This window comes from Allobosea sp. GW821-FHT10B12 (assembly GCF_059415545.1).
This window is the reverse complement of sequence record NZ_JBWKNL010000006.1, coordinates 1-452,022: the sequence shown is the minus strand read 5'-3', so window position 1 is coordinate 452,022 and position 452,022 is coordinate 1. Positions and strand designations below refer to the sequence as shown.

General features: G+C 66.3%; 428 protein-coding genes, 6 tRNA genes, 3 pseudogenes and 5 riboswitches (1 of these 442 only partly in view). Of the genes and pseudogenes, 226 read left to right on the top strand and 211 right to left on the bottom strand.

Annotation, left to right across the window (positions count from 1 at the left end):
• The 18 genes from AC07O0_RS22270 to AC07O0_RS22185 form a co-directional block, all read right to left on the bottom strand.
• On the bottom strand, positions 1-303 hold the 5' end (the start) of the coding sequence (locus AC07O0_RS22270; protein WP_494625853.1) for a nucleoside hydrolase. The gene continues 642 nt to the left of window position 1, outside the view; only the first 303 of its 945 coding nucleotides appear in the window; its start codon is at positions 301-303; the stop codon falls past the left edge of the window.
• Positions 300-1,250, bottom strand: coding sequence for a nucleoside hydrolase (locus AC07O0_RS22265; RefSeq protein ID WP_494625852.1), 951 nt, complete (start codon positions 1,248-1,250; stop codon positions 300-302). The genes AC07O0_RS22270 and AC07O0_RS22265 overlap by 4 nt, the downstream gene beginning before the upstream one ends.
• Positions 1,247-2,272: a LacI family DNA-binding transcriptional regulator gene (locus tag AC07O0_RS22260; RefSeq protein ID WP_494625851.1), complete on the bottom strand. Its 1,026-nt coding sequence runs from the start codon at positions 2,270-2,272 to the stop codon at positions 1,247-1,249. Before AC07O0_RS22260 ends, AC07O0_RS22265 begins: the two co-directional genes overlap by 4 nt.
• A 297-nt stretch (positions 2,273-2,569) precedes the next feature.
• Positions 2,570-3,322 carry an ABC transporter ATP-binding protein gene (locus AC07O0_RS22255; RefSeq protein ID WP_494625850.1) on the bottom strand — a complete coding sequence of 251 codons (753 nt, stop codon included), beginning with the start codon at positions 3,320-3,322 and terminating at the stop codon, positions 2,570-2,572.
• Positions 3,319-4,299 carry a FecCD family ABC transporter permease gene (locus AC07O0_RS22250; protein WP_494625849.1) on the bottom strand — a complete coding sequence of 327 codons (981 nt, stop codon included), beginning with the start codon at positions 4,297-4,299 and terminating at the stop codon, positions 3,319-3,321. Before AC07O0_RS22250 ends, AC07O0_RS22255 begins: the two co-directional genes overlap by 4 nt.
• Positions 4,296-5,183, bottom strand: coding sequence for an ABC transporter substrate-binding protein (locus tag AC07O0_RS22245; RefSeq protein WP_494625848.1), 888 nt, complete (start codon positions 5,181-5,183; stop codon positions 4,296-4,298). Before AC07O0_RS22245 ends, AC07O0_RS22250 begins: the two co-directional genes overlap by 4 nt.
• Positions 5,184-5,190: 7 nt before the next feature.
• Positions 5,191-7,353, bottom strand: a complete 2,163-nt coding sequence (locus tag AC07O0_RS22240) for a TonB-dependent receptor (RefSeq protein WP_494625847.1) — start codon at positions 7,351-7,353, stop codon at positions 5,191-5,193.
• Complete coding sequence (locus AC07O0_RS22235) at positions 7,350-8,108, bottom strand: class I SAM-dependent methyltransferase (RefSeq protein WP_494625846.1); 759 nt, start codon at positions 8,106-8,108, stop codon at positions 7,350-7,352. Before AC07O0_RS22235 ends, AC07O0_RS22240 begins: the two co-directional genes overlap by 4 nt.
• Positions 8,109-8,329: 221 nt before the next feature.
• Positions 8,330-8,528: riboswitch (cobalamin riboswitch) on the bottom strand.
• Between the two features lie 125 nt (positions 8,529-8,653).
• Positions 8,654-8,911 carry a formate dehydrogenase subunit delta gene (locus AC07O0_RS22230; RefSeq protein WP_494625845.1) on the bottom strand — a complete coding sequence of 86 codons (258 nt, stop codon included), beginning with the start codon at positions 8,909-8,911 and terminating at the stop codon, positions 8,654-8,656.
• 8 nt (positions 8,912-8,919) lie between these two features.
• Positions 8,920-9,765, bottom strand: coding sequence for a formate dehydrogenase accessory sulfurtransferase FdhD (gene fdhD, locus AC07O0_RS22225; RefSeq protein ID WP_494625844.1), 846 nt, complete (start codon positions 9,763-9,765; stop codon positions 8,920-8,922).
• A complete protein-coding gene (gene fdhF / locus AC07O0_RS22220) occupies positions 9,752-12,634 on the bottom strand; it encodes a formate dehydrogenase subunit alpha (RefSeq protein WP_494625843.1) in 2,883 nt (960 codons plus the stop codon). The genes fdhD and fdhF overlap by 14 nt, the downstream gene beginning before the upstream one ends.
• A gap of 10 nt (positions 12,635-12,644) precedes the next feature.
• Complete coding sequence (locus tag AC07O0_RS22215; protein WP_494625842.1) at positions 12,645-14,216, bottom strand: formate dehydrogenase beta subunit; 1,572 nt, start codon at positions 14,214-14,216, stop codon at positions 12,645-12,647.
• The gene (locus tag AC07O0_RS22210) at positions 14,213-14,683 is read right to left on the bottom strand and encodes an NAD(P)H-dependent oxidoreductase subunit E (protein WP_494625841.1); all 471 of its coding nucleotides are present in this window, start codon (positions 14,681-14,683) and stop codon (positions 14,213-14,215) included. Before AC07O0_RS22210 ends, AC07O0_RS22215 begins: the two co-directional genes overlap by 4 nt.
• Before the next feature lie 215 nt (positions 14,684-14,898).
• On the bottom strand, positions 14,899-15,813 hold the full coding sequence (locus AC07O0_RS22205; protein WP_494625840.1) for a LysR family transcriptional regulator: 915 nt from the start codon (positions 15,811-15,813) through the stop codon (positions 14,899-14,901).
• 156 nt (positions 15,814-15,969) lie between these two features.
• Complete coding sequence (locus AC07O0_RS22200; RefSeq protein WP_494625839.1) at positions 15,970-16,194, bottom strand: hypothetical protein; 225 nt, start codon at positions 16,192-16,194, stop codon at positions 15,970-15,972.
• A gap of 144 nt (positions 16,195-16,338) precedes the next feature.
• Positions 16,339-17,841 carry a tripartite tricarboxylate transporter permease gene (locus AC07O0_RS22195; RefSeq protein WP_494625838.1) on the bottom strand — a complete coding sequence of 501 codons (1,503 nt, stop codon included), beginning with the start codon at positions 17,839-17,841 and terminating at the stop codon, positions 16,339-16,341.
• Positions 17,842-18,267 (bottom strand): tripartite tricarboxylate transporter TctB family protein, encoded by a 426-nt coding sequence (locus AC07O0_RS22190; RefSeq protein ID WP_494625837.1) that lies wholly within the window; start codon positions 18,265-18,267, stop codon positions 17,842-17,844.
• A gap of 33 nt (positions 18,268-18,300) precedes the next feature.
• The gene (locus AC07O0_RS22185; protein ID WP_494625836.1) at positions 18,301-19,272 is read right to left on the bottom strand and encodes a tripartite tricarboxylate transporter substrate binding protein; all 972 of its coding nucleotides are present in this window, start codon (positions 19,270-19,272) and stop codon (positions 18,301-18,303) included.
• A 213-nt stretch (positions 19,273-19,485) separates the two neighbouring features.
• Here AC07O0_RS22185 and AC07O0_RS22180 point away from each other — a divergent pair, with 213 nt between their 5' ends.
• The 5 genes from AC07O0_RS22180 (at position 19,486) to AC07O0_RS22160 (ending at position 24,994) form a co-directional block, all read left to right on the top strand.
• Positions 19,486-20,937, top strand: coding sequence for a bifunctional 2-methylcitrate dehydratase/aconitate hydratase (locus tag AC07O0_RS22180; protein WP_494625835.1), 1,452 nt, complete (start codon positions 19,486-19,488; stop codon positions 20,935-20,937).
• 6 nt (positions 20,938-20,943) lie between these two features.
• Positions 20,944-21,876 carry a methylisocitrate lyase gene (gene prpB, locus AC07O0_RS22175; protein WP_494625834.1) on the top strand — a complete coding sequence of 311 codons (933 nt, stop codon included), beginning with the start codon at positions 20,944-20,946 and terminating at the stop codon, positions 21,874-21,876.
• Positions 21,877-21,954: 78 nt separating this feature from the next.
• The gene (locus tag AC07O0_RS22170) at positions 21,955-22,905 is read left to right on the top strand and encodes a Bug family tripartite tricarboxylate transporter substrate binding protein (protein ID WP_494625833.1); all 951 of its coding nucleotides are present in this window, start codon (positions 21,955-21,957) and stop codon (positions 22,903-22,905) included.
• 72 nt (positions 22,906-22,977) lie between these two features.
• On the top strand, positions 22,978-23,469 hold the full coding sequence (locus AC07O0_RS22165) for a tripartite tricarboxylate transporter TctB family protein (protein WP_494625832.1): 492 nt from the start codon (positions 22,978-22,980) through the stop codon (positions 23,467-23,469).
• Between the two features lie 4 nt (positions 23,470-23,473).
• On the top strand, positions 23,474-24,994 hold the full coding sequence (locus AC07O0_RS22160) for a tripartite tricarboxylate transporter permease (RefSeq protein WP_494625831.1): 1,521 nt from the start codon (positions 23,474-23,476) through the stop codon (positions 24,992-24,994).
• A gap of 30 nt (positions 24,995-25,024) precedes the next feature.
• On the opposite strand, the gene AC07O0_RS22155 is transcribed toward AC07O0_RS22160, so the two are convergent.
• Positions 25,025-25,747 carry a GntR family transcriptional regulator gene (locus tag AC07O0_RS22155; protein WP_494625830.1) on the bottom strand — a complete coding sequence of 241 codons (723 nt, stop codon included), beginning with the start codon at positions 25,745-25,747 and terminating at the stop codon, positions 25,025-25,027.
• An 84-nt stretch (positions 25,748-25,831) separates the two neighbouring features.
• Positions 25,832-25,906, bottom strand: a tRNA-Gln gene (locus AC07O0_RS22150).
• 178 nt (positions 25,907-26,084) lie between these two features.
• Here AC07O0_RS22150 and AC07O0_RS22145 point away from each other — a divergent pair.
• Positions 26,085-26,161 (top strand) — tRNA-Pro (locus tag AC07O0_RS22145).
• 144 nt (positions 26,162-26,305) lie between these two features.
• On the opposite strand, the gene AC07O0_RS22140 is transcribed toward AC07O0_RS22145, so the two are convergent.
• Together AC07O0_RS22140 and AC07O0_RS22135 are read right to left on the bottom strand one after the other, a co-directional pair.
• Complete coding sequence (locus tag AC07O0_RS22140) at positions 26,306-27,769, bottom strand: methyl-accepting chemotaxis protein (RefSeq protein WP_494625829.1); 1,464 nt, start codon at positions 27,767-27,769, stop codon at positions 26,306-26,308.
• Entirely contained in the window at positions 27,762-28,079 is a 318-nt protein-coding gene (locus AC07O0_RS22135) for a hypothetical protein (RefSeq protein ID WP_494625828.1), read from the bottom strand. The genes AC07O0_RS22140 and AC07O0_RS22135 overlap by 8 nt, the downstream gene beginning before the upstream one ends.
• Positions 28,080-28,402: 323 nt before the next feature.
• Here AC07O0_RS22135 and AC07O0_RS22130 point away from each other — a divergent pair, with 323 nt between their 5' ends.
• Positions 28,403-28,546 (top strand): hypothetical protein, encoded by a 144-nt coding sequence (locus AC07O0_RS22130; protein ID WP_158673395.1) that lies wholly within the window; start codon positions 28,403-28,405, stop codon positions 28,544-28,546.
• 78 nt (positions 28,547-28,624) lie between these two features.
• Here AC07O0_RS22130 and AC07O0_RS22125 read toward each other — a convergent pair whose 3' ends face one another.
• On the bottom strand, positions 28,625-29,251 hold the full coding sequence (locus tag AC07O0_RS22125) for a biotin transporter BioY (protein WP_494625827.1): 627 nt from the start codon (positions 29,249-29,251) through the stop codon (positions 28,625-28,627).
• 109 nt (positions 29,252-29,360) lie between these two features.
• Between AC07O0_RS22125 and AC07O0_RS22120 the strand changes: the two genes are divergently transcribed.
• On the top strand, positions 29,361-30,296 hold the full coding sequence (locus AC07O0_RS22120) for an MBL fold metallo-hydrolase (RefSeq protein ID WP_494625826.1): 936 nt from the start codon (positions 29,361-29,363) through the stop codon (positions 30,294-30,296).
• A 3-nt stretch (positions 30,297-30,299) separates the two neighbouring features.
• On the opposite strand, the gene AC07O0_RS22115 is transcribed toward AC07O0_RS22120, so the two are convergent.
• From AC07O0_RS22115 to ilvD, 5 genes are all read right to left on the bottom strand, one after another.
• Positions 30,300-31,076: a DUF1499 domain-containing protein gene (locus AC07O0_RS22115; protein WP_494625825.1), complete on the bottom strand. Its 777-nt coding sequence runs from the start codon at positions 31,074-31,076 to the stop codon at positions 30,300-30,302.
• 205 nt (positions 31,077-31,281) lie between these two features.
• Positions 31,282-32,619: a hypothetical protein gene (locus AC07O0_RS22110; protein WP_494625824.1), complete on the bottom strand. Its 1,338-nt coding sequence runs from the start codon at positions 32,617-32,619 to the stop codon at positions 31,282-31,284.
• Positions 32,620-32,628: 9 nt separating this feature from the next.
• Positions 32,629-34,683 (bottom strand): caspase family protein, encoded by a 2,055-nt coding sequence (locus AC07O0_RS22105; RefSeq protein ID WP_494625823.1) that lies wholly within the window; start codon positions 34,681-34,683, stop codon positions 32,629-32,631.
• Between the two features lie 111 nt (positions 34,684-34,794).
• Positions 34,795-35,667 (bottom strand): DMT family transporter, encoded by an 873-nt coding sequence (locus AC07O0_RS22100; RefSeq protein WP_494625822.1) that lies wholly within the window; start codon positions 35,665-35,667, stop codon positions 34,795-34,797.
• A gap of 28 nt (positions 35,668-35,695) precedes the next feature.
• Positions 35,696-37,537, bottom strand: a complete 1,842-nt coding sequence (ilvD, locus tag AC07O0_RS22095) for a dihydroxy-acid dehydratase (protein WP_494625821.1) — start codon at positions 37,535-37,537, stop codon at positions 35,696-35,698.
• A gap of 135 nt (positions 37,538-37,672) precedes the next feature.
• Here ilvD and AC07O0_RS22090 point away from each other — a divergent pair, with 135 nt between their 5' ends.
• The 4 genes from AC07O0_RS22090 to AC07O0_RS22075 all read left to right on the top strand — a co-directional run bounded on the left by AC07O0_RS22090 (position 37,673) and on the right by AC07O0_RS22075 (position 43,858).
• Positions 37,673-38,533 (top strand): LysR substrate-binding domain-containing protein, encoded by an 861-nt coding sequence (locus AC07O0_RS22090; protein ID WP_494625820.1) that lies wholly within the window; start codon positions 37,673-37,675, stop codon positions 38,531-38,533.
• A gap of 475 nt (positions 38,534-39,008) precedes the next feature.
• Positions 39,009-41,210, top strand: a complete 2,202-nt coding sequence (locus AC07O0_RS22085) for a methyl-accepting chemotaxis protein (RefSeq protein ID WP_494625819.1) — start codon at positions 39,009-39,011, stop codon at positions 41,208-41,210.
• 100 nt (positions 41,211-41,310) lie between these two features.
• Positions 41,311-42,096 carry an alpha/beta fold hydrolase gene (locus AC07O0_RS22080; protein WP_494625818.1) on the top strand — a complete coding sequence of 262 codons (786 nt, stop codon included), beginning with the start codon at positions 41,311-41,313 and terminating at the stop codon, positions 42,094-42,096.
• A 187-nt stretch (positions 42,097-42,283) separates the two neighbouring features.
• Positions 42,284-43,858, top strand: a complete 1,575-nt coding sequence (locus tag AC07O0_RS22075; RefSeq protein ID WP_494625817.1) for an EAL domain-containing protein — start codon at positions 42,284-42,286, stop codon at positions 43,856-43,858.
• Between the two features lie 72 nt (positions 43,859-43,930).
• Here the strand turns inward: AC07O0_RS22075 and AC07O0_RS22070 are convergent, their stop codons facing one another.
• Complete coding sequence (locus AC07O0_RS22070) at positions 43,931-44,716, bottom strand: bestrophin-like domain (protein WP_494625816.1); 786 nt, start codon at positions 44,714-44,716, stop codon at positions 43,931-43,933.
• Positions 44,717-45,211: 495 nt separating this feature from the next.
• On the opposite strand from AC07O0_RS22070, the gene AC07O0_RS22065 reads away from it, so the two are divergent.
• Positions 45,212-46,084, top strand: coding sequence for a hypothetical protein (locus tag AC07O0_RS22065; RefSeq protein WP_494625815.1), 873 nt, complete (start codon positions 45,212-45,214; stop codon positions 46,082-46,084).
• Positions 46,085-46,148: 64 nt separating this feature from the next.
• Here AC07O0_RS22065 and AC07O0_RS22060 read toward each other — a convergent pair whose 3' ends face one another.
• Positions 46,149-47,771 carry a long-chain-fatty-acid--CoA ligase gene (locus AC07O0_RS22060; protein ID WP_494625814.1) on the bottom strand — a complete coding sequence of 541 codons (1,623 nt, stop codon included), beginning with the start codon at positions 47,769-47,771 and terminating at the stop codon, positions 46,149-46,151.
• 194 nt (positions 47,772-47,965) lie between these two features.
• On the opposite strand from AC07O0_RS22060, the gene AC07O0_RS22055 reads away from it, so the two are divergent.
• The 3 genes from AC07O0_RS22055 (at position 47,966) to AC07O0_RS22045 (ending at position 50,861) form a co-directional block, all read left to right on the top strand.
• A complete protein-coding gene (locus tag AC07O0_RS22055; RefSeq protein WP_454028764.1) occupies positions 47,966-48,367 on the top strand; it encodes a MarR family winged helix-turn-helix transcriptional regulator in 402 nt (133 codons plus the stop codon).
• Positions 48,367-49,215, top strand: a complete 849-nt coding sequence (locus AC07O0_RS22050; protein WP_494625813.1) for a patatin-like phospholipase family protein — start codon at positions 48,367-48,369, stop codon at positions 49,213-49,215. The genes AC07O0_RS22055 and AC07O0_RS22050 overlap by 1 nt, the downstream gene beginning before the upstream one ends.
• A 182-nt stretch (positions 49,216-49,397) precedes the next feature.
• Positions 49,398-50,861, top strand: coding sequence for an amidase family protein (locus AC07O0_RS22045; RefSeq protein WP_494625812.1), 1,464 nt, complete (start codon positions 49,398-49,400; stop codon positions 50,859-50,861).
• On the opposite strand, the gene AC07O0_RS22040 is transcribed toward AC07O0_RS22045, so the two are convergent.
• The 3 genes from AC07O0_RS22040 to AC07O0_RS22030 are packed head-to-tail and all read right to left on the bottom strand — an operon-like array spanning position 50,858 to position 52,857.
• On the bottom strand, positions 50,858-51,892 hold the full coding sequence (locus AC07O0_RS22040; RefSeq protein ID WP_494625874.1) for a DmpA family aminopeptidase: 1,035 nt from the start codon (positions 51,890-51,892) through the stop codon (positions 50,858-50,860). The two genes, AC07O0_RS22045 and AC07O0_RS22040, sit on opposite strands and share 4 nt — an antisense overlap.
• Before the next feature lie 18 nt (positions 51,893-51,910).
• On the bottom strand, positions 51,911-52,309 hold the full coding sequence (locus AC07O0_RS22035; protein ID WP_494625873.1) for a VOC family protein: 399 nt from the start codon (positions 52,307-52,309) through the stop codon (positions 51,911-51,913).
• 17 nt (positions 52,310-52,326) lie between these two features.
• Positions 52,327-52,857, bottom strand: a complete 531-nt coding sequence (locus AC07O0_RS22030) for an RING finger protein (RefSeq protein ID WP_494625811.1) — start codon at positions 52,855-52,857, stop codon at positions 52,327-52,329.
• A gap of 366 nt (positions 52,858-53,223) precedes the next feature.
• On the opposite strand from AC07O0_RS22030, the gene AC07O0_RS22025 reads away from it, so the two are divergent.
• Positions 53,224-54,606: an aminotransferase gene (locus AC07O0_RS22025; RefSeq protein WP_494625810.1), complete on the top strand. Its 1,383-nt coding sequence runs from the start codon at positions 53,224-53,226 to the stop codon at positions 54,604-54,606.
• Positions 54,607-55,138: 532 nt separating this feature from the next.
• Positions 55,139-56,047 carry a metallophosphoesterase gene (locus AC07O0_RS22020; RefSeq protein WP_494625809.1) on the top strand — a complete coding sequence of 303 codons (909 nt, stop codon included), beginning with the start codon at positions 55,139-55,141 and terminating at the stop codon, positions 56,045-56,047.
• Positions 56,048-56,170: 123 nt separating this feature from the next.
• On the opposite strand, the gene AC07O0_RS22015 is transcribed toward AC07O0_RS22020, so the two are convergent.
• Entirely contained in the window at positions 56,171-56,767 is a 597-nt protein-coding gene (locus AC07O0_RS22015; RefSeq protein ID WP_494625808.1) for a L,D-transpeptidase, read from the bottom strand.
• Between the two features lie 232 nt (positions 56,768-56,999).
• On the opposite strand from AC07O0_RS22015, the gene AC07O0_RS22010 reads away from it, so the two are divergent.
• Positions 57,000-57,929, top strand: coding sequence for a histone deacetylase family protein (locus AC07O0_RS22010; protein WP_494625807.1), 930 nt, complete (start codon positions 57,000-57,002; stop codon positions 57,927-57,929).
• 180 nt (positions 57,930-58,109) lie between these two features.
• On the opposite strand, the gene ribB is transcribed toward AC07O0_RS22010, so the two are convergent.
• The 5 genes from ribB to AC07O0_RS21985 all read right to left on the bottom strand — a co-directional run bounded on the left by ribB (position 58,110) and on the right by AC07O0_RS21985 (position 66,093).
• The gene (gene ribB / locus AC07O0_RS22005; RefSeq protein ID WP_494625806.1) at positions 58,110-59,396 is read right to left on the bottom strand and encodes a 3,4-dihydroxy-2-butanone-4-phosphate synthase; all 1,287 of its coding nucleotides are present in this window, start codon (positions 59,394-59,396) and stop codon (positions 58,110-58,112) included.
• A gap of 206 nt (positions 59,397-59,602) precedes the next feature.
• Positions 59,603-60,721 carry a chorismate synthase gene (aroC, locus tag AC07O0_RS22000; protein WP_494625805.1) on the bottom strand — a complete coding sequence of 373 codons (1,119 nt, stop codon included), beginning with the start codon at positions 60,719-60,721 and terminating at the stop codon, positions 59,603-59,605.
• Between the two features lie 72 nt (positions 60,722-60,793).
• Entirely contained in the window at positions 60,794-61,189 is a 396-nt protein-coding gene (locus AC07O0_RS21995; RefSeq protein ID WP_494625804.1) for a hypothetical protein, read from the bottom strand.
• Positions 61,190-61,261: 72 nt separating this feature from the next.
• Entirely contained in the window at positions 61,262-65,275 is a 4,014-nt protein-coding gene (locus tag AC07O0_RS21990) for a Pls/PosA family non-ribosomal peptide synthetase (RefSeq protein WP_494625803.1), read from the bottom strand.
• A gap of 221 nt (positions 65,276-65,496) precedes the next feature.
• Positions 65,497-66,093 carry a histidine phosphatase family protein gene (locus AC07O0_RS21985; protein ID WP_494625802.1) on the bottom strand — a complete coding sequence of 199 codons (597 nt, stop codon included), beginning with the start codon at positions 66,091-66,093 and terminating at the stop codon, positions 65,497-65,499.
• Positions 66,094-66,217: 124 nt separating this feature from the next.
• On the opposite strand from AC07O0_RS21985, the gene folP reads away from it, so the two are divergent.
• The 3 genes from folP to folK are packed head-to-tail and all read left to right on the top strand — an operon-like array spanning position 66,218 to position 67,927.
• Positions 66,218-67,051: a dihydropteroate synthase gene (gene folP / locus AC07O0_RS21980; protein WP_494625801.1), complete on the top strand. Its 834-nt coding sequence runs from the start codon at positions 66,218-66,220 to the stop codon at positions 67,049-67,051.
• Complete coding sequence (gene folB / locus AC07O0_RS21975; RefSeq protein ID WP_494625800.1) at positions 67,048-67,422, top strand: dihydroneopterin aldolase; 375 nt, start codon at positions 67,048-67,050, stop codon at positions 67,420-67,422. Before folP ends, folB begins: the two co-directional genes overlap by 4 nt.
• Entirely contained in the window at positions 67,412-67,927 is a 516-nt protein-coding gene (gene folK / locus AC07O0_RS21970; protein WP_494625799.1) for a 2-amino-4-hydroxy-6-hydroxymethyldihydropteridine diphosphokinase, read from the top strand. The genes folB and folK overlap by 11 nt, the downstream gene beginning before the upstream one ends.
• A gap of 13 nt (positions 67,928-67,940) precedes the next feature.
• On the opposite strand, the gene fabI is transcribed toward folK, so the two are convergent.
• The 3 genes from fabI to AC07O0_RS21955 form a co-directional block, all read right to left on the bottom strand.
• Positions 67,941-68,780: an enoyl-ACP reductase FabI gene (fabI, locus tag AC07O0_RS21965; protein WP_494625798.1), complete on the bottom strand. Its 840-nt coding sequence runs from the start codon at positions 68,778-68,780 to the stop codon at positions 67,941-67,943.
• Between the two features lie 97 nt (positions 68,781-68,877).
• Positions 68,878-69,798, bottom strand: coding sequence for a DnaJ C-terminal domain-containing protein (locus AC07O0_RS21960; RefSeq protein WP_494625797.1), 921 nt, complete (start codon positions 69,796-69,798; stop codon positions 68,878-68,880).
• Between the two features lie 84 nt (positions 69,799-69,882).
• Entirely contained in the window at positions 69,883-70,323 is a 441-nt protein-coding gene (locus AC07O0_RS21955; protein WP_494625796.1) for an RT0821/Lpp0805 family surface protein, read from the bottom strand.
• 161 nt (positions 70,324-70,484) lie between these two features.
• Here AC07O0_RS21955 and pdxH point away from each other — a divergent pair, with 161 nt between their 5' ends.
• The 5 genes from pdxH (at position 70,485) to AC07O0_RS21930 (ending at position 73,365) form a co-directional block, all read left to right on the top strand.
• On the top strand, positions 70,485-71,087 hold the full coding sequence (gene pdxH, locus AC07O0_RS21950; protein ID WP_494625795.1) for a pyridoxamine 5'-phosphate oxidase: 603 nt from the start codon (positions 70,485-70,487) through the stop codon (positions 71,085-71,087).
• 70 nt (positions 71,088-71,157) lie between these two features.
• A complete protein-coding gene (locus AC07O0_RS21945) occupies positions 71,158-71,880 on the top strand; it encodes an SDR family NAD(P)-dependent oxidoreductase (RefSeq protein ID WP_454028763.1) in 723 nt (240 codons plus the stop codon).
• Positions 71,877-72,362 (top strand): NUDIX hydrolase, encoded by a 486-nt coding sequence (locus AC07O0_RS21940; RefSeq protein WP_494625794.1) that lies wholly within the window; start codon positions 71,877-71,879, stop codon positions 72,360-72,362. The genes AC07O0_RS21945 and AC07O0_RS21940 overlap by 4 nt, the downstream gene beginning before the upstream one ends.
• Positions 72,359-72,808, top strand: a complete 450-nt coding sequence (locus AC07O0_RS21935; protein ID WP_494625793.1) for a TIGR02301 family protein — start codon at positions 72,359-72,361, stop codon at positions 72,806-72,808. Before AC07O0_RS21940 ends, AC07O0_RS21935 begins: the two co-directional genes overlap by 4 nt.
• Before the next feature lie 287 nt (positions 72,809-73,095).
• Complete coding sequence (locus AC07O0_RS21930) at positions 73,096-73,365, top strand: hypothetical protein (protein ID WP_494625792.1); 270 nt, start codon at positions 73,096-73,098, stop codon at positions 73,363-73,365.
• Here AC07O0_RS21930 and AC07O0_RS21925 read toward each other — a convergent pair whose 3' ends face one another.
• On the bottom strand, positions 73,366-73,713 hold the full coding sequence (locus tag AC07O0_RS21925) for a winged helix-turn-helix transcriptional regulator (protein WP_494625791.1): 348 nt from the start codon (positions 73,711-73,713) through the stop codon (positions 73,366-73,368).
• Positions 73,714-73,798: 85 nt separating this feature from the next.
• Between AC07O0_RS21925 and AC07O0_RS21920 the strand changes: the two genes are divergently transcribed.
• Positions 73,799-74,773 (top strand): NAD(P)-dependent oxidoreductase, encoded by a 975-nt coding sequence (locus AC07O0_RS21920; RefSeq protein ID WP_494625790.1) that lies wholly within the window; start codon positions 73,799-73,801, stop codon positions 74,771-74,773.
• 31 nt (positions 74,774-74,804) lie between these two features.
• Here the strand turns inward: AC07O0_RS21920 and AC07O0_RS21915 are convergent, their stop codons facing one another.
• The 5 genes from AC07O0_RS21915 to AC07O0_RS21895 form a co-directional block, all read right to left on the bottom strand.
• Entirely contained in the window at positions 74,805-76,073 is a 1,269-nt protein-coding gene (locus AC07O0_RS21915) for an RNA polymerase sigma factor (RefSeq protein WP_494625789.1), read from the bottom strand.
• Positions 76,074-76,116: 43 nt separating this feature from the next.
• The gene (locus AC07O0_RS21910) at positions 76,117-76,533 is read right to left on the bottom strand and encodes a YciI family protein (RefSeq protein WP_494625788.1); all 417 of its coding nucleotides are present in this window, start codon (positions 76,531-76,533) and stop codon (positions 76,117-76,119) included.
• Positions 76,534-76,614: 81 nt separating this feature from the next.
• Entirely contained in the window at positions 76,615-77,037 is a 423-nt protein-coding gene (locus AC07O0_RS21905) for a YciI family protein (protein WP_494625787.1), read from the bottom strand.
• Positions 77,038-77,118: 81 nt separating this feature from the next.
• Positions 77,119-77,541, bottom strand: coding sequence for a YciI family protein (locus AC07O0_RS21900; protein ID WP_494625786.1), 423 nt, complete (start codon positions 77,539-77,541; stop codon positions 77,119-77,121).
• Positions 77,542-77,653: 112 nt separating this feature from the next.
• Positions 77,654-78,316: a dihydrofolate reductase family protein gene (locus AC07O0_RS21895; RefSeq protein WP_494625785.1), complete on the bottom strand. Its 663-nt coding sequence runs from the start codon at positions 78,314-78,316 to the stop codon at positions 77,654-77,656.
• 290 nt (positions 78,317-78,606) lie between these two features.
• On the opposite strand from AC07O0_RS21895, the gene ygfZ reads away from it, so the two are divergent.
• The 3 genes from ygfZ to AC07O0_RS21880 are packed head-to-tail and all read left to right on the top strand — an operon-like array spanning position 78,607 to position 80,728.
• On the top strand, positions 78,607-79,494 hold the full coding sequence (gene ygfZ / locus AC07O0_RS21890) for a CAF17-like 4Fe-4S cluster assembly/insertion protein YgfZ (RefSeq protein WP_494625784.1): 888 nt from the start codon (positions 78,607-78,609) through the stop codon (positions 79,492-79,494).
• Positions 79,491-80,126 (top strand): DNA-3-methyladenine glycosylase I, encoded by a 636-nt coding sequence (locus AC07O0_RS21885; RefSeq protein ID WP_494625783.1) that lies wholly within the window; start codon positions 79,491-79,493, stop codon positions 80,124-80,126. The genes ygfZ and AC07O0_RS21885 overlap by 4 nt, the downstream gene beginning before the upstream one ends.
• Positions 80,126-80,728: a YfbR-like 5'-deoxynucleotidase gene (locus AC07O0_RS21880; RefSeq protein ID WP_494625782.1), complete on the top strand. Its 603-nt coding sequence runs from the start codon at positions 80,126-80,128 to the stop codon at positions 80,726-80,728. The genes AC07O0_RS21885 and AC07O0_RS21880 overlap by 1 nt, the downstream gene beginning before the upstream one ends.
• 109 nt (positions 80,729-80,837) lie before the next feature.
• On the opposite strand, the gene AC07O0_RS21875 is transcribed toward AC07O0_RS21880, so the two are convergent.
• Positions 80,838-81,125 carry an SH3 domain-containing protein gene (locus AC07O0_RS21875; protein WP_494625781.1) on the bottom strand — a complete coding sequence of 96 codons (288 nt, stop codon included), beginning with the start codon at positions 81,123-81,125 and terminating at the stop codon, positions 80,838-80,840.
• Positions 81,126-81,324: 199 nt separating this feature from the next.
• Between AC07O0_RS21875 and aceB the strand changes: the two genes are divergently transcribed.
• From aceB to AC07O0_RS21860, 3 genes are all read left to right on the top strand, one after another.
• Positions 81,325-82,932, top strand: coding sequence for a malate synthase A (gene aceB / locus AC07O0_RS21870; protein ID WP_494625780.1), 1,608 nt, complete (start codon positions 81,325-81,327; stop codon positions 82,930-82,932).
• A gap of 119 nt (positions 82,933-83,051) precedes the next feature.
• Entirely contained in the window at positions 83,052-83,432 is a 381-nt protein-coding gene (locus tag AC07O0_RS21865) for a hypothetical protein (protein ID WP_494625779.1), read from the top strand.
• Between the two features lie 115 nt (positions 83,433-83,547).
• On the top strand, positions 83,548-84,138 hold the full coding sequence (locus tag AC07O0_RS21860) for a hypothetical protein (RefSeq protein WP_494625778.1): 591 nt from the start codon (positions 83,548-83,550) through the stop codon (positions 84,136-84,138).
• Positions 84,139-84,377: 239 nt separating this feature from the next.
• On the opposite strand, the gene AC07O0_RS21855 is transcribed toward AC07O0_RS21860, so the two are convergent.
• Entirely contained in the window at positions 84,378-85,367 is a 990-nt protein-coding gene (locus tag AC07O0_RS21855) for a Bug family tripartite tricarboxylate transporter substrate binding protein (protein ID WP_494625777.1), read from the bottom strand.
• Between the two features lie 480 nt (positions 85,368-85,847).
• On the opposite strand from AC07O0_RS21855, the gene AC07O0_RS21850 reads away from it, so the two are divergent.
• From AC07O0_RS21850 to AC07O0_RS21760, 19 genes are all read left to right on the top strand, one after another.
• Positions 85,848-86,300, top strand: coding sequence for a hypothetical protein (locus AC07O0_RS21850; protein ID WP_494625776.1), 453 nt, complete (start codon positions 85,848-85,850; stop codon positions 86,298-86,300).
• A 1,430-nt stretch (positions 86,301-87,730) separates the two neighbouring features.
• Complete coding sequence (locus AC07O0_RS21845; RefSeq protein ID WP_494625775.1) at positions 87,731-88,759, top strand: DUF3616 domain-containing protein; 1,029 nt, start codon at positions 87,731-87,733, stop codon at positions 88,757-88,759.
• Between the two features lie 54 nt (positions 88,760-88,813).
• On the top strand, positions 88,814-89,377 hold the full coding sequence (locus AC07O0_RS21840; protein WP_494625774.1) for an NUDIX hydrolase: 564 nt from the start codon (positions 88,814-88,816) through the stop codon (positions 89,375-89,377).
• A 118-nt stretch (positions 89,378-89,495) separates the two neighbouring features.
• On the top strand, positions 89,496-90,392 hold the full coding sequence (locus tag AC07O0_RS21835; RefSeq protein ID WP_494625773.1) for a DUF6662 family protein: 897 nt from the start codon (positions 89,496-89,498) through the stop codon (positions 90,390-90,392).
• Positions 90,393-90,487: 95 nt separating this feature from the next.
• Positions 90,488-91,243, top strand: a complete 756-nt coding sequence (locus AC07O0_RS21830) for a GntR family transcriptional regulator (protein ID WP_494625772.1) — start codon at positions 90,488-90,490, stop codon at positions 91,241-91,243.
• 50 nt (positions 91,244-91,293) lie between these two features.
• A riboswitch (cobalamin riboswitch) is annotated at positions 91,294-91,492 on the top strand.
• A 156-nt stretch (positions 91,493-91,648) separates the two neighbouring features.
• Entirely contained in the window at positions 91,649-93,556 is a 1,908-nt protein-coding gene (locus tag AC07O0_RS21825; protein WP_494625771.1) for a TonB-dependent receptor plug domain-containing protein, read from the top strand.
• A 103-nt stretch (positions 93,557-93,659) separates the two neighbouring features.
• Complete coding sequence (locus tag AC07O0_RS21820) at positions 93,660-94,544, top strand: ABC transporter substrate-binding protein (RefSeq protein WP_494625770.1); 885 nt, start codon at positions 93,660-93,662, stop codon at positions 94,542-94,544.
• Positions 94,541-95,566 (top strand): FecCD family ABC transporter permease, encoded by a 1,026-nt coding sequence (locus AC07O0_RS21815; protein WP_494625769.1) that lies wholly within the window; start codon positions 94,541-94,543, stop codon positions 95,564-95,566. The genes AC07O0_RS21820 and AC07O0_RS21815 overlap by 4 nt, the downstream gene beginning before the upstream one ends.
• Positions 95,566-96,357 (top strand): ABC transporter ATP-binding protein, encoded by a 792-nt coding sequence (locus tag AC07O0_RS21810; protein WP_494625768.1) that lies wholly within the window; start codon positions 95,566-95,568, stop codon positions 96,355-96,357. Before AC07O0_RS21815 ends, AC07O0_RS21810 begins: the two co-directional genes overlap by 1 nt.
• A complete protein-coding gene (locus AC07O0_RS21805; protein WP_494625767.1) occupies positions 96,354-97,361 on the top strand; it encodes a DUF6925 family protein in 1,008 nt (335 codons plus the stop codon). The genes AC07O0_RS21810 and AC07O0_RS21805 overlap by 4 nt, the downstream gene beginning before the upstream one ends.
• 88 nt (positions 97,362-97,449) lie before the next feature.
• Positions 97,450-99,057, top strand: coding sequence for an FMN-binding glutamate synthase family protein (locus AC07O0_RS21800; protein WP_494625766.1), 1,608 nt, complete (start codon positions 97,450-97,452; stop codon positions 99,055-99,057).
• Positions 99,058-99,293: 236 nt separating this feature from the next.
• Entirely contained in the window at positions 99,294-100,307 is a 1,014-nt protein-coding gene (locus AC07O0_RS21795) for a substrate-binding domain-containing protein (protein ID WP_494625765.1), read from the top strand.
• Positions 100,308-100,361: 54 nt separating this feature from the next.
• Entirely contained in the window at positions 100,362-101,639 is a 1,278-nt protein-coding gene (locus AC07O0_RS21790) for an ABC transporter substrate-binding protein (protein ID WP_494625764.1), read from the top strand.
• A gap of 10 nt (positions 101,640-101,649) precedes the next feature.
• Positions 101,650-102,501 (top strand): carbohydrate ABC transporter permease, encoded by an 852-nt coding sequence (locus AC07O0_RS21785; RefSeq protein ID WP_494625763.1) that lies wholly within the window; start codon positions 101,650-101,652, stop codon positions 102,499-102,501.
• Entirely contained in the window at positions 102,498-103,304 is an 807-nt protein-coding gene (locus tag AC07O0_RS21780; protein WP_494625762.1) for a carbohydrate ABC transporter permease, read from the top strand. The genes AC07O0_RS21785 and AC07O0_RS21780 overlap by 4 nt, the downstream gene beginning before the upstream one ends.
• Before the next feature lie 9 nt (positions 103,305-103,313).
• On the top strand, positions 103,314-104,360 hold the full coding sequence (locus tag AC07O0_RS21775; protein WP_494625761.1) for an ABC transporter ATP-binding protein: 1,047 nt from the start codon (positions 103,314-103,316) through the stop codon (positions 104,358-104,360).
• A 17-nt stretch (positions 104,361-104,377) separates the two neighbouring features.
• Positions 104,378-105,667: an MGH1-like glycoside hydrolase domain-containing protein gene (locus AC07O0_RS21770; RefSeq protein ID WP_494625760.1), complete on the top strand. Its 1,290-nt coding sequence runs from the start codon at positions 104,378-104,380 to the stop codon at positions 105,665-105,667.
• A gap of 117 nt (positions 105,668-105,784) precedes the next feature.
• Positions 105,785-105,861: transfer RNA gene (locus AC07O0_RS21765), tRNA-Arg, on the top strand.
• Positions 105,862-106,268: 407 nt separating this feature from the next.
• Complete coding sequence (locus tag AC07O0_RS21760; protein WP_494625759.1) at positions 106,269-106,775, top strand: cupin; 507 nt, start codon at positions 106,269-106,271, stop codon at positions 106,773-106,775.
• A gap of 8 nt (positions 106,776-106,783) precedes the next feature.
• On the opposite strand, the gene AC07O0_RS21755 is transcribed toward AC07O0_RS21760, so the two are convergent.
• The gene (locus AC07O0_RS21755) at positions 106,784-107,104 is read right to left on the bottom strand and encodes a hypothetical protein (RefSeq protein ID WP_494625758.1); all 321 of its coding nucleotides are present in this window, start codon (positions 107,102-107,104) and stop codon (positions 106,784-106,786) included.
• 35 nt (positions 107,105-107,139) lie between these two features.
• Between AC07O0_RS21755 and AC07O0_RS21750 the strand changes: the two genes are divergently transcribed.
• Positions 107,140-107,748, top strand: coding sequence for a pyridoxamine 5'-phosphate oxidase family protein (locus AC07O0_RS21750; protein WP_494625757.1), 609 nt, complete (start codon positions 107,140-107,142; stop codon positions 107,746-107,748).
• A 41-nt stretch (positions 107,749-107,789) separates the two neighbouring features.
• On the top strand, positions 107,790-108,074 hold the full coding sequence (locus tag AC07O0_RS21745) for a hypothetical protein (protein WP_494625756.1): 285 nt from the start codon (positions 107,790-107,792) through the stop codon (positions 108,072-108,074).
• A 24-nt stretch (positions 108,075-108,098) separates the two neighbouring features.
• Here the strand turns inward: AC07O0_RS21745 and AC07O0_RS21740 are convergent, their stop codons facing one another.
• Complete coding sequence (locus tag AC07O0_RS21740; RefSeq protein ID WP_494625755.1) at positions 108,099-108,335, bottom strand: hypothetical protein; 237 nt, start codon at positions 108,333-108,335, stop codon at positions 108,099-108,101.
• Positions 108,336-108,441: 106 nt separating this feature from the next.
• Positions 108,442-108,651 (bottom strand): cold-shock protein, encoded by a 210-nt coding sequence (locus tag AC07O0_RS21735; protein WP_091843677.1) that lies wholly within the window; start codon positions 108,649-108,651, stop codon positions 108,442-108,444.
• Positions 108,652-108,800: 149 nt separating this feature from the next.
• On the opposite strand from AC07O0_RS21735, the gene AC07O0_RS21730 reads away from it, so the two are divergent.
• The 14 genes and pseudogenes from AC07O0_RS21730 to AC07O0_RS21665 all read left to right on the top strand — a co-directional run bounded on the left by AC07O0_RS21730 (position 108,801) and on the right by AC07O0_RS21665 (position 119,314).
• On the top strand, positions 108,801-110,294 hold the full coding sequence (locus AC07O0_RS21730) for a sensor histidine kinase (protein WP_494625754.1): 1,494 nt from the start codon (positions 108,801-108,803) through the stop codon (positions 110,292-110,294).
• A 26-nt stretch (positions 110,295-110,320) separates the two neighbouring features.
• A complete protein-coding gene (locus AC07O0_RS21725) occupies positions 110,321-110,734 on the top strand; it encodes a response regulator (RefSeq protein WP_476814027.1) in 414 nt (137 codons plus the stop codon).
• A 22-nt stretch (positions 110,735-110,756) separates the two neighbouring features.
• Complete coding sequence (locus tag AC07O0_RS21720; protein WP_494625753.1) at positions 110,757-111,803, top strand: sensor histidine kinase; 1,047 nt, start codon at positions 110,757-110,759, stop codon at positions 111,801-111,803.
• A gap of 305 nt (positions 111,804-112,108) precedes the next feature.
• A complete protein-coding gene (locus tag AC07O0_RS21715) occupies positions 112,109-112,405 on the top strand; it encodes a SemiSWEET family sugar transporter (RefSeq protein WP_494625752.1) in 297 nt (98 codons plus the stop codon).
• Between the two features lie 12 nt (positions 112,406-112,417).
• A complete protein-coding gene (locus AC07O0_RS21710; RefSeq protein WP_494625751.1) occupies positions 112,418-113,158 on the top strand; it encodes a Crp/Fnr family transcriptional regulator in 741 nt (246 codons plus the stop codon).
• Positions 113,159-113,200: 42 nt separating this feature from the next.
• Positions 113,201-113,428, top strand: a complete 228-nt coding sequence (locus tag AC07O0_RS21705) for a DUF6894 family protein (RefSeq protein WP_494625872.1) — start codon at positions 113,201-113,203, stop codon at positions 113,426-113,428.
• A gap of 150 nt (positions 113,429-113,578) precedes the next feature.
• A complete protein-coding gene (locus tag AC07O0_RS21700; RefSeq protein WP_494625750.1) occupies positions 113,579-113,878 on the top strand; it encodes a PepSY domain-containing protein in 300 nt (99 codons plus the stop codon).
• Positions 113,879-113,912: 34 nt separating this feature from the next.
• The gene (locus tag AC07O0_RS21695; RefSeq protein WP_494625749.1) at positions 113,913-114,443 is read left to right on the top strand and encodes a general stress protein; all 531 of its coding nucleotides are present in this window, start codon (positions 113,913-113,915) and stop codon (positions 114,441-114,443) included.
• 99 nt (positions 114,444-114,542) lie between these two features.
• Complete coding sequence (locus tag AC07O0_RS21690) at positions 114,543-114,845, top strand: hypothetical protein (protein ID WP_494625748.1); 303 nt, start codon at positions 114,543-114,545, stop codon at positions 114,843-114,845.
• 37 nt (positions 114,846-114,882) lie between these two features.
• Positions 114,883-114,981, top strand: a pseudogene (locus tag AC07O0_RS21685) (exodeoxyribonuclease III); the annotation flags it as partial.
• Between the two features lie 535 nt (positions 114,982-115,516).
• Positions 115,517-115,768, top strand: a complete 252-nt coding sequence (locus AC07O0_RS21680) for a hypothetical protein (protein WP_494625747.1) — start codon at positions 115,517-115,519, stop codon at positions 115,766-115,768.
• A 90-nt stretch (positions 115,769-115,858) separates the two neighbouring features.
• Complete coding sequence (locus AC07O0_RS21675; protein WP_494625746.1) at positions 115,859-116,362, top strand: YciE/YciF ferroxidase family protein; 504 nt, start codon at positions 115,859-115,861, stop codon at positions 116,360-116,362.
• Between the two features lie 256 nt (positions 116,363-116,618).
• Entirely contained in the window at positions 116,619-117,866 is a 1,248-nt protein-coding gene (locus tag AC07O0_RS21670; RefSeq protein WP_494625871.1) for a putative DNA modification/repair radical SAM protein, read from the top strand.
• Positions 117,866-119,314, top strand: a complete 1,449-nt coding sequence (locus AC07O0_RS21665) for a UdgX family uracil-DNA binding protein (RefSeq protein ID WP_494625745.1) — start codon at positions 117,866-117,868, stop codon at positions 119,312-119,314. The genes AC07O0_RS21670 and AC07O0_RS21665 overlap by 1 nt, the downstream gene beginning before the upstream one ends.
• 178 nt (positions 119,315-119,492) lie before the next feature.
• Here AC07O0_RS21665 and AC07O0_RS21660 read toward each other — a convergent pair whose 3' ends face one another.
• Entirely contained in the window at positions 119,493-119,753 is a 261-nt protein-coding gene (locus tag AC07O0_RS21660; protein WP_494625744.1) for a hypothetical protein, read from the bottom strand.
• A 458-nt stretch (positions 119,754-120,211) separates the two neighbouring features.
• Here AC07O0_RS21660 and AC07O0_RS21655 point away from each other — a divergent pair, with 458 nt between their 5' ends.
• Positions 120,212-121,105 carry a LysR family transcriptional regulator gene (locus AC07O0_RS21655; protein ID WP_494625743.1) on the top strand — a complete coding sequence of 298 codons (894 nt, stop codon included), beginning with the start codon at positions 120,212-120,214 and terminating at the stop codon, positions 121,103-121,105.
• Here the strand turns inward: AC07O0_RS21655 and AC07O0_RS21650 are convergent.
• The 10 genes and pseudogenes from AC07O0_RS21650 to AC07O0_RS21605 form a co-directional block, all read right to left on the bottom strand.
• On the bottom strand, positions 121,093-122,088 hold the full coding sequence (locus AC07O0_RS21650; protein WP_494625742.1) for an alpha/beta hydrolase: 996 nt from the start codon (positions 122,086-122,088) through the stop codon (positions 121,093-121,095). The two genes, AC07O0_RS21655 and AC07O0_RS21650, sit on opposite strands and share 13 nt — an antisense overlap.
• Positions 122,085-122,810: a DUF4405 domain-containing protein gene (locus AC07O0_RS21645; protein WP_494625741.1), complete on the bottom strand. Its 726-nt coding sequence runs from the start codon at positions 122,808-122,810 to the stop codon at positions 122,085-122,087. Before AC07O0_RS21645 ends, AC07O0_RS21650 begins: the two co-directional genes overlap by 4 nt.
• An 8-nt stretch (positions 122,811-122,818) precedes the next feature.
• A complete protein-coding gene (locus AC07O0_RS21640) occupies positions 122,819-123,259 on the bottom strand; it encodes a cytochrome P460 family protein (RefSeq protein WP_494625740.1) in 441 nt (146 codons plus the stop codon).
• A gap of 48 nt (positions 123,260-123,307) precedes the next feature.
• Positions 123,308-123,778, bottom strand: coding sequence for a (R)-mandelonitrile lyase (locus AC07O0_RS21635; RefSeq protein ID WP_494625739.1), 471 nt, complete (start codon positions 123,776-123,778; stop codon positions 123,308-123,310).
• An 8-nt stretch (positions 123,779-123,786) separates the two neighbouring features.
• Complete coding sequence (locus tag AC07O0_RS21630) at positions 123,787-124,203, bottom strand: carboxymuconolactone decarboxylase family protein (protein ID WP_494625738.1); 417 nt, start codon at positions 124,201-124,203, stop codon at positions 123,787-123,789.
• Positions 124,204-124,232: 29 nt separating this feature from the next.
• Positions 124,233-125,303: an alpha/beta hydrolase gene (locus tag AC07O0_RS21625; protein WP_494625737.1), complete on the bottom strand. Its 1,071-nt coding sequence runs from the start codon at positions 125,301-125,303 to the stop codon at positions 124,233-124,235.
• A 55-nt stretch (positions 125,304-125,358) separates the two neighbouring features.
• Entirely contained in the window at positions 125,359-126,390 is a 1,032-nt protein-coding gene (locus tag AC07O0_RS21620; RefSeq protein ID WP_494625870.1) for an alpha/beta hydrolase, read from the bottom strand.
• A gap of 238 nt (positions 126,391-126,628) precedes the next feature.
• Positions 126,629-127,962, bottom strand: a pseudogene (locus AC07O0_RS21615) (tyrosine-type recombinase/integrase).
• A gap of 683 nt (positions 127,963-128,645) precedes the next feature.
• On the bottom strand, positions 128,646-128,861 hold the full coding sequence (locus AC07O0_RS21610) for a hypothetical protein (protein ID WP_494625736.1): 216 nt from the start codon (positions 128,859-128,861) through the stop codon (positions 128,646-128,648).
• A 149-nt stretch (positions 128,862-129,010) separates the two neighbouring features.
• Entirely contained in the window at positions 129,011-130,132 is a 1,122-nt protein-coding gene (locus tag AC07O0_RS21605) for an extracellular catalytic domain type 1 short-chain-length polyhydroxyalkanoate depolymerase (protein ID WP_494625735.1), read from the bottom strand.
• A 366-nt stretch (positions 130,133-130,498) separates the two neighbouring features.
• Here AC07O0_RS21605 and AC07O0_RS21600 point away from each other — a divergent pair, with 366 nt between their 5' ends.
• From AC07O0_RS21600 to AC07O0_RS21585, 4 genes are all read left to right on the top strand, one after another.
• Positions 130,499-131,404: a hypothetical protein gene (locus tag AC07O0_RS21600; protein WP_494625734.1), complete on the top strand. Its 906-nt coding sequence runs from the start codon at positions 130,499-130,501 to the stop codon at positions 131,402-131,404.
• A gap of 47 nt (positions 131,405-131,451) precedes the next feature.
• The gene (locus tag AC07O0_RS21595) at positions 131,452-131,949 is read left to right on the top strand and encodes a YciE/YciF ferroxidase family protein (RefSeq protein ID WP_494625869.1); all 498 of its coding nucleotides are present in this window, start codon (positions 131,452-131,454) and stop codon (positions 131,947-131,949) included.
• A gap of 68 nt (positions 131,950-132,017) precedes the next feature.
• Positions 132,018-133,259: an NAD(P)/FAD-dependent oxidoreductase gene (locus tag AC07O0_RS21590; RefSeq protein ID WP_494625733.1), complete on the top strand. Its 1,242-nt coding sequence runs from the start codon at positions 132,018-132,020 to the stop codon at positions 133,257-133,259.
• A gap of 185 nt (positions 133,260-133,444) precedes the next feature.
• Positions 133,445-133,693 (top strand): DUF6894 family protein, encoded by a 249-nt coding sequence (locus AC07O0_RS21585; protein ID WP_494625732.1) that lies wholly within the window; start codon positions 133,445-133,447, stop codon positions 133,691-133,693.
• An 82-nt stretch (positions 133,694-133,775) separates the two neighbouring features.
• Here AC07O0_RS21585 and AC07O0_RS21580 read toward each other — a convergent pair whose 3' ends face one another.
• From AC07O0_RS21580 to AC07O0_RS21570, 3 genes are all read right to left on the bottom strand, one after another.
• Positions 133,776-134,936 carry a PAS domain-containing sensor histidine kinase gene (locus tag AC07O0_RS21580; RefSeq protein WP_494625731.1) on the bottom strand — a complete coding sequence of 387 codons (1,161 nt, stop codon included), beginning with the start codon at positions 134,934-134,936 and terminating at the stop codon, positions 133,776-133,778.
• Positions 134,929-135,663, bottom strand: a complete 735-nt coding sequence (locus tag AC07O0_RS21575) for an alpha/beta fold hydrolase (RefSeq protein WP_494625868.1) — start codon at positions 135,661-135,663, stop codon at positions 134,929-134,931. Before AC07O0_RS21575 ends, AC07O0_RS21580 begins: the two co-directional genes overlap by 8 nt.
• 401 nt (positions 135,664-136,064) lie before the next feature.
• Positions 136,065-136,883, bottom strand: a complete 819-nt coding sequence (locus AC07O0_RS21570; protein ID WP_494625730.1) for a transglutaminase-like domain-containing protein — start codon at positions 136,881-136,883, stop codon at positions 136,065-136,067.
• 745 nt (positions 136,884-137,628) lie between these two features.
• Between AC07O0_RS21570 and AC07O0_RS21565 the strand changes: the two genes are divergently transcribed.
• Entirely contained in the window at positions 137,629-137,898 is a 270-nt protein-coding gene (locus AC07O0_RS21565; protein WP_494625729.1) for a DUF1488 family protein, read from the top strand.
• A 1,139-nt stretch (positions 137,899-139,037) separates the two neighbouring features.
• Here the strand turns inward: AC07O0_RS21565 and AC07O0_RS21560 are convergent.
• From AC07O0_RS21560 to trhA, 5 genes are all read right to left on the bottom strand, one after another.
• The gene (locus tag AC07O0_RS21560) at positions 139,038-139,262 is read right to left on the bottom strand and encodes a hypothetical protein (protein ID WP_494625728.1); all 225 of its coding nucleotides are present in this window, start codon (positions 139,260-139,262) and stop codon (positions 139,038-139,040) included.
• A 132-nt stretch (positions 139,263-139,394) separates the two neighbouring features.
• Positions 139,395-139,604 carry a cold-shock protein gene (locus tag AC07O0_RS21555; RefSeq protein WP_494625727.1) on the bottom strand — a complete coding sequence of 70 codons (210 nt, stop codon included), beginning with the start codon at positions 139,602-139,604 and terminating at the stop codon, positions 139,395-139,397.
• 1,267 nt (positions 139,605-140,871) lie between these two features.
• On the bottom strand, positions 140,872-141,549 hold the full coding sequence (locus AC07O0_RS21550) for a response regulator transcription factor (RefSeq protein ID WP_494625726.1): 678 nt from the start codon (positions 141,547-141,549) through the stop codon (positions 140,872-140,874).
• 96 nt (positions 141,550-141,645) lie between these two features.
• Positions 141,646-141,927: a hypothetical protein gene (locus AC07O0_RS21545; protein WP_494625725.1), complete on the bottom strand. Its 282-nt coding sequence runs from the start codon at positions 141,925-141,927 to the stop codon at positions 141,646-141,648.
• Between the two features lie 225 nt (positions 141,928-142,152).
• Positions 142,153-142,815: a PAQR family membrane homeostasis protein TrhA gene (trhA, locus tag AC07O0_RS21540; protein WP_494625724.1), complete on the bottom strand. Its 663-nt coding sequence runs from the start codon at positions 142,813-142,815 to the stop codon at positions 142,153-142,155.
• Positions 142,816-143,118: 303 nt separating this feature from the next.
• Between trhA and AC07O0_RS21535 the strand changes: the two genes are divergently transcribed.
• Together AC07O0_RS21535 and AC07O0_RS21530 are read left to right on the top strand one after the other, a co-directional pair.
• Positions 143,119-143,472 (top strand): hypothetical protein, encoded by a 354-nt coding sequence (locus AC07O0_RS21535; RefSeq protein WP_494625723.1) that lies wholly within the window; start codon positions 143,119-143,121, stop codon positions 143,470-143,472.
• Positions 143,473-143,606: 134 nt separating this feature from the next.
• Complete coding sequence (locus AC07O0_RS21530; protein ID WP_494625722.1) at positions 143,607-143,870, top strand: DUF1488 family protein; 264 nt, start codon at positions 143,607-143,609, stop codon at positions 143,868-143,870.
• A 700-nt stretch (positions 143,871-144,570) separates the two neighbouring features.
• Here AC07O0_RS21530 and AC07O0_RS21525 read toward each other — a convergent pair.
• A complete protein-coding gene (locus AC07O0_RS21525; protein ID WP_494625721.1) occupies positions 144,571-145,578 on the bottom strand; it encodes a glycosyltransferase family 4 protein in 1,008 nt (335 codons plus the stop codon).
• A 20-nt stretch (positions 145,579-145,598) separates the two neighbouring features.
• Complete coding sequence (locus AC07O0_RS21520; protein ID WP_494625720.1) at positions 145,599-147,206, bottom strand: alpha-amylase family glycosyl hydrolase; 1,608 nt, start codon at positions 147,204-147,206, stop codon at positions 145,599-145,601.
• A 95-nt stretch (positions 147,207-147,301) separates the two neighbouring features.
• Between AC07O0_RS21520 and AC07O0_RS21515 the strand changes: the two genes are divergently transcribed.
• Positions 147,302-147,595, top strand: coding sequence for a hypothetical protein (locus tag AC07O0_RS21515; protein ID WP_494625719.1), 294 nt, complete (start codon positions 147,302-147,304; stop codon positions 147,593-147,595).
• A gap of 31 nt (positions 147,596-147,626) precedes the next feature.
• Here the strand turns inward: AC07O0_RS21515 and AC07O0_RS21510 are convergent, their stop codons facing one another.
• Genes AC07O0_RS21510 through AC07O0_RS21485 form a run of 6 tightly spaced genes read right to left on the bottom strand, consistent with a single transcriptional unit; the run spans position 147,627 to position 153,143 of the window.
• Positions 147,627-147,986, bottom strand: a complete 360-nt coding sequence (locus tag AC07O0_RS21510; protein WP_494625718.1) for a hypothetical protein — start codon at positions 147,984-147,986, stop codon at positions 147,627-147,629.
• Positions 147,987-147,996: 10 nt separating this feature from the next.
• A complete protein-coding gene (locus AC07O0_RS21505; RefSeq protein WP_494625717.1) occupies positions 147,997-148,218 on the bottom strand; it encodes a hypothetical protein in 222 nt (73 codons plus the stop codon).
• Between the two features lie 55 nt (positions 148,219-148,273).
• Positions 148,274-148,513 (bottom strand): hypothetical protein, encoded by a 240-nt coding sequence (locus AC07O0_RS21500; RefSeq protein WP_494625716.1) that lies wholly within the window; start codon positions 148,511-148,513, stop codon positions 148,274-148,276.
• Positions 148,500-149,870 carry a glycoside hydrolase family 130 protein gene (locus AC07O0_RS21495; protein WP_494625715.1) on the bottom strand — a complete coding sequence of 457 codons (1,371 nt, stop codon included), beginning with the start codon at positions 149,868-149,870 and terminating at the stop codon, positions 148,500-148,502. The genes AC07O0_RS21500 and AC07O0_RS21495 overlap by 14 nt, the downstream gene beginning before the upstream one ends.
• A gap of 37 nt (positions 149,871-149,907) precedes the next feature.
• Positions 149,908-152,190: a glycosyltransferase family 4 protein gene (locus AC07O0_RS21490; protein WP_494625714.1), complete on the bottom strand. Its 2,283-nt coding sequence runs from the start codon at positions 152,188-152,190 to the stop codon at positions 149,908-149,910.
• Entirely contained in the window at positions 152,187-153,143 is a 957-nt protein-coding gene (locus AC07O0_RS21485; protein ID WP_494625713.1) for a class I mannose-6-phosphate isomerase, read from the bottom strand. The genes AC07O0_RS21490 and AC07O0_RS21485 overlap by 4 nt, the downstream gene beginning before the upstream one ends.
• A gap of 836 nt (positions 153,144-153,979) precedes the next feature.
• On the opposite strand from AC07O0_RS21485, the gene AC07O0_RS21480 reads away from it, so the two are divergent.
• The 3 genes from AC07O0_RS21480 to AC07O0_RS21470 all read left to right on the top strand — a co-directional run bounded on the left by AC07O0_RS21480 (position 153,980) and on the right by AC07O0_RS21470 (position 156,286).
• The gene (locus AC07O0_RS21480) at positions 153,980-154,204 is read left to right on the top strand and encodes a hypothetical protein (protein ID WP_137879079.1); all 225 of its coding nucleotides are present in this window, start codon (positions 153,980-153,982) and stop codon (positions 154,202-154,204) included.
• Between the two features lie 822 nt (positions 154,205-155,026).
• Positions 155,027-155,668 (top strand): IMP cyclohydrolase, encoded by a 642-nt coding sequence (locus AC07O0_RS21475; RefSeq protein ID WP_494625712.1) that lies wholly within the window; start codon positions 155,027-155,029, stop codon positions 155,666-155,668.
• Positions 155,669-155,851: 183 nt separating this feature from the next.
• Positions 155,852-156,286, top strand: a complete 435-nt coding sequence (locus AC07O0_RS21470) for an NUDIX hydrolase (protein ID WP_494625711.1) — start codon at positions 155,852-155,854, stop codon at positions 156,284-156,286.
• Positions 156,287-156,946: 660 nt separating this feature from the next.
• Here AC07O0_RS21470 and AC07O0_RS21465 read toward each other — a convergent pair.
• Together AC07O0_RS21465 and metE are read right to left on the bottom strand one after the other, a co-directional pair.
• Complete coding sequence (locus tag AC07O0_RS21465) at positions 156,947-158,293, bottom strand: tyrosine-type recombinase/integrase (RefSeq protein ID WP_494625710.1); 1,347 nt, start codon at positions 158,291-158,293, stop codon at positions 156,947-156,949.
• Positions 158,294-158,960: 667 nt separating this feature from the next.
• Positions 158,961-161,309, bottom strand: coding sequence for a 5-methyltetrahydropteroyltriglutamate--homocysteine S-methyltransferase (gene metE, locus AC07O0_RS21460; protein ID WP_494625709.1), 2,349 nt, complete (start codon positions 161,307-161,309; stop codon positions 158,961-158,963).
• A 115-nt stretch (positions 161,310-161,424) separates the two neighbouring features.
• A riboswitch (cobalamin riboswitch) is annotated at positions 161,425-161,629 on the bottom strand.
• Between the two features lie 136 nt (positions 161,630-161,765).
• Positions 161,766-161,963: riboswitch (cobalamin riboswitch) on the top strand.
• A gap of 114 nt (positions 161,964-162,077) precedes the next feature.
• On the opposite strand from metE, the gene AC07O0_RS21455 reads away from it, so the two are divergent.
• The 13 genes from AC07O0_RS21455 to AC07O0_RS21395 all read left to right on the top strand — a co-directional run bounded on the left by AC07O0_RS21455 (position 162,078) and on the right by AC07O0_RS21395 (position 177,115).
• A complete protein-coding gene (locus AC07O0_RS21455; protein WP_494625708.1) occupies positions 162,078-164,993 on the top strand; it encodes a ribonucleoside-diphosphate reductase subunit alpha in 2,916 nt (971 codons plus the stop codon).
• Positions 164,994-165,149: 156 nt separating this feature from the next.
• On the top strand, positions 165,150-166,274 hold the full coding sequence (locus tag AC07O0_RS21450; protein ID WP_494625707.1) for a ribonucleotide-diphosphate reductase subunit beta: 1,125 nt from the start codon (positions 165,150-165,152) through the stop codon (positions 166,272-166,274).
• A 93-nt stretch (positions 166,275-166,367) separates the two neighbouring features.
• A riboswitch (cobalamin riboswitch) is annotated at positions 166,368-166,577 on the top strand.
• Between the two features lie 219 nt (positions 166,578-166,796).
• A complete protein-coding gene (locus tag AC07O0_RS21445) occupies positions 166,797-167,825 on the top strand; it encodes an ABC transporter substrate-binding protein (protein WP_494625867.1) in 1,029 nt (342 codons plus the stop codon).
• Complete coding sequence (locus AC07O0_RS21440; protein ID WP_494625706.1) at positions 167,822-168,865, top strand: FecCD family ABC transporter permease; 1,044 nt, start codon at positions 167,822-167,824, stop codon at positions 168,863-168,865. The genes AC07O0_RS21445 and AC07O0_RS21440 overlap by 4 nt, the downstream gene beginning before the upstream one ends.
• Complete coding sequence (locus tag AC07O0_RS21435) at positions 168,862-169,641, top strand: ABC transporter ATP-binding protein (RefSeq protein WP_494625705.1); 780 nt, start codon at positions 168,862-168,864, stop codon at positions 169,639-169,641. Before AC07O0_RS21440 ends, AC07O0_RS21435 begins: the two co-directional genes overlap by 4 nt.
• Positions 169,638-170,294: a class I SAM-dependent methyltransferase gene (locus tag AC07O0_RS21430; RefSeq protein ID WP_494625704.1), complete on the top strand. Its 657-nt coding sequence runs from the start codon at positions 169,638-169,640 to the stop codon at positions 170,292-170,294. The genes AC07O0_RS21435 and AC07O0_RS21430 overlap by 4 nt, the downstream gene beginning before the upstream one ends.
• A 204-nt stretch (positions 170,295-170,498) precedes the next feature.
• Positions 170,499-171,206 carry a cupin domain-containing protein gene (locus AC07O0_RS21425; protein WP_494625703.1) on the top strand — a complete coding sequence of 236 codons (708 nt, stop codon included), beginning with the start codon at positions 170,499-170,501 and terminating at the stop codon, positions 171,204-171,206.
• The gene (locus tag AC07O0_RS21420) at positions 171,203-172,096 is read left to right on the top strand and encodes a GNAT family N-acetyltransferase (RefSeq protein WP_494625702.1); all 894 of its coding nucleotides are present in this window, start codon (positions 171,203-171,205) and stop codon (positions 172,094-172,096) included. Before AC07O0_RS21425 ends, AC07O0_RS21420 begins: the two co-directional genes overlap by 4 nt.
• Before the next feature lie 19 nt (positions 172,097-172,115).
• On the top strand, positions 172,116-173,042 hold the full coding sequence (locus AC07O0_RS21415; RefSeq protein ID WP_494625701.1) for a 2-hydroxyacid dehydrogenase: 927 nt from the start codon (positions 172,116-172,118) through the stop codon (positions 173,040-173,042).
• Positions 173,043-173,054: 12 nt separating this feature from the next.
• Entirely contained in the window at positions 173,055-174,524 is a 1,470-nt protein-coding gene (locus tag AC07O0_RS21410; protein WP_494625700.1) for an NAD-dependent succinate-semialdehyde dehydrogenase, read from the top strand.
• 148 nt (positions 174,525-174,672) lie between these two features.
• A complete protein-coding gene (locus AC07O0_RS21405) occupies positions 174,673-175,116 on the top strand; it encodes a helix-turn-helix domain-containing protein (RefSeq protein WP_494625699.1) in 444 nt (147 codons plus the stop codon).
• A 9-nt stretch (positions 175,117-175,125) separates the two neighbouring features.
• Complete coding sequence (locus tag AC07O0_RS21400) at positions 175,126-176,520, top strand: aminotransferase class III-fold pyridoxal phosphate-dependent enzyme (RefSeq protein WP_494625698.1); 1,395 nt, start codon at positions 175,126-175,128, stop codon at positions 176,518-176,520.
• Positions 176,521-176,638: 118 nt separating this feature from the next.
• Positions 176,639-177,115, top strand: a complete 477-nt coding sequence (locus AC07O0_RS21395; protein WP_326872381.1) for an Lrp/AsnC family transcriptional regulator — start codon at positions 176,639-176,641, stop codon at positions 177,113-177,115.
• A 146-nt stretch (positions 177,116-177,261) separates the two neighbouring features.
• On the opposite strand, the gene AC07O0_RS21390 is transcribed toward AC07O0_RS21395, so the two are convergent.
• Complete coding sequence (locus tag AC07O0_RS21390; RefSeq protein WP_494625697.1) at positions 177,262-178,083, bottom strand: GNAT family N-acetyltransferase; 822 nt, start codon at positions 178,081-178,083, stop codon at positions 177,262-177,264.
• A 231-nt stretch (positions 178,084-178,314) separates the two neighbouring features.
• Here AC07O0_RS21390 and AC07O0_RS21385 point away from each other — a divergent pair, with 231 nt between their 5' ends.
• Positions 178,315-179,592 carry an NAD(P)/FAD-dependent oxidoreductase gene (locus AC07O0_RS21385; RefSeq protein ID WP_494625696.1) on the top strand — a complete coding sequence of 426 codons (1,278 nt, stop codon included), beginning with the start codon at positions 178,315-178,317 and terminating at the stop codon, positions 179,590-179,592.
• Between the two features lie 76 nt (positions 179,593-179,668).
• On the top strand, positions 179,669-179,956 hold the full coding sequence (locus AC07O0_RS21380; RefSeq protein WP_494625695.1) for a hypothetical protein: 288 nt from the start codon (positions 179,669-179,671) through the stop codon (positions 179,954-179,956).
• A 118-nt stretch (positions 179,957-180,074) separates the two neighbouring features.
• Here AC07O0_RS21380 and AC07O0_RS21375 read toward each other — a convergent pair whose 3' ends face one another.
• The 6 genes from AC07O0_RS21375 to AC07O0_RS21350 form a co-directional block, all read right to left on the bottom strand.
• The gene (locus AC07O0_RS21375; protein WP_427362457.1) at positions 180,075-180,860 is read right to left on the bottom strand and encodes an ABC transporter permease; all 786 of its coding nucleotides are present in this window, start codon (positions 180,858-180,860) and stop codon (positions 180,075-180,077) included.
• Positions 180,857-181,669: an ABC transporter permease gene (locus tag AC07O0_RS21370; protein ID WP_494625866.1), complete on the bottom strand. Its 813-nt coding sequence runs from the start codon at positions 181,667-181,669 to the stop codon at positions 180,857-180,859. The genes AC07O0_RS21375 and AC07O0_RS21370 overlap by 4 nt, the downstream gene beginning before the upstream one ends.
• 162 nt (positions 181,670-181,831) lie before the next feature.
• The gene (locus AC07O0_RS21365) at positions 181,832-182,887 is read right to left on the bottom strand and encodes an ABC transporter substrate-binding protein (protein ID WP_494625694.1); all 1,056 of its coding nucleotides are present in this window, start codon (positions 182,885-182,887) and stop codon (positions 181,832-181,834) included.
• A gap of 39 nt (positions 182,888-182,926) precedes the next feature.
• Complete coding sequence (locus AC07O0_RS21360) at positions 182,927-184,243, bottom strand: NAD(P)/FAD-dependent oxidoreductase (RefSeq protein WP_494625693.1); 1,317 nt, start codon at positions 184,241-184,243, stop codon at positions 182,927-182,929.
• Positions 184,244-184,248: 5 nt separating this feature from the next.
• Entirely contained in the window at positions 184,249-184,953 is a 705-nt protein-coding gene (locus AC07O0_RS21355) for an HAD-IA family hydrolase (protein ID WP_326872341.1), read from the bottom strand.
• A 30-nt stretch (positions 184,954-184,983) separates the two neighbouring features.
• Positions 184,984-186,069, bottom strand: a complete 1,086-nt coding sequence (locus AC07O0_RS21350) for an ABC transporter ATP-binding protein (protein ID WP_494625692.1) — start codon at positions 186,067-186,069, stop codon at positions 184,984-184,986.
• Between the two features lie 230 nt (positions 186,070-186,299).
• On the opposite strand from AC07O0_RS21350, the gene AC07O0_RS21345 reads away from it, so the two are divergent.
• Positions 186,300-187,253, top strand: coding sequence for a LysR family transcriptional regulator (locus AC07O0_RS21345; protein WP_494625691.1), 954 nt, complete (start codon positions 186,300-186,302; stop codon positions 187,251-187,253).
• Between the two features lie 3 nt (positions 187,254-187,256).
• Here AC07O0_RS21345 and AC07O0_RS21340 read toward each other — a convergent pair whose 3' ends face one another.
• From AC07O0_RS21340 to AC07O0_RS21325, 4 genes are all read right to left on the bottom strand, one after another.
• Positions 187,257-188,726 carry an aldehyde dehydrogenase family protein gene (locus tag AC07O0_RS21340; protein ID WP_494625690.1) on the bottom strand — a complete coding sequence of 490 codons (1,470 nt, stop codon included), beginning with the start codon at positions 188,724-188,726 and terminating at the stop codon, positions 187,257-187,259.
• Between the two features lie 2 nt (positions 188,727-188,728).
• Positions 188,729-189,397: a haloacid dehalogenase type II gene (locus tag AC07O0_RS21335; protein WP_494625689.1), complete on the bottom strand. Its 669-nt coding sequence runs from the start codon at positions 189,395-189,397 to the stop codon at positions 188,729-188,731.
• Between the two features lie 164 nt (positions 189,398-189,561).
• Positions 189,562-190,884 carry an NAD(P)/FAD-dependent oxidoreductase gene (locus tag AC07O0_RS21330; RefSeq protein ID WP_494625688.1) on the bottom strand — a complete coding sequence of 441 codons (1,323 nt, stop codon included), beginning with the start codon at positions 190,882-190,884 and terminating at the stop codon, positions 189,562-189,564.
• A gap of 89 nt (positions 190,885-190,973) precedes the next feature.
• The gene (locus AC07O0_RS21325) at positions 190,974-192,302 is read right to left on the bottom strand and encodes an NAD(P)/FAD-dependent oxidoreductase (RefSeq protein ID WP_494625687.1); all 1,329 of its coding nucleotides are present in this window, start codon (positions 192,300-192,302) and stop codon (positions 190,974-190,976) included.
• Positions 192,303-192,578: 276 nt separating this feature from the next.
• Between AC07O0_RS21325 and AC07O0_RS21320 the strand changes: the two genes are divergently transcribed.
• Genes AC07O0_RS21320 through AC07O0_RS21305 form a run of 4 tightly spaced genes read left to right on the top strand, consistent with a single transcriptional unit; the run spans position 192,579 to position 196,884 of the window.
• Entirely contained in the window at positions 192,579-194,261 is a 1,683-nt protein-coding gene (locus AC07O0_RS21320) for a peptide ABC transporter substrate-binding protein (RefSeq protein WP_494625686.1), read from the top strand.
• Between the two features lie 60 nt (positions 194,262-194,321).
• Positions 194,322-195,278 carry an ABC transporter permease gene (locus AC07O0_RS21315; protein ID WP_494625685.1) on the top strand — a complete coding sequence of 319 codons (957 nt, stop codon included), beginning with the start codon at positions 194,322-194,324 and terminating at the stop codon, positions 195,276-195,278.
• On the top strand, positions 195,275-196,174 hold the full coding sequence (locus AC07O0_RS21310; RefSeq protein ID WP_494625684.1) for an ABC transporter permease: 900 nt from the start codon (positions 195,275-195,277) through the stop codon (positions 196,172-196,174). Before AC07O0_RS21315 ends, AC07O0_RS21310 begins: the two co-directional genes overlap by 4 nt.
• Positions 196,171-196,884, top strand: coding sequence for an MOSC domain-containing protein (locus AC07O0_RS21305; protein ID WP_494625683.1), 714 nt, complete (start codon positions 196,171-196,173; stop codon positions 196,882-196,884). The genes AC07O0_RS21310 and AC07O0_RS21305 overlap by 4 nt, the downstream gene beginning before the upstream one ends.
• Before the next feature lie 9 nt (positions 196,885-196,893).
• On the opposite strand, the gene AC07O0_RS21300 is transcribed toward AC07O0_RS21305, so the two are convergent.
• From AC07O0_RS21300 to AC07O0_RS21280, 5 genes are all read right to left on the bottom strand, one after another.
• The gene (locus AC07O0_RS21300) at positions 196,894-198,897 is read right to left on the bottom strand and encodes a hydantoinase B/oxoprolinase family protein (protein WP_494625682.1); all 2,004 of its coding nucleotides are present in this window, start codon (positions 198,895-198,897) and stop codon (positions 196,894-196,896) included.
• A 2-nt stretch (positions 198,898-198,899) separates the two neighbouring features.
• Positions 198,900-200,951, bottom strand: coding sequence for a hydantoinase/oxoprolinase family protein (locus tag AC07O0_RS21295; protein WP_494625681.1), 2,052 nt, complete (start codon positions 200,949-200,951; stop codon positions 198,900-198,902).
• A 90-nt stretch (positions 200,952-201,041) separates the two neighbouring features.
• Positions 201,042-201,959, bottom strand: coding sequence for a LysR family transcriptional regulator (locus AC07O0_RS21290; protein ID WP_494625680.1), 918 nt, complete (start codon positions 201,957-201,959; stop codon positions 201,042-201,044).
• Between the two features lie 240 nt (positions 201,960-202,199).
• The gene (locus AC07O0_RS21285; protein WP_494625679.1) at positions 202,200-203,117 is read right to left on the bottom strand and encodes a cell wall hydrolase; all 918 of its coding nucleotides are present in this window, start codon (positions 203,115-203,117) and stop codon (positions 202,200-202,202) included.
• Between the two features lie 341 nt (positions 203,118-203,458).
• The gene (locus AC07O0_RS21280) at positions 203,459-204,223 is read right to left on the bottom strand and encodes an IclR family transcriptional regulator (RefSeq protein ID WP_494625678.1); all 765 of its coding nucleotides are present in this window, start codon (positions 204,221-204,223) and stop codon (positions 203,459-203,461) included.
• 213 nt (positions 204,224-204,436) lie between these two features.
• Here AC07O0_RS21280 and AC07O0_RS21275 point away from each other — a divergent pair, with 213 nt between their 5' ends.
• The 7 genes from AC07O0_RS21275 to AC07O0_RS21245 are packed head-to-tail and all read left to right on the top strand — an operon-like array spanning position 204,437 to position 211,502.
• Positions 204,437-205,417 carry a Bug family tripartite tricarboxylate transporter substrate binding protein gene (locus AC07O0_RS21275; protein ID WP_494625677.1) on the top strand — a complete coding sequence of 327 codons (981 nt, stop codon included), beginning with the start codon at positions 204,437-204,439 and terminating at the stop codon, positions 205,415-205,417.
• A gap of 46 nt (positions 205,418-205,463) precedes the next feature.
• Positions 205,464-205,970 (top strand): tripartite tricarboxylate transporter TctB family protein, encoded by a 507-nt coding sequence (locus tag AC07O0_RS21270; protein ID WP_494625676.1) that lies wholly within the window; start codon positions 205,464-205,466, stop codon positions 205,968-205,970.
• A gap of 1 nt (position 205,971) precedes the next feature.
• A complete protein-coding gene (locus AC07O0_RS21265; RefSeq protein WP_494625675.1) occupies positions 205,972-207,495 on the top strand; it encodes a tripartite tricarboxylate transporter permease in 1,524 nt (507 codons plus the stop codon).
• A 15-nt stretch (positions 207,496-207,510) separates the two neighbouring features.
• Complete coding sequence (locus tag AC07O0_RS21260) at positions 207,511-208,692, top strand: CaiB/BaiF CoA transferase family protein (RefSeq protein WP_494625674.1); 1,182 nt, start codon at positions 207,511-207,513, stop codon at positions 208,690-208,692.
• Positions 208,689-209,552 (top strand): citryl-CoA lyase, encoded by an 864-nt coding sequence (locus AC07O0_RS21255; RefSeq protein WP_494625673.1) that lies wholly within the window; start codon positions 208,689-208,691, stop codon positions 209,550-209,552. Before AC07O0_RS21260 ends, AC07O0_RS21255 begins: the two co-directional genes overlap by 4 nt.
• 27 nt (positions 209,553-209,579) lie before the next feature.
• On the top strand, positions 209,580-210,572 hold the full coding sequence (locus AC07O0_RS21250; protein ID WP_494625672.1) for a Bug family tripartite tricarboxylate transporter substrate binding protein: 993 nt from the start codon (positions 209,580-209,582) through the stop codon (positions 210,570-210,572).
• Between the two features lie 36 nt (positions 210,573-210,608).
• Entirely contained in the window at positions 210,609-211,502 is an 894-nt protein-coding gene (locus tag AC07O0_RS21245) for an SMP-30/gluconolactonase/LRE family protein (RefSeq protein WP_494625671.1), read from the top strand.
• A gap of 33 nt (positions 211,503-211,535) precedes the next feature.
• Here AC07O0_RS21245 and AC07O0_RS21240 read toward each other — a convergent pair whose 3' ends face one another.
• From AC07O0_RS21240 to AC07O0_RS21210, 7 genes are all read right to left on the bottom strand, one after another.
• Positions 211,536-212,690 (bottom strand): ABC transporter substrate-binding protein, encoded by a 1,155-nt coding sequence (locus AC07O0_RS21240; RefSeq protein ID WP_494625670.1) that lies wholly within the window; start codon positions 212,688-212,690, stop codon positions 211,536-211,538.
• Positions 212,691-212,692: 2 nt separating this feature from the next.
• Positions 212,693-214,810, bottom strand: coding sequence for a TonB-dependent receptor (locus tag AC07O0_RS21235; protein ID WP_494625865.1), 2,118 nt, complete (start codon positions 214,808-214,810; stop codon positions 212,693-212,695).
• 386 nt (positions 214,811-215,196) lie between these two features.
• Complete coding sequence (locus AC07O0_RS21230) at positions 215,197-216,096, bottom strand: LysR substrate-binding domain-containing protein (protein ID WP_494625669.1); 900 nt, start codon at positions 216,094-216,096, stop codon at positions 215,197-215,199.
• 40 nt (positions 216,097-216,136) lie between these two features.
• The gene (locus tag AC07O0_RS21225) at positions 216,137-217,021 is read right to left on the bottom strand and encodes an ABC transporter permease (protein ID WP_494625668.1); all 885 of its coding nucleotides are present in this window, start codon (positions 217,019-217,021) and stop codon (positions 216,137-216,139) included.
• Positions 217,022-217,023: 2 nt separating this feature from the next.
• Positions 217,024-217,974 (bottom strand): ABC transporter permease, encoded by a 951-nt coding sequence (locus tag AC07O0_RS21220; RefSeq protein WP_494625667.1) that lies wholly within the window; start codon positions 217,972-217,974, stop codon positions 217,024-217,026.
• A 9-nt stretch (positions 217,975-217,983) separates the two neighbouring features.
• Positions 217,984-219,636: a peptide ABC transporter substrate-binding protein gene (locus AC07O0_RS21215; protein WP_494625666.1), complete on the bottom strand. Its 1,653-nt coding sequence runs from the start codon at positions 219,634-219,636 to the stop codon at positions 217,984-217,986.
• A gap of 65 nt (positions 219,637-219,701) precedes the next feature.
• Complete coding sequence (locus tag AC07O0_RS21210) at positions 219,702-220,838, bottom strand: NAD(P)/FAD-dependent oxidoreductase (RefSeq protein ID WP_494625665.1); 1,137 nt, start codon at positions 220,836-220,838, stop codon at positions 219,702-219,704.
• Between the two features lie 230 nt (positions 220,839-221,068).
• On the opposite strand from AC07O0_RS21210, the gene AC07O0_RS21205 reads away from it, so the two are divergent.
• From AC07O0_RS21205 to AC07O0_RS21195, 3 genes are read left to right on the top strand one after another with little or no spacing between them, the layout of a single operon-like run.
• Complete coding sequence (locus AC07O0_RS21205; protein WP_494625664.1) at positions 221,069-221,482, top strand: Rid family hydrolase; 414 nt, start codon at positions 221,069-221,071, stop codon at positions 221,480-221,482.
• Complete coding sequence (locus AC07O0_RS21200) at positions 221,469-222,809, top strand: NAD(P)/FAD-dependent oxidoreductase (RefSeq protein ID WP_494625663.1); 1,341 nt, start codon at positions 221,469-221,471, stop codon at positions 222,807-222,809. The genes AC07O0_RS21205 and AC07O0_RS21200 overlap by 14 nt, the downstream gene beginning before the upstream one ends.
• A gap of 43 nt (positions 222,810-222,852) precedes the next feature.
• Positions 222,853-223,998 carry a serine hydrolase domain-containing protein gene (locus AC07O0_RS21195; protein WP_494625662.1) on the top strand — a complete coding sequence of 382 codons (1,146 nt, stop codon included), beginning with the start codon at positions 222,853-222,855 and terminating at the stop codon, positions 223,996-223,998.
• Positions 223,999-224,036: 38 nt separating this feature from the next.
• Here the strand turns inward: AC07O0_RS21195 and AC07O0_RS21190 are convergent, their stop codons facing one another.
• The 8 genes from AC07O0_RS21190 to AC07O0_RS21155 form a co-directional block, all read right to left on the bottom strand.
• Positions 224,037-224,765 (bottom strand): SDR family oxidoreductase, encoded by a 729-nt coding sequence (locus AC07O0_RS21190; RefSeq protein WP_494625661.1) that lies wholly within the window; start codon positions 224,763-224,765, stop codon positions 224,037-224,039.
• On the bottom strand, positions 224,762-226,417 hold the full coding sequence (locus AC07O0_RS21185; RefSeq protein ID WP_494625660.1) for an FGGY-family carbohydrate kinase: 1,656 nt from the start codon (positions 226,415-226,417) through the stop codon (positions 224,762-224,764). The genes AC07O0_RS21190 and AC07O0_RS21185 overlap by 4 nt, the downstream gene beginning before the upstream one ends.
• 25 nt (positions 226,418-226,442) lie before the next feature.
• Positions 226,443-227,882, bottom strand: coding sequence for an FAD-dependent oxidoreductase (locus AC07O0_RS21180; protein WP_494625659.1), 1,440 nt, complete (start codon positions 227,880-227,882; stop codon positions 226,443-226,445).
• Positions 227,883-227,955: 73 nt separating this feature from the next.
• The gene (locus AC07O0_RS21175) at positions 227,956-229,251 is read right to left on the bottom strand and encodes an ABC transporter substrate-binding protein (protein WP_494625658.1); all 1,296 of its coding nucleotides are present in this window, start codon (positions 229,249-229,251) and stop codon (positions 227,956-227,958) included.
• A 24-nt stretch (positions 229,252-229,275) separates the two neighbouring features.
• Positions 229,276-230,109 (bottom strand): carbohydrate ABC transporter permease, encoded by an 834-nt coding sequence (locus AC07O0_RS21170; protein WP_494625657.1) that lies wholly within the window; start codon positions 230,107-230,109, stop codon positions 229,276-229,278.
• The gene (locus tag AC07O0_RS21165; RefSeq protein WP_494625656.1) at positions 230,099-230,974 is read right to left on the bottom strand and encodes a carbohydrate ABC transporter permease; all 876 of its coding nucleotides are present in this window, start codon (positions 230,972-230,974) and stop codon (positions 230,099-230,101) included. Before AC07O0_RS21165 ends, AC07O0_RS21170 begins: the two co-directional genes overlap by 11 nt.
• A gap of 61 nt (positions 230,975-231,035) precedes the next feature.
• Positions 231,036-232,127, bottom strand: a complete 1,092-nt coding sequence (locus tag AC07O0_RS21160) for a LacI family DNA-binding transcriptional regulator (RefSeq protein WP_494625655.1) — start codon at positions 232,125-232,127, stop codon at positions 231,036-231,038.
• Positions 232,128-232,288: 161 nt separating this feature from the next.
• A complete protein-coding gene (locus tag AC07O0_RS21155; protein WP_494625654.1) occupies positions 232,289-233,290 on the bottom strand; it encodes a 4-hydroxyproline epimerase in 1,002 nt (333 codons plus the stop codon).
• Positions 233,291-233,389: 99 nt separating this feature from the next.
• Here AC07O0_RS21155 and AC07O0_RS21150 point away from each other — a divergent pair, with 99 nt between their 5' ends.
• Positions 233,390-234,424, top strand: coding sequence for an Ldh family oxidoreductase (locus tag AC07O0_RS21150; protein WP_494625653.1), 1,035 nt, complete (start codon positions 233,390-233,392; stop codon positions 234,422-234,424).
• Positions 234,425-234,672: 248 nt separating this feature from the next.
• Here AC07O0_RS21150 and AC07O0_RS21145 read toward each other — a convergent pair whose 3' ends face one another.
• From AC07O0_RS21145 to AC07O0_RS21115, 7 genes are all read right to left on the bottom strand, one after another.
• On the bottom strand, positions 234,673-235,632 hold the full coding sequence (locus AC07O0_RS21145; RefSeq protein WP_494625652.1) for a dihydrodipicolinate synthase family protein: 960 nt from the start codon (positions 235,630-235,632) through the stop codon (positions 234,673-234,675).
• A 171-nt stretch (positions 235,633-235,803) separates the two neighbouring features.
• Positions 235,804-236,508 (bottom strand): GntR family transcriptional regulator, encoded by a 705-nt coding sequence (locus AC07O0_RS21140; protein WP_494625651.1) that lies wholly within the window; start codon positions 236,506-236,508, stop codon positions 235,804-235,806.
• A gap of 91 nt (positions 236,509-236,599) precedes the next feature.
• Positions 236,600-238,876, bottom strand: a complete 2,277-nt coding sequence (locus AC07O0_RS21135; protein WP_494625650.1) for a glycoside hydrolase family 31 protein — start codon at positions 238,874-238,876, stop codon at positions 236,600-236,602.
• A gap of 20 nt (positions 238,877-238,896) precedes the next feature.
• Positions 238,897-239,964, bottom strand: a complete 1,068-nt coding sequence (locus AC07O0_RS21130) for an ABC transporter ATP-binding protein (protein WP_494625649.1) — start codon at positions 239,962-239,964, stop codon at positions 238,897-238,899.
• On the bottom strand, positions 239,964-241,016 hold the full coding sequence (locus tag AC07O0_RS21125) for a carbohydrate ABC transporter permease (protein WP_494625648.1): 1,053 nt from the start codon (positions 241,014-241,016) through the stop codon (positions 239,964-239,966). The genes AC07O0_RS21130 and AC07O0_RS21125 overlap by 1 nt, the downstream gene beginning before the upstream one ends.
• Complete coding sequence (locus AC07O0_RS21120; RefSeq protein ID WP_494625647.1) at positions 241,013-242,041, bottom strand: carbohydrate ABC transporter permease; 1,029 nt, start codon at positions 242,039-242,041, stop codon at positions 241,013-241,015. Before AC07O0_RS21120 ends, AC07O0_RS21125 begins: the two co-directional genes overlap by 4 nt.
• 5 nt (positions 242,042-242,046) lie before the next feature.
• On the bottom strand, positions 242,047-243,324 hold the full coding sequence (locus AC07O0_RS21115; protein WP_494625646.1) for an ABC transporter substrate-binding protein: 1,278 nt from the start codon (positions 243,322-243,324) through the stop codon (positions 242,047-242,049).
• A 146-nt stretch (positions 243,325-243,470) separates the two neighbouring features.
• On the opposite strand from AC07O0_RS21115, the gene AC07O0_RS21110 reads away from it, so the two are divergent.
• The 4 genes from AC07O0_RS21110 (at position 243,471) to AC07O0_RS21095 (ending at position 246,621) form a co-directional block, all read left to right on the top strand.
• Positions 243,471-244,508, top strand: a complete 1,038-nt coding sequence (locus tag AC07O0_RS21110; protein WP_494625645.1) for a LacI family DNA-binding transcriptional regulator — start codon at positions 243,471-243,473, stop codon at positions 244,506-244,508.
• Positions 244,505-244,885, top strand: coding sequence for a cupin domain-containing protein (locus AC07O0_RS21105; protein WP_494625644.1), 381 nt, complete (start codon positions 244,505-244,507; stop codon positions 244,883-244,885). Before AC07O0_RS21110 ends, AC07O0_RS21105 begins: the two co-directional genes overlap by 4 nt.
• 16 nt (positions 244,886-244,901) lie before the next feature.
• Complete coding sequence (locus tag AC07O0_RS21100) at positions 244,902-245,282, top strand: methylglyoxal synthase (RefSeq protein ID WP_494625643.1); 381 nt, start codon at positions 244,902-244,904, stop codon at positions 245,280-245,282.
• Positions 245,283-245,346: 64 nt separating this feature from the next.
• A complete protein-coding gene (locus AC07O0_RS21095) occupies positions 245,347-246,621 on the top strand; it encodes an NAD(P)/FAD-dependent oxidoreductase (protein ID WP_494625642.1) in 1,275 nt (424 codons plus the stop codon).
• Between the two features lie 119 nt (positions 246,622-246,740).
• Here AC07O0_RS21095 and pgi read toward each other — a convergent pair whose 3' ends face one another.
• The 4 genes from pgi to AC07O0_RS21075 form a co-directional block, all read right to left on the bottom strand.
• Entirely contained in the window at positions 246,741-248,363 is a 1,623-nt protein-coding gene (gene pgi / locus AC07O0_RS21090) for a glucose-6-phosphate isomerase (protein WP_494625641.1), read from the bottom strand.
• Between the two features lie 182 nt (positions 248,364-248,545).
• Complete coding sequence (locus AC07O0_RS21085) at positions 248,546-249,799, bottom strand: Vps62-related protein (RefSeq protein WP_494625640.1); 1,254 nt, start codon at positions 249,797-249,799, stop codon at positions 248,546-248,548.
• A gap of 92 nt (positions 249,800-249,891) precedes the next feature.
• Complete coding sequence (locus AC07O0_RS21080; RefSeq protein WP_494625639.1) at positions 249,892-250,851, bottom strand: carbohydrate kinase family protein; 960 nt, start codon at positions 250,849-250,851, stop codon at positions 249,892-249,894.
• Positions 250,848-251,657 carry an IclR family transcriptional regulator gene (locus tag AC07O0_RS21075; RefSeq protein ID WP_494625638.1) on the bottom strand — a complete coding sequence of 270 codons (810 nt, stop codon included), beginning with the start codon at positions 251,655-251,657 and terminating at the stop codon, positions 250,848-250,850. The genes AC07O0_RS21080 and AC07O0_RS21075 overlap by 4 nt, the downstream gene beginning before the upstream one ends.
• A 180-nt stretch (positions 251,658-251,837) precedes the next feature.
• On the opposite strand from AC07O0_RS21075, the gene AC07O0_RS21070 reads away from it, so the two are divergent.
• From AC07O0_RS21070 to AC07O0_RS21030, 9 genes are all read left to right on the top strand, one after another.
• A complete protein-coding gene (locus tag AC07O0_RS21070) occupies positions 251,838-252,893 on the top strand; it encodes an ABC transporter ATP-binding protein (RefSeq protein WP_494625637.1) in 1,056 nt (351 codons plus the stop codon).
• Positions 252,890-253,747: an ABC transporter permease gene (locus AC07O0_RS21065; protein ID WP_494625636.1), complete on the top strand. Its 858-nt coding sequence runs from the start codon at positions 252,890-252,892 to the stop codon at positions 253,745-253,747. The genes AC07O0_RS21070 and AC07O0_RS21065 overlap by 4 nt, the downstream gene beginning before the upstream one ends.
• Before the next feature lie 5 nt (positions 253,748-253,752).
• Positions 253,753-254,547, top strand: a complete 795-nt coding sequence (locus AC07O0_RS21060) for an ABC transporter permease (protein ID WP_494625635.1) — start codon at positions 253,753-253,755, stop codon at positions 254,545-254,547.
• 2 nt (positions 254,548-254,549) lie between these two features.
• On the top strand, positions 254,550-254,840 hold the full coding sequence (locus tag AC07O0_RS21055) for a (2Fe-2S)-binding protein (RefSeq protein WP_494625634.1): 291 nt from the start codon (positions 254,550-254,552) through the stop codon (positions 254,838-254,840).
• Positions 254,837-256,222 (top strand): FAD/NAD(P)-dependent oxidoreductase, encoded by a 1,386-nt coding sequence (locus tag AC07O0_RS21050; protein WP_494625633.1) that lies wholly within the window; start codon positions 254,837-254,839, stop codon positions 256,220-256,222. The genes AC07O0_RS21055 and AC07O0_RS21050 overlap by 4 nt, the downstream gene beginning before the upstream one ends.
• Positions 256,219-257,409 carry an NAD(P)/FAD-dependent oxidoreductase gene (locus AC07O0_RS21045; RefSeq protein ID WP_494625632.1) on the top strand — a complete coding sequence of 397 codons (1,191 nt, stop codon included), beginning with the start codon at positions 256,219-256,221 and terminating at the stop codon, positions 257,407-257,409. Before AC07O0_RS21050 ends, AC07O0_RS21045 begins: the two co-directional genes overlap by 4 nt.
• The gene (locus AC07O0_RS21040; RefSeq protein ID WP_494625631.1) at positions 257,406-258,458 is read left to right on the top strand and encodes an ABC transporter substrate-binding protein; all 1,053 of its coding nucleotides are present in this window, start codon (positions 257,406-257,408) and stop codon (positions 258,456-258,458) included. The genes AC07O0_RS21045 and AC07O0_RS21040 overlap by 4 nt, the downstream gene beginning before the upstream one ends.
• A 215-nt stretch (positions 258,459-258,673) precedes the next feature.
• Positions 258,674-259,732: a sugar phosphate isomerase/epimerase family protein gene (locus tag AC07O0_RS21035; RefSeq protein WP_494625630.1), complete on the top strand. Its 1,059-nt coding sequence runs from the start codon at positions 258,674-258,676 to the stop codon at positions 259,730-259,732.
• A gap of 11 nt (positions 259,733-259,743) precedes the next feature.
• Positions 259,744-260,919 carry a Gfo/Idh/MocA family protein gene (locus AC07O0_RS21030; protein ID WP_494625629.1) on the top strand — a complete coding sequence of 392 codons (1,176 nt, stop codon included), beginning with the start codon at positions 259,744-259,746 and terminating at the stop codon, positions 260,917-260,919.
• A 60-nt stretch (positions 260,920-260,979) separates the two neighbouring features.
• On the opposite strand, the gene AC07O0_RS21025 is transcribed toward AC07O0_RS21030, so the two are convergent.
• The gene (locus AC07O0_RS21025) at positions 260,980-261,354 is read right to left on the bottom strand and encodes a DUF1236 domain-containing protein (RefSeq protein WP_494625628.1); all 375 of its coding nucleotides are present in this window, start codon (positions 261,352-261,354) and stop codon (positions 260,980-260,982) included.
• A 180-nt stretch (positions 261,355-261,534) separates the two neighbouring features.
• Here AC07O0_RS21025 and AC07O0_RS21020 point away from each other — a divergent pair, with 180 nt between their 5' ends.
• On the top strand, positions 261,535-262,281 hold the full coding sequence (locus AC07O0_RS21020; RefSeq protein WP_494625627.1) for a transporter substrate-binding domain-containing protein: 747 nt from the start codon (positions 261,535-261,537) through the stop codon (positions 262,279-262,281).
• 3 nt (positions 262,282-262,284) lie between these two features.
• On the opposite strand, the gene AC07O0_RS21015 is transcribed toward AC07O0_RS21020, so the two are convergent.
• The 6 genes from AC07O0_RS21015 to AC07O0_RS20990 all read right to left on the bottom strand — a co-directional run bounded on the left by AC07O0_RS21015 (position 262,285) and on the right by AC07O0_RS20990 (position 267,302).
• Positions 262,285-263,229: a threonine ammonia-lyase gene (locus AC07O0_RS21015; RefSeq protein WP_494625626.1), complete on the bottom strand. Its 945-nt coding sequence runs from the start codon at positions 263,227-263,229 to the stop codon at positions 262,285-262,287.
• The gene (locus AC07O0_RS21010; protein ID WP_494625625.1) at positions 263,226-264,266 is read right to left on the bottom strand and encodes a succinylglutamate desuccinylase/aspartoacylase family protein; all 1,041 of its coding nucleotides are present in this window, start codon (positions 264,264-264,266) and stop codon (positions 263,226-263,228) included. The genes AC07O0_RS21015 and AC07O0_RS21010 overlap by 4 nt, the downstream gene beginning before the upstream one ends.
• A 186-nt stretch (positions 264,267-264,452) precedes the next feature.
• Positions 264,453-265,235, bottom strand: a complete 783-nt coding sequence (locus AC07O0_RS21005) for a transporter substrate-binding domain-containing protein (RefSeq protein ID WP_494625624.1) — start codon at positions 265,233-265,235, stop codon at positions 264,453-264,455.
• 42 nt (positions 265,236-265,277) lie between these two features.
• Complete coding sequence (locus AC07O0_RS21000) at positions 265,278-266,009, bottom strand: amino acid ABC transporter ATP-binding protein (RefSeq protein ID WP_494625623.1); 732 nt, start codon at positions 266,007-266,009, stop codon at positions 265,278-265,280.
• The gene (locus AC07O0_RS20995; protein ID WP_494625622.1) at positions 265,996-266,646 is read right to left on the bottom strand and encodes an amino acid ABC transporter permease; all 651 of its coding nucleotides are present in this window, start codon (positions 266,644-266,646) and stop codon (positions 265,996-265,998) included. The genes AC07O0_RS21000 and AC07O0_RS20995 overlap by 14 nt, the downstream gene beginning before the upstream one ends.
• Positions 266,643-267,302, bottom strand: a complete 660-nt coding sequence (locus AC07O0_RS20990; protein ID WP_494625621.1) for an amino acid ABC transporter permease — start codon at positions 267,300-267,302, stop codon at positions 266,643-266,645. The genes AC07O0_RS20995 and AC07O0_RS20990 overlap by 4 nt, the downstream gene beginning before the upstream one ends.
• A 155-nt stretch (positions 267,303-267,457) precedes the next feature.
• On the opposite strand from AC07O0_RS20990, the gene AC07O0_RS20985 reads away from it, so the two are divergent.
• The 4 genes from AC07O0_RS20985 (at position 267,458) to AC07O0_RS20970 (ending at position 270,966) form a co-directional block, all read left to right on the top strand.
• A complete protein-coding gene (locus AC07O0_RS20985; RefSeq protein ID WP_494625620.1) occupies positions 267,458-268,243 on the top strand; it encodes an IclR family transcriptional regulator in 786 nt (261 codons plus the stop codon).
• 138 nt (positions 268,244-268,381) lie between these two features.
• On the top strand, positions 268,382-268,591 hold the full coding sequence (locus tag AC07O0_RS20980) for a hypothetical protein (protein WP_454028505.1): 210 nt from the start codon (positions 268,382-268,384) through the stop codon (positions 268,589-268,591).
• 150 nt (positions 268,592-268,741) lie between these two features.
• A complete protein-coding gene (locus AC07O0_RS20975; RefSeq protein ID WP_494625619.1) occupies positions 268,742-269,068 on the top strand; it encodes a polyhydroxyalkanoic acid system family protein in 327 nt (108 codons plus the stop codon).
• A gap of 122 nt (positions 269,069-269,190) precedes the next feature.
• Positions 269,191-270,966 (top strand): cation:proton antiporter domain-containing protein, encoded by a 1,776-nt coding sequence (locus AC07O0_RS20970; protein WP_494625618.1) that lies wholly within the window; start codon positions 269,191-269,193, stop codon positions 270,964-270,966.
• Position 270,967: 1 nt separating this feature from the next.
• Here the strand turns inward: AC07O0_RS20970 and AC07O0_RS20965 are convergent, their stop codons facing one another.
• From AC07O0_RS20965 to AC07O0_RS20955, 3 genes are read right to left on the bottom strand one after another with little or no spacing between them, the layout of a single operon-like run.
• Positions 270,968-271,903 (bottom strand): site-specific tyrosine recombinase XerD, encoded by a 936-nt coding sequence (locus AC07O0_RS20965; protein ID WP_494625617.1) that lies wholly within the window; start codon positions 271,901-271,903, stop codon positions 270,968-270,970.
• Positions 271,900-272,043 (bottom strand): hypothetical protein, encoded by a 144-nt coding sequence (locus AC07O0_RS20960; RefSeq protein ID WP_057189930.1) that lies wholly within the window; start codon positions 272,041-272,043, stop codon positions 271,900-271,902. The genes AC07O0_RS20965 and AC07O0_RS20960 overlap by 4 nt, the downstream gene beginning before the upstream one ends.
• A 30-nt stretch (positions 272,044-272,073) precedes the next feature.
• The gene (locus tag AC07O0_RS20955; protein WP_494625616.1) at positions 272,074-273,906 is read right to left on the bottom strand and encodes an aminodeoxychorismate synthase component I; all 1,833 of its coding nucleotides are present in this window, start codon (positions 273,904-273,906) and stop codon (positions 272,074-272,076) included.
• 126 nt (positions 273,907-274,032) lie between these two features.
• Between AC07O0_RS20955 and AC07O0_RS20950 the strand changes: the two genes are divergently transcribed.
• The 3 genes from AC07O0_RS20950 to AC07O0_RS20940 are packed head-to-tail and all read left to right on the top strand — an operon-like array spanning position 274,033 to position 277,090.
• The gene (locus AC07O0_RS20950) at positions 274,033-274,620 is read left to right on the top strand and encodes a shikimate kinase (protein WP_494625615.1); all 588 of its coding nucleotides are present in this window, start codon (positions 274,033-274,035) and stop codon (positions 274,618-274,620) included.
• Positions 274,620-275,765, top strand: coding sequence for a 3-dehydroquinate synthase (gene aroB / locus AC07O0_RS20945; RefSeq protein WP_494625614.1), 1,146 nt, complete (start codon positions 274,620-274,622; stop codon positions 275,763-275,765). The genes AC07O0_RS20950 and aroB overlap by 1 nt, the downstream gene beginning before the upstream one ends.
• A gap of 11 nt (positions 275,766-275,776) precedes the next feature.
• Positions 275,777-277,090, top strand: a complete 1,314-nt coding sequence (locus AC07O0_RS20940) for an HlyC/CorC family transporter (protein ID WP_494625613.1) — start codon at positions 275,777-275,779, stop codon at positions 277,088-277,090.
• 15 nt (positions 277,091-277,105) lie between these two features.
• Here the strand turns inward: AC07O0_RS20940 and AC07O0_RS20935 are convergent, their stop codons facing one another.
• The 3 genes from AC07O0_RS20935 to AC07O0_RS20925 all read right to left on the bottom strand — a co-directional run bounded on the left by AC07O0_RS20935 (position 277,106) and on the right by AC07O0_RS20925 (position 279,405).
• Entirely contained in the window at positions 277,106-277,663 is a 558-nt protein-coding gene (locus AC07O0_RS20935; RefSeq protein WP_494625612.1) for a TetR/AcrR family transcriptional regulator, read from the bottom strand.
• A 6-nt stretch (positions 277,664-277,669) separates the two neighbouring features.
• Complete coding sequence (locus AC07O0_RS20930) at positions 277,670-278,143, bottom strand: nuclear transport factor 2 family protein (RefSeq protein WP_494625611.1); 474 nt, start codon at positions 278,141-278,143, stop codon at positions 277,670-277,672.
• An 89-nt stretch (positions 278,144-278,232) separates the two neighbouring features.
• Entirely contained in the window at positions 278,233-279,405 is a 1,173-nt protein-coding gene (locus AC07O0_RS20925) for a calcium:cation antiporter (RefSeq protein WP_494625610.1), read from the bottom strand.
• Between the two features lie 151 nt (positions 279,406-279,556).
• Between AC07O0_RS20925 and AC07O0_RS20920 the strand changes: the two genes are divergently transcribed.
• Positions 279,557-279,952, top strand: a complete 396-nt coding sequence (locus AC07O0_RS20920) for a hypothetical protein (RefSeq protein WP_494625609.1) — start codon at positions 279,557-279,559, stop codon at positions 279,950-279,952.
• Between the two features lie 3 nt (positions 279,953-279,955).
• Here the strand turns inward: AC07O0_RS20920 and AC07O0_RS20915 are convergent, their stop codons facing one another.
• Complete coding sequence (locus AC07O0_RS20915; RefSeq protein WP_494625608.1) at positions 279,956-280,285, bottom strand: DUF1330 domain-containing protein; 330 nt, start codon at positions 280,283-280,285, stop codon at positions 279,956-279,958.
• Positions 280,286-280,389: 104 nt separating this feature from the next.
• Positions 280,390-282,198 (bottom strand): glucan ABC transporter ATP-binding protein/ permease, encoded by a 1,809-nt coding sequence (locus AC07O0_RS20910; protein ID WP_494625607.1) that lies wholly within the window; start codon positions 282,196-282,198, stop codon positions 280,390-280,392.
• A gap of 143 nt (positions 282,199-282,341) precedes the next feature.
• Between AC07O0_RS20910 and AC07O0_RS20905 the strand changes: the two genes are divergently transcribed.
• The 3 genes from AC07O0_RS20905 to AC07O0_RS20895 are packed head-to-tail and all read left to right on the top strand — an operon-like array spanning position 282,342 to position 284,712.
• Entirely contained in the window at positions 282,342-283,112 is a 771-nt protein-coding gene (locus AC07O0_RS20905; protein ID WP_454028491.1) for a motility protein A, read from the top strand.
• Positions 283,113-283,126: 14 nt separating this feature from the next.
• Complete coding sequence (locus AC07O0_RS20900) at positions 283,127-283,951, top strand: OmpA/MotB family protein (protein WP_494625606.1); 825 nt, start codon at positions 283,127-283,129, stop codon at positions 283,949-283,951.
• Between the two features lie 8 nt (positions 283,952-283,959).
• The gene (locus AC07O0_RS20895) at positions 283,960-284,712 is read left to right on the top strand and encodes a M15 family metallopeptidase (RefSeq protein WP_494625605.1); all 753 of its coding nucleotides are present in this window, start codon (positions 283,960-283,962) and stop codon (positions 284,710-284,712) included.
• A 19-nt stretch (positions 284,713-284,731) separates the two neighbouring features.
• On the opposite strand, the gene AC07O0_RS20890 is transcribed toward AC07O0_RS20895, so the two are convergent.
• On the bottom strand, positions 284,732-285,259 hold the full coding sequence (locus tag AC07O0_RS20890) for a CAP domain-containing protein (RefSeq protein ID WP_494625604.1): 528 nt from the start codon (positions 285,257-285,259) through the stop codon (positions 284,732-284,734).
• A gap of 4 nt (positions 285,260-285,263) precedes the next feature.
• On the bottom strand, positions 285,264-287,855 hold the full coding sequence (locus AC07O0_RS20885; protein ID WP_494625603.1) for a DUF3772 domain-containing protein: 2,592 nt from the start codon (positions 287,853-287,855) through the stop codon (positions 285,264-285,266).
• Between the two features lie 434 nt (positions 287,856-288,289).
• Between AC07O0_RS20885 and AC07O0_RS20880 the strand changes: the two genes are divergently transcribed.
• The 7 genes from AC07O0_RS20880 (at position 288,290) to AC07O0_RS20850 (ending at position 294,020) form a co-directional block, all read left to right on the top strand.
• Positions 288,290-288,757 carry a (2Fe-2S)-binding protein gene (locus tag AC07O0_RS20880; RefSeq protein ID WP_494625602.1) on the top strand — a complete coding sequence of 156 codons (468 nt, stop codon included), beginning with the start codon at positions 288,290-288,292 and terminating at the stop codon, positions 288,755-288,757.
• A gap of 79 nt (positions 288,758-288,836) precedes the next feature.
• On the top strand, positions 288,837-291,032 hold the full coding sequence (locus AC07O0_RS20875) for a xanthine dehydrogenase family protein molybdopterin-binding subunit (protein ID WP_494625601.1): 2,196 nt from the start codon (positions 288,837-288,839) through the stop codon (positions 291,030-291,032).
• Entirely contained in the window at positions 291,029-291,475 is a 447-nt protein-coding gene (gene soxX / locus AC07O0_RS20870; protein WP_494625600.1) for a sulfur oxidation c-type cytochrome SoxX, read from the top strand. The genes AC07O0_RS20875 and soxX overlap by 4 nt, the downstream gene beginning before the upstream one ends.
• A complete protein-coding gene (locus tag AC07O0_RS20865; RefSeq protein ID WP_494625599.1) occupies positions 291,438-291,932 on the top strand; it encodes a thiosulfate oxidation carrier protein SoxY in 495 nt (164 codons plus the stop codon). The genes soxX and AC07O0_RS20865 overlap by 38 nt, the downstream gene beginning before the upstream one ends.
• 5 nt (positions 291,933-291,937) lie before the next feature.
• Positions 291,938-292,264 (top strand): thiosulfate oxidation carrier complex protein SoxZ, encoded by a 327-nt coding sequence (gene soxZ, locus AC07O0_RS20860; RefSeq protein ID WP_494625598.1) that lies wholly within the window; start codon positions 291,938-291,940, stop codon positions 292,262-292,264.
• Positions 292,261-293,022 (top strand): sulfur oxidation c-type cytochrome SoxA, encoded by a 762-nt coding sequence (gene soxA / locus AC07O0_RS20855; RefSeq protein WP_494625597.1) that lies wholly within the window; start codon positions 292,261-292,263, stop codon positions 293,020-293,022. Before soxZ ends, soxA begins: the two co-directional genes overlap by 4 nt.
• A 62-nt stretch (positions 293,023-293,084) precedes the next feature.
• Complete coding sequence (locus AC07O0_RS20850) at positions 293,085-294,020, top strand: alpha/beta hydrolase (protein ID WP_494625596.1); 936 nt, start codon at positions 293,085-293,087, stop codon at positions 294,018-294,020.
• Positions 294,021-294,023: 3 nt separating this feature from the next.
• Here AC07O0_RS20850 and AC07O0_RS20845 read toward each other — a convergent pair whose 3' ends face one another.
• Positions 294,024-295,145: an ROK family protein gene (locus AC07O0_RS20845; RefSeq protein WP_494625595.1), complete on the bottom strand. Its 1,122-nt coding sequence runs from the start codon at positions 295,143-295,145 to the stop codon at positions 294,024-294,026.
• Positions 295,146-295,327: 182 nt separating this feature from the next.
• On the opposite strand from AC07O0_RS20845, the gene AC07O0_RS20840 reads away from it, so the two are divergent.
• The 4 genes from AC07O0_RS20840 to AC07O0_RS20825 all read left to right on the top strand — a co-directional run bounded on the left by AC07O0_RS20840 (position 295,328) and on the right by AC07O0_RS20825 (position 298,977).
• Positions 295,328-295,807 (top strand): DUF2938 domain-containing protein, encoded by a 480-nt coding sequence (locus tag AC07O0_RS20840; RefSeq protein WP_494625594.1) that lies wholly within the window; start codon positions 295,328-295,330, stop codon positions 295,805-295,807.
• A gap of 39 nt (positions 295,808-295,846) precedes the next feature.
• A complete protein-coding gene (locus tag AC07O0_RS20835) occupies positions 295,847-297,082 on the top strand; it encodes a metal-dependent hydrolase family protein (protein WP_494625593.1) in 1,236 nt (411 codons plus the stop codon).
• Between the two features lie 206 nt (positions 297,083-297,288).
• Complete coding sequence (locus AC07O0_RS20830; protein ID WP_494625592.1) at positions 297,289-298,164, top strand: hypothetical protein; 876 nt, start codon at positions 297,289-297,291, stop codon at positions 298,162-298,164.
• A gap of 87 nt (positions 298,165-298,251) precedes the next feature.
• On the top strand, positions 298,252-298,977 hold the full coding sequence (locus AC07O0_RS20825; RefSeq protein WP_494625591.1) for a polyamine aminopropyltransferase: 726 nt from the start codon (positions 298,252-298,254) through the stop codon (positions 298,975-298,977).
• Here the strand turns inward: AC07O0_RS20825 and AC07O0_RS20820 are convergent.
• Entirely contained in the window at positions 298,974-299,717 is a 744-nt protein-coding gene (locus AC07O0_RS20820; protein WP_494625590.1) for an aspartate/glutamate racemase family protein, read from the bottom strand. The genes AC07O0_RS20825 and AC07O0_RS20820 overlap by 4 nt on opposite strands.
• Positions 299,718-299,947: 230 nt before the next feature.
• On the opposite strand from AC07O0_RS20820, the gene AC07O0_RS20815 reads away from it, so the two are divergent.
• On the top strand, positions 299,948-300,136 hold the full coding sequence (locus tag AC07O0_RS20815) for a DUF3008 family protein (RefSeq protein WP_454028472.1): 189 nt from the start codon (positions 299,948-299,950) through the stop codon (positions 300,134-300,136).
• Positions 300,137-300,150: 14 nt separating this feature from the next.
• Here AC07O0_RS20815 and AC07O0_RS20810 read toward each other — a convergent pair whose 3' ends face one another.
• Positions 300,151-300,663 carry a GNAT family N-acetyltransferase gene (locus AC07O0_RS20810; RefSeq protein ID WP_494625864.1) on the bottom strand — a complete coding sequence of 171 codons (513 nt, stop codon included), beginning with the start codon at positions 300,661-300,663 and terminating at the stop codon, positions 300,151-300,153.
• Between the two features lie 72 nt (positions 300,664-300,735).
• Positions 300,736-300,812 (bottom strand) — tRNA-Arg (locus AC07O0_RS20805).
• A 28-nt stretch (positions 300,813-300,840) separates the two neighbouring features.
• Here AC07O0_RS20805 and AC07O0_RS20800 point away from each other — a divergent pair.
• The 3 genes from AC07O0_RS20800 to AC07O0_RS20790 all read left to right on the top strand — a co-directional run bounded on the left by AC07O0_RS20800 (position 300,841) and on the right by AC07O0_RS20790 (position 304,094).
• Positions 300,841-301,671, top strand: a complete 831-nt coding sequence (locus AC07O0_RS20800) for a hypothetical protein (protein WP_494625589.1) — start codon at positions 300,841-300,843, stop codon at positions 301,669-301,671.
• Positions 301,672-301,677: 6 nt separating this feature from the next.
• Positions 301,678-303,153 carry a M48 family metalloprotease gene (locus tag AC07O0_RS20795; protein ID WP_494625588.1) on the top strand — a complete coding sequence of 492 codons (1,476 nt, stop codon included), beginning with the start codon at positions 301,678-301,680 and terminating at the stop codon, positions 303,151-303,153.
• Positions 303,154-303,224: 71 nt separating this feature from the next.
• Positions 303,225-304,094 (top strand): dienelactone hydrolase family protein, encoded by an 870-nt coding sequence (locus AC07O0_RS20790; RefSeq protein ID WP_494625587.1) that lies wholly within the window; start codon positions 303,225-303,227, stop codon positions 304,092-304,094.
• A 60-nt stretch (positions 304,095-304,154) separates the two neighbouring features.
• On the opposite strand, the gene AC07O0_RS20785 is transcribed toward AC07O0_RS20790, so the two are convergent.
• From AC07O0_RS20785 to AC07O0_RS20770, 4 genes are all read right to left on the bottom strand, one after another.
• Positions 304,155-304,751, bottom strand: a complete 597-nt coding sequence (locus tag AC07O0_RS20785) for a CarD family transcriptional regulator (RefSeq protein WP_494625586.1) — start codon at positions 304,749-304,751, stop codon at positions 304,155-304,157.
• A gap of 391 nt (positions 304,752-305,142) precedes the next feature.
• Complete coding sequence (gene fdxA, locus AC07O0_RS20780) at positions 305,143-305,478, bottom strand: ferredoxin FdxA (protein WP_494625585.1); 336 nt, start codon at positions 305,476-305,478, stop codon at positions 305,143-305,145.
• 159 nt (positions 305,479-305,637) lie between these two features.
• A complete protein-coding gene (locus tag AC07O0_RS20775; protein ID WP_494625584.1) occupies positions 305,638-305,949 on the bottom strand; it encodes an RNA-binding S4 domain-containing protein in 312 nt (103 codons plus the stop codon).
• Positions 305,950-305,972: 23 nt separating this feature from the next.
• Positions 305,973-309,284, bottom strand: coding sequence for a helicase-related protein (locus AC07O0_RS20770; RefSeq protein ID WP_494625863.1), 3,312 nt, complete (start codon positions 309,282-309,284; stop codon positions 305,973-305,975).
• Positions 309,285-309,639: 355 nt separating this feature from the next.
• On the opposite strand from AC07O0_RS20770, the gene AC07O0_RS20765 reads away from it, so the two are divergent.
• Together AC07O0_RS20765 and AC07O0_RS20760 are read left to right on the top strand one after the other, a co-directional pair.
• Positions 309,640-310,230 carry a TetR/AcrR family transcriptional regulator gene (locus AC07O0_RS20765; protein ID WP_494625583.1) on the top strand — a complete coding sequence of 197 codons (591 nt, stop codon included), beginning with the start codon at positions 309,640-309,642 and terminating at the stop codon, positions 310,228-310,230.
• Positions 310,230-311,159 (top strand): haloalkane dehalogenase, encoded by a 930-nt coding sequence (locus AC07O0_RS20760; protein ID WP_494625582.1) that lies wholly within the window; start codon positions 310,230-310,232, stop codon positions 311,157-311,159. Before AC07O0_RS20765 ends, AC07O0_RS20760 begins: the two co-directional genes overlap by 1 nt.
• On the opposite strand, the gene AC07O0_RS20755 is transcribed toward AC07O0_RS20760, so the two are convergent.
• Complete coding sequence (locus AC07O0_RS20755) at positions 311,160-312,050, bottom strand: alpha/beta fold hydrolase (protein WP_494625581.1); 891 nt, start codon at positions 312,048-312,050, stop codon at positions 311,160-311,162. It abuts the gene before it with no gap.
• A gap of 190 nt (positions 312,051-312,240) precedes the next feature.
• On the opposite strand from AC07O0_RS20755, the gene AC07O0_RS20750 reads away from it, so the two are divergent.
• Together AC07O0_RS20750 and AC07O0_RS20745 are read left to right on the top strand one after the other, a co-directional pair.
• A complete protein-coding gene (locus AC07O0_RS20750) occupies positions 312,241-313,428 on the top strand; it encodes a hypothetical protein (protein WP_494625580.1) in 1,188 nt (395 codons plus the stop codon).
• Positions 313,425-314,096 (top strand): hypothetical protein, encoded by a 672-nt coding sequence (locus tag AC07O0_RS20745; RefSeq protein WP_494625579.1) that lies wholly within the window; start codon positions 313,425-313,427, stop codon positions 314,094-314,096. Before AC07O0_RS20750 ends, AC07O0_RS20745 begins: the two co-directional genes overlap by 4 nt.
• A 2-nt stretch (positions 314,097-314,098) precedes the next feature.
• Here the strand turns inward: AC07O0_RS20745 and AC07O0_RS20740 are convergent, their stop codons facing one another.
• Positions 314,099-314,929, bottom strand: coding sequence for a DUF3108 domain-containing protein (locus AC07O0_RS20740; RefSeq protein WP_494625578.1), 831 nt, complete (start codon positions 314,927-314,929; stop codon positions 314,099-314,101).
• 253 nt (positions 314,930-315,182) lie between these two features.
• On the opposite strand from AC07O0_RS20740, the gene rpmB reads away from it, so the two are divergent.
• Complete coding sequence (gene rpmB / locus AC07O0_RS20735) at positions 315,183-315,470, top strand: 50S ribosomal protein L28 (RefSeq protein ID WP_377800303.1); 288 nt, start codon at positions 315,183-315,185, stop codon at positions 315,468-315,470.
• A gap of 52 nt (positions 315,471-315,522) precedes the next feature.
• On the opposite strand, the gene AC07O0_RS20730 is transcribed toward rpmB, so the two are convergent.
• The 8 genes from AC07O0_RS20730 to AC07O0_RS20695 form a co-directional block, all read right to left on the bottom strand.
• Positions 315,523-316,488, bottom strand: a complete 966-nt coding sequence (locus AC07O0_RS20730; protein WP_494625577.1) for an esterase-like activity of phytase family protein — start codon at positions 316,486-316,488, stop codon at positions 315,523-315,525.
• A gap of 44 nt (positions 316,489-316,532) precedes the next feature.
• Positions 316,533-318,428 carry a cobaltochelatase subunit CobT gene (gene cobT / locus AC07O0_RS20725; RefSeq protein WP_494625576.1) on the bottom strand — a complete coding sequence of 632 codons (1,896 nt, stop codon included), beginning with the start codon at positions 318,426-318,428 and terminating at the stop codon, positions 316,533-316,535.
• Positions 318,425-318,862: a GNAT family N-acetyltransferase gene (locus tag AC07O0_RS20720; RefSeq protein WP_494625575.1), complete on the bottom strand. Its 438-nt coding sequence runs from the start codon at positions 318,860-318,862 to the stop codon at positions 318,425-318,427. The genes cobT and AC07O0_RS20720 overlap by 4 nt, the downstream gene beginning before the upstream one ends.
• Positions 318,863-318,872: 10 nt before the next feature.
• Positions 318,873-319,223, bottom strand: coding sequence for a GFA family protein (locus AC07O0_RS20715; protein WP_427359452.1), 351 nt, complete (start codon positions 319,221-319,223; stop codon positions 318,873-318,875).
• 67 nt (positions 319,224-319,290) lie between these two features.
• Positions 319,291-320,283, bottom strand: a complete 993-nt coding sequence (cobS, locus tag AC07O0_RS20710; protein WP_494625574.1) for a cobaltochelatase subunit CobS — start codon at positions 320,281-320,283, stop codon at positions 319,291-319,293.
• A 157-nt stretch (positions 320,284-320,440) separates the two neighbouring features.
• Positions 320,441-321,580, bottom strand: a complete 1,140-nt coding sequence (locus AC07O0_RS20705; RefSeq protein ID WP_494625573.1) for a glycosyltransferase family protein — start codon at positions 321,578-321,580, stop codon at positions 320,441-320,443.
• Entirely contained in the window at positions 321,577-322,848 is a 1,272-nt protein-coding gene (locus tag AC07O0_RS20700; RefSeq protein ID WP_494625572.1) for a glycosyltransferase, read from the bottom strand. The genes AC07O0_RS20705 and AC07O0_RS20700 overlap by 4 nt, the downstream gene beginning before the upstream one ends.
• On the bottom strand, positions 322,845-323,510 hold the full coding sequence (locus AC07O0_RS20695; protein WP_494625571.1) for a class I SAM-dependent methyltransferase: 666 nt from the start codon (positions 323,508-323,510) through the stop codon (positions 322,845-322,847). The genes AC07O0_RS20700 and AC07O0_RS20695 overlap by 4 nt, the downstream gene beginning before the upstream one ends.
• A gap of 18 nt (positions 323,511-323,528) precedes the next feature.
• Here AC07O0_RS20695 and AC07O0_RS20690 point away from each other — a divergent pair, with 18 nt between their 5' ends.
• Positions 323,529-324,140 (top strand): hypothetical protein, encoded by a 612-nt coding sequence (locus tag AC07O0_RS20690; RefSeq protein WP_494625570.1) that lies wholly within the window; start codon positions 323,529-323,531, stop codon positions 324,138-324,140.
• A gap of 3 nt (positions 324,141-324,143) precedes the next feature.
• Here the strand turns inward: AC07O0_RS20690 and AC07O0_RS20685 are convergent, their stop codons facing one another.
• The 3 genes from AC07O0_RS20685 to AC07O0_RS20675 are packed head-to-tail and all read right to left on the bottom strand — an operon-like array spanning position 324,144 to position 329,102.
• Positions 324,144-325,862 carry an adenylate/guanylate cyclase domain-containing protein gene (locus tag AC07O0_RS20685; RefSeq protein ID WP_494625569.1) on the bottom strand — a complete coding sequence of 573 codons (1,719 nt, stop codon included), beginning with the start codon at positions 325,860-325,862 and terminating at the stop codon, positions 324,144-324,146.
• A 55-nt stretch (positions 325,863-325,917) separates the two neighbouring features.
• Positions 325,918-326,367: a cyclic nucleotide-binding domain-containing protein gene (locus AC07O0_RS20680; RefSeq protein WP_494625568.1), complete on the bottom strand. Its 450-nt coding sequence runs from the start codon at positions 326,365-326,367 to the stop codon at positions 325,918-325,920.
• Positions 326,364-329,102 carry an ABC transporter transmembrane domain-containing protein gene (locus tag AC07O0_RS20675; RefSeq protein WP_494625567.1) on the bottom strand — a complete coding sequence of 913 codons (2,739 nt, stop codon included), beginning with the start codon at positions 329,100-329,102 and terminating at the stop codon, positions 326,364-326,366. Before AC07O0_RS20675 ends, AC07O0_RS20680 begins: the two co-directional genes overlap by 4 nt.
• A gap of 309 nt (positions 329,103-329,411) precedes the next feature.
• Here AC07O0_RS20675 and AC07O0_RS20670 point away from each other — a divergent pair, with 309 nt between their 5' ends.
• The 15 genes from AC07O0_RS20670 to maiA all read left to right on the top strand — a co-directional run bounded on the left by AC07O0_RS20670 (position 329,412) and on the right by maiA (position 345,553).
• Positions 329,412-331,295 carry an ABC transporter ATP-binding protein gene (locus AC07O0_RS20670; RefSeq protein WP_494625566.1) on the top strand — a complete coding sequence of 628 codons (1,884 nt, stop codon included), beginning with the start codon at positions 329,412-329,414 and terminating at the stop codon, positions 331,293-331,295.
• Positions 331,295-333,208 carry an ABC transporter substrate-binding protein gene (locus AC07O0_RS20665; RefSeq protein ID WP_494625565.1) on the top strand — a complete coding sequence of 638 codons (1,914 nt, stop codon included), beginning with the start codon at positions 331,295-331,297 and terminating at the stop codon, positions 333,206-333,208. Before AC07O0_RS20670 ends, AC07O0_RS20665 begins: the two co-directional genes overlap by 1 nt.
• A 5-nt stretch (positions 333,209-333,213) precedes the next feature.
• The gene (locus AC07O0_RS20660) at positions 333,214-334,212 is read left to right on the top strand and encodes an ABC transporter permease (protein ID WP_494625862.1); all 999 of its coding nucleotides are present in this window, start codon (positions 333,214-333,216) and stop codon (positions 334,210-334,212) included.
• Positions 334,209-335,387 (top strand): ABC transporter permease, encoded by a 1,179-nt coding sequence (locus tag AC07O0_RS20655; protein WP_494625564.1) that lies wholly within the window; start codon positions 334,209-334,211, stop codon positions 335,385-335,387. The genes AC07O0_RS20660 and AC07O0_RS20655 overlap by 4 nt, the downstream gene beginning before the upstream one ends.
• A gap of 24 nt (positions 335,388-335,411) precedes the next feature.
• On the top strand, positions 335,412-336,551 hold the full coding sequence (locus tag AC07O0_RS20650) for a glycosyltransferase family 4 protein (RefSeq protein ID WP_494625563.1): 1,140 nt from the start codon (positions 335,412-335,414) through the stop codon (positions 336,549-336,551).
• Positions 336,548-337,339 (top strand): polysaccharide deacetylase family protein, encoded by a 792-nt coding sequence (locus AC07O0_RS20645; RefSeq protein WP_494625562.1) that lies wholly within the window; start codon positions 336,548-336,550, stop codon positions 337,337-337,339. Before AC07O0_RS20650 ends, AC07O0_RS20645 begins: the two co-directional genes overlap by 4 nt.
• A gap of 93 nt (positions 337,340-337,432) precedes the next feature.
• Positions 337,433-338,713: a glycosyltransferase family protein gene (locus tag AC07O0_RS20640; protein ID WP_494625561.1), complete on the top strand. Its 1,281-nt coding sequence runs from the start codon at positions 337,433-337,435 to the stop codon at positions 338,711-338,713.
• Between the two features lie 99 nt (positions 338,714-338,812).
• Positions 338,813-340,048, top strand: a complete 1,236-nt coding sequence (locus tag AC07O0_RS20635; RefSeq protein ID WP_494625560.1) for a metal-dependent hydrolase family protein — start codon at positions 338,813-338,815, stop codon at positions 340,046-340,048.
• A 46-nt stretch (positions 340,049-340,094) separates the two neighbouring features.
• Positions 340,095-340,895 (top strand): ABC transporter permease, encoded by an 801-nt coding sequence (locus AC07O0_RS20630; protein WP_494625559.1) that lies wholly within the window; start codon positions 340,095-340,097, stop codon positions 340,893-340,895.
• Entirely contained in the window at positions 340,895-341,947 is a 1,053-nt protein-coding gene (locus tag AC07O0_RS20625) for an ABC transporter ATP-binding protein (RefSeq protein ID WP_494625558.1), read from the top strand. Before AC07O0_RS20630 ends, AC07O0_RS20625 begins: the two co-directional genes overlap by 1 nt.
• A 34-nt stretch (positions 341,948-341,981) precedes the next feature.
• Positions 341,982-343,040: an ABC transporter substrate-binding protein gene (locus tag AC07O0_RS20620; protein WP_494625557.1), complete on the top strand. Its 1,059-nt coding sequence runs from the start codon at positions 341,982-341,984 to the stop codon at positions 343,038-343,040.
• The gene (locus AC07O0_RS20615; protein ID WP_494625556.1) at positions 343,037-343,906 is read left to right on the top strand and encodes an ABC transporter permease; all 870 of its coding nucleotides are present in this window, start codon (positions 343,037-343,039) and stop codon (positions 343,904-343,906) included. The genes AC07O0_RS20620 and AC07O0_RS20615 overlap by 4 nt, the downstream gene beginning before the upstream one ends.
• Before the next feature lie 80 nt (positions 343,907-343,986).
• Positions 343,987-344,175: a twin transmembrane helix small protein gene (locus AC07O0_RS20610; protein WP_129157491.1), complete on the top strand. Its 189-nt coding sequence runs from the start codon at positions 343,987-343,989 to the stop codon at positions 344,173-344,175.
• A 99-nt stretch (positions 344,176-344,274) separates the two neighbouring features.
• Complete coding sequence (locus AC07O0_RS20605; protein WP_494625555.1) at positions 344,275-344,880, top strand: acyloxyacyl hydrolase; 606 nt, start codon at positions 344,275-344,277, stop codon at positions 344,878-344,880.
• Between the two features lie 40 nt (positions 344,881-344,920).
• Complete coding sequence (gene maiA, locus AC07O0_RS20600; protein ID WP_494625554.1) at positions 344,921-345,553, top strand: maleylacetoacetate isomerase; 633 nt, start codon at positions 344,921-344,923, stop codon at positions 345,551-345,553.
• Positions 345,554-345,559: 6 nt separating this feature from the next.
• On the opposite strand, the gene AC07O0_RS20595 is transcribed toward maiA, so the two are convergent.
• Both AC07O0_RS20595 and bla read right to left on the bottom strand, forming a co-directional pair.
• A complete protein-coding gene (locus tag AC07O0_RS20595; RefSeq protein ID WP_494625861.1) occupies positions 345,560-345,811 on the bottom strand; it encodes a hypothetical protein in 252 nt (83 codons plus the stop codon).
• 113 nt (positions 345,812-345,924) lie between these two features.
• The gene (gene bla / locus AC07O0_RS20590) at positions 345,925-346,794 is read right to left on the bottom strand and encodes a class A beta-lactamase (protein WP_494625553.1); all 870 of its coding nucleotides are present in this window, start codon (positions 346,792-346,794) and stop codon (positions 345,925-345,927) included.
• Positions 346,795-346,978: 184 nt separating this feature from the next.
• Between bla and AC07O0_RS20585 the strand changes: the two genes are divergently transcribed.
• Positions 346,979-347,869, top strand: coding sequence for a LysR substrate-binding domain-containing protein (locus AC07O0_RS20585; RefSeq protein WP_494625552.1), 891 nt, complete (start codon positions 346,979-346,981; stop codon positions 347,867-347,869).
• Between the two features lie 18 nt (positions 347,870-347,887).
• On the opposite strand, the gene AC07O0_RS20580 is transcribed toward AC07O0_RS20585, so the two are convergent.
• The 6 genes from AC07O0_RS20580 to AC07O0_RS20555 form a co-directional block, all read right to left on the bottom strand.
• Complete coding sequence (locus AC07O0_RS20580; RefSeq protein ID WP_494625551.1) at positions 347,888-348,745, bottom strand: hydroxymethylglutaryl-CoA lyase; 858 nt, start codon at positions 348,743-348,745, stop codon at positions 347,888-347,890.
• Between the two features lies 1 nt (position 348,746).
• Positions 348,747-349,457, bottom strand: a complete 711-nt coding sequence (locus tag AC07O0_RS20575; protein WP_494625550.1) for an ABC transporter ATP-binding protein — start codon at positions 349,455-349,457, stop codon at positions 348,747-348,749.
• Positions 349,454-351,247, bottom strand: a complete 1,794-nt coding sequence (locus AC07O0_RS20570) for a branched-chain amino acid ABC transporter ATP-binding protein/permease (protein WP_494625549.1) — start codon at positions 351,245-351,247, stop codon at positions 349,454-349,456. The genes AC07O0_RS20575 and AC07O0_RS20570 overlap by 4 nt, the downstream gene beginning before the upstream one ends.
• A complete protein-coding gene (locus AC07O0_RS20565) occupies positions 351,247-352,164 on the bottom strand; it encodes a branched-chain amino acid ABC transporter permease (RefSeq protein ID WP_494625548.1) in 918 nt (305 codons plus the stop codon). Before AC07O0_RS20565 ends, AC07O0_RS20570 begins: the two co-directional genes overlap by 1 nt.
• Before the next feature lie 156 nt (positions 352,165-352,320).
• A complete protein-coding gene (locus AC07O0_RS20560; RefSeq protein ID WP_494625547.1) occupies positions 352,321-353,523 on the bottom strand; it encodes an ABC transporter substrate-binding protein in 1,203 nt (400 codons plus the stop codon).
• 72 nt (positions 353,524-353,595) lie between these two features.
• Positions 353,596-354,915 (bottom strand): hydroxymethylglutaryl-CoA reductase, degradative, encoded by a 1,320-nt coding sequence (locus tag AC07O0_RS20555; RefSeq protein WP_494625860.1) that lies wholly within the window; start codon positions 354,913-354,915, stop codon positions 353,596-353,598.
• 161 nt (positions 354,916-355,076) lie between these two features.
• Here AC07O0_RS20555 and AC07O0_RS20550 point away from each other — a divergent pair, with 161 nt between their 5' ends.
• Positions 355,077-356,486: an aminotransferase-like domain-containing protein gene (locus tag AC07O0_RS20550; RefSeq protein ID WP_494625546.1), complete on the top strand. Its 1,410-nt coding sequence runs from the start codon at positions 355,077-355,079 to the stop codon at positions 356,484-356,486.
• A gap of 84 nt (positions 356,487-356,570) precedes the next feature.
• Here the strand turns inward: AC07O0_RS20550 and AC07O0_RS20545 are convergent.
• Positions 356,571-356,645 (bottom strand) — tRNA-Val (locus AC07O0_RS20545).
• A gap of 123 nt (positions 356,646-356,768) precedes the next feature.
• Positions 356,769-357,128 (bottom strand): cell cycle two-component system response regulator CpdR, encoded by a 360-nt coding sequence (cpdR, locus tag AC07O0_RS20540; protein WP_038363805.1) that lies wholly within the window; start codon positions 357,126-357,128, stop codon positions 356,769-356,771.
• A 290-nt stretch (positions 357,129-357,418) separates the two neighbouring features.
• Here cpdR and AC07O0_RS20535 point away from each other — a divergent pair, with 290 nt between their 5' ends.
• Both AC07O0_RS20535 and hisN read left to right on the top strand, forming a co-directional pair.
• Entirely contained in the window at positions 357,419-358,339 is a 921-nt protein-coding gene (locus AC07O0_RS20535; protein ID WP_494625545.1) for an N-formylglutamate amidohydrolase, read from the top strand.
• Between the two features lie 343 nt (positions 358,340-358,682).
• Positions 358,683-359,465, top strand: coding sequence for a histidinol-phosphatase (gene hisN, locus AC07O0_RS20530; RefSeq protein ID WP_494625544.1), 783 nt, complete (start codon positions 358,683-358,685; stop codon positions 359,463-359,465).
• On the opposite strand, the gene AC07O0_RS20525 is transcribed toward hisN, so the two are convergent.
• Positions 359,370-360,425, bottom strand: a complete 1,056-nt coding sequence (locus AC07O0_RS20525) for an alpha/beta fold hydrolase (protein ID WP_494625543.1) — start codon at positions 360,423-360,425, stop codon at positions 359,370-359,372. The genes hisN and AC07O0_RS20525 overlap by 96 nt on opposite strands.
• Positions 360,426-360,602: 177 nt before the next feature.
• Here AC07O0_RS20525 and AC07O0_RS20520 point away from each other — a divergent pair, with 177 nt between their 5' ends.
• Positions 360,603-361,064, top strand: a complete 462-nt coding sequence (locus AC07O0_RS20520) for an Hsp20 family protein (RefSeq protein WP_494625542.1) — start codon at positions 360,603-360,605, stop codon at positions 361,062-361,064.
• 92 nt (positions 361,065-361,156) lie between these two features.
• Here the strand turns inward: AC07O0_RS20520 and AC07O0_RS20515 are convergent, their stop codons facing one another.
• Positions 361,157-361,963, bottom strand: coding sequence for a hypothetical protein (locus AC07O0_RS20515; RefSeq protein WP_494625541.1), 807 nt, complete (start codon positions 361,961-361,963; stop codon positions 361,157-361,159).
• 102 nt (positions 361,964-362,065) lie between these two features.
• The gene (locus AC07O0_RS20510; protein WP_494625540.1) at positions 362,066-363,124 is read right to left on the bottom strand and encodes a threonine aldolase family protein; all 1,059 of its coding nucleotides are present in this window, start codon (positions 363,122-363,124) and stop codon (positions 362,066-362,068) included.
• Between the two features lie 582 nt (positions 363,125-363,706).
• On the opposite strand from AC07O0_RS20510, the gene gltB reads away from it, so the two are divergent.
• Positions 363,707-368,443 (top strand): glutamate synthase large subunit, encoded by a 4,737-nt coding sequence (gene gltB, locus AC07O0_RS20505; protein WP_494625539.1) that lies wholly within the window; start codon positions 363,707-363,709, stop codon positions 368,441-368,443.
• A 20-nt stretch (positions 368,444-368,463) separates the two neighbouring features.
• Positions 368,464-369,888 carry a glutamate synthase subunit beta gene (locus AC07O0_RS20500; RefSeq protein WP_494625538.1) on the top strand — a complete coding sequence of 475 codons (1,425 nt, stop codon included), beginning with the start codon at positions 368,464-368,466 and terminating at the stop codon, positions 369,886-369,888.
• Positions 369,889-370,038: 150 nt separating this feature from the next.
• Here the strand turns inward: AC07O0_RS20500 and mutT are convergent, their stop codons facing one another.
• From mutT to AC07O0_RS20475, 5 genes are all read right to left on the bottom strand, one after another.
• On the bottom strand, positions 370,039-370,443 hold the full coding sequence (gene mutT, locus AC07O0_RS20495) for an 8-oxo-dGTP diphosphatase MutT (protein WP_494625537.1): 405 nt from the start codon (positions 370,441-370,443) through the stop codon (positions 370,039-370,041).
• Between the two features lie 6 nt (positions 370,444-370,449).
• Positions 370,450-370,938 carry a carboxypeptidase regulatory-like domain-containing protein gene (locus AC07O0_RS20490; protein ID WP_494625536.1) on the bottom strand — a complete coding sequence of 163 codons (489 nt, stop codon included), beginning with the start codon at positions 370,936-370,938 and terminating at the stop codon, positions 370,450-370,452.
• Positions 370,939-370,952: 14 nt separating this feature from the next.
• Positions 370,953-371,894 carry a DMT family transporter gene (locus AC07O0_RS20485; RefSeq protein WP_494625535.1) on the bottom strand — a complete coding sequence of 314 codons (942 nt, stop codon included), beginning with the start codon at positions 371,892-371,894 and terminating at the stop codon, positions 370,953-370,955.
• A complete protein-coding gene (gene argJ, locus AC07O0_RS20480) occupies positions 371,863-373,116 on the bottom strand; it encodes a bifunctional glutamate N-acetyltransferase/amino-acid acetyltransferase ArgJ (protein ID WP_494625534.1) in 1,254 nt (417 codons plus the stop codon). The genes AC07O0_RS20485 and argJ overlap by 32 nt, the downstream gene beginning before the upstream one ends.
• A 131-nt stretch (positions 373,117-373,247) precedes the next feature.
• The gene (locus tag AC07O0_RS20475) at positions 373,248-374,084 is read right to left on the bottom strand and encodes a peptidylprolyl isomerase (protein ID WP_494625533.1); all 837 of its coding nucleotides are present in this window, start codon (positions 374,082-374,084) and stop codon (positions 373,248-373,250) included.
• Positions 374,085-374,391: 307 nt separating this feature from the next.
• Between AC07O0_RS20475 and secA the strand changes: the two genes are divergently transcribed.
• Both secA and AC07O0_RS20465 read left to right on the top strand, forming a co-directional pair.
• Positions 374,392-377,238, top strand: a complete 2,847-nt coding sequence (gene secA / locus AC07O0_RS20470) for a preprotein translocase subunit SecA (RefSeq protein WP_494625532.1) — start codon at positions 374,392-374,394, stop codon at positions 377,236-377,238.
• Between the two features lie 125 nt (positions 377,239-377,363).
• The gene (locus AC07O0_RS20465; protein WP_494625531.1) at positions 377,364-377,936 is read left to right on the top strand and encodes a hypothetical protein; all 573 of its coding nucleotides are present in this window, start codon (positions 377,364-377,366) and stop codon (positions 377,934-377,936) included.
• 10 nt (positions 377,937-377,946) lie between these two features.
• On the opposite strand, the gene AC07O0_RS20460 is transcribed toward AC07O0_RS20465, so the two are convergent.
• Entirely contained in the window at positions 377,947-379,152 is a 1,206-nt protein-coding gene (locus tag AC07O0_RS20460) for an MFS transporter (protein WP_494625530.1), read from the bottom strand.
• 102 nt (positions 379,153-379,254) lie between these two features.
• Here AC07O0_RS20460 and AC07O0_RS20455 point away from each other — a divergent pair, with 102 nt between their 5' ends.
• A complete protein-coding gene (locus AC07O0_RS20455; RefSeq protein ID WP_494625529.1) occupies positions 379,255-380,076 on the top strand; it encodes an AraC family transcriptional regulator in 822 nt (273 codons plus the stop codon).
• A gap of 77 nt (positions 380,077-380,153) precedes the next feature.
• Here the strand turns inward: AC07O0_RS20455 and AC07O0_RS20450 are convergent, their stop codons facing one another.
• The 4 genes from AC07O0_RS20450 to AC07O0_RS20435 form a co-directional block, all read right to left on the bottom strand.
• Positions 380,154-381,071 carry a TorF family putative porin gene (locus AC07O0_RS20450; protein ID WP_494625528.1) on the bottom strand — a complete coding sequence of 306 codons (918 nt, stop codon included), beginning with the start codon at positions 381,069-381,071 and terminating at the stop codon, positions 380,154-380,156.
• A gap of 214 nt (positions 381,072-381,285) precedes the next feature.
• The gene (locus AC07O0_RS20445) at positions 381,286-382,701 is read right to left on the bottom strand and encodes a L,D-transpeptidase family protein (RefSeq protein WP_494625527.1); all 1,416 of its coding nucleotides are present in this window, start codon (positions 382,699-382,701) and stop codon (positions 381,286-381,288) included.
• Between the two features lie 195 nt (positions 382,702-382,896).
• Complete coding sequence (locus tag AC07O0_RS20440) at positions 382,897-383,850, bottom strand: acetyl-CoA carboxylase carboxyltransferase subunit alpha (RefSeq protein WP_494625859.1); 954 nt, start codon at positions 383,848-383,850, stop codon at positions 382,897-382,899.
• Positions 383,851-384,234: 384 nt separating this feature from the next.
• On the bottom strand, positions 384,235-384,999 hold the full coding sequence (locus AC07O0_RS20435; protein ID WP_494625526.1) for a class I SAM-dependent methyltransferase: 765 nt from the start codon (positions 384,997-384,999) through the stop codon (positions 384,235-384,237).
• 126 nt (positions 385,000-385,125) lie between these two features.
• Between AC07O0_RS20435 and gloB the strand changes: the two genes are divergently transcribed.
• Genes gloB through AC07O0_RS20420 form a run of 3 tightly spaced genes read left to right on the top strand, consistent with a single transcriptional unit; the run spans position 385,126 to position 387,116 of the window.
• A complete protein-coding gene (gloB, locus tag AC07O0_RS20430) occupies positions 385,126-385,890 on the top strand; it encodes a hydroxyacylglutathione hydrolase (protein ID WP_494625525.1) in 765 nt (254 codons plus the stop codon).
• A 6-nt stretch (positions 385,891-385,896) separates the two neighbouring features.
• Complete coding sequence (locus AC07O0_RS20425) at positions 385,897-386,352, top strand: cupin domain-containing protein (RefSeq protein ID WP_494625524.1); 456 nt, start codon at positions 385,897-385,899, stop codon at positions 386,350-386,352.
• Between the two features lie 2 nt (positions 386,353-386,354).
• The gene (locus tag AC07O0_RS20420; RefSeq protein ID WP_494625523.1) at positions 386,355-387,116 is read left to right on the top strand and encodes a GNAT family N-acetyltransferase; all 762 of its coding nucleotides are present in this window, start codon (positions 386,355-386,357) and stop codon (positions 387,114-387,116) included.
• Positions 387,117-387,118: 2 nt separating this feature from the next.
• Here AC07O0_RS20420 and yddG read toward each other — a convergent pair whose 3' ends face one another.
• Positions 387,119-388,003 carry an aromatic amino acid exporter YddG gene (gene yddG, locus AC07O0_RS20415; protein WP_494625522.1) on the bottom strand — a complete coding sequence of 295 codons (885 nt, stop codon included), beginning with the start codon at positions 388,001-388,003 and terminating at the stop codon, positions 387,119-387,121.
• Between the two features lie 191 nt (positions 388,004-388,194).
• Positions 388,195-389,025: an alpha/beta fold hydrolase gene (locus AC07O0_RS20410; RefSeq protein WP_494625521.1), complete on the bottom strand. Its 831-nt coding sequence runs from the start codon at positions 389,023-389,025 to the stop codon at positions 388,195-388,197.
• A gap of 121 nt (positions 389,026-389,146) precedes the next feature.
• On the opposite strand from AC07O0_RS20410, the gene AC07O0_RS20405 reads away from it, so the two are divergent.
• On the top strand, positions 389,147-390,133 hold the full coding sequence (locus AC07O0_RS20405; protein WP_494625520.1) for a GlxA family transcriptional regulator: 987 nt from the start codon (positions 389,147-389,149) through the stop codon (positions 390,131-390,133).
• A 33-nt stretch (positions 390,134-390,166) separates the two neighbouring features.
• On the opposite strand, the gene AC07O0_RS20400 is transcribed toward AC07O0_RS20405, so the two are convergent.
• Complete coding sequence (locus tag AC07O0_RS20400; RefSeq protein WP_494625519.1) at positions 390,167-391,333, bottom strand: pyridoxal phosphate-dependent aminotransferase; 1,167 nt, start codon at positions 391,331-391,333, stop codon at positions 390,167-390,169.
• Between the two features lie 44 nt (positions 391,334-391,377).
• Between AC07O0_RS20400 and AC07O0_RS20395 the strand changes: the two genes are divergently transcribed.
• Together AC07O0_RS20395 and AC07O0_RS20390 are read left to right on the top strand one after the other, a co-directional pair.
• Positions 391,378-392,037 carry a GntR family transcriptional regulator gene (locus AC07O0_RS20395; RefSeq protein ID WP_494625518.1) on the top strand — a complete coding sequence of 220 codons (660 nt, stop codon included), beginning with the start codon at positions 391,378-391,380 and terminating at the stop codon, positions 392,035-392,037.
• Between the two features lie 94 nt (positions 392,038-392,131).
• Positions 392,132-393,328: an MFS transporter gene (locus AC07O0_RS20390; RefSeq protein ID WP_494625517.1), complete on the top strand. Its 1,197-nt coding sequence runs from the start codon at positions 392,132-392,134 to the stop codon at positions 393,326-393,328.
• Positions 393,329-393,352: 24 nt separating this feature from the next.
• Here the strand turns inward: AC07O0_RS20390 and AC07O0_RS20385 are convergent, their stop codons facing one another.
• The 4 genes from AC07O0_RS20385 to AC07O0_RS20370 form a co-directional block, all read right to left on the bottom strand.
• Entirely contained in the window at positions 393,353-396,490 is a 3,138-nt protein-coding gene (locus AC07O0_RS20385) for an autotransporter family protein (RefSeq protein ID WP_494625516.1), read from the bottom strand.
• A gap of 379 nt (positions 396,491-396,869) precedes the next feature.
• Positions 396,870-397,595, bottom strand: coding sequence for an acetoacetyl-CoA reductase (gene phbB, locus AC07O0_RS20380; RefSeq protein ID WP_454028396.1), 726 nt, complete (start codon positions 397,593-397,595; stop codon positions 396,870-396,872).
• 40 nt (positions 397,596-397,635) lie between these two features.
• Positions 397,636-397,851 (bottom strand): DUF1737 domain-containing protein, encoded by a 216-nt coding sequence (locus AC07O0_RS20375; protein ID WP_454028395.1) that lies wholly within the window; start codon positions 397,849-397,851, stop codon positions 397,636-397,638.
• 13 nt (positions 397,852-397,864) lie between these two features.
• Entirely contained in the window at positions 397,865-399,043 is a 1,179-nt protein-coding gene (locus AC07O0_RS20370; RefSeq protein ID WP_454028394.1) for an acetyl-CoA C-acetyltransferase, read from the bottom strand.
• Between the two features lie 252 nt (positions 399,044-399,295).
• Here AC07O0_RS20370 and phaR point away from each other — a divergent pair, with 252 nt between their 5' ends.
• The gene (gene phaR, locus AC07O0_RS20365; RefSeq protein WP_494625515.1) at positions 399,296-399,877 is read left to right on the top strand and encodes a polyhydroxyalkanoate synthesis repressor PhaR; all 582 of its coding nucleotides are present in this window, start codon (positions 399,296-399,298) and stop codon (positions 399,875-399,877) included.
• 54 nt (positions 399,878-399,931) lie between these two features.
• On the opposite strand, the gene AC07O0_RS20360 is transcribed toward phaR, so the two are convergent.
• Positions 399,932-401,617: an EAL domain-containing protein gene (locus tag AC07O0_RS20360; RefSeq protein WP_494625514.1), complete on the bottom strand. Its 1,686-nt coding sequence runs from the start codon at positions 401,615-401,617 to the stop codon at positions 399,932-399,934.
• Between the two features lie 167 nt (positions 401,618-401,784).
• On the opposite strand from AC07O0_RS20360, the gene AC07O0_RS20355 reads away from it, so the two are divergent.
• Positions 401,785-402,000, top strand: coding sequence for a hypothetical protein (locus tag AC07O0_RS20355; RefSeq protein ID WP_494625513.1), 216 nt, complete (start codon positions 401,785-401,787; stop codon positions 401,998-402,000).
• Positions 402,001-402,080: 80 nt separating this feature from the next.
• Here the strand turns inward: AC07O0_RS20355 and rpmF are convergent, their stop codons facing one another.
• Both rpmF and mtgA read right to left on the bottom strand, forming a co-directional pair.
• Positions 402,081-402,266 (bottom strand): 50S ribosomal protein L32, encoded by a 186-nt coding sequence (gene rpmF / locus AC07O0_RS20350; RefSeq protein WP_057189713.1) that lies wholly within the window; start codon positions 402,264-402,266, stop codon positions 402,081-402,083.
• 90 nt (positions 402,267-402,356) lie between these two features.
• The gene (mtgA, locus tag AC07O0_RS20345) at positions 402,357-403,121 is read right to left on the bottom strand and encodes a monofunctional biosynthetic peptidoglycan transglycosylase (RefSeq protein ID WP_494625512.1); all 765 of its coding nucleotides are present in this window, start codon (positions 403,119-403,121) and stop codon (positions 402,357-402,359) included.
• A gap of 88 nt (positions 403,122-403,209) precedes the next feature.
• Here mtgA and AC07O0_RS20340 point away from each other — a divergent pair, with 88 nt between their 5' ends.
• Positions 403,210-404,163, top strand: coding sequence for a polyprenyl synthetase family protein (locus AC07O0_RS20340; RefSeq protein WP_494625511.1), 954 nt, complete (start codon positions 403,210-403,212; stop codon positions 404,161-404,163).
• Between the two features lie 4 nt (positions 404,164-404,167).
• Here AC07O0_RS20340 and AC07O0_RS20335 read toward each other — a convergent pair whose 3' ends face one another.
• From AC07O0_RS20335 to AC07O0_RS20325, 3 genes are all read right to left on the bottom strand, one after another.
• Positions 404,168-406,153, bottom strand: coding sequence for a potassium transporter Kup (locus tag AC07O0_RS20335; RefSeq protein ID WP_494625510.1), 1,986 nt, complete (start codon positions 406,151-406,153; stop codon positions 404,168-404,170).
• A 161-nt stretch (positions 406,154-406,314) separates the two neighbouring features.
• Positions 406,315-407,592, bottom strand: coding sequence for a flavodoxin-dependent (E)-4-hydroxy-3-methylbut-2-enyl-diphosphate synthase (ispG, locus tag AC07O0_RS20330; RefSeq protein ID WP_494625509.1), 1,278 nt, complete (start codon positions 407,590-407,592; stop codon positions 406,315-406,317).
• Positions 407,593-407,659: 67 nt separating this feature from the next.
• A complete protein-coding gene (locus tag AC07O0_RS20325; RefSeq protein WP_494625508.1) occupies positions 407,660-408,205 on the bottom strand; it encodes a transcriptional repressor in 546 nt (181 codons plus the stop codon).
• A gap of 117 nt (positions 408,206-408,322) precedes the next feature.
• On the opposite strand from AC07O0_RS20325, the gene AC07O0_RS20320 reads away from it, so the two are divergent.
• The 3 genes from AC07O0_RS20320 to AC07O0_RS20310 all read left to right on the top strand — a co-directional run bounded on the left by AC07O0_RS20320 (position 408,323) and on the right by AC07O0_RS20310 (position 411,394).
• Positions 408,323-409,108 (top strand): 3-hydroxybutyrate dehydrogenase, encoded by a 786-nt coding sequence (locus tag AC07O0_RS20320; RefSeq protein WP_494625507.1) that lies wholly within the window; start codon positions 408,323-408,325, stop codon positions 409,106-409,108.
• Positions 409,105-410,172, top strand: a complete 1,068-nt coding sequence (locus tag AC07O0_RS20315) for a patatin-like phospholipase family protein (protein ID WP_494625506.1) — start codon at positions 409,105-409,107, stop codon at positions 410,170-410,172. The genes AC07O0_RS20320 and AC07O0_RS20315 overlap by 4 nt, the downstream gene beginning before the upstream one ends.
• A 139-nt stretch (positions 410,173-410,311) precedes the next feature.
• A complete protein-coding gene (locus AC07O0_RS20310) occupies positions 410,312-411,394 on the top strand; it encodes a serine hydrolase domain-containing protein (protein ID WP_494625505.1) in 1,083 nt (360 codons plus the stop codon).
• Positions 411,395-411,486: 92 nt separating this feature from the next.
• Here the strand turns inward: AC07O0_RS20310 and AC07O0_RS20305 are convergent.
• A pseudogene (locus tag AC07O0_RS20305) lies at positions 411,487-411,573 on the bottom strand (methyltransferase); the annotation flags it as partial.
• 179 nt (positions 411,574-411,752) lie between these two features.
• Between AC07O0_RS20305 and AC07O0_RS20300 the strand changes: the two are divergent.
• The gene (locus tag AC07O0_RS20300) at positions 411,753-411,968 is read left to right on the top strand and encodes a DUF1059 domain-containing protein (RefSeq protein ID WP_494625504.1); all 216 of its coding nucleotides are present in this window, start codon (positions 411,753-411,755) and stop codon (positions 411,966-411,968) included.
• Positions 411,969-411,985: 17 nt separating this feature from the next.
• Here AC07O0_RS20300 and AC07O0_RS20295 read toward each other — a convergent pair whose 3' ends face one another.
• Positions 411,986-412,657: a class I SAM-dependent methyltransferase gene (locus tag AC07O0_RS20295; RefSeq protein ID WP_494625503.1), complete on the bottom strand. Its 672-nt coding sequence runs from the start codon at positions 412,655-412,657 to the stop codon at positions 411,986-411,988.
• Complete coding sequence (locus AC07O0_RS20290; RefSeq protein ID WP_494625502.1) at positions 412,654-413,808, bottom strand: glycosyltransferase family 4 protein; 1,155 nt, start codon at positions 413,806-413,808, stop codon at positions 412,654-412,656. Before AC07O0_RS20290 ends, AC07O0_RS20295 begins: the two co-directional genes overlap by 4 nt.
• 142 nt (positions 413,809-413,950) lie before the next feature.
• Here AC07O0_RS20290 and AC07O0_RS20285 point away from each other — a divergent pair, with 142 nt between their 5' ends.
• On the top strand, positions 413,951-415,375 hold the full coding sequence (locus AC07O0_RS20285) for a M20 family metallopeptidase (protein ID WP_494625501.1): 1,425 nt from the start codon (positions 413,951-413,953) through the stop codon (positions 415,373-415,375).
• A 53-nt stretch (positions 415,376-415,428) separates the two neighbouring features.
• On the opposite strand, the gene AC07O0_RS20280 is transcribed toward AC07O0_RS20285, so the two are convergent.
• Together AC07O0_RS20280 and AC07O0_RS20275 are read right to left on the bottom strand one after the other, a co-directional pair.
• Positions 415,429-416,085: a DUF8737 domain-containing protein gene (locus AC07O0_RS20280; RefSeq protein ID WP_494625500.1), complete on the bottom strand. Its 657-nt coding sequence runs from the start codon at positions 416,083-416,085 to the stop codon at positions 415,429-415,431.
• A 188-nt stretch (positions 416,086-416,273) separates the two neighbouring features.
• Complete coding sequence (locus AC07O0_RS20275; RefSeq protein WP_494625499.1) at positions 416,274-416,588, bottom strand: hypothetical protein; 315 nt, start codon at positions 416,586-416,588, stop codon at positions 416,274-416,276.
• Positions 416,589-416,788: 200 nt separating this feature from the next.
• Between AC07O0_RS20275 and AC07O0_RS20270 the strand changes: the two genes are divergently transcribed.
• Positions 416,789-417,316, top strand: a complete 528-nt coding sequence (locus AC07O0_RS20270; protein ID WP_494625498.1) for a hypothetical protein — start codon at positions 416,789-416,791, stop codon at positions 417,314-417,316.
• 5 nt (positions 417,317-417,321) lie between these two features.
• Here AC07O0_RS20270 and AC07O0_RS20265 read toward each other — a convergent pair whose 3' ends face one another.
• The 5 genes from AC07O0_RS20265 to rpsU all read right to left on the bottom strand — a co-directional run bounded on the left by AC07O0_RS20265 (position 417,322) and on the right by rpsU (position 421,441).
• Positions 417,322-418,641 (bottom strand): TRAP transporter large permease, encoded by a 1,320-nt coding sequence (locus tag AC07O0_RS20265; protein ID WP_494625858.1) that lies wholly within the window; start codon positions 418,639-418,641, stop codon positions 417,322-417,324.
• Between the two features lie 8 nt (positions 418,642-418,649).
• On the bottom strand, positions 418,650-419,240 hold the full coding sequence (locus tag AC07O0_RS20260; RefSeq protein WP_494625497.1) for a TRAP transporter small permease subunit: 591 nt from the start codon (positions 419,238-419,240) through the stop codon (positions 418,650-418,652).
• 86 nt (positions 419,241-419,326) lie between these two features.
• Entirely contained in the window at positions 419,327-420,442 is a 1,116-nt protein-coding gene (locus AC07O0_RS20255; protein ID WP_494625496.1) for a TRAP transporter substrate-binding protein, read from the bottom strand.
• 278 nt (positions 420,443-420,720) lie between these two features.
• Positions 420,721-421,095, bottom strand: coding sequence for a DUF6481 family protein (locus AC07O0_RS20250; protein WP_494625495.1), 375 nt, complete (start codon positions 421,093-421,095; stop codon positions 420,721-420,723).
• An 82-nt stretch (positions 421,096-421,177) separates the two neighbouring features.
• Positions 421,178-421,441: a 30S ribosomal protein S21 gene (rpsU, locus tag AC07O0_RS20245; RefSeq protein ID WP_110489825.1), complete on the bottom strand. Its 264-nt coding sequence runs from the start codon at positions 421,439-421,441 to the stop codon at positions 421,178-421,180.
• A gap of 211 nt (positions 421,442-421,652) precedes the next feature.
• On the opposite strand from rpsU, the gene AC07O0_RS20240 reads away from it, so the two are divergent.
• The 12 genes from AC07O0_RS20240 (at position 421,653) to AC07O0_RS20185 (ending at position 431,690) form a co-directional block, all read left to right on the top strand.
• The gene (locus tag AC07O0_RS20240) at positions 421,653-422,240 is read left to right on the top strand and encodes a hypothetical protein (protein ID WP_494625494.1); all 588 of its coding nucleotides are present in this window, start codon (positions 421,653-421,655) and stop codon (positions 422,238-422,240) included.
• Between the two features lie 120 nt (positions 422,241-422,360).
• Positions 422,361-423,500 carry a glutamate 5-kinase gene (gene proB / locus AC07O0_RS20235; RefSeq protein ID WP_494625493.1) on the top strand — a complete coding sequence of 380 codons (1,140 nt, stop codon included), beginning with the start codon at positions 422,361-422,363 and terminating at the stop codon, positions 423,498-423,500.
• Positions 423,501-423,518: 18 nt separating this feature from the next.
• Positions 423,519-424,826 (top strand): glutamate-5-semialdehyde dehydrogenase, encoded by a 1,308-nt coding sequence (locus tag AC07O0_RS20230; protein WP_494625492.1) that lies wholly within the window; start codon positions 423,519-423,521, stop codon positions 424,824-424,826.
• Positions 424,823-425,434, top strand: a complete 612-nt coding sequence (locus tag AC07O0_RS20225; protein ID WP_494625491.1) for a nicotinate-nucleotide adenylyltransferase — start codon at positions 424,823-424,825, stop codon at positions 425,432-425,434. The genes AC07O0_RS20230 and AC07O0_RS20225 overlap by 4 nt, the downstream gene beginning before the upstream one ends.
• A gap of 123 nt (positions 425,435-425,557) precedes the next feature.
• Entirely contained in the window at positions 425,558-425,914 is a 357-nt protein-coding gene (gene rsfS, locus AC07O0_RS20220) for a ribosome silencing factor (RefSeq protein WP_494625857.1), read from the top strand.
• A gap of 12 nt (positions 425,915-425,926) precedes the next feature.
• Positions 425,927-426,409: a 23S rRNA (pseudouridine(1915)-N(3))-methyltransferase RlmH gene (gene rlmH / locus AC07O0_RS20215; protein ID WP_494625490.1), complete on the top strand. Its 483-nt coding sequence runs from the start codon at positions 425,927-425,929 to the stop codon at positions 426,407-426,409.
• An 86-nt stretch (positions 426,410-426,495) separates the two neighbouring features.
• Positions 426,496-427,773: a murein hydrolase activator EnvC family protein gene (locus tag AC07O0_RS20210; protein ID WP_494625489.1), complete on the top strand. Its 1,278-nt coding sequence runs from the start codon at positions 426,496-426,498 to the stop codon at positions 427,771-427,773.
• The gene (locus tag AC07O0_RS20205; RefSeq protein WP_494625488.1) at positions 427,773-429,122 is read left to right on the top strand and encodes a S41 family peptidase; all 1,350 of its coding nucleotides are present in this window, start codon (positions 427,773-427,775) and stop codon (positions 429,120-429,122) included. Before AC07O0_RS20210 ends, AC07O0_RS20205 begins: the two co-directional genes overlap by 1 nt.
• A gap of 159 nt (positions 429,123-429,281) precedes the next feature.
• A complete protein-coding gene (locus tag AC07O0_RS20200; RefSeq protein ID WP_494625487.1) occupies positions 429,282-430,490 on the top strand; it encodes a divergent polysaccharide deacetylase family protein in 1,209 nt (402 codons plus the stop codon).
• A complete protein-coding gene (locus tag AC07O0_RS20195; RefSeq protein WP_454028364.1) occupies positions 430,487-430,993 on the top strand; it encodes an RNA pyrophosphohydrolase in 507 nt (168 codons plus the stop codon). The genes AC07O0_RS20200 and AC07O0_RS20195 overlap by 4 nt, the downstream gene beginning before the upstream one ends.
• A gap of 62 nt (positions 430,994-431,055) precedes the next feature.
• Positions 431,056-431,472, top strand: a complete 417-nt coding sequence (hisE, locus tag AC07O0_RS20190; RefSeq protein ID WP_494625486.1) for a phosphoribosyl-ATP diphosphatase — start codon at positions 431,056-431,058, stop codon at positions 431,470-431,472.
• Positions 431,473-431,613: 141 nt separating this feature from the next.
• Positions 431,614-431,690: transfer RNA gene (locus AC07O0_RS20185), tRNA-Arg, on the top strand.
• A gap of 287 nt (positions 431,691-431,977) precedes the next feature.
• Here the strand turns inward: AC07O0_RS20185 and AC07O0_RS20180 are convergent.
• Positions 431,978-433,912 carry an FAD-binding monooxygenase gene (locus AC07O0_RS20180; RefSeq protein ID WP_494625485.1) on the bottom strand — a complete coding sequence of 645 codons (1,935 nt, stop codon included), beginning with the start codon at positions 433,910-433,912 and terminating at the stop codon, positions 431,978-431,980.
• 54 nt (positions 433,913-433,966) lie between these two features.
• Entirely contained in the window at positions 433,967-434,749 is a 783-nt protein-coding gene (locus tag AC07O0_RS20175) for a class II aldolase/adducin family protein (protein WP_494625484.1), read from the bottom strand.
• Positions 434,750-435,316: 567 nt separating this feature from the next.
• Between AC07O0_RS20175 and AC07O0_RS20170 the strand changes: the two genes are divergently transcribed.
• The 15 genes from AC07O0_RS20170 to AC07O0_RS20100 all read left to right on the top strand — a co-directional run bounded on the left by AC07O0_RS20170 (position 435,317) and on the right by AC07O0_RS20100 (position 449,161).
• Entirely contained in the window at positions 435,317-435,799 is a 483-nt protein-coding gene (locus tag AC07O0_RS20170; protein WP_494625483.1) for a MarR family winged helix-turn-helix transcriptional regulator, read from the top strand.
• Between the two features lie 256 nt (positions 435,800-436,055).
• Positions 436,056-437,015, top strand: coding sequence for a Bug family tripartite tricarboxylate transporter substrate binding protein (locus AC07O0_RS20165; RefSeq protein WP_494625482.1), 960 nt, complete (start codon positions 436,056-436,058; stop codon positions 437,013-437,015).
• 154 nt (positions 437,016-437,169) lie between these two features.
• Positions 437,170-438,090: a LysR family transcriptional regulator gene (locus AC07O0_RS20160; protein WP_494625481.1), complete on the top strand. Its 921-nt coding sequence runs from the start codon at positions 437,170-437,172 to the stop codon at positions 438,088-438,090.
• 86 nt (positions 438,091-438,176) lie between these two features.
• Positions 438,177-439,010: an NAD(P)-dependent oxidoreductase gene (locus AC07O0_RS20155; RefSeq protein WP_494625480.1), complete on the top strand. Its 834-nt coding sequence runs from the start codon at positions 438,177-438,179 to the stop codon at positions 439,008-439,010.
• A complete protein-coding gene (locus AC07O0_RS20150; protein WP_494625479.1) occupies positions 439,007-439,993 on the top strand; it encodes a Bug family tripartite tricarboxylate transporter substrate binding protein in 987 nt (328 codons plus the stop codon). Before AC07O0_RS20155 ends, AC07O0_RS20150 begins: the two co-directional genes overlap by 4 nt.
• 4 nt (positions 439,994-439,997) lie before the next feature.
• Positions 439,998-441,080, top strand: coding sequence for a 4-oxalomesaconate tautomerase (locus tag AC07O0_RS20145; protein ID WP_494625478.1), 1,083 nt, complete (start codon positions 439,998-440,000; stop codon positions 441,078-441,080).
• Between the two features lie 16 nt (positions 441,081-441,096).
• Positions 441,097-441,819 carry a PIG-L deacetylase family protein gene (locus tag AC07O0_RS20140; RefSeq protein ID WP_494625477.1) on the top strand — a complete coding sequence of 241 codons (723 nt, stop codon included), beginning with the start codon at positions 441,097-441,099 and terminating at the stop codon, positions 441,817-441,819.
• Positions 441,816-442,505, top strand: a complete 690-nt coding sequence (locus tag AC07O0_RS20135; protein ID WP_494625476.1) for a 4-carboxy-4-hydroxy-2-oxoadipate aldolase/oxaloacetate decarboxylase — start codon at positions 441,816-441,818, stop codon at positions 442,503-442,505. Before AC07O0_RS20140 ends, AC07O0_RS20135 begins: the two co-directional genes overlap by 4 nt.
• Positions 442,506-442,556: 51 nt before the next feature.
• Complete coding sequence (locus AC07O0_RS20130; RefSeq protein WP_494625475.1) at positions 442,557-443,729, top strand: ABC transporter substrate-binding protein; 1,173 nt, start codon at positions 442,557-442,559, stop codon at positions 443,727-443,729.
• 21 nt (positions 443,730-443,750) lie between these two features.
• Positions 443,751-444,608, top strand: a complete 858-nt coding sequence (locus AC07O0_RS20125; protein ID WP_494625474.1) for a branched-chain amino acid ABC transporter permease — start codon at positions 443,751-443,753, stop codon at positions 444,606-444,608.
• Positions 444,605-445,612, top strand: coding sequence for a branched-chain amino acid ABC transporter permease (locus tag AC07O0_RS20120; protein WP_494625473.1), 1,008 nt, complete (start codon positions 444,605-444,607; stop codon positions 445,610-445,612). Before AC07O0_RS20125 ends, AC07O0_RS20120 begins: the two co-directional genes overlap by 4 nt.
• Positions 445,609-446,361: an ABC transporter ATP-binding protein gene (locus tag AC07O0_RS20115; RefSeq protein WP_494625472.1), complete on the top strand. Its 753-nt coding sequence runs from the start codon at positions 445,609-445,611 to the stop codon at positions 446,359-446,361. The genes AC07O0_RS20120 and AC07O0_RS20115 overlap by 4 nt, the downstream gene beginning before the upstream one ends.
• Positions 446,354-447,061 carry an ABC transporter ATP-binding protein gene (locus AC07O0_RS20110; RefSeq protein WP_494625471.1) on the top strand — a complete coding sequence of 236 codons (708 nt, stop codon included), beginning with the start codon at positions 446,354-446,356 and terminating at the stop codon, positions 447,059-447,061. Before AC07O0_RS20115 ends, AC07O0_RS20110 begins: the two co-directional genes overlap by 8 nt.
• 31 nt (positions 447,062-447,092) lie before the next feature.
• Positions 447,093-448,202, top strand: coding sequence for a 5-methyltetrahydropteroyltriglutamate--homocysteine S-methyltransferase (locus AC07O0_RS20105; RefSeq protein WP_494625470.1), 1,110 nt, complete (start codon positions 447,093-447,095; stop codon positions 448,200-448,202).
• On the top strand, positions 448,199-449,161 hold the full coding sequence (locus AC07O0_RS20100; protein ID WP_494625469.1) for a catechol 2,3-dioxygenase: 963 nt from the start codon (positions 448,199-448,201) through the stop codon (positions 449,159-449,161). The genes AC07O0_RS20105 and AC07O0_RS20100 overlap by 4 nt, the downstream gene beginning before the upstream one ends.
• Before the next feature lie 138 nt (positions 449,162-449,299).
• On the opposite strand, the gene AC07O0_RS20095 is transcribed toward AC07O0_RS20100, so the two are convergent.
• On the bottom strand, positions 449,300-450,889 hold the full coding sequence (locus AC07O0_RS20095) for a winged helix-turn-helix domain-containing tetratricopeptide repeat protein (protein WP_494625468.1): 1,590 nt from the start codon (positions 450,887-450,889) through the stop codon (positions 449,300-449,302).
• A gap of 237 nt (positions 450,890-451,126) precedes the next feature.
• Here AC07O0_RS20095 and AC07O0_RS20090 point away from each other — a divergent pair, with 237 nt between their 5' ends.
• On the top strand, positions 451,127-451,891 hold the full coding sequence (locus AC07O0_RS20090; protein ID WP_494625467.1) for an SDR family oxidoreductase: 765 nt from the start codon (positions 451,127-451,129) through the stop codon (positions 451,889-451,891).
• Positions 451,892-452,022 lie beyond the last annotated feature (131 nt).

Sequence of the window (452,022 nt, the reverse complement as noted above, 5' to 3'; positions counted from 1 at the left end):
CGTCACCGCATGCATGTCGACCGGCCGGCGCTTCGGCTCGGGCAGGTCGGCGCCGTCGAGGCCGCTGGCGCCATGGATCATTGAGGGCGCGAAGCTGCCGACCAAAGGCGCGCCCATGCCGCCGGCGACGGGGATGTCGAGCCTGGCGAGCTCGCAGATCTTCAGGGCGTTGCGCGTGGTGTTCTCGACGATCGAGTTGCCGAACACCGTGGTCAGGCCGCGCAGCTCGAAATGCTTTGCCGCGTAAAGGATGGCCATGGAATCGTCATGGCCGGGATCGCAATCGATGAGCAGCGGGATCATGAGCGGTCGTATCCGAGGATGGTGTCGATGACGGCATCGACGCAGGCTTCGCCGTCCACGGCGACGGCAACGTCGCAATTCGCCGGGCGGCTGGCGCCGGGCTGGTCATGGTCGCGGCGCATCGGCCGGCTGTCGCAAGCGGTCATGCCGCGCAGCGGGCCGTCGCCGAGCTCGATATGCACGGGCAGCGGCCGGAAGGTGATAAGCCCCGGCCTGACCAGCGGGATGACGGCGCAGGGATCGTGCATCGCCGCGGTCGGCGTGCCGTAGCGCTCCTGCATCTTGGCGAGATAGAAGGCGAGCAAGTCGGCCATCACCGTAGAGACCCGGCGGCCGCCCTGGCGCAGCCTTGCGATATGGCGCTCGGCGATCCCCGCCTGGCGGGTGACATTGAGCCCAACCATGCTGAGCGGCACGCCGGCATCGAACACGATCGCCGCCGCCTCGGGATCGCAGACGATGTTGAACTCGGCATAGGGCGTGCGGTTGCCGCTGGTAGTCGAGCCGCCCATGATCGCGATCGACTTCAGCCAGCCGGCGAGCTTCGGCTCCATCCGCAGCGCCAGCGCGACATTGCTGAGTGGGCCGATCGCGATCAGGCTGAGTTCGCCCGGCGTGGCCTTGGCCGTCTCGATGATGAAATCGACGGCGTGGCGGTTGAGCGGGTCATAGCCGGGCGCCGGCAGTTCGGCGCCGTCGATCCCGGTCGCACCATGGACATAGGCGCCGTCGAGCGGCGGCTCGATCAAAGCGCGGTCGAGGCCGGGCACGACCGGCAGGTTCAGCCCCGCCAGCGTGCAGATCGCCAGCGCGTTGCGGGTCGAGTTCTCCAGCGAAGAATTGCCGGCGACGGTGGTCAGCCCGACCACGTCGAGATGCGCGGCGGCATACAAGATCGCCATCGCATCATCATGCCCGGGATCGCAATCGATGATGTAGCGGGTCATGCGGACCTTCCAGGCTTCGTTGCAGGCGTCACGGACAGGCGCTCGACCAGCACCGGCTCCAGCGCCAGCGCGCGCGGCAGCGGATGGCCGTGATCGAGCAGGCCGACCAGAAGCTCGGCCGCCTTGACGCCGATGTCATAGGCCGGCTGGCGGATGGTGGTCAGCGGCGGCGAGGTGAAGGCGGCGATGTCGATATCGTCATAGCCGATGACCGCGAGGTCCTCCGGCACGCGCAGGCCGCGCTGCTGCGCTGCGCACATCGCGCCGATGGCGACGAGATCGTTGAAGCAGAAGATTGCGTCCGGCCGCCCGATTTCGCGGCGGTCGAGCAACGTGGCCATCGCGGAGTGGCCGCCGCCGACCGTGAGGTCCGACTCGATCATCAGGGCCGGGTCGAGCGGCTTTCCGGCAGCGGTCAGGGCCGAGGCGAAACCGGCCAGGCGCTCAGCGCTGCGCGGATGCTCGGCCGGGCCGGTGATGCAGCCGATGCGGGAAAAGCCCTTGCCCGCCAGATGCGCCCCTGCGAGCCGGCCGCCGAGCAGGGAATCGTCGTTGATCAGGCAGTCGACGCGCGGGATCGTCGTATCGAGCGCGATGACCGGCACGGTCTTGATCTGCTCGATCCGGCGGAAGAAATCCGAGCTGGCATTGCTGGTCATTACCAGCAGCGCGTCGATCCGTTTCATCATCAGCGTGCGCAGATAGGCGGTGAGCTTCTGCGCGACATCGCCGGAATTGCACAGCATCAGGCTGTAGCCGCGATCGAAGCAGCCGGTCTCGACGCCGCGGATCACCTCGGCAAAGAAAGGATTCGTCGAGCTGGTGACGATCATGCCGACGGTCTGGGTGCGGTTGCTCTTCAGCGCCCGCGCCACGCCGCTCGGCTGGTAGCCGAGCTGCTCGATCGTCGCCTGGACCTTCTCGATGGTGCCCGGATTCACATGGCGCGTGCGGTTGACCGCATGGGACACGGTGGTCACCGAAACTCCGGCCGCACGGGCGACATCCTTGATCGTCACCATCGCCGGCACCCGGAAAGGCGACGCCCCGCAACCGCGCGCGATGGTCGACGGTGCAGCGCATGGCGCACTGCGAGAAGCTGCCGATCCCGCGCCAATCCATTCCTCCCGATATGCCGCCTTGAGGCAGCTTTCAGGGAAAGCTAGCAGCCGGAAACGTTTGCGCAAACGTTTTGTATGCAAGTATTTGGGCCATCGCCATGTCTTGCGGTCATGGCGACGGACGCAGCTCCGGCACGCGCTGCGACGGCAAAGCGCCTGCCGGATGACCTGCTCGGCGCTTGAGCAGGTGTGGCAACGTCAGGAATTGCGTTCGGATGTGCCGATCAGCCAATCGGCGTCGCAGGCGATGGAGGTCCGCTGGAACCGCACCGCGAACGCCTCTTCGAAGGCCCGGCCAGCAGCGATCGCCGACGCCGTTCCATCGGCCACGACGCGACCGGCATCCATCACAACGATACGATCGCAGAAGCGGGCCGCCAGATCGAGATCATGCATGATCACCACGACCACCGCCTGCTGCGCCAACGCTTGCAGCCGCCGTACCAGGTCGAGCCGATGACGGATGTCGAGGCTTGCGCCGGGCTCGTCGGCGAGAATGATGGTGGGCCGCGAGGCGATGGTGGCGGCGAGCATGGTGCGCGCCCTCTCGCCGCCCGACAAGGCGCTCCAGCGCCGCCCCGCCAGCTCGGCCAGCCCGTGTTCAGTCAGAAGGTCTGCCACCGATCGGGGAACGGGGGAGCGCCCTGCCCCGAGCGCGACGATCTCGGCTACCGAATAGTTCCAGGCCGGCTCGAGCTGTTGTGGGAGATAGCCGCCAGCGGTGCCGCGCTCCGCCGCGGACCAGCCAGCGAGATCCCTGCCATGCCAGAGGACCTGCCCTGCACCGGGATGACGATAACCGGCCAAGATGCGCAGCAAGGTCGACTTGCCGGCGCCGTTGGGGCCGACGAGTCCAGTAAGCGTGCCGCTGGCGAAACTCAGCGAGATGTCGTCGAGGAGCCACCGCCCACCGGCTTCGGCGCGAATGGAGTGGCATTCGATTCCGCTCATGCCCTGAGCCTCCGCGCCAGCAGCAGCAGGAAGAACGGCCCGCCGAACAGCGCCGTGATCAGCCCGAGCGGCACCTCGGCCGGCGGCAGCACAGCGCGTGCGATCCCGTCGCAGGCGCAGACAATCGCAGCGCCGATCAGAGCACTCGCCGGGAGCATCGCAGCATGGCGCGGCCCGGCCCACCAGCGCGCCAGATGCGGCGCGATCAGCCCGACGAAGGCGACCAGCCCGCCATAGGCCACCGCGGCGGCGACGATGCCGGCGCCGACCAGCACCGCGATCCTGACGAAGCGCGCCGGATCAAGCCCGAAGGCAAACGCCTGCTCTTCGCCCAGACCGAGCAGGTCGAGCCCACGCGCCAGCCGCAAGGACAGGGCCAGTGCAGCAACGACCAGCCCCGCGAGCAACAGCAGACCGGTCATGTCCGGCGTCTGGATGCCGCCGAGCGTCCAGCTCAGCACGACCTGGAGGTTCACCGTGTCGTCGGAGAGCGCCAGCATCAGGAATGAACGGAGCGCCCCCAGCATCGCGGCGACGGCAACACCGGCGAGCAGGAGCCCGGCTGTGTCCGGCCGCCCGTGCAGACCGGCGATGGCGAGCACCAGCCAGGTCGCGCCCCAGGCCCCGAGGAAGGAAAGCCCCGCCAACGCCGGCCCGGCCGGCAGGCCAAGCGGCACCAGCAACGCGACGGTCGCGCCGATCGCGGCGCCGCCGGCCGAGCCGAGCAGATAGGGCTCGGCCAGCGGGTTGCGGAACACGCCCTGGAAGATCGCACCGCCGAGGCCGAGCAGCGCCCCGACAAGCGCCGCCGCCAGAACGCGCGGCAGGCGCCAGACAATCAGGAGCTGGCTCTGCAGCGAGCTATCGCCGGACAGGGCAGCGAACAGTCTTGCCGGCGACGCCCAGTCATGGCCCGCCATTGCGCCGAAGGCGAGCGCGAGCACAAGGGCGAGCGGCAGGAGCAGTGCCCGCTTCATCGGATGCCGGCCTGCCGCAGCAGCGCCGCTAGCTTCTCGATGCCGTCGACGGTGCGCGGCCCCGGGATCAGGAATTCGGCGCGGGCGACGAGATGGGCATTGCCACTGCGGATCGCCCGCAGCAGCCGCCAGCCGGGCTGGGCGACCAGAGCTTCGAGTTCGTCCTTGCGGCCGGCGAAGAGCAGGATATCGGGGTCGGCGGCAATCACCGCCTCGGGCGAGACCTGCGCGACGATGCTGCGCTCGAGCGCATGACGCCCGCCGGCCTTGACCATCGCGTCGCCGGTATAGCTGTCGGCGCGCGCGACCAGCACCAGCCCGTTGCCGAGGCGCCCGGTGATCATGATCACGCTCGGTCGTCGGGCGCGCGCAGCGGCTTCGACCGCGGCGAGCCGCGCTTCCAGCGCGTTAGCGACGACCTCGCCGCGTTCGGGCTGCCCCGTCGCCCGGCCGACCAGGCGCAGATTGGCCATCACCTCGGCGACGCTGCGGCTCAGCAGAACGATGACGGGAATGCCGAGCCGGGTCATCGGCTCGATCAACTGATGCATCGCCTGGCGCGAGGGCGTCACGATCAGTAGCTCCGGCCGCTGCGCGACGATGGCGTCGACCGAAAAGCCGAGCCGTCCGCCGACCTGCGGCCGGTCGAGGACCTCCGGCGGATAGCGCGTATAGGCCTCGATGCCGACGACGCGATCCGACAGGCCGAGAGCCGCCACGAGCTCGGTGTTGGAGGCGAAGATCGGCACGATGCGCTCGGGCGGCCTCGTTATCTCGATCTGTCGGCCGACGGCATCCGTCAGCCGGATCGGCTCGGCCGTTGCCGCAGACCAGGACACGGCAAGCACCATCGAAGCCAGGCTGAACAGTCGCAGGCGCTTCATCTGGCCGTCAGAACCTTGCCTGCAGGCCGGCCTGCACTTCGAGCCCCGGCATCGAGGTGCCGTAGCCGCCATTGGCGAAGCGGGAGTCGAGCTTGTAGGGCTTCTTGTCCAGGCCGATGAAGATCGGGTGCTCGTTCTTGTTGAACAGGTTGTTGACCAGCGCGAACAGCTTCACGCCCTTCACGATCTCGACCTCGCCGCGCACGTTCCAGACCCAGAACGGCGCCTTGCGGTGGACGAACTCGCGGAAGGGCTCCGCCGTCGCGACCAGGTTCTCCTCGGTGTTGTACCAGATCGGCCCGCGCAGGACGCCCTGCACCTGGATCGACCAGTCATATTGGCCGCCGCTCTGGCCGAAGCGCGTGCCGATCGCCGCTTGGTACTTGTACATGCGCTCGACATTGTTGGTGTTGGCGGTGACGGCAGCGCCCTTGTCCTTCATGTCGAAATTATAGGCGCCGTTGGCGAAGACCGACCAGCGCCAGCGCGTGTCCTCGTAGCGCGCCAGCCGCAGCAGATCGCCGTCGAGCTGCAGTTCGAGGCCGCGCACGACGACATCGCCGCTGTTGTTGGCGTAGTCCGAGGTGTTGGCGACGCCGGGCCGGAGCTGCGTGATGATGCGGTCCGAGATGACATTCTGGAACAGCGCCGCATCGACGCGCCAGCCGACGCCGAGATAGGTGGCGCCGACCTCCACCTGCCGGCTCGTCTCCGGCTTCAGCGACGGATTGCCGAAGATGCGCCCGCCGCCGAGCGTGTTGAAATCCGCGGCGAGTTCGGTCGCGGTCGGAGCCCGGAAGCCGGTGGCGTAGCCGACGCGGAAGCTGAGCTGCTCGGTCGCCTTGAAGGTCGCGCCGGTCGAATAGGTCGTCGCCTGATAGTCGACCTCGCGCGGCTGCTGGCCGGCGAGGTTCGGCGTATATTCGAAGCTGGTCGTGCCGAAACTGCGGCGGATGCCGCCGCGCAGGGTGAGCCGGTCGTCGAACAGCTTTTGCGAATCCTCGACATAGATGGCGTTGACGGTCTCCGACTGGTTGTTGTCCTGCGGCGAGACCGGCGCCAGCGGATTGCCGGGCACGCCGATCCGGTCGCGGGTGGACCGCAGCGTGCTGCGCTCCCAGTCCCAGCCGGCGAGGATCTCATTGCCCTGCCAGAGCGTCGCCCGCGGCTGGAAGCGGGTGCCGACGATGTCGAGCTGGCGGCGGTTGTAGTCGGCCGCGGTGCCCGGCGCCGGCAGGCCGGTGCCGCCGCGGATCACCGGCGAGGCCCAGCGGAAATTGTCGACGTCCTGCACGGCATAGCCCTGCAACAGCCAGCGCACCTGCCCGCCCGGAAGCTGGCCGTTGTAGCTGATGTCGAACGAGTTGTTGTAGCGATCCTCCTGGCTGATCGTGTTGGCGCCGGAGCCGCGGAAGCCGACATCGTAGATGCCGTCGGTGCGCAGCATCAGGTCGACGCGATGCTCCGGATTGATCTGCAGGCCGAGCGCGCCGGTGAGCCCGAAGCGCTTCCAGCCGGTATTGGCCATGGTCGTGCCGCCGCGCCCGGAATGGTAGTCGTCGCGGCTGCCGCCGGAGATGCCGGCATACCAGTCGATGCTGTCATAGAGGCCGCCGGTCTGGGCCTTGCCCTGCAACAGCCCCCAGGAGCCGCCGGCCGCCTCGATCATCGTGCCCGGCGCAGTGCGGCCGGTCTTCAGGATGATGTTGATCACGCCGCCGATGTTCTGGCTGCCATAGATCACCGAGGACGGGCCGCGCACCACCTCGACGCGCTCGACATCGGCCGGCGAGAGCTTGGAGAGATTGGCCGTGCCGGCGCGTCTGCCGTTGATCAGGACGAGCACCTGGCTGCGGAAATCCTTGCCTTGGCCGTCGCTGGCGCCGCCGCGGATGTTGATCGAGGTCTGCGCCGGGGTCCATTCGCTGAAGAAGCCAACGGCGTTCTCGGCGAGCAGGTCGGTCAGCGACTTCGCCGAGGAGCGCTCGATCTTCTCGTGGTCGATCACCTGCACCGTGCCGGGAATCTGGCTGCGCGGCTCGGCGCGGCCGGTCGCGGTGACGACGAGTTCGTCGAGCTTGATCTCGGCCTGGGCGAAGGCTGGTCCGATGAGGAGGGCCGTCGTGAATGCCGTGGTGGCGAACAGGCGGCAGCGATGGAAGGCAGTCATGACAGGGTCCAGACGAGGATGGCCGAGCGGCGATGGCAGGAGAGGCGCAGGCCGCCTTCGGTCGGCACAGCCTGCTTGCTGAGATGGGCGAGGAGCTCGGGCCGGCGCGGATCGCCCGGCGCCCAGCCGAGCCGGTCGGCCTGGAAGGCTGCGAAGCCTGGCAGGTCGCGCAGCACGAGCGAGAAGGTCCAGTCGATCGCATCCATCCGGTCGGGCTGGCTGCCCCCCAGCTTCGGCAGGACGAGGTCGATGCCGGGCGTCTTGTCCTCGCCATGCCATTCCCGCGGCAGGCAGGCGGCGAGGATCAACCCTTTCGGGCCCTTCTGCGCCGGCACGGCCCAGACGATCTGGCGGCGCGCCCATTGCCGACAGCGTGCGAGGAAGGCGAGCGGATCATGGAAATAGCCGGGCATCGTCGCCGCCAGCACGGTGTCGGCGGGCGCGCAGGCGACGCGCTCGTCCTCCCAGCCGAACGGGATGACGAGGGGCCGCTCCGGTCTGAGCGCGAGGCGCGCCTGCATCACCGGCGACGGCTCGATCGCCGTCCAGGCACGGCCGGGTTCGAGCAGCGCCGAGCCGAGCTGGCCGCCCCCGGCCCCGATATCGACGAGATCGCCAATGTCCGAAGCCAGACGGCAAATGAGCGGCGCCACATGTGCCGCATAATCCGAGGTGTCGATCGCGCTGGCATAGAGCGCGAGCGGGTCGAGCGGACTGTTGTTCTGCCCGGCGGAGATAGGGAAAGCAGAGGTCATGACGCGTCTAAGCACGATATGTTATATCATTACAATACACTCGGCTTGTGAAAGGCGTGCCCGGCCCTGTTCGAGACCAGGCCTCGCAGCCTGCGCTTTCATGCATCGTCACCGTCGTCAGCCCCTCGCTGTGCGCAACAGGGCTGCTTGGGAGCGCGGCAATGACGGCGGCGGAAGCGGCCGAACATGCCAGCGATCCGCCGGACACCCCGCCCGCGCGACATCAATACGCCGTCGGGGCAGGTCTCCTGGCTCGCGGATCAGCGCTCCCGACCGTCTTCCCAGCGCGAGCGCCAGTGACGTTGTGATCGGAAACTCACCGCTTACAGTTGCGGGGGCAGCTCCGGATTGGGCGCGAACGCCGCACCGGATTCCCTCTTAGCTTCGGATCGCTCCGAAGACCTCGACGCGCATCAACCTATATGGCGCGATTGTGGCGTCAACCCAGGACGCGAGTTGTTCGAGGCCGGCAGTCGGGTGATGTTGAAACTGTCGCCGCAGGCGCTGCATTGGCGATCGGCATGATTGAGCGGCCGGCGCGGCCGCTACCTGCTCGGCGCGGGCCTTACCTTGGCGCGCGCCTGCCGCACGAGCGGCGACAGCACTGACGCATCCGCCTCGAAGCCGGTGCGGAACTCCTCGCGCATGCGCTTCGTCCAGAACTGGTTGATGTGGTCGGCGATCGCGGCGACCGCCTGCTCGTCCGGATAGGACTTGAAGAAATCGCCGATCTGGTTGGCCATGAAGGCGAGCTTGGCGAGATGCTCGCCGGCATGGTCATGGCTCATCGTTTCGGCGCTCATAACCTCTGTCATCTCGCTATGCTCTCCACGCTGTCAGCGAGGCGTCCGGCGAAGACGGTCGCGGAATCGGAACGCGCGATGCAGACCAATGTCAGGCCGAGCGCGTTCGCCCGCTCGATCGCCAGCGAGGTCGGCGCCGAGATCGCGACCAGGGTGCCGGCGCCGAAGATCGCCGTCTTCTCGACCATCTCGAAAGAGGCGCGGCTGGTGACCAGCACGAAACCGTCGCTCGCGTCATGGCCGGCGCGCAGGCGAGCGCCGATCAGCTTATCGAGGGCGTTGTGACGCCCGACATCCTCACGCACCGCCAGGATCGCGCCGCCGCGATCACACCAGGCAGCGGCATGGACCGAGCGGGTCAGGCGGTTGAGTTGCTGATGGTGGTCAAGCTCGGAGAGCGCCCTGGCGATCGCTTCCGCTGCGATCGGAGTACCCGCACGGCATGCGGCCTGCGCAGTCGGCAGATCGGTCAGGGTCTCGACGCCGCAGAGGCCGCAGGCGGTGCGGCCGGAGAGATTGCGGCGGCGCGCCAGATGCTCGCGGAAACGGCCGGGGGCCAGTTCGACGCTCGCAACAATGCCTTCGTCCTGCGGCGCCACCGAGATCGACCTGATCTCGTCGATGCCGCGGATGATGCCCTCGGTCAGGGAGAAGCCGGCGACGAAATCCTCGAGATCGGACGGTGTTGTCATCATCACCGCATAGGGCATGTTGCCATAGACGATGTTGACCGGGGCCTCGACCGCAACCTCGGCACCAGCGTCGATAGTCGTCGCCGCTGCGCCGAAGCGCACAGTCCGGACCGCGACCGCATGGCTTGCCGGCGGCTGGGCGGGTGGGCTATTCCGCGGCATCGGGCAAGCGTCCCGCGATCAGGCGCAGCGAGATGTCCTCCTCGCGATTGCGCTCCTGCCACTCGGAATAATAGTTGGTCCTGCGCACCTCCACCGCGGTGACCTTGTATTCCGGGCAGTTCGTCGCCCAGTCGGAATAGTCGGTGGTGATGACGTTGGCGCCGGTCGAGGCATGGTGGAAGGTGGTATAGACCACGCCCGGCTGCATCCGCTCGGAGATCTCGGCGCGCAGCGAGATGTCGCCCGAGCGGCTGGCGAGTGCGACGAGATCACCGTCCTTGATGCCGCGGCTCTCCGCATCGAAGGGGTGGATTTCCAGCACGTCCTCGTCATGCCAGGCCTGGTTCTCGGTGCGCCTGGTCTGCGCGCCGACATTGTATTGCGAGAGGATACGGCCGGTGGTCAGGATCAGCGGGAAGCGCGGGCCGGTGCGCTCCTGTGTCGGAACGTATTCCGTGATCATGAACTTGCCCTTGCCGCGCACGAAGCGGTCGACATGCATCAGCGGCGTGCCGGTCGGAGCCTTGTCGTTGCAGGGCCACTGCACCGAGCCAAGCTCATCGAGCTTTGCGTAGCTGACGCCGGCGAAGGTCGGGGTCACCAGGGCGATCTCGTCCATGATCTCGCTCGGGTGGCTGTAATTCATCTCGAGGCCCAGCGCCCGCGCCAGGTCGATCGTGACCTGGAACTCGGCCTTGCCCGAGAGCGGCGTCATCACCTGGCGGACGCGGTTGATGCGGCGCTCCGCATTGGTGAAGGTGCCGTCCTTCTCCAGGAAGGAGGAGCCCGGCAGGAACACATGGGCGTATTTCGCCGTCTCGTTCAGGAACAGGTCCTGGATGACGACGCATTCCATCGCGGCGAGGCCGGCGGTGACGTGCTGGGTGTTCGGATCGGACTGGGCGATGTCCTCACCCTGGACATAGAGCCCCTTGAAGCTGCCGCCGACCGCATCGTCGAGCATGTTCGGGATGCGCAAGCCCTGCTCGGAATCGAGCTGGACGCCCCAGAGCTTCTCGAAGATGTCGCGCGTGGCGTCGTCGGAGACGTGACGGTAGCCGGTGAACTCATGCGGGAACGAGCCCATGTCGCAGGAGCCCTGGACATTGTTCTGGCCGCGCAGCGGATTCACGCCGACGCCCTCGCGCCCGATATTGCCGGTCGCCATGGCGATGTTGGCCATGCCCATCACCATGGTCGAGCCCTGGCTGTGCTCGGTGACGCCGAGGCCGTAGAAGATCGCGCCATTGCCGCCAGTGGCATAGAGCCGAGCCGCAGCGCGCAGATCGGCCGCCGGCACGCCGGTGTATTGCTCGCTCGCCTCCGGCGAGTTGCGCTCCTCGGCGACGAAACGGGCCCAGATCTCGAAATCGGCGAGGTCGCAGCGCTCGCGGACATAATCCTCGTCGATCAGCCCCTCGGTGACGATGACATGGGCGAGGGCGTTGATCAGCGCGACATTGGTGCCGGGCCTGAGCTGGAGATGGTACTCGGCCTTGACGTGCGGCGACTTCACCATGTCGATGCGGCGCGGGTCGGCGACGATGACCTTGGCGCCCTGGCGGATGCGCTTCTTCATCCTGGAAGCGAAGACCGGGTGGCCGTCGGTCGGGTTGGCGCCGATGACCAGGATGACGTCGGCCTGCTCGACCGACTTGAAGTCCTGCGTGCCGGCCGAGGTGCCGAGCGTGGTCTTCAGGCCATAGCCGGTCGGCGAGTGGCAGACGCGGGCGCAGGTGTCGACATTGTTGTTGCGGAAGCCGGCGCGCACCAGCTTCTGGACGAGATAGACCTCCTCATTGGTGCAGCGCGAAGAGGTGATCGCGCCGACCGATTCCCGGCCATATTTGGCCTGGATGCGCTTGAACTCGCTGGCGGCGTAGTTGATCGCCTCGTCCCATGAGACCTCGCGCCAGGGATCGGTGATCTTCTCGCGGATCATCGGTTTGGTCATCCGGTCCTGGTGGGTCGCATAGCCCCAGGCGAAACGGCCCTTGACGCAGGAATGGCCCTCGTTCGCCTTGCCGTCCTTGTAAGGCACCATGCGCACGACGCGGTCGCCCTGCATCTCGGCCTTGAACGAGCAGCCGACGCCGCAATAGGCGCAGGTGGTGACCTTGGAATGCTCGGGCTGGCCGAGCTCGATCACCTTGTTCTCCATCAGCGTCGCGGTCGGGCAGGCCTGCACGCAGGCGCCGCAGGAGACGCATTCGGAGCCGAGGAAGTCGGTCGGCCCGGCGGCGACGCGCGAGTCGAAGCCGCGGCCGGTGATCGTCAGCGCGAAGGTGCCCTGCACCTCAGCGCAGGCGCGTACGCAGCGATTGCAGACGATGCACTTGCTGGGATCGTAGGTGAAATAGGGGTTCGAGGTGTCCTTGGGCAGCCAGTTCTCGTTGGCATAGCCTTCCATCGCCGTCGGCTTGACGTGGTTCTCGCCATCATAGCCGTAACGCACCTCACGCAGGCCGACGCTGCCGGCCATGTCCTGCAATTCGCAATCGCCATTGGCCGAGCAGGTCAGGCAGTCGAGCGGGTGGTCGGAGATGTAGAGCTCCATCACGCCCTTGCGCAGGCCGGACAGATTCTCCGACTGGGTGCGGACGACCATGCCCTCTTCCGCCGGCGTCGTGCAGGAAGCGGGCGTGCCGCGCCGCCCCTCGATCTCGACCAGGCAGAGCCGGCAGGAGCCGAAGGGTTCGAGCGAGTCGGTGGCGCAGAGCTTGGGGATCTTGGTGCCCAGGCTCATCGCCGCCGCCATCACCGAGGTGCCGGCCGGAACGGTGACGCTCTCGCCGTCGATCGTCAGCGTCACCGTCTTCTCGGCGACCCGGATCGGCGTTCCGAAATCGATTTCCTTGATCAGGCTCATCGATGTCTCCTCACTCGGCCGCCAGCGGCAGGCGCTCGGCCGGCGGACGGTCGAAATCCTCGAAGAAATGGTTGAGCGCGCTCATCACCGGCATGGGGGTCAGGCCCCCCATGGCGCAGAGCGAGGCGTCGGTCATCAGCTTGTTGAGATCGCGCAGCACGGCGAGGTTCTTCGGCCGTTCCTGGCCGGCGATGATCTTGTCGACCACCTCGACACCGCGTGTCGCCCCGATGCGGCAGGGCGTGCACTTGCCGCAGCTCTCCTTGGCGCAGAACTCGAAGGCGAAGCGCGCCTGCTTGGCCATGTCGACGCTGTCGTCGAAGACGACGATGCCGCCATGGCCGAGCATCGCCTTGATGCCAGCGAGCGCCTCGTAATCCATCGGGGTGTCGAGCTGCTTTACCGTGAGGTAGGCGCCGAGCGGCCCGCCGACCTGCACCGCCCGGATCGGCCGGCCGCTCAGCGTACCACCGCCCAAATCCTCGATGATCTCGCGCAGCGAGATGCCGAAGGCGAGCTCGATCAACCCGCCGCGCTTGATGTTGCCGCCGAGCTGGACCGGCAGCGTGCCACGCGAGCGGCCCATGCCGTAGTCGGCATAGGCCTTGGCGCCATGGGTCAAGACCCAGGGCACCGCGGCGAAGGAGAGCACGTTGTTGACGATGGTCGGCTTGCCGAACAGGCCCTGCAAAGCCGGGATCGGCGGCTTGGCCCGGACGATGGCGCGCTTGCCTTCCAGGCTCTCCAGCAGCGAGGTCTCCTCGCCGCAGATATAGGCACCGGCTCCGAGACGGACTTCGAGCTCGAAGGCCTTGCCCGAGCCGAGCACGGAGGCGCCGAGCACCCCGGCATTGCGCGCCTTCAGGATCGCCCGCCGCAGCGCCGTGTGGGCGTGCGGGTATTCCGAACGCAGATAGATGTAGCCCTTGGTCGCACCGACCGCGATCGCGGCGATCGTCATGCCTTCGATCAGCAGGAAGGGGTCGCCCTCCATCAGCATGCGGTCGGCGAAGGTGCCGCTGTCGCCCTCGTCGGCATTGCAGACGATGTATTTCTGCTCGGCCCTGGCGTCGTGGACGGTCTTCCATTTGATGCCGGTCGGGAAGCCTGCGCCGCCGCGGCCGCGCAAGCCGGACTCCCGGACTTCCTCGACGATCTCGGCGCCGGTGAGCGATAGCGCCTTCTCGACGCCCTTCAGCCCGTCGTAAGCGCGGTAGTCGGCGAGCGAGAGCGGATCGGTGACGCCGACGCGCTCAAAGGTCAGGCGCTGCTGGCGCTTCAGCCAGTCGAGCCCATCGACCGGGCCGAGCCGCAGCTCATGTGCGCCGCCGCTCTGGAAGCCGGCTTCGAACAGCGCAGCGACGTCGCGAACGGCGACCGGGCCGTAGGCGATGCGCCCCTCCGGCGTTTCGACCTCGACCATCGGCTCGAGCCAGAGCATGCCGCGCGAGCCGTTCCGGATGATCTCGACGGCGGCGCCGCGCGCCTGCGCCTCCCTGGCGATGGCCTGCGCCACGCCTTCCGCGCCCACCGAGAGGGCGGCGGCGTCGATCGGGACGAAGATGCGGATCGCTTCGCTCATTGCCGCACTCCGCACAGTGCCGCGATGCGGTCGGCATCGACCCGTCCGAGCAGTTCGCCCTCGACAAGGGCGGAGGGACCGAGCGCGCAATTGCCCAGGCAATAGACGGTCTCGACGACGGCCTTGTCGGGCCCGCCATGGTCGTCGACGACGATGCCATGCTCACGCGCCAGCTCCTCGACAACCCTGTCGCAGCCCAACGCCTGGCAGGCCTCGGCCCGGCAGAGCTTGACGATCTTGCGTGGCGGCGGGGCGGTGCGGAAGTCGTGATAGAAGGAGATGGTGCCGTGCACATCGGCCCGCGACAGATTGAGCGCCTCGGCGATCAGCGGCACGACCTGCGGATCGACATAGCCGAACTCTTCCTGCAGCGCGTGCAGGATCGGCAGAGTGGCTCCTTCGAGATGAGACAGGCCCGACACAATCGAGCGCGCCTCGTCCTGATCCCAGGCTGGGTAGTGGACCATCGTCCCTCCTCCATGCCGACCGTTCAACCGGTCTGCGCGTTTTGAAGAAGGATGGCGAAGTTTAGGATGATTTCAAATCGATTGTTCCGACCATGCGATAGTCATTGCCTATCAAAATTCGACACGATGCTCGATTGGCGCCGCATGATACGGCGATGGCCGTTGCTCAGGGGCGTGGAGGCCGACCATCTCGCGGCGATTTCGATAGTTGCGAGCTATTTAACGATCGGGCGCCGCGGCAGGCTGGCATCCACCATGACGCCAGACATCATCAGCAGGTTGCGGGCAAGCGGCGCGGCGGGGTGGCGGTCGGCCATGATCAAGCCGATCGTGCGCTTGGCGTCGGGCTCGATCAGCGGCAGCGCCTTGGTGCCGAGCGGCACGCCGAAGAATTCGAGCAATTGCGAGGAGACGATGCTGGAGACGCCCTGAATGCCGGCATGGGAGCAGAGGTTGAAGATCGAGTTGGTCTCGATCGCCGGCTTGGGCGAATGCCCGACCGAGCGGAAAATGCCGTCGATGATGCGCCGGTTCTGCATGTCGGCGGTGAGCAGGCAGAGCTTCAAGGCAGCCGCCTCGGCCCAGGTGATCGTCTCGCGGCCACCGAGCGGTCCGTCCTCGCGCGTCAGCAGCACATAGGCTTCCTGATAGATCGGCTTGGAGACGACGCGTTCGAGCGGTTCGTTGTCGAGATAGGTCAGGCCGACATCGAGCTCGAAATTATCGATTCCGTCCTGGATTTCGGTCGAGGTCAGCGACAGCACGGTCAGCGAGGCGCCGGGATAGCGTGTCGAAAACGGCGCGGTGATGTGGGCGATCATCGGCAACGCCGTCGGCACAGCGCCGAGCCTGATCTTGCCGCTGACCCCTTCGCGCAGCTCGGCGATGGCGCCCTTCATCTGGTCGGCTTCGGCCAGCATGCGCCGGGCATGGGCGAGCACGATCTCTCCCTCCCGGGTCAACCCCTGGAAACGCCGGCCGCGCTCGACGATCATCACGCCGAGCTCCTCTTCGAGCTGGACGATCGCGGCTGAGAGCGTCGGCTGCGAGACATGGCAGGCCTCGGCCGCCTTGCGGAAATGCTTCTCGCGGGCGAGCGCATCGAGATAGATGAGCTGGCGGATGATCATGAGCGCATCGCGTTCCCGTCGAAGGCGCCAGCTCCGGCCCGGCTTCCAGCTCGTGCGGCGCGTCTCCTCCAGTCTTTCCAGATTCTGCAGTTTTCCGATAGGCGCAGCAAAAAGGGGCCGCCATGGCGGCCCCTTCCTGAGGACTGCTCCAGCTGCTCAGTTGTGGTGCGGCAGCACGCCGGCGTTGCGGCCTGGCCCGGTCTCCACGCCCTTGAAGCTGTCATGATAGGCGAGATACCGGGCCTGCTCGGCGAGCGCTCGCTGGTTCTGGGCCTGCTCGTGCACGATGCTCTCGGCACCGAGCTCGCTGGCATAAGCCATGGAACTCGCTCCCGAAAGCAGAAGCGCCGCCGCGACGGCGGTGATCTTGCGCGAAAGCATGGCAATCTCCTGTGTGACCTAGTCGCCCATGATTGAGCTAGTCACCGGCCAGGGCTTTCCAATGTCGCTGCGACTCTCCGGCACTCACATTCCCGTTACGCGCGTCTCGGGGGCAGCTGGAGTTCGAGAGGAGGAATTGCGGCCTCATCTCGCTGCAAGCTCAACCGAACCACGCCTCCTGAATTGCGTCAGGAACGGCAAGCCGATGGCGGCCACCGCCAGAAGCCACAGGATGATGCTGGTCGGGGTGGAGAACAGGATCTCGTAGCCGCCATCCGAGAGCGACAAGGCGCGGCGGAAATTATCCTCGAGCAGCCGGGCGAGCACGAAGGCCAGAAGCAGCGGGATCAGCGGGATGCCGACCTTGCGCAGGCCATAGGCGAGGATGCCGATGCCGGTGGTGATGACGAGCTCGAAGGCCGAGTTCGAGACCGCGTAGACGCCGGCATAGGACAGAGCGAGGATGCCGGGATAGAGGATCCAGGCCGGGATCAGAAGCAAACGCGCGAACAGCCCGACCAGCGGCAGGTTGAGCACCAGCAGCATCAGGTTGCCGATATACATCGAGGCGATCAGCCCCCAGGCCACCTCCGGGCGCTGCGTGAACAGCAGCGGGCCGGGCGTGATCGAGTACATCAGGAAGGCGCCGAGCATCACCGCCGTGGTGCCGGAACCGGGGATGCCGAGCGCCAGCATCGGCACCATCGAGCCGGTCTGCGCGGCGTTGTCGGCCGTTTCGGGAGCAGCGAGGCCGCGCATGTCGCCCTTGCCGAACGTGCCCTTGTCGGAGATGCGCTTCTCGGCGGTGTAGGCCATGGCGGAGGCCACCGAGGCGCCGGTTCCGGGCAGCACGCCGAGGAAGAAGCCGATGCCGGTCGCACGCAGCATCGCCGGCAGGCAGAACAGGATTTCCTTCAAGGTCAGGCGCGCGCCATTCCCGGTTCGCGTCACCACGCCGCTGATCATGCCCTCGGCCAGCATCAGGATCTCGGCGACGGCGAAGAGGCCAATGGTCAGGCTGGTGAAATCGATGCCGCCAAGCAGCTCGAGCGAGCCGAAGGTGAAGCGCTCGACGCCGCTGCCGCCGTCGATGCCGACCATGGCGAGCAGCAGGCCGAGCGCGACCGCGATCCAGGTCTTCACCGCCTTGCCCTCGCTCATCGTGCCGAGCAGCGCGAAGGACAGGACCATCAGCGCGACATAGTCGGCTGGGCCGAAGGACAAGGCGAGCCGCGCCAGCGGCACGGCCAGGAAGGTCATCAGGATCACGGCGCTGGTGCCGCCGACGAAGCTGCCGATGCCGCTGATCGCCAGCGCCGCCGCACCGCGGCCGGCCTTGGCGAGCGGGTAGCCGTCGAGCGTCGTCATCACCAGCCCGGGATCGCCGGGGATATTGAGCAGGATCGAGGAGATGCGCCCGCCATAACCACTGCCGTAATAGAGCCCGGCGAGCAGGATCAGCGCCGTCTCGGGCGGCAGCTTCAGGGCAAAGCAGAGCGGCAGCAGCAGCGCCACGGCGTTGATCGGGCCGATACCGGGCAGCGCGCCGATCGCGGTGCCGAGCGCGACACCGGCGAAGGCTACCGCGAGATTGAGCGGCGTGAGCGCGACCTGGAAGCCGGTCAGAAGGGCGGAGAACGCGTCCATCTAGATCCCCAGCGGCCCGCGCGGCAGCGGCAGGTCGAGGACCTTGTCGAGCAACACGAAGAAGACCACCGCCGTCGCGATGGCGGAGACCGCGGCCGGAAGCAGCCTGGCATGGAAGGCGAGGGCGGCGGCAAAGCACAGCAGCGCCGTCGCCAGGATGAAGCCGAGCGGCAGGAGCAGCAGCGGATAGACCAGGCTCGCGATCAGCACCGCCAGAGCGCGCGGCCAGGCGCCGAATTCCAGCTCCACCCGGCCGGGACGAATGGCGAGAGCGCCACCGCCCAGGATGAGTACGGCGCCGACGATCGTCGGGAACAGCCGCGGCCCGACCGGATCGGCGGCGAACGGCACATGCAGGGTCTGCGCGTGCCAGATCGCCCCGCCTCCGAGCAGGATGCAGATCAATCCGACCAGACGGTCGATCATGGCGTCATGGCCTCCGCTTCCCTGGCAAGCGAGCTACTTGGCGAGGCCGACCTCGGCCGCCAGCGCCCGGAAATCGGCCGTCCGCTTCTTGGCGAAGGCGTCGAAGGCTGGCCCGACCATGTCGAACTCGAACAGCCCCTGCTCGGTGCGCGCCTTCTGCCAGCGCGGGTCGGCGTTGAGCTTGGCGAGGACGCCCGTCCAATAGGCATAGGAGGCTTCCGGCGCCTTCGGCGGCGCATAGAAGCCACGCACGATCGGCCATTGCACGTCGTAGCCCTGTTCCTTGGCGGTCGGCACCTGCGCGAAGGCTCCCGGCAGGCGCTTATCCGAGAAGGTCGCGAGCAGGCGGATCTCGCCGGCCTCGAGCTGGCCGCGCACCTCCGAGGCATCGCCCGGAAAGAGGTCGATATGGCCGCCGATCAGGGCACCAATGGCCTCGCCGCCGCCCTCATAGGACAAATAGCGCATCTTGCGCGGGTCGACGCCGGCCGCTTTCAGGACAAGCGCCGGCTTCATCCAGTCCTGGCTGCCGACCGTGCCGCCGGCGCCGACCTTGACCGAGGCGGGGTCCTTCTTCAGCGCCTCGACGACATCGGCGAGCGACTTGAACCGGCTGTCCTTGCGCACCGCGAGCACGCCGTAATCGGCGCCGATCGCGCCGAGCCAGCGCACATCGGCTTCGCTGAAGCGGCCGAACTTGCCCTGGGCGAGGTTGACCCAGGAGCCAGTCGAGACGGCGACGATGACGTTCGCATCGGCGGAACGTTGCGCCTGGATGGCGTTGTAGGCGACCGCGCCGATGCCGCCCGGCATGTTGGTCGTGCGGATCGACGGACCGACCAGCCCAGTCTCGTTCAGCACGCGGCTGGTCAGCCGGCAGGTCAGGTCGAAGCCGCCGCCCGGCGCGGCCGGCGCGATGCATTCCGGATTCTGCGGCTGGAACTGCTGCGCCTGGGCAGCGGCCGACAGCATGACGGCACAACAGATGGCGATCGATATCCTCATGACGTTCCTCCGGCCTTTGTTCTTGCCGCTGGCGCCCGTTGTGCCCGGGCGTGCGCCGAAACCGGAGAAGCAGCCCGGCTCAAGATATTGTCGACAATTTTGAGATTAATCATCCTCTCAAGCTTGTCAAACATTCAAGTCAGTGCAATTTATGTCGACAATAAATGCCGCACGCATGGAAGCGAGTGGCGCAATGCGAGGAATGGCCGGACGATGGCGAGCTACAGCAACAACGAACGGCCGGCTCCGGACGGCGTCTTGGTCGACATCGCCGACTATGTCCTGGGCTATCGTGTCGACAGTGCGCTCGCCTACGAGACCGCTCGCAACTGCCTGATCGACACGCTCGGCTGCGGGTTGGAGGCGCTGGAATACCCGGCCTGCACCAAGCTGCTCGGCCCGATCGTGCCCGGCACCATCGTGCCGAACGGCGCCCGCGTCCCCGGCACCCCCTACCAGCTCGATCCGGTCCAGGCCGCCTTCAATCTCGGCACGATGATCCGCTGGCTCGACTTCAACGATTGCTGGCTGGCGGCGGAATGGGGGCACCCTTCCGACAATCTCGGCGGCATCCTCGCCGTGGCCGACTGGTTGTCGCGCAGCGCGGTCGCGGCCGGGCGCCCTGCCCTGACCATGCACGACGTGCTGACCGCGATGATCAAGGCTCACGAGATCCAGGGCTGCCTGGCGCTGGAGAACGCCTTCAACAAGGTCGGCATCGACCATGTCATCCTGGTCAAGGTCGCCTCGACCGCCGTCGTGGCGGGGATGCTCGGCTTGAGCCGTGACGAGATCGTCAATGCGCTCTCGCTCGCCTTCGTCGACGGCCAGGCGCTTCGAACCTATCGGCACGCGCCCAATGCCGGCTCGCGCAAGAGCTGGGCGGCGGGCGATGCGACGAGCCGCGCCGTGAAGCTCGCCTTGATCGCGCAGACCGGCGAGATGGGCTACCCCTCGGCGCTGACGGCCAGGACCTGGGGCTTCTACGATGCCTCGTTCCGCGGCCAGAGCTTCAAGTTCCAGCGCCCCTACGGCTCCTATGTGATGGAGCACGTGCTGTTCAAGATCTCCTACCCGGCCGAGTTCCACTCCCAGACCGCGGTCGAGGCGGCGATGAGCCTGCATCAGCGCCTGCGCGAGATGGGGCGCAGCAGCGACGACATCGCCTCGATCAGGATCAGGACCCACGAAGCCTGCATCCGCATCATCGACAAGCGCGGCCCGCTGCATAATCCCGCCGATCGCGACCACACCATCCAGTACATGGTCGCCGTCCCATTCATCTTTGGCCGTCTCACTGCTGCGGATTACGAAGACGACATCGCGACCGATCCGCGCATCGATGCGCTGCGCGACAAGATCGAGTGCGTCGAGGATCCCGCCTTCACCCGCGACTACCACGACCCCGACAAGCGCTCGATCGCCAACGGCATGACGGTCACGTTGAAGGACGGCACGGTCCTGCCCGAGCTCGTGGTCGAATACCCGATCGGCCATAAGCGCCGCCGCGCCGACGGCATCCCGCTGCTCGAGGCGAAGTTCCGCACCAATCTCGCCCGCCGTTTCGTCGAGAAGCGCCAGCGCCGGATTCTCGACGTCTCGTTGGATCAGGCGAAGCTCGAGGCGATGCCGGTGCACGACTACGTCGATCTCTACTGCAGCTGAGTCCCCATGCCCTATCTCGTCGCCTCTGAACTGCCTTCCGAGCCGGCCGGTCAGCGCTTCCGGGCGCTGGTCGAGCGCGGCGGCATCCTGCGCCTGCCCGGCGCCCATAACGGCATGGCCGCTTTACAGGCCAAGGCGGCCGGATTCGAAGGCTTATATCTCTCGGGCGCGGCGATGACCGCGTCGATGGGCCTGCCCGATCTCGGCATCATCACCGTCGACGAAGTCGCCTTCTTCATCCGCCAGATCGCCCGCTCCAGCGGCCTGCCGCTGCTGGTCGACGGCGACACCGGCTATGGCGAGGCGCTCAACGTCATGCACATGGTCCGCGTCTTCGAGGAGGCCGGAGCCGGCGCCCTCCATATCGAGGACCAGTTGCTGCCGAAGAAATGCGGCCATCTCAACGACAAGAAGCTCGCCGATGCCCATGACATGGCTGCCAAGGTCGCAGCAGCCGCCAAGGCGCGCCGGCATCTCTATCTGATCGCCCGCACCGATGCCGCGGCGAGCGAAGGCATCGACGGCGCGGTCGCCCGGGCGAAGCTCTACATCGAGGCCGGAGCCGACGCGATCTTCCCGGAGGCGCTGAACACGGCCGAGATGTTTCGCGAGTTCGCCAAGCGCGTGCCCGGCGTGCCGCTGCTCGCCAACATGACCGAATTCGGCCGCACGCCGTTCTTCACCGCCTCCGAGTTCGAGGCGATGGGCTATCGCATGGTGATCTGGCCGGTCTCCTCGCTGCGCGTCGCCAACAGGGCGCAGGAAAAGCTCTACGCCGCGCTCGCTCGCGATGGCGGCACCCACGCCATGGTCGATGAGATGCAGACCCGAGCCGAGCTCTACGGAACCATCGGCCTGCACGACTACGAGGCGCTCGACGCCTCGATCATCGAAACGATCATCCCCGAGGGAATGCCGCAGCGCGAACGCGGTGCCTGACGACGACATCCGCGCCCGGCGCGGCAAGAGACGACCAGCCGAACAAGGCGGCGTAATCGACAACGGGAGGGAGAAACGATGCTGAAGCGTTTGACGATGGCCGGCGCGCTGGTGCTCGGGCTCGGCGTGGCGGCGGCCTCCGCCGATCCGGCGAAGGTGATGATCCCCGCCAATCCCGGCGGCGGCTGGGACGGCGCCGGTCGCCACACCATGGCGGCCTTCGCGCAGTCCAAGGTGTTCACCGACGGGGCGTCCTTCACCAACAAGGGCGGAGCCGCCGGCACGATCGGCCTCGCCGAGTTCGTCCGCACGGCGAAGGGCGACGACAACGCCCTGCTGGTAACCGGCGTCATCATGGTCGGCGGCGTCATCACCAACAAGACACCGGTCTCGCTGGCCGATACGACGCCGCTGCTGCGGCTGACCAACGAGTACAATGCCATCGCGGTGCCGGCGAACTCGCCGATCAAGACGCCGCAGGATTTCATCGCAGCGCTCAAGGCCGATCCGAGCGCGCTCTCGGTCGGCGGCGGCTCGGCCGGCGGCGCCGATCACGTCATGCTGGCGCTGCTCGCCAAGCAGGCCGGCGCGCCCGTCGCCAAGATCAATTTCGTCTCCTTCTCCGGCGGCGAGATCCTCGCAGCGCTCGGCGGCGGCAAGATCAAGGCGGCGATCTCCGGCGCATCCGAGTTCAAGCAGTTCGCCGAATCCGGACGCATCCGGATCATCGCCGTCTCCGGGCCGAGCCGTGTCGACGGCATCAACGCGCCGACGCTGAAGGAATCCGGCATCCCGGTCGAAATCGGCAACTGGCGCGGCTTCGTCGGCGCGCCCGGCATGAGCGAGGGGGCCAAGAAGCTCTGGCTCGAGCGCTTCGCCAAGCTGCATGAGACCCCGGCCTGGAAGGAGACCCTGAAGAGCCAGGGCTGGGAGGACGCCTATCTCCCGGGCGACAAGTTCAATGCCTTCCTCAAGGAGGAGGAGGCGAACTGGACGAGCGCGCTCAAGGAAGTTGGCATCCTGAAATAGCTCTCACGCCAAAGAGGCACGCAGCCCCGCGCTGCGTGCCGCTCAAAACCTGGTTGCGGGGAGCGGACGCACATGCCGGTCACAGAAGAGGCACAGTCGCGGGAGCGTCGATTCAGGCCATGGTGGCTCGGACTCGCTCTGGCGATCATGGGCGCGCTCTGGCTCAACGGCGCGCGCGGCATCGCCTCGACGACGAACTATATCGGTCTCGGTCCGGCGGCGATCGTGCTTGCCGTCGGGCTTGGTCTCGTGGTGCTGGGAGTCCTTCTGATCCTCCAGGCGCTGCGCGGCGAGTTCGCAGCCGTCGACGACGAGGCGGAAGCGCCGCCGTCCCGCGCGGCCTTTATGCTGGCGCTGGCCGGAGTGGCCGTTCCGCTTCTGACGATGCGCTGGCTCGGCTTTCCCCTTACAGCGATGCTGGCCTTTACTCTCGTCACCCATGGCTTCGGCTCGCGCCGAACTGTCCTCGATCTCGCGATCGGCTTCGCGCTCGGCAGTGCCGCCTGGTTCGGCTTCTCCCGCCTCGGCATCAGCCTCGGCGGCTTCCTGCCGTTGATCGGGTGAGCCAATGGACATCCTGAACCAGCTCATCGCCGGCTTTGGCCTCGCGCTGCAGCCGATCAACCTGTTCTGGGCCTTCATCGGCTGTGCGCTCGGCACCGCCGTCGGCGTCCTGCCTGGCATCGGCCCCGCACTGACCATTGCCCTGCTGATGCCGGTGACGGCGCAGGTCAATCCGGCATCGGCCTTCATCATGTTCGCCGGCATCCTCTACGGCGCCCTCTATGGTGGCTCGACCACCTCGATCCTGCTTAACACGCCGGGCGAGAGCGGCTCGGTGATGACCGCGCTCGAGGGCAACCGCATGGCCCGCAGCGGCCGCGGTGCCGCGGCGCTGGCCACGGCGGCGATCGGTTCGTTCGTCGCCGGCACGATCGGCACGCTCGCCCTCACCTTCCTCGCGCCGGCGATCGCCGAGCTCGCCTTCGTCTTCGGCCCCGAGGACTATTTCGCGCTGATGGTGCTCTCCTTCACCTCGGTCGCGGTGGTGATGGGGCGCTCGCTGGTGCGCGGCTTTTCCGCTCTGTTCTTCGGCCTTGCGCTGGGGACGATCGGCATCGACACCCAGACCGGCCAGACGCGGATGGTCTTCGGCATGCTCGAACTGCTCGACGGCGTCTCCTTCACTGTGGTGCTGGTCTCGCTCTTCGCCATCGGCGAGACGCTCTACGTCGCCAGCCGCCATGCTTCGGCGCCACCTGCGATCAATCCGCTCTCCGGTGGAAGCTGGATGACGCGGCAGGATTGGAAGCGATCGTGGAAGCCCTGGCTGCGCGGCAGTGTCATCGGTTTCCCGATCGGGGCGCTCCCGGCCGGCGGCACAGAGATCCCGACCTTCCTCTCCTATGCGCTGGAACGGCGCCTGTCGAAGCACCCGGAAGAGTTCGGCCAGGGCGCGATCGAGGGCGTCGCCGGGCCTGAGGCCGCCAACAACGCCGCCGCCGCCGGCATCCTCGTGCCGCTGCTGACGCTCGGCCTGCCCTCGACCGCGACGGCTGCCGTCCTGCTCGCCGCCTTCCAGAACTACGGTTTGCAGCCCGGGCCGATGCTGTTCGCCACCAATCCCACCCTGCTCTGGGGCCTGATCGCCTCGCTCTATATCGGCAACCTGATCCTGCTCATCCTCAACCTGCCGCTGGTCGGCATCTGGGTGCGGCTGCTGCTGATCCCGCGCCACTACATCTATGGCGGCATCGTCGTCTTCGCGCTGGTCGGCGTCTGGGGGCTGTCGACCTCGTGGATGGCCCTTGCCCTGATGTGCGGGCTGGGGCTGATCGGCTATGCCGCGCGCGTCTATGATTTCCCGATCGCGCCCGTGCTGATCGGCCTGATCCTCGGGCCCCAGGCCGAGATTCAGCTGCGGCGCGCGCTGGCTGTCAGCCAGGACGACTGGAGTGTCCTGGTCGGCACGCCGATCTCCGCATCGCTGCTCGCTATCGCCGCCCTGGTGCTGATCGTGCCGCCGCTGCTCGCCTACCGGCGCAGGCAAGCTGCTCCGGGCGGGGAACAGACAGCGTCAGCCGGCTGACGCGCCGGCGCGAGCGGCATAAGTCCTGACTCAGGCTCCGGAGTTGCGCTGGCGCTTCACCGGTCGCGCGGCTTCGGCGCTCGCGAGCGCTGTCTGGAGCGCCATTCGGGCGGCGCGGATATGGCGCCGCATGAGGATCTCGGCGAGCTCGCCGTCGCGATGGCCGATCGCTTCGGTGATCCGCAGATGCTCCTGCCAGGCTTCGCGGCCGCGCCCAGGCACCGTCGAGTGCAGCCGCCGGCACAGGCGCAGGCGCGGATAGAACTGCTCGCAAAGCAGTTCGGCCAGGATCGGATTGCCGCTGCCCTTGGCGATCCGGCGGTGGAAATCCGCCTCGGGCTCGTCCTGCAGATAGGCGCCGAGCGGGTTGCGCTCGATCTCGCCGCGATGGCCCTGGACCAGGGCCTGCAGCGCGGCGATCTCGGCATCGCTCATGCTCTCGGCGGCGAGGCGGGCGGCCATGCCTTCCGCAGCCTCGCGCACGTCGAGCAGAGCGAGGAATTCCGCCGCGGTCGGCTGCGCCACCCGGGCGCCCTGATTGGTGACATAGGTCACCAGCCCGCGCTCCTGCAGGCGACGGATCGCCTCGCGCACCGGCGCGCGGCTGATGCCGTAGCGGCGCGCGATGACGGGCTCGCTCAGCTTTTCGCCGGGCGCGATCTCGCCGGTGACGATCGCGCTGGTCAGGGCGTCGTAGAGCTTGTCGCCGATGCCGGTCTTGCCGCCCGGCATTGCAGGAATCGATTCAACCATGTCTTGCTCGAGCGATTCGACAGCGGGGACTGCAGCGAAGAGTACAGAACTCCGCTCTGTGAATCGCCGGATATCTGGAAAGCATGGCTGGGGCGCCAGGATTCGAACCTGGGAATGGCGGTACCAAAAACCGCTGCCTTACCGCTTGGCGACGCCCCAATGCGCGTTGCCTTCTAGTGCGCGTCGTCGCGCCGCGCAATATCGGATCACCCTCTGGACCTCGGCGATCGTCCCGTCGACCGGGCGAGCCCGGCGTTTGCGGAAAAGATTGCACAACCCATATCCTTGCCTGTTGCGCCGCGGCAGCGGGCTGGCTATAAGCCGGCCACCAGTTGATCGGAGTGTGGCTCAGCCTGGTAGAGCACCTCGTTCGGGACGAGGGGGTCGCAGGTTCAAATCCTGCCACTCCGACCAAAATTTCCCGAGATATTGCAAGATATTAGAATGATGGCCCCTCGGGGCCTTTTTCTTTGACCGACAGAAGCACCGACAGTTTGGGAAGCAGTGCTAACCGCCTGACGCGCCCAGCTCACATTCCCGCGCCGGTTGGCAGCGCCCCTAGGCCACCCGGATCCGGCCGAGGAACTGCGCCACCTCGGTGTCCAGGTCAGCGGATTGGCGCGAGAGCACGTCGGCGGAATCCGCGACGTGATTGGCAGCTTCGCCGGTTTCCTCGGCGACGCGGCTGACGATGTCGATGTGTCCGCCGGCCGTGACGGTCTCGCTCGCGGCCTGCTTCACATGCTCTGCGATGCCGGCAGTCGCGATGTTCTGCTTTTCCACCACCATCGCGACCGCGCCCGAGATCTGATTGAGAGTGTCGATCGTTGCCGTCATCGTGTCGATCGCGCTGACCGCGTCGGCCCCGGACAGGCTGATCGCGTCGATCTGGCTCTGGATCTGCTCGGTCGCCCGCCAGGTCTCGGAGGCAAGTCCCTTGATCTCGTGCGCGACCACGGCAAAGCCGCCACCCATGCTGCCGATCCGGGCCGCCTCGATCGAGGCGTTGAGGGCGAGCAGGTTGGTGTGCCGGGCGATGGTCGAGATCATATGGGTGACGTTGCCGATCTCCTGCACCTTGCGCGAGAGATCGCCGACCCGGTCGAGTACGGTCAGCGCCTGCTGGGTGGCATCGCCAACGAGGCGGGCGGCCTCGTTCACCTGACGATCGACCTCCGTGAACGAACTGGCCAGTTCCGACGTGGCATCGGTGATGGCGATGACGTTCGAGGACGACTGGCGCGACGCTGCCGATGCCGCGCTCGAGCGCTGCGACACCTCGGCGGCGCCGGTGCGCATCTGCTCGGACGCGGCCCGCAGGGACGAGATCGATGCGATGACCGCCCGGGCGATGCCGGCGATCTTGCGCTCGAACTCGTTGGCAAGGTCATGCAGGATGCGCCGCCGCTCATGTGCCGCATGCGCCGTCGTTTCCGCGACATCCTTGCGCGCCTCGTCGGCGATCGTCCTGGCCGCAGTCGCCTCGGCACGCTCCCGCTCGGAGGCCTCGACCGCCTGCCGCAGCGACCAGACGATCCAGGTCAGCGCCGCAGCTTGAACCGCGACGATGGCGCCATGCAGAAAAGCGCGCCGAATGTCATTGCCACCCGGGAAGACACCGATCGAATAGAACAGGCTCAGGGCGAGGTGGTGGACGGTGATGGCGAGTGTTGCCGGCAGGAAGATGCGCCAGTCGAGCCAGCCGACCAGCACCGCCAGCATGGCGAAGAAATACATGTGCAGGTCGGCCTGGTAGGGATGCCCGCCGAAAGCGTAGACCAGCAGCATGACCTGACCGACCAGCGCGATGCTGGATGTCTGACGTGTGACCCACCCAATGCGGTCGACCCGCCAGGCGAGCGTCCCAAGGATCGCGAGCCCCGCCCCCGCAGCCGAAAACGTCGGCATATACGACGCTCCCTCGACGGGGAGGCCGACGATCAGGAGCAAGGCCGCGTTCCCCCACAGGATCGCGATCAGGAGCCTGGCGAAGCGCGTGCGGAGCCGCTCGACCTCACCCACGGACGACGCTCCTCGCCCGGCGAATGCACGCTTCGGCCAATGAGCCGTCGACCACGAGCCACGCCCCGGCGCGATAGAGCGAGGCGGCATAACCGTCGCCGTCCCCGATGCTGATCGCAACCGTGGCGGCCGCATCGAGCTGAAGGAGGCTGCCGCCGGCCTGCGAGACGGCACGTGCCATCTCAGGCTGGGAGGTGCCTGCCGGGAAGAAAGCGGCAATCGGCTGCCCTGGCACCGGCCAGGCTGCAACCAAGAACGCCGCAAGCGCCATGACCAGGCCCAAAATCAGGCCAAAGCCGATCTCACGCATCGCGTGCCCCCCGGCAATCGATCAGCAGTGAAGATACCACGGCAAGAGTGTGGTTATTCGGCTTTACAACTCGTAAACGGGATCGATTACTATTGCATCATGCGCGATAGCGTGATCGCGAGAACATTCAGCCAGACAAAGACTGACGCCGTCCGATCCATGACGCATGCCGCGGCTGAACGGGCCGAAAGCGGCGCTATAAATCCCTGGGCGGCGGCTGCAGCGGGCCGGTCCACGTCGTCTTCACCGCGATGCGGCAGGCTCCAGTGGCGCGGCAGTTGCTCCACCGCTATGCTCGCGCCGCAATCTGGAGCCGCGCTCGCATGAAATCCGCCTTCCGCCTCATCGCCGTCCTCGGCCTCACGACACTGCTCGCCGGCTGCGACCGCTGCGGCAACATGATGGAACTCGACATGTTCCTGCAGCCGGTGAAGAAGGTCTGCACCGGCCAGAAGCCAGCGGGCTGACCTTCTCCGAGCGATCGCGTAGGCAACAAAAAAGCCGGGGCCAGGCCCCGGCTTTCTGATTCTGTAGTGCCGTTCGGCTCAACTGCGGCGCTTCAGCACCGACCAGCCGGCCCCGACCAGGCTCGCCGCCAGCGCCGCCTTGATCAGGTCGCCGAGCAGGAAGGGTTGCACGCCGGCGACCCAGGCCTTGGCGAAGCCGATCCCGGTCGCCCCGCTCGCCATCTGCGCGCCGAGCGCCAGCCAGGCGAAGCCGAGCGCCATCAGCACGATCTCGGCCAGCACCACACCACCGGCGAGACGCCAGAGCGAGGCGCCGCGCGAGCCGGCCCAGCCGGCGATCACGGCCGCGGCGACGAAGCCGATCAGGAAGCCGCCGGTCGGTCCGAGCAGATAGAGCGGGCCGGCCGCGACCGGCGGGGTGTTGGTGAAGACCGGCAGGCCGAACAGGCCATAGGCGATGTAGAGCGCGACGGTCGCGGCGCCGAGGCGCGCGCCATAGGCAGCGCCGAGGCCGAGCACGGCCAGCGTCTGCAGCGTCATCGGCACCGGCCAGAACGGTACCTTGACCTTGGCGGCGGCGATGATCAGCAGGCTGCCGACGACGGCGAGCGCGACATTGCGCAGGACGCGCGTACGCGGATCCGACAGGGCCGGCAGGGCCGCGTTGACCATGGAGGTGGCGGGCAAGGACAGCGTCTCGGCCATCGGATCTGATCCTTCTTCTTCGGGCGCCGTCGACGCCCGGCTCGTTCGTCTATAGGAAATGGCCCGCCGGCCGACAAGCCGGTCACCATGCCCGATCCCGGATGCGCAGATGCCCAGCTCCACTTCCGATGCCGACGAGCCGCTCGACTTCGACCGCGATCCGGGCGCAGCCTCGGGCGAGCTCGTGCAGCTCTCGCCGCTGGTGCGCCGCTTGATCGCCGGCAATGGCGGGCCGATGACCTTCACCGGCACCTGCAGCTACATCGTCGGCCGCGGCAGGATCGCAATCATCGATCCCGGCCCGGACGATCCCGGACATGTCGCGGCCCTGCTCGCGGCGATCGCCGGCGAGACCGTCACCGATATCGTCATCACCCACACCCACCGCGACCATTCGCCGGCCTCGCGCGCAATCCAGGCCGCGACCGGAGCCCGCATCGTCGGCTGCGGCCTGCACCGGCCGGCGCGCGAGCTTGTCCTCGGCGAGATCAACCCGCTCGACGCTTCTGCCGACAAGGACTACGCGCCCGATCTCGTCATGGCCGAGGGCGACGCCGTCTCCGGCCCGGGCTGGACGCTCCAGGCGCTGGAAACGCCCGGCCACACCGCCAACCACCTCGCTTTCGCGCTGCCGGAGGAGACCACCCTGTTCTCCGGCGACCATGTCATGGCCTGGTCGACGACGATCGTCGCCCCGCCCGACGGCTCGATGGTCGCCTATATGGCCTCGATCGAGAAATTGCGCGGCCGCGAGGACCGGCTCTACTGGCCCGGCCATGGCGGCCCGGTCCGCGAGCCGCAGCGCTTCCTGCGCGGGCTGGTGCAGCACCGGCGCCTGCGCGAGGCGGCGATTCTCGGCCGCCTGCAGGCCGGCGACGAGACGATCGCCGAGATGGTGCCACCGATCTATCAGGAACTGCCACCTCGCCTGCTCGGCGCCGCCTCGCTCTCGGTGCTGGCCCAGCTCGAGGACCTGGTCGAGCGCGGCGTGGTGCTCTGTGACGACGGGGCGCCATTGCTGGCGAGCCGCTACCGGCTGGCATGAGGCTCAACGCAGCTCCACGAGAAGCTTCACCTCCTCCTCGAACGCCGCGATGCGCCTGGCATTGGCGCCGAAATCGAAGCCGCCCAGCCGCGATGCCGAGCGGATGTCGATGCGGCTGCCATCGGCACGCGGCCGGATGCGGATGGTGATGTCGTCGACGAGGCGCAGCACGCGCGAGCGCGCGACGGCGTCGAGCCGCCCTGCCCCGCTGCGCCCGCCCGGCGCCGCCCCCTCCAGCACCTGCCAGCCGAGATTGACTGAAGCCTTGCGGGCGAGGTCGTAGGCGACCTCCGCCGGCAGTTCGAGCACGATCGGCAGCGCCTTCGGATAGCCTTGGCGCTGTGCCTTGCGCCGCTCGGCCGGAAGATCGGGCGGCACGATCCCGCCTCTGGCGGTCAACGCGACGCGCGAGCGGCTGAAGGCCGGCGGCTCGTCGATATCGGTCGAGACGTCGGCCAGGAACGGCAGCGTCGCCAGCTGGAAGCCGCCATAGGCGACCGGCGCGAGCAGGAGCAGGCAGAGCACGAAGGCCTGCACGGCGATGCCGGTGCCGCGATGCCCGTCCTGCCAGATCCTGACGAAGGCCGCGAGCGCCAGCAGGAAAGCCAGCAGCACGAAGACATAGGCGCCGGCGATCGGCGCGAGGCGCTCGACCGAGGGCTGGCCGAAGCGGAAGATCAGCACGGCGAGCGCGACGACCGTCAGCCCGAACAAAGCCAATCGCCGGCTCCAGATCGCCGCGCGCGAAATCGGCTCCTCGAAGACGAGACGACGATGCATCTCTCTTAGGTGCTTGAGCCTCGGGAAGAAAACAAGGGATGCCGGAGACCCCAGCCCTCCTATTCAAAACAAACCGCCGTCATCCCGGACAAGCCGCGCAGCGGCGCAGCTCCGGGATCCATCGTAGAGCGCAGTTCCCTACGATGGATTCCGGCGCTCCGCTTCGCTACGGCCGGAATGACGCGCGGTGGCAGATCATTCAATCTCAGCGCACGACGATCGGCGCCGTAGCCTCGACCATGCCCGGCACGGCCCGCAGCTTCTCGATCAGGTCGAGCACCTCGTCCGGCTGCAAGATCGCCGCATCGTCGCTCGCGCTCGGCGCCGCCTTGAGCCAGCGCTGGCGCAGCGCCGCCGGCAAGTCCGCCTCTGTGCCGAAGCAGGCGAACAGGTTCTCGAAAGCGGCGTCGAGCACGATGTCGCCCAGCCCGAAATCGTAAGGGTAGGACTGGCCACCGGTGCGCAGAACGCTCTTGCCCGCCTCGCCACGGACCGGCAGCACGACCGAGGCGGTGCCATCCGAATCCAGCACCCAACAATAGAGTTTCGTGCCCGCCTTGCCTTCGATCCGGACATCGAGGCGGCGCCCCTTAGCAAAGGGAGAAGCCGCCGGCAGCAGAGCGAGCCGCGCTCGGTCCGAGCCGGCTGTGGCGGCGACATGGTCAAGGAAGGGGCGCACCGCAGGATCACAGCCCAACCCCTCGACCGGGATGCGATTGCGTCCGCTCAGTGCCAGCACGGTATCGCCGCGGCGGAATTCCAGCTCCATCCAGCTCTGGCCTTCGCGATCCCTGCCGAAACGGCCGCGCGTCGTCACCTCGGCGCCGATAGCGGCACACTGGCCGGGTGCCGCCTTGCGGATCTCCAACGGCCTGGCGCCCAGGACGCGGTCGTCGGATCGCGATTCGGCGTCGAGCGCCAGCAGCAGCCGCTCCCCCAGCGCGGCGCTGCAGGCGCTGTAGCCGCTCGCCGCCGAGAACGGACAGATGTCGACCCGTTTCAGCTCCGGCGCGGCGCGCACCAGATTCTCGACTGCCTTGCTCATCACCTGGTCGATGTCGACCACGCTTGGCTTGGTCCGGATCGCGATCTCGACCGGCTCGCTCGTGACCTTGCAGTCGCCCGTTTTGGAGATCGCTTGCAGGCGAAAGCTTGCTTTGTCCTCATGCCTTGCCGGCTCGGTGAAGAACACGCTGGCGTCGCCGTCGAACGCCTTGCGGATCTGCGCCTCGGCATCGCTCGGCTTCTGCAGGTTGAGGCTGTCACGCAGCATCTTGATGCGCACGACATCGGCGCTCGCCGCCAGCCTGACCCGCCCTTCACTCTGCAGACGGCTCTCGATCGCCAGCCTGACCTCGTCGGCCTGCGTGCGCGACAGCACCTGCTGGCCGGCGTCGAAGCCGACCACGGCGAGCGAGAGATCGCGCTGCCCCGAGCAGGCCGCGACATTACCAAGCCAGGTCGACAGGGTATCGGCTCGCGCAGCGCCAGCAACGGCGAGGGACAACCCAACGACGATAACGCTACGCAGCAAACCGTTCACAGCCGGGCTCTAATGCTCCTGCTCCAGCGACCGCGCATAGCCATCGAGCGCCCGCACGAAGACAGGGTTGAAGCGGCCATCGATCGCGCCGCTGTAATGATCGGCCTTCTGCGCGGCGCGTTGCAAGGCCCGCACCGTGTCCGGCTTCAGCTTCTGCTCGGAGACGTCGCTGGCGGAGATCGCCGCGGCGCCGGCCTCGCCCTTTTCCAGTGCCTTGATCAGCATCTGCAGCGAACTCGTGCCCGGAAAATATGAGCCGAAGCCGTTGTCGATCAGCGTCGCCATCGAGACCATCGCAATCGGATCGCCCTTGTCGGCGGCCTGGCGGAACAGGTCGAAGCCTTTCTGCGGGTTCTTCGGGAACCCCGGCCGGCCCTCGAGATAGGCCGGCACCAGCTTGGCGATCGAGAAGGCGTCGCCCGCTTCCGCCGCCTTCTGGTACCAGCGCAGCGATGCCGCCTCATCGCGCGGCCGGCCGCGGCCATATTGCAGCATGCGCCCGACATTGCTCATCGCGATGGCGTTGCCGGTGCCGGCAGAGCGTTCATAGAGCGAAAAAGCCTTCTGCAGCTCGACCTTGCTGCCCTGGCCGTTCTCGTAGAGCGCGCCGAGATTGTTCATCGCCGCGGCGCTGCCGGCATCGGCCGCCTTGTCGTAAGCCGCGAGCGCATCCCTGTAGCGCTCGGCTTTGTCATAGGCGCGGCCGAGCTGGTAGGCGAGCCGCCTGATTTGCGGCTGCGACTCGGCTGCTTGCTTGCAGGCGGCGATCGCGGCGCGGGCATCGATCCGCGCGAACTTCACGCCCTTGACGCCCTCGCGCCGGTCGGGATCGGCAGGGTCGCCGGCGAGCTCGTCGCACTCCTGCACGCGCGGATCGCGCGAGGCGTCGCTGCGGCCGAGATAGCCCTCGGCAAGGGAGCGATAGGCGCAGACCGCGCCGCAGCCCTTGAGATAGTCCTCGTACTTGCCGGAGCCGCCGAGCCTGATCCAGTTCTGTTCATCGCTCGCGGCTTCGCCGCTGCGGCGCTTGTCGAGCAGCAACGCCATCGCCGCCTCGCGATAGCCGCAGGTCTCGCCGCAGCGCGCGACATAACCCTCGAGCGCACTGCGCTCACCTGCTGCCTTGGCCCGCTGCCAGTTGGCCTCGTCCCGCGCCAATGCGACCGCCCGCGCCACCGCCGGCACCGGCTGCGCCACCGGTAAAGCGATCGAGGCAAGGTCGATCTCGGGCGCCTGTTCGCGGCCGCTGTCGCGCCGCGCCGCGGCCTCGACGCTGTCCTTGAGATAGCGCTGCAGGTCGGACCAGGCGAGCGGACCGCTCTCGGGCGCACCGGCCGGCCGCGCCAGGCCGGCAGCGCCCATCAGGAAGCGGCTGGTGAACAGGCCGAGCTTCTGGTTCTCGTCCCAGTTGGCCGGGGTCGCGCCGGAGGTCGCGACCAGCTTGACGATGCCGCCGCCGGTGCGCGGCTTGGCCGGGGTAAAGCCCGGCGCCGAGACGGCGAGCAGGCTCTCGCCCTTGCGGCCAGTCTCGCCGGTGAAGCAGGCGTCGATCATCACGATCAGCTGGCGCTGCGCTCCGATCTTCTGCCGGACCAGTTCGAGGTTGCGGTAGAGCGTCTGCAGCGCGTAGCCGCTCTCGCTGGCGTTCGGGTTGCCGTCCTGCGGCAAAAGGAAGGGCTGGCGCGTCGCGAGATCCGGCACGCCATGGCCGGAATAGTAGACGAAGACGTTGGAGCGGCCCTCGACCGCGCTGCGCCAGAGCCGCCCGCCCTGCGGATTGGCTTCGCTGCCGAACATCTGGGTGAGCTCGCCGAGCGTTGCATCCTTGAGCAGGAAGACGTTCTGCTCGCGGAAGCCGAGCGTGCCGGTGAGGTAAGTCCTGATCGCCTCGGCATCGTTATGGGCGTAGTCGACCGTGCTGGTCTGCTTGTAACTCTTGTTGCCGACCACGACCGCGATCGACTCGGCATTATCGGAGAGGGTGACCGGCGGCGCCTGCGCGATCGAAGGCGAGATGAGCCCGAGCCAGAGCAGGGCTACGATCAGGAACGCCGGCAAGGCCACCTCCAGAACCCGCGCGCCGGCACTGTCACAGGCTGGCGCGTCGATTTGTCGATGCGGCTTTTGTCCGGACGATCCGTGGCGAAGATGTGACGCCGACAGAAGCACAAGCGCTCAGGCCGCGTCGGTGGTCGCCAGCCAGATGCCCGCGCCGACCACCGCGATACCGACGACGAGGTTCCAGCCGATCGGTTCGTTCAGCATCTGCGCCCCCACGAGCGATGCGGTGACCGGATTGACCGTGACCGTGACGGCAACGCGCGTCGGCGAGGCGCGCTCGAGGGCGAAAGCCCAGAGATAGAACGTCAACGCCGCCCCGAATGCGCCGAGATAGAGCGCCGCCGACCATTGCTGCCAGCCGAACTGCGCCACGGCATCGAAGCTGCCTCGTATCGCCGAGACGGCGATCAGCACCAGCGCCCCGATCGCCATCGCGATCGTGGTGAACGGGATCGGCCCGCAGCGCCGGATGACCGGCTTCGACCAGATCCCGTAGAGGGCCATGCAGAACGCCGCCGCGATCATCAGGAGATCGCCGAGCCAGGCCTGCGGGGGTGCATGGGCGAGACCTGCGAGAAGCGCGAAGCCGACGCCCGTCATCGCAGTCAAGACGCCGGCCGTCTTGCGCGCCGTCAATCGCTCCTTGGCAAGCACCGCGCCGACGACGAGCGACAGAAGCGGCAGGGTCGAGAGCGCCAGCGCCCCGCGCGCGCTGCTGGTATAGATCAGCGAAGCGTTGAACAGGATCGGGAAGATCGCGAAGAACAGCAGCCCCAGTCCGGCAGTCTGGAGCCAGTCCTTGCGATCAGGCCAGCGCCGGTCACCGAGCAGGGCGACCGGCACGAGCAGCAGACAGCCAATACCGAAGCGGAACGAACCGATCGCCAGTGGATCGAGGTGGCCGACGAGATAGCGGGTCGCGGCGATGGAGGTTCCTCCAAGCGCACTCGACGCCGCCGCGGCCACCACACCCCAGAGCTCGCTCATGCCGGGGCCTCCGCTGACTCGGGTCAGCTCAATCGATCGCGCGCACCGCCCCCTTGGCCGCGCTGGTCGCCAGCGCCGCATAGGCCTTGAGTGCCGTCGAGACCTTGCGCTTGCGCGGCGCCGCCGGCTTCCAGCCATCCTTGCCCTTGGCGTCCATCGCGGCGCGCCGGCGCGCCAGCTCCTCATCGGAGACCTTGAGGACGATGCTGCGCCTGGGGATGTCGATCTCGATCACGTCACCGCTCTCGACCAGGCCGATCGCGCCGCCCTCGGCCGCCTCGGGCGAGACATGGCCGATCGAGAGGCCCGAGGAGCCACCGGAGAAGCGCCCGTCGGTGACCAGCGCGCAGGCCTTTCCGAGCCCCTTCGACTTCAGATAGCTGGTCGGATAGAGCATCTCCTGCATGCCCGGCCCGCCGCGCGGCCCCTCATAGCGGATCAGCACGATCTCGCCGGCCTTGACCTTGTTGTTGAGGATGCCCTCGACTGCCGCGTCCTGGCTCTCGAAGATCACCGCCGTGCCGGAAAAGGTCAGGATCGAGGCATCGACACCGGCCGTCTTCACGATGCAGCCGTCGAGCGCGATGTTGCCGTAGAGCACGGCGAGGCCGCCATCCTGCGAATGCGCATGCGCCTTCTCGCGGATGACACCGCCCTCGCGGTCGAGGTCGAGCTCCTCATAGCGCCGGTCCTGGCTGAAGGCGGTCTGCGTCGGCACGCCGCCGGGCGCGGCGCTGTAGAAGGAGCGCACCGCCTCGCTCTGCGTCTGCCTGATGTCCCAGCGCCCCAGCGCTTCGGCCAGCGTCGCGCTGTGCACGGTCGGCAGCGAGGTGTCGATCAGCCCGGCCCGGTCGAGCTCACCGAGGATCGCCATGATGCCGCCGGCGCGATGGACATCTTCCATGTGGACGTTGGCGACGGCCGGCGCGACCTTGCACAGCACCGGCACGTTGCGCGACAGCCGGTCGATATCGGCCATGGTGAAGTCGATCTCGGCTTCATGCGCCGCCGCCAGCAGGTGCAGCACCGTGTTGGTCGAGCCACCCATCGAGATGTCGAGCGTCATCGCGTTCTCGAACGCCTTGAAGCTCGCGACATTGCGCGGCAGCACGCTTTGATCATCTTGTTCATAGTAGCGCTTGGCGATGTCGACGATCAGATGTCCGGCCTCGACGAAGAGGCGCTTGCGGTCGGCATGGGTCGCCAGCGTCGAGCCGTTGCCGGGCAAAGCGAGGCCAAGCGCCTCGGTCAGGCAGTTCATCGAATTGGCGGTGAACATGCCCGAGCACGAGCCGCAGGTCGGGCAGGCCGAGCGCTCGATCACCTCGACTTCGCTGTCGGTGTATTTGCTGTCGGCGGCGGCGACCATGGCGTCGACCAGGTCGACCTTCTTCAGCACGCCCTCGGCGATGTACTTGCCGGCCTCCATCGGGCCGCCCGAGACGAACACGGTCGGGATGTTCAGGCGCATCGACGCCATCAGCATGCCGGGGGTGATCTTGTCGCAATTGGAGATGCAGACCATCGCGTCGGCGCAATGGGCGTTGACCATGTACTCGACGCTGTCGGCGATCAGCTCGCGCGAGGGCAGCGAATAGAGCATGCCGTCATGGCCCATGGCGATGCCGTCATCGACCGCGATGGTGTTGAATTCCTTGGCGACGCCGCCGGCCTTCTCGATCTCGCGCGCGACGAGCTGGCCGAGGTCCTTCAGGTGGACATGGCCCGGCACGAACTGGGTGAACGAGTTCACCACGGCGATGATCGGCTTGCCGAAATCGCTGTCCTTCATGCCGGTGGCGCGCCAGAGGCCGCGGGCGCCGGCCATGTTGCGGCCATGGGTGGTGGTGGCGGATCTCAGCCTCGGCATGCTTGACCTCGTTGACGCTACGTCCGAACAGAAGGGCTCGCCCTATAGCTAGCGGCGGCGCGCGGCCAGCCAAAATTGAATTATTCGATTTTGATGATCGGCGTCGTCCATGCTGCGGGCGCGAGAGGCCTTGCGATGCTGCGCAATATCGACATCGACCTGCTGCGTTCCTTCGTCACCATCGCGGAGCTGCGCTCCTTCACGCGCGCAGCGACGGCGCTCAACCGCACGCAATCGACGATCTCGACGCAGGTGCGAAAGCTCGAGGAGATCGCCGGCCAGACCCTGCTGCAGCGCTCGCCGCAGGAGGTGCTGCTGACCCGGGCCGGCGAGGATTTCCTGTCCTATGCCCGTCGCATCGTCGCATTGCATGACGAGGCGCTCGACGTGGTCCGGGCCCGAAACGTCTCCGGCCGCGTCCGGCTCGCGGTGATGGATGATTACGCCACCATCGTCCTGCCCGAGACCCTCGCCCGCTTCGCCCGCTCGCATCCGGAGGTCGAGCTCGAGGTCACCACCGGCTTCACCCGCGATCTGATCGCCAGCCTCGGCGAGGCCTTCGACCTCGTGCTGGCGACGCAGAAGGCCGGGGACGGCAGCGGCGAGGTGCTGCGCAGCGAGCGTACCGCCTGGGCCTGGTCCGACCGGCACGACTTCCCGCCTGCCGGGCCGCTGCCGCTCGCCTTGCTCAAGGCGCCGAACATGTATCGCGAATGGGCACTCGCGGCGCTCAACGAGGCCGGAAGACCCTGGCGCATCCTGTTCTCCTCCTCCAGCATCGGCGCGGTCGAGGCGGTCGCGGCCGCCGGCGCGGCGCTGACCGTGGTCAAGGCCGGCACCGCACGCGAGGGATTGCGCCTGCTCGGCGAGGCCGAAGGGCTACCTCCTTTGCCGGCTTCCGAGATCGCACTGCATCTTGCGCCGGGGCGCCCAACGCCGGCCGTGCGGGCGCTGGCCGGCTTCCTCGCCGAAGCACTCGAAGTCGAGACCGGCTGAAACAGCCGGCCGCCCCTGGCGGCAATGACGGGCAGCGCCTCCAACATTTGGCTCACCAAGAATAGCCAAAGTTGAATTCTGAATTCGAAACACGCTCGGCGCGCATTTATGCTCCAGCCAGCAAATCGATATCGCCATAAACTAATCAATCAGAAACATACACAACCTTAGATAGATGCTTCAGCGAGAAAACTAGAGCAGCACCAACGGCCAAAGCAAAGTATTTAGTAAAAATTTACTGTCTCAGAGCACGATTTGCCTAGAAAATTGGCACCCTGGATTTCCCAGCATGCTCTATCGCGACCGTGTTGTCCGACAAGGTAAACATTTCCCCTCCGACGACCACTCGTCCTTTCCGATCGGCATGACCACGCCTGCGATATGGCGTCCCGTCGATTGATGCGCCCCGTTCAAGCCGCGTTGCGACGCGCGTGCCCGATCCCGCCTCGTCTCCACACTGTCTAGGACCATCAGCATGCGCCTGGCTGCCAATCTCTCCATCAAGCAGATCTTCCTGTGCATCGCAGGGCTCTACGCCGCCCTGATCGCAGCCATCATCGGGGCGTGGTATTTCCAGCAGCAGGCTGTCGATGCCCGGGCCGGCGCCTATCGCCAGGCCTACAACTCCTATCTGCTCGCCGACGAGTTCCGGCAGAGCTCGGACGACCTGACACGATTGGCGCGCACTTTCGCCGTCACCGGCAACGCGCGCTACGAGCAGCAATATCTCGAAGTCATCGCCATGCGCAGCGGCGAGAAGCCCCGTCCCGTCGAGCCGCATCGGATCTACTGGGACCTCGTCCTCGACAATGCCGTGCGCCCCCGCGGCCCAGGCCGGACCAAGGCCCTGCTCACCGAGATGAAGGAAGCCGGTTTCACCGAGGCTGAATTCGCCAAGCTCGGCCAGGCTGCCGCCAAGTCCGATGGTCTCGTCGCCCTCGAGACTCGCGCCATCAACGCCGCCAAGGGTCTGTTCGAGGATGGCAGCGGCAAATACACCGTCAAGAAGGAGCGCGATCTCAACCTCGCCCGCGAGCTGCTGTTTTCGGCCGATTACGACCGGATGAAGGCTGAGATCATGAAGCCGGTCGACGAGTTCTTCGGGCTGGTCCAGGCCCGCACCAACGCGCTCCTCGAGGCGACCAGCGCCACCGTCAGCCAGATCCAGTGGGTGTTCAACCTGCTGCTCGCCGCGCTGGTCGCGCTGGTGCTCGCCACCGGCGCACTGATCGCCTCGCGCGTCATCCGGCCGCTCGCCGCGGTCAGGACCAGCATCGACGGGCTCTCCAATGGCGAGCTCGAGACGCCGATCCCGCAGACCGGGCGCAATGACGAGGTCGGCGCCGTCGCCACCGCGCTGCTGCTGTTCCGGGACAAGCTGGTGCAGATCCGCGCTCTGGAGGCACAGGAGCGCGCCGAGGCCGCAGCCCGCGCAGCCCGGGCCGATGCGATGTCGCGCGTCGTCTCCGATGTCGGCGAGGTCGTCGCTGCCGCGGCCGATGGCGACTTCTCGGCCCGGCTGGAGATCGACGATGCCGATGAGCAGATGCAGAAGCTCGTCGCCGGCATCAACGAGATCAACGCCGTGGTCGACAGCGCCACGACCGAATTCGTCGCCGTGCTGCAGCGCGTCGCCGAGGGCGACCTGACGCAGGACATCGCCACCCAGTATCGCGGCCGCTTCGGCGAGCTGAAGGCGGCGGTGAACGAGACCGTCGAGCGCCTGTCCTCGACCGTCAGGACCATCCAGCTCACCTCTGCCGATGTCGGGCTCTCGGCCCGGGAGATCGCGACTGGCGCGGATGATCTGTCGAAGCGCACCGAGGAGCAGGCCTCCTCGCTGGAAGAGAGCGCCGCGACGACCGAAGAGCTCGCGGCTTCCGTCAAGGCTTCGGCCCAGGCCTCGCGCCAGGCGGCGACCACTGCCGAGGAGGCGATGCGCGCCGCCGAGGGCGGCGGCGAGATCGCCGGCAAGGCGGTTGCAGCCATGGCCCGGATCGAGGATGCCTCGAAGAAGATTTCCGACATCACCCGCGTGATCGACGACATCGCCTTCCAGACCAACCTGCTGGCGCTCAACGCTGCCGTGGAAGCAGCCCGCGCCGGCGATGCCGGCAAGGGCTTCGCCGTCGTCGCCTCCGAGGTCCGCACCCTGGCACAGCGCTCGGGCGAGGCCGCCAAGGACATCTCGACGCTGATCTCATCCTCGAACGCCGAGGTCGGCGAGGGCGTCAAGCTGGTCCAGCAGGCGGGCGATGCGCTGACACAGATCCTCGCGGCGTCGCAGAAGGTCGCCTCGACGATCGGCGACATCTCTTCCGCCGCGGCCGAGCAGGCCAATGGCATCGAGGAGATGAGCCAGACCGTCGCCCATATGGACGAGATGACCCAGCAGAACGCCGCCCTCTCCGAGCAGAGCGCCGCCAGCGCCAATGCGCTCAACCAGCGCATCACGCAGCTCAACGATCTCGTCGCGGCCTTCAAGACGGGTGGTGACGGCACGGCCTCGCTGCATGCCGCGCCAACCCGTTCGGCCGCCAGGCCGGCCGCCATCAGCAAGCCTGCCGCGGCGGGGCCGCAACACCTCCAGCAGCTCGCGGCCACCGCCTTCAGCCCCGCCCCGCGCAAGGTCGCCAATGCCGGCAAGCGCGGCGACAGCGGCTGGGCTGAGTTCTGAGCATCCGGCCGGCCACCTCCGGGTGGCCGGCCTCCTTGCCGACACGGCAAGGGCAAAGGCAGAATGAACATCTTGAGAACTGCCGGCAGAGCGCACCCGAGTGACGACCATCGACCAACGGGACGACCTGCTCCGGCTCGGCGACCGCCACCTGTTCACCCGAAGCTGGACGCCATCTGCCCCTGAAGCGAGCCGGCGCGCGCCGGTCGTGCTCTTCCACGACTCGCTCGGCTGCATCGAACTCTGGCGCAGCTTCCCCAAAAAGCTCGCGGCCGCGACCGGCCGGCGCGTCGTCGCCTATGACCGCCTCGGCTTCGGCCGCTCTGACCCGCATCCGGAAAAGCTCGGCATCGGCTTCGTCGCGGACGAGGCGGACAATGTCATCCCGCAGCTTTGCGATCGGCTCGGCATCGGGGACTTCATCGTCTGCGGCCACAGCGTCGGCGGCGGCATGGCGATCGAGACCGCAGCGCGCTGGCCGGGGCGTTGCCGGGCACTGGTCACCATCGCCGCCCAGACCTTCATCGAGGACAGGACGCTCGCCGGGATCAGGGTGGCGCAGCGCGATTTCCAGGATCCAGACAACCGCGCCCGGCTGGCGCGCTATCACGGCGACAAGACGCCCTGGGTGCTCGACGCCTGGATCGGGACCTGGCTCTCGCCCGACTTCGCGGATTGGGCGCTCGATCAGCCTCTGGCCAGGGTGCGCTGTCCCGTCCTCGCCGTCCATGGCGAACTGGATGAGTACGGCTCGACCCGCCACCCGAAGCGCATTGCCGAAGGGCGCGGCGAAGCGCTGATCCTGGCCGGGATCGGTCATGTCCCGCATCGCGAGGCGGAGACGACGCTGGTCGCAGCGATCGAGCGCTTCCTCGCCGCGATTTGATCCGCGGCGTTGCCCTCATCCCCGCTCCCCGCGATCTTCTGCCCGACGACTCCTCGACGAAAGACAGCTTCCTTACGGTTATCGAGCCGTTTCGTGAAAGTATATAATTTCACCAAGCCGATCAAAACTGAATATCGCACGAATATATGTTAGGATAATTCCGGATACTCTCCGGAAAGGTATTCTGATGCGCCGCCGCTTGATCCTGCCCGTCGCGATTGGGCTGGGCATCAGCTTGGGCCTGCTACCTCTGGCAGTTGCCTATTACCTGTCACAGCAGCGGGCCATTGCGATCGAACGCGTACATTTGAAGGACTATGCGAGGTGGACCTTGCAGCGGGCCGACTTGGCGGTCACGCGAGCCAAGAATGCTTTGCGCCGGCTGGTGGTGGAAAACCATGCACTGTGTTCACCACTCCACCTGGAGCGATTGCAGCAATTGGCCAGGGATATCCTCTCCGTAGAGGAAATCGATGTTTTCAAAGACGGAACGTTGATCTGCGACAGCTGGGGTCCCTCGACGAGCCCTGAGCCGATGCAAAAGCCGGATATCGCCCTGTCCGAAGGTTTTGGCCTCGTTATAGGCTCGGGGCCGACATTGCGGCGCCCGCCCGCCGCTATGGTGGCGGTCGCATACGGGCCTTACCAGGCGCTCATCAAGAAGGAGCGCTTGATCGACGTCCTGCACGACACCCCGATGGTTATCGGGATCGCCACTCATGACGGCAGGCTCCTCGCATTGTCAGGGCAGGCCGATCCTCTTCTGGTGCGGCAGCTCTCGCTGCAGGAGACCAGTGGAACGACTGGTCAGAAGGTGTTCTCCTCGCTGCGCAGCGCTGATTTCATTGCTTTCGCGATCTCGGACCACAGCGTCGTCGCCTGGCGCACCGATAGCGAGCTTTGGAAGCTCATCCCGATCGGCTTGGCGATTTCGGCGAGCATCATTGCATTGATCATCTGGGCATCGCGCCAGCGCATGTCGCTGGCAGGCGAACTGAGGACAGGAATCGTCTACCGCGAGTTCGTGGCGCACTATCAGCCCATCATCGAGCTTGCGACCGGCAGATGCGTTGGAGCTGAAGCGCTCATCCGATGGCCCAAACCGGACGGCACCTGGGTCAGGCCGGATCTCTTCATCACCTACGCTGAAGACCATCACATGATCGCACCCGTGACCGACATCATGATCGCGCGGGTGCTGGAAGACATGAAGATGGCGCTGCGGGCCGATCCCTCCTTGCACATCGCGATCAACATCTCGGCCGAAGACATCCAGAGCGGCCGCTTCCTGGACGTGCTGTCCCCCGCCCTGGAGAAAGCCCAGGTCGACCCGGCGCAAATCTGGCTCGAGGCAACCGAGCGCAGCTTCATCGAAGCCGATGCGGCTCGCGCCACGCTCGAGCGGGCACGGCAACTCGGACACACCATCGCGATCGACGATTTTGGAACGGGGTATTCCAGCCTGTCCCTTCTGGAGAGCCTGCCCCTCAATGCGCTCAAGATCGACAAGTCATTCATCGACGCCATCGGCCGCGAGGCTGCGACGAGCATCGTGACGCCATCCATCATCGACATGGCGCATACCCTGACATTCGTCGTCGTGGCGGAAGGTGTGGAGAAGGCGGAGCAGGCAGCCTATCTGAAAGCCGCTGGTGTCGAATTCGCGCAGGGCTGGCTCTACTCCAAGGCCTTGCCACCCGGAGAATTTCTTCAGTTCTACAGACAACGCAACGAAGGGGCTCCGATACCGGAAGCAGCGTGACCGCCAAACCCGCTCAGTCGCAGGCTTGGGTTCTCCGACGCCCGTCATCCTCGGAAGAGTTCGGCGCCCTTCCTACCGCGACATGTCGGCGAACGCCTCGCGCATCGCCGCGCTGGGGACGTGGAACACCCCCTGATAGGGCAGGCTGAGATCGACGATCACGAACATGATGCTTGAGACGGAGAGCACGCCGATCACCAGAACGGCCGCGCTCAGCAGCCGGCGCGGGATCTGCAGGCCGAAGCTCAGGAAGACCAGGCTGAGCCAGAAGCTCAATATGCCGACGAAGAAGTCGCCGGACGGGGCGATCGCATCCTCGATGACGTTCCATCTGGCGGATGAGACCTCCGCATAGGCCGCGCGGCAGCGGGTCGCGGAATGTTCGAGCCCCGTGGTCGGAAGGGTGTCCACCTCCGCGCCGATATCGTTCATCAGGCGCGACAGCGTCCGATCCTCACCGCGAACGGCCATGCCGCGCGTATCGGGCATGCCTGCGACCTCGGGCGCCGCTTCATGAGGCCAGGTGCTCGCGATCACCGCGGCCGTGTACTGCCGCAGCTTCAGCCTGATCGGATCGCCCGCCTCCCTGAACAGGCGCAGGCACTGGTCGAGATTGGCCAGACGCGCGGCATAGGCGGAGCGATGGCCGCTGGTGACATCGAAGCGATTCCGCGCTGTCGACAATTGTAAGGAGAGGATGAGCGCGGCGAAGGTCACCATCAGCCCGGTCACCAGCCTGATCGAATCCATGTTCTCGCTGGTGAGATGCCGCTCATGCAGGCGCTTGCGCAAAGACATGCCTGCGAGAGCGCTCAGGCTGAACAGCGCGAGGAAAGCGAAGACCAAGAGGAGTTCCATGCGATCTCCTTGTCTCGGTGAAGTATGGAGGCCCGGTCGGCGTAAGCCTCAGCTTTCCCTGACTCTCGCGCCCCGGCAATCGATATTCCCTAGCGGAAGGACTCGTCGTCCGGGTCTTGCTCTGTTGAGCCGGGACTGAAAGCACTGCGGGGCACCATCAGAGGACCGCGCGCGGGATTCAGGAGCAGCGAGCATCAGCCGCTTCTTATCTCGACATCTACATTCGACAAGCGGCCGAAAGCTGCCGCACCCGCCCCCCGCGCTCCCCTTGGACTTGCGCTTGCCTTCAAACCCTCACCGCGCGGGCCGGCGGGCTGGACGTGCTTATTCGACGGCGGCTTTCGACCCGTTGCGGACACTGTTTGGCGCCCGAGATCGCGCAAGGCGACGCCCTCGGGACACTCGGCCCGCAACTCTCCATCAGCAAACTCAGATCCAAATGGTTCCTTAAGTGCGTTGACTGTACAGCCTCCGATGTACCTTGGAGCGGACGCGGTGAAGAAGCCCAAAATTCTAGCGTTGGTACTTTTGGGCCTGATCGTACTGGTCGGTATCGTGAAGAACGTCCAGAGCAGCCGCGACGAAAAGCGATATGCCGAGCAGCAAGCGCGCATTGCAGCCGACCTAGATTTGGATCGGCAATATTCAAAATTGCCGGCACCCCGGCTCGATGTTCACGCGATCAAGCAACTATCTGGCGGTGGCAGCTATATGGGGTCATCTCTTCGGCCCTCTTTCCTGAAGCGCGTGGCTGAGCTCGGAAGGCTCCCCGTCATAGTTGCCTTGCCAGGCTGTGGGTTTGGAGTGTCCGGCGAGGACTTGCCCGAATATGTCGCCATCCTAAGTATTCATGAGAACCTGCCGCTACTGAACCGGAAATCGCTTTTTCAAGCCTGTAAAGATCGGGACCGCGATATGGTCTCAAGCATTTTGCGAGAACATTTGGTCTTCATATCCGAGTACATAGCGAGCAGCGACTGGATCGATAAGGATCGCGTTCTTCTCAGCGGCTATGGAGAAGGTGGGCCAATCGTGATTGCCGCTTCAATGTCTGGGAAGAAAATTGCGATCGGCGACTCATGCTTGATCGAATGGCCTAGGACAATTTCAGATCAGCGCAGCACGGTCCTTCGGACCTTGGACACGAATGGCCTCATGCGTGATGATTCCCCCGAGCGACCGGTCGATACTAAAGGCATACAGGCTCGGGGTATCTCGTCGCTCGTCATTGTGAAGCCTTGCCTTGGGTTGCAGCGACCGCAGGTTTATCCGCCAGCCAAGGAGATCGTGACTGCCGGCAAGATCGACATGCTGTCTTTGCCGTTAGCCCTCCGCAACGCGAGGAAGGCGATTTACGACCAGCTTTGAGATCGAGGCAACGGCGCTGCATCATCGACTTCCGCTTCCAACCCTTAGCTGACCTCCCCCTCCCTCACCTCGGCAGCCGATACGCCCGGAACATCTCCCTGAGCGCCGTCTTCTGAATCTTGCCGGTCGCGGTGTGCGGGATCGCCTCGACCAGCACGACATCGTCGGGCAGCCACCATTTCGCGATCTTGCCGGTCATGAAGGCAAGCATCTCCTCGCGGCCGGGCGTCCTGCCGGGCTTGGGCACGATCACCAAGAGCGGCCGCTCGTCCCATTTCGGATGGGCGACGCCGATCACCGCGGCTTCAGCCACATCGGGATGGCCGATGGCGAGGTTTTCGAGCTCGATCGAGGAGATCCATTCACCGCCCGACTTGATCACGTCCTTGGAGCGGTCGGTGACCTGCATGTAGCCGTGGGGATCGATGGTCGCGACATCGCCGGTGTCGAAGAAGCCGTGCTCGTCCAAAATCGGCTGGTCGTGCCTGTAATAGGCGCCGGCGACGGCCGGCCCGCGCACCTTCAGCCGCCCGAAGGTCTTGCCGTCCCAGGGCAAATCCTTGCCGTCATCGTCGGTCAAGCGGAACTCGACGGAAAACTGCGGATGCCCCTGCTTGACCTTGAGGTCGTAGAGCGCCTCGCCTTCGAGCTCGGCATAGACCGGCTTGATCGAGCAGAACGAGCCGATCGGGCTCATCTCGGTCATGCCCCAGGCATGGTCGACGGTTACGCCATACTTTTTTTCGAACGCCTCGGTCATCGCCCGCGGACAGGCCGAGCCGCCGATCACCACCCGCTTCAGCGTGTCGAGCCTGCCACCGGTTGCTTCCAGATGCTGCAGCAGGCCGAGCCAGACCGTCGGCACCGCCGCCGTCAGCGTCACGCCCTCGCCATTGAGCAGCTCCAGCAGCGAGGCGCCGTCGAGCTTCATGCCGGGCATGACCAGCTTCGCCCCGGTCATCGGCGCCGAGAAGGCGAGCGACCAGCTATTGGCGTGGAAGAGCGGCACCACCGGCATCACCACGGTGCGCGCCGACAGGCCCATATAGTCCGGCTGGGCGCAGGCCATGGCGTGCAGCACATTCGAGCGATGCGAATAGAGCACGCCCTTGGGCCCGCCGGTCGTGCCGGAGGTGTAGCAGAGCCCGGCCGCGGTGTTCTCGTCGAACGCTGCCCAGGCGAAATCAGCGTCGGCCTCGGCGAGCCAATCCTCGTAAGCAACGGCGTTCCGGAGCGAGGTCTCCGGCATATGCGCCGCATCTGTCAGGACGATGTAGCGCTCGACGCTCGGCAGCTTGTCCTGCAGGCCCTCGACCAGCCCAACGAAGGTCAGGTCGAGGAAGAGCAGACGGTCCTCGGCATGGTTGATCAGCTGGGCGATCTGCTCCGGGAAGAGCCGCGGATTGACGGTATGGGTGATCGCGCCGATGCCGCTGATGCCGTACCAGAGGACGAGGTGCCGGTCGGTGTTCCAGGCCAGCGTCGCGACGCGGTCGCCGAGCTTGATACCTTCTCGCGTCAGTCTCTTGCCGATCCTGAGCGCGTTCTGGCGGATCTCGGCATAGGCGGTGTGCCGGATCGGGCCTTCGACACTGCGGGAGACGACTTCGCGGGTACCGTGCTGGATCGCCGCGTGGTCGATGATCCGGTGGATCAGCAGCGGCCAATTCTGCATCAGCCCGAGCATGCGTTTCTCCCTGTCGTCTTGCGTCGCTTTTTGGCAGCATAGCCAGCGGACGGCTCGCGGCGAAAGCCCTCGCGTCCGCTTGCGAGATGAGTTAGTTTATAAGTAAACCATCCTAGGGAACGAACGCCTTGTCAGTGCCGCGCCCAGTCCCCGCCCCGGAACCCATCGAGCCGGATCGCGTCTGGTTCCGCTTCATGCGCCTGCACCAGCGCATGCTCGGCCAGATGACGGCGCGCATCCGCGAGCTCGGCCTCTCCATCCCGCAATTCGACCTGCTCTCGACCCTGACCGAACGCGAGGGCATCAGCCAGAGCGAGCTCGCCGAGCGCCTCTACGTCACCAAGGGCAATGTCTCCGGCCTGGTCGACCGGCTGGTCCAGGCCGGGCTGGTCGAGCGCCGTGCCATCGTCGGCGACCGGCGCTCCTACGCCATGCACCTCACCGCCGAAGGTCGCCGCCTCGCCGAGGCCGGCATGGCGACGCAGCGCGACTATGTCGCCCAGACGCTCGGCAAATTGCCGACGGAAGATCTCGCCGAGCTCGACCGGCTGGTGCTGGCCTGGCGCGAGCGCGCCCGCGCCATCGACGCACCCTGATGTTCGCCGGTCTGGCTTATGCCGGCGGCGGCAATCGCTGCTACTGGCAGGGCGGCTTCTATGAGACCGTCGCGCCGCATATCGGCCTGAAGCCGCGCCGCATCGTCGGCGCCAGCGCCGGGGCCGGCGCCATGCTCTACAACGCGCTCGGTGTCGGTCCGACCGTGCGCGAGATGCTGCGCGAAGCCTGCACCGGCCGCACCTCCGAGGTCGACTGGGCCGCCTTCCGCCGCGGTGGCAGGCTCTTCCCGGTCGCCGAGATGTATCGCGGCATGCTGGCGAGCCTGTTCACGCCGGAACGGCTGGCGGCGCTGAAAGCCCAGGCCGATTTCCTGATCGCGATCTCGCGGCCGCCGCGCTTCTGGCCATTGCCCGTCATCACCACGATCGGCATCGGCGCCTACCAGCTCGAGAAGCGCTTCCGCCGCCCGGTGCATCCGACCGTGGGGCGCAAGCTCGGCTTCCGGCCCGACCTGATCCGCATCGCCGACTGCGCCGATCCCGAGCAGCTGGTCGATGCGCTGATGGCGAGCGCCGCCGTGCCACCCTTCATGCCGGCCGGCCATATCGGCGCCCGCGCCGCGCTCGATGGCGGCCTGGTCGACAGTGCCCCGGCCTGGGCGCTGGCCGAGATGGAGGCGGCCGGCGAGCAGACATTGGTGCTGCTGACGCGGCCCTTCGCCGAGGTGCCGCAGGTTCAGAACCGCACCTATGTCCGCCCCTCGCAGGTGATCCCAGTCAGCCAGTTCACCATCCGCAACTGGGACGGCATCCGCTTCGCCTACGAGCTCGGCGTCAGGGATGGCGAGGATTTCCTGAGGACGATGGCGCGGCGGAAGGCGGGGTAGTCGTAGCTAAGGCAGTGCCATCCGCCTCGTCATGCTCGCCCTTGTGGCGAGCATCCACGTCTTGAACACCACTCTCGACGAAAGAAGACGTGGATGGTCGGGACAAGCCCGACCATGACGGATGCGGTTCCTCCGCCCGCCGTGATGCTCTACGAATCCCCTTCTCTCCGCCGGACCTCCCGATGGCCTCGATCGACCTCACCGCTTCCGCCACGAGCCTGCGCGCCGATCTGCTGGCCCGCCGCTTCAGCGCCAGTGACCTGCTGGAAGCGACCTTCGCCCGCATCGACGCTCTGAATCCCAGCCTCAACGCCGTCGTCGCGCAGGATCGCGACGCCGCGCGCGCGATGGCAGCGGAGTCGGACCGGCGCATCGCCGCCGGTGAGGCCCGCCCGCTCGAAGGCCTGCCGATCACGATCAAGGACGCTTTCGACGTCGCCGGCCTGCCCTCCTCCGGCGGCCTGCCCGCCTATAAGGAGCGCATCCCGCAGGAGGATGCCGCCGCCGTCGCCCGCCTGCGCGCAGCCGGCGCGGTCATTCTCGGCAAGACCATGGTCCCGGTCTTCTCAGGCGATTTCCAGAGCTACAATCCCGCCCATGGCGTGACCAACAACCCGTGGAACCCCGACTATTCGCCCGGCGGCTCCTCGGGCGGGGCAGCGGTCGCTGTCGCCACTGGAATGAGCGCTTTTGAGCTCGGCTCCGATCTCGGTTCCTCGATTCGTTGGCCGGCGCAGGCCTGCGGCGTCTTCGGGCTGAAGACCAGCTGGGGCCTGGTCTCGACCTGGGGGCTGATCCCGCCGCCGCCGGAGCGGCGCACCTTGCGCAATGCCGACCTCGTCGTCGCCGGCCCGATCACCCGCGCGACCGAGGACCTCGATTTGATCCTGCCGGTGCTGACCGGGCCACGCGATCCCAACGTTGCCGGCGCCGCCCTGCCCGCCCCGCGCAAGACGGAGGCGAAGGGCCTGCGCGTCGCGATCTGGGCGCAGGAGCCGTTCGCACCGGTGACGAAAGAGGTCTCCGACACCGTGCGCGAAGCCGGCCGGCGCCTCGCCGAAGCCGGTGCGATCGTCGACGAAACCGCCCGTCCCGGCTTCCGCTTCAGCGAGGCCTACGAGGTCTACGCGCTGCTCAACCACGCCGTCGTCGCCTATGGCCTGCCGCCGAAGGTCCGCGCCCGCATCCAGGCGCAAGCCGCGAAATTTGCGCCGGGCGACCTCTCGCATCAGGCGCTGCAGGCCCGTGGCGCCCGGATGACGCCCGGCCTCTACCAGCAGCTCCACCAGCGCCGCCTCGCGCTGAAACGGCAGTGGGGCCGGTTCTTCCAGGGTTACGATGTGCTGCTCTGCCCGCCCGCGCCGGTCGCAAGCCAGAAGCACGACCATCTGCCCGATTTCCATGCCCGCCGGCTCGACATCGACGGGGTGGAGCGGCCCTATCTCGACTTCCTGTGCTGGGCGAGCCTCGCGACCGGCGCCGATCTGCCCTCGCTGAGCACGCCGGTCGGGCTCTCGCAGGCCGGCTTGCCGGCCGGCGTGCAGGTCATCGCGCCCTTCGGCGAGGACCGGACGGCGATCGCGGTCGGCGCGATGCTGGAGAAGCTGGGCGGCGGCTATCGCGTGCCGCCGGTCGCGACTGTCTAGCCCTTCAGCCAATCCGCCAGCGACGGTCGGCGGTTGCCGTCGCGCCCGACCGTCTCCGGTGCCGCCAGCATCGCGTTCAGCACCGCCTCCTGCGTCGCCTCGGCCGCGGTGCGGAAGGCCAAGTCGATCCGGTTTTCGTTGAGCACCGTCAGCGGGACGAGATCGGCCTTGTCGTGGTGCGCAATCCGCGAGGCGGTCGAGAAGGCGATGGCGATGTCGCCGCTGCCATTGCCCCAGAAGGCGCCGAGCCGCGCCAGCCCCGCGCCACAGCGCCGGGCGATGCGCGTCAGCTGCCGGCTCTCCAATGGCAGGTCGGTCGCCAGGATGATGATGACCGAACCGCGCTCCGGCGGCTGGACCTGACTCGCGGCCGGCGGCACCGGATGGCGCCCGTCCGGCAGCACGAGGTCGCCGGCATTGCCGAAATTCGCCTGCACCAGCACGCCGACAGTGAATCTGCGACCGTCGAGTTCGATCAGGCGCGAGGCCGTGCCGATGCCGCCCTTGAAGCCGAAGGCGCTCATACCGGTACCCGCGCCGACCGCCCCCTCCTCGACCGGCCCGCCGCTCGCCGCATCGAGTGCCGCTTCCGCATCGGCGACCGTCAGGCGCCGCGCTCGGATGTCGGAGAGGAAACCGTCATTGCATTCGAGCACGAGCGAATTGACCGTGCCGGTGCTGCGGCCGATCTCGGGATTGCCGGCGAGCGCCCGTCCGACCAGCGCCTCGATTCCGGTTGCAACCGAGAAGGTGTTGCCCAGCAGGAGCGGCGTCTCGATCTGGCCGAGCTCGGCGAGCTGCATCAGCCCGGCGCTCTTGCCGAAGCCGTTGATGACGTCGACGCCAGCCCTGACCTTCTCGCGGAAGAGGTTGCCCGGATGCGGCAGCACCGCAGTGAAGCCGGTGCGGACATCGCCCTCGCGGATCGTATGATGACCGACGGCGACGCCCGGCACATCGGTGATCGCATTGAGCGGGCCGGGCGGCAGCGTGCCGCAGACCAGGCCGTAATCGCGCGCCCGCTTGCTCAAAGGCATCTCCAGTTCCGCTTACACCGCCGCGTTGAACACGGCCTCGATGTTGTGGCCGTCGGGATCGACCACGAAGGCGGCATAATAATGCGGGCCGTAATGCGCCCGCAGCCCCGGCGCGCCATTGTCGCGTCCGCCGTGCTGCAGCGCCGCGCGATGGAATTCGTCGACGGCCTCGCGGCCGGGAGCGGCGAGGGCGACATGGAAGCCCGGCCCCGGCGGCCTCTGCCCGTCCGGACGGTGTTTCAGTGCCAGGGCGTCGCCGCCACCGGGAACGCCGTAGCCGACCGCCTGATTGGCCTCGCCCGGCCGAAGGTCGCTCCAGACCCGGACGTAACCGAGCGGCGCGAGCACGGCGTCGTAGAATGCCGTCGCGCGCTCGATGTCGGCCACGCCGAGGGACAGGTGATGCAGCATCGGCCGGCCAGGCTCGCTCACGCCGCGGCCTTGACCTTCGCCACCGTCACCCGCGGCCGGCCGCCGGCCAGTTCCTCGCGCAGCACCAGCCGCTCGTCGGCGGCGATCATTCCAAGCTGCACGTCATGGTCCGGCATGACGGCCGTCGCCGATTTGTTGAGGAAGACGATCACCGGGCGATTGCCGGCGGCGGCCCAGCGCCGCAGCTGGGAGAGATAGGGCTCCTTGCGCCAGGCCTGCGGCGCGCCGGGGTCGAGCTGGACGAAGAGCCATTTGGTCGCCGGGTCCATGGTCAGCACGAAGCGGGCTTTGTCCGGCTTCCATTCGGGGCCGAGGAAGGTCTGCGTCATCCAGAGGCAGAAGAAGGCGCGGCAATGGTCCGGCCGCATCGCATGGATGCCGCAGCCCCGGCCAGGCAGGCAGTGCTTGCACCAGCTGCCGGCGACGCTCTCGACCGCCGGCACATCATAGACCTTGCAGCACAGCGTGCAGCTGCCGCAGTCGCGGCCGGGGGCCGGCTGGTTCACCATGCGGGCGGGGTCGATCATGCAGGGTCTCTTCGAAAGGTCGCGGAACCATGCGCATCGCCATCGCGGCTGGCAAGCAGGTTTAGAAGCTCTCGAAGGAGGAAAGCCTTCCTTCGTGTCCCGCTTGACCCACCTTGTCATCTCGGGCGTAGCGAAGCGAAGACCCGGGATCCATGCCTGAACGGTTCCGGCATGGATCCCAGATCGGCGCCGCCATCGCGGCTTGTCCGGGATGACCGGGAGGCGTGGAATGAGCCGCCTCAAGATTCCGACGCGCAGCCCCTGCCCCGCGCCAGACTCTGCCCCGCCCTGCAGGAAAATCGCTCAGTGCTTGCGCGGGTCGCGGGCTATGCTCGCATAAACAACGCGTAAAAGCTGGAGCCGGGAATGCTGACCAACCTCGCCGTCCGCGACATCGAGACCCTCGTCCACCCCTACACGAATCTGGCGGTGCATCGCGAGGTCGGCCCGCTGGTGCTGGAGCGCGGCAAGGGCGTCTATGTCTACGACGTCTCCGGCAAGGACTATATCGAGGGCATGGCCGGGCTCTGGTGCACCTCGCTGGGCTATTCCAACGAGGAGCTCTGCGACGTTGCCTATGAGCAGCTGAAAAAGCTGCCCTTCACCCATATCTTCTCCGGCCGCAGCCACGACCCGGCGATCGAGCTGGCCGAGAAGCTGAAGGAGATCGCCCCGGTGCCGATCTCCAAGGTGTTCTACGGCGCCTCCGGCTCGGATGCGAACGACACCCAGGTCAAGCTGGTCTGGTACATGAACAATGCGCTCGGCCGGCCCAAGAAGAAGAAGATCATCTCGCGGCTGAAGGCCTATCATGGCGTCACCGTCGCCTCGGCCTCGCTGACCGGCCTGCCGGCCAACCACACCGATTTCGACCTGCCGCTCCCCGGCATCCTGCACACCTCCAGCCCGCACCATTATCGCTTCGCGCAACCCGGCGAGAGCGAGCTCGACTTCTCGGCGCGCCTTGCCGCAGAACTCGACGAGATGATCCAGCGCGAGGGTCCTGACACGGTCGCCGCCTTCATCGCCGAGCCGGTGATGGGCGCCGGCGGCGCGGTCACCCCGCCGGAAGGCTATTTCGAGGCGATCAACGCCGTCCTGGCGAAATACGACATCCTCTTCATCGCCGACGAGGTCATCACCGGCTTCGGCCGCACCGGCGAGATGTTCGGCACCACGACCTACAAGATGAAGGCCGACACCCTCTCCTGCGCCAAGGCGCTGACCTCGGCCTATTTCCCGCTCAGCGCCGTGCTGATCAACGAGCCGGTCTATGAGGTCCTCGTCGACCAGAGCAGGAAGATCGGCACCTTCGGCCACGGCAACACCTATGCCGGCCATCCGGTCGGCTGCGCCGTCGCGGTCAAGACGCTGGAGATTTACCAGCGCGACAAGATCATCGAGCATGTCCGCAAGGTCGCGCCGACCTTCCTGCAGCGCCTCGGCAAGCTCGCCGAGCACCCGCTGGTCGGCGAAGCCCGCGGCGTCGGCCTGATCGGCGGCGTCGAACTGGTCAAGGACAAAGCGAGCAAGGCGCAGTTCGAGGCCAAGAAGGGCGTGGCGGCCAAATCGGTTTCCTTCGCCCAGGACGAGGGCCTGATCCTGCGCGCCATGGGCGGCGATCGCGTCGCCTTCTGCCCGCCGCTGGTGATCACCGAGGCCGAGATCGGCGAGATGTTCGACCGCTACGAGCGGGCGCTCGCCAAGACGCTCGACTGGGTCAAGGCCGAAGGCCTGCTCGCGGGCTGAAGGCGAGCCCGGGAACCACGACGTCATGCTCGCCCTTGTGGCGAGCATCCACGTCTTGAACACCGTACTTGGTGAAGGAAGACGTGGATGGTCGGGACAAACCCGACCATGACGGGAAGGAACGGCCGCGACCGGTTTGAGCATGCCCGCCCGCGAAACTGTGCCAAAGCTGACCAAAGCCTCGGTGTGACACGAAAAATGTCACGACAATTTCAAAATGCCGCCGCCGGCCCGACCTGATCGGCAGCGACATTGCAGGTGCTGACGGCCAGGAACCGTCGGCGCCCACAACTGGAAACCGAGGATCATGTCTACGCATAAGCCGCGCCAACCCGCGCACCGTTCCGCCAGCTTCCATGATGCCAGCGCACGTGAGGCCTATGCATCGCGCTTCCGCCCGATCGCGATTCCTGCCATTGTCGCAGGAACCCGCTGGGCCCCGGCCGCGTTGACCTCGCAGCACAGGGACGTTCCGGCGCTCCTGCGCAACGGTTTCGAAGATTGATACGACGACCTCCGACAGAGACCCAGAATGCTTGACCGGCGCAGAGTTCTTCAAACTCTCGCCGGTCTTTTTCTGTCCGGCTTCGGGCTCGGCAGCTACGCCTATGCCTGGGAGCCAGCCCACCAGGATGTGACCCGCTACAGGCTCCGGCCTGCCCGCTGGCCTGACGGCAAGCGGCTGCGTCTCGCCGTTCTCAGCGATCTCCATGTCGGCAGCGGGCATATGCCGGTTTCGCGCGTCGGCGCGATCGTCGACCAGACCAACCTGCTGAAACCGGATCTCGTCCTCCTGCTCGGCGATTTCGTCGCCAGCCGCGACTGGCGTCCCGGTGATCCGCGACCGGCCGAATGGGCGGCGGAGCTCGCCCGTTTGCAGGCGCCGAACGGCTGCTTTGCCGTGCTCGGCAATCACGATTGGTGGCATGACGAGCGCGCCCAGAGCGCGCGCCGCGGCCCGACACTGGCTGGCGCGGCGCTGACGGCGGTTGGCATTGCGGTGCTGGAAAACCAGGCGCTCAAGCTCGATACCGCGGCCGGGCCAGTCTGGCTCGCCGGGCTCGGCGATCAATGGGCCTTCCCGCGCTGGCTGCAGCCGCCGGGAGTGCGCAGGGCCCATCGCGGCATCGACGACCTCGCCGGCACGCTCGCAATGGTTACCGACGATGCGCCCGTGATCCTGATGGCGCATGAGCCCGACATCTTCGCAAGCACGCCGGCGCGCATCGCGCTCACACTCTCCGGCCACACCCATGGTGGTCAGGTCAGGCTGTTCGGCTGGTCGCCGGTGGTGCCGTCGCGCTACGGCAACCGCTACGCCTATGGCCATATCGTCGAGAACGGCCGCAACCTGATCGTCACGGCCGGGCTCGGCGTCAGCAGCAAGATGCCGCTACGGCTGGGCGCGCCGCCGGAGATCGTCCTGATCGAACTGGGATGACGGCGACGCCTTAGATCACCGCGCGTCCAATAGGACGCGATAACGGTGATCTATCTCATTGTTGTAGCATCGGATTTTTCCGAAAAGTGGACTCCACTTTTCGGTCAATGCTATGGCGTCGCCTCAGCGAACGATGACCTTCCCGCCGACCTGGGCGCGGTTGTAGAGGTCGATCGCGTCGATATTGCGCATCCGGATGCAGCCGGACGAGGCCGAGCGGCCGATCGTCTCCGGCTCGTTGGTGCCGTGAATGCGGTAGAGCGTGTCCTTGCCGTTCTGGTAGAGATAGAGGGCGCGGGCGCCGAGCGGGTTCTCCGGCCCGCCCTCCATGCCGCCGGCGCGCGGCGCCAGATGCGGCCAGCGCGCGATCATCTCGGCCGGCGGCGTCCAGCGCGGCCACTCGGCCTTGCGCTGCATCACCGCGGTGCCGGTCCAGCCGAAAGCCTCGTCGCCGGTCGCGACGCCATAGCGGATCGCCTTCTTGTTTGGCAGGACGAAGTAGAGGAACTTTTCGGTGGTATCGACGATGATCGTACCAGGCTCTTCGCCGGTCGGATCGTTGATCTCGTAAGGCAGATGCGTGATCTGCGTCTCGAAATTCGGGACGAGCGCCATGTATTCGGCATCACGCGCCGAGAGCGAAGGCGCATGCACGGTCTTGTACTGGCAGGCGCCGAGAAGAACCGACAGGCCGAGCACCGCAACGAAAGTCTGCTTCATGGGTTCCACCGCCGACACCGAAACGGTGCTCGTTATGATGAATGCTTCGTTAAAAAACGGTGACCCGACAAGGCACGGCCCGGGTCGAACACAAGCTGGTCTTACGGCGCAAATGACTCGCAGGCAATGAAGTTCAGCATAGCCTCTGGCGTCTTGCTGCATTGCAGTGACAATATGGTCACGCTTGCGGCCTACTCCGTTCGGCCCGCTTCGTGACTTCGGAGACCTGCGCGTGACGACGCTGCTGATCAGCCATCCTTCCAGCCTTCGCCATGTCACGCCGCCGGGCCATCCCGAGCGCGCCGACCGCATCCGCGCCGTCGAGCAGGCCCTGGAGGATGAGCGATTCGCGCTGCTGCAGCGCGTCGAGGCCCCGGAAGGCACGCTCGCCCAGGTCGAGCTCTGCCACCCCGCCGCCTATGCGCGGGCGATCGCCGAAGCTTCGCCGCAGCAAGGCCTCGTCCAGATCGACGCTGACACGATCATGTCGCCGGGCACACTCTCGGCGGTGCTGCACGGCGTCGGCGGCGCCGTCCATGCCGTCGATGAGGTCATGACCCGGCGCGCCAGCAACGCCTTCAGCGCCATGCGGCCGCCCGGCCACCATGCCGAAAGCGACAAGGCGATGGGCTTCTGCTTCTTCAACAACGCCGCCATCGCTGCCCGCCATGCGCAGAAGGCCCATGGCGCCGAGCGCGTCGCCATCGTCGACTGGGACGTCCATCACGGCAACGGCACGCAGGAGATCTTCTGGGGCGACGCCAGCGTGCTCTACGCCTCGACCCACGAGATGCCGCTCTATCCCGGCACAGGGGCTCCATCGGAGCGCGGCGAGCACGGCACGATCGTCAATGCCCCCTTGCGGGCAGGCGACGGCACCGATGTCTTCCGCGACGCCTTCGAGAGCGCGATCCTGCCCCGGCTCGAGGACTTCCGCCCCGACCTAGTGATCATCTCGGCAGGCTTCGACGCGCATTGGCGGGACCCGCTCGCCAACATCAACCTGAAGGAAGCGGACTTCACCTGGGCGACGCAGAAGCTGATGGAGATCGCCGACCGCCATGCCGGTGGCCGCGTCGTCTCGCTCCTGGAGGGCGGCTACGACCTCGAGGGCCTCTCGAAATCCACAGCCGCCCACGTCACCGCGCTGATGCGGGGGTGAGGCGAACTGCCGGCTGGCGAATGATCACACCGTCTTTCCGGGGCTTCGCGCAGCGAAGAGCCCGGAACCCAGAACCGATGCGGCCTCCGAAGAAGCGCGAACATCGCCGCCTTATCGAGAAGGGACATGGGTTCTGGGTTCCGGGCTCGGGCCTACGGCCCGCCCCGGAAAGACGGCGCCTCATTCCAGCGGCGCGGTCTCGGCGATCTCGATGCCGAAACCGGAGAGGCCGACGAAGGCGCGGGTCGAGGAGGCCAGATTGACGATCGAGGCAACGCCGAGATCGCGCAGGATCTGGGCGCCGAGGCCGACCTCGCGCCATTGCTGCGAGCGCAGTGCGTCCGAGCCCTCCTCGTCCTCGACGCTCTTGATCGGCACGCCGGCCGAGCCGTCGCGCAGATAGACCAGCACGCCCTTGCCCTCCTGCTGGAAGCGGCGCAGCACGCACTGGATCGAGGAGGCCCCGCCGAGCACGTCGGCGACGACATTGGCGCGGTGCAAACGGGCCGGCACCTTCTCGCCATCGCCGAGCTTGCCCATGACGAAGGCGAAATGCTGGGTGTCGTCGAAGGGCGTCACATAGACATGGCCGGTCATCTCACCGAACTCGGTCTTGACCGGGAAGGAGTGCACGCGCTCGACCAACTTCTCGCGCGCCTGGCGATAGGCGATCAGGTCGGCGACCGTGATCTGCTTGAGATTGTGCTTCTGGGCGAAGGCGGTGATCTGCGCGCCCTTCATCACTGTGCCGTCATCGTTGGCGAGCTCGCAGATCACCCCGACCGGCGGCAGCTCGGCGAGCTTGCAGAGATCGACGGCGGCCTCGGTATGGCCGGAGCGCATCAGCACGCCGCCATCCTTGGCGATCAGCGGGAAGACATGGCCCGGCCGGACGAAATCGGCGGCGCCCATATTGCCGTTGGCGAGCGCCCTGACCGTATTGGTGCGCTGCTCGGCCGAGATGCCGGTGGTCAACCCGTGCTTGACGTCGACGGTGATGGTGAAGGCGGTGCCGAGCGGGGCATCGTTCGACGAGACCATCGGATCGAGCCGCAGGCGGCGTGCCTCGTTCGCCGTCAGCGGCGCGCAGACGATGCCGCAGGTGTTGCGGATGATGAAGGCCATCTTCTCCGGCGTGCAGAGCGAGGCGGCGACGATGAGATCGCCCTCGTTTTCGCGGTCATCGTCATCGGTGACGATCACGATCTCGCCGCGCGCGAAGGCTTCGACGGTCTCGGCGACATTGCTTGCGGTCATGGCAGCCTCGCGTGGGCTCTGCAGGCCCAGAAAGTCGTTGGGGGTGACGGCGCCGCCGGTCGCGGCGGTAATGCGCTCGGCGCTCTCGCGCGAGATCCAGGCAGTGGGATCGTTGCAGAGCGCAGTGACGCTGGCCGGCGACAGGCCGACCTGCCGCGCAAAGGCGCTGCGGCCGGTCTTGGTTTGCTGGAGCCAGATGTCGAGCTTCATGAGGCGAAGCTAATACGGCTTCGCTTCATTCGCAATGAAGGCTGGCAAATTTTTCAGTGATACTGAAATGACGGGCTCCGGCCAGCCTCTCCGTCATGCTCGGGCTTGACCCGAGCATCTCAGGCCGGGTGGGGCTCCGGTCGGTGTCTTCTCGTCATGAGATTCTCGGGTCTGCGCTTCGCTTCGCCCGAGAATGACGCCTGTCGTCACTGCCCGAACGGCCAGCGCGGCTCCACCACCCCGACCTGCGCGCGATGGCGTAGGAACTGGTCGGCGAGCACGCAGGCAACCATGGCTTCGCCGACCGGCACGGCGCGGATGCCGACGCAGGGATCGTGGCGGCCCTTGGTGAACATCTCGGTCTCGCCGCCGGTGCGGTTCACCGTGGCCCGCGGCGAAAGGATCGACGAGGTCGGCTTGACCGCGAAGCGCGCGACGATCGGCTGACCGGTCGAGATGCCGCCGAGGACGCCGCCGGCATGGTTCGACAGGAAGAGCGGCTTGCCGTCATTGCCGGCGCGCATCTCGTCGGCGTTCTCCTCGCCGGAAAGCTCGGCGGCAGCGAAACCATCGCCGATCTCGACGCCCTTGACCGCATTGATGCTCATCAGCGCCGAGGCGATCTCGGCGTCGAGCTTGCCGTAGATCGGCGCGCCCAGGCCGGCCGGCACGCCCTCGGCGACGATCTCCAGCACCGCTCCGATCGAGGAGCCGGATTTGCGGATGCCATCGAGATAATCGGCAAAGCGCTCGGCCGCCTTGGCATCCGGGCAGAAGAACGGGTTGTTGCCCACCTCGTCCCAGTCCCAGTTGCCGCGATCGATCTTGTGCGGCCCCATCTGGACGAGGGCGCCGCGCACGATCATGCCCGGCACGACCTTGCGGGCGATCGCCCCGGCCGCGACGCGCATCGCCGTCTCGCGCGCCGAGGAGCGGCCGCCGCCGCGATAGTCGCGAATGCCGTATTTCACGTCATAGGTGAAATCGGCATGGCCGGGCCGGTACTTGTCCTTGATCTCGGAATAGTCCTTCGAGCGCTGGTCGACATTGTCGATCATCAGTCCGATCGACGTGCCGGTTGTGACCTGCTCGCCATCAGCCTCCCGCGCGAACACACCGGAGATGATCCGAACCTGGTCCGGCTCCTGGCGCTGCGTCGTATAGCGCGACTGGCCGGGCCGGCGCTTGTCGAGGTCGCGCTGGATCTCGGCCTCGCTCAGCGGGATCAGCGGCGGGCAGCCATCGACGACGCAGCCGATCGCGGGCCCATGGCTCTCGCCGAAGGTGGTGACGCGGAAGAGATGGCCGAAGGTGTTGTGGGACATGAGAGCCTGACACGGTGACGCGTCAGGCTCTTAGCCGCATTTCGGCGCAGGCGGAACCCGCCGTGCTCCGGCTCACTTCACGTCGATGATGAAATCACGGCTACGCGTTTCACGGCCACCGGCATCATTCGTGATCGAATCGTATTTGAGCGTGAACTTGTCCTGCCCCCTGAAACCGGGGTTCGGCGTGTAGAGCGAGATGCGGTAGTCGATCAGCCTGCCGTCGCAGCGGTTGCCGGGAAGCTTCAGCGGCAGCCGGTGCAGGCCATGCGTCACCTTGCCGTGCTTCGGCTCGACCCAGAGGCTGGGCTCCGGCGGCTCCCAGGTTTCGCAGCTGTTGAATGTATAATTGCCTGCCGCGGCCGCGACGACGGGCTTTCCGGCCGTGGTGGTGCGGGTGATGGTTTCATTGCAGCCGCCCAATAGGACTGCTGTCGTCGCAAGTGCGGCAAGAAGCCTGGTCGTCATGGTATCCCCCAGCCCGAGATGGGCCGGGACAGCTACTGCACTCAAGGGTTGCAGAACAAGTGCATACTTCGTTCAGTGCTGCGCGGCCGCCGCCGGCACGGCCGGCGCGCCTTCCCAGCGCGTGTTCGCCGGCAGGTTCTCGCCCTTCATGATCACGGTGAGCAGCCCGATCTGGGCGTAGTCGCCGACATGGGTGTCGTAGAGCACCGTCGCGCCGGCGCCGACGCAGACGCCCTTGCCGAGCGTGACGCGGCCGACCTTCATCACCCGGTCCTCGTAGAGATGGGTCTGCAGGGCCGAATGGGCGTTGACGGTGCAGAAATCACCGACCTTGATGCAGTCGAACTCGGTGATATCCGTCGAGTCGAGCCAGACGCCCTGGCCATATTGTGCGCCGAAGAGGCGCAGGAACCAGGGCAGGAACGGCGTGCCGCGCAGATAGTCGAACAGCACCTTGCCCCCTAAGCCCCAATAGAGCACGGCGATCGCCTCGGTGCGCATCGCCCAGAACGACCACATCGGCTTCATCACCGGCTTGTAGACGCCCATCAGCAGCCATTTCATCAGCGCGCAGATCAGCGCCTGGGTGATGGCGATGACGACGGCACAGCCCATGAAGGCGAGCACGAGACCGGCCCAGTCGCGATCGAAGATCTTCTGCTGCAGCACGAGATCGACGGCGATAGTGCCGAAGGTGATGAACAGCATCGCCGGGAACGAGGTGTGCAGCGCCTCGAAGCCGGCGCGCGCCAGCTTCTTGCCGAGCGAGGGCTTGTAGGTCCAGTCGGCGCCGAGATCGACTTTCTGCCGCGTCGGCAGCTTGATCGGCGGCGAGCCGAACCAGGTGTCGCCGGCGCTCATCAATTCGTTCGCCGGCGGCTTCGACTTGATGCCGATCAGCACCTTGTCGGGAATGACAGTGCCCGGCGGCACCACGGCGTCATTGCCGACAAAGACCTGCTCGCCGGTTCGGGTCATGTCGAGGCGCATATAGCCGCGCCGCATGTCCTCGTCGCCGAAGATCACCTCGTCGGCGATGAAGTTGCCCGAGCCGATACCGGTGATGTCGTAGCGGCCGGAGAGATTGGTCGAGATCTCGGCGCCTTGCCCGATCCTGGCGCCCATCATCCGGTACCAGAAGCGCATATAGATCGTCGCGAACAGCGAGGACAATGTCTCCAGCGTCACCTCGGTCGCCAGCGCCACCGTCCATTTGCGGGCATAGAAGCCGGAATGGATCGAATAGGTGCCGGAAGAGACGCGCGGCAGGATCGCCCAGCGCAGCGCACAGATCAGGAAGACCGTGATGGTGATGAGACCGATCGCCGTCGGCCAGGTCAGGAGCGGCAGGTACCAGAGATAGCTGACATCCGACCAGGTCGCGATCCAGTTGTCGATGTTGTCGAACAGCCAGAAGGCCGGGAAGATCGGCAGCAGGCTGATCGGCGGCAGCACGATCAGCATCACCACGTAGAACAGCGTCATCGCCGCGCGCCGCCCGGAACTGGCTTCGGCCTGTGGCGGCAGAGCCTCGAGATCGACCATGCCGGTCTTGCGGGCGGGTGAGCCGTCCCAGATCTCGGCCTCACCGATCCTGGCGCCCGGCGCGATCGCTGTGAGATCGCCGATCTCGGCGTGGTCGCCGACATGGCAGCCATGGCCGAAAACCACCGAGGAGCCGGCATAGACGTCCTTGCCGATCGAGATCCGGCCGATGATGAAATCGGCCCCGATCGCCTCGGCATTGGCGAAGGTGGTCTTGGAGCCCAGCGTCGTGCCGTCACCGAGCTCGATCAGGTCGACCGCGCCGGCCTCGTAATCGGAGATGATGACGTCGCGCCCGACCTTGGCACCGAGCAGGCGCCAGTAGAAGCGCATCACCGGCGTGCCCTGCAGCCATTTGATATGCACGAGCCCGGCGACGCGCGAGGCGAACCACCAGCGGAAATAATAGACGCCCCAGAGCGGGTAGATGCCCGGCCTGGTCTTGCCGAGCACCAGCCATTTCAGGCCGATCGCGATGAAGCCGGTGATGAGTGTGATCGCGACATAGATGCCGAGCAGCGCGAAGACCTGCGCCATCCCAGACAATTCCTCGCCGGAAAGCAGCATGTAGCTGACGAAGATGCCGAGCCACTGCGCCGTCGACAGGCTGATGATGATCGGCAGCGCGACTGCCTGCGCCAATCCGCAGAGGAAGCGGCGCATCAGCGGCGGCGGCGTGAAGGAGAGGTCCTGCTCGGCCTGGATGCCGCGCGAATCGAGCAGCGCCGCCATCGCCCGCAAGGTGCGCGCGCCATAGACGTCCTGCAGGGTGATGCCGGCATAGGCCGGCGTCTCGCGCACGATCGAGATGAAGCGCGCCGCCAGTAGCGAATGACCGCCGAGATCGATGAAGAAATCCGCCTCCAGCGGCAGCGCCTGCGCCCCGAGCACGCGCTTGGCGGCATCGAGCAGGGCAGCTTCCGTCTCGTTGCGCGGCGGCTCCTGCTCGCCACTCGCGGCCGGCGCCGTCAGCGGCGCGGCCTTGAGCATCTTGCGGTCGACCTTGCCGGAGACCATGCGCGGCAGCGAGCCGACCGGCTCGAAATGCGCCGGGATCATGTAGGGCGGCAGCTTTTCGCGCAGCGAGGCCCGCAGCACCGAGCCCTCGATCTGCACGCCGGGCTCGCCGACCAGGAAGGCGACGAGCCGCTCGATGCCGTCATCGCTGCGCAGCACCACGGCGGCCTGGCTGATGCCGGCTTCGTCGGAGAGCGCCGTCTCGATCTCGCCGAGCTCGACGCGGAAGCCGCGGATCTTGACCTGGTCGTCGATGCGGCCGTGGAAGACGATGTTGCCGTTCTCGTCGAGACTGACGGCATCGCCCGAGCGATAGAGGATCGGATCGCTGCCACTCCCGCCGAACGGGTTGGGAATGAACTTTTCGGCCGTCAGCTCCGGGCGCAGGTGATAGCCCTTGGCAACGCCCGGCCCGCCGATCAGCAATTCGCCCTGCTGGCCGACGCCGGTCAGCTTCATCTCTTCGTCGACGATATAGGCGGTGTAGTTCGGGATCGGCCGGCCGATGGTGACGGTCTCGCCCGGCTCGACCGGGGCAGCGGTCGCCACCACGGTCGCTTCCGTCGGCCCGTAGGTGTTGAAGATGCGCCGGCCCGGCTTCGACCATTTCTGCACGATCGAGGGCGGCAACGCCTCGCCGCCGAGCAGGATCAGGTTCAGCGAAGGCACGTCGGCAGGCAGGATGCCGAGCAGGGTCGGCACCGTGTCGATCACGGTGACGCCGGCCTCGGCGAGGATCGAAGGCAGCTTCTCGGCGTCGCCCATCATCTGCGGCGTCGCCACGAACAGGGTCGCGCCGACGAGATAGGGCGTCCAGATCTCCTCCATCGACAGGTCGAAGGCGACGGAAGCGCCCTGGAAGACCACGTCCTCCGGACCCATGCCGTAGAGCGCGTTCCCCGAGCGCAGGAAGTGGCAGATGTTGTGCTGGCTGATGACGATCGCCTTCGGCGTGCCGGTCGAGCCCGAGGTGTAGATCAGATAGGCCGGATGATCGGGGGTCAGTCCGGCGGGCCTTGCCGGCATCGGCTTGCCGTCGCTCGCCTCGGCGAGCTGCTGCGGACACCAGACCGTGCGTTCGGTCGCAGCGGCGCGCGCTTTCCAGTCGGTCTGCGTCACCAGCCCCTTGGCGCTGGCATCGTTGAGGCAGATGGCGATGCGCTCGACCGGCGCTTCTGCATCGAAGGGCAGCCAGGCGGCGCCGGACAGCGTGATCGCGATCTGCGCCACCAAGAGCTCGATGCCGCGCGGCATCCACAGGCCGACCATGTCGCCAGGTCCGACGCCGGCCAGTGCGAGGCCGCGCGCTTGCGCCTGCGCCTCTGCCCACACCTGCGCGTAGCTCAACCGCCGTTCGCCGCAGATCATCGCGGCATGATCGGGGCGCTCGGACACGCTCGCTGCGAAGATCTCGGCGAGCACCTCGTCGCGCAGCAGCTCGGGCCGCTTCTCGCCTGCCAGCATGGCGAGCGCAGTTGCGCCTGAATCGGCGGTACCCGCCGAAACTGTGGTGATGTCGTTCATTCTGCCCCGCCGCGGTCCCGGCCTTGCGCCTGGACCGCACCTCACGTCGAACGCCCGCCTCCCCGCGACGACGCGTCCGTAAAATCCCAGGCCGGACACCCGCAGCCGCGCGGAAGCTCGCCTGCCGGCCGTACATGAGCAGATTTGGCTTAACCGCGGCTGAACGGCAAGCGTGAAGACGGGATGCGGTTAAGTGCTGGCCCGCCTGAAGCGGCCGGCTGTCACATCCATGTCGCTTTGCCGCCCTCGACGACCAGGATCTTGCCCTGCCAGATCTCGACCCGGGCGGCATCGGCCGGACCGACCGCGCCGATCAGCGCCAGCACCGCCCGCGCCACGCCGCCATGGCTGACCATCACTGTATCGGGCGCCAGGCTCTCGATCGCCGGCCGGATGCGCTCGGCCAGCATGCGGTAGCTCTCGCCGCCGGGCGGCACGAAGCCCCATTTGTCGCGCTCTCGGGCCTGGGCGAGCTCGCGCTCGCTCTTGCGGATCTCGCGCCAGGTGAAGCCTTCCCAGTCGCCGAAGGTCAGCTCGCGCAGGCGCTCATCGATGCGGAACTCCTGCGGCGGCAAGTCGAGCTCGCGCCGCAGGATCGTCATCGTCTCGCGCGCCCGCTCCATCGGCGAGCAGAGATAGGCGACGGTCGCATAGTCCGGGGTCAGCGCTTTCAGGCGGCGAGCGGCCTCCTCGGCCTGCATGCGGCCGAGCGGGTTGAGCGGGATATCTTTCCCACCCTGCAGACGCCCCTCCCGATTCCAGTCGGTCTCGCCATGGCGGACAAGGAAAAGGCGACCGGGAATCGTCAGGGCAGTCATGCCCCGCCTCATGCACGCTGCGGGCCATGGCGTCAAAGCGGCGAAAGCGCCGCAGGGGCCGCTATCACTGCCTCGTGAGCTTTATGGTGGCCGCGCCCCGAAGGCCTGTGTATGAGGCGGGCACATGAACGCCACGCTGACATTGCCGGATGGCCGCAGGCTCGGCCTCGGTCCCAGGCCCTTGCTGATGGGCGTGGTCAACGTCACCCCGGATTCCTTTTCCGATGGCGGCCTGTTCGCCGACCCGGCTGTCGCAATCACCCACGGGCTGACGCTGGCGCGGCAAGGCGCTGACATCGTCGATGTCGGTGGCGAATCGACGCGGCCGGACCATGTCCGCCTCGATGCGGAAAGCGAGCTCGCCCGCGTCATGCCGGTGATCACTGGCATCGCTGCTCAAAGCGACACCCCGATCTCGATCGACACCTACAAGGCCGCGGTCGCCGACACCGCGCTGACGGCTGGCGCCTCGATCGTCAACGATGTCTGGGGTGCGCAGCGCGATCCCGCCATCGCCGGCGTCGCCGCCCGCCATGGCGCGCCGATCATCCTGATGCACAACCGCGACGAGGTCGATCCCAACATCGACATCCTCGCCGACGTCCTGCGCTTCCTCGAGCGCTCGATCGCGATCGCCATCGAGGCCGGCGTGCCGCGCGGCCAGATCGTCGTCGACCCCGGCATCGGCCGCTTCGGCAAGACCGCCGAGCAGTCGCTGCTGCTGATGAGAGAGCTCCGCCGCCTCGGCGAGCTCGGCTGCCCGGTCCTGCTCGGCGCCTCGCGCAAATCGGTACTCGGCCACGTCATCGGCAAGGCGGTGCCGGCTGAGCGCGTCGCCGCCAGCATCGCTGCGCACCTTTACGGCGTCACCCAAGGCGCCGCCATCATCCGCGCCCATGACGTCGACGAGCATGTCGACGCGCTGAAGATCTGGGCGGCGATCGGAGAAGCACGATGAGCGCGACCGGGCAGATCTTCATCGAGGCGCTCGACCTCTACGCCTATCATGGTCATTTCGCCGAGGAGGGCCGGCTCGGCCAGCGCTTCTCGATGGACCTCGTCCTCGATTGCGACCTGCGCGCCTCCTCGGCCAGCGACAGCCTTGCGGACACCGTGGACTATGGCGAGGTCGTCGCCCTGGTCACCCGCACCTTCTCGGCCAAGCGCTTCAAGCTGCTGGAAGCGGCTGCGCGGGCGCTCGCCGAGGCGATCCTGGCGGAATATCCGACGGTGAGCCGCGTCGCCGTCACCTTGCGCAAGCCAGCCCCGCCCATTCCGGGCCGGATGGAATCGGTCGGCATCAAGCTGGACTTCACGCGTGACAATTGAGGCGACGCTCGGCCTCGGCGGCAATCTCGGCGATCCTGTCGCGGCCTTCGCGGCGGCGCTGGCGCGGTTCCGCGCTCACGCGGCCGTCGAACTGACGGCCGCTTCTTCAGTCTGGCGTACGGCGCCCTGGGGCAAGCTCGACCAGCCGGAGTTCCGCAATATGGCGGTGCTGATCGAGACCTCCCTCTCAGCGGAGGATTTGCTGTCGCTCTGCCTGGAGATCGAGCGCGAGAGCGGCCGCGAGCGGCGCGAGCGCTGGGGGCCGCGCACGCTCGACATCGACATCCTGACCTATGGCAGTGAGACGATCGACCGGCCGGGCCTTCAGGTGCCGCATCCGCGCATCGCCGAACGCGCTTTCGTGCTGGCGCCGCTGGCCGAGATCGCGCCGGGGCTCATGATCGGGGAGCGGAGGGTGGCGGCGCTCTCGGCCGCGATTGCAGGCGACGATATCAGCCGCGATGCCGAGGGCACCGTGCGGCTGGAAGAGATGCTGACACCGTAGTCGGGCTGAGCCCTCACTCGCCCTTGTCGAGCGAGATGTCCGGCGCGGTCGGCACCTTCATGCCGACGACATGGTAGCCGGCGTCGACATGCATGATCTCGCCGGTGATGCCGCGCGACATGTCGGAGACCAGGAACACCGCGGTCTCGCCGACCTCTTCGATGGTGACGGTGCGGCGCAGCGGCGAGTTGTACTCGTTCCACTTCAGGATGTAGCGGAAATCGCCGATGCCCGAGGCCGCCAGCGTCTTGATCGGCCCGGCCGAGATCGCATTGACGCGGATCTTCTGGGGACCGAGATCGGCGGCGAGGTACTGCACGCTCGATTCCAGCGCCGCCTTGGCGACGCCCATGACGTTGTAGTGCGGCATCCATTTCTCGGCGCCGTAATAGGTCAGCGTCAGCAGCGAGCCGCCATCCGGCATCAGCTTCTCGGCACGCTGGGTGATCGCCGTGAAGGAATAGCAGGAGATCAGCAGCGACTTCGAGAAATTGGCCTCGGTCGTGTCGACATAGCGACCGGTCAGCTCGTCCTTGTCGGAGAAGGCGATGCAGTGGACGACGAAGTCGAGCTTGCCCCAGAGCTTCTCGATCTCGGCGAAAACCGCGTCGATCGTCGCCCCGTCGGTGACGTCGCAATGGCCGACGACATGGCCGCCGAGCTGCTTGGCCAGCGGCTCGACCCGCTTCTTCAGCGCATCGCCCTGATAGGTGAAGGCGAGCTCGGCGCCGGCATCCGCAGCCGCCTTGGCGATGCCCCAGGCGATCGAGCGGTTATTGGCGACGCCCATGACGAGACCGCGCTTGCCCCGCAGGAGGTTGGCGGTCGGGGCGGCGCTGCTGGATTCAGGCATCTGAGACCTTCGAACTGGACGAACCGGCAAAAAAGAACCGGACGGTCTCATAACTGAGGTGGCGAAGCGGTGGAAGCGCCGTCTGCCGAAATCCTGTTCAGCCGGCTCGCGCCTTCATCAGCGCGGTCAACTCGGCGTCCTCCGTCGGCATCTCGATGTCGATCGAGACGAAGAGGTCGCCGTGCTCACCCTTCTTCGCGCCGGGCAGCCCCTTGCCGCGCAGGCGGAACTGGCGCGCCGTGCCGGTCAGCGGCGGCACGTTCATCTCGACGGCGCCTGAAAGCGTCGGTACATGGATCGGCCCGCCCAGCACCGCCGTCGCCAGCGGCACCGCGACGCGTGCACGCAGGTTGATGCCGTCGATGGTGAAGCGCGAATCGGGCCTCACCTTGATCGTCATCAAGACGTCGCCGGTCTCGCCGGTGAGCGGATGGGTCTGGCCGAGACCGCGCAGGCGCATGACCTTGCCGTCGGCGACGCCCTCGGGGATCGTCACCTCGACCTCGCGCCCGCCGGGCAGCTTCACCCGGCGCGTGCCGCCATTGACCGCCTCGGCGAGGTTGACCTCGAGCGTGAAGCTCTGCTCCGGCGGCTTCTGCGGCTGGCTCTGCCGGCCACGCCCGCCGCCGCGCCTGGCTGCCTCGCCGAAGAGCGAGCCGAAGATGTCGGCCGGATCGAAACCAGGATCTCCGCCGCGGCCGAAGGGTGCGCCGCCGCCGTCGAAATTGAACTCGAACCCGCCATGCTGCGCGCCCCGACGCCCAGCGCCCATCCCCTCGAAACCGGAGAAGCGCGGCTTGCCTTCGGCGTCGATCTCGCCCCGGTCGAACTGCTTGCGCTTGTCGGCGTCGCCGATGACCTCATAGGCCGTGTTCAGCTCGGAAAAACGCTCCTGCGCCTTCGGGTCGCCCTGATTGCGGTCGGGGTGCAGATCCTTGGCGCGGCGGCGATAAGCCTTCTTGATTTCGGCTTCGTCAGCCGATTTCGCCACGCCCAGAACCTGATACGGATCACGCATTCTAAAGACACCTCGGAGAGTTCGTATTCCGGCCTACCGGAACCGCCTCCTAGATGGGAAGACTGTGGCGCAGTTGCAACAGGCTTAAGCCGCGCCTTTCCACGGCTTTGCGTCCTTGACCACCCACTCGCCACCAGAGGGTCGGCAGGCGGTGCCCTGCAGCTTCACCGGGCCGGTCTGCTGGCTCATCGAGGCCAGGAAGGCCCGGCAGATCTCGTCCGATTTCAGGAATGGTCCGCCGACCGGCGTGAAGGTGCCCTTCATGCCGCTCTGGGCATTGTCCCAGGAGACCGGCGCGCCATTGCCCTGCGGGTCGAGCGCCAGCGCCAGCGCGCCCTCCGCCCGGCGCCAGTCCTCGGGGCCGAGATCGGGCGCCAGCACGACGAGCGGGCTCTTGCCCTCGACGGCACGCGCCGGCAGCACCGAGGCCGTAGTCATCGCGACCTCGTCCTCGGCCTTGCTCGAGAGGCCCATGATCGGAAAGGAGATCGAGCAGCCGGCCGATGCCAGCCCCAACAGCAGCACGCCGGCGAGCGATGTCCCGCGTGCAAGGGGACTGCGCTCACGCGGCCTCTGGCTCCGCTGCGCGCGGGGCTTATATATGACTGCCAAATCAAACCGCATTACGGATCGCGCTCGCCCAACGCTTCCTGAACCTACCGAGGATTAAGCACGTGAATGCGTTAATGAGCGGTGACTTCACCGAAGCGAGCGAGCCCTTCGCCCTGTTCGACAACTGGCTGGAGGAGGCCAAGGCATCCGAGCCGAACGACCCGAACGGCATGGCGCTCTCGACGGTCGACGCCGACGGCCTGCCCAATGTCCGCATGGTCCTCTTGAACGGCCGCGGCCCCGACGGCTTCGTCTTCTACACCAACACCCAGAGCCAGAAGGGCGAGGAGCTCGCCGGCCAGCCCAAGGCGGCCGCGCTGTTCCACTGGAAGAGCCTGCGTCGGCAGGTCCGCATTCGCGGCCCGGTCAGCCGCGTCAGCGACGCCGAGGCCGACGCCTATTTCCAGTCGCGGCCGCGCGACAGCCGCATCGGCGCCTGGGCCTCGCAGCAGTCACGGCCGCTGGAGAGCCGATTCGCGCTCGAGAAGGCGGTGGCGAGCTATGCGCTGAAATTCGGCGTCGGCGAAGTCCCGCGCCCGCCGCACTGGACCGGCTTCCGCATCGCCCCGGTCTATTTCGAGTTCTGGCGCGACGGCGCCTTCCGCCTGCACGACCGCATCGCCTTCCGCCGCGCTGCTCCTGGCGAGGCCTGGGCGAAGGCCCGGCTCTACCCCTGAGGAAAGTCACAAGCACATGGCCATGCCGAAATTCGACTTTCCGAAGACGGAGCCGGGCAAGCGTCCGGTCATGCTGCTGACCGGTGCCAGTCGTGGCATCGGCCACGCCACGGTGATGCAGTTCGCCATGGCCGGCTGGCGCATCCTGTCCTGCTCGCGCCAGGCCTTCTCCGACAAATGCCCCTGGCCGTCGGGCGCCGACGATCATGTCCAGATCGACCTCGGCGACCCAGAGGATACGATGCGCGGCATCGCCGAGATCAAGAAGCGCCTCGCCGCCGAGGGCGGCAAGCTCAACGCGCTCGTCAACAATGCCGGCATCTCGCCGAAGGGGCCGAAGGGCGGGCGGCTCGGTGCGGCGACGACCTCGTTCAACGACTGGCACCAGGTCTTCCAGGTCAATTTCTTCGCGCCGATCATGCTGGCGCGTGGCTTGCTCGACGAACTGACTGCCGCCAAGGGCGCGATCGTCAACGTCACCTCGATCGCCGGCTCGCGCGTCCACCCCTTCGCCGGCGCCGCCTATGCGACCTCGAAGGCGGCGCTCGCCAGCCTGACGCGCGAGATGGCCGCCGATTTCGGGCCGCTCGGCGTCCGGGTGAACTCGATCTCGCCCGGCGAAATCGACACCGCCATCCTCTCGCCCGGCACCGAGAAGATCGTCGAGAAGCTGCCGCTGCTGCGGCTAGGCAAGACCGAGGAGGTCGCCAAGGCGATCTATTTCCTCTGCACCGACGCTTCGAGCTACGTCACCGGCGCCGAGCTCCACATCAATGGCGGACAGCACGTGTGAGCGGCGCCGGCAGCGACTCCAGCCAGGTCATCCGCTTTCCCGGCCCGGCGCGGGCGGCGCGCCCGACGCTCGCCGCCTCGATCGCCGTCTTCCGTGACAGCAAGGTCCTGCTGGCGACACGGACGCAACCGCCGGCCGACCAGCTCTGGTCGCTGCCGGGCGGCAAGGTCGAGGCCGGCGAGAGCCTGGAAGAAGCGGCACTGCGCGAGCTGATGGAGGAGGTCGGCGTCAGCGCACGGATCGTCGGCTTCAACCGCCATGTCGAGATCGTCGGCCGGGATCCGAAGGGCGCGGTCACCCATCATTTCGTCATCGCCTCCTTCGTCGGTGCGTGGCTCGCCGGCGAGCCGCAGCCGGGCCCCGAGGCCGGCGCGGTGATGTGGGCCGATCCGCTGAAGCTGGGCGGCCTGCCGACGACGCGCGAGCTCGGCGATGTCCTGCGCCGCGCCGCCGCCATTTTCGCGCGCGACGCTGGTGCATGACGAAGCGCGCGCTCGCAGCCCTCATTCTCGTCGCGCTGACCGCTAGCCCGCAGGCGCTGCCGGCCCAAACGCGGCGGCCGGCCCAGCCGCAGCAGCAACAGCAGCGACCGCCCGAACCGGCGCCGGCTGAGCCCGAACCACAAGCGCCATCCTACGAACCGCAATTGCTCAAGCTCGCCGAGATCATCGGCTCGCTCTCCTATCTGCGCACGCTCTGCGAAACCCGCGAGGCGCAGGACTGGCGCGAGCGCATGGCGACATTGCTCGAATCCGAAGGCCGCTCGCCACAGCGGCGCGAGCGGCTGGCGAGCGCCTATAATCGCGGCTACCGCGCCTATTCGGCGACGCACCGCACCTGCAGCGACGGGACGCAAGAGGCCTCGGCCCGCCTCGCCCAGGAAGGCGAGAAGCTCGCCAAGGCGCTGGCGAGCCGGTTCGGGGGCTAGCGCATCGAACCGAAGGCGCTGCCGCTTTTCGGGACAATCCGACGCTTTGACAACGCGCCGGATCGCCATTTCGCCTCCGACAGGACGCAGCGCGATCTGGTTTCGGCACGAGCCTGCGCCATTCTTAGGCAGAATTGTCCCCCACGAATTAACCTTTCTTAAAGACCGTGATGGCGCCCGCCGGCTGTGGACCGTATCCTTGGCGGGCAAATCACTGGAATGGTCGCGCTCCCTACGCGCCTGTTCCGTCCGACAGGTTCCTTTCGACGCCGGATACCGCTGCCTTCATGTCCGCTCTCTCCGACGACCTGCCGCTCGACCCGACCCTCGCCGAGGACGTCAAGGACGCCCGCCGCGTCGCCTATTGCTATGTCGAGGACGCCTTCGCCGAGGCGCGCCAGGACGGGCTCGATTCCGACTCGCTCGCCCATGCCGCCCTGTTCGCTGCGATGCGGACACTGGTCGAGACCTATGGCGAGGAGGCGACCGCCACCTTCGCCGAGGCCCTGCCCGAGAAGATCCGCTGCGGCAATTTCACCACCGGCACGCGGCACTAGCTACTCGGCAGCAGCCGGAAGTCTGTCACGCCCGGAATGGGCCAGACCCCATAGCGCCAGCACATGGGCTGCGTCGTTGAGCGCCGCCCCGGCCGGCGTCAGCGAATACTCGACCCGCAATACCGCCTCTGCGAACGCCTCGCGCCTGACGACGCCGTCGCGCTCCATCTCGCGCAATTGCTCGTAGAGCACCTTCTCGCTGATCCCCGGCAGACGCCGGCGCAATTCGCCGAAGCGCAGCGCCCGCTCATGCAGCTCCCACAGGATCGCCGATTTCCAGCGACCGCCGATCACCGACAGCGCCTGGCCGAGACCGCATTCGTCCGGCAGATTGACCCTGATTGGCATGCTCCCCTCCAGCCGACCACTTACATGCATGTAAGTAATTGAAATAAAAAATAAAACTGCGATTTCTCCTGCGGACGCCGCCGGTATGGGCCGGCATCGGCCGACACAGAAATGCGAGACGCCGCGCGATCGAAGGCACGCCTTCTATCGCAGCCGTGCTCGCGCCCTGTCAGGAGAGCAATCGATGAGAGCCACAGTTTCCGTCATCGGCCTTGGCCGCATGGGCTCAGCCCTCGCCCAGGCCTTTTTGAAGGCCGGCATCCCCACCCATGTCTGGAATCGCTCGCCCGAAAAGGCGGCGGCGCTCGCCGACCATGGCGCCCAAATCGCGCCATCGGTCTCTGCCGCCGCTGCGGCAGCCGACATCGTCGTCGTCTGCGTCAGCACCTATGCCGATTCGGACAGGCTGTTTCGGGTGCCGGAGACTGCGGCTGCCCTGCGCGGCAAGCTGATCGTCCAGGTTTCCTCCGGCTCGCCGAACCAGGCGCGCGAGCAGGCGAAATGGGCAGCCGACAACGGCACCAGCTATCTCGACGGGGCGATCATGGCGACGCCGAACTTCATCGGCGAACCCGGCGGCACCATCCTCTATTCCGGACCTCGGGCCCTGTTCGACGCGAACCGACCGGTGCTCGTGGCGCTCGGCGGCAATCCGCAATTCGTCGGCGAGGATGTCGGCCACGCCTCGGCTCTGGACCTCTCCCTGCTCGGGCAGATGTGGGGCGCGCTCTTCGGCCAATTCCAGGCGGCCGCTATCTGTCAGGCCGAGGGCATCGCCCTCGACCTGTTCGAGGAGCACCGGCAGGCCTTCCAGCCCGTCGTCGAAGGCGCAGTGGTCGATCTGATCACCCGCATCCGCGATCGCCGCTTTGCCAGCGACGCAGAGACCCTGGCCTCGCTCGACGTCCACTATGGTGCCTTCGGCTTGCTCCTGAAGCTCTGCGCCGAACGCGGCCTGCACGATCTCGTCCCCAAGGCTCAGGACGACCTTTTCCGCAAGGTGATCGACGCCGGCCATCGCCAGGACGATTTCGCCGCCATCGCGCAGTTCATGCGTTGAACAACTGCACATGAGGCGGCCGAGCCCGGTTTCAGCCGGCCGCCTTTCGCGCCGTCTCTGCCCGGCCGAGCAGCAGATCGCGCTCGCGCCGGTTCCTGGTCATGCCGGCGGCGCGGGTGAACTCGGCTTCCGCCTCATCATGGCGGCCGAGCTTGACCAGGAAATCGGCGCGCACGCTCGGCAGGAGATGGTAGTTCTTCAACGCCGGTGCCGAGGCGAGCGCATCGACCAGCACCAGCCCCGCCGCCGGCCCCTCGGCCATCGAGACCGCGACCGCCCGGTTGAGCTCGATCACCGGTGACGGCGTCAGCGCGCCGAGCGCCCCATAGAGTGCGGCGATCCTGTGCCAGTCGGTCTCCTCGGCGGTATTGGCGCGGGCATGGCAGGCGGCGAGCTCGGCCTGCAGGACGTAAGGACTGGGCGTGGCGGAAAGCCGCCGCGCCGTCTCCAGCGCCTTGAGGCCATGATTGATCAGCAGCCGGTCCCAGCGTGCCCGGTTCTGGTCGAGCAGCAGCACCGGCTCGCCATCCGGCCCGATCCGGGCGCGCAGGCGCGAGGCCTGCAATTCCATCAGCGCGACGAGGCCGTGCACCTCCGGCTCCTGCGGTGCGAGGCCGGCGAGGATGCGCCCGAGCCGCATCGCCTCCTGACATAGGGCCGGGCGCACCCAGTCTTCGCCGCCGGTCGCGGCATAACCCTCGTTGAAGATCAGGTAGACCACCTCCAGCACCGAGGCCAAGCGCTCGCCGAGCTCGGAGCCGTGCGGCACCTCATAGGGCACCTTGGCTTCGGCCAGCGCCTTCTTCGCCCGGACCAGGCGCTGCGCCATGGTCGGCTCGGGCACCAGGAAGGCGCGCGCGATCTCCTCGGTGGTGAGGCCGCCGATCAATCGCAGCGTCAGCGCGAGGCGCGCCTCGACGGCGAGCACCGGATGGCAGGCGGTGAAGATCAAGCGCAGCAGGTCGTCGCCGAGTTCGTCGTCGAGCGCCTCCTCGATTTCTGCAATCGGATCGGCCTCCTCGTCGAGATCGCGGCCGATCTCCTCATGCTTGCGCTGCAGCATCTTGGCGCGCCTGAGGCCATCGAGCGCGCGGTGCTTGGCGGCCTGCATCAGCCAGGCGCCAGGATTGCGCGGCACGCCCTCGCCCGGCCATTGCTGGAGCGCGGCGACGAGCGCGTCCTGCGCCAACTCCTCGGCCCGGCCGACATCGCGGGTGACGCGCGCGAGGCCCGCGATCAATCTCGGGGCCTCGATCCGAAAGACCGTCTCGATCGCGCGGTGTGCATCGCTTGCCGTCATCGGCTGCGATACACACCATCAGCGATCGACGCTGGCAAGCGGCTCAGCCGATCTCGCTCTTGAGGCGATCCCAGGTTGCTGCCGCTTCCGGCGAGACCATCTCACCGAAATCGGCGATGTCGACGACCGGGCGGATCTCGATTTCGGACGCGCCGGGCATCGGATTGGGGCAGCGCTTGACCCAGTCGATCGCCTCGTCGAGCGACTTGCACTCCCAGATCCAGTAGCCCGCGACGAGCTCCTTGGTCTCGGCGAACGGTCCGTCGATGACGGCGCGCCTGGCGCCATCGAACTGCACGCGCGCGCCCTTCGAACTCGGCTGCAGGCCGTCGCCGCCCTTCATGATGCCAGCTTTCACCAGCTCCTCATTATAAGCCATCATCGCATCGACCAGCTCCCGGGTCGGCGGTGCGCCGGCTTCGCTGTCCTTGGTCGCCTTGACCAGAACCATGAAACGCATCGATCTTCTCCGTTGTCTGGAGCGGTGCAGGTCCTCGCCTGCCACCCTCCGGGTTGAATGGGGTTTGAAGCCTTCGTTCGATCAGCCGGCGAGCTTCGCCGACTCCGCGCGCACGCGCTCTTCCTGCTCGCGCAGTTCCGGCGTCAGCGCCTCGCCGAAATCCTCCATCTCGAAGATCGGACGCAGCTCGATCTCGGTGCCGCCGTCGAAAGGCGCTCGCTTCAGCCATTCGACCGCCTCCTCGAAGGAGCGGACCTGCCAGATCCAGAAGCCGGCCAGCAGCTCCTTGGTCTCGGCGAAGGGGCCGTCGAGAACCGTCCGCTGCGCGCCCTGGAAGCGCATGCGCAGCCCCTTCGAGCTCGGATGGAGCCCGTCCATCGCCAACATCACTCCGGCCTTCGCCAGCTCCTCGTTATAGGCGCCCATCCTGGTGAGCATGTCTTCGCTCGGCATCGCGCCGGCTTCGCTGTCCTTGCTGGCCTTGACCAGAACCATGACACGCATCGGTCTTCTCCGCTTGACCGGAGCGGTGGAGGGCTCGCCTCGCACCGTCCGGATTGAATGGAATTCGAAATCTTCGTCCGCTCAGCCGGCGAGCTTCGCCGACTCCGCACGCACGCGCTCTTCCTGCTCGCGCAGCTCGGGCGTCAGCGCCTCGCCGAAATCCTCCATCTCGAAGATCGGACGCAGCTCGATCTCGGTGCCGCCGTCGAAAGGCGCCCGCTTCAGCCATTCGACCGCCTCCTCGAAGGAACGGACCTGCCAGATCCAGAAGCCGGCCAGCAGCTCCTTGGTCTCGGCGAAGGGGCCGTCGAGAACCGTCCGCTGCGCGCCTTGGAAGCGCATGCGCAGCCCCTTCGAGCTCGGATGCAGCCCCTCACCCGCCAGCATCACGCCGGCCTTCACCAGCTCCTCGTTATAGGCGCCCATCTGGGTGAGCAGGGCCTCGCTCGGCATCACGCCGGCTTCGCTGTCCTTGTCGGCCTTGACCAGAACCATCACACGCATCGGTCTTCTCCTGTCCAATTGGTTTCGCTTCGCTGTGGAGCGGGAGAAATCCCGCCCTCTGTTGTCACGTCGAACGAGGCCGGCCCCGATCGACAGGCCTCCAGATTTTTTTTCAGTCCCTGGCCGCATATTTTTCGCGGCGGGCGATTTCGGCGGCGCTCGGCTGCTCGAACTCGAACGAACCGGTGGTGACCTCGCCTTCACGGCGATAGGTCGCCATGATGACGCCGGTGCTCGACGCGCTGCTCTCGACCAGCTTGAACGCGGCCGGCATCGCGCCCGAACCGAACAGGCGCTTGCCCTTGCCAAGCACGACCGGGAAGGTCAGCAGCGTGATCTCGTCGATCAGGTCCTTGGCCAGCAGCGCCTGGATCAGCTCGCTCGAGCCCTGCAACAGGAGCTTGGGGCCATCCTGGCGCTTCAGCGCCGCGACTTCGGCGGCAGGATCGCCACGCAGCGCGACGCTGTTCTGCCAGCCCAGCGTCTGCGGCTCGGAGGTCGCGACATATTTGGTGATGGCGTTGAACTTCACCGCGATCGGATCGTCGCCGGCATAGGGCCAGTGCGCCGCGAAGATGTCGTAGGTCCGGCGGCCGAGCAGCAGGTCGAACTTGTCGGTCAGGACCTTGTCCATGACCTTGCCCATCGCCTCGTCCCAGTAATGGAAGGTCCAGCCGCCATGGCTGAAACCGCCTTGTGGATCCTCCTGCGGACCGCCCGGCGCCTGCATGACGCCGTCGAGGGACACGAAGGTGGCAGCAACGACTTGTCTCATCTGATCTCTCCCGAACTCGCGGGAGCCTGGCCCCGCATCGCGTCTTTCGAAGCTCGGGCGGGCGCCGCAATGATCTGCGGCCTCCGCTGCTTCTTGCCGACACGTCGAACGGAGAAACGCCGGATCGACAGCCTTCCGAAAAAATTTTCTGGCGAGCGCCCCCGGCTGACATGCGGCACCCGAATCCTGCATCGACCGCAGCATCGGTTGAGCCCTGAGCCGAAGCACCCTAACTATCGGGGCGAACGGTGCCCCGCGCCAAAACAGCGATCGCTGAAAGAGCCTCTGCCATGCCGGCAACCAGACTGGTCGACCGCGGCGTCATCCGCGTCAGCGGCGACGACGCCCGCGATTTCCTCGACAACATCGTCACCAATGCGATGGAGACCGTCACGGCCGAGCGCGCCGGGTACGGCGGGCTGCTGACACCGCAAGGCAAGATCATCGGCGATTTCTTCGTCGTCGCCGTCGCGGACGCCGAGGGTGGCGGCTTCCTGCTCGACACGCCCCTGCTCCAGACCGCCGATCTGATGAAGAAGCTGAAGCTCTACAAGCTGCGCGCCAAGGTCACGCTCGACGATCTCAGCGAGAGCGCAGCCGTGATCGCCGCGACCGATGGCGGCTCCCTGCCGGCCGATGCCGGGCTGGTCTATGCCGATCCGCGCCTGCCTGAGCTCGGCGAGCGCGCCATCGTCGATCTGGATGGCGCCGACGAGCTCGTCGATGCGGCGATGGACGACTACCACACCCGCCGCATCGGCCTCGGCATTCCCGATGGCGGGCGCGACTTCCTCTATGGCGACGCTTTCCCGCATGAGGCGCTGTTCGACCAGCTCGGCGGCGTCTCCTTCAGGAAGGGCTGCTATATCGGCCAGGAGGTCGTCTCGCGCATGCAGCATCGCGGCACCGCGCGCTCGCGCATCGTGCCGATCGTCTTCAGCGAAGGCATCAATCCGGACGATGGTGTCGAGGCCAGCGCCGGCGGCAAGACGCTCGGCCGCGTCGGCTCCTGCGCCGCGGGGCGCGGGCTCGCTCTGCTCCGGCTCGACCGGGTGGCGGATGCGCTCGCCGCCAGCCACACCCTCGACGCCGGCGGCCTTTCCTTCACGCTGGCGCAAAAACCGTCCTTCATCCGCTTCCCCTATCCGGGCGAGCCAGAATTCGGAGCAGCGGCATGAGCGACGTCACCGGCGGGCGCGCGGCGGTCGAGGGCCCCGACGGCAAGTATCGCTGCATCTGGCCGGGGAGCGATCCGCTCTACCTTGCCTATCACGACACCGAATGGGGCGTGCCGGAATATGATTCCCGCACGCTTTGGGAAAAGCTGATGCTCGACGGCTTCCAGGCCGGCCTGTCCTGGATCACCATCCTCCGGAAACGCGACGCGTTCCGCTCCGGCTTCGCCGGCTTCGAGCCCGAAACCGTCGCCCGCTTCGGCGAGGCCGATATCCAGCGGCTGCTGGCGGATGCCGGGATCGTGCGCCATCGCGGCAAGATCGAGGGCACGATCCGCAATGCGCAGGCCTATCTCAGGCTGAGCGAGAAAGGCCCGTTCACCGATTTCCTCTGGAAACATCTCGACGGGCGGGTGATCCAGAACAGCTTCCGCACCCATGAGAACGTGCCGGCCGAGACCGCCGTGTCGAAGGCGATCTCGAAGGAGCTCAAGGCCGCCGGCTTCACCTTCTGCGGCCCGACCATCGTCTATGCGGTGATGCAGGCCTGCGGCATGGTCAACGACCACCTCACAGGCTGCTTCCGCTGGCAGGAATGCGCCGCGCTCGCCCGCGACACGCGCCCGGCGGCCTGATGGCCAAACCGCCAGCCTCGCCGCGCGCCTGGCAGCGTATGCTGTCAGGCCGGCGGCTCGATTTGCTCGATCCCTCGCCGCTCGATGTCGAGATCGAGGACATCGCCCATGGCCTTGCCCGCGTCGCCCGCTGGAACGGCCAGACCCGCGGCGTGCACTCCTTTTCGGTGGCGCAGCACTCCCTGCTGGTCGAGGCGATCGCGGGGCATCTCAACCCGGACTGGCCGCGGGAATGGCGCCTGATGGCGCTGCTACACGATGCGCCTGAATACGTCATCGGCGACATGATCTCGCCGTTCAAGGCGGTGATGGGCGACGCCTATAAGGGCGTCGAGCTGCGCCTGCTGGCGGCGATCCATCTGCGCTTCGGCCTGCCAGCAGTGACGCCGGCGCTGGTGAAGCGCAAGACCAAGGACGCCGACAAGATCTCGGCCTTCCTGGAAGCGACCGAACTCGCCGGCTTCGAGCGCGAGGAGGCCCTGCGCTTCTTCGGCCGCCCGCAGGCCCTGCCGCGCGAGGTGCTGGCGCTGCTGGAGCCGCAGGCGACGGAGGCGGCGCAGGCGGCGTTTCTGAAGCGGTTTACGGATTTGGCAGAGCGGTAGTCCCGCGCGTCATTCTCGGGCGGAGCGAAGCTCAGACCCGAGAATCTCGGGACGAGCTGGCACTGGTTTCCGAGATGCTCGGGTCAAGCCCGAGCATGACGCCCTTGGCTCAATAACAGGACACAAACTCGCGATAGACCCATCCCACCACATGGTTGCGGCCACGCGGGCTGATCAGCGCCCAGGCCCGCCCGCGCTCGTCCGAGCTGGTGTTCATCACGCGGATACCGGCGCCGTTGTTGACCCGGCCGATGATCTCGCCATTGGGCGTCTCGCGGATGTTGAGCGGCGTGCCGGTCGGGTCGGTGACGGCGCAGCGGTTCTGGGCGAAGGCCGGCGCAACCAGCAGGCAGCTGGCGAACGCAGCGGTCAAAAGGCCGAGGCGGGTGGCGGTCATGAACAAGTCCCCTGATCGTCAACCGGCACGCCCCGCGCCGTGACACGCCTGTGCAATGGGGCGTTCAGGGCCGCTTTCGCCTCTGTCTGCGATTGTTTCCATTTCGGATCAGATGATCTGACATTCTCTGCCGTTCACGACAAAATCGGATCGCGGCATACTGCACTCACCTGATCGCAGCTCTGGAGAGACGAGAGCCATGACCGCCCTGACCAGCCTCACCCTTCCCGCCGGCGTCGTCGTCAAGGGCGCCCTCGCCGAGCGCTATGACGAGGTCCTGAGCCATGACGCGCTCACCTTCGTCGCCGACCTGCAGCGCCGCTTCAACGAGACCCGCAAGCGCCTGCTCGCTTTGCGCAAGCAGCGCCAGAAGCGCTTCGACGCCGGCGAGACCCCGGATTTCTTGCCTGAGACCAGGCACATCCGCGAAGGTGACTGGAAGGTGGCGCCGATTCCGGCCGATCTGCTCGACCGCCGCGTCGAGATCACCGGCCCGGTCGACCGCAAGATGATCGTCAACGCGCTGAACTCCGGCGCCAAGGTCTTCATGGCCGATTTCGAGGACGCCTCCTCGCCGGTCTGGGCCAACATGGTCGAGGGCCAGATCAACCTCAGGGATCGCTGGGCCGGCAAGATCGACTTCACCGACGCCACCTCCGGCAAAGCCTATAAGCTCAAGGACAAGCCCGCCGTCCTGATCGTCCGCCCGCGCGGCTGGCACCTGCCGGAGCGGCACATTGTCATCGATGGAGAGGAGGCCTCGGGCTCGCTGGTCGATTTCGGCCTCTATCTCTTCCACAACGCCAAGGCGGCGCTGGCGCAGGGCTCGGGCCCCTATTTCTACCTGCCCAAGCTTGAGAGCCATCTCGAGGCGCGCCTCTGGAACGACGTCTTCGCCGCCGCCCAGACTGCGCTCGGTCTGAAAACCGGCACGATCAAGGCAACCGTGCTGATCGAGACCCTGCCGGCCGCCTTCGAGATGGACGAGATCCTCTACGAGCTGCGCGACCACATGGCCGGCCTCAATTGCGGCCGCTGGGACTACATCTTCTCCTTCATCAAGAAGCTCGCCCGCAACAAGGCCTTCGTCCTGCCCGACCGCTCCCAGGTCGTGATGACCAAGGCCTTTCTGCGCGCCTATTCCCTCTTGCTGATCAAGACCTGCCATCGCCGCGGCGCCTTTGCCATGGGCGGCATGGCGGCGCAGATCCCGGTCAAGAACAACCCCGAGGCCAACGCCGCCGCCTTCGCCAAGGTCAAGGCCGACAAGGAGCGCGAGGCCGGCGACGGCCATGACGGCACCTGGGTCGCCCATCCCGACCTCGTCCCGGTGGCGAACGAGGTGTTCGACCGGCTGATGCCGCAGGCAAACCAGCTCGACAAGCTGCGCGAGGACGTCTCGGTCAGCCGCGAGCAGCTGCTGGAGGTGCACGAAGGCACCCGCACCGAGGAGGGCTTCCGCGAGAACATCCGCGTCGGCGTGCAGTATCTCGAAGCCTGGCTGCGCGGCCGCGGCGCGGTGCCGATCTACAACATGATGGAGGATGCGGCGACCGCCGAGATCAGCCGCGCCCAGATCTGGCAGTTCGTCCAGTACGGCGTCGCCCTCGAAGGCGGCGCCAGGGTCGACGCCGACTTGTTCAAGCGCTGCCTACCGGAGGAGATGGCGCGGGTGAAGGGCGAACTCGGTGCCGAGGCCTATGACAAGGGCCGCTTCCCCGAGGCGATCGAGCTGTTCTCGAAGCTCTCGCTCGCACCGGAGTTCGAGGAGTTTTTGACGGTGCCGGCTTACGGGAAACTCGACTGATCCAATCTCCCGCGCCACTCGTATGGGTGGCGCGGGCCTGCTTCTTTTGTTCGTGGCCGCAGATTTCGGCCTTTGTCCGCAACGGGTCGAAAGCGGGCGTACGTCTGGTAGGATGAAGCATGCGCTCACCTTCGATACAGATCGACGGCTGGCATCTGCTCGATGCAGAAGAACATCATCGGACTGCGCCCGTAACCTTCCCAATTCCGACGGCGTCGCAACGCGACGGGCTACAAATTGGCGACTTCGCCAAGCTAATGTTCGAAATCGCCATTGAAAACCGTATAGCCGTCGAGCGAATGTGGGTGCTCGTTTCCGCCCGAACCGAGAGCGGCTATATTGGAGTTCTCGACAACGATCCGACTGAGATCGCCGAGAACGACGAGCTTTGGTCAGGGACTGAACTTCCCTTTGGAGCCGTTCATATCATCGCGATCGAGACAGGCGATGAGAGCAGCGTCGCCATGGCAGGACAGACGCCGCGCAAAAAATGGGCCTAGAGGATCTCGAGTACCTTGGGGGTGAGTGTCCGCAACGGGTCGGAAGCAGCCATTGCGAGAATTCGAGCAGTGTCCCAAATTATAAGGCTCATACCGGTTTTGGGCAGGAGTTGATGTGCGCCTCGCGCAGTTCATTTCGCGAGCAGTCCTTGCGCTCGCCTTTACCATGGGGCTCTCGACAGCGGCTTTAAGCCTGGCCGTCATTGAGTGGGTAGAGAATCCACTTCCTGCCGAATATCGTATTCGCGCTGGTGAATTGCTGAAGACGATCCGACCGAAAGATGCTGATCGAGCGCTCGATGGTGTTAAGGCCATATTGTGGCCGGGCCAAAACAGAAACGACACCTACATCATCATGAGGGTAGAAGTGGACTGCCCAGATGGCTACTGCATGACATTGGTTGGGCGTGTCAGAGACGAGGTTATCGACTTGGACTTTTTGCTGGAAGCAGGTCCCGTCGTCCATTTTGGCGATGTCAGCTTTGAACTTTGGGGATCAAAGACAGCGCCCCCTTGGACATTCGAGGCGAGAGGTGGTGCAGGTGTGTTGGCGGTTTTGCGCGAACAAGGATGGGTTCTGACAGCATGCGCGAACTGCGCCGGCAAAGTGACCAAACCTCCACCGCGTCTACCGCCCCCGCCAGTGCCAAAATTCGATACCTATGAGTCCTTCAGGCGCGCGCTGAAGGAGGAAGGTCTGAACTGATTGTCACCTATGGGTCGGAAACAGGCACTGAGCCGACATTGTGCAAAGGTGACAACACTTACTATTCCGAGCCAAGGGTGTGATGACCGATCTGGAATGAAAGCACCTGTCTCCGTCGGCCTCATGGCAGCTCAATATCTTGTCAAATTCACAGAAGATGCGGATTTGGATAGTGTAGCCACGTACCCGGAAGAACTCGTCGTCTCGGGGATCTCCGAATACGGTCTTGTCGATCCAAGTCACTGCGCCGTGATGCCGATCTTCTTGATCAGCGCGCCCCAGCGCTCGGTTTCAGCCCGCACGAAGGCGTCGAGCTCCTCCGGCGTCGAATGCGTCAGCTCGATCGAACTCATGCGCTTGCCGACATCCGGCGAGGCCGTGATGCGTTTCAGTTCGGCGTTGAGCTTGGCGATGATCGGCTTTGGCGTCGCCGCCGGCGCGAACAGGCCGTACCATTCGGTGGCGACGACGTCGAAGCCCTGCTCGGCGAAGGTCGGCGTCTCCTTCATCGAGGGATAACGCTCAGCCGACGAGATCGCGAGCGCCTTGGCTTGGCCCGCGCGATATTGCTCATAGGCTTGGCCGACGGTGCCGAATTGCAAGGCGAGATGACCGGCGATGAGATCGTTCAACGCCGGCGCGCCGCCGCGATAGAGCACATGCGTCATCGGGGCGCCCGATGCGATCTTGAACTGTTCAGCGGTCAGATGCGTCATGGTGCCGACGCCGGCTGAACCGAAATCGACGCCGCCCTGCCTGGTCTTCGCCAGCGCGACGAGTTCGGCCAGATTGTTCGCGGGCAGCGACGGCGTGGCGTAGAGCACCACCGGCGTGCGCGCGAGCATGGCGATGGGCGCGAAATCGCGCTGCGCGTCATACGCGACCTTCGCATAGAGCGCCGGATTGGTGGTGAGGTTGCTCACCGTCATGAGCAGCGTGTAGCCGTCCGGCTCCGCCTTCGCCGCCGCGCCGGTGCCGACCATTGTGCTCGCGCCAGGCCGCGCCTCGACGATCACCTGCTGGCCCCATCGCTCCGACAGGCTGTGCGCCACCACCCGCGCCAGCGCATCGACCGAACCGCCGGCCGGAAACGGCACGATGATCTTGACCGGATGGTCCGGATATTTCTCAGGCCCGGTTTGCGCGTTGGCCGCCGGAGCGAGCGCAAAAAGGAAAACACCTGCCAGCGCAGACAGCCGCCTGCATGCGCGCCAAAGAAGCTGCCGCATCTCATCCTCCCAGAAGACCGCGGCCTGTTACGCATCGTCGCGATTGCGGCCGATTTCATCGCGTAATAAGCAGATATTACGAATCACAATTGCTTATAAAGCAGATATAGACACATTAATTTGCTGAAACAACACGGTTTCCAGATTCAGCGGCGAGCGGTGGGGCCTTCTTGCGCGGCCGCATTGGCCATGCACCACACGTTTGGAGGATCGCATGGCAAACGCGAAGCGTTGCATGGCTCATTCGACAGCGTGGCGATCTTGAGAAGGGCAAGATCTAAACGGGTTGTGCCGAGCAACTCCGTTCCGGCAGGCCCGCTATGGGTCGACTGCGGGCCATCAGCGTCGAATCTGCACAATCGCCGCTGGCGTGGTGAAGAAAACAATCAGAAACAGAAGTAGTAACCGAGAAAGCGCTCGCTGCTTGGCATTTGTTCGGGATCGGTAATATACGGCTACTGTTGGAGGTCCGCATCTACGATGAACTATCGCCGATTGCTGCTATGGAGCTTTGTCGCAGGTCTTGGCGCTGCCTTGCTCGGCGGCAGCTCTTGGCTCATCAGGATACGAGAGCCAAGCGGACCCATTGCCGATACGCTGTCATCAATCGAGCTCGTCAAGAATAAGCAGATCGAAGCGGCCCACATAGACGATGTTTTCCCGAATAGCCCTGTGCTCCGACAGGGAAGTAAACCGGCCGGTGTCACGCCGCCTCTCGTCATCGCCCTAAAATCTGCGAACTTCTCGTGCGAAATGATGATCGATGTCGATGGGCAGCCGCGACTGTATGTCTGCCGCAATGGCTATGCAGGAAAAACAGCTGACGGCTGTCGCAAGTCTTGGCTGCTAACATTTGAGCTGCCTCCAAATACAAGCGGCCCCTATGCTAGACACCCGACCAAGCGTCGCGCTTTTGTGCGTGCAATCTGCTAGCCGCAAGTTCAGCAATGGGTCGGAAGCGGATGCGGCGGCTTAACCGCGTGAGAGATAGGTTACGATGCAGAAGAAGAACCCGAACCAGAGGAAATGCCCCAAAGCAATTGCTGCCGAGAACGAAACGACAGGTTGCCTGCCGTGATACCAGAACAGCTTGAAGGGCTTCCGGTGGTAGTTCCCATATTCGGCGACGTCCAAGCGACCGAGCGACAGGACCTGTATTGTTGCGCGCCCCGTCCAATAGCCTAGCCATCGAGTCAACGACAACCAAACCAGGCGGGCGAAGAAGCCTAAGATCGATTCAATCAAAGTCGGACCTGAGTGAGTTCCCGCCCCGGATGGGAGTTGCAGCGCCTCTCGATCCATGATGGCCAAGTCGCTTACGCAACAGACTTCACGAATTCGACCGATCGCGGTAGCGCCTTCTCCAATCGGCCGCGCGCTGCACTAACACTGCAAGGAAAACCGTCAGGCCGATGACTATGCCGAAGGCCAAGATCCAAGACAGCAGGCTCCCGCCTTCAGGACCCCGTGTGAACAGGTGGCGCATCTGATTGCCATAGAAGACTGTCACCAGAGCGACCAATGCCAAGCGAATTAGCCACTTCATCCTATGCTCCAACCTAATGTTGGAAGCGTATACCGGCTTGCTTCAAACGAAAACTTAAGACCTTCGTTCAGCTTTGCCCAATGTCCGCAACGGGTCGGAAGCCGCCCCTCAACGCTCGCGGGAATAGACAGCAACTTTATCCCCACCCTCCCAACCTCCCGTATGATCGCAGCCATCCCATCCTCGAGGGGCGGCCAACCGGAGGCATGTCGTTTGGCGGGGTGGGTGCGGCGCCTGCGGGCGAGGGTTGCGCCTCGCTCCCGGGAGGCTTCGGGAACCGACCTGGGGGTACTACGGCCCCTGCGCGAGGAGCTCGCTAGACCGCGCCGGCGTCAGCCGGCGTGACAGAAGCGCGGCCCGGAGCTTTCAAATCGCCGCCCGGCGGAGCGCCACGGGGCGTGCGGATGGTGGCTCAATCCATCCGCGCCGCTTCCTGGCTCAATGGAAGCGGATACCAAACCGCGCCTCGCGGCGCTCCGCTGCCCCTCATCAGCATAACGCCCGCAGGATGAGCCTGCGGGCGGGGATGGCGCTTGGGTTTTCCTTCTCCCCTCGGGGGAGAAGGTGGCAGCGCGAAGCGCTGACGGATGAGGGAAGTCCAGCACGACGCTCATCGTCTCACCCGGTCGAACCGCCCTCATCCCCTGCCGGACCTTCTCCCCTTAGGGGAGAAGGAAGCTGTAGGAACTCCCCTGCCCATCCCGGAAAAGGCTCGCTCCTGCAACCAGCCGTCCTTGCCCGGCGCAAGAATTCGCACCTCGGCCTTTGAAACCGCCCCTGCGACGCCTATCTCGCTGCTTTCCATCGGAGCAAGACCATGCGGCTTGCGATCCTATCCACTCTTTGCGCCTTCACCCTGCTCGCTACCGGCCCGGCCTTCGCCGAACCGCTGAAACCCGAGCGCAAGATCGAGACCTCCTCCGATTTCGCCGGCAAGAAGCGCAAGGCCGCCATTGACATCAGCGGCATCGCCTGCCGTCCACCCGCCGGCGGTGAGTATCGCTGCCTCCTGGTCAACGATGAGAGCAAGGCGGCCCAGTTCGCGACGCTGACGCAGAGCGCGATCCGGCCCGGGAGCAGCCTGCCGCTCATCGGCGAGACCGCGCCGGCGGCGCTCGGACGCCAGCCTGCGATCGCCTGCCCACGGCCCGGCAGCTTCGGCGAGTTCGATGGCGAGGGCGCCGCCTATGCCGGCCGCCATTTCTATGTCGTCGGCTCGCATGGCTGTTCGCGCCGCGGCGGCGAGTACCGCCCGTCTTCCTTCCTGCTGGCCCGAATCCCGCTCGACAATGGCCAGGCCGGCACGGCCGAACTGAGCTGGCGCGTCGCCGATCTGTTCAAGGCAGCGGTCGAGGTCGCGCCCTATCTCGGCAAGCCGCTCGATGCCGGAAGCAACGGGCTCAACATCGAAGGGCTCGCCATCGTCGGCGATCGGCTCTGGTTCGGCCTGCGCGCGCCGGCGCTCGACGGCCGCGCCTTCCTCGTCGGCGGCGACATCGCCGAACTGTTCAAGCCCGGCAACGAGCCGGCAACGGGCAGGCCGCAACTCATCACCTTCAAGGCCGGGGAGGAGCGTGGCGTGCGCGACCTCGCCCCTCTCGCCGATGGTCGCCTCCTCGTCCTCGTCGGTCCGGCGCAGGAGCAGGACGTGCCCTATGCTGTCCTGCTGCTCGACCCGGCCGAGCCGGCCTCCGTCCGCCAGCTCGGCGAGCTGCGCGAGCGCAAGAACGCCAAGGCGGAGGCGCTGACAGTCCTCGCCGAGGAGCGCGACGAACTGCGCGTGCTCATCGGCTATGACGGGGTGAAGAACGGCGAGTTCGAGGAATACCGGCTGAAGCTGCGCTGAGGCGGGCGCGGAGTGGTCTTTCCGGCCGCTGCCGGACATGCGATGCGCTGGGCTATGAGCTTCCTTGCGCGCCTCGATTCGCTCGTCTCCCGCTATCTCGCCGAGGTCGCCGGTCCACGTGAGCGGCTCGCCTTACTGCGCTGGCAGATTGTCGAACGCCACGCGCTAGACCAGCGCGAGACCATGCCGGGCCATGTCACCACCAGCGCTTTCGTGCTCTCGCCCGATCATGCGCAGATCCTGCTAATCGACCATGTCGTGATCGGCCGCTGGCTCCAGCCCGGCGGCCATTACGAGCCGGCCGCGAGCTTCCGGGAATCGGCGCTACGCGAGGCGGTAGAGGAGACCGGCGTTACCGATCCCGTGCTGCATCCCTGGCATCGCGATGGCGACCTGCCCTTCGCCGTCGACAGCCATGAGGTGCCGGGTAATCCGCGCCGCAGCGAGCCGTCGCATATCCATCACGACCTGCAATATCTTTTCATCGCCAATCCCGCCCTGCCATTGATCGCCCAGGAAGAGGAGGTCCACGCCGCGGCCTGGAAGCCGATTGCGGAACTGGCGGAGATTGCGCCCGTGGCCTTTGCGCGCCTGCGTACTGTGATCTCTTCAGGCTGAACCGGCCGGCTGTTGCCGGCTTGCAACAATGTAACGATATGACTTTGCGATCGACCATTCGGTATTGCAACTCATTCGCATTTGCGTACGGTGAGCTCAGTCAACGGGATCGCCAATCATGCTGAAGCCTGCCGCCTTCGCCCTTGCCGTCTCGGGCCTGCTTTCGCCCGCTTTCGCTGCCGATCTGCCCTCGCGCAAAGGCGCTCCGGCCACGCCGCCGGTGCTCTCGGCCTGCACCGAGAGCGAGGGTATCCCGACCGATGCCTTCGGCTTCACCACCGGCTCGGATGTCGCCGAGGTCGGCTCCTTCGGCGCGAGCCTGACCTATAATGGCGGCTTCGGCGTCCGCGACGGCCGCCAGGCGGCGCATGGCCTGCAGCTCCAAGGCTCCTATGGCCTCTTCCCCTGCTTCGAGATCGGCCCTTATCTGCTCGGCGGCTACACCGACGCCACCATCGCCGACACGAAGGCCGACAATCGCAGCGCCGGCGCCGGCGTCGAGATGAAGTACCGCCTGCTTGGCCGCGACCTGCACGGCATCGGCCTCACCATCGTCGTCGATCCCAGCTTCAACCGCACCGACCCGACCGGTGCCGGCAACTTCACCACCTACAACACCGGTATCCGCCTCTTCGCCGACAAGACGCTGGTGCCCGGCAAACTCTATGCCGCGCTCAACCTCTCGCACGACCTGACCTGGACGGGCCCGAGCCCCTATCTGCGCTCCTCGACCTTCACGGTCGGCGGCTCGCTCGCCTGGCAAGTGCTCGACGGGCTCTATCTCAGCGGCGAAGTCCGCCATCAGCGCCGCCACAGCGAGCTCGGCTTCGGCAAGGAGGCCGGCTACGCCACCTTCGCCGGCCCCGGCATCTTCTGGCAGGCGACCAAGCAGTTCGCGATCTCGGCCGCCTACAACGTCCAGATCGCCGGCAAGGCCAAGGGCGTGCCCGGCGATCTCGACGTCACCAATTTCAGCCAGCATCTAGTGAAGGTGAAGGCGGCCTACAGCTTCTGACGAACGACCCCGGGTTTCATCGCACCTACCCGCGGATTGCGGACCCTACGGCCCAGACGCTAAGACGAGCCGGTCTTCAACCATGGGTGCCTGCGATGACGCGCGACGAGGCCGGAAGCGGCGCATCTGACAAGGCTGGGCTGATCTGCCGGGCGTTGCGCCGCGCCATCATCGAACAGGCGCTCGAGCCCGGCGCCTCGCTGCCGGAGGATGCGCTCGGCGAGCGCTTCGGGGTCAGCCGCACCATCGCGCGCCATGCGCTCGGCCAGCTCGCCGCCGAAGGGCTGGTCGAATTGCGCCGCAACCGCAGCGCCGTCGTCGCGACGCCGAGCTGGCAGGAGGCGCGCGACACTTTCGACATCCGTATCGAGCTTGAGCGCCTCGTCGTGCGCCAGCTCGCCGGCCGGCTGAGCAAGGCGCAGCTCGCGACCCTGCGCGCCCACGTCGATGCCGAGGATGCGGCGCGCGGCGGCGCCGCTCCCGTCTCGATCCGGCTGGCGACAGAGTTTCACATCCTGCTTGCTGAGATGACGGAAAGCCCGATCCTGATCCGCTATGTCAGCGAGCTTTCCTATCGCTGCTGCCTGATCCTGTCGCTCTACAGCCGGCCGCATTCCTCGGAATGCGCGATCAACGAGCATCGCCTGCTGATCGACGCGCTCGAAAGCGGCGACGGCGAGAGCGTTATGAAACTGATGCACCACCACCTCGATTCCGTGGCGGAGCGGGCGCTGGTCGCGCAGGCCAAGCCGCGCGAGCGCGACATCATGGCGATCCTCGCGCCCTATGCCGAAGCACCGCAGCCAGCCGGTAAGGCTCGCGGAAAGCGCTCGCTCAAGGCGGCCGAATAGTCGACCTTGTCCCGAAGGCGGCAGGCGAATTGACGCTGCCGTATTTCCGCCCTACTCGTGAACGTGACGGTTCCCTCACGGGATCAAAAGGGAACGCAGTGCGGATGGCTCGCCATCTCATGCTGCGGCTGCCCCCGCAACTGTAAGCGGCGAGCCTTTCGCCATACGCCACTGGGACCTCGGACCTGGGAAGGCGGCGAAGGGCAGCGACCCGCGAGCCAGGAGACCTGCCGTCAGCCGTGGTCACACGCGAACACATCGGCCGGGGTGCGCTGATGGGTGGTAGAACTGCGCGCGCCCGGTTGCGGGAGCGGGTGGGGACATCTCGTTCGCGGTGACGTGCCACTGACGTTACCGCCGAGGTTTCCCGTGTTCCGTTTGCTAAAGCCCGCCAAGAGCGGGCCTTTGCCCATTGTCCTCTCCCTGCTCGCCGCCTCGACCATGCTGACGCCGATTTCTGCGCAGGCGCAGTCGGGCGAAAAGCCGATCGCGCTCGACGAGCTCGTCGTCAGTCCGACCGGCGTGCCGACCCCGGCACGGGAAATCGCCAGTTCCGTCACCGTCGTCACGTCCAAGGAGATCGAGCGCCAGCAGCGCCGCACCTTGCCGCAAGCGCTCGCCGCCGTGCCAGGCCTCAACATCGTCCAGATCGGCGGGCCGGGCGGGCAGACCTCGGTGTTCATGCGCGGCACCAACTCGAACCACGTCAAGGTGCTGATCGACGGCATCGAGGCGAACGATCCCTCGACGCCGAACCGCTCCTTCGATTTCGGCTCGATGCTGACCGCAGACATCGAGCGGATCGAGGTATTACGAGGCCCGCAAAGCGGGCTCTACGGCGCCAATGCGCTCGGCGGCGTCATCTCGATCACGACAAAGCGGGGCGAGGGCCCGCCAAAGCTGACGGCCTCGGTGGAGGCCGGCTCACATGGCACCTTCAACCAGTCGGCCGGTTTCAGCGGCGGCGATGACCGCTTCAACTACGCTTTCAACGTCGCGCATATGCGCAGTGACTCGACCGATTCCGTGCCCTCGAAGCTGATCCCGCCGGGTGTTCGGGTGAAGCCCAACGCCTATGACGCCTATACCTATTCGGGGCGGCTCGGCGTCGCGCTCAGCGACACGCTGAGCCTCAACTGGGTCGGCCGCTACACCGACGGGCAATTCCTCTCGACCTATGACATGGGTTTCCCGGGCCAGCCGACGCCCTTCCGCTCGCGCTCGAACTATGCGCAGGCCTTCACCCGCGGCGAGGCGGTCTGGGATCCGCTGGGCGGGCGCTTCATCAACCGCTTTGGCGTCTCCTACTCGAATCAGGATCGCAGCTACCGCACCCCGACCGGCTTCGGCCAGCTCGGATTGCCGACGGAAAATCTCGGCGAGCGCGTGAAGTTCGACTGGCGCGGCGACCTCGAGCTCGCCAAGGGCCACAGCCTGATCATGGGCCTGCAATACGAGCGCGAGCGGCTCGACACGCCGAGCCTCACAGCCTCGAATGGCAACAAGGGCGCCTTCCTGGAATACCAAGCCAATATCGCCGACAGCTTTTTCCTGGCGGCGAACGTCCGACACGACCACGATGACAGTTATGGCGGCCATACCACCTACCGCATCGCACCAGCCTATATCATTCCGCAGACTGGAACCAAGCTGAAGGCGAGCTATGGCACCGGCTTCAAGCCGCCGACCCTAGCCGAGCTCTTCATCGACTACCGGCCGGGCTTCAATTTCTTCGGTAATCCCAATCTGAAGCCGGAAAAGAGCCGCGGCTGGGATGTCGGCTTCGAGCAGCCCCTGTTCGATGACCGCTTCCGGTTCGGAGCCACCTGGTTCCACAACGACATCGACGACCTGATCGTCACCAATCTGACGCGCGATTCCTACGCCAATGTTGGCCGCGCCACGACCAAGGGCGTAGAGGCCTTCGCCTCGCTCGAATTGACGCCGCAGTTCAAGGTCCGCGGCGACTACACCTTCACGCTGGCGAAGGACGAGGTCTCGCGCTGGGAGCTGCTGCGCCGCCCACGCCACAAGGCGAGCCTGACTGCGAGCTGGATGCCGATGGAGAAACTCACCCTGTCCGCCACGCTGATCTATGTCAGCTCCTGGATGGACGGTAACCGCGACTTCTCAGTCTCGCGGCTGCGCGCCCCAGGTGCGGCGATCGTCAATCTCGCCGCCGAATACAAGGTCGACGCGCGCTATACCGTCTTCGGCCGCGTCGACAATCTGTTCGACCGACGCTGGGAAAACCCGACAGGCTTCCTGGTGCCGGGCCTCGGCGCCTTCGGCGGGATCAGGGTGAGCCTGTGATCGCGTCGAGCTCCACCATTATACTTGCCTTTGCGGCGAGCATCCACGTCTTGAACACCGCATTGCAGAAAGGAAGACGTGGATGGTCGGGACAAGCCCGAGCATGACGGGGAGGACGAATCTGACACGGGCTCTCAGCCACTTGGTAGCACTCGGCCTCTGGCTGGCTGCGCTTGGCGGCCTCGCCCGCGCTGACGATGCGCCGGCCAAGCCGCAACGCGTCGTCTCGCTCAACATGTGCACCGACGAGTTGGTGCTGCGCCTTGCAGCACCAGAGCACATCGCCTCGGTGACCTGGCTGTCGCAGGACCCGCGCAATGCCAACATGGCCGCGCGCGCCCTCGTGATCCCGGCCAATCACGGCCTGGTCGAGGAGGTGCTGGCGCACAAGCCTGACCTCGTCATCGCCGGCGCCTATACGACGCGCTCGACCGTCGCGCTGCTGAAGCGCGTCGGCGCTCCCGTCCAGGAATTCGGCGTGCCGCGCAATCTCGCCGAGATGCGCGCGCAGATCCGCGACATGGCCAAGCTCCTTGGCGAGCCGGAACGCGGCGAAGCGCTGATCGCTCAGATAGACACGCGGCTCGCCGCGCTGGCCGACCGCCCTCGCCCCGCCCATCCCCGCGCCATCGTACTGCGTCCGAACGGCTTCACCACCGGGCGCGGCTCGCTGGTCGACGAGATATTGACGGCCGCAGGGCTGACCAATCTCGCCGCCGAGCTCGGCATCGACAATTACGGACAGATCGCGCTCGAGACCGTCGCACTCGGCCAGGCCGATATCCTGATCCTCAACACCACCCCGGACGGCCCGCCCTCGCTGGCCCACGAGATCCTGCATCACCCGGTCCTCGCCCGGCTCGGCGACCGGCTGAAGCTCGTCGCCCTGCCGTCGAAGCTCTGGACCTGTGCCGGCCCGGCCGTGATCGACGCGATCGAATTGCTGCTGGACGCGGCCGCACCGACATCAGCAGGAACCAGGCCATGAGTGCTGCGGCCATGCCATACTCCGCATCTGACCAGATCTCCTACTGGCAGCTCGTCACCCTTCTGGCCGCGGCGACGCTCGTCATGGCCGCCCTCTCGCTCGCGGTCGGCTATGCCCGGCTCGATCTCTTCGCGGCACTCGGCGACTGGCTCGCCGGCCGGCAGAGCCTGCCGGCGCTCGTGCTCGTCGAACTCCGCCTGCCGCGCGCCATCCTCGGCGCGCTCGTCGGCTTCAGCCTCTGCCTCGCCGGCGCGGCGATGCAGGGCCTCTTGCGCAACCCGCTGGCCGAGCCCGGCATCGTCGGCATCTCCAGCGCCGCCGCCTTCGGCGCCGTCACCGTGTTCTATTCCGGTTTCGCCGGCGCTTTCGCGCTCGCCTTGCCACTCGGCGGCATCGCCGGGGCGTTGCTCGCTGTCCTCCTGCTCTTCGCCCTCAACGGTCGCGGCGCCGGCACGATGACGTTGATCCTCGCCGGCGTCGCGATCAACAGCTTCGCCGGGGCGATGACATCGCTCGCCCTCAACCTCGCGCCAAATCCCTACGCCGCGCTGGAGATCGTGTTCTGGCTGATGGGCTCGCTCGCCGACCGCAGCCTGATCCATGTCTGGCTGGTGCTGCCGCTGATGCTCGTCGGCTGGGCCCTGCTCCTCTCCAGCGCGCCCGCACTCGACGGCCTCACGCTCGGCGAGGACACCGCGCGCAGCCTCGGCTTCGACCTGACCTGGTTGCGGGTGCGACTGATCGGCGGAGCTGCGCTCGCCGTCGGCAGCGCCGTCGCCGTCACCGGGGCGATCGGCTTCGTCGGGCTCGTCGTGCCGCATCTCCTGCGCCCGCTGGTCGGCCACAAGCCCGGCCGGCTGCTGCTGGTCAGCGGCTTTGGCGGCGCGATCCTGCTGCTCGCCGCCGATACGATGCTGCGGCTGATGCCGATCCGGCCCGAGCTCAAGCTCGGCGTCGTCACCGCCCTGATCGGCGCGCCCTTCCTGTTCAACCTGATCCAGCGCCTGCGGCGGGAGGCGTGATGCGTATCGAAGCGAACGGCATCGCGATCGCCTTCGACGGCAAGCCGATCCTCGCCGGGATCGATCTTGAGCTGCGCCCGGGCGAGCTCATCGGCCTGATCGGCGCCAACGGCGCCGGCAAGACCACCCTGCTGCGCATCCTCGCCGACCTGCTGCCGGCAGCAGCAGGTAAAGTTCTCTATGATGGCAAGCCGGCAAGGACGCTGGGCCGCCGCGCGCTCGCGCAGCGGCTCGCCTTCCTCGCCCAAGGCGGCGGCGTGCAATGGCAAATGCGAGCGGAGGCCGTCGTCGCGCTCGGCCGCCTGCCGCATCGGCGCCCCTTCGCCAACCTGACCGAGGCCGACCGCACCGCGATCGCCGATGCCTTCGCCGCGACCGATGCGAGCGCCTTTCGCGAGCGCAGCCTCGATACCCTCTCGGGCGGCGAGCGCATGCGCGTGCTGCTGGCGCGAGCGCTGGCGGTCGAGGCCGAGATGCTGCTCGCCGACGAGCCGCTGGTCGGGCTCGACCCGCGCCACCAGCTCGAAGCGATGGCGCTGTTCAAGCGCATCGCCGCTACGGGCACCGGCGTCGTCGTCGTGCTGCACGATCTCGCGCTGGCCGGGCGCTTCTGCAACCGCCTCGTCCTGCTCCACAACGGCCGCATCCTCGCCGACGGACCGCCTGCCACTGTGCTGGACGACGGTAATCTTGCCCGCGCCTTCGGTATCAAGGTCGCCCGCGGCAAGCGGGACGGCGAAGACTTCGTCCTGCCCTGGCAGGCCCTGAACCATGGAGAATCCGGCCGATGACAGCAGATGAGGTGACCAGCCTGATCCGCCAGGAGCTCGCGACGGCGACGACCCAGTGGAACCTAGGCACCTTCGGCGCGATCGCCGAATTCCTGCGCGATCCCGGCGAGCCCATCGAACTCGGCGACGGGACGGGCCGCCTCTTCGCAGTCACCGATCGCGGCGGCATCGGCTTCGATGATCTCTCGCAGGTCAGGCTCTTCGCCTCGGAGACCGCAGTCGGCCAGGGCTGGAGCCATCGCGTCGCGCTCTGCTTGCCGGAAGCAACTTGCGCGATGAACCGGCGCAACGTCCTGACCGAGATCGGGCCGGACGAAGCGGCGCTGCGGCCGCAGGACCGCACCGGCATCCTGTTCGACATGGGCCTCGGCACCTTGCAGGTCGACATCTGCATCCGTACCGACGACCCCGCGCTGATCGCGACCTTGCGCTCGGTCGCCGGCAAGAGCCTGTTCGAAGCCGGCAATCCGGCGATGGGAGCGATCATCGCGAAGGGGCCACACCGCGTTTTCATCACGCGCGCCGGCCGCTGCGAGGTCTACCAGCCGATCCCGCCGGCAGACGGCAAGAGCCCGGAGGGGCCGCATACCCATGTCCTGCCGCAATTGCTGCGCAACGGCCGAACCCATGCGGCGACCGAGCCGGTTCCGGACGGCTGGGTGCCTTTCGCCCATCTCGTGCCCGCCCATCCGCTGAAGGATGCGATGGCCCGGCCGCGACCCTGGGACGGCCCGGCGCATGAGCGGTTCCAGGCGCTCCTCGCCGCCACCGGCGATCCGGAACTCACGGCGCTGAAGCACGAGCTTCTGCAAGCGATCCGCGGCGGCTCCGACCCCGCCGACTTCCGCGAGCCGGCGAACAAGTTCGCCCGCCACAGCGTTCGAGTCACGCTCCGGCAATTGCGGGCCGGCCCGCCACTGCCGGGCCTGTCGCGCTGGCTCGAAGCCTTCGACCGGCAGGAGCCGGCGAGCGAAGATGGCGCCGACGCCTATGGGCATGCCTAGCCGGCAGGGCCGGCCGCTCATCTGGCCGATCGTCTTTCGAACTTGTCGAGGCTAGAAGAAGGAAGCCTCGTTCGGACAGGTGTCGGATATGACGTTGCGACTGAGCCGCTTCACCACCCTGATCGTCTGCATTCTGGTCGCACTCGTAACGGTCCCGCTGGCCTTCCGCTACAACTGGTTCTGGCTGCCCGGCCTGCTGGCGACGAGCTTGGCCTTGCTTGGGCTCTGGGACCTTGCCCAGACCGAGCACGCGATCCGGCGCAACTATCCGGTGATCGGCCATATCCGCTGGTTCGCCGAGCTGGTCCGCCCCGAACTGCGGCAATACCTGTTCGAGGCCGACGAGGAGGCGGCGCCGTTCTCGCGCTCGCAGCGCTCCCTGGTCTATCGGCGCGCCAAGAATCTCGCCGGCGACCATCCCTTCGGCACGCTGCTCGACGTCTACAGAGACGGCTACGAGTTCATCGGCCATTCGACCCGGCCGGCGCCAGTCTCCGATCCCGAGAGTTTCCGCATCACCATCGGCAACGGCCAGTGCCGGCAGCCCTATTCTGCCTCCGTCTTCAACATCTCGGCGATGAGCTTCGGCTCGCTCTCGGCCAATGCGATCCGGGCGCTCAATACCGGCGCGCGCCTCGGCCGCTTCAGCCACGACACCGGCGAGGGCAGCATCAGCCCCTATCACCGCGAGGGCGGCGGCGACATCGTCTGGGAGGTCGCCAGCGGCTATTTCGGCTGCCGCGACGAGCAGGGCCGCTTCGATCCCGAGCGCTTCGCAAGGCAGGCCGTGGATCCTCAGGTCAAGATGATCGAGATCAAGCTGAGCCAGGGCGCCAAGCCCGGCCATGGCGGCATCCTGCCGGCGCCGAAGGTGACGCCAGAGATCGCCGCGACCCGCGGCGTGCCGGTCGGGCAGGATTGCATCTCGCCGCCGAGCCATAGCGCCTTCTCGACGCCACTCGAGATGATGGCCTTCATCGCGCAGTTGCGCGAACTCTCAGGCGGCAAGCCCGTCGGCTTCAAGCTCTGCCTCGGCCATCCCTGGGAGTTCATGGGCATGGTCAAGGCGATGCTGGAGAGCGGCGTCGTGCCCGACTTCATCGTCATCGACGGCGCCGAGGGCGGCACCGGCGCCGCCCCGGTCGAGTTCAGCGACCATATTGGTCTGCCGATGCGCGAGGGCTTGCTCTTCGTCCACAATGTGCTGGTCGGCGCTGGCTTACGCGACAAGGTCAAGATCGGCGTCGCCGGGCGCATCGTCAGCGCCTTCGATATCGCCAGCGTGCTCGCCATCGGCGCCGACTGGGCCAATGCCGCCCGCGGCTTCATGTTCGCGCTCGGCTGCGTCCAGTCGCTGTCCTGCAACACCAATCGCTGCCCGACCGGCGTCGCCACACAGGATGCCGTCCGCCAGCGGGCGCTGGTCGTCCCGGACAAGGCCCAGCGCGTCCATCGCTTCCATGCCAACACGTTGAAGGCGCTGGCCGACATGCTGGCGGCGGCCGGCCTCACCCATCCGGAAGAGCTCGGCCCGCACCACCTGGTGCGCCGCGTCAGCGTCACCGAGATCCGGCTGTTCTCCGACCTGCACGTCTTCCTGCAGCAAGGCGAGCTGGTGAGCGGGCTCTGCGAGCATGCCTTCTATCGCCGCAACTGGGACCTCGCCCGCGCCGACAGTTTCGACCGGCGTATGTGATCGCGGCCTCTGACCGCCATCGCCCAATCCACCAGCAAACGCATCTGCCATAGCTCCGCCCCCGGGCAGGCCGACCGGTCCCCGGGCCAGTCTGTGCCGGAATCGACGCATTGTCGACGGCTCGGTACTCAGCGCCAGCATCGCCATCGACAGCTCCGGACGTCTCCTGGCGAAGGCACCGGCTTGACTCTCCAATCAATCCATTCGACGTTTCCAAAACGTTTTGGAGACCGGTTTTGAGCTCTCTCAAGGCCCTTGCGCGACATCTCGGGCTCTCGATCACCACGGTGTCGCGGGCGCTGGACAACTATCCCGACGTTGCTCCCGCCACCCGCGAGCGCGTCCACCGGGCTGCGCGCGAAGCCAACTACCGGCCGCACAGCGCCGCCCGGCGGCTGCGCAAGGGCACGGGCGAGACCGTCGCCTTCGTGCTGCCGGCCCAGCCCGGCCATTTCCACGAACCCGTCTTCGCCGAACTGCTCGCGGCCATCGGCGAGCGTCTCGCCACCCAGCACCACGATCTCATCCTGCTCGCGGCGCGCCCGGGTATGGAGGAGATGGCGACCTATCGCCGTCTGGTCGAAAGCGGCCGCTCCGACGCCTTCATCCTCGCCCGCACCCGCCGCAAGGACGACCGCGTCGCCTATCTTGAAGCCAAGGGCGTGCCTTTCATCTGCCATGGGCGGACGGAGACCAAGCAGCCCTATGCCTTCGTCGACGGTGATGGCGAAGCCGGCTTCAAGGCGCTGACGAGCCGGCTGATCGGGCTCGGACATCGCCGGGTCGGCTACCTCTCGGCCCCCTCCTATCTCACCTTCGCGACGCTGCGCGCCGCCGGCTGGCGCCGGGCCATGGCCGAGGCCGACCTGGCGGAGACGGCGCGGCAGCTCTTCGCCGAGGACGAGCCGACGGAAGAAGGCGGCCATCGCCTCGCAGCCGAGATGCTGGCGGCCAGCCGGCCGCCGACCGCACTCGTCTGCGCCACCGATCGGATGGCGCTCGGCGCGATGCAGGCGGTAGTGGAGGCCGGTCTCGTCATCGGCCGCGACATCGCGGTCACCGGCCACGACAACATCCCGGCTGCCTCCTATGCGCGCCCGGGCCTGACCACCATGGAGCTGCCGCCGTCGCAGGTCGGCGCCCGGCTCGCCGAGATGGTGCTCGCCCGTCTCGGCGGAGCCGATGCACGCGACCTCACGACGATATTCGACTTGCGCCAGATCCCGCGTGGATCCAGCGCCGAAGCCTGAACGAGGGCGGCCGCTACGAGCCGCCCCGCAACCGATCGGATCGGGGAGGAAACGATGAAGCGCATTCTGTCCGGCGGCATGGCCGCCGCCATCCTGCTGTCGGCGACGCTGGCCGCGGCCCAGGACGTGACCTTCCTGTCGACCCAGCTTCGCCCCGTCGAGGAGGCGCAGAAGGTCCGGCAGGTCCTGCTCAAGGGCGTCTCCAGCCCGGTCTCCTATCTGGTCGAGGAGCCGCCGCAGTTCGACGTGCGCATGAAGGCCGAGGGCAAGGCCGGCAAGCGCACGATCAGCCTCGCCGGCGCCCTCCATGGCGAATTGCAGCCGCTCGTCACCTCCGGAGATCTCGATACGATCGACGACATCGCCGCCAAGCTCACCGATCGCGGCATTCCGCAGGGGCTGCTGGAGCTGGGCAAGCTCGGTACCGGCAAACAGGTCTACATTCCCTGGATGCAGGCGACCTACATCATGGTCGCGCGCAAGGAGGCGCTCGCCTCGCTGCCGGCCGGGGCCGACGTCAACGCGCTCACCTACGACCAGCTCGAAGCCTGGGGGAAGGCGCTGACAGAGAAGACCGGCAAGCGCCTGATCGGCTTCCCGGCCGGGCCGAAGGGGCTGATGCCGCGCTTCTACCAGGGCTATCTCTACCCGTCCTTCACCGGCGGCGTGGTGACGTCGTTCCGCTCGGCCGAGGCCGAGGCGATGTGGGGCAAGTTCAAGAGCCTCTGGCAGTACGTCAATCCGAACTCGACCAGCTACGACTTCATGCAGGAGCCGCTGATGGCCGGCGAGGTCTGGGTGGCGTTCGACCATGTCGCGCGCGTCAAGGATGCGCTGGTGCAGGAGCCGGACAAATACGTCACCTTCCCGGCGCCGGCCGGGCCGAAGGGGCGCGGCTACATGCCGGTGATCGCCGGCCTCGCCATCCCCAAGGGCGCGCCCAACCGGGCCGGCGCCGCCGCGGTGATCGAGCATCTGAGCAAGCCGGAGACGCAGGTGAAGACCGCGGCCGAGGTCGGTTTCTTCCCCGTGGTGAAGGCCGAATTGCCCGCCGATCTGTCGCCCGGCATCAAGCTGATCGCCGAGGGCGTCGCCAAGACACAAGGCGCCAAGGACGCGCTGCCGGCACTGCTGCCGGTCGGCCTCGGCGACAAGGGCGGCGAGTTCAACAAGGTCTTCTCCGACAGCTTCCAGCGCATCGTGCTGCGCGGCGAGAACCCGCGCGCGGTGCTCGATGCACAGGCCGTGGTGCTCAAGGGCCTGATGGAGACAACCAAGGCACCGTGCTGGGCTCCCGACAAGGCGAGCGAGGCCGCCTGCCCGGTCAACTGAAGCTGCTTTGATGAGCGCGACCTCGCGACGCCTGCCCTATCTGCTGCTGGCACCTTCGCTCGTCTTCCTGACGGCGATCTTCCTCGTGCCGCTGGCGCAGACGGTCGCGCTCTCCTTCAGCGAGAACGGGGTGCCCTCGCTCGCCAACTATCGGCGGATGCTCGGCGATCTGAATTTCGGCCAGGCGCTGCGCAACACCTTCCTGCTCGTCCTTGTCGTCGTGCCGATCCAGCTCGTCATGGCGCTGGCGATGGGCGTGATGATCGAGAAGATCGGCCGCGGCCGCGATCTCGTGCTCTGGGTCTGGACGATTCCCCTCGGCGTCTCCGATCTCGCCGCCGGCCTGGTCTGGCTCGCGATCCTGCAGGATCGCGGCTATCTCAACAGCGCACTCTTCGGCCTTGGCCTGATCGACGGGCCGACCGCCTGGCTGACCTACGAGACCCCCGGCACGCTCTTCGTCGCCGTGGTGCTGGCCGAGGTCTGGCGCGCCACCGCGATCGTGCTGGTCATCCTCGTCGCCGGCATGCAACTGATCCCGAAGGAGTATCGCGAGGCGGCTGAAATCTTCGGCGCCCGGCCCTGGACGATCTTTCGGCGCATCACCCTGCCGCTGCTGAAGCCAAGCCTGCAGACCGCACTGATCCTGCGCACCGTGCTCGCCTTCGAGGTCTTCGCCGTGGTCTACGCCATCGGCGGCACCAATTTCCCGGTCCTGGTCGGCGAGGCCTACACTTGGCAGAACGCCAACCAGAATACCGGCATCGCCACCGCCTACGCCATGCTGATCGTCGTGATCTCGCTGGCTGCGACCGCAATCTATCTGCGTGCCCTGCGCGTGCCGCCGGAGCAGCAGCCATGAGCGCGCTGAAGCGCACCGTCTTCTGGACCGGGGTCGCCGTGCTCTGCGCCTGGGTGCTGCTGCCGATCTGGCTGATCGCGCTGGGCGCGCTCGGCGGCCGCTCCGGCGTCTTCCGCTGGCCGAAATCGCTCTGGCCGGGCGAAGCGTCCTTTGCGGCGCTGCAGAGCTTCCTTGCGGTCGAGGGCGTCTGGCACGCCATGGCGAACAGCGTCATCGCCGCCCTCACCTGCATGGCACTCTCGATCGGCCTCGGCGCGCCGGCCGGCTATGCGCTGGCGCGCTTCTCCTTCCGCGGCCAGAACACCTACAGGCTGCTGATCCTGCTCACCCGCGCCTTTCCACTCGCCATCCTGGCGCTGCCGCTCACCGTCGCCTTTATCCGCATCGGCCTCTATGACACCGCTTTCGGGGTCGGCCTCGTGCACACGGCGCTGGCGCTGCCCTTCGCCGCGCTGGTCTCGGCGAGCCTGTTCCAGGCGATCCCGCGCGAGCTGGAGGAAGCCGCCTGGGTCTTCGGCTGCAGCCGCTGGCAGGCCTTCCGCAAGGTGGTGTTGCCGCTGGCCCTGCCCGGCATCGCCGCCGCGGCGATCTTCGCCTTCGTCATCTCCTGGAACGAGGTCTTCGCTGCCTCGGTGCTCTCGGTGAAGAACCGCACGCTCACCGCCTATCTGCTGACGGTGCTGGCGGAATCGCCGCTGCATTTCCGCTTCGCCGGCGGCTTCCTGCTGATCCTTCCCTCGCTCGCCTTCATCTTCGCGGTCCGGAAATACCTGTTCGCGATGTGGGGCATCGCCAACCGCTGACGGGGACCAATGGCCGAGATCACCCTCGACGGTATCGCCAAATCCTTCGGCGCCGCCCGCGCGCTGGAGCGCATCGACCTCACCGTCGCCGACGGCGAGTTCGTCGCCCTGCTCGGCCCCTCCGGCTGCGGCAAGACCACGCTGCTGCGCATCATCGCCGGGCTGGAGAGCGCATCGAGCGGGCGCGTCGTCATCGGCGGACGCGATCTCACGCAGGTGCCGACGCGCCGGCGCGGCCTTGCCATGGTGTTTCAGAACTACGCCGTCTTCCCGCATCTGAGCGTCTACGAAAACGTCGCCTTCGGCCTGCGCATGCAGGGCGCCGACGAAGCGCGCATCAAGGCGCGCGTCGGCAAGGCGGCCGAGCTGCTGCATATCGAGCCCTATCTCGAGCGCTATCCGGCGAAGCTCTCCGGCGGCCAGCGCCAGCGCGTCGCGGTCGCCCGCGCGCTCGCCGTCGAGCCGCCGGTGCTGCTGATGGACGAGCCGCTCTCCAATCTCGATGCACTGCTGCGCCTGGAGATGCGCGCCGAGCTCAAGGCCGTGCTGCGCGAGGCCCGCACCACCACGATCTACGTCACGCACGACCAGACCGAGGCGATGGGCCTCGCCGACAGGATCGCGGTGATGCATGGCGGGCGCATCGAGCAGATCGATCGGCCCACGGAAGTCTATGAGCACCCGGCGACGACCTTCGTCGGCGGCTTCGTCGGCAGCCCGCCGATGAACTTCCTGCCGGTCACCGTCGAGGCGTCTCGATTGGAACTGCCCGGCGCGAGCCTTCCCGCGCCGAAGGCGTCCGGCGAGTTGCTGATGGGCATCCGGGCTGAGGACCTCACGCCGGTCGCCGCCGGTGAGGGCCTGCCCTTCGACATCGCGGTGGTCGAGCCCCTCGGCGCGCACGACCTCGTCACCGGCCGCAGCGGGCCAACATTGCTGCGCGTCGCAGCGCCCGCCGGCAGCGGCCACAAGCCGGGCACGAGGATCGGCCTCAAGCCCGACCCGAAACGGCTGGTCTGGATGGACCCGGCCTCGGGCCGGGCGATCCAGGCGTAATGACGGATCTGAACACGATGACGATCGATATCGAGGCGGCCCGCGCCATCCTGCACGCCAATGACCGCGGCGGCTATACGGTTCCGACCGCCCGCCTCTACCCGTTCCAGTGGAACTGGGATTCGGCCTTCGTCGCGATGGGCTGGGCGACCTTCGACGAAGAACGCGCCTGGCGCGAGCTGGAGCGCCTCGTCGAGGGCCAATGGGATGACGGCATGGTGCCGCACATCGTCTTCCATGCGCCGAGCGACGACTATTTCCCCGGGCCCGAGGTCTGGCGCACGCGCCATCGCATCCCGACCTCCGGCATCACCCAGCCGCCGGTGCTCGCCAGCGCGATCCGCTTCGTCTTCGAGCGGGCGACCGGCGCCGATCGCGCCGCCCGTGCCGCCACGCTCTACCGGCAGGCGCTCGCCTCGCATGACTGGTGGGACAGGGCGCGCGACCCGGACGGCACCGGCCTCGTCGCGATCCTCCACCCCTGGGAATCGGGCATGGACAACAGCCCCGCCTGGGACGAGGCGATGGCACGCCTGACGATCGAGCCGACGACGCCGATCCGCCGGCGCGACACCTCCCATATCGACGCCGACATGCGCCCGAGGGACGAGGATTATCGTCGCTTCATCGCACTGGTTGACCTCTATGCTAGCCATGACTGGGAGCCCGCAGCGATGTGGCGAGCCTCCCCTTTCAGGCTGGTCGATGTCGCCACCAACGCGATCCTGCACAAGGCCGAGGAGGACCTGCTGGTGCTGGCGGAGCAATTCGGCAGCGCAGCGGAGCGCACTAGCATCGCCGCCCGGCGACAGAGGCGCGAAGCCGCCTTCGCCCGGCTCTGGAGCGCCCCCGACCGCATCTATCGCGCCTGCGATCTCGCGACGGGTCGGCTCGTGCCGGCCTCGACCTCGGCAGGGCTGCTTCCGCTCTTCGCCGGCCTGCCCACGACAGAGCAGGCGGCGGCGCTCGCAGCCGAGCTCGAGAGCTGGCTCGCGCTGGTGCCGCATCCGGTGCCGAGCACCGCGCCAGCCGATGCCCGCTTCGAGCCCAGGCGCTATTGGCGCGGGCCGGCCTGGGCGGTCGTCAACTACATGATCGCCGAAGGCTTCGCTCGCTATGGCCGAATTGAGCTGGCGGAGCGCATCCGCACCGCCACCCTGTCGCTCATGCAGGCGGAGGGCTTCGCCGAATATTTCGACCCGGCCTCGGGCGCTGGCCTCGGCGGGGGCAGCTTCTCCTGGACGGCAGCCATCGGCTTGCTGATCGATCAGCACGCGAACTCGCAATCGCGTCACGCCGCAGCATGAGGCTCTCGGGCGCCCCGCGCGATACCGGCCGAGAGCCTTCGCCCCGACCGGGCCGCTGCCCTCGCAATTCCCGCATTGCCGAAGCGCCGGCAATCAGCTATCCAGCCTCCACGGTTAGCGCCCGTAGCTCAGCTGGATAGAGCGTTGCCCTCCGAAGGCAAAGGTCACACGTTCGAATCGTGTCGGGCGCGCCATTTTTTCTAATGAAATCAATGAATTAGGCGATTGCCTGCCCCTTGCGAGCCTCGATAGTCGCTCCCCGCGGAAGCGATGCGTCGCGTTTTATGCGTGACGATAAAGGGGCGTCGGACGCATTTCTGGGGATTTGAAGGTTATCTGTTGTCATTCTTGGCGAAAGCATTTCGGCTTGAGACACAGCGAATCCGACGAGCGTTGCCCACGTGAGCAACGCTCGTCACAATTGTCGCGCACCAATTCCCGACAGGTGGACCCGCAGGAGCCCGTGGATGGCGGCTCAACTTGGCGGCAAGCACCGCGACGAGGAGCTCGATCTCACCGCCTTGTGGGGCCCGCGCTGAGTCGAAGCCGACCCGGATCGAGGTCGAGCCGGCTTCGATCCGGGTTACCGGAAAGCATCGCGATGACGATACTCGTCCTACCGTTCGATGAGCGCGGGCCAATCCCGAACAATCTGCGCTTTCCCGCGCTCGTCTACCGGCAGGCGTTCGCAGCTGACCAAGCCGACCTCGCCACCGCCATGGAGAGGCGCTTCGAAGAAAATGGCTGGCCGCCGGCCTGGCGCAACGGCATCTACGATTTCCATCACTATCACGCGAAGGGCCACGAACTGCTCGGGATTGCCGGGGGCTCCGCTGAGCTGGTCCTGGGCGGAGAGGGCGGCAGAAAACTCGGGGTCCATGCCGGGGACGTCGTGTTGCTGCCGGCCGGGACGGGACATTGTCGGCTCAGCGCCAGCAGCGATTTCCTTGTGGTGGGTGCGTACCCTCCGGGGCAGAGCGGCGATATTGTGCGGGATGCTCCCACCGCGGAAATCCGGGTGGCCATCAGCCGGCTGGGCCGGCCAGCGAGCGATCCCCTGTCAGGCCGGCAGGGGCCGATGCTGGAGCATTGGCGTGATGGGCTCTAGAGGCGCGTTCAGGCCTGTGGCTTGCCCCGCTGCTCCACCGAGCTGGCGACCTCGAACATCGGGATGCTCTTCTCAAGGCGACGTGTCGTCTGAAGCTCCCGGTCCAGCTCGATCGCAGCCCTGAGCAGGCCGCCGGGTACGATCATGTCTTGTTCGAGGAGCCAGGCGATGGACGCGGCACTGCGGCCCGATAGGCCTGCGAGCGCTTCCAGCATCCTCTCTTCGTTCATTTGCAGCAGAAGGCGTTCCTTCAGCGCCTTGCCGCTCGGGGGCGCACGGTGGCTGATCGGGAGCGCACGATTGATCAGTTCCGAAGAATGATGGCTCATCGCGTCCTCTCGGCTGCAGGAGGACAACGCGGCAGATGCTGACGGGTTCTCCCTTCAACCATCGATTTCCGCGTTTTGCGGGCTCGGTCGCGGCTACGGAACTTCGGTCTCTGCTCACGGGTTGTCCGCGAAACGCACCATGGGAGCCCTTCATGCCGACACCGAACGAGCTTGAGGCCAAACTCTGGAAGGCGCTTCGCTCCGACATGACCGTTATGCTCGGATTAGAAAGAGCGGGCGACAATCTGATGCGGCCGATGACGGTCCAGCTCGACGGCGATGCCGACCGCGGGCCGCTCTGGATCTTCTCCGCAATGGATACCGAGCTGGTAAAGGCGCTGACCGGCAGCGCAAACGCGTTCATGTCGTTCGCCGACAAGGGGCATGACCTCTTCGCCAGGATCAACGGCACCCTGGTGCTCGACAATGATCGGGCGGTCATCGAGCGGCTTTGGAACCGCTTCGTTGCGGCGTGGTACGAGCAGGGGAAGGATGACCCCAAGCTCGCCTTGCTGCGCTTCGATCCGCAACAGGCGGAGATCTGGGAGAATGAATGGAGCCTGATCGCAGGCATCCAGTTGTTGTTCGGTTCCGATCCCAAGCAGGACTATGCGGACAAGACAGCCAATGTGAGGCTCGACTGAACGGCTGCCTGTCTTCAATGCAACAAAGCCGAGCGCGAGACATGATCAAAGCCATACTCAACAGCGTCGCGACAGCCTGGATCGCGCGCGATGCCGAGCGCGGAGACATTCCCGAAGGAATGACCGTTCCATTGACGCTGCTTGCTGCAAGGCTGCCGGCCCCGCTCCTCGTTGCTGGAGCGATCGGGTACGGCCTCTATCGTCTCAACCTCGAAACGCGAGCGCGCCGCGCCAAGGACGTCACGCCCAAACGCCGACGGTCACCGGCGCAGAAAGCGTCTTCAACCTCGGCTGGTCGCGGCAGCCGCCGCAAAGCTCGGATCTGACGGCGCTTCAATCGCGATGGCGCGTCAGCGCTTCTTCGTTCGCGTCCGATCCGGCAGCGCGTCGATCGCTTCGTCAGCACCCTGATCCTTGTGGAGCACGCCTTCCCGCAGCACCTTGCGAGCGGCATCATTCTTCTTTTTGGGATCGGTGGGGATGGCCTTGGTCTCAGGCGTCGCTTCGAGGCCGATATCCTTCGGCTTCTTGCCAGCGTTCCTGGCGCTGGCTGCAAAGGTGGCGAGGGCTTCCGGTTGTTTGGCCATGGCGCTTCCTCCGTTTGCGTTGCAACCGGAGCGGAGGCTTGTTGTTCCCTTCACTGGGGGCGGCGCCTAACCGGCCGGCCGGCTAGGCACAAGCCGCGGAACTTGCCTATTCCGCTTTGAGATTTTCCGCCGACGACTTGCCCGAGCGCTTGTCGGCCACGACCTCGTAGGAAATCTTCTGGCCGTCGTGCAGTTCCCGAAGGCCGGCGCGCTGCACCGCGCTGATATGAACGAACACGTCCTGACCGCCGCCGTCCGGCTGAATGAAGCCGAAGCCTTTCGTGGTGTTGAACCATTTCACCGTGCCGGTCGCCATCCCTGCCTCCTTGTTGGGATCGCGAGCATGGCTGCCCTCGCCTTGGAGGGCAACCATCCGGGGAGCGCTTTAAATTTTCAGAACCCTGTCATTTGCTATTGCGCCGCTCCCGGGCTCCAGCCATGGAGGCCGGCCCTTAGAGTCTGCTGATGCCTATTTCGCCCGCTCAATTCCTCAGATCGAATCTCCTGCTGCTCGCAGGTGGGGCGATTGCCCTGTTGGTCATTGTCATCGCGGCCTTCTGGTTGACCTGGGTCTCCGAACGTCAGTTCGAGGAAGTGGTCGCGGTACGCGAAACACGAAGTGCGACGGCCGACCTTCTATCGCTGGCCCAAGATGCCGAAACCGGTCAGCGCGGCTACCTGTTGTCGCGTGATGCCGCCTACCTTGCGCCCTACACCGATGCCGTAGCCAAGTTCGAAACGACGCTGCAGCGCGCGAAAGCATCCGCCGGAGCCACTGAACTGGCGCAAGCAGAGGTCGCGCGACTGGAAGAGGCTCTACGCGGGAAGCTGGCTGAGCTGGCGCAAACCGTCGCCTTGGCGCAACGCGGCGCCTGGGACGATGCAATCGCTGCAGTCCGGCAAGGCTCTGGCCGCAATCTGATGGACGAGGTTCGCGCCGGTCTCGGCAAGATCATCGCGCAATCCGAGCAACGGTTGCAGCAGGCGATCGCCGGCCAGGAAACTGCATCGGCCCGGTTGCGCTGGACCATCCTGCTCGGGGCTCTGGTCATCGCTCTCTTCGCGGCAGCGGCCTTCTGGACGATCGCGCAATACACACGCGAGATCATTCTGGCCCGGACCGAGGTCGCAGCTCTCAACATCGGGCTGGAAGACCGCGTGCAGCAGCGCACCGAAGCGCTCACCCGGGCTAACGAGGAAATCCAGCGCTTCGCCTATATTGTGACCCATGACCTGCGGGCGCCGCTCGTGAACATCATGGGCTTCACGAGCGAGCTTGAAGCGACTGCGGCGCCGATCAAGGCCTATTTCGATGCCGGCGAAACGGCTGCCCCGGCGGTGCTGGAAGAGGCCCGCACGGCGGTCGACGCGGACCTGCCGGAAGCGATCAGCTTCATCCGGTCCTCGACGCGCAAGATGGATGGACTGATAAACGCCATCCTGAAGATTTCGCGCGAGGGAAAAAGGGTCCTGCGCGCCGAAGCGATCGATCTCCCATCCGCGCTCGAAGCGGCGGCAGCGGCTGTACATCATCAGGCGAGCGAGAACGGCGACGGCATCACCGTCGACTGCCCGCCCCTCAAGATCCGTAGCGACCGTCTGTCGATGGAGCAGGTCCTCGGTAATCTCCTGGACAATGCGATCAAGTACCGGTCGCCGAAGCGCGAGCTCAAGGTTGTGATACGTGCGAAGCGGGAGAAGTCCGGTTGGGTGGTCATCGAGGTCCAAGACAACGGCCGAGGCATCGCCCTGACCGACCACGAACGGATTTTCGAGCTCTTTCGTCGATCCGGAACACAAGACAAGCCGGGCGAAGGCATCGGTCTGGCGCATGTCCGGACGATCGTCCGCAATCTCGGCGGCGACATCACCGTCAGCTCCGAACTGGACGCTGGTACGACCTTCTCGATCTTGTTGCCGCCTGATCTCAGCGCGGTTCAACGGAGTGCCTCCACGTGAGCAATGCAAAGCCGGTTTCAATCGTGATGATCGAGGATGACGAGGGCCATGCTCGTCTCATCGAGAAGAACATCCGCCGAGCAGGGGTGAACAACGAGATCATCCCATTCCAGAACGGCACGGACGCGCTGGCGTTCCTGTTCGGTGCAGACGGCACGGGTGAGGCCAGCTCCCGCCGGCAGTTGCTCATCCTGCTCGACCTGAACCTGCCCGACATGGCTGGCGTCGACATCCTGGAGAGGGTCAAGGCCAATCAACATACCCGCCGCTCGCCGGTCATCGTTCTGACGACAACCGACGACAGCCGCGAGATCCAACGCTGCTACGATCTCGGTGCGAACGTCTACATCACGAAGCCCGTCGACTACGAGGGCTTTGCCAACGCTATCAAGCAGCTGGGATTGTTCTTCTCGGTGATGCAGGTTCCGGAAACCGAATGATCCGATCGGCGGCGACGCGGTAATGCCCAACCGCACAATCAAGGCCCTATACATTGATGACGACGCCGCCTTGGGGCGGCTCGTTCAGCGGATTCTTGGTCGCCGCGGCTACCAAGTCGATCACGAGACGACCGCCGAGGAGGGGCTCGCTCGTCTGGAGGGGGGCGATATCGACGTCGTTATTCTCGACCACGACCTTGGCACGACCTCAGGCCTCATCGTCCTTGAGGATCTGAAAGCGCGCGAACAAGCGCCCCCGGTCGTCTACGTCACGGCCTCGACCGAGCTCTCCATCGCGGTCCAGGCGCTCAAAGCTGGTGCTGTCGACTATGTCGTGAAGGCAATCGGCGATGATTTCGAGGTGCTGCTGGTGGCCGCACTCGAGCAGGCTGTCGAACGCGCCCGGTTGATGCGAGCGAAGGAAGAAGCCGAGCAGCAGGTTCGCCAGGCCAAGGATCGGGCCGAGATGCTGTTGGCGGAGGTCAACCACCGCGTGGCCAACAGCCTGGCGCTCGTCGGTTCGCTGGTCCGGATGCAGGCTGGCGCGGTCAAGGACACAGGGGCGAAGGCGGCTCTGGCAGAGACGCAGGCGCGTATCACGGCCATCGCGAACCTGCATCGCAGTCTCTATACCTCGACGGATGTCCAGCAGGTCGATCTCGCAGCCTATCTGGAAACACTCGTCGGCGAATTGGGCAATTCGATCACGGCCTCGGGCAGGACGCCCATCGTCAAGCTCGACGCCGAACCTGTCTCGATCAAGACCGATCGCGCCGTCTCCGTCGGCATGATCGCGACGGAACTTGTCACCAATGCCCTGAAATACGCTTATCCGACTGGAGAGGGCGAGGTTCGCGTCAGCGTTTCGCGGACGTCGTCCAATCAGATCGTGCTCAGCGTCGCGGACGATGGCATCGGCTGGACCGGTGACGGCACGGCAAAGGGGAGCGGACTCGGCAGCAAGATCATCGCTGCGATGTCAAAAAGCCTCGGCTCGCGCTTGGAATATCAGACCCAGCCTATCGGTACGCTGGCATCCATCACATTCGATGAAAAGCAGGGATATTGACGGCGCGTGGATAGCGAGTGCCCGGCGGTCAGCATTGAACTAGAGGTTGATCGCCAGCGCCGACGCCAGATTGAGCGCCAAAGCCAAGTACATCCAAAACTCCAGGGGGACGCTGCATCGCATCGAAAAACTCCGGCCTCGCAGCGAAGAAATTCTGGATCGGGTGGATCGTTCCGCGTCCTGGGGAATTTGATGCAAATGCCCGCGTTGTTGGTGAACGATTGGTTGCTGCCGCTCGCGCCGAAATCTGCAAGCGCAGCTCGGTCGCTGCTCCATCGCGCTTTTGCAGCGCATGGAACGGAACAATGGACTGGATGACAATCGCAGGCGGCGCTGCCGCGCTTTGCTCTATGGTCAGCTTCGTGCCGCAAGCTTGGCTTATCGTCAAAAGCCGCGATACCAGCTCGATCTCACCGGTCATGTACAGCTTTACAGTGGCAGGTTTTGCGCTTTGGACGTTCTATGGCATCGGGCTCGGCGAGTGGCCATTGATCGTGACGAACAGCGTCTGTCTGCTGCTTGCGTCCTTCATCCTTCTGATGACGCTGCTGCCGCAGGCGAAAAAGGACGCAATGGCTGATACCGTGGATCCTGATGCGTAAGATTGAGGGCTGATGGACAAGGACCATTATCTTCACGGGCTCGTTCGGAAGCTCGAGACGAGCTCGCCCTTGCAGCCCGAAGAGCGAGACCAACTGCTCCGGCTGCCGCTGATCCTCAAGCAGTTCGAGAGTGGGCACGACATCGTCAGCGAGGGGGAGCGCACAAAGCAATGTTGCCTCGTCGCTGAAGGGCTGGTTTGCCGCTACAAGATCGTGGGCGACGGGCAGCGCCAGATCCTGTCCCTGCATCTTCCGGGCGACATCCCCGATATCCATTCGCTCCTCATCGAGCAGATGGATCACAATCTCGGAACGCTCACGGCCGCGACCGTCGGATTCATTCCTCACGAGGCGGTTCGAGCGCTGACCCGCTCCCATTACCGGATCGCTGAAGCATTCTGGCGCGAGACGCTCGTAGAGGCTGCCATCTATCGCGAGTGGATGGTGGGGATTGGCCGGCGCTCGGCGCCGAGCCGGATCGCTCATCTGTTCTGCGAGTTCATCACCAAGATGACGGCGATCGGCCTTTCCGATGGCAAGACCTGCGAATTGCCGCTGACACAGCCGGAAATCGCCGATGCACTTGGACTCTCCACCGTTCACATGAACAAGAAGCTGCGAGAGATCAGGCAAGCCGGGCTGATCCGCCTTCGGTCGAACAGGCTGACGATTCTTGATTGGGCAGGCCTGTGCAAGCTGGCGGATTTCGATCCCGACTATCTGCATTTGCGGGAAGTCCGCTCCAAAAAGTGAGTTTGTGTGGGAACACCGGACGGCGAGCCGCATTTGACAGGCATGCCCCGGTATTTCTTTCACACGCGCGACGGCCAGCACGTCGAATTGGACGACGAGGGCACCGATTTGCCCAACGACCAAGCTGCCAAAAATGCTGCGAAGGAGCTTCTCGCTGGAATCAATCGCGAAAAGCTCCCCAATGGCGACCACATGGAACTGGCGGTCGTCGTAAGGGATGCCGCGGGTGCTGACATCTATACGGCAACCCTGAATCTCGACGGCCATTAGTGCGTCGCGCTCTCGTTCAATCGCTGCAGCAAACTGCGGCGTTTCGAAGCACTCCACCGAACCACTTCAAGGCGCTGACACGGAACTTCTCCTCGCTGCTGTCGTTATCAGTAGAACTTGACTAACTATCTGCCACATAAGGAGATTTCGATGCGCAACGTGGTTCTCACGTCCCTTTTCTGCGCCCTGCTGTCGACGGCGGCCAGCGCACAAACGTCGACCACGGCCCCGACGCCGTCGCCGAACGCTCCGGCGGACGCGAACGCGCCGCTGCCTGGCGCGAACAGCTTCACCGAAGGACAGGCCAAGAGCCGGCTGGAGGCCAACGGCTATTCCAATGTGACCGCGCTCAAGAAAGACGACAACGGCATCTGGAAGGGCACCGCGACCCATTCCGGCGCGCAGGTCAGCATCTCGGTCGATTATCGCGGCAACATCACCCGCAACTGACCACCAGTTTTCGATCTAGAGGAGGAGAATTCTTATGCGTACTGTCACCCGTTCCTATGAGACCTATGAGGCGGCGCGCCGCGTAGTCGACGACCTCCAGGCTGCCGGGTTCCCGGCAGCGGACATCAGCCTGATCGGTCGGCACGAGAGCACCGACAACAGCAATGCAGGGGAAGGCGCCGGCATCGGAGCGGCTCTCGGCGGCGCAGCCGGCCTGCTCGCGGGACTTGGCCTGCTTGCCATCCCCGGCGTCGGTCCGGTCGTGGCGGCCGGCTGGCTTGCATCGACAGCAGCCGGCGCCGCAGCCGGCGGCGTCACCGGTGGCATCATCGGTGCGTTCACGAGCGCCGGCGAGGACGAAGAGAGCGCCAACTACTACGCCGAGACGGTGCGGCGCGGCGGCAGCGTCGTTTCGGTGAAGGCTCACGAAGACCAGGCGCCGGCGGCGGAAGCCATCCTGGACGGCGCCATGCCGATCGATCGCGATGCTCGCCTGACGGACTACAGGAACGAGGGTTGGTCGCGGTTCGACGAGCGTGGTGAGCCGTACCGGCCCATTATCTAATCTTGTCTCGGCGGACCTTGCCCCGTCGGGCCGATCCGGCGGGGCGCTTTCTTGCTTAAGTGATTAGGAACCTGGCGCCGCGGGAGGCGTTTCCAGCCGATGATTGATCAGCCTGAGAGACAAGCCTTGCCCCTAGATGACTTCGTTCCTTGCGAACCCGATCCATTCGCGGTGCTGATCGACCCGGTGGACATCGCGCGTGTCCATGCTGCCGTCGATGGCACCTGGACGGCGCTTCAAACGCGATGCCGCGTCACCGCTGATCCTGACCTAGCGAGAGCGAGCCTCTATGGGATCGTGGCGAGCAACATCCATTTCGCCGCTGACGATCATGATCTCATTCGTCGGTCGATCGATCGCTTTCTCGTCGGCCGCCGTCTCGAGCGCACAAGCCGCAACTGACCCTAGAGAGCCGCTCGCGTTCAGTTGGAATCTCGCGGTGAAGATGGCGACCTTCAACGTCAATGGCATCAACGGGCGTTTGCCGGTGCTCCTACGGTGGCTGCGCGAAGCCGAGCCGGATAGCGTCTGGAGCCAAGCGAGCGACCATGCTCAGAAATGGGCCGCCTGAGCTGACCGGAAAAATGGATGGCTCACCCGAAAGGGTGTCGTGGCGAACCGCAATCGCCACTGGTTGGGCGTGCTTAGCTCGCTAAGCTCTCGTCAGGCTGTATCAGCCGGTCAGCCACATGTCTGGAACTCGCCGCGGATGTACCGGCGGTTCGCACATTCTGGCCGGCGCAGGGGAACGGCCATCAGGGCTGACCTTCCAAGGAAGGTCAGCCCTGTCTCGCTTTGCCGCACCCGCATGTCCGCCTGCAGGCTCTTCTTCAGGGCACAGGTTGACGACATTGCTGGGACGATCCTTGCCCCCAGCGGCCGCAGCGATCTTCCCTATGCATTTCCGCCCGCGCCGGAAGAAGACAGCGGCCGTAGGCTTGCTGGTGGCATCCTGTCATTTGACATGGACAAGCGGCTTGGAAAGACACCTAATCTTCCAGCCGTTGTCTCCATACCGCTCCTGGAAATGACCGCGTGCGGCGCGCTTTGACGCCGCCAAGCGGAGAGACGCAATGCTCACTGGCACAGGCCGGCTTAACTTGCGCGATGGGCGCAGGATCGATGTTCTGTACCAATTCGCGGGCGACTATGACGACCGCCGGGCCGGCTACCTGCTCTTCGACACAAGTGAGTGCGACGACAGCCAGTTCTGCCACCGGCTCGTGCTCGAATGCGAGGACGGCGCGTCGGTCGTATTGGTGGTCATGAACCGCAGCGATAGGCACCTGGCGGTGCATGGTCGCGAGCTTCCTGTCGCGGCATAGGGGCCGCCGCTACGATTGTCTGGAACCTAGAAGTCTCGATCCTGTTTTTGAAATCTACGGCTGGGGGTCACCGCACGAGGAGACTCTCCAATGGGATGGTTCACCAAAGATATCAAGACCATGGATGATTTGTTCGTCCATACGCTCCAGGATATCTACTACGCCGAGCACCAGATCAAAAAGTCGCTTCCCGACATGGTCGACAAGGCGACGAGCCCGGAGCTGAAGCAGGGCTTTCAATCACACCTTCAGCAGACCGACGGGCATATCGCCCGGTTGAAGCAGGTCTTCAAACAGCACGGTGCCGAGGAGAAGGCCGTCACCTGTCCGGCGATCGATGGAATTTTGTCGGAAGCCAGCGACATCGCCTCCGATGTCGACGACAAGCAGGTGCTCGATGCAGCGCTGATCGCTGCCGCCCAGGCGGTTGAGCACTACGAGATCACCCGGTACGGCACATTGGTTGCCTGGGCCAAGCTGCTCGGTCGCGAGGATTGCGCCTCTCTCCTCAAGCAGAATCTCGATGAAGAAGCTGCGACGGATGCGAAGTTGACCAAGCTCGCAACGAGCATGGTCAACCGGCAGGCGGCTTGATGTTAAATGCCGGAAGCGGGATTTTCTCGCGTCCGGCACTCATCTCAAGATCCGCTGGGGGCATCATGTCAGCTATCGATCCCATGATTCATGAAGACGCTCTGCCCGGGCATGAATGCGCTTTGGAGTCCAAGCCTGATTGGCTGCCTCACTCTCTCGGGTTTGAAAACGCCCCATCGCCAGCTGCGACGATCCTGCAAGCTGGAACCTCTGGCAGGCGGGAGGCGTTTGGCTCAAGATAGAACATATCATGAACATGGAGGCGAGCTTGGCACAGCTCACCACGCTTCAGAAGCTGGAGATTCTCAGCGATGCCGCGAAATACGATGCTTCCTGCGCATCGAGCGGGACGGCCGAGCGCAATTCGGTCGGCGGCAAGGGCGTCGGCTCGACCACCGGCTCGGGCATCTGCCATTCCTATGCGCCAGACGGGCGCTGCATCTCGCTGCTCAAGGTCCTGCTGACCAATTTCTGCTCCTACGACTGCGTCTTCTGCATCAACCGCAGTTCGAGCAATGTCCGGCGGGCGCGCTTCTCGGTCGAGGAGGTCGTGGCGCTGACGCTGAATTTCTACAAGCGCAACTATATCGAGGGGCTGTTTCTCTCCTCCGGCATCATCCGTTCGCCAGATTACACCATGGGTGAGTTGGTGCGCGTCGCCGAGAGCCTGCGGCTGGAGCATGACTTCCGCGGCTACATCCATCTCAAGCTGATCCCGAGCGCGAGCCAGGAGCTGATCGACCGCGCGGCGCTGTTCGCCGACCGGGTCTCGATCAATGTCGAACTACCGAGCGAGACCTCGCTGAAGCGCTTCGCACCTGAAAAGCAGCCGCTCGACATTCGCAGCGCCATGGGCGGCCTCAAGCTCAGGATCGACGAGGCCGCCGCCGAGCGCGAACGCTCGCAGCGGGCGCCGGCTTTCTCGCCGGCTGGGCAGAGCACGCAGATGATCGTCGGCGCCGACGATGCCAGCGACGCCACCATCCTGCAGCGCAGCGCCCAGCTCTACGGCGCGTATGACCTTCGCCGCGTCTACTACTCCGCCTTCAGCCCGATCCCCGACTCGTCGAAGCAATTGCCGCTGTCGGAGCCGCCGCTGATGCGCGAGCACCGGCTCTACCAGGCCGATTGGCTGACGCGCTTCTACGGCTTCGAGGTCGACGAGATCATGGATGCGGCGCCCGGCGGCATGCTCGACCTTTCGGTCGATCCCAAGCTCGCCTGGGCCCTGCGCCATCGCGGTCGCTTTCCGGTCGACGTCAACCGCGCCGAGCGCGAGCTCTTGCTGCGCATTCCCGGGCTCGGCACGCGCAGCGTCGATCGCATCCTAGCGATGCGCCGCTTTCGGCGGCTGCGGCTGGAGGATGTCGGGCGGCTGGTGCGTTCCTTGCGCGTGCTCCGGCAATTCATCGTCACCGCCGACTGGCGGCCGGGTGCGGCGCTCGACGGCGAAAGGCTGAAGGCGCAACTCGCGCCGAAGCCGCAGCAACTGGCGCTGCTCTGATGTTCGTCGCGCGCCTCTCCCATCCCGCCGATTTCGAAGGCTGGCGCGGCTTTGCCCGGCGCTTCGCGCAAGCGCTGGTCGCGCCGTCGGCGATCGACTGGCGCGTCGGCGATCACGACACCGGCCTGTTCGGCGGTGACATCGTGGAGGGCGGCGAGGACAGGGCGCTGAGCGTGCCGCGCGCCTTCATCGCGCTGGCGCAGGAGGTGATCTGCCATAGCGATCCCGCGCGGTTCGACCTGCTCTACCGTCTCCTCTGGCGCCTGCAGGAGGAGCGCGAATTGCTCCAGATCGCCTCCGACCACGACGTCCATCGCGCCGAGGCGCTGGCGCGCTCGGTCCGGCGCGACATGCACAAGATGACCGCCTTCGTGCGCTTCCGCGAGGTCGATGACGGGGAGGGCGGCGAGGCCTTCGTCGCCTGGTTCGAGCCCGAGCACCATATCCTGGAGAAGGTCGCGCCCTTCTTCGTCGAGCGCTTCACCACGATGCGCTGGACGATCCTGACGCCGCGCGGGACGCTGCTCTGGGATGGGCGCGAACTCAAGCTCGGCGAGGCGGCGACGCGTGCGCAGGCGCCGACCAGCGACGCGATGGAGGAGTGGTGGCGGACCTATTACGCCAGCATCTTCAATCCGGCCCGGCTGAAGCCGAAGGCGATGAAGGCGGAGATGCCGGTGAAATACTGGCGGAACCTGCCGGAGGCCGAACTGATTTCTCCCCTGATCGCCGATGCCACCAGGCGAACGCAAGAGATGATCATGAGCGCTCCGACCTCACCGCAGAAGCGCCGGCCTACGGCGACTTCCGAACCGGCCATCTCCGATATTTCCGCGATCGAGAGCTGGGAGGACGCCGCCGTGGCTGCGCGCTCCTGCCGGCGCTGCCATCTCTGGTGCGATGCGACGCAGACGGTCTTCGGCGAGGGGCCGCGCAACGCTCTGGTGATCTTCGTCGGCGAACAGCCCGGCGATCATGAGGATCTGGCCGGCAAGCCCTTTGTCGGCCCGGCCGGTAAGGTCTTCGACCGGGCAATGGCCGATGCCGGGCTCGACCGCGCCAAAGCCTATGTCACCAATGCGGTGAAGCACTTCAAATTCCAGCTGCGCGGCAAAAGGCGCATCCACGAGAAGCCGAATGCCGGCGAGGTCAAGGCTTGCCGCTTCTGGCTCGATCTCGAGCTTGGCTTCGTCAAGCCGCAACTGGTGGTGGCGCTGGGCGCGACCGCGCTCAAGGCGCTGACCGGTCATGCCGGCCCGCTCACCGCGGCACGCGGGCGCGAGCTTAAGCTGCCGGACGGCACGCCGCTGCTGGCGACCGTCCATCCCTCCTATCTGCTGCGCCTGCCGGACGAGGGGGCGAAGGAGAACGAGACCAGGCGCTTCATCGCCGATCTCAAGCATGTCGGCAGCCTCGCGCCAGGCTTGCGGATGCCAAAGGCAGCATGACTGCTTCAGCCGATCTGGCCGTGGGAAGCCCACATCGCGCGTCGGTTTTTAAACTGAAGCTAACCCGGATCGGCTGGTGCTGATGTCCGGTCTCCGGCAGCATGCCAACGTCAGGTCCTGGCGCGGGGCTGACGGCTCGCAACCAACTCCGCCTATCTTTGGCTTGGGCGGGAAGCCTTCAGCAATAAAGTAACATTGCTTCCAGCCGATGCTGCAAGGCAGGCGGCTCGACATTCATTCGAACATTTCCAAGTGCGTAGCGCATCTCGGCAGTGAAGGGCATCCAAGCGCGCAAATCGTCGAGCAGGGCGTCGCACATCAAATCTTCCAGCGGCCCCGCGCCGATTTGACCAAGTGCCAGCTCGTGATCAGGCAGTCGCGCCTGAGCAATAATCGCTAGAACCCGCCTTAATACGATCTCCCGTGGATCGTTCAGCATATCCGTGGATCAATGCCATGTGCTTGGATCAGCAAGATAAGCCTGCACAAAGGATTCAGCGGTCATTGGAGGCCCTTCAAGAGCAGCCATATCCGGCACCCACGAAAAATCCGCTGCAATCGCCGCTCGCGCAAAGACATTCATGGGTAATGCTCGAAGGTTGCTTAAGTGGCACGTTCTGCAGGCCATCCATTTTTTCGATCTTGCAGGACGGCCCAGGCCGGTTTCCGCGAAATGATACACCGTTCGCCATGGCCGCGAGCGATGCGTATCATATCGGTCGTGGATCGCTTCCGGCATAGCTCAGGCGGCCTTCGTAGGTTTCCTTTTGGGCGTAATCGAGAGTCCGCTCCTGGCGCGGATAAGCCTCGGTCTCGCTGCCAGGGAGGTGTAGCCAGCGAGTGGGTTACGAAGATAAGTATCTATAATTCGGCGGGCCTCATAAGGCAGTCTAATTAATGGCGCAGCCAGACTTCAACGACCTCGCCGCTTTTGCCATGGTTGCAAAGGAGCGAAGCTTCACCAAGGCTGGTGCCAAACTGGGAGTGTCGCAGTCCGCGCTCAGCCAGACCATCAAGGCCCTCGAGGAACGTCTCAAGCTAAGACTTCTGACGCGTACGACCAGAAGCGTCGCGCCCACCGAAGCTGGTCTACGGCTGCTCGAAGCCGTTGCGCCGCGTTTCGACGAGATTGAGGCGGAGATCGCAGCGCTTGGCGAATTGCGGGGCAAGCCGGCAGGGACGATCCGCATCACCGCTGGCGAACATGCCGCGATCGCGGCTTTGCAACCAGCGCTACGCCGCTTGCTGCCGGATCATCCCGATATCAAGGTCGAGATCATCGTCGACTATGGCCTCGTCGACATCGTGGCGGCGGGCTATGACGCGGGCGTGCGGCTCGGCGAACAGGTAGCAAAGGACATGATCGCCGTCCGGATCGGGCCTGAGATGCGCATGGCGGTGGTCGGATCACCAGCCTATTTCAAGCGCTACGGTATTCCGGGAACCCCACAAGATCTGACCTCTCACAACTGCATCGCGTCTCGCCTTCCCACATATGGTGGGCTGTTTCCTTGGGGACTCGAAAAGGACGGGCGCGAGGTCAAGGTTCGTGGCGAAGGCCAGCTCGTATTCAACAGCCTTGCGCTTCGCCTAAGTTCCGCTCTCGACGGGCTGGGCCTTGCGTATCTGCCCGAGGACCAGGCGATCCAGCATATCCGCACGGGAAAACTTATACGCGTACTTGACGATTGGTGCCCGCCGTTTCCCGGCTACCACCTCTACTATCCGAGCAGGCGGCATTCCTCGTCGGCTCTCTCTCTGCTGATCGACGTCCTGCGCTACCGTGGTTGACGCTGCCAGAACTGGATAGCCTCCCTGATCCAGCCTTCTGCACTGGTTCCGATGCCCAGGCCGAAACCGTGGCCGACGCCGGGGTACACATGATAGTCCACCACCGTACCTAGACGGCGCAAGGCATAGACCCTTCGCTCCATCGACGCCGGCGGCGCAATGCCGTCCCGGGAACCGACGACCGCGAATGTCGGTGGCTCGCTTTCGCCGACGTCGGAATGCGCCGTATAGGCCGTGACGACGATCGCCGGCCGGGGCAAGTCAGGCGCGCCGAAGCGGGCCGCACCATGACTGCCTATGAAAGCCGCCATCCTTGCTCCCGCAGAGCTGCCCCATAGCGAATAGCCTTTCGTGTCGACCGCCAGGTTGCCGGCGTTACGGAACACAAAGCCGATCGCAGCGGCCAGGTCCTGGGTAGCGATCTGCCCACCCCGCCCGGCCCGGTATTTCAGGACAAAGGCATTCAGTCCGGCGCGACTGATCTCGGCTGCGTATGGGAAGCCCTCATGGACCGATCCGACATAGGCGAAGCCGCCGCCCGGGGCGACGATCGCGAATGGTGCGCCGGGGGTTCCGCGGAAGAAGAAAAGACCGGCATGAGCCTTGTCGGGTTCCGATTTCCGCTCTGCGTTATCGTAGAGCTCGTAGAAAACCTGATGGTCCGCAGCCGCGTCCAAAACAAGTCGGTTCAGGGCAGCGACGGTCGAGGGGATGTCAATGTTGGTGTGGTAGGGCAGCAAGGTGCCGATATCCGACAGCCGGGCTTGCTCGTCGACGTCGCGATCATCCCAGGGCAACAGGCGTCGCCCGAACCCGTTGAAGGCTGGATGGTGCAACAGTTCGCCCAATGTGCTTTCAGGCGTCAGCGGAGAGTAGGAGACCGAGCCCGTTCCGTTCGACGGCGTCCCTGCCGCTCCGCGACCCGGGGCGGAGCATAACACCGCCGCGGCGAGCCATTCACGCCGTGATAGACGCGCGCTCATGACGAGACGCTCTCCGGGATCGGCCGAGCAGCGACGCGGCCTTGGCGACGATCGCGGCGGGCAACCTCAATCAGCTTCATCGCGTAGTATGTTCCCGAGATGACGAGCCCGGTTACGGCGCCGATGTGGACGAAGAAGCCTGCGACGGACTCTTCGAAGTTCCACCAGTCCAGACCCATCTGCATCGTCAGCTTCATTCCGAGCCCCAGAACCAGACAGCTCCAGATGCCGTAGGCGGACACCACGCCGGTGATCGCGCGCAGAATCCAGGTCCTGATGACGCTGGCGCTGCGGATGCTGAAGCCAATCCTAGCGAGACCCATCAGCATCGGCCAACGCAGGCCGAGATGCACCGCCACGATGACGAGAACCCAGTAGGCGGCGACGGTATGGATCTGGCGCATGGCGAACCCGCCCCAGGGCGGCAGGATGGATGCGAGTGCGTTCGAGATCAGGACGCTGGTAACAAGCAGCGCCAGCATGGCGACCAAGAGCCCGCCGGTGGCGAGGACGTTGAAGACACTGCGCGGCTCGCGCCGCGTCCTCGGGAGATTACCGTACCAACGACGATTGAACAGGTTATGCGCGATCAGCAGGACGAACATCAGCGTCCCGGCAATCTCATGCGCGACATTGCCCAGCCACCAGTAGGAGAGGCCGAACACGAGCAGGACGGCGGCGAAACCGTCCAGCCAGAGGCGAAGGGCGAAGACCCGGCTCATCGTCTGGCCTACTCGACCGGCGTGCCGTTGAAGCGCGGAATCCGGTAGGCGGTGTAGAGATAGTCGCTGCTCGTCTGGCTGCCGTGGCAGCTCGCGCAGCGTGCCGTGTTCTCGGCCGTGTTGATCTTTCCGTCCGGCCAGAACCACTGATACTGCCAATCACCGGTCCGGCGGCGCTCGTCATAGTCGGCGCCCCAGCCCTCGCCCTTCTCCATCACGAAATAGCGGAACAGCTTGCCGTCCCGGTAGTCGACCAGCACGAAGTGCGAGCCGTTGGGGATCGGTTGCTTGTTCTTGACGGCGTCCAGCGCCTGCGGCGTTGTCATGATGTGCTCGGTGACGTTGCCGCGGCGCACGGTCGTGTAGTGGACGAGCTTGTCGAGGTCGGGCAGCGTCGCGCGGCTGGCTTCGGCATGGACCTGCAAGCCGACGGCGAGAACAACGGTCATCGCTACGGCCGTGAGGGCCGCTTGAGTAGCAAGCTTCATCTGGGATCCTCAGCGGCCATATTGCTGGTCGGAGACATGCTCCATCCAGTCGACGGTCTTGCCATCGAGGGATTCGGAGATGGCGATATGGGTCATCCCTAAATCCGGAGAGGCGCCATGCCAGTGCTTCACGCCCGGCGGAATCCAAACGATGTCGCCGGGCCGGATCTCCTGGATCTCACCGCCCCAGTGCTGCACTCGGCCGACGCCCTGCGTGACGATCAGCGTCTGGCCGAGCGGGTGCGTGTGCCAGGCGGTGCGGGCGCCCGCCTCGAAGCTGACCGTGCCGCCACCGATGCGAGCTGGTGGCGTGCCCTGGAATCGGCTCGTCACCTCGACCTTGCCGGAGAAGTTCTGTGCCGGACCGGCGGCGGGCTTCTGCGCACCGGAGCGTTGGACGACGACGGCCCGGCCGGTTTGGGCGAGCGCCGCGCCGAAGGGCAGCGCCATCGCCGCGAAGATCAAAGCGGGAGCGAGCATGCGATGGCTCACTTCTGCTTGAACACGTCGCGGGCGACGTTGATGGCCGCGATGGCGTTCGGCCAGCCGGCGTAGAAAGCAAGCTGCGTGATCACCTCGACGATCTCCTCCTCCTTGACGCCGTTCGTGCGGGCCAGCGCCATGTGCGAGCGGAGCTGCTCGGGACGGTTCAGCGCGATCAGGGCGGCAACCGTGATCAGGCTGCGGTCGCGCTTGGCCAATCCTGGCCGTTCCCAGATGTCGCCGAACAGGACGTTGTCGGTGAGTTCAGCCATCTTCGGGGCAATGTCGCCCATGAGTTGCTGCGCCCGGGACGGCGGCTTTGCCGTCGCCGGCTGACTTGCAGTTTGCGCTTGGGCGGAGCCCTCGAATGGCGCTGCGCTGAGCAGCAGGGCAGCAACCGACGCATTGCGGATCGTTCGCATGGCAGACCTCGTTCGGGTTGGGAGATGGCTCAAGTTCGGCCGGACGGAAGCGTCCGGCCGAAGAACGGGGTCAGCTTGGCCATGGCCTCATCGACGTATTTCGGCACCCAGTAGGTCTCGATGTGCGTCGCGCCCTCGATCTCGAACAGCTCCTTGTCCTTGGTGCCGATCGCCTTCGGGAAGGCCTCCTTGGTCATGTAGAGGCTGTCGGCCTTGCTGCCGGCGATCATCAGCAATGGCTGGTCGATCAGCTCGATCTGGTCGGTCGCATCCCAGCGCATCAGGTCCAGAAGGCTGCTGGTCGTGTACTTGAATGTCGAGTTCGGGTGAGCGTGGGTCTTCCAGTAGTAATCGTAACCCTGCCGGTACATCTCGAACGGGAGATTCGCTATCTGCTCGCCCGTCAGGTTGGCGTCGCCCGGATAGAGGATTTCGCCACCAGCGACCTCCTGCGCACGCGCTTGGGAAACCTGCTGCAGGCGGTCCTGGATGGTGTTCAACTGCGAATCCGCGAAGCCGTTGCGGCGGACGCGCCCGGAGTTGAACATGCTCAACGTGGCGATCGACCTGAACCGCCTGTCGACCTTCGCAGCCGACAGCGAATAGCCGCCTCCGCCGCAGATTCCGAGCAGCCCGACGCGCGCGGCATCGGCACCCGGATAGCGGGTGATGAAATCCGCCATGCCGTGGATGTCCTCGACACGGTTCTGGGGCTTGTCCACGCTGCGCGGCTGACCACCACTGCCGCCCTGATAGGCCGCGTCCGCCGTGATCGCGATGTAGCCCTCGCCCGCCAGCCGCTGGGCGTAGAGCCCTGCGACCTGCTCCTTCACGCCCCCGTTCGGATGGGCGACAACGATGGCAGGATAGGTCTTGTCGGCGCTGTACCCGGCCGGGGTGTAGACATTGGCGACGATGTCCAGCCCACCGACCTTGTAGATGACCGGATGGATATTGACCTTGCCCGGCTCGTTCGCGGTGATCGCTTCCCGGTAGACGAGGCCGAAGGGGTTCTTCTTGTCATCGGCGGCGCCGGCCTCGCCGGCTGCAAAGCCTGCGGCGGCAGCGACGGCCGTCGTCAGGACGGTTCTACGGTTCATCATGGTCATCCTTTCGAATTGAGTGCTTCGGACCGGGCGCGATGCGCCTCCAGCCTCAGCCCAGCTTCTTCTCGGCGAGGAACTTCGAGACCAGTTCGGCGATCTCGACATTGTTCAGGTCAGAGAATGGAAAGTGCGTGTTGCCGCGGATGCCGATCTCGGGGAGGTGCACGAGGCGCGCATCCCCGCCGTGCCTGTTCACGGCTGCAACCCAGAGCTTGGCCATCGCCAGCCGCACGCGCCAGTTGTCCTGCCCACGCTCCGTGGTCGGCTCGACCGGGAAATTGTCGCCGTAGTAGATAACGATCGGGATGCGGGTGAGCTTCTGGAAATCCGCGGGCGGCACCGCCTCGGGCGACAAGGTCCCGGCAGCGCTCGGCATGGCAGGGGGCAGCTCGCCTTCCGGGAAGATGAAGCCGCTGCCGGGCTCGAACGCGACGATAGCCTTGACGTTGGCGTTCTTGATCGCTGTCAGCCAGCCCGGGCCGCCACCTTGGGAATGCGTGAACAGCATCGCAGGACCGGTCTTGGCGAACAGCGCCGACATCGCGTTGGAAATAACGCCGGCATCGTATGGCCCGGTGTTCGGCGTAACCGAGCGGAAGAACTGGTCCAGCGTCTCGGGCTTGCGATCGAACTGCACGTTATCGAAGTAGTACGGCCATTTGCCGAGCCGGAACTGATCGAAGAAGAGCTGGTCATAAGGGGTGGGCTCGATCGTCGCCCCGACTGTGCTGTTGCCGGCACGCCCACGACGCGGCTGATCGACGAGATAGACCGGGAAACCGCGACGCAGGAACAGGGTCTGGAAGCCCTCGCGCCCATCCGAGGTCGTCTCCCAGCTGCGTGCCGACTGGAAGGCGCCGTGCAGCATGACGATTGGCAAAGCCTTTGGATTCTGGGGGACCTGGTAGAAGGCGTAGAGGTGATCGCCATGCAGGCTCTGCCCTTCGGCCGTGGGCTTGTTGTTGCTGAAGGTCCCGGAGGTTTTCACCACCGTTGCGCCGACAGCGAAGCTGCCTTGTGCCTGGATCGTCAGAAGGCCGGGCTTGGCCGCCTCTTGAGCGAACGCTGGTGTTGAACCCATCAAGCCCCCCGCGAGTAGGAAGGGTGCGAGAAGGATTTTGGTGTCGATGGCAGGCATTCGCTCCTCGTTCGCTGTGTCAGCTCGTGAGGAACTTAGTCACCTCGCCACTCTTCGATTAGCTATCTAAATCCAATAGGTCTGATTAGTCTGCCTAATTAATACGATGGAGAGCCTTGCTCTCCTGGGGTCCGCTTTTGGGCAACGACCCAATGTCCGGTAATGGCGCACAGGAGATCGATCACTCCACCTCAACCGGCTTTGGCTTCTCCGTTCCGAGAAAATCCGCGAGCGACGCCTTCCGCGAGGCCCGGTCGAGCGCATAGGACGTGTGGCTGAAGGCGACGCCGTCTAGCAAGCCCTGAATGTAACCGGCGATATTGTCGGCCGCCATGACGAGCGCGGTATCCACCGTATGGATGTAGCGGCTCGTCACAGTGCCACGCGAATGGCCGATCAGCGCGGCAATGGTCGCTTCAGTGAAGCCGAGATCGTTGGCGATGCTGGCGAAACTGTGCCGCAAGACATGCGGCGTGATGTCGGCGAGCTCGGTCTTGCCCAATATCTTCGTCCAGTGGTTCGGAAAGCTCCCGAAGGCCGTGTCATCGGCCCAGCCGGGAAAGGCAAAGCCTTCCGCGCCTTCCTCATGCCGCCCCTCGAAATATTCCAGCACGGGTAGGCCGACCGGGCGCACCGATGCGCCCTCCTTGCTGTCGGTGAGACGCAGACAACTGCCTTCGAAATCGATCTCGTTCCAGCGTAGCTTGATGATCTCGCTGCGCCGGCAGCCGGTCAGCGTAAGGACGCGGATCATCTGCGCCGCGGTCGCACACTGCCTGTCCTCGGCTGCCTTCCTGAGAATTTCGCCGAGCGCGCGATATTCCTGTTCGCTCGGCCGGCGGCCGTTGACGTTGTCCTTCGGTTTGCGAACACCGTGTACGGGATTGCGCTCGATGATCCCGCGTTCGACTGCATAGCTGAGGATGCCACCAAGAAGCCCAATCGTGCGCGTTGCCGTGCCGACGCCTCCGCGCACGATCGCCCGGCCGCGCAGCTTATCGGTCTTGACGTCCGCGCGTGTCTTGCCGGCCATGATGTCCTTCATGGCCTGGGTGATGTCGGCCTTGACCAGATCGCGAACCCGCCGGCCACCAAGCAGGGGGATCAGGTGACGTTGGATGCGCCCGTATCCGCAACGATGGTCGTCGCCTTCTTCGGGCGGCCCCGCTTGCCGAGAATGAGGCCTTGCTCGAGATCGTTGAGATAACGGGTGCAGAGATCCTTGACCGTGATCGCCTCGCGATCGAGCTTGCGATCCTCCGCCGGGTTTCCGCCCCTTGCGACCTGACCCAGGAGGACCTTCGCTTCGCGCCGTGCCGCCTCGGGCGTCCAGACTCCATGCAAGCCGATCGTGTACCGTCGTGACCGCCCGGCGGCGCGATATTGCACAAGATAGCTGCGCTTCCGGGAGGCAAAGACACGAAGCCCAAAACCAGGGAGATCCTCATCCCAGATGATATAATCCGTCTCGCTCGCCTCGGCGTTGTCGGCGGTTCGTTTGGTCAGCTTCGCCATACCTGGATCTCTTCTCGGCAGCCTCCTCGCGTAAGCAGCACGGAAGCACGCCAAGGAGGGAGTTCGACCGTCCGATCGTATAAGCGGCGCGGATGCATATCAAATTTCTTTTTGTATTTCAGTATCATAGCGCGCATTCGGAGGAAATCGGATAGTTTCGACGAAGTATACTATCCTTGCTCCGAAGGCAAAGGTCACACGTTCGAATCGTGTCGGGCGCGCCAAAACCACCCGCAATATCAGCCGCTTATATAGATATCCGTTCTTTCAGCGCTTCTTCGAACTCTGGCCGCGGAAGCGCGGCGTCGTGTTTCGTGTATAGCTGAAGGGAGTTGGCAGGGCGTCTCTACGGGGTTTCAAGGGCGTTCCGGGGCCATTTTGGGCGGGAGCACTCCAACTCGTGATGTGCGACGTGGTTGAGCGTTGCTTACGTGAGCAACGCTCAAATCATTGGCAGGAGCCAATTCCTGGCATGCGAGCGGCGGCGCCCCGTCCGTAGATGGCCCTTTCCCGACGTTTGGGGTGTCCGCTTCCGAGCGGCTTAATTCGGCCATAACAGCGCGCTCAAAATCTCACGGTGCCCAATATCCAGCAGGATCTACAATCCAAATTGCTGAATTGAAGAGCCACCTCACCCGCGAAAGGCTGATCTTCAACGCGCCGTGCGGTCTGCTGACAGGATTTCAATAGAAAAGGCCTCCGACGTTAATCTCGGAGGCATCGACGGGGAACTGCGGGCGCCGACTTGATGGCGTCGCGCCGCCATAGGGTGGGGCCTTGGCGTCGAACTCCGTCCAGCCTTCCGCGCCATAACTGGCGAGGCGGGCATCGCGATCGATCGGCATGGCGTCGTCCATGATGGCCTCGACCTTGCCGGCGTGCTCCTCGGGAGCTTTCACCGAAACCACCGTACCGCCGCGACGGACGGTCTCGGCGTGGTAGTTCGCGTCGCCCTCGCTGAGACCGGCATTGGTGAACGAGCCGACCAGTCCACCAACTGCCGCACCGGCGAGCGCGCCAGCGCAGGCAGTATCGGTTTAACCCGCGGCTAGCGCATGAGTCCCGCCGCCCGCAGCGCATCCTCGATCACCTTGCCGACGCCGGAGGCCGATCCTCGTATCCACGAGGGGGCGGTAGGTGCTTCTCGTCCGATGCGCAATGGCATGGCCTCGGGGGGCGCTTCGACGTGAGCCGACAAGGCGAGCTCAGATCTCGCTTCGGTCAACTGCCAGAACCGCGCGATATGGCGGGTGGACGAAATCCCGGCGTCGAGCATGAACGCCGCTGGGGTGCCGATATCGTCGGCGCCGCTGAGCGGCGTGCCGTGCCCCATGCCGGCAATGCTGAAAGCCTCGATCTTCGCGACGCCAGTGTCGTCGCGCCAAATCCTCCGGGAATGAGGGCCGACGGGGCTCTTTTCAGGCTCCACAGTCTTCAGCCCGTGAAGGCCACGCCACTGTGCGACGATGGCGTCCATGTTGCTGTGAGCGACCGTTCGGTCGGCACTGCCATGCCAGAGCGAGAGGGTCGGCCACACTCCCCGATGAGTGGAAGCTTTGCGGATACGCGCCTCGAGTTCGCGTTCGGAGGGCAATCCATGCCCGCGCATACGATCGAACGCTTCCGGGATCGATGCCGCGCAGCCATAGGGAAGCCCGGCAATGATCGCGCCACTGGCAAAAAGTTCGGGATACGTAGCGAGCATGACCGAAGTCATGGCTCCTCCTGCCGAAAGTCCGGTGATGAAGACCCGTTCCCGATCGAGCCCGTGATGCTCGATCATCCTGCGAACCATCTGTGCGATCGAAAGCGCCTCGCCTGAGTCCCGTTTGATGTCTTCGGGCACGAACCAGTTGAAGCAGAGGTTCGGATTGTTCGCCCGCTGCTGCTCGGGGTAAAGCAGCGCGAAGCCATGTCGGTCCGCGAGCTGAGACCAGCCCGCTCCATTGTCGTAGCCGGCGGCTGTCTGCGTACAGCCATGGAGCACGACGACGAGCGGCGCATCCCCTGGCAGCCGTTGCGGCACATAGCAATAACCGTGAAGCGCGCCCGGATTAGCACCAAAGTCGCCGAGCGACGACAGTCGGGACGGCTGAACCGCCGCGCCAGCCAATGGAAACTTGCCCTTGGCTGCTTTCAGGCGGGCGATCGTATCGGAGAGGCTGCGCATCGCGGCTGTCCTTTGCGGGTCATGCCGAGATGGCGCTGACGAGAGCCCAACTGCCTCACGACGATTATGTTGCAATGCACAATGAAATGAGTTGGCACTTCTGTTTCAGAAGGGATCGAGCGCGCAGTCTGGGATGAAATCCGGGCGCCCCAGACCGATCCATACACCCGGTGAGAGCGACGCAATTTGCGTCCGTAGTCGCAAGCTAGCCTACCAAAGACCATTCCAGTCGCTCCCCAGCTGCGATGGGCGGCTATCCGCCGTGTCACGGAACAGATCGGCTCGTACCAAGTTGAGCTGAGATCGGGCGGTCATCGGGCAGTCCGCAATGCGCCGCGCAGGCGGCGCCCTTAAAGTGCAATCCACATGACAGACGATACCGCCCGTGGCCTCGCCGACGGCACAACCGAACGCGCGTCCTCCGCTATGTCCTGGAGCGCTGTACTGGGAGGTGCCGTCGTCAGCGCGTCGATCGCCCTGATGCTCCTCGCCGCTGGTGCCGGGCTTGGCTTCACCTCCGTTTCTCCTTGGTCGAATGCGGGCGTCGCCGCCACGACCTTCGGCATCGCGGCCCTGATTTGGCTGGCTCTGGTTCACCTTGTTGCGGCCGGTGCGGGCGGCTATCTCGCCGGGCGGCTGCGCACCAGGCGCGTTGGTCTTCACACTGACGAGGTCGCGTTCCGCGATACCGCGCATGGCTTCATGGCCTGGGCCGTCAGCGCCATCGTTACAGCAGTGCTGCTGGCCTCGACCGCGTCAGTGGTGATAGGCGGCACAGCCCGGCTTGGCGCCACGGCGGTGTCAGGGGTCGCCTCGTCCATCTCCGGCATGGCGAGCCAAGTGGCCGGCCGTGTCGACCTGCCCAATTTGGATCCCTCCGCGTATCTGACGGATTCCCTGTTCCGTAGCGAACGCCCGGCTCCGGCATCGGCCGACGTCGGCCCAGCCCGCGCGGAGGTCGGCCGCATCGTCGCGATGAGCATCCACAATGGCGACATGGCACCGGCCGACAAGAGCTACGTCGCAAGCGTGATCGCGGCTCAGACCGGCATCAGCCAGCCTGACGCCGAAAAGCGCATCAACGACGCCATAGCCAAGACGAAAGAAGTCGCGGCCAAGGCCGAGCAGACCGCTCGCGAGACGGCGGACGTTGCCCGAAAGGGGGCTGCCTCCTTCGCCCTGGCGACCTTCATCGCGATGCTGATCGGCGCGATGGCTTCGAGCTATGGCGCAACTATCGGCGGCCGTGCCCGCGACGAAGTCGAAGCCTGATTACTAAGCCTATCCCCTGAAAACCTGGAGAGAGCAATATGGCCACGATTGCACCGAAAGCCCTCGAAGACATGTTCCATGACATGCTCAAGGATGTCTATTACGCCGAGAAGCAAATCCTGAAGGCGCTGCCGAAGATGGCGAAGGCGGCCAGATCTCCCGACCTGAAAAAGGCCTTCGAGACCCATCGCACCGAGACCGAGAACCATGTCGAGCGCCTGAGCGACGTGTTCGAAGCGATCGGCAAGGCACCTCGTGGCAAGACCTGCGACGCGATCCTCGGCATCCTCGAGGAAGGCAAGGCCGTCATGGAGGATTATGCCGACAGCCCCGCGTTGGATGCCGGCCTCGTCGCCTCTGCTCAGGCGGTCGAGCACTACGAGATGACGCGCTACGGCACGCTCAAGTCCTGGGCCAAGCAGCTCGGCCACAAGGAAGCGGCAGCGCTGCTGGACGCGACACTTGCCGAGGAAACCAAGACCGACAAGCTGCTGACGCAGCTCGGCGAGCCGGCCAATTCCGCGGCCGTCGCCAAGGCGGCCTGATCTGCAAGCCTTCGTTTCCCCGGCAGCATTCCCTGCCGGGGCTTTTCTTGCCAGTGATCGAGTATGCGATGTTCGATTCCGACACGACAGTTCAGCAGGATCTGCGTGGAGGCTGCCCACCTTGGTTGGCAGGATTCAGGCGGCCTCTCCGGGCAATGCTCGGATGGAACCTGACCTGTGACATTCTGATCGTAGGCGCCGGAATCACAGGCGCGCTGTTGGCGCAACATCTGACCTCGCTTGGCCACCGGGTCTGTGTGATCGACCGCGAGCGCGCTGGCTTCGGTAGCACCACGGCCAGTACTGCGATGCTGCAATGGGAGATCGATTGTCCCTTGAGCGAGCTCACCAACTTTTATGGCTTCGAGCGCGCGGCCAATATTTATCGCCGTAGCCATCAGGCGGTGGCGGGTCTGATGGAGCTGGTCGACGATCTGGGATTGCGATGCGCTTTCCGTCATCGGAGTTCGCTCTACCTCGCGGCAGGAGACGTTGGAGCCTCGGAATTGCTCGCCGAGCATCAGCTTCGTGAAAGAGCGGCACTGCCTGGGGTCTACCTCGATTATCCGACTTTGCGCCGCGAGTTCGACTTCGACCGGGAAGCAGCAATCATCTCTCCCGGATCCGCGGACGCCGACCCCTTGTTGCTGGCGCATGCGCTCTTGGCGCAAGCGATCCAGCATGGCGCAACGATGTTCGATGCGCAGGCTGTTTCCTACGACAACTTCGGGCACGGCCTCATCGTCGGCCTGGAAAGCGGTCACCAGATCGAAGCGAAAAAAGTCATCCTGGCGACTGGATATCTCATGCCGGACTTCCTGAAAACCGAACTCCACAGGACAGCCTCCAGCTGGGCCATCGCCACGCCGCCGCAAACGCCGGAGGGGCTATGGCGGGATGGAGTTTTGATCTGGGAGGCGTCGGAAGACTATCTTTATGCAAGGACCACCGCGGATAATCGTATCGTGATCGGCGGCGAGGACGACGACACTGTTACTGAGCCCGAAGCGCGCGATGGATTGATGCCTGAGAAGGCCGCGACTATCCTGAGAAAGCTCTCGCTGCTCAGGCCGAACGCAGTCGCGAAGGCCGAGATGATCTGGTCGGGCGCTTTTGGTCAAACCGATGACGGCTTGCCTCTCATTGGTCGTGCGCCAGGGATGCCCAGCCTGTTCGCTGCCTATGGCTACGGCGGCAATGGCATCACCTTTAGCTTCCTGGCCTCGCGCATGATTGCGAAAATGATCGGAGGCGACCAAGAGGACTGGTTCGACGACTTCGCCCTCGACCGCCCCGTTCCAAAGACGTAAGCGGACGCCACTGCGTGTTTTTGCGGCTCCCATGCACGGAGCAGGCCTGATAGCGGCTGCCACCGACGAGCACGATACCCAAGCCGTACTCAAGCAAGCTGCGACCAAAAAATTATGACCTGCCAAAGAGATATGCCGGAACGGCCGGGGCGCTCGCGCATTCCTTTTGATCGGAGGAAGGCGCCATGGCCAAGTTTCGGATAACAACCAAGGACGCAACGGGACGCTCGACAAGCAAGATCGACGCCCCCAATGAACAGGTCGCAGCGGCTGAGGCGCAGAGAGCGTTGGCAGACATGGCGAAGGATGAACTACCGAATGGCAAGCGCTTCTCCTTTAAAGCGCGTGTTCGAAACGAGGCTGGCGATGAGACATATCGCGCCTCTCTCAACTTCCATGGCCGTAGCCGAAAAGCGCCTCGTGGGAGAAGCTAGATCAATCGGCGGGTAACGATCGCGCGTTGGTATGGCAAGGCGTCTCTTTGGCGCGTGGCGTGTTGTGACCAAAGTGGCGCGATCAGGCCCGCGGCATCTGGAAGGTGAAACACGTTTCGGCCTCGGACGAACTGACTGTGATCGTGCCGCCGTGCGCTTTAGCGATCTCAGAGGCGATATGAAGTCCTAAGCCGAGTCCTTGCTGGCTAGGCCGTACCTCTCCCCGAAAAAAGGGCTGGAAGAGCTTGTCCATGGCTTCCGGTGGTATTTCGGCGCCGCCGTTGGAGATCATGATTTCGACGCTGTCGCTGGTTGTGCGTGCGATCAGGCAAATCGGCAGCTCTAACGCGCCATGGGTAACTGCATTGCCCAGCAGGTTCGAGACGAGCTGAGCGATGCGCGACCTGTCGCAGTTAACGGGCTCCTCGATCGCCAGGTCGACCTGAATCACGCGCTCCGGGTGGATGGTCCTCAGTTCTTCAACGACTTGCAGAATGGTTGAGCCAAGAGGCTCATCGCTATTGCGCTCCAAGCTGATGCCCCCGCCGAGCCTCGCCTGCGCGAAGTCCATCACGTTGTCGATCAGCTCGGACATGCGAGCACCGCTGCCTATCATCAGCGGGATCAGTCTCTGGGCGCGCTCACTCAGATTCTCACGCGCCAACAACCTGACGCCGCCAAGCAGGCCAGCGAGCGGGTTTCGCAGATCATGGCCTAACACGGCGATAAACTGCTCGCGGAGCTCTGCTGTCTCCCGCTCGCTGCGCAGGCTCTCCTGCGCGAGACGGCTACCTTCCATGATAGCCATATTGGCCTGCTCGGCACGCTGACGAGCGCCTAGTAACCTTTGTTCGAACTGCCGGCGCTCGGCTGCCTTGAAGATCGCCAGTCGCGTTTCGAAATCTTCGTCGGTGATGCCTCGAATCTCGGTCGCAGTGCCGAAAGCCAGGATCGTTGCACCATCCCGTTTCAGAAAATCGAGCGCCACGCCCTCAACCGCCCCTTGCATTCTCAATAGTGGCCGGACATGCGTTTCCCAGAAAACCTTGCCGCCGAGGTTGAGGACATCGACAAGGCGCTTACCGACAAGCTCGCCCGGTTCGTGGTCGAGCCATCGGGAAACAGTGCGATTGGCGATCTGGATGTGACCGCTCTGCGAGATTACCAGATACCCGCATGGCGCGTTGTCGTAGAGATCCGCGAAGCGCCCCTTCGGTGCGTTCGATTGCTCAATTTCAGACAAAGCTGCGCATCGCTGCGGCGACCTCCTCGGGAGCGCTGAGATTAGGGCAGTGGCCCGTCGCTTCCAGCACGATCAGGCGGCTCTTCGGGATGTGATCCCGGACATATTCACCAACTTCCAGCTGAGCGATGATATCCTCGCTGCATTGCAGGATCAGCGTCGGGATTGCGATCAGTGGCAAGTCAGCCCGGTTGTCCGAGGTGAAAGTTACTCGCGCGAAGTCCTTGGCGATTTCCGGGTCCGCCCGGCAAAAGCTTTCGGCGAGTTCCTGCCCCAGCTCTGGCCGGTCAGGATTGCCCATGATTGCCGGCGCCGTCGCTGCTGCCCAGTCCTGATAATTGACTGACAGAAAGTCGAGCAACTCGTCAATCTGATCGCGCGAGAAGCCTCCTCGATATGAACCGTCGTCGATGTAGCGCGGGGACGGTCCGATCATCACCAGCTTGCTGAACCGGCTGGGTGCCTTCATCGACGCCAGCGCGCAGATCATCGCGCTGACTGAATGCCCCACCAGAATGGCGCCGGAAAAATCGAGCTCCTGGGCGATATCAACGATGTCGTCTGCGTAGCCGTGCAGCGTAGCGTATTTTGCTTGGTCATAAGCTGAGCTGTCGGATGCGCCTGCTCCGACGTGATCAAAAAGCACGATGCGGTACTGGCCCTCGAAAAACGGCACAACATACCGCCACATGGACTGATCGCAGCCATAGCCATGAGCGAACACGATAGTTCGCTCTCCTGAGCCGCTAACCCGCACGTTGTTTCGTTGAGATGGGGGCACGCAAAAATGATCCAGAAATTCGCGTGAGCACAGATATAGGACCGAGCGAATGCAAGCTATGGCATTTGACAGGTTGCGGGCCTCCACCAATTTACTGGCAAACGGCCATAGCGCCCAGATCTGCTCTTTGAATTCTTCGGGGTTTCTGACATCGCGGCGCGTTTGTGCCAGGCTAGCACGACACAGGAGATGCCAACCATCCTGCTCGCCGCCTAAGGCTCAAGTGTCAGACAAACCAACAAGCTAAGGCCGCTGCCAGACACTGCGCCGCAAGATTTTGAATGTCCGGTTCCGGACGCTTCTCGAGTTACCGCTTATGGCGCATCCAGGATCATTTCCCGGTGGGTTTAAACGGCCGCTTCCACCACTTCGTCGGTCCAAACCTTGAACCCGGTCAAAGTGTTCTGACCGAATGTGGTGGCGATGGCGACATCGGCGGCGTCGCGGCCCCGCGCGATCAGCACCCGGCCTATTCGCGGCGCGTTGTTGCGCGGATCGAACATCTGCCAGCCGCCTTCGAGATAGGCTTCGAAAGACGCCGCGAAATCGCCTGGCGGATAGGGCGGCGGCGTGCCGACATCGCCGAGATAGCACGTACAGTAACGAGCTGGGATGTTTAACGCCCGACAGAAAGCGATGGCGAGATGAGCGAAGTCGCGGCACACGCCGCGACCCTCGTGATAAGCCTCGGACGCTGTGCGGGTCACGCTGGCGTCATTATAGTTGAAGGCGATGCGCCGGTGGACAAAATCGCAGATCGCCTGAACGCGCGGAGCGCCCGGCTCGGTATGGCCGAAGAGCCGCCAGGCGAGGTCGAGCAGACGGTCGTTGTCGCAGAACCGGCTCGCCAACAGAAAGACGAGGCTCTCTTCCGGCAACCGTTCGACCGGTACTTGGCCAGCATGGGGGTCGTAGCTTTCCGGCAGGCCGCTATCTGAGATGATTGCGTCGGCGGTGATTCGCATAAGCCCCTTTGGCGCCATCAATCGGGTGCACCAGTTGCCGAAGCCGTCACGGTACGCACTGACGCGCACCGAAGGCTGGATGCGGATATGGTCCGGTTCGTCCAGGTCCGAAACCCGGCTGAAATGGACATTCAGCATCAGGATGACGGGTGTAGGTTGCGGGAAATCGTAGTCGAGCTGGTAGCCGATCCTGAGTTTCACGCGATACCTTCTGCGCAATGGCGCGAACGGCGGCCGGTCCATCTGTTAAAGCAGATACCACCATGCATGTTCCCGGCCTGCGGCGATATAGGCTACGCTTATTTGTATGCAGCCCATCGGCCCGGTGTTCGCTTTCGGCCAACCTCGCAATAAAGGCGGCCCCGCTCTCGAAGAATTTTTATGGGAGCCGATCGCGGAGAAAAACCAGGCCAGGGATTGTAAGTTCATTTTGCAATACTATTTAGAATATGCCTCGAAACATACAGAATAATGTTTTTGGGGAGTTGCGCGAAGCCCCCCCGGTTTGGGCCCAGGAAATGGAGTCCGACTATGGGAAATCTTTCTGTTTATTGGTTTAATTGTCGAGGCTGGGCTGCAGACCGTTATTTGGCCGGGGTCGCGCATGCTGGACTCATAGCAGCGTTCACGCTGACCTTCGCGCTCGTCCTGAGGTGAAGCCCCTGGACAAACGTAAGGAAAAGGCGCTGCAAGCTGCCGCGGACTACGCCCCAGCGCCAGAAGCATCGGCGCTGACCTACGGAATTATCAGCATAGCGCTTTTCAGCGTCGGCATATGGGGGGCGGGCAGATTTTATGACGTGTCTCTGAGCCCCTATTCGTCGCTGCTCGTTGCTGGCTCGACGATCGCCTTCTGTGTCGGAATTTGGCTACGCAAGAAGCGGAAGAGACGCCATGTCGATGCTTACGAGATTGAGCTTGGTCGACTCGGCGGGAGCGCGGGGCCTTGAATCTCAACTTTCCCAACTCGATCCGACGCTATGAGCCCCGCCGCGGTTGCGTGAGCTTTTGGGGTTCTGAATCGTCGTTAGAAGTCATGTTCCAAATTGAACTCGATGTGTTGCGGAATCTAAGTCCCGAGATCGTAGATGGCAGCGAGGGATCGTTCCTCATCGCGTTCGACCTCAATCGATCGGCCATCTTGCAGGCGGCTCGCCGCGCTCATCAAAAAAAGCGCGGCGGGTACCACAGGCTTTTAGCCGAAAACTTTCCCTGATGATGAGGGATGAAGGGCCCGTTGGCGCGCAGAAAGTTTGGAATGGAAGTGGCTGAATGTGCGGCCTTCCTTCGCGAACCACCCTCAACAGATTGCAGGAGGGGGCGTACGAGGATGCGTACCTCCGTGCCGACAGCGTAGAATTTGAGGTCAGACCGACTCGTAGTCGTTCAAGAATGGTCACGGCAAAATGGCCGCAACGGCCGCTACTGCAAATGTCTGCGTCAAGCTCGCCCGGCGACGAGCCATATCATTGCCGACGTCTGCTTTTCTTCAATCTAGAGCCCGGCGTGCGGTAATTTTGCCTCGGATGCTCCCACCGGAACTATCGCGGAGATAAACATGGCATATCAGTACGAGGTCGGAGACCAGGTTCGTCTGGCTTTTGGCTTTTACGACCAGGCTGCTGTCGGGCTCTATGCCGTCACGCGCCGGCTGCCCTCCCTAATCGACGGGGAGCCTCAATATCGCGTGAGAGGCACCGACGACCGGGAGCGGGTGATTGGTGAAGCACAGATCGTTGGGTCAGCAGCAGGACGCCAATCGAATTGGCCTGCACGGCCACGTAGCCCGCACAATCCTATAACCGAGATCTTCAACCGTTAAGCGCTAAAGAGACATGACGACACAGAGCGCAGGCCTTCAACGTGGCCTGGGTCTGCAGTTTGCCGTCAAGCACCTGCGCAAGTCAGCAGTAGGTACAGCCTCGAATGACAGAACGACGTGAGCTCTACCGCAGCCCGAATGGTGACTGCTGGTATCTAGGTCGAGAGCCGACCAGCGGCGCGGCGTTTGTGATCCATCAGCCCAACGGCCCGTCTGGCGGGCATCTGTCCCATATCGAGCTTCGTGCGTTTCTCGCCGCCGGGCGCAACGACCGACCCGAGCAGCAGGCCTTGCTGCGCCTCATCGGCACGCTTGTAGATGTGCCACCTTATGCCGATCGAACGGCTGAGCGAGTAGGCCGCCCTGCGGAACCTGGGACAGACTGATCACCCAGAGGCGGCCCCTGATGGCCGCGATGTAGCCGCCTGGTGTGATCGGCAGCTCAATTCGCCCAGCTGCACGACCGCCACCGGGGCGCGAGACCGCCGGCGCGCGGATTTTGGCCAATCCGCTTTCTCCCGCTCCCTTGACTGCTAGGACGTCTTTTTCCGTCTTTTGCTCACCGGCGCAGCCCGTGCTGTCTCCCGATCGAAAGCTTCCTTTTCCAGGCGCAACTGCCTCAGCCCTGCCGTCTTCACATCGCGCTGCTGATTAATGCTTTCAGTTTCGGATATGATCCTGTTCCGCGCGAGCGATTGCGTCTGGATCTTGAGGAAATGATTGTCGGCTGCGATGCGCTGCTTTGAATGTTCAGCCATGTCCGTCTCCGCTCGGGTGCTCGCTGTCGCCAGCGGATATAAAAAAGGCCAAGCAGAGCTTGGCCTTTTCTCGACTGACTTTCTGTCGACGATGCCAGTACATCCGTGGTCATCGTCGAGAAAATGGCCAGATCACGCGGCCTGAAGCTGCTCCGCAGCCATTTTGCCGGACTTGTTGTCGCGCGCGACCTCGAAGCCGATCTTCTGGCCTTCGCGCAGTTCGCGCATTCCGGCGCGCTCGACGGCGGAGATATGGACGAACACGTCCTGGCTGCCGTCGTCAGGCTGAATGAAGCCAAAGCCTTTGGTCGAATTGAACCATTTTACTGTGCCGGTGGTCATGAGAACCCTCCTGTTGGCAAGACCTGTCGTTCGCCGAACGGACGCTCGGCGAGTTCAGAACGATTTCGAAAGGAGGGATTCATCAGAACCGCGTTGAAACGCGAAAATAACAAGGGCCGTCCAAGCAATATCGACGAAATCATATTTGCCCGAAAACGTGATCAATGTCAATAATTCAATTAATCAGCACGTTTTTGTAAATTAATTCCTCGGCCCAAGAACTGAGATTCACTGCGCCTACGAAGCGGCGCTTGCCGTGCAATTCGCAAAAACCTGGAAATGGTCGAGGCGTGCCTCCTCCGTACGAGTCCGCTTCCGGGCAGAGCGCGACTATCAGGAAATGGCGCCCAGCGCTGGACCGGGTGAGTTATAATAGCTTTGGATGCGGCATTCCCTTGGAGAATGCGCCATCCTTGTCGAAGTTCAACCGGTCCATCCGCGTCTGACTTGGAATACTGGGTGTATCATCGGCCCAAAGCCGCCGCTGACATTGATGACGCTTGGATTCTATCCGAGCAGACGGACATGTAGCGCTAACGCTACCAGTGCGACGATGCGCGTCGCGCTGGCTCGCTAGCTATTCGGGCTTGGCGAGGTTGAGATGCTGGCGCCGCATCCTTTATGGGGCGAAGCGGGCGCTTGCATCACCACCCTAGCTCGCATCGTCCGGGCTGTGTCTGCCTACGGGCTGTGTCTGCCTAGGAGACGCTAAAGACCGGTACCCTTAATCCAGGTCAGTGGATAGCGATCAGGAAGCCCGAGCGATGTGAGTTGCACTCTCGCCTCACCTGTCACGGTCACGCTTCCACCAATCCGGTTCGCCATCCGATCGGCCGCATCGCATGTCACAGCCAAGTTGGCACTGGCGCCATACAGCGCTCCCGTAGCGTCGCGGACGGCCCACTCCTGACCAACGCGGCAGACCGTGAACATGTGCGCCATCAAGGCCTCCGCTGGAACATGGGGTAACGGACGTCCCAGCTGAAAGTTCCATAGGACTTCTCGTCAGGCGGCGTGGCTGGTCTGGCTTGCGCAGCCGCCCCCGGTGATGGCGGCGATGAAGACTTCCGGCGCGGGAGCGCTTGTATCCGAGCAAACCGTGCAGGCGCAGCGTGTTGAGGTGGCGCCGCCAGCTCGACGGCAATCTTCACCCCAACAAAGGTGCGGAAGATCTCGCCATCGAGATCGTCGCGCGGTCCGGCGCATAATAGAATAAGCTATCGGAAAGGACGGCATTTAGCCTCGAGCGTTCAAGGACATCAGAACTTCAATCAAAAAAAGTCCATCCACGATCGGAGCCATAACGCATGATGTCTCCTCGTGAAGACAGGCCCAGTTTCCTGCACGCGCGGAAGCGATAGGTTTCAACCGATCTGACACTCAGTCCAGTCTGACGCGCGATGCTTTTGTTCGAATTGCACGAGACGACGAGCCGGAGAATCTGCATTTCGCGTTCGCTTAGATCATCACCAGCGCCGCTTCGATCCAATAAGGTTCCGATGGACAGTGAAGCTTCCAGGGCCCCATCCAAGTACAGCCCGCCGCCTCGAACGGCCGCTAACGCTTGCAGCAGACGGTCGCTCGAAGCGCCATTCAGCAGATAACCTGCGATACCCATGCGGAATGCCGCCTTGATCGATCTCGCATCGCGATCTTCGCACACGAGCAAGATCAGGATGAGCGGTGATACGCCCAAGATGCGCCCTAGAAACGCGAGGCTGGCCGGTGTCAACGTACCGATGCAGATGATCGCTACTTCGGGGCTCTGCGAACGAGTGAATTCGACCGCGTCTAACATCGTCAATGGCACGCCAATGATGGCCGTGCCGGGAACTGCGCCGACAAGTGCGTTAAGGCCAGCAAGCATGATTGGCTGATCGCCAAAAAGCGCAATCCGCTGCTGAGATGGCGCCGGCATTTTCACGAGCCCTTCCAGGGGCAGCATTTCCGGGGATTCAGACAGGATCAGTAACAGCGTGATGGAAAGTAAAGATTCTTCATCGGCTTGAATGAAAGCGCGGCCTTCAAGGAGTTTGCGTGTCTATTTCTTTTCCATGCCCAAGCGATTGAACATCTGGGTTATCGCGTTGTCTTGACGACGTGGCCGAACGGACCGATCTGCGTTGTGTTGTCTCGGTGAACCATTGATCTGCGCTTCACCGATGACCCGTTCCCGATCGTCGAGACCCCTCACGCGATACTGAGGCTCGCCATGGACCAGAGAGGGCAAGCTGCGCGTGACCTTATAGAGCCCGACGGCATTCTGGTCGTGAAAGCCGAAAGTCAGGCTGACCTGGTCGCCGACGTCATAGTGATGCGCCATCTCTATCTCCTGCCCGCTGTCAGCCTGAGGAGCTGAGCCGAACAGTAGCACATCGCATTGAAATTAAATCAAAAATCGGAGCTCTCGTGACCATGGTTCGACAGGAATGCCGTGGAGGAATAGGGTTCCCTCGAACCGGCTGCTCCATTGACAGCGAGCCTCCCAGTTCCCAAGCATGTGACACCAATCCGCGGGACGCCTTTCCCCGGAACGCCGCGAGCGCGGTCAGCTCGATGGAGTGATCGCATAAGCCTGGAAGACGGCGCCGTAGAAGCAGCCGGAAGCGACGAGCACGAAGGCGTGCCAGATGGCGTTCTGGAACGGAAGGGTCTGCCAGACGTGGAAGACCACGCCCAGCGTGTAGAGAAGGCCGCCCGACACGATCAGCCACAGGGCGATGCCCGGAAGCTGCGCGATGCTTTCCCAGGCAAAGACGCCGCTCCAGCCGATCAGAAGATAGAGCGCGATCGAAACGCGATCATATCGGCCCGGCAAGGCGATCTTGAGCAGGACGCCAACGGCCGATGCGATCCAGACGACGGCGAGAAGGACGTGCGCCACGACGCTCTCGCCCATCCTCGCCAGGAACGGAGTATATGTTCCCGCGATTAAAACGTAGATCGCCGAATGGTCAAAGCGACGCATGAGCCACTTCACCGGTGAAACCGGCAACATGTTGTAGACGGCAGAGATAATCAGGACTGCCATCAGCGCGGAACCATAGATCGCAACCGGGACCACCGCGGGCACCGGGGCCGCTGCGACGACGCGCACAATCAGATACGCGACCGCGCCGATGCCCAGCACGATTCCGAGCACATGAATCAGGCCATCAGCCCAAAGCTCGGCGCGATTGAAATGGCAGCGCCCTTGTGTCGGTCGGTTCAACTCATGCCCTCTCGCGGTCGCGCCATGTCACTTGTAGCCGTCACGGGACGGCGTTGATAGCAAGCCCGTCTGGGATTGATATGACGACAGCCAAGGAGCGATCCGCCAAGTGATTTCCGGCGAGCCTTTCGGGCCCCTGGAGCATCGGGCGCCCAAGCATAAACCGGAATACGAATCGTTCGTTCTTAATTGCGAATCTCAACGGAGAAATAAAAAGCTTATATTAAAAGACAATCAACCCCACCTAAAACGTGATATGATGTTTGACGGAAGATTTTCTTCCGATTCGGAAAGTCCGACATCATGAAAATTCTAGCAGAACTGAAGCCGGCCGCCTGGGGCGCCGTCGGCGGAGCTATTGCCCTCGCGATCATCGGTTTCACCTGGGGCGGCTGGGTGACGCAGAGCACGGCGGAGCGAGAAGCCAGGACGCGTTCGAGCACTGCTCTTGTGGCGGCTCTCTCGCCGATCTGTGTGGCGAAGTTCCAGCAGCAGGCCAATGCGACCGAGCAGCTCGTCGAGTTCAAGAAGATCAGCTCCTGGCAGCAAGGCGATTTCATAGCGAAAGGTGGATGGGCGACCATGCCGGGCAGTTCCTCGCCAGATTCTGACGTTGCCAAGGCCTGCGCGGCAGCGCTGGGCGTTCCGAAAACCTGAGGTGGTTTGTTCGTCGCGCGGCATCGCGACCAGTCTGCGCCTTGTCGCGCGACGCATCTGCTCGGCGTCGCGCAGCAACGGCCCCAGCGCACCCACGCTACGCCTGAACCTGGTCCACCCGGGAGGATGATCCGATGAGCCTCCACTCCCCCAATCCGATCCGGCGATATGACACCGCACGGGGCTGCGTGTGCTTCTGGGGCTCCGATTCCGCCCTGGAGATCGCATTCGAGGTCGAGCTCGCAGCGTTGCGCAGCATCGACGCTTCGGCGGGCACGGGCGAAGCATCGATGCTGCGAACGTATGATGAGCATCTTGCTGCCATCCGGAAGGCTGCCGGGGCAGCCTATTCCCGCAAGCGCCAGAGCTACCATCGCTTGACTGCCGCCGACTTCTAATCGCGCTCGAGCTTCTCCCCGGACGGGTGGCTCCCGGACTTTCCGGAGGCTTCTGGCTGCCGCGGCGTGACCTTTCCGGCAGCCGGCGCGGGTTTGGCCAACGGCGCCCTCAGGGCGTTTGCCGGCTTATTGGTGTTCGCAGCCGGCTTCGGCTCGATCGTCCTGAAACGGATCATCACTGTCCTGTCGGTTGGCTGGCACTCACTGCATGAACTCGGTCCCAAGGGACCGCCGCCCAAGAGCTCAGAACGCTACTTCCTCATCGGCGCTGCAGCCTTCACGACCGCAGCGGCAAGACTATTCGGGGCGGGAGCTGCAAGCTTCGGCTTGTCCTGTTTCGGCTTCTTGGCCTCTCGGTTCCCGCGTCGTTCGCCTTTTGACATGCCGTTCTTGTCCTTGCTCAGAGATCGCAGGTCGCGATCTCTCGGGTTCGTATCGGCTGGAGAGCTGGGAGTCTCGCAGCCAGTCGCCCATCGAAATGCGCATGCGGGATTGCAAGCGCGGATGTCACTCAGGAGGAGCGATCAGGTGCTCGGTGCAGTGCGGCCGGCTAGCAGCTGCCGCGGCTACCTGGGGGCGAACCCAGGCGAGTCCTATCGAAGCAGAGTTGCAGCCTAGGCCAGGGCAGAGGAAAGCGCACGTTGTTTCTTCGCGGCTATGCCTGGGGGCCGCGCTTTAGTCCGCCGGGAGCGTGTGTGACTCATCCGAGGATGGACCGATACAATTCGAGATAGCGATCGGCCATTCGCTCGACTGTGAAGCGCGCCGCGACCGCTGCCCGGCAGGCAGCGCGGTCGATCTCGGGGAGACGTGCGATCGCAGCCACGGCTTCCTCAATGCTATCGACCAGGAACCCGGTCACGCCGTGCTCGACCAGCTCCGGCATCGAGCCGCGCCGGGAGGCGATGACGGGCGTGCCGCAAGCGAGGGCCTCGATGACCGACAAGCCGAACGGCTCCTCGAAGTTGATCAGGTGCAGCAACGCCTTGGCCGAACCGAGCGCATGCGTGCGAGCGGTGCCGCCGACTGGCCCGAGATAGACCACTCTCTCGCTTTCGAGCGCGGGCGCGACCTGCGCGTCGTGATAGCCGCGGTCCTGGACGATGCCAGCCATGACCAACCGGCGCCCGGCTCCGCGCGCGGCGGTGATCGCCTCGGCCGCGCCCTTATCGGGGTGGATGCGGCCGAAGAAGAGCAGGTCGTCGCTCCCGATCGGATCGAACGGGAAATCCTCGATCGGGATGCCGTGATGGATCGTCGCGGCATAGCGCAAATCGCGATGCCGGTCGGCGGCGCTGATCGCGACATAGTGGACCCGGTCCTCATAGGCCTTGAAGGCCGGCAGGATGCGCGGCGAGGAGAAGCCATGGATCGTCGTCACCACGGGCGTGTCGACCAGCCGCGAGAAGGCGAGCGGCACGAAATCGGCCTGGTTGTGGATCAGGTCGAACTCGCCGGCGCGCTCGAAGACATGGGCGACATGCAGCAACTCCCAGACCTTGGCGTCGATCGTCGGATCCTCGGAATAGGGCGCCGGGCAGATGCCGGCCAAGGTGCCGGCCGTATGGCTGTCCCGGGTGGCGAACAGGGTGACATCGACGCCGCGCGCCACCAGCGCCTCGGTCAGCAGGCTCGTCACCAGCTCCCAAGGGCCATAATGACGCGGCGGCGTGCGCCAGGAGATCGGCGCCAGCATGGCGATGCGCATCTGTTCGCCCCTCCCTCTGGTCAGTCGGCGAGCGTCAGGATCACGCCCTCGTTTGGCCGCAGCAGCAATACGCCGTCCAGCACAGGCTTCACGCTGGCGAGCGTGGACAGGAGGGGCCGACAGTCATGCGCCCATTCCGGCAAGGCCAGACGCTGCGGCTGCTTTCCCAGGTTGAGCGCTACGACAAGCCGATCCGTATCGTGTCGGCGCTCATAGGCAAGGATATCGTCCTCGGCATCCAGCAGCACGAAATCCCCGATCGCCAGGGCAGGATGGGCGCGCCGTGCCGCGAGCAGCCGGCGATGCAGCGCCAGCATCGAGCCCGGCTCGGCCGATTGGCGCGCCACGTTCCGGGACGCCCAGTCGGGGTTAAGCGGCAGCCAGGGTCGAGCTGTGCTGAAGCCGGCATACGCGCCGTCGTCCCACGGCATCGGCGTGCGGACCGGGTCGCGCCCAAGGCCCTTTCCTGGCTCACGCAGCTCGCGCGGGTCCTGGATCTGATCGGCCGGGATCGGCACATCGCTCAAGCCTAGCTCGTCGCCATAATAAAGGGTGGGCGTGCCGCGAAGGGTCAGCAGCAGCATCGCCGCGACCCTCGCCTGGCTTTCCCCCAGCCTGGTCGCGACGCGCGGACGATCATGATTTCCTAGCACCCAGTTGGGCCATGCGTCGGGCGGCAGCGCCGCCTCGTAGGCGGCGATGAGCGCGGCGAGCGAGCGTGCCTGCCAGGGTGCCTCGATCAGCTGGAAATTGCCGGGCAGATGTACGCCGGGCCGGCCTTCGCCATAATAACGCATCAGCCGCTCGACCGGCAGGTAGATCTCCCCGATCAGCAGGCGCTCGCCCTGTCCTGCGACTTGATATTCATCCGCAACGGCACGCATGCCGGCTGCGATGCAGTGGACCTCGGGCTGGTCGGTCGAATGCAGCTGGAGCAGGCGATCCATTTCGCCGAGTGCTGGTGTGTAGGCTGGGTTCGGCGGGTTGTTCGGGAACTCGACGGCCTTGATCAAGTGCCAGAGCACGTCGATGCGAAAGCCGTCGACGCCGCGGTCGAGCCAGAAGCGCAGCACGTCGTGCATCGCCGCCTGTACAGCCGGGTTGCGCCAGTCGAGGTCCGGCTGCTGCTTCAGGAAGGCGTGGTAGTAGTACTGGCTGCAGGCCTCGTCCCATTCCCAGGCCGATCCGCCGAAATCGCTGATCCAGTTGTTGGGCGGCCCGCCTCCGGGGGCAGGATCGCGCCAGAGATACCAGTCCCGTTTCGGATTGCTGCGCGAGGAGCGACTCTCGGCGAACCAGGGATGCCGGTCGGAGGTATGGTTCGGCACGAAATCGAGCAGGACCTTGAGCCCGCGCGCATGGGCCTGCGCAAGCAGGTCATCGAAATCGGTGAGCGTGCCGAAGCGAGGATCGACGTCGCAATAGTCGGCGACGTCATAGCCGAAGTCAGCCATCGGCGAAGGATAGATCGGCGAAATCCAGATCGCGTCGATACCGAGCTCCGCGAGATAGCCCAGCCGTCGCGTGATGCCCTTGAGGTCGCCGATCCTATCGCCGTTGCTGTCCTGGAACGAGCGCGGGTAGATCTGATAGATCACGCCGCTCCGCCACCATGGCGCGGGCGTCATCGCCTCAACGCACTCGGCCGAAACGCGCCGGCTTCGCTTCCGAGCAGGCTCGCCGCAAACCGGAACAAAAGCCCTCGGGCGAGGGTTTGTTCCTGATGACCAGTTCCCACAAGATTCCATCGATCCGTCTAAATCCTGGCCCGCAGACAGAAGGCTCGCCGGTCGCCGACCACGACATGGAGCTGACGCTTCCCGTGGATGCGCCGCGAAATGTCGTTCGCAAGCGGCAGCAGCGGGCCGTGCGCTCGCTGGCAGGCCAGCATATCGATGCGACGCTCTCGGAACTTCCAATTTCCGACGAGGCCAAGGCATCGCGTAAGGCGAAGCTGATCGAGATGCCGGACGGGACGCCGGTTAAAAGACTCGCGAAGCAATCTAGATTGGCATAGCCCGTGCCAATGTGTTGCCGGTCGACGTACGTCATTCATCGGCATCGGGAGGCACGCCTTCCGCAACGCGCCGGCAGGTTCCCCGGGTAAAGCGCTCGATCTCGGCCAGCGCGGCATCGAGCGACCGGAACGGACCTCGCCGCATGGCTTGCATCGTCTCGATCGCCTGGCCGGCGGGATAGATCATGAACTCGCCCTGCGTCCTGTCCTCGACATATCCCATCGCTCGACCGAGCAAGTCGGTTAGCAGCCAGGCCGTGCCATCAGGCTTCCGCGAAACGTTGATGTCCAAGCGAACTCCATGGGTCAAAACCCGATCGGCAGGCCCGAAGGGTGGGCTTCGACCAGCCGGGCCAGCGGTCTTCTCGTCGAGGACCTCGGACGAGGTCATAGCGTCCGTGTCAAACAGCCCGTTTACGCTTGAGCGGCGGCACCGACTCTGCAGTGGCTCGGTCGGCTGCCTCCTTCTGCAGCCGCAATGCCCTCAAGCGCGCCGTGTTGGCGTCGCGCGCCTGATTGATGCTCTCCGTTTCGGACAGCACGCGATTGCGCGACATCGACTGGGTTTGCGTTCTCAGGAACGCGGCATCTGCGGTCACGCGGGATTTCGAGTTCTCAGGCAAGTGTCTTCTCCGAAGTGGATTGGTTTGGGGCAGGAGGCCGGCCGCGCAGCGAGCGTCACCCGACGCGGCTGCGCGGCGATCGGGGCCCGTCCGAAACAATCTGGTCATGGCCGATCGCCCGCTCATGGCCGTCGGCGCCGCGAACGCGGTACTCGCGCTCGCCGCTCGCCCGCGTCGGCATGATCCGCACGATCTCGTAGTCGCCGGAACCGGACTGATCGGCGAAGCCGAAGGACAGCCGGACCACGTCGCCAGGCGTGATCGAGTGTTGGGCCGTGGGCTTATCTTGGGTCATGTTCATGCTCCTTTTCAGGGCGGGCGCCCTGCCGCAAATCGTGTGTCTCGTCCGCGGCGACGGGGCTCAGGGCCTGCAGCAGCGCCTCGATCCGGATCGTTGCGAAATTGCAGTAGGTGTCGGAAACCGCGTAGGGCAGGACGATCTGGTCCCGATGGCGCATCGCACCGCAGGTGTAGACGACGTTGGGAACATAGCCCTCGCGCTCGGACGGCTCCGGCCGGACCAGCGGCTCGCGGGAACGCGCCAGCACCTTCGACGGATCCTGCTTGTCGAGCAGGACTGCGCCGATCGCATAGCGCCGCACCGGCCCGACGCCATGGGTGAACAAAAGCCAGCCTTCGTCGAGCTCGATCGGCGAGCCGCAGGTCCCGATCTGGATGAACTCCCAGGGGTATCGCGGCTTCAGGATCGCGACGCCGCCGTCCCAGTTCATGAGATCGTCCGAATAGACGAGATAAAGGTTCTCGTTGTCCTGCCGCGCGATCATGGCGTAACGGCCGTGGATCTTGCGCGGGAACAGCGCCATGCCCTTGTTCACGGCGGCGCTGCCTCGTAGCGGCGACATCCGGAATGAAAGGAAGTCGGTGGTCTCGATCAGCTCGGAGCGTATCCCCCTGCCGTTATAAGCTGTGTAGGTCGCGCGGAACACGCTTCGCCCACCCTCGTCGAACTCGACGAAGCGCGCATCCTCGATTCCGTTCGACTGCGAGGCCGTGATCGGAAAGATCACTCGCTCGCTGATGTCGCCATCCGGGGAGAACGCCACTTCGACGTCGTCGCCATCGAGGCGCACCATCCGGTTGCGGAAAGTGGCGATCGTCGCGAGGCGCGAGGTCGGATCGACGCTCAGGCTGCCATCGGCGGCGATCGTGCCGGAACGGAAGGTCAGGGACGAGATGTGTCCCTCGCCGACCGCGCGCAGGCTGAGGACGAAGCGCCGCCCGCCCGGCGGAGCGCCTGACTGGTCGGGATGCGAGACGATGCTCGGGTTGAAGAGGGCCGCCGCCTCGAACGAATACTCGTGCAGGAAATAGGATCCGACCAGTTGGCGCTGCGTCCTGCTGAACTCGCAGTGCGTTGTGAACACCTCCTCCATCTCGTGAGCGCGTGCCTCGAAGCGCTCCAGCAGATTCCGGTGCCGGCCGTTGAAGTTTTCGAGCACCTCGGCGAGCTGGCTTGCTGCCGCATCTTGGCTCAGTCCCATCACGCGAGCAACGATGTGGTTCGCGCGCAGCTTGTCGGTCGGGTTCATGTCTCGCGGATCGGGTGAAGGCCCGAAGCGGCGCACCACGACCCGAGCGGGATCGGGGTGCAGGTGCAGAGCCTGCCGGTTCAGGAAGGTGGCTTGCGGCAAGGCGGCCCCAGTTCGGTTTGTGCGGATCGCCGGAGGCTCAGGCGTGCAAGACCCGAAGCGGCGCCAGTTTCGGGCGGTCCCCACTCATACGGGAGAGCTGGCGAATCTCGGCGAGGCTGAGAAGGTAGGATACCACGGATTCACCGCCGCGGTTCTCATTCGGCCGATCGCGGTGGAGACCATCGCGGCAGGCGCCGGTTTCGAGATCGACCAGTGGTGTCGACAGATCGTTCTCGCCCATGAACCAGGCGAAGGCGCGCACCGCTTCCGCCCGCCATTGCGCGTCGCCATCAGCCCGCCAGGCGGCAAGGCAGGCCGAGACGGTCGCCGTGGCCTCCAGGGGCTGCTGGTCGAACGCCTTCGGCGGGCTGAGCCTGTCGCCGAAGCTCTCCGAGCCCACCGGCCGGAACAGGCCGGCAGGTGTGCTCTGCACCCCAACCAGCCAGCGCAGCGAGCGCAGGCCGGCTTCGACATAGGCGGGAACCTGCATCGAAAGCCCGGTGGCAATCAAAGCCTGTGGCAACCGGGCATTGTCATAGGAGAGACCTTCCTCGAACCAAACCCAGTCCGGCGTCTCGACCGTCGACAGCAAAGCGAGCAGACGGTCCGCCAGCAGGGAGCGCAGCTGGATGGTGGAGGACGGCGCCGCGACCACGGTGCAGTAGGCGTCGAGGCCGAGCAGGGCGAATCCCCAGGCCCGAGGCGAACTGAAGCTCTCGACCGTGGGCACGGCCTCGGCGAACAGCGCGGCGGCCCAGCGCCGCCGTGACGGACTGGTGCCGCTGCGCGCGCATTCGCCGAGAGCCCAGAGCGTCCGGCCATGGCTGTCCTCCGAACCGACCTCCTCGAGCCAGCGTCGATCGAAGCTCATGAAGTTGCGGAAACGCCGCGCCTGCGGATTCCAGGCGTGCTGGACGAAGGAGGCGAACCGCGCCGTCAGAGGCTCGGGCAGGTGCTGCTCGCCGGCGCTGCCGAGAAGGCAGGACAGCAGCAGCGCCCGGGCGTTGTCGTCGACGCAGTAGCCGTGCGCGCGATCCGGCACGGAATGGACGGCGTGCTGGAAGAGGCCAGTGTCGTCGCACATGCAGAGGAGGTGATCCGTCCGCAACTCCGGTGGCACGGATGGCTGCAGAGGTGGTCTTGTCTGCGCCGTACCGGCAATCACGTTCAGCACACGGCCACGCCGCGCCGCCTCGAATGTGGCGAGGTAGCGCTTTGCGGTCTGCTCCCAGGTCATGGAGCGGCTGCTGGCATAGGCGCGCCGGCGCATGGCCTGCCGCCTGGTCGAGTCAGTCAGCAATCCCGCGATCTCGTTGCCGGTCGCGACGACGTCGCTGAACGGCACCAGCACGCCGCGGCCATCGGCGAGCAGTTCCTGGGCATGCCAATAGGGCGTCGAGACAACCGCTTTTCCGAGCCCGAAGCTGTAGGCCAGAGTACCCGAGGTCATCTGCGCCTCGTTGAGATAGGGCGTGACGTAGACGTCGCACATCGAGATGAAGCCGAGCAGCGTCTCGCGGTCGACGAACTGGTCGAGGAGGACGACGTGATCCTCGATGCCGAGTTCATGGACGCGATTCTGCAAGCCGATGCGATAGGCTTCGCCTTGCTCGCGGACGAGATGGGGATGCGTCGCCCCCAGGACGACATAGACGGCATCGGGCCGGCGCCTCAGGATCGACGGCATCGCATCGATCATCACCTCGATGCCCTTGTTGGGTGAGAGCAGGCCGAAAGTCAGGATCACCGAGCGGCCGGCGAAGCCGAGCCTCGCTTTGGCCTCGTCAGGCTCGACGAAAGCGAAATCGGGGATGCCGTGCGCGATCACCTCGATCTTGTCTGCGGGAAGCCGGTAGATCGTGCGCAGCATGTCGCGCCCTTTCTCCGCCATGACGACGACGCGGGACGAGGCATCGACAATCCGCTCCATGACGCCGCGCTGTGCCGGGCTCGGCTTCGACAAGACGGTGTGAAGCGTGGTGATGACCGGCATCGTCAGCCGTGACAGCAATCCGGCGACATGCGCGCCGGCTTCGCCGCCGAAGATGCCGAATTCGTGCTGCAGCGAGACGACGTCGAACCGGCCCTCGTTCAGGAAGTCGGCAGCGCGCGCATAGTCCTCTATCCGGTCGTCGCGGATCTGGAACCCGACAGAGCCCGGATAGTCGTAACCGTCGCTATCGTTCATTGCCACGATCGAGGTCGCCAGATCGGGGTCCGATGCGGCGACCGCCTGCTGCAGATCCGTGGTGAAGGTCGCGATGCCGCAGCGGCGCGGCAGCGAGTTGCCGATGAAGGCAATGCGGTGGAGTGCGGTCATGCTCGTGCCTCTGGGGTTGGAATCTGCGCTTTCGCCATCGCGGCGAGCAGCAGAGACCCGCGGATCGTGGCCTGGGCCGGGACGCCCGCATTTCGGTTTGCGATCGGCCGAAGAAGGTCACGGTCGGGCAAGACGGCATCATAGGCGACGAGGCAGGTCAGCCCCGTTCGCCCGGTGGCGAGATGCGTGGTCTGCGCCTGCACGAAGTAGCCTTCGCCAATTTGCGCCCGCCACGGGCCGATCCGGCCCTCTCCGGCAATCACGAGCAGCCAGGTCTCGGCCTGCGCGCGCAGTTCCCATAGGGATTCCGGCGCGAGTTCGAAACGCTCGAGGGTGAAGAACGAGGTCACCAGGAGCAGCGTCCTGGCATCGCTCAGGCGTCGCGCCGGTACTTGCTTTGCGGCTGGTCCGGCATGGGCGGCGGCAACAGCGAGCTCGATATGGAGCTCGCGCTGGCGACCGTAGTCGAACAGGCGAAAGGTCGTATCGCTGCGCTGCTGGATCTCCGCAAGCACGAGGCCTGGACCGATCGCGTGTATCGTCCCCGCCGGCACGAAGATGACATCTCCCGCCGCGGCGGTTTGCCAGGACATGCGCTCGGCGATCGAGCCGTCCTCGATCGCGGCTCGTAGTTGCGCTTGCGAGAGCGACGACTGCAAGCCGAGCGCCACCGTGGCGCCGGGCTCGGCAGCAAGCACATACCAGGCTTCGGTCTTGCCGCGCGCAAGCCCCATCGCATGGGCTGCGTCGTCATCCGGATGCACCTGGATCGAGAGAGCTTCGCGTGTGAACAGCAATTTGAGGAGCAAAGCGGGCTCAAGAGCCGAATCGTGACGCTGTAACCAGATTTCGCCGATGGCGGCGTCGTGATGATCGATACCGCTCCACGGCAGGAGGTCGTGTGATCCCCAGGGTTTCGGTACGGCCTGCAGGCGAGCAAATTCGAGGGCCATGGCGAACTCCAAAATCGCCGGGCTTCAATGGTTCGACGGGATTGCCGAACGACGCTGCGGCGGGGCCGGCAAGGCATAGATGTCGGCGAGGGGGCCGCTCTTTGCGGGCCTTGCCTTTATTGGGCGCCTGAACTCCGGCGCGGAGCTCTCAGCTCCTGGTGATCAAGGCAGCTGCTGATCGTTTTCAAAGGGTCGTAGCGATGTAGGTCGACTCGATCGGAGCCATCGGATGTGTAGAATCGGGCGTTCAGATAGCCGGCAAATAAATGAGGCCACCCACGCCGCCAAGCCAGCCCGCACATGCTCTCGATTGCGTCCTCGTTTTGGTCGACTTGGTATTCCCCGGCCGGAAACGGCGTCTTGAGGCCGGGCCACAAAAATCGGCACGAAAAGTGGACGGTGACCTGCTCGGCGCGATTGGTCGCTGCGGTTCCTTCCAAAACAGACAGAGTTTTCTGACGAGCGAAGTCAGGCGCGCCCGGCGGCAGCCCGACCGCTCGCGGTCAGTAATTTTAATACCGACCGGTCACGCTCGAAAATGGGATAAATTTCTTCTGATACAAGGCTCAAAATAATTCTCTCGCAGAGATATCGTAAAATATAGTTCTGATCGGATATTTTATTTACAGGAATTCCCTTTAAAACGTTGATTTCGTGGATTAATAGCTAGTATCTAAGATTTTTGGATATTTATTATTTTTTACCTCTACCGGCTTCGGAGGTGATTTCCCATATCAATGGCACGCTGCGCTCGCAGACGCGAACATGATGGAGTTGGCAGGCCGTCATTTCGAGCGTGTGCGGTGTGCCCGCCCTCGAGCAAAAGGATTCGATCCATGGCTCGTTTGATCACGAAGACAGGACAGCGTGCCGAATTGGTCTGCGACATGTCGACTGAGAGATCGGGCAAGCTCATCTGCGACCCGAGCATATTGGCTCTCGTCGACCTTCAAGGCGACCTGATGCTCGAAACCGATGACGGTGGACGGTGCCATATCAGGATCACGTCGATCGGCGCGGATCATCTGACGTTCGCCGGACGTGTGATTGAACGCGCCTGAAGTCGGGTTTCAGCGATATCTGGTGTCGCTGCTTATGAGCGCACTGCGCGGGTGGCTCGGCAAACTGGGCCAAGCAATACGTCCCAGTGCGACTTTGGCAGGCGTGCTGACCGAATCTCAACGAAATCGCATCGTCGTCAATTCGAGGGCTGTGCATACTCCAAGAGCAGAATTTCGGAGCCCTCAATGACCAACGTCATGTCACACAGGAACTTGTACAGGGTTTGGCTCTTGAGCCGATATCCGGTCTGGCTAGCTTATGGGGGGCTGATCTCAGCCATGGCGCTGGCTTTCGCTATCGTATCGCATTGACCCGCGTCGATCGTCAAAGAGTAGAGGCCGAAATTGCGGCCTCCACCTATGCCCCCGCACCCGCCGGTTCGGCGCTGAGTTATGGCCTGATCAGTGTCTGCCTTTTCGGGGTGGCCGTATGGGGTGTCGGGAAGTTCTACAGCATCGACCTTCTTCCGCCTGCAACGCCGCTTGCCGTCAGCGCCTTGCTATCATTCGTATTCGGTCTGTGGATGAGGCGAAGGCGGAAACGTCGTCACATGCGCGCTCGCTCGGTGGAGCTAGGGAAATCAAGCGCGCCGATGTAAGGCGCCACCAGCGGCAAACATCGACTACCTTGCGCGTCAGGCACGATTGTCTGTTCAGCTAGCGACCTGAGTGCGAAGGTCTGCTTCCGGGCAGAAGGCCAACGTCCGCTCCTGGCGCATCGCGGCCCCGGGGCGCCTTGTTCTGCCAAAAGTCCTTGAGCGGGCCAACCGTTGAAGGATCATCCCGCCACCTGTATGCCCACGCCGAGCGGGGGGATTTGACATGTATGTTGGTCGAATTGTCGGAGTGGGACGCACTCCGGAAGGGCGGCAGGTTGCGGCCTATCGCGTTTCCAGCCGATCCTTTCCGAACAGGGCAGCAAGACAGTGCGGGCGGTCAGTTCAAATCGTTCCGTACGCTGGGAGCCCGGATGCCGCCTCGGAGAGCCCCTACATCGCGTATGAGTGCATCGTCTGGAACGAGCGGTTCGCGGTCGTCAGCAACGGCACCCATACCAGACCCATCTTCGAGAGACTGAAGGCGGGCAACGCTCCGCGGGATGCGATATTGACGGTTCTGGCAGGGCTGGATCGTGAATTCGACGAGTACGACACGCCTCGCATCTGCGGATTGTTGGACATCGCGGAAGATCGGCTTTGGCTCGGCAGTGTGACGGCTAATTCGCTTTGTGTGACACCAATTGCGGTAGAGCCGGGTCAAATGGCGTACGTCACCACCTATGAGTTTCCGTCGCCATCACCGGGCCAGATTGACCGATCGTTTCGGGAGTCCGAGCCGAATGCGATTTGCGATCACGTGACGAGGCGCTCGATCTTCGTGGACTTCGAGAAACCCGTCTGCGCAGCAGCCGCTGTCTCACGGGAGAACGGCATCGAAGTCGGGACGCTAACCCCCGGCGGCTGAAGCAAACTTCTGTTTTGGATCGTTAGCGGTTGTTGTCGCTGCTTGGAGGCCGGCAAAAATCTGCTGCTGCTTCATGGAAGTTGGAAGCCTGTTTGCCTCGCGTGGGGCCGCGGCTATCGGCCAACATTGATTTGCCGGCTCTATAATATTAGCCTCTCGGACAGAAAGGGTACTCGCGATTCGATGAAGAAGACAAAGCGGGTATCGGCCAAGTCGCGGGGGCAGATCGCCGCCTTGCCGCTGCGCCGGGCGCCATCTGGAGAGCGGGAGATTCTGCTCGTCACGACCCGCACGACGCGCAGGTGGGTCGTTCCCAAAGGCTGGCGGATGAAGGGCAAGAAGGGCCACGAAGGAGCCGCCATCGAAGGGCGCGAGGAGGCCGGGATCGTCGGCAAGGTCCGCAAGAAGCCGGTAGGCCGCTATCTCTACTGGAAGCGGATGGAAGACTACTTCCTGCTCTGCAAGGTGACGCTTTACCTACTCAAGGCCGAGCGGCGCCTGGAGAACTGGGCGGAGAACAGCCAGCGCCAGTCACATTGGTTTTCGCTGAAGGACGCCGCCGACCTCGTCGAGGAGCCCGGACTAAAGGCAGCCATCCGGGCGCTCGAACCGAACTAGCGACGGGGCAAGATCATCGCCCGGCCCGTCCCGAAATTCTGCTTTGGGTGGGCAGCGCACGCGCCTTATGGGACTTCCCGGCCGACATTCTGGACTCGGTTGCGACGCATGACATGGAGGTTCGCCCCTGCGAAGGGGCCACGTCGCCATCTCGCCGTGAAACGCCCGGACGGAGCGATCGGCAACAAGCCCCCGATCCTGCTGCAAAATCCCGGCGGAGCCCCAACTCACCGCCATGATCGAAGGCCGGAAACTCCAGCCTCGGGCGCTCCAGCAAATGGTCTCGGATCACACCCAGCCGACCTCATCAAGTGCCGACGGGCACGCAGAGAGCGCAGGCACCCAACGGCTCCAACCGCTCAAAACCAAGCAGCCGGACTTTGATCCGTTAGAGAACGGTATCGGCGCTCAGCAGACCGCTATATCGGCGCGCCCGCCATCAATGTCTTCGATAATCTGCTTCCGGACAGCGATGCCATCCGCAGGCGTGTCGCCGCCCCCGTCGGTACGGGCAGCACGATCCCTGCAGCCTATCCCATGCAGAGCCGCTTGACTGCGCCCTCGCGAGAATCGCGATCGAAGATGACTTCGGCGCGAGGCTCGTCCGCCGGAGGGCGATGGATCGCACAGCACATCGATCTCGATTCTAATTCGGCGCGGCTACGCCGCGTCACGATCACTTACATCTGCTCCCGGGGCCGTCTTCCCTAGGAAGTGCGCGAGCGACGCCTTCCGCGAGGCCCGGTCGAGCGCATAGGAAGTGTGGCTGAAGGCGACGCCGTCCAGCAGTCCCTGAATGTATCCGGCAATATTATCCGCTGCCATCACGAGCGCGGTATCCACCGTATGGATATAGCGGCTCGTAACCGTCCCGCGCGAATGGCCGACCAGCGCGGCGATGGTTGCTTCGGTGAAACCGAGATCATTGGCGATGCTGGCGAAGCTGTGCCGCAGGACATGCGGCGTGATGTCGGCTAGCTCGGTCTTTCCCAATATCTTCGTCCAGTGGTACGGGAAGCTTCCGAATGGGGTATCGTCGGCCCAGCCAGGAAAGGCATAGCCTTCCGCGCTCTCGTCGTGCCGACCTTCGAAATATTCCAGCACCGGCAGGCCAACTGGGCGTACCGAGGCGCCCTCCTTGCTATCGGTAAGGCGCAGGCAACTGCCCTCAAAATCGATCTCGTTCCAGCGCAGCTTGATGATCTCGCTGCGCCGGCAGCCGGTTAGGGCAAGGACGCGGATCATCTCCGCTGCGGTCGCATATTGTCCGTCGTCGGCCGCCTTCCTGAGAATCTCGCCGAGGGTCCGATATTCCTGTTCGCTAAGCCGGCGACCGTTCACGTTGTCCTTGGGCTTGCGGACACCGTGGGCGGGATTGCCCTCGATGATGCCGAGTTCGACCCCATAGCTCAGAATGCCGCCTAGGAGGCCGATCGTGCGCGTTGCCGTGCCGGCGCCTCCGCGCACAATCGCCCGGCCACGCAACTTATCGGTCTTCACATCGGCCCGTGTCTTACCTGCCATGATGTCTTTCATGGCCTGGGTGATATCGGCCCTGGTCAGATCCCGAACCCGCCGGCTGCCAAGCAATGGAATGAGATGGCGCTGGATGCGGCCCGTATCCGTGACGATCGTGGTCGCCTTCTTCGGGCGGCCTCGCTTGCCGAGAATAAGACCTTGCCCGAGGTCGGCGAGGTAGCGGGTGCAAAGCTCCTTGACCGTGATCGCCTCGCGATCGAGCTTGCGATCCTCAGCGGGATTTCCGCCCCTTGCGACCTGACCGAGCAGGACCTTCGCTTCGCGCCTTGCCGCCTCGGGCGTCCAGACCCCGTGCAAGCCGATCGTGTAGCGTCGGGAGCGCCCGGCGGAGCGATACTGCACTAGGTAGCTGCGCTTGCCGGAAGCAAAGACCCGGAGCCCAAAGCCGGGCAATTCCTCATCCCAGATGATATAGTCCGCCTCGCCGATCTCGGCGCTGTCGACGGTTCGCTTGGTCAGTTTCGCCACGCTTCGCTCTCTCTTCGGAAGGCTCCTCGCGTAAGCAGGGCGGAAGCACGGCAAGGAGGGGTTTCGACCGTCCCATCGTATGGTCGGCGCAGGCGGATATCAAATTTCTTTTTGTATTTCAGCATCATAGCGTGAATTCGGATAAAATCGGATAGCTTCGGCGAAACACACTATCCTTGCTCCGAAGGCAAAGGTCACACGTTCGAATCGTGTCGGGCGCGCCATTTAACCTCTTTCAATCATTAATGCTTCTGCTCATCTCGGCGCTTTTGGCCATACGGCCATTCTGTGAGTAGCCACCGGATAGCCACAGCTCAGCATCTGAACCTCCCCGTTTTAGCAAGCATGAACCAAGGTCCACGTGTCTGGAGTTGGCCTGCTCGAACTCGTCGACGCTCGCTTCTGGCGCGTTAATTCGGCGCAGTAGACGCTAGCTCAGGCGTAGCGGATAGGAGCCGGACGGGCCCATAACAGGCGAAAAGACCGCAACGCTAGTCTCCCCCGATTCGAGCAGTGCGGTTGGGCGAATGTTCAAGGTAGCAGCGCGCCAAGAGCGGAAGTTAGAGGTCTGCCCGAAAGCAGACCTCGCTGAACCGTGTCAGTGCCCTACGCTTGGCACTTTTCCGGCGACTTTGAATGTATCCATAGCGCGTCGTTTCGCGGCGACCTAAGGCGTAGCCCGCCGAATTTCCCGCGCGGCCTGCACCATATTGACGAGGGCCGGCTTGACTTCCTCCCATTTGCGGGTCTTCAGGCCGCAGTCGGGGTTGATCCAGAGCTGATCATCCTTCAGCCGTTGGCGCGCGAGCCTCAGGAGCTCGCTCATCTCGGCAACATCCGGCACGCGCGGCGAGTGGATGTCGTAGACGCCGGGGCCGATCTCGTTCGGATACTTGTAGCCGACGAAGGCGTCGAGCAACTCCATCTTCGAGCGCGAGGTCTCGATCGAGATGACGTCGGCGTCCATCGCCGCGATCGCATCGATGATCTGGTTGAACTCCGAATAGCACATATGGGTGTGGACCTGCGTCTCGTCGGCGACGCCGGAGGCGCAGATGCGGAAGCTCTCGACCGCCCAGTCGAGATAGCACTTCCAGTCGCTCTTACGCAGCGGCAGGCCCTCGCGCAGCGCCGCCTCGTCGATCTGGATCATTGCTGCGCCCGCCTGCTCCAGGTCGAGCACCTCGTCGCGGATCGCCAGCGCGATCTGCTTCGACGCCTCGCTGCGGGAGATGTCATCGCGCACGAAGGACCAGTTCAGGATGGTGACCGGCCCGGTCAGCATCGCCTTCATCGGCTTCTTGGTCAGCGACTGCGAATAACGCCACCATTCCACCGTCATCGGCTTCGGCCGCGAGACGTCACCGAACAGGATCGGCGGGCGCACGCAGCGCGAGCCGTAGCTCTGCACCCAGCCATGGCGGGTGAAGGCGAAGCCGGCGAGCTGCTCGCCGAAATACTGCACCATGTCGTTGCGCTCGAACTCGCCATGGACGAGTACGTCGAGGCCGATCTCCTCCTGCCAGCGCACGGTGCGAGCGGTCTCCTCGCGCAGGAACCGCTCGTACTCGGCATGGCCGAGCTGGCCCTTGTCATGGGCGGCGCGGGCCTTGCGGACCTCGGGTGTCTGCGGGAAGGAGCCGATCGTCGTGGTCGGAAAGGCCGGAAGGTTGAAGCGCGTGCGCTGCAGCTTCGCGCGTTTTGCGAACGCGCTCTCGCGGCGCCCGAAGGCCTCGGTGACCGCAGCCATCCGCTCGGCGACGGCCTTGTCGTTGACCTTCGGGGACGCCTTGCGCGCGGCCGCTGCCGCTGTCGAGACGGCCAAGGCTTCCTGGACGCTGTCGCGCCCGCCACCGAGCGCGCGACCGAGCGTCGCGAGCTCGCCCATCTTCTGGACGCAGAAGGCGAGCCAGCCCTTCACCTCGGGATCGAAATTGCTCTCGAGCTCGAGGTCGATCGGGCTGTGCAGCATCGAGCAGGACGGAGCGATCTGGACATGGTCAGTGCCGCGCCTGGCCGCGACCGGCTCGATCCGCGCCAGCACCTTCTCCAGATCGGTGCGCCAGATGTTGCGGCCGTCGACGACGCCGAGCGAGAGCACGAGGCCGCGCGGAGCCTTCGCCAGAACCGCGTCGAGCTGCCCGGGCGCACGGACGAGATCGAGATGCAGGCCTGCTACCGGCAGGGACACGGCGGTGTCGAGATTGTCGCCGAGCGCCCCAAAATAGGTCGTCAGCATGATCTTCAGCTGCGGCAAAGCGTGGGCGATCGTCGCATAGGTCCGGCGCAGCGCCTCGTGGGCGGCCTCGTCGAGATCGAGCACCAGGCAGGGCTCATCGATCTGCACCCACTCCGCGCCATTGGCCGAGAGCCGGCGCAGCACGTCGATATAGACCGGCAGCAGTTCGCCCAGCAGCGAAAGCGGCTCGAAGGACGGATCCTTGGCCTTGCCGAGCTTGAGGAAGGTGACCGGGCCGAGCAGAACCGGCCGCGTCTCATAACCCAGCGCCTTGGCCTCGCGGTACTCGTCGACCGGCTTCAGCGAGGCAAGCTCGAAGCGCTGCCCGGCTGCGAACTCGGGGACCATGTAGTGATAGTTGGTGTCGAACCACTTGGTCATCTCCTGGGCCGGGACGCCGTGGGAGTGCTCGTGGTCGTGATGGGCATGGCCGCAGGAAGTATGCGGCTCGGTTTCACCTTGAGAGCCGCGAGCCATGGCGAAATAGGTCCCGAGTGGCACCGGGCCGCCCTTCCAGCCGTAGATCGCTGGGATCGCCCCGACCATGACGCTGGTGTCGAGCACCTGGTCGTAGAAGGAGAAGTCGTTCGACGGGATCACCGTGATCCCTTGCGCCTTCTGCCGTGCCCAATTGGCGGCGCGCAGGCCGGCTGCGGTTTCGAGGAGAGACTTTTCGTCTGACTTTCCGGCCCAGAAGCTTTCGAGCGCGGTCTTGAGTTCGCGGCGCGGACCGATGCGCGGCGTGCCGAGAGTGGCGACATGTACTGATTGAGACATAGGCTTAACCCCAACAAGTTGGGGGCAAAGGCCATAGCGGACGCGGGACGAGGACCGGCCGGACACGGAATCCGGGCGGGGCCGCCAAGCGCACCACCGGGACACCCCGCCCGAGGACGTTCATGTTGTCGGGGCAGGTCTCCTGGCTCACGGGTCAGGGCTGCTGTCCGGCCTTCCCGGGACCTTGTCGGTCTCAGTGACGTCAATTGGACAGCAGCTCGCCGCTTACAGTTGCGGGGGCAGCGCCGGCATTTCACCGGCTTCCCTCTTAGCTCCGATGCGGCAAGCCGCGCCGGAGAACCTCGACGCAGTCAGTATGCTCACTCGGGAGCAAACGTCAACCGAGATATAAAGACATCTTTATGTCTCCATATTTTGTCGGACAGAGATATCCTCGCTTTCCACATGGGAGCGGTAAGGCGCACACGACCGATTGACAGCAACAGCACAGAGACTACTAAATCTGGTGGTCACGGTCTCTCGAATCACTGGTTCGAGGGCTAAGAGGGAAGCCGGTGAGATGCCGGCGCTGCCCCCGCAACTGTCAGCGGTGAGTTCGCGTCCATTTGAGTCACTGAGGCCGCAAGGCCTTGGGAAGACGGGCACGAGCGATGATCCGCGAGCCAGGAGACCTGCCGCGACCCTAGTTTTCGTCCTCGGGCGGGGTGTCCCGGTGGTGCGCTTGGCAGGTCGCGGCCTCGTATCGCCGCGCGCCTTCTCGACGCAACCGCTTTGGCCTTTGCCCCCAACATCTTGGGGTTGATGCCGATGTCTCTTTCTCTTGAAGCCGAGCGGCCCGCTGCTGTTCCGCCGACCGCCGTTGCTGCACCGTCCAACACCCCGGCGCACGAGCCCGGCTACCAGCTCATCCGCCGCAATGGCGCAGTGACGCCGTTCGACCCGTCGAAGATCGCGGTCGCGCTGACCAAGGCCTTCCTCGCGGTCGAAGGCTCCAGTGCCGCCGCCTCGCGTCGCATCCACGACGTCGTCGCCGAGTTGACAGAGCAGGTCGTCGCCGGATTGACCCGCCGTGCCACCACCGGCCGCACCTTCCATATCGAGGACGTGCAGGACCAGGTCGAGCTCGCGCTGATGCGCGGCGAACACCACAAGGTCGCCCGCGCCTATGTGCTCTACCGGGCCGAGCGGGCGCGAGAGCGCGCCAAGGCCGCCGCCGAGGCGAAGCCTGCTACCGCGCAGGCGCCCTCACTGCAGATGAAACTCGCCGACGGGACGCTCGTTCCGCTCGATGCCGCGCGCCTCGACAAGGTGGTGCGCGAGGCCTGTGCGGAGCTCGACGGCGTTTCGGCCGAGCCCGTCCTCGCCGAGGCGCGCCGCAACCTCTATGACGGCATCTCGCTCGACGAATTGGCGCTGGCGCCGATCCTCGCCGCCCGCACCCTGATCGAGAGCGAGCCGAACTATTCCAAGGTCTCGGCGCGCCTCCTGCTCGACAAGCTTCGGCGTGAAGCGCTGAGCTTCGTTCATGGCCGCACTGAGCAGGCGACGCAGGCAGAGATGGCCGCTGGCTATGGCGACTATTTCTCTGCCTATCTCAAGACCGGCATCGAGAACGAGTTGATCGACCCCGAGCTCGGCCGCTTCGACATCGCCCGCATCGCCGCCGCGCTGAGGTCCGAGCGCGACCTGCGATTCGACTATCTCGGCTTCCAGACGCTCTACGACCGCTATTTCCTGCATGTCCGCGGCAATCGCTTCGAGCTGCCGCAGGCCTTCTTCATGCGCGTCGCCATGGGGCTTGCCCTGCGCGAGATCGACCGCGAGGCGCGGGCGATCGAATTCTACGACCTGCTGTCGTCCTTCGACTTCATGGCCTCGACGCCGACCCTGTTCAATTCGGGCACGCTGCGGCCGCAGCTCTCCTCCTGCTTCCTGACCACGGTCGCCGACGATCTCGACGGCATCTTCAAGGCCGTGAAGGACAACGCCCTGCTCGCCAAATATTCGGGCGGCCTCGGCAATGACTGGACGCCTGTGCGCGGTCTTGGCGCCCATATCAAGGGCACCAATGGCGAGAGCCAGGGCGTCGTGCCCTTCCTCAAGGTCGCCAACGACACCGCCATCGCGGTCAACCAGGGCGGCAAGCGCAAGGGTGCGGTCTGCGCCTATCTCGAGACCTGGCATGTCGACATTGAGGAGTTCCTCGATCTCCGGAAGAACACCGGCGACGACCGCCGCCGCACCCACGATATGAACACAGCGAACTGGATCCCTGACCTGTTCATGCAACGCGTCGAGGCGAATGCCGACTGGACGTTGTTCTCGCCCGACGAGGTGCCGGACCTGCACGACCTCTATGGCAAGCCTTTCAAGGCCGCCTATGAAGCCTATGAGGTCAGGGCCGCGCGCGGCGAGATCAAGGTCTTCAAGCGCGTGAAGGCGCTCGATCTCTGGCGGCGCATGCTGACCATGCTGTTCGAGACCGGCCATCCCTGGATCACCTTCAAGGACGCCTGCAATCTGCGCTCGCCGCAGAGCCACGCCGGCGTGGTGCATTCCTCCAACCTCTGCACCGAGATCACGCTCAACACCTCGGCCGACGAGGTCGCGGTCTGCAATCTCGGCTCGGTGAACCTAGCGGCACATGTCACCGCCAAAGGGCTCGATCAGGTGCGGCTGGCGCGGACCGTGAAGACAGCGATGCGCATGCTCGACAACGTCGTCGACATCAATTTCTACACGATTCCCGAGGCGCGCCGCTCGAACCTGCGTCATCGCCCGGTCGGCCTCGGCCTGATGGGCTTCCAGGACGCGCTGCAGAGCTTACGCCTGCCGGCGGCCTCCGAGGAGGCGGTCGCCTTCGCCGATACATCGATGGAAGCGATCAGCTTCCATGCGATCTCGGCCTCGGTCGATCTTGCCGCCGAGCGCGGCCGCTATCCGAGCTTCGAGGGTTCGCTCTGGTCGAAGGGCATGCTGCCGATCGACTCGCTCGACCTGCTCTCGGAAGCCCGCGACGGCGATGTCGAGCTCGATCGTTCCTCGACGCTCGATTGGGAGAGCCTGCGCCAGCGGGTGATGACCACCGGCATGCGCAACTCGAACACGATGGCGATCGCACCGACCGCGACGATCTCGAACATCGTCGGCGTCTCGCAGTCGATCGAGCCGTCCTACAGCCAGCTCTACGTCAAGGCGAACATGTCGGGCGACTTCACAGTGGTGAATGCCGGGCTGGTCCATGACCTGAAGGCGCGCGGGCTTTGGGACGAGGTGATGGTCTCCGACCTGAAATACTATGACGGCAAGGTCAGCCAGATCGATCGCGTCCCGGCCGATCTCAAGGCGCTCTACGCGACCTCCTTCGAGATCCCGACGGAGTGGCTGATCAGGGCGGCGGCGCGCCGGCAGAAATGGATCGACCAGGGCCAGTCGCTCAACCTCTACATGGCCCAGCCTTCCGGCCGGAAGCTCGACGAGGCCTATCGTCTGGCGTGGCGGCTGGGGCTGAAGACAACCTACTACCTGCGCGCGCTCTCGGCGACTCATGTCGAGAAATCGACGCTGAAGGGCACTGACGGCAAGCTCAACGCGGTCTCGGCCACCGTGCCGGCGGCGGCGAAGGCGGCCGCGCCGATCATCGTCGACATACCCTTGGAGAACGGCATGGCGGTACCGAACGCCTGTTCGATCGACGATCCGACCTGCGAGGCGTGTCAGTAACGACCGCAGCCATTCATCTCGCGCGTCATTCTCGGGCGAAGCGAAGCGCAGACCCGGGAATCTCCGGCAGGACGAGGCGCTTGAGCCTCCGTCGGCACGAGATGCTCGGGTCGAGCCCGAGCATGACGCTCTTCAATTTCAAGAACGGAACACCCCATGCTCGACTGGTCCGACACCAAGCCCGCAACACCGGCTAACCCCGCAATCCTCACCAGCGCTTCCGCTCCCGACGCCACCGGCCTCGGCGAGATCGACCGCAATGGCGGGCGCGTCAGCGTTGACGAGAAGCGCATGATCAATGCGCGCGCCGACGTGAACCAGCTCCTGCCGCTCAAGTACAAATGGGCCTGGGAGAAGTATCTCGCTGGCTGCAACAACCACTGGATGCCGACCGAGGTCTCGATGCAGGCCGACATCGCGCTGTGGAAGTCGAAGGATGGGCTGACCGAGGACGAGCGGCGCATGCTCAAGCGCAATCTCGGCTTCTTCGCCGCGTCCGAGAGCCTCGTCGCCAACAACATCGTGCTGGCGATCTACCGCCACCTGACCAACCCCGAATGCCGGCAATACCTGCTGCGCCAGGCCTTCGAGGAGGCGATCCACACCCACACCTTCCAGTACATCGTCGAGAGCCTCGGCCTCGACGAGGGCGAGCTCTTCAACATGTATCGCGAGGTGCCCTCGATCACAGACAAGGCGGCCTGGGCGCTGAAGCACACGCAGAGCATCGAGAATCCGGAGTTCCGCACCGGCACGCCGGAGAACGACCAGGCCCTGCTGCGCGACCTGATCACCTTCTATGCGATCTTCGAGGGCATGTGGTTCTACACCGGCTTCGCGCAGATCCTCTCGCTCGGCCGGCGCAACAAGATGGTGGGGATCGCCGAGCAGTATCAGTACATCCTGCGCGATGAGAGCATCCACCTGAACTTCGGCATCGACGTCATCAACCAGATCAAGATCGAGAACCCGCATCTCTGGACCAAGGCCTTCCAGGACGAGGTCCGCGGCATGATCCGCGATGCGGCCGAGCTCGAGGCGGCCTATGGCCGCGACACCATGCCGAGGGGCTTCCTCGGACTGAATGCCGCGCTCTGCGAGCAGTACATGCATTTCATCGCCAACCGCCGCTGCGGCCAGCTCGGCCTCACCCCCGTCTTTGCCGAGACCGAGAACCCGTTCCCCTGGATGAGCGAGGCGATGGACCTCAAGAAGGAGAAGAACTTCTTCGAGACCCGCGTCATCGAATACCAGAACGGCGGCGCGCTGAGCTGGGAATAGGCATGGCATTGAACTGGCAGCGCGATCGCACCAGTTCGATGGCGCTGATGGTGGCATTTCCGAACAGTGCTTGACGGTACGGCGCGCCCATATAGGTTGGGCCGCGATCGAGGTTCTCCGGGTTGCTCCCGGAGCTAAGAGGGAATTCGGTGAGGCGCCTTGCGCCGAAGCCGAGGCTGCCCCCGCAACTGTAAGCGGCGAGCTCTCCGCCCATCGTCCACTGGCGCATATCGCGCCGGGAAGGCCGGGCGGAAGCGGCACCGACCCGCGAGCCAGGAGACCTGCCCCGGTCGTCGAAAACGTCTTTCGGACGGGGTGTTCCGGAGCTGTGTGTCGATGGCGGCTATGTGCTCCATCCATCCACGCCGCTGCGCAGCTCTCCTGCCGTCATCTCGGGGAGCGATGAGATCCATGTTCATGCAGATTGCCGCCCGCGCCATCGCGGGGAACTTGACGGCTGAGCGCAGCCAGTCCTATCAGAAATGCAACATTGTAACAATCAAGGTTGCTTCTGTGCCGACCCTGCACCAGTTCGCTCGCCGTCTCCGACTGCCAATCGCTGGGCTCCTCGGCTCCCTCGTCGCGGGCGCGGCGTTCGCAGCACCGACGCAGTATCCGCTGACGCTGGAGAACTGTCGCGAGAGCGTGACTTTCGCCGCCCCGCCCAAACGCGTCGTCGCGATCGGGCAGACGCAGACCGAGATCCTCTACGCACTCGGCCTCGGTGACCGCGTCGTCGGCACGGCGGTCTGGTTCTCGCCGGTCGCCAAGCCCTATGAGGCGGTCAACGCCAAGGTGAAGCGCCTCGCCGACAACGATCCGAGCTTCGAGGCGGTGCTGGCGCAGGAGCCCGACCTCGTCACCGCGATGTTTGAATGGCATGTCGGGCCGAACGGCATTGTCGGCAAGCGCGACCAGTTCGCGGGGGTGAAGGTGCCGACCTACGTCTCGCCGACCGATTGCGTCGGCAAGGACAATTCCGGCGCGGGCGATGGCGTGCGCACCCAGATGTTCACGATGGAGCTGGTCTATCGCAACATCCGCGAGTTCGGACAGATCTTCGACGTCTCGGACCGCGCCGAGGCGCTCGTCGCCGAGCTGAAGGCGCGCGAAGACAAGGCGGTCGCAGCGGTCGCCAGCCTCAAGGCCAGGGACGTGCCGGTCGTGGTCTGGTTCTCCAGCCGCGACATCAAGGGCGACGGCTTCATGGCCGGCAAGAACGGCGTGCCCGCCTATATCCTGTCGAAGCTCGGCGCCCGCAACATCATCACCACCAATGAGGAATGGCCGCTGGTCGGCTGGGAGAGCATTGCCGGTGCCAATCCGGCGGTGATCGTCACGGTGAAGATGGATCGCCGTCGCTTCCCAGCCGACGACATCGAGAAGAAGCTCGACTTCCTCAAGACCGATCCCGTCGCCAGCAAGCTCGATGCGGTGAAGAACAATCGCATCGTGGTCCTCGATGTCGGGGCGACCCGCGCCGGGCTCGACACGGTCGACGGCATCGAGACGCTCGCCAAGGCGATCTCCGGCTTCGGCCTTTCCCCTTGAGTCACGCCGCCCACGGCCCGAACTGGCCGGCGCGGATCGCGATCGGGCTGGCCTCGCTCATCGCGCTCACCATCTCGGTGGCGCTGGCGGTGACGATCGGCGAGATGCGCATCCCGCTGAGCACCGCGCTGCGGGCGCTCGGCAACGGGCTGTTCAATCTCGATTTTCCGGTGAGCGCGATCCAGCAGGGTGTGATCTTCGACTATCGCCTGAGCCGGGCACTGATGGCTGGGCTCTGTGGCGGAGCGCTGGCGCTCTCGGGGGCGATCCTGCAGGCGCTGCTGCGCAACCCGCTGGCGGAGCCCTACGTCCTCGGCATCTCCGCCGGTGCCTCGACCGGCGCCGTCGCGGTGCTGATCCTCGGCGTCGGCATTGGCGGCACGGCGCTGACGCTCTCGGCCGGCGCCTTCATCGGCTCCTGCGCTGCGCTTGCCGTGGTCGCGCTGCTGGCGACAGGTGCGGGCGGGGCGAGCGATCGCGTCATCCTGGCCGGCGTCGCCACCTCGCAGCTCTTCAATGCGGCGACGGCGACGATCGTCACGACAATGGCCAGCGCCGAACAGGCACGCGGTGTGATGTTCTGGCTGCTGGGGAATTTCGGCGGCGTACGCTGGCCGGATCTGTGGATCGCGGCGCCGGTCGCCTTCGTCGGCTTCGGCATCTGCATGCTGCACGCCAAGGCGCTCGACGCCTTCGCCTTCGGCGTCGATGCCGCCGCCTCGCTCGGCGTCGCGGTGACGCGGGTCAAGGTCGTGCTCTTCGCGACAACCGCGGTGATGACCGCGGTGATGGTCTCGATCGTTGGCACGGTCGGCTTCGTCGGTTTGATCATCCCCCATGCTGCCCGTTTCCTCGTCGGCTCCGGCCATGCCCGGCTGCTGCCGGCCTGCCTCGTCATCGGCGCGATCTTCATGATCCTCGCCGACATCCTGTCGCGCGTGCTGATCCCGCAGCAGATCCTGCCGATCGGCGTGGTGACGGCGCTGTTCGGGGCGCCGGTCTTTGCGCTCATCCTCTATCGGGCGAGGCGGCCGGCATGACGCTCGCCACGCGTGAGGCGCGCTGGGGCGCCGCCGGCCGGATGATCGTCGACGGGGTGACGTTGCAGGCGGCGCCCGGCCGGGTGCTCGGCCTGATCGGGCCGAACGGCTCGGGCAAGTCGAGCCTGCTGCGGCTGCTCTGCCGGCTGCGCAATGTCGCGAGCGGCGTCGTCACCCTCGACGAGCGTGATATCGCTGCCGTGCCGCGGCGCGAGCTTGCCCGCCGCCTCGCCTTCGTCGAGCAGCAGGCGACCACCGAGATCCAGCTCTCCGTCTGCGACGTCGTCCGGCTCGGCCGCACGCCGCATCGCGCCGCACTCGCATCCTGGAGCGACGCCGACGAGGCGGCGGTGAACGAGGCGCTCGCAAGGGTCGGACTCACCGAGCGGCACGACCAATTCTGGCACACGCTCTCGGGCGGAGAGCGCCAGCGGGTCCATATTGCGCGTGCACTGGCGCAGGAGCCGAGCGAGCTCATCCTGGACGAGCCGACCAACCATCTCGACATCCAGCACCAGCTCTCGATCCTGGGGCTGGTCCGCCGTCTCGGCATCACCTGCATCATGGCGCTGCACGATCTCAATCTCGCGGCGATGTTCTGCGACGAGATCGCATTGCTGCATGAGGGGCGGCTGCAGGCGGCGGGGTCGCCGGACGAGGTCCTCACCGCCGAGGCGATCCAACGCATTTTTGGTGTCGCCGTCTCGATCCGGAAGGGAGCGTCGGGGCGCCGGCATATCGAATACCTGATCGAAGCCGAACGGAGGCAATCATGAGACCCGCTGAGGCGCAGAGCCAGGTTTCCGACTACTGGACCTGGCGCGCGCCGGCCTTCGACGGCGTCGCTTCGCATGTCGCGCAGGCTGCGCTCTGGCGAGATGTCCTCTCGGCCGCCTTCGAAGCGGAGGAGCCGAAGGACGTCGTCGATCTCGGCACGGGCACCGGCGCCTGCGCGCTGATCGCCGCATCGCTCGGACACCGTGTGTGCGCCTGCGATGGCTCCGCGGGCATGCTCGCCGTGGCCCGGCAGGCGGCGGAGGCCTCCGGGCTCGACGTCACCTTCGAACAGGCGCTGATCGAGGAGGCTTCGTTCGCGCCAGGTTCGGCCGACATCGTGACGCTGCGCAATGTGCTCTGGACGCTGCCTGATCCGATGGCGGCGCTGCGCCAGGCCCATTCCATCCTGCGCCCGGGTGGGCTGGTGCTCGTCTCCGACGGGCTGTGGTCGGTTGCGGCGCAATACCGCTCAACCTATCCCGATACGCTCGCTGCAAGCCTCCCACGCCACGACGGGCTGACGGAGGACGACGCGCGGGCGATGCTGGGCGAGGCCGGCTTCGGGCTGGCGCGGAGCTGGCAGCATCTGTTCCCGTCATCGCCCTATCCTGGCAATGTGCCGATGTTCGTGCTGACCGCCCGGAAGGATTGATCTTGGACTGACTGCAAAACGCGGAAGATGCGCCACTTCCCGACTTTGGAGAGCATCCTCAAGCGGACATTCAGGATCTGCGCAGCAGAAGAGCGGTCTGGCGTCGCCCAGCGCGCGACGCCGACATATCTCCCCGAGAATTTCCTCCAATCCGGCGGCTGAGAAACGGCCTAGCTCAGCACCATCATGCTGGGTGAACCGTTCATGCCGACCTTTCCGATTGTTTTCGCCACTCACGCCACCGCCTTCGGCGCCGGTCCGCTTTCCAACAACGATCCATTCGGCGCCGGCCGGGAGATCGCCTGGAGCGGGCCACAGGATCTGGCGGTGGGGCGCGTCGCGTTCTCCGGCGTCCTGGATAGTCCGGCCTTCCCGCACATGGAGGTGATCGTCGTTCGGTCGGGGCGCATCGACCTCACGCTCGCGGGTGGCGGCAGGCGCACGCTCCAAGCCGGCGAGAACATTGTGGTCGCTCGCGGCACGGCTGTGCGGATCGAGGCGGCGCCCGGCACGAGCTGGGTCTTCTGTGCTGGCACCGGAGCCGCTTCCGTCGCGCCGGGCGTGACGGAGCTGCCGGCTAATGCGCCGCTCTCGCCATCGTCTCCGCCTCCAGCCAATCTTCTCGAAGGGCCGGTGCCGCAGTGCCGGAGCTTCAACGCCTTCACCGACGAGGCGTTGCGCCTGCGGGCCGGCATCTGGGATTCGACGCCGTATCGACGCGTCCTGCGTCCGCAGCCGGTCAACGAGCTGATGCATATCCTCGTCGGCAGCGTCACCCTCACCGGGACGGATGGGCGTCCGGTCCGGGTCGCGGCGGGCGAGAGCGTGTTCGTTGCCCAGGGCACGCCATGCGCCTGGGACAGCGATGAGCATGTCGCCAAGGTCTATGTCGTCCAGGAGGTCGGCGCGTGAGCTCCACGGCTTCTGTTGCCGGGACAGGCATCGCCGGGATCGAGGCTCCGGACGCACTGACGCTGCGCGCGATCGGCCGCGACGATGCGGCGTCCTGTGCGGAGCTGTCGCGACGTGTCGGCTGGCCGCATCGCCGCGAGGACTGGGAATTCGCGATCGGCCTCGGCCACGGCGTCGTCGGCGAACGAAACGGCAAGCCCGTCGCCACGGCGCAGTGGTGGCCCTATGGCGACAGCCACGGCACGCTGGGAATGATCATCGTCGCGCCCGAAGAGCAGGGAGCAGGCATCGGCAAGCGGCTGATGCAGGCGCTGCTCGGGCAGGCTGAAGGTCGCTCGCTGATGCTCAACGCGACCGCCGCCGGCGAGCCGCTTTATGCCCGGCTCGGCTTTCAGCCTTTTGGCGGAGTGAGCCAGTATCACGGCCATGTGCTCGCTGCCGCAGCACCGGAACTCAGCGCGGGCGAAAGGTTGCGTCCGGGCAGCCCGGCTGATCTCGCCCTGCTGCAACGGCTCGACCGCGAAGCGACCGGATTGGAACGTGGGCCGGCCCTGACGGCGCTCCTGCAATGCGGCGAGTGCCTGGTGCTGGAACGAGCGGGACAGCTGGTCGGCTTCAGCATCCTGCGCGCCTTCGGTCGCGGCCAGGTGATCGGCCCGGTCGTGGCTGCCGACGAGACGGATGCGCGCGCATTGATCGCCTGCTGGCTGCACGGCCGGACCGGTCAGTTCATGCGGGTCGATCTGCAGCTCGGCTCCGGGCTCGGCGACTGGTTGGTGCAGCATGGCCTTGCGCCGGCCGGAGACGTCACGGCAATGGTGCGGGGCGATCTGCCGGCCGCGCCTGGACCGGCGCGCCTCCACGCGCTGATCACTCAGGCGCTCGGTTGATGTCCGCGAGGTCGACACGATGACGCTGCTGCTCAAGTCCGATGCTGCCCGCGCCGAGGAATGGACGCGGCTGCTGGCGGACAAGGCGCCCGAACTGCCCTTCCGGATCTGGCCGGATATCGGTGACCCCGCCGAGATCCGCTATCTCGCCGCCTGGCTTCCGCCGGACGACCTGCTCGGCCAGTTTCCCAATCTCGAATTGCTGGTTTCGGTCGGCGCCGGCGTCGACCAATTGAACCTCGCCGATATCCCGGCGCGCCTGCCGATCGTGCGGATGATCGAGCCCGGCCTCGTCGATAGCATGGTCGAATACGTCACCATGTCGGTGCTCGCCCTGCATCGCGACCTCGTTCCTTACATCGCCGCGCAGCGGGAACAGGCCTGGAGGCCGCTGCGGATCAGGCCCACGAGCGAGCGTCGCGTCGGTGTCCTCGGCCTCGGCATGCTCGGCAAGGCCTGCGCGCTGAAGCTCGCCGAATTCGGCTTTGGAGTCGCTGGCTGGAGCCGCTCGCAGCACGAAGTCCCGGGGATCGAGACCTTCGCTGGCAATGACGAACTGCCGGCCTTCCTCGCCCGCACCGACATCCTGGTCTGCCTGCTGCCATTGACCGATGCGACGCGCGGCCTGCTCGGCGCCGAGCTCTTCGCCCGGCTGCCGAAAGGGGCGATGATCGTCAATGCCGGTCGCGGCGGCCATCTCGACCAGGACGCCCTGCTGGCGGCCTTGGACAGCGACCATCTCGCGGCAGCGGTGCTCGATGTCTGCGAGCCGGAGCCGCTGCCGGAAGGCCACCCGCTCTGGAGCCACCCCAAGGTCCTGCTCACCCCCCATATCGCCAGCCGCTCACGCTCGGAGGCCTCGCTCGACATCGTCCTCGAGAACCTGCGGCGCCACCGGGCTGGCGAACCCCTGATCGGCCTGATCGACCGCGATCGCGGCTATTGAACGAGGCTTCCCATGTCGATTGTCGCTCTCGAAGATCGCACGCTCCTCGTCGGCCGCGCCCTGATCGGTGGCGAGTGGGTGGGCGCCGCTTCCGGCGAGGAGCTGCTGGTTCGCGACCCGGCGACCGGCATCGAGATCGGCACGATTCCGGCCTGTGGCGAGGTGGAAACCAACGCGGCGATCGCCGCAGCGGAGGCTGCGTTCCCGGCCTGGAAGGCGCGGCCGGCGGCCGAGCGGGCCGCCTTGCTGGAGCGCTGGCACGATCTCCTGCTGGAGCACCGCAAGGACCTCGCCCGCATCATGACAGCCGAGCAGGGCAAGCCGCTGGCGGAAGCCGAGGGCGAGGTGCTCTACGGCGCCGGCTTCATCAAATGGTTCGCCGAGGAGGCGCGCCGCGTCTATGGCAGCACCGTGCCGGCCCCGACCGCCGACCGGCGCATCCTCGTGCTGAAGGAGCCGGTCGGCGTCTCCGCCGCGATCACGCCCTGGAACTTCCCCAATGCGATGATCACCCGCAAATGCGCGCCGGCGCTCGCCGCCGGCTGCCCGATCGTGGTGAAGCCCTCGGAGCTGACGCCCTTTTCGGCGCTGGCGCTCGGCGTGCTGGCTGAGCGCGCCGGCTTCCCGCCCGGCGTGATCAACATCGTCACCGGTCTGCCGCAGGGCGTCGGCGCGGCCCTGACGCAGAACCCCGTGGTGCGCAAGCTCTCCTTCACCGGCTCGACCCGGGTCGGCGCGCTGCTGATGCGGCAATGCTCCGACACGCTGAAGCGGCTCAGCCTCGAGCTAGGCGGCAACGCGCCCTTCATCGTCTTCGACGACGCTGATCTCGACGCCGCCGTCACCGGCGCGATCGCCAGCAAGTTCCGCAACGCCGGCCAGACCTGCGTCTGCGCCAACCGTATCCTGGTGCAGGACGGCATCCACGACGCCTTCGCCGATCGCCTTGCCAAGGCCGTGGCGGCAATGCGGGTCGGCGACGGGCGGCAGGAGGGCGTCACCATCGGCCCGCTGATCAATGCTGCAGCGGTCGAGAAGGTCCACGCGCATCTCGACGATGCGCTGACGCTCGGCGCGACACGGTTGGCCGGGGCGCAGGGCGAGGTCGACGGTTCCCGCTTCGTGATGCCGACGGTATTGACCGGCGCGACCACGCGCATGCGCCTCGCCAATGAGGAGACCTTCGGGCCGGTGGCGCCGCTGTTCCGCTTCAGGCACGAGGACGAGGCGATCGAGATCGCCAACGGCACGCCCTATGGGCTCGCGGCGTACTTCTATACGCAGGACCTCAATCGCTCCTGGCGTGTCGGCGAGCGGCTCGAATTCGGCATGGTCGGTCTCAATACCGGTTCGGTCTCGATGGAGGTGGCGCCGTTCGGCGGCGTCAAGCAGTCCGGCATCGGCCGCGAGGGCGGCGCGACCGGCATCGAGGAATATCTCGAGCTGAAGAGCTTCCATATTGGCGGGCTGAAGCTCGCCTGATCGAAGGCCAAAGCACGATCTGCCGATCCCGCCCCCCAATTGGGCAGGGGATACCAAAGCGGCGCGCCAAAGCCGCCGCACAGTCCGGCCGGCCGCTCCTAGCCTCCCTGCTAAGCGCTATTCGCGTTTCGCGGAGGACGAGGCGGCCATGCTCCAGTCTGTTTCCAGCCCCGCTGCCCGCGCGGCAGAGTCGGCAAGCCCCGGTATCCGGCGGGCGCTGAGCCATATCGAGCGGCACTTCACCGAGGCCCTCTATCTCGGTGATCTCGCGGCCGTGGCGGGCCTCAGCGTCTGCCGCTTCGTCACCGTCTTCCGCCGCCAGGTCGGCTTGACGCCGCACCGCTTCGTCTGCCGTGAGCGCGTGCGCTATGCGCGGGCGCTGCTCGCCGACGGCGTCCCGGCCGCGCAGGCGGCGCTGGATGCCGGCTTCTTCGACCAGAGCCATCTCTCGCGCCATTTCAAGAGCGTCTACGGCGTGACGCCCGGCCGCTATCTGCGCGAGCAGGTGCAGTCTCCGCCGCCGCGGGCTGGCCGGCTCGGCTATCCGGCGCCCACCGCCTTTTTGCCCGTTTCGTCTTCCCGTCCTGCCTGAGGTTTCACCATGAGCGTCAACTCCCTCGAAGCCCTCGATCGCCGCCATTGGGTCCATCCGGTCGCCAACTGGGCTGGCCATGAGAAGCGCGGCGTCACCGTGATGAAATCGGCCAAGGGCGCCTTCATCACTGATGCCGACGGCCACGAGCTGATAGACGGCTTCGCCGGGCTGTGGTGCGTCAATGTCGGCTACGGCCACGACAGCATCGTCGAGGCAGCCGCGCGCCAGATGCGCGAACTGCCCTATGCCACCGGCTATTTCAGCTTCGGCAGCGAGCCGGCGATCCGCCTCGCCGCCAAGCTCGCCGAACTCACGCCCGGCGATCTCGACCACATCTATTTCTCGCTGGGCGGTTCGGACGCCGTCGACAGCGCGCTGCGTCTGATCCAGTTCTACTACAACGTCACCGGCCAGCCGACGAAGAAGGCGATCCTCTCGCTCGAGCGCGGCTATCATGGCTCAAGCTCGACCGGCGCCGGTGTCACGGCGCTGCCGGCTTTCCACGCCAATTTCGACTTTCCGGCGCATGTGCATCACTACGTCGCCCCGCCCTATGCCTATCGCAACCCGACCGGCTCGGGCGACGCGGCGGTGATCGCGGCCAGCGTCGCCTCGCTGCGCGCCAAGGTCGCGGAGCTTGGTGCCGAGAACGTCGCGGCCTTCTTCTGCGAGCCGGTGATCGGTTCGGGCGGCGTCATCGTGCCGCCGAAGGGCTGGCTCAAGGCGATGCGCGAGACGGCGGCCGAGCTCGACATCCTCTTCGTCGCCGACGAGGTCATCACCGGCTTCGGCCGCACCGGGCCGATGTTCGCCTGCGAGGCCGAAGGCGTCGTGCCCGACATGATGACCATGGCCAAGGGCCTGACCTCGGGCTATGCGCCGCTCGGCGCGCTCGCCATCGGCGAGAAGGTCTATCGCGCCATCGCCGACAATGCCCCGGCCGGCGGACCGGTCGGCCATGGCTACACCTATTCCGGCCATCCAGTCAGCGCCGCCGTCGCGCTCGAAGTGCTTCGCCTCTACGAGGAGGGCGGCATCCTCGCCAACGGCCAGCGTGTCGGCGCCTATTTCGAGGAGCGCCTGGCGACGCTCGCCGGCCACCCGCTCGTCGGTGAAGTCAGGGCGCGCGGCCTGCTCGCCGGCGTCGAGCTGGTCGCCGACAAGGCGACGAAGCAGAAGCTGCCGCGCGAGGCGAAACTGCCCGACCATCTCTTCGCCCGCGGCTATGCCAATGGCGTCATCTTCCGCGCCTTCGCCGACGACATCATCGGCTTGGCGCCGCCGCTGTGCTGCAGCGAGGCGGAGATCGACCTGGTCGTCACCAGGCTGCGCAAGACGCTCGACGAGGTCCTGGCGCTGCCGGAGGTGTCGGTAGCGTTGAAAACCGCGAAAGCGGCGTGATCCTTGCTTGGCCCGGACCGCATCAAACGATTAGTCTGATGCTGGTTCGGGCCAGCTCTGCAGGCCCGGTTCCGCCAGAGGCATCAAAGGACAAGAGGCCTTCGTCGTGACACCGGGCGTGCGGCTCGACCGCATCGACATGAAGATCCTGATCGAGCTGCAGAACAATGGCAGGGTGACGAACGTCAACCTGGCCGATGCGGTGGGTCTGTCACCGAGCCCTTGCCTGCTGCGGGTGAAACGGCTGGAGCAGGCGGGCTTCATCTCCGGCTACGGCGCGACCATCAACCTGCAGAAGCTCGGCGAGACGATCACCGTCTTCACCGAGATCACCCTGACCGACCACACCAAGGAATACTTCATCCGCTTCGAGACGGCGCTCCGGCGTGTCGACGAAGTCGTCGAATGCCATCTCGTCAGCGGCGGCTACGACTACCTCGTCAAGTTCGTCACGCGCGGGTTGACGCACTACCAGTCGCTGATCGAGACGCTGCTCGACCGCAATATCGGCATCTCCAAATACTTCAGCTACATCGTGATCAAGTCGCCGATCCAGAAGCCCGGCTATCCCCTGCCGGTGCTGTTCGACATCTGAATATCCATCTGCGAATTCGTGATGGCGGTCTGCGACCGAGGTTTTTCTGCGCTTCGGTGCTCACGTACTGCACGTACGCTCCGCTCCAATGCTCGAAAATCCTCGGTCTCGCCACGCCCTGACGAATTCTCAAATGGATATTGGGCTCAGCCGAGCGCCTGGGTGACGAGCCCGAAGGTCCGCGCCTGCCCGCGCGGGCCGTGATTGTGCCCCCTGACCATCGTGGTGACGGTGTCGAAGACAGTCATGCCGCACTCTTCGAGGAAACCGCCGAACTTGCCCTGTTCCTGGGCGGTGTCGACGCGCAGGAACTGGCCATCATGGGCGAGAACATGCGGCCGCAGCAGCGCGATCGCCGCCTCGTCGCTCTCGGCGACGATCGGGCCGACGACATCGCCGCGGCCGAAGCGGCGGCAGAGCGCGAAGCCGACGACGGCACCGTCGCGCTCGATCACAGTCCCGGTCGCGAGCTTCATCAGCGCGGCGATGACCCGCGAGCGGTCGGCACCATAGGCATCGGAATCGAGCTGCGCGATCGCCTCGCCGTCTGCGGTGGTCATGGGGCGGACGGTGAATTCGTCAGGTGTAGCGCCGGCCGGAGCCTGGGCGCGACCCTGATGCTGGAAGATGCGGCCGATCGGCTGGAAGTCGAGCGAGCGATAGAGCCGGTAGCCGGCCCGTGTCGCGTTGAGCCTGAGGTCACGCTCGCCGGCCTCTTCGAAGATCGTGTCCATCAGCCGCCGTCCGGCGCCCTGCATCTGCAGCCGCGGCGAGGTGATGACCATGCCTATGGTGGCGAAATGCGGCCCGTAGGGCCACCACATCGCCGAAGCAAGCGCCCGGTCTATCGCATCGCAGGCGACGAAGCCGTGCCCGACCTCCAGCACGAAGCGCCAATCCTCCGGCCGATGCGGCCAGCTGACGCCGACGGAGAGCTGGTGCGCCTGGGAGATATCCGCTTTTGTCATCGGCCTGATGGTCAGCTCGTAATCGAGCCGACGCCGAGCCGTTCCGTGAGCCACCGCTATAGGCCTCGTTCGTCGAAATGCGGGGCGACTATAGGCAGGCGCCCGGCTGCGGAGAACTGCAAAATTGTCCAAGAACCTGGTCTGCAAGGCAGTATTCTCAGCGGTCGGAGCCGGCTCGTCCGGCCGGATGCGGCTCATGCCGCCCTGTCGGAGCGCTGAGGCCGTAATCCCATGAAGCTCGAACCTTATTGGCTCGCGACGGCGCCGAGATTTACCGCCAGCTCGGCGGCTCCGATCGCCGGCAAGGTCGATGTCGCCATCGTCGGCGGTGGCTTCACTGGCCTGTCGGCCGCACTCGCCCTGGCGAAGTCGGGCGCCAGCGTTGCCGTACTCGAAGCTGGCCGCGTCGTCGGCGAAGCCTCCGGCCGCAATGGCGGGCACTGCAACAACGGCCTCGCGCATGATCTGGGAAGCCTCGCCGCCAGCCTCGGCGAGGAGACGGCGGTTGCGCTCTACCGGGCCTTCGACAGTGCCGTCGACACCGTCGAGGCGCTGGTCGCGCGCGAGGCGATCGACTGCGATTTCATCCGTACCGGCAAGATCAAGCTCGCTGCCAAACCGGAGCATTTCGCCAAGCTGGAGAAGAGCGCCGCTCTGTTGCGGCGCACGGTCGAGCCGGATCTGACCGTGGTGTCGCCGTCGGAGATTCGGCGCGAGATCGGCACGGATGGCTTCTTCGGCGGGCTCGTCTATCCGCGCAGCGCCCATATGCATATGGGCCGCTTCGGCGTCGGCCTCGCCGAAGCGGCAGCGCGCCATGGCGCAGCGATCCACGAGAACGCGGCGGTGACCAGTTTGCAGCGGCTGAACGGCCATGCCCATCGCGTCGTCACCAGCCGCGGCACGCTGGAGGCGGGACAGGTGCTGCTCGCGACCGGCGCCTCGCGGCAAGGGCCTTTCGCCTGGCTACGGCGACGCATCGTGCCCGTCGGCAGCTTCATCATCGCGACCGAGCCGCTCGCGCCTGAGCTCGCCGCGGCGATCATGCCGACGCGGCGGACGGCGACGACCACCAAGAACATCGGCAACTATTTCAGGCTCACCCCCGACAACCGGCTGATCTTCGGCGGTCGGGCGCGCTTTGCCCTGTCGAGCCCGGCCTCGGACGCCAGGAGCGGCGCGATCCTGAAGGCGCGCATGCTGGAGCTCTTCCCCGAGCTCAAGAATACGCGCATCGACTATTGCTGGGGCGGTCTCGTCGACATGACCGCGGACCGGCTGCCGCGCGCCGGCGAGCGCGACGGCGTCTTCTATGCGCTCGGCTATAGCGGCCATGGCACCCAGATGTCGGTGCATATGGGGCAGGCTATGGCGAGGGTGATGGGCGGCGAGACGAAGGCGAACCCCTTCGCCGGTCTCGACTGGCCAGCGGTGCCCGGCCATTTCGGCCCGCCTTGGTTCCTGCCCTTCGTCGGCGCCTATTATCGCTACCAGGACTGGCGGCACTGAGGCAGGCCGGCCATCGATATGAACCGTGGCATGGAGATTGAACGCTAGCTCAACCCGGTCATCGAGTTGCGTTGAAATGACACACATTGGTCATCTGTCGGATCACACCGCCGAAGAACGAGCCAAAGAGCTTGTCCAAGGGCTGACGACTACGCTTTACCAATCGCCCGTCGGGATTGTCATCGCCAGTCGGGACAAAGCCCTGTCTCTGGCCACCCTCACCATCGCAGCCGCCGAGCACACCGCCATCGAGGCCGTCGCGCTCATGTTTGAACAGCTTGCCAGCTCGGGTGTGAAAACGATCTCGGCGCAGAAGGCCGCCGAGTTGGTGCATGGGATGAACCGACGAGCCGCAGGCCCGTGATCCGCCGCGCGCGCCGTCGCCGATCCAGATTCGAGAAAGCCTGACCTCGAGTTTCGGACGACTACGCCGGTCGACCTACGGGAGCGCATTCCACAGCGCCCTCGGACGTCGCGTGTCGCTAAGCCTCCTTCTTCTGCCCGCTCATGGCGAGCAGGACGAGCAGGAAGGAGGCCGCCGTCAGCAGGGTCGAGATCGAGGCGATCGTCGGGTCGATCTCGTCGCGCAAGGCGGTGAACATGCGCTTGGTCAGGGTCTGGTACTGCCCGCCGGAGACGAAGAGCGCGATGATCGTCTCGTCGATCGCCGAGATGAATGCGAAGACGGCGCCGGCGAAGACGCTGGCCTTGATCTGCGGCAGGGTGACGGTGAGGAAGGCCCGCAGGCGGTTCATGCCGAGGCTGCGCGCCACCATCTCCTGCGTCTTGTCGAAGCTCTGCAGGCCGGCGACGACCGAGGTGATGACATAGGGCAGGCCGAGCATGACATTGGCCAGCACCAGCCCGGTCAGGGTCTGGATCAGGCCGAGCTTAGCGTAGACGAAGAAGATGCCGATCGCGACGATGATGATCGGCACGATCAGCGGCAGCATCAGCACCATGTGCAAAGAGCGCATCAGCCGGTTCTGGGCGTTGCTGATCGCATAGGCGGCGGCGGTGCCGAGCGGGGTAGCGATCAGCACGGTCAACACCCCGAGCATCAGGCTCATGCGCGTGCCCTGCATCCAGTTCGGATTGCCGAAATACTCGGCGTACCAGCGCAGCGAGAGCGCCGGCGGCGGGAAGGTCAGGAAGCGCGTGCTTGAGAACGACATCGGCACGATGATCAGCACCGGCAGCATCAGGTAGATCAGGACGAGCCCGACGACGAGGCCGAAGGCGAGGCGCGGCAGCAGGGAGGTCTTCATTTCTGCCCCAGCATCTTGTCGAGCGGGATGATGCGGCCGACCGCGGCGAAGATCGCGAGCACACAGGCGAGGAGCACGACGCCGACGGCGCTGGCCGCGCCCCATTGCGCGTAGAGCTCGACATTGCGGCTCACCACCATCGAGATCATCACGGTGCGCCCGCCGCCGAGCAATTCGGGCGTGATGTAGAAGCCGAGCGTCAGCACGAAGACCAAGGTGAGCCCGGCGACGACGCCCGGCAGCGACAGCGGCAGGAAGATGCGCAGGAAGCTGTAGAGCGGGCTGCCGCCGAGGCTGGCGCCGGCGAGCATCAGATCGCGCGGGATCTTCTGCATGGTCGAATAGAGCGGCAGCACCATGAAGGGCAGCAGGATGTGGACCGTGGCGATGACGGTGCCGAGCTCGTTGTGCACCATCGCCAACGGCTCGGTGATCAGCCCGAAGCGTTCGAGCAGCTGGTTGGCGACGCCGGTGCGCTGCAGCAGCACGAGCCAGGCATAGGCGCGCACAAGCACGCTGGTCCAGAACGGCAGCATCACGCAGGCCAGGATCAACACGTTCCAGGGCCGCTTGGCATGGGCCGCCGCATAGGCGACCGGATAGCCGAGCAGCAAAGTGAGGAGCGTCACCATCAGGGCGATGCGGAAGGTCAGGGCGAAGCTGCGCCAGTAGACTTCTTCCGTGAAGATGCGGCGGTAGTGCTCCAGCGTGAAGCCGTTGTCGTAGATCGACTGGGCCGCCAGCCAGCCGACCGGGATCACCACCAGCGCGACGATCACCAGCACGGCCGGGGCCGCGAGCAGCGTCATCAGCGCCTGCTCGCGGCGCTGGTGGCTGAGGGAGGGATCGATCGCGCTGGTGCTCACATTGCGGTTCCTTCTAGGCATCATTCTCGGGCGAAGCGCAGCGCAGACCCGAGAATCTGCTGCAAGAGATGCTCGGGACAAGCCCGAGCATGACGCTGAGCCTGCTCACTTCTGCATGAACTGCAGCCAGCGCTTCTCGGCGGCCTCGCCGGCCGGCGAGGTCCACCAGGCATAGGACATCAGCGCCTGCACCTTGGCGTTCTCCGGCGCGCTCGGCAGCTCCTTGACCCGCGCCTCGGAGATGACCTTGGTGTCGTAGGCCTTCGGGTTGGCCGGACCGTAGTCGATATGAAGCGGCAGGTTGGCCTGGTGCACCGGATCGACCGCCTCGTTCAGGAACTTGATCGCCGTCGGCAGGTTGGGCGCGCCCTTGAGCACGCAGAGGGAGGTGCTCTGCAGGATGCCCTGGTTGTAGGTGTAGGTGACCTTGGCGCCTTCCTTGGTCAGCGCGCTGATGCGGCCGTTCCAGGCCATCACCATGTCGACCTCGCCGTCGTTGAGCAATTGGGCCGACTGGGCGCCCGAGGTCCACCACACCGTGATGTTCGGCTTGATCTCCTCGAGCTTCTTGAAGGCGCGGTCGACGTCGAGCGGGTAGAGCTTGTCGGCGGCGACGCCATCGGCCATCAGCGCGGCTTCCAGCGTCGCGAGCGGATGATTGCGCAGCGAGCGGCGGCCGGGGAACTTCTTCACGTCCCAGAAATCGGCCCAGGTCTTGGGCGCCGCGGCGGCATCCGGGAATTTCTTCAGATTGTAGCCGAGCACGCTCGAATAGAACTCGTAGGCGACCGACCAGTCGCTGCGATACTCGGCCGGCATCGCTGCCGCATTCGGGATCTTGCTGAAATCGAGCTTCTCGACGATGCCCTGCTCGCCGCCGCGCAGACAGAAATTGGTGGCGACGTCGACGACGTCCCAGGTCGGCTTACCCGTGGCGACCTGCGAGCGCATGATCGGCCAGGCGTCGGGCACGCTGTCCTGGTTGATGGTGATGCCGAGCTTCTTGGCGCTCGGATCGAGGATCGCGATGGTCTGCGCCTTCTGATAGGCGCCGCCCTGTGAGACGAACATGATCTGCTCGGCCGCGCTGGCGGAGCCGAGCGCTGCGAGGGAGAGGCCTGCGACGGCGCAGGCGGTCCGGAAGTTCAAGCTCTTGGCCATGTCCTGTTCCCCTGTTGTTTTGGATCGGAGCTTCGAGGCCTACCGTCCGATCGCATCCAGAAACTGGTACCAGCCGGCGACCGCACGGACCGCCGGTTCTCGAAGCGCATAGAAGGGCACGGGCCGCATGCGGCCGACGTCCAGCAGCCCGACATCGGGGCGTTCACCGCGCGCGAAGGCGGCGAGGTAGCGCCCCATCAGGCTGGACATGGCGACACCGGCGCCATTGTAGCCCATCGCGACCATGATCCGGTCGTCGACGCGCCCGACATGCGGGACGGAATCGAGCGTCATCGCGACGAGGCCGGACCAGGAATAGGCCAGCGGCACATCGGCGACCTGCGGGAAGATGCCGACCATCGCCTTGCGCAGTGCGGCGAAGGCGGCGGCGGAATCCGTCTTGCCGAAGGCGCCGCGCCCGCCGAAGACGATGCGGTCGTCGACCATGCGGAACCAGCGCATCATCCGCTTGGTCTCGGTATAGGTCCGGCCGGTCGGCATGACGCTGGCGGCGAGGTTCGGCGAGAGTTTCTCCGTCGCGATGATCGCGCTGCGGAACGGGATCAGCGTGCGCTGGTAGTCGCGGGTCGCCGGCGTGAGATCTGAGTAGCTGTTGGTGGCGATGATCGCCTGCCTGGCCCGCACCGTGCCATCAGGTGTCTCGACCAGCACGCCGTCCGCTTCGCGTCTGAGGCTGAGCGCCGGCGTCTGGCTATGGACGGGAATGCCCTGCGCGGTCACGCCGCGGACGAGCCCGCGCAGATAGTTGAGCGGGTGGATGCCGCCCGAGCCGGCATTGAGCACGCCGCCGACGAAGCCCGCGGAGCCCGTCTCCTCACGCACCTGCCCGGCATCGAGCACGGTCATCGTGGTGTCGCCGAGCTCGGCGCGAAGCCACTGCGCTTCCTTCACCGCATAGGCCAGCGTCTCGTGATTATGGGCTGCCTTGACCTGGCCTGCTCGCGTCAAGCCGGCATCGGCGATGTCGTGGGCGTCGACCAGCTTGGCGACGATATCGGTCGCCTCATGGGCGATGTCGTACATGCGTTTCGCCATGCCCCGGCCGTGGGCGGCGGCGATCGCGGGGAAGGACAAGCGGAACTTGGCGGTGATGACGCCGCCATTGCGGCCGCTCGCGCCCCAGCCCGGCTCGTTCGCTTCGAGCACGATCGGTGCAAGCCCACTGGCAGCGAGATGATGAGCTGCCGAGAGCCCGGTATAGCCGGCGCCGATGATCACGACATCCGCTTGCGCATCGCCGGCGAGCGGCGACAGAGCGGGCAGCGGCGACGCCGTCGCCCGCCAGAGCGACGGCGCGGCGTCGAGGGCCTGCCAGGATGTCGGCGCGGCCGTCATGCGCGTCAGGCCCGTTCGGCCTCGACCGCGTCGGCGAGCGCCTTCAGCGTCGGGAAGTGATAATCGGGCTTGGTGATCTCGGGCACTGCCGGCGTGCCGCCGAAGCCCTTCTGGCCCTGGCGACGCTCGATCCAGCAGGTGGCGTAGCCGAGCGACTTGGCGACCCGGATGTCGTGATACTGGCTCTGCGCGACGTGGAGGATTTCCTCCTGCTTGTAGCCGAAAGCCGATTGCCGGCCGCGATTATAGGCGAAATAGAGCGGATCGGGCTTGGGGTGGATCGCCTCGTCGGCGGTGATGCTGTCATGGAACGGGTTGCCGAGCGTGTGCGAATAGCAGGTGAAGCTCGGCCGGTCGGCATTGGTCATCGCCACCAGCCGGTAGTGCTTGCGCAGCCGCGCCAGCGCCGCTGCCGAATCCGGGAAGGCGGGATGGCGCAGGATGGCGAGCTGGAAGGCGTCGGCCGTCGCGTCGTCATGCGGCAGACCGAGCTCCTTGGCGAGGTGAATGTAGACCAGCTTCATCACCTCGCTGGAGCGCTCGTAATGCAGCTCGCGGCCCTTGAGGTAGGGCGCGAAGATCTCGTCGTCGCTGAGCTTCGCGGCGGCCGGGCCGCCGAGGCGCCGGACCGCGCCGAGGACGCCGGCCTCGAAGTCGATCAGCGTGCCGACGACATCGAATGTGAGAACCTTGAAATCGCTGAGGGCCATGGTCTTGCGTCTCTGCTTCGGGAAGGGGGATCAGCCGCCGGCTTTCGGCACGATGATCGTGTCCTGCGGGTGGAGGCTGACGGCGAGGCGCTCGCCGACCGGCGGGATGCGGCGGGCGGCCTCGTAGTGGCTAGGCTGGCGCAGGCTCAAGGAGGTGCCGTCGTCGAGCGCGAGAAAGACGCGCAGGCTCTCGCCCTGGAAGACGACATCGGTCACCCGGGCTTCGAGCCGGTTGCGCTCGGGGCTGCCGGAGCCGTCTTCGACCAGCAGCTTCTCGGTCTGGATCGCGAGCACGAGCTCGCCATTGGGCGCGATCGGGCGGGCGCTTTTCAGCACGGCGCCGGCGAGCGAGACACTGTCCGTCCCGGCGCGCCGGACCGGCAGCAGCGTCGCCTCGCCGATGAAGCTTGCGACGAAGGCATTGGCGGGGTGGTCGTGCAGGCGCTCGGGCCTGTCGATCTGGACCAGCTTGCCGTCCTTCAGGATGGCGACGCGGTCGCTCATCGTCAGCGCCTCGCGCTGGTCATGGGTGACGTAGATGATCGTCGCGCCCAGCCGCTTGTGGAGCTGGCGCAATTCGATCTGCATGTTCTCGCGCAACTGCTTGTCGAGCGCCGAGAGCGGCTCGTCCATCAGGATCAGGCGCGGCTCGAAGATCATGGCGCGGGCGAGGGCGACACGCTGGCGCTGGCCGCCGGAGAGCTGGCCGATGCCGCGCTCCTCGTAGCCGGCGAGGTCGACCATGGCGAGCGCGCCGCGGACCTTCTCGGCATAAGTCGATTTCGGCAGGCGCCGGGCCCGCAGGGGGAAGGCGACGTTCTCGCCGACGCTCATATGCGGGAACAGCGCGTAGTTCTGGAAGACGATGCCGATGTCGCGCTTGTGCGGCGGGGTATAGGTGACGTCGCGGCCGCCGAGATGGACCGAGCCGCCGGAAGGCTGGATGAAGCCGCCGAGAATGCCGAGCAAGGTGGTCTTGCCCGAACCGGACGGGCCGAGCAGCGAGACGAATTCCTGCGGGGCGATGTCGAGCGAGACATCGTCGAGGGCGCGCACCGCGCCGTAATGCTTGCTCGCGGATCTGATCTCGACGCGTTCGCCGCCTATGCTGGCCATGGCACTCTCCCGTCCGGATACAGCGACATCGCGGCACTGCGCAGGCAAAGACCGTTTTCGGGACGGGCCATAAGCTGGTCTTATGCCGATCCGCGCCGGCGCTGGTGCTGCTCGGCGGTGCGGACCTCTGCCGGGCCGTCACCGCAAGCCGTATTCGATCGGCTCATGAAACGGGATTTCGGCCCGTTGTCGCAATTGCCAAATAATCAGGGAGAACATAACCTGATGTAATGTCAGAGCTGCGTCGCATGGTCTCGTCGAGCAATGCGCTCTTCGTCTTCGAGGCGGCGGCGCGCAGCGGCAGTTTTACCCGCGCGGCGGAGGAGCTGAACGTCACCCAGCCGGCGGTCAGCCGCATGCTGTCGCGCTTCGAGAGCCATCTCGGCCTGCGCCTGTTCGAGCGCGGCGGCAAGGGCGCGATCCTGACGCCGGAGGGCGAAGTGCTCTATCGCCGCGTCGCCGATGGCTTCCGCAGCATCGAGGCGGGACTGCGCGAGGTCGAACAATTGCGCGGTGGCAAGGAGACGGTGACGATCTCGGTCTCCTCCGCCTTCACCACGCATTGGCTGATGCCGCGCATGGACCATTTTCAGCGCCGTTTTCCCTCGGTCGACCTGCGCTTCCAGATGATCGCCGGCTCGCTGCGCGGGCCGGTCGACAATGTCGATCTGGGCATGCGCTTCCTTGATGGCGACGAGGCGGTGCCGGCCGAGGCGATGGTGGTGCGCGAGGTGATGCTGCCGATCTGCAGCCCGGGCTACCGACAGGCCGAGCCCGAAGCCGAGGTGACGGGCGAGGGCAACACGATCATCAACCTGACCGATTCCGCGCTCGACTGGGCCGAGCGCTATCCGCCCTTCGCCACCGGCCGGCCCGGGCCGGTCAAGACGCTGAGCTTCTCGGACTATGCCGTGGTGGTGCAGGCGGCGCTGCTCGGCCAGGGCGTCGCCTTCGGCTGGATCACCGTCGTCTCGCATGCGTTGAGGTCGGGCGCGCTGGTGCCGGCCAGCGACCGGCTGACGCGCGGCGAGCGCAACTGCGTGCTGCTGGCGCCGCGCAACCGCCCGCCGAGCCCGGTTGTCCGCGCGATCCGGGACTGGATCGGGGCGGAGCTGAAGGCCGAGATCGAGGCGATCGACGCGCTTCATCCCGGCCTCGGTTTGAGGCAGGCCTGCTATGGCTGAGCCTCAGCTGGCGATGTCGATCAGCACCGTCTTATGCCGCAGGTTCTGCTCGACCGCCTGGCGGCCGAGATCCTTGCCGATGCCGGAGCTCTTGTAGCCGCCGGTCGGCAGGATAAAATCAAGCGTGCGGCTGTAGCGGTTGACCCAGACGGTGCCGGCCTGCAACCGGCGCACGGCACGCAGGCCGCGGGCGAGATCGCGCGTGTAGACGCCGGCGGCAAGCCCGTATTCGGGATGGTCGGCGAGGGCAAAACCCTCGTCCTCATCCGCAAAGGTCTGGATGGTGAGGACTGGTCCGAAGACCTCCTCGCGCACCGCGGCGTTGTCGCTGGTCACGTTCGCGATGATCGTCGGCTGGTAGTAGGCGCCGCCATAGCCCGCCATCAGGCCGCCGCCGAGGAGCACCTCGCCGCCCTGTTCCCGGCTGGCGGTGACGATGCGGTCGATGCGGCGAGCCTGCACCTCGGACACGATCGGTCCGAAATCGGTCGCAGCCTTCCAGGTATGTCCCGGGGTGATCCGGGGGAGCTTCACCTTCAGCAGCTCGATCAGGGCCTCCGCTACGGGACGCTGCGCGATCACCCGCGAGCCAGCGACGCAGCCCTGGCCGGAATTGGCCAGGATCGAGCTGGCGATACATGTCGCCGCTTTCTCCAGATCGGCATCGGCGAAGACGAGCTGCGGGCTCTTTCCGCCGAGCTCAAGCGTCACCGGCTTGATACCGCTCTCGGCCGCCGCCTTCATGATCGCCGCGCCGGTCCGCGTCGATCCGGTGAACGAGATCTTGCCGATACCCGGATGGCGCGCCAGCGCATCGCCTGTGACGCCGGTACCCTGGACGACATTGAAGATGCCGGCCGGCATGCCCGCCTCGATTGCGAGCTGCGCCAGCCTGACGGCAGAGAACGGCGTCAGCTCCGACGGCTTCAGCACGATGGCATTGCCTGCGGCGAGCGCCGGGCCGAGCTTCCACGACGCGGTGCTGAGCGGCACGTTCCAGGGCGCGATCGCGCCGACGACGCCATAGGGCTCGGAGACGATCAGGCCGAGATTGTCCCTGCGCGTCGCGGCGACCTCGCCCCCGAGCTTATCGGCCCATTCGGCGAAGAAGCGGATGCCGTCGGCGGTGGCTGCGACATCGCCGGTCACGGCCTGGGAGATCGGCCGCGTCGATCCGACGGCTTCGATCCGGCCGAGTTCCTCGGCGTTCGCTTCGATGAGGTCGGCCCAGCGTCTCAGGACGCGGGCCCGCTCGCGGGGCGGTCTGACGGCCCAGCCGCTGGCAGCGACGGCTGCATGAGCGCTGCCGACGGCCCGGTCGACCGTGGCGGCGTCGGCGATCGGGATCTCGGCATAGTCGACGAGATCGGACGGACGAGCGACGGGAAGCGTCTCGCCGCCGCCGATCGCCTCGCCGGCGATGAAGTGCCCGGCCGTGACCTCGATCGTGGCCGGGTCGAAATCACCCGGCATGATCAGAGCCCGACCAAAGCCGGCAGGCCGCCGATGTCCTTGATCTCGTGCGTGCTGTAATAGGGGTTCGACGGCTCGTGGCCGCGATTGACGAAGACGCGGCGGGCGATCTTCATGTCGTAGGCCGTCATCTGGTCGTAGCGGAAGCTCGAGGAGCAGTGCATTACGTCTTGCGGGCCGCAGCCGAGCATGTCGAACATGTACTCGAAGGCGCGCATATGCGGCTTGTAGGCTTGGGCGTCCTGCGCGGTATAGGCCGCGTGGAAGGGCGCGCCGAGCTTGGCGACCGAGTGGGGGATCAGGTCCGTCATCGAGTTCGAGAGGACGACGAGCGGAAATTCCTTGGCGACTTTGGCAAGGCCGGCCGGCACGTCGGGATGGGGGCCCCAGCTCGGAATCTCGTCGATGATGGCCTGGGCATCGGCGGGATCATAGGCGATGCCGAGCAGCTTGCAGGTCCGCTCCACCGCGTTGCGGACGACGTCCTGATAGGGCTTCCAGGCGCCGAGCACCTCGTCGAGGCGGTAGCTGCTGAAATGATCGCAGAACGCATCCATCTGCTCGGGCGAAAGGCGGCCGGCATAGGCGCGCCGGGCGGCCGGCGCCATCTCGAAATAGATCAGCGTGCCGTAGCAGTCGAAGGTGATGAATTTCGGCCGGAAGCTGCTCATCGTCTCGCTCTCGATCGTTGCGACGGCTCTCTGCCGCTAGGAAGAGGCTAGAGCGCGAGCGCGGGCAGGGAGACGGAATCCGCTCGGCACGACCGAATATTCTGCCGATGAACCGGGTCGCTTCGGCATGGATTGCTGCGCGCTGGGCAACCTTGCGCGTCAGCTCAGAACTCGCCGATCGCGCCGCGAGAGCCGTCGACGAGGCGGGAATGCCTGAACGGGCGGGGATCGACGATAGGCGTGTCGCCGGTGGCGAGGTCGGCGGCGAGATGGCCGGCGGCGGGACCGAGGCCGAAGCCATGGCCGCTGAAGCCGGCCGCCAGCACGAAGCCGGAGAGGCCGGCGACCGGCGAGATCACCGGCACGGCGTCGGGCGTCGAATCGATATAGGCGCCCCAGCTCTCGCGCACGGCGACGGTCTTCAGGGCGGGGAACATCGCGTGGGCACGCTCCAGCAGGGTCGCAATCGCACGCCGGCTCGGCGCCGGATCGAGCACGCGGATCGTCTCGAAGGGCGTGACCTCGTCGAGCTTCCAGCTGCCGAAGGCTTCCGGGCCCTTGAAGAAGGAGGAGCCGATGCCGAGTTCGACCGCCTTCAGCCGCTTGACGAACATCGGCAGGAACTCGCGAGCATAGCGCAGCCCCTGTGGCGTGATCTCGAGCGTGCCCTTGCCGCTGATCGCGACGGTGTAGCTGCCATCGAGGCGGCGGGTCAGCGCGATCTCCGGGGTATAGAAGGCATCGAGGAAGTGCGGCGCGGCCTCGGTGCGCAGGCTGGTCGCGCGGATGCTCGCCTGAGGGAAGGCGATGCCGTGCCGGCGGCAGAAGGCCGAGGCCCAGGCCCCGCCGGCGAGCACGACCGCGTTGGTGCGGATCGTGCCCTTCTCGGTGACGACGCCGGTGACGGCGCCGTTGGTGATATCGAGCCCGCGCGCGGCACAGCCCTGGTGCACGCTGGCGCCAGCGCGGCGGGCACCGTCGGCTATGAGCGGTGCAGCGAGCGCCGGTTCGGCCTTGCCGTCGGTGGCGGAATGCAGCCCGCCGAGCCAGCTGCGGCCGCTGGCGGCGGTCATCGCCGCGGTCTGCGGCCCCGTGAGCATGGTCGTCTCGACGCCGAAGGCTTTTGCCGTTTCGCGCCAGCGTTCCCATTGTGCAAATTGCGCGGCGTCGTTGGTGGCGTAGACCAGGCCGCAGCGGCGAAAGCCGCTGTCGCGGCCAAGCTCTTCGCTGAGTTTCTCCCACAGCTCCATGGCGCGGATCGCCAGCGGCAACTCGCGGGCGTCGCGGTTCTGCTTGCGGCACCAGCCCCAGTTGCGGCTCGACTGCTCGCCGCCGACCACGCCCTTCTCGACCAGCGCCACCGAGCTGCCGCGCCGTGCCAGGTAATAGGCGGCGGAAGCTCCGACGATGCCGCCGCCGATGACGACGACATCCGCTGTCGCGGGGAGCGCCTCGCTGCTGGCGATGCGTTCGATGGTCAGTGGCATGAATGGCTCCGGAGGTGGCCATGCCACCAAGCGGCACGGCCCGGGATGTCCCGGCGCAGCGGGACTGGGCAGCTAGGGCTGGGCGCCGGTCACATCAGTCCGGGCTCGCCGAGGTCGCTGCCATCGACGAGGCGGCTGTAGCGATAAGGGGTGGGGTCGACGATCGGGGAATCGCCGGCGACGATATCGGCCGCGAGCCGCCCCGCAGCTGGGCCGATGCCGAAGCCATGGCCGCTGAAGCCGGCCGAGACGTGCAGGCCCGGCAGCTTGTCGACCGCCGAGATGACCGGCACCCAGTCGGGCGTGAAGTCGATCAGCCCGCCATATTTGTGCTTGATCTCGACATTGGCGAGCTGCGGGAAGATCTCGGCGAGCCGCTTCTTGGCAAAGGTGATCAGCTCTTCCTGCGGCGGCGGGTCATAGGTCCGCATTTTCTCGAAGGGCGAGATCGAATCGTTGTTCCAGCGCATCAGCGCCTCGGGCCCAAAGAAGAAGGACTTGCCGGCCCGGATCGTCAGCAGCCTGTGGCGCTTCTTGAAGGTGCGCCAGAACGGTCTGGCGTTGAGCATGCCGTGCGGCGAGAGCTCGAGCAGGCCGCGCCCGCTGATGCCGACGGTGAAGCCGCCATCGACCCGGCGGCGGATGGTGAGGTCGGGCGTCGAGATGCCGCCCGTGGTGATCTCCGGCGCCGGCCCGGTGAAGAACGAGGTCGACTTGATGCCGGCGAGCGGCATGGCGATGCCGTGGTGGCGGGCGAACATCGCGGTCCAGACGCCGCCCGAAAGCAGCACCGTCGAGGTCCTGATCGTGCCCTTCTCGGTGACGACGCCGGAGATGCGGCCCGCCGCGGTTTCGAGGCCGCGCGCCGCGCAATCCTGATGGATGGTGACGCCGAGCCGGCGCGCCGCCTCGGCGATGGCGGGAACGGCCATGGCCGGCTCGGCTCGGCCATCGGTCGGCGAATGCACGCCGCCGATCCACTCGCCCTTGGCATGGGGCGCCATGGCCTTGGCTTCCTCGGCGCTCAGCATTCGCGTCTGCATCTGGTACTGGCGAGCCTTCTCGCCCCAGCCCTCCCAGGCGTCCAGATCGGACTTGCGCGTCGTCAGGTAGGTCAGACCGCTGCGGCGGAAGCCGACATCGGCCCCGACTTCTTCGGAGAGCCCGTTCCACATCTCGACGGCCCGCATCGCCAGCGGCAGCTCGCGCAGATCGCGATTCTGCTGACGGCACCAGCCCCAGTTCCGGCTCGATTGCTCGCCGGCAAGATAGCCCTTCTCGACGAGGGCGACCGAATGGCCCTTCTTCGCCAGGTGATAGGCGGCGGTGACGCCGGCGATGCCGCCGCCGATGACCACGATATCAGCCGCTGCGGGCAGGGCTTCGTCGCTGTGGACACGGTTGACCGGTGGCGACATGGCAGCGTGGTCCTTGGCGGAGGGCGGTCGCGGCGGCGCGGACCGGAGCGGGAGGCCGATATTCAAGCCCGAACCGTCTGGAACCCTATGCCAAAGGAGGGGCCGGATTCGGCAGATTGTTTTGGTTGTCCCGGCAAAGCATGGGGACCATCGCCGGTCGCATGCTGCCTATCATGAGGCGGGCCGACAACGGGCGGCCCATGCGGCGAACCGCCAGGCAAAAGGCGGCGACCGTGCAGCGGCCGCACAAGGCCGTCGACAACGAGGGGATCGACGATGAACAAGCCGTCCATGAAGGCGTCCGGCCTTGCTCTGCCTGCCCTGCATCGCCGCGAGGTCCTGGCGCTCGGCGCCGGCGGCCTGCTCGCTGCCTCCGGCCTCGGCGCTCGCGCCCAGGGCAAGGCGCCTCCGCCGCCACCCGCAAAGCCGAGCGGCCAGGTCGTGGTCGGCCTGTCGCAGGAACCGACCGCCTTCAACCCGCTGATGCCCGGCATCGAGGTCGACGAGACCGTCTGGATGCAGGTCTTCAACACCATGTGGCTGGCCCAGCCTGACGGCTCGCTGGTCCCCGATCTCGCCGCCGAGGTGCCGAGCGAGGCCAATGGCGGCATCTCGGAGGGCGGCCTCGCCTGGAAGGTCAAGCTGCGCGAGGGCATCACCTGGCATGATGGGACGCCGTTCACCGCCGAGGACGTCAAGTACACGCTCGAGCTGATCAATGCGCCGGGCTTCAAGGCGCGCACCCGTGTCGGCCATTCGCTGGTCAAGGACATCAAGGTCACCGGCCCGCTGGAGATCTCCTGGCGCATGGAGAAGGCCTATGCGCCCTATCTCGCGCTGCTCTCCAACACCTTCATCGTGCCCAAGCACCTGCTGGAGAAGGCGGCCGACCCGAACACCGCGCCGTTCAACGGCGCGCCGGTCGGCACCGGCCCGTTCAAATGGGGCACGCGCACGCCGGGCGACAACATCCAGCTCGTGGCCAACGAGAAATACCATGGCAAGGGGCCGTATCTGGAGAAGGCGGTGCTGAAATACGTGCCGGACCAGACCGCGCTCTATGCCCAGTTCCGCACCGGCCAGGTCGACCTGATCATCGGCACCGGCATCCCCGCCAATTTCTATGCCGAGGCGGTCAAATTGCCCGGCCGCAAGGTGGTGAAGATCCCGAGCGCCTCGCTCGAGGTGCTGATGCCGAACCTCGAGCATCCGGCCCTGTCGGACAAGGCGGTGCGCAAGGCGCTCTACGCCTCGATCAACAAGCAGGCGATCATCGACATCGTCTTCTACGGCCTGCACATCCCGACCGAATCCTTCATGCCGCAGGAATCCTGGGCCTATGACCCGAGCCTGCCGAAGCAGGTCTATGACCCCGCGCTCGCCGGCAAGATCCTCGACGATGCCGGCTGGAAGCGCTCCGGCTCGGGCGTGCGCACGAAGAACGGCGTGCCGCTCGAATTCGCAGTCTCGACCACCACGGGCGCGGCCCTGCGCGAGCAGTGCCAGCAGTTGATGCAGCAGGACTGGCAGCAGATCGGCATCAAGATGGCGATCAACAACATGCCCGCCGCGGTGATCTGGGGCGAGTTCTACACCCGCTCGAAATTCCAGTCGCTGCTCGTCGGCACCGCCTTCCGCACGGTGATCGATCCCGATCCGGCGCATCGCTTCGGCTCGGACGCGATCCCGGCCAAGAGCGGCAACGGCGCCAACCAGATGCAGTGGCAGAACACCGAGGCCGACGCACTGATGAAGCAGGGTCAGGAGACCTTCGACACGGCCAAGCGCAAGGCGATCTATCAGAAGCTGCAGGTGCTGGTGCGCGAGGAGCTGCCGATCCTGCCGATCTACCAGTACGCCCCGGTCGAGGGCTACAAGGAGGGGTTGATCGGCTACCAGCCCAACATCAACGCCAGGCAGAACACCTGGAACATGGGCCAGTGGTACTGGGCCAAGTGACGTGGTGCGCGATGTGAACCGCGCCGGCATGACGCCGGCGCCGGCCGGGGGGAGGATGCCATGATCGCCTTCCTCCTGCGCCGGCTCGGACAGTCGCTAGTGCTCTTGCTGATCGTTTCGGTGATCGGCTTCGCCATCCTGCATCTGGCGCCGGGCGGGCCGATGTCGCAGTTCGCCGCCGGCGGCGACATGACCCAGGCCGATCTCGACCGTATCGCCGAGCAGCTCGGCCTCAACCGGCCGCTGCCGGTGCAATATGTCGAATGGCTCTGGCGCATGCTCACGGGCGATTGGGGCCTGTCCTATCGCGACCAGCAGCCGGTGCTGCATATCATCGCCTCGCATCTGGGCGCGACGCTGGAGCTGATGCTGACCTCGACGCTGCTCGCCATGGTGATCGGCGCCTGGGTCGGCATCCTCGGCGCGATCCGGCGCTATTCGCTGTTCGACTCGCTCGCCACGATCGGCGCGATGATCGCGCTATCGATCCCGACCTTCTGGTTCGGCCTCGTCATCATCTACGTCTTCTCGGTCGGGCTCGGCTGGCTGCCCGCCGGCAACCGCTACACCATGGGCGATGGCTCTTTCCTCAACCAAGTGCATCACCTGATCGGGCCCTGCATCGTCCTGGCGCTGGTCTCGACCGCGGTCTGGAGCCGCTACATGCGCTCCTCGATGCTTGAGGTGGTCAATCAGGACTATATCCGCACCGCCCGCGCCAAGGGTGTGCCGGAGCGGCAAATCCTGATGCGCCACGCCCTGCGCAACGCGCTGCTGCCGATGATCACCATCACCGGCCTGCACGTGCCGACCCTGCTCTCCGGCGCGCTGGTGACCGAGACGGTGTTCACCTGGCCTGGCATGGGCCGCCTCTTCCTCGATTCGATCAGCTATCGCGACTACCCCGTGGTCATGGGCATCCTGATGTTCACGGCCGTGCTCGTCCTGCTGGGCTCCCTGCTCGCCGACCTGCTCTACGGCGTCGCCGACCCGCGCATATCGAGGAGCGGGCGATGAGCGGCGTGCCCTTCACCAGCACCGCCGAACCGGCGCTGCCGCCGGCACCCGGCTTCTGGAACAGCCCGGGCCTGCGCCGCTTCCGGCGCCACAAGCTCGCGGTCTTCGGCGCGGCGACGATCGTCTTCCTGACGCTCGCCTGCATCGTCGGCCCCTGGCTGCTGCCTTACACCGACACCTTCATCGACATCCGCAACCGCTTCGCGCCGCCGTTCTCCGGCCCGCATGTGCTCGGCACCGACCCGCTCGGACGCGACATCCTCGCGCGCCTCCTGATGGCCGGGCGGATCTCGCTGGCGGTCGGCTTCTCGGCCATGGCGATCGCGATGGCGATCGGCATCGTCGTCGGCATGGTCGCCGGCTTCTACGAGGGCGCGCTCGGCGCGGCGCTGATGCGCTTCGTCGACGCGATGCTGTGCTTCCCCTCGATCTTCCTGTTGCTGGCGATCTCGGCGCTGATCTCGCCCTCGGTGCCGTCGATCATCCTGCTGATCGCGATGACTTCGTGGATGGAGGTCGCCCGCGTAGTCGAGGCGCAGATCCGCTCGCTGAAGACACGCGAATTCGCGCAGGCCGCCGTCTCCTTCGGCGCGAGCAACCGGCGCCTCATGGTCCGCGAGCTCCTGCCGAATGCGATCGCGCCAATCGTCGTCGCGGCGACGCTCAACGTCGCCCACGCCATCCTGGCCGAGAGCTACATCTCCTTCCTGGGCTTCGGCATCCAGCCGCCGACGCCGAGTTGGGGCAACATGCTCGAAAGCGCCCAGAGCTATCTCACCAGCGCGCCCTGGCTCGCCATCATCCCCGGCGCTGCGATCACACTTGCGGTGACCAGCTTCAACTTCATCGGCGACGGCCTGCGCGACGCGCTCGATCCCAGGATGGACGGCCAGTGACGGGAGCAGTTGCCGAACTCTGGCGCTATCCGGTCAGCTCGATGGCCGGCGAGCAGCTGAATCAGCTCCACGTCGACGCTGGCGGCGTCGCCGGCGACAGGATCTGGGGGCTGCTCGATGCGGCCACCGGCCGCATCGCCTCGCCTGGCCGCGAGAAGCACTTCCTCGGCGTGCCGCGTGCCCATGCCAAAGCCACGGGGGAGGGCATCGCTCTCTCGCTCGACGGCGAGCGCTGGGCCGGGCCGCAGGATGTGGAGCTGCTCGAGGGCCTGTCGCAGGCTTTCGGCTTCATGCCCGTGCTGAAGCCGTTCGATGCATTCGGTTCGGGTGGCTTTCGGCCGCGCTACGAGCATGCGCCGATCCATCTTGTCACCAGCGCGGCGATCCGCAGCCTCGAACGCGAGCTGCCGGGCAGCGTGATCGATGCCCGCCGCTTCCGGCCGAACATCCTGCTCGACTGGCCCGACGGTCCCGATGCCATCCCGGAGCATGGCTGGATCGGCCGCGAGATCAGGATCGGCGACGTCGTGCTGAAGGGGCGCGAGCCCTGCGGCCGCTGCGGCTTCATCACGATCGCGCAGGACGGCCTGCCTCAGGACGTCGAGATCCTGCGCACGGTGGTCAAGCGCCACGAGCGCAACTTCGGCATCTATTGCGACGTGCTGACGCCGGGCGAAATCGCAGCGGGCGCCGCCGTCACCGTTCGCTGACCCAGGGGGCTATTCGGCCGCCTGCGCGATTTCGGGCATGTCCTGCCCGACCTCCGGGATTTGCGGATAGTCCCGCCGGACAACGGCGAAGGTCGCGGCAAGGTCGAGCTTGCCGGACGCATCGCGCATCACGGCGAAGAGCTTGGTCTTGGTGAAAAAGCGCCAGTGCACCGGCAAGGCTGCGAGCAATTGCGTCAGCGCCGCATAATTCTCAGCCGTCCAGACCTGCTCGAAAGCGTCCCGCTCCGGACCGAAATGGAAATGCGTCTTGTGGGCGCGTGTCTTCAGCTCCGTCCGCAGCGCAGCCGTCGCTTCCGGGTCAATGGCACCTGCCTCGATCACCACGCCGTACAGAGCTCGCGCTGCCTCGAGACTGACATAGCCGCGCTCGACATCGAGCAGCACCCGCTCCGGCTCGCGCTCCAATGGCGAGCCGCGCCCGCCGCCGCCCGGCGAATGGATATGGATCACGTCGCCTGGCTCGGCTACGGCGATGTCGGTGTTGCCGAGGATGCGCTCGTTGGGGCGGTCGGGATTGATGATGAAGTTCGAGGTCTCGGCGGAGAGGCCGCCGAGCGTGCCCCAGGGCCGGAAATGCGAGCGGTCGCGGTTGCGCACGGTGATGCGCGAGTTCGGCGAGAACACCTTGAACTCCATCACTGTCGCGAGGCCGCCGCGCCAGCGCCCGGCGCCGCCTGAATCCGGCTGCAGCCCGTAGCGCATGAAGCGGATCGGCACCTCGGTCTCGGTGATCTCGATCGGTGTGTTCTTGAGATAGGCGGCGTCGGCGCCCGAGCCGTTCGGCCCGTCGCGATGCGGCATGCCGCCGCCGCCGCCGACCACCGGGTTGATCGCCGCGATCACGCTGCGATGCGTCTTCTCGTCGGTGGTCATGACGTTGACGATCGAGCTCGAGCCGGCCGGCGCCGCCGGCAGCCGCTCGGGCGCGGCGAGGCTGAAGGCGCCGAAGATCAGGCTGCGCAGCCGCGCGCAGGTCAGGCTGCGCATGCCGACCGCCGCCGGGAAGGACGGGTTCAGCACCGTCCCTTCCGGGGCGATGCAGGTGAAGGGCCGGGTCAGCCCGGAATTGAGCAGGAGCTGCGGGTTCAGCGTGTAGAGCACGTAATAGACGCCGACGAGCAGCAGCGTATGGCGCGGGTCGGAGCCGGTCGGCACGTTGAGCGAGGAGCCGAGCTGCGGGTCCGATCCCGTGAAGTCGAGGATCGCCTCGTCGCCCTTGATGGTGAGCGTCAGCGCCAATCGGCAGGGATTGCCGTCGACGCCGTCCTCGTCGGCATAGTCGGAGAAGAAATACTCGCCATCGGGGATCGAGCGCAGGATTTCGCGGGCCTGATGCTCGGCATAGTCCATCAGCCCGTCGAGCCCGTCCATGAAGCCCTTCGCGCCGAACTTGGCGACCATTGCCTGGATCTTGCGCTCGCCGGTGTTGAGCGCGCCGGCAAGAGCCTTGAGGTCGCCCATGTTCAGCGCTGGCTTGCGCACATTCATCATCATGATGCGCAGCACGGTCTCGTCGAAGGCGCCGTCGCGCATCAGCGTCATCGGCGGGAAGCGGATGCCCTCCTGATGGATCTCGGTGAGCGAGCGCGACAGGCTCGCCGGCACCGCCCCGCCCATGTCGGTGTTGTGGACATGGCCGCCGACGAAGCAGACGATTTCGCCCTCGTGGAAGATCGGCTTCCACAGATGCGTGTCGGGAGCGTGGGTGGCGAGATAGCCGCTATAGGGGTCGTTGGTGAAGGCGATGTCGCCCGGGCGATACTCCGGCACCATCGCGATGGCGCGGTTGTAGTTCATGCCCGGATACCAGGTCGCGCCGAGGTCCATCGGCACGGCGACGACGCGCCCGGTGCGGTCCATCACCATCACGGTGAAGTCCTCGGTCTCCTTGACGAAGGTGGAATGCGCGGTGCGGTAGAGCGTGTAGGCCATGTTCTCGGCCGCGGCTCGGCAATGATTGGCCAGAACCTGAAGGGTGACCTTGTCGACCATGATCAGGCTCCCTCGCGCAGGATGAGATGCAGGTTGAGGAAGGCGTCGACCTCAGCCTCGAAGCCGGCGGGTATGCAGATCGTCGTGTCCTCCTGCGCGACCACGGCCGGGCCGGAGAAATGCTGGCCGCAGCGCAGCGCCTCGCGGTGGAAGAGCGCGACCTCGCGCTCGGCGCCGTCGAGCCAGGCGGTGATGAAGCGCGCCGGGATCGCTTCTTCGTCGACTGCTCCGGTTGCCGGGGTGAGTTCCGGCCGCGGCGTCGCGCCGGTGACGACAAGGCGCAGATTGACGATCTGGACCTCGGCCGCCTCGTCGTTGAAGTCGTAGATGGCAAGATGCTGGCGGTGGAAGGCGGCGCGGATCGCCGCAAGGTCGCCCTCGACGAGCCAGCTTTCTGCGAGCGGCACCTCGATCTCGAAGGACTGGCCGTGATAGCGCATGTCGGCGCTGAGGCTCTCGACCACAGGCCCGGTGAAGCGCTGGTCCTCGCGGATCCAGGCAAGCCCGTCGCGCTTGAGCTGTGCCAGCGCCTCCCGCAATTGCGGCAGCGAAGCAGGTTCGGTCGCGGCGAAGACGCTCTGGATGAAGTCGCCCTTCAGGTCGGCGATCAGCCCGCCGAGCGCGCTGACAACGCCCGGACGGCGCGGCACCAGGACGCGGGGGATGCCGAGTTCGCGCGCCAGGAAGCAGCCGAGCATAGGCCCGGCGCCGCCGAAGGGCATCAGCGCGAAATCGCGCAGGTCGACGCCATAGCGGGCGACGAGCTTGTTGACCTCGACGAACATCTCGGAGACGGCGATGGCGATGATCGCCTCGGCCGTAGCCTCGGCGCTGCGGCCGAGCATCGCGGCGACCTCGCCGACGACCTTCTGCGCGAGGTCGCGGCGCATGCCGATCTGGTCGTAGGCGAGAGCGGTATGGCCGAGGAAGCCGCAGGTCGCCATCGCGTCGGTGACGGTGGCGCGGGCGCCGCCGCGGCCATAGCAGGCGGGGCCGGGCGTCGAGCCGGCGCTTTCGGGGCTGACCTTGAGCACGCCGAAGGCGTCGGCCCAGGCGATCGAACCGCCGCCGGCGCCGATCGAGGTGACCGAGACGCTCGGCACGTAGAGCGGGAAGTCGCCGACGACCTCGCCGGTGCCGAATTGCGGTTGGCCGTCGATGATCAAGGCGAGGTCGGCGCTGGTGCCGCCGATGTCGAGGGTGAGGATGTTCTTCGCCCCAGCCTGCTCGGCGAGATAGGCCGCGCCGATCACGCCCGAGGCCGTGCCCGAGAGCAGCATGTTGACGCAGGCGCGCTTGCCGGTCGCGGCGTTCATTACCCCGCCATTCGACTTGGTCAGCATCGGGCCGGCCGGCACGCCGCGCGAGGAAAGCGCCTCCTCGAGCGCGTCGAGATAGCCCGAGACGCGCGGATGGACGTAGCCGTTCAGGATCGCGGTCGTGGTGCGCTCATATTCGCGGATGACCGGCCAGACCTCGCTGGTGCTGAAGACGAAGAGGTCCGGCGCCAGCCCGGCGATCAGCGCCCGCGCCTGCGCCTCATGAACGGGATTGCGATAGGCGTGCAGGAAGGAGACGATCACGCCGTCGATGCCGCGCGCCTTGAGCTTCACAACCGCATCCGCAAGTGCCTCACGGTCGAGCGGCTCGGCGACGCTGCCGTCGGAGAGGATGCGTCCGCCGACGCCGAAGACGCGGTCGCGCGGGATGAGCTGCTCCGGGCGGGCGCAGAACAGCGAGTACATGTCGGGCATGCGCAGGCGCGCCAGCTCGATCACATCCTCGAAGCCGGCGGTGGTGATCAGCCCGAGCCTGCTGCCCTTGCGCTGGATGATGGTGTTGATGCCGACCGTCGTGCCGTGGACGAAGGAGACGATCTCTTCAGCCGGCACCGCATGGCGCTCGTTCAAGAGATCGAGCCCGGCAAGGAGCTCGCGGCCCGGTGCGTCGGGCGTGGTCAGCACCTTGATCGTCTCGACACGGCCGCTGCCGGTCTCGAGCGCGCAGAAATCGATGAAGGTGCCGCCGATGTCGACGCCGATACGCCAGCTCATGACGCGCCTGTTTCAGTAAGGACGAGCCAGTCTTGGCGGCGGCGCATCCCGGGGTCCAACACCAAAACGGCAGTGCCGGATAAGCCGGCCTTATGCCTCGGTTGCTGGCGGCGCAGGCTGGTCGAGGTCGAGCTGCTGGCAGGCCGTGCGGATGTGGTTGCGCAGCAGCTCGTGGCTGCGCGAGAGCGGCCGGCGCGTGCTGGTCAGCAGGCAGAGCGGCAGGGCGACATGCGGCCGGAACGGGCGCGTCACCAGGCCGGGGAAATTGTGCCAGGGCAGCAGCCCGTCGACGACGGCGATGCCAAGGCCCTGCTGCACGAAGGCGAGCGCGATGATCGAGACGTCGATCTCCATCTCCGGCCGGAACGGCAGGCCTTGCTTGGCGAGCGCGTCGCGCAGCAACTGCCCGGGCAGCGATTCGGCGCGGTAGGAGATCAGTGTCTCTCCATCGAGATCCTCGGCGCCGATGGCATCGCGCTCAGCCAGGGGATGGCCGGCGGGCAGGACGCAGACCACACGGGTGTAGCCGACCACCTCCGTCTCGATGAAGGGCGTGGGCTGATCCATCATGGCGATGCCGAGCCCGGCCTGGTCGCGGTCGAGCATGGTGAGGATGACCTCGGCCGGCACGACATAGGAGCGCACGCGCGTGTTCGGATGGGCGGCGCGGAAATGGCGCAGCGCCTCAGGAACGAAGGAAAGGGAGGGCGGCGCCGAGGCGGCGAGGCGCACGAGGCCGGCCTTGCCATGGCGCAGGTCGCGCGTGCGCCGCCTGAGCATTTCGAGGTCGCCGAACAGGCGCTCGACCTCGGGGTAGATCTCCTCGGCCTCTGGGGTTGGGATCAGCCGGCCCTTGACGCGCAGGAACAGCTTGAAGCCGAGCTCGTCCTCGGTATGCAGCAGGATCTGACTGAGCGCCGGTTGGGAGACGTTCAGCGCTTCGGCAGCGCCGGTCAGCGTGCCGCAACGCATGACCATGCGGAAGACTTCGATCTGGCGGGCACGCATCGCGCGATCTTATAGGGGCGCGTGAACACTGTCAGCCGCCGCTCCTGGTGGTTGCCGGCCCCAAGCTCATCTGCTCTCGACGGATCAGCTGCCTGCCCATAGTCAAACTGGACCGCCCGCAACCTATTGCGGGCAGGCTGCTAGGGAAGTCAGCTTAGGACTGCGGGCGCACTGTGGCCCGCCAGAGCCTGCTGGCTTAGTAAAATGCCTCGGAACGCCGCTCTCGCGGTTTTGGGCCGGTCAGTTCAGCGGCAGGCTGCCGCGAAGGCGGCGGGTGTCGGACATCAGCGCGGCGAGGCGAGCGTCGGCCTTCGGCGGCGCGGCGAAGGCATGAGCGACCTTCTTGGGCATGTCGAGATCGAACGGCCGGCTGGGCGGCAGCGGCGCATTGCCGACGAGGCTTGCAGCTGGGTTTGCAGGCGCGGCAGCTGCCGGCGCGGGAATGTCCGGTGCGAAAGCCAGCGGCGCACCGGCGAAGGAGGCCGGCACGGCGGAGGCAGTGCTGGCGAGAGGCGCAGGTGTGGACACCGCCGCCAGCTGATAGCTCGGCTCCTCGATACGGCGGCGCTCGGGGCGCTCACCCTTGACGTAGAAGGCGTTGCCGCCAGCCACCGTCACATAATGCATGTTGGCATAGGAGAAGCGCAGGCCGGCCATATGGAAGTGCTTGGCCGATCCGACGGCTTCGTTGCGCTTTCCGGCGAGGATCGCTTCGGCGGCGGCCTCGGCCTTCGGCAGGTCCCGAGTGGCCATCTGGCGAGTCAGCACGCCCGGCGCGAACTGGCGCGGTGCGCCGACGACGCCGCAGATCGTCTCGGGATAGCGCGGCGATCCGACCCGGTTCATCACCACCGTGCCGACACCGAGCAGGCCGGTCTCGCTCGAGCGGTTCGATTCGAAATACATCGCCCGGACGAGGCATTCCTTCTCGCGCGGATCGGCCTTGGCTAGCTCGATGGCGCGCTTGCGGATCTCGTGAGTCTGCTTCGTCGTTGTCGCAGGGCCGGCGGTCGTCGTCGAAGCGGTCTGGACCGGAGCCGTGCTGCAGGCGCCCAGAACGGGCGCTGCCAGAGAGATCAGAAGCGGGATCGCGTTGCGGCCGTAATGGCTCCTGGCACTGGAACGAACGGCATCTGCAGCGATCACGGCCCGCTTCATGCGGCAACCTCCTGATTACGGGATGGGGGCTACCTGAGGCGGCAGGCCATCGTCACCGGAAAGGAATCCCCAACCTCTTACCAGAAAGTTAATTTCGGAAGGAAGAGGCAAAGATGCACGACAACGGCGTGGCCATCAATATGGCGCAACCCCGGCATATTCCCGCCTGAAGAGGCCAATCACGTGTGTTTTCGTCCGTTTTCCCTTCATCAAAGCTATTGCGACATTATCGAAGGGAAGAGTCCCGTCAGCACCGGTCGCGGACATTGGCTCATTGCCTGGAGTCGGGCCTGACCTAGGGGAAGTAATACGACGACGTTTCTCCAGCTACTCCGGCGCAACTACGTCGATGCTTGCATTGCGGCCCGCTCCAGAGCGACCGCTTCACCGCCGAAGGCGCGCGTTGCCCGTGCGGCGGCCGTCAGCAATGGCTGCGTCATCTGCGCGATGAAGGCTTCGTCGATGCGCATCCGCGGTCCTGCCAGCGTGATCACGCCGACCAGCGTCGCACTGGGGCCGAACACCGGCGCCGAGAGGCCGGCCGTATCCGGATCGCGATCGCCGAGCGAGACGTAATGGTAGTTTCGCCGGATCGCGTCGTAGGGCTCACCGGATTCGCCCGAGAAGGCCGCCAGAACCCGACCGCCCGACCCTGCATTCAGCGGCAGCACATCGCCCTCCCGGACATGGTAGCGGATCGGGTGTCTGGACTCGATGCGGTAGAGGCAGGTCCGCAGATTCCCCGCAGGAGCATAGAACGCCACGCTCTCGCCGCTCTCCTCGGCGAGGTCGCGCATGATCGGTAAAAGGATATCGGCCGCCGCGACCGAGCGCTGGTAGATCGCGCCAAGCCTGAATGCTCCCGATCCGATCCGGTAGAGGCCATCGGGCAGGCGCTCGAGCAGATGACCGCGGATCAGCGAGCCGGCCAACCGCATGATCGTGCTCTTGTAGAGGCCCGTCCTCGCCGCGATCTCGGCCAGCGACAACGTCCGGTCCTGCGGCGTGAAGGCGTTGAGGATCGCGATGGCGCGATCCAGCGCCGCGACCCCGTCCGACGATGCCGGCAGGGCTGCCATGCCGTCCTGTTTCGTTTTGCTCGCCACGCCGACCGTCCTCGTCACGCCGGATCGATATCGGATCAGGTCGGCTTCGTCCAGGTCGTTCTACTAGACAGAATTATATTCTGATTGACAGAACATCTGGCCGCTGGCAAAAGCGCGCTCGGACAGGCCGCACGATCAGAACGAGCGATCAGCTCGCTGGCCGGGTCCTTGGAAGGTGCCGACAGCGAGGCACCGAACCCTGGAGGGAAACCGATGCTGTCTCGCCGTCATGTCCTGTTGGGTTCGCTTGCCGCCGGAGCCGTCGCTCACGCGCAATGGCTGATCGGCGCGGCCTTCGCGCAGAGCCCTGGCCAGCTCCAGCTCTTCGTGCCGGCTGCGCCCGGCGGCGGCTGGGACCAGACCGCCCGCACGATGGAGCAGGTGCTGCGGGCGGAGAAGCTGATCACCGGCGCGCAGATCACCAATGTCGGCGGCGCCGGCGGCACGGTCGGCTTGCCGCAGTTCACCAATCAGTGGAAGGGCCGCCCCAACGCCCTGATGGTCTCCGGCATGGTCATGGTCGGCGCCATCATCGCCAACAAGGCCCCGGTGAAGCTCTCCCAGACCACGCCGATCGCGCGCCTGACCGGCGAGTTCCTCGCCCTCGTCGTGCCGGCGGCCTCGCCCTTCAGGACGGCGAAGGACTTCATTGCAGCGCTTAAGGCCGACCCGGCCAAGATCCCGGTCTGCGGCGGCTCGGCCGGCGGCTCCGACCACATCCTGCTCGGCCTGATGGCGAAGTCGGTCGGCGTCGCGCCGGCCAAGCTCGCCTATGTCCCCTATGCCGGAGGCGGCCAGGCGGTCGCGGCGCTGCTGGGCAACCAGGTCGCCGCGGGCATTTCCGGCTATGGCGAGTTCTCGGAGCAGGTGAAGGCCGGCAAGCTGCGCCTGCTCGCCATCTCCGCCGACAAGCGCCAGCCTGGCATCGAGGCGCCGACGCTGAAGGAGCAGGGCATCGAGGTCGAGCTCTTCAACTGGCGCGGCGTCTTCGCCCCGCCGAATGTCAGCGCCGACCAGCGGGCGGCGATGATCACGCTGATCGAGAAGATGGCCGGCAGCCCAGCCTGGCTCGACGAGGTCAGGAAGCGCGACTGGACGCCGATCCTGCTGACCGGCGACGCCTATGCCGGCTTCCTCCAGGAGGAGACGGCGCGCATCGAGACGATCCTGAGGGATCTCGGCCTGGCCGCCTGATCGCCCCGGGGCCCAGCCCCCAAAATCTCACTCGAGGACATCCGTGATGACTGACGCTCATTCGCGGCAGCGCCCGCACGCGCGCCTTGCTCCGGCAGAAGCCCTGATCGGGCTCGGGCTGCTGCTCTTCGCCGGACTCACCCTCTGGCAGACGCTCTCGATCCCGGTCTCGCCGATGTATGCCCAGGTCGGCCCGCGGGTCTTCCCTTACATCACCAGCGCGGGCCTGGCGGTTTTCGCCGTCCTTCTCCTCGCGCAGGCCGCCCGGGGCGGTTGGCAGCCGGCCGAGGAGAAGGAGGTCGAGCTCGACTGGAAGGCGGCTGCCTTCGTCGCCGCCGGGCTCGTCGCCAATGTCGTGCTGATCGGCCCGCTCGGCTTCTCGGCCGCCTCGACGGCGATGTTCGTGCTCGTCGCCCATGGCTTCGGCAGCCGCAGGCCGCTGCGCGATGCCGCGATCGGGCTCGTTCTCGCGCTCACCGCCTATTTCGGCTTCGCCAAGGCGCTTGGCGTCAACATCGGCGCCGGCCTCGTCGAGAACCTGCTGGGAGGCTGAGATGGACACGCTCGCTCAGCTCGGGCACGGCTTCTCGGTCGCCTTCTCGCCGAACAACCTGCTCTGGTGCCTCGTCGGCACCACGCTCGGCACCGCCATCGGCGTACTGCCGGGCCTCGGGCCGGCGCTGACCATCGCGCTCTTGCTGCCGATCACCTTCCAGGTTGCGCCGGAGGCGGCCTTCATCCTCTTCGCCGGCATCTATTACGGCGCGATGTATGGCGGCTCGACCACCTCGATCCTGCTCAACACGCCGGGCGAGAGCGCGACGATCGTCACCGCGCTCGAAGGCAACAAGATGGCCCGCTCCGGCCGGGCCGGCGCCGCGCTCGCCACTTCGGCGATCGGCTCCTTCGTCGCCGGCACGATCGGCACCATGGGCGTCACCTTCCTCGCCCCCGTCGTCGTCAGCCTGGCCCTGCTCTTCGGCCCGGCCGAGTACTTCTCGCTGATGGTGCTCGCCTTCGTCACGGTCTCGGCCGTGCTCGGCTCCTCCGCGGTGCGCGGCCTCGCCAGCCTGTTCCTCGGCTTCTATCTCGGGATGATCGGGATCGACCTGCAGACCGGGCAGCCGCGCTTCACCTTTGGCCTGACCGAATTGCTCGACGGCACCAATGTCATCGTCGTAGCGGTGGGCCTGTTCGCGGTCGGCGAGACGCTCTACGTCGCGGCCCGCCGTTATGCCGGCCAGGACGAGATCGTGCCCCTGCGCGGCTCGCTCTACATGACGCGCGAGGAATGGTCGCGCTCCTGGAAGCCCTGGCTCCGCGGCACCGCGATCGGCTTCCCGATCGGCGCCATGCCGGCCGGCGGGGCGGAGATCCCGACCTTCCTCTCCTATGTTCTCGAAAAACGCCTGTCGAAGAAGCCGGAGGAATTCGGCACGGTCGGCGCGATCGAGGGCGTCGCCGGCCCCGAAGCCGCCAACAACGCCTCCGCCGCCGGCGTCCTCGTGCCGATGCTGACGCTCGGCCTGCCGACCTCGGCGACCGCCGCGATCATGCTCTCGGCCTTCCAGAGCTACGGCATCCAGCCCGGACCGCTGCTGCTCGACACCCAGCCGGCGCTGGTCTGGGGCCTGATCGCCAGCCTCTACGTCGCCAACGTCCTGCTCGTCGTCCTGAACCTGCCGCTGGTCGGGCTCTGGGTCCGGATCCTGAAGATCCCGGCGCCGCTCCTCTATGCCGGCATCCTCGTCTTCGCGACGGTCGGCACCTACGGCATCTCGCAATCGCCGATCGACCTCATCCTGCTCTACGTCCTCGGCGGCATCGGCTTCCTGATGCGCCGCTTCGACTTCCCGACCGCGCCGGTCGTGATCGGGATGATCCTGGGGCCGATGGCCGAGACCGAATTCCGCCGGGCGATGACGATCTCAGGCGGGGACTGGACGGTGCTGTTCACCCAGCCGCTCTCCGCCGCGCTGCTGGCGCTCGCCTTCGCCGCGCTGTTCGGCCCGCGCCTCTACCACCTCATCCGCGCCTGGCGCGGCCCGCGCCCCGCCCATGTCCCCGGCGATGCCTGAGAAGCGAGACATAAGATGACCCAACTCCTTCACGGCCTGCGCATTCTCGACCTCACCAATGTACTGGCCGGCCCCTATTGCGGCTATCAGCTCGCTCTGCTCGGGGCTGATGTAATCAAGGTCGAGGCGCCCAATGGCGGCGATCTCGCCCGTCAGCTCGGCGCCTCGCCCGAACTCAACCAGGCGGCGATGGGCGCCTCCTTCCTGGCCCAGAACGCCGGCAAGCGCTCCGTCGTCGTCGACCTCAAGAGCGAGGATGGCCGGGCGCAGTTCCTCGATCTCGTCGCCACCGCCGACGCCCTCGTCGAGAACTTCCGGCCGGGCGTGATGGAGCGCCTCGGGCTCGGCTATGAGAGCCTCCACGCCATCCGCCCGGACCTGGTCTATTGCGCCATCTCCGGCTTCGGCCAGACCGGGCCGATGCGGGACAACCCCGCCTATGACCAGATCATCCAGGGCCTGTCCGGGGTGATGAGCATCACCGGCACGCCGGAGACCGCCCCCTTGCGGGTCGGCTATCCCGTCTGCGACACGCTGGGCGGCCTGTTCGGTGCCTTCGCGGTCGTCTCCGCCCTGCTGCGCCGCGCCAGCACCGGCGAAGGCGCCTTCCTCGACGTCTCCATGCTCGAATGCACGCTCAGTGCCTTGGGGTGGCCGGTGTCGAACTATCTGACAGCCGGCGTCGAGCCCCGCGCCATGGGCAACGAGAACATGACGGCGGCGCCCTCCGGCGCCTTCGAGACCGGCGACGGACTGCTCAACATCGCCGCCAACAAGCAGGAACAGTTCGTCACGCTCTGCGGCGTCATCGGACGGCCCGAGCTGGCGAGCGATCCGCGCTTCAGCGAGCGCGAGGCCCGCAAGCGCCATCGCGGCGAGCTGAAGAGCCTGATCGAAGCGGCGCTTGCCGCAGCTTCTGCGGCGGATTGGGAAGATCGCCTCAACCGGGCCGGCGTCCCGGCCGGCCGCGTGCTGACGATCCCGCAGGTTCTGCAGGAGACGCAGGTGACCTCCCGCAACATGACCACCCACTTCGAGACCGGCGCTGGCGACCGTCCGCTGACGGTGATCCGCGGTGGCTTCCTGGTCGACGGCGAGGCGCCCCGGCCACTGCAGCCGCCGCCGAAGCTCGGCGAGCACAGTGACCAGATTCTGGCGGAGGCCCGCAGGCAACGCGAGACCAGGAGGCAGGCATGAGCGACAGCATGCGCAAGGAAGGCCGCGAGCGCGGCGAGGAGTGGTGGTCGACCGAGATCATCGAGATGCGGCCCGGCCTGATCCGCCTGCGCGGCTACCCGATCGAGGATCTGATCGGCCGGATCAGCTTCCCGGCCATGATCTGGCTCATGCTTCGGGGTGAACTACCGAGCGAAGCTGAGGCCGAACTGCTCGGCGTCGCCCTCGGCGCGGCGGTCGATCACGGCCCGCAGGCGCCCTCGATCGCGATCGCCCGCATGGCCGCAACCTGCGGCGTCGGTATCAACAGCGCCATGGCGTCCGCGATCAACGTGCTCGGGGATGTGCATGGCGGCGCCGGCGAGCAGGCGCTCGGCTTCTTCGGCGATATCGCAGCGGCGATGGATGAAGGCCAGCCGCTCGAGAGCGCCGTGACGGGCCGCGTCGCGCGCTTCTTTGCCGAGAGCAGCTATGTGCCGGGTCTCGGCCACCGCTTCCACCCGCTCGATCCGCGCGCGCCGCGCTTGCTGGCGCTGGTGCGCGAGGCGGCCGCTGCGGGCACCGTAGGAGGTCGCTTCGCCGACATCGCCGAGGCGGTCGAGGCGGCCGTCGAGATCCACAAGGGCAAGCGCATCCCGCTCAACATCGATGGCGCTACTGCCGTCATCTATGGCGAGCTCGGTTTCCCGCCGCCGCTGACGCGCGGTCTCTTCGTGCTCTCGCGCTCGGTCGGCATCCTCGCCCATGCCTGGGAGCAGTCGCAGAAGCCGGACCGCAACAAGGGCCCGCTGCCGCGCGAATGGCTCTGGGCCTATCGCGGCGCGCCCGAACGCCGGCTGCCCGAAGCGCAGGCCGCGCGGCCATCGCCTTCAGACCAATAACCAAGATCGATCTCGAGGGAGACCATCATGACGCAGCTTTCTCGCCGCTCGTTCCTGCACGCCTCGCTCGGGGCCTCTGCCGCCTCCTTCGGGCTCGGCCGATTGTCCGATCCTGCGCTCGCGCAGGCCTATCCATCGGCCAACATCCGGATGGTCGTCCCTTACGCCGCCGGCGGCACCACCGATTTCGTCGGGCGGCTCGTCGCCGAGGCGATGGGCGAGCAGACAGGCGGCCATCGCTTCTTCGTCGAGAACAAGACCGGGGCAGCCGGCGGGATCGGCATGAAGGACGTCGCGGCCGCAAAGCCCGACGGCTATACGGTGCTGCTCGGCGATTCCACCATGGCGGTGACGCCGACGCTGACGCCGGCGGCGGGGATCGATCCCCTCAGGATGTTCAGACCGGTCTGCCTGATTGCGACCTTCCCCTCGGTGCTCGTCGTGCATCCGAGCGTGCCGGCCAAGACCGTCGCCGAGCTGATCGCCTACGCCAAGGGAAACCCCGGCAAGCTGAATTTCGGCTCGGGCGGCGTCGGCACCGTTCCGCATCTCCAGGGCGAGCAGTTCCGGCTGAAGACCGGCACGAGCCTGCAGCACGTGCCCTATCGCGGCGCGGCCGCCGCCTTGCAAGACGTCGTTGCCGGGCAGATCCAGATGCTGTTCACCGCGGCGCCAACCGCACTCTCCTTCATCGAAGGCGGGCAGCTCAGGCTGATCGCGACAACGGGCGCCGAGCGCCTGCCGATCGCGGCCCAGGTGCCGACTTTGGTCGAGGCCGGCGTCAAGGACTTCGTCTCCTCGCAATGGTTCGGTCTGCTCGCCCCGGCCGGAACGCCGGAGCCGGTCGTCGCCCGCCTCAACGAGCTCGCCGTCCAGGCGACGCGTAACCCGAGCGTCGCCAAGCGCATCACCGAGCAGGGCGGTTTCCTCCAGCCGGGCTCGCCCGAGGATTTCAGCAGATTCATCGCCGACGAGCTCAAGAGCTGGGGCGAGATCGTCCGCGCCGCGCAGGTGCAATAGCTCTTTGAAACCTTGCCGATTCTAGGGAGTTGACCGATGAGCTGGTTCGCACCGCCACAGCCGATCGAGACGGATGTCTTTACCAGCCTGCCCGAGGCGTTCCGAGATCGGCGCGCGAGCGCATGGAGCATCGCCAACAAGGGCGGGCAAGCGATCGACTCCTTCCTGGAAGGGCCGTGCCTGGGCCCCGACGGCACGCTCTATGTCGTCGACATCCCGTTCGGGCGGATCTTTGCGGTCGATCCGGCCGGGCAGTGGCGTCTGGTCGTCGCCTATGACGGCTGGCCGAACGGCATGAAGGTCGCCCCCGACCGCCGGTTGATCGTCGCCGACTATCGCCGCGGCCTGCTGTCAATCGATCCCGCGAGCGGGACGGTCGAGACCATCCTCGGCGCGGTCAACAGCGAAGGCTTCAAGGGGCTGAACGATCTCCAGCTCCTGCCTGACGGCTCGATCCTGTTCACCGACCAGGGCCAGACCGGCATGCAGGATCCGAGCGGCCGGCTCTACCGGCTCTGGCCGGACGGCCGCCTCGACCGGATCATCGCCAACGCACCGAGCCCGAACGGCGTTGCCATATCGCGCGAGGGCAGCCACGCCTTCCTGGCACTGACCCGCGCCGCCCAGATCTGGCGGGTGCCGCTCGCTCCCAATGCCCAGGCCGGCAAGACCCAGGTGTTCGCCCAGTTGCCCGGCGGCCTCTCCGGGCCGGACGGACTGGTGGTCGATGGCGATGGCCGCGTGATCGTCTGCGATCCCGGCCATGGCTGTGCCTGGGTTCTCTCGCCGCTCGGCGTGCCGCTCTACCGCGTGGTCTCCTGTACCGGCCGGACGGTAACGAATGCGGTGCTCCTGCCTGACGGAGAGACCTTGCTCCTGACCGAATCCGAAACCGGGCAGATCCTGCGAGCGCACCTTCCAAGTGCGTGACGGCCGCAACCCAGCGCCGCGACCGCTTTCCCGTTAGCGCCTGAGGTCGATCCAATAGCCGGCCCGATAAGGGATCGGCAGGAAGCGCTCGTGCAGCCGGCGCAACGTCTCCTCGGGATCGAGATCCGCGAACAGCTCCGGATGCAGCCAGCCCACGATCCGCTGCAGCGCCACGAACTGGTAGGGGCTGGTATAGAACTGGTGCCAGATCGCATGGACGCGGCCCGTCCTGACCGCCTTCGTCGATCGGAAAGCCGGCCGCGCCGCCAGCGCGGCAAGCTTTTCCTGCGCCTTGCGAAGATCAGCGCCGGGGCCGAGGCCGACCCAGGCGCCGTTCGGTGCCAGCGCCTCCCAGTTGCCGCCGGTCACGATCACTACATCGGGATCGCGCACGATGATCGTCTCGGGATTGATCGTCCCGAAGGTGCCGTGCAGGAGCTCGCTGCCGAGATTGATGCCGCCGGCCGCGGCGACCATGGCGCCGAAATTCTCATTGCCGAAGGTCAGGCAGCATTCGTCGGAATAGCCGGGAATCCGGTCGAGCATGACGAGAGGCTTGGCGAGCGGGCCAGCGGCCGCGAGCCGCTCGGTGACGCGCGCGATCTCCACGGCCCGGAAGGCGATCAGCGCCTCGGCGACCTCCGTTCGCCCGAAGACCTGTCCGAGCAGGCGCAGCGACGGCTCGGTGTTGCGCGAGGGCGCATGCCGGAAATCGACATAGACGACCGCGATGCCCGCCGCAGCCAGTCGCTCGACCAGACGGATTTCTCCGGCCGGGCGCTGCGTCTCGGCGCCGAGCACAACGAGGTCGGGTTGCAGCGAGATCGCCTTCTCGATGTCGAAGGCGCCACTATTTGGCGACCCAAAGCGCGGCAGCGCCGCCGCCTGCGGAAAGCGCGCCAGATAGGCGGCATGCGTATCCGGGTCGGACTTCTCGAAGTCCTCGCCCCAGCCGACGATCCGCCCGAACGGGTCATCGCGATCCAGCGCCGCGGTGATGTGGATCTGCCGGCCCTCGCCGAGGATGACGCGGCGGACGGGAACCGTGACGGAGACTTGCCGCCCCGCCACATCCGTCACCGTCACAGTGTCCGCGATGGCGTGCGCCGGCATGAGCGCGAGCCAGGCCAGCAGCGCAAGCGCGAGCCAGCGCAGGGCGGTCACGGCGCTGAGCCCGGCCCAGCGCATGCTCAAAGATCCATCGACATCGACAGCCGGAAGGTGCGCGGCGCCCCGACATAGAAGGTGCCGAAGGAGGCGACGCTCGACCAGTACTTGCTGTCGGCGACATTCTGGACCGCAGCGCGGAACACGGTCTTGCGCCCGGCGATCTCGGTGGCGTAGCGCGCGCCGAGGTCGAACCGCGTCCAGTCCGGCAGCGACTGGGCGTTGGCCGCGTCGATGTACTGCTTGCCGGTGTAGACGAGAGTCCCGGTGAGCGTCAGGCCCCTGAGCCAGGGCACATCCCATTCGGCGCCGAGATTGAGCTGCACCGGCGCGACGCCAATCGGCCGGTTGCCGAGATTGGCAGCGACCGAGGTCTTGGTCAGCTTGCCATCGAGGAGCGAGGCGCCGCCCAGCAATCGTAGCTGCGGCGTGACCTCGCCATAGACGCTGAGCTCGAGCCCGCGCACGCGCTGTTCGCCGGTGACGGAGAACAGGCTGCCATTTAGTTCGCCGCTGGGCTTGTCGATCTGGAAGCCGGCGAGCGAGGCGCCGAAGCTGCCATACTGAAGCTTGACGCCGGCCTCGTACTGCTTGGTGCGGTAAGGCGCAAAGGTCTCGCCGGCATTGCTCGCCGTGGTCGGAGCGACGTCGCCGCGGCTCAGGCCCTCGACATAGTTGGCGTAGACCGAGAGGTAGTCGAGCGGCCGCAGCACGAGGCCGACCATCGGCGTTGTGGCGCTTTCGTCATAGGCCGAGGTCAGAATGCCGGTCCCCGCCGCATAGTTGTTGGTTGCGACCGACTGGCGCCGGACACCGAGCGTCAGCATGACCCGATCGTCAAAGGCCGACATCGTGTCGGCCAGCGCGATGCTGGTGAGGTCGCTGTCGGAGAGGCGCGTGCGCGCGGCGCGGGTCGCAAACTGCGTGGCGCTCCAGCTTGGCGCGTAGATGTTCGACAGCACCGGGGTGCCATTCGTCAGGGCCCGCTCCAGGGTCTCGCGATAATAGGACGCCTGCAGCGTCAGCGAATGCTTGATGAAGCCGGTCTCGAAGCGGGCGCGGATTCCAGCTTCATAGCTCTGGCGGCTGACGCCGAGATCGAAATATTGCGGTGTGTGGCTGGTGTCACCGCGGGCGTTCAGGATCGTCGGCAGGCCGAAGAAGCGCTCGACCCGGGTCTGCGAGCCGCCGGCATTGCCGAAGACGGTGATGGTGTCGGTGAGGTCGAGTTCGTTCTTCCACAGCACCGAGCGGTCGTCGATGCGCGACCATTCCCAGGGCTGGATGACATTCTCGCGCCCGCCCGGAGCGGACGGCACGCGCAAGCCGCGCGTCATCAGGAACGGACGATTGGGCGCATCGAACTCGTCCCGCTGTGCCAGGGCATAAAGCCAGCTGCGGAAGCGCTCGCCCTGATAGTCGAGCGCCAGCGAGCCGATGCCCGTCGTCTCGGATTGCCGATTCACGGCCGTGTCGCCGCCGCGCAGCGAACCGTTGACGCGCACGCCGAACTCGCGGCCGGCACCGAAACGGCGCGCGACGTCGAAGGTCGCGCCGCCATAGGCCCGCGACGAGAATTCGGTACCGACACGGGTGAGATCGCCCTCGGCGCGCTTGGGCACGACGTTGATCACGCCGCCGACCCCGCCATTGGGTGCGATGCCGGTCAGCGCCGCGGCCGGGCCCTTCAGCACCTCGATACGCTCGGCATAGTCGGTGAAGACGCGATAGTTCGGCGCGACGCCATAGACGCCGTCGAACGCGATCTCTCCGCTATTGCCCTCGCCGATCGGGAAGCCGCGGATATTGAAGGAATCGACGATGCCGCCCGACGGATGCGAGCTGCGCACCGACGGATCGAGGATCAGCGCATCGGCGACGGTCGAGGCCTGGAGATTGCGGGCGAGCTCGCCGGTATAGCTTGTCGTGCTGAACGGCGATTTCAGCGTCTCGGCATTGCCGAGCAGGCCGAGCCGGCTGCCCTGGGCGACCTGCCCGCCGGCGAACGGTGCGGGCACCTCGGAGGCGCGGGCAAGACCTTCGACCACGATCTCGTCGAGCCGCACTTGGTCATTACGCTCCTGCGCAGCGGCGGCGGAAGCCGCCAGGATGACAAGGGCCGTGCCCGCCAGCAGCGCCAGCGGGGGCCTTCCGCATCGCGTAGCGACGCATGGAGCAGAACGACGCTGCGGCGCTACGGGACGAACTGCCGACATCTATGAAACTCCCAAACCAGCCGCGGAGGCGATTCCAGCCGGCGGAGACCCTGTTCGGCACGCAATCAAAAGAAAAGCACGCGGACGTTGCAATGCAGCCACCCGAGTAGATTGTAAAATAACGTGCTATATTTGCAACGAATACTTTATAACTACTTCAATAAATGTATTTACGCAGACACACCGAGGTCGCCGCCCGAATGTTCGCGCGACGACATCTCATAACCGCGCGAAGCGGTAGCGCGCCCGCGCGGCGGGCGTCGACCGCGTTTATTGGAAGGGGGCTTCTGAAAATTAGAGGCAGCCCGCCTTCAGGCCGCGTAGCGCCCAACCAGCTCGCGCGCAGCCGAGATCTCGTCGCAGATCCATTCGTCGACCAGTCGCACCTCGCGGCGCCGCCGCATGCCGGGCGGCCTGACAAGAAAATAGGAGATGCCGGTCGGCACGGCCTTGCGCAGCGGCACTACGAGCCGGCCGTCCTGGATCGCCTCATGGGCAAGGACGACGTCGGTCATGGCGACGCCCAGCCCGGCCTCGGCGGCGCTCAGCGCCATGTCGAGCGCGTCGAAATCGAGCCCATGGCGGGTTTCGATATGCATCCCCGACTTCTCGGACCAGGTTCGCCAGTCGCGCCGGTCGGGCAGCGGATGGAGCAATGTCGCCTCGGGCAGGTCCGCGCCGGAGAAGCGGCCACCGCCATAGGACGGGGCACAGACCGGCAGGATCCATTCCGGATAGAGCTCGGTGACGCAATCGAGCGGCCAGTTGCCCATGCCGTAGCGGATGCCGAGATCGGCGTCGGCATCGTTAAGCGTCATGTCGTTCAGCCGGGTCTGGACGCTGACCTTCACCAGCGGGTGTCGCTCCTGGAAAGCCTTCAGGCGCGGCAGCAGCCAGCGCAGCGCGAAGGTCGGCAGGCATTTGATCGTGACCGTCTCCTGCTCGGCGCGGAACGGCGTGATCGCCTCGGCGATATGGTCGAACGCCTCCTTGACGCTGAGCGCGAGGCGCTGGCCGGCATCGGTGATCTCGAGTCCATTGTGGTTGCGCTGGAACAGCGGCGTGCCGAGCTGGTCCTCGAGGATCTTGACCTGCCGGCTGACAGCGCTCTCGCTGACATTGAGCGCCGCCGCTGCCTTCTTGATGCTGAGCTGCGCCGCGACGATCTCGAAGCAGCGCAGGGCATTGAGCGAGGGCAGCCGGCGGGTCATGGCCGCGGGCTCGGGCGCGGTGCTGTCGCGGCCGCCCGTCTCATCGGATGTCCATGCGCGGGTCGAGCGCATCCCTCAGCCCGTCTCCTGTGAAGTTGAAGCTCGTCACCGCCAGTGTAATGGCAGCTCCCGGCAGGATCGCAAGCCACGGCGCGCTCGTCAGGTAGATCTGGGCGTTGTTCAGCATGTTCCCCCAGCTCGCGGTCGGCGGCTGGATGCCGTAGCCGAGGAAGCTGACATAGGATTCGAGCAGGATGGCGCGGGCGACGTTGAGCGTCGCCGCGACGACGATCGGCGCCATGGCGTTGGGCAGGAGCTCGCGCAGCATCACCCGCAGATGCGAGGCGCCGAAGGAGCGCGCCGCCACCGCATAATCCTGCTCACGCAGGACCTTGATCTGCGCCTCGACGATGCGCGCGACGTTCATCCAGGAGGTCGCGGCGATCAGCAGCACCATCGAGGTCAGGCCCGGCTTGACCAGTGCCGCCAACGCCAGCAGCAGGAAGATCGTCGGAAAGCACAGGATCGCGTCGACGAAGCGCATCAGAGCTGAGCCGATGGCGCCGCCATGATAGCCGGCGATCATGCCGACACCGGTGCCGATGGCGATCGCGATCGCCATGGCGGTAAAGCCGATGCCGAGCGAGATGCGCCCGCCCATCATCAAGCGAGCCAGCATGTCGCGGCCGAGCTCGTCCGTGCCGAGCAGATGCGCACCTGCCAAGGGCGGCGCGAAACGCTTGAGCACGTCGATATGGGTCTCGTCGAACGGCAGCACGACCGGGCCGAGAAAGCAGATGAGCGCGAGAGCAAGAATGATCGCCGCACCGGCCATGGCGAGCCTGTGCCGCCGGAAGCGGCTCCAGGCGCTCTTTCGGCCAAGGCCTTCGGGCTCGATCGGCAACTGGAAAACGTCTGCACTCATGGTCAGCCCAGCCGGATGCGGGGATCGGCGACCGCGTAGAGCATGTCGGCGATCAGCGAGCCGATCAGCACCATCAACGCCGACAGCATCAGGATGCCCATCACCACCGGATAGTCGCGGTACTCGATCGAATCGAGGAAGAGCCGGCCCATGCCCGGCCAGGTGAAGACCGTCTCGGTGACGAGCGCCCCCCCGAGCAGGGTCGGGAACTGCAGGCCGGCCAGCGTGATCAGCGGCAGCAAAGCATTGCGCAGGGCATGGCGGCTGAGCACCGCCTGCTCCGGCACGCCCTTGGCGCGGGCGGTGCGGATATAGTCCTGGCCGATCACGTCGAGCACGGCCGAGCGCGTGAAGCGCGCCCAGACCGCCGTTTCGACCAGGGCAAGGACCAGGACCGGCGCGATCATGTGATGCAGCACATCGAAGAGCGAGCCGTCGCCGATCGTCTGGCGGTTGCCGGCCGGCAGCCAGCCGAGCTCCACCGAAAAGAGATAGATCGCGATCAGGCCGAACCAGAAGGTCGGGATCGACAAGGCGATCATGGCGCCGACCGTCGCCACCATGTCGAAGACCGAATAGCGCCGGATCGCGCCGAGGATGCCGATGGCGCAGCCGAGCACCATGGCGATCAGCGTCGAGGCCGCCATCAGTTCGAAGGTGGCGCGCAAATGCGAGGTGATGACACTCCAGACCGGGGCGTTGTCGCGATAGGAACGGCCCCAGTCACCGGTCAGCATGCGCCGGAGCCAGTCGAGATATTGCACCGGCAGCGGCCGATCGAGGCCAAGCTCGCGGCTGATCCGGTCAAGGTCCTCCTGCGTCATCTGGGCCGACTGGGCGAATTGCGACATCGGCCCGCCGGGCGCCAGGTGCAGGATGGCAAAGCCGATCGCCGAGACGATCATAAGGAGAAGCAGCGACTGCCAGAGCCGCCTTGCGAGGAACGGACCCATCTCAACCGGTCACGCCGCCCAGTACCAGCGCCGCATGTTCCAGCAGCTCGAGGAGCAGTTGATGTTGGGCTGGAAACCCTGCAGCCCGTCCTTGATGCCCTCGGCCATCACCGTCTGGTAGATCGGCAGCAGGACGAGGTCGTCGCGGATGATGCGCTGGATGCGGCCGTAGGTCTTCTTGCGCTCCTGCGGGTCAAACTGGCTGGCGCCGTCGGCGAGTAGCCGGTCCATCTCGGGATTGCCGTACTGGTAAGTGTTGAGCCCCGAGCCGGCCTTGGCCGGGATCGCGGTCGAGGCGAAGCGCGGCGTCACGTCGGGATCGTTGCCGATCATGAAGTTCGAGCCGACCATCACCGATTCGAACTTCGACTTCTGCCAGAACTCGCCCCAGATCACCGCGCCCGGCATGTTGTTGATGCGCAGGGCCGCGCCGACCGCGCGCCAATCCTGCATCAGCAATTGCTGCGACTGCTCGCGGCCGGGATTGCCGACCGTGGTCGAATTGGAGAATTCGAGGCGCACCCCGTCCTTCTGGCGGATGCCGTCCGCGCCGCGGGCCCAGCCGGCCGCGTCGAGGATGGCATTGGCCCTGGCCGGGTCGTGCCGATGCGCCGGCAACCCATCCTCATAGGCCCAGGATTCGCGCGGCAGGAAGGATTCGGTCGGCACCGGCAGGCCGTAATAGAGCGCGTCGATCCGCGCCGCCTTGTTCATGGCGAGATAGAGCGCCTCGCGCACCGCCTTGTCGGCGAAGGGGCCGAATTCGAGGTTGAGCGCGATATGCTCGATGAACGGCGTCGGCGAGCGCGAGATGCGCCGCCCGCGCAGGCCCTGCGCCTCCTTGACGAAATGCGCCGCGATGCCGCCGATGCCGAGATAATCGACCTGCCCGGTGCGGAACTGCGTGTAGAGCACCGTCAGGTCCGGGATGTATTTGAAGACGGCGCGCTCCAGATAAGGGCCCTCGCCGTGATAGGCGGTGTTGGCTCGCAGCAGCAGGTGATCGCCCGCGGCGCGTTCGCCCCAGCGGAATGGGCCGGTGCCGACGGGCGCCCCGTTGAATGGCGCCGTATTGGGATCGGGCGCCTTCTCCAGGATGTGCCTGGGGACGATGAAGGTCAGCGCCAAGATCGAAAGATAGGGCGAATAGGCACTCTCCATGCGCCAATGGATCTCGTCTGGCGCCACGATTTTGATGTCGCGCACGAGGCTGTGGCCGACGCGGTTGCGTACCCGGAAGCCGGGCGTGTTGATCAGGTCGAGCGTGTATTTGACGTCCTCGGCGGTGAACGGCGTGCCATCATGCCATTTCGCGTCGCGCCGCAGCCTGATCTTCCAGCTCAGCCCGTCGGCCGAGAGGCCGCCATTGGCGATGCTCGGCACCTCGGCGGCGAGGTCGGGGACCAGCTTGCCGTCAGGATCGACGAACCAGAGCGGGCTGAAGAGCTGCCACCAGACACCCTGATCGACCTCGCTACCCGGCATCAGCGGATTGAAGACGGTCGGCTCCTGCGACAGGCCCGCGACGACCTGGCCCTTCGGTTGCTGCGGCGGGCGCGTTTGCGCCTGCGCCCCGCCAGCCGCCAGGGCAGCGGCGCCCAGGCCGAGCGCCAGCACCTCGCGCCGGCTGTGGAATCTCATGCGATTGCCAATTTCGGCCATGTCGAACTCCCCTCATTGCGTCCGGGCTGTGTTCAGCCTCGGTCAGATCTCGCCGGGCCGGCGGTTCAGCCGGTCCGTTGCAAGCTGCTTCGCACTGGCGACAGGTCTTCGGCGGTTACGCCGAGCTCCACCATGGCGGCCGGCAATCCGCGCCCGGCGAGCAAGGCGGCAGTCACCTCACCCATTGCCGGCGAGGTCAGGATGCCGCAGCCGCCCTGCCCCACCAGCCAGAAGAACCCAGGCTCCTGCGGCCGCATGCCCGCGACCGGTTCGGCATCGGCGACGAAGCTGCGCAGGCCCGCCCATTGGCTCAGCGGCCGGCCGATCCGGAAGCTGGTGTCCTGCTCGATATTGTCGATCGCCTGCGCGACATCGAGATCGTCGGCGTAGGCGTCACCCGGTTCGACCGGCGTCGCATCGGCGAGACTGCCCATAAAGCAGCCGGGCTCGGGCTTCACATACCAGCGATAGTCGACAGTGCTGACATGCGGCCAGGCGCGGGCGTCGTAGTCAGGCCGATGCGCGAAGGTAAAGGCGGTGCGGCGCTTGGGCACGATGCCGAGCGGCGCGATACCGGCCAGGCGGGCGATCTCGTCAGCCCAGGCGCCGGCGGCATTGACCAATAGCGGCGCCTGTACCTCGCCGCCGGGCCAGGCCACTGTCCAGCCGGAGGCGTCGCGACGGATGGTGTCGACGCCGGCGTTCAGCACCATCGTCGCGCCGTTCGCCTTGGCGCCGCGCAGATAGCCCTGCAGCAGCATGTCGACATCGATGTCCATGGCGTCGGGCTCGTTGACGCCGGCCTGGACCTTCTCCGGCCGGAGCGCTGGAAACAGCGCAAGCGCCGAGGGAGCATCCAGGCGTTCCGCCCGGGCGCCGACCGATTGGATGCGCTCCACCAATCGCGCCAGCCTGTCCTCCTGGCCGGCGGCCGCGACCGTCAGGCAGCCGCGTGGCGTCATGACCGGATGGGCGCAGAAGCCAGGCGGCGGCGCTTCGAGGAAAGCGCGGCTCGCCTGCGCCATGCGCCGCATCGTCAGCGCGGTGATGCCGACGGTGAACTGCGCGGCCGAGCGCCCAGAGCTGTGATAGCCGGCCTGCTCCTCGCGTTCGATCAGCGCGACCGAGCCGTGCCGGGACAGGAAATGGGCTGCGGAAGCTCCCGCAATCCCGCCGCCCACAACGATCACATCGACCCGCATCGTCCTCGCACCAGCTTTCCGGTCATCGGCAACCGGCAGCCATCCACCGGCAGGGTCAACGACAGCACCGAGCCGCGCCGCAGTCGATTTCAATAATTGGGGGCCGGCACCTCAAAAGCTGGGTCGCCGAGCAGCCCGAATTCCCTGGGCCCCGCCCCCAATTATTGAAATCGACATCGCCGCCGCGTCGGGGCTTGCCTTGGCCCGAACAGACCAGCGGAGCAACACCCATGAGCGGGATCGGTTTGCAGGCGCCGCGCCGGCGCAATATCTCATCCGGCAGCGCCTTCGAGGCGCAGTACAGCTATAGCCGTGCCGTCATCGTCGGCTCACACGTCATGCTGTCGGGCACGACCGGCTATAACTACGCGACGAGCACGCTGGCCAAGGGCGCGGCGGAGCAGACCCGCCAGCTCTTCCGCAACGCCGCGGCCGCTTTCGCGCAGGCTGGCGCAACCCTGCCCGACGTCGTCCGCGTGCGCATATTCATCGCCCGCGCGAGTGACTACGAGGCGGTGATGGCGGTATTCGCCGAGGCCTTCCGGGAGGTGAAGCCAGCCTGCACCACGGTCGAGGCCGGGCTCTTCGATCCCGACATCCTGGTCGAGATGGACATGGACGCCATCGTCGATGTCGATGCTTAGCCTGCGCTCGCACGTTCCCGACGACGTCATCGCGGCTGCCGATCGCCTCCCCGGGCAGGCCGATGTCGTCGTCATCGGTGGCGGCATCATCGGTGCCGCCGCCGCTTTTCATCTCGCCGGCGCTGGGCTGAGCACGGTGCTGCTCGAAGCCGACAAGATCTCCTCGCAGCAATCCGGCCGGAACTGGGGTTTCGTCAGGACGCAGTATCGTGACCCGCTGGAACTGCCGCTCGCCATCGAAGCGCTCGCGTTATGGCCCGAGCTCGAGCGCGAACTTGACGCCCCGGTCGGCTGGCGCCGAACCGGCTGCGTCTTCGTCGCGGCGACGCAGAAGGAGATGGCGGCCTTCGCTGGCTGGCATGACAAGACGCGCGACATCGCTCGCGAGGCCCGGCTGCTCTCCACCAGCGAGGTCACAACCCTGCTGCCGTCCCTGCGCGGCAACACGAAAGGCGCGCTCTACACTGCGACCGACGGTCAGGCCGAGCCGGTGCTGACGACCACGGCTTTCGCCCGGGCCGCGGCAAGGCGCGGCGTCCGCATCATCGAGGATTGCGGCGTGCTCGCCATCGAAACCGCTGGCGGGGTGATCAGCGGCGTTCAGACCGAGCACGGCCTGATCCGCTGTGGCGCCGTGGTCTGCGCTGCCGGCGCCCAGAGCCACCGGCTCCTCGCCCCGCTTGGGCTGTCGCTCCCACAGCAGAGCGTGCGCAGCACCGTTTCCCTAACCGCACCGCTGCCGCCGCTGAGCGAGGCCTGCTTCTGCGGTTTCGGCATCGGCCTGCGCCAACGGGCCGACGGCTCCTGCATCATTGCGGCCGATTCGACCTCCGATATCGATCTGTCGCTCGATTCCTTCCGGGCCGCCCGCTTCTTCCTGCCGGGGCTGCTGCGCCATGGCAGCGGCTTCTCGCTGCGGCTTGGACGTCCCTTCGTCGATGATCTGCATCAGCGCTTCTCGGTGCCACTTCACAAGCGCGCCGTCGCACGGCGCCCCAGCATCCCCGCCAACGCCAAGCTGGCGGCACGCACCGGCGCTGCCATCCGCGACCTGTTCGCCGGCGCAGCCGGCATCGAGATCGTCAAATCCTGGGCCGGCCGCATCGATGTCCTGCCCGATGCGTTGCCGGTCCTCGACGCACCGGCCGAGATCGCCGGGCTCATCGTCGCCACCGGCTTCTCCGGCCATGGCTTCGGGCTTGCTCCCGCGGTTGGTCGCCACGTCGCCCGGCTGGCCAAAGGCGAGACCCCGGCCGCGATGCTGGCGCCGCTCAAGCTGGACCGTTTCGCGCGCGGCACCTATTCGGCACCGCATGCCCCGCTCTGACCATGACGATGGCAGCGCGCAACGGGTTTCGAGAGGATCGGCCATGACGCAGAAGACCGGCATGGACGCCGCCGCGCGCGAGCACATCCGCCGCTACTACGACGGCACATTGCGGCCGGACGAGATGGTCGTGGCGATGTCGCAGGAGACCGGCTGGTTTCCGTCACGCGTGGTGCGAAGGGGTGGTGCGGTCTCCCCGCTTCGCGATGCCGGCCGCACGCTGCCGCCGCTGGAGATCCGCGATCACGGCCGGATCTTCGATCTCTACGACTATCTCTCGGTCAACCGCGTCGCCGGGCTGATGGTGCTCCAAGATGGTGCCGTGATCGAGGAGAGCTATTCGCTCGGCATCGGGCCGCAGACGCAGTGGAAGTCCTGCTCGCTGGCAAAGTCCGTCACCGCCACGCTCTACGGCATCGCGCTGCGCGAGGGGGCGATCGCAAGCCTCGACGACCCGGTGACGCGCTATGTGCCGCTCGGCGGGCTCTATGCCGGCGTCTCGGTGCGCCAATTGCTGCGCATGGCGACCGGCGTGCGCTGGAACGAGGACTACACCGAACCGACCTCGGACCGCCGCCTGCTGATGGATACCCAGATGAACTGGGAGCCGGGCGGCATCGTCAGGCACATGGAAAGCCTGCCGGCCGAGACGCCGCCGGGCGGCTCCTGGAAGTACAACACCGGCGATTCCTATCTCGCTGGCCTGGTCCTGGAGCGCGCGAGCGGAACCAGCCTCGCCGACTATCTCTCGGTGAAGCTGTGGTCGCGGATCGGCATGGAAGCGGATGCCTCGTGGTGGTGCGAGAGCCCGGACGGCATGGGCATCGCCGGCAGCGGCCTCCACGCGACGCTGCGCGACTATGCCCGCTTCGGCCAATTCGTTCTCGACAACGGGCGGGTCGGCTCGCAGGAGCTCTTGCCGGAGGGTTGGCGCGAGGAGGCGGGCACGCCATACCGGATCGGCGAGACGCTCATCCCATACGGTTATATGTGGTGGGTTCCCGTGCTCGACGATCCCGCGCTGAAGGGCACGTTCCAGGCCGAAGGCATCTACGGGCAGTTCATCCACATCAACCCGCGCAAGCGCCTCGTCGTGGTCGTGTTGAGCGCCCGCTCGAAGCCGGGCTATCGCAGGCGCCTCGAAATCAACGACGATGCCTTCTTCGCAGCGCTGGCGGGCTGCTTCTGAGGGTATCGCCGTGTCGTCGCCGATCACGCATCATCCCGCTAGAGGTCGGTGCTCTGGGGCAGGATCACGAGGTCGCGGATCGTGACCGTGCGCGGCCGGGTCAGCATGAAGTGCACGGCCTCCGCCACCTCCTCGGCCTCGATCAGGCCGCCGCGGGCGCGTTCCGCTTCGAGCTTTTCCGACGGCCAGTCGGCGATCAGGGCGGTCACCACCGGGCCGGGCAGGATCGCTCCGACGCGCAGGCCATGCGGGATGACCTGGCGCCGGACCGTGTGGACGAAGGCCTGCACGGCGTGCTTCGAGGCCGTGTAGACCGGCTCCCAGACGACCGCCTCGACCCCGGCGACCGAGCTGGTCACCAGGATGTCACCGGTGCGGCGCGCGATCATGTGCGGCAGCACGGCGTGGACGCTGCGGAACACCGCGTTGACGTTGAGGTTCAGCATGCGGTCCCAGGCATCTGGATCGCCCTCGCTGACCGGCCCGCCGACATAGGAGCCGGCATTGGCGTGGAAGATGTCCAATTGCCCGGCCTCTTCGAGAATCCGCGGCATCATGCCGGCGACCGATGCTGGGTCGATCAGGTCGACGACCAGCGGCGATGCTTGGGGGCCGAGCGCTTCGCAAGCCCGGGAGAGGGCATCGCCATCACGGTCGATCAGGACGACGCGCGCCCCGGCGGCGACCAGGCGCTTCGCGCAGGCGAGACCGATCCCCGAAGCTGCTCCGGTGATCGCCGCGACTTTTCCGGCCAGTTCCTGCGTCACGTCGTCTGGTCCCTAGCTGTATGATTCTCGGGGGCTTGCATGAGATCACGCGCCGTTCGCGCGGCTCTCTGGAGATGATCGAAGGCGGCAAAGCGCCTGTCGTGCAGGCCGGCGACCGTGCCGCCGGCCGGTAGGTAAACGCTGGCCCGGGGCGCCATGCCGGACATGGCCGCGTCCAGGGATGCAAACGCGCCGGCTGCCGTCGCTCCGAGCATCGCCGAGCCGAGCAGAACCGGGTCGACGCCATCGGCCACCAGCACCGGCAGTCCGGTGCAGTCGGCCAGCACTTGCCGGATCAGCGGATCGCGCCCGGCGCCACCGCTGAGCACGACCGCCTCGATGAGGGCGCCCTTGGCGCGGCTGACTTCCAGGATTTGGCGCAGGCCGTAGCCGACCCCGGTCACGCCCGCGACATAGAGTGCGACCAGATGCGCAAGGTCGCGCTTCATGCCGAGACCCGCGACAAGGCCACGTGCGAGGGGATCGGCATGCGGCGAGCGGTTGCCGAGGAAATCGGGCACCACGACGAGGCCCTCGGCCAGCAACACCGCGTCCGATGCGTCGCCGGCCCGCGCGAGGGCCTGTTCGGCGAGCCAGGCCGGGAGCGAAAGACCTGCCGCTGCAGCCAGGCCCCGGGCTTCCGCTGCTGCCGGATGAAAGCCGATCAATTGTTCGATCGCGGCGCCGGCGCCCGACTGGCCGCCTTCGTTCAACCAGAGGCCCGGCGCCATGGCGGAGAAATACGGTCCCCAGACGCCGGGGATGAAGATCGGTTCGCGACTGCTCGCCAGGGTGCAGGCCGACGTGCCGAAGACATAGGCCATGCGGGTCAGGGCCGTGCCATGCGGCGAGACGGCCCCGACGGAGCCGACACCGCCGGCATGGGCGTCGATCAGCCCTGCTGCAACCGCGGTACCGGGCTTCAAACCGAGATCGACCGCAGCCTCCGCGGTCAGTCCGGCACCCAGCGCGGTGCCAGCCGGCACGATCTCAATGCCGATGCGGACAAAGCCATCCTCGCTGAGGTCGCCGAGTCCGATCTGCCTGAAATAGCTCTCATCCCAGCGCCCCTCATGCGCGAGATAGGTCCATTTGCAGGTCACCGTGCAGATCGAGCGCGCGAGTGAGCCGCTGGCGCGCCAGGTCAGGAAGTCGGCCAGGTCGAAGAACTGCCATGCCGCATCATAGGAGGCCGGCAGATGCTCCTTGAGCCAGAGCAGCTTCGGCGTCTCCATCTCCGGCGAGATCGTGCCGCCGACATAGGCGAGCACCGGGTGCTTCGTCTGGTTGATGCGCGCAGCCTGGTCGAGCGCGCGATGGTCCATCCAGACGATGATGTCGCGGCTGGCATCGCCATGCACGCCGACGGGCAGCGGCGCACCGCCCTCCCCCAGCACCACCAGCGAACAGGTCGCGTCGAAGCCGATTCCGCCGATCGCCTCCGGCGCCAGCCCGGCAAAGCCCATCGCCTCGCGCACGCAGGCGCAGACGGCACGCCAGATGTCTTCGCTCGACTGCTCGGCGATATCGGGGCCGTCCTGGTAGAGCGCGATGTCGTGTTTCGCCGCCGCGAGCATCTGCCCGCGTCGGGTGAAGATGCCGGCCCGGGCGCTGCCGGTGCCGACATCGATGCCGATGAAGTGCTCGCTCATGACCGAAGAGCCCGATCGGCCGGCATCAAGCGGCCGCGCGGTTCGGCGAGCCGGCGCGCGTGCCATCGGGATTGCGCAGATAGACGCCGTGCTCGAGCTGCTGGCGGCGCAATTCGTCGATGTCGATCTCGGCGGGCGGGCGATTGCCGCGCACCGAGATTTTGGCGGCCCGACCCGCGGCCTCGCCCATCGCCATGCAGGTCGCCATGACGCGGATCGCACCCATCGCCTCATGCGTCGCCGAGATGCTGCGCCCGGCGACCAACAGGTTGCCGATCTTCTGCGGCACCAGCGAGCGGTAGGGGATGTCGTAGCAGTCGCCGCACCAGATCAGTGTGCAGCCATCGTCGGCCGGGCGGTGGATGTCGATCGGATAGCTCGCAACCGCGATCGCATCGTCGAAATGCGTGCAGGCGAGCACATCCTCCTGCGTCATCACGTACTGGCCAACGATGCGGCGCGTCTCGCGGATGCCGAGGAAGGGCGCAGTCTTGGTGAAATAGGCCTTCTCGAACCCGGGCACATAGCCGACGAGATAAGAGACGATGTCGTCGATCTGGGCGCGGCCCTCGATCTCGCCTTTGGTCAGGCTGCGGGCGTCGGTACCGTCCGTGCCCTTGACCCGGGTCATGTTGATCCAGACCTCGCCCTTTTTCAGGCCGGTGATGATGATCGTGCGCTCATTCGGGATCTTCAGCCCGCGCTCGGCCTTGGCCTTGGCCATGAGCTCGCGCATGCCGACGACGATGAACTGGTGGTTCTGGCCGAAATACTCGGCCGGGATGAAGTCGGTGAGATAGGTGCGCGCCGCCGGCGGGGCGTTGGCGATTGAGAGCCTCAGCGCATCGGTGTCGACCCCGGCGAGACAGAACATCAAGGTCGGCGGCTGCATACCACCCTCGGCATTGCCCTTCTCGGTCGGCACGCCGGCACTGTAGGCGACGTCGGCATCGCCGCTGCAGTCGATCACCACCTTGGCGAGGATCGCGCTGCGGCCGCTCTTGCTCTCGGTGATGACACCGCGGATCGTATCGTTCTCAACCAATGCGCCGGCAAAGAAGGTGTAGAACAGCACATCGACGCCGGCCTCGGTCAGCATTTCCAGCGCGACCGTCTTCACCGCTTCAGGCTCGACCAGGGTGATGCCCATATGGAGGGGACAGGGCCGGTGCTCGCTGGCGCCGTCGCGTTCCCGGCGCAGACGCTCGATGAACTTCTGCGGCAGCCCGTCGATGATCTGGTTGCCCTTCTGGCCGAGGAAGCCGAGCACCGGCAGGCCGATCGTCATGTTGCCGCCGACGAAGCTGCGGCTCTCGATCAGGCCGACACGCAGACCGTCCTCCGCTGCGGCCAGTGCCGCCGTCAGGCCCGAAGGCCCGCCGCCGACGACGAGCACGTCGTACTCGGCCGAGACGGGGATGGAGCGCGCCGGCTCCTCGATGAAGCGGGGCGTTGCGGTCGACATGACGAGGTCCTCTTAGGTTCAGCGATATTCTGAATGGCCGCGGAGCCATGAGCCCCGCGGTGTCGCAAGGTGATCAGGCGGGCATCATCGGCTTGACGCGGTCGATGATGGCGGAGACGGCCTCCTTGACCGGCTTGCGGCCGAGCACGGCGAGCTGGACCTCCTCGAGGAAGGTCGCCTGGGCGCGAGCAGCCTCGGGGAAGGGCGGGAAGGCGCCGCGCGCCGTCGCCAGCACCTTGGCCTCGACGGCGGCGAGGGGGTTCTTCGCCTTCAGCCCGGCATCGGCATAGGCGGAGACGCGGACCGGGCCGTTGCCGTTGATTGCCATGCCGAGCGTCACGCGCTTGCTGGAGACTTCCCTGATGAAGCTCCAGGCCAGCGCCTTGTCCTTGGCATTCTTCGGGATCGACATCGCCCAGGCCTCGACGACGGAGGCCATCGGCACCTTGCCCTTGATCGCGGCCGAGCCGGGGAATTCGACCGCCTTGATCCTGCCGGGGAACTTGCTCTGCTCGGGATTGTTGAGCTGCGCACCGCGGGCGAAGGGCAGCACGGTGAAGGCGGCGCGGCCCTGCTGCAGCCAAGTGACCTGATCGTCGTTCTTGGTCGTTGCATAGCTGCGCGGCAGGCTGCCCGCCTCGAACATGCCGCGCAGCGCCGCAAGTCCCTGCTCCAGTGCCTCGCGGTTCGGCACCAGCTTGAGATCGGGGCTGATGAAGTCGCCGCCATAGGCGCGGGCGAACATCACCGGGAAGACGGCGAGATCGCTCGCCAAGACCATGCCGGTAACGGGCGTGCCGGCCTTTGAGGTGAAGCTCGTCTTCTTCGCCTGCTCGATCAGCTCTTCCAGCGTCGTCGGCGGGGCGGCGATGCCAGCCTCCTCCAGCAGCGCCTCGTTGTAGAATAGCCCTTGCGTGGCATGGCGGACGGGAATGCCAATCAGCTTGCCGTCGACGGTCATGCCCTGGACGAGACCGGGCGCGATGTCGGTGAAATCCTCGATCGCGTCCTTGTCCTGATAGGGGCCGAGCGGCTCGAACAGCGCGGCGATCTGCGAGGTCGGCCGGTTGTCGATGAGGTAGCCGACGCCGTATTCGGTCTCCTTCAGGCTCGCCTCGCGGAAGAGCCGGTCCTGCAGCGGATTGGAGTCGAAGGTGGTGAAGGCGATCTCGGCGTCGTTGGCCTTGCGCCAGCCCGCCATCAGGTCGCTGTCGCCGCTGCCGAGCACGGTCTGGTGGACCTTGTGGCTCAGCACGTTCAGCGTCTTGCTCGCAGCAAGCACTGGTCGGACCGCAAGAGTGGCGGCTATGCCCGCGGAGCCAGCGACGAAGGCGCGGCGGGTCAGCTTCGTTTCAGGCTTGTTCGACATGGCTTCCTCCCTTTTTTTGGTTGGCTACCCCTTCGTCGAACCGGCGGTGAGGCCGGCCACAAGGTAGCGGTTCATGAAGACGACGAAGAGAAGGACGGGCACGAGCTGCACCGTCGCGGCGGCGAAGAGGATTCCCCAGTCGACGCCGTCGATGGAGCCGATCATCTCGGAGATGACGAGCGGGGCGGTCTTGGCCTTCGTCGCGGTGAAGATGAAGGCGAACAGGAATTCGTTCCACGAGAAGACGATCACGAAAACAGCGACCGCGAGCACGCCCGGCATCGCCAACGGTGCGATCACCTTGCGCAGGATCGTCAGGCGGCTTGCCCCGTCGATCGCAGCGGCCTCGTCGAGCTCGCGCGGGATCTGGTCGATGAAGGTGCGCATCAGCACCGTGCCGAGCGAGACGAAGAAAGTGGCGTAGAGCAGGATCAGGACGAGATGCGTGTCGTTGATGCCGAGCGCATTGACGATCGGGAACAGCGGCAGTGTCACCACGATCGGCGGGATCAGCCTGACGACGATGAGGCCGGTGATGCTGGCATCGAGCCCGCGCCCGGAATTGCGCGAATAGACATAACCGGCGCAGGCGCTGGCCACGATCGCGAGCAGCGTCGCACCGGCAGTGATCAGCAGGCTGTTGAGCAGGCCGTCGAAGAAGACGCCCCAGGAGCGCCAGAGCTCGGCATAATGCTTCAGCGTCGGCGCGAACAGCCATCTCGGCGGCACCGCAAAGATGTCCTGCCCGGGCTTCAGCGACGAGACCGCGATGAACAGGATCGGGAACAGCGACCAGAGCAGGATCGCCGCGACGGCGAGCGCCTTGCCTGCCCCGAAGAGAAGACGCTCAGTGCGCATGGGAGAGGCCTCCCCGCCGCAGCAGGAGCACATAGCCGGCCGCGAGCAGGAGCGATGCCGCCACCATGATCCAGGCCGTCGCTGCCGCCGGGCCGAAGGCGTTGAAGCTGAAGGCCTCCTGATAGAGGTAGATCGCGACCACCTCGGTCGAGCGCGCCGGGCCGCCCTTGGTCAGGAGCCAGGCCTCGGAGAACAGGCGGAAGGCGAAGATGTAGCGGAACAGCAGCGCGATCAGCATGGCAGGGCCGAGCAGCGGCAGCGTCACGCGGCGGAAGGCCTGCCAGCGCGTCGCGCCGTCGATCCGCGCGGCTTCGTAGAGTTCACCGGGGATGGCGAGGCGCGCCGCATAGACGATGACGAAGGTGAAGGGCAGGTGCAGCCAGATCGTCAGCAGCCCGATCAGCACCATGGCGTGCGAGGGCTCGAACGACCAGTCGAGCGTCGGCAGGCTGAGTGCCTTCAGCGCCAGCGTGATCGGCCCGGCATCGGGATCGAACAGGAAGCGCCACATCACCACCGCCGTGACCTCGCTGACGGCGTAGGGCGCGAGCACTGCGACGAGCAGAAAGCGCCGGAACGGCAGGCCGCTGGCGAAGAGCAGCGCCATGCCGAGCCCGAGTGCCAGCTCGAGGTGAACCGCGACGATCACCAGCACGACCGTGTTCATCAGCGCGCCATGGAAAGCCGGGTCGGCGAGGACGCGCACATAGTTCTGCAGCCCGACGAAGCTCGGCGCCTGGCCGAAGCTCGACTGGTTCAGGCTGAGCCAGACCACATAGAGCGACGGCAGCACGATCACGCTCAGGATGAGCAGGTGCACCGGCGCGAGCAGCGGCAGGATCCGTGCCGTTCGTTGAAGCTGCACTCTTTCCTCCAGGAGCTTTTTCGACCCGGGCTCTGTCGGCCCGGTGTTTCAACGTCGTCTGTCAGTGGATCGCCTTTGGCGGAGAAAGCGGCACCTCCGGATGCGTTTCGCGCGGACCGCGACTGACCTCTGAACTGACGGCGGGCGACAGGTCCCGGACGGAATCGCGGACCTGCAGGCTCGTCTGCAGCACGAGGCCTTGCGGCGGCGCGCCATCGCCCGCCATGCGCGCACGCAGCCGCTGCCAGGCCGCGGCAGCGATCTCGGCGATCGGCTGCCGGATCGCGGTGAGCCCGGTCCGGCGCGCGCTCATCCAGGGATAATCGTCGAAGCCGACGACCGAAACGGGCTCGGGAATGTCGATCCGCAGGCGCGCCAAGGCCGAGAGCGTGCTCAGCGTGGTGACATTAGTCAGCGCGATCACCGCGCTCGGCCGCCGATGCCGCTCGAACCAGTGCAGGAAGACGCCGGCGCCGCGCTCGGCATTGGAGCCGAGCTCCAGCACGGTCGCCTCGCATCCGGCGCTCGCCCGGATCAGTTCGCAGGCGCCGTGGACGCGCTCGCGGATCGGCGAGATGCCGAGGCTGGAAGCGGCGACGACGATGTCGCGATGGCCCTTGTCGAGAAGATGGCGGGCGGCGATCTCGCCGGCCTCGCGATTGTCGATCGCGACCGTGTCGACGACGCTGCCCTCGGGCGGCACGCGGTCGGCGAAGACGATCGGCAGCCGGCCGATCTCGCGATCGAGCCCGGCGGGCAGCTCGTCGGTGCAGGGCACGACGATCAGCCCGGATGGGCGCCAGGCCAGCAGCGCGCGCAGCCGCGACCTCTCCAGAGCCGCATCGTCGCGCGAGCTCGCGACGATGATGTCGTAGCCGTCGGCCTCGGCCATCACCTCGAGCTGCGAGACCAGCGAGGTGAAGAAGACGTCGTCGAGATCCGGCACCAGGACACCGACCACCTTCGCCTGGCCCGAACGGAGCCGCGAGGCGGCGCGGTCGACCTGGTAGGACAGCTCCTGCGCCGCCTTCTGGACGCGTGCCTGCAGCTCGGCATTGACCGGCTTGCTACCACTGAAGACGTTCGAGACGGTGGCGATCGAGACGCCGGCCCGCGCCGCTACATCCTTGATCGTGATGCGCTTTCCGCTCACGTTCCCACCCTGTTAAACGTTTTACAGTAAAACGTTTAACAGGGTGGATGAGATCTTGCAACCATGCGCCGCGACAGCGAGCCGGCCTGGTCATCAGAGGATCACGGTAGAGGAACGAAGGCCCGTCGGGGCCAGCGTCGTCGGCGCTGAAGCGCCCTCGCCTACTTCACCACAAAGCCGTGCGCGAACGGGTCGCGGTCGTCGATGAAGATGGTGTTGTAGCCGGTCATCCGGGCCCAGCCGGCGATCGAGGGGATGATCGCCTCGCGGTTCGCCACCGTCGTCGCCGCCTCGACCCGCCCCTTGAACAGCGAGCCGATGATCGATTCATGCACGAACTCGTCACCGACCCCGAGCTTGCCCTTGGCGGCGAGCTGCGCCATCCGCGCCGAAGTGCCGGTGCCGCAGGGCGAGCGATCGATCGCCTTCTCGCCATAGAACACGGCATTGCGGGCATGGGCGCCGTCCTGCGTCGCCTTGCCGGTCCATTGGATGTGCGACAGCCCCCGGATCTCCGGATGCTCCGGATGGACGAACTCGTATTTCGCGTTGAGCGCAGCCCGCAGCTTCGGCGACCAGCCGACCAGCTCGCCGGCGGTGTGGTCGGCCATGTCACCGAAGTTCTTCTGCGGCTCGACGATCGCATAGAAATTGCCGCCATAGGCGACATCCACGACGATCTCGCCGAGCCCTTCGACCTCGGCGCTCAGCCCTTCCGCATAGAGGAAGCCCGGGACGTTGGTGAGGCGAACCTCCTCAACGAAGCGGCCCTCCTGGCGATAGCTGATGTCGACCTTGCCGGCCGGCGCATCGATCGAGAGCTTGCCCGGCTCGCGTGGCGTGATCAGTCCGTTCTCGATGCCCATAGTGATGGTGCCGATCGTGCCATGGCCGCACATCGGCAGGCAGCCCGAGGTCTCGATGAACAGCACGCCGACATCGCAATCGGGCCGTGTCGGCGGATAGAGGATCGAGCCCGACATCATGTCGTGCCCGCGTGGCTCGAACATCAGCCCGGTGCGGATCCAGTCGAACTCGCGCAGGAAATGTGCGCGCTTCTCCAGCATGGTCGCGCCGTCGAGGCGCGGGCCGCCGCCCGAGACCAGCCGGACCGGATTGCCGCAGGTGTGGCCGTCGATGCAGGAGAAGGTATGGCTGGCCATGGTTCAGAACTTTCCTGAGATGCGCAAAGCCTGCTTGAAGTCGTGTCGGCTTTTTGAATACAGCAAGTATGCAGATTTGCAACGAGCGGGAAGCACGCCATGAGTGACATGACGATCCTCAGCATGGAGGCGTTGACGCGCCGGATCGAGGCGGTCTTCCGCAAGGGCGGATTGTCGCCGCTTCATGCCGCGGCGCTTTCCCGCGTGATCGCCGCCGGTGAGCGTGACGGCTGCAAGTCGCATGGCGTCTACCGGGTCGAAGGCTGCTTGCGCACCATCAAGGCCGGCAAGGTCTCGGCCGATGCCGAGCCTATCCTGCATGACGACGGCTCGGCCGTGCTGCGCGTCTCGGCCGGCGGCGCCTTCTCCTGCGCCGGCTTCGAGCTGGGGGCTCCCGCCCTCGCCGAGCGCGCCAAAAAGCTCGGCCTGGCAGCTCTGGTGATCAACGACTGCACGCATTTCTCGGCGCTCTGGCCGGAGGTGGAGGTTCTGGCCGGAATGGGCGTCGCCGCGCTGGCGCTGTGCCCGAGCTATGCCACCGTCGCCCCCGCGGGTGGAACAGCCGCCCTGCTCGGCACCAATCCCCTCGCCTTCGGTTGGCCGCGCAAGGACAGCCATCCTTACGTCTTCGACTTCGCCACCAGCGTCGCGGCGCGCGGCGAGATCGAGCTGCATCGCCGGGCCGGCAAGCCGCTGCCGGATGGCTGGGCTCTCGATGCCGAGGGTAAGCCGACCACCGATCCGACCGCAGCCCTCGCCGGCGCGATGCTGCCCTTCGGCGGCCACAAGGGTTCGGCGATCTCGACTATGATCGAACTATTGGCCGGCGCGATGATCGGCGACCTGACCAGCCAAGGCGCGCTCGATTTCCTCGGCACCACGACGCTGGCGCCGCAGCATGGCGAACTGATCCTGGCGTTCTCGCCCGAGCGCTTCGCCGCCGGCCGTCCCGGCGATCCCTTCGCCCGCGCCGAAACCCTGTTCGAGGCGATCGCCGGACAGGGCGCGCGCCTGCCCTCGCAGCGCCGCTTCAAGGCCCGCGAAGGCTCGCTGGCGGAGGGGATCGCCCTGACAGCCGCCGAGATCGAGCAGCTCGACCGGTTGGAGGCGCTCGGCCTCGACGCGGTGTCCTGAGCGGCGGAAAGTGCGCCAGACCTCCCTTCTCCCCTTGCGGGAGAAGGTGGCCCGAAGGGGCGGATGAGGGGTCGCTCAGGTCGATCCGTCATGCTCGCCCTTGTGGCGAGCATCCACGTCTTGAACACCACATTCGCCGTAGGAAGACGTGGATGGTCGGGACAAGCCCGACCATGACGATGAAGGTCGCGAGACCCCTCACCCTAGCCCTCTCCCGCAAGGGGAGAGGGGATAACTCGAGCAAGTTCTCAGGCGGCGTGCTTCAGCGCGCCGGCCTGCTTCGACCACTGCGCATACCAGGCGTCGAACAGCGTGAGCTGCGCCTCGACATAGCCGCGCTGGCTCTCGCCGAGCACGTCGGTCGGGTTAAAGTGCAGCGTGTATTCGGCGTCGCCCTTCAGCACCATCATGTGCTTGAAATAGAGGACGAGCTCCGGCCCCTCGTCGAAGGAGGACAGCACGGCGAGCGCCGCCTCCAGCTCGAGCGCCAGCCGGCGCGCCTCGACATCGCCCTTCGCCGCAGCCTGGCTCAGGCTGACAAGGTGCAGCACCTCCTTGGGCAGCACGCAGCCGATGCCGGTGATCGCGCCGGTCGCGCCGCAATTGACGAAGCCGTGGAAGACGCAGGTGTCGACGCCGATCATCAGCGAGACGTCATCGTCGCGGCTGGTGATGTTTTCCGCGGCGTAGCGCATGTCGGCCGCGCCGCCGAACTCCTTGAAGCCGACCAGGTTCGGATGCTCGGCCCGCAGCGCGAAGAACAGGTCGGCGCGGGTGGCGAAGCCGTAATAGGGGCTGTTGTAGATCACCGCCGGCAGATCGGGCGCGGCGGCCAGGATCGCCTTGAAATGGTGGCGCTGCGCCTCGACCACCGAACCGCGCGACAGCACGCGCGGGATCACCATCAGCCCCTTGGCGCCGACCGTCTGGGCATGGGCGGCATGGGCGACGGCGGAAGCGGTGTTGACCGCGCCGGTGCCGACGATCACCGGCACGCCGGCCTTCACCAGCGCCTCGACGCCTTGCATGCGCTGCGCGTCGGTCAGGAGCGGCCAATCGCCCATCGAGCCGCAATAGACCACGGCCGACATGCCGGTAGCGATCAGCTCTTTGCCCTTGCGCACCAGCGCCTCGAAATCGGGGCTGCGGTCGTCCTTGCAGGGGGTCATCAGCGCCGGCATGCAGCCGGAAAAGATCTGGGCCTTCATCACGCGCTCCTCGGGCTGGCGTTTCCATGGACGGCCCGTCTCGCCGCCTTGATCGACGGTGATAATACTCTTTGTATTTTATTTGTCGACAATAAAATTTGACATGCAAGAACCCGTCATTCCGGGGCAGCCGAAGGCCTGAGCCCGGAATGACGGCGATCGAACGGCTCGCTAAAGCGCCAGCGTCTGGCGCCGGTCGCGTGCGATCAGTTGCTGGATCTGCTGGACGATCTGGTCGGCATGGGCCTTGGCGAGCCGGTCAGCGCCATCGACGTCGCGCGCCGCAATCGCCGCGACCATCTCCTCATGTTCGGCGACATAGCGCTGCGGCAGGCGGTCCTCGAAGGAGGAGTAATAGAGCCGCAGGATGCGCCGGCCCTCGTCGAGCAGGCGGCAGAACAGCCCGGTGTAATAGGGGTTGCGCCCGGCCTCCGCGATCGCAGCATGGAAATCCCGGTTGGTGGCGATCATGGCGAGCGCGTCCTGCGCCTCGACCGCCCCGGCGAAGGCGGCCTGCCGCGCGCGGATGATGTCGAGATCACCAGGCACATGAAACTCAGCCGCCAGCCTCGTGGTGACGCGATACATCAGCGTGATCGCGTCGAAGAAGGTGTGCAGGTTGAGGAAGTCGATGTTCGACACCACCGTCGAGCGGTTCGGCAGCGTCGTCACCAGCCCCTCGCTCGCCAGGCGCACCAGCGCCTCACGGATCGGCGTGCGCGACATCGAGAGCCGCTCGGCGAGCTGAATCTCGTCGATCGGGCTGCCGGGCGGCAGCACCAAGTCGATGATGTCGTCGCGCAGAATGTCGTAGACGAGCTTGACGCCCTCGCCGCGCTTGCGCTCGGCCGGAGCCGCCGTGGTCCTGTCAGTCATGTCGCCATCCATTGTCGACATGACGAATACAGATTGTACTTAACTCCAGCAACAGCACTGGCCCTGCATCGGCCGGTGCTGTGGGGCCGGTTCAGCGGCCGATCTGCCGGATCGCGATCGTGTTGAAGGCCGGCTTGCCCTCGCCCTGCTGCTCGATCGCGACCTCGCCATTGCGGACATGGAAGCGGATCAGCGTCGCGCCTGCACCGCGCCAGTCGGCAGTCTCGCCATCGTCCTCATAGAGTTCGCCGGAGGCACCCTCGACCACGCCGCAGACCAGCACCTCGCGCTCGGTGCTGATGCCCTTGGAATCACCGAGCGGGATCAGCGCCCCGGCCCGCACGAACAGCGGCAGCCGGCCGAGCGGCGCTGCAACCGTCACGGTGACGCCGCCGGGATAGTGCTTGCCGTCATGCCAGTCGTACCAGCCACCCTCATGCTGTGGCAGGTAGACAGCGCGCTCGCGCGCCCCCTCCTCCAGCACCGGGGCGACCAGCACGTCCGGGCCGAGCATGAAGACGTCATCGACCGCAATCGCCGCCGCATCCCGTGGGAAATCATAAAGCAACGGGCGCACGGCCGGGATGCCGTCGCGGCTCGCCCGCCACATCTGGGTGTAGAGATAGGGCATGAGCCGGTAGCGCAGCGAGATCGCCTCGCGCACCTGCGGGATCATTTCCGGATACATCCAGGGCAGGTTGACGATGCCGTCATCGTTCCAGGAGTTCATCACCATGCGCGGCCAGAGCGCGCAGAACTCGTTGAAGCGGACGAAGAGCTCAGGACCCGGCGTCGGGCCATGGAAGCCGCCGACATCGTGGCCGATCGAGAACATGCCCGACAGGCTCATATTGAGGCCCTGGGTCAGGTTGTAGCGCAGCGTCTTCCAGGCGGTCTCGTTGTCGCCCGACCAGGTCTGGGCATAACGCGAGATGCCGGCGCAACCGCCGCGCGTGATCGAATACTGTCTCTTTCCCGGCGCCCGTTCGGCTTGAGCTTCATAGGAGAGCTTGGTCATCAGCAGCGGTTGGGCCGGACGCGCCAGCGCCTGCCGGAAGGGGCGGCCGTCGCCGTCGCAGACCGCGTCCTCGTCCCAGATCTCGTATTCGTTGTTGTCGTTCCAGACCGTGGTGAAGCCATGGTCGAGCAAAGCCGTCTCGATGCCGGCGCGCCACCAGGCCCGGCCCTTCGGGTTGGTGAAGTCGATATGGAAACCGAGCCCGTCCCAGAACTGCGCCACCGCCGGATCGCCGGTCTTGGAATCCTGGACCAGGAAGCCCTGGTCCAGTGCCTCCTTGAGACGCGGATGGTCGTCGAGCAGGCAGGGCTTGAGGTTGGCAACGGTGTGCATGCCGGCCTTGTTCAGCCGCTTCATCGTCACCAACGGCTCCGGGAACTTGTCGCGGTTCCAGTTGAAGGCGTAGCGGCGCTGGCCGATCTGGGTATAGCCCGAGCCGAAATGGAAGCTGTCGCAGGGGATGGCGTGCTTGCGGCACTTGGCGACGAAGTCGCTGATCCTTGCATCGGCGTCGGGCGCATCGGCGATCGCCATCGAGGTCACGCCGAAGCCAAAGGACCAGCGCGGCGCAAAAGCCTGCCCGCCAGTCAGCCAGGAGAAGCGCTTGACCACATCAGGCACGGTCGGGCCGGCCATGACGTAATAGTCGAGATCGCCGTCATCGCCTTTCCAGGAGCGGAACAGGCCGTGATAATTGTCGAGCGTGCAGCCGAGATCGACACTACCGGTCGAGAGATTGTCGTAGAACACGCCATGGGCGCCCGCTTTCCCGTCAACGATGAAGAAGGGCAGCATCTTGTAGAGCGGGTCGGACAATTCGGCGTCGAAGCCGCAGGGGTCGACAGCATCGATGGCAAAGCGCCGCCCGGTCCGGTCGAGCGGGCCGGCCTTGTCGCCGAGCCCGTAATGCCGCTCGGCATAATCGCGCGCCATGAAATGCGCGAGCGCACCGGTGCGCGGCGAGATCAGATAGGCCTGCGTCGTGCGATCCTGCAGGAAGGGTTCTGCCTCGCCCTGGCGCCGCCAAGCGATGCCGAAGGGCGCGAGCGTGACCTCGGCGGAAAGGCCGCCAGCCGAGAGCGTGACCTTCCCCTCGCCTTCGCTGACGCTCGCCTGCGGACAGGTGAAACCGGAAAGATCGTCGCGCGGGCGCCCCTCATAGGGCGGCTCCAGCCCGCCAGGTGCGATCGACCAGCCACGGTCGAGCCGGTAGCCGTCCTGCGGCTTCAGGGTGACCCGGCCGATATCGCCTTCGAGGATGCGGACGGCGATCGTCGCGCCGAGGCCGACATCGAACAAGGCGGCTTCGCCGTCGCGGCCGAGATAGCGGCCTTGCGTCAGGGCTTTCATGGGATCTCTCTAGTCAGTCGTCAGGACCGGACGGCCCGGCCGTTCTCGTCGAACAGGTGCAGATGCTGCTGCGGGAAGGCGAGCGCGACGCTTGAACCGCGCTGGTGCTCGCTCTGGCCGTCGAGTCGGAGCGTGATCTGCGGCAAGCCGGGCGAAGCGCCATAGAGATAGCTCTCTCCGCCAAGACGCTCGACCAGCTCGATCGTCAGCGGCACGCCGCCATCCTGCGCGGCCAGCGACAGGTGCTCCGGCCGGATGCCGAGCGTGACAGGCGCGCCCGCAGCGAGGGGCCCGGTCTGGCAGGCGACCTCATGCCCGGCCTCGCCGAGCGCGACCGCGCCCGGTCTCACCACCTTGCCCGGCAGGAGGTTCATGCGCGGCGAGCCGATGAAGCCGGCGACGAAGAGATTGTCGGGCCGATTGTAGAGCTCCAGCGGCGTGCCGATCTGCTCGATCTTCCCGCCCTGGAGCACGACGATGCGATGCGCCAGCGTCATCGCCTCGACCTGGTCGTGGGTGACGTAGATCATCGTGCCGCCGATCTCGGCGTGGAGCGCGGCGAGTTCCTTGCGGGTGGCGACGCGCAGCTCGGCATCGAGGTTCGAGAGCGGCTCGTCGAACAGGAAGATCTTGGGATCGCGCACGATGGCGCGGCCGATGGCGACGCGCTGGCGCTGGCCGCCCGAGAGCGCCTTGGGCTTGCGCTCGAGATAGTCGGTGAGGCGCAGCATGCCGGCGGCGCGCTTCACCCGCCTGTCGATCTCGTCGCGCTTGAAGCCCATATTCTCCAGCGCAAAGGCCATGTTCGCGTAGACGCTCATATGCGGGTAGAGCGCATAGGACTGGAACACCATGGCAAGCCCGCGCTCGGAGGCCGGCAGCCCGGTGACATCGGCGCCGTCGATCGCGATCGTGCCGCCGGTGATGCTCTCAAGCCCGGCGATCGAGCGCAGCAGCGTCGACTTTCCGCAGCCGGAGGGGCCGACGAAGACGACGAACTCGCCATCGGCAACGTCGAGGTCGATGCCGTGCAGCACCGTGGTCGCGCCATAGGCCTTGCGGACGCCCGAGAGGCTCAGTCCCGCCATTATTTCATTCCCGTATTGGCGATGCCGGTGGTGATGAAGCGCTGCAGGAAGACGAAGACGAGCGCGACCGGAAGCAGCGTCACCACCGTCATCGCGAGCAGGTAATGCCACTGCGTCTGCAATTCGCCCTGGAAGGCGTTGAGGCCGATCTGCAGCGTGTAGGCCTCGGTCTTGGTCAGTACTGCCAGCGGCCAGAGGAACTCGTTCCAGCGCCACATGATCGAGAAGATCGCGAGCACGGCCAGCGCCGGCATGGCGAGCGGCATGACGATGCGCCAGTAGATCTGCCACTCCGAGGCCTTGTCCATGCGTGCCGCCTCGATCAGATCGCGCGGCAAGGTGAGCATGTACTGGCGCAAGAGGAAGACGCCGGTCGGTGTCGCAGCGCCCGGCAGGATCACCGCCCAGAGCGAATTGACCAGTCCGAGCTCGGTGATGACGAGATAGACCGGCACGAGGATGATGGTGATCGGGATCATCAGCGTGCCGATCACCATCAGCATCACCGCCGTCTTGCCGCGGAACTCGTAGATCGAGAGCGCATAGGCCGCCATCGAGTTGATCACGAGCGTGATCAGCGTCGCGACCACGGTGACGAAGACCGAGTTCCAGAGGAAACGCATGAAGGCGAAGCGCTCCAGCGGCTCGGTATAGTTCTCGGTCGCGAGCTTGAATTCGCGCACGGGAGTGCGCTTGTCGATCGGCACCCGGATGATCTGGCCGGGATTGGCCGGATCGACCATCTGCGCCTGGATGCCGACGCGGCGGACCTGCGCCAGCACGCGCTTCGAGCCGTCCTCCATCGTCACCTCGAAGAGCGGCAGCGGCTGGGCCTGGCCCTCGATCCGGACCTCCTTCTGCGACATCGGCAGCAGCGAGGGCGGGAATTCGAGCAGGCCGGCCTGCGTCTTGAAAGAGGAGAGGCCGAGCCAGAGCACCGGCCCGAACATCAGCACGACGCCGAGCGCGAGATAGGCGTAAGCCGCGACATCGGTCCAGTGCCAGCGGCCGGGATTGCGGCGAGCCACCGCCATGCGCGCGAGCCTGTTCATGCCGCCCCCTTGCGGCGGCTCGCCGCGAGCTGGGCCAGCGTCAGGGCGAACAGCACGACGCCGAGCACGACGGAGGCCGCCGCTGCCAGGCCGAAATTCTGCACCTGATTGGCGAAGGCGGTCTCGTAGATGTAGTGCACCACCATCAGCGTCGCGGTGCCGGGGCCCCCACCGGTCAGCACGAAGACCTCGTCGAACGTCTGCACACCACGGATCAGCGCCAGCACGATCACCACGATCATGTTCGGCCAGAGCAGCGGCAGGGTGATGCGCCAGAACACGCGCCAGCGCGGCGTCGCATCCATCTCGGCGGCTTCATAGAGATCGGCCGGGATCGCCTGCAGCCCGGCGAGCAGGATCAGCGTGTAGAAGCCCATATGGGCCCAGATCGAGACGAAGACGATCCAGAACATCGCCCAGCTCGGATCGACCAGGAACAGGATGCGCTCGCCGCCGAGCGAGGTGATCGCGGCGTTGAGCAGGCCGTCGCGCTGCAGGATCCACTTCCAGGTCAGCGCCACCACCACCGGCGAGAGCAGCACCGGGAAGAAATAGACGGCGCGGAAGAAGCCACGCGCCTTGATCTTCATGTTCAGCACCACCGCCGTCAGCAGCGAGAACAGCACCATTGCCGTGACCTGGAAGACGGTGAAGCGCGCGGTATTGGAAACGCCGCGCCAGAAATGGTCCTCGCGGCAGGAAGAGGGGTCGAGGAAGGAGCCGCAATCGAAGAGATAGGCGTATTGCTGCGCCCCGACATAGGGCCGTTCGGACGGGAACAGCCCCGCCCCGCCCGTCACCGAGAAGACGAAGTTGATGATCAGCGGCAGGAAGACGAAGAGCGAGAAGAAAACGAGATTGGGCAGCAGGAAGACATAGGCCATCCGCCGCTCGCCGATCAGCCGCTGCAGCGCCTGCATCGGCCAGTCGATCAGCCGCATCAGGACCGCGAGCGGCGCAGCGAAGAGGCTCGCTGCGCCGGCGCGTTCCGCTTGCGCCGCCGGGATGGGAGCGTCGGAGGCCATCCGTCTTACTTCTTGCGCTCGGCGATCTGCTGGGCGATGTCCGACTCGATCCGCTTATAGGCCTCGTCGAGGCTGCCCTCACCCGAGATCGCCTGGCCGAGCCGGCTGATCACCGCGTTGAAGATGACGCGGTTGCTCGTATAGCCCTGCAATTGATAGGCGACAGGCGAGAGCTGCGCGACCTGGTCCGAGAAGACCTTGAGCGCGGCCTTGGCCGGCGCGCTCGCGCCCTGGTAGTCGAGCCCCTTGGCGGCGATGCCGAGATGGCCGGGCACGAACAGCGAGCGGGCATAGAACTCGCTCAGCACCGGCTCGCTGGCGAGATAGTCCATCACCTTGGCGACGGCCTCCGGGCTCTTCGTCGTCTTGATCGCGACGAGGCCGGCGCCGCCCGGCATGCCCGAGCAATTGCCGGCACCGCAGGGCGAGGGAACCGCGATCCAGTCGAAGGCATCGCCGACGGTCTTGTCGAACTGGGCGATCTGCCAGGAGCCCGACTGGTACAGCACGACCTGGGCGTTCTTGAACTCGTCATTGGCGCCGCGATAGGCGGTGCCAGAGACCGAGCCCCAGAGCTCCTTCTTCATCACGCCGTTCTGATGCCAGTCATAGACCAGCTTGGCGCCGCGCTTGAAACCGTCGTCGATGACAGCCGGCTCGCCCTTGGCGTCGAAGACCTTTGCGCCTTCCGAAACGGCGACCGAGAAGAAGCGGTGGCCCGAGCGGTCCATCGCCAGCGGGAACGGCGCCTGCACCTTGGCTGCGACGTCCTTGACCGCCTTGCCCCAATCTTCCCAGGTCGCCTTGGCGCCCGGCAGGGCAATGCCGGCCTGCTCGAACAGCGTCTTGTTGACGAAGGGGCCGGTGACAGTGAGCTGCGTCATGAAGCCGGTGATCGCCTTGGTGTCACCCTCGGGGCGCATCCAGGGCAGGAACGGCCCGAAATTCTTTTCCCAGTACGCGGCATTCTTGAGATGCGGGCGCAGGTCGAGCGCATAGCGCGCGATGCCGCCGAGGTCGACGACACGGGCGATGTCAGGGCCCTGGCCCGAGGCGAGCTGGACGGGAAGGTTCTCGGTGATGGCCTTGTAGGGCACCTGGTCGAGCACGACCTTGATGTCCTTGTTCTGGGCCTCGAAGCGCTTGAGCAGGTCGGTGATGACCTCGCCCTCATTGCCATCGGAATACCAGGCGATGCGGACCGTGGTCTGGGCTTGCGCGAAGCCGCCCATGACGAGGCCGGCCGTCAAGGCGAGCGCCGAAATCCAATGCTTGCTGTGCATGAGCGTTCCATCCCCGCTTGAACCGACGCCTCGATGAGCGCCTTGACAATCATTTAGGCAAACGTTTGCCTAGCTTGTCAATCCCGAAGTGAGCCGGCATCTCTTGGGTGCCGGTTCGCCAGGCGCAGAATCGGGGATGGAGCGCGATGAAGACCAGGGCCGCCAGGGCACATCACGGTTCGGTATCGCTCACCACGGTCGCGGAGGACACCGGCGTCTCGATCTCGACCGTCTCGCGCATCGTCAACGGCGAGAGCGGGCGGGCCTCGCCCGAGACGGTGGCACGTGTCGAGGAGGCGATCGCGCGATTGGGCTATCGGCCCAACCCGGTCGGCCGGGCGCTGCGCCAGCGCGCCAGCCGGGTCGTGGCGATGCTCTCGCCCAATCTCGACAATCCGGCCATGGCAGCGATCGCGGTCTCGACCGAGGCGGCGCTGCGGGCGGCCGGCTATGTCATGATCCTGTGCGACACGCATGACCGCGCTGAATTGCAGGACGACTACCTCCAGGCGATGCGTGAGCAGTTCGTAGCCGGCTATGTTATGGTCAGCGCCGTACGCAGCCGCGGGCTCGAGGAGACGCTGCGGCGCGGCGATCCCATGGTCTTCGTCGCCCGGCACAACCCGCTCGGCGGCGGGGCTTATGTCGGCATCGACAATCGCGCCGCCGGGGCCGATGCCGCCGACTTCATGCTGGCGCGTGGCATCGAGCGCCCGGCCGTGCTGATGGCGGCACAGAACGTGTCGAGCACGCAGGAGCGAGCATCGGGCTTCATCGACCGCCTCGTCGCACGCGGTGTCCCGGAAGATGCGATCCGTCGCGCCAGCGGGCCGGGACTGTCGCATATCGAGATCGGCTACGCCGCCGCTCGCGCGCTGGTGCAGGACGGTGGCTGGCCTGAAGGCGCCCTCTGCGTCAGCGACCTGATCGCCTATGGCGCCTATCGGCTCGCGGTCGAAAGCGATGTGCCGATCCCGCAGCGCTGCATGCTCATCGGGGTCGACGGCAATGCGCTCAACCACTGGATCGCGCCCTGGCTGACCTCGATCCGGATTCCCTATGAGAGCTTCGGCGGGCATGTCGTCAGTCAGCTGCAATCGCTCTGGAGCGGCGAGCCGACGACGGAGGTTCGCGTTCCGCATGAACCGCCAATGGTCGGGCTCGCACAGAAGGCAACGGCATGACCCTGCTCGACCACGAAACCCAGCCGCTTGAGCAATGGCGCGAGGGCGTGATGACGCTGATGCGGGTCTCGGCGCTGGTGCGCTCGGCCCAGCTCTGCATCTTCGAGCAGTTCTGCGATCCCGGCCTCGGCGCCCCCGTCCATCTCCACGCTGTCGAAGAGGTGCTGGAAGTAGTGGAGGGCAAGGCGGAGATCACGCTCCGCGGCGAGAGCCTGGTCCTGCGCGCCAATCAGTCTGTCGTGATCCCGGCCGGCGCCCGGCACGGCTTCCGCAATATCGGCAGCGGCATCCTCAAGGTCCGCGCCACGCTCGCCTCGCCGATCTTCGAAGCGAGCTATGACGACCGCGCCGAGCAGTCGCGGCGCTGGGTGCCCTGAGCAAAGGAAAGCGAAGATGCCGCTGACGATCGGGATGATCGCGCATGACCGCAAGAAGCCGGAGCTGGCGCAATGGGCGAGCGACCATGCCGAACTGATCGCGCCGCACCGCATCGTCGCCACCGCCACTACTGGCTCGGTGCTGAAGGAATCCATGCCCGATCTGCAGATCCGCCTGGTCAAAAGCGGCCCGCTCGGAGGTGACCAGCAGATCGGCGCGATGATCGCGCAGGGCGAGCTCGACGCGCTGTTCTTCTTCCCCGATCCGCTGCAGGCCCAGCCACACGATGTCGACGTCAAGGCGCTGCTGCGGCTGGTGCTGGTCTACGACATCCCGGCCGCCTTCAGCCCGCGCACGGCGACCGCACTGGCGCAGTCGGGGCTGCTGAAGGGCTAAGGCAAACCCTTGGCCGCAAAGCCGTGCTACAAAAACCTCGCCCTGCCGGAACGAGGAATGGCCGATGAGCGGATCGCATCATGTCGTGGTGATCGGCGGTGGTTTCGCCGGGCTCGAGACCGTGCATCGCCTGGCCGGAGCCGACATTCGCGTCACCATCGTCGACCGCCGCAATCATCACCTGTTCCAGCCTCTGCTCTACCAGGTGGCCACTGCCTCGCTCGCGACCTCCGAGATCGCCTGGCCGATCCGGCATCTGTTCCGGCGCCGCGGCGACGTGACGACACTGCTCGCCGAGGTCACCGGCGTTGACACCACCAGGCGTGAAGTCGCTCTCTCGACCGGCGAGACGCTGCATTACGACACGCTCGTCATCGCCACCGGCGCAACCCATGCCTATTTCGGCCATGACGACTGGGAACCCCATGCGCCGGGCCTGAAGACCCTCGAAGACGCGACCACCGTTCGCCGCCGTATCCTGCTCGCCTTCGAGCGTGCCGAGGCGGAAGCCGATCCCGAGCGCCAATCGGCGTTGTTGACCTTCGTCGTCATCGGCGCCGGCCCGACCGGCGTCGAGCTCGCCGGCACGATCGCCGAGCTGGCTCGCGCCACCCTGCCCCAGGACTTCCGTCGGATCGACACCCGCGCGACCCAGGTCGTGCTGGTCGAGGCCGGCCCGCGCATCCTGCCGAGCTTCGACGAGGAACTGGCGGCCTATGCGCATAAGGAACTGCAGCGCATCGGCGTCGATATCCGCACCGGCGCACCCGTCACCGCCTGCGGCCCGGACGGCGTCATGATCGGCGAGGAGCGACTGCCGGCGGCGACGATGATCTGGGCCGCCGGCGTGCGCGCCTCGCCCGCCAGCGCTTGGCTCGATGCCCCCATGGACCGCGCCGGGCGCGTCGAGGTCGAGGCCGATCTGACCGTGCCCGGACGACCAGAGATCTTCGCGATCGGCGACACGGCCATGGTCAAGGACCATGACGGCAAGCCAGTGCCCGGCATCGCGCCTGCCGCCAAGCAACAGGGCCGCCATGTCGCGGCGACGATCCAGCGCCGGCTCGCCGGCGACAAGGCGCCGCGCCCCTTCGCCTACAGTCACGCCGGCAGCCTCGCCACAGTCGGCAAGCGCGTCGCCATCATCGATTTCGGCCGGGTGAAGCTCAAGGGCTGGCTGGCGTGGTGGCTCTGGGGCCTAGCGCACATCTATTTCCTGATCGGCGTGCGCAACCGACTCAGCGTCGCGCTGAGCTGGCTCTGGATCCACGCGCGCGACCAGCGCAGCGCAAGGCTGATCACCCAGCGCGATGTGAAGCAGCCTGGCGGTGGGAGCTGACAGGCGTCATGCTCGGGCTTGACCCGAGCATCTCAGGCCGGAAGAGGTTCTGGTCGCGGTCATCTCCTCCAGAGATTCTCGGGTCTGCGCTTCGCTTCGCCCGAGAATGACGGCCTCACTCAACGCCCCGTCAGATAGCGCGCCAGCCCCGCCGTCGAGGCGTCATGCGTCTCGGCCGGTGCCTTGCCCTCGATCACCGGCAGCAACGCCGTCGCCAACTCCTTGCCGAGCTCGACGCCCCACTGGTCGAAGGCGTTGATATCGAACACCGCCGCCTCGACGAAGACGCGATGCTCGTAGAGCGCGATGAGCCGCCCGAGCGTGAACGGGTCGAGCTTGCGATAGGCGATGGTCACGCTCGGCCGGTTGCCGGGGAAGACCTTGTGCGGCGCGAGCTGCTCGACCGCTTCCGCCGACAGCCCCTGCTTCGCCAGTTGCGCCTTCGCCTCCTCCAGCGTGCGGCCCTTCATCATCGCCTCGCTCTGGGCGAGGCAATTGGCGAGCAGCAGACGGTGCTGATGGGCTAGCTCCGGCTCGTGCCCTTCGGCCGCGACCAGGAACTCGCAAGGAATGATGTCGCTGCCCTGGTGCAGCAGCTGGAAGAAGGCGTGCTGACCATTGGTGCCGGGCTCGCCCCAGACCAGCGGGCCGGTCGGCCGCGTCACCGCACCACCCGCCTTGTGCACGCGCTTGCCGTTCGACTCCATGTCGAGCTGCTGCAGATAGGCCGGCAGGCGCGCCAGCCGCTGATCGTAGGGCAGGACGGCGCGAGCCGGATAGCCGCAGCTCTCGCGATGCCAGAGCCCGATCAGGCCGAACAGCACCGGCAGGTTCCTGTCGAGCGGCGCGTTTCGGAAATGCTCGTCCATCGCATGCGCGCCGGCGAGGAAACTTCGGAAATTCCCGGGACCGATCGCGATCATCACCGGCAGGCCGATCGCCGACCAGACCGAGTAGCGGCCGCCGACCCAGTCCCAGAAGCCGAAGATGCGGTCCGGCGCGATACCGAAGGCGGCGACCTTGTCGAGCGCGGTCGAGACCGCGGCGAAGTGCTTGGCCACCGCCTCTTCGCCGAGCGCGCCGGCGATCCAGCGTCGCGCCGTCGCGGCATTGGTCATGGTCTCGATCGTGGTAAAGGTCTTCGACGCCACGATCACCAGCGTCCGGGCCGGATCGAGCTTCGCCAAGGTATCGGCGATATGGGCGCCATCGATATTGGAGACGTAATGCAGGCGCGGCCCGTCATGATAGGGCGCGAGCGCCAGCGTCGCCATCACGGGCCCCAGATCGGAGCCACCGATGCCGATATTGACGACATCGCTGAAACGCCCACCATCGGCCGCCGCGATCGAACCACTTCGGATGCCGTCAGCGAAGGCCGCCATCCGCTCCAGCACCGCGTTCACTTCCGGCATGACATCGACGCCGTCGATCTTGACCGGCCGGCCGGACTGGTTGCGCAGCGCCGTATGGAGCACAGCGCGCCCTTCCGTCGTGTTGATCGGCTCGCCCGCGAACATTGCATCGCGCTTGGCTTCGACATCAGCCGCCTTGGCCAGTGCCAGTAGCAGCGCCATGGTCTCGGCGCTCACCGCGGTCTTGGAATAGTCGAGCAGCAGATCGTCGAGCCGGGCCGAGAAGGTCGAGAAGCGCTGCGGGTCGGCGGCGAAGAGCTCGCGCAGATGCTGCGAGACGGTTCGGGTGCGATGCGCGGAAAGATCCGCCCAGGCCTTCTCCAGCACGATCATTCTCCGTGGCGATTGCGATCGGCCGCCATAGCGGCAAGCCGAGGTAGCATATCGACAGCGGCGAGGTCACGGCAGCGAGCGGACGGGGCTGCCATGCAAAGAGATTACCCCGGTGGTCATAAGCCGCCGCGGTAGGAGAAACGGGAGGGGCGGCCCAGCCGCCCCTCCCGAACGCTTCAGCGCGGAATGCGCCGACGCGGCTTGGCCGAACCCGTCTCGGGATATTCCCGCTCGTAGAAGGCGACGCCGCTATCCTCGAGGAACAGTGGGGCGCCGACCATCGAGCCGTCGGCGCGCAGCATCTTGAACATCGTATGCGGCGCCCACATCGCAGCGGCATGCCTGCCGGGCGTCTTGAGCTTGAGCTTCACCGTGTTCTGCTGGAAGTTCGTGACTGAGGTCGAGGTCGAATAGCCGAACTTGTACGACAAGGTGCCCTTCACCTTGGAGCCCGCACCACCGAAGCTGACGCCGGTCTCGTAGCTGATGCTGATGCCCACCTCGTGGTTGAAGGTCTCCGTCGACGACTTGGTCACGCCGACGGTGATCTCCCGCTCCAGCTCATGCGGTTCCGCCTGCTGGTTATTGTCATAGAGTTCGAGCTGGAAATTGTCCCAGCGCTCCAGGAAGTAGAATGGCGAGTTGGCGATCTTCCAGGCGAGGTCGTAGTGGTCATCCGTCACGCCTGTGAACGGCACGGTGATCCGCCGCTCCCGCATCCAGTCGCTCTCGGGAGCCGGACGATCGTAGCTGTCGAGCCGCGGAACTGGCGGAGTGTCGCCGCGCTCGGTCGGCGGCTCCAGGCGCAGCACCTTGACGACCGGTGAAGGCCGATCGTGGCTGGCGACCCCGTAGAAGCAATTGGCCCCGATCAGGATTGTGGTGTTGTCGTGGTAGTAGGTGATCGGATCAATCCGCCAGGCACTGAAATCCGTGTCGGACCCCGTCCCGCTATCGTCCCACAACCAGTCTCCCAGCAGCGCCTCGCCGACCAGATCGGACCGCACGCACCAGATATCCTCCAAGGACGGCGGGTTGTAGTCGCTGGTGAAGACATGCCCCAGCCCTTCATATCCGGCTGGCGCAATTGCCGCCCAGCATGCGCCGTCTCTGTCGGCGCCTGAGCCCTGATCGGTCCAGATGCGGTTGTAGCCCGTCGGCGAACGAACGGCATCGGACCCTTCGACCGTCGCCTTGACACAGAGGGCCCATTGCCGGCCAGCCGGGTTGTCATAATTGTTGACGCCGATGCAGCCGAGAGGTCGGAACCCGCTCGGCGCATTGGGATACCAGAAAGCTCCGTCGTGATCCCCGCCGCTACCCCCGTCGTCCCAGCGAAGGCTGAACTGATCGACGAAGACAAGCGTCAGGTCCCCAAAGGCGACCTGGGTGGTGGTGGTCAGCTGCGATTTCTGCAGACGATTGGACATCGAGACCGCTCCCCTATGCGTGCCGAAACAGCACACACAACCTATAGTTGTGCTAGGTAGCAGAAGTCACGCTGCAGTATGTGAACGGTGGTTCACAGATATCGATGTGAACGGGGAGCAGCTTTCATATCCGCTGCCGCAGGGAGATCGGCACCGCGACGGCCGACCGTGATGGACGCAGCGATTGCAGCGTAGTTCAGCACTTCACCCAATGCCGCTTGATCAAGTGCGGCGACGCCTTCGATACTCAGCCGATCGGTCTGCGAAAGGCGCGCGAGCAGTGCCGCATGGAAGCTGTCACCGGCACCCACCGTGTCGCGTACATCGACAACCCTGGCCGGTAATTCAACCTGCCCGGCAGCGCAAAACCCGAGCGCACCTTCCGCGCCGCGCGTGACCACCACCAGCTTGGCACCAAGCCCGAGCCAATAGGCCGCCGCCTCCTGCAACGACAACTGCCCGCCCCAGGCGATGCGGATATCCTCGTCGCTCGCCTTGACGATGGTCGCGGTGCGGTAGAAGCGCTCGGCTGCACGCGCCCACAGCGCCATGTCCGGCACGACAGACGGTCGCAGGTTTGGATCGACGCTGATCACCCGCCCGCCGTGTTCGCGCTCGGCGAGAAGCGCGAGCGTCGCGCCGGTCGGCTCGACCGCCATGCTGTAGGAGCCGAAGGTCAGCGCTCGCACCTCCGGCGGCAATGTAGCCGGCAGATCGCGCAGCAGCAGGAAGCGGTCGGCCGCGCCTTCGCCATGAAAACCATAGCCCGGCTGCCCTTCCGCTCCCGTCGCGACGGCCGAGATCGTCGAAAGCCGATCGCTGCGGGCGATGAACCGGGTATCGACGCCCTCCTGCTTCAGTCGATCCGCCAGCATCGCGCCGATGCCGTCACGCGAGATCGCGCCGAGGAAGGCGGCGGGCACGCCGAGCCGCGCCAGGCCGATCGCGACATTGAAGGGCGAGCCGCCGGCAACCGCGCGGCCGAGCATCTGCGCGCCCTCGGGCGGATCGAGGAAGAGATCGACCAGCGCCTCGCCACAGACCAGGATCATGCCACCGAACTCAAGCTGCGCGAGGGATGGCGCAGGGCCGTATCGAACGGATTGAGCATTGCGCCCAGCGTCGCGGCTTCGGCCTTGAGGATGGCGACGACGCCGGGCAGGCGCTCGGGCCGCAAGCGGTCAGCCAGCGTGCCGACGCTGAGCGCCGCGACGGCGCGCCCCTGCGCATCGAAGACCGGCACGCCGAGCCCCGCCATGCCCGGGATCAGCCCGGTGTTGAGATTGACCCAGCCCTGCGCCCGCGCCTTCTCCAGTTCGACCCGCAGCGCCGCCTCGTCGAGGAAGCCGCGATCGAGCAGGCGCGGCACGTTGAACCGGATCACCGCCTCGCGCTCGGCCTCGGGCAGGTGGGCGAGGATGGCGAGACTCCCCTGCCCGAGCCCGAGCGGCACCTTGCCGCCGATATCGCCGGTGAAGGAGCGGATCGGGAACGGCCCCTCGATCCGGTCGAGGCAGACCGCGTCATAGCCGTTGCGCACCAGCAGGAAGATCGTGTCGGTCAGCGTCGCCGAGAGGCGCAGCAGCACCGGCTTGGCGAGGTCGCGCAGGCCGTCGGCATGGCCGGCGCGCGCCGCCAGCACGAAGAAGTCGAGCGCCAGCCGGTAGCGCTTGCCGATCTGCTCGACGAAGCCCTCGGCCACGAGGTCCTGCAGAGCGCGATGCGCCGTCGGCTGGCTGCAGCCGGCCTGCTCGGCGAGATCCTTCAGGCGGACGCCGCCCGCCTCCGCCGCGCCGACGAGGCGCAGAAGGCCGAGCGCGCGGCGCAGGCTGGACTGAGGCTCGGTAGAATCGATCATCCGCTCACGATAATCCGGTAAAGCTGCTTCGACAATAAATTTCATATAACGGAATTACTAATATTAAAATTCTTTCATATGGAATTACTGATTGACGAAATTCCACTCCTTCGGCTTCTGACAAGCATAAGGGCATGAAGACCCCGATGAGCGGGCGGGGCGAGCCAAGCGGGAGAGGTCATGGGCTTCCTGACGCTGGAGAAGCTGAGCAAGGTCTACGGCGACTTTGCCGCCGCGCGCGACATCGACCTCAGCGTCGCCAAGGGCGAGTTCGTCTCGCTGCTAGGCCCATCCGGCTGCGGCAAGACCACGACCCTGCAGATGATCGCCGGACTGGTCGAGCCGACCACCGGCACGATCACACTCGATGGCCGCGACATCACCCGCGAGAAGCCGAACAAGCGCGGTCTCGGCATCGTCTTCCAGAGCTATGCGCTCTTCCCGCACATGACGGTCGCGCAGAACGTCGCCTTCGGACTGGAGATGCGAAAGGTCGCCAAAGCCGAACGCGACGAGCGCGTCGCAACTATGCTCGGCCTCGTCCATCTCGGCGGCTTTTCCGAGCGCTATCCGCGCCAGCTCTCCGGCGGCCAGCGCCAGCGCGTCGCCATCGCCCGCGCCCTCGTGATCCAGCCGCCAGTGCTGCTGCTCGACGAGCCGCTCTCCAATCTCGACGCCAAACTGCGCGAAGAGATGCAGTTCGAACTGCGCCGCATCCAGCAGCGCGTCGGCACCACCACGATCATGGTCACGCACGACCAGGCCGAGGCGCTCTCGATCAGCGACCGCGTCGTCGTGATGGAGCAGGGCCGGATGACGCAGGTCGACGCGCCCTACAAGCTCTACGAGAACCCCGCAACGCCCTTCATCTCCTCCTTCGTCGGCAAGATGAACCGGCTAGAAGGCGTCTGGCGCAAGGGCGCGGCGGAGATCGCCGGTCTTGCCCTGCCGGCGGAAGCCAGCGGGCTAGCCGAAGGCGCAGCCATCGCCCTGTCGATCCGCCCTGAGAAGATCGCGCTCGCGGCCCCCGGCCAGGGCCGCCTCGACGGCACCATCGCTAATCGGTTCTTCCTTGGCGGCAGCTGGCTATTCACGGTCGAGACCGCGGCCGGCGCGATCCTGGTCTCGGCCCCGAACGATGGCGATGAGCCAGCACGCGAGGGTGAGATGGTCGCGCTCGACTGGTCTCCTGCCAGCCTGCGCATCGAACCGCTTTCGCAGGGAGCGGCGGCATGAGCGTCGGGCGCTCCGCGGCGACACCGTTCTGGCTCGCCGGGCCGGGCGCGCTAATCTTCATCGGGCTGATCATCCTGCCGCTCGTGCTGACGGTGATCCTCTCCTTCCACGTCTACGACCACACGACCGGCATCAAGAATGAGTTCACCCTGGCCCATTACGCCGCGGTATTCTCAGACGACTACTATCTCGGCATCTTCTGGCGCACGCTGCGACTCGCCGGCCTCACCACATTGATCTGCGCCGTCATCGGCGCGCCGGAGGCCTATATCCTGTCGCGGATGCGCGATCCCTGGCGCTCGGTCTTCCTCCTGGTGATCATCGGGCCGCTCTTGGTCTCGGTCGTCGTCCGCGCCTTCGGCTGGAGCATGCTGCTCGGCTCGACCGGACTGGTGAACCAGGCTTTGCAGGCCCTCGGTTTCGGCAGCGCCCGCCTGCTCTACACCGAGACCGCGATCGTGATCGCGCTCGTCCACGTCATGCTGCCCTTCATGGTGATCCCGGTCTGGACCGCGCTGCAGAAGCTCGACCCGATGGTCGAGGCCGCCGCCTGGAGCCTCGGCGCCTCGCATTTCACCGCGTTGCGCCGCGTGGTGCTGCCGCAGGTCTCGCTCGGCATGCTTTCTGGCAGCCTGATCGTCTTCGGCCTCTCGGCTTCGGCCTTCGCCATTCCCGGCCTGCTCGGCGGGCGCCGGCTCAAGATGGCGGCGACGCTGGTCTATGACGAATACATGCACGAGCTGAACTGGCCGCTCGGCGCGACGATCGCGATCATCGTCCTCGCCGCCAATCTCGTGATCATGCTGGCCTATAACCGCGTCATCGAGACGCGCGCCCGCAAGGCCCTAGGGTGAGCCCGATGCAGAAGAACGGCCCGCTCGCGCTCCTCTTCCATACGCTGGTCGTCAGCTTCGTGCTGGCGCCGCTCGTGGTGATCTGCCTCGTCGCCTTCACCCCGGAGAACACGCTCTCGATCCCGACCACCAGCTTCTCGCTGCGCTGGTTCCGCGAGATCTTCCGCCATCCCGACTTCGTCGCCTCCTTCGTCAACAGCCTCTGGCTGGCGACGCTCGCCGCGACGCTTTCCGTCGCGATCTCGGTCCCGGCCGCGCTCGCCATTGACCGCTACGACTTCCCCGGCCGCGATGCGCTGAACGCGCTCTTCCTCTCGCCATTGATCATCCCGCATCTCGTGCTCGGCGTCGCATTCCTGCGGCTCTTCGCCCTGATCGGCGCGACCGGCAGCTTCGCCTGGCTGGTGGCGTGCCATGTCGTGGTGATCACGCCCTATGTGCTGCGGCTGGTGATGGCCGCCTTCACCGGGCTCGACCGCTCGGCCGAGCAGGCGGCGATGACGCTCGGCGCCTCGCACTGGACGGTGTTCCGGCGCGTCACCGCGCCGATGATCCTGCCTGGCATCACCGGCGGCTGGTTGCTCGCCTTCATCAACAGCTTCGACGAGCTGACCATGTCGATCTTCGTGACCTCGCCGCAGACGGTGACCCTGCCGGTGCGGATGTACATGTACGCGACGGAATCGATCGACCCGATGATGGCCGCGGTCTCGGCGCTGATGATCGCGCTCACCGCCGGCGCCATGCTGGTGCTCGACCGCGCCTTCGGCCTCGACAAGATCCTCGTCGGGCAGAAGTGACCATGCCGCTGCTGCATCGCATCGTCCGTGCCGACCACCCGGCCATCCCGTTCACGCTGGACGGCGTCGCTTGCGAAGGTCGCACCGGCGACACCGTGCTGACCGCGATCCTCACTCACGCCGAGCGTTTGCGCCTCAGCGAGTTCTCGGCCTCGCCGCGCGCCGGCTTCTGCCAGATGGGCGCCTGCCAGGATTGCTGGATCGTGCTCGAAAGCGGCGAGCGCCTGCGCGCCTGTTCGACCGCGCTCACGGCCGGCATGCGCATCGTCACGCGTCGCGCGAGAGCAGCATGAACGAACGGCCGCAGCCCCTGGTCGTCGGCGCCGGCCCCGCCGGCATTCGCGCAGCGCAGGCGCTGGTCGCGGCCGGTCTGCGCCCGCTCGTGATCGACGAGGCGCCTGCCTGCGGCGGCCAGATCTACCGCCAGCGCCTCGTACCGGACGGGCGCTCCAGCCGCGACCTCTACGGCTCGGAAGCCGCCAAGGCCGAGGCGCTGCATCGCGACTTCGCCGCGCTCGACGGCAAGCTCGACTACTGGCCGCAGGCTCTGCTCTGGAACATCAGAGACGGCCGCGCCGATATCATGGTCGAAGGCACGAGCCGGCAGGTCGCCTATGACGGGCTCGTCCTCGCCACCGGCGCGACCGACCGCACCTTGCCGATCCCGGGCTGGACCTTGCCCGGCGTCTTCACTTTGGGCGGCGCCCAGATCGCGCTGAAGAGCCAGGGCTGCGCCATCGGCTCAAGAATCGTCTTCCTCGGATCCGGCCCGCTGCTCTATCTCGTCGCCTGGCAGTACATGAAGGCTGGCGCCAGGGTCGCGGCCGTGCTCGACACCGCGCCCTTCGCCGCCAAGTTCAACCTGCTGCGCGGGCTGCCGCTCTTCCCCGGAATCGTGCTGCGCGGCATGCGGATGACCACCGAATTGAAGCTGGCCGGCGTCGCCCTGCATTACGGCGTCGCCGATATCCGCATCGAGGGCGCGAACAAGGCCGAGGCCGTCGCCTGGCGCCAGGACGGGCTGGAACACCGGCTCGCCTGCGACGGCGTCGGCTACGGCCTCGCTTTGCGCTCCGAGACCCAGCTCGCCGACCTCGCCGGCTGCCGCTTCGCCTTCAACCAGCGCGACCGTGCCGCTTTGCCCGAACGTGACGCGGCCGGCCGCACCAGCGTGCCCGGCGTCTACATCGCCGGCGACGGCGCCGGCATCGCCGGAGCGGACGCGGCCGAAAGCGCCGGCGCGCGCGCCGCCCTCGCTTTGCTGCAGGATCGCGGCCTGCCGCATGATCTCGCCCGCGCCAATGCGCTCGAAGCAGAACTCGCCCGCATCGGCCGTTTCCGCGAGGTGCTCGAAGCCGCCTTCCCCTTCCCGGCACATTGGGTGCGGGACATCGCCGACGCAACGACGCTGTGCCGCTGCGAGGAAGTCAGTGCCGGCGATCTCCGCGCCGCCATCAGCCGCTTCGGCGTGCACGAGATGAACCGGCTGAAGGCCGTGAGCCGCGTCGGCATGGGCCGCTGTCAGGGCCGCATATGCGGCGCTGCCGCCGCCGAGCTGCTGGCGCATGAGACGAGCCGCGGCATCGAGGCCGTCGGCCGCCTGCGCAGCCAGGCGCCGATCAAGCCGGTGCCGCTGACGCTGGCGCTGGCGGCCCAACAGGAGGCGGCGGAATGAGCCGGCGCCTTTCCGTCGACGTCGCGATCATCGGCGGCGGCCTCGTCGGCTCCTCGGCCGCGCTGGCGCTGCGCGGCATGGGCTTCTCCGTCGCCCTGCTCGACAAGGGCTTTTGCGGCGCGCAGGCTTCGGGCGTGAACTATGGCGGCGTGCGCCGCCAGGGCCGGCCGGTCGAACAACTGCCGCTGTCGCAACGTGCGCATGCGATCTGGCCGCGGCTCAAGGCGCTGATCGGGATCGATGGCGAATTCCTGCGCTCCGGCCATCTCAAGCTCGCTCGCAATGAAGCCGACATGGCCTCGCTCGAAGCCTATGCGGACGACGTTGCCGAGCAGGGTCTCGACCTCGAGCTGATCGGCCATAACGGCCTGCGCGAGCGCTTCGGCTGGATCGGCGACGGCGTCGTCGGCGCCTCCTTCTGCGCCGGCGACGGCCATGCCAATCCGCGCCTGGTCTCGACCGGCTTCGCCGCCGCGGCGCGCCGGGCTGGCGTCGAGGTGCTGGAGAACACCGCCGTCGAAGGCGTGGTTCGGGACGGAGAAGGCTTTGCGCTGGAAGCTGCCGGCAACCTCGCGCTGCGCGCCCGCTTCGTCATCAACAGCGCCGGCGCCTGGGCCGACCCCTTCGCCGAGAGCTTCGGCGAGCCGGTGCCGCTCTCGCGCATCTACCCCTCCATGGTCGTCACCGAGCCGATGGAACAGGTGATGTCGGTCAATATCGGCATGGAGGGCGGCGGCATCTATGCCCGCCAGGTCGAGCGCGGCAATGTCGTGGTCGGCGGCGAGCGCGCCTTGCCGTTGGCAGACATCGATTTCTCGCGGCCGCGCGGCGACGGCGCGATCGCGATCATGAACAACGCCGCCGCGCTGTTCCCAGGCCTGCGCCACGCCCAGGCGATCCGCTTCTGGAGCGGTACCGAAGGTGCCATGCCGGACAGGAACCCGGTCATCGGCCCGAGCGGGACGACGCCCGGCCTGATCCATGCCTTCGGCTTCACCGGCGCCGGCTTCCAGATCGCGCCCGGCGTCGGCGAGGTGCTCGCCGAGCTCGTCCGCGACGGGGAGACGCAGACACCGATCGCGGCCTTCTCGATCGGCCGCTTCAGAGAGAGTTCCGCCCGCACCGACGCTGGCTCGGGTGCGGGGCAAAACCAAGAGCCGCACAACGCAGGGGAGTTGAGACCATGACCAGCTATCGCACCATCCTGGCGGCCGGCGTAGCCGCTGTGGCGCTCGCCGCCTCGGGCAGCGCCTTCGCCCAGTCGAAGACACTCTATGTCGGCATGAACGGCGGCAATTTCGAGAAGACCTTCACCCAGGCCGTCTTCCCGGATTTCGAGAAGGCCAACGACGTCAAGGTCGTAGTCGTGCCCGGCACCTCCTCGGACATCCTCGCCAAGGCGACCGCGGCCAAGGACAAGCCGCAGATGCACGTCATGTTCCTCGACGATGGCGTCATGGTCCGCGCTATCGGCGCCGGCCTCTGCGAAAAGACGAAATCCGGCCCGGAGATGGCCGAGCTCGCGCCCGGCACCCGCATGAAGGACGACATGGCCGTGGGCATCGACCTCGGCATGACCGGGCTCGGCTACAACAAGAAGCTGTTCGACGAGAAGGGCTGGCCGGCGCCGACCTCGTGGATGGACCTCGCCGATCCCAAGTACAAGGGCAAGGTCGTGTTCCAGTCGGCCTCGGCTTCGTCCTTCGGCCTGCACGCCTTCCTGATGTTCAACCGCATCCAGGGCGGCACCGAGGCCAATGTCGAGCCCGGCTTCACCAAGTTCCGCGACACGATCGGCAAGAACGTGCTCGAATTCATCCCGAGCTCGGCCAAGATCGCCGAGATGGCGCAGACCGGCGAGGCCGCGATCTTCCCGCTGACGCCGACCGGCATCTCGACGCTGAAGGACAAGGGCATCGCCGTCGAATACGCCCAGCCCAAGGAAGGCTCGGTCGTGCTGATGGTCGCCCAATGCGTCATCGCCAACAATTCCGAGCCGGAGCTGGCGCAGAAGCTCGCCGCCTACCTGCTCTCGGCGCCGGCGCAGTCCAAGGCGCTCGCCGCCGGCAACATCGTGCCGTCGAACACCAAGGCCAAGGCCTCGACGCCTGAAGCCGAGACGAAGCTCGAGGCTTTCCACGCGAACATGAAGACGGCCGTCACCCTCGACTGGGACCAGATCAACGCCAAGCGGCCGGAATGGAACAGCCGCTGGAACAAGATGATCGAGCGCTGAATCGCCCTTCGAATTTCGACACCGCCGCGCCGCAGCGCGGCGGTGTCTTCTTATGCAATCGGGTTTGCCGGCGCGCGCAGCCCTTCAAACCCGACCCGATCGAACCCGGTTTGACAGGAAGCGCGTCCCCGCTACAGTCTTGCAATCGATTACATCGTCGGTCAGGCGGTGGATTGCGAGCTCCGACAAGGGGTCGCGTTGTCGGGAGGGTCGCGATGAAGACCATGAAGGGCCCGGGGCTCTTTCTCGCCCAGTTCGCCGGCGACGCGGCGCCATTCAACTCGCTCGACGCGATTAGCCGCTGGGCCGCCTCGCTCGGCTATCGTGGTGTGCAGATCCCGAGCTGGGATGCCCGTCTGTTCGATCTCGCCAAGGCCGCCGAGTCCGACGCCTACTGCGACGAGGTCAAGGGCACGCTCGCCCAGTACGGCCTCACCATCACCGAACTCTCGACGCATCTCCAGGGTCAGCTCGTCGCCGTCCATCCCGCCTTCGACGAAGCCTTCGACGGCTTCGCGGTACCAGCGGTGCGCGGCAATCCGAAGGCTCGTCAGGCATGGGCTGTCGAGCAGATGAAGCTCGGGGCGAAAGCCTCACGCCGGCTCGGCCTCTCAGCCAATGTCAGCTTCACTGGCGCGCTCGCCTGGCCCTTCATCTACCCTTGGCCGCAGCGTCCGGCCGGACTGGTCGAGACCGCCTTCGAGGAGCTCGGCAAGCGCTGGCGCCCGATCCTCGACGCCTATGACGAGGCCGGCGTCGACCTCTGCTACGAGATTCATCCCGGCGAGGACGTCCATGACGGGGCGACCTTCGAGCGCTTCGTCGATGCGGTCGGCGGCCATCCCAGAGCCTGCATCAACTACGATCCCAGCCATTTCCTGCTGCAGCAGCTCGACTATCTCGCCTTCATCGACCTCTACCATGAGCGCATCAAGGCCTTCCATGTGAAGGATGCCGAGTTCAACCCGAACGGGCGCGTCGGCGTCTATGGCGGCTACGAGCCTTGGATCGACCGCGCCGGCCGCTTCCGCTCGCTGGGCGACGGCCAGGTCGATTTCGGCGGCATCTTCTCGAAACTGGCGCAGTACGACTACGATTCCTGGGCCGTGCTCGAATGGGAATGCGCCTTGAAGCATCCCGAGGACGGCGCGCGCGAGGGCGCGGAGTTCATCGCCGCCCACATCATCCGCGTTACAGAGAAGGCCTTCGACGACTTTGCCGCAGGGGGCACCGACGAGGCGGCCAATCGGCGTATGCTCGGGCTCGACCGCTGACGGAGGCGCCCATGGCGATCGAAAGCTCGACCCCCCAAAAGCTCAACCGCCGCCTGCGCCTCGGCATGGTCGGCGGCGGGCGCGGCGCCTTCATCGGGGCGGTCCATCGCATCGCCGCCCGGCTCGACGATCGCTGGCAGCTCGTCGCCGGCGCGCTCTCTTCCGATCCGGAGCGCGGGCGGCTCTCGGGCGAAGACCTGCTGCTCGATCCCGCCCGCCTCTATGCCGATGCCAACGAGATGGCAAAGCGCGAGAAGCGCCGCAAGGACGGCATCGACGCGGTCGCGATCGTCACGCCGAACCATGCCCATGCAGCGGCGGCGAAAGCCTTCCTCAAGGCCGGCATCCACGTGATTTGCGACAAGCCGCTGACGACGACCTTGCGTGAGGCGGAAGCGCTCGCCAGGCTGGCGAAGGACAGTGGCGTGATCTTCGCCGTCACCCACAACTACACCGGCTATCCGCTGGTCCGGCAGGCGCGAGCCATGGTCGCCGAGGGCGTGCTCGGCAGGCTGCGCGTCGTCCAGGTCGAGTACGCGCAGGACTGGCTCGCCACGAAGCTCGAGGAGAGCGGGCAGAAGCAGGCGACCTGGCGCACCGACCCGGCGAAGTCCGGCCCGGCCGGCGCGATCGGCGATATCGGCAGCCATGCCTTCAACCTCGCCGAATTCATCGCCGGCGACGAGGTCGAGGCGCTCGCCGCCGAAGCCCATGTCTTCGTCGAAGGCCGCCGGCTCGACGACAACGCCCATATGCTGCTGCGCTTCAAGGGCGGCGCACGCGGCATGCTCTGGTGCAGCCAGGTCGCCACAGGCCAGGAGAACGGCCTGCGCATCCGCCTCTATGGCGAAAAGGGCGGGCTCGAATGGCAGCAGGAGAACCCGAACCTCTTGATCCAGTCGCCGCTCGGCGAACCGCCACGCCTGATCCGTCGCAATGGCGCCGGCGCCTATCCGGTCGCCAACGCCGCCTCGCGCGTGCCTGCCGGCCACCCGGAGGGCTATCTCGAAGGCTTCACCCAGCTCTATTCCGACATCGCCGAGCAGGTCACGGCCCGGATCGAGGGGCGCGAACCCGCCCCGTTCTCGATGCTGGTTCCGACCGTTACTGAGGGCGTCCGCGGCGTACGCTTCATCGAGACGGCCGTGCATTCCTCGGCCAAGGGCGCGCGCTGGCTGGAACTCTGACGCCGAGCAAACGAAAGCGCGGCCCGAAAGCCGCGCTTCCAAAATTCGCGCCGGCGCCGATCATTCGATGATCTGCACGATCCTGCGTGTCTTCGGCTCGACGATCACCGTGCGGTCGTTCACCATCGTGTAGCGATAGCCCGCCCGCGCTCCGTATTCGCGCGGGATTTCGCGATAGGTGACGCCGCGCGTCGGCAGGACGGTGCCGACCTCGAGCGGCTCCTCATAGCTGTAGGACGGCACGCGTTGCTCGACGACATACTGGCGGAAGCGCGGCTGCGTGCTGTCACCGATGATCGCGCCGGCGACGGCTCCGCCGACTGCGCCGGCTGCTGCACCGCCCGCCGCGCCGCCGCGGGCGCCTGACGGATTCTGCTGCGCCATGGCAGCGGTGGAGAACGCGACGATGGCCGTCGCGAGGGCGAGTTTCTTCATCATCTGAATTCCTCCTTCCGATGAGAGACCTCCCCCGGCAAACCGCTTATTTCCCACATGGTTCCGCAGAAAATATGTGGTCACGAGGATGCCCTGACTTCGCCGGAAAACCGCCGGCGGGTTGTCTCCTTGTCGCCATGCGGCGCATAAGGACAGGCGCTCGAACGGCAGGGAGAGATCATGGAATTCCGCCCCGATATCGGCCAGCTCTCGCCGACCGTGCGCGAGCATCTCGCGCCTGCCAACCTGCTGCGCGCCGGCATCAACCTCTCGAATTTCCTGCTGGTCTCCAGCCGCGGCCCGCAGGGCGAGCCACAAGGCGTCTCGCCCGACATGGCCCGGGCGCTGGCCGATCTTCTCGGCACCGGGCTGCGCTATGTGACTTATGACAATCCCGGCCTGCTCGCCGATGCCGCCCCTTGCGACGAATGGGATGTCGGCTTGATCGGCGCCGAACCGCAGCGGGCCGAGGCGATCAGCTTCACGCCGGCTTACGCCGAGATCGAGGCGACCTATCTCGTCCGCGAGGCCTCGCCGCTACGGGAGATCGCCGATGTCGATGCGCAGGGCGTCCGCATCGCCGTCAGTGGCCGCGCCGCTTATGGTCTCTGGCTCGATCGCAACATCCGCAAGGCCGAACTCGTGCGCTCAGGCTCGCTCGACGATTCCGCTGCCGATTTCGTCGCCAAGGAGCTCGATGCGCTGGCCGGCCTGCGGCCGCGCCTGCTCAAGGATGTCGTGGCGATCCCCGGCACGCGCATCCTCGACGGCTACTTCATGACCGTGCAGCAGGCGATCGGCGTGCCCAAGGCCAAGGCCGAGGCAGCGGATTACCTGGCGAAGTTCGTCGCCGCGGCGAAGGAATCGGGCTTCATCGCGGCGCTGATCGCAAAACACGGCGTGCAGGGGCTGAGCGTCGCGCGCTGAGCTTCAGCTCGCTGTCCCATCCGTCCCGGCACCGCAGACCAGCGCGCAAACCTTGCTGCCCGGCGCCGGCACGAAGCGCTTCGCCTGCAAGGCCGCAACCGCCGCCGCGCCCGAAAGATCGGCGGCGATGCCGAACTCGAACCAGAGCGATTGCGCCGCCTGCTCCATCTCGCCGTCGCTGACCAGCACGATTTCGTCGACATTGCGCGCCACCGCCTCGTAGATCGCCTGGTCGGTGCGCCGGCACGACATGGTCGCGACCCGCGTCTCAAGCTTGTCGAGCGTGACCAGCTTGCCGGCTTCGAGACAGGCATGCAGCGTCGGCGAGCCAAAGGGCTCGATGCCGATGATGCGCGTCTGCGGCCTGAGCGCCTTCACCGCCGTCGACAATCCGGTGATCAGGCCTCCGCCGCCGATCGCGACGAGAATGACGTCGACATCGGGGATCTCGTCGAGGATATCGAGCCCGAGCGTGCCCTGGCCGGCGACCACCACGGGATCGCTGAACGGATGGGCATAGGTCGCGCCGGTTTCCTTCGCATAGGCCAACGCCGCGGCATTGGCATCATCCCAGACCGCGCCGACGATCTCGACCTCAGCACCCCAGCGCTTCAGCTTTGTGACCTTGTCGGCGACGACGTTGGACGGCAGGAAGATCTTGGCCTTCGCACCGAGCACATGGGCCGAGCGGGCGATGGCGAGCCCGTGATTGCCGCCTGAGGCCGTGACGACGCCGCGCCCTAGTTCCTCCGCCGAGAGCGTCAGCAGGCGGTTCATCGCGCCGCGCGCCTTGAACGAGCCGGCCGCCTGCAGCAATTCCAGCTTCAGCGTCACCGTGCCGCCGAAGTCCTCGCGCGAGCTGAGCTGGCCATAGGGCAGGATCGGGGTCTTGCGGATATGCGGCTGGATCCGCCAGCGCGCGGCGCGGATATCGTCGAGACCGATCACGACAGCACCCCGCGATAGGGCGCCGCCACGATCAGGCAGCAATTGCCCGGCCTGACGCGGCCCGGCTGGCGCCGGCCGTAGAGAATGCCGTCGGCGGCGTAATGCAGCGTCTCCGGCGGGCGCGTCGGGTCCCAGGTGCAATGGATCTTGCCTGCCGGCTGGCCGGCGCTGACCTTTTCGCCATTGGCGTGGAAGGGCTCGAAGATGCCGTCGGCCGTCGCATAGACGTAGGCCGACGTCCCCGGCAATTCGAGCACCTGCCCGCCGCCGCGGCGCGGCTCCGGCTTCTCGCGCCTGACGATGCCGAGATGATCGAGCACATTGGCGACGCCGCGCCGGCAGATTTTCAGAGCGTCGAGCGAGACCGTGCCGGCGCCCGCCATTTCCGTCCCGACCGTGACGAGCCCCTGCCGGCAGGCGGTCGCGGTCGCCGTGCGTGGCTCGCCGAGATTGGAGATCACCACCGTCATTGGTGCGTCGAAGGCTTGGACCGCCGCGACATTGCGCTTGTGCCGTTCGGGATCGTCGGTCGGCTCGACGATCGCGCTCGGAATGATGTCGAGCGACGAGCCGCCGGAATGCAGGTCGAGGAAGGCATCGCCGAGCGGCAGGATATGGTCGCTGACGAAGGCGGCGATCTGCTGGGTGATGGTGCCGCGCGGGTCGCCGGGGAAGGTGCGGTTGAAGTTGAGCCCGTCGACGCTCGAGGTCCGTTTTCCTGCGATCACCGCATGGACATTGTTCGCCGGCATCAGGATGAGCCGCCCCTGCACGCGCCCGGGATCGAGATCGCGGATCAGGTCGCAGATCGCGATCGGCCCCTCGTACTCGTCGCCATGGTTGCCGCCTTCGAGGATGGCGGTGGGTCCAGAGCCGTTCTTGATGATCGCGACCGGGATCCGCGTCGCGCCCCAGGCGTCGTCATCAGGCGAATGCGGGATCATCAGGAAGCCGACCTGCTTGCCATCCCTCTCTGGATCGACGGTGAGGAAGGCGGAAGACGGGCGCGGCGGCGGCTTCTGGCAAGGGCTGGTCATGGCGGGGCTCGACGGGACGTGGCTTGGGAAGCCTTCCCCGCAACGAGGGAAGGTCGAGACAGGTCGTCATGCTCGGGCTTGTCCCGAGCATCTCAGGCCAAAAGAGACGCCAGTTGGCGCCTTCTCGTCAGGAGATTCTCGGGTCTGCGCTTGGCTACGCCCGAGAATGACGGCAGATGACGCCTGTTACAGCGTCGGCAGCGGGTCCATCGGCATGTCCAGATACTTCTTGTGCAGCCGGTCGAGCTCGCCGTTCATCGCGTTGAAGAAGATGAAGCCGTCGAGCCAGCGCACCAGGTTATGCTGGTCCATCTGCACGCCCATATGCGCCGGGCTGCGGCGGATGACGAATTTGCGCTCGAACTCCTTGTTCGGATTCTGCTTGGCGAGCGCCTGGGCGACGATCGAGTTGGTCGCGAGCAAGTCGGCCTGGCCGGTGATGTAGGCGGCGGCGGCGGTCGCATCGTCCTCGGTGCGCATGATGCTGGCCTTCGGCGCCGTCGCGGTGATGGCGAGCTCCTGCGTCGTGCCCTTGGCGGCGGCGACGCGGTTCGAGCCGATCGTCTCAGGGCTGGTCACATTGGCCGATTTCGCGCCGTAGACGGCGAGGAAGGTGTTGGCATAGGGCGCGGTGAACTGGATCTGCCGGGCGCGCTCGGGGGTCAGTCCCATCACCGAGATGACGATGTCGACCTTGTCGGTGAGCAGGAACGGGATGCGGTTGGCGCCGGTGATCTGCTGCATCTCCAGCTTTACGCCGAGCCCCTTGGCGACCATCTCGGCGAACTCGATGTCGAAGCCGATCGGATTGCGGTTGGCGTCCTGCGAACCGAAGGGCGGCGCGTCGAGCGGCACGCCGATCCGCACCACGCCCTTGGACAGGATATCCTGGAGCTTGTCGGCCTTGGCCTCGGCCGCTCCAAACGCAGCGATCGCGATCGCCGCCAAACCTGCAAATAGCTTACGCATGTTCTCCTCCCCTCGTGACTGAACTGGAACCTGTAGGCCTTCTCAGTGCAGCACCGCGCTGAGGAAGGTGGTGAGCTCGGGCGTCTTCGGCTGAGCGAGCACCGCCGCGGCCTGGCCTTCTTCGTGGATGCGGCCCTCGTGCATGAAGACGACACGCGAGCCGAACCTGCGGGCAAAGCCCATCTCGTGGGTGACGAGCATCATGGTCATGCCCTGCTGCGCCACGGATTCCAGCACCTTCAGCACCTCGCCGGTGAGCTCCGGATCGAGCGCCGAGGTGACCTCGTCGAACAGCATCAGCTTCGGCCGCATGGCGAGCGAGCGGGCGATCGCGACGCGCTGCTGCTGGCCGCCCGAAAGCTGCGAGGGATAGGCGTCGAGCTTGTCCTCCAGCCCGACGCGGGCCAGCACCTCGCGGGCGACTTCGCGCGCCTCCTCCGGCCGCTGCTTCTTCACGACGCGCGGCGCGAGCGTGATGTTGTCTGAGACCGAGAGATGCGGGAACAGGTTGAACTGCTGGAAGACGATGCCGACTTCCTGCCTGAGCTTGCGCAGATCGGTCGCGGGATCGTTCACCTGGACGCCGTCGATGCGGATCGTGCCGGCCTGCACCGGCTCCAACCCGTTGACGCAGCGCAGCAGCGTGCTTTTCCCTGAGCCCGAGCGGCCGATCACCGCGACGACCTCGCCCTTCTCGATGTCGAGCGAGACGCCTTTCAGCACCTGGTTGGCGCCATAGCTCTTGCTGACGTCCTGGATTTCAACGAGCGACATCGAGCTTCCGCTCGAGCGAGCGGCTCCATTGCGTGAGAGGGAAGCACATCGCGAAATAGATGCAGGCGACGGTGATGTAGACGGCAAAGGGCTTGTAGGTGCCGGCCGCGGTGAGCTGGCCCTCGCGGGTGAGCTCGACGAAGCCGATCACCGCCGCGAGCGAGGTGTTCTTGATCAATTGCACCAGGAAACCGACCGTCGGCGGGATCGCGATCCGGATCGACTGCGGGATGATGACATAGCGCAGCTGTTCGCCGAGCGAGAGCCCGAGCGAGGAGCCAGCCTCCCATTGCGTTTTCGCGATCGAGACCAGCGCCCCCCGCCAGATCTCGCCGAGGAAAGCCGAGCCGTAGATCGAGAAGGCGACGGCGGCGGCGATCCAGGGATTGACCGAGATGCCGGCGAGCGGCAGGCCGAAGAAGATCAGGAACAGCCAGACCAGCAGCGGCGTGCCCTGGACGAGCTGGATATAGGTCGCGGAGAACCAGCGCAGGGGCGCGATCGGCAGGATCCGCATGATCGCGAGCGTAAGGCCGAGCACCGCCGAGCCGGCGAAGGCGACTGCAGTCAGCGCGATCGTCCAGCGCGCCGCCGCTACCAGGTACATCACATCGATGAGGCCGAATTCGCGGATCATCGCACGAACACCACGCGGTAGATCAGGGCGAACAGGCCGCGGAAGCCGATGGCGAGCGCGAGATAGAGCACGCCGATCACCGTATAGACCTCGAAATCGCGGAAGGTGCGCGATTGCACGATCGACGCCGCGTGGAACAGGTCCTGCACCGAGATCTGCGAGGCGACGCTGGTCGCCAGCATCAGCAACACGAACTGGCTGGCGAGCGCCGGGAACATCGCCTTCAGCGCCGGGAAGACGACGATGTAGCGGAAGACCTGCAGGCCGGAGAGCCCGAGCGAATGGCCGGCCTCGACTTGCGCCTTCGGCACCGCCTCCAGGCCGGCACGCACGATCTCGGTGGTGTAGGCACCGAGATTGATCACCAGCGCGATCATCGCGGCGGTGAGCCCATCGAGCCTGACGCCGAAGCTCGGCAGGCCGAAGAAGATCAGGAAGAGCTGCACCAAAAGCGGCGTATTACGGATGATCTCGACATAGGCGCCGATGATGCGGCGCAGCCACGCCGGGCCGTAGGTCCGCCCGGCCGCGCAGAGCACGCCGATCAGGAGGCCGCCGACCATCGCCACGCCTGAGAGCAGCAGCGTGATCCAGACGCCGTCGAGGATGGACTCCCAGGCCGCAAAGACGTCGCGAAACTGGAGCCCGTACTTCATCGCCGTCAGCCCTGCTGGGCCTGTGGGCCGTGGGCCCGTCGTCCGGACGCGCTGGACGGATGTCGCGGCGATGCGCTCATGTCTCTCCCTCTTTACCCGGAGGCTAGTTTGGCTTCTTATTTGATGTCAAGCTTCACATATGAAACAGGCGCAGCATGAGCGTTCTTCCCGAAGCCGATACTGACGAAAAGGCGGCCTATGCCGCCCCGGCCTTGGAAAAGGGCCTCGACATCCTCGAACTCCTCGCCGAAACCGGCGAGCCGCTTTCGACCCGCGTCATCGCCGAGCGGCTGCAGCGTTCGAAGAGCGAGATCTTCCGGATGGTCTTCGTGCTGCAGCAGCGCGGCTATCTCGAGCGCGAGCCAGGCACCGACCGGCTCGGCCTGTCGCGGCGGCTGTTCGACCTCGGCATCAGGACGCCCGGCGGCAAGCAGCTCACCTCGGTCGTGCTGCCATTGATGGAGCGCTTCAGCGAGGAGAGCGGTCAGGCTGCCCATCTCGTCGTGCTCAGCCGGGCGCAGACCGTGGTGCTGGCGACCACCGCCGGCCATCTCGACGCCAGCGTCATCGTCCGCCCCGGCTATGGCCGCCCGGCGCTCGACGCCAATTCCGGCCTGCTCATCCTCGCCTTCCAGTCGGAAGCGCGCCGGCGCGGGCTGATGCGCGAGGCCTCGCCCGAGATCCGACAACGCCTCGATGAGCCGACAACGCAAGCGTCGCTCGCCGAGATCCGGGCGCTGGGCCACCGCATCGCGCCGAGCCGCGACATCCTCGCCGTCACCGACATCGCCTGCCCGGTGATCGGCCCCGCCGGCCATGCCGAGGCAGCGATCCTCGTGCCCTGCCTGCAGCGCCATGGCGTCGAGACTGACGAGAACGCGATCCTGCTCGCGCTCAAGGCCTGCGCCGCCGAGGCGGGCTTGCGCCTGCCTTACGGCTAGGACTCATCCGGAAAAACCGTCACCTAACCCGGAAAACCCGCGCAATTGCCGCAGCGCCACCCGAAGCCCGCCATAAGCTCTCCAAGATTGCTCGCGATTTTGCCTCTGACCGCAGCAACCGCCACGGAGGAGGACGATATGGCCGAGACCGCGACGAACCCTGAGAGCATCGTGATGACCGATCCGGAGTGGATCGCGCTTGAGAGCATCAGCGAAGAAACACGCCGCTTCATCTTCGGCGAGGCGATGCTGCGCCTGCTTCAAGGCCGCGGCCTGGCCGAGCCCGGCGACGAGGTCTGGAAGGTCACGCCGGAAGGCCAGCAGGCGCTCGAAGCCCGCAGCCACTGACCTCAAACCAAGTTTCACCGTCACATGCGTCGTCCCGGGTGTCCTTACCGGGACGTTCTCGTTCAAGGTCGAGTCCTTAGGTTGCAAGCTCCCGCCGCGCAGCCCATCTCAGCGTCACGCCAGTTCGTTTACGCTTCCGGGACCTGACGCATGAAACGCCCCGTCACCATCACCATCTCGCATTCGCTCGGCCGCGACGCGGCCCGCCAGCGATTGCAGGGCGGCGTCGGCAAGGTCCGCGACAAGCTCGGCAGCTTCGGCATGCAGCTCGTCGAGGAAAGCTGGCAGGGCGACACGCTGCAATTCGGCGTCGCCGCGCTCGGCCAGACCGTCAGCGGCAGGATCGAGGTCGAGGACGCGCTGGTGCGCGTCGAGGTGATGTTGCCCCTGATGCTCGCCATCTTCGCCGAGAAGTTGAAGCTCGGCGTCGAGAAGCAGGGCCAGATCCTGCTCGAGCACAAGCCAACCAAAGCCTGACTTCACGCCTTGCGCGCCATGTCGCAGCCCGCTTGCGACTTTTGTCTGCCATCGAAGGTTGAATTCATCCGCGGCGATCCGCACAGTCGCGACATCCCTTCCCGCCTGCCCTCCGGAGACCCATGCATCACGGCCCATTGATCGCCATCATCGTCATGGGCCTCGGCCTCGCCTTCGTGTTCGGGGCGCTGGCGCAGAAATTGAGGGTTTCCCCGCTCGTCGGCTACCTCCTCGCCGGCGTCGCAGTCGGCCCGTTCACCCCCGGTTTCGTCGCCGACCAGAATCTCGCCAACGACCTCGCCGAAATCGGCGTCATCCTGCTGATGTTCGGCGTTGGCCTGCATTTCTCATTGAAGGACCTGCTCTCGGTCAAAGCCATCGCCGTGCCGGGCGCGCTGGTGCAGATCGCTGCCGCAACCTTGCTGGGCCTCGGCCTTGCTTTGCTGCTCGGCTGGACCGTAATCGCCGGCCTCGTCTTCGGCCTGGCGCTTTCGGTCGCCAGTACCGTCGTGCTGCTGCGCGCCTTGCAGGAGCGCCGCATCGTCCAGACCGAGAAGGGCAAGATCGCCGTCGGCTGGCTGATCGTCGAGGACCTCGCCATGGTCCTGGCGCTGGTCATGATCCCGGCTGTCGCCGATGTGCTGAACGGCGGTTCCGGCGCTGCTTCCGGCGGCGGGCCGCTGGCGACGCGCTTCGATCTCGGCCTCTGGGGCGTGCTCGGCCTGACGCTCGCCAAGGTCGCCGCCTTCGTCGCCTTCATGCTGATCGTCGGGCGCCGGCTGATCCCCTGGATCCTGCACTGGGTCGCCCATACCGGCTCGCGCGAGCTCTTCCGCCTCGCCGTGCTCGCGATCGCACTCGGTGTCGCTTATCTCGCCGCCAGCCTGTTCGGCGTCTCCTTCGCGCTCGGCGCCTTCTTCGCCGGCATGATCCTGAGCGAATCGCCGCTCAGCCATCGCGCCGCCGAGGAATCGCTGCCGCTACGCGACGCCTTCGCCGTGCTGTTCTTCGTCTCCGTAGGCATGCTGTTCGACCCTGGCATCGTCTTGCGGGCGCCGCTGCCGCTGATCGCGACGATCGCCATCATCCTGTTCGGCAAGTCGCTGGCGGCCTGGCTGATCGTGCGCGCCTTCGGCAAGCCCGATCAGGTCGCGCTGACGATCTCGGCGAGCCTGGCGCAGATCGGCGAGTTCTCCTTCATTCTCGCCGGGCTCGGCGTCTCCTTGAAGCTGCTGCCCGAGCAGGGCCGCGACCTGATCCTCGCCGGTGCAATCTTCTCGATCGTGCTCAACCCGCTGCTGTTCAAGCTGGTCGATCGGTTTGCCCCGCCTGATCCGGCGCCGGCCAAGCCCAAGCCGGCCGAGGCTAGCCCTGCCCCTCAACCGGAGGCCCCAGCCGCCGCACCGGAGCCCGAACCGGCGCCCCCGCTGGACCGCGACATCGCGCCGACCGAGCTCTCCGACCATATCGTCGTGGTCGGCTATGGCCGCGTCGGCTCGCTGCTAGGGGCCGGCCTTGCGGCCATGGGCGAGAAGCTCTTGGTGATCGAGGATCAGGACGATGGCGTCGCAGCGGCCCGCCGCGACGGTGCCGAGGTGCTCGTCGGCAACGCCGCCGACCCGGAGGTGCTCGCTGCCGCCGGGCTGACGCGGGCAAAGCGCCTCTTCGTCGCGATCCCCGGCAGCTTCGAGGCCGGCCAGGTCTGCGAGCAGGCGCGAAAAGCGAATCCGGGCCTGCCGATCATCGCCCGCGCCCATTCCCTCGCCGAGGTCGAGCATCTCAAGGACTGCGGCGCCAGCCGCACCATCATGGGCGAGGCCGAAATCGCCCGTGCCATGCTGGCTCTCTGCGGCAGGAAAGGCGAGGAGCCGGCGCCGAGCACGCCGAACGCGGCCTGAGCTAGCTCTCGCTGTCCATCAGCGGATGCAGGTCGCGCACCATGCTCTTCAACCGCTCGTCGAGGACATGGGTGTAGATCTGCGTCGTCGCGATATCGGCATGCCCGAGCAGCTCCTGCACGACGCGTAAGTCCGCGCCGTTCTGCAGGAGATGGCTGGCGAAGGCATGGCGCAGGACGTGCGGCGAGACCTTGGCCGGCGACAGGCCGGCCGCCGCCGCCAGCGATTTGAGATCGCGCCCGAAGGCCTGGCGGGTCAGGTGCCCGCTCTCGCCATCGGAGGGAAAGAGCCAGCGCCCGTCAGCCGCGCCCTGCTCGCGCAGCAAAGCGAGATGCGCCGCGGCGGCGACGCGCGCGGCTTCGTTCAGCGGCACCAGCCGGTCCTTGTCGCCCTTGCCGCGCACCACGAGGAAGCGCTCGCGCGTCGTCGCAGCCGAGAGCGGCAGCGCGATCAATTCGGAGACGCGCAGGCCGGTGGCGTAGAGCATCTCGATCAGGCAGCGCATCCTGACGGTTCGCGCTCGCGCCGCGGGCGTCTGCCCCTCCTGCTCCATCATCTGCTGGGCCGTGCCGATCAATCGGTCGACCTCGGCGACACTGAGCACCTTCGGCAATGGCCGGCCGAGCCGCGGGCCCTCGATCGCGGCGGTCGGATCGGTGCCGGCCAGCCCTTCGGTGTAGAGGAAGCGGTGGAACTGCCTGACGGCCGAAAGCCGCCGCGCCGCCGATGAGGCCTTCAGGCCCCGCTCCGACAACTCGACCAGATAGGCCCGGACATCGTCCGCCGTAGCCGCGGCCGGGCCACCCTGGCTCGCCGCGAAACCAAGATAATCCTCGAGATCGCGCTCATAGGCCTCGAGCGTGTTCTTCGCAGCCCCACGCTCGGCCGCCAGCATGTCGAGGAAGCCGTTCAGCCAGGAGCGCGCCTGCTTGCTCATTTTTGCAACTTCGAGGGCGGCACGATCTCGACCATCTCGCGCGGCTCCGGCTTCACGAAGGTCACCAGCGCAATCATGCCGCCATAGATCAGCCCGGCGATCACAGCCAGGAACGTCAGGAACTTGAACAGCGTCGGCACGGCCGGCGATTCCCCATGCACCCCAACCCGTTATTTCTGATCGACCGGGCCGGATGCAAGCACAGAACCCGCGAGCTGCGCGATCTGCAATCCGCGCAGGCTGTTGCCAACGAACCAGCGCTCAGCCTGGCGGACATCCTCAAGGCGCAAAGGGATCTCCCGGGCGGCGCCGGTTTCGATGAGTTCGCGACGCAGCACACCGGGCAAAAGGCCGTGCTCCAGCGGCGGAGTCTGCAGCACGCCATCGTGCTCGACGAAGATGTTGCTGCGACTGGTTTCGGTGACGAAGCCCTGCCGGTTCAGCAGCAGCGCATCGTCGCAGCCTTGCGACGCCGCCCCGGCGAAAGCCTGTTCATAGATCGCCCGGCGCGTCGTCTTGTGGCGCAGGAAGGGATCGCCGGCATCGACCGGCTGCCTCGAAACGGCGATCTGGATCAAGCCGTCCGGCGCAGGCGGCATCGACGCCGTGGTGACCTGAAGCGTGCCGTCGCGGTGCAACTCGCAGCGCACGCGACGCTCGCCCCCAGCGGGGAATGACGCTTCAGCCTCGGCGAGCTGCCCGAGCGCCAGCTCCCGATCGAAGCTGAAACCCAGCGCCGCCGCCGACGCGGCGAGGCGCTCGAGATGCAACTCCAGCCGGACATAGCCGCCCGACCAGCGCAGCGTCTCGATCAGCCCATAGTCCTCGGCGAGATCGGTCAGCACCCGCGCCTTCAGCCGGCACTCGGCATATTCCTCGGCCGGTTTGGAATCGACGACGATGCCGCCGCCGACTCCGTAGACGCCCTCGCCATCAGGCAGCAGTGTCGCGGTCCGGATCGCGACGTTGAAGCTGATGTCGCCATTGGGCGCGATCATCCCGAGCGAGCCGGTGTAGACTGCGCGCGGCGCCACCTCGAGCTCGCGGATGATCTCCATCGCCCGCAGCTTCGGCGCGCCGGTGACCGAGCCGCAGGGGAACAGCGCCTGCATCTGCTCGAGGAGCGACAGGCCCGGCCGCAATTGGCCGGTCACGGTCGAGGTCAGCGTGTGGAAGCTCGGATAGGTCTCGACGCTGAATAGTGCCGGCACTTTGACCGAACCCTGCTCACTGATCCTGCTGAGATCATTGCGCAGGAGATCGACGATCATCAGGTTCTCGGCCCGCTGCTTCGGATCGGCCCGCAAGGCCGCCTTCGCCGCCTCGTCGGCCTGCGCATCGACGGCACGTGCCGACGTCCCCTTCATCGGCCGGGTGATGGCGTACCCGCCAGCGGTCTCGATGAACAGCTCCGGCGAGACCGAGAGGATGCTCGCCTCACCTGTCGCGACCATGCCGCCATGCGCGACCGGCTGGCTTGCCCTGAGCGCGCCGTAGAGTGCGAGCGGATCGCCGCGATAACGGAAGCGGATCGGGAAGGTCAGGTTGATCTGATAGGCGTCGCCGGCGTGGAGATAGTCGAGCACGCGCTGCACCGCCGCCGCGTGTCCGGCCTCGTCCAGCCCGAACGTCAGATCTTCCAGCGGCGCTGGGCACAGGGCCGCAAAGCGCTGGTCGAGCTCTGCCGGGGCAATCCTGCGCGGTGGCTCGAACAGGCCGAACCAGAGTAGCGGCAGGGCTCGCTCGCTCGGCAACAGCCCGGCGAGTCGTGGCTCGAAGGCATAGCCGAGCTCATAGGAGAGCAAGCCCGCGGCGTGCAGCCCGCGCACCAAGCCGGCCTCGATAGCGGCGAAAGCGCGAGCGATCTCGGAGGGCTCGCTCGCTGCTACGATCTCGACTGGCTCGGCGAAGAGCAGCGCCGTCCCCACCCCGCTGCGATCCTCCAGCAGCACGAAGGGCGGCCGCAGCGCAGCGATCCCGCAATCCTCTCCGGCCACCGACACCATGCGCTCCCACCACCCTCGTCGCGGCGCTACGAGCCCGACTCGAAAGGCTCGGTCAAGCCGCAGTGCATCGCACATGGCGGTACCGCGATCCTCATGCTAGAGCGGGCTCAAGGAATTCAGTCGATGACGATGGCGGAAACGATCGAACAGGTGGATCGCATCGCCTTGCGCGCCGCGCTCGGCGCGCGGGCGGTGGTGCTGGTGGGCATGATGGGCTCCGGCAAGAGCTCGGTCGGCAAGCGTCTCGGCGCCCGTCTCGGCCTGCCCTTCGTCGATGCCGATACCGAGATCGAGACCGCTGCCGGCATGACGATTCCGGAGATATTCGCCCAGCGCGGCGAGAGCGAGTTCCGCGACGGCGAGCGCCGCGTCATCGCCCGCATCCTGACCACCCGCGCGCCCCTCGTGCTGGCGACCGGCGGCGGCGCCTTCATGAACGCCGACACCCGCGCCCGCATCGCCGAGCTCGGCGTCTCGATCTGGCTGAAGGCCGAGTTCGACGTGCTGATGCGCCGCGTCCGCAAGCGCAGCAACCGCCCTTTGCTCCAGACCACCGACCCGGAAGCGACCATGCGCCGGATGCTGGCCGAGCGCGAGCCGGTCTATGCGCTGGCCGACATCACCCTGCTGTCGCGCGACGATCCGCATGAGGTCGTTGTCGAGGATGCACTGACGGCGCTCGACCAGCGGCTGCGCCGGGAGAATACGTGATGAACGCAGCGGTCCCCGCTACCGCCGCAGCGGAGCCCATCGTCGTGCCGGTCGCATTGGCCGAGCGCTCCTACGACATCCTGATCGGCCGCCACCAGCTCTGTGAGGCAGCCGAGGTGATCGCACGCCTGGCGCCTGGCGCCCGCGCCGCCATCGTCACCGACGAGAACCTAGCCGCTTTGCATGCCCCGGCGCTCGAATCGTGCCTCAATCGGGCCGGCGTCCCCACCACGCGCCTGACCGTGCCGCCGGGCGAGAGCACGAAATCCTATGCCCGCTTCATCGAGCTCTGCGACGGGCTGCTCGCCGCCAAGATCGAGCGCAACGACCTCGTCATCGCGCTCGGTGGCGGCGTCGTCGGCGATCTCTCGGGCTTTGCCGCCTCGGTACTGCGCCGCGGCGTGCGGCTGGTGCAGATCCCGACCAGCCTGCTCGCCCAGGTCGATTCGTCCGTCGGCGGCAAAACCGGCATCAATTCCAGCCATGGCAAGAACCTGATCGGCGCCTTCCACCAGCCGGCTCTGGTGGTCTGCGACACCTCCTTGCTCGATACGCTCAGCGAGCGCGAGTTCAAGGCCGGCTATGCCGAGGTGGTGAAATACGGGCTGATCGACGACGCCGCCTTCTTCGACTGGTGCGAGGTCAACTGGCGCCGCGTCATGGAGGGGGGCCCCGAGCGCGACCATGCGGTCGCGACCGCCTGCCGGGCCAAGGCCGCTGTCGTCGCCCGCGACGAGCGCGAGGATGGCGACCGTGCCCTTCTCAACCTCGGCCACACCTTCGCCCATGCGCTGGAGCGCCTGACCCGCTACGATTCCACCCGCCTCGTCCATGGCGAAGCCGTCGCGATCGGGCTTAGCCTCGCCTTCCGTTTCTCGCAGCGCCTCGGCCTCTGCTCCGGCCAGGATGCCGGCCGCGTCGCTGCCCATCTTGCCGCCGTTGGCCTGCCGACCCGGCTGCAGGACGTGCCCGGCGGCACCGGAACGGCCGCCGAGATCGTCGAGGCGATGACCCAGGACAAGAAGGTCAAGCGCGGCGCGCTGACCTTCATCCTGGCGCATGGCATCGGCAGGAGCTTCATCGCGCCCGGCGTCGCCACCGAGGCGGCGCACGACTTCATCGAAAGTGAACTCGCAGGGGCCTGACCGCTTCCTCCATGGTAGCCATTCCTCATCTCGATCCCTGGCTCGCCATTGCCGTCGTCGCGCTCGGCGTGCTGCTGACCGGCTTCCTCGCCGCCGCCGATGCGGCGCTCCATGCGATCTCGCGTGCCAGGCTGGTCCAGCAGGAAAAGGCCGGCAGCCGCCGTGCCGCGATCGTCCTGCGGGTGCTCGGTGACCGTGAGAGGCTGAGCGGCGTCTTCCTGCTGGCGCGCACGCTGGTGAAGACCGCGACGGCGAGCTTCGCCGCCTATGCCGCGCTCGCCTCCTTCGGCGTCAGCGGCGCAGCCGGCCTCGCGATCGCGGTCGCGCTCATCGTCGTCGTCGTCGGCGAGCTCGCCCCACGCATGGCGGCCGTTGCCGACCCCGAGCGGATGGCGCTCAAGCTGGTACGGCCGGTGGCGCGCCTGCTCGCCGTGCTCGGTCCGCCGGTCCGGCTGATGCAATGGTTCGCGCGCCGCTCGCTCGGCCTGTTCGGCCTGCGCATCGATTCGCAGCGCCCGGTGCTGGCGATCGACGAGATCCTGCGCGACCAGGTCGAACTGATGCGCCAGGAGGGCACGGTCGCGAAGGCCGACGGCGACATGGTCAGCGGCCTGCTCGACCTGAAGCAGCTCGAAGTCGCCGATGTGATGATCCACCGCACCAAGATGCGTACGATCAATCTCGATCTCGGCCCGGAGACGATCGTGCGTGAGGTCCTGGCCTCGCCCTATACCCGCATGCCGCTCTGGCGCGACAAGCCCGAGAACATCGTCGGCGTCCTCCACGCCAAGGATCTGCTGCGCGCGCTCGACGCCGCCGGCGGCGACGCCTGCAAGCTTGATGTCGCGACCATCGCGCTCGAGTCTTGGTTCGTGCCGGTGAACACGCCCCTGCCCGAGCAGCTCAAGGCCTTCCTCGCCCGCAAGACGCATTTCGCCCTCGCGGTCGACGAGTACGGCGAGGTGATGGGGCTGGTGACGCTCGAGGACATCCTCGAGGAGATCGTCGGCGACATCCGCGACGAGCACGACGTCGCCGTGCCCGGCCTACGCCAGCAGCCGGACGGCGCCGTCATTGTGGACGGCGGCGTGCCGATCCGCGACCTCAACCGGGCGATGGACTGGCAGTTGCCGGATGACGAGGCGACGACCATCGCCGGCCTCGTCATCCACGAGGCCCGCGCCATCCCTGACGCCGGCCAGGCGTTCACCTTCCACGGCTTCCGCTTCGAGGTGATGCGCAAGAGCCGCAACCGGCTGACCGCGCTCAGGGTGGCCCCCGCCGGCAACGGCACGCATGAACAGGAGCCCGCGACCGCCGCGTGATGGCGGCCGGATCGCTCAACCGGCAGGCTGCAGCCTGAGGCGCAGCCGTGCGAGCAACCTTGTAAAGATCACGGCCTCGTCGCGAGCCCGCGCCAGGACGAGCCCTCCCTGGATCAGGGCCAGGATTTCTTCCGCCAGCCCGTCCGGATCGGCATGACCGCTGCGGGTGAGCGCGCCGGCGAGCGCATCCTGCCAGGCGGCGAAATAACCGGCGATCTGCGCGGCAAAACGCTCGCGGGAATCGGCCAGGGCCAGCGCCCCGACCAGGCAGATGCGGCGGCCCGAGCGAAAATAGCCGTCGACCGCGACGAGCATCGCTTCGATCGCGGCCGCGGCATCGCCGTCCGCTCGGAGAGGCCGGAACACCTCGCTCTCGAACCAGCCGTCGATCTCGTCCAGTACCGCCTTCGCCATCTCCTCCTTCCCGCCCGGGAAGAAGTGATAGAGGCTGCCCTTGCCGAGCCCGGTGCGCGCGCCGATCACGGACAGGCTCGCCGCCTCGAAGCCGTAGTCGCGAAAGATTTCGCCGAGCACCGGCAGCAGGTCGACCCGCTCGCTGATTCGTCTTGCCATCAGCCCTTATAGGCCGAGATCGCTGAGGCCGGGATGGTCGGCCGGGCGCGGGCCGGACGCGTCCCAATGGAACTTCCGCGCCGCTTCCGCGATCGGCAGGTCGTTGATGCTGGCATGGCGGCGGGCCATCAGGCCGTTCTCGGCGAATTCCCAGTTCTCGTTGCCGTAGGAGCGGTACCACTGCCCGGAATCGTCGCGCCATTCATAGGCGAAGCGCACGGCGATGCGGTTGCCGGTGAAGGCCCAGAGTTCCTTGATCAGCCGATAGTCGAGCTCGCGCTGCCATTTGCGGGTGAGGAAGGCTTCGATCGCGGCCCGGCCCTGGAATATCTCGGCCCGGTTCCGCCAGCGCGAGTCCTCGGTATAGGCCAGCGCGACCCGGGCGGCATTGCGTCCGTTCCAGCCGTCTTCGGCGGCCCTGACCTTCAGGATCGCGGTGTCCTCGCTGAACGGCGGAAAAGGCGGCCTTGCTTCGCTCATGGCAAATTTCCTGTACCAATCGGTAAAGACTGGACCGATTGGTACAGGCAAGATGCCACCTCGTCAATGCCTGCCGCCGAGCCTCGTGGTCAGGGGCTGAAGACCAGCACCAGGAAAACGAAGAACACCGAGAGGTGCACTGCGCCCTCCAGCATGGTGGTGCGCGTGCCGGTGAAGGTCAGGGTGCTCAGGAGCAGCGTCATCGACAGGATCACCATGTTGGTGCCGGAGAGGCCAAGCACGACCTGCTGCCCGGTGAGCAGGCCGATGACCAGGACCGCCGGCACCGTCAGCCCGAGCGTCGAGGCTGCAGCGCCCAGGCAGAGATTGATCGCCCGCTGCAGCTGGTTGGCGGTGATCGCCTTGAGCGCCGCGATGCATTCGGGCGTGAACACCACCATGGCGATCAGGATGCCGCCGAGCGCGACCGGCGCGCCGAGCTTGGCGATGCCGAAGTCGAGCACCACGGCGAGGCTCTTCGCCAGGATCACGATCGGCAGGATGTTGGCGAGCAGCAGGATGACATGCGACTGCGTCGAACCTCCCGACTGCGGATGCGGCGGCTCCTCAGCCGGCTCGGCATCGGACGCAGGCGCTGACGCCAGTTCGGGATCTGGCTGCATCCTGGCCCGGGCATAGGCCGCGCCGTAGGGCATGTTCGACTCGCCCGCCGGCTCCTTGAAGAAGACACTGTGCCGGCCGGTCTGCAGGATCAGGAAGGCACCGTAGAGCAGGAGGGTGAACAGCGAGAAGGCGACCGACTGGAAGGTGGTCAGCGTGCCGTCCGCGGTCGAGGTGGTGAAGTTCGGCAGCACGAGCGGGATCAGCGTCAGCGGGATGATCACCGCCAGATAGGCCGAGGCGCCCTTGAGGTTGTAGCTCTGCGAGAAGTGCCGGAGACCGCCGATCAGGAGGCCGATGCCGACGACACCGTTGAGCACGATCATCAACACCGCGAACATGGTGTCGCGCCCGAGCGTCGGCGCACCCTTGGCGCCCAGCATCACCGCCGAGATCAGCGCCACCTCGATGATCACGATCGAGAGCGTCAGGATCAGCGTGCCATAGGGCTCGCCGAGCCGGTGCGCCAGCTCTTCCGCCTCGTGCACCACGCCGAAGGCCGACCAGACGATCACGCCGAGCAGCCAGGCGAAGATCAGCAGAGACGGCATGGGAGCGCCGAGCTGTGCGAGCAACGTGCCGCCGAAGAGCTGGAAGGCTGCGACCGAGGCCCAGGCGCAGGCGAGGCGGGCGATCATCATGTCAGGCAATGGATCCGTCGTTGGAAAAGGAGAGAGGCGAGTACGCGCCGAAAATGATCTCACAACGGCACGCCTGTGACACGCGATTGTTGCCTCGGCCGCGCCGCCTGTCTTTCGCAAAGGCGCCACAAAGCAAGCCGAGACCAGCGTGATGAGCGCGCTCGATCTTCGCCTTGTCTATCTCCCTCTCCTCACCGGCGCGGCGCTGCTTGCGGGCCCGGCAGCGACGCGCGCCCAGCCGGAGCCGTCCTTCCGTGCGAGCTGCGGCGAGTTGCGCGCTGCGCTGAAATCGCTGGCCGGCCGGGAAGGCGAGCTCGTCACCATCCAGGTCGAGGGGCCGCTGACCATGGTCAAGACCGGCGCCGGCTTGACCTATCTCGGCCTGTGCCAGGCGCCCGACCCGCAGGTACTCTGCGTCACCTATGGCGACAACGGCCGAAAAGCGGGCGAGCGCGTCATCGTCAGCGGCAGCTGGGAGCAATTCGGGCCAGACCACGTCAAGCTCGACCCTTGCCTGCATCACCTGCCGGACGAACCCGCGCCCTGACAGTCAGCCCAGCTTGGCCAGGAAATCGGTCGCCTTGTACCCGTCCGGCACGCCGTCGAGAATGATCGCGGCGCTGCGCGAATTGCGCGTCCTGAGCGGCAGGATCGCCTGATAGGCCGGCGAAGCGTACCAGCCATGGGCAGCGTCGCGGTCCGGAAAGGCGATGACGACGAGATCGCCCTCCCAAGGCCCCTCCATGACCTCGGGCGTCACACCATGGATCAGGAAGCGGCCACCGAAGGGCACGAGCGTCTCGTCAATGCGCTTGATGTAGTCGACGATCTCGGCGTTCAGGTCGACGTCGCGCAGATGGGCGATGGCGTAGGCGGTCATGATGCAGTTCCCGTTCGGAGCGGGCTTCGAGCCCGCGACGGCAGGGACCATGCGTCTGGGATGGCGGCCAGTCGATTACCTGAGAGGTAGCAATGACGCGGCGCTCAGCCGTCGACGATGCCTTTGCTCGCCAGTGACGAAGGCTCGGTCGCAACAGGCTTGTCGGTCACCAGATACTGCGCCCGCGCCAGGGCGGCGAAGCGCCCGCCCTTGGCGACCAGCTCCTCGAAGGAGCCCATCTCGATCACCTTGCCCTGCTCGAACACCAGGATCCGGTCGGCATTGCGGATCGTCGCGAGCCTATGCGCGATGACGAAGGTGGTGCGGCCCTTCATCACCTCGTCGAGCGCCTTCTGCAGCTTCACCTCGGTCGCCGCATCGAGTGCCGAGGTCGCCTCGTCGAGGATCAGGATCGGCGGGTTCTTCAGCAGCGCGCGGGCGATCGACAGGCGCTGGCGTTCGCCGCCTGAGAGGGTGCGGCCGCGCTCGCCGACGATGGTGTCGAGCCCGTCGCTCTGGCGCGCCATCACCTCAGTGGCCTGGGCCCGGTCGAGCGCTTCCATCATCTCCGCATCGGTCGCGTCCGGCTTGCCGACGGTGAGGTTCTCGCGGATCGAGCGCGCGAACAGCATCGGTTCCTGGAAGACGACGCCGATATTGCGCCGGAGAGAGAGCAGCGAGATCTCACGGATGTCGCGCCCATCCGCGAGGATGCGGCCCGATTGCGGATCGAAGGCACGATGCAGCAGGCCAAGCGTGGTCGACTTGCCGGAGCCGGTCGAGCCGACGATCGCGATGGTCTCGCCAGCCTTCACCTCGAAGGAGACGTCGGCGACGGCAGCACGCTTGCCATCATAGGAGAAGGAGACGTCGTCGAAGGCGATCCGGCCTTCAAGCCGCCCGGCATCGGGCGAACCGGGCTGGTCGCGCACCGCCGGCAGCGTGTCGATCACCTCGAAGAACTCGCGCATCTTCGGCGCCTGCATGAAGATGAAGTTCACGAAGGCGACGATCTGCTCGAGCCGGCCGACCAGCATGGTGGCAAAGCCCATGAAGGTGACGATCTCGCCGACCGTGGTCAGGCCCTGCATCAGCAGCCAGGTGCCGACGACGAAGATCGAAAGCACGGTCAGCGTCGCCGAGGCGCGCGTCGCGACGGTGGCCACCGCCCACCAGGTCAGCACTGGGATCTGCGCTTCGAGCAGGCTGGTGATGGTGTTGCGCAGGCCGCGCACCTCAGCCTCGATCCGGGTGAAGCTCTGGATCACCGGCACATTGCCGAGCGCATCCGAGGCCCGCTCGGCGAGGCTGGAATGGTAGGCCTCGACATTGCTCTGCAATTTGTCGGTCTTGCGCAGCACGAAGGCGGTGAGCGTGCCGAACAGCACGACGAGGAAGATCAGCACCAGGCCGAGCTGCCAGTTCTTCCACAGCGTGAACGGCAGCAGGATGAACAGCGCGACGAAGCTGGCGCAATGCTCTCGGAAGAAGGAGAGCCACAGCGCCCACATGCCGCTGGTGCCTTCGAGCATCACCTTGAGCACGCGGCCGGAATGGGTCTGCGTATGGTAGGCGAGCGGCAGCGTCAGCGCGTGCTCGAAATAATTCGCCATCACTGCCAGCCGGCGGCGATGCGCCAGCCGGTCGGCGAAGAGCGCGACGAAGACGCCGGCGCCGATGTTGAACAGGCCGAAGCCGACCCAGGCGGCGAGCAAGGTGCTGATATCGGCCCAGCCCGGGCGCGTGCCGGCGGTCTGCAGGCTGGTCAATTTGTCGATGAGCGCGCCGAACAGCATCGGCTCGGCGAAGGCGGCGCCCGCCAGCGCGACGTTGGCGAGCGCAAGAATGAGCCCGAGGCGCCGTTCCGGGCCGAGCTCGCCGAGGACGCGGGCGTAGATCGCAAGCAGAGACATTGCCAAAAGCTTTAGCCGAGGCTGCGGCGTGAGCAAGCCCTCAACCTTAACGCTTCCTTCAATTGCCGCTCCTTATGGTTTCCGGGACAGCGAAAGCTTGGGCCCGGCCGAATGCCGGGTCTGGCCGGCTTGGGATGGCATCCATGGATATCGCGACCGGCGTCGGCATTCTGGGCGGCATCGCCACTATTTGCGCGATCATCATCATCGACGGTGGCAATTTCGCCGCCTTCTACGACAAGCACGCTGTCATCATCATCTTCGGCGGCGCTGCGGCCGCGACGATGATCCGCTTTCCGTTCTCGGTGATCGCGCACGGCCTGCCGATGGGGCTGCGCTTCGCCTTCACCATGCGCTCGATCCATCCGCGCGAGCTGATCGACGAGATCACCCGCGTCGCCGAGATCAACCGCAAGAGCGGCCCGGTTGCGCTCGAGAATGTCGAGGTTTCCGACACCTTCCTGGCCCAGGGCCTGCGCTACATCGCCGATGGCTACGACAAGGACTTCATCCGCGACACGATGGAGCGCGATCGCGACAACTTCCTCCAGCGGCTCGATGAAGGTTCGAAGGTCTATCGCGCCATCGGCGACTGCGCTCCGGCCTGGGGCATGATCGGCACGATTCTCGGCATGGTGACGATGTTCGCCAACATGTCCGACCCTTCCAAGCTCGGCCCGGCCATGGCGACAGCGCTGCTGGCGACGCTCTATGGCGCCGTGATCGCCAACATGATCACGCTGCCGATCGCCGACAAGCTGCACATCAAGCTGGAGGAAGAGGAGATCTCGCGCACGCTGATCATCGATGGCGTGCTGCAGATGCGCGATGCCAAGAGCCCGACTTTGGTGCGCGAAATGCTCCTCGCCTATCTGCCCGATCATCACAGGGCCGAGATGGCCGAAGCGACCTGAGCGGACCTTAGCCGATGGCCAAGAAGAAACGAGGCGGGCATGGCGGTCACGGCTGGTTCGTGACCTTCGCCGACCTCATGGCCCTGCTCATGGCCTTCTTCGTCATGGTCGCGGCCTATTCCAGCCAGGACAAGCAGAAGCTCCAGATCGTCGCCGGCTCGATGCGCGAGGCCTTCGGCACGCAGCGCGACTTCAAGCTCGCCGGCATCGTCGAGGTCGACGGCATCCCGACCAAGACACATATCAAGAACGCCTATGTCCGCCCGATCGAGGACGCCTCCGACAACACCGCGCCGAACCACAACCAGCAGAAGGAAGACGGGCTGGTCGCGGCCACCCATGACCGGGGCTTTGCGCTCGCGGCCGCCTCGCTGCGCCAGGCGCTGCGCGAGATGCCCGAGATCGGCGAGCTCTCGCGCAACATCCTGATCGAGGTCTCCGAGCAGGGCATCGACATCCAGCTGGTCGACCAGGACGGCCGCGCCATGTTCGACGAAGGCTCGGTCCAGCCGAACGAGCGCATGCGCAGGCTGCTCGCCGCGATCGCGCCGACGCTGCGGCGCATGTCCAACAAGATCGCGATCACCGGCCACACGGCTTCGCAGCGGCCAGGCACGATCGCACCCGGCAACCCCTGGGCGCTCTCGGTCGGCCGCGCCGCAGCGGTGCGCGAGTTCCTCGGCAATGCCGGCGTGCCCGATGAGCGCTTCAGTTCGGTCACCGGCAAGGCCGACACCGAGCCGCTGGTCAAGGACAACCCCTATCTCGCCTTCAACCGCCGCGTCGGCATCGTACTCAAGGCGGATGCGCCGCCGCTGCCGGTCGGCGCCAAGCCCTGAGCTGCGGCTTGCGGCGCGCTGTGATCGCCAAGCGGGTGCTGACAGCCGCCTTGCTAGCGCTTGCCTCGCGCCCCCTCTACGCCGAGCCGCTGCCAGCGGGCTTCGTGCGACTGCGCGAGCTCGCGCCGACGATCGCGCAGGACATCCGCTATGCGACGCCGTTCAATTTCACCGGCGCGGCCGTTTCCGGCTACGGCCGGGCTGAATGCGTCCTGACGCGTGCGGCTGCCGACGCCTTGATCCGCGCCGAAAAGCGGCTCGCACGACAGGGCTACGGGCTGAAGCTGTTCGACTGCTATCGTCCGGCGCGCGCGGTTGCTGCCTTCAACGACTGGGTGAAGCGGCCCGGCGCGTCCGAACTCGGCCGCATCTTCCATCCCGGCATCGGCCGCGGTGAACTCGTCGCCAGAGGCTACATCGCCGGCAATTCAAGCCATTCGCGCGGCTCCACCGTCGATGTCGGCCTGATCCGCGCCGACGAGGCCGCCTTGCCGACACCTGCAGAAGCCGGGCCTTGCGATGGCCCGCTCGCCACCCGCCCACGCGAGTCCGGGCTCGATCTCGGTACGAGCTTCGACTGCTTCTCGGAGCAGAGCGCTCTCGGCCATCCCTGGATCACGGCCGAGGCTCGCCGCAACCGCGAAACCCTCGCCGCAGCGATGGCGGCCGAAGGTTTCCGCGGCTACGGCAAGGAATGGTGGCACTTCACGCTGGCGAAGGAGCCGTTTCCGAGGACGTCCTTCGATTTCGCGATCGAATGATTGCGCCGGCTGCGCTGGCTCAGGGCGCGACCACCAGAGCCCAGTAGACCTGGTATTTCGAGCCCGGCGCGTAGGCGGAGGCGATGCCCATGCGCGTCGCGTTCGGAGCCTTCATCACCCGGTCATGCTGCGGCGAGTCGCGCCAGCCGGAGAAAGCTTCGGCGAGGCGCCTGTAGCCGGCCGAGAGATTGGCTTCAGCGCCGGCCTGCCCCGCTCGTGCGAGCTTCGCCTTCACGGCCTCGGCCTGGGCCGGCTTGTCGGCAGCCGCCATCGCAGCGGCTTCCTGCTCGGCAGCCTGCATCAGCTCGGGATCGAGCTTCAGAGCGCCGAGGCCGGCATTCAGCCGATAGGCCGAGATGGTCGCGCGTGCCGCCTCGGCATCGACCCTGGCCGAGGGCGAGCCGAGATCGCGATAGAAGGCCGGTTGTGTCCGCACTGGCTCGGTGCAACCGGCGAGGTTCAGCAGCGACAAAGCTGCCGCAAGCGCAGCGGGGCAGCTCATCGACCGCAGCCGCTGGCGCGCGGTGGAAGCGAAGGGAAGGCGCATCGCATCAGTCCTTGGTCTCGTCCTTGCCGCCGCTCGCGGCCGGTTCCGGTTTGGCGGGCGGGGGAGCCTGCGTTTCCTCAGGCTCTGCCTCGGCCTCTGGCTCCGGGCCCGAGCGCTTGATGGTGACGCGCCCGCTCGCCGGCTTGGCGCGGCGGCCGATCTCCTTCGACACCGCCGCAGCGATCTCGCCGAGCGAATGCTCGACGCCCTCCAGCCCCTTGACCGTGAGCTCGGTCGGAACTGGTGTCTCCATCTCGGTCAGGCGCCTGTGGATGACGTAATTGAGGTCGCTGGTGACCCGCCCGACGATATCGACCTCGCCGACGACGCAGATCAGATCGAAATCCATCGTCGTCGTACCGAGCTTCTTGAACAGCACGTTCGGCGGCGGCTTCTTCAGCACGTCGCCATGCGCTTCGGCCCCGTCGAGCAGCATGGCGCGGACCTCGGTCGGGTTGAGCCGGCGCGGCACGCTGATCGAAATCAGCACCCGGCCCGTCCGATCGGAGCGGACGCGGTTGCGGACCACGCCAGAGACCAGGTTCGAGTTCGGCACGATCACCGAGGAGCGATCGAAGGTCTCGATCTCGGTCGAGCGGACATTGATGCGCTTGACGATGCCTTCGGCGTCACCGACCAGCACCTGGTCGCCGACCCGGATCGGCCGCTCCCAGAGCAGGATCAGGCCGGAGACGAAGTTCGACACCACCGACTGCAGGCCGAAACCGATACCGACCGAAAGCGCCGAGGCGACGAGCGTGAGCCGCTCCATGCTGAGGCCGAGCGACGAGAAGCCGATCGCCGCGGCGGCGGCGTAGCCGACATAGCCGGCCGCCGTGGTGATCGAATTGCGCAGGCCGGTATCGAGCGAAGTCGTCGGCAGGAACTTGCCTTCGAGCCAGCCCTGCAGCGAGCGCGTCGCCGCCAGCCCGAGGGCGAAGAGCAGGATCGCCACGACGATCGAGGAGAGCGAGACCGTGACGCCACCGACCTGGAAGCCGAAGAAGGCGGCTCGCAGCGACGTCGTCAGATCCGTCGATTCCAGTCCCCAGGGCGCCAGCGCCAGCATGATCGTGACGACGATCAGCACGATCTTGAGCGCACCGGCGAGCACCACCGCGATCTTCTGCAGCGTCGCCGCGCGCAGGCCGATTCCGGCCCGCAGGGTCAGCGCGAAGCGGCCCTCGCCGGTCAGCTGGCTGACGATGCCGAGATCGACCAGCTGCATCAGCAGCACGAAGACGGCGGCGAGGATGCCGAGCCAGATCACCTGCTCGGTCAGGAAGGTCGCCAGCACGACATAGCCGAGCAGCAGCGACAGGATGATGGCGAGGCCGACAGCCCAGCCGAGGATGCGCACCGGCCCGAGGCTCGCGCCGTCGACCGGCACATAGGGGCCGAGGCACGCCTCCTCCTCGATCTCCTGATTGTCGCGCAGGCGATAGAGCCCGGCAATCAGGATGATCGCGAAGACGGTGGCGACGACGCCCCGCACGATGATCGACAGGGTGAGGCCGGCGGCGATCGCCTGCAGCCAGGCTTCCAGCACCTTGCCGATCGCCATGACGATGGCGAGCGAGCCGGCGAGCCGGGTCACAGTCTTCGCGGTCGATTCCATCACGCTGGCGAGACGCCGCTGCGGCTCGCCGGGGGCGAACAGCGCATCGACCAGCGCCTGGACGAAGGCGAAGAGGGCGAGCCCGAAGACCGCGGCCAGGATCACCGGCTGGATCCGCGGCGGCAGCAGGCCGGCGGTATTCAGGCCGGCATAGATCAGCCAGCTCGCCAGTGCCGGCGGCGCCGTCCGTGCGACGACACGGATGAGCGCCGCATAGAGGATGTGGCGGTCGCTCGAATCGACGCTCGACGCCAGTCGCGCCGTCAGCCGCGGCATGTAACGGGCACGCGCGACATAAAGCGCGATCGCGCCGAGGAAAGCGAACGCTACCAGGACGCCGCGGGGGCTGAACAGGGCCGAGGTGAAAACCGAGAGCCAGTCGCCGAAAATGAACTGCGAGGCGCGCAGATCGGAGGGGAAAGCCGTCAGCGTCGTCGACCAGACCTCGGGATTGAGGATGGACGGCCCGGCCGCGAACAGCGCCTTGGCGAAGCGGTCGCGCCTGAGATCGCTGATCGAGCTCTGCAATTGTTCGGCCTGGAGCAGCGTCGCACGACCGATCTTCAGCGTCTCGTCGGCCTCCGCGAAAGTCTTGGTGCGGGTTTCGCGCTCGCGCGCCACGTCCGGCGTCTCCGGAGGCGCATTGGCATCCGGCTTCGCCCCGAGCTGGTCGAGCCTGAGCTTGGCCTGCTCCGTGCGTGGCCCCTGCTCATCGGTGAGGATGCGCAGCTGGTCGAGCAGAGGCTGCAGGCGCAGTCGCTGACGCTGCAGCTCGGCGTCCGAGACACTCGGGTTGGCGAGCGAGGCTTCGATCTGCGTGAGCTCGCCGCGAACGGAATCCAGGCGGGCCCGGGCGCTGGCCGGATCAGCGATCGGCTGCGCCAGTGCCGCCAGTGGCAAGAGCAGCAGCGCCAAGGCGAGCAGCACGGCGCTGCTGGACTGACGGAAGGCTCGCCGCAAGCGGGAGGTCATCGGCATCGTTGCCCTGCCATGCTGATTCGCATCGTCGCGCAGCCTCGCCATTGCCAGCTGTCGAAAGCAAGCATGTCGAAATCGACGTCGGCATTGCCGGATTCGCGGCTGGGCCGCACCGGAAGATGAGACTTGAGCAAAGGCATCACATTCCTGTGAGAGCACACCGATGCCGGTGCGGCTGACGCACCGTGTCTTCGACAGAAAACCGGACAGCATCATGGCGGCGCCGGCAAAAGCCGTCCGGATCGAAGAACCTATGCCCAGAAACAGCCCAACGGGACCGTGATCGCCGGTGAGCGTACAACCTCTGGCGGTAATCGTACTTCTGGGTTTGAATTCCTCCAAAGAACACATCCGGCGCTGACGGCCGGCTCGGGTAAACGGCGAGGCGCGCTGGCTCTCTCGTCGATCTTGGAATCGAAACCGGGAGGTTTGCGGTGGCTAAGCTCAGTATCAATGGCAAGACGATTGACGTTGCGGTCGAGGACGATACGCCCCTGCTCTGGGTCATCCGCGAGCAGATCGGCCTGACCGGGACGAAATATGGCTGCGGCGTCGCCCAATGCGGCGCCTGCACGGTGCACATCGATGGTGTCGCCACCCGCTCCTGCACCATGCCGGTGAGCGCTCTCACCGCCGAGCAGAAGATCGTCACGATCGAGGGCCTCTCGCCCGACGGAAACCATCCGATCCAGAAGGCCTGGATCGAGCACGACGTGCCGCAATGCGGCTTCTGCCAGAGCGGGATGATCATGGCCGCAGCCGCGCTGCTGCAGGCCAATCCCAAGCCGAGCGATGCCGACATCGCCGCCGAGATCACCAATATCTGCCGCTGCGGCACCTACAACCGCGTCAAGGCCGCGATCAAGGACGTCGCCGCCGGCGGCCAGCTCGGCCGCGGCTGATCTGATTTCCCCTTTTTTCCTGCGCACGGCTCGAGCGCCACAGCCTCGCCGCAGCGCCATCCGCATTCAGGAGGACGCCATGAGTCTAGCCTCTGTGACCGATACGAAGCTCTCCCGCCGCAGCATGCTGAAAGGCTCGGCCGCAGCCGCCGGCGCCTTCAGCTTCGGCTTTTCCGTCCCGCTCTCCGCCGAGGCACAGGCCCAAGGCGCGGTGCCGGAGGTCAATGCCTGGGTCGTGGTCCATCCCGACGACAAGGTGGTGATCCGCATCGCCCGCTCGGAAATGGGCCAGGGCACGCTGACCGGCCTCGCTCAGCTCGTCGCCGAGGAGCTCGATTGCGACTGGGCCAAGGTCACCACCGAATATCCGACCCCCGGCCAGAATCTCGCCCGCAACCGGGTCTGGGGCAATTTCTCGACCGGCGGCAGCCGCGGCGTGCGCGAATCCCATGAATATGTCCGAAAAGGCGGCGCAGCCGCCCGGATGATGCTGGTCCAGGCCGCGGCCGATGGCTGGAAGGTGCCGGCGGCCGAATGCAGCGCCGTGAAGGGCGTGATCACCCATAAGGGCTCCGGCCGCTCGATCCGCTATGGCGAAGTCGCGGCGAGCGCGGCGAAGCTCCAGGCTCCGGCGCCGGCCAACGTCCCGCTCAAGGACCCCAAGGACTGGACCATCGCCGGCAAGCCGCTCAAGCGGCTCGACACCGCCGACAAGACCACCGGCAAGAAGGTCTACGGCATGGATTTCAAACTGCCGGGGATGCTGAACGCCGCGATCAAGGACTGCCCGGTCTTCGGCGGCAAGGTGAAGAGCTTCGACGCCGCCAAGATCAAGGACATGCCGGGCGTCAAGCATGTCCTGCCGGTCGGCGACAGCGCGATCGCGGTCGTCGCCGACACCTGGTGGCGCGCCAAGAGCGCACTCGACGCGCTGCCGATCACCTGGGACGAGGGCGAGCACGCCAAGGTTTCGAGCGAGAGCATCGCCGCCTGGCTGAAGGAAGGGCTGGACGCGCCGCAGGCCGCCGTCGGCAACCAGAACGGCGACGTCAAAAGTGCCATCGCCAATGCCGCCCGCGTCATCGAGCAGGTCTATTCCTACCCGTTCCAGAACCATGCCTGCATGGAGGTGATGAACGCGACCGCGCTCTACACGCCTGAGCGCTGCGAGGTCTGGACGCCCACCCAGAACGGCGAAGCCGCGCTCGCTGCCGCATCCGAAGCCTCCGGCCTGCCGCTGGCCAAATGCGAGGCCTACAAGATCGACCTCGGCGGCGGCTTCGGCCGGCGCGGCGCGGTCCATGACTGGGTCCGCCAGGTCGTCGCCATCGCCAAGCAGATCCCCGGCACGCCGGTGAAGCTGATCTGGTCGCGCGAGGAGGATATGCTGCACGGGCGCTTCCACCCGGTGACGCAATGCAAGCTCACTGGCGCGCTCGACAAGGACGGCAACCTGACCGGCCTGCATCTGCGCATCTCCGGCCAGTCGATCGTCGCCGGCATCTTCCCGCAGAACATCCAGAATGGGCGCGACCCCGCGGTGTTCCAGGGCCTCAACCCGCCGGGACCGGAGGCCTCGATCGGTTACACCGTGCCGAACCTCCTGATCGACCACGCCATGCGCAACCCGCATGTGCCGCCGGGCTTCTGGCGCGGGGTCAACCTCAACCAGAACACCATCTATCTCGAATGCTTCATCGACGAACTGGCGCATGCGGCCGGCAAGGACCCGCTCGAATTCCGCCGCGCACTGATGAAGAACCACCCGAAGCACCTCGCCGTGCTCAACGCCGTCGCCGAGAAGGCCGGCTGGGGCACGAAGCCGCCAGAGGGCATCCATCGCGGCATCTGCCAGACCATGGGCTTCGGCTCCTATGTCGCGGCCGTCGCCGAGGTCTCGGTCGATGCCCAGGGCAAGCTCAAGATCCACAAGATCACCGCCGCGACCGATCCCGGCCACGCCGTCAACCCGGCGCAGATCGAGCGCCAGGTCGAGGGCTCCTTCGTCTACGGGCTCTCCGCCGCGCTCTTCGGCGAGTGTACGGTCAAGGACGGGCGCATGGTCGAGGAGAACTTCGATACCTATCCGGTCGTGCGTATGGAGGACATGCCGGCGGTCGAGACGATCATCGTGCCGTCGGGTGGCTTCTGGGGCGGCGTCGGCGAGCCGACCATCGCGGTCGCGGCGCCGGCGGTGCTGAACGCGATCTTCGCCGCCACCGGCAAGCGCGTCCGCAACCTGCCGCTCAAGAACACGGATCTGCGCAAGGCGTGAGGCTTGCCGCGATCCGGACCGCGCTGATCGTGCTGGCGCTCGCGAGCGCGTCAGCCAGCGCGCTCGAAACCTATAACGTCGTCGGCGACGCGATCCCCGCGCCGCTCGGCGGCAAGATCGGCGATCCCGAACGCGGGCGGGCTCTCGTGCTCGACCGCAGCCAGGGCAACTGCCTGATCTGTCACCATGTGCCCGAGCCGAACGAGCCTTTCCAGGGCACGATCGGCCCGGATCTCGCTGGCGTCGCCAGCCGGTTCGATGTCGGACAACTGCGCCTGCGCCTCATCGATGCCAGCCTGCTCAACCCGCAGACGGTGATGCCGCCCTATTTTCGTAACCAAGGATTGCGAGACGTGGCACCGGCCTTTCGCGATCGGCCGGCGCTGAATGCCCAGGAGATCGAGGATGTCGTCACTTATCTCGCCAGCCTGCGTACACCCTGAACCGGCGCTCTCGCGCCGCGAGGTCATGGCGGCCGGCGCTGCCGGCCTCGCGCTCGCCGCCTTGCCCGCATCAGTTCAGGCGGCGGCACCGCCGGCGCTCGCCGAGCTGATCGCGCGCGTGACCGAAGGCGCGGTGCCCGAGCGCAACCGCATCACCTTCGACATTCCTCAATTGGTCGAGAACGGCAATTCGGTCGATGTCGCGATTCAGGTCAAGAGTCCGATGACGGATGCCGACCATGTCCGCTGGATCCATGTCATCGCCGAGAAGAACCCGTTTCCCGACGTGGCGCGTTTCCATCTTACGCCCCGCAGCGGCCGGGCCGACATCCGCGCCACCTTGCGCCTCGCCACCTCGCAGAAGGTCGCGGCAATCGCGGCGCTGAGCCGCGGCGGCTATGTCATGGCCGATGCCGACATCGTGGTGACGCTGAGCGCCTGCATCGACGGAGGCTAAGGCCAATGGCATCGTTCAACGCCCGCATCACCATGCCGGCCGAGGCAAAGGCCGGCGAGATCGTCGAGATCCGCGTCCTCGTCCGCCATCCGATGGATCGTGGCGGCCAGGTCGACGCGGAAGGGCGCGTCGTGCCGCGCAAGATCCTGAACCGGCTGACCGTGACCTATGCCGGCGAGCCGGTGTTCCGCTACGACATGCACACCGGCGTCTCCGCCAACCCCTTCGTCAGCTTCACCACCCGCGCCATTGAGACCGGAGAGCTGACCTTCGAATGGCGCGAGGATGGCGGGGCGACCTTCACCCGCACCGCTCGTCTCGTCGTGACATGAGCGCTGCCGGCCGCGTCGTTGCGGCGAGCCTACTCGCGCTGGCCGGCGCCGCTGTAGCGCAGGAGATCAAGCCGGGCAGCGCCTTCCTCTCGCCGCAGATGCAGCGCCAGCAGGAGGACGAGGCCCGCAATCCCGGCTGGCTTTGGGTCGAGCAGGGCGAGGAACTCTTCAGCCGCCGCGAGGGCAGCGCGCCGAGCTGCCTCTCCTGCCACGCCGATCCCAAACAGAGCCTGCGCGGGGCCGCCACCCGCTATCCGCAGGTCGACGGAGCAAGTGGCAAGCTGATCAATCTCGAGGGCCGCATCGAGCAGTGCCGGGTCGACCGGCAGAAGCAGCCGGCCTTCGGCTATGAGAGCCAGGAGCTGCTCGGCCTCACCGCTTATGTCGCCTCGCTCTCGAAGGGCGTGCCACTGTCGGTCTCGACGGAGGGCGCTGCTAAGCCCTATTACGAAGCCGGCAAAGCCTTCTACGAACGCCGGCAAGGCCAGCTCAATCTCGCCTGCACGCAATGCCATGACGGTCTCGTCGGCCAGAAGCTGCGCGGCGACACGATCAGCCATGGCGTCGGCACCGGCTACCCCGCCTACCGGCTCGAATGGAATGGGCTCGGCTCGCTGCACCGGCGTTTGCGCGCCTGCTCGCTCGGCGTCAGGGCGACGCAGTTCGACTACGGTTCCGACGACTACCTCGCGCTCGAACTCTATCTCGCCGTGCGGGCCAAGGGGCTCGCGCTGGAGGCACCGGGTCTGCGGCGATAGGCCTTGGCGACAGTCGCTCGAGCCGTCACGATCCCGGCACAGTCCTGTCGGAGACGTCCTGGATGCTTCGCCTGCCTGCCCTCGTCGCCTTCATGCTGATCGCCACTGCCGCCTTCGCGCAGCCCGACGTCGAGCCGCCGTCCTCCGCCAGCGGTGTCGCCACACCGCCGCCCTTCGTGCTCAAGGGCACCGAGGTCAGGACGATCAAGGCCAAGGCGCTGCAGCGCGACTACGAGATCTTCGTCAGCCTGCCGGAATCCTATCAGGGCCAGCCACGGCGGCGTTTCCCGGTGCTCTTCGTCACCGATGCCGACTATGCCTTCCCGCTGGTGCGCTCCATCGCCCGCCGGGTCGGCAACCGGGCCAAGGGGCTGGAGGAGTTCATCCTGGTCGGTCTGTCCTATTCGGTCGGTGATACGCCCGAATACAGCCGCCGGCGTGACTACACCCCGACGCCGAACGGCGAGAAGACGAAAGACCCGTCCGGCAAACCGCCGGTCTTCGGCGAGGCGGAAGGCTATCGCCGCTTCCTCTCCGAAGAGCTGATGCCCTTCGTCGCTGCGACCTATCGCACCGATACGACCCGCAGCATCTATGCAGGCCACTCCTATGGCGGATTGTTCGGCCTCCATGTCCTGCTGAGCGAGCCGAAATTGTTCTCGCACTACATCATCGGCAGCCCATCGCTCTGGTTCGACCAGAAGGTGCTCTTTCAGCGCGAGCGCGCCTACTTTGAAGCCAACAAGGAGCTGAAGGCGAACGTGCTGATGGCGATCGCCTCCTATGAGACGATCGACAAGGCTTCGGGCGATCCGCGCTACAACGGCAAGACCGACATGATCGCCGATCTCCGCGAGTTCGAGCAGGCGCTGCGCTCACGCAACTATCCGGGCTTGAAGCTCTCAAGCGAGGTCATCCCCGGCGAGGACCATCTCACCGTATTCCCGGCGATCGTGACGCGCGGGCTGCTCTGGGCGCTGCCGGCGAAGCGGGACTGAGTTTCAGTCCTTCTTGTCCTTGCCGTCCTTCGGCTTGTCTTTGTCTTTTTCTTTGTCCCGGCCCTTCGGCTTCGCCCGATTATGGAAGCTCGCATTGCCGAGCCCGGTGCCGATGGTCAGCACCGCCCAATGCTCGACATCCTGCATGAACGGCAATTCGCTCAGACCCTGGACGACGGCATCGTTGTGCATAGCGACGACGGTGTCGTGTTCGCCGATCTCCGGCGCCATCTCGCGGATGCTCTCGACCAGGTTGAAGCGGCTGCTCGACCAGTTGCCGGGCAGATTCTGGGCACCGCGGTCGATCGCGCCGTCCGCCTCGATCAGGCCGGGGCAGCCGACGCCGATGAACGGCGCGACGCGCAGGCCCTCCTTCTCGGCGTGCCCGATCTGCTCGCGCAGCATCTTGCCGAGCCGCTTCACCGCCTCCTCGCGGCTCGTCTCCTCGTCGGCATGGCGCCAGAGCTCGGTTTCCCAGACGCGGGCCTTGCTCAGATCGGGCGCCTTGTCCTGGCGCAATTCAACGATGCCGGCACGAATGTTCGAGCCGCCGATATCGACCGCGACCAGGCTGTCATAGGCTTCGAAAATCCATTTGGGCGCGAGGTGGGCGCTGCCGACCAGCCCGGCCTCGTCCGAATGATGGCGGACCGGAATGAGCTCGATCGTATAGCCCTCCGTCTGCAGGATGATGCCAGCCCGCGCGATCGCGAGCTCACCGATCCGGCTCTGGCGGAAGCCGCCGCCGACGACGATGCGCTCGACCGGGTTCCAGGCCTTCTGCCGCAGGAACCGGCGGATCACGAAGGCGAGCGATTGGGCGAAGCGTTCGACCGCCGACAGCACCAGCGCCGCCTCGCGCGCCTCGCCCTCGCTGAGCAGCTTGTCGAGTTCCGACTTGCTGACAGTCTTGCCGGCCCTCGCCAGCGGATCGTCACCGGCTTCGGCCAGGTGACTGCGCAGTTCGGCGAGATGGTCCATGAAGGCGCTGCGGCTCGCCTTGTCGCCGAGGAAGCCGTCGCCATCGCGGATTTCGAGATTATAGCTGGTGACGAAGACCGAAGGCAGTTCCTGCGCCCCATGCGGCCCGTTCGCGCTCGCCTTGCTCGCCGTCGCCACTGCCATCGCTTCACCCCCGCCTTGAAAGCACGCGGGGAGAACGAGCGACGCCCCCCGGCGGTTCCTGCGCCGCGCCGCCGCATGGCGCATCTGCGTTGCAGGCAGGGACATTCAACCCGTTGGCGATTGACCGCACCGCGCCGTTTCGCCTCCATAGCCGGCGGTCGGTTCGCGGCCGGGGGAAACACATGCTCGAACTGATCGGCCGCTCGCTCGCGATCGGCATCGTCGCAACCGCGCTACTCGACCTCTGGGCGCTTTGCCTCAACCGGGCCTTCGGTATTCCGCTGGCGAACTGGGCCATGGTCGGGCGCTGGTTCGCCTATCTGCCGCGCGGCCGCTTCATGCACGACACGATCGCCGACACGCCGCCCGTGGCGAACGAGCTCGCCATCGGCTGGATCATGCACTACCTGATCGGCGCGCTCTTCGCCGCGATCGTGCTGCTGCTCTGGGGCCTGGACTGGGCCCGCAACCCGACATTGCTGCCGGCCCTGATCATCGGCGTCGTCACCGTCGGCTGCGGCTGGTTCATCCTGCAACCCGGCATGGGCTTCGGCCTCGCCGCCAGCAAGCGGCCAAACGCCAACCAGGTCCGGCTGATCGGCTTGATCAACCACGTCGTCTTCGGCCTGGGCCTCTGGCTCGCCGCGCTGCTGCTGCGCTGAACCGCACCCGCTAAGATCTAAAAAGCAAGGACTGAGCTTATGGCTGCGACCCTGTTCCAGAACGCCCGCATCGTCGATGGCACCGCGCCCGAGCGCGCCGCTCCGGTTTCCGTCCTGATCGAGGGCGGGCTGATCCGCGAGGTCGGCAAGACCGTCCGCTCCGACAAGGCGAAGGTGATCGACCTCAAGGGCCGCACGCTGATGCCGGGCCTGATCGACGCCCATGTCCATGTCATCGCCGGTCTCGCCGATCTCGGCCGCAACGCCGCCCTCCCGGATTCGCTCGTCACCGTGCGCTCGCTGGTGATCATGCGCGAGATGCTGCTGCGCGGCTTCACCACGGTGCGCGATGTCGGCGGCGCCGATTTCGGCCTGAAGCAGGCGACGCAGGAGCACGATTTCCCGACACCGCGCCTCGTTATCTCCGGCAAGGCGCTGAGCCAGACCGGCGGCCATGCCGATTTCCGCGGCCGCTATGACGACCGGCTCGCGCCGACGACGCGCCATCGCCTCGGCGCGCTCGGCCGCATCTGCGACGGCGAGGCCGAAGTTCGCCGCGCCGCCCGCGAGGAGCTCAAGGGCGGCGCCGACTTCATCAAGATCATGGCCAATGGCGGCTGCGCCTCGCCAACCGACCCGATCCATTTCCTCGGCTTTTCCGTCGGCGAGCTCGAGGCGGTGGTCGAGGAGGCCCGCATGGCCGGAACCTATGTCTCCGCCCATGTCTATACCGACGAGGCGATCCGCCGCTGCGTCCAGGCCGGTGTCCATTCGCTGGAGCATTGCAACCTGATCCAGGCTGAAACGGCCAAGCTCGCCGCCAAGAACGGCGCCGTCGCGGTGCCCACGCTCGTCACCTATGACAAGCTCGCCAGCGAGGGCGGCAAGCTCGGCTTCCCGCCCGATTCCGTCGCCAAGGTCGAGTTCGTCCGCGCCGCCGGTATGGAATCGCTGGCGATCATGAAGCAGGCCGGGCTCGCCATGGCCTATGGCAGCGACCTGCTCGGGGAGATGCACCGCCACCAATCGGAAGAGTTCGTCATCCGCGGCCGGGCCCTGCCGGCCCATGAGGTGATCGGCTCCGCCACCCATGTCGCGGCCAAACTGCTGAAGCTCGAGGGCAAGATCGGCACGATCGCGCCTGGCGCCTATGCCGACCTGATCGTCGTCGATGGCGACCCGCTGCAGGACCTTGCGCTGCTGACCCACCAGGGCCGGCACATGCCTGTCATCATGAAGGCTGGCGCCTTCGTCAAGCGCGCCCGGCTGGACTGACCGGGCGCGGGGACGCTCCAACGCCATCCCATTGCCATGGTGTTCCTACGGCAACAGAACATTAAAAAACGGTAATGCTCATTAAAGCAGCTCGAAAGGCCAGGCCGGCAAGGTTATGACGGTGTTTGTCCTTTGGACGAACAGTTTGCCACGAGCTCTGATCGGAGGGGCGGCTGGGGATGAGGCTGGGAGCGTTTCTTACACGGATGCGTCGCACCGAAACGTCGGGCGGCACGCAAGCACCGACTCGCGGCTCAATCCAGCCCCGGCACGTCGTAATCGGCCTGATCTGCTGGACGATCCTGCTCGTTGCCGGCGGCGCGGTCATCCTCGAGCGCTACTGGATCCATCCGCTTCGCGCGCAACTGAAGGGCATCCAGATCGCCGCCTATGGCAACGCCCAGCGCATCAATGGGCTGGAGAATGTGCAGGCCACCTCGCCGCTGCTGTTCCGCAGCGGACGGGATGCAATCGCACTCACCCAGATCGAGCAATGCGTCGCCAAGCAGGTCGCGGGGGTGAAGGTGCGCTACGGCTCGATTCACGACGCCTACCTGGCCTGCTCGGCGCCGTTGGCCTCGTTCTTTGATCGCTACCGCCTGTCGTTCTCCGATGCCGAAAGGTTCGCAGTCTTTGTGACCTTGCTGAGCTCGCGGCTCGGCAGCTACGGCCCGAGCTTTTCGAGCGACCCCGAGCAGATCGCCAAGGATGACGTGCTCAACTGCACACAGACGATGATCTTCGTCGCTCGCACCATCAAGCGCTTCTACCCGGAGGCGGCCGTGCGTGAGATCGGCATCAGCAATCAGGCCATGGGCGAGCACGGCTTCGTCGAGATGTCGAGCGGTGGTCGCGCCATGCTGCTCGACGGTCTCGTGGGACTCGTCGCAGATATCTCCCTGGACGAGGCAACGGCCGGCAAGCGCCCACGACCGTTCCTGATGCTTGAGTTCTTCCCGGAGACCAACGCCAATCTGCGCGCGCTCTCGGAGAATTTCATGCGAACCTTGCGCCTGGGCGGGTTGAGCCGGGCCGACATCAACTACGATCAACAGGTCGCTGAAGCGTCCCTGCGCGGCTGAAGCTCGGTCGACGGCGGCAACGCCACCGGATAGACCCGCATCGAGGTCTCTCCTTCCCTTGGCGATACGCACTCTGAACAACGAGCGATGAAGCCCTGGACGCAACTGGACGCCGCGCCGATCCCCGGCAGCGGCACGCTCAAACTCATGCGCCGCGGCGAAGACGAGTTCTCGATCACGCTCGGCCATAACGAGCTGATGAACTCGCGCCTCAGGGGCTCGGAAGAAGCGCTGGCGACGCTCGCGATCGAGCGGATCGGGCAGCGCCCGAAGCCACGCCTCCTCATCGGCGGGCTCGGCATGGGCTTCACGCTCCGGGCCGCGCTCGCCGCTCTTCCAGCCGATGCCGAGATCGTCGTCGCCGAATTGATCCCGGCGGTGATCGCCTGGGCGCGGGGGCCGCTTTCTCCCATCTTTGCCGGCTGCCTCGACGATCCCCGTGTCAGCTTGCGGGAAGCGGACGTCGTGGCCGTCATCCGCGAAGGGCAGAGCCGCTACGATGCGATCCTGCTCGATGTCGACAACGGGCCGGATGGACTGATGGTCGAGGCCAATGATCGGCTCTACGACCATGCCGGCCTGTCCTATGCGAAAGCATCCTTGCGCGTGGGTGGGGTACTGGCCATCTGGTCGGCCGGGCCGGACCGCAACTTCACCCAGCGCCTGCGCCAGGCCGGATTTACCGTCGAGGAGAAGACGGTCCGCGCTCGTGCCGGAAGCGGCGGTGCAAAGCACATGATCTGGCTGGCCGACACGGCAAGGTCCGCTTCAGCCACACGGCCCGCACAGCAGCCGCCGCAGCGGCGGCGCTAGCGCTCGCCCAGCAGTCGCGCCAAGCCGGCCGAGAGCCCGACATTGGGCACGGCCGCCGGCAGGGCGAGATCGCCTTGGCCCGGCTTGGGGGGCGGATTGCGCGCCGCGTCGAGCACGGCGGCGAAACCAGCCTGCGTCGAGCAGATCACCGGTACCCCGACATGGGGCTCGACCCGCGCAGCAAGGCCGGCGAGCCCGGCGCCGCCGAGGATCACCGCGTGCGCTCCGTCGCGCTCGACCGTCCGCCGGCAGGCAGCGGCCAGCAGCGCGATCGAACCGTCGGGATCAGCTGCGATATCGCCTCCGGTCGGCGCCACCGTCTCCACGGCAGCCAGTCTGCCATCCAACCCGAGCGCAGCGGTGAACTCGGCGAGGATCGGCCCCCAGCGCTCACCGCCGGTCACGATCGAGAACGGCCCACCCTGCGCAGCCGCCTGTCGACAGGCGGCTTCGGCCATGCCGACCACCGGCACGCCGGCGATTTCCTTCAGCGCCATCAATCCGGGATCGCCGAAGCAAGCGAGATAGACCGCGTCGCAATCGGCACCGTGCTCGGCAAAGGCGTCCAGCGCCGCATGGCCGGCAATGGCGCCGGCGCTGCGGCTGGAGATGTAGCGCGCCCCGAACCGGCCTGTGGCCGGCACGAGCTCGACATCGGCTGGCGTCAGTGGTGCCAGCACGCGCAGGACCAGCGCGGTCATCTCGGGACTGGTGTTCGGATTGAGGACGAGAATGCGCACGATGATTCCGACAGGCGAGGATTGGCCGGCCCCGGCGGCCTTCGCCCGAAGGCCGCACTCAACGAGCTTTGCCGCGCCGGCCCTTCTGCGGCAAGGGTTTGCGACCCGCATTCCCCGCATGATCGCCTCGCGAGGGGAGCGGCCTTGCAAGCCATCGTGATCGTCGTCCGGAACCAGCGCGCGCCGCTCGTGTTGCAGGTACGAGCGTCTCTCGGATCGGAGGATGGACGATGCCAGCCAAATCGAAAGCGCAGCAGAAGGCCGCCGGAGCCGCGCTCGCCGCCAAGCGTGGCGATATCCCCAAGAGCGAGCTCAAGGGAGCCTCGAAGTCGATGGCTAAATCGATGACCGAGAAAGAGCTCGACGAATTGGCCTCGACCAAGCGTAAGGGCAAGCCGGAGCATGTGACAAAGCACTGATCCGGAGCGCCGGCCTACCCGGCCGGCCGTTCATGCCGATAGACCAGATCTGCGGGGTCCGTCCGCACGGCGATGGTGTCCAAGGATGCCCCGAGCCGCTCGGCCACCGCGATCGAGCGCCGGTTGCGCGGATCAACATAGCTGACCAGCGTCTCGAGGCCGGGCTGCCTGAAGGCCCAGTCGCGCAGGGCGGCAGCGGCTTCGCTCGCATAGCCCTGCCCTTCATGCCCGGCATAGATCAGCCAGCCGAGTTCCTTCTCGGGAAAGAGCGGGCCGTGGTTGATGCCGACCTGCCCAATGCAGCCTCCGCCCGGCAGATCGATCATCAGTGCGCCGTGACTGAACAATGCCCACTGCGCCACATCATGGCAGAACAGACCCCAGGCGCCGCGCCGGTCATAGGGGCCGCCCATATGCTGCGCCCGCTCCGAGGCCAGGAACTCGGCATAGTCAGGGAAATCGTCTGCAGCCGGCGCCCGCAGGATCAGGCGTTCGGTCCGAATCGTCGGCGGCACGGTGGAAAGCAAGGCCGACCTCGACAGCACTGGAGGCGGCTCTCCGATCGATCGGCAGCCGGCCTTTGCAGCGGAAAAGGAAACTGGCGTCCCGGAAGGGATTCGAACCCCTGACCTACGGTTTAGGAAACCGTTGCTCTATCCTGCTGAGCTACCGGGACGCACGTCTCTGCGTTTAGCATAAAGCCGATGCGGGTGAAGCCTTCCTTTGCAGCGATTGTGCCGTTCATCCTGGGCGTGGCGGCCTCGGCCACCATCGCGCATGCGGCGGATGACGCTTGCGCGACAGCGGAAGGGGCCGAGTTGGTCCGTCTCGCTGGCCTCGACCGGCATGGCGACCCGCAGCTCGCCGACGGCCGCACCATCCGGCTCGCGGGGCTGGCGCCACGGCAGAACGACGCCGAACGCGAGCGTTTCGCCGCGCAATTGGCGCGCTGGCAAGGTCACGCGTTCCGCCTGGCGCCGCTTGGAGCTACGGATCGCTGGGGGCGCCTCCCGGCCCGCCTGCTCGCCACCAATGACGCCACCGCCCTCGCCGGCCAACCCGATCTGAGCGCGGCTCTCCTTGCCGAAGGCGTTGTACTGCGTCTGCCCGAGCCAGGTCTTGCCGCCTGCAACGAAATCTGGCGCAGGGCCGAGCCTCGGCAGGCGATGGCCGGCAAGGCCGCTGGCCCCGCGCCGGCCGCAACCCAGCGGAGTTTTGCGGCAGTGGCGCCCCCGATCATCGACGGTCATGATGCTGCCGCGATGAAAGCGCAGGCGGGCCGGATCGTCGTGGTCGAAGGGCGTATCGCTGCGGTCGGAGAGCGGGCGCAGCGGACCTATCTCAATTTCGAACGGCGGCGCGGCGCCGGCGGCAGCATCGTTCTGTCGCGCGCGTTGTGGCGTGACTTGCAGCGCAGCGGCTGGACCGCATCGGCGCTGACGGGTAAACGCGTGCGCGTAAGCGGTGTGGTCGAGGGGCGCGACGGCCTCCTGATCGAAGCGCAAACGCGTAGTGCACTGGAACTGATCGACTAGGGGCCGATGCGGAGAGTTCAGCGACATCGTCAGTCGGTCCGGGGGCGCCTCGCCGCCGCGGTGCTGCCGGCCCTGTTGCTGGCGGCCTGCTTCGGCGACCAGAACTCGGTCCTCGCGCCGCTCAATCAGCCCGGCGGCGAGGCGGCGCCGCGCGTCGCCAGTCTGCAGCGCAACACCGATCGCGAGCACCAGCGCCTGCTCTCGGCCTTCGGCGGCGAATACCGCGCTCCGCAGGTTAAGGCCGAGCTGGAGGCGATCATCGCCCGCCTCGCCAAGACCGGTGAAGGCCAGATCGGCGCCTATGAGGTGACGATTCTCAATTCGCCGATCGTCAACGCCTTCGCCTTGCCGACCGGGCGGCTCTACGTTACCCGCGGCCTGCTCGCCCTCGCGAACGACTCGTCCGAGATCGCCTCGGTGATGGCGCACGAGATCGCCCATGTCACCGCGCGCCACGCTGTCGAGCGTGCCGAGATGGAAGCGGAATCGGCACTGGTCAGCCAGGTCGTGGCGCAGGTACTGAACGACCCGACGACCGGCGCAGCGGTGCAGCAGAGTTCGAAGCTCTCGCTCGCCCGCTTCTCGCGCCAGCAGGAACTGACCGCCGACCAGATCAGCGTGCGCAACATCGCCCGTGCCGGCTACGACCCCTATGGTGCCGGCCGCTTCCTGGTCTCGCTCGGCCGCAACACCAGCTTCCGTGCCGGCCGGCAGAGCAGCGGCGACAAGAAGCTCGACATTCTCTCGAGCCATCCCTCGACGCCGGAACGCGTCGCCGCCGTCACCAACGGCGCCCGCCAGATCGGCGCGCCCGGCATCGGTGAGCGCGACGCCTCGCGCTGGCTCGCCGCCATCGACGGCATCGCCTTCGGTGACGACCCGGCCGATGGCGTCGTCCGTGGCCGCCGCTATCTCAACAGCGCGCTGCGCATCGCCTTCACCGCGCCCGATGGCTTCGAGCTCGAGGCTGCGCGCGAGATGGTGGTCGGCGTCAGCAATGACGGCTCGCAGGCACTGCGTTTCGATTCGGTCGCGCTCAAAGCCGGACAGACGCTCGAATCCTATGTCGCCTCGGGCTGGATCGACGGCGTCGCCACCGCAGAAGTGCAATCGCTCACCGTCGGCGGCCTGCCGGCGGCGGTAACCTCGGGCAAGGGCGCCGACTGGACTTTCCGCCTCGCCGCGGTCCAGGCCGGACCGCGCGTCTACCGCTTCATTCTCGCAGCCAAGGGCCAGAACGACCCCGAACGCGCCATGCGCGCCTTGCTCGACAGCTTCCGGAATCTCAGCGCCAACGACGCGCAATCGGTCAGCCCGCTGCGGATCCGGCTCGTCACCGCCGGCGCCGGCGACACGCCCGCCAGCCTTGCCGAGCGCATGGCTTCGGTCGACCGGTCGATGGAGCAGTTCCTGATCCTGAACGGGCTGGAACGCAGCACGAAGCTGACGCCCGGCCAGCGTTACAAGATCGTGAGCGAGTAGGCGCCGCTCGCCTGCCGCTTTCCTCTCGCCTTGTGCTAGTTTCCTTGCCTCGTCAGGACAGGGAGGCAGCCATGGCGCTCGATCGCCGCATCGTCGAACTCTACGACGAATACACCCACAAGCCGCTCGACCGACGCAGCTTCATGAACCGGCTGATCACGATCGCCGGCTCGGCCGCGGCCGCCGAAGCGGCGCTCGCTTTGCTGGAGCCGAACTATGCGCAAGCCCAGCAGGTCCCAGCCGACGATGCGCGCATCGAGAGCAGGCGCATTGACGAGACGATCGGCGGCGTGAAGCTCAAGGGCTATCTCGTCACGCCGAAGGCGCAGGCGAAGCGCGGCGGCGTCGTCGTCATCCACGAGAACCGCGGCCTGAACCCGCATATCGAGGACGTCACCCGCCGCGCCGCTCTGGCCGGCTTCAGCGCGCTCGGTGTCGATTTCCTGACCCCGCTCGGCGGCACGCCGGCCGATGCCGACGCGGCGCGCGCCTTGTTCCCGCAGCTCAAGCCCGAGGATGTCGTGTCGCAGGGCCGCGCCGCCCTCGCCTTCCTGAAGGCGCGGCCGGATACGACCGGCAAGGTCGGCGCGGTCGGCTTCTGCTGGGGCGGTGGCGCAGTCAACGACCTCGCCATCAGTGCGCCGGAGCTCAATGCTGGCGTGGTCTTCTACGGTCGCTCGCCCGATCTTTCCAAGGTGCCGCAGATCAAGGCGCGGCTGCTGATCCAGCAGGCTGCCCGCGATACCCGCCTGGTCGAGGGCCTGCCGGCCTATGAGGCGGCGCTGAAGGCAGCCGGCGTCAATTACCAGGCGATCGTCTATCCGGACGTCGATCACGCCTTCCACAACGACACCAGTGCCGAGCGCTACAACGCCGCCGCGGCCAAGCTCGCCTGGGAGCGGACGGTCGCGTTCCTTGCGGCGGAGACCGGCGCCGCCTGACACGAAAAAGCCCGGCGGAGCGATCCGCCGGGCTTTTTCTATCCAATCATGGAAACTGCCTCAGGCAGCTTCCTCCTGCAGGTCGTCGTCGCCCTCCTCGGCCTCGGCCGCTTCGGCGGCATCGGCCTTGCCGGCGCGGCGCGGCGACTTGGCGAGCTGGCCCTCGATCTTCTTCAGCGCTTCGGTCTCGGTGATCTCCTCGACCGCCGAAATCTCACGCGTCATCCGGTCGATCGCCGCCTCGTAGAGCTGGCGCTCGGAATAGGACTGCTCGGGCTGAGCCTCGGAGCGATAGAGATCGCGCACCACCTCGGCGATGGCGACGAGATCGCCCGAATTGATCTTGGCTTCGTATTCCTGGGCGCGGCGCGACCACATGGTGCGCTTGACCCGGGCACGGCCGGTCAGGGTCGAGAGCGCCTTGCCGACGATCTCGGCATCGGCGAGCTTGCGCAGGCCGACGCTCGCCGCCTTGGCGGTGGGCACGCGCAGCGTCATCTTGTCCTTGGCGAAGCTGACGACGAACAGCTCGAGCTTGAAGCCCGCGACTTCCTGCTCCTCGATCGCCGTGATCTGACCGACGCCATGGGACGGGTAGACGACGAACTCGCCCGTCTTGAAGCCCTGACGCACAACAGTCTTCTTCGCAGTGGACATGCCGTTTCGACTCCTGATCTCTCCGCTGGGGGCGAAGATGCGACTTTCAGCCGCTGGCCAGGATGGCCGGCGGCACTCTGCCTGACACGACGGGGTAGGCCTTCTGGCTCTTCTCCCGGCGCAACACGCTCCCTCAGCCGATTGTTTCTTGCGACCCGCCAGACACGAAGATAACGACACGCCGGACATTCTGGCCGGTGGTGCGTTGCTGTCGTCTCAGGGGGTGCCCCGTTTGTGTGACCTCGCAGGGGCAGGCGGAACGAACTCGACTGTGGCTTGTGGATACCACAAAAATCGCGCCGAATCAAAGGTAAACGGAATGCAAACACCGCCGGGCCGCGTAGCGGCCGGCTATGGTTAACTGCAATCGCACCCTGACGAAGGGTAAGCTTCAGTCGCCCTCGCCGGGATTCGGCGACAAAAGCTCGAGCTTGCCAGAGACGCCGTCGAACTCCTTGGCATCGGCCGGCGAGTCCTTCTTCTGCGTGATGTTGGGCCAGCTCGCAGCGAACTTCGCATTGAGCTGCAGCCAGCTGTCGAGACCCGGCTCGGTGTCGGGCTTGATCGCCTCGGCCGGGCATTCGGGCTCGCAGACGCCGCAGTCTATGCACTCGTCGGGATGAATGACGAGGAAGTTTTCGCCTTCATAGAAACAGTCGACCGGACAGACTTCGACGCAGTCCATGTACTTGCACTTGATGCAGTTCTCGGTGACCACATAGGTCATGGCGCTGTCCTTCCAATCGGCCGGCGCTTCTTTAGAGCCGGTCGAGAGAATGTTTCAAGGCCCTGTCACGACCGGAAACGAGATCAAAATTCTACCGAAACGAGCGTTTCGAGATGATTTTCCGCGGGCGGGCCGGCGCTCGCCACATCGATACGCGCTCTATCCCGCAGGCTCGTCGGGCGCAAGCGACGCATCGCCACGTTCGGGCCCGCTCAGGACCTCATACAGCCTCTGAGCCAGCTCGTATGAACCGCGGCGTTCGGCGAAAGCCATGACGCGCACCACCAGCGTCGCATGCGGCAAAGCGAGTGTCAGCACGTCGCCGGGCTTGAGGCCGAGCGCCGGATTTTCGACCCGCTTGCTTGCAACCCGGACATGCCCCTCCTCCACCAGCCGCACAGCGGCAGGGCGGGTCCGCGCGAAGCGCGCGAACCAGAGCCATTTGTCGAGGCGTTGCCGGTCGTCCCGCAAGCGATACCCCGGAGTGCTAGGACCTAGCTTTTGCGCCCGTCATTGCCCTCGAGCTGGGCTTTCAGGGCAAGCAGCTTGGCGAAGGGCGAATCCGGATCGGGCTGCCGCTCGGCCGGACGCGGCCGAGCCGGCTGCTGGAAACGCTGCTCCTTGCCGCCACGCTCATCGCGGCGCGGACCGCCGGGGCGGCCACCATCGCGCTTGAACTCCGGCCGCGGACCGCGCTCGGGGCGTCCGTCGCGCCCTTGCGCATTGCGACCGGCCCCTTCCTGCGCCGCAGGCCTGCCAGCCTCGCCGCCGGCCGGGCGCGGGCCGTTCCAGCCACCCTCGCGCCAGCGATTGCGGTTCGGCGGGCGCTGCCCGCCCGGCTTACCCTCGCCTCCTTCCGCAGGAGCGGCAGCCTCAGCGCCACCACGCCGGTCGGGCCGCCGCCCACGCTGTCCCTGCTCGGGACGCCGGCCGCCCTGATGGCGATGCGGCCGCCAGATCTCGATCAGCTCCGGCTCGGCCGCAGGAGCCGCCTCGACCACCGCAGCAGGTTCCGTCGTCTCGGCTTCAGCGTGAGCCGCCACATCCGCCGCCGGCTCGTCGCTTGGCAGGGCAAGCGTCGACATCGCATCGGCGGGCACCGGCTCGGCCGGGCTGGCAGCCTCTTCCTCGGCAGGAGCAGCAGCAGCGATCTCCGCATCGGTCAGGATCGGAGCATCCGGGGTTTCGCCCGTCGGGGCAGCGCTGTCCGCGCCGTCAGCGGCAGCCTCAACCTCGGCGGACGGCGCTTCGTTGAGCGCATCAGCCGTCTCGGCGACAGCTTCCGCCGGAACCGCCGGCGTGGTCGCGGCAGGTTCGGGCGCAGCGGCAAGCGCCACGGTGATCGCCGGGCCAGGCCGCTTCTGCGAGACATAGCCGAGCGAGCGCAGGATCGAGGCGAAATCCTCGCCGGCGCAGCCGACGAGGGAGGTCATCGCCCCGGTGGCGACGAAGCCGTCCTGATCGGCAGTACCCGCCGGTGGCTGGCCGAGCGTGACACCCGGGCGATAGGCGATCGCCGGGCGGATCAGATCGGCGAGGCGCTCCAGGATGTCGACACGCACCGCCCGCTCGCCGCAGACGCGATAGCCGGCGGCGCGATAGAGCCCCTTCGGGATCTCCTTGTTGGCCGGGAACGAGGTCCGGCCCGAGGAGGCGAGATGCGAGATGTCGTCGAGCCCGGCAGCCTCGGGATTGCCGTGCTTCAGCGCCCAGAGCTGGGCGGCGAGCGCGCGCGGCGCCGGCTTCAGCAGAGCAGGCACATAAAGGTGGAAGGCGCCGAAACGGATGCCGAGCTGGCGCAAACCCGCCCGTCCCTCCTGGTCGAGCGTCTTCATCTCCTCGGCAACCTTGCTGCGCTCGAGCACGCCGAGCGCCTCGGCCGCCTGATAGGCGATGCCGCGGGCGATGCCGGTGACGCTCTCGGCATTCTCCAGGATCTGGAGCGGGCCGAGCAGTTTGGTGACGTGATGCTTCAGCCAGGCGCCGAGCCGGGTCTCGATCTGCTCGCGGGCCGGAGCCGGCAGATGGTCGTCGACCATCAGCCGCAGGCGCGGCTCCAGCACCTTCTCGCCGGCCGTGAGACGCGCCACCGGTTCGCCGATCCAGCGGACCAGCCCGTCATGCGAGAGCACGAAGGCTTCGTCGCCTGCCAGCACGACGCGCGAGGCGCGCGCTTCCAGCTCGCCGCCGAGCGCTTTCAGCGCCGCTGCGTTCAAAGCTTTCGCTTCCGGACCACCCGCCTTCGGGTCAGCCGTGAAACGGAAGCCTTGCAGCAATCCGACATGCTGACCCTCGACCAGGACATCGCCGGTCGCGGTGACTTCGGCCTCCAACATCGCATTCTCCCGCAGGCGACGCATCAACACGCTCGTTCGCCGATCGACAAAACGGCTGGCGAGCCGTTCGTGCAAAGCGTCCGACAGCCTGTCCTCTACAAGACGAGCCACCCCCTGCCAATGCTCAGGATCGGGCAGCCAGTCCGGACGGTTGGCGACATAGGTCCAGGTCCGGACCTGGGCGATGCGCGCCGAAAGGGTATCGATCTCGCCGTCGACCCGGTCAAGCGCAGCCAGCTGGCCGGCATACCAGTCCGGATCGAGCCGGCCATGGCGCATCAGGCGCAGATAGAGCGTGGTCGCCAATTCGGCATGCTGCATCGGCGCGATCTTGCGATAATCTGGCAGGCCGCAGACCTCCCAGAGCCGCGACACCGCCGGCTTGCCCTGCGCGAGCCGCGCTACATCATGATCGCGGGCCAGGATTTCCAGCGTCGTCATGTCCTCGGCGATCAGGGCACGGGTCAGCCCCTGTTCCTGCGGCTGGACGTTGAGGCTGTCGAGCAGCCCGGGAATCGAACGCAGGTCGAGATCGGAATTGCGCCATTGCACCTGGCGCACCGAGTCGAAGCGGTGGTCCTCGATCGCCTGGACCAGCTCTTGCTCGAAGGGCGGGGCGCGGCCGGTGGTGCCGAAGGTGCCGTCGCGCAAATGCCGGCCGGCCCGGCCCGCGATCTGGCCGAACTCGGCCGGGTTGAGCTTGCGATAGTGGTGGCCGTCGAATTTGCTGTCGCCGGCGAAGGCGATGTGGTCGACATCGAGGTTGAGTCCCATGCCGATCGCATCGGTGGCGACGAGATAATCGACATCGCCCGACTGATAGATCTCGACCTGGGCATTGCGGGTACGAGGCGACAACGCGCCGAGTACCACCGCCGCACCGCCCTTCTGCCGGCGGATCAACTCGGCGATGGCGTAGACCTCCTCGGCCGAGAAGGCGACGATCGCAGAGCGTCGCGGCAGACGGGTGATCTTGCGGTCACCGGCGAAGGAGAGGTTCGACAGGCGCGGCCGCGAGACGACGTTGACGCCGGGGATGAGCTGCTCGACCAGCGGCTTCATCGTGCCGGCGCCGATCAGCATGGTCTCCTCGCGGCCGCGATGGTTGAGCAGCCGGTCGGCGAAGACATGGCCGCGGTCGAGATCGGCGGCGAGCTGGATTTCGTCGATCGCGACGAAATCGACCGCAAGGTCGCGCGGCATCGCCTCGACCGTGCAGACCCAGAAGCTCGGCCGCTCCGGCTTGATCTTCTCCTCGCCGGTGACGAGCGCGACCGCCTGCGGCCCAACCTTGTCGACGACGCGCTGATAAACCTCGCGCGCCAGCAACCTCAGCGGCAGGCCGATCATGCCGGTGGGATGCGCAACCATCCGCTCGATGGCGAGATGGGTCTTGCCGGTATTGGTCGGTCCGAGCACCGCCGTGACACCGCGGGCGCGGAGCGAAGGCGGAAGAGAACGGGGCTGGATCAAGACGCTGGAGCTTTCCTGCAGTCCGGGCGGGGCAAGCCCTACCGGTTCAGGCCGCCCGAAGGCAACCCGATCCGTGAACAGAACGAGTCCGGAACGAAGCGAGGCCGAATCGCTGACTCCCGCAGAATCAGGTTTCGTTCACGGCGAGATATCGCGGCAAGCGATTCAAAAACCACAAGATTTTGAATCGACCTCATTGTCCATCCTTCGCCGACTTGCGCGCGCGAGGGCCGCTTTCGCTCATGTAGGTCGTCATGGCGACAGAACGAGGGGCAACGCGCGGAAAGAGACTCGACGGCGCCAGCTCTCCTGTCGCTTGACATTAATACGTACGTACGTATTGATGCTCGACATGAGCAAGCCATCCCTTCGCCCCAACCTGATCGCCGCCGGCCACGACCTGTTCTGGCAGAACGGCTATGCCGCCACCGGCGTCCGTGAGATCGTCGCCACGGCCGGCGCCAGCCCCGGCTCCTTCACCAACCACTTCGCCTCGAAGGAGGAGTTCGCCGGCGAGGTGCTGGAGCGGTATTTCGCCTATGTCTGCGGTCTGGTGGATGAGGCACTCGCCGAGGACGGTCTGCCGCCAGCCGCCCGCCTGCGGCGCTATCTCGACATCATCACCGGCAAACTCGAAGAAGCCGACTGGGCCCGCGGCTGTATGGTCGGCAATTTCAGCCTGGAGACTGCGCCGACCAGCGAGCCGCTGCGCGAAAAACTCGCCGACATCTTCACGCGCTGGCGCCAGCCCTTCGCCACCTGCATCGCGCAGGGCCAGGCCAGCGGCGAGATCACCAATGCCTTCAGCGCCGAGGACCTCGCCGATGTCCTGCTCGCCTCTTGGCAGGGCGCGATGCTGCGCATGAAGGTCGAGCGCGACCCGGCGCCCCTCGACCGCTTTAAGACGATCATTTTTCCCCTCCTGTTCGGAAAGGCATCATGATGACGAACGATTCTCCAGCGCCGCCCGCGACTCGCCACGAAATCCCGGTCCTCGATTCGACGATGTCCTATCTCGAAGCCGGCACACAGGGGCCGACCGTGCTGCTGCTGCACGGCAACCCGACCTCGTCCTATATCTGGCGGAACATCATCCCGCGGATCGCGCCGGTCGCGCGCTGCATCGCGCCCGATCTGATCGGCTACGGCCAGTCCGGCAAGCCCGACATCGCCTATCGCTTCGCCGACCAGGTCAGCCATCTCGACGCCTTCATCGCGGCGCTCGGGCTCGATCGGCTCGTCATCGTCGCGCAGGACTGGGGCACGGCGCTCGCCTTCCACCATGCCTCCCGTCGGCCGCAGAGCATACTCGGCCTCGCCTTCATGGAGTTCATCCGGCCCTTCGCCGACTGGGAGAGCTTTCACCAGCGACCGCAGGCGCGCGAGCTGTTCAAGGCCTTCCGCACGCCCGGCCAGGGCGAAAAGCTGATCCTCGACGATAACGTCTTCATCGAGCGCATCCTGCCGGGCTCGGTGCTGCGCCAGATGGCGCTGGAGGAGTTGGAGGCCTATCGCCAGCCCTTCCCGACGCCAGCCTCGCGCCGGCCGATCCTGAGCCTGCCACGGGAGTTGCCGATCGCCGGCGAGCCGGCCGATGTCTTTGCCATCAGCAACGCCGACCATGCGGCCTTGCGCGCCTCGACCTATCCGAAGCTGCTGTTCTCGGGCGATCCCGGCGCGCTGATCTCGCCGCAGCAGGCGCGCGAGTTCGCCGCCGACCTGACGAATTGCCGCCTCGTCGAGCTCGGCCCGGGCGCGCACTATCTGCAGGAGGATCACCCCATCGCGATCGGCGATGCGGTCCGCGACTGGCTCGTCGAGATCGGTCTCGCATCGTCGCCGGATACGCGGGTCCAGCCGGCAGCCTTCTGATCAATCCGCGAAGACGTCAGCCAGCACCTGCGCGGCTTCGTCGGGCGCCTCGACATGGACGAAGTGGCCGGCGTCCTCGCAGAAAGTCACTTCCACATCGTCGAAATAGAGCGACAGGAAGGCCGACCACTCCGATTTCAGGATCGGATCGTGCCGGCCCCAATGCACCCGCGTGCGCTGATGGATCGGCACGGAGGGCGACGGGTGCCCGTCGATGGCGGCGAGCCGCGCCGCGTTCTGGCTGCGATACCAGTCGAAGCCGCCGCGCAGATTGCCCGGCTTCATGAAATTCTCGACCCAGAGGTCGAAGACCGGCGCGAAGGCCTCCTTGCGATGGCACCAATGCGTCAGGAAATGCCCGAGATAGAGGGCACAGGCCTCGCGGCTCGAACCGATCAACTGCTCCGCCAGCGGCAATTGCTGGAAGGACTGGTACCAGATCTCGTTGACATGGCCGTCGCGGACCCAGGCCGATCCGACGCTCGGCGTCGGGCAGTTGAAGAACAGCAGCTTCTCGACCCGCTGCGGATGGCGCCGCGCCAGCCCCTGCGCAACATAGGCGCCGACATCATGGCCGACGACGCCAACCGGGCCGACGCCGAGTGCTTCCAGCAGCGCTGCGATGTCATCGGCATGAGCGTTGGCGCCGACATCGCTGCGCGGCGCCGATGATTTGCCGCTGTCGCCGAAGCCGCGCAGATCGGGCGCGATCAGCCGGAATTCGCCATGCAGCCGGTTCATCACCGGCAGCCAGCTCATCCAGAATTCCGGCCAGCCGTGCAGCAGCAGCACCGCCGGCCCGTCGCCGACCTCGGCGACATGGAGCATGGTGTCGCGCACGACGACCTGGCGATGCCTGAGGCCGGGCGGCAAAGCGAAATCGCTGGACATGGCGGCTCCGGAAGCGAATCGCCCGTGAGGCTAGCGCCTCACCCCGGCGCCCCGCAATTCGTCGAATGGCAAAGCCTTCATGCGTCAGGCAGCGGATCGCAGCCAGAGCACTGGCGGGGATAACCAGCGATCTTATCCCCGGCGCTTCCAGCGGCCTCAGAATGACGCGCTCCACAACAAGGAGCACGCCATGCCGGACCTGCCGCATCGTTCAGCCAGCGACAGCGCACGCTGGCGCGAGATCGTCCTTCTGCGCCGCCGGCTCGTCTCGCTGAAGGCGCAGACACGGCTGCTGCGCTACGAGCTCGCCCGCAAATACAATCCCGACCAACCGCGCGTGCCGGCCGGCAATACCGGCGGCGGACAATGGACCAGCGGCGGAGGCAGTAGCGGGCCGACGCTGACCGGAACCGACTGGATCGGCGACCTCGGCAACGCCTTCTCGACTGCATTGAGCTTCGGCGATGTCGTCCCCGATACCAGCGGCGAAGAGAGCTGGGCCTTCTATCAGGACGCCACCCGGCCCGACGGCTCGCTCGCCGAACGCTCCGTCGTCAACCGCGACGGCTCGACCATCCACTCCGAGTTCGCCGAGCCCGACCGCAAGAGTGACTGGGACGAGCGCCACACCGTCACCTTGCCCGAGGGTGGCAAAACCACCTTCGAGACCTCGGACCGCACCCAGACGATCCGCGACGGCGGCCCGGATGGCGAAGTCGTCTCGCGTTCGACCTGGACCGAGCGTGGACCGGAGCGCGAGGCGACGGTGCAGCAAGTGTTTGCTCAGGAAGGAGTTCGCAGAGCCGTCAGCGCTGCTGGCACTATCCTGTTTGGCTGGCTCTCACCCAGCGACGACATCGACGGTCAGCGAACCGTCATGGGCTTCGTGCCGCGCGACTATCAGCCGGGCAAGTCTGGGCAGATGGATCTCGCCTTCGTTGGGAATCTGACGGCGGAGGAAGCGAAGAAGGCTTGCGGAATGCTCGGCACGGTTCAGAAATTGACGAACGAGGCTGCGGAAGCAGCAGGCGAGCCGGGGAATTTTTCATCCATGGCGACCTACGGCACCAACGTGCATGTCCGCTTCAAGAATTTCGTCAATGACCTGCACAACGAGAATTTCCGCGCTGAACGATCGTTCTTGAAAGAGGCTGCCGAGCCGACAAGCAGGGAAGAGCTCGACATCGGATACCCCCGGTCAGTGCGTGTTGATGCCTTTGAGTACAAGCCGGAGGACAGAACGCTCTGCGTCTACGATCTCAAGACCGGCCGACGCGGGCTGTCGGTTCGCCGCTCCGATATCCTCGCGACTGCGGCCTATCTTGGTATGAGCAAGGTCGATCGCGTCATCATGATCGAAGTCAGGCCGCGCAAATGACGACGAAAAAGCAGATCAACCGGCTTCTCGGCGAGTTGGTGCAGCGCAACCCTGATCTGGCCCAATCCGAGCGTTTCGTCATCATCAAACCACTCCGGCATGTGCTACGGTCGATCTCGATCGGCCGCGGCATCGAGGCCGACAGCCCACAGTTCCTGTGTTCCATAGGGCATTTCTTCAGTCCTACGGCGCATCGTCAGGGTATCACTCTCGATCGCATCTTCTTAGCGCGCGGCGCGCCGCATCGCTGGTCCGAGCTCGGCATGCCCGCCGCCTTTTTCGAGGCCTGCGAGACGCAAGTCCTGCCGAAGCTGCGCAGCGTCGACACGATCGAGGATATGCTTCGCTTCAGACAAGGTTCGAGCGAGTTCAACGCGGCCAGGGAATGGGTCATCAACAGAATCCATTTCGCGGCAGCCTATGGCCGTTTCGATCGCGCCTTGCGTCGTTTCGAGCATATCAAGCATTGGGATCGGTCACGCATGTCCTGGCGCCGACCCCAATTCGAGCATGTCGCCGACGAGCTTATACCGTTGATGCGGGCGGATGACCGTGACGGCGTCATTCGCCTTCTTCACCACTGGGAAGAGGAGCGCGTCCGGCAGTTCGGCCTGGAAGCGATCTACGAACCCACGCCCTTCCCGCTCGAACTCGCGGCGGGTGCCTGAGCTCAGTTCCGCGTCGCGGTCGCCGTCACGCCGGGATCGACCTTGAAGCTCGAGGCCTCGATCACCGCGGTGCCGATCATCGTCTTCACCGAGATGCGCACCGGCAGCATCATGTTCGTCCCGGCGACGGGCGCGAGCCAGGTCGAGATCTCCTTGTTCTCGGCCATGAACTTGGTCGAGGGGCGCAGGGAGCGGTGCCCGGCGATCGGTACATAGCGCGCCTGGCAGACCGAGACCGGGCCGCTATAGCCGTCGATCTTGATCTCGCGCGTGCCGGAATAGCTCAGCTTGATGTCATAGCGCGCCGCGCCGTCGAAGATCGCGAGGGTGCGATTGCAAGCGGCCGCGCCGCCATTGCGGCCGGAAGCCTCGACCGGCATCAGGAAGGCGCTGAGCGGGTCCATGATGTTGCGCTGGTGTTCGTCCTTGAGCGGGACGCGATCGGGCTTGGGGTCGATCGGCGGTTCGATCGCCAGCGCCTGCACGGCGTTGCCGCCGAGCGCCATGCGCACCGTGCGGCTTTCGCTGGAATTGGCCGAGGACACCGCGAAGGTCGCGGGCGAAAGCCTCGCGCCGTTGAGGTTGCCGGTAGCGGTGCCCGAACCGCGCCCGCCGGTGAAGCTGCCGACGAGGCCGGTCAGCTTGGCATTGGCGTCGAGCTTGTAGCTGCTGCCGTCGATTCCGCCTGCAAGATTGGCCTTGCCGAGGGACAGGCCGAGCAGGCTGACGTCATAGGTCGCATCCAGCGATGCCGCCTGCGCGGCCGGCGCCGGCAAGACGAGCGTCAGTGCCGCGATGAGGGCGCTGCTGGCTGGCGACAAGGCGAGCTTCATCTTGAGGCTCCGGAGCGCGACGGGCACCGTCGCATGCACTGAGATTCGGTCCGAATCGTGACTGGTTTCCGTCAGCTTGGCGGGATAATGGTTACCGAGATGTTTCCGGGCCGTTTGCGCGCGACCTGCCTTGACGGGCTGTCACCGGACCGTTATAGACCGCCCACTTCAATTTGACTTCCGGTGCTCGCCTGCCGGCACGTCGCGTGTCGGCATTTTGCGTTGAGTACTCGGAGATTTTGGGAACACGATCATGGCCCGCCGTTGCGAACTGACCGGGAAAGCCACCCAGACCGGCCACCTCGTCAGCCACTCGAACCGCAAGACCAAGACGGTCTTCCGGCCGAACCTCGTCAACGTCACGCTGCAGTCGGATACGCTCGGCCGTTCGGTCCGCCTGCGCGTCTCGGCGAATGCGCTGCGCACCGTCGACCATCGTGGCGGCCTCGACGCCTTCCTGGTCAAGGCTCCGGCCGGCGACCTGTCGACCGGCGCGCTGGCGCTGAAGCGCGACATCGAGAAGAAGCTCGCCGCCAACTGAGCGCGGGTTTCCCTCGAGACTGAGTGAAGCGGCCGCAAGGCCGCTTTTTTCGTTACGGCGCCAGCTCGAACTCCAGCAGCACCGTGCGCTGCAGGAAGGTCGAGAAATTATCGTCCGAGATCAGGGTGATGATCGTCCGCCCGTTCTCTTGATGGACGGCCATACCTTCCATGTTGTCGATCTCCTGGCCGAGATCGGCCTCGATCAGGATCGGCCCGTCCAGCTTCGCCCCGGGCCGGATCGTGCCGCCCGCGATGCGGCGGATGCGCATGCCGACCCCGCGCAGCGGCTTGTACCAGCGCTCCAGCAGCAGCATGTCGCCGCCCGGCAGGAAGGCGAGATCGGTGATGTCGTAGCCGTCGCGGCGGATCACCTGCAGCGTCCCCGGCTGGCGCCCGCCGACGATGAAGCCCGTAGTCGGCTCGTCCTCGCGGCCGGAGCGCTCGGAGATCGCGATCAGCGCGCCGGCGAGCGGGTGGCCGGCCGGCAGCACGCCGAGCGCCTCGAAGCCGCGATTGCTCGGCAGGCGCTTCGCCGCCGGGGGCACCGGCACGAGCTGCGCCCGCGCCTCGACGCCATGGCGCGCCCAGTCGAAGCGCAGGATGTCATGGGTGCGCTCGACGCCGATGAAGGCGGTGCCGCCCTGCATGACGAGCGATTCGGTGTCGTAATAGCGCGAACGATGCAGCGGCTTGCCGGAGGCGCCGAGGATCGGCGCGAGCTCGGCCTCCTCCAGCCCGGCGAGTTTGCCCTGATTGCTGCGCGTGAGCTTGCCCGTCAGCCAGAAGCCATTGTCGGTGATCGCGATGATCCGCGCGCCGTCAGGCGAGCGCCACAGCCCCGAGAAACCGCCGAAGCGGGGATGGCTGCCGCTGAGCTGCAGCCCGCCGCGGAAGATCAACTGGCCGAAGCGGGTCTTCGAGGCATTGCCCGGCTCGAAGCTCGCGATCGGCCGGGCCGAGATGCTGACGGGAATTCGGCCGGGCTCGAGGCTCTGTGCCCGCGCAGGCGCGGCCAAAGCCGCCGCGCCTAGGCCGGCGAGGACGCTGCGGCGACTCGGGCTCATTGCAGGCGGCGCGAGCCCCGCGAGCTTGTCCCGCCGGCATCCTCTTCGAACAATTCCGCCAGCTTCTCGGTCATCACGCCGCCGAGCTCCTCGGCGTCGACGATGGTAACGGCCCGGCGGTAGTAGCGGGTGACGTCGTGGCCGATGCCGATCGCGATCAGCTCGACCGGCGAGCGCGTCTCGATCTCGGCGATGACATGGCGCAGATGCCGTTCGAGATAGCTGCCGGCATTGACCGAGAGGGTGGAATCGTCGACCGGCGCACCGTCCGAGATCACCATCAGGATCTTGCGCTGCTCCGGCCGGCCGAGCAGGCGCTTGTGGGCCCAGTCGAGCGCCTCGCCGTCGATGTTCTCCTTGAGCAAGCCCTCACGCATCATCAGCCCGAGATTCTTGCGCGCCCGCCGCCAGGGTGCGTCGGCGGACTTGTAGATGATGTGGCGGAGATCGTTGAGGCGACCGGGATTGGCCGGCTTGCCCGATTGCAGCCAGGCTTCGCGCGAAAGCCCGCCCTTCCAGGCGCGGGTGGTGAACCCCAGCAATTCGACCTTGACGCCGCAGCGCTCCAGCGTCCGCGCCAGGATGTCGGCGCAGGTCGCCGCCACCGTGATCGGCCGGCCGCGCATCGAGCCGGAATTGTCGATCAGCAGCGTCACCACCGTGTCGCGGAAATTCGTGTCCGATTCCTGCCGGAAGGAGAGCGGCTGGAACGGGTCGATGATGATGCGCGGTAGGCGCGAGGGATCGAGCGCGCCCTCCTCCAGGTCGAACTGCCAGGAGCGGTTCTGCTGCGCCATCAGCCGGCGTTGCAGCCGGTTCGCGAGGCGCGCGACGACGCCCTGCAGATGCGCCAATTGCTTGTCGAGATAGGCGCGCAGGCGGGTCAGCTCCTCGGCGTCGCAGAGCTCCTCGGCGGTGACGATCTCGTCGAATTTCTGGGTATAGGCCTTGTAGTCGGTCTGCGGCCGGTCGTTGGCGCGGCTGTCGCGCGGACGCGGCGCCTCACCCGCCTCCTCGGCCTCGGAGTTCTCGTCTTCCTCGTCCCAGTCGCCAGCCGGCGCATCGGCGGCCTCGGAGGCGCCTTCCTGCAATTCCTCGGCGGCGTCCTCGCTGGTCTCAGTCTCCGAGCGCTCGCCCTGGCTCTGCTGCTCGGCCTCGCCCTGCTCCTGCTGCTGATCGTCGGAGGACTGGTCCTGATCGTCCTCGTCCTCCTCGGCATCGTCGCCCTGGCTCGACTGCTCGGCCATGTCGAGCGAGACGAGGAGATCGCGCACGGTACGGGCGAAGGCACGCTGGTCCTCGATCGATTTCGCCAGCCGGTCGAGATCGTCGCCCGCCTTGGCCTCGATCTGCTCGCGCCAGAGATCGACCAGCTTCTCGGCCGCCTTGGGCGGCTTCAGGCCGGTCAGGCGCTCGCGCACCATCAGGGCGAGCGCATCTTCCAGCGGCGCATCGGCCCGGTCGGTGATCTCCTCGTAGCGGCCGCCGCGGTGATAGCGGTCCTCCAGCATCGCCGAGATGTTGCCGGCGACGCCGCTCATCCGGCGCGAGCCGACACATTCGACCCGCGACTGCTCGACCGCATCGAAGACGGCGCGCGCCGCATCGCCCTCGGGCGCGGCGCGGCGATGGACCGCGGAATCATGGCAGGCGAGGCGCAGCGCCATCGAATCGGCATGGCCGCGCAGGATCGCGACGTCGCCCGCAGTGAGCTTGCGTGGAGGCTCCGGCAGGCGGGCGCGCTCGCCGACCAGCGAGGGTTTGTCGGCGGCGAAGACAATCTCCATCTCCGGCTTGCGCGCGATCGCCTTCATCGCGCCCGAAACCGCCCGCTTCAACGGCTCGGCCGGCGCTTCCTTAGGGGTTCCGGGCTTGCGATTGGAGATGCTCATAGCGCCTTCATGAAGTGGTGGAAGGTCTGCCCGGCAACCGGATAGCCCTCCATGCGGCCGCATTCGCGATAACCCATGCGCGGATAGAAGCCCGGCGCCTGGATGCTCATCGTGCCGAGATAAACACCCCGTGCGCCATAATCGCGCGCCGCCTGCTCGGCCATCGCCAGCAGCGCCTCGCCATGGCCAGCACCACGATGGGCCTCATCGATCCAGAACAGATCGACATAGAGCCATTGCCATTTCAGCTCGCCGATCAGGCCGCCGACCATGGCGCCGCTCTCGTCGCGCAGGCTGAGCGCCAGCGGCTCGGCATTGCGCGGCCCGACCCTGGCCTCGTTATGCGCAGCAAGGCCGCGCAAGACAGCCTCGCGCGTCGCGGCGAAATCCGCCTCGCGCTGGATCGTGGCCTGCTTGCTGTCGGCGGCGCTCACGGCGTGCTCCTCAGCGCGCCCGCCCGTCATACATCGTCGGGCTCAGCTCGGTCGGCTCGACGCCGGCGAGACAGCGCACGTTGATCGCGACGGTCGGCGTGCCGTCCGGCGCATTGGCGCGGGCGAAGGATTCCATGCCGCATGTCTCGCAAAAGAGATGCTGAATCTTCTGCGAATTGAAGCGGTACTCGGTCAGCGCGTCCTCGCCCTTGGTCAGGGTGAAGCTGGTCGCCGGGCTGAAGGCCAGCACCGAACCGCGGCGCTGGCAGTAGGAACAGTTGCAGGTGATCGTCCGGGAGAGGTCGGCCTCGACCTCATAGGCGACCCGCCCACAGTGACAGGAACCTTCATACCGAGCCATGGCCGGCCTCCTGCTAGTTGAGCACGCTCCGATCGCAAAAGCGGGGCCCGCCTCTGCGGACCATGCTTCAGCTCAGAACGACGTTGACCGCGCTCTCCGGCAGCTCCTTGCCGAAGGAGCGCTGGAAGAACTCCGCCACCAGCGTGCGCTCCATCTCGTCGCACTTGTTGAGGAAGGTGACGCGGAAGGCGAAGCCGACATCGCCGCCGAAGATCGCCGCGTTCTCGGCCCAGGTGATGACCGTACGCGGGCTCATCACGGTCGAGAGGTCGCCGTTCATGAAGGCGTTGCGGGTGAGATCAGCGACGCGGACCATCTTGTTGACGATGTCCTTGCCCTCCGGCGAAGCCTGATAGTGCTTCGACTTGGCGAGCACGATCGCGACCTCGTTGTCATGCGGCAGGTAGTTCAGCGTGGTGACGATCGACCAGCGGTCCATCTGGCCCTGGTTGATCTGCTGGGTGCCGTGATAGAGGCCCGAGGTGTCGCCGAGGCCGACCGTGTTGGCGGTGGCGAACAGCCGGAAGGCAGCGTGCGGGCGGATGACGCGCTTCTGGTCGAGCAGCGTCAGCTTGCCGGACTGCTCGAGCACGCGCTGGATCACGAACATCACATCCGGGCGGCCGGCATCGTACTCGTCGAAGACCAGCGCGATGTTGTTCTGCAGCGCCCAGGGCAGGATGCCGTCCTGGAACTCGGTGATCTGCTTGCCTTCCTTCAGCACGATCGCGTCCTTGCCGACGAGGTCGAGACGCGAGACGTGGCTGTCGAGGTTGACGCGGACGCAGGGCCAGTTCAGCCGGGCCGCGACCTGCTCGATATGGGTCGACTTGCCGGTGCCGTGATAGCCCGAGATCATCACGCGGCGGTTATGGGCGAAGCCGGCGAGGATCGCGATCGTGGTGTCGCGATCGAAACGGTAGTCGGCGTCGAAGTCGGGAACATGCGCCTCGGGCTTGGAATAGGCCGGCACCTCCATGTCGGACTCGATGCCGAAGACCTGACGCACGGACAACTTCATGTCCGGCATTCCGGGGGCGGAGGCAGTCGTCGTTGTCATCGTTCTTCTCCGGGCGCAGGACAGGGGCCGGCAGAAGATCCGGTGTCCTGGAGCCGACCGAAAGGGAGGCGTGTGGAACTTCCTTAGATCGAAAGCGGCGGAGCGGCAATTCGCAAGAGGCATGCCGACCCTTCGCCGGCATGCATTCGCGCACGGCTCACGCGCCGTTCGCGAGTAACTTCGCAATCGCCGCGACGGTACCCGTCGCCCCGTCGAGATCGACCTTTGCAGCCTGCGGAGCATCTTGCGCTAGCGCCGTTTCGATATCGGCAGCGAGCGCCTGCGGCCCCTCGGCAAGCTTCACAACGCGCACCAACCCGGCCCGTTCCAGCGCCATAGCGCGCAAGGCCTGCTCGGTTTCGTTCCCCGCGTCGAAGGGAGCGAGCAGCGCCGGCCGCCCGGCCTGCAACAGGTCGAGCACGGTGTTGTAGCCAGCCTGGCTGATCGACAGCCCGCAGGTGGCGAGCAGTAACGGGAAATCCGGCCGCGCCCGTTCCACCCTGGCATTGGTCGGAGCTGATTGTCGCAGCCGGTCGAAATCGACCTCCGCGACGCCACGGCCGACCAGCAGATGAAAGGGCCGCTGCGGTAGCAGCTGTGCCGCCGCAAGCGCGGTCTCGAACAGCGGCAATGCTGCAGCCGAGCCGCCACCGGAGACGAGGATTGTGTCCTGCAGGCCTGCCGGAGACCCCGGCAAGGCGGGCGGCTCCGCCAGATAGCCTGTATAAACCAGCTTACGTGCGATCTCCGGCGTCACCGGCCAGGAGGCTTCAAGCGGCAGGACGCTGGGGTCGCCATGCACCAGTACCGCATCGAAGAGCGTCGCGAGCCGCTCGGCGGCCTCGGCGAGCGGCTCCAGCCGCTGCGGCGCGACCAGCACGTCGCGGATCGAGGCGAGCGCGAGTGCGTCCGGCTTGGCCGCTTTCGCAGCCGCGATCAGTGCCAGGAACTCCCCAGCGAGCTGGCGCCGGCCGAACGGGAAATGCTCGGTGATGACGATATCGGGCGAAAGCTCGCATGCGAGCGCCACCAGTTGCTCACGGCGCGCGGCCAGCCGCTCCGGCGTCGCGGCCTTTCCGTGTTCGTCGAGCAGATTGCGGAAATCGGTTCCTTCGGTGCGCACCGGCGGCAATTGCACGAAGCGATAGCCCGCCGCCGCCTTGCCGTCCGGCATGCCGCCACTGGCGAGTGTGACTTCATATCCAGCTCCGGCCAGCGCCCGCGCCAGCTGCCGCGCCCGCACCAGATGGCCGATCCCTAGCAGATGCGTGACCGCAATCAGGATGCGCGCACTCATGGCGCGCCGCTATCCTCGCCGGCGACCGCCGCCAGCAGCGCCCTGTGAACCCGCTCCAGCCCGGCCTGCGCCGAGAATTCGGTCCTCAACCTGTCGAAGGCGGCTGCGCCCAGCTTTGCGCGCAACCGTGGATCGCGAGTAAGCCCATCCAGTGCCTTGGCCAGCGCCGTGACGTCCCCGGGCCGCAGCAGCAGCCCCTCGCGGCCATGCTGCACGAATTCCGGAATGCCGGCGAAATCGGTCGCGACGATCGGCAAGGCCTGGCTCGCCGCCTCCATCACCACATTGGGCAGGCCGTCGCGATCGCCATTCTCGGCCTGCTTCGAGGGCAGGACGAAGAGATCGGCCTCGCGCAGCGCCGCGATCACTGCGTCCTGCGCCTGCGCGCCGCGCCAGTCGATCCGGGCTGCGAGCCCGAGCTTTTCGGCCTGCACCTTCAATACGGGGAGCAGCTCGCCACCCCCGATATGGGTAAGGCGCCAGTTCAGCTCCGCCGGCAGGATCGCCAGCGCCGCGAGCAGATCGTCGAAACCCTTCTTCGCCACCGCCCGCCCGATGGTGATGAAGCGCACCGGCTCGGCCGGGTCGGAGCCGTCGCGCGGCATGCGTGCCTCGGGCGGTGCCGGAAAGCGCGCCAGATCGAGCCCGTGATAGAGCAGCGCAACCTTGTCCGGCCGATCGGCGAGACGCATGAGCTCGGCATGGCCGTCGCGGGTGCAGGTCACGCCCCAGCGCGCCTCGGTGATCTTCTCGCGCTTTTCCCAGTCCGGCGTCGTCCAGATGTCCTTGGCATGGGCGGAGAACGACCAGGAGAGGCCCCTGCTCAGCGCGGCATAACGGATCACCGAGGCCGGCGTGTGCAGGTAGTGGACATGAAGATGGCGGGTCCCGGCCGGCAGTTCACGCGCCATCACGCAGGCCTGGCCGAAGCGGCGCAGGCGGTTGCGCGTGCGGTCGCGAGCGAAGTCGCGCAGGAACGCGCCGAACAGCCTGATGATGCTCGGCCGGGTGAATGCACTCGCGATCCCGCGCAGCACCCGCGGCCAGTCATCGTGCAGATATTCCGGCAGATAGTGCAGCGGCGCGGTGATCTCGCGATGCATCATGTGCCGCGCCCCGTCGGTCGGATGGCGCAGCGACCAGATCGCGAAGGATAGGCCGAGTTTCTGCAGGCCGAGCAGTTCCTGGGCGATGAAGGTCTCCGACAGGCGCGGATAGCCCTTCATCGCGATAGCGACCGCCGGCCCGGCGGGCTCACCCGTGTTCATCTGCGGCCGATCAGCATGAAGCGGGTGTAATTCCTGGTCGGCAGCGCGCCGGCGAACCACAATTCCGACAGCCCGACCTGGGCTTTGAAGGCGTCGAGCGAAGGCACGCAACTGCGGTGGTCCGGCTCGCGGAAATAGTCGTTCGACTGCAGCAGCAGCGGCAGCCCTGCAGGCAGCCCCGCGATCCAGCCCGGCACGTCGTCGAGATGCTCGCAACTGGTGTTGACCACCAACCCAGGCCGTCCGCCTTCGGCCCGCTCGAAGTCGAGCTCCATCATGTCGGCCGTCACCGCGCGGAAACGGCCCGAGGCGAGATGGCGGTGATTAAGGATCTCGGCGACAGGCGCGCAGTCCGGATCGATGTCGAGGCTCACCACGCGCGGGATCGCGAGACGCTCGTCAGCGAGCAGCATCGCGCCGAGCACGCCATGCCAGGCTCCGAGCACCCAGACCGGTCCGTCCGGCTTCGGCAATACCTGGGCGAGCGTCTCGACCAGCCAGCGCTTGGAGGCGATCTGCTTGGGATTGAAGGAAATCGACAGATCGGCCGGCGCCCCCTTGCCGACGAGCCGGGCGAGATCGGCGACGATCGCGTTCCCGGTCAGGGCTGCGACCCCGCGCAGGATATCGTAGAGAGCGTCGGCGGGCAGCGCGCTGGACATGCGGAAAAAGGCTGAAGGATGAAGACCCAGGATCAGGCGGAACGCGGCGGACCATATGCACTGTCATCGGCAAAGGCCAGTGCAGCCGAGCCCAACGCTCTGCTGCCGCATCTGGCCTCCCCGGCTGCGGCGCTGCGCCAGGTCTTGGCCGCTCATCTCCTGCTGCGCTGCAATCACATCATCGAGATCGGTGGGGCCGGTCTGCCGATCACCGGCTACATCACACATCGGCCCGTCTCGGTCACCGTCGTGGATCCGAAGATCGCCCCCCTCGTCGGCGAAAGCTTGAACGACGCGCCATGTCAGGTGCGGCATGTCCGGGCCAAGCTGCAGCAGCTCGACCTCGAAGCACCGCCATCGCCGTTCGGCCTGGTGCTGCTCGGCCTGTCGCTCAAGCCATTCGGCAATGACGAGGCGATCGACGCAAGGCTGCTGGCGCTCGTCCAGGCCGCAGACGTCCTGATCCTGGAACATGCTCACAGCCTCGAGCGGGTGCGCGGCCAGGTGCCGGCGCTGCTGGCAGCCCGCCGGGATAAGCCGGCGATCGACCTCGACCTGACCATCAACGATGCTGCGCTGGTGCAGGCTGGCTATGAGCGCCGGCGTTTCCTCGCCTTCGGTGCGTTCTGACGCTCAGACCGGCTTTTCGTCGACTACGACCGTCGGTGCGCCGCGACTATCGTCACGCAACTCGTCAGCCCGCGGATCGCCGGCCGGCGTGCTGCCGAAGCCATAGACCTGCATCGGCTTGTCGCGGCCCTTGACCGCGATCTTGTGCGGGACCGTGTCGCGATAGCTTCGGCCCGTCGCGCTCACCGTCTCGGCGGAGACGACGATGTCGGACAAAAGGCGCCGCGTCGCCGCTTCGAGCTGGCTCGCGATCATCACCGTCTCGCCCACGGTGATCTCGCGCCGCCCCATGCTCTCGTTCTCCACCGCGCCGACGATCGCCTGGCCGCCATGGATGCCGATGCCGATGCGCAGCGGCAGGGGCAATGAATTCGAGTACTCCCGGTTGAGGGCTTCGACCGCCCGCACCATGTCGCCGGCCGCCGCGATCGCCGCTGCGCCTGCCCGGGCCGGCGTCGTCTCCAGCCCGAACACCGCCATCAATCCGTCGCCATAGATCGCCTCGATCCGCCCGCCATGCGCCGCGATCGCCTGGGACATCTCGTCATAGAACCGGTTGAGCAGGTTCATCAGCTCATGTGGCAATTGCCGCTCGGAGAGCGCGGTGAAGGCTCTGAGATCGGCGACCATCACCGTCAGGCCCTTCTTGCCGATCCGGTCGTCGGGATCGAGGGCACCGCTCGGTCCGGCTCCCCGCTGCTTGGCGGCGAGCAGGATCTGGACCTGGAGGTCGCGCTTCGGCCTGATCTGGCAGGCCAGCCGGACATGATCGCCGGCCGAGATCCGGCGCAGCAGCCGCGCCTCGTTCGGGCCGGGCGGCGGCAGGTCATCGGCGCCGTCGAGCACCAGCACCCGGCAGGTGGCGCAGCGCGCCCGTCCCCCGCAGAGCGCGGCATGGGGAATGCCGAAGCGGCGGAATATCTCGAGCAGGGTCGGGCCCGGGACGACCCTTCGCACGCCATGGCCGACGAAACGCACGGCGATCGCACCGAGCGCCCGCGCCCTGAGCTCACGCAGCACGACGAAGCCGGCGAAGCCGCCGATCAGGCCGAAGAAGGCGCGCTTGGCCCAGGTCACGTAGTGATTGAAGGTGTCGATCTGCACCGCCGTATAAAGCTCGGGCGGCAGCGCCATCATCTGCGCCTCGCGCCCCGCCACCGAGAAGCCGATCAGCGCGAGCAGCGGGATCAAGATCGCCACCAGCAGGAACGGGTCGCGCCAGCGCGCATAGGCGTCGCGCGCCCGGAAGGTGAAATGCAGGCCGATCACGCCATGCGTCCAGACCAGCAGCAGCAGCAGGCTCTGCGACAGGGCAAGATTAGGCCAGAGCCGGCGCAGCACGGCGTGATAGCTCTCGTCCTGGCCGAACAGCACGCCCTGCACCCTGGTGCTGACGATGTGGTCGATCAGCAGGAGCGGGATCGCGACGCCGAGGATGATCTGGATCACTTCACGGCCAGGCATGCGGAAGGTGCGCCGCTGCGCCACGCGCAGCAGGGCAAAGATAGGGTGCACGATCAACGAGCCGTAGAGCGCGACCGTGCCGATCCAGCTGTGCCAGAACCAGTAGCGCCAGTCTTGCACCGCCTCCATCGTCGCGACGCCGAAGATGCCGAGCGCGTGGTTGAGGAAATGCGTGGTCGCGAAGACCATCAGGATGCAGCCCGAGGCGAAGCGCACGTCGCGGCTCCAGGACGACATCTGGTCGAAGCCGGAGCTCACAGGCCTGCCTCCCGCTGGCGTGCTCGGAACCACTGTCATCGGCGCACCCGGCGCTTCAATGTGTCTTCTCGCCATGCAGGACGGAATCCGCCAGCCGGTAGAGTCGACCAGCCAGATCTCGTGCCAGGGCGACGGAGAACTCCGGAATATTGTCGAGCAGCTCGAAGAAGAGCGTCCGCGGCAGCCGTAGCGCCACCACGTCGGTCTTTGCCGAGAACCGTGCGGCGTAAGTCTGATTGCAGAGGAGCGGCACATCGCCGATCAGGCTGCCGGTCGCGATCCGAAAGGTTTTCTGCCTCCCGTCGGAGAACTCATGCGAGAGCTCGACCTCTCCCTCAAGCACGCAATAGACCTCTTCGGGCTTGTCGCCCTCTTCGGTGATGATCGTCCCGGCCGGAAAATAGAGCCGTTCGCCCATCAGTGCGAGCAGCTTCAGCCGCGGCCCCGGCAATCCGCGGAACAGAGGGACCGACTTCAGGCAGCTGATATCGTTCTCGAGCGTCATGTCCTTGCCTCGATCGGCATCGCGCCAGTGGAAGGCGGCGCCTCGTCCTGCTCCTCATCCGCCTCGTCGATCGCGGCGCCCGCGCCGTTCATCCTGGCCACGGCTCCATTGAAAACGATCTTCTGTCGGATATCGGCAGCCAGCCCCTGATCGGTCAAGAGCAGGAACAACGTCCGGTCACGACAATAGTTGCCGATACGGCGGATCAGGCCACCAGGATCGGGGCAGGTGACGACGAAAGCGTCGAGATCGAGCACCAGAATGTCGGGCCGCTTGATCAGGGTCTGCGCGAGCGGCACCATCAGGCGCAGCCGCAGCGGCAGAAGCCGGCCACGCAATCCGACATCGGTATTCAGCCCGAGACGATAGGCGGCCGAGTCGAGGCCGGCGCGCGACAACGCCGCCCGGGCGATTTCCGCCACCTTGCGTCCGGCGTCCGGAATGCCGAAACCGATGCGTCCGAACAGCAGATTATCGCGCACGCTCGCGCCGTGAATGACGTCGGCCGGATCGTAGAATTCGATCTCGTCGGCCTTCTCGCCCGGCAGATAGGTCTTGAAGCTGTGGCGAGCACGGAGCACGCGCCGCCGCAAGGCGATGTCGAGCAAATTGAGTCGGTGCTTGGGCTCGATATAGCCGAGCGCGAGCGCGATCAGCTCGCGCTGTACGGTCGGATCGAGCGGGCTGCGCCGGTCGTGCCGCCGCAGCGCCTCGGCGAGCTCTCCGAGCTTCTCCAGATCGATCTCGCCACCGAAAGCATAGCGCTCGAACAGCGTATGGCCCTGCGGCAGGCCGGCGAAGATCTCGACCAGTGTCGCAGCGATGCGTCCGCCGATCTCGGCCAGCGGCTCCTCCAGCGCCTCTGCCTGCAACACCGAGCGGGCGTAAGGATCCTCGAGCAGGAACTCGGCGGGCTGGCGGCCATTGCGCATGGCGCCGAAGACGAGGTTCTCCGCGATCGTCGCATTGGCGTTGTAGCGATCGAGATCGAAGACCTCGATCAGCCCGCCGAGCTTGCTCTTGGCGAGCTCGGCCGCGACCACCTCGCGCGCCTCGATGATGCGCCCGGCCGCACCTTCCGGCAGGGGCGCGATCACCTTGGCGTCGAGGCCGAGCTCATAGACCTCGTCGGCGCAGCCGAGCGTCTCGAGCACCATCAGCACCCGCTGCTCGAGCGCCTCCTCGTCCTCGAGGCCCGCCCCCTTGTAGTCGTGCCAGTCCGCCGTGAAGGGCAGTGGCGTATTGCCCGCCCGCAATGCCTCGATGAAACGGCGATGCTCCTCCTGATCGACGACCTCGTCCGGCTTGATCACCGGGCGCTTGCGTTTCAACGGGAGCAGGATGTTGTCGCGCAGGCTGCCGTTGATGATCTCGATGTCCGGGCCGGCATAGCCGATGAGGTAGCTCGCGCGCTCGACGCTGATCGCATCCAGCGGCTCACCGTCGATCAGCACGCGGCCGGTATAGCTCATCGTCTGCCGCCCGAGGATGCGGCCGAGCGTATCGCGCCCGCCGCCTGCCGGCCCGATCAGCGCGATTTCGCCCGGCCGCCGCAAGGTCAGGGTCAGCGGCGTCAGCAGCGGCTGGCCGCGATTGTCGATCATCTCGACCTTGTCGACCCGGATCTCGCCCGCCTGCGGCAGCGGCGCAATTTCGCTCTCCTCCTCCAGCCGCAGCGCCTCGCTCGGGCTGAACTGCTGGATCACCTGCTCGTATTTGATCGTGACGTCGTTGCGCTGCTGGTCCCAGTCGATCAGCTCCTTGATCGGTGGCGGCAGGTCGCGATAGGCGGCGATCACGGCCACCAGCTGGCCGATGTCGAGCCGGCCCTGCAGCGCGAAGAAGCCGCCGATCGCGTAGAAGAAGAAGGGCGTGATCTGCGCCAGCAGATTGTTCAGGAACTTGACCGCGAATTTGCGCTTGTAGAGCGCATAGCGGATGTCGAACAGCGTCCCCAGGCGCCCGGCGATGTCGGACTGGATGTAGGATGTCGCGCCGTGGCCCTGGATGGTCGGCCCGGCATCGACGATCTCGCCGATCCGCCCGGCGAGCTGGCGCGAGGCGATCTGACGCTCGCGGCCGAGCCTGAGCTGTTCCTTGCGCAGGATCGGGATGATCACTGCCTGGATCAGCACGATGATCAGCGCGATCGAGCCGAGCCAGACGCTCTGCATCATGATGAAGGCGAGCGCGGTCAGCGCCTGGCTGAGCAGGAAGGCCGGCTGGATGAAGGCGTCGCCGACGAAGCCACCGATCGGCTCGACCTCGTCCTTGATCATGCTCGCGACCTCGGCCGGCTTGACCGAGCGGATCTCTTCCGGCCGGAACCGCATCAGCTGGCTGAACAGGTCGTAGCGCATGCGCCTGAGCATGCGCTCGCCCAGCACGCCCTTCTGCACGTTGACGACGTATTTGAAGGCGCCGTTGATCAGCACGAGCGCAAGGAAATAGAAGCTCAGCGTCAGCAGGAGCCCGAGCTGATTGACCTTGACGCCCTCGAAGAGCTGGACGCTGCCGCCGCCGAGGAACTCCGGCCAATGCAGCGCCCAGTCGAACACCGTCGCCGTCGTCTTGCCGTCCTTGAAGGCGCCACCCTGGATCGCATCGTTGACGATGCGCTTGGGGACTTCGAAGGAAGCCCAGTTGAACGGGATCGAGACGAGGATCACGAGCAGAACGATGATCTGCTCCCGGCGGCTCTTCTGCCAGACGTAACGGAAGAGGCTTCTCTCCAAGGGCTTTCCCATCCCGTGCCCGGAAGAGTGGGAACCCCGCCGGCTTGCCCCCATATGTGGTCAGTTCACGACGCGGCGCAACATGCCGCGGGACTCGACAAGTCCGGCGATTTCAAGTTCGGTCGCGGTCGGGAGCTCAGCCGCGTTGCAGGATCGTCATCGAGACAGGACAAGGACGGCGGGACAGCAAGCACGAAGGACGATGCCGCGGCCGAAAGGGACCCTGCGGCAACGACAAACCAATCCGGAGATGGTGCGGGCCATGCATCCGGCAAGATGGACACCAGGGGACGACGGCGTCAGCCGCAGATGAACATTCTCGAGATCAACGACCTGCGGATCGGCTTCACCGTTCACGGCTTCGCTCGCGATGTCGTGAAGGGCGTCGACTTCCGGATTCCGGCCGGCAAGACCGTGGCGCTCGTCGGCGAGTCAGGCTCGGGCAAATCGGTGATCTCGCAGGCGATCATGGGCCTGCTGCCGCGCGCCGGCGCCGTCACCGGTGGGAGCATCCTGTTCCACGATCCGCAGGTGAAGGACGGTGTCATCGACATCGCCACCTTGCCCGACGAGGGCAAGGAAATCCGCGACCTGCGCGGCGGGCGCATCGGCATGATCTTCCAGGAGCCGATGTCCTCGCTCTCGCCGGTCCACACGATCGGCAATCAGATCGAGGAGGCGCTGCAGCTGCATCGCCCGATGCCGAAGCCTGAGGCGCGTGAGCTGATCGAGGCGATGCTGAAGCGCGTCGGCTTCAAGGACCCGGCCCGCGCCTATAATTTCTACGCCTTCGAGCTGTCCGGCGGCCTGCGCCAGCGCGCCATGCTCGCGATGGCGCTGATCTGCCAGCCGGCCCTGCTGATCGCCGACGAGCCGACGACGGCGCTCGACGTCACCATCCAGGCCCAGGTACTCGACCTGATGCGCGATCTCCAGGCCGAGATGGGCATGGCGATCCTGCTGATCACCCATGATCTCGGCGTCGTCGCCAACATGGCCGACGAAGTCGTGGTGATCTATCACGGCGAGATCATGGAGAGCGGTCCCGTCGAGGACATCTTCCGTCGCCCGCAGCACCCCTATCTCAAGGCGCTTCTCCAGGCCTCGCCGCATTTCGACATGCAGGAGGGTGAGCGGCTGGTGGCCCTGCGCGAGGCCCGCCCACGCGCTCCCGCCGCACCAAAGCCCGCGTCGGCACCACCGAGCGCCGGGCAGCAGGCACCATTGCTCTCAGTGCGGCATGTCCACAAGACCTACACGACCCATTCGAGCCGCTTCTTCGGCAAGGGCACGACCTCGACCGTCCACGCCGTCGATGATGTCAGCTTCGACATCGAGCGCGGCGAATGCCTCGGGCTGGTCGGCGAGAGCGGCTGCGGCAAGACCACGCTCAGCAAGCTGATCATGCGGGCGTTGACGCCCGATTCCGGCGAGGTCCGCTTCGACGACGGCAAGGACTGCGTCGACCTCCTCTCGCTGCAGGGCGAGGATCTGCGCCGCTTCCGCCCGAAGCTGCAGATGATCTTCCAGGACCCGGTCTCCTCGCTGTCGCCGCGCATGACCGTGATGAACATTCTGCGCGAGCCGCTCGTCATCCACGAGCGCGGCGACGGCGCCGAGCAGAAGGCGCGGGTCAAGGCGCTGATGGACGATGTCGGGCTCGATCAGCGCTTCCTCTCGCGCTATCCGCATTCCTTCTCCGGCGGCCAGCGCCAGCGCATCGGCATCGCGCGGGCGCTCGCGCTCGACCCGGAACTGATCATCTGCGACGAGCCGGTCTCGGCGCTCGACGTCTCCGTCCAGGCGCAGATCCTCAATCTGCTCAAGGACCTGCAGGCCGAGCGCGGCCTGACCTTCCTGTTCATTTCGCATAATCTGGCGGTGGTGAACTACATGGCCGACCGCATCGCGGTGATGGCGAATGGCCGCATCGTCGAGCTCGCGCCGCGCCACACCCTCTTCACCGCCCCGGTCCATCCTTACACCAAGGCGCTGCTGAAATCGGTGCCCTTCGCCGATCTCGACCGCAAACTCGACTTCAAGCTGGCGGCGCCGGGCGGCGCCTCGGATACGCGCCACTGGCCGGCAGGCTTCAAGCCCGATCCCGACGGCGAACCGCTCGCCCATCTTGATCTCGGCGCCGGCCATCTCGTCCTCGCCAAGCCCGGCGCCAATGTCAGGGAGCTCGCCTGATGCGGATCGCGCGCAGGAGCTTCCTCATTGGAGCGGGCGCCACCCTCGTCGCGCCGCGGCTGGGGCTTGCCGGCGTCGAGACCCTGATCGACAGCCCGGCGCTCGCCGACAAGGTCGCTGCCGGCAAATTGCCTGTTCTCGCCGAGCGCCTGCCGAAATCGCCGCGCTTGATCCACATGGCGGCGATGGGCCGCGCACCCGGTCGGCATGGCGGCACCATGCGGATGCTGATGGGCGACCAGCGCGACATCCGCATGATGACGATCTACGGCTACACACGCCTTGTCGTCTACGACGAGAAGCTCGAACTCGCGCCCGACCTGCTGGAGAGCTACGAGGTCGAGCGCGGTCGCGTCTTCACGCTGCGGCTGCGGGCGGGTCATCGCTGGTCCGACGGCCATCCCTTCACCGCCGAGGACTTCCGCTACTGGTGGGAAGACGTCGCCAACAACAAGCGGCTTTCACCGGGCGGTCCGCCGCAGGCGATGCTGATCTCCGGCCAGCCCTGCCGGTTCGAGATCCTCGACGAGCTGACGCTGCGCTACAGCTGGGCGGAGCCGAACCCGGTCTTCCTGCCCGCCCTCGCCGGCGCCCAGCCGCTCTACATCACCATGCCGGCGCATTATCTGAAGCAGTTCCACCAGCGCTATGCCGGCAAGGAGGAGCTGGAGCAGAAGGTCAAGAGCACCCGCGTCAAGGATTGGGGCTCGCTGCACGAGCGCTTCTCGCGCCAGTACCGGCCTGAGAACCCCGACCTGCCGACGCTCGACCCGTGGCGCAACACCACAGCGATCCCAGCCGAGCGATTCACCTTCGTTCGCAACCCTTATTTCCACCGGGTCGACGAGAACGGGCGGCAATTGCCCTATGTCGATGCAGTCACGCTGACGATCGGCAGCTCGGCACTGATCCCCGCCAAGACAGCCGCCGGCGACACCGACCTGCAGGCCCGCTATCTGCGCTTCGAGGACTATACGTTTCTCAAGGGCGCTGCGAAGCGGATGAATTTCGAGGTCCGCTTGTGGAAGCGGGCCGAAGGCGCCTCGTTTGCGCTGATGCCCAATCTCAACGCGATCGACCCGACCTGGCGCGATCTCAACCGCGATCTGCGCTACCGCCGGGCGCTCTCGCTCGCGATCAATCGCCGCGACATCAACCGCGTCATCTTCTTCGGCCTCGCCAAGGAGAGCGGTAACACCGCCTTGCCCGAGAGCCCGCTCTATGATGCGGCGCTGGCGCAGCTCAACATGACGCCGGACCTCGCCGAGGCCAACCGCCTGCTCGACGAGGTCGGCCTCGCCAGGCGTGACGGCGAGGGCATCCGCCATTTCCCGGATGGGCGGCGTCTGGAGTTCACCATCGAGACCGCCGGCGCCTCGACCGAGGAGACCGACATCCTCGATCTGATCAAGCAGGATTTCATCGCGATCGGCATCAAGATCCACCCGCGCTCGAGCCAGCTCGATGTCTTCCGCCGTCGCATCCTCGCCGGCCAGACGATCATGTCCGGCTGGACCGGCATGGACAATGCGCTGGTCGCCGCCGAGATGGAGCCCGACGCGCTCGCCCCGACTTCGCCGGCCCAGTTCAACTGGCCGCGCTGGGGCCAGTATTTCGAGAGCGGCGGCCGCGAGGGCGAGGCGCCCGACCTGCCCGAGGCGAAGGAACTCGTCACGCTCTACAAGGCCTGGCGGCATTCGACGACGCATCAGGAGCGCCGGGAGATCTGGCAGACCATGCTGAAGATCAACGCCGAGCAGCTGTTCACGATCGGCGTGGTCAATGCCACGCTGCAGCCGATCGTGGTCGCCAAGGAGCTGCGCAACCTGCCGGAACACGGGCTCTACAGCTTCGAGCCAGGCGCCTTCTTCGGCCGCTATATGCCCGATACGTTCTGGTTCGAGGGGCAGTAGTCGTGCTGCTGAATTACATCTTCAAGCGCATCCTGGTGATGATCCCGACGCTGTTCGTCACCAGCGTCCTGATCTTCACTGTGATCAACCTGCCCGAGGGCGACTATTTCGAGACGATGGTCGCCGAGATGCAAGCCCAGGGCGAGAAGGCGGACATGAGCCGCGTCGAGTTCCTGAAGAAGGAGTACGGCTTCGACAAGCCGCCGGCCGAACGCTATTTCTGGTGGGTCACCGGCCTGTTGCGCGGCGACATGGGCTATTCCTTCGAATACCAGCTGCCGGTCCGCGACGTCGTCGGCGACCGCCTGCTGCTGACCATGGTGGTCTCCTTCTTCACCATCATCTTCACCTGGATCGTCGCCTTCCCGATCGGCATCTACTCGGCGACGCACCAGTACAGCTGGGGCGACTATGGCCTCACCTTCATCGGCCTGCTTGGTCTCGCCGTGCCGCATTTCCTGCTGGCGCTGATCTTCCTCTACTTCGCCAATGTCTGGTTCGGCACCTCGATCGGCGGCCTGGTCGATCCGCAATATCTCAACCAGCCGATGAGCTGGGCCAAGTTCAAATCGGTGCTGGAGCACCTCTGGATCCCGGTGATCATCATCGGCGCCGGCGGAACGGCGGGCATGATCCGCAAACTGCGCGCCAACCTACTCGACGAGCTGCAGAAACAGTATTACGTCACCGCCCGCGCCAAGGGCCTGCCGCCGGGCAAGGCGCTGCGCAAATACCCGCTGCGCATGGCGCTCAACTTCTTCATCTCGGATATCGGCGACATCCTGCCCTCGATCGTCTCCGGCGCCGAGATCGTCGCGATCGTGCTCTCGCTGCAGACCACCGGACCGCTGCTGATCCGGGCGCTGCAAGGCCAGGACATGTATCTCGCCGGCTCCTTCCTGATGTTCCTGTCCTTCCTGACCGTGATCGGCGTGCTGATCTCCGATATCGCGCTCGCCCTCCTCGATCCACGCATCCGCCTGCAGGGGACGGCGACCAAGTGACGACGCCTCCCGCCCTCCCGGCTTCGGAGCCGCTGCCGCATCGCTGGTCGACTGCGCCATTCGAGCCCTACGCGGTCGAGAAGATGTCGCCCGAGCAGGAACGCGTCTATCTCGCCCCGCAGTGGAAGCTGATGTGGTGGAAGTTCCGCAAGCACAGGCTCGCGGTGATCTCCGGCGTCGTCATCCTGCTGATGTATGCCTCGGCCGCCTTCTGCGAGTTCCTGGCGCCCTATCACTACACGACGCGCAACACCGATTTCATCCGCGCCCCGCGCCAGGAGCTGCACCTCTTCCACGAAGGCAGCTTTGTCGGGCCATTCGTCTACCCGTATGTGCAGCGCCTCAACATGGAGAACCTGAAGCGCGAATACGACGTCGACGAGACCAAGCCGCAGAAGCTCCGATTCTTCTGCCGTGCCGACTCCTACGAGTTCTGGGGCCTCATCCCCGGCAATCTCCACCTGATCTGCCCGCCCGAGGGCGGCACGCTCTATCTGCTCGGCACCGACCGGCTCGGCCGCGACATGTTCTCGCGCATCCTCTATGGCGGGCGGATCTCGCTGACCATCGGCCTGCTCGGCGTCGGCGTCTCCTTCGTGCTCGGCATCATCATCGGCGGCATCGCCGGTTATTATGGCGGCAAGGTGGACCTCATCATCCAGCGCATCATCGAGATCGTGCAGTCGCTGCCGCATATCCCGCTCTGGCTGGCGCTGGGCGCGATCATGCCGCCCTCCTGGAGCCCGCTGCTGGTCTATTTCGGCATCACCGTGATCCTCGGGCTGATGGACTGGACCGGGCTGGCGCGCGCCGTACGCTCGAAGCTCCTGGCGCTGCGCGAGGAGGATTATGTCGTCGCCGCCCAGTTGATGGGCGCCAAGCCGGCCCGCATCATCGGCCTGCATCTCGTACCCGGCTTCATGAGCCATCTCATCGCCGCCGCGACGATCACCATTCCGAAGACCATCCTGGGCGAGACCGCGCTCTCCTTCCTCGGCCTCGGCCTCAGACCCCCGATCACCAGCTGGGGCGTAATGCTGAACGAGGCACAGAACATCAATGTCGTCGCGCTCTATCCCTGGCTGCTCTACCCCTGCATCCCGGTGATCGTCATCATCCTAGCCTTCAACTTCCTCGGCGACGGCCTGCGCGATGCGGCCGACCCTTATCGCTGACGCCTCCTCGCCACCAAGACGCTCGTGAAGATCGCTTTCCATACGCCGCTGAACCGCTATGGCGATGGCGCGCCCTCGGGCGACCGGCTGATGGCGCGCCAACTGGTGACGCTGGTGGAGGAGCTCGGCCACAGCGTCGAGATCGTCCCGGCCGAGCGCAGCTTCATGCGCGAGCCCGATCCGGCACTGCTGGCTGCCCACAAGGATGCGGCACAGGGCGTGATCGCCTCGCTGAGCGAACGCTGGCAGGCGCCAGAGGCCCGGCCCGATCTGTTTTTCACCTATCACTGCCATTATCGCGCTCCGGACCTGATCGGCCCTGCCTTGGCCGAGCACTTCGCCCTGCCCTATCTCCTTGCCGAGGCCAGCGATGCACAGAAGCGCTTCGCTGGTCCCTGGGGTGAGGCGGCGGCTCTCGCCCGCGCCGCCATCCTGCGTGCCGATCTGCACCTGTGCATGACGGCTCGCGACCGCGAGGGCTTGAGCCGGCTCATCACGGAACCGGAGCGCCTGATCGACCTGCCGCCCTTCCTGCTCGGGGTCGAGGAGATCCCCGAGCACTCCGCCGCGCCTCGCGACGGGAACGAGCCGGTTCGGCTGATCGCCGTCGCGATGATGCGCCAGGGCAACAAGGCCGCCTGCTACCTCTTCCTGGCCCGCACGCTCGCGCGCATCATCGACCTGCCGTGGACCCTGACCCTGATCGGCGATGGGCCGCAACGTCCTGCCATCGAGGCGGCTTTCGCCGACTTCCCGGCTGGCCGCGTCCATTTCCTCGGGCGATGCGACCGCGCCACGATCCTCGCCGAGCTCACCATGCACGATCTCTTCGTCTGGCCCGGCCTGAACGAGGCCTATGGCGTGGTCTATCTCGAAGCGCAGGCCACCGGGCTTGCCGTTGCGGCGTTGGATAGTGGCGGCGTGCCCGCCGTTGTCGCACGCGACCGCTCCGCTTTGCTCTCTCCCCACGGCGACGAAGCTGCACTGGCCGCGGCGATTGGGCGATTGATCGGCGATGCCGAACTACGCGCTCGCATGGGCGCGGCTGCCCGGCGCCTCGCCCGCGAGGAACGCAACGGCGAAGGTGCCCGCCTGATCCTCGCCGCAGCGCTGGATGCCGCAATCGCCCGGCATGAGCACAAGATGTCTGGGGCCGCGAGATGACCGAGGATGCGGCCTGGTCCACGCTGCTTGCCGAGCTCGACCGCTGGGGCGCCGCTGGCAAGCGTGTCGCGCTCTGGCTGCGCGACGATGACGCGACCGCGCCCAGCGACCAGCTCGACCGGCTCGCCGCCCTCGCCGAGCGCTTCGCGATTCCGGTGCTGCTGGCCTCGATTCCAATGCTGACGCAGGAGGCTCTGGCAAGACGGATCGAGACCGCGCCATTGCTGCGCCCCTGCCTGCATGGCGTCTGGCATCGCAATCACGCCCCGCCCAGTGAGAAGAAGAGCGAGTTCGGCCTGCACCGGCCGCTTCCGGATATCCTCGCCGAAATCGCCGCTGGCCGGCAGCGCCTTCGGGAGCTGTTCGGCGACGCCTTCCTTCCAGCCTTCGTGCCGCCATGGAACCGCATCCACCCAGACATCGCAGCCGAGCTGCCCGGCCTCGGCTTCGCCGGCCTGTCCTGCTTCCGCAATTTCGCGCTCGGCCCTGCCGGCGGCCCCCGCCTCGTCAACACCGATCTCGACCTGATCGACTGGCATGGCGGTCGCGTCGGCAGGCAGCCCGCCGACCTCCTGGCCGAGATGGCTGGATTGCTCGCGGATCGCCGGGCGAAGCCCGCACCAAGCCAGCCTTTCGGCCTGCTGCTGCACCATCACGATCATGACAGCACCACGTGGAGCTTCCTCACGAATCTGCTGGCGCAGCTGTCCGGTCATGCAGCCGTCGCATTCTCCGGTCCCGATGCGTTCTTCGGCGCGGCAACCGACTTGGCAATGGACTTGGATTGACGCGCCGGCAGCGCTATGGTTTTGGCCAGTTCGGGTGCGTTCTTGCGTCCCCCGGAGGCCATCTGACCTTCAAGCAGAGGACGCGACGGACGCATGGGGCTCAGTCTGATCGACGATAGCGGGGTGCGCCGCCCGCCATGCAGCCCGCATGCACCGCGCGTCCTGATCTATAGCCACGACACCTTCGGTCTCGGCCATATCCGCCGCTGCCGGGCGATCGCCAATTCACTCGTCGCGAGCTACCCTCATATATCAGTGATCATCGTCTCCGGCTCGTCGATGATCTCGAGTTTCCAGTTCGGCGACGGCGTCGACTATGTCCGCATTCCCGGCATCGAGAAGCAGAGCGACGGCCGTTATCTGCCGCACCATCTCAATCTCGAACTCGGCGACACGATCCGCCTGCGCACCGACCTGATCAAGCAGACGGTGCTGTCCTTCGATCCGGATATCGTCATCGTCGACAAGGAGCCGATCGGCCTGCGCGGCGAGCTCATCCCCTCGCTCGAAATCCTGCGCCGGCGCGGCGCCCGCATCGTGCTGGGTGTGCGCGACGTGCTCGACGAGCCGACCAAGCTGCATGACGAATGGCGTCAGAGCGGCGCGCTCGACGCGCTCGCAAACATCTACGACGACATCTTCGTCTACGGGCTGGAGAGCGTTTATCGGCCGCTCGACGGTTTGCCGAACCAGCATCTCTTTGCGAACAAGATCAGCTATACCGGTTATCTCAAGCGGGCCGTGCCCTCGCCGATGCCGCCAAACCGGCATCCGCGCATCACCAAGGGTCCGTTCATCCTGGTGACGCCTGGTGGCGGCGGCGACGGCGCCGGCGTGATCGACTGGGTGATCTCGGCCTATGAGGCCGATCCGACCATCGAGTTGCCAGCGCTGATCGTCTTCGGTCCGTTCATGTCGCGCGAGAAGCGCAAGGAGTTCACCGACCGCATCGCCAAGCTGCCCAAGCTGGAGAGCATCGGCTTCGAACCACGCCTCGAACTGCTGATGAACCGCGCCCACTGCGTCGTCGCCATGGGCGGCTACAACACCTTCTGCGAGATCCTCTCTTTCGACAAACCGGCGCTGATCGTGCCGCGCGTCCGGCCGCGCCTGGAGCAGGCGATCCGGGCAGAGCGCGCCGACAGCCTGCGCCTGATCGATGTGCTGTTCGACCCGACCCAGACCGGCGCGAATGCGCGCGATCCGCTGCAGATGGCCAAGGCGCTGCATGCCTTGCCCAAGCGCCTGCCGCCCTCGCAGGCCTTCCTGCCGGACCTGCTCGACGGCCTCCCGGCGATCAACCGCGCGCTCGCCGAGGACCTGTCGCTGCCGGTCCGCGGCCGGGCGCTGGCGCAGAACGCCGCCGCCGGCTGATCGCGAAAGGCGATTTTCGCGATCCATTGCGCGCATGGCGCGATAGACATCATCTGGAGAGCTCGTAATATATCAGGAATAGCGCTGGGAGACGCCGCCATGACGCAGGTCCTGTTCCGCAATTTCGCGATGCTGGAGCCCGATCATGGTGAGCTGCGAAAAGGGCACGAGCTGCTCGTCGAAGGCGAGCTGATCCGCGAGGTCTCCGACAAGCCGATCAAGGCCGACAAGGCTGCTGTGATCGACTGCGGCGGACGCACGCTGATGCCCGGCCTGATCGACAGCCACGTCCATGTCATGCTCTCCGAGGTCTATATCCGCCTGCTCGAGAGCGTGCCGCTGACGCTGGCCACTGCCCGCGCTGCGCGCCTGATGAAGGGCATGATCGACCGCGGCTTCACCTCGGTGCGCGACACCGGCGGTGCCGACTGGGGCATCAAGGAGGCGGTCGAGAAGGGCGATATCGTCGGGCCGCGCCTGTTTATCGCCGGCGCCGCGATCGGCCCGACCGGCGGCCATAGCGACCCGCGCCGGCGCACCGATTTCGGCGCGCGCTGCCATTGCTGCAACGCCATGGCCTTCACAATGAACATCTCCGATGGCGTCTCCTCAGTCATCAAATCGACGCGCGAGCAGATGCGCCTCGGCGCCGACCACATCAAGATCATGATGTCCGGCGGCGTCGCCAGCCCCTACGACCCGCTCGACTCGATGCAGTTCACGGTCGAGGAGGTCACAGCCGCCGTCACTGAGGCCAAGGCCTTCGGCCGCTATGTCTGCGCCCATGCCTATACGCCGGAAGCGATCACCCGGGCCGCGCAATGCGGCGTGCGCGCCATCGAGCACGGCAATCTGATCGACGAGGCCTCGGCCAGGCTGATGGCTGAGAACAACATGTTCCTGACCGCCAACCTCGTTGCCTATTATGCGATGAAGGAGCGCGCCGCCGAGTTCGGCATGAATGCCGAGATGTTGGCCAAGAACGATCTCGTCATCGATGGCGGCCTGAAATCCCTGGAGATCTGCAAGCGCGCCGGCGTGCCGGTCGCCTATGGCTCCGATCTGCTCGGCCAGCTCCAGGCGGACCAGTCGCGCGAATTCCTGCTGCGCCGCGAGGTGCTCTCGCCGATCGAGATCATCCGCTCTGCCACCACGGTCGGCGCACAGCTGCTGCGCATGGAAGGCAAGCTCGGCACGCTGCGTGCAGGGGCTTATGCGGATATCATCCTGGTCGACGGCGATCCGCTGAAGAGCCTGGAGCTGTTCCAGGGTCAGGGCGCGAAGCTGCCTGTGATCATGAAGGGTGGCGTATTCCACAAGAATACGCTGCACTGAGAGCGAACGTAGCGATGACGGGGGCAGCGATTTGAGCGCCGCGCGGTTGAGCCTGGGACGCATCGCGCTGAACGGCGCGGCCACGCTTTCGCTCGGCTTCATCCTGATGCCACTCTTCTTCGTGGTCTGGCTCGCCTTCTTCCGCCAGGAGATCCCCTCCTTCCCGCCGGAGGGCTATTCGCTGAAATGGTTCCAGGCGGCGGCAAACAACAAGCCCTTCGTCGACGGCTTCATCCTCAGCCTGCAGGTCGGCGTGCTCGCGACCCTGATCGGGCTCGTGCTCGGCGTACCCGCCAGCCTTGCCCTGATGCGCCATCGCATCGCCTTGGGGCCAGCCATCAACACGCTCCTGCTGTTGCCGCTGGTGATGCCCGGCATCGTGCTCGGCACCTCGCTCTACGTCTTCCAGATCGAGACCGAGATCGCCACCGGCCTGCCGGTGCTGGGTTCAGCTGGCGGTCTCGTCGCCGCTCATAGCCTCGTCGTCATCCCCTGGGTAGTGAAGCTGGTGACCGCGAGCCTCGCTGGTTTCGACCGCACCATCGAGGAGGCCGCGCAAAATCTCGGCGCCGGCCCCTGGACGACCTTTCGGCGCGTTACCTTGCCGAGCATCCGGCCGGGCCTCGTCGCCGGCTCGCTCTTCGGTTTCGTCACCTCCTTCGGCAATCTGGAGATGAGCCTGTTCCTGGTCGGGCCCGGCCGCACCACGTTGCCGATCGCGATCCTGCAATATCTCGAATGGAAGATCGATCCGACGGTTGCGGCCGCCTCGGTCATCCAGATCGCCCTGATCGGAGCGGCGATGATCGTCACCGACCGTTACGTCAAATTGAGCCGGGTGGTCTGATGGCCAGATTGTCGATCGACCACCTGCGCAAGGTCTATGGCGAGTTCACCGCCGTCGACGATTGCAGCATCGATATCGCCGAGGGCGAGTTCCTCGTCCTGCTCGGCCCCTCCGGCTGCGGCAAGACCACGACCTTGCGCATGGTCGCCGGCTTCATCCAGCCGACGGCAGGCAAGATCACCATCGGCGAGCGCGACGTCACCAACTTGCCGCCCTGGAAGCGCAATTGCGGCCTGGTCTTCCAGTCCTACGCGCTCTTCCCGCATATGACGGTCGCCGAGAACGTCGCCTTCGGCCTGGAGATGCGCAAGATCGCGCCGGCCGATCGCGCCCCACGCGTCACCGAAGCCTTGCGGCTCGTGCGCCTGACCGGCCTGGACGAGCGCTATCCGCGCCAGCTCTCCGGAGGCCAGCAGCAGCGCGTCGCGCTCGCCCGGGCGCTGGCCACGGAGCCCGACGTCCTCCTGCTCGACGAGCCGCTCTCCAATCTCGACGCCAAATTGCGCCAGGAAGTCCGCGTCGAGATCCGCGACCTCCAGCGCAAGCTCGGCCTGACCACGATCATGGTCACGCACGACCAGGAGGAGGCCCTCACCATGGCCGACCGGCTGGTGGTGATGGAGAAGGGCAAGGTCCGCCAGATCGGCACGCAGCGCGAGCTCTACGAGAGACCGGCCGACCGCTTCGTCGCCGGCTTCATCGGTCGCAGCGCCTTCCTCGACGGCGAGGCGACGGGCGGGCGTTTCCGCAGCGGCGGCGGCCTCGACATCACCTGCAAGGCGGCAGCAGCAGGGCCGGCGACGCTGGCACTGCGGCCGGAGCGTCTTGCGATCGGTGCGGAGGCGGAGAGCTGCGCCAACCGCTTCCCGGCAAGGGTCGAGCACGTCTCCTATCTCGGCGCGCTGCTCGACATCGACGTCCGGCTGACCGAGCAGGACCGCATTCTGCTGCAGGTGCCCAACCGCCCCGGCGCGGCCGAACCAAAGCCGGGCGACGTGATCACGATAGGCTGGGCCGAAGACGCCGGGCTCGTCTATCCGCGCGAGCTTTAGGCTGGCTCGAAAGGCGTCCAACAGGGGAACGAACATGAAAAAGATCGACAGACGCGATGTCCTGAAAGGCCTGGCCGTTGGCGCCGGCGCCGCAGTCGCCATGCCGGCGCTCGGCGGGCGCGCGCAGGCGCAATCGGCCGGCAAAGTCGTGGTCGGCACCTGGGGTGGCGACTATGCCCGCCTGCTGACCAAGAACATCGAGGACCCGCTGCTCAAGCCCAAGGGCCTCGAAGTGGTGCAGGACCAGGCCGGCGATGCGCCGCGCCGCGCCAAGATGGTAGCCGAACGCCGCCTGCCGCGCGGCACGGTCGACATTCAGGGCTTCTCGGCCGCCAACATGTTCGAGATGAACGAGGCCGGCGTCGCCGAGACGCTCGACTACTCCAAGATCCCGAACGCCAAGAACCTGCTGCCGACGATGAAGTACCCGTACGGCATCGGGCACATCTATTCCGGCAACGTCGTCATCTACAATCCCAAGCTGATCAGCCCGGCCCCAGTCGGCTTCAAGGACTGGCTCAACCCGCAATGGGGCAACAAGATCGGCTTCATCGACATCCAGTACCAGGCGATCATGATCGCCGCCTCGATGGCCGCCACCGGCGGCGCGAGCATGAATGATATGGACAAGGCCAAGGAGGTTCTCCTCGCGGTCAAGAAGGCCGGTGCGCGCGTCTACCCGACCAACGAGGCCTTCGCCCAGGCGATGAAGAACGAAGAGGTCGGCATCAGCGCGATCTGGAAGGCGCGTGTGGTGCAGTGGCAGAACGCCGGCATTCCCTGCGAGGCGGTCTCGCCGGTCGAGGGCATCCCGGCTTATGTCTCGGGCTTCGTCATCGCCAAGAACGCCCCGAACAAGGACAACGCCTACGCCTATATGAACGCCATGCTCGCCAAGGAGCCGCAGGAGGCCTTTGCCGTCGACATGGGCTATAACGGCACGGTCTCCGGCCTCTCCGTCGCGCCCGACCTGCAGAAGCGCATCGGCTTCACGCCCGAGGAGGAGAAGCGCATCAAGGATCTCGACTACGCCTTCCTCGCCAAGAACGACTCGGCGATGAAGGAGTGGTGGGACAAGGTGTTCAAGGGGTGAGCATCGCCCCCGAACCAGTCGCGGGTGCCCGCACCAGCCTCGCCGGGATGCTCGTCGTCCCGGCGACGATCTTCGTCGCGATCGGGCTGATCGGCCCGATCGCGATCCTGTTTCGCTATTCGCTCAATCAGTTCATTCCTGGCCAGTTCATGGTCGACGGGCTGACGATCGAGAACTACGTCAAGTTCTTCACCGACGGCTTCTATCTCAACGTGCTCTGGCGCACGGTCCGCGTCGCGGTGGTCTGCACCATCGTCTGCCTGATCATGGGCTTCCCGCTCGCCTATGTGCTGGCGCGTACCGAGAGCCGCTTCAAGAATCTCCTGATCATGCTGGTGGTGCTGCCGCTCTTCGTCGGCAATGCCGTACGCGCCGCCGGCTGGATGACCGCCTTCGGCAGCAAGGGCGCGCTCAACGCCTCGCTGATGGGCCTTGGCCTGATCGACCAGCCGCTCGAGATCATGTTCACCGAGACCGCCGTGATCATCGGCATCATCGCGGTCAACCTGCCCTTCATGGTGCTGACGCTGCAGAGCGTGATCGAGGGCATCAACCGCAATGTCGAGGAAGCCGCCTTCAGCCTCGGCGCCGGCCCGGCGGCAATGTTCGCCCGCGTGCTCTGGCCGCTCGCCATGCCCGGCATCCTCGCCGGCACGATCCTGACCTTCATCCTGGCGATGAACGCCTACGCCACGCCGGTCCTGCTCGGCGGCCCGAAATTCCAGACCATGGGCCCGCTGGTCTACGGCCAGTTCGCCCAACAGAACAACTGGCCCTTTGGCGGCGCGATCTCCTTCATCCTGATGACGGCCACGCTGCTGCTCACCATCGCCGCCAACCTGGTCGTGCAGCGGCGCTATCGCTAGGCCGAACTTATCCCGCGCTGTGGCGCTTCGCCGCCACGGTCGTGCTGGTCAAGCGCCGTAGCGAGGATTAAACCACGGCAATGAACGTCTCCTCCGCCCTCGTTCCGATCGCTGTCGGCGCCGTCGCCGTCGTGCTGCTGCTCGGCCTAGTCAACATGCTGCGCGGTGGCAGTGCCAACACCTCGCAGAGGCTGATGCGGCTGCGCGTGGTGCTGCAGTTCATTGCGATCCTGGTGATCCTCGGCGTGCTCTGGTGGCGTGCCGGCTGATCATTCTCCGGTGCGCAAGGGCGACATCGTCACATTGCGGCCACCACTCTCTGCGCTTTTTCAACCTTTAAAACCTCCGTCGAAACCCACCCGTCCACCATGGTTCGCGTCGCGTCGCTGTTCGTAGCTCTCTCGGTCCTCTCCGCGCCCGCCCTGGCGCAGAGCGACCGCGGCGGCAATCGCGCGCTCGGCTATGCGCCGGCGGCGGAAGCACCGGCTCCTGCCTGGGAGGCGCGCTTCGGCCTCGGCGCCGCCAATCCTGGCGGTCGCGAGAGCGGGCTTCTGAACCTCGGCGGCGAGATCCTGACGCCGCGTGTCGCCACGCTGAACGACCGCCTCGCCAACGCTTTCATGCCGCGCTTCCACCTCGGCTCCAGCTTGAACGTCAACGGCACGCAATACGCCTATGCCGGCGCGACCTGGACCTTCGACGTCTCACAATCCGTCTTCGTCGAAGCGAGCCTCGGCGCCGCCCTCAATAACGGCAAGACCGGTGCCGTCATCCCCGAGAACCGCCTGAATGTCGGCTGCAACACCGGTGCCCGCGGCGCGGCCGCGCTCGGTTTCCGCCTCAGCGACCGCTGGAGCCTGATCGCGACGCTGGAGCATTTCAGCACCACCGGCTGCTCCGATAACCCAGTTGCCAATGCCGGCAATCCGCGCGGCCCCTCGAATTTCGGCGCACGCCTCGGCTATACCTTCTGAAGCCGGTCGCTTTGAGCCGGCCTTGATGGGAGGCGGCATCATGAAGCTGCACGGCTATTTCCGCAGTTCGGCCGCCTGGCGCGTGCGCATCGCGCTCAATCTCAAGGGCGTCAACGTCGAGCACGTCTCGCACCATCTGCGCCATGGCGAGCAGCGCGATCCTGCCTATCTCGTGCTCAACCCGCAGGGGCTGGTGCCGACGCTGGAGCTCGACGACGGCACGGTACTGACCCAGTCGCTCGCCATGATCGAATGGCTCGAGGAGATGCATCCCGAACCGGCGCTGCTCCCGAACCGGCCGATCGAGCGCGCCAAAGTCCGCGCCTTCGCTCAGGCGATCGCCTGCGACACCCACCCTGTGCAGAACCTCAAGGTGCTGAACCGGCTGCGCGAGCTCGGGCACGATGGCGACACCGCGCTGGCCTGGGCGGCCAACATCAATATCGATGGGCTCTCCGCCTGCGAGCAGCTCGCGGCCGACAATCCGGGCCCGTTCTGCTTCGGCGCGCAGCCCAGCCTCGCCGACATCTGCCTGGTGCCGCAGCTCGGCAATGCCCGGCGCTTCAAGGTCGACGTGGCGCAGTTCCCGCGCCTGCTCCGGGCCGAGGCGGCGGCTATGGAGCTTCCCGCTTTTCGCAATGCCACGCCCGATCGTCAGGCCGATGCGGAATAGCGGCTCTCACCAGCGCCGATAAGGCCACGGCCCCCAATACGGCCCGTAGAAGCCGGACCCTTCCAGCCGCGCCCGCCGCGAGGCCGAGCGGTCGAGATCGACCTCCATCAGACAGTTGGCGAAGCTTTCCGCTCCTGGCCGGAAGCCATAGGAGCGGCAACGCGCTTCATCGGCTGTGCGCTGCTCGGCGGCGGTCATGCAGCCGCCAAGAGCGGCTGCCAGCCCCAATGCGATGAGCCATCTTGCACGCATCGTCAGATCCTCCAGGCCATGCAGACACATCGAGCATCATGCCATGAAAGCAGCGGTTTGACGTCATTTTTCAAAACCGGCTGACGGACATCTGCCGTTTCGGAGGGTTTTTCTGCAGTTCAGAGCGAGGTCGCCAGCCGCCCGACTTCCGCGAGCACGGCTTCGCGTTCCGGGAAGGACCCGCGCGACTCGCTATAATAGGCCGCGACGATCAGCGGCGCCCGTCCGGGCGGCCAGATTACACCGACATCATTGGTGGCGTTGTTGTTGCCGGTTCCGGTCTTCTCGCCGATGCGCCAGCCCTTCGGCACACCGGCCCGCAGGCGCTTGTCGCCGGTCTTGTTGGCGACGAGCCAGGCGGTCAATTGCTGGCGCGAGACCGGCGACAGCGCTCCGCCGAGCACAATCTGGCGCAGCACGCCGGCCATCGCGACCGGCGTCGTCGTGTCACGCGGATCGCCGGGCCTCGCCTCGTTGAGCTCCGGTTCGCGCCGGTCGAGCCGCGAAGCCTCGTCGCCGAGCGAACGCATATAGTCCGTCAGCCCTTTCGGCCCACCGAAGGAATCGAGCAACAGATTGCCAGCCGTGTTGTCGCTCAGCGTGACCGCCGCATCGCAGAGTTCGGCCATGGTCAGGCCCTTCTCGACATGCTTCTCGGTCACCGGCGAATAGGTGATCAGATCAGCCTTGCTGTAGCTTACGCGCCGTTCGAGCTCCTCCTCGCCGCGGTCGACCCGCGCCAGCACGCAGGCCGCGGCGACGAATTTGAACGTGCTGCACATGGCGAAGCGCTCTTCGCCGCGATGGGCGATGACATGTCCGCTGCCGCTGTCGAGGATGGCGACGCCGAGCCGCCCGCCATGCTTGCGGTCCAGTGCGAACAGCGCCTCACGCACCTCCTCCTCGCGTCCTTGGGCGAAGGCGGACAGGCCGCCCAGCATGGGCGCGGCCATCAGGGAGCCGATCAGCAGCTCACGGCGTCGGATCATCGGTTGTCTCCATGCGAAAGCCAGCGCGCACGAGCGGATGCGGCGCGGGAGGCGGAAATCAGTTCTGGTGAGGACGCCGCGTTCCACGCAGCGGGGCGGTGCCCACCACCGTTCTCGTCGCGGGCTTGCCCAATCGCAAACGATGATATCTCTACGGAGCCATTAGATTTCCTAAGGCCCGACCATGCTCCGTCCGCATCTGCCACTGAACGCGCTGCGCGCCTTCGAGGCCTCGGCCCGCCATCTCAGCTTCACGCGTGCCGCGATCGAGCTCTGCGTCACCCAGGCAGCGATCAGCCATCAGGTGAAGGGGCTGGAGGAACGCCTCGGCGTCGAGCTCTTCCGCCGCCTGCCACGCGGCCTTGCGTTGACGGATGAAGGCCGCGGCCTGCTGCCGACGCTGCGCGAGAGCTTCGACCGGATCGCCGGACTGCTCGAGCGCTTCGAGACCGGGCGGCCGGTCGAGGTTCTGAATGTCGGCGCAGTCGGCACTTTCGCGCTCGGCTGGCTGCTGCCGCGCCTGGCCGGCTTCCGCCAGGCCCATCCGGAGATCGATCTACGCCTTACCACCAACAACAACCGCGTCGATCTCGCTGCCGAGGGGCTCGACTACGCCCTGCGCTTCGGTGGCGGTGCCTGGCACGGCACGGCGGCGCTGCGCCTGTTCGAGGCGCCGATGACGCCGGTCTGCGCACCTGCGACAGCCGGTGTTCTCTGCCAGCCGGCCGATCTCTCGGAGCAGCTCCTGTTGCGTTCCTATCGCGCCGACGAATGGAAGCTGTGGAGCGAGGCAGCCGGGATCGAGCCCCTGCAGGCACGCGGGCCGGTCTTCGACAGCTCGATCGCCCTGGCCGAGGTTGCGGCCGCTGGCGAGGGCATCGCGCTCGTGCCTGCGCTGTTGTTCACGCGCTATTTCGAAGCCGGCCGGCTGGTCCGGCCTTTCCCGATCGAGGTCTCGCTCGGCAGCTATTGGCTCACCTGGCTGCAATCACGCTCGCTGACGCCGGCCATGCTGGCCTTCCGCGACTGGACGGTTGAGGAGAGTCGCGCCTCGACCATACCGGGCGCGAGCTGACCGGGCCTGGAACGGCGTTCACGCTCGATCAATGCGCCTGGCGATTCCTTCTGCGGCCCTGCGCAGGCTAGCGAGATCGATCCCGGTCGCGATGCCTTTGGCCTCGAAATGCGCGACAAGCCGCTCCGTCGCGAGATTGCCGGCTGCGCCGGGCGCATAGGGACAGCCGCCAAGACCACCGACAGAGCCGTCGAAAACGCGCAGGCCCAGCTCCCAGGCCGCCGCGACATTGGCGACGGCGCGACCCGATGTGTCGTGGAAATGCCCGGCCAGCATCGTCGCCGGCGCCCGCCGCAACGCTGCCGCGACCATCGCCGCCGTCCGTTCCGGCGTGCCGCGGCCGAGCGTGTCAGACAGGGCGATCTCGCTGCAGCCGAGCGCCAGCAGCTCGGCCGTGACCGTTGCGACCGCCTCGGGAGCGATCTCCCCTTCATAGGGGCAGTCGAGCGCGCAGGAGACATAGCCGCGCACCGGCACGCCGGCACGCGCTGCCAGCACCATCACCGGCCGGAAGCGCTCGATGCTCTCCGCGACCGAGCAGTTGGTGTTCTTCCGGCAGAAGCTTTCGGACGCCGCGGTGAACACGGCGAGCGCCTGGGCACCGGCGGCGAACGCGGCCTCGGCGCCTTTCTCATTGGGGACCAGGGCGGAATAGGTCACGCCGGGCCGCCGATCGACGCCGCGCATCACCGCCTCGTGGTCGGCCATTTGCGGCACCCAGCGCGGCGAGACGAAGGCCGTCGCCTCGATCCGGGACAGGCCGGCATCGGCGAGCTTGCCGATCAGCGCGAGCTTGTCCGCGGTGGCGATCTCGGCCTTCTCGTTCTGCAGGCCGTCGCGCGGGCCAACCTCGACGATGGTGACGCTGTCAGCCATCTCAGGCACCGAGGTAGGCCGAGCGGACGCGCTCGTCGCGCAGCAGCTCGGCGCCGGTGCCTTCGAGCGTGATCATGCCGGTCTCGATGACATAGGCGCGGTCGGCGATGGCGAGCGCCTGGTTGGCCATCTGCTCGACCAGCAGGATCGTCATGCCCTCTTGGCGCAGCCGGCGGATCACCGAGAACACCTCCCGCACGATCAGGGGGGCAAGGCCGAGCGAGGGTTCGTCAAGCAGGAGAAGTTTCGGGCGCGCCATCAAGGCGCGCGCGATCGCCAGCATCTGCTGCTCGCCGCCCGAGAGCGTGCCGGCAAGCTGGTCCTGCCGCTCAGCGAGACGCGGGAAGACGGCGAAATAGCGCGCGATATCGCTGGCGATGCCATCCTCGTCGCGGCGTGCATACGCACCGAGCACGAGATTGTCGCGCACGCTCTGATCGCCGAAGACGAGGCGCCCTTCCGGCGAATGGCCGATGCCGAGGCGGACGCAGTCATGCCCCCGGATGCCGGTGATGTCGTTGCCCTCGAAGCGGATCGTGCCGTTGGCGACCTTCACCAGCCCGCCGATCGCGCGCATCAGCGTCGACTTGCCGGCGCCGTTGCCGCCGATCAGCGTGACGACCTCGCCTTGCCCGACCTGCAGCGAGATGCCCTTCAGCGCCTCGACCGCACCATAGCGGACCTTGAGCCCTTCGATCGCGAGCATGGTCATGCGGCGTCTCCGGTCAGGGCGGCTTCGTCATCGGCGCCGAGATAGGCCGCGATGACCTTCGGGTTCTGCCGGATCGCCTCAGGGCGCCCCTCGGCGATCAGCGCGCCATAATCGAGCACCAGCACATGCTGCGAGATGCCCATGACCAGGTCCATATGGTGCTCGATCAGCAGCACGGTGACGCCGGCCTGCTGGATGCGGCGGATGACCTCGCCGAGCTCATGCGTCTCCTGCGGGTTCAAGCCTGCCGCCGGCTCGTCGAGCAGCAGCAGCTTGGGTTTCGAGGCGAGGGCGCGGGCGATCTCGAGCCGCCGCTGCAGGCCGTAGGGAAGACTCTTTGCCGGCTCATTGGTGCGCTCGCTGAGGCCGAGATCGCTGAGCAGCGCCAGCGCATCTGCCCGGGCCGTGGCCTCCGCCTGGCGGCTCGATGGCAGGCCGAGCAATGAAGCGGCAAACCCGGTCTCGATATGGCGGTGGGCGCCAAGCAGGACGTTGTCGAGCGCCGAGAGTTCGCCGAACAGCTTGAGGTTCTGGAAGGTGCGGGCGATGCCGAGCGCGGCGACGCGGTGCGCCGGCCAGCCGGCGATCTCCTCTTCCTCGAAGCGGATCGAACCGCTGCCCGGCGCGACGTGGCCGGAGAGCAGGTTGAGCAGCGTCGTCTTGCCGGCGCCGTTCGGGCCGATCAGCGCATGGACCTTGCCGGCGCTGATCGTGAAGGAGACGTTGCGGACCGGCACGATGCCGCCATAGGCCTTGTAGAGATCCTTGACGACGAGGATCTCGCCGCCGGCCGCCGCCGCTGACTTCGCCGACAGGACGCTGTCGCCGGGCATGTTGGGCGCCGCCGCCTTGCGCTGCCGCCAGCGTGCGGCGAGGCCGGAGACCGCCCCAGCAATCCCGTTCGGCATCAGATAGAGCGAGAACAACAAGAGCGCGCCATAGGTGAAGTGCTGCAGGGCCGGCCAGCGCGCCAGCCAGGCGTCGAGCAGGGTCAGGATCACCGCGCCGAAGAGCGGCCCGTAGAGCGAACCCGAGCCGCCGAAGATCACCACGACCAGCAGGAAGATCGACAGGTTGAAGGTGATGAAGTCGGAGTTGAAATACTGGTTCTGCTGCGCGACGACGGCGCCGGCGAGCGCACAGGTCACCGCCGAGATCACGAAGGCGAGCGTCTTGGCTCGCACCACGGAGATGCCGACCGATTGCGCCGCCGGCTCGGCCATCTGCACGGCGAGGAAAGCACGGCCATAACGGCCGGCGAGCAGCGAGCGCAGCGTCAGATGGGTGGCGATGCAGAGCGCGCCGACGAACCAGACCCAGTGCAGGTTGGTGAAGCTGACGCCGGCTATGGATGGCGCGCTGATGCCGTAGAAGCCGGCCTGGCCCTTGAAGATGTCAGTCCATTCCGTGACGATCTTCTCGACGACGATGCCGAAGCCGATCGTCACCATGGCAAGGCTGGGGCCCGAGACGCGCACCGAGGGCATGGCGATGACGAGGCCGAAGACCGCGCCGAAGCCGCAGGCCAGCAGCAGCGAGAGCCAGGGCGAGAGGCCCCATTCGATGTTGGCGATCGCAGCCGTATAGGCGCCCACGGCGAAGAGCCCGGCATGGCCCAGCGATTTCTGGCCGGCATAGCCGACGAGCACGTTGAGTCCGGCCGCGGCGAGATAGTTCACTCCGATCGTGAACAGGATCTGCAGGTAGAAATCGTTGAAGCCGAACAGGGGCACGAGCGCGAGCGCTACCGCCAGCGCCGCCAGCCCGATGGCATGGGCGAACGCCGGCATCAGATTTTCTCCACGCTGCGCGCGCCCATCAGACCGCTCGGGCGGACGACGAGGACGATGATGATCAGCAGGAAGATGGTGATCTCGCGCATCTCGGCGCGCCAGAGCCCGACCAGCGCCTCGACGATCCCCAGCAGGAAGCCGCCGAGCATGCAGCCGCGCGGACTGGTCAGGCCGCCGACGATCGCGGCCGAGAAGGCCTTCAGCGCGATGCCGAGGCCGATGAAGACGGACGCCGTGGTGATCGGCGCGATCAGGATGCCGGCGAGCCCGGCGAGCGCCGAGGAGATGACGAAGGCAAGGATGACGATCGTCTCGACATTGATGCCGACGATCGCGGCCGCCTGCGGGTTGAAGGCGACGGCGCGCAATGCCTTGCCGAAGCGGGTCTTGCGCAGGACGATGTCGAGCCCGACCATGACGGCGACCGCGACGACGGCGATCAGCACCTCCTGCGGCCGGATGCCGGCGCCTGCGATGCGCCAGACATCGCTGCCGAGCGGCGAGGGCACCGCGATCGAGGCCGGGCCCCAGATCGCCAGCGCGGTGTTCTGCATGATGATGCCGAAGCCGATCGTGCTCAGCACCCAGTTGAGGCCGCCGGCGCCGACGAAGGGCTTGATCGCGCAATAGTAGAGCGCGATGCCGATCGCGCCGACCACGACGACGCTGGCCACCGTCGCCAGCACATAGGCCGTCATCGTCATCTCGGCCTGGGTGAGGTTGCCGAAATGCGGCTTGCCCGCCGCCAGCAGCAAGAGTGAAACGCCGACCAGGCTGCCGGGAACGAGAAAGGCGCCCTGGCCGAAATTGAAGGTCTTGGTCGTGGCGTAGGTGATGTTGAAGCCGAGCGCGATCAGCCCGTAGATCGCGCCCAGCGCCAGACCGCTGGCCAGAGCCTGAAGGAATGCCGTCATCGTCTCTCCGTTATGACGAGCCAAGCCGTTCCAGCTTCGTCATGCTCGCCCTTGTGGCGAGCATCCACGTCTTGAACACCGCTCTCGATCGATCAAGCGAAGACGTGGATGGTCGGCACGAGGCCGACCATGACGGGATGAGTTCGATGAGGGCGCTCAGCGCTTCAGGTCGGCCGCCGTCAGGCCCTTGACCACCGGGTCGTCGAGCTTGACGACACGGCCATCCTTCCACTGCGCCAGGTGGAAGTCGGCGACGCCGAGCGCCTCGTGCTGCTCCTTGCTGAAGGGCTTCTCGTATTTCTTGATGATGCCCTGCACGGCGCCGAGGTTCTCGAGCGCAGCCTGCAGCTTCGGGCCGTCCGTGCCGTCGGCCTGCTTGATCGCGGCGGCGATCAGCATCACCGCGTCATAGCCCTGCGCGGCCGAGACGAAGGCCGGCATGTTCGGATGCTTGGCGACGAGGCGCTTGTGCAGCGCCGCGGCCCGGTCGCTGGCGTCTTCCGTGGTCGAGGCTGCGAAGACGGTCTTCTCGGCGAGCTTGGGCCCGGCGATGTTGACCAGCGGCGTGTTGATCGAGCCCCAGGTCGAGAGCAGGCCGGGGTAATAGTCCATCTTCTCCATGCTCTTCAGTACCTGCGCGGTCGCGTCCGCCAGCGAGCCGGTGATGATCATGTCGGCGCCGGCCGCCTTCAGCTTGGCGAGCTGCGAGGTCATGTCGGTGTCCTTCGGCCCGAACTTCTCGATGCCGACCGGCTTGATGCCGTGCAGGGTCAGGATCTCCTGCAGATCCTTGGTCGCGGCCTGGCCGTAGCCGGTGGTATCGGCGATGATCGCGACGTTCTTGGTCTTCGAGGCCTTGACCGCATAGGCGGCGAGCAGAGCGAGCTGCTCGCGGTCGACCATCGAGACGCGGAAGATGTAGTTCTGCGGCTCCTTGGCGTAGCGGGCGGTGATGTCGGTCGCGGTCGCGACATGCGAGATCACCGGCACCTTCTTCTGCTGCGGGATATGCAGCCAGGCGAGCGCATTGCCGGAATTGGTCGGGCCGACCACGGCGGCGACCTTCTCGTTGTCGATCAGCTCGTTCATGTTCTGGATCGACTTCGGCGGCGCGCCGGCATCGTCTCTGACGACGCCGACGACCTTGCGGCCGAGCACGCCGCCCTGCGCGTTGAGGTCGTCGATCGCCGCCTGGAAGCCGTAGAGACCGGAGAGGCCGAGCTCGGCTGCGCCCGAAGCCGACTGGTCGGCATTGTAGCCGATCTTGATCTCGTTCTGCGCGTAGGCCGGCAGCGACAATGCCATGCCGGCCGAGACCAGCAGGGCACCGAGCGTGCGGCGGGTGATGCGATTATCCATGAACGTTCCTCCGGTTGTCGTCCGCTTGCTGCGGTTCTGTGGCGAGTGCTGAACGAAAGATGAAGCGCGGGCTCAGCCCTTACGCCGCTCGGCGAGGAGCTCGCGTGCCCGGTCGACGCGGACGTCGTGGGTGCGGGCGAGTTCGGCGGCGATCGCCTCGACCTCGGCGCCTTCCGCGCCGGCGACGATGGCGATGTTGCGGGCGTGCAGCGCCATATGGCCGCGCTGGATGCCTTCCGTCGCGAGTGCCCGCAGCGCCGCCATGTTCTGGGCGAGGCCGACTGCGACGGTGACCTCGGCCAGCTCCTGCGCGCTGGTGACGCCGAGCAGACGCAGCGCCCATTGCGCCAGCGGATGGGTCTTGGTTGCGCCGCCGACCAGGCCGAGCGCCATCGGCATCTCGATCGAGCCGACGAGATTGCCGTCGCGATCCTCCTCCCAGCTCGTCAGCGAGGTGTAGCGCCCGCCGCGCGCGGCATAGGCATGGGCGCCGGCCTCGATCGCGCGCCAGTCATTGCCGGTCGCGACCACCACGGGGTCGATGCCGTTCATGATGCCCTTGTTGTGGGTGGTGGCGCGATAGGGGTCGATCGCAGCGAAGGTGTAGGCGTCGAGCATGCCGTCGATCATGCGCCGGCCGGAGAATTCCTTGGTCGCCAGCGCCGCCTCGGGAATTGTCACGGTCGCCCGCGCCAGCCGGAGATCGGCAAGGTTCGAGAGAATGCGCAGGCGCACCGTGCCGCCGGTGATGCGCTCGACGATCGGCGCCACCGTCTCGGCCATGGTGTTGACGGTGTTGGCACCCATCGCGTCGCGGACGTCGACGAGCAGGTGCATCACCACGATCGGCCCGCGCGGCGTCTGCGGGAAAACATGGACCTCGATGCCCTGGCAGCCGCCGCCGAGCGAGATCAGCACCTTGTCCCGAGCATTGGCGGCAGCGACGATCTCGCTTTGCGCCGCCAGCAGCTTGTGACGCGCGCCTTCCGGATCGCTGAGCCCGAGCAGCTGGACCTGGGCCCGCATGATCGGCCGGTCGCTCGAGGTGCGGAACCCGCCGGTGCCGCGGGCGATCCGTGCCATATAGGAGGCGGCGGCGACGACGGAGGGCTCCTCCACCGCCATCGGGATCAGATAATCCTTGCCGTTGACGGTGAAATTGGTGGCGATGCCGAGCGGCAGTTCGAAGGTGCCGACGACATTCTCGATCATGCCGTTGGCGAGGGTGAGCGGCAGCCCGCCCGGCTGCGCCAGCAAGGTGCGGTCGGCATCGGACAGCCCGGCCGCCGCGACGGCCTGCGACAGCCGCTCGGCACAGCTCAGATTGCGGTAGTTCTCGATGCGCGAGTTCACCTCGCGTCCGGCGGCGCTGTGCGCCTCGGCCGTCACCATGTCGTGTCCTCCCCAGCCGGGGTTTTTGCTGCGCCATGCGATCGGCATCGGCGCTTCTTCGGTTGACAAGCTCGGACAATCGCCGGAGAGCGGCAAGGCACAATTTCTGCAATGTCCCATTCTCTGTACCAGTGAATTGACTGGTACAGATGCGAGGCTCGATGGACGAGCAGGCCGACAGCAACCGCACCGGCGCGATCGTCGCCCGGATCAGCCGGATGATCGACGAAGGGCTGCTCCAGCCCGGCCGGCGCATGGCCTCGCTGCGGCTGGCAGCCGGCGAATACGGCGTCTCCAAGAACACCATGGTCGAGGTCTACGACCGGCTCGTCGCCAGCGGCCGGCTCGAAGCCCGCCGCGGTGCCGGCTTCTATGTCCGCTCACCGGGACAGCGGCCGAGCGAGGCACCGCCGCCGCATATGAGCGAGGCGATCGACATCGTCTCGCTGCTGCGCGAGCAGCTCTGCCAGGTTCATCCCGTCCGCGTCGGCGATGGTCGCCCGCCCCGGTCCTGGATGGAGGATTCCGAGCTTGGTCGGCACCTGCGCGTCCGCAGCGGCAAGGGCGACCTGCCGATCGAGCACGGCTATGGCGATCCGGTCGGCTACGCGCCGTTGCGTACGCAGATCGGGCTGATGCTGGCCGAGCGCTCGATTCAGGTCTCACCGGCGCAGATCCTGATGACCTTCGGCGCCAACCACGCGCTCGACCTGATCATTCGCCAGCTGCTCCAGCCCGGCGATACCGTCCTGGTCGACAGCCCCGGCTACTATCCGCTCTTCGGCAAGCTGAAGCTGGCCCGCATCGAGATGGCCGGCGTGAGGCGCTTGGCCGACGGGCCGGATCTCGACGATCTCGCCGCCCAGATCGCGCGGCACCGGCCGAAGGTGTTCTTCACCCAGTCGCTGGCGCACAATCCGACCGGCGGCTCGATCGCCCTGCCGATCGCCCATCGCCTGCTGCAGCTCGCCGCCCAGCACGATCTCATCATCGTCGAGGACGATCCTTTCGCCGACGTGATGCCGGCGAGCGCGCCGCGGCTCGCCGCGCTCGACCAGCTCGAGCAGGTGATCTATCTCGGCACCTTCTCGAAGACGCTCTCGGCCAGTCTGCGCATCGGCTACATCGCGGCCAGCCCGGCCCTCGCCCGCTCGCTCGGCGACATGAAGATGCTGACCGTGGTCAACTCCTCCGGCTATCTGGAGCGGCTGGTCAGCGACCTGATCGCCAGCGGCCAGTACCGCCATCATCTCAAGCGCCTGAGGGAGCGAATCGGCAAGGCGACCCGCAGCGCCTTCGCCGGGCTGGAGCGCCTCGGCCTGCCGATCTTCGCCCGGCAAGGTGGCGGCTACTATCTCTGGGTCGGGTTGCCGCCGGGCCTGGACGACCTCGCGCTGGCGCGCCGCGCCTCGGAGCAGGGCATCTTCATCGCGCCCGGCACGGTCTTCATGCCCGAACGACATCAGCCCGAAGGCGATGACCGAGTAGCCGGCATGCGGGTCAACGTCGCCTATGCCGATGATCCCGCCTTCATGGCCTTCCTCCAGGCCGAGCTGGACAACACCAAATAGCGCTCGGAAGGCAGACGGCCGGAATGCAGCGCTAAAAAGAAAGACCCGCCGAAGCGGGTCTTTCAATCTTCATTACGAAGAAAATGGTGGGCGCGACAGGGATCGAACCTGTGACCCCTACGATGTCAACGTAGTGCTCTCCCGCTGAGCTACGCGCCCGTTTCGCCCGAAGGCGTCCGGAACGACACCGGCCCGAGGGCGGCATCGCTGCGAGGTGGAGGGGCTATAGCGGAGGCGTGCACGCCTTGCAAGGCGCTTAATCGGCTTCCTTGCAGGAAACCGTCACGCCGCCAGCAGCTTCTCGACCTCATTGACCAGCTCACGCAGATGGAAGGGCTTCGACAGCACCTTGGCGTCCTTCGGCGTCTGCGAATCCGGATTGAGTGCCACCGCCGCAAACCCGGTGATGAACATCACCTTGATGTCGGGATCGAGCTCGGTGGCGCGGCGCGCCAACTCGATGCCGTCCATCTCCGGCATGACGATATCGGTCAGGAGCAGTTCGAACGGCTCCTCCCGCAACCGGTTGTAGGCAGATAGTCCGTTGTCGAACGAGGCGACGTCATAGCCTGCATTCTGCAGCGCCTTCACCAGGAAGCGGCGCATATCGTTGTCGTCTTCGGCCAGGAGAATCTTCGTCATGGCGCCTTGCTTCGTCCGTGATGTTGCGCCGAGCCCACGCCACCCCGCCCCGTCAGGCTGGAAGCCGATCAGCTCGCCTCGTCGTCCCTCGTACCGGGTGGCCGTCCCTGCCATTCCGGGCGTCGCCGGTCCAGCCCGGCGCAGGCGAACTCAGCGCTCGCACACACCCAGATGGATCAGCCAGTTCTATTTGGCGACATTACGGTAAACAACCAGTGAAGGCGCATCGCTTCTCTGACGATAGGTCATCCCCTTCAACCGGCCGCCGCTTTGTGCTTGAGTTCGCAGACATGACGCTGCCAGTTGGATTCTCTTTTCCCCATCCGGACGACGTGATCGCCGAGATCGAACGGCCGTTCACGCTCCATCAACCCGCGCTGCAGGTCGTCCCCGTCATCGTCGACGTGCCCCATGCCGGTCGGCGCTATCCGCGCGCCTTCGTCGAAGGCTCGCGCCTGCCGCTCAGGGCGCTGCGCCGGTCCGAGGATGCCTATGTCGACCTGCTCTTCTCGCAGGCGGTGGCGCTCGGCGCACCCCTGCTCGTCGCCGAGTTCCCGCGCGCTTTTCTCGACGCCAACCGCGAGCCTTACGAGCTCGACCCGCGCATGTTCGACGGCCGCCTGCCCGGCTTCGCCAACACCCGCTCGCTGCGCGTCGCCGGCGGGCTCGGCACGATCCCGCGCATTGTGGGCGAGGCCTATGAGATCTATTCGGGCCGCATCCCGGTCGAGCACGCGCTGGCGCGGATCGAAGGGCTCTACCGGCCCTATCATGCCGGCCTGCGCCATCTGGTGAACCGGACGCAGGCCAGCTTCGGCAGCTGCATCCTCGTCGATGCCCATTCCATGCCCTCGACCGGGCTCGACCGCGACGGCATCGCCAAGGCCGACATCATCCTCGGCGATCGCTTCGGGACCAGCGCCGCGAGCTTCGTCGTCGACGCCGCAGAGGAGGCGTTCACGCGGGCGGGACTCACCGTGACCCGCAACCGCCCCTATGCCGGCGGCTTCATCACCGAGCATTACGGCGCGCCCGGCTCGGGCGTGCATGCGCTGCAGATCGAGGTCAGCCGCGGCCTCTACATGAACGAGGCGACGCTCGAGCCGAGCAGCGGCTTTGCCGCCCTTCAGCGAGTGATCAGCGCGGCCATGGCCGAATGCTTCGCACGCTGGAGCGGCTGGAGCGACGATTGGCGCCAGGCGGCGGAGTAAGCCCCTTCAAATGCCAGCGCTGCCCTGTCATCCCAAAAGAAAAAGGGCCGCGCACTTTCGTGGCGGCCCGAAGTCTAGGGAGGAAACGCCCAAGGAGGGCAACGAAGGTTTGAAGCGATCTCCCCTTCGCAGTGCACAATAGCTCATTGCGCTGCAAAAAAGCAAGCTATTGCGGCGAATTTGATATGCGTTGCACGCATGCCTGGATCGCATATCTGACTCACTCAGGCTGATTTCGCAGCTCCGAATTGGCTGCCCCGAGCGCGCGTATCGAGAGTGCTTGTCTTCCCCGCCGCTGCACAGCATGAAGGCGGCACCCGGACGAACGCCGAAGGAACCCTGGATGAGCGCGGTCGATTTCACGGAATTCGTCGCCCGGCTGGCGACCCTGTCGGGCCAGGCGATCCTGCCCTTCTTCCGCGCCCGGCACACGACCGAGGACAAATCCGGCGGCGGCGTCTTCGATCCCGTCACGGAGGGTGATCGCGCCGGCGAGGACGTGATGCGCAACCTGATCAAGCGCACCTTCCCAGCCCATGGCATCCTCGGCGAGGAGTTCGGCTCCGAGAATGCCGACGCCGATTATGTCTGGGTGCTCGACCCGATCGACGGCACCCGTGCCTTCATCTCCGGCATTCCGGTCTGGGGCACACTGATCGGGCTGACCCGCAAGGGCGTGCCGGTCTACGGGATGATGAACCAGCCCTTCACCGGCGAGCGCTATTCAGGCGACGGTCGCAAGGCTCGTTACGAAGGGCCGAACGGGCCGCGCACGCTGCACACGCGCCAGGTGACTGATCTCGCCGAGGCGACGCTGATGACCACCAGCCCGCACCTCTTCGTGGACGGGCAAAAGGCAGCATACCAGCGCGTCGAGAGCGCCGTGCGCATGGCTCGCTATGGCTGCGATTGCTACGCCTATTGCATGCTCGCCGCCGGCCATATCGATCTCGTCATCGAGAGCGGGCTGAAGCCCTACGATATCGTCGCGCTGATCCCGATCATCGAGGGCGCCGGCGGCATCGTTACGTCATGGGACGGCGGCAGCGCCGCCCAGGGCGGCACCATCCTCGCCGCCGGCAACAAGACCATGCACCAGGCCGCTCTCGCTCTGCTCAACGGCTGAGACGGACGCGGTCAGCTCCTCGCCAGGAATGAAGGCGTCAAAGGCCGCCCAGAACTGCGCCCGGATCGCGTCGCTCTCCATCAGGATCTCGTGGCGCGCCGTCGGCAGCACCAGAGCCGAGCCGGTCTTCAGCCGTGCCGCGAAGCGCTCGATCGCCGGTGTCGACACGACGGGATCCTGCCCGGCGGCGACGATCAGGGTCGGCACTCTGACTTCAAGCGGCGCGCGCGGCTGCGCCAGCCGGTCCATCAACTGAAAAGCTGCATGGATCCAGCCGACGCTGGGGTCGCCGATGGCGAGTTCGCGCGCCGCCGCCGACAGCGCGGCATTGCGGGCATAGCGAACCGGATCCGAACTCAGCCGATTGCCCTCGAACGGCTTGGTGCCGATCGCGGTGTCGCCGCCGCCGGGCACGAAGGCCTTGCCGAAGCCGAGCCAGTACAGCACCCGCGCCAGCCAGCGCGCCCCGCGCGGATTCTCGATCATGCTGATGCCGAGCATCGGCGCGATCGCGACCAGCCGCGCCACCGGCAGCGCCTCGCGCCTTGCGGCATCGAGGCAGATTGCCGCGCCCATCGAATGCGCCAGCACGAAATGGGGCGCGGGAAAGCGTTCCTCCATCTGCGTCATGACCAGAGCAAGGTCGCGCTCATAATGCACGAGCCGGCCGACATGCCCCTTGCGCTGCCGGCCGATGAAACGCTGCGAGCCGCCCTGCCCGCGCCAGTCGAAGGTCAGGACATGGAAGCCGCGCCGGCGCAATTCGGCGATCGTCTCACTGTAGCGCTCGATGAACTCGGCCCGCCCCTGCGCGATCAGGACCGTGCCCTTCTCCCGCCGCACAGTGGGGCGCCAGCTCGCCAGCCGCAGCCGCGCGCCATCGCTGGTCTCAGCGAACCAGACCTTGCCGTGGCCGGGCACCGGATAATCCGGCTGGTGGAAGAATTCGGCCTCGGTCATCGACGCTCCGGCAGGCTCACCGCCTCGTTATGCCCAGCTGGACCCGGTCTTGAAAAGCCGGAAAACGTCACCCAGATCATTGCTGCGCAGGCCGTGAAGCGGCTGCGCGAGCTTAACCCAAAGCCCGCGCTCATGATGAGGCGGGTGATCAACTGTCGCTTCCTTTGGAGGACAATCATGCGTTCCTACGATCTTTCCCCGCTCTATCGCTCGACCGTCGGCTTCGATCGCCTGTTCTCGCTGCTCGACCAGGCCACCAGTGTCGAGAATACGCCGAGCTACCCGCCCTACAATATCGAGCGCACCGCCGAGAACGCCTATCGCATCTCGATCGCGGTTGCCGGCTTCGGTGAATCCGACCTCTCGATCGAGAGCAAGGAGAACGGGCTGACCGTCCGTGGCGAGAAGAAAACCGCCGAGGATGCCGAGAAGCGCGAGGTCCTGCATCAGGGCATCGCCGCCCGCGCCTTCGAGCGTCGCTTCCAGCTCGCCGACTATGTCCAGGTCACCGGTGCCAGCCTCGAGAACGGGCTGCTCCATATCGACCTTGTCCGCGAGATCCCCGAGGCCAAGAAGCCGCGCCTGATTCCGATCGGTGCGCAGGGCGCCAAGGTGATCGAGGCCAAGAAGGCCGCGTAACCAATATCGGTGCGCAAACACCGCTTGCCTGAAACGAGAGAGCCTCCCCGGGAAACCGGGGAGGCTTTTTGTCTAGGCGTGCCGCGCAGCCCTTAGTTCGGCGGGTTGACCGGTGAGATCGGCGTTTCCGGCTTGGGTTGTGCCGTCTTCATCTCTTCGATCTGCACCGGCGGCAGCGTCGTGTCGGGCGTCGGAATGCCGCTTGGATGTGCGCGCGCCAGCGGCGGGACGCGGTCGGGCTCGTCGGCGCCGCGGACATCCTGCGGGTTGACCAGCTTCGGCTTGCCGATCTCGCTCGGCGCGATCGACGGCACCGCGGCGGGCTTCGCCGGAGCAGCATCCGGCTTCGGAGCTGCCGGCGAGGGTGGTGCGACGGTCGCAGGCGCACTCGCCTCGGCCGGCGGCTGCGTCGGCTTCAACGCGGCGGGCCTCTCCGGCGGGCGTGGCGTCAGCTTCTTCGGCGCCGGCCGTTCTTCCTCGCGCGGATCGAGCCTGACGGTCCGGGGCGGCTGCAGCACGATGCGATCGATCAGATCACCGCTGAAGCGATCGATGACCAGCCGCACCCGCGACCCGTTCGCCGCCAGGCCGTCGACGATGAGGGCCGAGCGGGTCCGCACCGTTCGCTGCACCTCGCGCAGGCCGAATTCCTGAGCTGCGCCTCGCTCGAGAGATCGCGGCGGGATCGGCGCTGCCCGGCGCGGCGCATAGCCGTAGCGCGGCCCGTAATCATCGTCGTAGTCATAGCCATAGCCGTAACGGGCGTAGCCGCCGCCGTAATCGTCGAGCTGCGCCAAAGCGGGGCCGCTCGCGCCGGCCATTGCGGCCAGGATAGCAAGGCCGGCCAGCCGACGGCGCAAAGAGTGCGGCGCGGCGGCGGGCGAAACCAGGACTGCCATGGTCTGTCCTCTGTCAGACGAAATTTGCAGTCTTCAGTTCTTGATAAGGATTGCGGCGCGCTTGCGGCGTGAATCGGCTGGGAAACAGGCTCTTTCCAGCGCCTAGACGATAGCCAGCACGGCCGCGAGCTGATCGACCTCCTCCGCCTGGGTCGCGAAGGAGCAGACGAAGCGCCCGACGACCTCGCCGGTTTGGAGTTTCGCCCCGCCTGGCAGCGCCGCATCGGACCAGGCGATATATTGCACGCCCTCATTTGCCAGCACGGCCTGCGCCCGCGGCGGCAGCACCAGGAAGACCTCGTTCGCCTCGCAGGCCCAGGCCAGCCGGAACTTGCCTCCGGTCTCGACGGCTCGCGCGAGGCGTTTGGCCATCGCATTGGCGTGGCGGGCGAGATCGAGCCAATGCCCGTCAGCAAGCAGCCCCTCGAATTGCGCCCCGATCAACCGGCCCTTGGACAGAGTGTGCCCCGCACGCTTGCGCCGCCACGGCATCTGCCCGGCATCGGCCGGGTCGAAGACGATCACGGCTTCGGCGGCGAAGGCGCCGTTCTTGGTGCCGCCGAAGGAGAGCACGTCGACACCTGCCTTCCAGGTGGTCTCGGCAGGCGTGCAGTCGAGCGCTGCAACCGCATTGGCGAAACGGGCGCCATCCATATGCAGCTTCAGCCCGCGCGGCGCGATCGCCTGCTTCAGCGCCGCGATCTCGGCCGGCGTGTAGACCAGTCCGCATTCGGTCGCCTGGGTGATCGAGAGCAGCTGCGGCTGGACCTGATGCACGGCGCCCGCCCGCATGCGCGCGAGCTGGTCGGTGACGACCTCCGGTGCGAGCTTGCAGCCGTCACCGGGCAGGCCGACGATCTTGGCCCCGCCGGTGAAGAATTCGGGCGCGCCGCATTCATCTGCGGCGATGTGCGCCTCGTAATGGCAGAGCACCGCCCCCCAGGGCTGGACCAGGCTCGCCAGCGCCAATGAATTCGCCGCCGTGCCGGTGGTGACCAGGAAAACCGCGACCTCGCGCTCGAACAGCTCCGCGAACAGGGCCTCGACCCGCTTCGTCCAGGCATCCTTGCCATAGGCGGCGGAAAAACCGTCATTGGCGGCCGCCATCGCCCGCATCACCGGTGCGCTCGCCCCGGCCAGATTGTCGCTGACGAAATTCATGAAGCTGGCATCCGGCGGGCGCTGAGAGGGTCCTGACCGATAAGCAGCCTCCTGCCGCTGCGCAATCCGCGCCGACGCAGGGCAGCCCCGATTCCGCCGATCGATAACTTCCGGCTTGGCTCGCTGGCCGGCGTGATGTGAAAATGTCCGTACAGAGATAGAGATCGCAATAAAATGTCGCCGCAGTGCAAAATCGACGCTTGTGCCCAGATTGGAATTCTGGCAAGGTCAAGGCAATAGGACAGCGATGCTGTCCCATTTCAGAGGAGCCTCGCCGAGGCTCCGACGCAGGCGGATGGAGCGGACGATGACGGGAGGTACGGCGAACAAAGCCAAAGCCAACCGTACGACGCGCGCCGCCCGCAAAACGGCGGCGTAACCAGGCGCGGCAGGGCTGATCAAAGCCCGAGGCGCCTGCGGAGGACGCGGGCGCAAGACCAAACCGGCGCAAGCAACCTTCGCAAACCGAGAATAAAGCCGAACCGGCCCGATCCTTGCTCGACAAGGTGGACGCTGGAGCGGCGGTGGACTTTGGCTGGCTCCCGAGCCGATGCTGCGGGGCCGATGCGGGCGGAGGTGACGATGAGCGAGAGCAGGAAGGCGAGCGCGATGGCCAAGACTACTGCTAAGACCGCCACCACGACGACGACCGCTTTCGAGCGTTTCCCCGAGGTGCGCGATCCGGCCATGCCGGCCCGCCAGGGCCTCTACGATCCGTCCTATGAGAAGGATTCCTGCGGCGTCGGCTTCATCGCCGACATGAAGAACCGCAAGAGCCATGCGATCGTCGCGCAGGGCCTGCAGATCCTGCACAATATCGACCACCGCGGCGCAGTCGGCGCCGATCCCAAGCTTGGCGACGGCTGCGGCATCCTCACCCAGATCCCGCATCGCTTCTTCAAGGAAGAATGCGCCAGGATCGGCATCGAATTGCCCGAGCCCGGCCACTACGCCATCGGCCAGTTCTTCATGCCGCAGGAGGCCGACAACCGCGCCGTCTGCGAGGAGATCGTCGCCCAGACGGTCGAGGAGGAAGGCCTGATCTTCCTCGGCTGGCGCGACGTGCCGGTCGACAACAGCGACCTCGGCGAGGCCGTCAAGGAGACCGAGCCCTGCCATCGCCAGATCTTCGTCGGCCGCCCCGCCGGGCTCGTCAGCGAGGACGAGTTCGAGCGCCGGGTCTATGTCCTCAGAAAGTCGGTCTCGAACAAGGTCTACAAGCGCCATGACCGGGCGACGGCGACCTATTACCCGGTCTCCTTCTCCTGCCGGACCATCGTCTACAAGGGCATGGTGCTCGTCACCCAGCTCGGCGACTATTTCAAGGACCTGACCGACGAGCGCTTCGAGAGCGCGCTTGCCCTCGTCCACCAGCGCTTCGCCACCAACACCTTCCCGTCCTGGCGCCTCGCCCATCCCTACCGGATGGTCGCCCATAACGGCGAGATCAACACGCTGCGCGGCAACGTCAACTGGATGGCGGCTCGCCAGGCCTCGGTCGATTCCGAGCTCTTCGGCGCCGACATCTCCAAGCTCTGGCCTATCTCCTATGAGGGCCAGTCCGACACCGCCTGCTTCGACAACGCCCTCGAATTCCTGGTCCAGGGCGGCTATTCGCTCGCCCACGCCATGATGATGCTGGTGCCCGAGGCCTGGGCCGGCAACCCGCTGATGGACGAGAGCCGGCGCGCCTTCTACGAGTATCACGCCGCGCTGATGGAGCCGTGGGACGGCCCGGCCGCGATCGCCTTCACCGATGGCCGCCAGATCGGCGCGACGCTCGACCGCAACGGCCTGCGCCCCGCGCGCTATCTCGTCACCGACGACGGCCTCGTCGTGCTCGCCTCGGAATTCGGCGTGCTGCCGATCCCGGAGGAGAAGATCGTCCAGAAGTGGCGGCTCCAGCCCGGCAAGATGCTGCTGATCGACCTCGAAGAGGGGCGCATCATCGGCGACGACGAGATCAAGAGCACGCTCTGCCTCGCCAATCCCTACAAGGACTGGCTGAAGCGCACCCAGATCGTGCTGGAGGAGCTGCCCCCGGTCGAGGCGCGCGCCTCGCGCACCGACGTCGCTTTGCTCGATCGCCAGCAATCCTTCGGCTACAGCCAGGAAGACACCAAGATCCTGATGGCGCCGATGGCGGTGACCGGCCAGGAAGCCGTCGGCTCGATGGGCACGGATACGCCGATCTCGGCGCTCTCCTCGAAGTCGAAGCTGCTCTACACCTATTTCAAGCAGAACTTCGCCCAGGTCACCAACCCGGCGATCGACCCGATCCGCGAGGAGCTCGTGATGAGCCTCCTCTCCTTCATCGGGCCGCGGCCGAACATCCTCGACCTCGAAGGCACCTCGCGCCGCAAGCGCCTGGAAGTGCGCCAGCCGATCCTGACCAATGACGATCTTGAGAAGATCCGCTGCATCGGCCACTACGAGGATCGCTTCGACACCAAGACGCTCGACATCACCTATCCGACGCGCGAGGGCGCGGCCGGCATGGAGGGCGCGATCGAGCGCCTGTGCGAGCGCGCGGAAGCGGCCGTCCATGGCGGCTACAACATCATCATCCTCTCCGACCGGCAGGTCGGGCCGGACCGCATCCCGATCCCGGCGCTGCTGGCGACGGCGGCCGTCCACCATCACCTGATCCGCAAGGGCCTGCGCACCTCGGTCGGCCTCGTGCTGGAATCGGGCGAGCCGCGCGAGATCCACCATTTCGCCTTGCTCGCCGGCTTCGGCGCCGAGGCGATCAACCCCTATCTCGCCTTCGAGACGCTGGAGGCGCTGTACGAGGCCGGCGAGTTCCCGCCGGAGGTCGACCGCTACGAAGTGGTCAAGCGCTTCATCAAGTCGGTCGGCAAGGGCCTGCTCAAGGTCATGTCGAAGATGGGCATCTCGACCTACCAGTCCTATTGCGGCGCCCAGATTTTCGACGCCGTCGGCCTGCGCACGCAGTTCATCGACAAGTACTTCACCGGCACCATCTCCTCGATCGAGGGCGTTGGCCTCGCCGAGATCGCCGAGGAGAGCGTGCGCCGCCATCGCGACGCCTTCGGCGACTCGCCGGTCTATCGCGATGCGCTCGACATCGGCGGCGAATACGCCTTCCGCCTGCGCGGCGAGGCGCATGCCTGGACGCCGGAGAACATCGCGCTGCTCCAGCACGCCGTGCGCGGCAATGCCCGCGACAAGTTCAAGGCCTATTCCGAGCTGGTCAACGACCAGAGCGAGAAGTTCTCGACCATTCGCGGCCTGTTCCACGTCAAGATGGCGGACGAGCTCGGCCGCCAGCCGATCCCGCTCGACGAGGTCGAGAGCGCGGTCTCGATCGTCAAGCGCTTCTCCACCGGCGCCATGTCCTTCGGCTCGATCAGCCACGAGGCGCATTCGACGCTGGCGCTGGCGATGAACGCGATCGGCGGCAAGTCGAACACCGGCGAGGGCGGCGAGGAGCCGGAACGCTTCAAGCCGCTGCCGGATGGCCGCTCGATGCGCTCGGCGATCAAGCAGGTCGCCTCCGGCCGCTTCGGCGTCACCACCGAATATCTCGTCAACTCGCAGATGATGCAGATCAAGGTCTCGCAGGGCGCCAAGCCCGGCGAGGGCGGACAATTGCCTGGCCACAAGGTCGATGCCCGCATCGCCAAGGTCCGGCATTCGACCCCCGGCGTCGGCCTGATCTCGCCGCCGCCGCATCACGACATCTACTCGATCGAGGATCTCGCCCAGCTGATCTTCGACCTGAAGAACGTCAACCCGGCTGCGGACGTCTCGGTCAAGCTTGTCTCCGAGCTCGGCGTCGGCACCGTCGCCGCCGGCGTCGCCAAGGCGCGCGCCGACCACATCACCATCGCCGGCTATGAGGGCGGCACCGGCGCCTCGCCGCTGACCTCGATCAAGCATGCCGGCTCGCCCTGGGAGATCGGCCTCGCCGAGACCCACCAGATCCTGGTGATGAACAAGCTGCGCGGCCGCATCGCCCTGCAGGTCGACGGTGGCCTGCGCACCGGCCGCGACATCGTCGTCGGCGCGCTGCTGGGGGCCGACGAGTTCGGCTTCGCCACGGCGCCGCTGATCGCCGCCGGCTGCATCATGATGCGCAAGTGCCATCTCAACACCTGCCCGGTCGGCGTCGCCACCCAGGACCCGGTGCTGCGCAAGCGCTTCAAGGGCACGCCCGAGCACGTCATCAACTTCTTCTTCTTCCTCGCCGAGGACGTGCGCGAGATCATGGCCGAAATGGGCGTCAAGAGCTTCGACGAGCTCGTCGGTCGCTCCGACTGGCTCGACAAGAAGCAGGCGATCGACCACTGGAAGGCCAAGGGGCTCGACTTCGCCCGCATCTTCCACAAGCCGGAGCCGGCCGCGGGCGTCGCCATCCGCAATGTCGAGCGCCAGCACCACCCGATCGAATCGGTTCTCGACCGCACGCTGATCGCCAAGGCCGGCGCCTCGCTCGATACGGCTGCGCCGGTGGTGATCGAGAGCGCGATCCGCAATGTCGACCGCTCGACCGGCGCGATGATCTCGGGCGAGATCGCCAAGCGCCATGGCTCGATCGGGCTGCCTGAGGACACCATCACGGTGAAGCTCACCGGCACCGCCGGCCAGAGCTTCGGCGCCTGGGTCGCCGGCGGCCTGACGCTCGACCTCACCGGCCAGGCCAACGATTATGTCGGCAAGGGCCTGTCGGGCGGCAAGCTGATCATCCGGCCCGATGCCAAGTCGCGCGCCGTCGCCGAAGAGGCGATCATCGTCGGCAACACCGTGCTCTACGGCGCGATCTCCGGTGAGTGCTACTTCCGCGGCGTCGCCGGCGAGCGCTTCGCCGTGCGCAATTCCGGCGCGATCGCGGTGGTCGAGGGCACCGGAGACCATGGCTGCGAATACATGACTGGCGGCGTCGTCGTCGTGCTCGGCCAGACCGGGCGCAATTTCGCGGCCGGCATGTCCGGCGGCATCGCCTATGTCCTCGACGAGGACAAGAGCTTCGCCAAGCGCTGCAACCTCTCCATGGTCGATCTCGAGCCGGTGCCGGAGGAGGAGGAGCTGACCCAGCGCCTCTACCACCATGGCGGCGACCTCGAGTTCAAGGGCCGCATCGACGTCATGGCCAACATGTCCGGCTACGACGCCGAGCGCCTGCACCAGCTCATTGCCAACCACCTGAAATACACCGGGTCGGCGCGGGCGCAGGCGATCCTCGAGAACTGGGCGGACTACCTGCCCAAATTCGTCAAGGTCATGCCGGTCGAATACCGGCGCGCACTACTGGAAATCGAGCGGGCCCAGGCCGGCGTCTCGGTTGCGGCCGAGTAATCGAACAGGCGGATGAGACGATGGGCAAGGTAACCGGTTTTCTCGAGATCGACCGCCGCGACCGGAAGTATCTTCCGGCCTCGGACCGGATCCGGAACTACAAGGAATTCGTGATCCCGCTCGGCCGGGAAGCGACCCGCGACCAGGCGGCGCGCTGCATGAACTGTGGCATCCCGTATTGTCACAATGGCTGCCCGGTCAACAACCAGATCCCGGACTGGAACGACCTCGTCTACAATGACAAGTGGCAGGAAGCGCTGACCAACCTGCACTCGACCAACAACTTCCCCGAGTTCACAGGCCGCGTCTGCCCCGCCCCTTGCGAGGCGTCCTGCACGCTGAACCTCGAGGACACCCCGGTCACCATCAAGTCGATCGAATGCGCGATCGTCGACAAGGGCTGGCAGGAAGGCTGGATCAAGCCCGAGCCGGCCGAGGCAAAGACCGGCAAGAAGATCGCCATCATCGGTTCCGGCCCGGCCGGCCTCGCCGCTGCCCAGCAGCTCGCCCGCGTCGGCCATGAAGTCCATGTCTATGAGCGCCAGGGCCGCGCCGGCGGCCTGCTACGCTACGGCATTCCCGACTTCAAGATGGAGAAGTCGCATGTCGACCGGCGCGTCGCCCAGATGGAGGCCGAGGGCGTCGTCTTCCATTACGGCGTCAATGTCGGCATCGACATCGACCCGCAGGAGCTGCTCGCCCAGTACGACGCGATCGGCCTGACCGGCGGAGCCGAGAAGCCGCGCGACCTGCCGATCGAGGGCCGCGATCTCGACGGCGTCCAGTTCGCCATGGACTTCCTGCCGCAGCAGAACCGCCGCAATGGCGGCGAGCCGGACACCACGGGCAATGCTCGCCCGATCCTCGCCGGCGGCAAGCATGTCGTCGTCATCGGCGGCGGCGACACCGGCTCCGACTGCATCGGCACCTCGGTGCGTCAGGGCGCGCTCTCGGTCACCCAGCTCGAGATCATGCCGCAGCCGCCGGAGAAGGAGAACAAGCAGCTGACCTGGCCGAACTGGCCGCTGAAGCTGCGGACATCCTCCAGCCACGAGGAAGGCGCCGAGCGCGACTTCGCCGTCGGTACCGTCAAGTTCACCGGCGAGAACGGCAAGGTGAAGACCCTGCACTGCGCCAAGGTCGACGCCAGTTTCAAGCCGATCGAAGGCAGCGAGTTCCAGCTCAAGGCCGATCTCGTTCTGCTCGCCATGGGTTTCGTCTCGCCGGTGCATGACGGGCTGCTCGCCAAGCTCGGCGTCAAGATCGACGGGCGCGGCAATGTCGAGGCCAACATGCTGGCCTACAAGACCTCGGTCGAGAAGGTCTTCGCCGCTGGCGACATGCGCCGTGGTCAGTCGCTGGTGGTCTGGGCCATCCGCGAGGGCCGCCAGATGGCGCACTCGATCGACAAGCACCTGATGGGCGAGACCATCCTGCCGCGCTGAGCGGCAGGATACTTGGGCCTCACGAAAACCTCGACGTCATGCTCGCCCTTGTGGCGAGCATCCACGTCTTGAACCCAGGCCTCGACCAGCGAAGACATGGATGGTCGGGACAAGCCCGACCATGACGCGAACTGCAGTGATCGCGGCCCTCTAGGCCCCCAGCAGATCCACCAGCGGCGGGATCAGTGGCTCGTCGGCCGGCGGCATGGCGAGATCGCGCAATTTGCCAGGGCGGACCCATTTCAGCGCCTGCCCCTCGCCCGAGATCACCGTCCCTTCCCAGCGCCGGCAGATATAGAGCGGCATCAGCAAATGGAATTCGGGATAGGCGTAGCTGGCGAAGGTCAGCGGCGCGAGGCAGGCTTCCTTGACCGTAATGCCGAGCTCCTCGGACAGCTCGCGGATCAACGCCGGCTCCGGCCGCTCGCCGGCCTCCAGCTTACCCCCGGGAAATTCCCACAAGCCCGCCAGGGCCTTGCCTTCGGGACGTTGGGTGACGAGCACGCGGTTGTCGGAATCGACCAGCGCGCAGGCGACGACGAGCAGCAGTTTCACGAAAGGCTAATGTCCCGAGAGGATGACCTCGACCGGCTCGGTTTCCTTGCCGGTCAGTGTGACCTCCTCATAGACCGTGCCGCCCTCGCGGAAAACCGCGTCCTCCTCGCCCCAGATCACCTGCGTCGAGACGAAATAGGTCCCGGGCGCGAGCTTGTCGAAGCTGAAGCGGCCATTGGCCGCGGTCTTGGCCGTGCGGGTCAGCTCGGCATAGCGCGGGTCGACCTGGTCGTTCGGATAGCGCCAGTGCGGCAGGAACTTGGTCTTGCCGAAGACGCGGGTGAAACGCTCGCGGGCATAGGCCGTCGCCGGGATCAGCTTCACGACCTCGCCGGCGGCGTTCACGACCTGCCCTTTCGAGCGCGTCCGGAAGGCGTGGCCGACGATGACGCCGGTTCCGTCTTTTCGGATGAAGGCCGCTTCCTCCGTCGAGAAGGAGGACGTCGTCACCGGTCCCTGCACGCAGGCACCCAGCAAGGCCGCAAGGCCCAGCACACATATAATCCTTATCATCTGGCTCGTCCCCCCGCAGGCGCCGTCGATACCAGGAAGACGCCTGCGAGGATGATGCAACCTCCGATAATCTGCCGCAACTCCAGCGTTTCGCCGAGGACGAGCACACCCATGACGGCAGCGACCGCTGGAACGAGATAACCGGTCATTGCCGCCCGCGTCGGCCCGGCAGCGCGGATCAACCGCATGAAGAACGTCACCGGCAGCGCCGTCGCAAACACGCCGAGCGCCAGCACGGCCTGCCAATGCGGCGCCAGGGCCGCGAGCGCCGCTCCGCCCGAGAAGACCAGCGTCAGCAGCAGCGCGCTTGAGCCGGAGACCATCTGCTGGCCAAGCGCGAGCCGGATCGGGTCGCCCGCCCGCGGCGGCACGGCGCGCGTATAGAGATTGGCGCAGGCATAAGAGAGCGTCGCGCCGACCATGGCGAGGACGCTGAGCGCCGTGCCACCCCCTTCGACCAGACGGGGACCGATCAGGATGGCGACCCCGGCCATGCCGACGAGGATCCCGGCGAGGCGGCGCCGGCTCAGATGCTCTTCCGAGAACAGAAAATGCGCGAACAGCGCCGTGACCAGCGGCCCCGCAGCCTGGATCATCGCCGCCGGACCGCTGGCGAGCTGGATCAGTGCATAGGCGACGAGCACGTTCGGCAGCCAGCCATTGAACGTGCCGAGCATGAGCCAGTGGCGGATCTCGTGACGACGCGGCAGCGGGCTCTGGCCGCGCACCGCAACGAAGAGGGCGAGCGTCGCCGCGCCGAGCAGGCCACGACCGGCGGCGATCGCCCAGGGGGTGACCTCGCCGGCCATCAGCTTGATGAACAGGTAGCTCGAGCCCCACAGGAACGAGCAGGCGGCGAGGTTGCCGACGATGAACGTCTTGCTCGGACCCGCAGGTCCGGCAGGCTCAGGAGCGGTAGTCGCCGTTGATCTCGACATAGGCCTTGGTCAGGTCGCAGGTCCAGACAGTGGCCTTGCCGCGGCCGAGGCCGAGATCGGCGGTGACGACGATGTGCTCGCCCGTCATGTAGTCGGAGACGGCCTGCTCATCGTAGGAGCCGGCGCGAGCGCCCGCTTCAGCAACCTTGATCGCGCCGAAGGAGATGTCGAGCCTGTCGCGATCGGCCGGCTCGCCAGCCTTGCCGACCGCCATGACGATGCGGCCCCAATTGGCGTCCTCGCCGGCGACCGCCGTCTTGACCAGCGGCGAATTGGCGATCGAGAGCGCGACCTTCTTGGCCGAACGCGCCGACTGCGCCCCGACGACGCGGACCTCGACGAATTTGCGGGCGCCCTCGCCGTCCTTGCAGACCAGGTGCGAGAGCTCGAGGAGCAGCGCGTTCAGCGCCCGCTTGAAGCCGGAGAGCCTGGCGTCCGCTGGGTCGGTGATCTCCGGGACGCCGCGGGCCTTGGCTTTCCCGGTAGAGAACAGCATCAGCGTGTCGGAGGTCGAGGTGTCGCTGTCGACCGTGATCGCATTGAACGAGCCCTTCACCCCCTTCGACAGCAGGGCCTGCAGCACGGGCGCTGCGATCGGCGCATCGGTGAAGACGAAGGAGAGCATCGTCGCCATGTCAGGCGCGATCATGCCGGCGCCCTTGGCGATGCCGGCGATCACCACCTCATGCCCGTCGATCTTGGCCTTGCGCGAGACCGCCTTCGGGAAGGTGTCCGTGGTCATGATCGCCTTGGCGGCGTCCGACCAGGGCCCGTCGGCGGCACGCTTGGCGCAATCGGCCAGCACGCCCTCGAACTTGGTCGCGTCGAGCGGCTCGCCGATCACGCCGGTCGAGGCGATGAAGACCTCAGCGTCCTTGCAGCCTGCCGCCTTGGCCGCGATCTTCGCGGTCAGCGCGACTGAGTCGCGACCCTTGAGGCCGGTGAAGGCATTGGCGTTGCCAGAATTGACGACGATGGCGCGGGCCTTGCCCTGCGCCAGATTCTCCCGGCACCAGTCGACCGGCGCCGACGGACATTTCGAGCGCGTGAAGACGCCGGCGACCTGCGAGCCCTCGTCGAGCAGGACGAGCAGCACGTCGGTGCGACCCTTGTAGCGGATACCGGCCTCGGCGGTGGCGAAACGCACGCCCGGCACGGCCGGGACCTTGGGCTGGCGCTTCGGCGCGAGCGGAGAAACGGGAACATCCTTGCCGGCCATCATGCGTCTCCTCGTAACGTTGGCCCGATGTGCCGCAGCGGCGGAGCGAAGACAAGAGTTCGATCCCCTCCAAAAGCAAACGCCCGGGCATGGCCCGGGCGCATCACGACGGTATGATGAAGGATGAGGCCCGATCAGGGCTTCTTCGGCTCGGCCGGAGTCGGCGTCGCCGGCTTGTCGAGGCGCTCGACCTTGGCCTTGTCGCGCAGCGCCACGATGATGTCCTGCTGCGCCTTGCGGACCAGGTACTGGTCGATCTGCGGCTTGACCTCGTCGAAGCTCGGCAGCGGCTTGCTGCGCTTGTCCTCGACCTTGATGACGTGCCAGCCGAACTGGCTCTTCACCGGCTCGGAGACCTGGCCCTTGTCGAGCTTGAAGGCGGCCTCGGCGAACTCAGGCACCATCCGATCCTTGGCGAACCAGCCGAGATCGCCACCCTCCTTGCCCGAGCCCGGATCCTTGGAGAGCTCGGCGGCGACCTTGGCGAAATCCTCGCCTTTCTTCACCCGCTCCAGCGCCGCCTTGGCCTGCGCCTCCTCGGGCACCAGGATATGGCGGGCGTGGACCTCTTCCTCGGGCTTCATCGCCTTGACAGTGTCGTCGAACAGCTTCTTCGCCGCTTCCGGCGTCGCTGCCTTCTTCGCCTCGACCGTCAGGTACTCGTCGAGCAGCAGCTTGTCACGGTTATAGGCCAGACGCTTGGCGAATTCGGGCCCGTCGCCGATCTTGGCGGCCGCCGCGGTCTTGGCGCCGAGCTTGAGGTCGACCAGATAGTTGATCAGCTCCTCGCGCTTGCGCTCCTCTGGCATCTGCGCGGTGCGCTCGGCGAGATCGTCCTCGGCGAGCTTGAGGTCGCCTTCAGTGATGGTGATGCCGTCGACCTTGGCGACGGGCTTGTCCTGCTGCGCAAGGGCGGGCACGGCGGCCAGCGCGAAGCCAAGCGACAGCATGGCGAGACGGGAGGACAACATCGGTGCGGCCTTTCAACTGGACGGCGCGAAGATCGATCTCACCGGCTGAGTGCCAGCAGAACGCAGCCTTGGCAAGGCTAGGCCTTGCACATCAACGCGAGCCGATCGCCGTGGTTCAATCCGCCACAGCCAGCCTCACCACCGTCCGAGCCTCTTGGAACCGGCCTGGCCGGACCTTACATGCGCGCGGATGAGCGCGTGCTGGACCACGCGCCTGCGCCCGTCTAAACACGCGCGTGAAATTCCTGGGATTACCGCTTCGGCCACGCCCTCAGTGCCGGCCGGATTCGCCATTGAAAGGCCAGACATGCTTGGCGCGCTTGCAAAGAAACTCTTCGGCTCGTCGAACGATCGGCGGGTGAAGGGCTACCAACCCCGCGTCGCTGCGATCAACGCGCTCGAAGCCGAGGTGTCCCAGCTCTCCGACGAGGCTCTTCGCGCCCGCACCGAAACCTTCAAGCAGCAGATCGCCGACGGCGCGAAGCTCGACGACCTGCTCGTCCCGGCCTTCGCCACCGTGCGCGAGGCGGCCAAGCGCACGCTCGGCCAGCGCCATTTCGACGTCCAGCTGATCGGCGGCATGGTGCTGCACGAGGGTTCGATCGCCGAAATGAAGACCGGCGAAGGCAAGACCCTGGTCGCGACCTTGCCGGTCTATCTCAACGCGCTCGCCGGCAAGGGCGTCCACGTCGTCACCGTCAACGACTACCTCGCCCGCCGCGACGCCGAGTGGATGGGCAAGATCTACAATTTCCTCGGGCTCAGCTTCGGCATCATCGTCCACGGCCTCGACGATGAGGAGCGCCAGCGCGCCTACGCCAGCGACATCACCTACGGCACCAACAACGAGTTCGGCTTCGACTATCTGCGCGACAACATGAAGTACGAGGTCGCGCAGATGAGCCAGCGCGGCCACCATTTCGCGATCGTCGACGAAGTCGATTCGATCCTGATCGACGAAGCCCGCACGCCGCTGATCATCTCCGGCCCGCTCGACGACAAGTCGGACCTCTATGTCGCGATCGACAAGGTTCTGCCCAAGCTGATCAAGAGCGATTACGATGTCGACGAGAAGCAGCGCACGGTCGCCCTGACCGAGGCCGGCAACGAGCATATCGAAGAGCTGCTGCGCGAGGCCGACCTCCTCAAGGAGGGCGATCTCTACGACGCCGCCAACGTCACCCTGGTCCACCATGTCAACCAGGCGCTGCGCGCCCACTCGCTGTTCACGCGCGACAAGGACTATATCGTCCGCAACGACGAGGTCGTGATCATCGACGAGTTCACCGGCCGCATGATGCCGGGCCGGCGCTATTCGGAAGGCCTGCACCAGGCGCTCGAGGCCAAGGAGCACGTCACCGTCCAGCCCGAGAACGCGACGCTCGCCTCGATCACCTTCCAGAACTATTTCCGCCTTTACAAGAAGCTCGCCGGCATGACCGGTACCGCCGGTACCGAGGCCGACGAGTTCGAGCAGATCTACAAGCTCGAAGTGGTCGAGATCCCGACCAATGTCCCGGTCGCCCGTATCGACGACGACGACGAGGTCTACCGCAGCTTCCCGGAGAAGGTGAAGGCGATCATCAAGGAGCTGGAGCGCGCCAGCGAGCGCCTGCAGCCGGTCCTGGTCGGCACCGCCTCGATCGAGAAGTCCGAGCAGATCGCCGAGATGCTGGTCGCCGCCGGCTTCAAGCAGATCGACTTCAGCCAGCCCGGCGCGCTCGACTCACTCTATGCGGCTGCCCGCACCGGCAAGAGCACCAAGCAGTTCGCCGTGCTGAACGCCCGCTTCCACGAGCAGGAAGCCTTCATCGTCGCCGAGGCCGGCGTGCCCGGCGCGATCACCATCGCCACCAACATGGCCGGCCGCGGCACCGACATCAAACTCGGCGGCAATGTCGAGATGCGCGTCTCGATCGAGACCGCCGGCATGGAGGACGGGCCGGAAAAGCAGGCCAGGACCAAGGCGATCGAAGAAGAGGTCGCGCGTTTCAAGGAGATCGTCCTCAACGCCTCTGAGACCATCGAGCTCGAACCGGCCAAGGGCTCGCGCCCGGCCAAGACCATGACCCGCCCCGGCGGCCTCTACATCATCGGCACCGAGCGCCATGAGAGCCGGCGTATCGACAACCAGCTGCGCGGCCGCGGCGGCCGCCAGGGCGATCCCGGCCGCTCCAAGTTCTTCCTGTCGCTGCAGGACGATCTGATGCGCATCTTCGGCTCCGACCGGATGGACGGCATGCTGCAGAAGCTCGGCCTGCAGGAGGACGAGGCCATCGTCCATCCCTGGATCAACAAGGCGGTCGAGAAGGCTCAGGGCAAGGTCGAGGCGCGCAACTTCGACATCCGCAAGAACATCCTGAAATACGACGACGTCATGAACGACCAGCGCAAGGTCGTGTTCGAGCAGCGCCGCGAGTTCATGCGAACCGAGAGCGTGCGCGAGACCATCGACGACATGCGCCACGGCGTCGTCGAGGACACCGTCTCTCGGCGCATCCCCGAGGACGCCTATCCCGAGCAGTGGGATGCCGCGGGCCTGCGCGAGGATGTCGCGACCTATCTCAACCTCGAACTGCCGATCGAGGACTGGGCCAAGGAAGAGGGCATCGCCGATGCCGAATTGCGTGAGCGCATCCGCAAGACCGCCGACGACGACTACACGGCGCGCATCGAGCGCAACACCGAAGAGGTGATGACCTATATCGAGAAGCAGGTGCTGCTGCAGACGCTCGACCATCTCTGGCGCGAGCATCTCGTCACCCTCGATCATCTGCGTCAGGTCATCGGCTGGCGCGGCTATGCCCAGCGCGACCCGCTGAACGAATACAAGCAGGAGGCCTTCGAGCTGTTCGACGGGCTGATCGGCCGCCTGCGCGAGCAGGTCACCGGCAATCTGATGCGCGTCGAGGTCCGCTTCGAACAGCCGCCGGAAGAGGGCCAGAGCTTCGACCAGGGCGGCAACGATGCCTTGCCGCCACCGCCGGCCGGTTTCTTCGCCAGCCAGCCGCAATTCGCCGCGACCGATGGCGACCTCGCCGTCGCCGAGCGCAACCCGGCCGATCCCGCGACCTGGGGCAAGGTCGGCCGCAACGAACTCTGCCCCTGCGGCTCCGGCAAGAAGTTCAAGCACTGCCACGGTCAGTTCGTCTGAGCCGGCTTGCAGAGCCTTCCGACCAGATCGAAAAGCTCCGGCCGACCGCCGGAGCTTTTTTCTTGCCGCCGGCGCGCGCGCCTGCATCCTGACGATGCAAGACGTAACAGGGCGTGGAGCCGTCCGTGAGCCAGGCCGCTTTCGAGATACGGCTCGATTACACTGCCGAGGAATTCGCGCACTACCAGGCCATCGAGGCCGGCAGACGGCAGGCTCTGATGAAACCTTCGTTCTGGGAGGGTTGGGGCGTTCTGATCGCCTGCGGCTGCGCCGTGGCTCTGCTCGCTGCGAGCCTCGCAGTCACCGGCGGCGCGACGGAGCTGCGCGCCGGTGGGACGATCGCGGCACTCGCCTTCGCCGCCTTCTGGCTCGGCCTCTGGGCGCCCTCCCTCGCCGCCCGCGCTTCCGCGGCGCAGCGCGAGCGGGCAGCCTTCGACGATTTCATGGCCGAGTGGCAGGGTTGCCGTATCCTGGTCACGGAAGCCGGCTTCTGGACGCGCAGCCGCAACATGCGCGGCTTCATGCCGTTCTCGGCCATCCGCTCCGCGACGCAAGGCCACGGCCTGCTCTCGCTATGGCCGCTGGCCGGAGCGCCGATCAGCCTTCCATTGCGTCTGCTGACGCCGGAGCAACAGGCGCAGCTCATCGCCCTTGCCGGCAAGGCTGGAGAGGCGGTCGTCCCCTCCACCCCTTCCTGAGGTGCGCGGCTTAGCCCGCGCTGTGCCGTGGTAGCCTTGGCAGCAGAATGGTCAGCAGCCCCAGCAGCGGCAGATAGGAACAGACCTTGTAGACGAAGGTGATGCCATAGGCATCGGCGAAGCCGCCGAGGAAGGCGGCGCCAAGCCCGCCCGCGCCGAAGGCGAAGCCGAAGAACATGCCGGCGATCAGGCCGACGCGGCCCGGCACCAGCTCCTGCGCGAACACCACGATCGCCGAGAAGGCCGAGGCGAAGATCAGTCCGATCATCACGCTGAGGACACCGGTCCAGAACAGGTTGGCGTAGGGCAGGAGCAGCGCGAACGGGATGACGCCGAGGATCGAGAACCAGATCACGAAGCGCGCGCCGAAGCGGTCGCCGATCGGGCCACCGGCGAAGGTGCCGATCGCGGCCGCACCGAGGAACAGGAACAGCATCAATTGCGCATCGCGGAAGCCGAGTTGGAACTGCTCGATGACGTAAAAGGTGAAGTAGCTCGATATGCTCGCCATGTAGACGTTCTTGGTCGCGGTCAGCAGCACGAGGACGAACAAAGCGAAGGCGACGCGCCGCCCCGGCAGTGGCAAGGCGCGGCTGGCAGCCGGGCGGCCGGCCTGCGCCCGGCGATGGGCGGCATACCAGGCCCCTACCCGCGTCAGGACGAACACACCCGCCATGGCGATAACCGAGAGCCAGGCGACGCTGCCCTGGCCGAAGGGCAATACGATGAAGGCTGCCAGCAACGGCCCCAGCGCCGAGCCGAGATTGCCGCCGACCTGGAACAGCGACTGCGCCAGTCCATGCCGCCCGCCCGAGGCGAGCCGCGCGACCCGCGACGCCTCCGGGTGAAAAATCGCCGAGCCCAGGCCAATCAGGCAGGCGGCCACGATCAGCACCGCAAAATTATGGGCGTTGCCGAGCAGAATCAGGCCACCGAAGGTCGAGGCCATGCCGGCGGGCGCCGAATAGGGCATCGGCCAGCGATCGGTCACCATGCCGACGACCGGCTGCAGCAGCGAGGCCGTGACCTGGAAGGCCATGGTCAGCAGGCCGATCTGGACGAAATCAAGGGCGTAGTTCGCCTTGAACAACGGGTAGAGCGAAGCCAGCAGCGACTGCATCACGTCGTTCAGCAGATGGCAGAAGCTGACTGCGAGCAGAACGGAGATCGTCGTCTTCTCGAAGCGGGGGCGGCTCCCCTCGATCGTTGCAACCATGGCGGTGTCCCTTGGTGAACCTGTAGCGGCGCTCCTTCTACAGGGCTTGCTCGTGACCTTCTTTCGTGTTTCGGTCGATTTCTTTCGTGTTTGGGCCATTCGGTGAAAAAGCTGCCGCAGCAACAGGTCGATGCCCTCCATGCCGACCATCACCGCCTTCACGGCCGGGTTGCTGACTCGGATGGCGATATTCTGGTCCGCATCTCGGACAATCCGGCCGGATACAGGATTCCGCCGCACAGCCATCGCCATATCCAGCTGCTCTGCGCCTTCTCCGGCGTCGTGCTGATCGAGACCGAACGCGGCTGCTGGATGATTCCGCCGGGCCATGCCCTGCTCATCCCGGGCCGGCTGCAGCACTCCGTCGAGATGCTGAGCAATGTCAGCATCAAGTCGGTCTATCTCCTCACCGGCGATGACGACCTGACGCAGCGCATGCTCCAGGTCCTCGGCGTCACCGATCTGGCGCATGCGCTGATCACCGAGGCAATCCGCCTGAGTGACGCTCCGCCCGGCGCCCGCAAGCTCGAGCTCGTCCTGGAATTGCTGACGGCCGAGATCACCGCGCTGCCGATCCGGCCGCTCGGCCTGCCCTTCCCCGCCGACAGGCGGCTTTCCGCCCTCTGCCGCGCCTATATGGCCGCGCCATCGGTCACCGAGCGCCTCGACGACTGGGCCGCGAAGCTGGCGATGAGTCGGCGGACCTTCACACGGTTTTTCCAGCGCGAGACCGGTCTGAGCTTCGTCGCCTGGCGCCAGCAGGCCAGCCTGTTCGCCTGCCTTCCCCGGCTGGCGGAAGGCGTGCCGGTCACGCAGGTCGCCATGCTCGCGGGCTATGACAATGTGGCGGCGTTCACCACCATGTTCAGACGACGACTGGGCACAGCGCCGCGCAATTACATGAGGGCCTCGCTGGCGCGCTAGCGTCCTCACGCGCTGCCGAGCAACGGAAAAGGGCCGCCCTCGCGAGCGGCCCTCGAAACAGTCCGTGCAGCCGGCTGCTACTTCGGCGCGAAGATGCCGACGCTGCTGGCGGTGATGTCGAAGGAGAGCGTCGCCACCACGGTCGGGTTACACCACTTCGAGCGCCCCGAGCCGGAGGTGATGCCGCGCGGATCGGCGGTCAGCAGGAAGCACTCGCTCTTCGACAGGCTGGTGTCGTGATAGCGCACATCCGCCGTCAGGTTCTTCCAGGTGTAGGAGACGCCGGCGTTCCAGTAGGTGTAGTCTGGCAGGTCGGTCGGCGGCAGCGTCGACCAGATCGCGAGATTGGTGGTGCCGAGCCAGTAGCGGCCGAGCTCGCCCGAAACCGACAGGCCTTCCAGGAACGGCAGGTTGTACTTCGCCGTCACCGACGCGTAGGTACCGGTCGCACCAGTCCCGAGCCAGTCCCAGGCGTAGAAGACGTTCGCGCCGAGGATCAGCTTGTCCTCGAAATTATAGCTGACCTTGCCGTAAACCTCGGTGTAGTCGGTGTTCTTCGGCGTCCAGAACACGCCGGCCGTGTCGATATAGGCCTTCTCGCCCGGATAGTAGTACTGCCAGACGCCGAGATCGACGGTGACCGGCCCGAACTTCGGCCGGATACCGCCGTAGAAGTCGATCTCTGCCGGCGGGCTGGTCGCCAGGTCGACATTCGAGGCGTAGACGCCGACATAGAACAGATTGTCGTAGATCTGCAGCTCGGCGCCGCCCTGGATCGCCGGCTTGCGGTCAGTCTGCGAGATGCCGCGGAAATTATAGTCCGTCATGCCCTTCACGCTGACGGCGATGTCGAACCAGGTGATGCTGGGCGGCGCGGGAACAGGCGGGGCCCCCTTGCGGCTCGGCAAATCCGAGGCGAGCGCCGCGCCCGAAACCGTGAGCGCCATCGAAAGCGCAAAGCCCGTCAGCAAGCCGGAAGTTTTCAAGGCAGCCATTGCGAACTCCATCAAGGTCCCTGCATGATTCTCGTCATGCATTCGCCATGATTAAGCCGGCGCGGGCACAAAATCGGCAAGGCGAGGTTTTTTGCAACCTGCCCGCGCGATGGGCAATACTGGCGGATTTCGCTGTTTAGACGCCTAGAAAAGCGCCCGCGGCCATTGCTGGCCGCGGGCGTGACTTTTTTACATCAGGTGACTGTCGAGCCGCTCAGCGCACAGCGGGCTGACTCGCATAGGAGGCGTCTGGCTGCAGCTGCGAAGTCCGCAGCGTCGAGGAGCGGCGCGGCGGCAAGGGCGCGGTCACCGTCTGCGGGCTCTCCGGCACGGTCGAAGCGATCGGCGCCTGCTCCTTAGGCTCGGAGGAGCCACCGAGCAACGGCACGAAGCTCAGCGCCCGCTGGTAGAAGGAGGGCTGCGCCGGCTCGGCCGCAGCCGTCTGGATCGGCGCGGGCGTCGCGGCGCCAGCCGTCACCTTGGCGACCTGCGTCGCCGCATCGCTCGCCGGCTTGGCGGCAGGCTGGGCAGCGGCAGGCTTTGCCGGTGCGGCGGCGACCACGGGCTTGGCCTCCTCCGCCTGCGCGCTGCTGACAGCGGCGAGCACGGCTTCATTCTCAGCCGATTCGGCCCTGACGGTCGCCTTGGTGCGACCCTTGTCGTCGAGCACGACGACCCGTGGGCCGATCAACGAGTCGACGCGGCTGATGCCGACATCGCGCGAGCCCCAGGCAACCGACCTGTTCATCGAATCGGCGCCGGACTGGGCCAGCATGCGCTTGAACGAGGAATGCTGGTCGCCGTCGTCATAGATCAGCTTGATCGCCGGCGTGCCCTTCGAGACGAGCGCCGCAACCTGGATCTCGTCCTGCTGGCGTTTCTCGGCCACCGCCTGCGTCACCGACGCGTCGACCTGACCGCCATCGCGATTGAAGGCGTAGCGCCCACCGGCCACGGAGATCGACGGTTCGTCCTTGGCCACCTCGAAGAAATCAGAGCCTTCCTTCAGGTTCTTCCAGAAGGCGATGTTCGGGTCGAGCCGGTGCTTGGCGAGGTTCTCCGGCGTCATCCGGAAGGGGAAAGCCTGCATCTGCACGGCCTTCTGCCCGCCATTCTGGGCTTCGCGCACCAGGGCATAGAGCTCGCCGATCTGGTCGTCGGTCATCGAGTAGCAGCCGGCCGAGGAGCAGGCGCCATGCACCATCAGATGCGCGCCGGTGCGGCCATGTGAGCGATCATAGGCGTTGGGATAGCCCATGTTGAATGAGACGTAATAGGACGAGTTCGGGTTCATCTGCGCCGGGGTGATGGCGTAGAAGCCTTCCGGCGCCATGCGGTCGCCCTCGCGCACCTTCGGCCCGAGCTGACCCGACCAGCGGCACATCGGGAAGGTCTTGAGCAGGGCGTACTTGCCGTCGGCGCGCTTCTTCCAGATCTCGAGCTCCGACTCCTTCTTGTAGGAGCGAATCAGGATGGGCTGGCTCTTGCTCATGCCCTTCTCGGACATCAGCGTGTAGGTCGCGGACGGAATCGGGATGTTATGGCGCGCGGAGCCGCGATAGCGCTCCTCTTCGCAGGCTGCCAAAGTGAGGCCAAGGAGCGCCGCCAGCGCGAAATGTCTCACAGCCACGTCGTCAATCCCATCTCGCGCGGACGCGTCAAGCCGACAATTCACCACGCAACAAGGCCAAATTATGCCCGTTGCCCGGTTGTAGGACCGTTAGCCTTGACCGTTCCTTACCACAGGGGCTCCGCAGATGGCCATATGGTGAAGCCACGGTAAAGCCCCTGCCCGGCCGAGTGCGCACTTGCGCACAAATCCCGATTACAGTGCCCGGCCGATCGCCAGATATTTTTCCGCCCGCCGATCGATGATCTCGTCACCGCTGAGGCCGGCGAGGTCCGAGAGCGCCGCCTCGATTGCAGCGCCAGCCCGTTCGATCGCAGCCTGGGGATCGCGATGGGCGCCGCCGGTCGGCTCGGTGACGATCCTGTCGATCACGCCGAAGCGCAGCAGGTCCTGCGCGGTGATCTTCATGCCGGTCGCGGCGTCCTGTGCCCGGGTCGTGTCGCGCCAGAGGATCGAGGCCGCGCCTTCCGGCGAGATCACCGAATAGATCGCGTGCTCCAGCATCAGCACCTTGCTGGCGGCGGCGATGGCGATCGCTCCGCCGGAACCGCCTTCGCCGATCACCAGCGCGACGCTCGGCGTGCGCAGGGCAAGGCAGGTCTCGGTCGAGCGCGCGATTGCCTCGGCCTGGCCGCGCTCCTCGGCCTCAATGCCGGGATAGGCGCCGGCTGTATCGATGAAGCTCAGCACCGGCAGGCCGAACCGGTCCGCCAGTTCCATCAGGCGCACCGCTTTGCGATAGCCCTCGGGCTTAGGCATGCCGAAATTGTGCCGGATGCGGGTCTCGGTCGAGTTGCCCTTCTCCTGGCCCATCACGCAGACCGGCTCGCCACGGAAACGGCCGAAGCCGCCGACGATCGCCTCGTCCTCGCCGAAGGCGCGATCGCCGGCGAGCGGGGTGAACTCGTCGATCAGTGCCGAGCAATAATCGAGGAAATGCGGGCGCTGCGGATGGCGTGCCACCAGCGTCTTCTGCCAGGGCGTAAGGGCGCCATAGAGGTCCTTCAGCGCCTGGGACGCCTTGGCCTCGAGCTTGCCGATCTCCTCGGCGAGCGAATAGCCGTCGCCCTTGCCGTCGAGCGCGCGCAGTTCATCTGCCTTCGCCTCCAATTCGGCAACCGGCTTTTCGAAATCGAGATAGCTTCGCATCGACATCCAGATCAGGTCCCGCTTCCCGGGGGAAAAACACGCCGGCCCGAGGCCGCGGTGACGGAACGGTCAAAAAAGGCGGCGGACCTTGGCCGCGCCCCGGTGAAATTGTCAACCCGCTGGCATCTTAGAGCCTCTAACAAAACCTGGACCTATCTGGACGCCGGCAATTCGTCCATTCCGCCAGGAGCAGCGCGCAGCCGATACCGTTGGTATCGGCAAGCGATGCGACGCCGCGGGTGGGCGAATTCCCGGCGCCGGAGGTGTGCCTTGGAGGGCCGCCTGCTGCGTCGGACCGACTTGCCGATATCAAAGGATATCGGCTGCACGCTCCTCCTGGCATTCGGCTCCTCCAAGACCCATCCAGATAGGTCCAGGCTTTTGTTAGAGGCTCTTAGCCTCATCCTGCCGCGGCAGGCGGCTCGAAGGATGGCCTTGCGGCAGCAGCACCGGCCGGAAGGCGAAGCTGCGCCGCGTCGCGCGCAGGGGAGCACGCCGGTAGAACTGCTTGGTCGCGTCGATGACGTAGACGCCGGCGAAGGGCAGCGACAACCCGGCGCCGACCTTCTCCCAGGCCATGGCCGAGCGCATGAACAGACGCCGGCGCAACGGCGGCACATAGAGCGCCTCGGCCCAGTGCTCGGGCGAGAACATGGCGCGGCGCATCAGCGCCTCGATCTGCGAGCGGCTGAACGGCCTTCCATGGCCGAAGGGCGTCGTATCCATCCGCGCCCATAGGCCGCGCCGGTTCGGCACGACGACGATCAGGCGCCCGCCCGGGCTCAGCACGCGCGAGATCTCCTCGAGCAGGTCTTCCGGACTCTCGGTCTCTTCCAGCGCGTGCACCATCAGCACGCGGTCGACCGAGGCTGTCGGCAACGGCAGCAGCGTCGGCTCGACCAGAGCGGAAGCCGAGAGGCCTGGCGAAGGCCAGTTCACCACGCCCTGCGCCGCCGGCATGAAGGCGATGACGCGCTCCGCCTCGCCGCCGAGCAGCGGCAGATAGGGCGTCGCGAATCCAAGGCCCAGCAGGCGCTGGCGCCGGCAATCGGGCCAGAACTTCAACATCACCTTGCCGACGACCCGGCGCGCCACGTGCCCGAGCGGGCTGGCATAGAAGCTGCGCAGGTCGACGACGTCCAAGGCCATACTGACGGAGATGGCGCAGCGCCGGCGCGAGCGCAAGGGCAAGCCGCAAGGCGAAGCCTGGTGTCTTGCTACAGACGCCGGCTTGCTTCAATCAGGCGTCTCGACTGCCGATTGCCGGAGCTTCCCATGCCGCTCGACATCCATGTCTTCCGCACGCTCAGCGACAATGCCGGCGCGCTGCTGCGCGACCCAGGCACAGGCGCCTGCGCCACCGTCGACGTTCCCGATGCCGGCGAGGTGCTCGCCGCCGCCAAGGCCAAGGGCTGGACGATCAGCCAGGTGCTGGTGACGCATGAGCATGCCGACCATGTCCAGGGCATCGCCGCGCTGAAGCAGGCGACCGGCGCCAAGGTGTTCGCGCCGGAGGCCGCACGCTCCGGCGCCCCGGTCGACGTGGTCCTCAGCGAAGGCGACCACGTCTCGGTCGGCGGCTACGACTTCGAGACCTGGGCGACGCCCGGCCATGCCGAGGGCCATGTCAGCCTCGTCAGCCGGAAAGCGAAGCTCGCTTTGGTCGGCGACGTCGTCTTCGTCATGGGCTGCGGCCGGGTGATGCCTGGCCGGATGGAGGCGATGTGGACCTCGCTGTCGCGGGTCATGGCGCTGCCGGATGCCACCACGCTGATCACCGGCCACGACTACACGCTCTCTAACGCCCGCTTCGCAGCCGCCATGGACCCGAGCAACGCCGCCGTCGCGGCGCGCCTCGCCGAGGCCGAGGCGGCCAAGGCTGAAGGTCGCTTTTGGGCCGTGAGCACGGTCGGCGAGGAGAAAGCGACCAACCCGTTCTTCCGTGCCGGCGAACCTGCGCTCGCTGCGACGCTCGGCATCGTCGGCAAGCCGGCCGGCGAGATCTTCGCCGCGCTGCGCGAGGCCAAGAACAGGTTCTGATCCGCGATGAGCACGTTGAACGGTCTCAGCGCCGCCGAGGTCATCCGCCTGCTCGAGCTGAAGCCCCATCCCGAGGGCGGGCACTATCGCGAGACCTTCCGCGATCCCGCCGGCCCGGAGGGGCGCGGCTTCTCGACCGCGATCTACTATCTGCTCGATGTCGGCGAGACCTCGGAATGGCATCGCGTCGATGCTGCCGAGATCTGGCACCATTATGCCGGCGCACCGCTGGTGATCACGCTCTCGCCGAATGGCCATGACGCCTCGGCCCATCATCTCGGCACGGATCTCGCTGCCGGTCAGCGACCGCAGATCGTCGTGCCGGCCGGCCACTGGCAAAGCGCGACCTCGCTCGGCGCCTGGACGCTGGTCGGCTGCACGGTCGCGCCGGGCTTTGCCTTCTCCGGCTTCGAGATGGCGCCGCCGAACTGGCGGCCGACGCCACGCCCAGCCGGAGGCTGACCATGGACAAGCCCGTCACGGATATGGCGCTGGTCGCGGCCTGCGAGACCCGCATCGTCAACGCCTGGCCGGCGCCGACCGCCCTCGTCGTCGACCAATGGGTGGTGCGCTTCGCCAATGGCTATTCCGGCCGCGCCAACTCCGCCTCCTCGCTGCGCGAGGGCGGCGACATGGACGAGGCGACGCTGGCCTTCGTCGAGGGCCTCTATCGCCAGGCCGGCCTGCCACCCCGCATCCGCTTCACCCCGCTGGTGGCCGAAGGCGCCCGCCAACGTTTCGCCGAGCGCGGCTACCGCATCGAGACCGCCTCCTTCGGCATGGCCGCAGAGCTCGATCCAAGCCTGCACCCGCCCATCGCGGGCATGGTCACGACCGCGCAGGCGGACGATGCCTGGATCGACGGCGTCTGCAGCCACCAGACCGGCAACAAGCGCAACCGCGAGCATCTGTCCGCGATCGTCTCCGGCGTGCGCGTCCCCGCGGCCTTCGCGACCCTGATGCATGAAGGGCGCCCCGCGGCCTATGCGATGAGCGTCGCCGAGCGCGGCATGGCCGAGATCGGCGCGGTGATCGTCGACGAAGCGCTGCGCGGCAAGGGCCTCGGCAAGCAGCTGATGCTCGGGCTGATGGGCTGGGCCGCGGCGCAGGACTGCAGCCTCGCCTATCTCCAGGTCGACCAGAGCAACGGCCTCGCCTTCGAGATGTACAAGCGGCTCGGCTTCCGCACGGTCTACGCCTACGAGACGCGGATTCTCGACATCTGATCCTAGCTGCCGACCGCCTTCGGCGCAGCGCTCCGTCCCGCCGGACCGAAGCTCGCAACCAGCGCGCCGACGACGATCAGTACGCAGGACACGGCGAGCAGCCAACTCGCCGGCGCATAGCCGGCGATGACCAGGATCACGGTCGAGAGCACGGGCGCCGCATAGGAGGCGACGCCGAGAAAGGCGACATCGCCCTTCTTCATGCCGATATCCCAGCAGATGAAGGCGAGGCCGATCGAGCCGAGGCCGAGGCCGAGCACGCCGCCCCATTCGACCGCGCTCGGCGCCCACAAGGTCGTCTCGAAAGCGAGATGGCAGGCGAAGGCCGGAATGGCGCAGCCGAGCATGGTGATAGCAAGGCTCTCGGACGGCACCCCAGCGAAGCGCCGCGACAGCACCGAATAGCTCGCCCAGATGAAGGCGCCGAGCGCCGCCAGCACATGGCCGAGCTTGATCCCCGCGCCCGAGCCGAGGCTGCCGGAGATCAGCAGCGCCGTCGCGGCAAGGCCGATCAGCGCCCCGACGAGATGGCGAGCTTTGAGCGCGCCACCCGGCAGCAGCGCCGCGAACAGCACGATCAGCAGCGGCCAGAGATAATGGATCAGATTGGCCTCGGCCGCCGGCGCGGTCTTCACCGCGGCATAATAGAGCGCAGTGTCGCCAAACGGCCCGTAGAGCCCGAGCAGGAAGGAAGCCGGCGTCGGCCGCGCCAGATGCAGGCGCCCCCGCAGCGCTGCGATCGCCAGCACCAGCACGCCGCCAATGACGAAAGTCATGCCGACGAGCTGGAAGGGCGGTACCCGTCCGGACATGGCGGTGAACAGCGCCAAGGTCGACCAAAGCAGGATCGCGACGGAACCGGTCGCGGTGGCTGTGCGGGAGGTCATCGGGGCAAACTTCAGAATTGCGGCTGGACACCCGTTAAGCGCTACACCGCGCCATCACCAGCCCTTCGCCGCCCGCCATTGGCATCCCGTCCCGAGTCTCATGCAAAATACTGCCGGCAGGCCGCTGTAGCGGTCGCGCCGGCAGTCCTGTCGGGGCAAAGGGAGGCCGATGGCTCGACCTCCACGCCGCCTCAGCCCTTGATGAAGGCGAGCAGGTCGGCGTTGATCACGTCGGGATGGGTGGTGCACATGCCGTGCGGCAGGCCGGCATAGGTCTTCAGCGTGCCGTTCCTGAGCAGCTTGACCGCGAGCGGGGCGGAGTCGGCATAGGGGACGATCTGGTCGTCGTCGCCATGCATTACCAGCACCGGAACCTCGATCTTCTGGAGATCCTCGGTGAAGTCGGTCTCGGAGAAGGCCTTGATGCAGTCGTAATGCGCCTTGGCGCCGCCCATCATGCCTTGCCGCCACCAGTTGTCGATGATGCCCTGCGAGACCTTCGCACCATCACGGTTGAAACCGTAGAACGGGCCGGTGGGGATATCGACATAGAACTGGGCGCGGTTGGCGACGAGCGCAGTGCGGAAGCCATCGAAGACCTCGATCGGCAGGCCGCCGGGGTTCTTGTCTGACTTGACCATGACCGGCGGCACCGCCCCGATCAGCACCGCCTTGGCGACGCGGCCGGGCTCGGCGCGGGCGACATAATGAGCGACCTCGCCGCCGCCGGTGGAATGGCCGATATGGATGGCGTTCCGAAGGTTGAGATGGGCGGCGAGCTCGGCGACGTCGGCGGCGTAGGTGTCCATCTCGTTGCCGGTCGCGGTCTGGCTCGAACGGCCATGGCCGCGGCGGTCATGCGCGATCACCCGGAAGCCCTGATGCAGGAAGAACAGCATCTGGTTGTCCCAGTCGTCGGCGCTCAGCGGCCAGCCATGGTGGAAGACGATCGGCTGCGCCTCCTTCGGGCCCCAGTCCTTGTAGAAGATTTCGGTGCCGTCCCTGGTGGTGATCGTGCTCATCTGTCGCTTCCTTCGGCTTCCGGGCGGCAGGAGCGTCGCCCTTCGATGTGGACGGTTATAGGCGGGGCAATGCATGCTGCCGCTTGGCGGAACCGACAATCAGCGGGGCAAAACTGACAGCATGACGACAGGTAAGCAGATTGTCGCAGAGATCGGGCTCCTGCTCTATCCCGACGTGCAGCTCGCGGCCGTCTACGGCCTGACCGATCTGTTCCGGATCGCCGGCGAGATGAGCCGGGAGCGCGCCGGCCCGCAGGCGCCCGCGATCCGCGTCAGCCATTGGCGCCAGGCAGCGGAGGGCGCCGATGTCGACTGCGTCTTCGACAGCCATCCCGGTCCCATGCACGACCCGAGCCACCTGATCGCGCCGCCAAGCCTGATCATGCCGGCCAAGATGCAGAAGATGGACGGCCTCGCGACCTGGCTGGCCGAGCGCCATGGCGAGGGCGCGACGCTGTGCTCGGTCTGCGCCGGCGCCTTCCTGCTCGGCGAGGCCGGGCTGCTGGAGGGCCGCGAGGCGACGACGCATTGGGCGTTCGCCAAGGAACTGGCGGCCCGCTTTCCGGCTGCGAAGGTCGATACCGACCGCATGGTGATCGACGATGGCGACCTCATCACCGCCGGCGGCATCCTGGCCTGGACCGATCTCGGCCTGACGCTGGTCGAGCGCCTGCTCGGACCGAGCGTGATGCTGGAGACCGCGCGCTTCCTGCTGATCGATCCACCCGGACGCAGCCAGCAGCCCTATGGCCATTTCGTGCCGCGGCTCGACCATGGCGACGCGGCGATCCTGAAGGTGCAGCACTGGCTGCAGGCGAGCGGCGCCCGGGATCACGATGTACCGGCGCTGGCGAAGCGAGCAGGCCTGGAGGAGCGCACCTTCCTGCGCCGCTTCCGCAAGGCGACGGGCCTGCGGCCAACCGAATACGCCCAGCAGGTCCGCATCGCGAAGGCGCGCGAGGCGCTGGAACTGAGCCGCCGCCCGGTCGCGCAGATCGCCTGGGATGTCGGCTACGAGGACGCCTCGGCCTTCCGCAAGCTGTTCCAGCGCATCACCGGGCTTGCCCCGGCCGATTATCGCCGCCGCTTCGGTGTCGCCGTCGCCTGAACGCGCAGCCGACCTCGCTGATAGAGCGAGCTGCTACAGGCGGAGCGCCGCGCAGACGCGGCCACCAAGCCCGCGCAGGCGTCCGACCGGCTCGTTGGCATAGACGAAGCGGATATATTGCGCGCCATGCGTCTCGCCCCAGCCGGCCATGGCGGTGGCGCAGACGCCCTGCTCCAGCAGCCGCTCCGACATCGTCGCACCGTCCAGTCCGAAATCCGAGACGCGCAGCAGCAGCGACCAGCCGCCACCGGGGACACCGACCGGCAGGCCCCGCAACTCTTCGAGCACGCAATCACGCCGCGCCTGCAATTCGTCGACATAAGGCGCCAGCGTGGTCGCGGAATTCTCCAGCGCGGTCGCGACCGCGTCTTGCCCGATGCCGACCGGCACCACGACATTGGCGAGCGAGACGGCGACGAGATCGGGCATGAACGCCTCCGGCGCAATGATCCAGCCGACCCGCCAGCCGATCATGCGCAGCTCCTTCGCCGACGAGCCGACCGTGATCGTCCGCTCCGCCATGCCCGGCAAACCGGCCGGATGCAGCATTGGCCTGCCGTCGAAGACCAGCCGCTCCATCGCGGTATCGACGATCAGCAGCAGGTCATGCGCGACGCAGAGCTCGGCGACGAGGGCCCAGTCACCAGCGTCCAGGCACCCGCCTGAGGGCATCGAGGGCGACATCAGCAGCATCGCCGTGGTCTTCGGCCCGATGCTGGCGCGCAACGCTTCACGGTCCAGACGCCACTCGCCGCCCGGCTCGAAGACGAAAGGCGTGAAGCGCAGCATGCCGCCCGCGAGCCGCACCCGGTTGATCAGCCCGGCATAGGTCGGATCGGTGACGATTACCTCGTCGCCGACTTCGATCGTCGCCAGCAGGACATTGAGGATGCCGGAGAGGCCGCCGGCGGAAATCACGCAGTTGCGCTCGCCGCTATAGCTCACGCCGGACACCGCCGAGACATGCCGCGCCGCGACCTCGCGCAAACGCGCCTGGCCGACGAAGGGCAGATAGCTGTTGTCGGCATCCTCGCTGGCGGCTTGGACCGTGCGTGCGATCGCCGCGGGATCGGGAGGGATGTCAGTGTCGAGATTCTCCAGCCGCAGGAAATCCTTGCCGGAAGCGTCGGCGATTGATCCCATGCGGTCGACGCCGATTCCGGCGATATGGCGCAGGCGGGCAGGACGAGGGCGCGACATCTTGATACCTCATTTCATATATTATCTATGAAATCATACGAGCCATGAGCTTTCAAGACGAGAACGAAGCCGGCGCCTCGCTGACCAGCCGCATCGCTAGAAGCCTGTCGCAGCGCATCCTCACCGGAGCGCTGGCGCCGGGAGCTGCCGTGCGGCAGGACCATGTCGCGGCCGAGTTCGGCGCCAGCCATGTGCCGGTGCGCGAGGCCTTCCGCACACTGGAGGCGCAAGGCCTGCTCGTCAGCGAGCCGCGCCGAGGCGTTCGGGTCGCGCCGCTGGAGCCGGAGCTGGTGCTGGAGGTGACGGCGATGCGCGCCGCGCTGGAGGTCCTAGCCTTGCGCCGCGGCTTCCCGAGGCTCGCGGCAGCCGATCTGCAGGAAGCAGCGTCAGCAATCGCCGAATCCGAAGCGAGCGCGGCGGCCCTGGTCTGGGAGGCGGCCAATCGCCGTTTCCATCTCGCGATCACAGCCCCCTGCGGCATGCAGCGCTTGCTGGCAACGATCGCAGACCTCCAGCGGACGAGCGCGCGCTTCCTGTTCGCGACCTGGCAGAAGCTCGACTGGCAACCGCGCTCGGAGGCTGAGCACCAGCAGATCCTCGCCGAACTCCGGGCGGGCCGGATCGAGCCCGCTGCACGGGCGCTCGAAACACACATCCTGGACGCGGGCGAAGCGCTGGCGGCGAAGCTGCTGGCATCGCCCTGACGCAGCTTCGGCGCGCGCGTGTGCGATAGCGGCCATGCAACCCGCGCGCCGTGCAGCGATTGACCGCGCCCGCGCGCAAGCGCATGCGTGCGCCATGACCACGCTCCCTCTGCCGACCGCCGCCCGCCCGCTGATGCCGGTCCTGGCGGCGCTCAGCGTCGCCCATCTGCTCAACGACCTGATCCAGTCGATGATCCCGGCGGTCTATCCGCTGATCAAGGAGACCTATCAGCTCGACTTCGTGCAGATCGGCCTGATCACGCTGGCCTTCCAGGTCACTTCCTCGCTGCTCCAGCCGCTTCTCGGCTACGTCACCGACAAGAAGCCCTGGCCCTATGCGATGGTCGCCGGCATGGGCGCGACGCTGGCCGGGCTGCTCTCGCTCGCCTTCGCCCACAGCTATCCGATGGTGCTGGTCGCCGCGGCGCTGGTCGGCACCGGCTCGGCCGTCTTCCACCCCGAGGCGACCCGCATGGCCCGCCATGCCGCTGCCGGACGGCAGGGACTGGCGCAGGGCGTGTTCCAGGTCGGCGGCCATGTCGGCTATGCGACCGGCCCGCTGCTCGCCGCTGCCGTCGTGGTGCCGAACGGCCAGCAGAGCCTGTCCTGGTTCTCCGGCATCGTGCTCGTCGCCATGCTGCTGATGGCCTGGATCGGCTCGCGTTACACCGCTTTCCGCCGCGAGCAGGTCGCCTCGAAAGCCCATGCAGACGACGTTGCCTCGCATGGCATGCCGCGCGGCCGCGTGCTGCTCGCCATGGCGGTGCTGATCGTCATCCTGTTCTCGAAGAACGCCTATACGGCTTCCTTCACCTCCTATTACACCTTCTATCTGATCGAGCGCTTCCAGGTCTCGCTGCAGCTCTCGCAGATCCTGCTCTTCGTCTACCTCGTCGTCGGCGCCGTCGGCGTGATCATCGGCGGCATGATCGGCGACCGCATCGGCCGCCATCGCGTAATCTGGCTGTCGATCCTGGGCTGCCTGCCTTTCGCGCTCGCTCTGCCCTATGCCGACCTCACCTGGACCGCGATCCTCAGCGTGATCATCAGCTTCATCATGGCGAGCGCCTTTTCGGCGATCCTGATCTACGCGATCGACCTGGCGCCGCACCGTGTCGGCCTGGTCGGCGGGCTGTTCTACGGCCTCGCCTTCGGCCTTGGCGGTCTGGCCGCCGCAGCGCTCGGTGCACTCGCCGACAAGATCGGCATCGTCCAGGTCTTCTCGCTCTGCGCCTGGCTGCCGGCCTTCGGCCTACTCACCTTCCTGCTGCCGAAAGGCGCGCGCAGCTGAGCAGCTTGCGCCGCCTCGCGCACCTCACCAGGTGACGCGCAGTCCGAGATTGCCGCGCACGCTGTGGCCCTTGTCGTCGCCGAGTGCCGTCACATAGCCGCCCGTCGCGTAGAGGCTGACATTGGCGGAGAGCTTGGCGACCACGCCGCCGCCGACCTCCAGCGAGCTTCCCTTGAACCGCGTCGGGATCACGTCGGTCGCATCGAACAGGATTTTGTCGGTGCGGCTGAAGTTGTGCCAGAGATTCGCCGTCAGATAGGGCTGGAGCTCGGCGGAGCCCCATAGGACGTTCGTCTGCAGACGGGCGCCGACCCGGCCGGTCAAGCTGTCGCCATTGTCGAACGAGACCGCCGAGAAGCGATCCTGCGTCCGGTCGAGCGACAAATGCTGCCAGATCAATTGCGCCTGCGGCTCGAGGGTGAACCCTGCTCCGAGCGCGATCGGGTAGCCGCCTTCCAGCGAGGCTGTGACCGACGTACCCCCGATATCGCCGCGCACGCCGCGATCGGAGCGGGCGTCGCCATCGTGCCAGCTGTGCATCACCACGGCGTCGACATACCAGCCCGTCGGGCCCAGATGCGTCCAGTAGGCGCCGAGGCTCTTCGCATCGAGGTTGAGCTTGCCGGTCGGGCTGCGCTGCTGGCCGATGGCGAAGCCGCGAATGTCGCCCTCGGCGCGACCATAGCCGAAGAACAGGCCGAACCGGTCGCGATGACCGCTCGGGCGATCGATCCCGTAGATATCGAGACCGGTCTGGAGCCCCCAGATACGGCCGTCGAACTCCGGATCGACGGCTCCCGACCAGCGCTGTTCCATCCGCTCGCCGAAGACACGCCCCCAACCCGCAGCGAAACTGCCTTGCGCGTTCAGCAGGCCCTGCTCGCCGCGCCGCTGATGAAAGGTGCCGAGCGTCGCGACGCCGAGGCGCCGTGCCATCGCCGGAACGGCGGCATAAGCGGCGACCTCCGGCCGATACAGTGGAATGGGGTCCGAGCCCGCGGGCACATCGGGCAAGGCCGGCGAGCCGGGCGCTGCTTCCGTATCCGAGCCTCCCGTCTCCGCTACGACCGTGTTGCGCAGATACCAGTTCTCGCTCGATCCGCCGGTGGTGCTGCCATGGAACAGGACATACTCGTAGGCGCCGGCCGCGACTGGTCCTGCCAGCGAGAAGGCGGTCGCACTTGTCGTCCCGCCATTGGTCGCTTCGACCACCAGGATGCCGTCACCGATGGTCGCGCCGCCGGGGCCGCCGACATTGCTGATCGCGAGCCGTGAGGTTCCGCTCGCCGTACCGCCATTGATGACCAGCAGATCCGAAGGCGAGCCGTCGCCCCCGAGATAGGTGTTGAGCGCGACGGTACCGCCCTGCCCGACATAGCTGGAGACGGTCAGCCTATTGCCGATGCCGGCACCGCCAACCTTCGCAAGGCTGGCATTGGTCAGAGTGCCCGCGATCGTGAAGTTGCCCTTGCCAGCGCCCGCAAAGGCCGCGACCGCGTCAGCCACCGCGATGGTGCCATTATTCGTCACCGAACCGGCGACGCGGCCATAGCCCCCGAGAGTCGCTCCTGCCGCGACCGTGACAGGGCGGCCGCCCGCCAGCGCCGCGCCGCGATTGGCCGCATCGCCGATGGCGAGCGTGCCCGCCGTGACGCTCGTCGCGCCAGTGTAGGTGTTGACGCTGGTCAGCACAGTCGTGCCGGAGCCATCATGCCTGAGGATGCCACTCCCCGAGATCGTTCCAGTGAAGGTCACCAGATCGGAGCGGTTGAAGGCGAGTGTGCCATGGTTCGTAACATCGCCGACGATACTGCCGCTCGTACCGCCGGCGCCGAGCTGCAGCGTTCCCTCTGTGATGGTGGTGCCGCCGGTATACGTGTTGGTGCCGGTCAGGATAGTCGTCCCGGAGAACGTCTTGATGACCCCTCCCGAGCCGCTGATGGTACCGGAATATGTGCCGATGTCAGTCTGAAGGAAGCGCACGTTTCCGTTGTTGGTGACGGTCGGCGTGATGCTTTGAGCCGGCCCCTCGAGCATTCCGCCGGAATCGACGATCATCTGCCCGGTGTAGCCGGAATTGTCCCCGATCAGCCGCAGCACGCCCTGTTGCACGTTCACGACCTGGAAATCGGTCAGCGAGCCGCTCAGCGTCCATGTGCCGTTTTCGATCTTGTTCAGCCGTTCGAAGCCTCTGATGAGGCTGGCATCCATTGCAGGAGGGCCGCCCCCGGCGAGCACCAGCAGATCGTTCCCGGCTCCGCCAGTTATCTGCTGCGTCGGCGAGACCGTGGCATCGATCAGACGACGCAGCGTCGCGACATCATCACCATCGCCCATGTCGATCAGACCGCCGATCGCGCCGCCCCCCTGCCAGAGGAAGGTGTCGTTGCCGGTGCTCATCCGGATCTCGCCGCCGATCGCGCCACCGGTCACGGTGACGCTGTCGGTGCCGCCGCTGACGCTGATATTGCCGCCGATCGACCCTCCCGAGACCGTGATCGTGTCGTTGCCGAAGGCGGTCACCAGATTGCCGATGATGCGGCCGCCCGACATGTTGAAGATGTTATTGTCCAGCTTCATGTCGACGCGGCCGATCGTGCCGCCGGTCATCGTCGCGACGTCGCCGTCCTCGAAGGCGCCGACGATGGTGCCCCCGGTCATCAGGAACGTGTCGCGCTGGTCGCCCTGAGCCAGCGAACCGATCGTGCCACCATTCATGATGAAGCTGTCGATGCCAGACCCCTGATTGACGGCACCCGTGACCGTTCCGGCATTGACCTCGAAGAGGTCGGCGCCCGCTCCGGTGGTAACGCCGCCGGTTACCGTGACAGTGCTGCCGCCCGGCAGCGTGATCAGGCTGGTGCCCGCGGTGTTCGCGTAGTTCGCGATCGTTCCGCCGCCGAGCGTCACGGTCTTGGTGCCGGCCCCGCCGGTGATGCCGCCGCTATAGGTGCCGCTGTTGACGGTGAGCGTGTCGTTGCCGGCCTGGAGATCGACGGGAGCCACAGTCGGATTAGGCGCGGTACCGGCGTCGCAGACGACAACGTCGTTGCCGGCGCTGGTCGCGCCGCAGCCGGCCAAGGCGAGATCTGTGTGGAATGCGAAGACGACCAGTGAAGAGGTCGACAGCAATGCGAGACAGCGCGCGCTTGCAGGCGTCAATGGCTTCCCCCCTTTTTCTGGGCCGCATGCGTTGAGCAGCCTGCTGGACCTCGCGTGCATAAACGAAAGGCGATCGACAATCGCTTCTCGATAGTCGAAGCGATTCCCGACTCTTGGTCCAGCGAAGTTTCGACGGGATGATTAAGGGAGAATTAACGGACTCAGGCCCGCGTGAGATCCCGCAATACGGGGAAGACTCTGGAATATTTAAATTTTTAAGCCTGTCTCAATCCTGGTTCGACCTAACTCGAATTGCGCTCGGGACATAGCCGGATTGCACGCATTTGAAATATGAAGCCCGGGAAAGCGCGGCCAGATTGCGCTGGCCGCAACGAAGTGTGGCCGCCACGTCGCATGCGGCGTGGCGGAGTTAAAGGCTTCAGGCCATGAACTGGCCGCCATTGGCGGAGAGCGTCGAGCCGGTGATGAAGCCAGCATCGTCACTGGCCAGGAACACCACCGCCCGCGCGATCTCCTCGGGCTCGCCAAGGCGCCCGACCGGGATATGCGGCAGGATCGACTTCTCGATCACGGCCGGGTCGATCGCCTTGACCATCTCGGTCGCGATGTAGCCGGGGCAGATCGCGTTCACGGTGATGCCGGCCCGCGCGCCCTCCTGCGCCAGCGCCTTGACGAAACCGATGTCGCCGGCCTTGGCGGCGGAGTAGTTGACCTGGCCCATCTGGCCCTTCTGGCCGTTGATCGACGAGATGCAGATGACGCGGCCGAACTTGCGCGAGCGCATGCCCTCCCAGACCGGGCGAGTCATGTTGAAGAGCGAGTTGAGGTTGGTGTTGATGACCGCGTCCCACTGCTCCTTGGTCATCTTGTGGAACATGCCGTCGCGGGTGATGCCGGCATTGTTGACGAGCACGTCGACCGGCCCGAGCTCGGCCTCGACCTTGGCGATGCCGGCGACGCAAGCCTCATAGTTCGAGACGTCCCATTTATAGGTCTTGATGCCAGTCTCCTGAGTGAACTTGGCCGCAGCCTCGTCATTGCCGGCATAGCTCGCCGCGACGTTGTAGCCGGCGGCCTTCAACCCTTTCGAGATCGCCTCGCCGATACCGCGTGATCCCCCCGTAACCAATGCAACCTTAGCCATCGTCGCCTTCTCCCTCTTAGACGCGGCTATGAAGGCCGCGTTATTCTTTGCTGAGATCGAGACCGGGCTCGTAAGCCCGATCGACATCCTTGATGATCGCCTGGCCGCAGATCACCCGCCCCGCCTTCTCGTCATAAGTCAGGGTCGGGTGCCCATAGAGGATCCAGCCCCGGCTCAACGCTTCCGAGACCCGATGACAGAACGAGGCGTCATCGGGGCCGGTGAGATAGCGGTAGAGCGTGGTCTGTTTCGGCATGGCGGAAAGCGGCTCAGCGCTCCACCGCGAGAGCGATACCCATGCCGCCGCCGATGCAGAGCGTGGCGAGACCCTTCTTGGCGTCGCGCTTGGCCATTTCGTGCAGCAATGTCACCAGCACGCGCGCACCGGACGCTCCGATCGGATGGCCGATCGCGATCGCGCCGCCATTGACGTTGACGATCTCGGGATCCCAGCCGAGATCCTTGTTCACCGCCAGCGCCTGCGCCGCGAAGGCCTCGTTGGCCTCGACAAGCTGGAGATCGCCAACCTTCCAGCCGGCCTTCTCCAGCGCCTTGCGCGTCGCCGGGATCGGGCCCGAGCCCATGATCGCCGGATCGACGCCGGCCGTGGCCCAGGAGGCGATGCGGGCGAGCGGGGTCAGGCCGCGCTTGCTGGCTTCCTTTGCCGTCATCAGCACGAGCGCGGCGGCGCCATCATTGATGCCCGAGGCGTTGCCGGCGGTCACGGTGCCGTCCTTCGAGAAGGCGGGCCTCAGCTTGGCCATCGCCTCCAGCGTCGCGCCGTCGCGGATGTATTCGTCGGTGTCGACGACGATGTCGCCCTTGCGCGTCGAGATCGTGATCGGCGCGATCTCGTCCTTGAAGCGGCCAGCCTTCCTGGCCGCCTCGGCCTTGTTCTGCGAGCCGACGGCGAAGCGGTCCTGCTCTTCGCGGCTGATCTGCCATTTGGTCGCGACGTTCTCCGCCGTGGTGCCCATATGGTAGCCGTGGAAGATGTCCCAGAGGCCGTCCTTGATCATCGTGTCGATGAACTTGACGTCGCCCATCTTGGTACCCGCGCGCATATGGGCGGCATGGGCCGAGAGCGACATCGATTCCTGGCCACCAGCGACGATGATGTTGGCATCGCCATTGGCGATCTGCTGCATGCCGATCGCGACCGCGCGCAGGCCGGAACCACAGACCTGATTGAGGCCCCAGGCGGTCGCACCCTGCGGCACGCCGGCGTCGACCGCGGCCTTGCGGGCCGGATTCTGGCCCTGCGCCGCGGTCAGCACCTGGCCGAGGATGACCTCGTCGACCTCGCCGGCCTCGACCTTGGCGCGCTTCAGGACGTCCTTGATCACCGCCGCGCCGAGATCGTGAGCCGGCGTGTTGGCGAAGGCCCCGTTGAAGGCGCCGACCGCCGTGCGCGCGGCGCCGACGATCACGATGTCATTCTCAGCCATGGGGCTCGTCCTCCGGTTCATTCCCGCCGGCCACACGGCCGGGCGGCTTGTCCAGCCCACCTTCGAAGCGCAAAACGACGCCGTCAAGACGGCTAAGCGACCAAGCTCATCTTCGAGGCAAACTCGGTGCAGTCCCGTCTTGCGCTCAAAAAACTTGCAGCGGGCCGCCGAAGAGTTATCGTCCCTTTTGGGACCGTTCTCCGGCCTTGCCCGATCCCTGGGTTATGGCCGCAACAAGCCGCGTGGGTGTCGATGGCCAGCGACAAAGAACCGACTGTCATCAAGAAGTACGCCAACCGCCGGCTATACCATACGGGTACGAGCTCCTACGTCACGCTGGAGGATCTGGCCGGGCTGGTGCGCAAGGGCGAGGATTTCGTCGTCTACGACGCCAAGAGCGGCGAGGACATCACCCGCTCGGTGCTGGCCCAGATCATCTTCGAGGAAGAGAGCAAGGACGGGCAGAACCTCCTGCCGATCACCTTCCTGCGCCAGCTGATCCGCTTCTACGGCGACAGCATGCAGGCCCTGGTGCCGCGCTATCTCGAATTCTCGATGGATAATCTGACGCAGGACCAGAACAAGATCCGCGAGCAGATGAGCAAGGCCTTCGGCACTGGCGCCATCGACGCGCTTCAGGCTCAGACGCGCGCCAACATGGCGATGTTCACCGAGGCGTTCAGGCTGTTCAATCCGTTCGCGGCGGCAGCCGCGACGAAAGCCCGCGGCGAAGCTGCGGCTCCGGCCCAGGGCGAAAGCGGCGAGCTCAGCAACCTCAAGCGCGAGCTCAACGAGATGCGTGAGCGACTCGACAGGCTGGCCAAGGACAAGTGACGCGGCGCAGCCTGCGCCGGCCAGCCGGCGGCGCGACAGGCTGACGAGAAGACGTCAGCCCGTTGCCTGCAGAGGTGCCGCGGCACCTGCGAGCCATAGCTCGGCCTTGCCGACCAGATGCCCCTGCAGATAGGTGACGCCCCAGTCGCAGAGCATGGAGGCCTGCAGCTCGTCGTCGACCCATTCGGCGACCGTCTCGACCCCGAGATGATGGGCCAGTTCCAGCAAGGTGCGCACGAAGAAGCGGTCGTCGGTCGAGCGCCTCAGATTCTGCGTGAACGCGCCATCCAGCTTGAGGATGTCGATCGGGAAGGCGCGCAAGTGCCTGAGCGAGGTGTGCCCCGCCCCGAAATCGTCGATCGCAACCCGAGCGCCTCGCTGCTTGATTCGCATCAGCAGCTTTGCCATTCGGGCCGGATCCTCGATCGTCGCGGTCTCGGTGACTTCGATGATCAGGCGCTTCGCGGCGGCAGGCTGTGCCCCGGCGCTGGCTTCGAAACCGTCGATCCAGTCCGCCTCTGCCAATGTGCGAGGCGATACGTTGATCGAGAGCACGGCCTCCGGCTGGTCCGCCAGATACGTCATGGCGAGCTCCAGCACGCGATGGTCGAACAGGCTCACCAGGCCCCGTCTTTCGAGCAGGGGCACCAGTTCCGCGGCGGCCAGGAAGCCGCCTTGCGGACGCTCGACCCGCAGCAGTGCTTCGTTGAAGGCGAGCGCGCGGCCCTTCGCCGTCACCACCGGCTGGAAGGCCAGCCTCACCTTGCGCTCGTTGAGCGCGGCGACCGCCTCGAGATCGAGCCGCTGCACAGCTCCGCCGGCTTCAGCGACGGCTGGCCGGCGGGCGATCACCGCCGTGTCGAGCGCCCTCGCCTCGGCCCCGGCGAGCGCGTTCTCAGCGGCTTTGACCAGCACCGAGCCGTGGCGGGACAGATCCGGGGCGATGGCAGCGCCGACGCGCAACCGCGTCAGCGCGATCCCGCGCGAGGTCTCGACCGCCGAGCGCGCTACCGCCTTGATGAAGCGTTGCGCCGCGGCCTCGATCTGGTTCGCCGGGCAACCGCCGAGCAGGATGGCGAAACGGTTGCCGGCATAATGCATCAACTGATCGCGGCGGCGCATCACCGAGTGCAGGCGCTGCCGCACCTCTTCGATGATTTCTTCAGTCCCCTCGTGACCGAAATCGGCGTTGAGGCGCGAAAGCTCGCCGATCGCCGCGACCAGCACGGCCACGGAGCGTTCCGCCGGCAGGTGCTCAGCCAGAGCCTCGTCGACGCGCTCGACCAGGACGTCGCGGTCGCAGAGATCGGTATCGGCCGAAGCGAGCTCGTCAGGCCGCACCGCGCGCTCCAGCCTGAGCACGCCACGCGCCCGTGCCGGGCGGCCATCGATGCCGGCGAACCAGCGCCCGGCATCCTCGATCCACATCTTGCGGCCAGCGAGATCGGCGGCGTAGCGCGTGCGATAGATCGCACCGTCACCGAGATCGTGCCCACCCGAGGAGAAGATCGCGTCATAGCGGCTGCGACCGCTGCCGGGCTCGACCAGCCCGGCAAAGGACAGGCCGCGTTCCAGCACTGCCGCCGGCACCGGCCCCAGCACCTCGGCCGCATTCGGGCCCCAGCTCAGCGTATCGCTGCCGATATCCCAGCTATAGGCGACTTCACCGATCGAGGAGAGCAGGCTGCGCGGCTCGACGATCCTCTCGTCGCGGGAACCGAACAGGGACGGCGCAGGCATTTTGCGACTGCCTCGGGCGACGGGTGGAAAAACCGCCCCGTTCTGGTTGCGGGATCACAGGGAATTGTCCCGAAACGATGCATGAACTTGCATTAATGGCCGGTTAAAGCCGGCGCCCGGATTGCAGGAATTGGCTCCCGAACCCCCAGATGTTCCGGAGCAGCACGATGGTCGACCCAGAACGGCCCGAGGCAGCCTTCGATCGCCAGGAGGAACGCACCACCTGCGTCTCCGCCGCCTTCCTTGTCCAGCTCGCCGCCAGCCATGCCGGGATCGGCCCGTTCGCTCGCCGCGACCGCGAAACGCCATTCATTGGCGCCCGCCGCTATTATGAAGGGCTCGCGAGCCGGGGCCTGCCCCGAAGACTCCTGCGTTCGGCCTGACCCCCAAACGAAAAAGGCCGGCCTTGCGGCCGGCGCTCTTCGGTCTTGAAGACTTGAAGGCCCTAACGGGCCCCGCCGCATCAGGCCTCGGTCTTGGCCTTCAGCACCTGACGGCCGCGATACATGCCGGACTTCAGGTCGATATGGTGCGGACGGCGCAGCTCGCCCGAGTTCTTGTCTTCGATATAGGTCGGCTGCTTCAGCGCGTCGGCCGAGCGGCGCATGCCGCGCTTCGACGGCGAAGTCTTTCTCTTCGGAACGGCCATCGGTACTCTCCATCATGCCTTCGCGCCAGGCGGGGCATTTCACCCGCACCACTGTCGCGACGACGTCACATTCGTGATGAGGGCTGGCCTTTACACGCTCATGCGCGCTCTGGCTAGACCATGCTGCGGAAAAAATGGCGCCAGCGCGCTCGCCCCCGTCGGAAGCGCACAGTTTCCCAGCGGCCCGAGCTGGTTCATCCGCCGTTGCACTCGCCCGGCGGCGGCCTGCAAGGCCCGGCTCGGCCGCGACGGATTGCGCAGGATCGGGTTCGGCAGCGCTCCGGCGAGGCGCGCGGCCTCCGCCGGCGTCAAGCGCGAGGCCGGTTTGCCGAAATGGCGCTGGGCCGCAGCTTCCGCCCCAAAGATGCCGTCGCCCCATTCGGCGATGTTGAGATAGACCTCGATCACGCGCCGCTTCGGCCAGGCGAGATCGATCGCCAGCGCCATCGGCAGCTCCATCCCCTTGCGCAGATAGGAGCGGCCCGGCCAGAGGAAGAGGTTCTTGGCCGTCTGCATGGTCAGCGTCGAAGCGCCGCGGCTCGGCCCGTCCTCGTCCTGCAGCACGGCGTTGAGCTCGCCCCAATCGACGCCGGCATGCGAGCAGAAGCGCTGGTCCTCCGAGGCGATCACGGCCCGGATCAGGTGCGGCGAGATCTGCGAGAGCGGCACCCAGTCTCGCTCGACCGCGCGGAAGGTCAGCCAGCGCCCCAGCATCAAGGTCGAAGGCGCCGGCACGAAACGATAGAGCAGCAGCAGGGCCAGGAAGACGAGCGCCAGCACCATCGCCAGCCGGACCAGCACACGGACGATCCGTCCCGCGAGACTCCCGCGTCGCGGAGCCGGATTGTCAGCCATGCGCGTCATTCCCCCACGCTTGACGATCGCAGCCGCCTCCGGCAAGCCCCGCGCGCCAAACTTCGGCCAGCCAACGCGAGAAATGATGATGAGTTCCGTGGAACGGACTGCCCCCGCCGCGGCTCTGGCCAGCGCCCTGTCGGAAACCGCATCGGCAATCGAGATCCTGCTGGAAACGCTGCTGCAGGACGAAGCCGTGACCGGCGAAATCCATCGCCCCGACCGCCTGCTCGCGGCGATGCGCCATGGCGCGCTCGGTGGCGGCAAGCGCCTTCGCCCTTTCCTCGTCGTCGAGACAGCGAAGCTCTTCGGCGTCCCCATGACGCATGCATTGCGCGCCGGCGCCGCTGTCGAGCTCGCGCATTGCTATTCCCTTGTCCACGACGACCTGCCGGCCATGGACGACGACGACACCCGCCGCGGCCGCCCGACCGTGCACAAGGCCTTCGACGAGGCTACCGCGATCCTGGCCGGCGACGGCCTGCTGACGCTCGCCTTCGACGTGATCGCCGATCAAAGAACGCATCCGGACGGTGAGACGCGCGCCGCGATCATCCTCCTGCTCGCCCGTTCGCTCGGGCTCGGCGGCATGGTCGGCGGCCAGATGCTCGATCTTGCCGCCGAAGGGCGCTTCGCTGGCGACGGCGTCCCCAGCAGGCTCTGCGAGGCCGAGATCCGGCGGCTGCAGGCGATGAAGACCGGCGCGCTGCTCGCCGGCAGCGTCCTGATCGGCGCCCGCCTCGGCCAGGCCGATGCAACGCAGATGGCGGCATTGGAGCGCTACGGAAAGGCGCTGGGCGCCGCCTTCCAGGTCGCCGACGATATCCTCGACATCGAGGCGAGTCCCGAGCAGATGGGCAAGGCGACGGCGAAGGACGATGCCAAGGGCAAGGCGACGCTGGTCACGGCGCTCGGGCTCGACGCGGCCAAGCACGAGCGCGACCGGCTCAGCCAGGAGGCGATCGCGGCGCTCGACACGTTCGGCTCGGAGGCAGCGATGCTGCGCGCGGCGGCCGAGTTCACCGCCCAGCGCAAGAGTTGATGCTTCAGACCGTCACTTGCGTACCAACCTCGACGACGCGGCCGGTCGGGATCTGGAAGAAGTTGGTGGCGTCGGTCGCGCTCTTGGTCAGGCCGATATAGAGATTGTCCTGCCAGACCGGCATGCCCGATTGTGGCGAGGCCTTGATCGAGCGGCGCGACAGGAAGAACGAGGTCGACATGATGTCGAACTTGAAGCCCTGCTTGCGCAGGATCGCCAGCCCCTTCGGCACGTTCGGGCTCTCCATGTAGCCGTAGACCATCTCGACGCGCCAGAAATCGTCGGTGATTCGGGAGAGCCTGACGCGCTCGCTCTCGGCGACGCGAGGGGTGTCGGCCGAGCGCACGGTCAGGATCACGTTGCGCTCGTGCAGCACCTTGTTGTGCTTGAGATTGTGCAGCAGCGAGGCGGGGGCCGTCTCCGGGTCGCTGGTCAGGAACACCGCCATACCCTTGACGCGATAAGGCGGGCTCTTGGTCAGCATGCCGACCAGTTCGAGCAGTGGCACGTCGGTCTTGCGGGTCTTGTCGAACAGGATCTTGGTGCCGCGCACCCAGGTCCACATCAACAGGACCAGCGCGGCTGCGAACAGCACCGGCACATAACCGCCGCTGAGCAGCTTCAACAGATTCGCCGAGAAGAAGGCGACGTCGATGATCAGGAAGGGCAGCACGACTGCGGTCGTCGCCAGCAGGCCCCAGCGCCAGCCCTTCCAGATCACGATGAAGGCGAGCAGCGAGTCGACCATCATCGCGCCGAACACCGAGATGCCATAGGCATGCGACAGGTTCGACGAGGTCTTGAAGGTCCAGACCAGCAGCAGCACCGTGAACAGCAGCAGCACGTTGATGCGCGGGATGTAGATCTGCCCCGAAGTGTGCTCGGAGGTGTGGCGGATCTCAAGGCGCGGCAAGAGGCCGAGCTGGATCGCCTGCCGGGTCAGCGAATAGGCGCCGGTGATCACCGCCTGGCTGGCGATGATGGTAGCCAGGGTCGCCATGATCACCAGCGGCAGGATCAGCGCCGGCGGCGCCAACTTGTAGAACGGGTTGTCGATCGCGGTCGGGTCGGACAGGATCAGCGCGCCCTGGCCGAGATAATTGAGCCAGAGCGCCGGAAAGACCAGGTAGATCCAGGCGCTGCGGATCGGCCCGCGGCCGAAATGGCCCATATCGGCATAGAGCGCCTCGGCCCCGGTCACTGCCAGGCAGACGCTGCCGAGCACGGCGAGCGACAGTCCGGGATGGTCGATGAAGAAGCGCACGCCCCAATAGGGATTGATCGAGGCGAAAACGCCGAGATCGTCCGAGATGTGATAGATGCCAAGGCCGGCCAGGGTCAAAAACCAGATCGTCATGATCGGGCCGAAGAAGTTGGCGACCTTGCCGGTGCCGCGGCTCTGCACCAGGAAAAGGGCGATCAGGATCACCGAGGCGATGGTGATGACGTAGTCGTTGAGCACCGGCGTCACCAGCTTCAGGCCCTCGACCGCCGAGAGCACCGAAATCGCCGGCGTGATCACGGCGTCGCCATAGAACAGCGCCGCACCCGCCATGCCGAGGAAGAGCACGATGCCGCCGCGGGTGCGGCCGAGCGCGCGCTGCGCCAGCGCAACCAGTGTCAGCGTGCCGCCTTCGCCATTGTTGTCGGCGCGCAGCAGCAGCACGACATATTTCAGCGTCACCACGACGACGAGCGACCATAGGATCAGCGAGAGCACGCCGATCACCGCCTCGCGCGGCAAGGGTCCCGCCAGCGTGACCGCGGCGCCGCCACCATGTCCGCCGGACGCAGCGCCGGTCGCGGCCAGGATCGTCTCGCGCAGCGCATAGAGCGGGCTGGTGCCGATATCGCCGTAGACGACGCCGAGCGCGCCCAGGGCCAATGCGGCATAGCTTTGCGTTGAGTGGCCGTTGCCGGTCGGCTCGTCGAGCCCGAAGCGATCCCCATCCAGCTTGGAGGCCGGCGGGTGCTGCTGGTCATGACCCATCAGGGCGCTCCGCGGGTGCTGCAATGCAGCGAAAGGCCGGGGCCTCTAGCACGGCATGTCTTTCAGGCAAAGACGCTAGAGCATGTTCCACGGAGGCGGGAGCCACTTTCGTCGGGCTCGCGCCGTAAATCGCTTCAAACGATTGAATAGCAGCGCGCGCCTTATTCCGCCGCAGCGGCCCGGGCGCCATAGCGCCGCTCGACGTAATCCTCGACCATGGTCTTGAACTCGGCCGCGATCGCCGGCCCGCGCAAGGTCGCGACCTTCTTGCCGTCGACGAAGACGGGCGCGGTCGGCGCTTCGCCCGTCCCCGGCAACGAGATGCCGATATCGGCATGCTTGGACTCGCCGGGGCCGTTGACGATGCAGCCCATCACCGCGACGTTGAGCGCCTCGATGCCGGGGTAGCGCGTCTTCCACTCCGGCATGGAGGTCGAGATCCAGCTCTGGATATCCATCGCCAGTTCCTGGAACACCGTCGAGGTCGTCCGCCCGCAGCCCGGGCACGCCGCGACCAGCGGCACGAAGGCCCTGAAGCCCATGGTCTGCAGCAGTTCCTGCGAGGCTTTCACCTCGAGCGTGCGGTCGCCGCCGGGCTCCGGCGTCAGCGAGAAGCGGATCGTGTCGCCGATCCCGTCCTGCAGCAGCACGCCGAGCGCCGCCGAGGAAGCAACGAGGCCCTTCGAGCCCATGCCGGCCTCGGTCAGGCCGAGATGGATGGCATAGTCGCCGCGCTCCGCCAGCATGCGGTAGACCGCGATCAGGTCCTGCACGCCCGAGACCTTGGCCGAGAGGATGATCTTGTCCTTGTGAAGCCCGATCTCCTCGGCACGCTCGGCCGAGAGCAGCGCCGATTGCACCATCGCCTCGCGCATCACCGCCCGCGCATCGAGCGGCTTCGGGGCGGCGGCGTTGATGTCCATCAGCGAGGTCAGCAATTCCTGGTCGAGCGAGCCCCAGTTCGCGCCGATCCGCACGCTCTTGCCGTGCTTGATCGCAAGCTCGACGATCTGGCTGAACTGCCGGTCCTTCTTGTCCTTGAAGCCGACATTGCCGGGATTGATCCGGTACTTCGCCAGTGCCTGCGCACAGGCCGGATGGTCGGTCAGCAGCTTATGGCCGATATAGTGGAAATCACCGACCAGCGGCACGTCGATGCCGAGGATGTCGAGCCGCTCGCGGATATGCGGCACGGCCGCCGCAGCCTCGTCGCGGTCAACAGTGATGCGCACCAGCTCCGAGCCCGCGCGCGCCAACGCCGCGACCTGCCCGACCGTCGCCGGAATGTCGGCAGTGTCGGTATTGGTCATCGACTGCACCACGATCGGAGCGCCGCCACCGACCTGCACATGGCCGACCATGACCGGCACGGTGCGCTTGCGCGGCGCCGGTGCGGCATCAGGCCCCTCGGGCAGGCAGGTCAGCGGCTGGTCGCTCATGGAATGGTCCGGATCCTTGGCCGGCAGCGGCTCGTCGCGGCTGCACTGCGCCCTTGCTCGGTGATCGTCAAGCCGCGGCAGCGTCGCGGCAATGCTCGCAGCGGCCGACGATCTCGACCACCTGATAGGAGGTCTGGAAGCGCCTTCCCTCGGCCATGCCCCTGATCGCCAGGCGCATAGCTGGCGATGAATCCTCGTCGACGCCGCCACAGATCTCACAGATCAGGAAGGCGACCGCCTCGTTGGCGCCATGGCCATGCGGGCAGGCGATGAAGGCGTTGCGCGAGCTCAGGCGATGCACGAAGCCCTGCTCGACCAGGAAGTCGAGCGCCCGGTAGATCGAGATCGGCGCGAGCCTGCGCCCGCCCGGCGGCGAGATCCGGTCGGCCAGATCATAGGCGCCGACGGGCTTGTGATCGGCATAGAGCGCCTCCAGCGCCTTGCGCCGGATCGGCGTCAACCGCAGGCCGCGCTCGCGGCAGACCTTCTCCGCTCTCGCCAGGCCGGTGGCGGCATGACGCGAATGATCGTGCGCGTGCTGACAGAGACCATGCTCATGATCATGTGCGTGATCGTGGTGGTGGGCGTCGCTTGCAGGCTGCATTTTCGTCATGTTGCGTTGCAATAGCACATCGGGCACCGTCCTGGTGACCGACGCTCCCTCGCTGGCGCAATGCCAGCCTCCGCCGGTAAGTTAAGCGTTCTCAGGCCAAATGTCAGGAGCCGCCCAATGTTCCTCAAAGATCGCACCGCCCTCGTCACCGGCTCCACCTCCGGCATCGGCCTCGCCTACGCCCGCGCACTCGCCGCCGAAGGCGCCAATGTCGTGATCAACGGCTTCGGTGAAGCGGACGCGATCGAGAAGGAGCGCGCCGGCATCGAAAAGGACTTCAAGGTCAAGGCGCGCTACTCCGCCGCCAACATGATGAAGCCCGACGAGATCGCCGCCATGGTCGCCGAGGCCGAGAAGGAGTTCGGTGCGATCGACATCCTCGTCAACAATGCCGGCATCCAGCATGTCGCGCCGGTCGACGAGTTCCCGATCGAGAAATGGGACCAGATCATCGCGATCAACCTGTCTTCGGCCTTCCACACCACCCGCGCCGCCTTGCCGAAGATGAAGGCGAAGGGCTGGGGCCGTATCATCAACACCGCCTCAGCTCACGCCTTCGTCGCCTCGCCGTTCAAATCAGCCTATGTTTCGGCCAAGCACGGCATCGCCGGCTTGACCAAGACGGTGGCGCTCGAGGTCGCGACCAACGGCATCACCGTCAACGCGATCGCTCCCGGCTATGTCTGGACGCCGCTGGTCGAGAAGCAGATCCCCGATACGATGAAGGCCCGCGGCCTCACCAAGGAGCAGGTCATCAACGACGTGCTGCTGCTGGCCCAGCCGACCAAGGAGTTCGTCACCGTCGAGCAGGTCGCGGCGCTCGCCGTCTTCCTCTGCACCGACGCGGCCAAGTCGATCACCGGCACCACCCTGCCGATGGATGGCGGCTGGACGGCCGCGTGACCGGCCGCAAGCAGCGCAAGGTCCCACAGGTCAAGGGCCTGGCGGGGCCGAAGGCCGAGAAATCGGTCAACCTCGCGCTCCAGGGCGGCGGCGCGCATGGCGCCTTCACCTGGGGCGTGCTCGACGCCATCCTCGCCGACGGCCGCATCGCCATCGAGGCGATCACCGGCGCCAGCGCCGGCGCGATGAACGCGGTGGTGCTGACCGAGGGCTGGCTCGACGGCGGCATCGACGGCGCCCGCACGGCGCTGGAGAATTTCTGGCGCCGGATCAGCGTCGACGGCAAATATGGCGGCTCGGAACGCTCGCTGCTCGACACCATGCTCGGCGCCTGGACGGACGGGCGCCCGCCGGGGCTGATCTGGTTCGAGCTCCTGTCGAAGGTCGCGAGCCCCTATGACGTCAACCCGCTCAACATCAATCCGCTACGCGGGGTCATTTCCGACCTGATCGACTTCGACAAGGTCCAGGGCTGCGCCGACGTGAATCTCTTCATCTCGGCGACCAATGTCCGCACCGGCAAGATCAAGATCTTCACCCGCCAGGAACTGACCGCCGACCATCTAATGGCCTCGGCCTGCCTGCCAATGCTGTTCCAGGCGGTCGAGATCGGCGGCGAACCCTATTGGGACGGCGGCTATATGGGCAATCCGCCGCTCTTCCCGCTATTCTATGAAGCCAGCGGCGACGACATCCTGCTCGTGCAGATCAACCCGCTCGAGCGCCGCGAACTGCCGACCAATGCCAGGGCAATCCAGGACCGGCTCAACGAGATCACCTTCAACGCCTCGCTCTTACGCGAACTGCGCGCCATCGACTTCGTCAACCGCCTGCTCGACGACGGCAAGCTCTCGACCGGCGACTACAAGCGCGTACTGATGCACCGCATCGATGGCGGCCTGCCGCTGGCGCAGCTGACCTCCTCCTCGCGCCTCAATTCCGAATGGAATTTCCTGCTCAGCCTGCGCGATCTCGGCCGCACGGCGGCGAAACGCTGGTTGAAGCGCAACTACGATGCGATCGGGACGCAGGGAACATTGGATTTGAAGGAGGCGATTTCGTAGGGGGCCGCAAGTCCGGGGATGTTGTTTCGCCCGCGATGCTGCAATTCTCCCGCGGGTGTCCGTTTGATATATGCCCGAGATGGGGGCGTTTCGGCCCGTGCCAGATCGTCGCCAGATCCTCTCAGGACTAGGAGCAGCCGTGGCTTCGCCGATCCTGCCAGCTTTGGGTCGGCAACGGCCCGCGGTCCCTCCTGATCAATTCGCTGCCGACGTGATCCGACGGCTCGATCAGGCACTCGCAGAACGCCGCGTGTGGAACATCCATGGCCTTCTTGTTCTCCAGGCTGGGGAACCGATCGTAGAGCGCTATTTCGAGGGTCAAGATCGCGCGAGAGGTGTTGGCGATCTCGGGGTCATCAAGTTTAAGCCGGAGACGCTCCACGACCTGCGATCCTGCTCGAAGAGCATCGTGGCTTTGCTCTATGGGATCGCCCTTCAGCAAGGGAAGGTGCCGGCGCCGGAAACGAGCCTGCTTTCCGGCTTCCCCGAATACCGCGATCTTGCCACCGATGAACGTTCGCGCCTGACCGTCCATCATGCGCTCTCGATGACCATGGCAACGGATTGGGACGAGAGCAGCTTCCCTTATGGCGATCCTCGCAACAGCGAAACCGCGATGGACGACGCTTCCGACCGTTATCGCTACATACTGGAGCGACCGCTCGTCGATACGCCCGGTGAACACTTGACCTATTGCGGCGGAGCGACCGCGTTGCTCGCCCGCTTGATCACAAAAGGCTCCGGTAAGTCGCTGCACGACTTCGCACGCGAGTTTCTTTTCGATCCGTTGGGCATGGGACCGACGCAATGGGCTGCCGGACCTGACGGTGAGCCGTTCGCTGCGTCAGGCGCCCGGATGTCGGTTCGCGACCTCTCACGGATCGGGACGCTGATGCTCTCCGCTGGAAAGCTCGGCAGCCGACAGATCGTTCCGGCGGAATGGATCGCGCGTTGCATCACGCCTGTAGTCAGTTCCGACGAGCTTCGCCGTTACGGCTATCAATGGTTTCTCCTCGATGTTGCCTTCGGCAAGCCGAAAGGATGGGCAGCCGGGCGCCTGGAGCGCATGTGGATGGCCCAGGGCGAAGGCGGCCAACGCCTGTTCATCATCCCTGCATTGCAGCTCGTCATCGCTTTGACGGCTGGAAACTACGGAACGGAAGATCAGTGGATTCCGCCGACGCGCGTGCTGCGAGAGATCGTTTTGGCGAGCGTTCCCTAGCATCCCTATGTCGAAACTTGGCGCGCTGCAGCCGCTCTCGCCAACGAACTGACGACGAAAGCTCCACCCTCTACCGCCCCTTCCACCACCAGCCGCCACACCGAGCTCTTCTTGATCTCGGCATCCTCCAGCGCCCGCACCTGATAGGTCGCGACCTGGTTGAGCCTGTCCCTGGGCAGACCGTTTTGGAAATGCATGATGAGCGAGCCCAACGGTCTATGGCGCAATAGACCGAATAGTCGCGCTTGCCGCCATTGTGGGGCTGCAATCGCTTTTGCGGCGGTCCGCGCCTGCGCGTATTGTGGGCCAAGCGGCCCTTCGATGAAGGGCACCTGATCTTCCATTCAGGGAGGATGCCATGGGACGCAAATTCATCGACTGCCGTGAATTCCCGAGCGAGATGAATTGCTCGATCGCGATCGGCGCCGATACCGAGGGCGAACTGCTGGAGGCGGCCGTCCAGCATGCCGTCAAGGTTCACGGGCATCAGGATACGCCCGAATTGCGGGATCTCCTCAGGACCGTCATCAAGGACGGCAATCCCCCGGAGAAAGCGCCGAGCCGGGCCGCCTGAGCGACAGTCTCCGCCGCCTACCGCCCCTCGCCCGCCAGCCGCCAGACCGAGCTCTTCTTGATCTCGGCATCCTCCAGCGCCCGCGTCACCGGCACCTGATAGGTCGCGACCTCGACGAGCCTGTCCTTGGGCAGATAGCTGCGGCCGGGATCGCCGATCAGCACGGTCGCGCCGCGCCGCGAGAGCCCTGAGAGCCAGTCGATCACCTGCGCCGCCAATTCGCGCTCATAGCAGATGTCGCCGGCGAGGATGACGTCCCAGCCCTGGTCGAGGCCAAGCAGATCGTCGAGCCGGGCTTCGATCAAGACGCCATTCGCCTCAGCATTGAGGCCGATCGCGGCCGCGGCGAAGGCATCGATGTCGGCCGCGATCACCTGCACCGCTCCAGCCTTCGCCGCAGCGATGGCGACGAGACCGGAGCCGCTGGCGAAATCGAGCACGCGCTTAGCCCGCACCGCCTCGGTGTGATCGAGGATATAACGCGCCAAGGCCTGCCCGCCGGCCCAGGCGAAGGCCCAGAACGGCGGCGGCAGGCCGATCGTCGCCAGTTCATCCTCGGTCTTCTGCCAGAGCTCGGTCGCCTCCTCGGCGACATGCAGCGAGATCTCCGGCGCATGCGGCACCGGCAGCAGCCGCGTATGGGCGCGGATGAAAGCGAGCCGGTCGAGCGCGGCGTCGACCGCGCTCACGCGACCGGATCCGCCTGGCGCTGGCCGAGCAGGGAGCGGTAGAGGCCCTTCACACCGTCCATGACGTCGCGCTCGGTATAGCCGGCGAGCAGCCGCTCGCGCGCACTCGTTCCCATGCGCTCGACCTGGCCGGGCGAGGCCGCGAGTGTCACCAGCGCCTGCGCCAGCGCGGCGATGTCGTTGGCCGGCACGACGAAGCCGTCCTGGCCGGTGCGGACGAAGGAGCGACAGCCCGGCACATCGGTCGTCAGCAGCGCCCGCCCGCAGGCGGCGCCTTCCAGCAAGGTGCGTGGCAGGCCCTCGCCGCCGCGCGAGGGCAGGCAGCAGACATGGTGCTTGCGCCAGACATCCTCGATATCGCGCGTCGGCCCGGCCCAGGTAATCCCCGGCCGTGCCGACCAGTCGCGCAGGGTCGCCTCCGGCACCGCCTTGGGATTGGAGGGGTCGGGCGCGCCGTGCAGGGTCAATTCGACGCGGGCGCCCTGCTTGCGCGCCAGGCTCACCGCCTCGACCGCGAGGTCGACGCCTTTCGACCAAAGCATGCGGGCGACGAGCGCAACCTTGAGCGGCGGCTGCGGCGGCATCGGCTCGGGCATCAGGATCAGCGGATCGACCCCGGCGCCGCCGACGATCGCGACCTTGCCGGCATCGGCCGGATCGAGCCCGAGCGTCAGCGGATCGTCGGGGTTTTCGAACAGGAAGCGGACGTGCGGCCCGTCGATCGCTTCACGCAGCCAAAGCTTGGTCGCCAGGCGCGCCGCATCGGCGAGCCCGCCCTCGCGCGCCCCGAGGAAGCCGAGCCCGGTCAGGGCATAAACCCGCCGCTCGACCCCGGCGAGGCGCCCGGCGAGACCGGCGAGCGCAATCGGCTTCAGCGCGATGCAATGCAGGATGTCCGGCTTCTCTCGCTCGATCAGGCGCTTCAGCGCCATGATCTGCTTGACGAGCGCCACCGGAGAGAGAGCGCGCCGCTCCGCCTCAAGCGCGATCAGACGCGCGCCTGTCGCCTCGATCGCCTTGCGATGATTGCGCTCCCTGGCGATCACGGCGACGTCGAGCCCCATCTCCGCCGCGGCGCGCGCCATCGGCAGGAAATGCGAGGCGAAGAACCAGTCTTCGGTGGCAACAAAAAGCAGCTTCTGGCGGGCCATGCCGCGCATCAGGCCGATGCCGCGCCGAAAAGCAAGCGCATAAGAAAGCCATGAGGCAGGGCCGCCATGCCCTGCAGTTGCTGGACGCATGATCGCGCGCTTGCGAAAAGGAGGCGAGGCTTCCTCTCTAGCGAGACAAGACATGGACAATCGCAACGACCTCTGGCGTCACGTCGACGCCAGCAAGCAGCGCTTCATCGAACTCAGCGACCGGGTCTGGGCCATTCCCGAGGTCTGCTACACCGAGAAGCGCTCGGTCGCCGAGCATGTCGCCGAACTCGAGCATCAGGGCTTCCGGATCACGCAGAATATCGCCGACATCCCGACCGCGGTGATCGGCGAGGCCGGCGAAGGCGGCCCGGTCATCGCCTTCCTCGGCGAATACGACGCGCTGCCGGGCCTCAGCCAGGAAGCCGGCGTCGCCGAGCATAGCGAGATCGAGACCGGCGGCCACGGCCATGGCTGCGGCCACAATCTGCTCGGCTCGGCCGCGCTGCTGGCTGCCACCGCGATGAAGAACTGGCTCGCCGAGAACAAGCTGCCCGGCCGCGTGCGCTATTATGGCTGCCCGGCCGAGGAAGGCGGCGCCGCCAAGGCCTTCATGGTCCGCGCCGGCGCCTTCAAGGATGCCGACATCGCGATCTCCTGGCATCCGAACAGCTTCTGGGAAGTGACGCCGCCGCTCTCGCTCGCCAACACCCGAGCCGATTTCGTCTTCACCGGCCGCGCCTCGCATGCCGCAGCCTCGCCCGAGCTCGGCCGCAGCGCGCTCGACGCCGTCGAGCTGATGAGCGTCGGTGTCAACTATATGCGCGAGCACATGCCGAGCGATGCGCGCGTGCACTATGCCCTGCTCGACACCGGCGGCATCGCCCCCAATGTCGTCCAGGCCCATGCCCGCGTACGCTATTCGATCCGCGCCCGCGACCTGCCGGGCATGCTCGAGCTGGTCGGCCGCGTCAAAAAGATCGCCGAGGGCGCAGCCCTGATGACCGAGACGACGATGGAGATGAAGATCGTCTCCGCCGTCTCCAACGTCGTCGGCAACGGCCCGCTGGAGCAGGCGCTGCAGGGCATCATGGAGGATCTCGGCCCGCCGCATTTCGACGACGCCGACAAGGAGTTCGCCAGGCAGATCCGCTCGACCCTGACGCAGAAGGACATCGACGCGATCTGGCGTTCGATCGGCCTGCCGAAGACCGATGCCGAGCTCGCCGATTTCACCGTGCCGCTCGACGCACCCCGCAATCCCGCGATCGGCTCGACCGATGTCGGCGACGTCAGCTGGGTCGTCCCGACGGTGCAGGCGCATGCGCCGACCGTCGCGATCGGCACGCCCTTCCACACCTGGCAGGTGGTGGCGCAGGGCAAGACCCCGGCTGCCCACAAGGCCATGGTCCAGGTGGCCAAGGCGATGGCGGCGACCGGCGCCGCCGTGCTGACCGACCCGGCGCTGATGGCCGCCGCCAAGGCCGACTTCCAGAAGCGCGTCGCCGCCGATGGCGGCTATGTCTCTCCGATCCCGGCCGAGGTGAAGCCGCCGCTGACCATGTCGACCGGCGGCTGATCCACGTTTCGAGATGAAGCAACGCCCGCCGGACTAACCGGCGGGCGTTCACGTCAGCGCTGCCATGCGCGCCAGATGTGCAGATGCAGCGCGATGAAGAGCGGTACGCCGAACAGGGGCAGCAGTGGAAATTCCGGTAAGGCCGGGTTCACGGCCAGCCAGGGCACGAGAACGGTCACCGCGAGCCGCATGACGTTGAGCAGGTCGAAAAGGCCCGCGAGATTCCACAGCCATAGATGAAGCGGCGACGGCCGGTCACCGCCGCGCATGCGCCAATAGAGAAACGCCGCCCAGAGTCCGACCGCGATGTCGCCGATCGCGGCAGGCTGCGCGAACGCAGCGGGCAGCCCGCCGGCGAACCACAGCAGCGCCAGCAAGAAGCCGAAAACGGCACGCCAGAGGAACAGCGCAAGCAGCGGGGGCAAGTTCGCGCGCCGGAAGAAGTCCCGCACCGCCGGAACCGCGTGCAGCGCAGCCGCAATCGCGATGCTCGACAGGATGACGGCAGGCTGCACCGCTGCATTGTCTTGCCGCAGCGCGACCAAGCCGGGCAAGGCGGCGAAAGCTGCGCTGATCGTGAACCAGATGGCGAGCAGAGCTGCGAGCCTGCCGCTGTGCACTCCGTTCGCCCGCATCAGCGCGAACCATGTGCTGATGCCGAACACCGGAATCAGAGACTGAATCGTCGCGGCAATGAACTGGGGCGTCATCGTCACTGCTCTCGATATACGTGCTTATGCATCATCGAGATGACATCGGCGAGCAACAAACCGCCAGAGGATTCGAGCGCTCAAACCGTCGATTTCGTACAGCGACGCGGAGCACACAACGAAAAAAGCCCGCCGGGCGAACCGGCGGGCCAGGATGTCGGGCCGGGGAGGAAGGCCCTGGGAGAAACTCAGTAGTAGGTGCGGCAAACGCGGCGGGTGCCGACGTATTCGCCGTAGTAGTTGACACGGTCGACGAGCTGGCAGCGGCGGACCGGAACGGGGGCATAGGCCGGCGCGTAGCCGTCATCGTAGTAGCCGTAGGCAGGGCCGCTGGCAGCGCCGGCTGCAAGGGCGCCGAGGGCGAGCGCGCCGACGACGCCGGCACCGATCGCAGCGCCACGATAATAGCGCGGGCGCGCCTCGGCATCGGAAGCGGCGAAAACGGAAGCGCCGATCGCAAGAGCGGCAAGGGCGGCGGCGAAGCTCTTCTTGGTACGGGTCATGTTCGTTCTCCGATTGGATAGCCGGGTGGCGAACGGTTCGCCATGCACGAGGCTTGTCGGCCGCAGGGCCGGAATCGCGCGGTTCGCATAAAAAATTTCCCAAGACGCCGTCGGGTTCCGTTTCTGCGCTTGCTCGCAACTCTTGCCGGCAGGTGCCGGATGTCGTCGGATCAACCCTGTCTCAACGGAGAAGGCCCGCCATGACGATCGCACGGCTAGCTCTGGCCACCAGCTTTGCGACCCTGCTCGCAGCCCCCCTGCACGCCGAGCAGTGGACGAGCAGCTATACGACTCATGACTACGCCAAATGCCGCAAGGACAAGGGCAATGGCGATCCGGTCGCGGTCCATCGTTGCCCGGGCAAGCCGGGCTTTACGGTGATCTGGACTGCTGGTGACGATTCATCCGCGGTCGAGTTCGGCGCCAGGGCGCTGCAGGAGGCGGTCTTGGACAAGGCCGCCTTCTTCGAGGTCGGCCGGACGATCGAATGGCGCGGACCGAAGGGCGCGCGGCCGCAGGCAGCGATCGTGCGCTACGCCACCGGTGCGAGCGTCGGCAAGCTCGACGGCAGCCGGCTCGTCGTCTACCGACTCACGCCAGATGGCCCGACCTGCATTCTCGGCAGCATCGACGCCCGCAAGCCGGAAGCCAATGCCGCCGCCCGCCGCCTCGCCGATGAGAAAGCAGCGGGCTTCCGCTGTGGCCAAGACGCCCGCTCGGAGGATTGAGAGCCTCAGCCGTAGAGATATTTCGGCAGCCAGAGCGCGATCCCGGGGAAGACGTAGACCACCACCATCGCCACCAGCACGAGCCAGAGGAACGGCATCACCCCGGAGAAGATCTGGTTGATGGTGACGTGCGGTGGCGCGATGCCCTTCAGATAGAACGGCGCCATCGCCACCGGCGGTGACAGGAACGAGGTCTGGATGTTCAGGGCGATCAGGATGCCGAAGAACAGCGGGTCGATCTTGAAGAACTCCAGCAGCGGCAGGAAGATCGGCACGAAGATCACGATGATCTCGGTCCACTCCAGCGGCCAGCCGAGCACGAAGATGATCAATTGCGCCACGATCAGGAACATGGTCGGCGATAGGTTCAGCGCCGTGACCAGATTCTTGATCGGCTCGTGGCCGCCGAGGATGGCGAAGATCGACGAGAAGATGAAGGAGCCGACGAAGAGCCAGCAGACCATCGCTGAGGTCCGCGCCGTCAGAATCACCGATTCCTTGACCTTGCCGAAGGAGAGCGAGCGGTAGGCGGCGGCCAGGATCAGGCTGCCGAGCGAGCCGACGGCGGCGGCCTCGGTCGGCGTCGCCAGGCCGAAGAAGATGCAGCCCAGCACTGACATGATCAGGATGGTGAGCGGGAAGAAGCTGGTGACGAGCGCCCAAAGCACGCTCGTCCACGGCACATCCGTCTGCTCCTTCGGCAACTTCGGCGCCAATGCCGGGTTGAGCCAGCAGCGGATCAGCACATAGAGCATATAGAGCCCGGCGAGCAGCAGGCCAGGGAAGAGAGCGCCGGCGTAAAGCTTCGGGACAGAGACGCCGGCGGTCGCACCGTAGAGGATCAGCATCACCGAGGGCGGGATCAGGATGCCGAGGCAACCGCCGGCGCAGACCACGCCGGCCGAGAGCTTGACGTCGTAGCCGGCGCGCAGCATCGCCGGGAAGGCGAGCAGCCCCATCAGCGTCACCACCGCCCCGACGATGCCGGTCGCGGTCGCGAAGATGGCGCAGGTCGCCAATGTGGCAATGGCGAGAGAGCCTGGAACGTTGCCGAGCGCGAGCTGGATCGAGTGGAACAGCCGGTCGAGGATGTTCGCCCGCTCGATGATGTAGCCCATGAAGATGAAGAGCGGGATCGAGACCAGGACGTCGTTGGCCATCACCGAATAGGTGCGCTGGACCACGAGGCTGAACACCGTGTCGCCCATCGCCCAGTAGCCGAAGCCGACACCCAGCGCCATCAGCGTGAAGGCGATCGGGAAGCCGAGCATGATGAAGAAGATGAACAGGACGAGCATCACCACGCCCAGTTCCGGATTGCCCATACCCAGCATCAGACGGTCTTCCCCGCATCCGGCCCGCCTTGGGCGGCAGCCTGCTCAAGAATGAGCTTCTCGGTTTCCTCGACATCGTGCAGCCGCTGCGGCCATTCGCCGGTACGCAGGCAGATGACGCAGCGCGCCACCTCGGCCAGCCCCTGCACCGTCATCAGCACGCCGGCGATCGGGATCAGCGACTTGAAATGGTAGAGCGGCGGCCCGTTTGGCGAATTCGAGGAATGCTCCTTGATCATCCAGGAGAAGGCCGCGAATTTGTAGCCGGCCCAGGCGAGCGCGATGATGCCGGGGAAGAAGAAGATAAAGTACAGCGCGAGATCGAGCCTTGCCTGCGTGCGCGGGCTCCATTCGCGATAGAGGAAATCGCCGCGCACATGCGCATTGCGGGCGAGCGCATAGGGGCCGGCCAGCATGAACAGCGTACCGTAGAGGATGTAGCTGACGTCGAAGGCCCATTCGGTCGGCGCCCGCAGCGCGTAGCGCGAGAAGACCTCGTAGCTGATCGCCAGCGTCAGGATCAGGATCGTCCAGCCGGCGAGCTTGCCGATGGCGGTGTTGAACTTGTCGATCGCAAGGATCAGTTTCATCCGCGTCCGTCGCCCGCTGTCTAAAATTGGCAAAAAGCGCCCGCCGTCACAAGGACGGCGGACGCGGCTCCGTGAGGCAGCGGCCTTCAGGTCTTGAAGAAGTGGTTGAAGGCGAGATCGCGCGAGGGCTCGTTGAGCCGCTGATAGGACACGGTGCGCTTGACCCAATCCTTCTGGCTATCGACCACTTTCTTGAAGAACGGGCTCTCGCCGCCGAGCTTCTCCAATACCTTGTCCCAGGCGGCGAGTTGCGCCTTGAGGATCACCTCCGGCGTCGCGACCACGTTGACGCCTTTCCCGCGCAGCATCTCGAGATCCTTGGAATAGCGGTCGAGCGCCTTCCAGATCATATCGGAGGAGGCAGACTCGGCTGCGTACTTCACGATCGCCTTCTGCTCGGGCGAGAGCGCGTCGAACTTGGTCTTGTTGAAGAGCAATTCGAAGCTCTCCGCCGCCTGGTGGTAGCTCTGCAGCATGTAGACCTTGGCGACGTCCTGGAAGCCGAGGATCGAATCCGAGGACGGATTGTTGAACTCGGCGCCGTCGATCACGCCGCGCTCCAGCGCCGGCACGATCTCGCCACCGGCGAGGATGGTCACCGCCGCGCCCATTTCGCGCATCAGGTCGGCGGCGAGGCCGACGGTGCGGTATTTCAGGCCCTTGAAGTCGTCGGCGGTCTTCAGCTCCTTCTTGAACCAACCGAGCGGCTGGCACGGCATCGGCCCCGAGAAGAAGCCTACCAGGTTGAGCTTGAGCTGGTTCTGGACAAGGTCGTTGTAGAGGTCGTAGCCGCCGCCATGGTTCATCCAGCCGAGGAAGTTGGTGGCGTCCCAGCCGAGGGCCGGCGGTGTACCGAACAGCGAGAACGCCTTGTTCTTGCCGTACCAATAGGCGGACACGCCATGGCCGCCATCGAGGATGCCGGCAGCGACCGCGTCCTGCATCTGGAAGGCCGGCACCACCGCGCCGGCGGCAAGCACGTCGATCTTCAGGCGCCCGCCGGACATGTCGTTGATACGCTTGGCGAAATCGCCGGCGAATTCATGGAAGATGTCCTTGGTCGGCCAGGTCGACTGGAACTTCCAGGTCACGGTCTGCGCCCGGCTGACCTGCGGCATCGCGATCGCGCCGGCGCCTGCTAGCCCGGCCACTTTCAGGAAATTGCGTCGATTGGAACGTGTCTTCGTCGCTTCGGACGTCATGGTTCTCTCCCCGGAGAAACGGCGCCGTTGAAGCCGGCGTGCATTGTTTGCGGCTCTGCTGGCCGTCGCAACCCAGAGTTTCGGCAGCGCGGGGAGATGGCAAGCCGGAAGGACTATAACTTTAGTTGTAAGTGAAACGAGTACCGTTCCCGGACGGAATGAGTGCTATTCCTCTGCGGAAAGAACAGACGCGGCCACACCCTCCGCGCCAAAGAAAACGGCGCCGCATCAGATGCGGCGCCGTCGACGATCGAGCAGATTCGATCGAGAATTCGTGTTCAGCGGCGCTTACCGGCGACCCGCATCTCCATGTACTGCACGGCTTCGAGCAGCACGCGGCGCGGCCGCTCGGCGTCGCGCTTGGCCTGCTCGGCCTTGCGCTGCACCTCGCGCTCGATTTCGGCCAGACGCTCGGCCTCCTCCTGGGCAGCGCGCTCCAGGGCGGCGATGCGCTCGGCTTCCAGGCGCTCCGCTTCCTTCTTGGCATCGCGCTCGGCCCGCGCGGCGGCGATCGCCTCGCGCTCGGCCCGACGCTGCACCATCACCGGATCGTCCGGCCCGGGGCGCTTCTTGAAGCGCTCAAGCAGGGCCTTCTTCGCATTGGCGGAATTGGCCTGGCGATCAGTGAAATGGCGGTCGTTCGGATTCTTCAAGGTTGGCCTTCAGGAGTTGCTCGGGCGAGAATGCCGCCCGCGCGCTGCAAATACGGCAGCGCGCGGAAGTTTTGTAGTGAAATCAGCGCGGGGCCGCTGCGCCGGCAGCGCGGGGCTTCAGCACCTTCGGCTTCGGCGCGGCGATCAGGCCTTCACGCTGGGCCTGCTTGCGGGCGAGTTTGCGGGCGCGGCGCACGGCCTCGGCCTTCTCGCGAGCGCGCTGCTCGGACGGCTTCTCATAGGAAGCGCGACGCTTCATCTCGCGAAACACGCCTTCGCGCTGCAATTTCTTCTTCAGAACGCGAATGGCCTGATCGACATTATTGTCGCGCACGAGAACCTGCATCCGTTTCTCCAGCTTTGCAGGATGGAAGGAAAAAGGGCCAGGCTGAGCCCGACCCTTGATGAATTCGCGCCCCCGGTAACAGAAATCGGCGGCCAGCGCCACCCCTTATCGCGTCCCACCACGCGCATGGCGAACCCGCATCGCCTCGCGCCCCTTGGCAGGGGGCGCCTCGCCATGCACCCTTGAGCCGCCTTCGATCACATCGGACGCCATGGACCCGCAAGCCGCCAACGAGCTCTTCCCCCATATCCGCATCGTCATCGGCATGGTGGTCGGTCTGGGCATCACGCGGCTGCTCACCGGCGTCGCCCGGCTGATCCAGCATCCCAAGCGCTATCGCCTCTCGGCGATCCACCTGCTCTGGGTTTTTTCCCTGCTGGTCGAGCTCGCCTTGTTCTGGTGGTGGGAGTTTGCGCTGTCCCGACTGCCGAGCCTGACCTTCGGCACCTTCCTCTTCCTGATCGGCTATGCGCTGACGCTCTTCCTGCTCTGTGCGCTGCTGTTTCCGGACGATCTCGACGAGTATGCCGATTATGAGGACTACTTCCTCAATCGTCGGCGCTGGTTCTTCGGATTGTTCGCGCTGACTTTCGTTCTCGATGTCGTCGACACCGCCCTGAAGGGCCCGGCACGCTGGAGCCATTACAGCGCCGACTATCTCATCCAGGTCCCGCTCGGCCTCGGCCTCTGCCTGGCCGCCTCGCTCTCGGCGAACAAGCGCCTGCAGCTCGGGACGGCGCTGCTGCACATTGCCTACCAAGCCTATTGGATCGTCCGCGTGCTCAACGCGCCGGTTTAAACCAGTCCATGCAGCGGCAGGCGCAGCAGGATTGCACCCGTGCTGCTTTACAACGCCGGCGATTTGGCCAAGGAACGGCTCCGGGCGTCGTCTTGCCGCCTCACAAGCCCGGTCCCGCCCGTGAACCTGCCTGCCCTCGACCAGTTCCGCCGCATCGTCGTCAAGGTCGGCTCGTCCCTGCTCGTCGACCGGGCGCAGGGGCGTCTGCGTCATGCCTGGCTCGCCGCTCTGGCCGAGGATCTCGCCGAATTGCATGGCCGCGGCGCCGATGTGCTCGTCGTCTCCTCTGGTGCGATCGCGCTCGGCCGCACCGTGCTGAAACTGCCGGCCGGCCCGCTCAGGCTCGAGGAAAGCCAGGCCTCCGCCGCGGTCGGACAGATCGCGCTCGCGCGCAACTGGTCGGAAGCGCTCGGGCATCACGGCCTCAACGCTGGCCAGATCCTGCTGACCCTCGCAGACACCGAAGAGCGCCGGCGCTATCTCAACGCCCGCGCGACGCTCGGCCGGCTGCTCGACCTGCGCGCCGTTCCCGTCATCAACGAGAACGACACCGTCGCCACCTCCGAGATCCGCTATGGCGACAATGACCGGCTGGCCGCCCGCGTCGCCACCATGGCCGGCGCCGATCTCCTGGTGCTGTTCTCCGACATCGACGGCCTCTACACCGCCCCGCCTCTGTCGAGCCCGGACGCGCAGCATATCCCGGTCATACCGGCGATTTCGTCCGCGATCGAGGCGATGGCCGGCGGCGCCGCCTCCGAACTCTCGCGCGGCGGCATGCGTACCAAGATCGAGGCCGGCAAGATCGCGACCGCCGGCGGCGCCCATATGCTGATCGCCGATGGCCGTGCCAAGAACCCGCTGCGCGCCGTCACGCAGGGTGCACGCTGCTCCTGGTTCCTCAGCGCCTCGACGCCCGCCACAGCGCGCAAGACCTGGATCGCCGGCTCGCTCGAACCGCGCGGCACGCTGCATGTCGACGACGGCGCCGCCCGGGCGCTGCGCGGCGGGGCGAGCCTGCTGCCGGTCGGCGTCACCCGGGTCGAGGGTGCCTTCAGCCGCGGTGACGCGGTCGTGATCCGCGCCGGTGACGGCAGCGAGCTCGGTCGCGGTCTCGTCGCCTATGACGCGGACGAGGCGGCGCGCGTACTCGGCAAGGCCTCGCGCGAGATCGAGGCGGTGCTCGGCTACCCCGGCCGCGCCGAGATGATTCACCGGGACGACATGGCGCTGCGCCTCGGCTACGATCCCGATGCGTAAGCAGAGTTCAGGGCGGCGATGACCCAAGAGAACGCAAGGCGCGTCCCCGCGCCCGACAATGAGAACGGCGACGTCGCCGCGCTGATGCGCAGGCTCGGCCGGGCCGCTCGCGCCGCGGCGCGCCAGGTCGGAACCGCACCGACGCAGCAGCGTAACCGCGCGCTGGCGGCGATGGCGGAGGCGCTGCGCGAACGCGCCCCGGCGATCCTTGCCGCCAACCGCCAGGACCTGGCCGACGCCCGCTCCGCCGGCCTCATCGCCTCCTTCATCGACCGCCTCACCCTCGACGAGGCCCGCCTCGAAGCGGTCGCCCAGGCCGTCGCTGGCATCGCCGCCCTGCCCGATCCGGTCGGCCGCGTGCTGGCGAGCTGGACGCAGCCCAACGGCTTGCTCTTCGAGCGCATCGCCACTCCGCTCGGCGTCGTCGCCGTGATCTTCGAGAGCCGCCCCAATGTCACGGCGGACGCCGGCGCGCTCTGCCTGAAGAGCGGTAATGTCGCGATCCTGCGCGCCGGCTCCGACAGTTTCCGCACCTCCAGCGAGATCGCCGCCGCCATGCAGGACGGGCTTAGCCTCGCCGGCCTGCCGCGCGAGGCGATCCAGCTGGTGCCGAGCCGCGACCGCGCCGCCGTCGGCGAGATCCTCAAGGGGCTGGGTGGCAATGTCGACGTCGTCGTGCCGCGCGGCGGCAAGAGCCTCGTCGCGCGGGTCCAACAAGAGGCGCGCGTGCCGGTCTTCGCGCATCTCGACGGCAACAACCATGTCTATGTCCATGGCGAAGCCGATCTCGCCATGGCCCGCGCCATCCTCATCAACGCCAAATTGCGCCGCACCGGCGTCTGTGGCGCCGCCGAGACGCTGCTGGTCGACCAAGCCTGTGCCGAAACGCACCTCAAGCCGCTCGTCACCGCCCTGCTCGACGAGGGCTGCGCCGTACGCGGCGACACGGCGACATTGGCCGTCGACCCGCGCGTCACGCCGGCGAGCGAGGAGGATTGGCGCACCGAATATCTCGACAGCATCATCGCGGTGAAGCTCGTGCCCGGCCTCGACGCGGCGATCACGCATATCGAGACCTACGGCTCGCACCACACCGACGCGATCGTCACCCGGGACGAGGCCGCCGCCGCCCGCTTCCTGGCCGAAATCGATTCGGCGATCGTGCTGCACAACGCTTCGACCCAGTTCGCCGATGGCGGCGAATTCGGCTTCGGCGCCGAGATCGGCATCGCCACCGGCCGCATGCATGCGCGCGGCCCCGTCGGCGTCGAGCAGCTCTGCTCCTTCAAGTACCGGGTCCACGGCCGGGGTCAGGTCCGCCCGTGAGCTCCGAAGAGCTGCGCCTGCCGCCGCACGCGCCCGGTCTGCGCATCGGGCTGTTCGGCGGCACTTTCAACCCCGCCCATGACGGCCACCGCATGGCGAGCCTGACGGCGCTGCGCCGGCTCCAGCTCGACCGCGTCTGGTGGCTGGTCACGCCCGGCAACCCGCTGAAGGACAATCACGCTCTGCCGCCGCTCACGCAGCGCATCGCCACCGCTCGCGCGCTTGCCGACCACGGCCATATCCATGTCACCGGCATCGAGGCGACGCTGCGCACCCGCTACACCGCCGACACGCTGCGTCAATTGAAACGCCGCTGCCCCGGCGTGCGCTTCGTCTGGATCATGGGTTCGGACAATCTGGCGAATTTCCACCGCTGGAATGAATGGCGCACGATTGCCCGGATGATGCCGATCGCGGTGATCGACCGCCCCGGCTCGACGCATCGCTCGATCGCCTCCCCCGCCGCAAACTGGATGGCGCGCTGGCGCCTGTCGGAGAATCAGGGCGCCGCTTTGCCGGTGCGCACCCCGCCCGCCTGGATCTTCCTGCACGGCCGGCGCTCGGATCTGTCCTCGACCTATCTGCGCGAACTCGCCGAAACCAATTGAACTCGACCCCTCCGGCGCTTAAATTGGGGCTGTCGCGCCCTGAGCGCGTCGTCACGTGAGGATACGGCTCTGAACCGTCAATCGATCGGCGAAGCTGGCACAGAGCCGCTTCCCCCGGCTGCCCTGACCGACAACCCGGCGGCGTCCGGCATCGCGCTCGCCTTGCAGGTCCTGGACGACATGAAGGCCGAGGACGCCACCGTGATCGATCTTGTCGGCAAGACCTCGCTGGCCGACGCCATGATCATCGCTTCCGGCCGGGTCAACCGCCATGTCGCCTCGATCTCTGACAGCCTCGTCGAAGCCTTCAAGAAGGCCGGCCATGAGACCCCGAAGGTCGAGGGCTTTCCCGCTTGCGACTGGGTGCTGATCGACACCGGCGACCTGATCATCCACATCTTCCGCCCGGAAGTGCGCCAGTTCTACAATCTCGAGAAGATGTGGGGCGCCGACCGGCCGCGCGAGCGCCTCGACGGCTGAGCTGAAACCCTCGTGCGCTTGTCGGTTGTTGCCGTCGGCCGCCTGAAGGATGGGCCGGAGCGCGATCTTTGCGCCCGCTATCAGGAGCGTGCTCAGGGACTTGCCCGCGGGCTCGGCCTGAGCGGCCCCGAGGTCATCGAGCTTGCGGAAGGCCGTGGCCGCCGCACCGATGAACGCCGCCGCGAGGAAGCCAAACTGATCGGCGAGCGCCTGCCGCCCTCCGGCCTCGTCATCGCCCTGGACGAGCGTGGCAAAAGCCTCGACAGCGACGCCTTCGCGGCTCGCCTCGCCGCCGCGCGCGATGCCGGAACGCCGGCCGCGACCTTGCTGATCGGCGGCGCCGACGGGCTCGACGCCGAACTGCGCGAGCGTGCCGCGCTGGTGCTGTCCTTCGGCGCCCTGACGATGCCGCATCAGATCGTGCGTGCGCTCGTGCTCGAACAGCTCTATCGAGCGATGACGATCATGGCCGGACATCCCTATCATCGCGCATGACCCGCCGCTCCCGGCTGATTCGAATCGCACGCACGCTCCGGCCCTGGCCGGCGCTGCTCTGCGCGTGCCTGTCGGCCGGCGCCGTCGTGGCTCAGAACGCTACCGCCCCCGAAACGGAACAGTCCGCCCGCGAGACCGAGCAGAAGCGCGAGGAGAAGCGCGCCCGCGAGGCCGAGCTCAAGGCGATCGAGGAACGGCTCGCCGGCAATGCCGAGGCGCGCGCCAAGCTGGAAGCCGAGATCGCCGGCATCCGCGCCGACCGGACCAAGCTCAACCAGGCCCTGCTCGAGACGACCGCACGCACGCAAGGCGCCGAGGGCCGCATCGCTGGACTCGAACAGCGGCTTTCCCTGCTGCAGACCAGCGAGACCGCGATCCGACGCTCGCTTGAGAGCCGGCGCGGCCTGATCGGCGAGGTGCTGGCCGCGCTGCAGCGCATCGGCCGCCGGCCGCCGCCGGCGGTGCTGGTTCGGCCGGAGGACATCCTCGAAGCGGTGCGCGCCTCGATGCTGCTCGGCGCAGTCGTGCCCGACCTGCGTCAGGAGATCACCATTCTCGGCACCGATCTTGCCGAACTGGTGCGCCTGCGCGAGCGCATCGCTGAGGAGCGCAAGGCGATCGCCGGCGAGATGGAAGGGCTGGCCGGCGAGCGTCAGCGCCTGGCGTCGCTGATCGAGGCCAGGCGCACCCGCGAGACCAGCGCCGCCCAGGACATCGAAGCGCAGCGCGCCGCCGGCGGCGAACTCGCCGCGCAGGCCAAGTCCCTGCGCGACCTCGTCGAGCGCATCGAGAAGGACATTTCCGCCGCCACCCGCGCCGCTGACGCTGCCCGCCGCGCCCTTGAGGCCGAAACACAGGAGCAGCGCCAGCGCATGGCCCAGCTCGCCTTCCGCGATCCGGCTCGGCTCGCGCCCAAGGCCGCCTTCCAGGAACTGCGCGGCATGCTGCCTCTGCCGGTCGCCGGTTCACAATTGCGTGGATTTGGCGCGGCTGACGAAGTTGGCGCCGCAACTCGTGGAATTTCGCTTTCCACCCGCCCCGGCGCCGTGGTTTCGTCACCTTCCGATGGCTGGGTGGTCTATGCGGGGCCGTTCCGCTCCTTTGGCCAACTCTTGATCCTCAATGCCGGCAATGGTTACTATATTCTCCTGGCGGGCATGCAGCGCATCGATGTGTCGTTGAACCAATTTGTGCTGGCCGGGGAGCCGATTGCGGTAATGGGCGAGACCGCGGAAGCGGCCGCGACGAATGTAGGAACGGGGACCGGCGAGCCGATCCTCTATGTCGAGTTCAGGAAAGACGGCGTCTCGATCGATCCGACGCCGTGGTGGACGAAATCGCAAGGCGAAAAGGTTCGCGGATGATGCGCAAGGTTTCTCTCGTTCTGGTCGGCGCGATCGCCGGCGCCGGTCTCACCGGCGTCGTGACGCAGACCAAGCTGCTCTCCTCGACCAGTGCGGTCGCGGCTTCGGCCGAGGTCTATCGCAGCCTCAATCTCTTCGGCGACATCTTCGAAAAGATTCGCACCGACTATGTCGAGAAGCCGGACGAGCAGAAGCTGATCGAGGCTGCCATCAACGGCATGGTCTCCTCGCTCGATCCGCACTCGGCCTATCTCGACGCCAAGAGCTTCCGCGACATGGACATCGACATGCGCGGCCAGTTCGGCGGGCTCGGCATCGAGGTGACGATGGAGAACGAGGTTCTCAAGGTCGCCAAGCCGATCCGCGACACGCCCGCCTCCAAGGCCGGCATCCTCGCGGGCGACATCATCCGCAAGATTGACAATGACGAGGTCAAGGGCCTCAGCCTCAACCAGGCCGTCGAGAAGATGCGCGGCATCATCAACACGCAGGTCAAGCTGACGATCGAGCGCACCGGCAAGACCGAGCCGCTCGAATTCACCTTGACCCGGTCCAACATCGTCGTTCCGGCGGTCGAGGAGCGCGTCGAGAGCGATGTCGGCTATATCCGCATCGGCACCTTCAGCGAGCAGACCTATGAGGGCCTGCGCAAGGCGCTCGACAAGATCAATGCCGAGATCGGCTTCGACAAGGTCAAGGGCTACATCATCGACCTGCGCAACAACCGCGGCGGACGCCTCGATCAGTCTGTCCTGGTCTCCGACGCCTTCCTCGAGCGCGGCAAGATCGTCTCGACCCGCGGCCGCAATGCCGAGGAGACCCAGGTCTTCAACGCCAAGTCGGGCGACCTGACCAAGGGCAAGCCGGTGGTCGTGCTGATCAACGGGTCCTCGGCCTCCGCCGCCGAGATCGTTGCCGGCGCCTTGCAGGATCACAAGCGCGCCACCGTCATGGGCTCGCGTTCCTTCGGTAAGGGCTCGGTCCAGACCGTCATTCGCCTCGGCGACAATGGCGGCCTGCGCCTGACCACCGCGCGCTACTACACCCCGTCCGGCAACTCGATCCAGGCCAAGGGCATCACGCCTGACATCGAGATCATCCAGGACGTCCCGGCCGAGCTGAAGGACAAGGTCGAGAACAAGGGCGAAGCCTCGCTCAAGGGCCATCTGCGCAATGGCGACGGCAAGGAAGAGCAGGCTGGCTCGCCGTCCTACGTTCCGATCGACCCGACCAAGGACACCCAGCTCGCCGCGGCGCTCAACCTGCTGCGCGGCAAGAAGGACGTGGCCTTGCCCGCCACTCCGGCACCCGCCCCGGCGCCCGCTCCGGAAGCCGGGAAGTCCAACTGAGACGCGGGCTTTTCGGCTCAACAGCTCGGCACTTGTGCAACGGCCGCAGGAGATTGTTTTCCCTGCGGCCGATTGGCGATTGATTCCGGCCCGAATCATCCGACTCTAGCGCTGCGAACTGATTCGCATACGTGATGACGTCGAAGAGGACGGCGCTTCTTGGCCGGATTGCCGCTCAGCGAACTCGACCAGCCGCTCGGGCAGGCGAAGCGCGCGCGCGCGCAAAAACCTTATGGGCGCTGGCTTGGGCACGGCCTGACCAGCGCCCTGATCGTCATCTTCGGGGGACTTGCGCTCTACGCAGCCCTCAGACGCGATCCCGACGGCGGCGAGCCGATCGCGACCGCCATGATCCGCGAGCGTCCTTCAGCCCCCGATATCGCCAAGGCCCCGCCCCAGGCCGCTGCGCCTGACGAGCGGCGCGGCCCTGCCAGCGCCAGCCAGCTCGAGACGGAATCCGGCGTCACCGTTGTCCGCCCGGGCTCAGAAGCCCCCGGCGCGATCATCATCACCGTGCCGGACGACGGCACGGTCAAACTGGCGCCAGCGCCTGACAAACGCCTCGTCGAGCGTACCCGGCATGGCCTGCTGCCGAAGATCGGCCCGGATGGCGCGACGCCGGCACAGGTCTATGCCCGCCCGCTCGGCCCCGCGCCTACCAGCAAGCCGGCCGGCCGGATCGCGATCCTCGTCGGCGGTCTCGGCATCAGCCAGAGCTCGACGAGCGAGGCGATCGCACGCCTGCCGGGATCGGTCTCGCTTGCTTTCGCGCCTTATGGCGCCGAGCTGGAGAAGACGGTGCAACGCGCTCGCAGCGAGGGTCATGAGGTCTTCCTGCAAGTGCCGATGGAGCCCTTCGACTATCCCGACAACGACCCCGGCCCGCATACCCTGCTTACCGGCCCGAAGGGCACCGACAATCTCGACCGGCTGCAATGGGTGCTGGGCCGCTTCACCGGCTATGTCGGGATCGTCAACTTCCTCGGCGGCCGGCTGACGTCGGACGACATGGCCCTGACACCGCTGCTGCGCGAGCTTGCCGGGCGCGGGTTGATGGTGGTCGACGACGGGTCCTCGCCGCGCAGTTTGCTCGCTTCAGCCGCGACGAAGGCCCAGATTCCGGCGCTCAAGGCCGATCTCGCGCTCGATGCCGTCCCGCGCGCCGAGACGATCGACAAGGAGCTGCAGCGCCTCGAGACGCTCGCCCGCGATCAGGGCGCCGCCGTAGCCATTGCCAGCGCCCTGCCCGTCACTGTCGAGCGCATCACGCGCTGGGCTCGCACGCTCGAGGCGAAGAACCTCGTGATCGTCCCGGTCAGCGCCGCCCGTGGCTTCCGTAACCCCTCCACCACCGGCTCGCTGCGATGACGAAACCTCCCGCCGGCTACCGTCCCTGCGTCGGCCTTGCCCTGTTCAACCCCCAGGGGCTCGTCTTCATTGGCCGTCGCGCCAATCGCAGCCAGCGCGAGCATGTCGCGCCGGGCCATGAATGGCAGATGCCTCAGGGCGGCATCGATGCCGGCGAGCAGCCGATCGAGGCCGCCTATCGCGAACTGCGCGAGGAGACCAATGTCGCTTCGGTTTCGCTGCTTGCCGAAGCGCCGGACTGGCTGAGCTACGACCTGCCACACGAGATCGGCAAGGAAGCCTGGCGCGGCCGCTATCGCGGCCAGTCTCAGAAATGGTTCGCCTTCCGCTTCGACGGCGACGAGAGCGAGATCAACATTCTCAACCCTGCTGGAGGCCACAAGCCGGAATTCGACGCCTGGCGCTGGGTTCCGTTGGCGGAGACGCCGGAACTGATCATCCCGTTCAAGCGCGATGTCTATCGCGAGGTCGCGCGCCTGTTCGCAGGAGTAACCGCACGATGAGCACCCGACGCCGGCGGCGGGACCGTCACGAAACCCTTACATGGCGCCCCGATTCTGTACCGATGACCGATTCGGTGCAGAGACTCTACGCCGCCGTCCTGACGGCCAGAGCGCGCGACCCCGCCCGATCGCGAACCGCCAAGCTGATCCGCGAGGGCGTGCCGAAAATGGCCAAGAAGCTCGGCGAGGAAGCAGTCGAGGTCGGCATCGAGGCAGTGCAGAACAATCGCCCTGCGGTGGTCCGCGAAAGTGCCGATCTCATCTACAATCTCGTCGTGTTGTGGAGCGAGCTCGGCATCACGCCCGGCGAGATCTGGCGCGAGATGGACCGGCGCGAGGAGCTCTACGGCATCGCCGAGAAACTGCCGAAGTCCAGGGCTGGAGGCCGGCGCGTATCCGCTCCGGACAGCGGGACAGCCGAGGACGGCTCGCGGCAGGATGCCCTGCAGCCGCTCCTGCTGCACGGCAAGCACGGCTGACGGCCCCTTCGCTGGCCCTTATCCAGCGCCTGACAAGAAAGCGAAGCAAGTCGGCAGACGGGGCTTGCCAAGCGCGGCGCGAGCCTTTAAGTCGGCTTCCGTCAGCCCACGGCGGCCTTCAAAAACCGCTTTCGCTGTCATGCGCCCGTAGCTCAGCTGGATAGAGCATCAGACTACGAATCTGAGGGTCAGAGGTTCGAATCCTTTCGGGCGCGCCATTCTTCTCGACCAGACGAGAAAACTGCCGGTGAGAGACCAGAAGGTCATCCGCCGCCCCCGCCAGCAAAAAACCTTCGAGTGGCGGATTCCGATATCTCGCCGCTATCAAAGACCAAGCGCAGTATGGGGCAGCGCATGGGCTCGCTAGAACTCAACCGAGCCACGACCGAGCTTGTTCCACACCGGGAAACCGCCGGCCTCACATAAATCGGTCAGTTGCGACGGAGGCGAGAGGTCAGCTTTTCAGCGCGGACTTGGCGCGTCCGTTGGAATGACCTTTCTCTCATCAACCGACGGGGTTTTGCGGTGTCATGAAAGCTCCGAAGAACTTTCCAAGAGCCGCGTGATCATCGAGCGGCAGCACATTGGCGACATACTGGTCGGGGCGAACGACGACCAGACAGCCGCGCTCGCGGTCGATGCCGCGTAGGTCGAAGATGTCCTGGCCGCCGTGCGGGTCGGGACAGAAGACCTTCTCATAGTCGATCAGGCCGAGCCGGCCCTTGCGGGGCAGGAGCAAACTCGGCAGTGCTTCCACGGCGACGTCGCGATGGGCCTGTTGAAGGATCGCGCGCAGGTCGATGACCGCATCGACATCGTCACCGGCCCGCGTGTGTCGCCGCAGGGGTGACGAGGGCGAATCCGCGAGGAAGTCGCACAGGGCACGCAGGCGCGACGTGCCCGAAGACGGATCGGTGCGGTCGGCGAAAGCGTAGAGGCGCCAGCGGCCATCGGCCTGCGCGACATGGCCGAGCTCGACCGGCTTCGCGTCGCCGAGCCGGATCACCGGCGCAGACTGGAAGCGCGCGCCGATCGGAAATCCCGTCGCGAGGCCGGCATGGGTCGACTGGCCGGTCAGGGTCGAGGGCGCGTAACGCGTCGCGGTTCCCGCGGTGTAGCGGCCATGCCTGACGAAATAGGCCTCGACCTCCTTGGGATCGACGCCCTCGCCGGTTTCGGAAGTCTTCAGTGGAGCACTGAGCATCTTTGCCCATTCGCGGTCGAAATCGATCAGCTCCTTGGCGATCGCCTGGCGTTCGGCCGAATAGCTGTGCAGGAGCTCCGGCGGGCATTGCCCGCGCAGGACCGCCGCCAGCTTCCAGCCGAGATTGAAGGCGTCCTGCATCGAGACGTTCATGCCCTGGCCGGCCTTCGGGCTGTGGGTATGGCAGGCGTCGCCGGCGATGAAGACGGATGGCAGGCGCCGCTGGACCTCCTCGGCCGGCACGTCGTCGAACTTGTCGCAAAGCCGCTGGCCGATCTCGTAGACCGACCACCAGGCGACTTCCTTCACCTCGAATGTGTAGGGGCGCAGGATGCGCTGCGCCGCGGCGATCAGGTGCTCCACACCGATATTGCGGCTCGCGACCCGCTCGTTCTCGGCGAGCTTGTCGAGTTCGACATAGATCCGGATCAGATAGCCGCCCTCGCGTGGGATGATGATGATCGTGCCTTCGCCTGCGGACTGGATCAGCGCCTTCAGCCGCACATCCGGGAAGTCGGTGACGGCCAGGACATCCATGACGCCCCAGGCCTGGTTGGCGGAATCGCCCTGCAGAGTGCGGCCGATCGACTTGCGCACGGCGCTGCGGGCACCGTCGCAGCCGACGACGTAACGGGCCCTCACGGTCTCGACCTCGCCCTCATGCAGGGGATCGAGCCGCTCCAGCTGCACGGTAACCGGGTGCGGTGATCTGTTGTCGATCTGGAGATCGATAAGGCGCCGGGAATAGTCCGGCTCGAGCCGGCTCGGCGAGCGCCGCATGACGTCGAGGAAGAAGTCGTGGATCCGTGCCTGATTGAGGATCACATGCGGGAATTCGGAGAGCCCGTCCTCGACATCCTGGATCCGGCCGCTGCGGGTGATCGCCTCCGGCCGGGCCGCGTCGGGCTTCCAGAACACCGTCTCGTTGACCCAGTAGCTCTCCTTGAGCACCCGCTCAGAGAAGCCGAAGGCGTCGAACATCTCGATCGTGCGACAGGCGATGCCGTCAGCCTGCCCGAGCTCCAGAGGCCCGGGCTTCTGCTCGACGATCCGCGTCGTGATCTCAGGAAAGGCGGCCAATTGCGCCGCCAGCGTCAGCCCGGCCGGGCCGCAGCCGACGATGAGGACATCGACCTCCTCCGGCAAGGAGCCACCCGGCGAGGGCGCGGCGAGATCAGGGGCGGGCTCAGACATGGCGGGATCGCCGGTCCGAAAACCGTTGAGATGGAATTGCATGACAGCCACCTTCTGCGAGGCAGGATGGATCGGGATGATCTGGTGTGCTTGGTGTCAGCGTCGGCGGGCGCGGGCCTGTTCGAGCCACATCTCCCAGGGGCGATGGACCTGCGCCTCGATGCTGGCGACGCAGGCGCGGCTCTCGCCCTCGGTCAGGTAAGTCACCTCGCCGAGCTGCATCGCCTGCAGCTGGTAGCGCGCGTTGAGCTCGGCATAGACGGCACGATAGACCGCCTGCTTGATCGAGTAGCCGACCACGGTCGAGCCATGGCCGCGCATCAGCACGATGTCGTGCCCGTCGAAATGCTCGGCCAGCGCCCGGCCGAGATGGTTGTTGCTGATCAGGAGATCGGTGGCGTCGCCCCCGGCCTCGCGGATCTCGAAGACCGGCGCGCCCTGGCCGACGAAGCCGGCCATGTGGAACATCGCCCTGAGCCGCATGCCCTTGACGACGCTGAGCGGCACGATCGAATGCGAGTGGCTGTGGATGACGGCCATCACGTCGGGGCGCCTGCGGAAGATCTCGGCGTGGATGAAGCGCTCAAGATAGACCTTGCGGCCATTGGCGTTCACCGCCTCGCCGTCGAGCGTGAACTCGACGATATCCTCGGCCGCGACCCGGCTGGGCGCCATGTTGCGGGCCAGCAGGAAGCGGTCGGGCCGCTTGTCGTGGCGCACGCTGACATGGCCGAAGGCATCGACGACGCCCTGATCGAAGAGGATGTGATTGGCCGCGACGAGCTCCTCGACGATCTCCGGCGAGGGCGCGACCGAGGCAGCGGCTGTGTCGGCCAGGTCGACGGCGATGGGATGGTTGCCATGATCCGAGGTGCACATTGGTCGGTCTCTCCAAATCGCCTTGATCGAAATTCTGCAGGCCAGGCTCTGCCGATAGGGCGGCCGGGCCGCCGAATCGTGCAGAGGATCAGAGAGGCAGATGAGTGCGCGAAGGCCGCCTGCGGCCGCACGCGCGGCTCCCGGCTCCCGGCTCCCGCAGCTGGAAACTACCGGGGCCAACCTCCCATCCGGCGATCTCTGATAGATCGTCCGTATACTGATTAACAGGATACCCGCAGATTTTGGGCTGTCAACCCGACGGCAAAAAGCGTGGCCGTGACGATGCTTCGCCCGAACGGAAGCGGGGAGATTGGAGGAGGCCGGGCCAGTTGCATCCGGCCCCGAGCGGCGACGAACGATGCAGCAAGCAATCTTGGCAAAGGCCTCGGCAAGGCCATGCAGGGACTGGATTAATTTGACAGTCTACAGAATGAAAGCATACGATCTATAGTCGAAGAGTGGCTGCGCTGAACTGGTAGTATTCAGCCCTGCCGGCGCATGAAGAATGGGCTGCACCTCTGCTCAAGTGGCGAGGCCAGCCCGCCATAACACCAAGGCAAAGCGACGATGTCGATGGACGATATCTATCATATGCCCGGCCATCTCATTCGGCGTGCGCAACAGATCGCCGTCTCGCTCTTTCTCGAAGAATGTGCGCCGGTCGATCTCACTCCCGTCCAGTTCGCGGCGCTGGTTACGGTGCGCGACAATCCCGGCATCGATGCGACGCGTCTGTCGGCCCTCGTCGCCTTCGACCGCTCGACGCTCGGCAATGTGCTGGAGCGAATGGAAGCGAAGGAATTGATCCAACGCTCGGGCAGCAAGGACGACAAGCGCGTCAAGGTTCTGCATCTCTCTCCCAAGGGCGAGCGCATCCTGCAGGAAGCCGGGCCATTGGCGCAGCGAGCCCAGGAGCGGATCCTCGCGCCGCTGGCACCGGAGGATCGCGAGGCCTTCATGCGCATGCTCGGGCAGCTCGTCGAACTCAACAACGAGGCCTCGCGCGTGCCGCTGCGACTTGCCGCGGGGCGCTCGTCCGAGGCTGCCTGAAGGCGCGCCTTTCCCGAATTCGAGATTGCGATCGAAGCGGCTTCACAGACTCCAATGCGTCGGAGCTCGTGAAATTCGCCCGTTTGACAGGCCCAAGATACGGTGCATACTGATAATAAGTATGCGGTCTTATCTTGCGGCATAAACCGGCGAGCGTCATCGCGCGGGCCCAGCCGAGGCGAGATCCAGACCGCAGACGGCCCTTTCGCAGCGAACGAGAACCGCGATCAAGCGGCCGCATCTGGAGGAAAATCTGGTGATCATCACACGACGTGCGGCCCTGATGGGGCTCGCGGGCACCGCGCTCGCGCCCCATGCTGCTCTGGCCCAACGCAAGATCGTACGACTCATCGTACCCGCGGCAGCAGGCGGCGCAATCGACGTCATCGGGCGGCTCTATGCCCAGCGCATCGCGCCTGCGCTCGACGAATCCTGGGTGGTCGAGAACAAGGCCGGCGCCAGCAACACGCTCGGCGCAGCCGAGGTCGCGCGGGCGACACCTGACGGCACGACCTATCTGACCAATGCCGACATCCACATCATGGCCAAGCACGTGATGCGCAGCGTGTCCTATGACCCGCTGGCGGATTTCACGCCGATCTCGCGCTTCGCCATGTCGCCGATGGTGCTGATCGGCTCGACCAAGACGCCGGAGACCATGACGGAGCTGATCGCGCAGATGAAGGCGAAGCCGACCGAGTACACCTTCGCCAATTCCGGGCTGGGCAGCATGGGCCATCTCGCTACCGAGAGCTTCAAGCTCCGCACCGGCACGTCGGCCGAGCTGGTCAATTACCGCGGCACGGCTCCGGCAATCACCGATGTCGTCGCCGGCCAGGTGCCGCTGATGGTCGCCCCGCTCGGCTCGGCCCTGTCGTTCATCACCGATGGCAAGGTGCGCGCCTTCGCCATCATGGGCCCGCAGCGCACCCAGCTCCTGCCGAACGTGCCGACTGCCGGTGAGCAAGGGCTTTCCGATCTCAACTTCACGCTCTGGTACGGCCTCTGGGGGCCGAAGGGCCTGCCGACGGAGACGGTGCAGCGGGTCAATGCGACAGTGCAGGCCGCCTCGAAGGACCGCGAGATCGTCGAGAAGCTGACCGCGCTCGGCGCCGAGGCCGTGACGGAGGACCCGGCGAGCTTCGCCAAGTTCATCGAGGCCGAGATCCAGCGCGCCAACCGCGTGGTCGAGGAAGCCGGCATCAAGCCGGGTTGACGAGCCTGCGCCGCATCAGCAGGACCAAACGGTCTGGGTGCGGATGCACTAAGGTAACAAACGGATCTGACTGACCACTCGCCCGGATCTTGAAATCGGGTGACCTTGCCGCCCAGCGGCTCGCCTTCTGCGCGAGCGGGCATTAACTAGCTGCATGCGCGTCGATGTTCTCGGACTTCAGGCCTTCGTCAGCATCGCCGAGCGTGGCAGCTTCCGGGCTGCCGCCTCGCATCTCAACCTGTCGCAGACGGCACTCAGCCATCGCATCCGCAAGCTGGAGGAGTCGCTGGGAACGCCGCTCTTCCTGCGGACGACCCGGCAAGTCTCGCTGACTGCGGCCGGCACGACGCTGCTGCCGCGGGCGCGGCGCATCTTCGAGGATCTGGGCTTCGCCATCAACGAGGTCAGGGTCGATCTGCGCGAAGGCGACGAGCAGGTCTCGCTCGGCTGCCTGCCGACGGTGGCGGCGCATTGCATGCCGGCAGTGATCGCCGCCTTCGCCGCCCGCCATCCCGGCGTCGGCGTCCGCATCCATGACAACTCGGCCTCCGAGATCGCCGACAAGGTCCAGTCGGGCGAGGCCGAGTTCGGTGTCACCATCGTCGCCGCCAATCGCTGGGACCTCGAGCTGAAGCCTGTGGTCAAGGAGCCTTTCGTGCTGGTCAGCCATCGCTCGATGCCGCTGGCGCAGGCGAGCTCGCTGACCTGGGCGCAGTTGCAGGATGAGCCGCTGGTGCGGATCAGCGCCGAGACCGGCAACCGCATCCTGATCGACGATGCGCTCGGGGCCAGGCGGGAGAGCCTGACCTGGCGCTATGAGGTCCAGCGTGTCGTCACCGCGGTCAGCCTGGTGCGCTCGCGCATCGGCTATGCCGTGGTTCCACAGCTCGCACTCGACGTCGTCGATGCCGGCGAGCTGGTCGCGGTTCCCTTGCGCTCACCGGCGGTGACCCGGACGCTGGGGATCATCACCCGCAAATCGGTGCCGGTGCGACCGGTGACGCGTGACCTGATCGCGCTGTTGAGCCAGGCGTTGAAACGCAGCATCGCGCCAAGGCGAGATGAAGAAAAGTAATCAATCGCTGCATTCTTATCATTTGATGGCAGAATGGCTTTAGCCGAACCTCGCGGCGGGACGAAACGCGCGAGGAGAGGCCAGCAATGGCAGGCGCCAACACGGCAGCGATCGCCTTCATCGGCTTCGGCGAGGTCGGCCAGACCTTCTCGCGCGGCTTGCTGGCCAATGAGGGCGTCGCCATCCGGGCCTATGACCTGCTCTTCGGCAGCGAGGCCGGCGACCGCCTGGACGCTGCAGCGGAGGAGCTTGGCGTTACCCGAGCAGTCTCTGCGCAGGAGGCTTGTGCGGGTGCGGCTTTCGTCTTTTCGGCTGTCACCGCCGACCGTGCCGAGGCGGTGGCGCGCGAGGCGGCCGCCTGGCTGAAGCCGGGCCAGGTCTTCGTCGACGTCAATTCGGCTGCGCCTTCGACCAAGCAGCGGGCGGCTGAGGCCGTCATCGCTAGCGGCGCCGACTACCTCGAAGCCGCGGTGATGGCGCCGGTGCTGAAGCCCGGGCTCAAGGTCGCGATCCTCTCAGGCGGCCCGCAGGCGCAGGCCGTATCCGAGGCGCTCAATGGGCTCGGCATGAATCTGACGCCGGTGTCGGAGGTCTATGGCCGGGCCTCGGCGATGAAGCTCTGCCGCTCGATCGTGATCAAGGGGCTGGAGGCGCTGATGGTCGATTGCGCCGCCGCCTGCGAGGCCTGGGACGTGAAGGACCCGGTCTTCGCCAGCCTCAACGCGACTTTCCCGTCGATCGATTTCCATACGCTCGCCGCCGACATGCGCGAGCGCGTCGCCACCCATGGCGTGCGCCGTTCGGCCGAGATGTGCGAGGCGGCCGAGATGCTCGGCGTCGCGGGCCTCCATCCCGGCCTGGCCCAGGCGATTGCCGACGCCCAGCAGCGCGGGGCTCGCCGCAAGGAGGGAGCCCGATGATGCTGGATCGTCGCTCCGTTCTCGCGGGCTTGGGGCTCGCTGGCTTCGGCGGCCTTGCGCCACTGCGCGCCCAGCAGCCCTGGCCGAGCCAATTGATCCGCGTCGTCGTGCCGTTCACGCCCGGCGGCAGTACCGACGTGCTGGCGCGATTGATCGCCAACAAGCTCGAACGCAGCATCCCCGGGAAAGGCTTCGTGATCGAGAACCGGCCGGGCGCCGGCGGCATGACGGCTTCGGGGCAGGTCGCCAAGTCCGATCCGGACGGGCACACGCTGATGATGGGCCATATCGGCACGCTGGCCTTTGCGCCCTCGCTCTATCCGAACGTGCCCTATGACCCGATCAAGGATTTCCAGCCGATCGCGCTCGTCGCCATGCTGCCGAACATCCTGGCGATCAATCCGAAACTGCCGGCCAAGACCCTCGGTGAGTTCATCGCCTACGCCAAGGCTAATCCGGGCAAGCTGAACTATTCGTCGGGCGGACAGGGCAGCGCCGCCCATATCGCCACCGCCTATTTCTGCCATCGTGCCGGCATCGAGGCGACGCATGTGCCCTATCGCGGCACGGCGCCTTCGGTGAACGATCTCGTCGCCGGCAACATCCAGTTCACGCTGACGGGCGGGCCGGCGGTGCTACCCTTGGGCGAAGGTGGTCAGCTCAGGGTGCTCGGCGTCGCCGCGCGCGAGCGCGTCGGCTTCGCGCCTGATCTGCCGACGCTCTCCGAGAGCGGCCTGCCAGATTTCGAGGCGGTGCAATGGTACGGGATGGTGGCGCCGGCGCGCACGCCGCCACGAATCGTCGAGCGGCTCAACCGCGAAATCAACGCGCTGCTCGGCCAGTCCGATTTCGCCGCGGCGTTGGCCAAGGACGGCGCCATCGCCCGGCCGGAGACGCCCGAAGGCTTCGGCAAGCTGATCGGCTCGGAACTCGTGCTCTGGCGCGAGGTGATCACCCGCGCCGGCATCAAGGCGGCGGAGTGAAGCGATGGGCCAGCTCGCCATTCCCTGCATGCTGATCCGCGGCGGCACCTCCAAAGGCGCCTATTTCCTGCGCGAGGACCTGCCGGCCGATATCGCGGCGCGCGACGCATTCCTGCTCGCGGTGATGGGCTCGCCCGACAAGCGCCAGGTCGACGGGCTCGGCGGCGCCCACCCTTTGACCAGCAAGGTCGCGATCGTCTCTGCCTCGGACGAGCCCGGCTGCGATATCGACTTCCTGTTCGCGCAGGTCGGTGTCGAGACGGCTTCGGTCGATACCACCCCGAACTGCGGCAACATCCTCGCCGGGATCGGCCCATTCGCGCTGGCGCGCGGGCTGGTGGAGGCTGGTGACGAGCGCACCACCGTGCGGGTCCGCACGATCAATACCGGCACGATCGCCGACCTGACCATGGATACGCCGGACGGGCAGGCGAGCGCCGAGGGGGCGGCACGCATCGACGGCGTGCCGGGGACGTCGGCGCCGATCGATATCGGCTTCCTCGACGCCGAGGGCTCGGTCTGCGGATCACTGCTGCCGACCGGCAATGTCGTCGACGTGATCGAAGGTGTGCCCTGCACGCTGATCGACAATGGCATGCCGGTGATCGTGCTGCGGGCGGCGGATGTCGGACGCAGCGGCTATGAGCCGCGCGATCAGCTCAACGAGGATGCCGAGCTCAAGGCCCGGATCGAGGCCATCCGCCTCGCCGCCGGGCCGCTGATGAATCTCGGCGATGTCGCCAGGAAGGTCGTGCCGAAGATCGCTCTGGTCGCGCCACCGCAGGCGGGCGGGGCGATCTCGACGCGCAGCTTCATCCCGCATGAATGTCATGCCTCGATCGGCGTCTTCGCCGCCGTGACGGTCGCGACCGCCGCCGTGCTGCCGGGCTCGCCTGCGGCTTCGGTGGTCGCAATGCCCGAGGGGCGCGAGCGGACGCTCTCGGTCGAGCATCCGACCGGCGAGTTCACGGTGACGCTGACGGTCGGCGGCAGCGCGGAGCAGCCGGTGGTCGAGCGGGCCGGGCTGCTGCGCACCGCCCGTATCCTGATGGCAGGGCAGGCCTTCGTGCCGGCTGGCCGATTGTAATGGAGGAGCGCATCCGATGAGCGCCCAGAAGACAGGACTGGTGATCACCGCCCATCCCGGCGATTTCGTCTGGCGGGCAGGCGGGGCCATTGCGCTGCACGCCGTGCGCGGCATGCGCGTCAAGATCCTCTGCCTGTCCTATGGCGAGCGCGGCGAGAGCCAGTTCGCCTGGAAGAAGGCGGGTGTGAAGATGGACGAGGTCAAGGCGCAGCGCCGCGAGGAGGCGGAGACTGCCGCCGCGACGCTGGGCGCCGAGATCGAGTTCATGGACGCCGGCGACTACCCGCTGCGCACCACCGAGCCGATGCTGGAGCGCGCCATCGACATCTTCCGCGAATTAAACCCGAGCTTCGTGCTGACCCACGCGCTCGAAGATCCCTACAATGTCGACCATCCCGAGGCGACGCGCTTCGCCCAGGAGGCGCGCATCATCGCGCAGGCGGCTGGCCACAAGCCCGATCCGGCCCGCGCCTATGCCGCCCCGCCGGTCTTCCTGTTCGAGCCGCACCAGCCCGAGCAGTGCAACTTCAAGCCGAACGTCATCCTCAACATCGACGAGGTCTGGGAGCAGAAGCGCAAGGCGTTCGAGATCCTCGCGGCCCAGAAGCATCTCTGGGAGTACTACACCCGCGTCGCGCTCAATCGCGGCATGCAGGGCGGGCGCAACTCCGGCAAGGCGATGACCTATGGCGAGGCCTATCAGCGCCTCTTCCCGGAAGCGCTGGAGACGCTGGCATGAACCCCGTCGTCATCCGCACGAAGAAGCGCGCCCCGGCCGCGGCGATGGCCGATCTCGCCGCGCTCGGCGTCTCGACCACGCATGAGGCGATGGGCCGGAGCGGGCTGCTGAAGCCCTATATGCGGCCGATCTATGCCGGCGCGCAGATCGCCGGCGGGGCGGTGACCGTGCTGGCCCAGCCCGGCGACAACTGGATGATCCATGTCGCGATCGAGCAGGTGCAGCCAGGCGATGTGCTCGTCGTCGCCTGCACCGCCGACAATACCGACGGCATGTTCGGCGATCTGCTCGCGACCTCGCTCAAGGCGCGCGGCGGCATCGGCCTCGTCATCGATGCCGGAGTGCGCGATGTGCGCACGCTGACCGAGATGGGCTTCCCGGTCTGGTCGCGGGCGATCTCCGCGAAGGGCACGGTCAAGGCGACGCTGGGCAGCGTCAACGTGCCGGTGGTCTGCGCTGGGGCGCTCATCCATCCCGGCGACGTGATCGTCGCCGACGATGACGGCGTCGTGGTCGTGCCGTTGCGCGAGGCCGAGGCGGTCGCCGCCGCCGGCCGCAAGCGCGAAGCCAATGAAGACGAAAAGCGTAGACGCCTGGCTGCTGGCGAACTGGGGCTGGACATGTACGCTATGCGCGACGGCCTCGCCAAAGCAGGCCTTACCTATCGCGACGACGACGGCGAATAATCCAACGAAAGCCCCGCAAAGGGGATCGGCACAACTCTCGGGAGGAATGACATGACCATTCGCAGGACGATTCTCAAAGGAATGCTCGGCCTTGCACTGGCCGCTTCGGTCAGCGGCGCGGCTCTGGCGCAGGATGCGATCAAGATCGGTCTGATCCTGCCGATGACCGGCCCCTTCGCTTCGACCGGCCGGCAGATCGCCGCGGCCGCCAATCTCTACATCCAGGAGAAGGGTGCGACCGTCGCCGGCAAGAAGGTCGAGCTGATCGTCAAGGACGACACCGGCACCGCCGACGTCACCCGCCGCATCGCGCAGGAGCTGATCGTCAACGACAAGGTCACCGCGATCGCCGGCTTCGGCCTGACGCCGCTGGCGCTCGCGACCGCCCCACTGGCGACGCAGGCGAAGACGCCGATGGTGGTGATGGCCGCGGCGACCGGGATCATCACCGAGCGCTCGCCCTTCATCGTGCGCACCAGCCAGGTCGTGCCACAGATCGGCTCGCCGTTCGGCACCTGGATCGCCAAGCAGGGCACCAAGCGCGTCATCACCATCGTCTCGGACTATGGCCCGGGCCATGACGTCGAGAGCTCGTTCTCGGAGGCGTTCAAGGCCGGCGGCGGCCAGGTCGAGAACATCCGCGTGCCCCTGCAGAACCCGGATTTCTCGCCCTTCCTGCAGCGTGTCGCCGATGCCAAGCCCGAGGCGCTGCTGGTCTTCGTACCATCAGGCGTCGGCGCCCAGTTCATGAAGCAGTTCGTCGAGCGCGGCCTCGACAAGAGCGGCATCAAGCTGATCGGCACCGGCGATCTCACCGATGACGACATCCTCAACGGCATGGGCGACATCGCCCTCGGCGTCGTCACCGCCCAGCACTATTCAGCCTCGCATGACAGCCCGGAGAACAAGGCCTTCGTCGAGGGCTTCAAGAAGGCCAATCCCGGCCTGCGCCCTAACTTCATGGCGGTCGGCGGCTATGACGGCATGCACGCGCTCTATGAGGGCTTGAAGAAGACCAAGGGCGAGGGCGGCGAGGCGCTGGTCACCGCGATGAAGGGAATGAGCTGGACGAGCCCGCGCGGACCGATCTCGATCGACCCGGAGACGCGCGACATCATCCAGAACGTCTACATCCGCAAGGTCGAGCGCGTGAACGGCGAGCTCTATAATCAGGAGTTCGAGACGATCCCGAACGTCAAGGACCCGTCCAAGGCTAAGAAGTAAGCCGGCCAGGGCGGAACCGACGTGCTCACCATCCTGTTCGACGGCGTCGCCTACGGCATGATCCTATTCGTGCTGGCCTGCGGGCTGTCCGTGACCATGGGGTTGATGAACTTCATCAACCTCGCCCACGGCGCCTTCGCCATGTTCGGCGGTTATGTCACGGTGTTGGCGATGCAGCGGCTCGGCCTGCCGTTCCTGATGGCCTTGCCGGCGGCCTTCCTCGCCGCTGCGCTCGCCGGACTCGTGCTGGAGCGGCTGATCTACCGGCCGATGTACGCCAAGAGCCATCTCGACCAGGTGATGTTCTCGATCGGGCTGGTGTTCATGGCCGTGGCCGGGGCCGACTATCTGATGGGCTCGAGCCAGCAGTTCGTTCATCTGCCGGCCTGGCTGAGTGGGCGCTTCGACGTCGCCGGCATCGGTGTCGGCCGCTATCGGCTCTTCATCATCGTGCTCTGCGGCGCGCTCGCCTTCGCGATGCAATGGGGCTTCACCCGCACGCGCTTCGGCAGCCGGCTGCGCGCCGCGGTCGACGATGCCAGGGTTGCGCGCGGCCTCGGCATCCCGGTGAATCGCCTGTTCGCGCTCACTTTCGCGTTTGGTTCGGGGCTCGCCGGTCTCGGCGGGGCGCTCGGCATCGAATTGATGGGGCTCGATCCGACCTTCCCGCTGAAGTTCATGATCTACTTCCTGATCGTCGTGACCGTCGGCGGCACCTCGACCATTTCCGGACCGTTCTTCGCGGCGATGCTGCTCGGGGTCGCCGATGTCACCGGCAAGTATCTCGTCCCGCAGCTCGGCGCCTTCATCATCTATGCGTTGATGGTGATCCTCTTGATCACCCGGCCGCATGGCCTCTTCGCCAGGGGCCGGGCATGAAGGCTGAGAGCATCGAGGCGCGCGTCCGGCGCTCGCTTTACGGCGCGCGGCGCTGGCATCCGGCCGAGATCGTGTTCTGGGTCATCGCGCTGGCGGCCTTCTTCCTGCTGCCGCGCCAGCTCCTCATCCTCAACGAGATCGCGATCCTCGGGCTGTTCGCGCTCTCACTTGATCTCATCCTCGGCTATGCCGGCATCGTCTCGCTCGGGCATGCCGCCTTCTTCGGGTTCGGCGCCTATGCCGCAGGGCTCTTCGCCAAGCATGCCAGCGCCGATCCGCTGACAGGGCTGGCGGTCGGGATGGGGGCGGCCGGCCTGCTCGGCCTTCTCACCAGCCCGCTGATCCTGCGCGGCAGCGACCTGACACGCCTGATGGTGACGCTCGGTGTTGCGCTGATCCTGGGGGAACTGGCGAACTCGCTCGGTGGCATCACCGGCGGCGCCGACGGCCTGCAGGGCATCGTGATGGGGCCGGTGCTCGGCCTGTTCGAGTTCGATATCTTCGGCAAGACCGCCTATCTCTATTCGCTCGCCGTGCTGTTCGTACTGTTCGTACTTGCGCGGCGCATCACCACCTCGCCTTTTGGCCTGTCGCTACGGGCGATCCGCGATAATCCCTTGCGCGCTTCGGCTTCGGGCGTGCCACTGCACTGGCGGCTCGTCGCGGTCTACACGCTGGCGGCCGCCTATGCCGGGGCGGCTGGCGCGCTGCTGGCCCAGACCACGCAGTTCGTCTCGCTCGACGTGCTCGCCTTCCACCGCTCGGCCGATCTGATGCTGGTGCTGATCATCGGCGGGGCCGGCTATCTCTATGGCGGTTTGATCGGCGCGGTCGCCTTCAAATTGCTGCAGGACGTGATCGCGAGTTTCACGCCGCAATACTGGATGTTCTGGATCGGGCTCTTCCTCGTCCTGTTCGTCCTCGGCGGGCGCGAGCTGATCCATGGTGGGATCAAGGCTGTGGTCGACCGGATCGGGCGCCTCGGCCGGAGGGCGCCGACATGAGCGTGGCGCTCCAGACCTTCGATCTCTGCAAGAGCTTCGGCGGCATCACCGCGACCGATCATGTCGACTTCACGCTGGCCAAGGGTGCGCGCCATGCCTTGATCGGCCCGAACGGTGCCGGCAAGACCACCTTCGTCAACCAATTGACCGGGGTGCTCCGTCCGAGCTCCGGCCGGGTCGAATTGATGGGCGAGGACATCACCGGATTGCCGCGTGAGGCGCGGGTCGGGCGCGGGCTGGCGCGCACCTTCCAGATCAACCAGCTCTTCGCAACGATGACGCCGGTCGAGATGATCGCGCTCGTCACCTCCGAACGACTCGGCAGGGGCCGGCAGCCCCTGCGGGCGCTCGATGGGGACAAGGAGCTCGTCGCCGAGACGGCCGAGATCCTTGCCCGCTTCAAGCTCGACGACATCATGGACGAGCGCATCGCGACCTTGCCCTATGGCAAGCAGCGCCAGATCGAGATCGCCGCCGCCTTCGCGGCGAGGCCGAGCGTGCTGCTGCTCGACGAGCCGGCGGCGGGCGTGCCCGAGGCCGAGCGGCGCGATCTGATGGCGACGGTCGACGGCCTGCCGGAGGATGTCTCGGTGCTGCTGATCGAACACGACATGGACCTCGTCTTCCGCTTCGCGACGCGGATCACCGTGCTGGTCAATGGCCGCCTGCTCGCCGACGGCACGCCGGCCGAGATCGCCAATGATCCGGCCGTTCGCGCCGCCTATCTCGGGGAGCACGGCCATGGCTGAACTCCTCAAAGTCGAACGCCTCAGCGCCGGCTATGGCGAAGCCCAGGTGCTGTTCGACATCGACCTATCGCTCGCGGAAGGACGCTCGCTGGCACTGCTCGGCCGCAATGGCGTCGGCAAGACCACTTTGGTCAACAGCATCATCGGTGTCACCCGCCGCCGCGGCGGGCGGATCATGCTCGCCGGGCGCGACCTCACCACGGCCTCGCCCGAGCAGCGTGCTCACGCCGGCATCGGCTGGGTGCCGCAGGAGCGCAACATCTTCAAATCGCTGACCGTGCTGGAGAACCTGACTGCGGTGGCGACACCTGGTGCGTGGACGACCGAGCGCGTCTTTGCGATGTTCCCACGGCTCGCCGAGCGCAAGGGCAATCTCGGCAACCAGCTTTCCGGCGGCGAGCAGCAGATGCTGGCGATCGGCCGGGCGCTGATGCTCAATCCCAAGCTGCTGCTGCTCGACGAGCCGACCGAGGGGCTGGCGCCGATCATCGTCGAGGAATTGCTGCGTGCCCTGAAGCGCCTCGTCCGCGAGGAGGGGCTGTCGGCGATCGTGATCGAGCAGCACGCCCGCAAGATCCTCGAACTCACCGACGAGGCGATCGTGCTCGAGCGCGGCCGCGTCGTCCTTGCCGCGGGAAGTGCCGAGCTCCTCGCCGACCCATCACGGCTGGAGCGCCATCTCGGCCTCGCCGCCGCCTGAGCCAACGACAGAAAACGGGAAAGGAAACGCCATGAGCCAGAGACAGAAGCCGCCGTTCCGGGGCGACATGGTCGGCAGCCTGCTGCGCAGCGAGCCGGTCAAGGACGCGCGCGCCAAGCTCGCGGCCGGCGAGATCGGTCAGGCCGAGCTGACCGCGATCGAGGACGAGGAGATCAGGAAGCTTGTCCGCAAGCAGGAGGAGGTCGGCCTGCAGGCGGTGACCGACGGCGAGTTCCGCCGCGCCTTCTGGCATTTCGATTTCCTCGACGGCCTTTCCGGCGTCACCAGCTTCGAAACCGATTCAGGCATCCAGTTCAAGGGTGTCAGCACCAAGGGCCATGCGGTCCGCGTCACCGGCAAGCTCGATTTCCCGGACGATCACCCGCATCTCGCCCATTTCAAGTTCCTGGCCTCGACGACCAGCCGGGTGCCGAAAATGACGATCCCGAGCCCGTCCATGCTGCATTATCGCGGCGGCCGCAAAGCGATCGACCCTAGCGCGTACCTGCGGATCGAGGACTACTATGACGACCTCGGCAAGGCCTACGCCAAGGCGATCAAGGCCTTCTACGACGCCGGCTGCCGCTATCTCCAGCTCGACGACACCAGCCTGTCCTATTTCTGCGATCCCGAGCAGCGCAAGATGCTGGCCGAGCGCGGCGACGATCCGGAACAGCTGGTCTTCATCTATCGCGACGTGCTCAATGCGGCGCTGAAGGCCAAGCCGGCCGACATGCAGATCACCACCCACACCTGCCGCGGCAATTTCAAGTCGACCTTCATCGCCTCGGGCGGCTATGAGCCGGTCGCCGAGATGGTCTTCAACGAGATCGATGTCGACGGCTATTTCATGGAGTGGGACGATGACCGCTCCGGCGGTTTCGAGCCGCTGCGCTTCCTGCCCAAGGGCGACAAGCAGGTCGTGCTCGGGCTGGTGACCTCGAAGTTCGGCGAGATCGAGAGCAAGGACAATCTCAAGCGCCGGATCGAGGAAGCGTCGAAGTTCGCGCCGCTGGAGCAGCTCTGCCTGTCGCCGCAATGCGGCTTTGCCTCGACCGAGGAAGGCAATGTCCTGGCCGAGGATGAGCAATGGGCCAAGCTCTCGCGCATCCTCGAAGTCGCGAAGGAGGTTTGGGGATGAGCGGGGAGCCCTGCTTCGACATCGCTCATCTCGGCCACGTCGAGCTCTTCACCAACAAGCCGCAGGAGAGCCTCGACTTCTTCGTCGACATCTTCGGGCTGACGGAGAGCGGGCGCGAAGGCGACAGCGTCTATCTGCGTGCCTGGGACGACTATGAGTTCCATACGCTGAAGCTCACCGCAGCGAAGACGACCGGCGTCGGCCATATCGGCTATCGCGCTACGAGCGAGGCAGGCCTGCTGCGCCGCGTCGCCGCGATCGAGGCGATGGGCTGTGGCATCGGCTGGAGCGAGGGCGACCTCGGCCATGGCCGGGCCTATCGCTTCCGCGATCCGGACGACCATGTCTTCGAGATCTATTTCGAGACCAACAAATACGTCGCTCCTGAAAAGGAGCGGCCCGCCCTGAAGAACCAGGCGCAGCGCAACCATGGCCGCGGCTGCGCCGTGCGCCGGCTCGACCATCTCAACCTGTTGGCGCAGGACGTCGCGGCGATCCGCGAGTTCATGCCGAAGGCGCTGGGCAGCCGGGTCACCGAGCAGATCGTGCTCGATTCTGGCGAGGTCGGCGGCTGCTGGTTCACCGTCAACAACAAGAGCTACGACATCGCCTATACCCGCGACCACACCCCGGCGCGCGGGCGCTTCCACCATGTCACCTATGCCGTCGACCAGCGCGAGCACATATTGGAGGCAGCCGATCTCTTCCTGGAGAACGGCGTCTTCATCGAGACTGGGCCGCACAAGCACGCGGTGCAGCAGACCTTCTTCCTCTATGTCTACGAGCCCGCCGGAAACCGCGTCGAGATCGCCAATGCCGGGGCGCGCCTTATCCTCGATCCCGACTGGCAGACGGTGACCTGGACGGAAGAGGAGCGGAAGAAGGGCCAGGCCTGGGGGCTGAAGACGATCGAGAGCTTCCACACTCATGGGACACCGCCGGCAAGAGCATCGGATTAATCGCGACGCTCCCATCGGAACTGACCTGGCCGGATCGGCACTCGCAACGATAAGGCCGCCGGCGCCCCACCGATCGGCCTGACGAGCCCTCCTGCCTTCGCCCCGCTTGGCAGGTGGCCGGGCAGCACAGCTGTCGCGTCACTCGGGCAGTCCTGCCAGCCGCAAACCCTCCGCGAACCGTGCGAGATCTTCCGGGCGATGGATCGGAAGCCAGTCCTTGAGCTTGGCGATGCGCATGGAGGGATCGAGCGCATGCAGGCGTTCCATGGCCTGCCGCGCATCCTGGGTGTGTCCGGCGAGCGCGTTGCTCGCCGCCATCACGGCGGCCGCGACGAGCAGGCTGGGTAGATTTCCTGCCGCCTTCTCGGCCCAGGCCACGGCGGCATCGAAGTGCCCCGCGAAGAAATGCGCCAGCGCCATGCCGACCTGCATCCTGAAGATTTCGGGATCCAGCGGGCTCAGGCGAACGGCGTGCTCGAAATGCTCGAGAGCGGATACGGGTTCGCCATTGAGGGCGCGCAGGAAGCCGCCGAGGAACCAGGCGGAAGCGAGATTGGGATTGAGCAGCATCGCCCTATCGATCAGCGCGATGCCGCCATCGAGATCGCCAGTGAAATGGCCGAGTGCATGCCCAGCCCGGGTCAGGGCGACCGCATCGTCCCGGCCAAGCTCGACCGCCAGCCGCGCCAGCCGCAGCCCCTCGGCGATCTCCCGCGGACGATCGACCATCCAGCCATTCACCTTGCGCCATAAGTGGCACCAGGCCGCCATGCCGTAGGCCGACGCGAAGTCTGGATCGAGTTCGGTCGCCTTGTAGAAGAGCGGCAGCGCCGCCTCGATGGCTTCTCTGGTTCCGGAGTGGAGCTTCGCCGTGCCACGCAGGTAATAATCGTAGGCGTCCAGGCTCTCGGTCGGCTTGCGTTTGGCGCGCTCGATCTCCGCCCGTTCGAGCTGCGGCGCGATCGCGCCGACGACGCTTTCGGCGATCCTGTCCTGCAGCTCGAAGATGTCGTCGAGCATGCCTTCGAAGCGCTCCGCCCAGAGATGCGTCCCGGTCGCGGCGTCGATGAGCTGTCCAGTGATGCGCACCTTGTTCCCGGATTTGCGGACGCTGCCTTCCAGCACATAGCGCACGCCGAGTTGCTGGCCGATCTCCTTCACATCCACCGCCCGGCCCTTGAAGGCGAAGCTCGAATTGCGGGCGATGACGAACAGCCAGCGGATGCGCGACAGGGCGGCGATGATGTCCTCCACCACGCCGTCGGCGAAATACTCCTGTTCGGGATCACCGCTCAGGTTCTGGAAGGGCAGGACGGTGATGGAGGGCTTGTCCGGCGGGAGGGGTGTGGAGGGCAGCTCCACCGGCTGCCCCATGGCGCGTTCGACGATGCCCGATCCGGCCGGCTGTCGCGCATCTCCGATTTGCTCGATCTCGCCGACGAAGCGGAACCCCTTGCGCGCGATCGTCCGGACCAGGCGCTGATCCTCGCCGCTATCGCCGACGGCCTTCCGGACCGCATTGATGTGGCTGGTGATCGTCGATTCCGAGACGATTCGGCCGCTCCACACCGCCTGCAGCAATTCGTCCTTGCTGACGACCCGGTCGCGATTCCTGATCAGATGCAGCAGCAGGTCGAAGACCTGCGGTCCGACGGCCACGACCTGCGCGCGCAAGGTCAGCTCTCGGCGCTCTGGGTCGAGCAAGTAATCGCCAAACGCGAATGTCACGCCGGTCGTCCCTTGGCCGAACCTCTTCGGCTCCCTGATCGGTGCAGTTGCTCGAGCATCGTCCGACAGCGACAGCCCCCTCGCCCGCATCTCTGCCGCAAGGCGCCGTCTTGGACAAGAAACCAAGCGTCCTTGAAGGGCAATTCAAGCCCGCCGCAAGGACTTCCCGCAAGCCTGCGGGCACTCTCCGGCCATGTCGACGGCGATGGTTGCTGTCGGGTGAAACGGAGAAAGCCCATGAAGATCGTCGTCATTGGCGGTACCGGCCTCATCGGGTCGAAGCTCGTACAGAATCTCAAAGCGCGCGGCCACGAGGCGCTCGCAGCCGCGCCCAACACCGGCGTGAACACCATCACCCGCGAGGGGCTTGCCAAAGCGCTCGACGGCGCCGCCGTCGTCGTCGACGTGGCGAACGCACCCGTCTGGGAGGACAAGGCCGTCCTCGACTTCTTCGAGACCTCGGGCCGCAACCTGCTGGCTGCCGAAGCCGCCGCCGGCGTGCGCCACCATGTCGCTCTCTCGATCGTCGGCAGCGAGCGGCTGCCCGAAAACGGTTACTTCCGGGCCAAAGTCGCTCAGGAAAACCTGATCAAGGCGTCCGGCATCCCCTACACCATCCTGCGCGCCACCCAGTTCTTCGAATTCGTCGGTGCCATTGTGCGGTCGGCCGTTGTCGGCGAGGAGATTCGCCTGTCTCCGGCCCTGATCCAGCCAATGGCCTCGACCGATGTCGCCGCAGCGCTCGCCGATGTCGCTGTCACCCCGCCAGTCAACGGCACGATCGAGGTCGCCGGCCCGGAAGCGCTGCCGCTCGACGAATTGGCCCGGCGCTTCCTGAAGGCGACGCAGGATCCGCGCAAGGTCGTGCCGGATATCCATGCCCGCTATTACGGCGGCGTCCTCTCCGACCGCTCGCTGACGCCCGGCGAAAACGCGCGTATCGGCGCGATCCGCTTCGAGGACTGGCTCGCCCAGCCTAAGGCGCAGGCGGCGAACCGCTGAGTGAAGCGTTCGCCCCGAAGGTGAATGACAGCCCTGACCATCAAGGAGAGCCATCATGTTCACACGATTTGTCTCGGGCCTCGCTTTGACTGTGCTCGCGATCACCGCGGTTCGGGCCGAGGAGCGGCCGG

Bases quoted from the DNA above. Each gene is read 5' to 3' on its own strand.
- AC07O0_RS22265 (WP_494625852.1), bottom strand. From the start codon at position 1,250: ATGACCCGCTACATCATCGATTGCGATCCCGGGCATGATGATGCGATG.
- AC07O0_RS22260 (WP_494625851.1), bottom strand. From the start codon at position 2,272: ATGGTGACGATCAAGGATGTCGCCCGTGCGGCCGGAGTTTCGGTGACC.
- AC07O0_RS22255 (WP_494625850.1), bottom strand. From the start codon at position 3,322: ATGAGCGGAATCGAATGCCACTCCATTCGCGCCGAAGCCGGTGGGCGG.
- AC07O0_RS22250 (WP_494625849.1), bottom strand. From the start codon at position 4,299: ATGAAGCGGGCACTGCTCCTGCCGCTCGCCCTTGTGCTCGCGCTCGCC.
- AC07O0_RS22245 (WP_494625848.1), bottom strand. From the start codon at position 5,183: ATGAAGCGCCTGCGACTGTTCAGCCTGGCTTCGATGGTGCTTGCCGTG.
- AC07O0_RS22240 (WP_494625847.1), bottom strand. From the start codon at position 7,353: ATGACTGCCTTCCATCGCTGCCGCCTGTTCGCCACCACGGCATTCACG.
- AC07O0_RS22235 (WP_494625846.1), bottom strand. From the start codon at position 8,108: ATGACCTCTGCTTTCCCTATCTCCGCCGGGCAGAACAACAGTCCGCTC.
- AC07O0_RS22230 (WP_494625845.1), bottom strand. From the start codon at position 8,911: ATGAGCGCCGAAACGATGAGCCATGACCATGCCGGCGAGCATCTCGCC.
- fdhD (WP_494625844.1), bottom strand. From the start codon at position 9,765: ATGCCGCGGAATAGCCCACCCGCCCAGCCGCCGGCAAGCCATGCGGTC.
- fdhF (WP_494625843.1), bottom strand. From the start codon at position 12,634: ATGAGCCTGATCAAGGAAATCGATTTCGGAACGCCGATCCGGGTCGCC.
- AC07O0_RS22215 (WP_494625842.1), bottom strand. From the start codon at position 14,216: ATGAGCGAAGCGATCCGCATCTTCGTCCCGATCGACGCCGCCGCCCTC.
- AC07O0_RS22210 (WP_494625841.1), bottom strand. From the start codon at position 14,683: ATGGTCCACTACCCAGCCTGGGATCAGGACGAGGCGCGCTCGATTGTG.
- AC07O0_RS22205 (WP_494625840.1), bottom strand. From the start codon at position 15,813: ATGATCATCCGCCAGCTCATCTATCTCGATGCGCTCGCCCGCGAGAAG.
- AC07O0_RS22200 (WP_494625839.1), bottom strand. From the start codon at position 16,194: ATGCTTTCGCGCAAGATCACCGCCGTCGCGGCGGCGCTTCTGCTTTCG.
- AC07O0_RS22195 (WP_494625838.1), bottom strand. From the start codon at position 17,841: ATGGACGCGTTCTCCGCCCTTCTGACCGGCTTCCAGGTCGCGCTCACG.
- AC07O0_RS22190 (WP_494625837.1), bottom strand. From the start codon at position 18,267: ATGATCGACCGTCTGGTCGGATTGATCTGCATCCTGCTCGGAGGCGGG.
- AC07O0_RS22185 (WP_494625836.1), bottom strand. From the start codon at position 19,272: ATGAGGATATCGATCGCCATCTGTTGTGCCGTCATGCTGTCGGCCGCT.
- AC07O0_RS22180 (WP_494625835.1), top strand. From the start codon at position 19,486: ATGGCGAGCTACAGCAACAACGAACGGCCGGCTCCGGACGGCGTCTTG.
- prpB (WP_494625834.1), top strand. From the start codon at position 20,944: ATGCCCTATCTCGTCGCCTCTGAACTGCCTTCCGAGCCGGCCGGTCAG.
- AC07O0_RS22170 (WP_494625833.1), top strand. From the start codon at position 21,955: ATGCTGAAGCGTTTGACGATGGCCGGCGCGCTGGTGCTCGGGCTCGGC.
- AC07O0_RS22165 (WP_494625832.1), top strand. From the start codon at position 22,978: ATGCCGGTCACAGAAGAGGCACAGTCGCGGGAGCGTCGATTCAGGCCA.
- AC07O0_RS22160 (WP_494625831.1), top strand. From the start codon at position 23,474: ATGGACATCCTGAACCAGCTCATCGCCGGCTTTGGCCTCGCGCTGCAG.
- AC07O0_RS22155 (WP_494625830.1), bottom strand. From the start codon at position 25,747: ATGGTTGAATCGATTCCTGCAATGCCGGGCGGCAAGACCGGCATCGGC.
- AC07O0_RS22135 (WP_494625828.1), bottom strand. From the start codon at position 28,079: ATGCGTGAGATCGGCTTTGGCCTGATTTTGGGCCTGGTCATGGCGCTT.
- AC07O0_RS22130 (WP_158673395.1), top strand. From the start codon at position 28,403: ATGAAATCCGCCTTCCGCCTCATCGCCGTCCTCGGCCTCACGACACTG.
- AC07O0_RS22125 (WP_494625827.1), bottom strand. From the start codon at position 29,251: ATGGCCGAGACGCTGTCCTTGCCCGCCACCTCCATGGTCAACGCGGCC.
- AC07O0_RS22120 (WP_494625826.1), top strand. From the start codon at position 29,361: ATGCCCAGCTCCACTTCCGATGCCGACGAGCCGCTCGACTTCGACCGC.
- AC07O0_RS22115 (WP_494625825.1), bottom strand. From the start codon at position 31,076: ATGCATCGTCGTCTCGTCTTCGAGGAGCCGATTTCGCGCGCGGCGATC.
- AC07O0_RS22100 (WP_494625822.1), bottom strand. From the start codon at position 35,667: ATGAGCGAGCTCTGGGGTGTGGTGGCCGCGGCGGCGTCGAGTGCGCTT.
- ilvD (WP_494625821.1), bottom strand. From the start codon at position 37,537: ATGCCGAGGCTGAGATCCGCCACCACCACCCATGGCCGCAACATGGCC.
- AC07O0_RS22090 (WP_494625820.1), top strand. From the start codon at position 37,673: ATGCTGCGCAATATCGACATCGACCTGCTGCGTTCCTTCGTCACCATC.
- AC07O0_RS22085 (WP_494625819.1), top strand. From the start codon at position 39,009: ATGCGCCTGGCTGCCAATCTCTCCATCAAGCAGATCTTCCTGTGCATC.
- AC07O0_RS22075 (WP_494625817.1), top strand. From the start codon at position 42,284: ATGCGCCGCCGCTTGATCCTGCCCGTCGCGATTGGGCTGGGCATCAGC.
- AC07O0_RS22070 (WP_494625816.1), bottom strand. From the start codon at position 44,716: ATGGAACTCCTCTTGGTCTTCGCTTTCCTCGCGCTGTTCAGCCTGAGC.
- AC07O0_RS22060 (WP_494625814.1), bottom strand. From the start codon at position 47,771: ATGCTCGGGCTGATGCAGAATTGGCCGCTGCTGATCCACCGGATCATC.
- AC07O0_RS22055 (WP_454028764.1), top strand. From the start codon at position 47,966: ATGCGCCTGCACCAGCGCATGCTCGGCCAGATGACGGCGCGCATCCGC.
- AC07O0_RS22050 (WP_494625813.1), top strand. From the start codon at position 48,367: ATGTTCGCCGGTCTGGCTTATGCCGGCGGCGGCAATCGCTGCTACTGG.
- AC07O0_RS22045 (WP_494625812.1), top strand. From the start codon at position 49,398: ATGGCCTCGATCGACCTCACCGCTTCCGCCACGAGCCTGCGCGCCGAT.
- AC07O0_RS22035 (WP_494625873.1), bottom strand. From the start codon at position 52,309: ATGCTGCATCACCTGTCCCTCGGCGTGGCCGACATCGAGCGCGCGACG.
- AC07O0_RS22030 (WP_494625811.1), bottom strand. From the start codon at position 52,857: ATGATCGACCCCGCCCGCATGGTGAACCAGCCGGCCCCCGGCCGCGAC.
- AC07O0_RS22025 (WP_494625810.1), top strand. From the start codon at position 53,224: ATGCTGACCAACCTCGCCGTCCGCGACATCGAGACCCTCGTCCACCCC.
- AC07O0_RS22020 (WP_494625809.1), top strand. From the start codon at position 55,139: ATGCTTGACCGGCGCAGAGTTCTTCAAACTCTCGCCGGTCTTTTTCTG.
- AC07O0_RS22015 (WP_494625808.1), bottom strand. From the start codon at position 56,767: ATGAAGCAGACTTTCGTTGCGGTGCTCGGCCTGTCGGTTCTTCTCGGC.
- ribB (WP_494625806.1), bottom strand. From the start codon at position 59,396: ATGAAGCTCGACATCTGGCTCCAGCAAACCAAGACCGGCCGCAGCGCC.
- aroC (WP_494625805.1), bottom strand. From the start codon at position 60,721: ATGTCCCACAACACCTTCGGCCATCTCTTCCGCGTCACCACCTTCGGC.
- AC07O0_RS21995 (WP_494625804.1), bottom strand. From the start codon at position 61,189: ATGACGACCAGGCTTCTTGCCGCACTTGCGACGACAGCAGTCCTATTG.
- AC07O0_RS21990 (WP_494625803.1), bottom strand. From the start codon at position 65,275: ATGAACGACATCACCACAGTTTCGGCGGGTACCGCCGATTCAGGCGCA.
- AC07O0_RS21985 (WP_494625802.1), bottom strand. From the start codon at position 66,093: ATGACTGCCCTGACGATTCCCGGTCGCCTTTTCCTTGTCCGCCATGGC.
- folP (WP_494625801.1), top strand. From the start codon at position 66,218: ATGAACGCCACGCTGACATTGCCGGATGGCCGCAGGCTCGGCCTCGGT.
- folB (WP_494625800.1), top strand. From the start codon at position 67,048: ATGAGCGCGACCGGGCAGATCTTCATCGAGGCGCTCGACCTCTACGCC.
- fabI (WP_494625798.1), bottom strand. From the start codon at position 68,780: ATGCCTGAATCCAGCAGCGCCGCCCCGACCGCCAACCTCCTGCGGGGC.
- AC07O0_RS21960 (WP_494625797.1), bottom strand. From the start codon at position 69,798: ATGCGTGATCCGTATCAGGTTCTGGGCGTGGCGAAATCGGCTGACGAA.
- pdxH (WP_494625795.1), top strand. From the start codon at position 70,485: ATGAGCGGTGACTTCACCGAAGCGAGCGAGCCCTTCGCCCTGTTCGAC.
- AC07O0_RS21945 (WP_454028763.1), top strand. From the start codon at position 71,158: ATGCTGCTGACCGGTGCCAGTCGTGGCATCGGCCACGCCACGGTGATG.
- AC07O0_RS21935 (WP_494625793.1), top strand. From the start codon at position 72,359: ATGACGAAGCGCGCGCTCGCAGCCCTCATTCTCGTCGCGCTGACCGCT.
- AC07O0_RS21930 (WP_494625792.1), top strand. From the start codon at position 73,096: ATGTCCGCTCTCTCCGACGACCTGCCGCTCGACCCGACCCTCGCCGAG.
- AC07O0_RS21925 (WP_494625791.1), bottom strand. From the start codon at position 73,713: ATGCCAATCAGGGTCAATCTGCCGGACGAATGCGGTCTCGGCCAGGCG.
- AC07O0_RS21920 (WP_494625790.1), top strand. From the start codon at position 73,799: ATGGGCCGGCATCGGCCGACACAGAAATGCGAGACGCCGCGCGATCGA.
- AC07O0_RS21915 (WP_494625789.1), bottom strand. From the start codon at position 76,073: ATGACGGCAAGCGATGCACACCGCGCGATCGAGACGGTCTTTCGGATC.
- AC07O0_RS21910 (WP_494625788.1), bottom strand. From the start codon at position 76,533: ATGCGTTTCATGGTTCTGGTCAAGGCGACCAAGGACAGCGAAGCCGGC.
- AC07O0_RS21905 (WP_494625787.1), bottom strand. From the start codon at position 77,037: ATGCGTGTCATGGTTCTGGTCAAGGCCAGCAAGGACAGCGAAGCCGGC.
- AC07O0_RS21900 (WP_494625786.1), bottom strand. From the start codon at position 77,541: ATGCGTGTGATGGTTCTGGTCAAGGCCGACAAGGACAGCGAAGCCGGC.
- AC07O0_RS21895 (WP_494625785.1), bottom strand. From the start codon at position 78,316: ATGAGACAAGTCGTTGCTGCCACCTTCGTGTCCCTCGACGGCGTCATG.
- ygfZ (WP_494625784.1), top strand. From the start codon at position 78,607: ATGCCGGCAACCAGACTGGTCGACCGCGGCGTCATCCGCGTCAGCGGC.
- AC07O0_RS21885 (WP_494625783.1), top strand. From the start codon at position 79,491: ATGAGCGACGTCACCGGCGGGCGCGCGGCGGTCGAGGGCCCCGACGGC.
- AC07O0_RS21880 (WP_494625782.1), top strand. From the start codon at position 80,126: ATGGCCAAACCGCCAGCCTCGCCGCGCGCCTGGCAGCGTATGCTGTCA.
- AC07O0_RS21875 (WP_494625781.1), bottom strand. From the start codon at position 81,125: ATGACCGCCACCCGCCTCGGCCTTTTGACCGCTGCGTTCGCCAGCTGC.
- aceB (WP_494625780.1), top strand. From the start codon at position 81,325: ATGACCGCCCTGACCAGCCTCACCCTTCCCGCCGGCGTCGTCGTCAAG.
- AC07O0_RS21865 (WP_494625779.1), top strand. From the start codon at position 83,052: ATGCGCTCACCTTCGATACAGATCGACGGCTGGCATCTGCTCGATGCA.
- AC07O0_RS21855 (WP_494625777.1), bottom strand. From the start codon at position 85,367: ATGCGGCAGCTTCTTTGGCGCGCATGCAGGCGGCTGTCTGCGCTGGCA.
- AC07O0_RS21850 (WP_494625776.1), top strand. From the start codon at position 85,848: ATGAACTATCGCCGATTGCTGCTATGGAGCTTTGTCGCAGGTCTTGGC.
- AC07O0_RS21845 (WP_494625775.1), top strand. From the start codon at position 87,731: ATGCGGCTTGCGATCCTATCCACTCTTTGCGCCTTCACCCTGCTCGCT.
- AC07O0_RS21840 (WP_494625774.1), top strand. From the start codon at position 88,814: ATGAGCTTCCTTGCGCGCCTCGATTCGCTCGTCTCCCGCTATCTCGCC.
- AC07O0_RS21835 (WP_494625773.1), top strand. From the start codon at position 89,496: ATGCTGAAGCCTGCCGCCTTCGCCCTTGCCGTCTCGGGCCTGCTTTCG.
- AC07O0_RS21830 (WP_494625772.1), top strand. From the start codon at position 90,488: ATGACGCGCGACGAGGCCGGAAGCGGCGCATCTGACAAGGCTGGGCTG.
- AC07O0_RS21820 (WP_494625770.1), top strand. From the start codon at position 93,660: ATGACGGGGAGGACGAATCTGACACGGGCTCTCAGCCACTTGGTAGCA.
- AC07O0_RS21815 (WP_494625769.1), top strand. From the start codon at position 94,541: ATGAGTGCTGCGGCCATGCCATACTCCGCATCTGACCAGATCTCCTAC.
- AC07O0_RS21810 (WP_494625768.1), top strand. From the start codon at position 95,566: ATGCGTATCGAAGCGAACGGCATCGCGATCGCCTTCGACGGCAAGCCG.
- AC07O0_RS21805 (WP_494625767.1), top strand. From the start codon at position 96,354: ATGACAGCAGATGAGGTGACCAGCCTGATCCGCCAGGAGCTCGCGACG.
- AC07O0_RS21800 (WP_494625766.1), top strand. From the start codon at position 97,450: ATGACGTTGCGACTGAGCCGCTTCACCACCCTGATCGTCTGCATTCTG.
- AC07O0_RS21790 (WP_494625764.1), top strand. From the start codon at position 100,362: ATGAAGCGCATTCTGTCCGGCGGCATGGCCGCCGCCATCCTGCTGTCG.
- AC07O0_RS21785 (WP_494625763.1), top strand. From the start codon at position 101,650: ATGAGCGCGACCTCGCGACGCCTGCCCTATCTGCTGCTGGCACCTTCG.
- AC07O0_RS21780 (WP_494625762.1), top strand. From the start codon at position 102,498: ATGAGCGCGCTGAAGCGCACCGTCTTCTGGACCGGGGTCGCCGTGCTC.
- AC07O0_RS21775 (WP_494625761.1), top strand. From the start codon at position 103,314: ATGGCCGAGATCACCCTCGACGGTATCGCCAAATCCTTCGGCGCCGCC.
- AC07O0_RS21770 (WP_494625760.1), top strand. From the start codon at position 104,378: ATGACGATCGATATCGAGGCGGCCCGCGCCATCCTGCACGCCAATGAC.
- AC07O0_RS21760 (WP_494625759.1), top strand. From the start codon at position 106,269: ATGACGATACTCGTCCTACCGTTCGATGAGCGCGGGCCAATCCCGAAC.
- AC07O0_RS21755 (WP_494625758.1), bottom strand. From the start codon at position 107,104: ATGAGCCATCATTCTTCGGAACTGATCAATCGTGCGCTCCCGATCAGC.
- AC07O0_RS21750 (WP_494625757.1), top strand. From the start codon at position 107,140: ATGCTGACGGGTTCTCCCTTCAACCATCGATTTCCGCGTTTTGCGGGC.
- AC07O0_RS21745 (WP_494625756.1), top strand. From the start codon at position 107,790: ATGATCAAAGCCATACTCAACAGCGTCGCGACAGCCTGGATCGCGCGC.
- AC07O0_RS21740 (WP_494625755.1), bottom strand. From the start codon at position 108,335: ATGGCCAAACAACCGGAAGCCCTCGCCACCTTTGCAGCCAGCGCCAGG.
- AC07O0_RS21735 (WP_091843677.1), bottom strand. From the start codon at position 108,651: ATGGCGACCGGCACGGTGAAATGGTTCAACACCACGAAAGGCTTCGGC.
- AC07O0_RS21730 (WP_494625754.1), top strand. From the start codon at position 108,801: ATGCCTATTTCGCCCGCTCAATTCCTCAGATCGAATCTCCTGCTGCTC.
- AC07O0_RS21725 (WP_476814027.1), top strand. From the start codon at position 110,321: ATGATCGAGGATGACGAGGGCCATGCTCGTCTCATCGAGAAGAACATC.
- AC07O0_RS21720 (WP_494625753.1), top strand. From the start codon at position 110,757: ATGCCCAACCGCACAATCAAGGCCCTATACATTGATGACGACGCCGCC.
- AC07O0_RS21715 (WP_494625752.1), top strand. From the start codon at position 112,109: ATGGACTGGATGACAATCGCAGGCGGCGCTGCCGCGCTTTGCTCTATG.
- AC07O0_RS21710 (WP_494625751.1), top strand. From the start codon at position 112,418: ATGGACAAGGACCATTATCTTCACGGGCTCGTTCGGAAGCTCGAGACG.
- AC07O0_RS21705 (WP_494625872.1), top strand. From the start codon at position 113,201: ATGCCCCGGTATTTCTTTCACACGCGCGACGGCCAGCACGTCGAATTG.
- AC07O0_RS21700 (WP_494625750.1), top strand. From the start codon at position 113,579: ATGCGCAACGTGGTTCTCACGTCCCTTTTCTGCGCCCTGCTGTCGACG.
- AC07O0_RS21695 (WP_494625749.1), top strand. From the start codon at position 113,913: ATGCGTACTGTCACCCGTTCCTATGAGACCTATGAGGCGGCGCGCCGC.
- AC07O0_RS21690 (WP_494625748.1), top strand. From the start codon at position 114,543: ATGATTGATCAGCCTGAGAGACAAGCCTTGCCCCTAGATGACTTCGTT.
- AC07O0_RS21680 (WP_494625747.1), top strand. From the start codon at position 115,517: ATGCTCACTGGCACAGGCCGGCTTAACTTGCGCGATGGGCGCAGGATC.
- AC07O0_RS21675 (WP_494625746.1), top strand. From the start codon at position 115,859: ATGGGATGGTTCACCAAAGATATCAAGACCATGGATGATTTGTTCGTC.
- AC07O0_RS21670 (WP_494625871.1), top strand. From the start codon at position 116,619: ATGGAGGCGAGCTTGGCACAGCTCACCACGCTTCAGAAGCTGGAGATT.
- AC07O0_RS21665 (WP_494625745.1), top strand. From the start codon at position 117,866: ATGTTCGTCGCGCGCCTCTCCCATCCCGCCGATTTCGAAGGCTGGCGC.
- AC07O0_RS21660 (WP_494625744.1), bottom strand. From the start codon at position 119,753: ATGCTGAACGATCCACGGGAGATCGTATTAAGGCGGGTTCTAGCGATT.
- AC07O0_RS21655 (WP_494625743.1), top strand. From the start codon at position 120,212: ATGGCGCAGCCAGACTTCAACGACCTCGCCGCTTTTGCCATGGTTGCA.
- AC07O0_RS21650 (WP_494625742.1), bottom strand. From the start codon at position 122,088: ATGAGCGCGCGTCTATCACGGCGTGAATGGCTCGCCGCGGCGGTGTTA.
- AC07O0_RS21645 (WP_494625741.1), bottom strand. From the start codon at position 122,810: ATGAGCCGGGTCTTCGCCCTTCGCCTCTGGCTGGACGGTTTCGCCGCC.
- AC07O0_RS21640 (WP_494625740.1), bottom strand. From the start codon at position 123,259: ATGACCGTTGTTCTCGCCGTCGGCTTGCAGGTCCATGCCGAAGCCAGC.
- AC07O0_RS21635 (WP_494625739.1), bottom strand. From the start codon at position 123,778: ATGCTCGCTCCCGCTTTGATCTTCGCGGCGATGGCGCTGCCCTTCGGC.
- AC07O0_RS21630 (WP_494625738.1), bottom strand. From the start codon at position 124,203: ATGCGAACGATCCGCAATGCGTCGGTTGCTGCCCTGCTGCTCAGCGCA.
- AC07O0_RS21625 (WP_494625737.1), bottom strand. From the start codon at position 125,303: ATGAACCGTAGAACCGTCCTGACGACGGCCGTCGCTGCCGCCGCAGGC.
- AC07O0_RS21620 (WP_494625870.1), bottom strand. From the start codon at position 126,390: ATGGGTTCAACACCAGCGTTCGCTCAAGAGGCGGCCAAGCCCGGCCTT.
- AC07O0_RS21605 (WP_494625735.1), bottom strand. From the start codon at position 130,132: ATGCGCAGCCTCTCCGATACGATCGCCCGCCTGAAAGCAGCCAAGGGC.
- AC07O0_RS21600 (WP_494625734.1), top strand. From the start codon at position 130,499: ATGACAGACGATACCGCCCGTGGCCTCGCCGACGGCACAACCGAACGC.
- AC07O0_RS21590 (WP_494625733.1), top strand. From the start codon at position 132,018: ATGTTCGATTCCGACACGACAGTTCAGCAGGATCTGCGTGGAGGCTGC.
- AC07O0_RS21585 (WP_494625732.1), top strand. From the start codon at position 133,445: ATGGCCAAGTTTCGGATAACAACCAAGGACGCAACGGGACGCTCGACA.
- AC07O0_RS21560 (WP_494625728.1), bottom strand. From the start codon at position 139,262: ATGGCTGAACATTCAAAGCAGCGCATCGCAGCCGACAATCATTTCCTC.
- AC07O0_RS21555 (WP_494625727.1), bottom strand. From the start codon at position 139,604: ATGACCACCGGCACAGTAAAATGGTTCAATTCGACCAAAGGCTTTGGC.
- AC07O0_RS21550 (WP_494625726.1), bottom strand. From the start codon at position 141,549: ATGCTGCCCCTGGAAGGGCTCGTGAAAATGCCGGCGCCATCTCAGCAG.
- AC07O0_RS21545 (WP_494625725.1), bottom strand. From the start codon at position 141,927: ATGGCGCATCACTATGACGTCGGCGACCAGGTCAGCCTGACTTTCGGC.
- AC07O0_RS21535 (WP_494625723.1), top strand. From the start codon at position 143,119: ATGAAAATTCTAGCAGAACTGAAGCCGGCCGCCTGGGGCGCCGTCGGC.
- AC07O0_RS21530 (WP_494625722.1), top strand. From the start codon at position 143,607: ATGAGCCTCCACTCCCCCAATCCGATCCGGCGATATGACACCGCACGG.
- AC07O0_RS21525 (WP_494625721.1), bottom strand. From the start codon at position 145,578: ATGCGCATCGCCATGCTGGCGCCGATCTCCTGGCGCACGCCGCCGCGT.
- AC07O0_RS21520 (WP_494625720.1), bottom strand. From the start codon at position 147,206: ATGACGCCCGCGCCATGGTGGCGGAGCGGCGTGATCTATCAGATCTAC.
- AC07O0_RS21515 (WP_494625719.1), top strand. From the start codon at position 147,302: ATGACCAGTTCCCACAAGATTCCATCGATCCGTCTAAATCCTGGCCCG.
- AC07O0_RS21510 (WP_494625718.1), bottom strand. From the start codon at position 147,986: ATGACCTCGTCCGAGGTCCTCGACGAGAAGACCGCTGGCCCGGCTGGT.
- AC07O0_RS21500 (WP_494625716.1), bottom strand. From the start codon at position 148,513: ATGACCCAAGATAAGCCCACGGCCCAACACTCGATCACGCCTGGCGAC.
- AC07O0_RS21490 (WP_494625714.1), bottom strand. From the start codon at position 152,190: ATGACCGCACTCCACCGCATTGCCTTCATCGGCAACTCGCTGCCGCGC.
- AC07O0_RS21485 (WP_494625713.1), bottom strand. From the start codon at position 153,143: ATGGCCCTCGAATTTGCTCGCCTGCAGGCCGTACCGAAACCCTGGGGA.
- AC07O0_RS21480 (WP_137879079.1), top strand. From the start codon at position 153,980: ATGGCTCGTTTGATCACGAAGACAGGACAGCGTGCCGAATTGGTCTGC.
- AC07O0_RS21475 (WP_494625712.1), top strand. From the start codon at position 155,027: ATGTATGTTGGTCGAATTGTCGGAGTGGGACGCACTCCGGAAGGGCGG.
- AC07O0_RS21470 (WP_494625711.1), top strand. From the start codon at position 155,852: ATGAAGAAGACAAAGCGGGTATCGGCCAAGTCGCGGGGGCAGATCGCC.
- metE (WP_494625709.1), bottom strand. From the start codon at position 161,309: ATGTCTCAATCAGTACATGTCGCCACTCTCGGCACGCCGCGCATCGGT.
- AC07O0_RS21455 (WP_494625708.1), top strand. From the start codon at position 162,078: ATGTCTCTTTCTCTTGAAGCCGAGCGGCCCGCTGCTGTTCCGCCGACC.
- AC07O0_RS21450 (WP_494625707.1), top strand. From the start codon at position 165,150: ATGCTCGACTGGTCCGACACCAAGCCCGCAACACCGGCTAACCCCGCA.
- AC07O0_RS21435 (WP_494625705.1), top strand. From the start codon at position 168,862: ATGACGCTCGCCACGCGTGAGGCGCGCTGGGGCGCCGCCGGCCGGATG.
- AC07O0_RS21430 (WP_494625704.1), top strand. From the start codon at position 169,638: ATGAGACCCGCTGAGGCGCAGAGCCAGGTTTCCGACTACTGGACCTGG.
- AC07O0_RS21425 (WP_494625703.1), top strand. From the start codon at position 170,499: ATGCCGACCTTTCCGATTGTTTTCGCCACTCACGCCACCGCCTTCGGC.
- AC07O0_RS21415 (WP_494625701.1), top strand. From the start codon at position 172,116: ATGACGCTGCTGCTCAAGTCCGATGCTGCCCGCGCCGAGGAATGGACG.
- AC07O0_RS21410 (WP_494625700.1), top strand. From the start codon at position 173,055: ATGTCGATTGTCGCTCTCGAAGATCGCACGCTCCTCGTCGGCCGCGCC.
- AC07O0_RS21405 (WP_494625699.1), top strand. From the start codon at position 174,673: ATGCTCCAGTCTGTTTCCAGCCCCGCTGCCCGCGCGGCAGAGTCGGCA.
- AC07O0_RS21400 (WP_494625698.1), top strand. From the start codon at position 175,126: ATGAGCGTCAACTCCCTCGAAGCCCTCGATCGCCGCCATTGGGTCCAT.
- AC07O0_RS21390 (WP_494625697.1), bottom strand. From the start codon at position 178,083: ATGACAAAAGCGGATATCTCCCAGGCGCACCAGCTCTCCGTCGGCGTC.
- AC07O0_RS21385 (WP_494625696.1), top strand. From the start codon at position 178,315: ATGAAGCTCGAACCTTATTGGCTCGCGACGGCGCCGAGATTTACCGCC.
- AC07O0_RS21380 (WP_494625695.1), top strand. From the start codon at position 179,669: ATGACACACATTGGTCATCTGTCGGATCACACCGCCGAAGAACGAGCC.
- AC07O0_RS21375 (WP_427362457.1), bottom strand. From the start codon at position 180,860: ATGAAGACCTCCCTGCTGCCGCGCCTCGCCTTCGGCCTCGTCGTCGGG.
- AC07O0_RS21370 (WP_494625866.1), bottom strand. From the start codon at position 181,669: ATGACGCTGCTCGCGGCCCCGGCCGTGCTGGTGATCGTCGCGCTGGTG.
- AC07O0_RS21365 (WP_494625694.1), bottom strand. From the start codon at position 182,887: ATGGCCAAGAGCTTGAACTTCCGGACCGCCTGCGCCGTCGCAGGCCTC.
- AC07O0_RS21360 (WP_494625693.1), bottom strand. From the start codon at position 184,243: ATGACGGCCGCGCCGACATCCTGGCAGGCCCTCGACGCCGCGCCGTCG.
- AC07O0_RS21355 (WP_326872341.1), bottom strand. From the start codon at position 184,953: ATGGCCCTCAGCGATTTCAAGGTTCTCACATTCGATGTCGTCGGCACG.
- AC07O0_RS21350 (WP_494625692.1), bottom strand. From the start codon at position 186,069: ATGGCCAGCATAGGCGGCGAACGCGTCGAGATCAGATCCGCGAGCAAG.
- AC07O0_RS21345 (WP_494625691.1), top strand. From the start codon at position 186,300: ATGTCAGAGCTGCGTCGCATGGTCTCGTCGAGCAATGCGCTCTTCGTC.
- AC07O0_RS21340 (WP_494625690.1), bottom strand. From the start codon at position 188,726: ATGCCGGGTGATTTCGACCCGGCCACGATCGAGGTCACGGCCGGGCAC.
- AC07O0_RS21335 (WP_494625689.1), bottom strand. From the start codon at position 189,397: ATGAGCAGCTTCCGGCCGAAATTCATCACCTTCGACTGCTACGGCACG.
- AC07O0_RS21330 (WP_494625688.1), bottom strand. From the start codon at position 190,884: ATGCCACTGACCATCGAACGCATCGCCAGCAGCGAGGCGCTCCCCGCG.
- AC07O0_RS21325 (WP_494625687.1), bottom strand. From the start codon at position 192,302: ATGTCGCCACCGGTCAACCGTGTCCACAGCGACGAAGCCCTGCCCGCA.
- AC07O0_RS21320 (WP_494625686.1), top strand. From the start codon at position 192,579: ATGAACAAGCCGTCCATGAAGGCGTCCGGCCTTGCTCTGCCTGCCCTG.
- AC07O0_RS21315 (WP_494625685.1), top strand. From the start codon at position 194,322: ATGATCGCCTTCCTCCTGCGCCGGCTCGGACAGTCGCTAGTGCTCTTG.
- AC07O0_RS21310 (WP_494625684.1), top strand. From the start codon at position 195,275: ATGAGCGGCGTGCCCTTCACCAGCACCGCCGAACCGGCGCTGCCGCCG.
- AC07O0_RS21300 (WP_494625682.1), bottom strand. From the start codon at position 198,897: ATGGTCGACAAGGTCACCCTTCAGGTTCTGGCCAATCATTGCCGAGCC.
- AC07O0_RS21295 (WP_494625681.1), bottom strand. From the start codon at position 200,951: ATGAGCTGGCGTATCGGCGTCGACATCGGCGGCACCTTCATCGATTTC.
- AC07O0_RS21290 (WP_494625680.1), bottom strand. From the start codon at position 201,959: ATGCGTGCCCGCCAGATCGAAGTCTTCCGCATGGTCATGCGTTGCGGC.
- AC07O0_RS21285 (WP_494625679.1), bottom strand. From the start codon at position 203,117: ATGAAGCGGGCCGTGATCGCTGCAGATGCCGTTCGTTCCAGTGCCAGG.
- AC07O0_RS21275 (WP_494625677.1), top strand. From the start codon at position 204,437: ATGCTGTCTCGCCGTCATGTCCTGTTGGGTTCGCTTGCCGCCGGAGCC.
- AC07O0_RS21270 (WP_494625676.1), top strand. From the start codon at position 205,464: ATGACTGACGCTCATTCGCGGCAGCGCCCGCACGCGCGCCTTGCTCCG.
- AC07O0_RS21265 (WP_494625675.1), top strand. From the start codon at position 205,972: ATGGACACGCTCGCTCAGCTCGGGCACGGCTTCTCGGTCGCCTTCTCG.
- AC07O0_RS21260 (WP_494625674.1), top strand. From the start codon at position 207,511: ATGACCCAACTCCTTCACGGCCTGCGCATTCTCGACCTCACCAATGTA.
- AC07O0_RS21255 (WP_494625673.1), top strand. From the start codon at position 208,689: ATGAGCGACAGCATGCGCAAGGAAGGCCGCGAGCGCGGCGAGGAGTGG.
- AC07O0_RS21250 (WP_494625672.1), top strand. From the start codon at position 209,580: ATGACGCAGCTTTCTCGCCGCTCGTTCCTGCACGCCTCGCTCGGGGCC.
- AC07O0_RS21245 (WP_494625671.1), top strand. From the start codon at position 210,609: ATGAGCTGGTTCGCACCGCCACAGCCGATCGAGACGGATGTCTTTACC.
- AC07O0_RS21240 (WP_494625670.1), bottom strand. From the start codon at position 212,690: ATGCGCTGGGCCGGGCTCAGCGCCGTGACCGCCCTGCGCTGGCTCGCG.
- AC07O0_RS21230 (WP_494625669.1), bottom strand. From the start codon at position 216,096: ATGACCCGCCGGCTGCCCTCGCTCAATGCCCTGCGCTGCTTCGAGATC.
- AC07O0_RS21225 (WP_494625668.1), bottom strand. From the start codon at position 217,021: ATGAGTGCAGACGTTTTCCAGTTGCCGATCGAGCCCGAAGGCCTTGGC.
- AC07O0_RS21220 (WP_494625667.1), bottom strand. From the start codon at position 217,974: ATGGGTCCGTTCCTCGCAAGGCGGCTCTGGCAGTCGCTGCTTCTCCTT.
- AC07O0_RS21215 (WP_494625666.1), bottom strand. From the start codon at position 219,636: ATGGCCGAAATTGGCAATCGCATGAGATTCCACAGCCGGCGCGAGGTG.
- AC07O0_RS21210 (WP_494625665.1), bottom strand. From the start codon at position 220,838: ATGCGGGTCGATGTGATCGTTGTGGGCGGCGGGATTGCGGGAGCTTCC.
- AC07O0_RS21205 (WP_494625664.1), top strand. From the start codon at position 221,069: ATGAGCGGGATCGGTTTGCAGGCGCCGCGCCGGCGCAATATCTCATCC.
- AC07O0_RS21200 (WP_494625663.1), top strand. From the start codon at position 221,469: ATGTCGATGCTTAGCCTGCGCTCGCACGTTCCCGACGACGTCATCGCG.
- AC07O0_RS21195 (WP_494625662.1), top strand. From the start codon at position 222,853: ATGACGCAGAAGACCGGCATGGACGCCGCCGCGCGCGAGCACATCCGC.
- AC07O0_RS21185 (WP_494625660.1), bottom strand. From the start codon at position 226,417: ATGAGCGAGCACTTCATCGGCATCGATGTCGGCACCGGCAGCGCCCGG.
- AC07O0_RS21180 (WP_494625659.1), bottom strand. From the start codon at position 227,882: ATGTCGACCGCAACGCCCCGCTTCATCGAGGAGCCGGCGCGCTCCATC.
- AC07O0_RS21175 (WP_494625658.1), bottom strand. From the start codon at position 229,251: ATGTCGAACAAGCCTGAAACGAAGCTGACCCGCCGCGCCTTCGTCGCT.
- AC07O0_RS21170 (WP_494625657.1), bottom strand. From the start codon at position 230,109: ATGCGCACTGAGCGTCTTCTCTTCGGGGCAGGCAAGGCGCTCGCCGTC.
- AC07O0_RS21155 (WP_494625654.1), bottom strand. From the start codon at position 233,290: ATGGCCAGCCATACCTTCTCCTGCATCGACGGCCACACCTGCGGCAAT.
- AC07O0_RS21150 (WP_494625653.1), top strand. From the start codon at position 233,390: ATGAGTGACATGACGATCCTCAGCATGGAGGCGTTGACGCGCCGGATC.
- AC07O0_RS21145 (WP_494625652.1), bottom strand. From the start codon at position 235,632: ATGAAGGCCCAGATCTTTTCCGGCTGCATGCCGGCGCTGATGACCCCC.
- AC07O0_RS21140 (WP_494625651.1), bottom strand. From the start codon at position 236,508: ATGACTGACAGGACCACGGCGGCTCCGGCCGAGCGCAAGCGCGGCGAG.
- AC07O0_RS21135 (WP_494625650.1), bottom strand. From the start codon at position 238,876: ATGAAAGCCCTGACGCAAGGCCGCTATCTCGGCCGCGACGGCGAAGCC.
- AC07O0_RS21130 (WP_494625649.1), bottom strand. From the start codon at position 239,964: ATGGCGGGACTGAGCCTCTCGGGCGTCCGCAAGGCCTATGGCGCGACC.
- AC07O0_RS21125 (WP_494625648.1), bottom strand. From the start codon at position 241,016: ATGAACAGGCTCGCGCGCATGGCGGTGGCTCGCCGCAATCCCGGCCGC.
- AC07O0_RS21120 (WP_494625647.1), bottom strand. From the start codon at position 242,041: ATGGCCTCCGACGCTCCCATCCCGGCGGCGCAAGCGGAACGCGCCGGC.
- AC07O0_RS21115 (WP_494625646.1), bottom strand. From the start codon at position 243,324: ATGCACAGCAAGCATTGGATTTCGGCGCTCGCCTTGACGGCCGGCCTC.
- AC07O0_RS21110 (WP_494625645.1), top strand. From the start codon at position 243,471: ATGAAGACCAGGGCCGCCAGGGCACATCACGGTTCGGTATCGCTCACC.
- AC07O0_RS21105 (WP_494625644.1), top strand. From the start codon at position 244,505: ATGACCCTGCTCGACCACGAAACCCAGCCGCTTGAGCAATGGCGCGAG.
- AC07O0_RS21100 (WP_494625643.1), top strand. From the start codon at position 244,902: ATGCCGCTGACGATCGGGATGATCGCGCATGACCGCAAGAAGCCGGAG.
- AC07O0_RS21095 (WP_494625642.1), top strand. From the start codon at position 245,347: ATGAGCGGATCGCATCATGTCGTGGTGATCGGCGGTGGTTTCGCCGGG.
- AC07O0_RS21085 (WP_494625640.1), bottom strand. From the start codon at position 249,799: ATGTCCAATCGTCTGCAGAAATCGCAGCTGACCACCACCACCCAGGTC.
- AC07O0_RS21080 (WP_494625639.1), bottom strand. From the start codon at position 250,851: ATGATCCTGGTCTGTGGCGAGGCGCTGGTCGATCTCTTCCTCGATCCG.
- AC07O0_RS21075 (WP_494625638.1), bottom strand. From the start codon at position 251,657: ATGATCGATTCTACCGAGCCTCAGTCCAGCCTGCGCCGCGCGCTCGGC.
- AC07O0_RS21070 (WP_494625637.1), top strand. From the start codon at position 251,838: ATGGGCTTCCTGACGCTGGAGAAGCTGAGCAAGGTCTACGGCGACTTT.
- AC07O0_RS21065 (WP_494625636.1), top strand. From the start codon at position 252,890: ATGAGCGTCGGGCGCTCCGCGGCGACACCGTTCTGGCTCGCCGGGCCG.
- AC07O0_RS21060 (WP_494625635.1), top strand. From the start codon at position 253,753: ATGCAGAAGAACGGCCCGCTCGCGCTCCTCTTCCATACGCTGGTCGTC.
- AC07O0_RS21055 (WP_494625634.1), top strand. From the start codon at position 254,550: ATGCCGCTGCTGCATCGCATCGTCCGTGCCGACCACCCGGCCATCCCG.
- AC07O0_RS21050 (WP_494625633.1), top strand. From the start codon at position 254,837: ATGAACGAACGGCCGCAGCCCCTGGTCGTCGGCGCCGGCCCCGCCGGC.
- AC07O0_RS21045 (WP_494625632.1), top strand. From the start codon at position 256,219: ATGAGCCGGCGCCTTTCCGTCGACGTCGCGATCATCGGCGGCGGCCTC.
- AC07O0_RS21040 (WP_494625631.1), top strand. From the start codon at position 257,406: ATGACCAGCTATCGCACCATCCTGGCGGCCGGCGTAGCCGCTGTGGCG.
- AC07O0_RS21035 (WP_494625630.1), top strand. From the start codon at position 258,674: ATGAAGACCATGAAGGGCCCGGGGCTCTTTCTCGCCCAGTTCGCCGGC.
- AC07O0_RS21030 (WP_494625629.1), top strand. From the start codon at position 259,744: ATGGCGATCGAAAGCTCGACCCCCCAAAAGCTCAACCGCCGCCTGCGC.
- AC07O0_RS21025 (WP_494625628.1), bottom strand. From the start codon at position 261,354: ATGAAGAAACTCGCCCTCGCGACGGCCATCGTCGCGTTCTCCACCGCT.
- AC07O0_RS21020 (WP_494625627.1), top strand. From the start codon at position 261,535: ATGGAATTCCGCCCCGATATCGGCCAGCTCTCGCCGACCGTGCGCGAG.
- AC07O0_RS21010 (WP_494625625.1), bottom strand. From the start codon at position 264,266: ATGACCAGCCCTTGCCAGAAGCCGCCGCCGCGCCCGTCTTCCGCCTTC.
- AC07O0_RS21005 (WP_494625624.1), bottom strand. From the start codon at position 265,235: ATGCGTAAGCTATTTGCAGGTTTGGCGGCGATCGCGATCGCTGCGTTT.
- AC07O0_RS21000 (WP_494625623.1), bottom strand. From the start codon at position 266,009: ATGTCGCTCGTTGAAATCCAGGACGTCAGCAAGAGCTATGGCGCCAAC.
- AC07O0_RS20995 (WP_494625622.1), bottom strand. From the start codon at position 266,646: ATGATCCGCGAATTCGGCCTCATCGATGTGATGTACCTGGTAGCGGCG.
- AC07O0_RS20990 (WP_494625621.1), bottom strand. From the start codon at position 267,302: ATGAAGTACGGGCTCCAGTTTCGCGACGTCTTTGCGGCCTGGGAGTCC.
- AC07O0_RS20985 (WP_494625620.1), top strand. From the start codon at position 267,458: ATGAGCGTTCTTCCCGAAGCCGATACTGACGAAAAGGCGGCCTATGCC.
- AC07O0_RS20980 (WP_454028505.1), top strand. From the start codon at position 268,382: ATGGCCGAGACCGCGACGAACCCTGAGAGCATCGTGATGACCGATCCG.
- AC07O0_RS20975 (WP_494625619.1), top strand. From the start codon at position 268,742: ATGAAACGCCCCGTCACCATCACCATCTCGCATTCGCTCGGCCGCGAC.
- AC07O0_RS20970 (WP_494625618.1), top strand. From the start codon at position 269,191: ATGCATCACGGCCCATTGATCGCCATCATCGTCATGGGCCTCGGCCTC.
- AC07O0_RS20965 (WP_494625617.1), bottom strand. From the start codon at position 271,903: ATGAGCAAGCAGGCGCGCTCCTGGCTGAACGGCTTCCTCGACATGCTG.
- AC07O0_RS20950 (WP_494625615.1), top strand. From the start codon at position 274,033: ATGACGATGGCGGAAACGATCGAACAGGTGGATCGCATCGCCTTGCGC.
- aroB (WP_494625614.1), top strand. From the start codon at position 274,620: ATGAACGCAGCGGTCCCCGCTACCGCCGCAGCGGAGCCCATCGTCGTG.
- AC07O0_RS20940 (WP_494625613.1), top strand. From the start codon at position 275,777: ATGGTAGCCATTCCTCATCTCGATCCCTGGCTCGCCATTGCCGTCGTC.
- AC07O0_RS20935 (WP_494625612.1), bottom strand. From the start codon at position 277,663: ATGGCAAGACGAATCAGCGAGCGGGTCGACCTGCTGCCGGTGCTCGGC.
- AC07O0_RS20930 (WP_494625611.1), bottom strand. From the start codon at position 278,143: ATGAGCGAAGCAAGGCCGCCTTTTCCGCCGTTCAGCGAGGACACCGCG.
- AC07O0_RS20925 (WP_494625610.1), bottom strand. From the start codon at position 279,405: ATGATGATCGCCCGCCTCGCCTGCGCCTGGGCCTCGGTCGCAGCCTTC.
- AC07O0_RS20920 (WP_494625609.1), top strand. From the start codon at position 279,557: ATGAGCGCGCTCGATCTTCGCCTTGTCTATCTCCCTCTCCTCACCGGC.
- AC07O0_RS20915 (WP_494625608.1), bottom strand. From the start codon at position 280,285: ATGACCGCCTACGCCATCGCCCATCTGCGCGACGTCGACCTGAACGCC.
- AC07O0_RS20910 (WP_494625607.1), bottom strand. From the start codon at position 282,198: ATGTCTCTGCTTGCGATCTACGCCCGCGTCCTCGGCGAGCTCGGCCCG.
- AC07O0_RS20905 (WP_454028491.1), top strand. From the start codon at position 282,342: ATGGATATCGCGACCGGCGTCGGCATTCTGGGCGGCATCGCCACTATT.
- AC07O0_RS20900 (WP_494625606.1), top strand. From the start codon at position 283,127: ATGGCCAAGAAGAAACGAGGCGGGCATGGCGGTCACGGCTGGTTCGTG.
- AC07O0_RS20890 (WP_494625604.1), bottom strand. From the start codon at position 285,259: ATGCGCCTTCCCTTCGCTTCCACCGCGCGCCAGCGGCTGCGGTCGATG.
- AC07O0_RS20885 (WP_494625603.1), bottom strand. From the start codon at position 287,855: ATGCCGATGACCTCCCGCTTGCGGCGAGCCTTCCGTCAGTCCAGCAGC.
- AC07O0_RS20875 (WP_494625601.1), top strand. From the start codon at position 288,837: ATGAGTCTAGCCTCTGTGACCGATACGAAGCTCTCCCGCCGCAGCATG.
- AC07O0_RS20865 (WP_494625599.1), top strand. From the start codon at position 291,438: ATGTCGTCACTTATCTCGCCAGCCTGCGTACACCCTGAACCGGCGCTC.
- soxZ (WP_494625598.1), top strand. From the start codon at position 291,938: ATGGCATCGTTCAACGCCCGCATCACCATGCCGGCCGAGGCAAAGGCC.
- soxA (WP_494625597.1), top strand. From the start codon at position 292,261: ATGAGCGCTGCCGGCCGCGTCGTTGCGGCGAGCCTACTCGCGCTGGCC.
- AC07O0_RS20850 (WP_494625596.1), top strand. From the start codon at position 293,085: ATGCTTCGCCTGCCTGCCCTCGTCGCCTTCATGCTGATCGCCACTGCC.
- AC07O0_RS20845 (WP_494625595.1), bottom strand. From the start codon at position 295,145: ATGGCAGTGGCGACGGCGAGCAAGGCGAGCGCGAACGGGCCGCATGGG.
- AC07O0_RS20840 (WP_494625594.1), top strand. From the start codon at position 295,328: ATGCTCGAACTGATCGGCCGCTCGCTCGCGATCGGCATCGTCGCAACC.
- AC07O0_RS20835 (WP_494625593.1), top strand. From the start codon at position 295,847: ATGGCTGCGACCCTGTTCCAGAACGCCCGCATCGTCGATGGCACCGCG.
- AC07O0_RS20830 (WP_494625592.1), top strand. From the start codon at position 297,289: ATGCGTCGCACCGAAACGTCGGGCGGCACGCAAGCACCGACTCGCGGC.
- AC07O0_RS20825 (WP_494625591.1), top strand. From the start codon at position 298,252: ATGAAGCCCTGGACGCAACTGGACGCCGCGCCGATCCCCGGCAGCGGC.
- AC07O0_RS20815 (WP_454028472.1), top strand. From the start codon at position 299,948: ATGCCAGCCAAATCGAAAGCGCAGCAGAAGGCCGCCGGAGCCGCGCTC.
- AC07O0_RS20800 (WP_494625589.1), top strand. From the start codon at position 300,841: ATGCGGGTGAAGCCTTCCTTTGCAGCGATTGTGCCGTTCATCCTGGGC.
- AC07O0_RS20795 (WP_494625588.1), top strand. From the start codon at position 301,678: ATGCGGAGAGTTCAGCGACATCGTCAGTCGGTCCGGGGGCGCCTCGCC.
- AC07O0_RS20790 (WP_494625587.1), top strand. From the start codon at position 303,225: ATGGCGCTCGATCGCCGCATCGTCGAACTCTACGACGAATACACCCAC.
- AC07O0_RS20785 (WP_494625586.1), bottom strand. From the start codon at position 304,751: ATGTCCACTGCGAAGAAGACTGTTGTGCGTCAGGGCTTCAAGACGGGC.
- fdxA (WP_494625585.1), bottom strand. From the start codon at position 305,478: ATGACCTATGTGGTCACCGAGAACTGCATCAAGTGCAAGTACATGGAC.
- AC07O0_RS20765 (WP_494625583.1), top strand. From the start codon at position 309,640: ATGAGCAAGCCATCCCTTCGCCCCAACCTGATCGCCGCCGGCCACGAC.
- AC07O0_RS20760 (WP_494625582.1), top strand. From the start codon at position 310,230: ATGACGAACGATTCTCCAGCGCCGCCCGCGACTCGCCACGAAATCCCG.
- AC07O0_RS20755 (WP_494625581.1), bottom strand. From the start codon at position 312,050: ATGTCCAGCGATTTCGCTTTGCCGCCCGGCCTCAGGCATCGCCAGGTC.
- AC07O0_RS20750 (WP_494625580.1), top strand. From the start codon at position 312,241: ATGCCGGACCTGCCGCATCGTTCAGCCAGCGACAGCGCACGCTGGCGC.
- AC07O0_RS20745 (WP_494625579.1), top strand. From the start codon at position 313,425: ATGACGACGAAAAAGCAGATCAACCGGCTTCTCGGCGAGTTGGTGCAG.
- AC07O0_RS20740 (WP_494625578.1), bottom strand. From the start codon at position 314,929: ATGAAGCTCGCCTTGTCGCCAGCCAGCAGCGCCCTCATCGCGGCACTG.
- rpmB (WP_377800303.1), top strand. From the start codon at position 315,183: ATGGCCCGCCGTTGCGAACTGACCGGGAAAGCCACCCAGACCGGCCAC.
- cobT (WP_494625576.1), bottom strand. From the start codon at position 318,428: ATGAGCATCTCCAATCGCAAGCCCGGAACCCCTAAGGAAGCGCCGGCC.
- AC07O0_RS20715 (WP_427359452.1), bottom strand. From the start codon at position 319,223: ATGGCTCGGTATGAAGGTTCCTGTCACTGTGGGCGGGTCGCCTATGAG.
- cobS (WP_494625574.1), bottom strand. From the start codon at position 320,283: ATGACAACGACGACTGCCTCCGCCCCCGGAATGCCGGACATGAAGTTG.
- AC07O0_RS20705 (WP_494625573.1), bottom strand. From the start codon at position 321,580: ATGAGTGCGCGCATCCTGATTGCGGTCACGCATCTGCTAGGGATCGGC.
- AC07O0_RS20700 (WP_494625572.1), bottom strand. From the start codon at position 322,848: ATGAACACGGGTGAGCCCGCCGGGCCGGCGGTCGCTATCGCGATGAAG.
- AC07O0_RS20695 (WP_494625571.1), bottom strand. From the start codon at position 323,510: ATGTCCAGCGCGCTGCCCGCCGACGCTCTCTACGATATCCTGCGCGGG.
- AC07O0_RS20690 (WP_494625570.1), top strand. From the start codon at position 323,529: ATGAAGACCCAGGATCAGGCGGAACGCGGCGGACCATATGCACTGTCA.
- AC07O0_RS20680 (WP_494625568.1), bottom strand. From the start codon at position 326,367: ATGACGCTCGAGAACGATATCAGCTGCCTGAAGTCGGTCCCTCTGTTC.
- AC07O0_RS20670 (WP_494625566.1), top strand. From the start codon at position 329,412: ATGAACATTCTCGAGATCAACGACCTGCGGATCGGCTTCACCGTTCAC.
- AC07O0_RS20665 (WP_494625565.1), top strand. From the start codon at position 331,295: ATGCGGATCGCGCGCAGGAGCTTCCTCATTGGAGCGGGCGCCACCCTC.
- AC07O0_RS20645 (WP_494625562.1), top strand. From the start codon at position 336,548: ATGACCGAGGATGCGGCCTGGTCCACGCTGCTTGCCGAGCTCGACCGC.
- AC07O0_RS20640 (WP_494625561.1), top strand. From the start codon at position 337,433: ATGGGGCTCAGTCTGATCGACGATAGCGGGGTGCGCCGCCCGCCATGC.
- AC07O0_RS20635 (WP_494625560.1), top strand. From the start codon at position 338,813: ATGACGCAGGTCCTGTTCCGCAATTTCGCGATGCTGGAGCCCGATCAT.
- AC07O0_RS20625 (WP_494625558.1), top strand. From the start codon at position 340,895: ATGGCCAGATTGTCGATCGACCACCTGCGCAAGGTCTATGGCGAGTTC.
- AC07O0_RS20620 (WP_494625557.1), top strand. From the start codon at position 341,982: ATGAAAAAGATCGACAGACGCGATGTCCTGAAAGGCCTGGCCGTTGGC.
- AC07O0_RS20610 (WP_129157491.1), top strand. From the start codon at position 343,987: ATGAACGTCTCCTCCGCCCTCGTTCCGATCGCTGTCGGCGCCGTCGCC.
- AC07O0_RS20605 (WP_494625555.1), top strand. From the start codon at position 344,275: ATGGTTCGCGTCGCGTCGCTGTTCGTAGCTCTCTCGGTCCTCTCCGCG.
- maiA (WP_494625554.1), top strand. From the start codon at position 344,921: ATGAAGCTGCACGGCTATTTCCGCAGTTCGGCCGCCTGGCGCGTGCGC.
- bla (WP_494625553.1), bottom strand. From the start codon at position 346,794: ATGATCCGACGCCGTGAGCTGCTGATCGGCTCCCTGATGGCCGCGCCC.
- AC07O0_RS20585 (WP_494625552.1), top strand. From the start codon at position 346,979: ATGCTCCGTCCGCATCTGCCACTGAACGCGCTGCGCGCCTTCGAGGCC.
- AC07O0_RS20580 (WP_494625551.1), bottom strand. From the start codon at position 348,745: ATGGCTGACAGCGTCACCATCGTCGAGGTTGGCCCGCGCGACGGCCTG.
- AC07O0_RS20575 (WP_494625550.1), bottom strand. From the start codon at position 349,457: ATGACCATGCTCGCGATCGAAGGGCTCAAGGTCCGCTATGGTGCGGTC.
- AC07O0_RS20570 (WP_494625549.1), bottom strand. From the start codon at position 351,247: ATGCCGGCGTTCGCCCATGCCATCGGGCTGGCGGCGCTGGCGGTAGCG.
- AC07O0_RS20565 (WP_494625548.1), bottom strand. From the start codon at position 352,164: ATGACGGCATTCCTTCAGGCTCTGGCCAGCGGTCTGGCGCTGGGCGCG.
- AC07O0_RS20560 (WP_494625547.1), bottom strand. From the start codon at position 353,523: ATGGATAATCGCATCACCCGCCGCACGCTCGGTGCCCTGCTGGTCTCG.
- AC07O0_RS20555 (WP_494625860.1), bottom strand. From the start codon at position 354,915: ATGGTGACGGCCGAGGCGCACAGCGCCGCCGGACGCGAGGTGAACTCG.
- AC07O0_RS20550 (WP_494625546.1), top strand. From the start codon at position 355,077: ATGGACGAGCAGGCCGACAGCAACCGCACCGGCGCGATCGTCGCCCGG.
- cpdR (WP_038363805.1), bottom strand. From the start codon at position 357,128: ATGACGAAGATTCTCCTGGCCGAAGACGACAACGATATGCGCCGCTTC.
- AC07O0_RS20535 (WP_494625545.1), top strand. From the start codon at position 357,419: ATGACGCTGCCAGTTGGATTCTCTTTTCCCCATCCGGACGACGTGATC.
- hisN (WP_494625544.1), top strand. From the start codon at position 358,683: ATGAGCGCGGTCGATTTCACGGAATTCGTCGCCCGGCTGGCGACCCTG.
- AC07O0_RS20525 (WP_494625543.1), bottom strand. From the start codon at position 360,425: ATGACCGAGGCCGAATTCTTCCACCAGCCGGATTATCCGGTGCCCGGC.
- AC07O0_RS20520 (WP_494625542.1), top strand. From the start codon at position 360,603: ATGCGTTCCTACGATCTTTCCCCGCTCTATCGCTCGACCGTCGGCTTC.
- AC07O0_RS20515 (WP_494625541.1), bottom strand. From the start codon at position 361,963: ATGGCAGTCCTGGTTTCGCCCGCCGCCGCGCCGCACTCTTTGCGCCGT.
- AC07O0_RS20510 (WP_494625540.1), bottom strand. From the start codon at position 363,124: ATGAATTTCGTCAGCGACAATCTGGCCGGGGCGAGCGCACCGGTGATG.
- gltB (WP_494625539.1), top strand. From the start codon at position 363,707: ATGAGCGAGAGCAGGAAGGCGAGCGCGATGGCCAAGACTACTGCTAAG.
- AC07O0_RS20500 (WP_494625538.1), top strand. From the start codon at position 368,464: ATGGGCAAGGTAACCGGTTTTCTCGAGATCGACCGCCGCGACCGGAAG.
- AC07O0_RS20485 (WP_494625535.1), bottom strand. From the start codon at position 371,894: ATGTCGAGATCAACGGCGACTACCGCTCCTGAGCCTGCCGGACCTGCG.
- argJ (WP_494625534.1), bottom strand. From the start codon at position 373,116: ATGATGGCCGGCAAGGATGTTCCCGTTTCTCCGCTCGCGCCGAAGCGC.
- AC07O0_RS20475 (WP_494625533.1), bottom strand. From the start codon at position 374,084: ATGTTGTCCTCCCGTCTCGCCATGCTGTCGCTTGGCTTCGCGCTGGCC.
- secA (WP_494625532.1), top strand. From the start codon at position 374,392: ATGCTTGGCGCGCTTGCAAAGAAACTCTTCGGCTCGTCGAACGATCGG.
- AC07O0_RS20460 (WP_494625530.1), bottom strand. From the start codon at position 379,152: ATGGTTGCAACGATCGAGGGGAGCCGCCCCCGCTTCGAGAAGACGACG.
- AC07O0_RS20450 (WP_494625528.1), bottom strand. From the start codon at position 381,071: ATGGCTGCCTTGAAAACTTCCGGCTTGCTGACGGGCTTTGCGCTTTCG.
- AC07O0_RS20440 (WP_494625859.1), bottom strand. From the start codon at position 383,850: ATGCGAAGCTATCTCGATTTCGAAAAGCCGGTTGCCGAATTGGAGGCG.
- AC07O0_RS20435 (WP_494625526.1), bottom strand. From the start codon at position 384,999: ATGGCCTTGGACGTCGTCGACCTGCGCAGCTTCTATGCCAGCCCGCTC.
- gloB (WP_494625525.1), top strand. From the start codon at position 385,126: ATGCCGCTCGACATCCATGTCTTCCGCACGCTCAGCGACAATGCCGGC.
- AC07O0_RS20425 (WP_494625524.1), top strand. From the start codon at position 385,897: ATGAGCACGTTGAACGGTCTCAGCGCCGCCGAGGTCATCCGCCTGCTC.
- AC07O0_RS20420 (WP_494625523.1), top strand. From the start codon at position 386,355: ATGGACAAGCCCGTCACGGATATGGCGCTGGTCGCGGCCTGCGAGACC.
- yddG (WP_494625522.1), bottom strand. From the start codon at position 388,003: ATGACCTCCCGCACAGCCACCGCGACCGGTTCCGTCGCGATCCTGCTT.
- AC07O0_RS20410 (WP_494625521.1), bottom strand. From the start codon at position 389,025: ATGAGCACGATCACCACCAGGGACGGCACCGAAATCTTCTACAAGGAC.
- AC07O0_RS20405 (WP_494625520.1), top strand. From the start codon at position 389,147: ATGACGACAGGTAAGCAGATTGTCGCAGAGATCGGGCTCCTGCTCTAT.
- AC07O0_RS20400 (WP_494625519.1), bottom strand. From the start codon at position 391,333: ATGTCGCGCCCTCGTCCTGCCCGCCTGCGCCATATCGCCGGAATCGGC.
- AC07O0_RS20395 (WP_494625518.1), top strand. From the start codon at position 391,378: ATGAGCTTTCAAGACGAGAACGAAGCCGGCGCCTCGCTGACCAGCCGC.
- AC07O0_RS20390 (WP_494625517.1), top strand. From the start codon at position 392,132: ATGACCACGCTCCCTCTGCCGACCGCCGCCCGCCCGCTGATGCCGGTC.
- phbB (WP_454028396.1), bottom strand. From the start codon at position 397,595: ATGGCTAAGGTTGCATTGGTTACGGGGGGATCACGCGGTATCGGCGAG.
- AC07O0_RS20375 (WP_454028395.1), bottom strand. From the start codon at position 397,851: ATGCCGAAACAGACCACGCTCTACCGCTATCTCACCGGCCCCGATGAC.
- AC07O0_RS20370 (WP_454028394.1), bottom strand. From the start codon at position 399,043: ATGGCTGAGAATGACATCGTGATCGTCGGCGCCGCGCGCACGGCGGTC.
- phaR (WP_494625515.1), top strand. From the start codon at position 399,296: ATGGCCAGCGACAAAGAACCGACTGTCATCAAGAAGTACGCCAACCGC.
- AC07O0_RS20360 (WP_494625514.1), bottom strand. From the start codon at position 401,617: ATGCCTGCGCCGTCCCTGTTCGGTTCCCGCGACGAGAGGATCGTCGAG.
- AC07O0_RS20355 (WP_494625513.1), top strand. From the start codon at position 401,785: ATGGTCGACCCAGAACGGCCCGAGGCAGCCTTCGATCGCCAGGAGGAA.
- rpmF (WP_057189713.1), bottom strand. From the start codon at position 402,266: ATGGCCGTTCCGAAGAGAAAGACTTCGCCGTCGAAGCGCGGCATGCGC.
- mtgA (WP_494625512.1), bottom strand. From the start codon at position 403,121: ATGGCTGACAATCCGGCTCCGCGACGCGGGAGTCTCGCGGGACGGATC.
- AC07O0_RS20340 (WP_494625511.1), top strand. From the start codon at position 403,210: ATGAGTTCCGTGGAACGGACTGCCCCCGCCGCGGCTCTGGCCAGCGCC.
- AC07O0_RS20335 (WP_494625510.1), bottom strand. From the start codon at position 406,153: ATGGGTCATGACCAGCAGCACCCGCCGGCCTCCAAGCTGGATGGGGAT.
- ispG (WP_494625509.1), bottom strand. From the start codon at position 407,592: ATGAGCGACCAGCCGCTGACCTGCCTGCCCGAGGGGCCTGATGCCGCA.
- AC07O0_RS20325 (WP_494625508.1), bottom strand. From the start codon at position 408,205: ATGACGAAAATGCAGCCTGCAAGCGACGCCCACCACCACGATCACGCA.
- AC07O0_RS20320 (WP_494625507.1), top strand. From the start codon at position 408,323: ATGTTCCTCAAAGATCGCACCGCCCTCGTCACCGGCTCCACCTCCGGC.
- AC07O0_RS20300 (WP_494625504.1), top strand. From the start codon at position 411,753: ATGGGACGCAAATTCATCGACTGCCGTGAATTCCCGAGCGAGATGAAT.
- AC07O0_RS20290 (WP_494625502.1), bottom strand. From the start codon at position 413,808: ATGGCCCGCCAGAAGCTGCTTTTTGTTGCCACCGAAGACTGGTTCTTC.
- AC07O0_RS20285 (WP_494625501.1), top strand. From the start codon at position 413,951: ATGGACAATCGCAACGACCTCTGGCGTCACGTCGACGCCAGCAAGCAG.
- AC07O0_RS20280 (WP_494625500.1), bottom strand. From the start codon at position 416,085: ATGACGCCCCAGTTCATTGCCGCGACGATTCAGTCTCTGATTCCGGTG.
- AC07O0_RS20275 (WP_494625499.1), bottom strand. From the start codon at position 416,588: ATGACCCGTACCAAGAAGAGCTTCGCCGCCGCCCTTGCCGCTCTTGCG.
- AC07O0_RS20270 (WP_494625498.1), top strand. From the start codon at position 416,789: ATGACGATCGCACGGCTAGCTCTGGCCACCAGCTTTGCGACCCTGCTC.
- AC07O0_RS20265 (WP_494625858.1), bottom strand. From the start codon at position 418,641: ATGGGCAATCCGGAACTGGGCGTGGTGATGCTCGTCCTGTTCATCTTC.
- AC07O0_RS20260 (WP_494625497.1), bottom strand. From the start codon at position 419,240: ATGAAACTGATCCTTGCGATCGACAAGTTCAACACCGCCATCGGCAAG.
- AC07O0_RS20255 (WP_494625496.1), bottom strand. From the start codon at position 420,442: ATGACGTCCGAAGCGACGAAGACACGTTCCAATCGACGCAATTTCCTG.
- rpsU (WP_110489825.1), bottom strand. From the start codon at position 421,441: ATGCAGGTTCTCGTGCGCGACAATAATGTCGATCAGGCCATTCGCGTT.
- AC07O0_RS20240 (WP_494625494.1), top strand. From the start codon at position 421,653: ATGGACCCGCAAGCCGCCAACGAGCTCTTCCCCCATATCCGCATCGTC.
- AC07O0_RS20230 (WP_494625492.1), top strand. From the start codon at position 423,519: ATGACCCAAGAGAACGCAAGGCGCGTCCCCGCGCCCGACAATGAGAAC.
- AC07O0_RS20205 (WP_494625488.1), top strand. From the start codon at position 427,773: ATGCGCAAGGTTTCTCTCGTTCTGGTCGGCGCGATCGCCGGCGCCGGT.
- AC07O0_RS20195 (WP_454028364.1), top strand. From the start codon at position 430,487: ATGACGAAACCTCCCGCCGGCTACCGTCCCTGCGTCGGCCTTGCCCTG.
- hisE (WP_494625486.1), top strand. From the start codon at position 431,056: ATGACCGATTCGGTGCAGAGACTCTACGCCGCCGTCCTGACGGCCAGA.
- AC07O0_RS20180 (WP_494625485.1), bottom strand. From the start codon at position 433,912: ATGCAATTCCATCTCAACGGTTTTCGGACCGGCGATCCCGCCATGTCT.
- AC07O0_RS20175 (WP_494625484.1), bottom strand. From the start codon at position 434,749: ATGTGCACCTCGGATCATGGCAACCATCCCATCGCCGTCGACCTGGCC.
- AC07O0_RS20170 (WP_494625483.1), top strand. From the start codon at position 435,317: ATGTCGATGGACGATATCTATCATATGCCCGGCCATCTCATTCGGCGT.
- AC07O0_RS20160 (WP_494625481.1), top strand. From the start codon at position 437,170: ATGCGCGTCGATGTTCTCGGACTTCAGGCCTTCGTCAGCATCGCCGAG.
- AC07O0_RS20155 (WP_494625480.1), top strand. From the start codon at position 438,177: ATGGCAGGCGCCAACACGGCAGCGATCGCCTTCATCGGCTTCGGCGAG.
- AC07O0_RS20150 (WP_494625479.1), top strand. From the start codon at position 439,007: ATGATGCTGGATCGTCGCTCCGTTCTCGCGGGCTTGGGGCTCGCTGGC.
- AC07O0_RS20145 (WP_494625478.1), top strand. From the start codon at position 439,998: ATGGGCCAGCTCGCCATTCCCTGCATGCTGATCCGCGGCGGCACCTCC.
- AC07O0_RS20140 (WP_494625477.1), top strand. From the start codon at position 441,097: ATGAGCGCCCAGAAGACAGGACTGGTGATCACCGCCCATCCCGGCGAT.
- AC07O0_RS20135 (WP_494625476.1), top strand. From the start codon at position 441,816: ATGAACCCCGTCGTCATCCGCACGAAGAAGCGCGCCCCGGCCGCGGCG.
- AC07O0_RS20130 (WP_494625475.1), top strand. From the start codon at position 442,557: ATGACCATTCGCAGGACGATTCTCAAAGGAATGCTCGGCCTTGCACTG.
- AC07O0_RS20120 (WP_494625473.1), top strand. From the start codon at position 444,605: ATGAAGGCTGAGAGCATCGAGGCGCGCGTCCGGCGCTCGCTTTACGGC.
- AC07O0_RS20115 (WP_494625472.1), top strand. From the start codon at position 445,609: ATGAGCGTGGCGCTCCAGACCTTCGATCTCTGCAAGAGCTTCGGCGGC.
- AC07O0_RS20110 (WP_494625471.1), top strand. From the start codon at position 446,354: ATGGCTGAACTCCTCAAAGTCGAACGCCTCAGCGCCGGCTATGGCGAA.
- AC07O0_RS20105 (WP_494625470.1), top strand. From the start codon at position 447,093: ATGAGCCAGAGACAGAAGCCGCCGTTCCGGGGCGACATGGTCGGCAGC.
- AC07O0_RS20100 (WP_494625469.1), top strand. From the start codon at position 448,199: ATGAGCGGGGAGCCCTGCTTCGACATCGCTCATCTCGGCCACGTCGAG.
- AC07O0_RS20090 (WP_494625467.1), top strand. From the start codon at position 451,127: ATGAAGATCGTCGTCATTGGCGGTACCGGCCTCATCGGGTCGAAGCTC.